The organism is Rothia sp. SD9660Na (assembly GCF_030064065.1).
GTDB lineage: Bacteria > Actinomycetota > Actinomycetes > Actinomycetales > Micrococcaceae > Rothia.
The window spans coordinates 225373-686745 of the sequence record NZ_CP125946.1 but is presented as its reverse complement, the minus strand read 5'-3'; the positions used below and the strand labels follow the sequence as shown (position 1 = coordinate 686745).

Here is a 461373-nt window from a genome sequence, read left to right as displayed (position 1 = left end):
CTGGATTTGGTGGAAGCTCATCCTTTATCAGCAGTTATTCGTTCGATGCCGGGGGTGGGTGTGCGCACCAGTGCCAGGATTCTAACTGAGGTGGTGGGTAAGGATTTTAAGGATGCTTCTCATCTGGCTTCTTATGCTGGGATTGTGCCAGTGGATAGAAAATCGGGTACCTCAATTAAGGGTTCCCACGCCTCACGGCGTGGGAACAAAGCACTCAAGCGAGTGCTTTTCTTATCTGCTTTTGCTTCGTTGAAGGCTGATCAGGCTTCGCGTGCTTATTACGATCGCAAGTGTGCGGAGGGTAAGCGGCATAATCAGGCGGTGATGGCGTTGGCTCGTAAGCGGTTGAATGTTTTGTTTGCGATGTTGCGGGATGGGTGTTTTTATGAGTCTCGTGTGTCGGTGGGGGCTTGACGAAAACTATAGAAGCCCCCCCGCCCGCCATACGTCCGCACACGCACCTAAGACGCCATCGAAAAAGTGCAAGTGCCCCGCACTTTTCGCGGGGCACTTGCACTTTTCCACAGGAAGATCCAGTTTGGAGGCTAAACGTTGAAGCGGAACTCCACCACGTCGCCATCCTGCATGATGTAATCCTTACCTTCCATACGGACCTTGCCGCGGGCCTTGGCCTCGGCCATGGAGCCGGCGTCGTCCAGGTCGGAGAAGGAGACAATCTCTGCCTTGATGAAGCCGCGCTCAAAGTCGGTGTGGATGACGCCGGCAGCCTGGGGGGCGGTGTCGCCCTTGGTGATGGTCCAGGCACGGGTTTCCTTGGGACCAGCGGTCAGGTAAGTCTGCAGGCCTAGAGTGGAGAAGCCGACGCGGGCCAGCTTGTCGAGGCCGGACTCGTCCTGGCCACTCATTTCCAGCATTTCGCGGGCCTCTTCTTCAGAGAGCTCGACCATGTCAGCCTCAAGTTTGGCGTCCAGGAAGACGGCCTCAGCGGGGGCGACCATGGCGCGCAGTTCAGCCTGCTTTTCCTCAGAGGCGAGGACGCCCTCGTCCGAGTTAAAGACGTAGATGAAGGGCTTGGAAGTGAGCAGGTTCAGCTCCTTGAGCAGGGCCATATCGATTTTGGCTTCTTCGTACTTGGAAATCAGGGTGTCGCCCTGTTCCAGCACAGCCTGGGCCTTCTTGTATTCCTCAAGCTGGGCGGGGTCACCCTTCTTGATTTTGACGGCCTTTTCCAGGCGGGGAATAGCGTTTTCCAGGGTCTGCAGGTCAGCCAGCACCAGCTCAGTGTTGATGGTTTCCATATCGCTGGCAGGATCAACCTTGCCGTCGACGTGGATGACGTCGGGGTCGTCGAAGGCGCGGACGACCTGGGCGATGGCGTGGGCCTCGCGGATGTTCGCGAGGAACTGGTTACCCAGGCCTTCGCCTTCAGAGGCGCCGCGAACGATACCGGCGATATCGACGAAGGAGACGGTTGCGGGCAGAATGCGCTCGGAACCGTAGATTTCGGCCAGGCGAGCCAGGCGCTCATCGGGCAGGTTAACGACGCCCACGTTGGGTTCGATGGTCGCGAAGGGGTAGTTCGCTGCCAGGATGTTGTTTTTGGTCAGTGCGTTAAAGAGGGTCGACTTGCCGACGTTGGGCAGACCCACAATTCCAATAGTTAAAGCCACGGTTTCTAGTTTACAGGGGTGAGTCAAGCGGGCGCGGGAGCGTCAGTTAAGCCCCACAACCTGTGCGGGCGCCCGCCACCGGCGAGTAGGTCAGGCAGCTTCCACACACCCACCTCTTGTTACTTAGGGCACAATATTTTATGCTGATCAGCATGACAGTAGCGCAGTTTTCACCCCAGGATATCGTCATTCGCCCGATCAACCTTGACTCCGATAACGACATGGAGCAGCTCAACGCCCTCGATTCTGTCTGCGATGAAAAGCTCTACGGCTTCCCATCAACCACAACGGTTGAAGAGCGGCGGGCTATTCTTGCGCCCTCCAGCTACTACGAAAACCACCGCTGGGTTGCCGAGGTTCGGGGGCAGATTCTCGGTATTGTGCTGGTCTCACTCCCCCTCAAAGAGAATCTGGACGGCCTGAACTTCCTTCTTGCCGTCCACCCCGAGGCTGAAGGGCGAGGTCTGGAAGAGGCGCTTACCCGCCATGCCCTAGCCGAGGCTATCGAGCCCAGCGGACGCACCCAGATCACCTACTACGGTTACCTCATGCAGGATGACAACAAGGACGACCCCGCCCTGCTCATCAACAGGGTTGCGGATCTTCTGGGCCTAGAACCTAAGAATTCTGCTATCACGAGAATCGCTCCCCTACCGCTTCCCGCAGACCTTGTGCAGGCGGCTGAGGGCAAGACAATAGCCGACCCCGCCTCCACCTTTGAGGTCTGGGAACATGAAATTCCCGAACAACACCTAGAGTCAGCCGCAGCTGCTTACCACCAGCTAGAGGTGGATGAACCCACTGGAGATGTCCGCTGGGAGGCTTCAGACTTCACCCCTGAGCGTCTGCGCGAGATAGAGAAGAAAACCCATACATCAGGAGAAGAACTGATGTATGCGGCTGCCCTACACCAAGGAAAGATTGCAGCGATAACAGCCCTGACCTATCCCACCGATACACGCAATGTCTCAGCCTGGCAGGAATCTACCGTGGTCATGCCAGAGCACCGCGGCCTTGGCCTCTCCCGCACCCTCAAGGTGCTCAGCCATACCCGACTGCCGGCGTCCGCGCCCCACATTCGGCAAATTATTACCATGAACTCGGCTGTCAACCCGGCCATGATCAAGGTCAATGAGGAGCTGGGCTACCGGCCCGTCTGGGAAGAAATCTGCTACCAGAACTAGTGGCTAGCCCCGCCTAGGTTGAGCACCAGCACCCCGGCGACAATCAGGGAAATACCCACTACCTTGACCAGGGTGATGGGCTCCCCCAGGAATACCGCCCCGATGGCGACGATGGCAGCGGTACCCAACCCCGACCAGAGAGCATAAGCCACCCCCACCGGAATGTCCCGCACCGCCAGAGCCAGCATGAAAAAGGCAAAGCCGTAGCTCACCAGGCACCCCAGGGTAAACCACAGTTTGGTGAACCCTTCAGTGTATTTCAGCAGGGTGGTGGCAATGATTTCGGAGCCAATGGCGAGCGCGAGGAAAAGGTAGGGCATAGGCTCATTCTACACGCCCCGTACAAAAAAGGCTAGAATAATAAGTACACGTATCTCACAACGATGTGAATCTAGGAGTTTTTGTATGTCTCACAAGGGCAACAAGGAGTACACCGATGTCTCCACCGCAGCTATCGAAATGGGCGACGCCGCAACCCGGGCTCCGGGGTGGAACCGCACAGACACAGCCTGGACCGTCAGCCTCTTCGGCACAGCCGTCGGCGCGGGTATTCTCTTCCTCCCCATCAACGCGGGCGCCGGCGGTGTCTGGCCGCTGCTGGCCGCAACCGTCCTGATCTGGCCTATGACCTTCCTGGCTCACCGGGGGCTCTCCCGCATGGTCTCCGCCAGCTCCAAACAAACAGCAGATATCACAGAGGTAGCCGAAGAATTCTTCGGCCGAGGCTTCGGCAAGATCTTTACCCTGCTCTACTTCCTCTCCATCTACCCCATCCTGCTCATTTACGGCGTCAGCATTACCAATACGGTTGATTCCTTTCTCACTAACCAGTTCGGGCTAGAGCCCCTGCCCCGCTGGCTTCTTGCCGCCATGCTCGTCGGCGCCATGAGTGCCGTCATGATGATCGGCCAAAAGCTCATGCTCACTGTCACCCAGTTCCTGGTCTACCCCCTCATTCTGGTTCTCGCCGCGCTCACCCTCTACCTCATCCCCCACTGGTCACTCGACGGCTTTAGCCAGGTGCCAGCCCCCGGCAACTTCTCCATGACCCTCTGGCTCATGCTGCCGGTGCTCGTTTTCTCCTTCTACCACGCAGCGGCTATCTCCCAGTTCTCAGTGGCTATGCGCAAGCAGTACCACGGCTTCGCTTCGGTCAAGGCGTCCCGCGTGCTACGCGTGACCTCAATCATTCTGACCGTCTTCACCATGGGCTTTGTCTGGTCCTGCGTGCTAGCTATCGGCCCGGACGGCCTAGCTGAAGCCCGCGCCTCCAACCTCCCCATCCTCTCCTACCTGGCCAACGAATTCGATGCCCCCTTCATCAACTGGCTCGGCCCCATCGTAGCTATTGCGGCCATCGTTTCCTCATACTTCGGCCACTGGCTCGGCGGGCACGAAGGAGCAGCCGGTATTATCCGCAAGAACTTCGACCCCGAGAAAAAGCGCATCAGTGACAAAGCCCTCAACATGGCTATCAACGTCTTTATCGTGGTCACCGTCTGGATCGCAGCCGTGCTGAACCCCAGCGTCCTCTCCCTCATCGAATCGCTAGTAGGCCCCGTCATGGCCCTAGTACTCTTCATCGTGCCCATGTGGGCCATCCACAAGGTACCGACCCTAGCCCCCTACCGCGGCAAGCTCTCCAACATCTTCGTGGTGATCTCAGGCATCGCAGCCTTCTCAGCCGTCGTCTACGGCCTAATCCCCAGCTAACCAGCCACACAAGAAAAGGCCCCCAAGCGGGGGCCTTTTCTTACACGGAAACTCTTCGCGCAAGGTACATGGAGTTCGCTTCGCAATTTTACCGGCTCGGCTGCACTCCTCACTTCCTAAATTTGCCCAATCGTGGGCAAATTTTTAACGGAAGAGGACTTCGTCGCGAAGCCGAGCCGGTCGCTTCGCAATTTTACCGGCTCGGCTTCGCTCCTCGTCCTCCCAGTCGCATCGCGGGCTCACCCGAATCATTCTTCAGGGCCGCGCGCAGCTCCTTAGGCAGCGAGAAGAGAATATCTTCCTTAGCGGTCTCAAATTTCTCAACGTCAACATAACCGTAGTCAGCCAGCAGACGCAGCACGTCCTGCACCAGCACCTCGGGTACAGATGCGCCGGAGGTTAGACCCACGGTGGTCACACCCTCGAACCAGGCCTCATCAACCTCATTGGCGTAATCCACCAGGTAGGCCTGCTTAGCCCCATATTCCAGGGCGACTTCCTTCAAGCGCACAGAGTTCGACGAGTTAGTCGAGCCCACCACAATCACCAGATCAGCCTTCGGAGCGATCTCCTTGATAGCGCCCTGGCGGTTAGAGGTGGCGTAGCAGATATCGTCTGAAGGCGGGTCCTGCAGGGTGGGGAAACGCTCACGCAGACGGGCAACGGTTTCCAGGGTTTCGTCCACCGACAGAGTGGTCTGAGAAATCCACACCACCTTTTCGGGGTCGCGAACGGTCACCTGGTCAACCTCATCGGGTGAGTTCACAATCTGAATGTGGTCGGGGGCTTCACCAGCGGTACCCTCAACCTCTTCGTGTCCGGTATGGCCGATCAGCAGAATGTCGTAGTCCTGCTTGGCAAAGCGCACAGCCTCGCGGTGCACCTTGGAAACCAGAGGGCAGGTAGCGTCGATAGTGTTAAGCTGGCGCTCTTCTGCTGAGGCCACAACAGCCGGTGACACGCCGTGGGCGGAGAAGACGGTGACGGCGCCCTCGGGGACTTCCTCCACCTCGTCCACGAAAATTGCTCCCTGAGCTTCGAGGGTTTCAACCACGTGGCGGTTGTGCACAATCTGCTTGCGCACGTAGACGGGCGCCCCGTAGTGGTCTAGGGCCTTTTCAACGGCGATGACGGCGCGGTCAACGCCGGCGCAGTAGCCACGGGGTGCTGCCAGGAGCACCTTCTTGTCGCCTGTGGGGGCGGCTGCCTCAACTTCTTTGCGGGTCCTGCGCACGCGGGGTACGGTGGGCAGACCCAGTTCAATGGTCTTCTCTTGGGTAGACATAGTCTCTATCCTACGTGGTTCTAGCGGGTGCGTGCAGTGGCTTCTCTCGCAGTCAGCCCCATAATCGCTGAGAGAAGAGCCAGAAGTACCAGGACCGCCCCCGCAATCAGCAGGTTGAGGGCCAGGCCGTTGTGGTAGCTGGCGAAAGAGGCGGTGATGGTTTCAGACAGCTTTTGCAGAAATAGGACGGCAGCGTTGCTAGCCGGTAGCTCAATTCCGGCGGTCAGTGAAGCGCCGCCACCCAATAAGCCGGCGAACCAGAGCAGGCCAGCAGCAGTTAAGGCGATAAAGGCCAGGTAAGCAAAGCGGTTGCGGGGCCACAGGAGGAACCCGAGCAGGGCAGATAGACCGCTGACCACCAGCAGGGGTTGCCAGAGAGAGGCCAGCCAGATCAGGGTGTTGATGGTGGAGTTGATAGGCCAGATGTTCTGCCCCGTATCCAGGGTGATGGTACGGCCGGGCAGGCTTGAGGTATCAACGCTAAAGCCGGTAGCCGACTGCACAGACGACCCAGCCTGGTCATAGAGGGCAGAAAGGTCAAGCACCGCCGGGCGGCTTTCACCCGAGAAGTTATAGGCGTGGGTATCTGAAATCACCTGGGCCCACAGCCGGGGGTAGGCCTCAGATGTTACGAGAGAGTTCGTGGCACCGTCTACCAGGTTGTGGGTCTGGTCGTACAGCCAGTTCTGCACTCCCCCAAACCAGGAGGTCGAATTGCCATCGCCCAGGTAGGTCTCAATAGCTGGCGAGGCCATAATATCTTCGGTGACAGCACTTGCCAGGCTGGTCTGGAAGTCTTGATCATAGGCGATGGACTCGGTCATCGCCGCAAAGTTTTCGGTATCTACCAGGGTGGTTTGCGCCCAGTAGGCTGTGGCTGCGGTCAGCCCGGTAGCCAGCGTAAGAAGGGCTAGCAGGATGCAGAGAAAGCGCCTGGCCAGGCTAAAAGCCGGACGGCGGCGCTGACGTCGGGGCGCCCGTGGGAGTGCGTAGGACGCCATCGGCGCGGACGCCACCCCCTGCGCCTGCATTTCAGGCGGGTAGGCCCCCTGGGCATAGTGATCCGAGGTCGACTCTGCATAGGGGTGGGTGTAGCCCTGGGGCTGCTGGGCATAGGCTGCCTGGGCTGCTTCTTTGGCGCGCTGATTTTCGGCCTGAACATAGGGGTTTGTCCAGTTGCCGTCGCCGTAGTCTTCTGTGCTCTTGCGGGTACCCGTCATGCTTGCATGGTAGCCGGTCTTACTGGGTATTTGCTTGAGTTCCTATTTTTTCTTGGCTCGATGCTTAAAGTGTCAGCCAGCGGTGGTAGAAGTAGGTGTATGAACAGTTTTGGTGATTCGGCTCCCGGCCATCTGACGCTGGCGCAGCTACAGGCCCAGCAAGAGCAGCAGGCCCAGGGCGCACCCCGGCAACTAGCGGAACGCGCTGGCCAGACCAGCGTCGATAATCCCTGGCCCCTGCATGTGCTGTCGAATAAGATGCACGAGTATATTGCCCGTTGCGTACCGACCTGGGTGGAGGGGCAGATTATTGAGCTCAACCACCGCGGCAGGGTTTCCTATGTGACGCTGCGCGATATGGAGCAGGAAGTCTCGGTATCGGTCACGGTCTGGGGCTCTGAGATGGCTAAGGTTCAGGGCCAGCTGGAGCGGGGCTCTCGGGTGGTTTTGCAGCTCAAGCCTGACTTCTGGGTGAAGACCGGCCGCCTGTCGATGCAGGGTTCTCATATCAAGCCGGTGGGTGTGGGCTCCATGCTGGAGCTCATTGAGCAGCTGCGGGCCAAGCTGCAGGCTGAGGGTCTCTTTAGTCCCGAGCGTAAGAGGCCCTTGCCCCTGCTCCCCCGCCGGGTGGGTCTGATTACCGGCCGTGATTCCGATGCCATGAAAGACGTTATCCGTAATGCTTCGTTGCGCTGGCCCGCCGTTGATTTTGAGGTGCGGGAGGTTGCGGTGCAGGGTGTGAACGCGGTTGCCCAGGTGACGGCTGCGCTGGCTGAGCTTGATAGCCGGGACGACGTCGACGTGATTGTGATTGCCCGCGGTGGCGGCTCCTTTGAAGACCTGCTGCCTTTCTCTGAGGAGGCAATGGTTCGGGCCGTTGCAGCGGCGCATACCCCGGTCGTATCGGCTATTGGCCACGAGGCTGATTCTCCTCTGATGGACCACGCAGCAGATTTGCGGGCCTCGACCCCTACCGATGCCGGTAAGCGTATTGTTCCGGATGTCCGTGAGGAGCGAGAGCTCTTCGCATCGGTCCGATACCAGCTGGTACGAGCTGTGGAGCAGCTGGTGTCCGCTGAGCGTTACGGTCTAGCCCAGGTGCGGTCCCGTCCGGTTCTTGCCAACCCGGGCTCAGCCCTGCTGGCTAGGTCAGAGGATATTGAGCGGCTACGGGCGAGGGCTGCGAGCGCGGCCGTCCATCGTCTTGCCAGGGACCGTGATCTTATTAGCCAGCTACGGGCGCGGGTTACGGCCCTGTCGCCCCAGCAGACCCTGGAGCGCGGCTATGCGGTGATGCAGGACGCCTCTGGCCAGCTGGTACGCGATGCCCGCACCCTGCACGAGGGTCAAAACATTAGTGTGCGCGCGGCAGTCGGTGCCGTGGACGCAGCCGTTACCGCCGTGCACGAGAAAAACCACTAGAACCTGGTCAGATGCCAGGTCGAGGAAAGGAAACCTATGAGCAACACCATCGAATTCAAGACAGAGCTCAACGCAACTCCGGTTGAGCAGCTGACCTACGAGCAGGCCCGTGAAGAGCTTTTGCAGGTTGTGGCCCGCATGGAGTCCGGTGCGAGCACGCTTGAAGAATCTATTGCCCTGTGGGAGCGAGGCGAGTCCCTTGCCCAGCGATGCGAGGCATGGCTTGACGGCGCACAGGCAACCCTGGACGCCGCCCGCCAGAACCAGACGTCCTAGTTCTGCTTGTAGTCAGCCAGGAAGTTGCCCAGGCGCTCCAGGGCATCGGCCAGGGTGCGGGTATCGGGCAGGAAGACCAGACGGAAGTGGTCGGGTTCTGACCAGTTGAAGGCCGTGCCGTGGCTCAGCAGAATCTTCTGTTCCCGCAGCAAATCGAGCATGAACTGCTCGTCGCTGGTGATATTGAACTTATCGATATCGAGCTTGGGGAAGAGATAGAGGGCGCCCTCAGCCTGCTGCACGGTCACGCCGTCCATTTCGCTGAGCATCTTGTAGGACAGGTCCCGCTGCTCCTTGAGACGCCCGCCGGGCAGAATCAGGTCGTTGATGGACTGGTAGCCACCCAGGGCGGTCTGTACGGCGTGCTGGGCGGGCACGTTAGCGCACAGGCGCATATTAGCCAGCAGGTTAATACCCTCGATGAAGGGGGCAGCCGCAAGCTTGGGCCCCGAAATAGCCACCCAGCCAGCGCGGTAGCCGCAGACTCGGTAGGCCTTGGAAAGACCCGAGAAGGTCAAGGTGAGCACGTCGTCGCCTGCCAGAGCTGCCACGTGGGTCATCTGGGCGCCGTCGTAGAGAATCTTCTCGTAGATTTCATCAGCAAAAATCACCAGCTCGTGTTCCCGCGCCAGGTCAACAATCTGCTGGAGCACCTGGGGAGTATAAACAGCACCGGTGGGGTTATTGGGGTTGATAACCACAATGCCGCGGGTGCTGGGGGTGATTTTTGACCTGATGTCCTCAATATCGGGCAGCCAGCCGTCCTCTTCATTGCAGAGGTAGTGCACCGGCTTGCCGCCTGCAAGCTGGGTAGCAGCCGTCCACAGGGGGTAGTCGGGACTGGGCACCAGAATCTCATCCCCGTTATCGAGCAGGGCCTGCAGGGTCATAGGAATCAGCTCCGAGACCCCGTTACCCAGGTAGACGTCGTCGGTAGTGATGTTCATGATGCCCTCATTCTGGTAGTACTGCACAATGGCGGTACGGGCAGAGTAAAGGCCGCGGGAATCAGAGTAGCCCTGGGTGTAGGGCAGGTGCTCGATGATATCCATCATGATGGTTTCAGGCGCTTCAAAACCGAAGGGTGCCGGGTTACCGATATTGAGCTTGAGAATACGGTGACCGCGCGCTTCCATACGCTGGGCTTCTTCCAGAATGGGCCCGCGAATATCGTAGAGAACGTTTTGAAGTTTTTTTGATTGCTTGAATGCCATGAGATTTAGATTACCCCTTTATGTTGGTCAGCCAGAAATGGGCGGCGCCGGTTTCTGAGACGGGATTATCACCGCTCGTGAGCGTATTGAGGCGCACCAGAGAATCGGTGTCGAGGTTAGCTGAAACACCGTTAATGATGTCCTTCACCTGCTGGGGTAACTCCCCGGCGCGGGTGATGGGCACGATGTTCTGGGCCAGCTGAGTGCGTTCGGGGTCCTCTAGTAGTTTGAGGTTGTTAGCCGGGATCTCTGCGCTGGCCGAGTACATGTAGCTCATGCTGGTTGCGCCGGTTATGAGCTCCTGGGCCTGATCTGACCGGCTATCAGCGGTCTTACTGGCTCCCGGGGTACAGCTGTAGTGGGTGCTCAGCGAGGTAGCACCGCTAGGGTTGGTGGCGTAGCTTTCGGGGGCAACTAGGCTCAGCTCAGAGCAGACCTGCCCTAGGTCGCTCATGGTCTCAAGACCGTAGCGCTGGGCAGTAGCCCGGGTGACCACGTAGCCATACCGGTTGGTGGCGCTCGATGGTGCAAGCACCTCAGCAGTATCGGGCAGGGCACGGTCAACGTAGCTGACGATGTCGTTGCTGCTGAGCCCGCGCACGTTAAGCAAGGTGGCGCTGGGGCTGGGCGTAGCAGTAAGACTTGGTGTAGCGGTAGGGCTGGAATCAGCGGACGCGCCCGCACTAGCTTCTACGCTCGCAGTGGGGTCTAGCGCGGGGCTGGTTTCCGCCGCGGCGCTAGCCCGCTCCTCTTCGATAATGGTGGGGCTAACCTCCCCGTTATCGGTGAGGTAGAGGAGCAGGTCGCCAGACAAATCAGGGGTGATGTGTACTAGCCCATCTGCCGGGCTCGTTGCAGTAGGGCTGCCTGTAGCAGTGGCTGCGGTATCTATACCCATGCTGGCGAAGTAGGCGGGGCGACTATCGTCGGTCTCAACCACCTCAACAGTGTAGCCCGCTTCTTGCAGAGCAGCCTGGTAGATATAGGCTGCGTGGCGGGTCTCAGCCGTTAGCCCGGTACCGATACGCAGGGTAGCGGTCGTGGCGGGGCTGGTCGAGGCAGTTGTGTTGTGGCCGGCCATTGAGCTGCCACAGCCGCTCAGCAGAAGGCCTGTGGCCGCAGCGAGGGCAACCAGCTGGGCACGGTAGCCCTGTACGCGCGGGTGTCCTTGTTCTTTAGTCGCTTCCCTAGTCATGCGCACCCTCCCGGTAGCTGGCTGCCAGCTCACGGGCATCCGCGTACCCTAAGAGGCGGGCGGCCTCGTCCACCAGGGAATAGTAGAAGTGCTGGTCAAGCTCGGCCAAAGGAACCCACTCTGCCAGGTCGGTCGATCCGCCAACCTCGGCAGTAAGTTCTCCGCCGGTGACGTGCGCAGTATAGAGGGTACGCAGGGTGCAGAAAGGGCGGGTCGCCCCGGCTTCAGGCTCAAAGTAGGCCGCGTGCACCCCCAGAAGGCCGTCAAGTTCCACCCGGTAACCGGTTTCTTCAAAGACTTCGCGCACAGCAGTCTCATGGGGCTGTTCGCCGGGGTCCATGCCGCCACCGGGTAGAGTCCAGCCGGGGCGGTAACCGGGAATATGCGGTACCCAGCGGGAGAGCAGAATCTTGCCGTCCTCAATCACCACGGCGTAAGCGGCCGGGCGGGTATCCATCACCAGGGGCATCTCTTCTTCCTTTGTTCGTCTCTGCAAAACCAGTCTATTGCACCCTTAGCTCAAGTGTGCCGTCCAAGCGTTCGCAAACAGCTGGCATACCGGTTTTCTTCAGACAAAGACGGTAGGCTCATAGGTATGACAGCAACCGGGATTTTAGCAGCAGAAACAACGCCCCTTGAAGAAAGTGCCGAGGCCGCCGGAACCGTAATGGCTAGGCTGGCCAGCCTAGATTTTTGGCTGGGAGCACCCCTTCGCATACTCATCATTATCATCATCGGGTTCGTCCTACACGGCCTGGTGCGTGTGGTCATTCGCCACGTCACCGACTCTATCGCCCGCGGCACCCGCAACCGGGTGGTTGCAGCAGAAGAGAAAAAGGGAAGTAAAACTAGCCGGTGGAAGGCCGACGCGTCCCTGGCGAGCGCCCGCCAGTCCCAGCGGGCGCAGACCGTTGGCTCGGTGCTCCGGTCAGTCTCATCGATTGTGATTTGGACGGTCATGGTCGTCATGATTATCGCTGAGCTGGGCTTCAATATTGCCCCCGTCATCGCCTCAGCTGGTGTGGTGGGTGTTGCCCTTTCGTTCGGGGCCCAGTCTCTCGTTAAAGACTTCCTCTCGGGTATCTTCATCGTGGCCGAAGACCAGCTGGGTATCGGTGACTGGGTCAATCTTGGTGAGGCTGAGGGCGAGGTAGAGGCAGTGGGTCTGCGCACCACCCAGGTACGTGATACGGCAGGAACCCTCTGGCACGTGCGCAACGGCGAGATTCTACGTGTGGGCAACTCTTCTCAGGGCTGGGCCCGTACCATTATCGACCTACCCATTCCCTATGATGCCGATATCGACGAGATGGCCGGCTTCCTCATGACCTCAATTCAAAAAGCCATTAAGATGCCCGGTATCAAAGAGAATATCTCGGGCAAGCCCCAGTACCTGGGCGTGCAGTCTGTGACCGGTGAATCGGTGGTACTGCGTCTGACGGTCAAAACTGCCCCCTCCGAGCAGTTCGCGGTGGGGCGTAAGCTCCGGGAAGAGCTCAAGAAGGCTATGGACCAGCGAGGCATTCGCATTCCGCTGGCTAACCAGTCGGTGATTCACAGCGAGACACACGAGGGACGCGCCATGGTTTCCTCTTCTACCCAGAAAGCAGAAGAAAAGACCAATCCAAAGGGCTAGCTCTCAGTAGACTCTCGGTGCAGGCTGTCACCTAACGCTTTTTGCCCCGGGAGCCTCGGCCCGAGCCCTTAGCACTCCCCTTGCCGCCCTTTTGAGCCTGGTACTGGCGCAGGTTGCCGTTCTTCTGGGCGTTGCGCTTTTTGCGGTCTTCAGCCTCACGGCGCTTATTGGCAGCCGCCCTCTTCCGTTTGGCTTCTTCCTTCTCACGCCGCTGCTTCTCAAGGGCTACCTCGCGGCTGTCGCTACCGCGCTGAGAGGCAGCGGTGCGGCCGCGGGTAATCCCCACGAAGTCCTGGATTACCTGCTCACGGGCGTCCTCACGCACCTCCCGCTTCCACACCAGCAGAACCGGGTACTCGCCCAGCCCCTCAACCGGGCGGTAAGTCAGGTCTTTGCGGTGATAAAAACGGGCTACAGACATCTGCACCACCAACAAGCCCAGACCGGCAGCCACCAGCTCAATCGCGTCAGCCCGGTGCCGCATCTGGGGCAGCGGACGCGGGTTCTCGGCCCGGTAGTCGGCGGAAAGATCGCGCCACTCGGGTACCTCATCGGGACTCTGGAGCAAAAATTCTTCGGCCAGCTCAGCAACCGGGACGGTCTCGAGCACCGTCAGCAGGTGGTCCTTAGGGAGTACCACCACCGGGGTTTCCCGGTAGAGCTCAATCGCGTGGTAGCGCTTCTTATCGCGGGCTTCGGGCTCCTCCTCAGCGTGCACCAGCGCCATATCTGCAAAAGCATCGAGCGAAGCAAGGCCCTGCCCCTCGGCCAGGGCGACGTCGGTCAGAGGCGCCAACGCCGAATAGCGCTCCCGCCACCGGGTAAACCATTTACCGGGCATAACCCCGGGCACGAACCCCACGCAGAGACCGGGCACCTGCCCTACCTGCTCATAGCGGGCGGTCTGGTTATCAACCAGCAGATCGGGGTGGGCAAGAATCAGCTCACTCAGGGTCATAACTTGGTGCCTTTCGGTAGTCGCGGCATGGAACGCTTTCTGTCCCGGAGTTTTGCGGTGATAATGACGGCTGCCAGCAGGGCCAGCACCAGGGCGGCTACCTGCGGGTTCTCAAGCCAGAGCCAGACAACCGACATGCCAACCGTTGCGTAGATAGTGCCCCACATGAGAGTGCCCACCAGCATGGCTGGAACCCAGCGAGACAGGGGCATACGGGTAAAGCCGGTAGTCAAAATAACCGCAGTTTGAAAGCCCACTGTCAAGAAACAGGCGGGAACAGCCAGCACACCCCAGCGATTCACAAAATACTGGGCCCGGCGGTAGAGGGGGTGGTCCATCAGGTGCTGTATCTTCTCAAAGCGGGAGCCCCCTGCCTGAGCTAACCAGCCCAGAGAAAAGACGAGGGAGGTACGCACAATACCCACCACCCACATAAAGCCGATGGCGGCGACCCAGTGCAAACTTTCAAGCCATTCCCTCACCCCACCAGTCTAGCCGGTTCTCAGAGTCTGGTGCGGTGGCGTCCGCCCATCTTCCGTAAGGAATGCACCCCTCTTCTCGTAGTGACCAGGCACAACAAGCCCTTTTTAGGTTTACCTATCTCAAAAAATAGGTTAACCAAAAAAATTTTCACCAAAGACTAGCCAGAGTACCCACAATTAGGTTATATTTTTATTACCAAATAGCCGCAAGGTCCTGTGGGAGGGCTGGCTAGGCGGTACAAAGAAGACTTTTCTTCCTGTGTGTGATGCAGCTAGAGGCACCTGACTGAGGTGCCTCTAGCTTTTTAAAGAGGGGCAGCTATGAAGCCGCAGAAATCACAGGCAGGTTTAGGTGAGCTTGATACCTTTTACCTTCTTGAGGTCCCGAGGCAGGGCATCAAAAGCAGTCATACGCAGGCCCATAGCCAGCAGCTCTGAGCGGCCCAGCAGATAGCCAATCGCAAAGGGGTCAAGCCCCAGTTCGTTAGCCTGCACACGCAGGCTCAACAGCCAGTCGCCCATGGTCAGTTCGTCTGTGAGCTCACCCAGCTCTGCCTGAACAGCCTTAGCCCGCGCCACCAGCTCAGCCTGGGGCTCAGTCAGAGGAAGCCCGGCATCAGCAGCGGCAAAGAGGCAGTAGCGCACAGCTTTGGCAGCCTTACGCACATCGTGCAGGCCCTCATCAAAAGCAGCGCTTACCGAGAAGTCAGCCTCCTGCTCTGGCCAGGTAGCCATAGCCCGCTCCCCCTGCTTGACCAGGTTCTTCCGCAAACGCTTAGCCACCTTGTTCACATAGTTCTCGCTATTGAGCGGAAGCTCCATAGCCAGAGTCACATCGGCTAGTAAGGATTCGAGAGCCAGCTGAAGTTCCAGTCTCCCAGCAGAGGCCATATAGCGGCGGGCCTGGGCGGCTGCGTCCGCCTGCTGGTGCTCCATGACCGCACCGAAGGCAGTGCCTGAGCTCTCCTCTAACACCGGGTGAGCCTGCAGAACCTGCTGGACCATAGGGTGTACAAGCTCACCGTTACGGTGCGTTTCTAGCTGGCGGGCATAGGTTTTCAGCCCCTGCATCATATCTTCAAGCGCAGGAGCAAACCCGCTGCGCGCATAGGGCAGAGCCATATACTTCAGCACGCTCCGCAGCTGACGGGCAACAATGCGCCCCTGGTGGGTGGCATCGGGTGCTCCCGCTGCCACCAGCAGATCAGCCTGGGCAAGCCGTTGGGTGTGAGAGGCAAGTACCCGGGTAAGTAGCTCAGCAGAGCTCGGCACCGGGGGAAGTTCAGCTGCCAGAGCCTTCTTTTTCTTTTTCGATGGTTTCTTACTCTGCCCCTTAGCTTTGTTGCCTGACCGCCGGACTTCAAAATCGGCATCCTGGCCCAGGGCCCGGGCAATCTTAGCCGGCGACTGCGAGGGCACAGCCCCAACAGCCTGCAGCTGACGGGCAACGTCCGCAAAGAGCGCCTCTGTGAGCTTACGATCCTGGGCGGTCTGCCCCAGCAGCTCTACCTCCCACTCGTGCCAGGCCCGTTCCTGGCCGGTGGCATAGTCAAGAGCCTGTACCCGGTCATCACAAATCTCAGCTAGCTGCTCCTCGCCCCTACCGAGGATCACGGTACGGGTCCGCTGGGTTTTCAGAGAAACCCGAGGCTCCAGCTCTTCGCCAAGGGCCGGAACCTGCACAAACTTCCTCACCGCAGCAGGCATAGCAGAGCGGTTAGACAGCAGGTCAAAGGTCACCTCATGGCGCTGGCCGGCAGCGTCGAACTTGATGTGCCAGCCCTGGTCGTAGCCACCCAGGCGACGGCGCAGAGCTACCTTATGCCGACCCAGGTTGCCCGAGGGGGTGTCGTAGTAGGTGGCATCAAGCTGCTCGGTCACAGGTTCACTGACACTCCACCGCTTAAAGCTCCACTCCACCGAGGGAACCTCACTGTTCACATCGGCAAGCTCAAATTTCTGCTCAATTTCCAGGTGGTGTGTAGCCATACGGTTAGCCTTCCTCAGAATATCGTGGGGCGGTGTGGTCCTGCCCCTCAAACAGAATACCCAGCTTCGCGGCCTCTTAGGGTGAGGCTACGGCTGGGTATCTATTCTTTGAAAAAACTTCATCTTCGCCTAGGCGCGGCGGCGCTTCAGCACGTCGTCAAGGTTAAGGCTTGCTGCCTCGGCCAGGGTCTGGGTCTGGGCCTTCGGGGCTGCTTCAGTCGCAAGCGGAGCAGGAGCTTCCCTGCGCACGGTCTCTGCCTCAAGGTAGGTAGGAAGGGGCACCTCGGTGACCTGCCAGCGGGTATCGGGCAGGGCCTCGTCCATGCGGAGGCGAACGGGCTTTTGCTGGGTAGCAGCCTCGCCGTCAGCGATAGGAGCGGGTGCAGCTACCACCGGGTGATGCTGGGTTTTTGCCCGGCGGAGAGCCTTAGCCGCGTGGCTGACAGGCATCTGCTGGCGGGTACGAGCAGGACGCTCGGGGGCAGGCTTCAGCTCGACAGTAGAGACGGTAGCTGCCGGGCGAGCCTGCTGGCTGCTGGGTGCGTGAGAGGTACTTGAGGGGGCAGAAGGATGCCGCTGGGTCTGGCGCTGTTCAACAGCCAGTACGGTGCGGGCCCGCCTACGGTCGCGGTCACGCAGGGCCAACACCCGCAAGGTAGCCAGGCAGGCCAGACTAGCTAGCAAGAAGAGGAGGGGAAAGATTAGGGCTGCTCCACCGGTGAGAGACAGAACCCCCGTAACCAGGCTAGCCAGCATGAAGGCAAGGGCTAGACCGAATACAGCCAGACGGGTGGGCTTCAGCCGAAAAGCCGGGGCGGTTTCGGTCGTGGTCTGAGTCGGAGGAGCGGACGGCGCACGACGGGCCTCAGCCTCGCTGGTGTGGCTCTCAACAATATCGGCGACGAACTTCTCAGCCCCGATACTGGTCACAGAATCTGATTTACGGCGGCGCACAACGAGCCCCAGGCCAACCAGCACGCATACCAGCAAAATAAGGCCTGAACCACTCAGCAAGTCCATCGCTGCCCCCGTTCTCTATCTCTGTGACACAAATATCTAGTTCATTCTACCCCAGCTCTCCCAAACAGAGCAGGCTATGAGACAAGAACTGGGTACCTTCCTTATAGAAGGCACCCAGTTCTTCTGCATCCACGCTACTCACCGCCGAACGGTTCAGGGCCTCCCTTAGCCCCCGCGTCCGCCCAGCAGTAGCAACAGGGCCTACAGCTCGGCTGCGAATTCCTTAATCCAGGTACGCAACTCAGAGCCCAGATCATCGCGCTCAGCAGCAAGAATGACGTTGGCCTTGAGGTAGGAGAGCTTGTCGCCGGTGTCGAAACGGCGGCCCTTGAAGACCACGCCGTAGACACCTTCGCCCTCACCGGTGCCCTGAGCCAGAGTCTGCAAAGCGTCGGTCAGCTGGATTTCATCGCCGCGGCCCGGTGCGGTATCTTCCAGCACCTCAAAGACCTTGGGGGAAAGAACATAGCGGCCGATGACGGCCAGGTTTGAGGGGGCATCCTCAACAGCGGGCTTTTCGACCAGGCCGGTGACCTTAACGAAGCCGTCCTCACCCTCAACAGCCTGTACTGCGGCACAGCCGTAAGCAGAAATCTGCTCTTCGGGAACCTCCATCAGGGCCACGACAGAGCCGCCGGTCTTCTGCTGGACAGCGACCATGGCAGAGAGCAGGTCTTCTTTTTCGTCAATCAGGTCATCGCCCAGCAGAACCGCGAAGGGCTCATTGCCAACGTGGACCTTGCCGCGCAGTACAGCGTGGCCCAGACCCTTGGGGTCGCCCTGGCGGACGTAGTGGATCTCACCCAGGTCGTTGGAGTCTTCAACGCTCTTGAGCAGGGCGTCCTTGCCCTGGTCAGCGAGCTGCTGTTCCAGACCGGGTACACGGTCAAAGTGATCCTCTAGGGCGCGCTTGTTGCGGCCGGTAATCATCAGAACGTCGTTCAGGCCAGCACGAATGGCTTCTTCGACAACGTACTGAATCGCAGGGCGGTCCACCACGGGCAGCATCTCCTTAGGAGTGGCCTTGGTGGCGGGAAGGAAGCGAGTGCCGAGACCGGCGGCAGGAATCACAGCCTTGGTCACGGAGAGTGATTTATTTTCAGTCATACCTTTCAGAATACCCAAATTTTAGAGTTTGTCTGCATTCGCTGCCCTGAAGAGGGGTAAATTATGACTAGATTCAGCTAACACTTCTTTAGGAAGGCACCCGTGAGCTCTACTAGGTCAGCAAGCACCGCCCAGGCTAAGGCTTTTGTCCGCAGCTACCTACGCAGACGCCGAACCCACAACCCACCGCATCCAGAAACGGCTCAGGGCTTTGAACGCGCCCTAGCTCCCCTCTGGCAAAGCCTCCCTGCAGGCAGCACTCTTGCCGCTTTTCTGCCCCTTCCCACTGAGCCTCCTCTGCTACCGGCCCTAACCCGGGCTGTAGCTGAGGGGTACCGGGTGCTGGTGCCAGTCGTCCGCCCCCGGCGTCAGCTGGCCTGGGTAGAGTGGCAGCCGCAGGTAGAACACACCGTCAATGCGCTGGGTATCGTGGAGCCGGTAGGTGAGCGCCACGGAGCTGAGGCATTTATCCAGGCAGACCTTCGTTTGGTACCTGCCCTTGCCTACGATCTGGCGGGGCGGAGGCTAGGGCAGGGCGGAGGCTACTATGACCGGCTTTTTGAGCAGCTTGGCCCTCTGGCGCAAGACCCCTCTACCGTGGGGGTGGTGTTTGAGCGGGAAATTCTTGATGGCCTGCCTGCAGATAGCTGGGATGCCACACTTCGGTTTGTGGCAACGGAGAAGACCCTGCACCGCCTGGGTAATTGAGGTCGAGCCGCCAGAACAGAGTAGAATAACCCCCAGATTTATCGCCTATTTGATGGAGTTATCCGTGCCTGTTTACGTTTACCAGTGCAAGAACTGCGGCCACGTGTTTGAGCAGCACCAGTCGTTCTCGGACGAGGCGCTCAAGACCTGCCCCGAGTGCGGCCAGGACACCCTGCGTAAGAAGTTCGGCCAGGTCGGTGTGGTTTTCAAAGGCTCTGGTTTCTACGCCAACGATAAGGGCAAATAAGCCTAGAGACGTTCAAGGGGCTGCCTGCCACGGTATGTGGCAGGCAGCCCCTTCTTTTTATTGCCCGTAGTGGGGTGGGCGTTGTTCTTTGAGCCAGGTTGCCCGGGCGTCCTCCCCCTCGGTAGCTGGGGCGGACGCACTTGGTTCGGTGAGCCCCGCAAGTTTGGGTTCAGCGCCGGTGAAGGCTGACCCGCCGGTGGCCCGGCGGTGGCCGCGCCGTTTCTTAGGTACGGGGCTGTACCCGGCTTTCGCCTCTTCTTCCTTTGCCCCTGCTGAGGCCGGGGAGGGATTCTTACTCATTGCGGCCCAGCCCCAGATAGCTGCCGATTCGACCCACCAGGGCCTCGGGGTCAGAGAAGACCTCAATAGTCCAACAGGTCATGTGGTTCCACCCGGTTCGAGCCAGTAGTTCAGGGATCAGGCGGGAGCGTTCGCGCACACTCATGGCGGCGTAGGCGTCTGACCCGTCAGAAACAACGGCAAGGGGTACTCGTACCGGGGTGGTGCGGTCAAGGTCCTGCACCATGGTGCGGGCACGGGGGCTGGCAACTGCACCGGCAAGAAGGGATTCTTCCTCGCTGGTAGCGATCAGTGAGATGAGGGGAACCGTTGACTCGTGCAGGGTCACCCTGTGCTGACCCAGACGGCGCACCAGGTCGTTGAGCAGCCAGTCACCCATGTCGATAGCTTCTAGATGGTCGTTGGTGAGGAACTCGTTGACAGGAAGTTTATCGGTGATGGGTTTGGTCAGTTCTTGGGCTGCGCGTGCTTCTTGCTCTCGGCGGTAAGCCAACAGGAGTCGGTATATATCGAAAGCCCCGTTTTCTAGACGCTGGGGGTTAAGGTCCTCGGGGGTTACGCAGGTGACTAGGCGGGTGAGGTGGCGGGCGCGGGTGGTGGCAAGCACGAAGCTTTCGCGGCCGCTGCGCTCGGAGAGATGACCAAAGTGGTGGGCTGCTCCCTGGGCAGTTTTGCCGGCACCTAACGCAAAGATGATGACGTCGCGTTCCATGTCAACAGCACGGGAGACGTCGACGACGCGGAAGGACTCGTTGCCCGCTGCAAAGTAGGGGGCGAACTGGGGGTAACGGGCCAGGAGCTGGCGGACGGCCTCAGCAATACGCTGGGCATGGCGGGCAGTGGTGGTCACAACAGCTAGTGTCTGCTGGGGGTTACGGTAGGCGTGCTCGATGACCATCTCTGCAACCCGCTGTACCTCAAGGCTGGGCGAATCGAGGGCAGCGTTATCGGAGACCCGCCCGGTGACGTCCACGTATTCTACGGTGAGAGCTGGAGCGCCATCGGTGATTTCTTCACCCCAGGGGTAGCTGGTGAGGGCTCCCCCATAGAAGTGTTCATTGAGGTAGCCAAAGAGGGCGGGGTCGATTGCCCGGTTGACGGTAGCCAAAGACCGGCCAGGCAGTACCTTGGCGAGGGCCTCGAAGGTGCTGACCAGTTTTTGGCTCTTCACCACCGGTGCGTTCTGGGCTACCGCTGAGACCATGAAAGGGGCTGGGAAGCCGCTGTGGGGGTCTCCCAGGGCGATGACCTGTTCAGCGCGAATGAGTGCAGGTAGGTTAGCTGCCAGCGGTGTAGATTCGGCGTCGAGCAGGATTGCTGCGTCAAAGCGCATGCCGGTGGGCACCTTACCGGAAAGGGCAAAGGGGCTGGTAATCCACAGGGGTAGTAGGGTGGTAGCCATGGTGGGAGCCTGGGTTAGCACCTGCTGCAGACTGAATTCATGGCTTTTGAGCTGGCTACGTAGGAAGGCTGCTTCGTGGTCGTACTCGTGGATGCGGGCGCGCCAGGTATCGGCGACAGCAGCATGCAGGCGGGCCGAGGCGAAGGCCAGGTGCGAATAGTCTGCCCGGCGGAAGCGGGTTTCAAGGTCGCGCAGGGTATCTGCGCTCAGAATCTCAAGTTCTTGAGAGGCCAGCATCATTTCAAGGGCGGTCTGCCACCAGGCAAGTTCTAGTTCGGCAGCTACAGCGCCGCTTTCGAGCTGACGCTCGTAGAAGTCGCCCAGGAGTTCGCCCAGGCCCTCTGTGGTGAGCTCCTGGGTAAGGCGGACGCGCTCGGGCAGGGTGTGTAGGAGCCATTCGTCGTCGATGAGGGCCGCTAGTCTCTCTTCAAGTTGCTTGAGGGGGGTTGATGAGAAACGGGTGCCAGCCGGGGAATCTTCCAGCACGATAGCTAGCCCAGTGAATTCTTCGAGTAGGGCAGCGTAGCGGGAGCGCAGGTCAGAGAGGTTCTCGGGAATCGTGGGGACGCGTTCGTCCTTAGCCCAGCTAATCCACTCTTCACGCTGGCCCTGCACAATGAAGAGATGCTCGTGCAGGTCTGAGATATTGACGCCCGGCACGATGTACTCTTTGGCGGCGCGGCGTAGGCGGGATCGCTGAATACTCGACATATCGATACCGTGTTCCCGTCTCCAGGTACCGCTGGCGGTGGCGGCGATGAGGTCGGTGACGGGGCGGTCAAAGATGTCGGGTCTGAAGCGGGTGAGGGTATCAGCGATACGTTCGAGCAGGTCTAGCTGGGTTCCCCAGTCGTCCATGCTGGTGGCTGGTTTGAGGCCGGTCTCATCGGCCATGAGAGCCATACCTGCTGAGACTTCGTTCAGGGAGCTGCGCAGGTTCTTGACCAGGGTGTGAGCGGCTTCAGTGTCTTCTGAGCTGGTGAGCTTAGCCAGGTGCCAGGCTGAGGCCCGGGTGGAGGGGCGGAAGCCCCCGAGGTCTGCTAGGCGCTGGAGCTTGTGGACGGTCTCGGCGCGGTGGCTGAGAGCATCCATGGTGGCGCGGGTGAGACGCACCTGGGTTGAGGGCGCTGGGTCCTGGGCCGTAAGCGCGGCCAGGGTCTGCAGGGCCTCATAGACCGAGCAACCCCAGCGGGATTCAGTGAACCGTAGGGATTCAGTATGCCCCCGGAGCTTGTCACGGGTTTTCACTAGTTCCCGGTGGATGTCGGTGACGTTGGGGGCGGGAGCCTTCTCATCGCGCACAATCGCTGAGATGAACTCTTGGCGGTAGTCCTCGGAGTCGCGTTCGGTCAGCAGATCAAAGGTGAGGTCGCTGAGGTGGGTGCGCTCCAAGAGGCTAGTGAAGTCAGTGAGGGTTGAGCGTTTTTCTCCCACCACAAGTACAGACTTACCCTGGTGAATCAGGGCCGCGGCGATGTTGGCTGCGGTACCGAGCTGGTCGGTACCGGGAGCGGTGGTCACGGCTAGGGAGTGCCCCAGGTGGGCCAGGTCGACGATATCCTGCCCACTGGCGTCCGCGTCCACCACCAGCATGTCGGTGTCCGGGTCGCGGCTATCAAGGGGGTCGCGGGTGTTGTGGACGGGGGCAATAAAGGGCTGCTCTAGCGGGTTGAGTTTAAGTTGAGCGATATCGCGGACGAGCGGGGTATGGGCGGTTGCCGGAAGCTCCCCGGTGCTTTCCTTAAGGTCTGCAAAGGTAGAAATGAAGTAGGTGGAGCGGATGGTCATACCGGGGACAGCCCCGGTGGTAGCTCGCATCCGCTCAATCACGGGCTCGGGATCTAGCTTGCGCATGGAGTTGGCCAGCTGGGCGACGTCCATGGTGCCCAGGTCGATGCCGTACTCTTTCTTAATCTGCCGCACCATGGCAGGGTTGAGTTTGGCAGGGCCGGTGAGCTGAACCTCAAAGTCGTCACTGGTGGGGTGGGGGGTAATAGCAAGAGGAGCCATGAGGATAGGAGCGATAAAACGCTTCTCACCCACCATGCCGTCCTCACGGACATCGCGTGAAAGCCAGGAGGCGGTGCCCGCAACGAAGTAGCCCGCATCTAGCCCGTGGCCGGTCGCCAGCTCAAAAATCTTGGTGCGCAGGGCTCGAGCCGCTACCATACCAGCCTCAAGCTTGGCCTTATCACGCAAGATGGTAGAGAGGCGGGTCTTTCGGCCCATAAACATCTGGGCTACTCCCGATGAGTTGGCGTCAGTGAGGTCGATATGCACATAGTCGACCTGGTTGAAGTCCAACATGGCATCGGGGCCGGTATAGGTTTCCATCTGCTCGGCCCAGGCTTCGAGGCCAGCTTGTACCTGGGCTGTTACCTGTTCATCAGCGGTAGAGTCCGGGGTTTCCAGCGGGGTTTGTGCATGGCCCTGGGACCAGGGTGCGGCGGCACCGGTAGGATGCTCGTTAGCGGTTTCAGGGTTTACCTGTTCGTTCACTGAATCTACTCTAGCTTTCTGCACGTGTTAACTCCCCTACCATCATAGAGCTTTCGGGCCCGCAGCACAGATTCTTAGACGCTACAGGAAGGCCCTGTTCCCAGGGAACAGGGCCGGGGTTGGTTTTTAGCCGGTGGCCAGGTTGAAGTAGGCCAGCAGGGTCAACAGAGACAGCAAACCGAGCAGGGCCATGCCCGCAAGGATAACCCAACGGAGGCGGGGGGCGAAGGGCTCACGCGAGGCGTCCCAGAGGGAGCGGGTATAGAAGTAGCTCAGCAGGAAGCCAGGAACGTTGCCAGTGAGCAGCTGCTGGGCTACAGCAAACATGCCAAAGGTGCGCTCGGTGTTTTCGTTTTCGGTTTCTGCTGCCCGGAGTAGGCCCACCATAATCAGTGACATGCAGCTGACAATAAAGGCAAGGGCGATAGCGGGTTCGTTCAGCATTTCACGGAAGTCAACGTTCTCTCCTCGCGATACCGCAAACTGGTAGAAGAAGAAAACCATGGGGCTGATAAGCCAGTACCAAAAGAGGAAGGTGCGGAGGCGCTGGGTGTCGCGCAGGGCATAGAGCAGGGCGTTCATGAATTCTTTTCTTGGGTATCGATGTACTGGATGTATTGGCGAACGGTGTAGTCCAGCAACACGCTCAGAGCCACAAAAGAGTGGTAGGGCTCTTTGGCTGTTCCAGTGACAGTGGGTGTGGACTCGTAGTGGAGGGAAAAATCTGCGGCGGCAGAAATCGTGTTGACGCCAAGTGCTGTAATGGCAATCATCGGGATTTTGCGAGCGGCCAGGGCGCGCACCGTCGGCAGAGCGCTTTCGGTCTCTCCCGAGAGGGAGGCTATGATGACGAGATCATCGGGCTTCATGACGCCGATGCTCCCCCTAAACTCACTGGAGGCCGGAATAACGTGGGTGAATTTGCCGCAGGCCAGCATGGACTTTGAAAATTCTTGAATAGCGGTGCGCTGGGCAAAACCGGTTCCGTAGCAGTAGATGGTGCGGGCCGAATCAATTTTCTTGAGGATGGGCTCGAAGTCGACGTTGGTGAGACCCTCGTAGGTTTTGAGGATGTCGATGCGGCCGCTCTCTAGAAAATCTGCGTTAGGCGATGCTGCATCTAGAAGTGAATTTTTCACGAAAAACTTCAGTTCGGCGAAGCCGGAGAACCCTAGCTTCTTTGTCAGGCGGATAATGCTGGACGTCGAGGTGAAGGTTTTGTGGGCCAGGGCGCTGATGGTTGAGTCGGCAACGAACTGCTCGTTGTTGAGCATGAAGGCGAGGATTTCGCGTTCGGTGTCACTGAGGCGGTTCTGATGCGCGTTGACAAGTTCCTGTAAGTCCACCAAGGGCTCCTGAGTATTTCACGGTCACTGCAGTTCTATACAGTATAGGTGGTTTTACTCAGGAGCCCTTGGGGTATCAGCGGGTACTAGCTAGCGATTACTTGCCAGCGTTGACCATTTCTTCGAACTTGTCGCGGACCTGGGGTACGTCCATACCGACGATGACCTGCAAGGCCTTGCCCTTGTTGACCAGGCCCAGTGCGCCCGATGACTTGAAGTCAGCTTCGGTAGCGACCAGTGAGGGGTCATCTACTGAGACGCGCAGGCGGGTGGCGCAGTTGTTCACATCGGTGATGTTGGCGGGGCCGCCGAGCAGGGCCAGGAAGTCGGTTGCTCGCTGGGTGTAGGGGTCCGATGCTACTGCGGTTGCGGCACCAGCAGTTGCGCCAGCGGCAGCTGAACCTTCAGCACCCAGGGTGCCGTTCTTCTTGGCTTCCTTGTAGTCAGCCTTGGTGTAGAGCTTGGTTTCGCCACCGTCTACTTCACGACCGGGGGTCTTGAAGTCGAACTTAAGGATCAGGAAGCGGAAAACCACGAAGTAGATCAGGGTGAAGCACAGGCCGATACCAATCTGAGTGAGAACCATACCGGAGTGGTTGGGCCACATGGGGATCCAGTTCTGGAAGAGGAAGTCAATCAGACCGCCGCCCATATTACCGACAACGCCGAAGCCGTACATGGTAGCTGCCATGGTTGCAGCCAGGACAGCGTGTACTGCGAACAGCGGGGGTGCCAGGAAGAGGAAGGTGAATTCGAGGGGCTCGGTGATACCGATCAGGATTGCGGTGAGGCAGACGGGGATCAGCAGAGCCAGGGTTTCCTTGCGCTTTTCGGGGCGAGCAGTGGTGTAGAAGGCAGCTGCGATACCGAGGGGGGCAAAGACCTTGGAGTTACCGTGCAGGGCGAAGCCGCCACCGGGGAAGAGTTCCTTGACGGGGGTGGTTGATGCTGCGAAGGTTTCGAGGTTAGCAACCCAGTACTTGGTGATGCCATCCGGAACAACGGCAGGACCGAATACGAAGGGGGTGTAGATGAAGTGGTGCAGACCGGTGGGGATCAGGATGCGCTCAAGGAAGGTGTAGAGCCAGACGCCAAAGACACCGGAAGAGATGAAGAAGCCCTGCAAGGAGCCGATGCCGGTCTGGATAGTGGGCCAGATAGCGACGAAGGCGAGCGCAACGGGCATCATGAGGAAGAAGCCCAGGCCGTAGACGAACTGGGTGCCCTGGAAGATACCGAGGAAGTCGGGCAGCTTGGTGTTGAAGTAGCGGTTGTGCAGCCAGACAACGATTGCTGAGATGATAATGGCACCGAAGATGCCGGTGTCGAGGGTCTTGATACCCGCGATCATCTTCAGACCGGTACCTGCTGCACCTTCGGAGAGGTCAACGCTGTAGTCAACGCCGAACGTGTCACCCCAGATGCTGAGGATAGAAGCAACGAAGTAGTTGAAGGTCAGGTAAATCATGCCGGCTTCGAGTACGGCGCGGGCCTGGGCGGTCTTAGCCAGAGCAATGGGAAGACCCAGAACAAAGAGGAGTTCCATCTGGTTGAAGACGGTCCATGCGCCTGATTCCCAAACGGACCAGAAGTTGTACCAGCCGGTACCTTCTGCGGCGATGCTGCCCAGAAGCTGCTCGTTCTTGCAGATAATGGCAATACCCACTGCAAGACCGGCGAATGCAAAGATGAGGACGGGGGCCAGCATGGCCGAGCCGAACCTCTGAATCTTCTCCATCATCGGATAAGAACCTTTCGTGTATAGGTGAGACTCGGCGTTCGCGTGAAGCGTGGTGTGTGCGGAGCGCCACCCGTGTGATTACTAGCCTTATCTAACCATTCTTTGGCCGAGCATAGGCGTGATTTGGGGTACTTTGGCATTAATGCCGTGAACCGGCACGTTTTTCGGGAGCGGGTAAAAGTACCGAGGCCTAGGGGCCGGGTTTGGTGGGGGCAGACAGGCCGGGCGCACCTAGGATGGGTAGCCGTAGGACTCTCCTCATTGACCCGTGAAAGTGACGCTTGTACTCGATGAAACTATTAACGCTGAACACCCACAGCTGGCTTGAGGTGCACCAGATTCCCAAGATTTTTGAGTTGGCTCAGTTTATTGTGCGGGAGCAGGTTGATGTAGTTGCTCTGCAGGAGGTCAACCAGTTTGTGGAGTCCGCCGTGGTGGATACCCCGCTCGGCTTTGTTGGGGGCGCTGACCGCTCCGTCCGTCAGGATAACTATGCCCTGCTGCTCAACCAGTTTTTGGAGCAGCTAGGGTACCCCTACTACTGGGCCTGGTCAGTTTCCCACCTAGGCTTTGACCGCTACGACGAGGGTGTAGCTATTTTGACCAGGCAACCTTTTAAGGGCTGCAAGCTGGTTGATCTTTCTCCTGCCTATACAGATCAGGACGTGGCCCGGCGAGTTGCCGTGGCGGTACAACTGGGAGAGGAGTTCGGGGGTGCCTGGGTTGCTAGCACCCATATGAGTTGGTGGAAACTCGGCGAGGTAGCCCTCTTTGCTGATGAGTTCACCCAGTTAGAGAGACAGATGAAACAGCTCGCTGACGGTGCCCCCGTTATTCTGGCAGGAGACTTTAATAATGCTGCCCAGGTGCAGGGTGAAGGCTATGACCTGATGATAGAGCGTGGCTGGATCGATACCTACCGGGTTGCTGAACAGGTTACCGGCGAATTTACGGTGCATAAATCTATTCATGGCTGGGATAACCTGACCCAGGCCCTGCGTATCGACCTAGTACTCACCGACCGTCCCACACGCGTCCGCACACACGAGGTTGTCTTCCCCGACACCGATGAAACCGCAATCTCAGATCATTCCGGTCTGTTACTGACCCTCGACATCTAACCAAGCCGCAAAGGAGCACATGATGGCACGCGAAACCCAGTGGTGGCAAGAACCCGTTGTCTACCAGATTTACCCCCGGTCTTTTAACGATTCCAACGGTGACGGTATCGGGGATTTGCCCGGTATCACCGAGAAAATCCCCTACCTGGCAAAGCTCGGGGTGGACGTCATCTGGCTCTCGCCCATCTACAAGTCTCCCAACGATGATAACGGCTACGACATCAGCGACTACCGCGACATCATGAACGAATTCGGTACCATGGCTGACTTCGATGAGCTGCTTGAAACCGCCCACGACGCCGGTATCAAGATCATGATGGATCTGGTGGTCAACCACACCTCCGACGAACACGACTGGTTTGTGCAGGCCAAGAGCAGCAAGGACAACCCCTACCGCGACTACTACATCTGGAAGGACCCGGCAGGCTACACCGAGGACGGCACCCCCATCCCGCCCAACAACTGGGTCGCTGCCTTCTCCCCCTCCGTCTGGGAATGGGAACCGACCACCGAGCAGTTCTACCTGCATCTCTTCTCCACCAAGCAGCCCGACCTCAACTGGGAAAACCCGGTGGTGCGCAACGAAGTCTACGACCTCATGCGCTTCTGGCTGGATAAGGGCGTCGATGGCTTCCGCATGGACGTCATCAACCTCATCTCCAAGGACCCAGCCTACCCTGACGACCCCCAGGTAGCAGCCGGGGGCGGCACCGACTCCATCACCATGGCAGCCAACGGCCCCCGAGTGCACGAATACCTAGCTGAGATGAACCGGGAAGTTCTCTCCCATTACCCCGTTATCACCGTGGGTGAAGCCCCCGGCGTCACCACCGCCGACGGCCTGCTCTACACCGGCTTTGACCGCGGCGAACTCCAAACCCTCTTCCAGTTTGAACACATGGGCGTGGATGCCAACCCCAACCCCGCCCTGGGCAAGTGGAACGACGAGCGCTTCGACCTGCACGACCTCAAGCGGATTCTCACCAAGTGGCAGGTAGACCTGGCTGGTAAGGGCTGGAACGCCAACTACTGGAACAACCACGACCAGCCCCGCGCTGTCTCCCGTTTCGGTAACGATTCTGCTGAGTACCGGGTGGTCTCAGCCAAGATGCTGGGCACCGTACTGCACGGTATGGCAGGTACCCCCTACATCTACCAGGGCGAAGAGCTAGGTATGACCAACGTTTTCTTCACCGACCTGGCCGACTACAACGACTTAGAAATCCACGACCACTACGCCAAGCTGGTCGGCTCAGGCGTGGTCGACCACGACACCATGCTGCGCTACATCTCAGCCTCCGGCCGCGATAACGCCCGCACCCCCATGCAATGGACGGCCGGTGAGCACGCAGGCTTCACCAGCGGCACCCCCTGGCTCAAGCTCAACCCCCGCTACACCGAGATCAACGCAGAGGCAGCTCTTGCCGATGAGAACTCGGTCTTCTACCACTACCGCGACCTCATCACCCTGCGGCACACTCACCCCATCATGGTCAACGGCGTCTACGAACTGATCGATTCAGCAGAGGTAACCGCCACCGAGGACGCTGAAGTCTACGCCTACCTGCGCCACGGCACCGGCCCCACCGAGGGCCAAACCCTGCTGGTCGTCGCTAACTTTACCGACGGCGTCCTTACCCGTACCTTCACCGAACCGGCAGGTAAGCGCACCCTCATCAGCAGCAACTACACCAACGACGCAGGCGCAACTCTGCGCCCCTACGAAGCAAAAATTTACCTCTACGAAAGGGACTAGCCCCATGGCAGATAATTCAGGAAAGACCTGGTGGAAGGAAGCGGTCGTCTACCAGATTTGGCCGCGCAGCTTCAACGACTCCAACGGCGACGGCATCGGTGATATCCCCGGTATCACCGAGCGCCTACCCTACCTGGCAGACCTCGGCATCAACGTCATCTGGCTCTCCCCCGTCTTCGCCTCCCCCAACGATGATATGGGCTACGACATCAGCGACTACCGGGCTATTATGCCCGAGTTCGGCACCATGGACGACTTCGATCAGATGCTCGAAACCGCCCACTCCCTCGGCATCAAGATTCTGATGGACCTGGTGGTCAACCACTCATCCGATGAGCACGAATGGTTTAAAAAGGCCCGGGCCTCACGCGATAACGACTACCGCGACTACTACATCTGGCGGGATTCATCGGGCGTCGATGAGGACGGCAAGCCCCTGCCCCCCAACAACTGGGGCAGCGAGTTCGGCGGCCCGGCCTGGGAATACGACGAAACTACCGACCAGTGGTACCTGCACATGTTCTCCCGCAAGCAGCCCGACCTCAACTGGGAGAACCCCAAGGTCCGCCAGGAAATCTTTGACCTGGTCACCTTCTGGCTCGATAAGGGCGTCGATGGCTTCCGCCTGGATGCTATCAACATCATCTCCAAGCCCGAGGGCCTGCCCGATGACCCCAGCGTCGACCCTGAAAAGCACTCCTCGTCTATCCCCTTCGTGATCACCAACGGCACCAAGGTGCACGAGTGGATGCACGAGCTCAACATGGAAACCTTCGACAAGTACGACTGCATGACCGTGGGCGAGATGAGCGCCACCGGCCCCGAAGAAGCCGTCCAGTTCTCCGGTTTCACCACCGATGAGCTGCACATGATCTTCCACTTCGAGCACATGGGTCTTGATTCAGATCCCGATACCGGTATGGGCAAGTGGTCCCGCAAGCCCGTGCAGCTGACGGAGATGAAGGAAATCTTGAACACCTGGCAGACCGAGCTGGACGGCAAGGCATGGGGCTCTCTCTACTGGAACAACCATGACCAGCCCCGCGTGGTCTCCCGCTTTGGCAACGACTCGCCCGAGTACCGGGAGCTCTCCGGCAAGATGCTGGCCACTGTGCTGCACGGTATGCAGGGCACCCCCTACATCTACCAGGGCGAAGAGTTCGGCATGACCAACGTGCAGTTCGACTCCATTGAGGACTATAAGGACCTGGATTCCATCAACTTCTACACCGATATGGTCACCGAGCACGACCGTATGAGCTCGGATGAGGCTATGGCTCTGATTTACGCCAAGGGCCGCGACAACGCTCGCACCCCGGTGCAGTGGAGCGCGGACGCCGGCGCCGGCTTTACGAGTGGCACCCCCTGGATTGGGCTCAACGAGAACTACACCGAGATCAACGCAGCTGAAGCGGTGGAACGTGAGGATTCCCTGTGGCACTACTACCGCCAGCTGGTAGCCCTGCGCCGGGGCGAGCTCAAGGATCTGCTGGTCTACGCTTCTTTCGCGCCCCTGGACCCCGAAGATTCTGAGATGTACGCCTACGAGCGCCACGGGGAGGGCGAGAAGCTGCTGGTCGTTGCCAACTTTACCGACGGCGTCCTGACCCGCTCTTACGAAGTGCTGGAGGGTGCGGACGCTCAGGTGGTGCTGTCCAACTACGCGGACGCCACCGAGCAGTCTGCTGAGGCTGAGCTGACCCTGCGCCCCTACGAGGCCCGAATCTACCGTATCGCCGCCTAACCCTGTTTCCCGCCCAAAGGGACCTGATTTCTTAAAAAGGACCGCATATTACGTGGTCCCTTTTAAGAAATCAGGTCCCCTTATCAGGGGTGAGGCGTGGTATTCTAAAACCGCTCCATCACTTTAGAGAAAAGCCACCCGTGGCTATCCCGTTCACCCCCCCTATTTCACCTTCGCCGGTAACGCCCGAGAAACCATCGAATTCTACGCTGAGGTTTTCGGCGGTGAGCTTCAGCTGGCAACCCTCAAGGAATTCCAGGCCCCCGTTGCTCCCGAGCACGAAAACCTGGTTATGCACGCCGAGCTCATCACCGAGCGCTGCTTCAACCTGCGCATCTCCGACGGCGCAACCAACATCCAACCCCTCACCGCAGCCCCTGGGGCGCCACCTTAGGCTCCCTCACCGACAAGTACGGCATCACCTGGATGTTCACCTTCGGCGGCTAAGACATAGCCCCACAACCAGAACAGCCCCCCGTCCGCTCCCTTTGTGGGAATAAGGACGGGGGCTGTTCGGCAATCTCTAAGACGTTTAGAAAAGATGGGATAGGCTGTAACCATGACTTCAACAGACACCGGTTCGCCCTCTCAATGTATCCTGCAGGTGGTCGCCAACGTCAGCGCACAACATGAGTAAGCCAGATTTTCCACCCCGCTACCGTCCGCTATTGACTGAGGGCGCAGAGCGGTCTGAGCTCACCAGAAAACCGCTTATTATCAAAAATACACCGGTAATAGCACTCATCATCATGTGCGACATCGACACCCCGCCAGCAGGGAACAGTAGACCGACGATCAGTGTTAGCATCAGCCAGTACCTCAAACTCCAAGACGGTTCACTCATCAAGCTCGACATGGACCGGGGGGCTAACCTCCTTCTGGCACGGCAACCCGAATACCCCAGGGAAATGGCAGCAAACGGCAGACAAAGCTATCCAAGAACTCCTCACTATTGTGAAAGCAGATGTTCCCAACCAGGTTGATTTCCCCTGGGAAGAGTACGTTAAAGCAGCCACTCAACGTGGTATTGATATCGATGAGGCAAAACTACGCGCCCTCCCCTACCAGGTGACCTTCTCAGATTCCCTGATGAAAGCCTATGGCTTTTAAAAACCGAAAAAGGCCGCCCTACTGGTTGATAGGGCGGCCTTTCTCTTAGCCGGTGCTATGGTCACACGAGTATCGCAGACATGCAACCTAAGTCGATATAACCGCTCGCAGGCTCGCGGAATAACGAAACGAGGAGCTCACTTCGTTCGCAAGCTCCTCGCCTCGCCGCTACGCTATGCTCGGCGAATAAACCGATTTTTTATTTCGCCTGGGGACGAAAAATCGGTTTATTCCCACTCAATCGTTCCCGGAGGCTTTGAGGTGACGTCCAGAACCACTCGGTTCACCTCAGCAACCTCATTCGTAATCCGGTTAGAAATCTTCGCCAACAGGTCATAGGGCAGGCGTGACCAGTCAGCAGTCATCGCGTCCTCAGACGACACCGGGCGCAGCACAATCGGGTGACCGTAGGTACGGCCATCACCCTGCACACCAACGGAACGGACGTCCGCCAACAGCACCACGGGGCACTGCCAGATCTCCTCATCCATACCGGCGGCAGTCAGTTCCTCGCGCACAATCAGGTCAGCAGCACGCAGAATATCCAGGTTATGCTTTGTGACCTCACCAATCACGCGAATACCCAGGCCAGGGCCGGGGAAAGGCTGACGGGCAACAATCTTCTCGGGAACACCCAGCTCACGGCCAATGGCGCGAACCTCGTCCTTGAAGAGGGTACGCAGGGGCTCAACCAGCTCAAACTGCAGGTCATCAGGCAGACCACCCACATTGTGATGGGACTTGATGTTCGCAGCTCCCTCGCCACCGCCAGATTCAACAACATCGGGGTAGAGGGTACCCTGCACCAGGAACTTGATGTCGGTACCTTCAGCACCGGCTTCTTCAATCAGCTTGCGCTGGGCAGCTTCGAAGGATCGGATGAACTCGCGGCCAATAGCCTTACGCTTAGCTTCGGGCTCGGTAATACCGGCCAGGGCGCCCAGGAAGCGCTCTGACTCGTCGATGGTCACTACCTTGATACCCATGGTTGAGGCGTAGTCCTGCTCAACCTGTTCACGTTCGCCCTCGCGCAGCAGACCGTGGTCGATGAAGAAGCAGGTGAGCTGGTCGCCCACAGCCTTATGAACCAGGGCTGCGGCAACTGATGAGTCAACGCCACCGGACAGGGCGCAGATGACCTGGTCATCGCCCACCTGCTCGCGAATCTTAGCGACCTGCTCTTCGATAATGTTGCCGGTTGACCAGGTCTTCTTCAGACCCGCTACGTTGAAGAGGAAGTTCTCCAGGGCAACCTGGCCGTAGTCGGAGTGCTTAACCTCGGGGTGCCACTGCACGCCACCGAACTTGCGCTTCTCATCGACGAAGGCTGCAACGGCTGCACCGGGGGTCTGGGCCAGCACCTCGAAGCCTGCGGGGGCTTCAGAGACGGAATCGCCGTGGCTCATCCAGACGTTCTGGGTTGTGGGGGTACCGGTCAGGAAGGAAGAGTTCTCTGCACAGACCACGGCGTCGGTTGCGCCGTATTCGCGCAGACCGGTCTTGGCGACGGTACCGCCGAGGGTCTGGGCCATGACCTGGAAGCCGTAGCAGATACCGAAGACGGGTACGCCCGCTTCAAACATGGCGATGTCGCCCTTGGGGGCGCCGTCCTCGTATACGGATGAGGGGCCGCCAGACAGAATAATTGCAGCCGGGTTCTTGGCGAGCATCTTCTCGGTGGGCATGGTGTGAGGAACCAGCTCAGAGTAGACGCCGGCCTCACGCACGCGGCGCGCGATGAGCTGCGCGTACTGGGCGCCGTAGTCAACGACCAGTACGGGGCGCTCTTCGAGCTCCTCGATGGGGTTGTGGGTAGTCACAGGTATATACCTTTTCGGTTGGGGTTGAAGGGTAATCCTTGGGTTCTATTCTAGTGCAGGGAAGCGCTAGACCTAGTAACGTTTGGTGGCCTGCGGGTTGGCTGCCAGCAGGGCCAGGGTTTCTGCGTAGATGCGGCGCTCCACAATGAAGGACAGGAAGGGCACCACACCGCCCAGGGCCATGACAATCATCTGGGGTAGGGCCCAGCGCATGAGCAGCCAGAGACGGAAGCAGGAGAAGAGGTAGACCACATAGAACCAGCCGTGAACAATCAGAATCCAGGTGGAGATGTTGACGCCACCGTGCAGGTTACCGGTCTCAAGATTGAGCCAGCCCAGGGCCACGGTTTCGCCGGTTTGGGCGTCGACGCCACCGGCGACCAGGTCGTAGCCGAAGATGTAGCGGCTAATCATTTCAGCAACGAGCAGCAACAGGAAGGTACCTGAAATCCAGGCGCACCACTTGTAAAAGGTGAGGGCCCCACGAATCTGGGATTCGGTTCCACCGAACTTCTTGCGCACGGTAAAGCCGCCAGCGGCATTCGTTTCGGTAGTTCCCGCGGCGAGGGTAACTTTCTTACCGTCGGTACGGTGGACGGGGCGCGGGGTGGGGTTCTCGCTCACAGCTGGTTTCTCCCTTAGCTGGTGTGGGTGGTCGGTTTCTGGTGGGCGGACGCCTGCGGTCAGCTAGCTCCTACCGGGCAGGTGGGGCGGGGGCGTCCGGAATATCATCAAAGTAGTAGTAGGCCTGATCTGCCGGGTCCCAGTAGTAGGGGCGGCCGGTTTCTTCATCGACCCAGTATTCGCCCTCGTACTCGAAGTAGAGGGTGGGGTCGGTGGTCTTTTCGACCGAGTCCTTGAGCAGGCGGTACCAGAGGTAGAGGGCAAAGCCTGCGAAGACCAGCCACTCAAGGGCGTAGAAGATGTTGAGCCAGTCAACGGTTTCGTCGGTGACCTGCTCAGCGTGGATAGGCTGAAGGGTGCCGCTGCTATCGAGCAGGGTTGCGGTATCGGCGATGGTGCCCTGGTCGGTGAGCGGGGTAGCCCCACTGCTTTCGGAGTCGAGGGTCAAGATGCCATTGAAGAGGGCGGCGTTCCAGACATTGGTCAAGTAGGAGGAGTTGGCGGAGGCAAGCACCCGGTCCTTCCCGCTGTTCTCTTCGCTGACGTCCTTGCTGGTGAGCGGGGCGTCGTTACCCACAACGCGCCCCGCGATGGTCACGGTGCCGGTCGGTTCAGTGGGAATCTCAGCGATAGGGGTCCAGGCGCGGGCTACGACGATACCGCGGGGCCCCTCCCCCAGGCTGGTGCTTACCTGCTGACTATCGTCAGGAACGAAGAGGCTGACCAGCCAGTAGCCTTGAGCCCCATCTTTGAGCTTGTTTTCTACCAGGTAGGTGGAGCCCTGCACGTAGCTGCCGGTAGCTTCCACAACTGTATCGGCCTCGGTCATGCTCAGCGGGTCGTGGGGCTGGAGCACCTGACTATAGGGGCGCACCACGTCCTTAGCCGGATCTGCGGTGACCTGCCCCAGGGTGGAGGCGTTAATTTGCCATTTGCTGAGCATCACAAAACCGCTAGCCAGCACCAGCACCAGGAGCAGGCCAAGGAGCCAGCGGGGGGTCAGGGCGGTTTTTAGCACGTTTGCTCTTTTCAGCGTGGGGTAGGCGGACGAAAGCAGGTCAGCCCCGCGTGCCTAGCAAGTTAGGTGCACGGGGCCGGGTCATCATCTACTTGACGTAGGGGGTGACGTTAACGTCGATACGCTGGAAGGACTTGAGGTCGGTGTAGCCGCAGGTCGCCAGAGCACGCTTGAGAGCGCCAACCAGGTTGGAGCTGCCGTCGGTGTAGGCAGACGGGCCGTACAGTACCTCTTCGAGCGAGCCGACAGTGCCCTGGTAGGTGCGGATACCGCGGGGGAAATCAGCCGAGTGGGCCTCGTTGCCCCAGTACCAGCCGGCACCGGGAGCTTCGGCAGCTCGGGCCAGGGGGGCACCAATCATGACGGCGTCCGCGCCCATAGCCAGAGCCTTGACCATATCGCCGGAGCGGCCCAGGGAGCCGTCTGCAATCACGTGCACATAGCGGCCGCCTGATTCATCCAGGTAGTCAGAACGAGCAGCAGCGACATCGGAAATTGCGGTGGCCATGGCAGCCTGGATTCCCAAGCCGCGGCGGGTGGTCAGGGCAGCCCCGCCACCAAAACCGACCAGCACACCGGCAGCGCCGGTGCGCATCAGGTGCATCGCCGGGGTGTAGCCGGTGACGCCACCGACCATGACGGGGACATCGAGTTCGTAGATGAACTTCTTGAGATCAAGGGGTTCACGGCGGGAGGAGACGTGCTGGGCAGATACTGCGGCACCGCGAATGACAAAGAGGTCAACGCCAGCCTTGACCACGGTCTGGTAGAACTCCTGAGTGTTCTGGGGAGTCAGGGAGCCTGCAACAATGACGCCAGATTCGCGGATCTCAGCTAGGCGGGCAGTAATCAGCTCAGCTTTGATGGGTTCAGCATAGATTTCCTGCATGCGGCGGGTAGCGGCAGGAGCGTCGTCTGCGGGGAGAGCATTGATTTCCTCAAGGAGGGGCTGGGGGTCCTCATAGCGGGTCCACAGGCCCTCAAGGTTGAGGACGCCAAGCCCACCGAGCTTGCCCAGGGCAATGGCGGTGGCCGGTGACATGACGGAGTCCATGGGGGCACCAATAATGGGGGTGTCAAACTTGAACGCGTCAATCTGCCAGCTCAGGTTCACATCGTGGGCGTCGCGGGTACGGCGGGTGGGTACCAGGGCGATTTCATCGAGTGAGTAGGTGCGGCGGGCGCGCTTAGACATACCAATCTGGATATCGGTCATGGATCTTTCCTTTCACCGGTATTAGGCCGGTTGGTGCAAACGAGCGTGGTAACGTTCGGAAGCCCCGGCCCCTCACCGCAGGGGTGAGAGAACCGGGGCTGACCGCTACAGTTTAGCGACGGTAGTTGGGGGCCTCGACGGTCATGGTGATGTCGTGGGGGTGTGATTCCTTCAGACCTGCTGAGGTGATGCGCACGAACTGGCCCTTGTTCTTGAGCTCTTCAACGGTGTGGGCACCGACGTAGAACATGGTCTGACGCAGGCCGCCCTCCAGCTGGTGTAGCACTGATGAGAGGGGACCGCGGTAGGGTACCTGGCCTTCGATGCCCTCGGGAATCAGCTTCTCTTCGGAGGACACATCGGCCTGGAAGTAGCGGTCCTTGGAGAAGGACTTCTTGCCGCCACGGGACTGCATAGCGCCCAGGGAGCCCATGCCGCGGTAGGCCTTGAACTGCTTACCGTTAACGAAAATCAGGTCGCCGGGAGACTCGGCGGTACCGGCGAGTAGGGAGCCCAGCATGACCGAATCGGCGCCTGCCACCAGGGCCTTGCCGATTTCGCCGGAGTGTTGCATGCCGCCGTCCGCGATCAGGGGTACGCCTGCGGGAATAGTAGCCTTGGCTGATTCGTTGATGGCGGTAATCTGGGGCACGCCAACACCGGCGATAATGCGAGTGGTGCAGATGGAGCCGGGGCCAACGCCCACCTTGACGGCGTCAGCACCTGCGTCGATGATGGCCTGGGCGCCAGCGCGGGTAGCAGCCTGACCACCCACAACGTCAACGTGGGCAGCGGCCGGGTCTTTCTTGAGGCGGGCGATCATGTCGAGTACACCCTGGGAGTGACCGTTAGCTGTATCGACGAAGAGGGCGTCGACGCCCGCGTCAATCAGGGTCATAGCACGCTCGTAGCCGTCACCAAAGAAGCCGATAGCGGCGCCAACGCGCAGGCGGCCGTCCTCGTCCTTGGTAGCGCGGGGGTACTGCTCGCTCTTGGTGAAGTCCTTGACAGTGATCAGGCCCGTCAGCTTGCCTGCGTCGTCGATGAGGGGCAGCTTCTCAATCTTGTTTTCTGCCAGCAGGGCGAAAGCTTCGTCTTTGCTCATTCCCTCGTGACCGGTAATCAGCGGCATCTTGGTCATGATGTCGCGCACGCGGGTGGTCTCGAAGGTCGATTCGGGCAGGTAGCGGGTGTCACGGTTGGTGATGATACCGACCAGCACGTTGTTCTCGTCCACAACGGGCAGGCCTGATACCTTGTAGTGACCGCAGAGGGCGTCGAGCTCAGCGATGGTGGCGTTGGGGCCAACAGTCACAGGGTTGGTAATCATGCCGGATTCGCTGCGCTTGACGCGATCCACGTGGTCAGCCTGGTCAGCGATAGAAAGGTTACGGTGAATCACGCCCATGCCGCCCAGGCGAGCCATGGCGATGGCCAAGGCTGACTCGGTGACGGTGTCCATCGCTGCCGAAATAATCGGTGAGGCAATAGAGATGCGCTTGGTCAGTCGGGTGGTGGTGTCTGCATCTGACGGGATGACATCGGTGTTGCCGGGGAGGAGCAGGACGTCATCGTAGGTGAGGCCGGTGAAGCCGAAAGGGTCTTCGCTCAGTGCAGTGGGAGTAGTCATGAAGGGTTCGCTACCTTTCGAGGGTGTTCAGGTGGGCGCTTAGCGACACTGGTTTTAATCTTAGTCGGGTTAGCCCCGATGTGCGAGTGTGGGCCCCTGGCACCGAGGTGCCGTTTGCTCACACCCTGGGGGCATTCCCTGTTCGTACTGATTGAAACCCTTCCCCGCCCATTTCTATTCCGTAGTTGTGTGGACAGCACCAGCAGGCAGTAGCTGGGTGCTTGCCTGCCCGCTCGCTTCAGCCTTGCCCAGGGCTTCGAGAAGTCGCGGGTCGAAGTAGGGGCCTAGGGTTTCGATGTAGGTTGCGGTGATGTGGTCGTAGTCGAAGTAGGTGTAGATATTACCGATGGAAGCCGGGCAGGAGTTCTCGGGGCAGATTAGGTCCGAGAGGTTGAGGGCGGCAAACCCAGGGTAGGTCTGTTCCAGCGGGGCCAGGGGGTTGACGGTGACGTCCTGGCCGGGGCTCATGAGGCAGTCGTCCGCTGTGCCGAAGGCATCCAGGCAGTCCTTGTGCATGGTTTCCATGCGCGGGGTATCGCGCAGGCCGATGACCTGGGTTCCGGCTGAGGTGAGCTGGGCAATGCGGGTCTCGGCGTCGAAGAGCGGAGCATCTGGCAGGTTGGGTTCTGATTTGGTGCCGTGGAGCAGGACGGTATCTGGGGCTAGGTCCTGAATAAAGGCAGCACTGTCGCTTGCCCAGGAATCACATTCAAAGCCGCTGGCGTAGGCTGCGTTGTCGGTTTCACCGAGGAAGCAGCCGGGGCGGGTGAGGGCAATGACCGACCAACCTTGGGCTTGAGCAAGCGGACGCACGGCCGTCATCCACATCTGCATGTGGGAGTTTCCCCAGGCCACAATGGTTCGGGTGGGTTGGGGTGAGTAGGCAACGTAGGTGCAGTCCCCGGCCGGGGAGTCGGGGATGGCCAGCTCGGGGGTCACGTCGGTGCAGGCAGCTCCAAGGTCGGCCCAGTCCGCATCGAGCACGGCGCGGATGGGGATGACAGGGGCGTCTTCTTCCCCTGTGTATTCGTAGTCGGGCTGTAGCACGGCCGCCCCCACGTTATTGAGGGTGCGGTTAGCCTCAGCCTGCTCGGCCTGCCGGTAGATGGCTGACTGCCAGGCGTAGGAGGGAGCAAGGGCAAGGCCCACGCACACCGCACCAGTGATCAGACCCGCAAACACAGACCGGTTGGGAAGTGCCCAGTCCCGCAGGGGCTTTTCGACCAGCTGGGTTAGAACCCAGGCCAGCACACTCGACAGAAGAAGCAGGCCAAGCCCAGCCCAGAAACCCGCCTTTTCCTGACGGGTCTGCGCCAGGTAAAAGACGAGAATCGGCCAGTGCACCAAATAGAGGGCATAGGAAAAACCGCCCAGAGCCAGCAGGGGCTTAGCGGTCAGCAGTTTCTCAGGCCCGAAGCTGGTGCCAGTGTCTCCCGCAATAATGACGAGTGAAGCTGCCAGGGTGGGCCACAGGGCTACGTAGCCGGGGAAGGTTCCGTTAACGTCCAGCACGAAACCGCAGGCAACGATAGCGGCAATACCTGCCCACCCCAGAACCGCGCGTATAAGCGGTGGGAATTTCAGGACGGGCAACCAGAGGGCTACTAAAGAGCCCAACGCGAATTCCCAGAGGCGAGCCTCGGTTTCAAAGTAGGCGGCCTGCTGGTTGGTTGCGGTGATCTCAATTGAGTGAATCAGTGACACCGCAAAAAGAGCGGCAAAGACACCGGTCAGAACCCAACGAGCAGAGCCCCTCATACGCATCCCCAGTACCAGGGCAAGAACCACCATCAGCAGGGGCCACAGCACATAGATTTGCCCCTGAACCGACAGGGACCAAAAATGCCGGAAGGGTGAGGCCAGCGAGGTGTCGGCAGCGTAGTAGTCCACGGCGTTTTCAATCGACCAGTTATTGTGCTGGTACAGAATCACGGCCTTGGCCTCATCAGCTATCGAGAGCCAGCGCTCAGCCGGGATAAAGAAGTAGGTACCTAACAAAGTAAGTGCCACGGTGAGTGATGCCAGAGGCAGCAGACGCTTAAAGACGTGTACCCAATAAGCCAGCAGGGTTTTTAGACCGAACCAGGTGCCCGGCCCTACCAGCTTGACCTGTTCAATCTTGCGGGCAAAGGACCCGGTTAAGAGGAAAGCCGAAATCAGCAGGAAGACATCAACACCGCCGGATACCCGACCAAACCAGAAATGGTAGGCGGCCACCAGCAGCAGGGCGAGCGCGCGCAGGCCCTGGATCTCGGGGCGCCAGGCCTGTTCCGCTGAACGAGTGACGGTTGCGATGGTACCGGTGGCTGGTGTGGGCTCGGCTGCGGGGCGGGGCACTGCGGTCTACCTCCTTTGCTGGCAATCATCTGGTGCCAGAAAGTCAGTTATCGAAAGGTAACTGGCAGGAAGACACCAAGTTAAAAATCTTACTCCCGGTGACTGAAAATTTGCTTTAAAAAGCAAACCCCTGCCCCTACGGTGTTAGTCACGGTAGGGGCAGGGGTTGTTCTGCCTCAAGTGGCCCGGTAAGGCCTTGAGTGCGGGGGCGGGGCCTTTACTTGGCCTCGTCCTCGCCCTTTTCCTCGGGCTTTTCGACAACCAGGGTCTCAGTGGTCAGCACCAGGGCAGCGATAGAGGCCGCATTTTCCAGGGCTGAGCGGGTGACCTTGACGGGGTCGATGACGCCGCGGGCCATCAGGTCCTCATACTCACCGGTGGCGGCGTTGAAGCCGGAACCTACGGGCATGTCGGCTACGCGGGAGGTGACCACGTAGCCGTCCTCACCTGCGTTCTCGGCAATCCAGCGCAGGGGCTGAACCAGGGCGCGGCGGACGATGTCTACGCCCACCTGGGCATCGCGGGATTCGAGCTCAACGCCGTCCAGGGCTGCCAGAGCGTGAACCAGGGCGGTACCGCCACCGGCGACAATGCCCTCTTCCAGAGCGGCACGGGTGGAGGACACGGCATCCTCGATGCGGTGCTTGCGTTCCTTGGCCTCAACCTCGGTTGCAGCACCCACCTTGATGACGCCTACGCCACCGGCCAGCTTGGCCAGGCGTTCCTTGAGCTTTTCGCGGTCCCACTCGGAGTCCACGCGCTCAATTTCGGCACGCAGCTGGTCAACGCGCTCGGCAACGGCCTCAGAGGTGCCGCCACCGTCGACGATGGTGGTGTTGTTCTTGGTGACGGTCACACGGCGGGCTGAACCGAGCTGGTCCAGGGTGACGGCGTCCAGGGAAATGCCCAGTTCACCGGTGATGACGGTGCCACCGGTCAGGATAGCCAGGTCCTGGAAGATTGCCTTACGGCGGTCGCCAAAACCGGGTGCCTTCAGCGCTACGACGTCAAGGTTGCCGCGGAGCTTATTAACCACCAGAGTGGAAAGAGCTTCGCCGTCCACGTCCTCAGCGATGATGGTCAGAGGCTTCTTAGCCTGAACAATCTTCTCAAGCACGGGCATAATCTCAGCCACGGTTGAAATCTTGCCCTGGTAGAGCAGAATCGCGGTGTTCTCAAGAACAGCCTCGGCACGTTCAGGGTCGGTGACGAAGGAGGGTGAAAGGTAGCCCTTGTCGAACTGCATACCCTCGGTCACTTCGAGCTCAACCTCGGTGGTGGAGCCGTCCTCGATGGTGATGACGCCGTCCTGGCCTACCTTGCTGAAGGCCTCAGAGAGCAGCTCACCAATCTGGGGTGACTGAGCTGAGATAGCTGCTACGTGGGCAACTTCTTCACCCTTGACCTCGCGGGCGTTAGCCAGCAGGCGCTCAGATACCAGCTTGGTTGCGGTCTCGATGCCGCGCTTGACCTCACCGGGGGCAGCGCCCGAGGTAACGTTGCGCAGGCCCTCAGACACCAGTGCCTGGGCGAGGACGGTTGCGGTGGTGGTACCGTCGCCAGCAACATCGTTGGTCTTGGTAGCTACTTCCTTGGCGAGCTGGGCACCCAGGTTTTCGTAGGGGTTTTCCAGTTCAATCTCGCGGGCGATCGACACACCGTCGTTGGTGATGATGGGGGCGCCCCACTGCTTATCAAGCACCACGTTACGGCCGCGGGGGCCCAGGGTTACCTTGACAGCGTTAGCAAGCTTATCGACGCCTGCCTGCAGGTGCTTACGCGCATCATCATTGAATTCAAGCTGTTTTGCCATGAATCCTTACTTCTTTCTCGTGTTTCGTGGTTTGTGCGGTAGAAACAGCGAAAACTTAGGAAACGACAGCCAGAACGTCGCGGGCTGAGAGAATCAGGTACTCAGCTCCACCGTACTTAACCTCGGTGCCACCGTACTTGGAGAAGATAACGACGTCACCTTCAGCTACGTCAACGGGGATGCGGTTTCCCTTGTCGTCGATGCGGCCGGGGCCAACAGCGATAACCTTAGCCTCCTGGGGCTTTTCCTTAGCGGTATCGGGGATAACCAGGCCGGATGCGGTGGTCTGCTCTGCTTCAACGATCTGAACGACAATGCGGTCTTCGAGGGGCTTGATAGCCATGGTGAGGTACTCCTTCAAGTGAGGTCTCAGCGTAAAACGTAAAAGGGGTGACCATGATGCACTAAGCGGGCTCAAGCCGGTATCGTCGCGGTGCTACCGACTGCCGATTTAGCACTGTCAACGGTCAAGTGCTAACTAAAACTTTATTCCCCTCACCCCCTACGGGCAAGATAAAGCGCCGGTTTCGCAGACAGCGCACCGCCTCAGCTTAGGTTGTTGTGCCCTACAATACAGGTTGAAGCGACTTTCCCCGGCAGATAGGCGACCATGCTCAAACTCATCTTCTGGCCGGTACTCGTCCCCTCTTTTCTTTTCGCAGCCGGCTTCGGGGCCGTCGTTCCCATCCAGATTCTGGCAGCCATCAGGCTGGGGGCTCCGTACTAGCAGAAACTGTCTCTACTCAAGACCGCGGCAAAGCCACGACCGCCCTCTGCCTTGGCCTCTTTGGAGCCGGCTTCCTTCTCATCCCTCTAGCGCCCAGTGGGCTAAGTTCCTCTCCATCTGGTCGATGTTCTCGCAGGTTGCCATCGTGCCGGGCCCCTGGCTATCTCAGGTATCATGCTGGTTTCTTCCCTCCCGGTAGCCTTTACCGCCATCGGCTCTAGCGCCCTGGGGGCTCGCCCGATTCACGCCAGCCCCAGCCAGTCGGCCTTCAGCGGGTCTCGCCCACCCTAACCTTTAAACTAGGTACATGACCTTTTTCCCCCGCGCCGGTGCCCAGCCTTTCTCCGCCGACCAGCTAGCAGTCCTAGACCAGCTAGTGCCCTATCAGCCGGCTAGTTCCCTCCAGGCCGTCAGTAAGCTGCGGGCTCAAGGTTTCAGCGCCGAGGATTCCTCTGCCCTGCTGACCCAGGCCCGTCTGCGGGCCCTGGGGGCCACCAAGTTCGGGGAAGAAGCCTCGCGTATGCTCTTCACCGAGGCTGGCTATGAGCAGGCGACCCGGGCAGCAGTTGCCGACCATCATGCTGCCCGTTTCGTGGAGGCCGGGCTAAAATCTGTTGCTGATTTGGGCTGTGGCCTGGGGGCAGACTCCCTCGCCTTTGCCCGCGCAGGGTTAGCGGTGACGTCCGTTGAGCTTGACCCCGCTACAGCAGCCCTGACCGCCCACAATCTCTCCCCTTACCCCACTGCCCAGGTGCTCGTGGGCGATGTAGAACAGGTTGAGCTCGAACAACTCACCACCGTGAGCGGTGAGCGCGTCGCCGCCCTCTGGCTAGACCCAGCCCGCCGGGAGGTTGAAGGCGGCTCTACCACCTCCCGCCTTTTTGACCCCGAAGCCTTCTCCCCGCCCTTTTCCTTCCTGCAGAAGCTGGCGGCAACCGGAATTCCTATGGGGGTCAAGCTAGGCCCGGGCCTGCCCCACGAGGCGATCCCGAGCGGGGTGGAGGCCGAGTGGGTCAGTCACGGCGGGTCTGTGGTGGAGGTGGTGCTCTGGTTCAACGCCCTGGCCCGGCCCGGGGTTGCCCGCTCGGCTACCGTATTGGGGGCGAACGCCGTTACCCGGCAGGTCCTGGGTGAGATGACGTCCCAGCTCACGGCGTCAGCCGATGAAGAGCCGCTTAAGGTAGCTGACTTAGGGGACTACCTGATTGAGCCCGACGGGGCGGTGGTTCGTTCCCACCTGGTCGCGGATTTTGCGCGGGCAGTCGGGGCCACCCTGCTGGATGAAAATATTGCCTACCTGACCTCGGACTCCCCAGTAGTTAGCCCCCTGGGCCGCTCCTACCGCGTCCTGGGCACCCTGCCTTTGAATGAGAAGAAGCTACGCCGCTGGGTCAAAGAAGAAGGAATTACCGCCCTAACCATCAAAAAGCGGGGGGTCGATGTGGTCCCCGAAAAACTGCGGGCAAGCCTGCTGACCGGAGTAAAAAAGAAGAAGGGGGCTCCTCACAAAGAAGCTACCCTGGTTCTAACCCGACTGGGGCAGGGAACAGATTCCCAGCGGCTAGCTATCTGGGCTGAGGAGGCCTGATTTATTACATATATCTCATTGGATTCGTCATAGAGTGAGCCGGATTCTTCTGCGCTAGCCCCTGCCCCTAAGATAGAACCAGCATCGCACCGAGACCCTGGAGCCAGCGCATGATTTTTCACCCCTCGAACCAGTCCACGATTGGTGTGGAATGGGAGGTCGCCCTCGTCGATCCAGAAACCCGCGAACTGGCTTCACGCGCAGACGAGGTTCTGGCTCTACTCCAAGACCAGCACCCCCGGGTACTCGAAGCAGCAGACGACCGGGCCCACATCACCGGCGAGTTTCTCAACAATACCGTTGAACTAGTCACCGGTATCTGCCGAACTCCCGGCGAGGCGGCCGACCAGCTCTCCCAAGCCACCGGCGTCCTCAAAGAAGTGACCGACCAACTGGGCCTAGCCTTCTTCTCAGCCGGTACCCACCCCTTCTCCCGGGCCCTGGATCAAAAAGTCGTTGATAAGGATCGCTACCTACGGGTGCTCGACCGCTCCCAGTTCTGGGGCCGCCGCCAGATTATCTACGGGGTCCATGTGCATACAGGGGTTACTTCTCGTGATAAGGCCCTGCCGGTGCTCAACGGGCTCACCAACTTTTACCCCCACCTACTAGCCCTTTCTGCGTCCTCCCCCTTCTGGGAGGGGGAGGATACCGGCTTTGCCTCCCAGCGGGCCCAGATTTTCCAGCAGCTGCCCACCTCGGGTCTCCCCTTCACCTTTGAAGACTGGGGGGACTACGAGGACTACCTCAATGACCTGGTGGTCACCGGAGTCATTGACGACCCCAGCGAAAACCGCTGGGACGTGCGCCCCGTACCCAAGTACGGCACGGTGGAAATGCGGGCCTATGACGGGCTGGCCTCCATCCGCGACATTACGGCCCTGACAGCCTTCACCCAGTGCCTGGTGGAGTGGTTCTCCCGCCAACTCGATGCGGGCAAACGAATTGAGCCCCTCAAACCCTGGCACGTGCAGGAGAACAAGTGGAGGGCTGCCCGCTACGGCACCGAGGCCATCGTCATTCTCGATAACCAGAACACCGAGCGCCTGGTCACCGACGATACCCTGGGGCTACTGAACAAGCTAGAGGGTATTGCCGCTGACCTAGGCTGCTCTGCTGAGTTGGCTGACGTGGAGCGAATCTGCCTGATGGGGGCAGGCTATCAACGCCAGCGCCGCGTCGCAGCCGAACACGGAGGTGACCTCACAGCAGTGGTGGATGACCTCACAGCCCAGGCCGTCGAGGGGCTGTAAGTCTCTTCTCCATCCCCTCCTGCACCTCTGGGTGCCTGCCCCTCTGCCTCTTTAGAGGGAAATTTTGGTGACGGGCAAGGAAGAATCCGCCGTAAAGTCGATGCCTGATGGATCCCGCCCCTCAGATACCAGGCGGGCTCCCAGTGCAGCCACCATAGCCCCGTTATCGGTGCAGAGGCTCAACTGGGGAATGACCAGCTTAATGCCGTGTTCGGCACAGCGCTGGGCAGTCAGCTCACGCAGGCGCGAGTTTGCGGCTACTCCCCCACCCAGCAGCAGGGTGGTAATGCCGCGCTCGGTACAGGCCAGCATGGCTTTCTTAGTAATCACATCGACCACAGCTTCTTGGAAAGAAGCCGCGATATCAGCGACCGGTACCTCTTCGCCCCGAGCCTCAAAACCCTCGACAACGCGGGCAACAGCGGTCTTCAGACCCGAGAAAGAAAAGTCATAACGGTGGGGGCCAGGTTCCTCGACGGTGCCCATGAACTTGCGGGTCGACAGGCCGCGGGGAAAGGCAAAAGCTGCTCCGTTGCCGTCCGCAGCCACCCGGTCAATCACCGGCCCACCCGGGTAAGGCAGGCCCAGCAGACGGGCTACCTTGTCGTAGGCTTCACCGGCTGCGTCGTCCAGGGTGGCCCCCAGCAGCTCAACATCGCCGGTAATATCACGCACGGCCAGAATTTCCGTGTGCCCGCCAGAGACCAGCAGGGCCCCGATTCCTTCGCTGGGCAGGCCGTCAAGGAAGTCAGCCGTATGCCCCTCAATACCGCAGTCATCGAGCAGGCCAACCCCCACATGGGCCACTAGGTGGTTGATCCCGTAGAGGGGCTTGCCGGTGGCAGTTGCCAGGGCCTTGGCGGCAGAGACGCCGACCATGAGGGCACCGGCCAGACCGGGTCCTGCGGTCACAGCGATAGCGTCTAGATCGTCAAGGCTCACCTGGGCTTCATCCAGGGCAGCCTGGAGGGCAGGGACCATAGCGTCCAGGTGGGCGCGGGAGGCAATTTCGGGAATCACGCCGCCGAAGCGCACATGCTCATTCATGGAGGACGAGACGGTATTGGTCAGCAGGGTGGAACCCCGCACAATACCGATGCCGGTTTCATCGCAGGAGGATTCAATACCCAGTACCAAGGGTTCGGTTTTAGCGGTCATGGCTGGTTTCTCCTTGCACAGGGGTCATCTCGGTCAGGTCACGGCGCATAATGAGGGCATCGACCCCGTCATTGTAGTAGCGGCGACGCACATGAATCTGCTGGTAGCCGTTTTTCAGGTAGAGGTTTTGAGCCCGGGGGTTATCGGCGCGTACTTCCAGCAGCATCTGTTCAGCGCCCCGGGCAGCCGCTTCGCGGGCCAGAAAATCCAGCAGGGCCCGTCCGTAGCCACGGCCCTCACAAGCAGGGGTAACGGCTATGGTTTGAACATCGGCGGTATCAGCTACACTCATGAGCCCGGCGTAGCCAATCACCTGCGTCCCGGTGTCTGTGGGTGTTTCCAGGACGATATAGCCCCTCGTCTCGTGGGTAATTTCAGCCAGGAACATATCTAGCGGCCAGGCATCAGCTGGAAAAAGCTGCATTTCAAGGGCATACACAGCAGGAATATCGTGCAAGGTCATTTCCCGGGCTCGAGCCCCGCCGGCCAGGCCCGTGGGCAGGTCGGTCAGCAGCATTAGGCGCTAGCCTTCTTGCGGGCGGCCGGGACCTTGGCATCAGATTCCCGCAGGTAGAGGGCGCTGGTGTCGGTGCTCAGCTGCTCCAGGCCTAGGCGGGCTGCAGCTGCCAGGAGGGCGGCGGCGTCCGGCTGGATGTGTTCAAAGCCGGGTTGAGTGCTCAGGGCCTCGGGGTAAAGGGAGGTTCCAAATCCATAGGCGGGCAGGTCGGGTGCCTCGCTGGCCGGGCCCACGGTGGGGCCGCTTTCTAGTTGATAGCCCTGCTCAGTTAGCTCATAGACAGCCGAGTATATTTCCTTGCGGCGGGCATCTGAGGCCACCAAAAAACGGGTATGACCGGACGCCCGCGCGGCAGCTTCTGCTGTCTCGGCCAGGGCGGTCAGGCTCATGATTCCGTACAGGGGCTTACTCCAGGCGAAGGCCAGGGAACGCGCGGTAACGATACCGGCGCGCAGGCCGGTGAAGGGACCGGGACCGGTGCCGGTGATGATGGCCTCGACCTCCTGTCCCGTTACTCCGGCCTCAGCCAGCACCTCGGTCACGAAAGGGGACATGACCTCAGCATGAGAGCGCGTGTCTTCGGTTGCCCGTGAGGCAAGCAGGGTCAGCTGGTGACCGTCGAGACGGCCCAGGGCCACAGAAGCTATAGCGGATGAATCAAGAGCAAGAATAAGCACCCCACCAGTCTAGCGTGTTTAGACTCTGAGGCTATGTCGGGGGTCGGCAGCGAGCGCGAGCCCGCGGTGCTGCCAAAAGCCCCTATGCGTCCCCTCCACGAGTCAGATGTTCCGCTAATTCGTCCCAAACATTTTCCCAGCGGGGCCCGCTCCCGATGAGTCGTAGGCGTCGGGGTTCGGGGGCGCCGTCGTCCTCGTCCTCTTCTTCACAGCTACCCGGTGCATAGAGGGCGTAGGGGTCGGTTTCGGCCAGGTCAGCACCGGTGACGCGGGTAAATTCCAGATCGAGAATAGAGTCTGACAGGTGCTCGGCTTTGTCGCGACCCCATTCAATGACGGTGACGGAACGATCCAGGGAGTATTCCAGGTCGAGATCGTCCAACTCTTCGGCGCTGGCCAGTCGGTAGGCATCTACATGCACCAGGTCGGGCCCGCCGGGGCGAAGGCCCTCGGGCAGGTTGGGGTGCACGCGGGAGAGCACAAAGGTGGGAGAAATGACGCCTTCGCGCACGCCAAGGCCCTCGCCCAGGGAGCGGGTGAAGGTAGTTTTTCCGGCTCCCAGTTCGCCGGTGAGAATCAAGACATCACCCGCGGTAAGAAGAGGCGCTAGGGCCAGGGCGATGGCACGGGTGTGGTCGGGGCCGGTAATTTCTACATCGAGAATATGGTCTGAGCTCACGGTCTTAGTTCTTGTCTTTCCAGGACCCGCCAACGCTGATGCGGGTAACGCGCGGGGAAATGCGGGTAACGATTTCGTAGTTGATGGTTCCAGCGGCTTCTGCCCAGTCGGTGACCGGTGGGTTATCGCCTGAGCCGAAGAGGACGGCGGGGGCACCCAGGAAGCCAGCTGCGGGGTCAGCCAAACCGGGCTCACCGAGGTCTACAACCAGCTGGTCCATGGCGATTCGACCCACCTCCCGGTAGGTTCGGGCCGGGCCAGATGCCGGGTAGATACGGACCGGCCCGCCGGTTGCGACTCGGGGAACGCCGTCCGCGTAGCCAACCGGCACTAGGGCCAGGGTCGTGGGCTTGTCGGTCACGTAGTTAAGGCCGTAGGAGACTCCCTGCCCAGCCGGCACCTCTTTGACGGCGTTGATGAAGGTTTGCAGGTGCATGACCGGCTTGAGTCCCAGGTCTGCTGGGGTCTGCCCGGGCAGGGGTGACAGCCCGTAGAGACCGAGACCCACACGGACGGCGTCCCACAGCAGGCCGTCCTCTACCCCGACGGATGCCGCGCTGAAGGTCGCGGGAGTGTTAGCAAGGTGGCGCAGGGTTGGTCGCAGGCCGGCAGAGTGCAGGATATCTAGTGCCCGGTCGAAGGTCTGAGACTGCTCGGCGGTTTCGGGGCGCTCCGGTTCGTCGGCTACTGCCAGGTGGGAGAAAACCCCGACCACCTGCAGGGTCCCGCTTTCTTCAAGCTGGCGGGCACTGGCGGCAAGGGCAGGTAGCTCACTCATGGTGACCCCGTTACGCCCCAAGCCCGTATCAACTTTCAGGTGAACCTTAACCGGCTCCTGCTGCCCGCTGGCACGGTGGGCAGCCGCGATGGCTTCTAGTTCCCAGGTGCTCGAGATACCCAGTTCAAGACGGTCTTCTAGAGCCTGGACAAAGTTGGTACGAGGAGTGTGAAGCCAGGCAATGATAGGGGCAGCGATACCACCGGAGCGCAGGGCATGCGCTTCCTTGACATGGACGACCCCCAGATAGTCGGCTCCCGCTGCTACCGCTGAACGCGCTACGTCAAGCGCCCCGTGCCCGTAGGCGTCCGCTTTGACCACGGCGATAAGGGCCCGCTGCCCGATAATGCTCTTAATACGCCTAACGTTGTGCTCGACGGCGCCTAGGTCAATGAGGGCAAGGCGTTCAGCGTCTGTGGGGGCATCAAGGGGCACGAAGCCGTGGGCGCGGTAGAGACTGTCAATAGACACGGTGTACTCCTGGAGCAGAGGGTCCTTTCTCTCTAGCTTAGTTGAGTTTGCCGGTAGCGCACCTGCGCTGACGCCTACAGGGTGCGGGTAGGTGTGGCAGGGGTAGAGTAGAGATGTGAGTTTTTCTTTTCCCTTGCACCTACACATCTTTTCGATGCACACTTCTCCCCTGGCTCAGCCGGGGTCAGGTGATGCAGGCGGGATGAATGTCTATATAGAACGGTCGTTGGCCACCCTGCTTGAGGCTAACCCGCAGCTGACGGTAGAGGTGTTCACCCTGGCTACCTCCCGTGAGCGGGCTGGCCGGGTGCAGTATCACGAGCGGGCTACTGTCACCGCGCTTTACCTACCTGAGGCTGAAGGAGCCCGTAAGGAAGATCTACCTGAGCTGGTTCCGGGCTTTGCTATGGCTGTTCGAGCCATAGCGTTGCGACCGCCCCAGATTATTCACAGCCACTACTGGCTCTCGGGCCTGGCAGCTCTTGCCGCATACCCGCAGGTCCCCCTAGTTCACACCATGCACACCACCGCAGCGGCCAAGAACGCCAGGTTGGGCGAGGGCGAGCGCCCGGAACCCGAGGTACGCTTGCGCGGTGAGCAGGCTCTGGCCCGTAGGGCCGCCGCTCTAGTGGTCAATACGGAGTATGAAGCTGCCCAGATGCGAGACTTCTACGGGGCAGAGGAGTCCCAGTTGGTGACAGTGCCCCCCGGCGTTGACCTTTCTGTTTTCTCCCCGAGCAACAGCGTCCGCCCTCTTCATCAAGGGCAGGACGCCGCAGCCCACCTGGTCTTTGCCGGCCGCCCCCAGCATCTCAAGGGTCCCCACCTGCTAGTGGAGGCTCTAGCCCTGATACCGCAGGGCTTAGAAGTTACCCTCGATATCATTGGCACCTCAGGTACCAGCTACGAACAGAATCTAGTGGCTCGGGCAGAGGAGCTGGGGCTGTCTGACCGCATCCGTCTGTTCCACCCGCTCCCGGCCCCGAATCTAGCCCAGGCCTTCCGCCAGGCAGATATCGTTGCCTGTCCTTCATCCTCAGAAACCTTTGGCCTGGTCGCCCTGGAGGCCTCTGCCTGCGGCGCTCCGGTGCTTGCTAGCAAGGTGGACGGGCTAAGAGAGGCAGTAGCTGACGGCGTCACCGGTCTGTTGGTAGCCCAGCGGACGCCCGCCGCCTGGGCGGACGCCATCGCGCGGCTCATCGCCAACCCCCAGCTACGCAGGAGCTGGGGAGAAGCCGGGGCCAAACGCGCTCGCAGCTTTACCTGGCAGGCAACAGCCCAAAACTTCCTCGACCTCTATCAGACTCTCACCCGCTCTTAGGAGAACCGCATGACCTTCTCAATGACTCGCCAGGAATTTGCTGACTATCTCAACGCATCACGCATTACCGGAAACGTAGCAACGGCCCGTGAAAACAACCTTGCTCATATGCAGGGATTTGTTGAAGGCAATGAACACCTGGAATTCGGTGTGAAGTGGATTAGGGACTGGACTGTTGACGATATCTTTGAACTCATGGCGCGACGGGTTGGGACCAGCGCCGACCCCAACCACAGGGAAGGCCAAGACACCATCAGCGCTGACCTCTGTATTGATGGGCTCACCGAGTACGCCCGTATCTTCGGTGACGCAGTACGGGCGGGCAAAAGCCTGCTTTTTGCCACCGGCCACCCCGCAGGCCTCTTCCCTATCTACGCCCGTCTTGCAGCAGCAGCCAAAACTCATGGGGCAACCGTCCTGACCATCGAGGAGGGCGACCGCTTTCTGGACGGCGATATCCGCCAAATATTTGACGTCATCATGTTCGAGCAGTACGGCAATCTACAGCACACCCATTTTCCCGGGCCCATGCAACTAGCGTTGGAACAGCTCCAAGAGCGAGGGATTACCCCGGGTCTCGTCATCGCCGACCACGGGCTCGCCGGGTACGCGGCCTCCGCGGGGATCCCTACCATCGGTATTGCAGACTGCAACGACCCCGGGCTCTTTATCTCTGCCGAACAGGGGCAGATTCTCGTTGCTGTGCCCATGGACGATAACGTCACCCCGCACCTCTACGAACCGGTGATAGATTTTATCCTGGCAGAAGCTGACCTCACCAGCTAAAGGCACCTTGACCAGCAAAGATAAGTTATTTTCAGCTGAAAGTGTGAAGCATATTTCAGGAAATCAGTCTGCTCTTAAGACAGCTGGCACTGTAGTATTAAAAACCTAATCGTACAGGTCTGCCCACACCACTCTCGCACTCGGCGCAGGCACCATCTTTAGGGGAATACACACTAGTGAACGAACAGTACATCGAGGAGCGGTGGGCAGAAACCCGTAACCGCCGCACCTGGCACCCCAAAATCAAGGGGGCCCTTTACCTTGCTGATACTTTAGCCATCGCGCTCTCCATCGCGCTAGCTCATATCGCTAGTTTCGGCTTTCAAAATTCAGAGGTCATGGGACGGGCAAGCCTACCCCTCGGTTATGTAGGTACCGGAATTCTGCTTGGCCTTATCTGGTTTTTTGCCCTCTCGATTGCTAACAGTCGCAATATCCGCTATTTAGGTCATGGCGTTGATGAGTACCGACTAATCACTAAAGCAACAACCTACTTCTTCGCGGTCATCGCAATCTTCTCCTACCTGACCAAAATTGATTTTGCCCGCACCTACGTTGTGCTAGCCTACCCCATCGGCATTGTTCTACTTCTCTGCGCCCGCTGGGGGGTGCGCCGCTGGCTCGTTCACTGGCGGTATAAGGGGCGCGCACTTTCCCGCGTCATGATTATCGGCGACTCAGCCTCGGGCGAGCACCTCTACAAGACCCTCCAGGGGGCCCGTGCCTCAGGCCTCTCACCGGTGGCAGCATACCTTCCCCGTTCGCGTCCCGGCACCCAGCTCGCCGAGGGGGCTATCCCGACCCTGGGCTACTCACCCGATGCAGCCGAGGTCCTCAAGGTAGTCCGTGAGAACAATATTCACGCGGTAGCTGTCTCCACCGGCCACGGCCTCAACCCCGCAGAGTTGCGCCGTCTGGGCTGGGCGCTGGCAGCTGCCCACGTCGCACTCATCATGGCACCTGCCATGACCGATATTGCGGGCCCCCGCATCCATACCCAGCCCCTCAACGGTGTGCCCCTGATTCACGTTCACACTCCCCGCATCGAAGGCATGCAGGCCCTAATTAAGCGAGCTATCGATGTTGTAGCCTCAGGCCTTGGCCTAATTTTCCTGGCCCCCTTGCTGGTTCCGGTTGCCCTGCTGGTCAAAAAGGACGGCGGCCCCATCTTCTTCCTTCAGGAACGCGTTGGCTACCGCGGCACCCCCTTCCACATGATTAAGTTCCGCTCCATGGTGACCAACGCCGAAGAGCTCAAGAAGGAACTCATGGACCAGAACGAGGGTAACGGTGTGCTCTTTAAGATGGCGGATGACCCCCGTATCACTAAGATCGGCAAGTTCATCCGCAAGTACTCTATCGATGAGCTTCCACAGCTGTGGAACGTCTTTGTGGGCGATATGTCGCTTGTGGGGCCCCGCCCACCGCTGCCTTCTGAGGTTGAGCAGTACGAAGAGGACGCCTATCGCCGCCTGTTGGTCAAACCCGGCATTACCGGCCTCTGGCAGGTCTCTGGCCGCTCGAATCTTTCGTGGGAAGAGTCTATTCGCCTAGACCTCTACTATGTTGAGAACTGGTCGGTTATGAGCGATATCGTCATTCTCGTCCGCACCGTCCGCGCAGTTTTTGCCAAGGACGGTGCCTACTAGGGCTCACACACAAGAAGGCCGGTTACCGTTAGGGTAACCGGCCTTTGGTATGGGCTCTACCGCTCAAGGAATATGGCAACGGCCTCTGGGATCTTCTGGGCCACCAGGGTAGGTGGCGTGGGGCCAGATCTCCCTGCTCCGTGCACCAGGCCTGCTGCTAACTGATGGACCCGGACGGCTGCCCCCGCTAGCCTTGCATAGTCAGTTGAGAGGGCCCCGGGCTTAGATTCTTCTGCCTGATAGCGGGCAAGAAGAGACCCAAGAATACCGGTGAGGGTGTCCCCGCTACCGGCGGTGGCCAGCCAGTGGTTCTCACCTGTGCTCTCAAAGAGCTCACCGGTAGGTGCGGCTAAGATGCTCGTGCCGCCTTTGAGCAGAACAGTTGCCCCCGTTGCCTGTGCCAGTAGGCGGGTAAAGCGGTACGGGTCAGCTTCGACCTGCTCCCGGCTGGGTGGCTCAGTCAGCTCGGGGTCCACGGCATAGAGCGTGGACGGCGCCAAGGCAAAAATCCAGGTCAGGGCATCGACCAGCTCGCCGGTATGAGGCGTCAGAATATGGTGTGCCGTCAGCTCTAGCCCATCAGCCACCAGCCGGGCCGCTAGAGAAATCGCCCCTGCGTCAATAACGGCCGGTTGCCCTCCTGCAAGGACGGCCAGGGCCTCAGCTTCTCGTGGTTCTCCGGCGATACCTGAGCCGAGAGCCCAGGCATCAACATGCAGCTTCTCGACTTCCCCAACACTACATACAGCCTCAGGTACGGTCAGCTGCACCTGGAAGTTGAGGGACGATGTTCCAGCAAACCGCACCATGCCAACCCCGGTATTGACGGCAGCCCGGGCCGACATGAGGGCAGCACCCGGGTAGGTATCGCTCCCGGTCAGCAGGCCTAACACCCCGCGGGTGTACTTATGGGAGGAAGAAGTGGGGGAAGTAATATATTGTTGGACGTCCCCGTGCGTCAATTCTTTAGTTCTAGCCACTCTAGTTCCCCTCTTCTACCGGGTGAGCTAACAGCAGCCCCCGAGCAGAGGGATCTAAACGCAGCAGGGTCAGCAAATCACTGTCGCTCAGGTGCTCTGCCACAACGGTTGCGGTAGCTATAGGTTCATCATGGCTCATCGTCAGATGCCATCGGTTAATCCCTAGTCCAGCAGCTCGCCGAGCTACCGTCCCCTTTGCTACCAGGTAGGGCGCTCCGTCCACCTCCTTCTCTACCCAGCAATCCTGCCAGTTCAAACCAGCAGGGGCCCGCAGGGCCTTAGCAGCGGCCTCCTTAGCCGCAAAACGGGCAGCGAGGGAGCGGACGGGCAGGCCCCGCTCCCCCGGAACAAAGAGCCGCTCGTGTAGGGTTGGGGTACCTTCTAAGAGTTCAGCGAACCGATCTATATTGACTACGTCAGTACCGGTACCAATAATCATGGCGTCTCCTTATCGCTCCTGCTAGCTCTGTCTTTCTTCTGCCTATTCTACGGCCCTGCCTATCAGTTTAAAGAGCGAACCCCGCACCCTACCGGGTACGGGGTTCCTATCTCTGTTATGCAGAGAGATTTACTCGACAGTTACTGACTTAGCCAGGTTACGAGGCTGGTCAACGTCGTAGCCCTTAGCGTGAGCCACTGAGCATGCAAAAATCTGCAGGGGCACGGTGGACAGCAGGGGCTGGAGCAGGCTGGGTGAGGCGGGGATGCGGATGATGTGATCTGCATGTTCCTCAACAGCGGTATCGCCCTCTTCTGCAATAACGATGGTCACTGCACCGCGAGCGCGGACTTCCTGAATATTAGAAACAACCTTGGAGTGCAGGGAGTCGCGACCGTTGGGTGAGGGGACGATGACGAAGATAGGCTGGCCTTCTTCGACAAGGGCGATGGGGCCGTGCTTGAGCTCGCCCGCTGCGAAGCCTTCGGCGTGTAGGTAGGCGATTTCCTTGAGCTTCAGGGCACCTTCCATGGCTACGGGGAAGCCAACGTGGCGGCCCAGGAAGAGCACGGACTTGGCGTCCTTCATGGAGGTACCGAGGTCCTTGACCTGCTGCTCATTGTTGATGACAGCTTGAATCTTTTCGGGCATCTTCTGCAGTTCTTCAAGGATGGTACGGATTTCATCCTTGTACATGTTGCCACGCAGCTGGGCCAGGTAGAGGCCAAGCAGGTAGGCAGCAGCAATCTGTGAGAGGAAGGCCTTGGTAGATGCAACTGCAATCTCGGGGCCCGCGTGGGTGTAGAGAGCTGCATCGGATTCACGGGGCAGGGTTGAGCCGTTGGTGTTACAAATAGAAATGACCTTGGCGCCCTGTTCCTGGGCGTGGCGCACTGCCATGAGGGTGTCCATGGTTTCGCCGGACTGGGAGAGGGCTACAACCAGGGTCTTCTCATCAACAATGGGGTCACGATAGCGGAATTCATGGGCCAGCTCCACCTCGGTGGGGATGCGGCACCAGTGCTCGATGGCGTAACGGGCTACCTGGCCGGCGTAGGCTGCGGTACCGCAGGCTACGACGATGATCTTGTTGACGGAGCGCAGGGTAGCATCGTCAATCTTAAGTTCGTCAAGGGTCAGGTTACCCTTTTCGTCCAGACGGCCCAGCAGGGTATCGCGCACGGCTGCGGGCTGCTCGTGGATTTCCTTCTCCATGAAGGAGTCGAAGCCACCCTTTTCAACAGCAGCAGCGTCCCACTCGATGGTGAATTCCTTGCCGTTGGCGGGGAAACCTTCGAAGTCGATGATGGAGTAGTCGCTACCGGTGATGGTAACGATCTGATCCTGGCCCATTTCGACTGCCTTCTTGGTGTAGTCAATGAAGCCAGAAACGTCTGAACCCAGAAAGTTTTCGTTTTCGCCCAGACCAATAACCAGGGGGGAGTTGCGACGGGCTGCTACAACACGATCGGGGTGGTCAACGTGAGTGACCAGGATGGTGAAGGCACCTTCAAGGCGGTTTGATGCCTTGCGGACGGCTTCAGTGAGGTCCTTGCTCTCCAGCTTGTTGTAGATGGAGGCAATCAGGTTAGCTGCGATTTCGGTGTCTGTCTGTGACTTGAACTCACAGCCCTCTTCGACGAGTTCTGCACGCAGCTCTGCGAAGTTTTCGATGATGCCGTTGTGCACAACTGCCAAGCGGCCGTTGTCGACAACGTGGGGGTGAGCATTGTTATCGGTGGGGCCACCGTGGGTAGCCCAGCGGGTGTGACCAATACCGATAGTGGTAGCAGGCAGCGGGTTGGCTTCTACTTCAGCTTCGAGGTTAACAAGCTTGCCTGACTTCTTACGGAATTCGATGCCGCTATCACCAATCAGGGCAACACCGGCTGAGTCATAGCCGCGGTATTCCTGGCGGCGCAGACCTTCGAGAACCACATCGTATGCGGTATGGTCAAATTTCTTACCGTCTGCGGCAGTGCCGAGACTTACGTATCCTACGATTCCACACATGCCTTCATCTTACATCTAAGAATTCGCTGACCCGTTGCTGTCTTCGCCACAGTGTCGCAACCTGTTGTCTCTCTATAGACCTCTGTCATATTAGGTGCTCTTTCTTCCGACCTCTAGACTGATGTAAATGAGCATGTCTGCGCTTTCTTCTAAATACTCTCCTTTTACCGAGCTAGACCGGGGCACCTGGTCGCGTCTCGCTAGCGAGATTTCGGTTCCGCTGACGGAGGACGAGCTACAGCAGCTTCGCGGTCTGGGCGAGACCATTGATCTAGATGAGGTGGCTCAGGTTTATCTTCCTATTTCTCGACTGCTCAACCTCTACGTCAATGCAGCCGCGAGCGCCAACCACATGACGAACGACTTTTTAGGCCTTCAAGGCCAGAAAGTCCCTTTTATTATCGGTGTGGCAGGGTCAGTAGCTGTCGGCAAGTCCACTACCGCCCGCGTCCTGCAGGAGCTTCTCCGGCGCTGGCCCTCAACCCCGAACGTCCAGCTGGTGACAACCGACGGCTTCCTCTACCCCAATGCCGAGTTAGAACGCCGGGGGCTTATGGGGCGCAAGGGTTTTCCAGAATCCTACGACCGCCGGGCCCTCCTGCGGTTTGTGTCCGAAGTCAAATCGGGGGCTCCTCTTGTCACCGCCCCTAAGTATTCCCACCTCTACTACGACATCGTAGAGGGTGAGCGCATTGAGGTTACCAGCCCCGACGTTCTCATTGTCGAGGGCTTAAATGTATTAGCCCCAGCCAAGCTTGATAGCGAGAAAAGCTCGGCGCTAAGCCTGGCTGACTTCTTTGATTTCTCTATCTACGTTGATGCTTCCACCAGGGACATCGAACACTGGTATGTGCAGCGGTTTTTGAAGCTGCAACGGTCAGCTTTTACCAACCCCAACTCCTACTTCAAACGGTATGCCGATTTATCCGAGGACGCAGCAGTTGAGCTAGCTTTGAGCATTTGGCGCTCTATCAACGAACCTAACCTGCGAGAGAATGTGCGCCCCACACGTGGGCGAGCCCGACTGATCTTGAAGAAGTCCCATGATCACAAGATTCGTAAGGTTCTGTTACGGAAGAACTAGGTATGCGCTCTTATCTTTCACACTTTTCATTGGCTTTAGCGGGTAGCCTCATGGCCCTGTCGCTGGCTGCCTGTGGTCAGGGCATCTCCGCTGAGCCGGACGCCGCCCCCTCATCTGCCAGCTCAGTGGCGGCTTCTGCCCCTCAGCAGGTAGCTTCTTCGAGCACCCCACCTTCTTCTAGCGCGAGCACTGAGTCACCTGTCCCTAGCCAGGCCACCACGCGCCGTCCTGCCGATATCGAGTCGGCATCATCGATGACGGTTCTCGTCAATAAGCACAACCCTCTGTCTCCTCTTACCTACGCACCCGAGGATTTACAGCCGTTTGGCTCCGTCCTACTTCGCACCGAGGCAGCAGAAGCAGCACATCGTATGTTTGCTGACGCCTCGGCAGCGGGTGCCCCCATGGTGGCTCTCAGCGGCTACCGGTCGTATGAGACCCAGCAGGGAACCTACGCCAGCTGGGCTGTCCAGTACGGTACAGATCAGGCAGATGTGGCTTCTGCCCGCCCCGGTTATTCAGAGCATCAAACGGGGCTTGCCCTCGATATCGGAACCGGTGGCGCCTGCGACCTCCAGCCCTGCTTCAAGGACACGGCAGCTGCCCTGTGGGCAGCCGAGAACGCCCACCGCTATGGCTTTGTGGTGCGCTACCCCTGGTGGCACCACGAAACCACCGGCTACTGGTATGAATCCTGGCATCTGCGCTATATCGGTGTTGATGAGGCCACCGCACTGAAGGAATCCGGGTTTGAAACGCTAGAAGGTTTCTGGGGGACCGGGTCTGCCCCTAGCTACCCAACGGCACCTAACACGTAGGCTGACAAGCAGAAATCTACAAATTTTGAGCATAATCTAACAGCTCAGACCGACCTGTGAGTAAACCCACTGGTTTACAGCGAAAATTTCAGCTCAGATTGGTGTTCACCGCTGGCAGAAACAGCTATTCTTGAACTCAGGCTTAGTGGTTTTAAAGATTTCATCACCCGCGGTAACATGGTCGACCTCGCAGTCGGTATGAGCATTGGTACCGCCTATACCGCAGTTGTTACTACCCTTGTTGACCCCATTCTGATGCCCGCCATCTCATGCTGGTCGGCTCCCCCACCTTGGACGAGTTCTTCGTCTTTGGGCAGGTTAAGGTTGGCGTCTTCCTGACCGCAGTTGTCAACTTCCTTCTGATTGCAGCAGCCCTGTACTTCTGCATCGTTATGCCCATCAACAAGTTCAACGAGCGTCGTGCTGCCAAGCTCAACCTTACAGAAGAGGCTGAGGAAGAGGATCCCAGCTTACTCTGCTCAAGGAAATCCGTGACGCTCTGACCGTCAAGTAATTTTCTATCCTTTAATATAGAGAAAGTCCCGGTAGCTAGCTACCGGGGCTTTCTCATGCCCTGTTGTTTTTGTACAGCCAGAGAAAACAATTTCTCACACCTGTTAAACAAGTTTAGGCTAGGGGCAACAAAAAGCCGGGCCCCACTCCCCCAGGGGGAGAGAACAGGGCCCGGCAGAGGCTAAGGGGAGACTAACTTAGATAGCCAGTTCACGAGCTACAACGTCGGCTAAAGCCTGGGCGGTTGCATCTGCAACTTCCTGGGTTTCAGCTTCAACCATGACGCGCACCAGGGGTTCGGTACCCGAGGGGCGAAGCAGAACTCGACCGGTATCGCCCAGCTGGGCCTCGGCGTCCTTAATCGCTTCTTGCAGGGGCACGCAAGCGGCTACGCCAGCGCGATCAACACCCTTGACGTTAATGAGCTTCTGGGGGGTTGCCTGCATGCGGCTAGCCAGCTCAGACAAAGGCAGACCGGTACGGGACATTTCAGCAGCCAGATGCAGGCCCGTCAACACGCCGTCACCGGTGGTGGCATGGTCCGACATAATCACGTGGCCCGACTGCTCACCGCCCAGGTTAAAGCCGTTCTTGTTCATGGATTCCAGCACGTAGCGGTCGCCCACAGCGGTGCGCTCTAGCTTGATGCCGTGTTCCTTGAGGAAGATTTCCAGGCCCAGTGAAGACATGACGGTGGCGACCAGGGTGTCGTCCTTAAGGGTGCCAGCTTCCTTCATTGACAGCGCCAGAATCGACATAATCTGATCGCCATCTACCAGGTTGCCCTGCTCATCGACAGCCATACAGCGGTCGGCGTCGCCGTCGTGGGCAATGCCCAGGTCAGCGCTGTGGCGCACGACCGCTTCCTGAAGCTTCTCAGGGTGGGTTGAGCCCACACCGTCGTTGATGTTAATGCCATCGGGTTCAGCACCGATCACAAACACCTTGGCGCCCAGGGTGCGGAAGGCGTCGGGAGAAACCCCGGAGGAGGCACCGTTGGCACAGTCCAGCACAACCTTGAGGCCGTTGAGACGGCGGTGCTCGGGCATAGTTGATACCAGATGGGTGACGTAGCGGTCTTCGCCATCAGTCAGCGGACGGACACGCCCCACCTCACTGTGGGTGGGGTAACGGAAGTCCTTGGAGCGATAGAGGGCCTCGATGGCGTCCTCAATCGCGTCGTCCAGCTTCTTACCGCCACGCGCCAGGAACTTGATGCCGTTATCCTCAGCAGCGTTGTGGGAGGCAGAAATCATGACGCCGAAGTCAGCTTCTGTGCTTGCCACCAGGTAGGCTGCGGCGGGGGTGGGCACCATGCCCGCGTCGAGCACATCAACGCCGGAGGCTGCAAAGCCTGCGGTCATTGCCGCGCCAATGAACTCACCGGAGATACGGGAATCATGGGCGATAACAGCCTTAGGGCGGACACCTTCTTTAACCGTATTGAACCCAAGGACGATGGACGCGGCCTGCGCAAGCTCCATAGCAAGAGCAGGAGTAATCACTTCGTTAGCGAGACCGCGTACACCGTCGGTTCCGAATAATCTAGACATTACTGATTATTCTACGCGCTCAGTTCTATTTTTCTTCGCGCAAGACGGGGAAACCCTCAGGGTTTTCGGGCACATCGTCCTCGAGAACGTCTGAGCCCTTACCCACGATGAGCGGGTCGGTGGAGCCGACCAGGGCGTGGTCCTTATCGGGGTAGTCGAACTGGTTAAGCACGTGCCGCATAGCTTCAAGGCGGGCCCGCTTCTTGTCGTTGGACTTCACAACGGTCCAGGGGGCATCGCCGGTATCGGTGTAGAAGAACATGGCTTCTTTAGCCGCGGTGTAGTCGTCCCACTTATCGAGGGAGGCCAGATCGGTGGGAGACAGCTTCCACTGGCGCACAGGGTCGGTACGGCGGGAATTGAAGCGGGCCAGCTGTTCTGCCCGAGTAACGGAGAACCAGAACTTAATGAGTTTGACCCCGGAGTTGACCAGCATGCGCTCCAGTTCGGGAACCTCACGCATGAATTCGTAGTACTGCTGCGATGTGCAGTAGCCCATAACGCGCTCGACTCCTGCTCGGTTGTACCAGGAGCGGTCCATGAGCACGATTTCACCGCCAGAGGGTAGGTGCTGGATGTATCGCTGGAAGTACCACTGAGTCTGCTCAACGTCAGTGGGCTTTTCCAGAGCGACGACGCGGGCACCGCGGGGGTTGAGGTGTTCCATAAAGCGCTTGATGGCGCCACCCTTACCCGCCGCGTCGCGGCCCTCAAAAATAATTAGAACCTTCTGGCCGGTTTCCTTGACCCAGAGCTGGAGTTTGAGGAGCTCAATCTGTAGGGCCCGCTTTTCCTTCTCGTATTCCTTGCGGGAAAGCTTCTTATCATAGGGGTAGCCGGCCTTCCAGGCGTCTGACTTCTCCCCGTCACCGCTGAGTTTCTTGGTCAGAGATGAAATTTCATCGAGCTCTGCACTGTAGTCCTCTACGACCGATACGCGGCGGGTCTCCTTGGCAAGGGCCGCTTTCACGGCCTCCTTCTTGGAGTCGGTAACCTGCTGGGAGGCGTCCTGTTCCACAGCTTCGGTGCTGGGAGTTTCTAGCTCGGTAGCGGCGTCCTTGCCTGCGGCCCTGGTGGAGCGTGAGGTGCGAGTGGTGTTGGAAGATGCCATGGGCACCCTTTCTCTCGTGCGTATGTTCCACATCTATTCTAGATGCAAGACGTGAGACACCCCACTGTTACACGTCTTTTGACTCTAAGCTAGGGCGATCGCAGACCCCACCTCTAAAACTGGGAGTGGGTATAGTCAAGGGTAAAACTTCTTATGGAGAGGGGCGGACGGCAAAGCCGTACTGCCCCATTCCACCTACACCCTTGATGGGGTCTAGCTCAAGTTGGTCTACCAAGGCCCCGTCACTCCTGGCATAGGTATGGATAGCATACTGATCACCATCGCCAGGCAGCTCCACTAGCTGGTAGATGAAGTCCTCATCTACCTCAACCTCATTTTGACTTACTTTTCTTCCCCCATCATAGCCTTCTAGGTTAAGAAGTCTGTGGGTTTCCCCGGTAAGAATATCTGTTCTATAGAAATAGTCTGGAGTGAACCAGTCTAAGTACCGGGAGTTATAGAGGTCAGGGCCCATCGTGTAGATGGTTGAAGTATATGTCTCATCTGAAATAAGAGGTTTAATCTCGGACTCCCCGCTGGATATATCTACAGAGACAAGAGAAATGTCAGAAATATTTTCATTATCTGGGGAATACATGAGTGCGTAAAAATTATTAGTGGTGCACACTAAGCCATATAGGGAAGTGCTGCGCCACTCTGAGGCGGTATGGTTCCACAGTGGCTTCACGGATAAATTTTGTCCATCAAAGACTTGGGAAATCAGAATCTGTGAAGATGTATTCTCCTCTAAGTCTAAGGTGGGGCCACGATTTTTACCACCCCCTATCATTTTTCCATCTGGGCATGTGGCTATAGTCTCTATTGACTCAGTAATAGTTTCGAGATGGTTCCCATGAGCATCTGTTAATGTAAATTGGTTCTTATATTCACCCCTTTTGCCACCTAGGTTAAAGGTTGAAAGGTATGTTCCGTTAGAGACGGCTATATCATTTTGCAGGTCGGTTTTAGGTGCTTCGAATTTCTCGATTTTCTGTTCGCCTACAATATAGTTGTGGGATTGGTCTGCGAAGGAGAGTTCATGGGCAGAGCCCCAGATGACCTCCCCTCCGTCCATGCCGTCAGTTTTGATGGCCTGGTGCCCTCCTTCTTCGTCTATGAGGAGGACGTAACCGTGGTTGGGTGTGAAGACTGAGAAATCGTTGAGGAATAGGCTGGGAGGGCTAAAGTAGAGAGCGTATTTCACTCCTTCAAGGGAGGGGCTTGTGGTTTGCGCACTTCCGCTACAGGAGCTGAGAGCTAGAACAAGCAGGGAGCAGAGACTAGCAATTTTTGCCTTCTTCCCCCACATTATTTTTTAATTTCTTCGTAGAGGGTCACGTGCTCAGAACTCTGAAAATCATAGGGATAAACGCCTGCACCACCGTCACTATCAAGATCGATTCCAGAGGTCTCAAAGTAGGCAGCCCAGACCAGTTCAGAACAGTTCAGAACAGTTCAGGTTTTGACGACCATTCTCTTTATTGTTGATGAATCCAATATCATAGGGCTTATCAATGAAATTTTCTTTAGCATGTTGAGCAGCTGCATCCCTATTTTCTTGGGAGGTATTTACCCTATATTTTTCAATACCCGAAGGTAGCATGTAATCATCAACCTTAATCTCATGACTTAACTGGTTAAGCCCTGGTGCTTCAACCAAAATATTTGTAGCAACATATAAGGCGTTATGGCCATGATTTACACCAGGAATCCGTATAACGTTGGAGGGAGCAATAAAAAATCACCAACATTTTCTGCTTCGCCAACATTTACGAGCCCCTCTTTAGCCGATCGGAAAACAGTATCACTCCTATATCCGCTTTCTTCTGCTTTCTCAACAGATGCCTTAGCTACTTCCAGATTTTCTTGGGCAACCTGCTCAGAACTCTTACCGGTTCTCTGCGCTATGTCTTCCACCGCCAAGCGCATATCCTCCGCTGTGGAGCCAGGATTATAGGTGGCTAGTTCCTCATAGATACTCTGACCGCTGGCAACTGTTGTACCAGAAGAAACTAAGAGAGTAAGCACAGCGAGGGTGGTAAGGGGCTTCTTCATAGCATATCTCCTTTGGTAAGCTAACTTTCCAGTAGTCTTAGCATCCCCCTGTTGGCTCGTCAACCTCCTGCATAGGAAAGCGCCCCTTCTCTTGAACAGAAGGGGCGCTCCAGCCCCGGCAAGTAAGCGGAGCAAAAAAATTGTAAGGCCTTTAGCGCTTTGAGAACTGTGAAGCCTTGCGTGCCTTCTTAAGACCAGCCTTCTTACGCTCGATAACGCGAGCGTCGCGGGTCAGGAAGCCTGCCTTCTTGAGGGCGGGGCGGTTGTTCTCAGCGTCAATCTCGTTCAGGGCACGAGCAACGCCAAGACGCAGAGCGCCAGCCTGACCGGAGGGGCCGCCACCTGAGATACGTGCGAAGACGTCGTAGGCGCCTTCGAGTTCAAGCAGCTTGAAGGGGTCGTTTACTTCCTGCTGGTGCAGCTTGTTGGGGAAGTAGTTGTCGAGCTCGCGACCGTTAACGGTCCACTTGCCGGTACCGGGTACCAGGCGGACGCGGGCAACGGCTTCCTTGCGACGGCCAACAGCCTGACCACCAACGGTCAGTGCGGGGCGGGCAGCCTTCTCAGCAACAGGTGCTGAGGACTCGGATGTGTAGCTGGTGAGCTCTTCTTCGGTGGTGTACTCTTCGTTCTGAGCCACGATGTCTCCTTTAATAGTTCTTTCGTAGGCCCGAATTACTGGGCAACCTGGGTGAATTCGTAGGTCTTGGGCTGCTGAGCTGCGTGGGGGTGCTCGGAACCTGCGTAGACCTTGAGGTTCTTGAGCTGCTGGGCAGCCAGCTTGTTCTTGGGGAGCATGCCCTTAACAGCCTTTTCTACGGCGCGAACGGGGTTGGTTTCCAGCAGTTCGGCATAGTTGACTGACTTCAGGCCACCGGGGTAACCGGAGTGGCGGTAGGCACGCTTCTGCTCAAGCTTGGCACCGGTCAGTGCAACCTTTTCAGCGTTGATGATGATGACGGAGTCACCCATGTCAACGTGGGGTGCGAAGGTGGGCTTGTGCTTGCCGCGCAGCAGGATTGCGGTCTGGCTTGCGAGACGGCCGAGAACAACATCAGAGGCATCGATGATGTGCCACTGGCGGTTGTTGTCGCCTGACTTCGGAGTGTAAGTGCGCAAAATTTCGCCTTTTCTCGTTTCTTGTAGCGCTAGTTGGGTATCGCGCTGGTTTACATAGGTGCGTTTTCGCAGGGTTTGGGTGAGGGCCAAACGCATCTGCGTTACCGATTTCCTCAGACCTCTTGTTCCCCGTTATTGTCCTGCAACTAGACCGAAGAACAGGGTACGAAATGAGGGCGGTATACGCACAACGTATGAAACTATACAGAGTTTAAGTCTCTTAATCCAGGGCTTAGCCCTTTAAAGACGGGGGTTTGACCGACCTCACGTTTAAATCACAGGCTTGTGATTTAGAGGGTTCGCAGGTTTCGGGCTTTCTCGCTTTGGGCTGCGTAGCCGGACGCTTCGGGGTAGGTAATGGAGGCTAGGGCCAGGCCGCGCGGGGCAGCTAGACGCACCTGGGAGTCTCGCACAGGGGCTTCGATACGGGAGATGAGCCAGGCTTCGTCTTTCTTTCTCTCCCCCACCATCACTAGCGAGGCGATGAGGGTGCGCACCATATTGTGGCAGAAAGCGTCTGCCCTGATGCTTGCTTCGATGAGGCCGTCCGTCCGCCGCTCAAACCGAAGTTCGCGCAACTCGCGAATCGTGGTGGAGCCTTCGCGGGGCTTGCAGAAGGAGAGAAAGTCATTGAGCCCCAAGAGGTTCTGGGCAGCACGGTTCATCAAATCTATATCGAGTACGGGATTGATTTGCCAGGCGATCTGCCGGTTCAGCGGATTACTGCCCTTCTCTTCTTGCCCGTCTTCAAGCAGGTATCTATAGGAGCGTTCCAGGGCCGAGAAGCGGGCATCGAAATCAGCAGGGACTTCCTGGCAGCTAGTAACCGTAATCGCCCGCTGCATATAGCCCTGCAGACGGGATGGTATTCCCAGCTCTGCCTCAGCATCTGCCAGAGCCCTGCTGAGTGCCCCGCGCAATTTACGGCGGAGGGAGGACGCCGGTGCGTCCTGGCTGCGCCCGGGTAGCCGCTCCCAGGCGTCCTGGGCAACATCGAAGTGCACAACCTGGTGCAGAGCATGGACGCCGGCGTCGGTCCGCCCGGCTACCGTCGTGTAGACGGGGCGGCGGAAGATAAGGGCCAGGGCTTCTTCGAGGACTCCCTGAACTGTGATAAGCCCCGGTTGCTTAGCCCAGCCTGCGAAGGGGCCTCCGTCGTAGGCAAAATCAAGGCGCACGCGTACACGGGGCTCGTATAGCGACTCGGGGGTTTCGGTCACGTCTCTCCTTAGAAGGCGGGGTACAGGCTCACTCCACTTTACCCGCTACAGACAAAGACGGCCCTCCCCCGTGTGAGGGGAAGAGCCGCCTTTATCCACCGGTGACTAAGAATTAGTCTTCGGAGATGGTCTGTGCTGCTGCACCACCGGCAGGTGCGTAACCTGCTGCTTCAGCTGATTCCTTGGTGTCGAACCAGATTTCAGCCTGGGTGTTTGCGTACCAGCGTGAGCCGGGTACGTGGTACTTCATGGAATCAGCGTTGCCCTTGATGTCGAAGCCCTCGGGAGCTTCGCCGTTCTCGGTTGCTGCGTGTGCGCCTGCGGGCAGGTCTGAGGACTCAGCTGCTGCGGGTGCTGCTGCTTTGGTCTCTTCTGCTGCGGGTGCTGCGGTCTCTGCTACCTTGGTAGCTTCTGAAACAGCTGCTGCGGTTGCAACAGGCTCCATGACCAGTTCGATAACTGCCATGGGGGCGTTGTCGCCCTTGCGGTTACCGATCTTGGTGATGCGGGTGTAGCCACCGGGGCGCTCGGCCATTGCGGGGGCAATGACGGTGAAGAGCTCGTGGACTACGGTCTTGTTACCGATGGAGCGCAGGACGCGGCGGCGTGCGTTGAGGTCGCCCTTCTTTGCGAAGGTGATCAGACGCTCGGCGACGGGGCGCAGACGCTTTGCCTTGGTAACGGTGGTGGTGATGCGCTTGTGCTCGAAGAGCTGCTGAGACAGGTTGTTCAGCATGATGCGCTCGTGGGTCGGTGATCCGCCGAGGCGGGGACCCTTAGTGGGAGTAGGCATAATTTATTCTCCTGGTAAGCCGTTCCTTACTGCCTCACGGCAGGGGAACCAAAGATGTTTGACTGGTGTAACGCGTGGAAGCGTTGACTGCCGGTGTCTTAGTAGTCGCTGCCGTAGCTGTCGTCGTCCTGCAGGCGGGCTGAGAGGTCCATTCCGGCGGGTGAGTCCTTGAGGGACAGGCCGAGCTCGGTGAGCTTTGCCTTGACTTCGTCGATGGACTTGGCACCGAAGTTGCGGATGTCCATGAGGTCTGCTTCGCTGCGGGTCACGAGTTCACCCACGGTGTGGATGCCTTCGCGCTTGAGGCAGTTGTAGGAGCGGACGGTCATGTCCAGGTCTTCGATGGGCAGAGCCAGGTCTGCGGCCATTGACTCGTCAGCGGGTGACGGGCCAACTTCGATACCTTCAGCGGCGGTGTTGAGTTCGCGGGCGAGGCCGAAGAGCTCAACGAGGGTGTTGCCTGCTGATGCGACTGCGTCGCGGGGAGCAATTGCTTCCTTGGTTTCGACGTCCAGGGTGAGGGAGTCGAAGTCGGTGCGCTGCTCAACACGGGTTGCGCTGACGCGGAAGGTGACCTTGAGGACGGGTGAGTAGATGGAGTCGACCGGGATACGGCCGATTTCTGCGTCACCTGACTTGTTCTGTGCTGCCGAGACGTAGCCGCGGCCGCGTTCGATGGTCAGTTCTGCGTTGAAGTTTGCGCGGTTGTTGAGGGTTGCGATGTGGAGGTCCGGGTTGTGGATCTCGACGCCTGCGGGCACCTCGATGTCGCCTGCGGTGAGTTCACCTTCGCCCTGCTTGCGCAGGTAGGCGATGACGGGCTCGTCGTTCTCTGATGAGATGGAGAGCTTCTTGATGTTCAAGATGATCTCGGTGACGTCCTCGGTCACGCCTTCTACAGTGCTGAATTCGTGCAGCACACCGTCGATGCGGATGCTGGTTACAGCGGCACCGGGGATGGATGAGAGAAGGGTGCGGCGGAGGGAGTTACCCAGGGTGTAGCCGAAGCCGGGTTCGAGGGGCTCGATGGTGAAGCGTGAACGGTTTTCCGATACGTGTTCTTCACGCAGGATGGGGCGCTGTGCAATGAGCACTATGTTTCCTTTCGGTGAGCATCCGCTATATGAGCTCACAGGTTGGGAAAAACGAGTGAGGAAGCAGACGAAGCAGTCTGTTCATTGACCTGCAGCCGGTGGGTTGCGGGTCGCCCGATGTTCGGGACGCGTCTAGCCGGTGGGGCTTAGACGTGGCGGCGCTTCGGAGGACGGCAGCCGTTGTGGGCAACGGGGGTGACGTCCTGGATGGAGCCAACTTCGAGGCCGGTGGCCTGGAGTGAGCGGATAGCGGTTTCGCGACCGGGGCCGGGGCCCTTGACGAAAACGTCTACCTTGCGGACACCGTGTTCCTGAGCGCGCTTTGCAGCGGTCTCAGCGGCCATCTGAGCTGCGTAGGGGGTTGACTTACGTGAACCCTTGAAGCCCATTTCGCCGGCGGATGACCAGGAAATAACAGCACCAGAGGGATCAGTGATTGAAACGATGGTGTTGTTGAAGGTTGACTTGATATGTGCCTGACCGGCAACAATGTTCTTGGAAACCTTGCGGCGGCCGGTACGCTTGGCCGCTGCGCGAGTCTTGGGAGGCATTTTTGATTCTCCTACAAAGTTTTGGTTGAAGTGTTGGTCTTACGCGATGTGCAAGACTGAGGCAACACTGTTTACTTCTTCTTACCTGCGACGGTACGCTTCGGGCCCTTGCGGGTACGTGCGTTGGTCTTGGTGCGCTGGCCGTGTACGGGAAGGCCACGGCGGTGACGCAGACCCTGGTAGCTACCGATTTCTACCTTGCGGCGGATGTCGGCAGCAACCTCGCGGCGAAGGTCACCTTCAACCTTGTAGTTGCCTTCGATGAAGTCACGAAGTGCTACGAGCTGGGTATCGTCAAGGTCCTTGACGCGGGTGTTGGGGTCAACACCGGTTGCAGCAAGCGCTTCTTTTGCACGGGTCTTGCCCACGCCGTAGATGTAAGTAAGAGCAATTTCCACGCGCTTTTCGCGGGGAATATCGACTCCAGCGAGACGTGCCATGGGGCGTTCTCCTTGTTTTCGCAGAGGTCTGTGACATCACTGCCCGGTTGTTCCGGTCCCCGGCCTCTGTGCCCGGAGGTATCCTGCTTTTGTAGGCAGGAGCGGTGCCATTTTCTGTTGTGCCACCTGGTGGGGTGGTCTTGTCAGCGTTGGCTAGTGATTAGCCCTGGCGCTGCTTGTGGCGCGGGTTTTCGCAGATCACCATGACCACACCGTGACGGCGGATCACTTTGCACTTGTCGCAGATCGGCTTAACGCTCGGCTTGACCTTCATCGCATTCCTTTGCGTTGATGTTTCAGCTAATGCTTTGGACGGGCGGGGTAAGAGGTTCTGTGTCCGGCTAGCCGGTGGGAGAACTGTTTACCCCTTTTACACGGCGTAAACGCCGCTGGTTAGCGACGTTTGGTGCTCGTGTTTACTTGTAGCGGTAGACGATACGACCGCGTGAGAGGTCGTAGGGGCTGAGCTCGACTACTACTCGGTCCTCAGGCAGGATTCGAATGTAGTGCTGACGCATCTTGCCTGAGATGTGTGCAAGTACTTTGTGTCCGTTGTCCAGCTCAACGCGGAATGATGCGTTGGGCAGTGCTTCGACCACGGTACCTTCAATCTCGATGACGCCGTCTTTCTTGGCCATATCCTCCGCTTTACTTTCGTGCACCCAAGGTGTCTTGGGGGCTCTTGGTAGTGTTTTTTCTGTGTTCGGTGCGTTCTCCCGGGTTCGGGTACCGCTCCGCTTGCGCGCTAAACGCATGGCACAGACAACCAACAAACTAATATACGGCAAAAGCCCCGGAATGTTAATGGTTTTCGCAAAACATAGCGAGCTTCACATTAAGACCCGGGGCTTAAGCGCATCTGCTGTGCGTCAGCATTTAGTCTTCCTTGGCAGCCAGCTGGCCGCAGGCACCGTCGATGTCACTTCCGCGGGTATCGCGTACGGTGGTGGGGATGCCGTGGGCGCGTAGGCGTTCGACAAAGTTTTGTTCGACGCCCTTGCGGGAGGCTGTCCATTTGGAGCCGGGGGTGGGGTTGAGCGGGATGGGGTTGACGTGGACCCAGCCGCGGCCGCGGGAGGCGAGTTTTTTGCCGAGGAGGTCGGCGCGCCAGCCCTGGTCGTTGATGTCGCGGATGAGGGCGTATTCGATGGAGATGCGGCGGCCGGTGGTGCGGTAGTAGTCGTAGGCGGCGTCGAGGGTTTCGTCGACTTTCCAGCGCTGGTTGATGGGGATGAGTTCGTCGCGGAGTTCGTCGTCGGGGGCGTGGAGGGAGAGAGCTAGGGTGATGGGGAGTTTTTCTAGTTCGAATTTGCGGATGCCGGGGACGAGGCCGACGGTGGACATGGTGATGCCGCGGGCTGAGATGCCGAGTCCTTCGGGGGCGGGGTCGATGAGGCGGTGTACGGCGCCCATGGTGGCTTTGTAGTTGGCGAGGGCTTCACCCATACCCATGAAGACGATGTTGGAGACACGCAGGGGGCGGGTGTCTTCGGAGCCACCGTCAGCCTGTTCGAGGCCTTTCATGTCTTTGAGGTAGCGGGCACCTGCGATGACCTGTTCGACGATTTCGGCGGTTGAGAGGTTGCGGGTGAGTCCCTGCTGGCCGGTGGCGCAGAAGGGGCAGTTCATGCCGCAGCCTGCCTGGGAGGAGATGCACATGGTGACGCGGTTGTCGTAGCGCATGATAACGGATTCGACGAGGGCTCCGTCGAAGAGGCGGTGGACGACTTTGAGGGTGTCGCCGCCGTCGGCTTCGAGGGTGCGGACGGTGGTGAGCAGCTGGGGCATGGCGTCAGCGACCATTTTTTCGCGTTCTGCTGCGGGCAGGTCGGTCATCTGGGCCGGGTCGTTGACGAGGCGTTCGAAGTAGTGTTTTGAAAGCTGGGCGGCTCGGAAGGGCTTGTAGCCAAGTTCTTCGAGGAAGGCGCGACGGCCGGCCATGTCGAAGTCTGCGATGTGGCGAGGGGGTTTGCCGCGGCGGGGGGCTTTGAGGATGATTTGGCCGGGTTCGGGGCGGGCGCTGGAGATTTCCAGGGGGACGCTGGTGGTTTCGGTCATGGCTGCTGCTTTCGGTGCGATGCGGGGCGGACGCGGTGGGATGGGTTGCGCGGTCTAGGCGGGGATGGGTTTGACGGTGACGCCGAGTTTGGAGAGTTCGGAGGCGCCGCCGTCCTCTGCGGTGAGAACCCAGATACCTTCGGAGTGCACACAGACGGAGTGTTCCCACTGGCAGGCGTCTCCCCCATCGACGGTTTTGATGGTCCAGTCGTCGTCGAGGGTGACGGTTTCAATTCCACCGGTCACGAGCATGGGTTCGATGGCGAAGGCCATGCCCTTTTTGACGCGGGGGCCGAGGTCGCGGGCGGCGTAGTTAAGGACGTCGGGGGCCATGTGCATGGAGGTACCGATGCCGTGGCCTACGAAGTCTTCGATGATTCCGTATTTGTCGCCGGTTTCTTCCCGAACGAAGTTTTCGATGGCGAAGCCTACTTCGCCAATTTTTTTGGCAGTGGCGAGGGCTGCGATGCCGTGCCAGAGGGCTGCTCGGGTGATCTCTGAGAGTTCACGGCGTGCGTCTGAGACCTCGCCGATGAGGGCGGTGCGGGCTGAGTCGCCGTGCCAGGTGGTGCCACGGGCGTCCTGCACAGTGGCGCCTCCGTCGATGGAGATCATGTCTCCGTCGTGCAGGATGCGGGGGCCGGGGATTCCGTGAACGACTTCGTCGTTGACTGAGGTGCAGATGGTTGCCGGGTAGTCGTAGTAGCCCAGGAAGTTGGACCCTGCGCCGTGTTCAGCGAGGATGCCGCGGAAGACCGTATCGAGTTCCGCAGTGGTGACGCCGGGGGCGGCAGCTGCTACCGCTGCGTCCAGGGCACGGGAGGTGATCACACCTGCTCTGGCCATTTCAGCAAGCTGGCGGTCTGTTTTGTATTCGATGCGGCGCATAGTGCTCTTTCCTGGCTAGGTTTGTGTGGTGTGGTGGAGTCAAACTACACCAGTCTGCTTTAAAAGCCTGTGCCCCCGCCATGACCGGGGGCACAGGTGCAGCGGACGTTTACTTGAGTGCGTCCATGATTCGGGCGGTGACTTCGTCAATCTCGCCAAGACCGTCGATTTCGGTCACAAGGCCGCGCTCGGTGTAGATAGCTACGAGAGGTGCGGTTTCTTCTTCGTAGACCTTGAGACGGTGACGGATGACCTCTTCGTTGTCATCTGAGCGGCCTTCCTTAGCGGCGCGTCCCAGCAGACGTTCGACCAGTTCGTCGTTGTCAGCGACGAGCAGCAGAACCTGGCCAATTTCCTGACCCATATCTGCGAGGATGGTGTCGAGTTCACCGACCTGGGCGGTGTTGCGGGGGTAGCCATCGAGCAGGAAGCCGTTGGCGGTGTCGTCTTCAGCCAGGCGGGCGCGGACCATACGGTTGGTCACGGAGTCGGGAACCAGGTTGCCCGAGTCGATGTAGCTCTTGGCTTCCTTGCCCAGCTCGGTTTCTTCCTTAATGTTCTTGCGGAAGATGTCGCCGGTGGAAATAGCGGGGATGTTCAACTTTTCAGCGATTTTGACGGCCTGGGTGCCTTTGCCGGCGCCGGGAGGGCCAATGATGAGCAGACGGTTCATCGGAGCAGTCCTTCGTAGTTGCGTTGTTGGAGCTGGGCGTCGATTTGCTTGACGGTATCAAGACCGACACCGATAACGATCAGCAGTGAGGCACCGCCGAGCGGGAAATTCTGGTTGGCGCCGAAGAGGACGAAGGCTACCAGCGGCAGGAGCGCTAGTACTGCTACGTAGATGGCACCGGGCAGGGTAATACGGTTGAGCACGTAGCTCAGGTACTCCTGGGTGGGGCGTCCTGCGCGGATACCGGGGATGAAACCGCCGTACTTCTTCATGTTGCCCGCAACTTCTTCGGTATTGAAGGTGATGGAAACGTAGAAGTAGGCGAAGCCCAGAATGAGCAGGAAGTAGAGGGTCATGTAGAGCGGGTGATCGCCCATGACCAGGTAGGTGTTGATCCAGTTGACCCACTCAGGCGGGGCTGAGCCGTCTGAGGGGGTGTTGAATTGGGCGAGGAGGCCGGGCACCATCAGCATGGAGGAAGCGAATATGATGGGGATAACGCCGGCCATGTTGACCTTGAGAGGAATGTAGGTGGTGGTACCGCCGATGGTGCGGCGGCCAATCATTCGCTTGGCGTACTGAACGGGGATGCGGCGCTGGGACTGTTCAACGAAGACAACGGCTACGATGACCAGCAGGCCGACCGCTACAACTGCGGAGAAGATGCCCCAGCCCTGGGTCTGCAGAATGGAACCAAAAGCGGAGGGGAAGGAGGCGGCAATCGAGGTGAAAATTAGCAGGGACATGCCGTTGCCCACGCCCTTCTCGGTGATCTGTTCACCCAGCCACATGACCACACCGGTCCCGGCTGTCAGGGCGGTGATGATCAGCAGGATGTTCCAGATGCCGTCATCGGGGATAATCGGCAGGGTGCAACCCTGCAGGAGCAGACCCGAGCGGGCAAGCGACACAATGGTGGTGGCATTCAGTAGTGCCAGCAGAATGGTGAGGTAGCGGGTGTACTGGGTCAGCTTGGTCTGCCCCTGGGCACCTTCCTCGTGCAGCTGCTGGAAGCGGGGAATGACAACGCGAAGCAGCTGAACAATAATGCTCGCGGTAATGTAAGGCATAACGCCCAGGGCAAAAATCGACAGCTGGAGCAGCGCGCCACCGCTAAAGAGGTTAATCATGTCGTAAACGCCACCGGTTGCGGTAACGGTCGACAGGCACTGCTGCACATTTCCATAGGAGACACCGGGAGCGGGGATGAAGACACCCACACGGTAGATCACGATAATACCCAGGGTGAACAGCAGCTTGTTACGCAGGTCGGGCGTCTTGAAAGCCCGTCCGAAAGCGGTCAGCACATGTCCTCCTGTGAGAGAAAAATTTGGGGTGCCCCGAACGTCCTAACTGAACGAGCGATCGGAGCGATTACACAATCTTCTCCAGTCTATCGCTTAAAACTCAATCGTGTGTAGCGCAGGTTCTCAGAGCGAAAAAACGGGATGCCCCACCCACCGAAGTGAGCGGGGCATCCCGCAATAGTTTGCCGCTTCCGGTTGTCCCGGTGCGTCATGGGACTACTTGACGGTTACAGAACCGCCAGCAGCCTCAATCTTGGCCTTAGCTGACTCAGAAACCTTGTCAACGGTTACGTTGTAGGCCGCTGAGATTTCGCCGGTACCCAGAACCTTGACCAGTTCGTTTTTGCGAACTGCGCCAGCTGCTACCAGAGCGTCAACGGTGATGTCGCCGCCCTCGGGGAACAGTTCCGCGATGCGGTCCAGGTTAACAACCTGGTACTCGGTGCGGAAGGGGTTCTTGAAGCCGCGCAGCTTGGGAAGGCGCATGTGCAGCGGAAGCTGACCACCTTCGAAGCCGGCGCGAACCTGGTAACGTGCCTTGGTACCCTTGGTACCGCGACCTGCGGTCTTACCCTTTGAGCCTTCACCGCGGCCTACGCGGGTCTTAGCCTTGTGGGCACCCGGAGCCGGGCGCAGATCGTGAATCTTGATAGCGTCGTTGTTTGCCATCTTTACTTGACCTCCTCAACCTGAACCAGGTGAGCTACGGTGTTGATCATGCCGCAGGTGACGGGGTCAGCAGTGCGAACAACCTTGTTGCCGGGGCGCTTGAGGCCCAGGGAACGGAGGGTGTCGCGCATGTTCTGCTTTTCACCGACGTAGGACTTGATCTGGGTGATTTCCAGCTTTGCGTCGCTGGGCTGAATACGCTTACCGGTCATTACGCACCTGCCTTTTCAGACTGAGCGACACGCAGGAAGCCGGGGATAACCTCGTCCTGGGGAAGACCACGGCGTGCAGCAACTGCTACGGGCTCTTCGAGCTGACGCAGTGCTTCGATGGTCGCGTGGACAATGTTAATCTGGTTCGATGAACCGAGTGACTTGGACAGAACATCGTGGATGCCTGCTGCCTCAAGTACGGCACGAACGGGACCACCAGCGATAACACCGGTACCAGCGGTAGCGGGGCGGAGCATAACTACGCCTGCTGCTGCTTCACCCTGAACGCGGTGAGGAATGGTGCGGCCTTCAACGCGGGGTACGCGGAAGAAGTTCTTCTTTGCTTCTTCAACACCCTTTGAGATAGCTGCGGGAACTTCCTTCGCCTTGCCGTAGCCAACGCCAACCATACCGTTACCGTCACCAACAACGACGAGTGCGGTGAAGCTGAAACGACGACCACCCTTGACGACCTTGGAGACGCGGTTGATGGTGACAACGCGCTCGATGAACTTGTCCTTCTCTTCTTCGCGGCCGCGGTTGTTGCGGCGCTCACCGCGGTTGCCGCGGCGTTCGCCGCGCTCGTTACGGCGGGCTTCGCGCTTTTCGGAGGTTTCAGCGGTAGCTTCTGCGGTTGCTTCAGTCACCTGAGTTTCCTTTTCGTTTACAGTCTGCTCGCTCATTAGAGTGCCAGACCTCCTTCGCGTGCGCCTTCTGCAACTGCTGCGACACGGCCGTGGTACTTGTTACCACCGCGGTCGAAGACAACTGCTTCGATGCCTGCTGCCTTGGCACGCTCGGCGACGAGTTCGCCAACGCGCTTTGCCTTAGCGGTCTTGTCAAGCTCTGCTGCGCGCAGGTCTGCTTCCATGGTGGAAGCTGATGCCAGGGTCAGACCCTTGGTGTCATCGATGACCTGAACGAACATGTGACGAGCTGAGCGGGTGACGGACAGGCGGGGGCGTGCTGCGGTGCCTGAAACGTACTTGCGGACGCGTGCGTGACGGCGTGCGCGCTGTGCTGACTTAGTCTTTACAGCCATTGTTACTTACCAGCCTTTCCGACCTTGCGACGGATCTGCTCGCCTTCGTAGCGAACACCCTTACCCTTGTAGGGATCGGGCTTGCGCAGACCGCGGATGTTAGCGGCTACCTGGCCTACCTGCTGCTTGCTGATACCGGAAACGGTCAGCTTGTTAGCGCCCTCAACAGCGAAGGTGATACCCTCGGGTGCTTCGATGGTGATGGGGTGTGAGTAGCCAAGTGCGAACTCGAGGTCGGAACCCTTAGCGGTTACGCGGTAACCGGTACCAACGATTTCGAGCTTCTTGGAGTAGCCCTCGGTAACACCGATGATCATGTTCTGAATCAGGGTGCGGGTCAGGCCGTGCAGTGAACGTGATGCACGCTCATCGTTCGGGCGGGAAACGGTGACAACACCGTCTTCGAGTGCAACGGTGATGGGAGCTGCGACCTCGTGGGTCAGCTCGCCCTTTGCACCCTTAACAGCAACTACGTTGCCGTCGATCTTTACCTCAACGCCGGCAGGAACCGAGATGGGGAGACGTCCAATACGTGACATTCTTCTTCCTTTCTCTTCTACCGACTACCAGATGTAAGCGACGACTTCGCCGCCAACACCCTTCTTCGCAGCCTGCTTGTCAGTGAGCAGACCTGAAGAGGTTGACAGGATTGCGATGCCGAGGCCACCGTGTACCTGGGGCAGGTTGGTGGACTTTGCGTATACACGCAGACCCGGCTTGGAAATTCGGCGAACGCCTACAATGGAGCGCTCACGTGAGGGGCCGAACTTCAGTTCGAGGGTGAGGGTCTTACCGACCTTTGCTTCCTCTTCCTTGAAGTCAGCGATGTAGCCTTCAGCCTTGAGGATCTCGGCGATGCGAGCCTTGAGCTTGGAGTAAGGCATTGACACGGTGTCGTGATGTGCTGAGTTTGCGTTGCGCAAACGGGTCAGCATATCTGCGACAGGATCTGTCATAGTCATGGTGGGCTGAGCCCTTCCTCGTTATGGTTTCCTCACCGTGATTCGGTGCGGACCTATAACGTAGTCGTTACTGGGTCTTGAACGGGAAGCCGAGTGCCTTCAGAAGCGCACGGCCTTCATCGTCGGTCTTTGCGGTGGTTACTACGGTGATGTCCATACCACGTACGCGATCGATTGAGTCCTGATCGATTTCGTGGAACATTGACTGTTCGGTCAAACCGAAGGTGTAGTTACCGTTACCGTCGAACTGGCGGTCCGAGAGGCCGCGGAAGTCGCGGATACGGGGAAGTGCCAGGGTGACGAGGCGGTCGAGGAATTCCCACATGCGATCGCCACGGAGGGTGACGTGTGCGCCGATGGGCTGACCTTCACGCAACTTGAACTGTGCGATGGACTTCTTCGCGCGGGTAACGAGCGGCTTCTGACCGGTGATAGCGGTGAGGTCGCGGATGGCACCATCCATGAGCTTCGCGTCCTTAGCAGCTTCACCAACACCCATGTTAACGACGACCTTAACGATCTTCGGTGCCTGCATGACGTTCTCGTACTTGAACTCTTCCTGCAGGGCGGGGGTGACTACTTCGTTGAACTTAGTCTTGAAACGAGGGGTAATCTTTGCTTCGGTCATTAGATGTCCTTACCCGAGCTCTTGGCAACGCGAACGCGAACGGTGCGTTCCTTGCCATTGCGCTCTACGGTCTCGAGGCGGTAACCAACGCGGGTCGGCTTCTTGGTCTCGGGATCAACGATTGCAACGTTTGAAACGTGAATCGGTGCCTCAACCTTTTCGATGCCGCCAGCTTCGCCGGTCATGGGGTTAGCCTTGTTGTGCTTGGTGACGATCTTAACGCCTTCAACCAGCACGCGCTCGGTCTTGGGGAATACCTTCAGAACCTTGCCCTGCTTACCCTTATCTGCACCTGAAATAACCTGTACCAGGTCGCCAGACTTGATCTTAGCCATGAGTTAGAGCACCTCCGGAGCAAGTGAAATGATCTTCATGAACTTCTTGTCGCGCAGTTCGCGGCCAACAGGTCCGAAGATACGTGTGCCACGGGGGTCACCATCGGTGTTCTTGAGAATTACTGCTGAGTTCTCGTCGAACTTGATGTAGGAGCCGTCGGGACGACGTACTTCCTTCTTGGTGCGGACGACTACTGCCTTAACAACGTCGCCCTTCTTTACGGTACCGCCGGGGATTGCGTCCTTGACGGTTGCGACGATGATGTCGCCAATGCCTGCGTAACGACGCTTTGAGCCACCGAGAACACGGATGGTCAGGATTTCCTTCGCACCGGTGTTGTCAGCAACCTTGAGTCGTGACTCCTGCTGAATCATATTTCTCCTGTCGTCTCGCCGGTTCCGACACACGGTATTTTGTGAGCCAGCCTTGCGGAACATTTCTACGGGATGTTGACGCGCCGGTCTCTACCACCGATGATTTCGAGGAGAGTTGGCGGACACGCCTGGGATTTGGTCATGCCCCGAACATCTAGACCCGCATGGAGCGGGCGAACCCCGCGGTATAGCGGCATTATGTTGTGGCACGAAAAAATCCGTGGTTGTGCGGGAAGATATCTCGCACAGACCTATAACTCTACCATAGGGATTTGATCAACAACAGAGTGCTTAGTCACTCTCTTCTGCGGAATAGCAGGTGTTTCGGGGCACAGACACCCCGGTGCCAGCAGGCAGAAAAGCGGGGTGAAAGCAACGCAAAGGTTGCTTTCACCCCGCTCCCCTATCCCGGCATCAGTTCCGGTGGTGGTGCGGCGGTAGAACCTGCCTATGCCTGGCGGCGGCGGGCTACCATCACGCCACCGATGGCAAGGGCAGCAGCGCCAACACCAAAGATGGCAGCTACGCTAACGCCGGTGTGGGCAAGGCTCTTCTTGCCGGAGGTTGCGTTGCTGGAGCCGGTGTTTCCACCGTTGTTAGCTACTGCAGCATCGCTAGATGAGGCAGAAGCGCTGGGGGCGGCGTCCTTAGAGCCCTTGTCATCTGCTGAGGCGCTGGGAGCAGCGCTCTCGCTGGCGTCAGCTGAGGGAGCTGAGCTAGGTGCAGCAGTGGGGGCGGCAGAGGAAGTCGGCTCAGCGGTGGGAGCGGGAACTACAGGCTCGGTGGGAGCAGGGGTGGGCTCCACAATATCCAGACCGGTTGCCGAGTCAACAAAGGTGCCGTAGCCCTGGAAAGCAACCAGAGTGGGGTCTACAGAGACGGAAGTGGGAGCTTCGCAGGAGCCTGCCGGTGCAGCCGCAACAGTCACCTCGATGGGCAGGGTGCGGGCGGTATCGCCGTCCTTGAGGGAACCGGAGAGCACGCGGACGCGGTGAGCTGAGCCCTCTACCCATGCCTGGTTTGCGTTCTCAGCGGTGGGTACGGGCAGGGTAACAGAGAAGTTACCGTCTGCGTCTGCCTCAATGGTGGCAGATACGCCACCCTCCTGGTCCTTGTAGGAGGTGCCGCGGTCGTCGAGCAGGACGCCCAGTACCGAACCGGTGCCGTCGGGGTGCTCGAAGCCGGTGCCGGTGAGCGTCATGGTGCCGCCCTCGGTGACATTGGTGATAACCAGCTTGGCGCCGTCCTTCGCCTCCCCCTCGAAGGAGTTGATGACCTCATCACCTACGGTCGGAGCCACGGCTACTGCCTCACCCGCCACAGCAGTGAACTTGGTGATGACGTTGGCGTTGATGGGGCTGGGATCCGCCTCGACCCAGTTGGCGGGCTGACCTTCAGCGGCGGTATTGGTTAGCCCCTTAATTTCGGTGAAGCTGGTCTTGTACTGGCCGGTCTTGTAGTCAAGGGTGAAGGGAACCTCTACGTTCTCGTATACGGAGGAACGTCCCAGACCGAAGACGCCGTGCGGGGTGACAATCACGTCATTACCGCCCATGCCGTCACCCTGGGTACGGTTGACGGTTGCTGCGATGTTGTGGGTGCGCCCATCGATGACATAGTAGGCGCCGGTCTTGTAGTCGGTGGCGTAGAGCAGATCCTGGTCTTCATCCGAGGTGATTGCTAGGCCCTGGGTGCCGAAGTCAATGAACTTCTTGAAGGCGCCGGTGGTCTTGTCGTAGATACCTACACCGGCGTTCTTGCCGTCGGTACCCTGGCTAGAAACGTAGAGCTCGTTGAGGGAGTTATCGAAGGTGACGTCTGAGGGTACCAGGCCCACGGTGTCATCATTACCCTGAAGAGTTACGGTGATATCGGTTTTGATCTGCAGTGTGTTGAGGTCAACCACGGTGAGCTGGTTGGTGCCAAAGGTGGGGAAGTAACCCAGGCCATTAGCCTCATCCAGCGCGAAGTTCATGACAGAGGTCTTACGGCCGTCTGCCTCAGAGAAGGCAACGGTGGTGATGTAGTCCTGGGTGGCAGCGTCAAAGACCACCAGGCCACCCTGCACACCAACGAACACCTTGCCGTTAGCAATGCGCACCTCGCGGGGGTGGGGGATTTCCACGCGCTCACCCTCGGGCTGATCCAGGGTGGAGAAGACCTTCTTCATGGTGGTCTGATCGAAGGCGGTAACAGAGTTGGTGCGGGTGTTGGTCACCCAGACCAGGTTGTTGGCGTCGTCCACGCCCACGCCGTAGGCACCTGCGACCTGCTTACCTGCGGGGGTTTCCTGATCCCAGCCGCGGGGTGAGTAGTCTGCGGTGTTCAGACCAACGGTGTTGAGCACCTGCATGGTGGCGGGGTCGATCTTGGCAAGGGTGGAGGTCATGATGGGCGGACGACCGCTGGAGCTGGTTGCCCACAGGACGTTGTTCTTGGCGGAGTAGCCACCCATGTACTGGCCGGGTAGGCCCTGGGTCTGGGTGGCGGTGACAGAGACGGGGCGGTACATGCAGGCGTCACCGGTGGAGTCTGCGGTTTCGGCGGCGAAAGCCGCGGGGACTGCGGTGAAGCCACTGGCGAGGATGGCGGCGGTGCCTGCCACAGCGGCGAAGCGCTTGGTCTTCGGGGAGGCGGGGATAGTCATGGAACTACTTCCTTAGAGAATTAGGTGTGTCACGGCTCCAGACCTCAGTGTGGGAGGCCTTTAACCTTTTTGTGTGCCATCACTGATTATCCAGTTAAGTAACCCTTAATATCAAGAAAACACCGCCTATTACGAAACTTTTTCTTATCTTATTTATTGACGATGTTTCGTATAAACTCCCCGAGCCTTTCAGCCCGCACCAGATCCGGGTGAGCCCCGGCTATCTCGACGCTTGTAAATCCTGCTGACGCAAGGGGCTCCCAGGCAGCGACGTCCAGCGTCGGTTGCTCCGGGTGGGGCACGCTCACAGAGAGCAGAGGACTTGAAACAGGGCTGATCTCGGCGTTCCTCATCATGGTGGCAGAAGCCCGCATGGAGGCAATGAGGGTGGCAAGGTGCCGCTCATCCAGGGCGGCGAGCGCCGAACCGCTACCGCGCAGGAGAGTAAGGGCACCGGGTAGACCCGGGTCTGTTTCGGGTTCTATCCCCGCCATGCGCACCAGGGCGCGGTAGGTCTCTGCCTCGCTGGGTTCCGGTAACCCTTGCCATTGGACGGGTGGGTAGGCGTCGAGCAGTACGGTTTGGAGGACGGTGAAGCCCCGGCTGGTGAGTTCTGCGGTGAGCAGGGGTGCAGCGGTACCACCCACGGACCAGCCCAGGAGAACAAGGGTGCGGGTGGGTAGGTGCTCACAATGATCGGCGTAGGTGCGTGCCAGTTCATTGAGGGTACCGGGCCAGGGGGTATCTGGGCTGTCGAACTGTTCTGCTTGGAGGGTATAGACACCGCTGGTCTCTGGCAGGTGGGCGAGGTAGGGGGCATAGCACCAGCCCAGGCCGCCGGCGGGTGGGAGGAAGAGGTAGGCGGGAGCGTCCGGTGCCCGGTGCTCGCGCAGGGTGAGCAGGGGCGCTGTCTCACTCTGGGTGTCGTCTGTGAGCTGATGGGCAAGCAGACTGGGGGCGGGGGCGGTAAAGACTTTAGCCAGGCTGCACTCTAGACCCAGCCTGGTATCGAGCAGGGCAACCAGGCGGAGGGCTGCAAGGGAGTTGCCACCGGCGTCAAAGAAGTTGAGGTCTGCCCCGTACTCTGCGAGGTTGAGGGCTTCGGCAAAAACCTGGCAGAGTTCCTGGACGCGTAGGCTGGTGGGGGCGTCTGGCTCACCTGGTTCAGCAGTAAAGGGGTGGCTGGCGAGTACTTTCCTATCTGCCTTGCCACTGGTGCCCAGGGGAAAGGCGGGGTAGACCGCCCAGAGGGTGGGCACCATGTAATCTGGCAGCGAGGAAGCGCAGGCTTCACGGGCAAGCTTCACGGCATCCTCTTCGGGCTGGGCTGTTTCGAGGAATCCAGCAAGACGTAGCTCTCCGCCGGGAGCCGGTAGGGCTAGAGTAACAGCCGAACTTACCCCAGGAAGGGCGGCGAGGACGGTATCGATATCACCCAGTTCTAGACGTTGGCCGCGGATCTTGACCTGGTGGTCGGTGCGCCCCCGGTAGGCGAGGGTGCCGTCCGGGTTCAGGCTGGCAATGTCGCCGGTGCAGTAGAGCCGCTGGCACCGAATGGTGTGGAAGGCACGGGTGTTAGCCTCGGGATTGTTCTCATAGCCCTGGGCAAGTTGTACCCCGCCTAAATAAAGTTCACCGGGTGTTCCGGCGGGTAGGGGGTGCCCGGCACGGTCTAGGATATGCAGGGTGGTGTTCCAGACTGGGTAGCCGATGGGGACCGGGCTACGGTCGGGCTGGTGGGCGGTGTCCCAGTAGGTGACGTCAATGGCTGCCTCGGTGGGGCCATAGAGGTTAAGCGGGTAGACGCCGGTGAGGCGGTGGCAGCCTGACACCTGCTCACTGTGTAGGGCTTCGCCACTACAGACCAGGTAGCGCAGTGCCAGGTTCTGCCCGCTGAGCTGACGGCCGGCGGCAGGGCTGGTGAGGAAGGCAGAGAGCATGGTGGGTACAAAATGCAGGCAGGTAATGGCTTGCTCGACAAGGACCCGGGCTAGGTAGGCGGGGTCTCGGTGCCCTCCGGGGGCGGCAACCACCACCGCCGCGCCCTCCTGCAGGGGCCAATAGAGTTCCCAGACATGCACATCAAAGGAGATAGCGGTCTTGTGGAGTACCCGGTCGCCCTCACCCACCGGTATCTGCGACTGCTGCCAGCGTAGACGGTTATCCAGGGCACGGTGACTGACGGCAACACCCTTGGGTCTACCGGTAGAGCCGGAGGTAAAGAGAACGTAGGCGGTATCATCCAGCGCAGTGCTGGCACCGGGGTAGGCACCCGCTTCTTGCAGGCTGGCGGGGCGGGTGCTTAGCTCCTCCCAGGCCAGCTGACGGGCACCGGTTTCTTCGGCAAGCGATTCAATGCCGGGGCCGTTGAGAATCAGGCTGATGTTTGCGTCCTGCACCATTGATCCGATTCGGGTATCGGGGAGCTCCGAGGAGAGTGGCACATAGACCGCCCCGGCATAGAGCAGGGCGTAGAGTAGCTCAAACTGGGCGCTACCCCGTTCAGCCCGCAGACCCACCCTGGCACCGGGTTCCAGCCCCTCTGTCAGTAGAGTGCCTGCCAGCTGGCGGGCGCGTTCATCGAGCTGGCGGTAGGTCAGGTGCACAGAGAAGTCCGGTGCCGCTTCCTGCTCCCTGTCTATAGCGCCGTTTGATTCAGCCGGCGCCAGCAGGGCAAGAGCGTCTGGGGTTTTTTCTACCTGCTCCCTAAAGCGACTCAGCAGGGTGGCGTACTCTACCGGGTGTTCGGTGCGGTTGAGCCTTTCCAGGGCTGCTAGCTCTGCGTCAGTAGCGGCACCCAGGGCGTCCAGGGTAGCGTCCTGCCCACAAGCTGCCTCCTGTGCCCATTTTTCGAGCCAGGTGAGCAGGCGCAGGCAGTGGTCAGCGACCTCCTGCCCGGTGTAGAGGGCGGGGTTGCCGTCCACTTCCAGGCTGATGGGGTTGCCGCGCCCTGGGATTCCGCGAGCGCAGAAGGTCATGTCTGCCACGGGCCCGGCGGAGATGTTGTAAATGGTAGCGGTGCTCTCTCCCAGGGGGAGCACCGCGTCGAAGGGCACCACATTGATGTGGGCGCCAAAGAGTCTGCCACCCGTCTGCTCGGCGTGGCGTTCTAGGGTTTCGTGGCGGGTGAGGGCGAGGTTCTGGTTGCGGGTGAACTGGCTAGAGACCGCGCTGAGTGCGTCGGCAATGGGACCGGTGCCCGGCACAGCTACCGGTAGGACGTTGACGGCGGTGCAAGCGGTGCGGGCGGCAACCGCGCCGTAGGGGCGCTGGCTACCGGGCAGGAGCCGGTTCATCTGGGGCAGACCACACTGGGCGTAGGGTTTGCCGCTCATTCGCGCGAGGTAGGAGCCGGTGGCGGCGGTAAAGAGGTGGGGCCAGTGCACGCCGTGGGCTTGGGCGGCGGCCAGTAGGCGGGTTTGAAGGTCGGGGCTAATCGGCAGGGAACGGCGGTGGGCGCGCGGGGAGGGCTGGGCTGTTCTGCCCGCCAGGGAGGTATCCGGTTGGGAAAGCACCAGCGGGGAGGTACTATCTGCTTCCTCAGCGGTGAGGGTTGCCAGCACCTGGGGCGGCAGGGTTTGCTCCTGCCAGCTGGCTTCCTGCCCCTGGGCTAGCTCGGTGTTCTGGGCGTCCGCCTCCACCAGCTCTGCCAGGGTGGCACGGGGCTGGGCGCTTACCTCCTGCCCCGCCGCCAGCTGGCGGTAGAGCGCAGCTACCCTGCCCAGGGCATTGAAGGCGGCAAAGCCGTCTGCCACCAGGTGGTGCACTCCGTGGTAGAACCAAAGCCGCCCGCCCCAGCGCACATAGGCTGAGCGTACGGTCTGCCCGGTAGACAGGTCCAGGGGCAGGGCGGTGAGTTCCTCAGCCCAGGCACGCACGATGGTAGGTAGTCCCTGCCCTGCAGGCTCCTGGTTTCCCTGCCCCGTCAGCACAGCCTCCGGGAAGGCAGGGTTCAGGTTCCTAAAATCCTCCGGGTCCAGTACCTCCCACACGGGCTGTGCACCATCTGCATAGCTACGCACCCGCAGCCCCTCGTTCTCAGCGTAGACCTGTTCCAGTGCCTTACGCATGAGCAGGGGGTCAACGTCCGCGCCGGCCTCTAGGACCTCTGCCGTGTTGTAGCAGGAGTTGGCGGGGTCAAGCTGCTGGGCGAAGAAGATACCACAGGCACTAGAAGTGAGGGGCAGGGGCACGGTGGAGCCTTTCCGTTAGCGGGCTGAGCCGGTGAGGAAGCTGACGGTGGGGTTGGCGATGAGGTCGGTGAACTCGACGCTGTAGCCTTCGGCGGCAAGATCATCGAGCAGGGCAAAGGCGCCCATGGAGTCCAGCCCCAGGGTAAAGAGGTCAGTCTCGGGGCTGGCAAATGCCTCCTGCAGGGAGTCTGCCTCGCTGATGTAGCGGGCAAGAATGGGGCGCAGGGTTGCTTCTGCAATCATGGGTTTCTCCTTGGATTAGGGCTGTTTTTTCAGGTGGGTGAGTAGCTGCTCGCGCAGTTCCCGGCGCGATATTTTGCCGATGTTGGTAACCGGCAGGCTCGAGTAGACCTCCACCCTTTCAGGTATCTTGTAGGCGGCAAGACCGGCGGCGGTGAAGAAGTCGTGCAGTTCCCGGCGGGGGTTGGTAAAGCTAGTGCCGGGGGCTGGAACAACCACCAGGGCGACGCGCTCCCCCACCGTCTTATCAGGAATACCCAGGGCAACAGCGTCGTGAATACCGGGGTGGGTTAGCGCCAGGTCTTCAATCTCATCCACAGCTATTTTTTCGCCATTGCGGTTAATTTGGTCCTTTGCTCTGCCGGTCACTTCGATGTGCCCGCCGGGGTGTACCTTCACAATATCTCCGGTGCGGTAGAAGCCGTCCTCGGTGAATCCGTCCCGGTTGGCTCGATCCTCCCGGTAGTAGCCTCGAATCGTGTAGGGGCCTCGTGTGAGCAGGTGCCCGCTCTGACCCTCAGATACATCGCGGTCGTAGTCGTCCACCACACGAATCTCGTCATCAGGGCTGATGGGGGTTCCCTGGGTAGTCAGCACTGTTTCTTGGGGATCACCGGCGCGGGTGTAATTCACCAGCCCCTCTGCCATACCGAAAACCTGTTGGAGGTGGGCACCCAGCACCGGCTGGATACGGGCGGCAACGGCGGGCAGGAGTTTAGCGCCGCCCACCTGCACGGTGGAAAGGCTGGCAAGATTGGGGGCTCGACGCTCGGCGGAGGCTATCCATGCCTGGGCAAGCGGGGGCACCAGGGCGGCAAAGGTGACCTGTTCTGCCTCAATCAGGCTAAAGGCGGTCTGCGGGCTAGGATCAGCGGCAAAGACCAGGGAGGCACCTGCATGGAAGGCACCCAAAATACCCGGCGAGCTCATGGTGAAGTTGTGGGCGGCGGGGAGCACCACCAGCATGCGGGTATCTTCGGTCAGCCCGCAGATACGGGCGGACTCCCGCACCGAGTAGAGGTAGGCGGCGTGGGTGCGGGGAATCAGCTTGGACACCCCGGTGGTACCACCGGAGAGCTGCAGGAAGGCAACCTGTTCGCTGGGTCGGTCAGACTCCCCGGTGCGTACGACGGCAACGGGAGCCTCCAGGGGCTGCTCTGCCGGTTCCAGGGGTTCGGCAACGTCCACCACCACCGGAGGTACCAGCCCCTCCCCCACCAGCTCACCGGCATAGGTTTCATAGAGGGCAGCAAAATCAGCGCCACCGGTAGCCGTCGAGAAAACGTGTGCTGCCGCGTCGGTCCGCCGTGCAAAATGCGCCAGTTCCTTCTGCCGGTGCTGCGGTAGGCAGAAGACCGGCAGGGCACCCGCCCAAAAAATACCCAGCAGGTAGACCAGGTACTCAGCAGTATTGGGGAGCTGGAGCAACACCCGGTCGCCAGGACCCACACCGGCCTCACTGAGCCTGCGAGCAGCGGCGGTAGCATAGCGGGCTAGTTCACCATAGGTCCAGCGCACCTGCCCGGGTTTACCGTCCTTGCCCGGCAGAGAGTGTGCAAGTGCTACTAGTCCCTGCCTGTCTGCATGACTACGGCAGGCAGAAAGTAAGAAGTCCGGGATAGTTTCCTCCACCCAGTAGCCGAGTTCACGGTAGCGAGCAGCAAAGGCTTCAGGAATGAGAGGGGTTGATTCAAGAGGTGTGCGTTGGGAACTGTAGGTGAGCACGGTTTCTCCTTTCTAGCGGGTACGAAGACGGGCTAGGGCGTCAATGATGGAGCCGCGCCAGCAGGCGTAATCATGGCCGCCGTTGTAGATGCTGTAGGTCAGTTTCAGGGGGAAATCTGCCAGTTGCGCTCGCAGTTCTTCGTGCGGGGGGAGAAGCACCCATTCCTGTTCGCCCACCTCAATCTGCCAGTGCAGGTGGGCAAGTCGTTGCTGGTCGCCTGTCTTAGCCAGCGCGGTGAGGGCATTGGCAAGGACCGGTTGCCAGAGCGAGGCGGAGGACGAAATGACGGAGGTAAAGACCTCCGGGCGGTGGACACTGGCAAGCAGGGCAGAGAGCCCGCCCAGCGACTGCCCCACCAGGGTAACCCCGGTGGTTTCTGCCAGCTCCCCCCGAGTGTGCAGTGCTGGGAGCAGGTCATCTGCCAGATAGTCGGCAACGGGAGCGCTTCCATCCAGCTCCGCCCAGCGGGTTAGACGCCCACCGGAGTGCAGGAAAACTGCCTGAAGGTCGGGAAGTATGCCGTCCCGGTGGGCCGCTGCCAGGGAGGCGGGTAGCCCCATAGCCTCCCAGACCTCGCCGTCAAAGAAAATGACGGTGGGCAGGGGGTTTTTGCTCTGCCCCAGGGCATGCACGGTGTAGGTGCGTTCACCGTGGGTAAGCCAGCGCGCTGGCTCCTGGCTTTGGCAGGTGGTAGCGTCCAGGCTGTAGGGCTGGGGTGGGGCGTCGGGTAACGCAACCAGCCCCATGACGGTGCCCGCCCGGTTGAGACAGGTGGCAGGGTTGGTGGGGTCACCAAAGCCTGCGTCCAGGGCGGCGCGCAGCTGCACCTGGTTATCAGCGTCCATCCAAGGGCGGGGTTGTCCGGGGTAGGCGGGTATAAAGCAGTAGGAGGCACGCCAGGTTGTTGCCATGCGGTAGCTAATGGCCCAGTAGTCGGTTCCGTCGATGTTCTCTAGCAGGGAGCTGGCGAGGTTCTTTTCGTCGGTGAGGCGGTTGACGAAGATAAGCACCTCTTCGGCACCAGCGTCGTGCCAGAGGAAGGTGACGGTGCGCTGGTTGGCAGGCAGGAGGTTTCCATCGCCGTCCACCGTTTCAAGAACGGGCGTTCCTTTTTCTGCCCAGGCTTCGATAGCCCCTTCTAGTTCCTGCCCCCGGTAGCGCGCCCGTAGCTGACTTAGCCCATAGGAGCAGGTGCGCGGGGCGGGCGTGGGGCGCGAGATCTTGGGTGGAGTGCGCAGTAGCTGGGCTTGCAGGTGTTCGGTAGCCATTAGAGCGCGTCCTCTTCAACGCGGGGAATCACCAGGGGTGTGCCGGAGCAGGGGTCGGCAATAATCTTGGAGTCCACGTCAAAGACCTGCCGGATAATCTCCTCGGTCACGATGTCCGCCGGGCGCCCCTGGGCAAGAATCTCACCATCTTTCATGAGCACCACATGGGTGGCGTAGCGGAAGGCGAGGTTGAGGTCGTGCAGCACCACGGCAACGGTGTGCCCGGCACGGTGGAGCTTTCGGGTGAGGTTGAGTACCTCTAGCTGGTGGGTAATATCCAGGTAGGTGGTGGGTTCATCCAGCAGAATCAACGGGGTCTGCTGGGCAAGGGTCATGGCGATCCAGACGCGCTGGCGCTGGCCACCGGAGAGGGCTTCGATGGGACGGTCGGCAAGTTCCAGGACGTTGGCGGCGGTCATTGCCTCGGTGCAGGCGGCATCGTCCTCGGGGCTCCAAGAACGCAGTAGGGACTGGTGGGGGTAGCGGCCGCGGGCGACAACGTCCGCAACCGTGACGCCGGAGGGTGCATCGGGGGTTTGTGGGAGCATGGCAAGGATTTTGGCGATGTCCTTGGACTTCATGCCGGGTAGAGGCCTGCCATCGAGCCTGATTTCTCCGGTGCGTACAGGATTGACGCGGGCAAGGGCCTTGAGCAGAGTGGATTTTCCACAGGCGTTAGGGCCGAGGATAACGGTAAGTTCGCCTTCGAGCAGGGAGAAGTCGATGGTGTCTAGCACCTTACGGTCACCATAGCCGACGGTAATACCGTGGGCGGTGAGTCTCGTCGTAGATTCCATGGCTAGTTTTTCCGTTCTGTGGCGATGAGGTAGATGAGGTAAATGCCGCCGAGGGCACCGGTGACGACACCGACTTGGAGGGTGGTGGGTAGGGCATACTGGCCGATGAGGTCTGAGCTGAGTACCAGGAGGGCACCTGTGAGGGCGGAAGAGCCAAGGGCTGTGCCGCTGGCTCGGGTGATGGTTTTGGCAATGTGGGGGGCGGCGAGCGCGACGAAGGCGAGAGGGCCTGTGGTGGCGGTGGCGAGGGAGACAAGGAGGACACCGATAAAGAGGGAACCGATACGCAGAGAACTGACTCGAACGCCCAGACCTGCGGAGACGGCGTCACCGAAGCGGAGAGAGGTGAGGGGGCGTGCCATGGCAAGTAGGAGGGGTAAGAGAATGAGGAGCGCAAGGGCGAGGCTGCCGGTTTTAGTCCAGTTCATGGTGTTGAGGGAGCCTGCCAGCCAGCTGGCAGCGGTTTGTGCCTGGGTGAGGGAGGCACGGACGACCAGTAGGGAGTTGATGGCGGAGAGAGTGGAGCCCACGCCAATGCCGATGAGGACGAGGCGGAAGCCTTGGAGACCGGTGTGGCGGGTGAGGAGATAGACCAGAAGGGAGGTGGCAAGTCCACCGGTAACCGCGCCGACAGCTATGCCGGTGGGGCCTGCGTTGAAGGCAATGATGTTGATGAGGGCTCCGGTGGCTGCCCCGTAGGTAAAGCCGATGATGTCTGGAGATCCGAGGGCATTTCCGGAGATGGTTTGGAAGATGGAGCCGGAAAGCCCAAGGGCTGCGCCGACGAGCAGGGCGGCTATGATGCGCGGGGCACGCACTTCGGTAACGAAGTAGATGCCGAGTTTGGTGCCTTCGCCAAAGATAGCCTGCACGACCTGGGTGGGTGTAAGGGGGTAGTCGCCCCGAGTCATGGCCCAGATTCCAAGCGTGAGGATGAGGGCGATGATGGTGAGATTGTAGGCGGTGAGTCGCAGGGGAACTTGGGCACGGATTCCTGCCCAAAGGGTGAGGCAGCGGCGACCAGCGAGGTCACGGGTAATGCTGAGGGGTGGGAGGCTACGGTAGGTTGTCATGAGAGAGCTACTACCTTCCTGCGGGCCATGAGGGCAACAAAGAGGGGCGCACCGACCAGGGTTGCGATGATACCAACGTGGGTTTCTTCGGGGGCGATGATGGTGCGGGCGAGGACGTCTGCTCCCAGGAGCCAGGCAGGCCCTAGGATGAGGGAGCCGGTGGTAACCCAGCGAACGTCATTGCCGAGTAGGGCCCGCACGATGAAGGGAACGGCGAGGCCGACGAAGGAGATGGGCCCTATAGCTGCGGTAGTAGTACCGGCGAGTAGGGTGACAGCGAGCAGGGTGAGCAACTGGGTACGTTTAAGGTTAATACCCAGGGCTATGGCGGCTTCTTCACCGGCGCCCAGGGCGTTGATAGCGGGGCAGACCCAGGCGGCGAGCGCCAGACCCAGAAGCATGATGGGGAAGACGGCGAGTACGGTGTCAAAGGTTCGAGCTTCGAGGGAGCCTGCTGCCCAGAAGCGGAACTCGTTGTAGGCATCAGCGTTAGCGAGAATCAGTGCCTGGTTGACCGATGAGAGAGCAGCGGAGATAGCAACACCTGCGAGCGCGAGTTTGACCATGGAACCGCTTTTTCCGCGTCCGAGTAGGTAGACGGCAATACAAGTGATCGCTGCACCGATGGAGGCCGCTGCCATGTAGCCCGCTATACCGATAACCCCAAAAAGGATGACCGAGAAAACCACGGCAACGGAGGCTCCGGCATTGATGCCGAGTAGCCCGGGTTCTGCCAGAGGGTTGCGGGTAAGAGACTGCATCAGGGAGCCGGCTACGGCAAGGGACGCACCGCAGAGGGCACCCAGGGTGGTGCGGGGTAGGCGCTGGTCCCAGATGATGGTGTTCACACCGGGGTCTGCCCCGCCGGCGAGTGCCGCCCAGACCTGGTGTCCGGGGATCGGGTTGGAGCCGAAGCGAATGGAGAGCACCAGGGCAGTAACTGCCAGGAGCGCGAAGAGGGCAAGCCAGAGTAGGCGGCGCCGGGTGCGGGCGCTGTCTCTGACGGGCGGGTTGGGCACGGTCTACTCCGGGGTCGCTGGTGGGTGTGTGTAGGGGATGTGGGCGTGGGTATCCGGTGGGTGCCTATAATAGGCTGCCCGCCGGATAGAGTGGTGGGGCTAGGCTGAGCGGCGGCGCCAGACGATAATTCCGGCAGCTACCAGGGCAGCGGCAAAGGCTACGATTCCGGCCCAGGGAACGTTGCTCTGCCTGTCGACGGAGGCTGCTTCGGTGGTAACGCCGTCTTCCTGGCTGGCGGACGCAGTAGCTGAAGCTTTTGCGCTGGCTGTGGCAGTAGCAGAGGCACTGCTCTTGGTCTGCTGGCTGGCGCTGGCTGAGGCGGTGCTTTCTGCCTCGTCCTCGGTACCGTTCTTGGCCCCGGTGGAAGTCTGGTTGGTGTGAGCGGCTGCTACTAGAGCATCGTATTCTTCTTTGCTGATCTCATTGCCTGAAGCATCCAGGTAGACTTCTCTCTCATTTTCGACAACAACGGTCGCTCCGGACTCATCGGCGGAATCACCGGCAGAGTTATTGGCCACGTCCTGCTCGATTTGGTTGATGATTGCTGAATCTACGTTGGTGTAGCTAGCCCCCTGGGAGTCGGCATTCACGCCGGTGATGGTGAAGACGGGGCTCTGGTTAGAGTAGCCTGATGTACCAATTTGGTTGCCGGAAGAGTCTTTTTTGATTTCTGTTGCCAGAAAGCGTAGGGTGTGCTCCCCCTCGGCAAGGTCGGTAGGTAGTACAAAGGATCCGTTGACGCTGCCGTTAGCATCAATTTTCTGCTGGTGGACAACGCAGGCACCCTGGGCAGCGTCAGAGGGGCAGGCGTTCCCGTCATCAATTTTGATGTAAACCTGCTCATTGGCGGGGAATCCTGTAAGGGTGAAGCTGAGGGTATCACCGGCTTTAAGACTCGTTAGCGAGACGCTGGAGTGTGTGCCCGGGGTGTTAGAGGTGGCGGCGCCTCCTGGTGGCAGTGCCAGGGCTGGTGCGAGAGTAAACAGAAGTAGGGTAAAGATACCTGTGAAGCTAAGTATCCAGGCGCGGAGGGTGAGGGTGTGCACTATATTCTCCTGGTTTTAGGCTGAGTGTTTTTGGGTTTGGCGGCAGATTTTTTGGAGGTGAGAGCAAGGGCTAGGACAATTCCTGCGGCTCCTACCAGAAGCAGGTTATTGGGGGTGAGGGTCTGCGATACCCAGCTGCTTGCACTTTCTTCCACTTCTCTAGCGGTAGTCAGGGGGTTAGAACTTGCTGTGTCCCCTGTTGGGGAGGGTTCATTTGAAGCGGCATTAGAGGTTGTGTTGGCTGAGGCAGTAGGCTCTTCTGCACTAGGGGTTGTCTTGTGACCTGAATCTATCTGAGCAGCTGTCGCCTGGGAAAGGGCGGTCGCAGGTGCTTGCCCGGCTACACGACGAACTGTGTTAGTGACAGTAGCGGGCGCGGTGTAGGGGACCTGCACAGTTTGGCTGGTAGAAGGATTTGTCTGTGCATCTTGCCTATAAGGAGCTGGCAAAGCGTTCTGTGTAACACCAGCAGCTATGTTCTGAAGCGAACTCACAGTTTCAACAGTGAGGGGCGCCCAGCCCAATAGGTCGCCCACAGCGCCCTGTTCGCCGTTCTGGACCGCGAGTTTGTAGCTACCGCCTGCCATGGTATCCGGCAGAGTGTAGCTGAGAGAGCGGTTACTATCTAGCTGTTTCCAGCCTGAACCGTAGGCGGAGCGTACAGAGCCACTCAGGTAGGGGGTGGCGATAACCCACTGGCCGGGCTGACCGCCCGGGACGCGTACAGTAACCTCCTGCCCTACACGAGTTACCTCTACCCCGTTACGGGCTGAGTCGGAAAGGTCAGAGTCGCTGACGGTATCAGGCAACGCATTGGGTGAATACTGACCAATGGTGAAGTCAAGAACACCTACACCGCCGTAGGTAACGGAGCGGTCCCCGGCGTTGAGAGAGCCGGAGAGTAGGCGCAATGAGTGGGCGCCCTCCCCCAGGGCAGGTGCACTGGTGCCGTCGGTACCATCTGGTAGGTCCAGGTAGTAGTCAATCTCGCCGGTAGCGGGGTCAGGTTTGATAATCGCCCAGATGGTGCGATTGGAGTGCACGGCGTTGGCTGCCAGATGCGAAATTTTGCCCTCATCAATTTTGACGGCGATGGTGGTAGCACGAGTGTTCTCGGTATTGCACCAGCCGCTGCCGATCAGGTGCAGTTTTTCGCCCCTTGCAACAGTGGGATTGGCGATGCGCATGGTGGGGGCACTGACATCGGTGGTGCAGACGGTACCATCGTCCTCTTTTTCGGGAAGGCTGCCTGCCACGCCGTTGATGGGTACGGGGGTTGAGCGGGCGCTGCGGGAGGTATCCCCATCCGCGTTGCGGCCGGACTGGGCAAAGACAGCCAGGTAGTCGCCGGTAGCAGCATTTTTAAGTCCCTCGGGGGCATCCACAGTGATGTCGAAGCTACCGTCCTCGCCAATGGTGTAGAGTCCCTGATTCTCCTGGACACGGTCTGCCTCGGGCATAAGGAGCACCCAGCTAGTGGAATCTGCTGCCCGGCCCTTGGAGGTCAAGTAGTCGCTAATAGCGGAGTCGGTGCGTTCGTACTGGCGTACGGTGTCGCCGTCCAAGTATTCGAGCTTGATGGAGACGGTGGAGCCACCCTGTGTGCTGTGGGTCCAGCCTTCACCGATGAGGCGAAGTTTGGCGCCCTCCCCCGTCTCAAAGGGCTGAATCCGCACGGTTGCGCCCTCAGCCTCCAGCAGGGGCCAGGTTTCTATATCATCGGCAGTGCCGTTGGGGACGGTGAAGCTCGCGGTCGAGTTACCCGCAGAGTCCCCCTCAGCTAGGGAACCGGCAAGGGCGGTGAGCGTGTGCTCACTACCGGCTGCCCAGTCTGCATCACTGGCATTGCTATTGGCCTCAGAGGGCAGCTCAGCTGTGATCTCAAAAGTGCCATCAGGGTTGGCAATGGTGTAGAAGTTAACGTTTCGAAAACGTTCATCGGTGCGGGGTTCACCGGTGAGCGGGTCAGAGGGTAGCTCCTTGTTGATGACCGCTCCCCCGTCCCATTTGAAGGCAACCACAGCGCCGCGTCCCTCGGCGGAGGACGTCCAACCGCTACCGGTGATGGTGACAGTCCCATCTTCGTTAAGGAAGGAGGTAACCTCCACGGTTTTCTTGGCAGAGGCTGTTTCTGCGCTTGCCTCAGCGGCGTGCAGGGCGGGCAGGTCGTAGGCGGGCAGGGCAGGTGCTGCCAGCAAGGCGGCGGCAAGAGCTACCACAGCTGCGTAGCGGGCAGGCGAGGTCTTGGAGGTAGAGGTTTGGGTGCCGGGGTGTGTCATAGTGGTGGCGTCCTTACTGGGCTGAGTCGAGAAGAGCTTTTTTCACGTCGGTGACGATGCCCAGCAGGAGCAGGGGACCACCTGTTGAGGTCCATTGGGAGCCGTCAACCAGGATGATGTGGTCGTCTTTATAGGCTTGCAGGTCAGTGAATCCGGAGGTCTGTTCGGCCCGTTTGAGGGCTTCGGCGGCACCGGCGAGGTCTGCTATGGAGTCCGAGTTGGGGTTCTCCTGACTGGCGCCTCCCAGGGTTCCGAGGAACATGTAATCGGCGTCGATAGTTGCCAGGTTTTCCAGGGAAACAGGTTCGGAGTGGCCGCGCCCTAACCGGTCCTGGCTGGCGGGTCGAGCGAGCCCCAGGTCTTCCAGCACCTGCCCGGCAGGTAGCTCCTTGAGAATCAGTGAGGGACCGCTACCCTGCCAGCGCACGATAGAGAAAGTTTTATCGGAGTAGTTCTCGGCGAGAGCTGTAGCGGTTTCTGTTATCAGCGCCTCATAGTCAGACTTAACCTTGGCGCCTTCCTCTGCCCGATTGAGCGCTTCGGCAACATTGTCAAAGTTCAGTTCCCAGGGACCTCCGGCGTAACCCGTAAAGACAACGGGTGCAATCTGATTGAGGATTTCCAGCACGTCAGGGCGGTTGTTGACACTGGTGCCGTCAACCAGAATCAGGTCGGGTTCTGTTGCACCAATCGCCTCATAGTCAAGCTGGGAGACTGTACCCAACAACGGCACATCGCCGGCCTTCTCAGCCAGGTAGTTAGGAACCGTGGACTGCCCGCGGCCTGCAACAGTGCCCACGGGAGTAACACCTAGGGCAAGGGCAGCATCCAGGGTGGGCTCAGACAGTGTAATCACCCGTTGAGGGCTAACGGGTACCGTCACCTCTTTGTCTTCCACATCGGTGACGACGCGGGTCTCACCGCTAGGAGTAGCGGATTCTGTGTCTCCTCCCCCACCGCAGGCTGTCAACGTCAGACCCACAGTGAAAGGCAGCAGGAGGGCGGCACGGCGCCCGAGCATCAGGGGCACGTGCTGAGTGAGGCGAGGTGTGGTGTGCATGCGGGCTGTCCTTTGTAAAAAGTAAACAATACCTAACCCTACGTTCTTAATGCCCTTACTTCAAACAAATGGGCCCCAAATACGTCATACTTCTTTAATCTATTGGAAGCCATCATTCAGGTGCCCCCCCCGCTCTCTCCCACCTTCGGCCTTAAAACAAAGAATCCCTCCCCGCCAATTGCGGGGAGGGATTCTTCTTAGCTCAGCAGAGCGAAACCATCAGAGCTAAGGTTTACTTAGCCTTTTCGACGATCTCGACGATACGCCAACGCTTGGAAGCGGAGAGCGGACGGGTCTCTGCCAGCAGAACCAAGTCGCCGACACCAGCAGTGTTCTGCTCGTCGTGTGCCTTGATCTTGGAGCTACGGCGCATAACCTTGCCGTACAGGGCGTGCTTTACGCGGTCCTCGACCTCGACGACTACGGTCTTGTCCATCTTGTCGGACACTACGTAGCCGCGGCGAGTCTTGCGGTAGCCGCGCTCTTCAGTCTTTACTTCACTCATGTGATTTAACCTTCGGTTGCGGGACGAATACCGAGCTCGCGTTCACGCAGCACGGTGTAAATACGTGCAATGTCGCGCTTGACCGAGCGGATACGACCGGGATTTTCAAGCTGACCGGTGGCTGCCTGGAAACGGAGGTTGAACAGCTCCTCCTTCGACTCACGCAGCTTCTCTACCAGATTCTCATTGGAGAGCTCTGCCAGCTTGTCGATGCTCAGATCCTTTGATCCAACTGCCATTTCTATTCACCACCTTCGCGACGCACAACGCGTGCCTTCATCGGGAGCTTGTGGATTGCGAGGCGCATAGCTTCACGAGCCACTTCTTCGGATACGCCGGAGAGTTCAAACATGACTCGACCGGGCTTGACGTTTGCGACCCACCATTCGGGTGAACCCTTACCGGAACCCATACGGGTTTCAGCAGGCTTCTTGGTCAGCGGACGGTCGGGATAAATGTTGATCCAAACCTTACCGCCACGCTTGATGTGACGGGTCATTGCAATACGTGCAGCTTCAATCTGGCGGTTGGTGACGTATGCGGGAGTCAGGGCCTGGATACCCCACTCGCCGAACGCTACCTCGGTGCCCCCCTTAGCCATACCTGAACGCTTGGGGTGATGCTGCTTGCGGTACTTTACTCGACGGGGAATTAGCATTTATGCCTCACCGTTTTCTGCAGTCTTAGCCTCAGCGGGTGCTGAAGCGTTGTCGGAACGACGTTCACGGCGGGGACCACGGCCACCTGCGCGACGACGGTCGCCACCGCGGCCGTTGCCACGACGGTTACCAGCAGCCTGCTGTGCAGCAAGCTCGTTGTCGGTGAGGTCACCCTTGTAGATCCAAACCTTGACGCCGATGCGGCCGAAGGTGGTCTTTGCTTCGAAGAAGCCGTAGTCGATGTTCGCGCGCAGGGTGTGCAGGGGCACACGGCCTTCGCGGTAGAACTCGGAACGTGACATTTCAGCGCCACCCAGACGGCCGGAGCACTGGATACGGATACCCTTTGCGCCTGCACGCTGTGCGGACTGGATTGCCTTCTTCATGGCGCGGCGGAAAGCAACGCGTGAAGCGAGCTGTTCTGCGATGCCCTGAGCAACCAGCTGAGCTGACAGATCGGGGTTAGCAACCTCGAGGATGTTCAGCTGGATCTGCTTGCCGGTCAGCTTCTCGAGCTCACCGCGGATGCGGTCAGCTTCGGTGCCGCGGCGGCCGATAACGATACCGGGACGTGCGGTGTGGATGTCCACACGGACGCGGTCACGGGTACGCTCGATTTCGACCTTGGCGATGCCTGCGCGCTCCATGCCCTTGGACAAGAGTTCACGGATCTTTACATCTTCACGAACGAAGTCTGCGTAGCGTTCGCCTTCCTTGTTGGAGTCAGCGAACCACTTTGAGACGTGGTTGGTGGTGATGCCAAGTCGGAAACCGTTGGGGTTAATTTTCTGACCCATTTAGCGGCCCTCCTCCTTCTCCGGGGTAGCGACTACCACGGTGATGTGGCTGGTGCGCTTGTTGATGCGGAACGCACGGCCCTGGGCACGAGGCTGGAATCGCTTCATGGTGGGACCTTCGTTCGCGTATGCTTCGCTGATGAACAGCTCTTCTTCCTTGAAGGGGACGCCCTGCTGGGCAGCCTTCTGGCGAGCGTTTGCAACAGCTGATGCAACGATCTTGTATACCGGTTCTGAAGCGCCCTGAGGAGCGAACTTCAGAATCGCCAGAGCCTCTTCCGCCTGCTTACCACGGATAAGGTTGATGACGCGGCGTGCCTTCATAGGCGTAACGCGTACGTAAGACGCAGTTGCCTTGGCTTCCATTGCCTATCTCTCTTTCGTCTATTGCCGAAAGGAAAACGTTTCTAAGGTACGGGGTGAACCGTAGCTTAGCGACGCTTACCCTTGCGGTCGTCCTTAACGTGGCCACGGAAAGTACGGGTGGGCGCAAACTCGCCGAGCTTGTGACCAACCATGGACTCAGTGATGAACACGGGTACGTGCTTGCGTCCGTCGTGCACTGCGATGGTGTGACCGAGCATGTCGGGGATAATCATCGAGCGGCGGGACCAAGTCTTGATAACGTTCTTGGTGCCCTTCTCGTTCTGAGCTGCAACCTTTACGAAAAGGTGCTGATCAACGAAAGGGCCCTTCTTCAAACTACGAGGCATGTTTCAGGCTCCTTAGCGCTTCTTGCCAGTACGACGGCGACGAACAATGAGCTTGTCGCTTTCCTTGTTGGGGCGACGGGTACGACCCTCGGGCTTACCGTTGGGGTTAACCGGGTGACGGCCACCTGAGGTCTTACCTTCACCACCACCGTGGGGGTGGTCAACGGGGTTCATGACAACACCGCGGACGGTCGGGCGGATGCCCTTCCAGCGGTTACGGCCGGCCTTACCCCAGTTGATGTTGGACTGCTCGGCGTTACCGACGGAACCGACGGTTGCGCGGCAGCGGACGTCCACGTTGCGGATTTCGCCGGAGGGCAGACGCAGCTGGGCGTACTTGCCTTCCTTAGCGACCAGCTGGATGGATGCGCCAGCGGAGCGGCCCATCTTAGCGCCGCCACCGGGGCGGAGCTCAACAGCGTGAATCACGGTACCAACGGGGATGTTGCGCAGGGGCAGGTTGTTGCCGGGCTTGATGTCGGCAGAGGGACCTGACTCTACGATGTCGCCCTGAGCAAGCTTGTTGGGGGCGATGATGTAACGCTTGGTGCCATCAACGTAGTGGAGCAGAGCGATGCGGGCGGTACGGTTGGGATCGTACTCGATGTGTGCAACGCGTGCGTTGACGCCGTCCTTGTCGTGACGACGGAAGTCAATCAGACGGTACTGGCGCTTGTGGCCACCACCCTTGTGACGGGTAGTGATGCGACCGGTGTTGTTACGGCCGCCCTTCTTGGGGAGCGGACGAACCAGGGACTTTTCCGGGGTTGAGCGAGTGATTTCTGCGAAATCTGAGACGCTCGAGCCGCGGCGACCCGGGGTCGTCGGCTTGTGCTTACGAATACCCATTTAGATATTTCTTTCCTTCGCTAAAGTGGTCTCCGGTGCTTATGCAGCCGGACCGCCGAAGAGGTCGATTGAACCTTCCTTGAGGGTTACAATCGCACGCTTGGTGTTCTTACGAGCACCCCAACCGAAACGGGTGCGCTTGCGCTTGCCCTGACGGTTAGCGGTGTTGATGGAAGCAACCTTGACATCGAAGATAGTCTCGATGGCCTGCTTGATTTCCAGCTTGTTGGAGCGAGGGTCTACGAGGAAGGTGTACTTACCTTCGTCGAGCTGACCGTAGCTCTTTTCCGACACGACGGGAGCGATGATCACGTCGCGGGGGTCCTTGAAAGTTGAGGTGGTAACAGACATTACTTAGCAGCCTCTTTCTTAGCCTTGGAAGCAACTGCGACGAATACGTCGTAGGCATCCTTGGTGAAGATGACGTCGTCTGAGATCAGAACATCGTAGGTGTTCAGCTGATCTGCGTAGATGACGTGAACGTTCTCAAGGTTGCGTGCTGACAGTGCTACCAGGTCGTCCTTGCGGTCGATGACAACCAGTGCGTTCTTGCGGCTGGTGATCTCTGCGATTGCTGCCTTAGCTGCCTTGGTGGAGGGCTTGGTGCCTTCTACCAGGGTTTCGACAACGTGAACGCGGTCGTGACGAGCGCGGTCTGAGAGAGCGCCGCGCAGTGCAGCTGCAATCATCTTCTTGGGGGTACGCTGTGCGTAGCTACGCGGGGTCGGGCCGTGTACGATGCCACCACCGGTCATGTGGGGTGCACGGATTGAGCCCTGACGTGCACGGCCGGTGCCCTTCTGCTTGAAAGGCTTGCGACCTGCGCCGGAAACTTCGCCGCGGTTCTTGGTCTTGTGGGTACCCTGGCGTGCTGCTGCGAGCTGGGCGACTACTACCTGGTGAAGCAGGGGAATAGAGGCCTGAGCGTCGAAGATGTCAGCGGGCAGGTCTACCTTTACGGTCTTGACAGCCATGGTTTATTAGGCTCCCTTCACAGCGGTGCGAACCAGAACAACGCCACCCTTAGGACCGGGGATAGCACCCTTGATCAGAAGAACGTTGTTTTCGGCGTCTACACCCTGAATAGTGAGGTTCATGGTGGTGTGGCGTGCAGCGCCCATACGGCCTGCCATACGCATACCCTTGAAAACGCGTGCGGGGTATGATGCGCCACCGATTGAGCCGGGCTTACGGTGGTTCTTGTGGGCACCGTGTGATGCACCTACACCTGCGAAGCCGTGACGCTTCATAACACCGGCAAAGCCCTTACCCTTGGTCTTGCCAACCACGTCGACCTTCTGGCCTGCTTCGAAGAGCTCAACGGTCAGTTCCTGACCGAGTGAGTATTCAGCGGCGTCTGAGGTACGCAGTTCAACGAGGTGACGGCGAGGAGTTACGCCTGCCTTCTCGAAGTGACCGGCGAGGGGCTTGGTTACCTTGCGAGCTTCGATTGCACCAAAACCAATCTGGATAGCTTCGTAGCCATCGGTCTCAGCGTTGCGCAGCTGGGTAATAACGTTGGAATCGGCCTTGACGACAGTAACGGGCACGAACTTGCCGTTTTCGTCCCAGACCTGGGTCATGCCAAGCTTGGTGCCCAGCAGGCCCTTAACCTGGCGCTCGAACTTGTTAGTCATTTAGATGCGATCCTCTACAGCTTGATTTCGATGTTTACGTCTGCCGGAAGGTCAAGACGCATGAGGGCATCAACAGCCTTGGGGGTCGGATCAACGACGTCGATCAGACGCTTGTGCGTGCGCATTTCGAAGTGCTCGCGGCTGTCCTTGTACTTGTGAGGCGAACGGATAACACAGTAAACGTTCTTTTCGGTGGGCAGCGGCACGGGGCCTACTACCGTCGCGCCTGCACGCGTAACTGTCTCAACGATTTTCCGAGCTGAAGAATCAATGACCTCGTGGTCGTATGACTTCAGACGGATGCGGATTTTCTGTCCCGCCATCTGTCGGACTCTCTTTCTTGTCTACTTCCCTGTAACGGAGCGGTTGCTCCTTTATCTGGCGCTTGAGGTAAAGAGATGATTCTTCGTCTCTTTCGCGCCACCTCTGCGTAGGCTGAATCCGACATCTGCCGGGTTCCTCACCCTACCGAGGCACCGACCCCCGAACTCGGGCGTGTCGCTTTTTTGCTAGGGCAAAAAGGAGCGCACTTTTCCCTCGAACTGATCGATTGGGTCATATTTGGGCTTACCTTCACCCGATTCGAGAAGGAATCAGGGCTACTTTCACGCGGTAAGCGCTTGAACAACGTTATCCATCTTGCCAGAGTCCAGGCTTCCCCGCAAGGTTTTCCTGTATGAAGTGCCCAGCCCCACATTCAGCCCGCATTTCCTTTCCTCTTCTACTCAATCACGGGCGTCCGCGCACTGCATAGAAGCGGAAAGAAGCCTGTCATATACCGAGCAATAGTGCGCGCCCTCACTAGGATAAAAGTATGAGCACACACCCAGATTTCCGGCCCCTACCTCACCGACGCTCTACTGAGAATATCCTGCTCAATATCGGTCTGTACCTGGGCAGTCTTCTGATTATCAGCGCCGCCGGGCTGCTGGCCACCTCTCTGGCCACAGCGCCGCAACAGGCCTTTTTGCTGTCTGCTCTTGCCGTCCTCTTCTATACAGCGGGGCTGGGCACCTTTCGTTGGGTTCCCAAGCTGCGGCTGGCGTCCTACGCCTTTACCGGCACGGCCCTAGCTCTTATCCCCCTGTGCGGATTCGCTTTCTACACCCTCATCTGGCCGGAATCAGGGCCCCTACTCTGGCTACTGGTTTCCTGCATCGGCACCCTTGCCGCCTGCGGCGCCCTAGCTCTGATGCAGGCCCGGGTGATGAGCTACCTGGCCCTAGCCTTTTTGGTCTCTGACGTCCTGGCCATGTCAAAGAACCTGCAAGTCGCGCTGATCTGGTATTTCGTTGCTCTCCTCGTCCTTGCAACCGCGCTTACTCTCTGGCTGCGGACCTTCCAGGACCGCATGCCTACTCAACTCGCCGCGGGTTTTCTCGATGCTTCTCGCATCTTCGTTCCGGTAACTGTAGGCGCTGCCCTTTTCTACACCAGCCTGGCACCCTGGGAAATCAGCATTATTGCGGCGTTGGCGACCCTTTATGCGGGTGCCCAGCTCAGGCAGCCGCCCACCTGGCTCTACTACCTCCAGGCCCGTATCTATTCCTTGCTAGCGGTAGCTGCCCTAGCCCTGTGGCTTCACGAGCGCAGCGTCACCTCCTTCCCTTTCTCTATCCCTGTTGCCCTTTTCCTGGTGGCAAGTGCACTCGTACTAGCTTGGGCCCGTCCTCCCCTACCCTGGCGGGTGGACGTCGATGCTTGGGTCACCTGGGGACTCGCCCAGCCTTTCCTTGCGTCTGCCCTCGCACGGCTCATAGACCAGATGCAGGCAGTTCCCACCTTTATTGATACCGCTCCCGCAACATCGCTGGTTTCTTTCACGCAGGAGAGTCTTTCAAGCACGATGCTCCTGGGCCTCATCAGCCTTGCCAACTGCGCTTCCCTCGGCGTTTTAGCCTACCGCACCCGGTTCAGTCAGCACCTTCCCCTAGGTGCCTTAGCTCTGGCGTGGGTAGGATTTTTCGTTCTACCACCGGATCCCCTAGCGGTTAACCTAATTCTGCTTGGGGTTTTCTGCCTGCCAGCAGCGAGAGGCAACGCTCAAGAATTCAACGGCAGCGAAGCTACCCGCTTGCGCTCCGTCCGCTGGGCTCAGTTCACCACGCTCATGGTCACTGCTGTCGCGGTTCTTGCTCTAGGGTTCGCAGCAGGTAGCCCCCGTTACCTTGGGTTAGTCCTTCTGGTGGCAGGAGCGTCCACTAGCTACCTCCTAGCCGAACTTCTCCTACGTTCCCGGGCAACAAAACCTGCTGCACTCCACAGGCGTCTTCCTGTCTCCCAGGTCTTCCCCTTTTTTGCTCTCCTCGCGGGCCTTCTCGGAACAACGGCAGCTATTACGATGCGCCCCTCAGTATCGTTGACCTTCATGGCTCATACCGAACCGATAGGGTACGGAATTCATAGCCTTGGGCTCGGGGTTTATACCGGGCTGACCCTTTGCACTGCCTTTCTCACCCTGAGCAGGGCTCTGGCTACCCGCACAATGCAGGGCAGGGCTGCGGCTGCCCTCATTTCACCTCACGGAGCGGACGCCCCAGCCCAGCTACGCTCGCCTGGCAGCCTTGAACCGGTAGGGCTTTTGACCACGTTCTATGTGGTTGTACCCCTGGCTCTCATCATGCTGTGCGCAGGACCCCTACCGGCTGAGTACACTCTCCTTGCCCTGGCAGTCGCGGCAACGGGCATCCTTGCTGCCCTCCCCCTGCTGAGTTCCCCAGCGCGCTCTCATGCCCTGGTTACCTTTAGGATTTACCTGGTGGGCGCCGCTGTCGTCGTGATGAGTTTTTCTTCCTTCACTGGCCGCACCCTGCTACTGGTCTTCCTGAGCATTACAGCTCTCCTGGCTGCCAGCTCCATACTCTTGCTATCTCGTAGAACTCCGTCTCAGAGCCCGGTGGAGTACATGGTGGCTCTCTGTTTAAGCTGGGTTTCTGCTGCCGTGAGCCTATTCCTTATAGATACAGACTGGAACCCCACCACGGCTCTTGGCGCTCTCATACTCCTGGCACTTGCTCTCACCTGGCTGCGAGCACCCCGCACCCAGGGCGTCCTTGCTGCCCAATCAGGCCTCATCTCGGTTGCCCTCACCGTGGGCCTGGCCACCCTGCTATGGGGGCTCACAAGCCTCATCAATGTCGCTGTTTTGACTTGGATTACGGCGAGCATTCTAGTAATTACTACCCTGGGAGCGGCTCTGCTGCCAGCAGCACAAGCTGCCCGTCCTCCTATTCCGGGTCGTGCATCTCTGCGTGTACGTCCCGCTGACCCGCTAGGACGGTGGGGCTACCAGCACAACCGGGGCATGTCACTCACAGGCCTGATTATCGCTCATTTCACCGGGGTCTATCCCTACTTCGCCGATGAAAGCTTGCCGCTCGCGCTGATTCTTGTTCTGCTTTTCACCCTGGCCTGGTTCCTGCTCGTCTCCCCTGCCGTCCGGCCCGCAATCCTGCTTCTAGGGCTCAATAACCTGCTCCTGAAGACCCTGCTCTATCACGATATGGATAACGGGGTGTTCTACTTCTTCCAGGCCCTCACCCTCAGCTGTGCACTTTTGGCTCTGGTAGGCCGCCCTGATGCGCTGCCGATATGGATGCGCGCCCAGCCTGCTGGCCTCCCACGTCAGAGCAACCGCCCTGCCCGTCTTTTCTGGTTAGCCTTTAGCGCCCAGGTCTTCTATAGCCTGCTCATTCTCCCCTTCAACTATCCCTATCTAGCCCCCTACGATACGATTTTGCTGCTTGCTGCCACCGGCACGCTTCTCGGGGCCTCCTCCACGGTAGGGAAAAAGCTGGCTCCTCCCCTCACGGCTCTACTACTGACCTACCAGGTGCTCTATGTCTTAGACGGCTTAAATGCCTGGTCGCTCCTCTTCCTGGGCTTTGTTCTCATGGGGCTCGTTATCTGGCGGCTCCTTGCTCGGGCAGAAGAACCTGCAGCGCAGCCTCAACCCCAGAGCCAGCCTCAGAACCAGCTCCACCCCCAGAGCCAGGGCAATCGCGAGACTCCGGTTATCCCCTGGGCTAAGCATCAATAGACACGCTGCTCATCAGGGGCTCATCAAAGAAACAAAAAAGGGGCTGGCCCCGCAGATTGCTCTGCGGGGCCAGCCTTCTATCGCCCTCCGCTAGCTGGACGCTAGTAGGAGTTCAGATCGAGAAGTAAGGGACTTACTTGAGGATCTTGGTAACGCGACCTGAACCAACGGTGCGGCCACCTTCGCGGATTGCGAAGCCGAGGCCCTCTTCCATTGCGATTTCCTGGATGAGCTCAACGGTCATCTCAGTGTTGTCGCCGGGCATAACCATTTCGGTGCCCTCGGGAAGGGTGATAACACCGGTAACGTCGGTGGTGCGGAAGTAGAACTGGGGGCGGTAGTTCGAGTAGAAGGGGTTGTGGCGGCCGCCTTCATCCTTAGAGAGGATGTAGACGTTAGCCTCGAACTGGGTGTGGGGGGTGATTGAGCCGGGCTCAACAACAACCTGACCACGCTCTACGTCGTCGCGCTTCAGACCGCGAAGCAGCAGACCACAGTTCTCGCCTGCCCATGCTTCGTCGAGCTGCTTGTGGAACATCTCGATACCGGTAACGGTAGTCTTCTGGATGGGGCGGATACCAACGATCTCAACTTCGGAGTTGATCTTCAGGGTACCGCGCTCGGCGCGACCGGTAACAACGGTACCGCGACCGGTGATGGTGAAGACGTCTTCGATAGGCATGAGGAAGGGCTTGTCCTTCTCACGAACGGGGTCGGGAATGTAGTTATCAACCTCGTCCATGAGCTCTTCAACCTTAGCAACCCACTCGGGATCGCCTTCGAGAGCCTTCAGAGCGGAAACGCGAACAACGGGAGCGTTGTCACCGTCAAACTCCTGTGAGGAGAGCAGTTCGCGAACTTCCATTTCAACGAGGTCGAGCAGTTCCTCGTCCTCAACCATGTCTGACTTGTTCAGAGCAACGAGCAGGGTGGGAACGCCAACCTGGCGAGCCAGCAGAACGTGCTCGCGGGTCTGAGCCATGGGGCCGTCGGTGGCAGCAACAACGAGGATTGCGCCGTCCATCTGAGCAGCACCGGTGATCATGTTCTTGACGTAGTCAGCGTGACCGGGGGCGTCAACGTGTGCGTAGTGACGCTTCTCGGTCTGGTACTCGATGTGAGCAATGTTGATGGTAATACCGCGCTGGCGCTCTTCAGGAGCGGAGTCGATCATACCGAAGTCGCGCTGCTCGTTCAGGTCAGGGTACTTGTCAGCCAGAACCTTGGAGATTGCAGCGGTCAGGGTGGTCTTACCGTGGTCAACGTGACCGATGGTACCGACGTTTACGTGAGGCTTGGAGCGCTCGAACTTAGCCTTAGCCAAGAGTATTCCTCCTATAGAGAAGATTTGAGAACCTGCACTCGGGTTTCACACCGGCGCACTCCGCCGTAAAAGGCGGTCTAGCTACCACAATAGCGGATAAGACCGGTGGGGCGAAACCCGAAGACGGGTTCAATTACAAGGTTTTTTTGAAAAGCGGTGCGGCTCACACGAGGTGAGCCGCACTTGGGTGAGAATTACTCGCCGCGGCTCTTCTGGATGATTTCATCAGCGACGTTCTTGGGAACCTCGGCGTAGCTGTCGAACTCCATGGAGAAGACTGCACGACCCTGGGTCTTTGAACGGAGGTCACCGATGTAACCGAACATTTCTGACAGCGGAACAAGAGCGTGAACGATCTTGACGCCTGCTGCATCTTCCATGGACTGAATCTGACCACGACGTGAGTTCAGGTCGCCGATAACGTCGCCCATGTAATCCTCGGGGGTACGTACTTCAACAGCCATCAGGGGCTCCAGCAGGACGGGAGCGGCGCGGCGGGCGCCTTCCTTGAAGACCATTGAGCCAGCGATCTTGAACGCCATTTCTGACGAGTCAACATCGTGGTAAGCACCGTCGATCAGGGTTGCCTTGACACCAACAACGGGGTAGCCAGCGAGGATACCGAGCTGCATTGCGTCCTGGATACCGGCGTCAACGGAGGGGATGTATTCGCGGGGAACACGACCACCGGTGACGACGTTGTCGAACTCGTAGAGCTCTTCAGCATCGAGGGCGATGGGTTCGAAGGAGACCTGAACCTTCGCGAACTGACCGGAACCACCGGTCTGCTTCTTGTGGGTGTAGTCGACCTTCTCGACCTTCTTGGTGATGGTTTCGCGGTAAGCAACCTGGGGCTTACCAACGTTAGCCTCAACCTTGAATTCGCGCTTCATACGGTCAACGATGATGTCGAGGTGGAGCTCGCCCATACCGCCGATTTCGGTCTGGCCGGTTTCTTCGTTGAGTGAAACGGTGAAGGTGGGGTCTTCAGCAGACAGCTTCTGGATAGCGGTCGACATCTTCTCCTGGTCACCCTTGGTCTTGGGCTCGATAGCCACGAAGATCACGGGGGCGGGGAAGGTCATGGATTCCAGAACTACGGGGTTAGCAACGTCGCAGAGGGTGTCACCGGTGGTGGTGTCCTTCAGGCCGATTGCTGCGTAGATGTGACCTGCCTGAATCTCTTCAACAGGGTTCTCCTTGTTGGAGTGCATCTGGAAGAGCTTGCCGATACGTTCCTTCTTACCCTTGGTGGCGTTCAGAACCTGCTGGCCCTGTTCTGCCTTACCGGAGTAAACGCGGATGTAGGTCAGCTGACCGTAGAAGGGGTGAGCTGCAACCTTGAAGGCCAGAGCTGCGAAGGGCTCGTCAGCTGAGGGCTTGCGGGTTACTTCGACCTCTTCGTCTGAGGGCAGGTGGCCAACCATTGCGGGGACGTCCAGCGGTGAGGGCAGGTAATCGAGAACTGCGTCGAGCATGGGCTGTACGCCGCGGTTCTTGAATGCTGAGCCACAGAAGACGGGGTAGGCTTCGTTAGCAACGGTCAGGGCACGGACGCCTGCCTTGATTTCCTCGATGGTCAGTTCGCCCTCTTCGAGGTACTTTTCCATGAGTTCTTCGGAAGCTTCAGCAACGTTTTCAACGAGCTCGGCACGGTACTGCTCTGCCTTTTCCTGCAGGTCAGCGGGGATTTCCTGGATTTCGTAGGAAGCACCCATGGTAACGTCACCCTTGGCATCGCCGGGCCAGACGTAGGCCTGCATGGTGAGCAGGTCAACGACGCCGATGAAGTCGTTTTCAGCGCCGATGGGCAGCTGCATAACGAGGGGCTTAGCGCCGAGACGCTTGACGATGGTGTCTACGGTGAAGTAGAAGTCTGCACCCAGCTTGTCCATCTTGTTGACGAAGCAGATACGGGGAACTTCGTACTTGTCAGCCTGGCGCCAAACGGTTTCAGACTGAGGCTCAACGCCTTCCTTGCCGTCGAACACTGCAACAGCGCCGTCGAGGACGCGCAGTGAACGCTCAACTTCAACGGTGAAGTCAACGTGGCCGGGGGTGTCGATGATGTTGATCTGGTTGTTCTTCCAGAAGCAGGTGGTTGCCGCGGAGGTAATGGTGATACCGCGTTCCTGTTCCTGAGCCATCCAGTCCATGGTTGAAGCACCGTCGTGGGTCTCACCGATCTTGTGGTTGATACCGGTGTAGAAGAGGATGCGTTCGGTGGTGGTGGTCTTACCGGCGTCGATGTGCGCCATAATACCGATGTTGCGGACCTTATTCAGGTCGGTAAGCACGTCTAGTGCCACTTTGTTCTCCCTTGTGAGAAACTCCGAAAGCCTGCCGCTATGTACTTGTGTAATAACGGCAGGCTACGAAGAAATTACCAGCGGTAGTGTGCGAAGGCCTTGTTGGACTCGGCCATCTTGTGAGTGTCTTCGCGACGCTTCACAGCGGCACCGAGACCGTTGGACGCATCCAGGATCTCGTTCATGAGACGCTCGGTCATGGTCTTCTCGCGACGGAGCTTTGAGAAGCCAACGAGCCAGCGCAGAGCCAGAGCGGTTGCACGGCCTGCACGAACCTCGACGGGGACCTGGTAGGTCGCGCCGCCGACGCGGCGTGAGCGAACCTCGAGTGAAGGCTTGACGTTGTCCATTGCCTTCTTGAGGGTTACTACGGGGTCTGCGCCGGTCTTCTGAGCAACGCCTTCGAGTGCACCGTAGACGATGCGCTCAGCGGTTGACTTCTTGCCGTCCAGCAGAACCTTGTTGATGAGCTGGGTAACCAGCGGTGAGCCGTAAACAGGATCGTTTACGAGGGGACGCTTAGGAGCGGGACCCTTACGAGGCATTACTTCTTCTCCTTCTTTGCGCCGTAGCGTGAACGAGCCTGACCGCGGCCCTTAACGCCCTGGGTATCCAGTGCGCCACGTACAATCTTGTAACGAACACCGGGGAGGTCCTTCACACGACCACCGCGGACGAGCACGATGGAGTGTTCCTGAAGGTTGTGACCCTCACCGGGGATGTATGCGGTAACCTCGACGCCGCCGTTGAGCTTAACACGTGCGACCTTACGCAGTGCTGAGTTCGGCTTCTTCGGGGTGGTGGTGTATACACGGGTGCATACGCCACGCTTCATGGGGTTGCCCTTAAGTGCGGGCGCCTTGGTCTTTACGACCTTGGGTGCACGGCCCTTACGGACCAACTGCTGAATTGTAGGCACTTGTTCTCCGTTTGGTATCGGCGGCCCCGTTAGGGGCTACCGGTTTACTTGCCTTCTGTCACTTGGGATAAGCGCAAAAGAAAATCTTTATGACTTAGCAGGAGCCCAGACACAACAAAAAATGGCATTTAGGCCTCAAGATCGCTGTTCGGGCTAGATGCCCGGGCGAACAAGGCCAAAGGACGGTGTCCATTCTGCCATTGGTTCTTATGTACTGCTCAGAACGTGTCTGTGCGGGCAGTAGATACTACTGCTAAGTACTCCAGGTACTACTCTAGCTGGTTAGAAAGGCTTAATCTACCCCCCTGTGTGCTCTGGGGGCAGCTTTAAGCTCTTTAATCGGGTGATGTCTGGCACTTAAGGCTTTTAAAAGAGCAAGGACGCCGGCGCTCCCCTCCCCTGCCCGGGGAAGGGGGCACCGGCGTCCGCGTCCTAAAAGAACCTGCCCGCCTAGCTGACGGTGAAGTTCTGGGTTGCCCCGGTGAAGGGGGTGATGGTGCCGACCCCGTTCTTGGAATCCCCGTGGTAGAGAATCCGGTAGGTACCGGGAACCGCATCGGCAGGAATCTGCCATTCGATGGTTACGCGGGACTGGGCTGCCAGGTGGCGCTTCCAGTGGAAGCGGGTGGCCGGGTCGTTATCGCCGGCGACGGTCACCCACTGGTTACCCTCTAGACGCTGAACTTCAAGGTAGCTGGAGTTCAGCTGCTGGTCATTATTGGGGTGGGCACCCACAAAGAGGGCGCTGACGGTTGCACCCCGGGCCGTATTAGCAGGCTGGGTGAGCACCTTGCCGTAGTAGTGGCCAGCGCCTGGCAGGTCGTACCAGACCTTGCCCACAGCGCTCTTCATGGGGGTGCGTACGGTGGGCTTATCGCCCAAGGGCAGCTCGGTGCCATCGCGCAGAGAGGTCGCAACGGTGTTAAGGGTCTGGCGGAAGCCCCCCATGGTATTGATACCGAAGACGGTGGCCCCGCCCTCGTACTGCTGCGAAACGTATTCCTGCGGGGTTGTCACATAGTGACTGTAGGCGTTGGTGTAGCCCTGCACGATAATCTGCGACTCGTCAACGCCCAGCAGGGCAGCCATATCCTGGCGGTACTGCACGCCGACCGCGCCGTTGTGCTCACCGGGCATACCCAGCAGGTAGTAGTTACCGAAGCGCATGACCTGCACCGGCAACTTCTGCTGCACCTTCTTATGGACGGCCAGCAGGTTAGCCTTGGGGTACTGGCAGGCACTCAGGCTGGCAGATGAACTGTAGGCCAGCCAGTTGAAGTCACTCCAGACCTTATTGGCATTAGCCCCCTCATTGAAGCCGGCTGCGCCGGGACCGTCCTCCACGCTACCGGCGGCAAAGGGGGCGCCCAGCGAGGCGTTACAGGTAGAGCCCGCGTAGCCGGTGCCCGTCCACCGGGCGTCCACCTGCACCTTGGAGAAGTCCACATAGGTGATGCGGGAGTCCAGGCCCTGCCCCACCGGGGTACCCGCGCTTGCCAGCTGGGTGCGGACGGCGTCTGCCTGCTTGGTTCCCTGAATCTCAAGGTTGGTGAACATGTCGTTGGTGGGGCCCATGCCCGGCTGCAGCATGGTGTTGGGCGAGACGTCACCGGTGTTGCTGTTGGCAAAGGCCGCGATGAAGGCGTCGTCCTCTGACCCCGCATTGAGGTTGACCCCGTGGTCTACGGTTTCGAGCAGGTACTGGGCGTAGCCCTTGTTATCTGAGGAGACCAGGGTGTTTTTGTTGGTGAGGGAGGTGGGGTGGATAGCAAACCAGTTGAGGACGGCGCGGGTCACCCCGTTGTGTTCAAACCGGAAGGTGGTGCTGGTGGGGTCAACCCCGTTAATCAGTTCGTCGGTGAGGTTAGCCGGGTCTTGCTCCAGGGCTACTGCCGAGCGGTTGACGCCTACACCGGTGAGCTGGCTGCTGGAGACCGTCACGTTGCCGGGGGCCAGGTCGGCCAGGGCCTCGCGGATAGCCTGCATAGACCCGTTGATCTGGTTGTTGAAGGTGGGTTCGTTGAAGCCTAGGGTTGCCAGGTTGTAGAGCACGTCCTTACTCACGCCGCCGGGGGTGGCATGGCTGTGGGAGGCTGTAATCATGATGTTCGCTTCGGTGAACTCGGGGCCGAGTTCAGCCTGGATACGGTTCACCAGTTCAGCGCGAATGCTGTTCCAGGCGCTTAGCGCATCGAGGACCACTATCAGGTTACGGGAACCGGTGGCAGGGTCAATCACCACAAAGGCGCGGGCGTACTGGCGGGTATGAATACCCGAGCCCTTCTGGGTATCGGTACCATAGCCCACGAAGGCTACCTCGGCGACCTCACCGGTGATATCGGCAACACCCGCCCCGACCAGGTAGGGGTTAGCAGCGGTGGGCCGAGTGGAGTTCACCAGCTGGGCCAGGCTCTGGGCATTGACACCCGCCGGTGTCAGTTCTGCGTCGGCTTGGGACGGGATCAGATAGGCCCCGGCAGCTAGCGATAGGGCAGCCCCAAAGACGCCGAGCTTGACCCCTATATGTCGTGATAGTTTCATTTGACCCTCAAGATGTGCGAAACGATAGGCGGGTTTAAACCTGCCCGTGTGTGCTCAGATAAGCCTATCGACCGGAGGCTCTTCTAGCTAGCTGGGCTTGCCCCGCGATTCGTGGTAGAACGGAAGAACTCTAGCCCCACGAAAAGGACAGTACGAGTGAGCACCCCCGATGAGTCTTACCTGGTCGGCCTGCTAGGTAGCGGTATCACAGCCTCTCTTACCCCGCCCCTACACGAGTTCGCAGCAGACCGGGCAGGTGTACGCTATCTCTACCGCCCTATCGACCTTGATGCGCTGGGCCCAGGGGCGCGGGCAGCTGGTGTCTTGCCTGTAGGGGACTTGCTGCGCTGGGGGGGGGTGACCTTGGGTACAACGCTTTCAACATCACCTTTCCCTACAAGCAGGCTGTTCTGGAGCACCTCGATGAGGTGTCAGACGCCGCAGCCAGGCTGGGGGCTGTCAATACGGTGGTGGCGCGGGAAGGTAGGCTCATCGGGTACAACACCGCTGTGAGTGGCTTTACTTCTGCCCTAATCCAGGGGATAGCACCGGCTCCCGAGGAGTTGGCAACCGTCACCCAGCTGGGTGTCGGTGGAGCGGGCTCCGCCACCGCAGATGCCCTGCTGAATTTAGGAACTAGAACGCTCAATCTATTTGATGTCGATTTTGAAAGGTCCTCTGCTAAAGCCCAGCAGCTAGCCACACATTACCCGGGCACGACCGTCCGCGCCGTCACCGAAGCCGAGCTTGCTCAAGCCCTTGCCACCTCAACCGGCCTAGTCAACGCCACCCCCAAAATACCCCGCTCATACAGAAGGCTCGTTCTATAGGTTGCCGGGTACTTCCCGGCGCCCACATACGAGGAAGGCCCTTCCCCGCAGATACGCGGGGAAGGGCCTTACCTATACCAGGGAAATGGCAGCCGGTTTACTTACCGAACTCGTAGTCATCCAGCGGAATAGCCTGGAACTCGGGGCTGATAGCACCCTCGTTGGTCTCGGCGTAGCTGAAATCGTTGTAGGGAGTTGCGGTCTGAGCAAACAGAGCCTCACGAGCCTCGTCGGTGGGCTCAACCTCGATGTCATTGTACATGGCAAGACCAGTACCAGCGGGGATGAGCTTACCGATGATAACGTTCTCCTTAAGGCCGACCAGCGGATCTTCCTTGCCTTCCATCGCAGCCTGAGTCAGGACGCGAGTGGTTTCCTGGAAGGACGCGGCAGACAGCCAGGACTCGGTAGCCAGTGACGCCTTGGTGATACCCATCATCTCAGGGCGGCCTGATGCAGGACGCTTACCCTCGGCCAGAGCCGCACGGTTAGCGTTCTGGAAGGCGATGTTCTCAACCAGCTCACCGGGGAGCAGGTTGGTCTCACCGGAGTCGATGACGGTGATACGGCGCAGCATCTGGCGGACGATAACCTCAACGTGCTTATCGTGGATGCCTACACCCTGGGAGCGGTAGACGCCCTGGACCTCGTCCACCAGGTGCTTCTGAGCCTCACGGGGACCGCGGATACGCAGGATCTCCTTGGGGTCAACAGCACCGGCGACCAGCTGGGTACCGACGGTGATGTGGTCACCTTCGGCAACTTCCAGGCGGGCACGACGCAGGACGGGGTAAGCAACCGGGTCATCGCCGTTATCGGGGGTGACAACAACCTTCAGGGACTTGTCGGTGTCCTCGATGGTGACGCGACCGGTGACCTCAGAAATCGGGGCAACACCCTTGGGGGTGCGGGCTTCGAAGAGTTCCTGAATACGGGGCAGACCCTGGGTAATATCGTCAGCCGATGCGACACCACCGGTGTGGAAGGTACGCATGGTCAGCTGGGTACCGGGCTCACCAATGGACTGAGCCGCGATAATACCGACGGCCTCACCAATGTCGACCAGGTTACCTGAAGCCATGGAACGGCCGTAGCAGAGGGCACAAACACCAACTGCTGACTCACAGGTCAGGACGGAGCGGACGCGAACCTCTTCGATACCGGCCTTGAACAGGTCGTCAATGACGATATCTGAGACGTCAGCGCCAGCAGCAGCCAGTACGGTGCCGTCTTCAGCCACAACGTCAACAGCCAGAGCGCGGCCGTGGATTGAAGACTCGACGTTCTCGTGCAGGGAGACGTTGCCAGCGGCGTCCTTCTCGATTAGGGGCAGGGTCAGGCCGCGGCGGGTGCCACAGTCGTGCTCGCGCACGATGACGTCCTGAGAAACGTCGACCAGACGACGGGTCAGGTAACCGGAGTTTGCGGTACGCAGCGCGGTATCTGCCAGACCCTTACGAGCACCGTGGGTTGCGATAAAGTACTCCAGAACCGACAGGCCTTCACGGTAAGAAGACTTAATCGGACGGGGCATAATCTCACCCTTGGTGTTAGACACCAGACCACGGATACCTGCAATCTGACGAACCTGCATCCAGTTACCACGTGCACCCGAGGTGACCATGCGGTTAATGGTGGTGTTCTTCTCAGCCAGGTTTTCCTTCATGGCCTCGGCGACCTCGTCGGTTGCCTTGGTCCAAATATCGATCAGTTCGGTACGGCGTTCGACGTCGTCGATCAGACCCATGGCGAACTGAGATTCGATGTTGGCTGCCTGCTCCTCGTAGCCTTCCATAATGGCGGGCTTGGTGGGGGGCGCTGCGATATCGGAGACCGCAACGGTCACACCTGAGCGCGAAGCGTAGTAGAAGCCGGTGTTCTTGAGCGCGTCAAGGGTCTTGGCTACCACGTGCATGGGGTACTTCTCAGCAAGGTCGTTGATGAGGGCACCCAGGGACTTCTTGTCGGCGATACCGGTGTACCAGGGGTAGTCGGCGGGCAGGGTCTCGTTGAAGATGACCTGACCGACGGTGGTTTCAACCAGGACGGGCTGACCGGGCTTGTAGCCTTCGGGGGCTTCCCAGCCCTCGTAGGGTACGAAGTCGTCCAGCACGATCTTGACCTTGGTGTAGAGCTCAATCTCGTGGCGGTCCATAGCCATGATGGCTTCTGCGTAGGACGAGAACAGGCGGCCTTCGTTCTTCTCACCGTCACGGGCGGTGGTCAGGTGGAAGAGACCGATGATCATGTCCTGGTCAGGTACCGCAACGGGGCGGCCGTCTGAGGGCTTCAGGATGTTGTTGGAGGACAGCATGAGGATGCGGGCCTCGGCCTGAGCCTCGGGTGACAGGGGCAGGTGGACTGCCATCTGGTCGCCGTCGAAGTCAGCGTTGAATGCTGAACAGACGAGCGGGTGCAGCTGGATAGCCTTACCTTCGACCAGCTGGGGTTCGAAGGCCTGAATACCCAGGCGGTGCAGGGTGGGGGCGCGGTTCAGCAGCACGGGGTGCTCGGTGATGATCTCTTCGAGGACGTCCCAGACCTGGGGTCGGAAACGCTCGACCATACGCTTAGCAGACTTGATGTTCTGGGCGTGGTTGAGGTCTACCAGGCGCTTCATCACGAAGGGCTTGAAGAGCTCCAGAGCCATCTGCTTGGGCAGACCACACTGGTGCATCTGCAGGGTGGGGCCACCGACGATAACGGAACGACCCGAGTAGTCAACGCGCTTACCGAGCAGGTTCTGGCGGAAACGCCCCTGCTTACCCTTGAGCATGTCAGAGAGTGACTTCAGGGGGCGGTTACCGGGGCCGGTAACGGGGCGACCGCGACGGCCGTTGTCGAAGAGGGAGTCAACAGCTTCCTGCAGCATGCGCTTTTCGTTGTTCACGATGATCTCGGGGGCACCGAGTTCCAGCAGACGCTTGAGGCGGTTGTTGCGGTTGATGACGCGACGGTAGAGGTCGTTCAGATCGGAGGTCGCGAAGCGGCCACCGTCGAGCTGCACCATGGGGCGCAGTTCCGGCGGGATGACGGGAACGTAGTCCAGTACCATACCGAGTGGTGAGTTATCGGTGGTCAGGAAGGCGTTGACAACCTTCAAACGCTTGAGGGCGCGGGTCTTCTTCTGGCCCTTGCCGGTCTGGATGATGTCCTTGAGGGCCTCTGCTTCAGCTTCCATGTCGAAGTTCTCAAGACGCTTCTTGATAGCTTCTGCACCCATGGAGCCTTCGAAGTACATGCCGTACTTGTCGACCATGCCACGGTAGAGGGCTTCGTCGCCTTCAAGGTCAGCGACCTTGAGGTTCTTGAAGCGGTCCCAGATGCGGTCGAGCTGCTCGATTTCGCGTTCTGCGTTCTTGCGGACGGACGCCATCTGGCGCTCGGCTGCGTCACGCAGCTTGCGCTTTTCGGCGGCCTTGCCACCGTCAGCCTCGATCTTGGCGAGTTCCTCTTCGGTTTCGCGGGCGATCAGGTTGATGTCGGCTGCGAGCTGGTCCTGCAAGACCTTCTTGTCGCGGTCGTGGGCGGCCTGCAGGTTGGGCAGGTCCTCGTGGCGGGCTTCTTCGTCCACATGGGTAATCATGTAGGCGGCGAAGTAAATGATCTTTTCCAGGTCCTTGGGGGCCAGGTCAAGCAGGTAGCCCAAGCGGGAGGGCACGCCCTTGAAGTACCAGATGTGGGTCACGGGAGCTGCCAGCTCGATGTGGCCCATGCGCTCGCGGCGCACCTTGGCACGGGTTACCTCTACGCCACAGCGCTCACAGATGATGCCTTTGAAGCGCACGCGCTTGTACTTACCGCAGTAGCATTCCCAGTCGCGGGTAGGGCCGAAGATGCGCTCGTCGAAGAGGCCTTCCTTCTCGGGCTTCAGGGTTCGGTAGTTGATGGTTTCGGGCTTCTTAACCTCGCCGTACGACCAGTCCAGGATGTTCTGGGAGGTCGCCAGGCCAATACGCATCAAACCAAGTGAAGATTCGTTGGACATTTGGTCCTTATCTCTTTCCTAGTGTTTTGAAGTCTTGTTCGAACAGATGGGAGGGTTTAGACCTCTTCGACAGAGCTGGGCTCTGCGTGGGACAGGTCAATGCCCAGGTCATCTGCTGCTCGGAAGCCTTCGTCTTCTACATCGCGCATTTCGATGGTCTTACCGTCGGTTGAGAGGACCTCAACGTTCAGGCAGAGGGACTGCATTTCCTTGATCAGGACCTTGAAGGACTCGGGCACACCGGGTTCGGGGATGTTCTCGCCCTTAACGATGGCTTCGTAGACCTTCACGCGGCCGTGAACGTCGTCAGACTTGACGGTCAGGATTTCCTGCAGGGTGTAGGCGGCACCGTATGCTTCCAGTGCCCACACTTCCATTTCACCGAAGCGCTGGCCACCGAACTGGGCCTTACCGCCCAGGGGCTGCTGGGTGATCATGGAGTAGGGGCCGGTGGAGCGTGCGTGGATCTTGTCGTCGACAAGGTGGTGCAGCTTCAGGATGTACTGGTAGCCAACGGATACCGGCTCGGGGAAGGGCTCGCCCGAGCGGCCATCGAGCAGGCGGGCCTTACCTGAGCGGTTGATCAGGCGGTCGCCGTCGCGGTTGGGGTTAGCGTGGTCCAGCAGCTCGAACAGTTCCTCTTCACCGGCACCGTCGAACACGGGAGTTGCGACGTTGGTGGGGCCGGTTTCCTTGGGGAAGTTGTGGAGCTTGTCGAGCCAGGCGGGGTTGCCCTCGATCTTCCAGCCCTGCTTGGCCAGCCAGCCGGTGTGAACTTCGAGTACCTGACCGATGTTCATACGACCGGGAACGCCCAGCGGGTTGAGGATGATGTCGACGGGGGTACCGTCTTCCATGAAGGGCATGTCCTCGATGGGGAGGATCTTGGTAATAACACCCTTGTTACCGTGGCGTCCTGCCAGCTTATCGCCGACGGTGATCTTGCGCTTCTGGGCAACGTAGACGCGGACCAGCTGGTTGACGCCGCTGGGCAGGTCTTCGTCGTCGGTTTCGCGGTCGAAGATACGGACGCCGATAACGGTACCGGACTCGCCGTGGGGAACCTTGAGTGAGGTGTCACGGACTTCGCGGGACTTCTCGCCGAAGATAGCGCGCAGCAGGCGCTCTTCGGGGGTCAGTTCGGTTTCGCCCTTGGGGGTGACCTTACCGACCAGGATGTCGCCGGCCTCAACCTCGGCACCGATGTGGATGATGCCGCGCTCGTCGAGGGCTGAGAGCACCTCTTCGGAGACGTTGGGGATGTCGCGGGTGATCTCTTCGGCACCCAGCTTGGTGTCGCGGGCGTCGATTTCGTGCTCTTCAATGTGGATTGAGGTGAGTACGTCGTCAGAGATCATGCGCTGGGACAGGATGATGCCGTCCTCGAAGTTGAAGCCTTCCCATGACATGTAGGCCACGAGTAGGTTCTTACCGAGTGCCAGTTCGCCCTTGTCGGTTGAGGGGCCGTCGGCAATCAGGCTGCGCTCTTCAACGCGGTCGCCCACCTTAACAACAACGCGGTGGTTGTAGCAGTTACCGGGGTTGGAACGCTGGAACTTGAGGATGGGGTAGGAGGTGGTGGTGCCATCGTCGTTGCGGACGACAACCAGGTCAGCGGAGACCTCGGAGACCACACCGGCCTTCTTAGCGACAACGGAGTCACCGGAGTCAAGAGCCGCGTAGCGTTCCATACCGGTACCAACGACAGGTGCCTCTGATTCGAGCAGGGGCACAGCCTGACGCTGCATGTTAGCACCCATCAGTGCTCGGTTAGCGTCGTCGTGTTCCAGGTAGGGAATCAGGGCGGTTGCCACGGACACCATCTGGCGGGGGGAGACGTCCATGAACTCAATTTCAGAGGCGTCTACCAGCACTGCTTCGCCGGAGCCGTCGCCTGCACGGCAGAGGACCTGCTCTTCAGCGAAGGTCATGTCTGCGTTCAGGGGCGCGTTGGCCTGAGCGATGGTGTTGCCCTTTTCGTCATCGGCGGTGAGGTACTTGACCTCATCGGTGACCTTACCGTTCTTGACGATACGGTAGGGGGTCTCGATGAAACCGAAGGGGTTGATGCGGGCGTAGGTTGCCAGCGAGCCGATCAGACCGATGTTAGGGCCTTCAGGGGTTTCGATGGGGCACATACGGCCGTAGTGGGAGGGGTGCACGTCTCGCACTTCCATGCCTGCACGGTCACGGGAGAGACCGCCGGGGCCCAGCGCGGAGAGACGACGTTTGTGGGTCAGACCTGCCAGCGGGTTGTTCTGGTCCATGAACTGGGAGAGCTGGGAGGTGCCGAAGAATTCCTTGATGGAGGCAACGACCGGGCGGATGTTGATCAGGGTCTGAGGGGTAATAGCCTCGACGTCCTGGGTGGTCATACGCTCACGGACAACACGCTCCATACGGGACAGACCGGTGCGAATCTGGTTTTCGATCAGTTCGCCCACGGCGCGGATGCGGCGGTTGCCGAAGTGGTCGATGTCGTCAACGTCGACGCGGATGTCGACTTCCTGGCCGTCGCGGACGCCCTTGATGCTGGTGCCACCTGCGTGCAGGGTGACCAGGTAACGGATCATCGCTGCGATGTCGTCCTGGGACAGCACAGACGCTGAGGGATCGTTGACAGGGGTGTCGATGCCCAGCTTGCGGTTCACCTTGTAGCGGCCGACCTTTGCCAGGTCGTAGCGGCGGGGGGTGAAGTACATGTTGTCCAGCAGGTTCTGGGCAGCATCAACCGTGGGGGGTTCGCCCGGGCGCAGCTTGCGGTAGATATCAAGCAGGGCCTCTTCGCGAGTCTGGACGGTGTCCTTCTCTAGGGTGGCGCGGATGGAGTCGAATTCACCGAATTCAGCCAGAATCTTGGCTTCGCTCCAGCCCAGGGCCTTGAGCAGGGTGGTGACGGACTGCTTGCGGCGGCGGTCCAGACGGACGCCGACCTGGTCGCGCTTGTCGATTTCGAGTTCGAACCAGGCACCGCGGGAAGGGATGATCTTCGCGGTATAGATGTCCTTATCGGAGGTGCGGTCGGCGGTCTTTTCGAAGTAGGCGCCGGGTGAACGAACCAGCTGGGAAACAACGACGCGCTCGGAGCCGTTGATGACGAAGGTGCCGGATTCGGTCATCAGGGGGAAGTCACCCATGAACACGGTCTGCTGCTTGATTTCGCCCGTGTTGTTGTTCATGAATTCGGCCTTGACGTACAGGGGAGCTGCGTAGGTCGCGTCGCGATCCTTGCACTCTTCCATGGTGTACTTGGGGTCGGCGAATTCGGGATCGGAGAAGGACAGGGACATGGTGCCCTGGAAGTCTTCGATCGGGGAGATTTCTTCGAAGATGTCGGCAAGACCTGAGGTCTGGCTGACGGAGGTATCGCCGGTTTCTGCTGCTACAGCTGCTTTAGCTGCCCAGCGTTCGTTACCGACGAGCTGATCAAAGCTGTCGAGCTGGAGCGCGAGCAGGTTGGGAACCTGCAGGGGCTCAGCAATTTTTGCGAATGAGATTCGGCGCTGCGAACCTACGCCGTTAGCGGCTTCAGTATGAGAGGTGCTCGAGGCGACCAAGATTGGATCCTTCCACAGACATGTCTGTTCGTACCCGCTCCCCCACCAGGGGCGGTACACTCAAGGACCCGTTGAAAAGGCAAACTAGCCTGTTATAGCACCTGTGCCGTGCTGGGATAGTGGCTAGATTGATGTTCGGGGTACTGGGGCGTACTTAAAACCTGTTACAACCTGCCCACCGCTATATGAAGGCACAGAAGATTAGGGAAGCGCAAATATTCATGCTACAGCAAAATATTCACGCTGTCTATACCCAATCTCTGCGACTTTTGCAAACTCCGGTTAGCACTCTACCACGTTGACGGCCAGACCGCCCATGGAGGTCTCCTTGTAGCGGTGCGACATGTCCTCACCGGTCTGGCGCATGGTTTCAATGACCTGGTCCAGAGAAACGCGGTGTTGGCCGTCGCCGCGCAGGGCCATCTTGGCGGCGGTAACGGCATTGGAGGCCGCCATAGCGTTACGCTCGATGCAGGGAATCTGCACCAGCCCACCGACGGGGTCGCAGGTTAGGCCGAGGTTGTGCTCCATAGCGATTTCGGCGGCATTTTCTACCTGCTCGTTGGTACCGCCCATGACCTGGGCAAGACCGGCTGCGGCCATGGACGAGGCGGTGCCTACCTCACCCTGGCAGCCCACCTCAGCACCAGAGATGGAGGCCCGTTTCTTGTAGAGGGCCCCGATGGAGGCGGCAGCTAGGAAGAAGTCAACGACGGCGTCATCAATGACCTTTTGGCCGCGGTGGCGCACCGAGGGCACGTAGTTCAGGGCGTAGTGCAGCACGGCCGGGATAATGCCGGACGCCCCGTTGGTGGGGGCAGTGACGATCCGCCCACCAAAGGCGTTTTCTTCGTTGACGGCCAGAGCAATCAGATTAACCCAGTCAATGGCGAACTCGGGGGATTTCGTGGGGTCTTCGGCCAGTAAGTCCCGGTGCCACTGTCCAGCACGGCAGCGCACCTTGAGGGGGCCAGGCAGGTAGCCCATGCGTTCCAGGGAGGAACCGATACATTCCTTCATAACCTGCCGAATATGCAGGATTCCAGCGCGCACGTCGCTCTCGCTCCGCTCGGTCTTCTCGTTTTCCATCTTGAGCTGGGCGATGGAAAGCCCCGCACTGTTGGCCATGTCCAGCAGCTCTTCGCCCGACCCAAAGGGGTAAGGGGCTTTGGAGAGCCCGGTGGAGCCTGAAGATTCTTCGTGTTCTTCGACGATAAAGCCGCCACCGACAGAGAAGTAGGTGCGCTCTAGCAGCTGGCTCTCCCCGGCGTAGGCGGTGACCTTGATTCCGTTGGTGTGGCGGGGAAGTACGGTGAGCGGACGCAGGGTGATATCGGCTTCCTTGTAGGAAAGGACGGGCCCGCTCACCTTGGTTGCCTCGGGGCCGGGGGCACCGGACTCAAAGGCTGCCGAGGGGTAACCTGCCAGGGGCAGGGTGCCATCTACCTGGTTGCGGTCCATGAGAGCCTCGGCGGCAGCAATATCGATGGTTTCGGGCACGAAACCAGCCAGCCCCTTAATGGCTGCACTCATGGTGCCGTGCCCGGCCCCGGTAGCAGCCAGAGAGCCGTAGAGGTCAATGTGAACCCGGGTGACGTCATTGAGCGTGCCAGCATCAATCAGTTCAGCGATGAACCGGTTGGTGGCTCGCATGGGACCCACGGTGTGGGAGCTAGAAGGGCCAATACCGATGGAGAACATCTCGAAGACGGAGATATCGTAGTCCAGGGCTTCGGCTTTGGTTTGTGCTTCTGAGTGGGGTGGTTCAGAAAGGTAATCGGGGGTGGCGGTTAGCTCCATAGGTGATGCTCCTTTGGGGTGTCAAGGGGTCCTAGGTCAGAAAGAACCCTGTGCTACCAACCGGCTTCCGACCGATCGTGGCGGGGTAACGGTAGCACAGGGTTCTGATCGAGATGCGCTCGTGGCCTACTTCTCGCGCTTGTAGAAGGGCAACTCTACGATATCGAAGGGAGCAACCTTACCACGGATATCAACACTGACGGTCTCACCTACAGTGGCGTGCTCGGTTGCCAGTAGGGCCATAGCCACAGGGTAGCCCAGAGTGGGTGAGGGAATACCCGAGGTAATCTCACCAATCTCGGTGCCGTTCTCGTCTACCAGCTTAGAGCCCGCCCGGCCGGGGCGCTTGCCCTGGGCCTTGAGACCCACCAGAGAACGAGCCGGGGTCTGCTCAGAGAGCTGAACCAGGGCGTCCTTACCCACGAAGTTGGCGGCCTTCTTGGTCAAAGCGATCTCAACGAGCTTGCCCATACCCGACTCGAAGGGGGTAATGTCGCGCCCCAGTTCGTGACCGTAGAGGGGCATACCGGCTTCAAGGCGAAGGGAGTCACGGGCAGCGAGGCCTGCGGGAATAGCCCCGTGCTTCTCGCCGCGCTCGGCTGCCAGAGCCCAGAGCTTGGCAGCGTCCTCATTCGCGACATAGATTTCGAAGCCGTCCTCACCGGTGTAGCCGGTGCGGGCTAGCAGGGCCTCAATATCGCCAAAGCGGATGGGGGCAGCTGCGTAGTAGCCCATGGAGGTGATGGTCTCGGCGTCGGAGGGATCCATATCGAGCAGGATAGCCTCTGAGGTAGGGCCCTGAACCGCAACCAGGGAGGTCTGGGCGGTCTCGTTGACCAGCTGCACATCAAAACCCTCGGTTCGGGCGCTCATGGCCTCGTAGTCGGCTACCACGTTAGCGGCGTTGGGAATGACCAGGAACTCTTCCTCACCCAGGCGGTAGGTAATCAGGTCGTCGATGACGCCGCCGTCCTCAGCCAGAAGCAGGGAGTACTTAGCCTTGCCCACCTTGAGAATGGACATGTTGGAGAGCAGGGCGTAATCCAGGAAGGCACCAGCATCGGGGCCGGTGACGCGGAATTCGCCCATGTGGGAGAGGTCGAAGAGACCGGCAGCAGAGCGCACAGCCTTGTGCTCTTCAACGTCGTTGGTGTATTTGAGGGGCATGTCCCAACCGCCAAAGTCAGTGAAGGCGGCACCCAGGTCTGCGTGGACCGGGTAGAGGGCAGTTTTCTGAGGTGACATAGGGGTTAGACCTTTCTTGCCTTAGGCGCTGTGGACTTCGAGGTCGAAGGCTTCCATGGGCGGGCATTCGCAGACAAAGTTGCGGTCACCGCCTGCTCCGTCGATACGCCCCACGGGGGTGAAGTACTTGTTCAGGCGCAGCTCGTGCACGGGGTAGGCTGCCTGGGAGCGGGGGTAGGGGCGGGTCCACTCGTCGGCGGTTACGACCTCGGCGGTGTGCGGGGCGTTGCGGAGCACGGATTCCTCGGCGCTAACCTTGCCGTCGATGACTTCCTGGATCTCAGCGTGGATGTTAGTCATGGCCTCGATGAAGCGGTCCAGCTCAGCCAGGGACTCTGACTCGGTGGGTTCGACCATGAGGGTGCCGGGCACGGGGAAGGCCAGGGTGGGGGCGTGGAAGCCGTAGTCCATGAGGCGCTTGCAGACGTCCTCGGCGGTGATTCCGGACGCCGCGGTCAGCTCACGCAGATCCAGGATGCACTCGTGGGCCACCAGGCCGGTTTCACCCGCGTAGAGCACGGGGTACAGGGAGCCCAGCTTCTTGGCGATGTAGTTAGCCGAGAGAATAGCGGTTTCAGAAGAGGCACGCAGACCCTCAGCACCGGTCATGGCGATGTACATCCAGGAGATGGGCAGCACACCGGCAGAACCGAACATGGCCTGGGAGATGGGCAGGGGGGCATCTGCCAGCTGGCCTTCGGCATCCGCTTCAAAGCCGTTACCGGGCAGGTACTTCTCCAGGTGGGCGCCAACAGCGACGGGGCCGACGCCGGGGCCGCCACCACCGTGGGGGATAGCGAAGGTCTTGTGCAGGTTCAGGTGGGAGACGTCGCCACCGAACTTGCCGGGCTGGGCCAGGCCCATCTGGGCGTTGAGGTTGGCGCCGTCCACGTAGACCTGGCCACCGGCGTCATGCACCAGCTGGCAGACCTCAACGACCTGCTCTTCGAAGACACCGTGGGTGGAGGGGTAAGTAATCATGATGCCGGCGATGGTATCGCCATACTTTTCGATCTTGGCCTTGAGGTCTTCGACGTCGATGGAGCCGTCGGGGGCGGTTGCAACACCGGCAACAGCTAGACCCGCCAGGGCGGCAGAGGCAGCGTTGGTGCCGTGGGCGCTCATGGGAATCAGGACGACGGTGCGCTGGGTGTCGCCGTTGGCCTCGTGGTAGGCGCGGATAGCGCGCAGGCCCGCGTACTCGCCGGACGCACCGGAGTTGGGCTGCAGGGAGATAGCGTCATAGCCGGTGATTTCAACCAGCCAGGCAGAGAGCTCGTCAATCAGAGCCTTCCAACCGGCAGCCTGATCGGCAGGCACGTTGGGGTGGATAGAGGCAAACTCGGGCCAGGAGATGGGTTCCATCTCGGCTGCTGCGTTCAGCTTCATGGTGCAAGAACCCAGGGGGATCATGGTGCGGTCCAGGGCCAGGTCCTTGTCTGAGAGGGAGCGCAGGTAGCGCATCATGGAGGTCTCAGAGCGGTAGAGGTGGAAAACCGGATGGGTCATGTAGTCGTCAGTACGCAGTAGGGCCTCGGGTAGCTCGTAGGCGTCGGTCTCCCCCAGCTCGCCGCCCAGAGCAGCAACCAGGGCTTCCAGGACCTCATCGGTGTGGGACTCGCCCACCGAGATAGAGATACGGTCAGCTGAGAGGCGGCGGATGTTGATGCCAGCTTCCAGGGCCTTGGCGACCAGCTCATCCGCGCGGCCCTTAGCTTCAAAGGCGACGGTGTCGAAGAAGGTCTCGTGGACCAGCTTCAGGCCGGCTGCGGCACCGGCAGCTGCAATGCGGGAGGCCTTGTCGTGCAGGCTGTTGGCAATGGCGCGCAGGCCCTCGGGGCCGTGGTAGACCGCATAAGCACCGGCAGCGATAGCCAGCAGGGCCTGGGCGGTACAGATGTTAGAGGTGGCCTTTTCGCGGCGGATGTGCTGCTCGCGGGTCTGTAGAGCCAGGCGGTAGGCGGGCTTGCCGAAGGCGTCCTTTGAGACACCGACTAGACGGCCGGGCAGGTTGCGTTCCATGCCCTTAGAAACGGCCATAAAGGCAGCGTGGGGGCCGCCGTACCAGAAGGGCAGGCCAAAGCGCTGGGAGGAGCCAACAGCGATGTCAGTGCCCTGGTGGCCGGGGGCGGTCAGCAGGGTCTGGGCCAGCAGGTCGGCGATGACGGTGACCAGGGCGCCGCGGTCCTTGGCGGCCTTGATGAGCGGCTCAATGTCGCGCACTTCGCCGTCGTGGCCGGGGTTGGAGATAATGACGCCGTAAAGGTCGCCCTCGGGCAGGCCATCGGCGAAGTCGGTAATCACAAAAGGAATACCCAGGGCTTCGGCGCGGCCGCGGACAACAGAGAGAGTCTGGGGCAGTGCGCGGGCGTCGAGAGCGAAAAAGCCGTTCTTGACCTTGCGGTTGGCGCGGTGCATCATGACGGCGGCCTCGGCAACGGCGGTTGCTTCATCGAGCAGGGAGGCATTGGCGATGGGCAGGCCGGTCAGCTCCATGACGGTGTTCTGGAAGTTCAGCAACGCTTCGAGGCGGCCCTGGGAGATTTCAGGCTGGTAGGGGGTGTAGGAGGTGTACCAGCCCGGGTTTTCGAGGATGTTGCGGCGGATTACGGCCGGGGTGATGGCATCGTAGTAGCCGGCACCGATCATCTGGTGCTTAACCTGGTTCTGGGCGGCGTAGGAAGCAATCTTGTTCTGGGCCTCAAGCTCAGACAGGGGGGCAGGCAGGTTGAGGTCGCCCTCTAGGCGAATATTGGAAGGGATGACCTCGTTGATGAGGGCGCCGAGGCTGTCGTAGCCCAGCACCGAGAGCATGGTTTCTTGGTCGTTTGAACGGGGGCCAAGGTGGCGATCGATGAATGACATGAAACTCTCCAGGGGTAGAGGGTAAACCTGCCCACAGGGTTGCCCTGTGGTGGTGCCCTCCCCGCTCTGTTAAAACCTGAGAGTTTTGGTTCGCAGCTACCCATCACGCTTGGTAGCGGGCGCGAATTTTGCCCCTTCGGTGGGGGTTTGACGCCCCTCTCCAGAGTTGCCTAACTGAGCGGTACATGTGCCTGAGAGTTTCCCGGGGAGGGTTTGCTCCTTCGGCGCCGGTGCCCGTGGTCCCTCAACCTCGAGCGTGTACGGTCTCTCCCGCACCAGTCGTAACGGCGTTTTAGTTGTAACAACCCTTATTGTGCCACACCTTACACCCAAAGCACCACACGAGGGACTTTCGGGGTAGATAAGTCGATTTATGGGGGCGGACGCCAGCGCGCCCTGCCCCTGCCCGTAGGCAGGAAAGCGGGGCGCAGGCGTCCTTGGAGCACATCAGCCCCATAACTGAGGGGATATGAGGTTAGGCGGGGCGGGCGGCCTTCTTATCTGAGGCCATCAAGAGGGAGACCAAGATAGAGATAACGCAGGTGGCGCCCAGGGCCAGAACGCCCCAGAAATAGTTACCGAAGGCGGTGTAGGCAGCGCCCATAATCAGGGGCGGGAAGTAGCCGCCCAGGCCACCGGCTGCTGAGACCAGGCCTGATACGGTGCCGGTGTCCTGCGGGCGAACGACCTTGCCCAGCCAGCCGTAGATCGTGCCGGTACCGAAGCCCACGAAGAGGGCCATAACCACGTGAATCAGCGTGTTCACGGCGGTGCTCTCAGGCTCAAAGGCGATGCAGATGGCCAGCACGGTCATGGCAACGAAGACGATGAGGGTAGTCAGTTTACCGCCGAACTTATCGGCTGCAACCCCACCGAAGGGGCGGGCCAGCACGGCGCAGGCTGCGAACATGGCAGCAAAGGTACCACCGGCAACGGCCTCGTAGCCGTAGATGTTCTGCATGTAGGTAGAGAGGAAGTTCGAGAAAGCTACGAAGGCGCCGAAGACCACAGCGTAGATGAAGCAGAGCTGCCAGGTAACCAGCTTCTTAGACACAGCCAGAATCTTGGGGAGAACCGGCTCGGGGGTGCGGGCCTTCATGACGGGTGAGTCACGAATAAAGAGCCAGACGATGACGGCGTAGGTCAGGGCCACGCAGCTCATGATGACGTGGGTGGGAAAGTAGCCGAAGGCAGCCAACATGCGGGGGTTGAAGAAGGCAGCGCAGGCCGTACCGACCATACCCATGCCGAAGATACCGGTGGCGAGGCCCTTGCGGTGGGGTTCAAACCAGGCTGCGGCGAAGGGGATGCCCACCGCGAAGATAGAACCGCCGATGCCCAGGAAGAAAGCTGCCAGCAGAAGCAGGGAGAAGTTACCCATCTGCCCCACCAGGCCGGTAATGAGCACCATGGAGCCGGTCAGGGTCAGCATGATGGTGAACATGATGCGGCCGCCGAAGCGGTCGGTCAGCGCGCCCACCGGAATACGGGCCAGGGATCCAACGATGACCGGGGTAGCGATCAGTAGGGAGCGCTGGCCCTCGGTCAGGCCGTAGGTTTCGGTGTAGTACTTGGCCAGGGGGCCAATCATGGTCCAGCCCCAGAAGCCAATCATGGAGGCAAGGGCCGCCATAATCACGTACTTGAACTGGCCAGCAAGCTGCGGATCTTTCGCAGCAACAGCCGTAGTAGACATGGTGTTTTCCTTAGTGGTGGTGGTGCTGGCGCTCGACCGTGCGGGCGTCCTTGTTCACGGAGTCTGCGGTGCCGACCGGCGACCAGCCGCGGGCGTGGTTGCGCTTGCCGCGGGAGCGGTAGACGATGTAGGGCCGGAAGATGTAGTGCAGGGGCGCGGTGAAGGCGTGCACTAGACGGGTGAAGGGCCAGAGGCAGAAGAGAATCATGGCCACGATGACGTGGATGTGGAAGGAGGTGGTGGCGCTTGCCATGGCCTCGACGTTGGGCTGGAAGTAGAAGAGGGAGCGGAACCAGACCGAGACGGTTTCGCGGTAGTTGTGGTGCCCCTCGATTTCCATGGCGTTGAAGAGGGTGGCAACTGAGCCAAGGACGATGGCGCTGGTCAGGGCTACATACATCATCTTGTCGTTCCAGGTGGTGGCGCGGAAGACGGTGGCCGAAGTGCGGCGGCGGTAGATCATGGCGAAGAGGCCGATGAGGGTAGCAACTGCTGCAATGGAGCCCAGCACCAGGGCGTTGATGTGGTAGAAGTGCTCGGAGATGCCAACCGCATCAGTCCAGGACTTGGGGATCACCAGACCCACGATGTGGCCCACGAGCACGACCAGGATGCCGTAGTGGAACATGGGGGAGGCAATCCGCAGCAGCTTGGACTCGTACATCTGGGAGGAGCGGGTGGTCCAGCCAAACTGGTCGGTCTTGTAGCGCCAGAGAGTACCGCCGACGACGATGGCGAGGGTGATGTAGGGGAAGATGCCCCAGAGGAAGAAGTCGAGGGCGTTAACTGTGCCGGTCACAGGGTGGCTCCGTTCTTATGGTCGGCACCGATGGTGGCGCCGGGTGTCTGTTCGTGGGGCAGCAGGAGGGGTAGTAGGCGGGGATCGCCGGGGGCCAGGGCTAGGCCGACAGCTTCTGCGGGTGGGCCTGCTGCGACGAGTTTCTGCACGTCTGCCTGGGTTTCGGGGGAAACTCCGGGCAGGGTCTGGCAGACCGCTTCGATGAGCTCGTAGTAGGGCAGGTTGTCGTCCCGTAGGGCCAGGCGTAGCAGCTCCAGGGAGGGGCGGTAGGCCTGCAGGGCAGCGCGGCCGGCGCGGGCGTCCACCAGGGCGGTGAACTCCAGCACCATGGGCAGGTAGTCGGGTAGTTCCCCGTGCAGGGTGGTGACCATGCCTGAGTCGCGGTACATCTGCTTGAAGCGGGCTAGGGCCTCGCCGCGGCGGCGGGTGTCACCTTCGGTCCAGTAGGACAGGTGGAAGGCGTGCCGGCGTGACAGGTCGTATTCCTGCACGTATTCAGCCTGCATGGCATCTAGCTCGCTTGCCTCGTACCAGTTCTTGATGCGGGCTACACCGCGCACCAGGTAGTCGTTGCCGGTTTCTTCGGCGAGCACGGTGAGCTCCGGTAGCAGGGCGCGGGTTTCTTCGGTGGGGTAGCGCATGAGGACGCTGGTGAGCTGGTAGACCACGGCGTCGGTGGGTTGGCCGCTCCCCCAGTCCATGTCGAAGGGGTCGCCCGAAGGCGGGGTGGCCGGTTCCACCTCCGCCGCGTTGCGTTTGAGGAGTTTGGAAAAGAATCCTGCCACGGCTAGACCTTCTTGCTTCCGGAAGTATCGGGGAAGAGGGAGTCGGGGCGGGTTTTGCCGTCCCACATGAAGATGTCGACCTTGCCGTCGGCACGGGCGGCGTTGGCGTAGGAACCTGCGGAGACAGGCACGGGGCGATCGCCGGGGTCGGTGAAGGCTCCGTCGTAGAGCATGCCGGGGCCGCCGTCGGTATCGAGGGAGCAACCGATTTCTTCGAGGTTGTGGGCGTCCTCCAGGTGGGCGGGAGGAATCACGTAGCGTTCTTCGTACTTGGAGATAGCCATGAGGCGGTACATCTCGTACATTTCTGCGCCGGTCATGCCGACTTCGTGGGCGATCTCTTCGTTGCCGACGCCGCCGAGGGTAATGTCTCGCATGTAGGCGCGCATGGCGGCTAGCTTTTTGAGCACATTGACCACGATGGTGGTGTCACCTGCGGTGAAGAGCTCGGCTAGGTATTCGACGGGGATACGCAGGGAGTCGATGGCACCAAAGAGGTTGGCCTGGGACTCTGCGTCGTGACCCTGTTCCTTGAGCAGGTCGATGATAGGTGAGAGCGGCGGTACGTACCAGACCATGGGCATGGTGCGGTATTCGGGGTGTAGGGGCAGGGCGATCTTCCACTCCTTGGCCAGCTTGTAGACCGGTGACTTCTGGGCTGCTGTAATCCAGGAGTCGGGGATGCCCTGCTTGGTTGCCTCACGAATGACCTCGGGGTCAAAGGGGTCAAGCATGATGTCGAGCTGAGCCTGGTAGAGCTGCTTTTCATCGGGTATAGAGGCGGCTTCGGTCACGCGGTCGGCGTCGTAGAGGAAGATACCGATGTAGCGCATGCGGCCCACGCAGGTTTCGGCGCAGACGGTGGGAATACCGTGCTCGATGCGGGGGTAGCAGAAGGTGCATTTTTCGGCCTTGCCGCTCTTGTGGTTGAAGTAAATCTTCTTGTAGGGGCAGCCGGTGATGCACTGGCGCCAGCCGCGGCACTGGTTCTGGTCGACCAGCACGATGCCGTCCTCTTCGCGCTTGTAGATAGCGCCGGAGGGGCAGGACGCCATGCAGGAGGGGTTGAGGCAGTGCTCGCAGATACGGGGCAGGTAGAACATGAAGGTGCGTTCGAACTCGAACTTGATCTTCTCTTCTGACTGCTGACGTACCTTTTCAACCAGGGGATCCAGGTGGCCGGACTCGTGGGCACCGCCCAGGTTGTCGTCCCAGTTAGGGCCCCATTCGATGGAGGTGTCCTCACCGGTAATCAGAGATTTAGGACGCGCGGTGGGAAAGTCATCGCCCAGGGGCGCGCTGGTGAGGTTCTCGTAGTCGTAGGTCCAGGGTTCGTAATAGTCCGAAAGTTCGGGCTGAACCGGGGAGGCAAAGAGGGTAAAGAGCTTCTTGAAGCGGTTACCGCTCTTGAGTTCCAGGCGTCCGCGCTTATTCAGCACCCAGCCGCCCTTCCACTTTTCCTGGTCTTCATAGCGGCGGGGGTAGCCCTGGCCGGGGCGGGTCTCGACGTTGTTGAACCAGACGTATTCGGTACCGGCTCGGTTGGTCCAGGCCTGCTTACAGGTGACGGAGCAGGTGTGGCAGCCCAGGCACTTGTCGAGGGCCATGATCATTGAAACTTGTGCCATGACGCGCATTAGTAGGTTACCTCCTGCTTGCGGCGGCGAATTCTTGAAACGATATCTCGCTGGTTACCGGTGGGTCCCAGGTAGTTGAAGGCGTAGGCCTGGTGGGCGTAGCCACCAATCAGGTGGGTGGGCTTGACCATGATGCGGGTGACGGAGTTGTGGATGCCGCCTCGCTTGCCCGATACCTCTGATTTGGGGATGTTGACCAGGCGTTCCTGGGCGTGGTGCACGTAGACCACACCTTCGGGCATACGGTGGGAGACCACCGCGCGGCCCACGAAGACGCCATTGGCGTTCTCACACTCGATCCAGTCATGGTCCTTGACCCCGATTTTGGCGGCGTCCTGAGGGCTCATCCAGGCGTGGGTGCCACCGCGGGAGAGGGTCTGCATGTAGAGGTTGTCGTGGTAGGAGGAGTGGATAGCCCACTTGTTGTGCACCGTCACGTAGCGTACAGCTACCGACAGGTCGCCGGTCTCACCAATTTCAGGTTCACCGAAGAGGTTGTGCATATCCAGCGGTGGGCGGTAGACCGGCAGCTGCTCGCCCATCTCGCTCATCCAGTCGTGGTCAAGGAAGAAGTGCATACGACCGGTGAGGGTGTGGAAAGGCTTGAGCTGTTCGATATTGAGGGTGAAGGGGGCATAGCGGCGTCCGCCGGTCTCTGAGCCTGACCATTCCGGTGAGGTAAAGACGGGGCAGGGCCTATCCTGGGTATCGCGGAACTTAATGCGCTTTTCTTCGTTGCCCTCAGCCAGATGGTGCATCTTTTTGCCCACCCGCTTTTCCAGGGCTTTGAAGCCCTTGAGGGCCACGGGGCCGTTGGAGGTACCCGAAAGAGCCAGGATGGTGTCGGCCAGCTTAATGTCGGTATCAAGGGCCGGCAGGCCAGTGCCCTTACCGCTACCCATGACGCCGTGTTCCTCAGCCAGCTGGGCCAGCTGCTCGTTGACGTCCACAGTCACAAACTTGGTGGTGGTGCCCAGCTTGGAGAGCAGGGGGCCGACCGAGGTGTACATGTCGTAGATAGCCGGGTAGTCGCGCTCCACCACGGTAAAGATGGGCATATTCTTGCCCGGGATACCGGCAATTCCCTGGTTCTTCCAGTCAGGTGCATGGCCACCGGGTTGGGCCAGCTGGCCGGGGGTGTCGTGCTGCAGGGGCACGGATACCAGGTCGTTGCGCTTGCCCAGGTGCTTGGCTGCCCACTTGGAGAACAGGTAGGCCAGTTCCTTGAAGACCTGGTGGTCGGTCTTGGTCTCCCAGGGCGGGTTAATGGCCGGGGAGAAGGCGTGGATGTAGGGGTGCATATCGGTGGAAGAGATATCGTGCTTCTCGTACCAGGTAGCGGCGGGGAAGACGATGTCCGACAGCAGGGTGGATGAGGTCATGCGGTAGTCGGTGGTCACCAGCAGGTCCAGCTTGCCTTCGGGCGCGCTCTGGGCCCACTTGACCTCGGCGGGCTTGAAATCCTCGGCGTCCTTACCCATGACCGAGTTGTGGGTGCCCAGCAGGTGCTTGAGGAAGTATTCCTCGCCCTTGGCGGACGAGCCCAGCAGGTTGTTGCGCCACAGTACCAGGGTGCGGGGCCAGTTGACCGGGTTGTCGACGTCCTCCACCGAGAAGTCCAAGTCGCCCGAGTTCAGGCGCTGGGCAACGTAGTCTGCCGGGGACTCTGCGGTGCCAGCGGCAACCGCTGCGGCACCAGCGTCCGCCAAATCCAGGGAGTTTTCGGGGAACTGGGGGTAGAAGGGCATCCAGCCCATGCGCACGGAGCGGGCTAGGACGTCCGCGGTGTGAACCCCGCGCAAATCCCCCTTGGCCAGGGGCGATTGCAGGGAGTCTGTGGTACGGCCATCGGAGCGGAACTGGTCGGTGTGCATGTACCAGAAGGAGGTGCCGGCCTGGGTACGCGGCGGGCGAATCCAGTCCAGGGCGTTGGCCATGTGGGACCAGCCCGTGATGGGGCGGGCCTTTTCCTGGCCGACGTAGTGGGCCCAGCCGCCGCCGTTGCGGCCTTCAGCGCCGCACATCATGAGCAGGGCTAGAATCGCGCGATAGGTGGTATCGCCGTGGTACCACTGGCAGATACCGGCACCCATGATAATCATGGTGCGGCCACCCGAATCGATGGAGTTCTGGGCGAACTCGCGGGCAGTACGGATGACAGCTTCGGCGGGTACGGAGGTAATGGCCTCCTGCCAGGCCGGGGTGTACTGGGTGTCGGCGTCCTCAAACCCGGTGGCCCACTGGCCGGGCAGGCCGGGGCGGCCAATACCATACTGGGCCAGCATGAGGTCAAAGACGGTGGTAACGGTCTTACCCTCAACGGTGATGGTGGGCACGCCGCGGGTAATAACCTTACCGCGGCCCGAGGGCTCGTCGAAGGCGGGTAGCTGAATCTCAAGGGTCTTCTCAGCACCGGTGGGCAGATCCAGGATAGACAGGGCGGGCTTAACCCCCTGTAAGTCCAGGTTCCATTTGCCTTCGTCTTCTGCGTTGTAGCGGTAACCCAGTGAACCGTTGGGTACCACAACCTCACCGGTTTCGCGGTTGAGCAGGGCAGTCTTGAAGGACGCATCGGGCACCTGCGCGTGGTCGGTCAGGTTTGCGGCGGTCAGGAACTTAGCCGGGACTGTTACCCCATCTTCGCGGGTCTCAAGAGTGATGAGGAAGGGGAAGTCGGTGTAGGTGCTCACGTAGTTCTCGAAGAACTCGACGCGGCGGTCGACAAAGTTTTCCTTGAGGATCACGTGCCCCATAGCCATAGCAAGAGCGGCGTCGGTGCCAGCCTGGGCGGGCAGCCACTCATCGGCGAACTTGGTGTTATCGGCGTAGTCGGGCGAGACGGAGACAACCTTGGTGCCGCGGTAGCGTACCTCGGCCATCCAGTGGGCGTCGGGGGTGCGGGTGACCGGGATGTTGGAGCCCCACATCATGAGGTAGGTGGCATCCCACCAGTCACCGGATTCGCGCACGTCGGTCTGGTCGCCGAAGACCTGGGGTGAGGCCACCGGCAGGTCGGCGTACCAGTCGTAGAAGGAGGTCATCACGCCGCCGATAAGCTCGATGTAGCGAGCACCCGAAGCGTGGGAGACCATGGACTTAGCCGGAATGGGCGAAAAACCGATGTTGCGGTCGGGCCCATAGGTTTTGATGGTGTGAATCTGGGCTGCGACCACCATTTCGAGGGCTTCTGCCCAGGAGCCGCGCACCAGGCCGCCCTTACCGCGGGCGCTCAGGTAGCGGGAACGCTTTTCGGGGTCAGAGACAATCGAGGCCCAGGCTTCTACGGGGTCGCCCAGGCGGGCGCGGGCTTCGCGGTACATCTCCAGCAGCACACCACGAATGTAGGGGTACTTCACACGGGTGGGTGAGTAGGTGTACCAGGAGAAGGCAGCGCCGCGGGGGCAGCCGCGGGGTTCGTACTCGGGGCGGTCGGGGCCGACGGTGGGATAGTCGGTGGCCTGGGCCTCCCAGGTGATCACACCGTCTTTGACGAAGACCTGCCAGGAGCAGGAGCCGGTGCAGTTGACGCCGTGGGTGGAGCGGACGACCTTGTCATGGCTCCAGCGGTTGCGGTAGAAAACGTCGCCTGCGCGACCGCCCTTGAGGAAGGCTGCGCGACCGTCGTCGGTTTCGTCCCATTTGGTGAAGAATTTGCCGAATTTGATGAGCTTGTCAGTGAGCGGCCCGTCGGGCCCAGGTGTGTGTGATGCCTGCTGTGTCATGGGCACCAGTCTACCCAATAATTTGCACAATAAATACCTAATAAAAATCTTCGCTAATTAAGCATCAGGCATGTACATATTCAGCGGTGGCAGGGCTTTAAACCATCCGCTCAGGAGCCCTACCCCTGGCTTGTCAGCCAGGAGTCAATGCCACCTTCCACGCTGTAGAGATCACTGAAACCAGCATCGGTGAGCAGCTTCAGCGCCTTGAGCGAGCGCACCCCCGCCGCGCAGTAGAGGGCATAGCGCCCCTGGTGGCTGGGCAGGATCGTGTCAATGGCCGACCCTAGATCCGGATCGGTGGATGCGGCCTCAATCAGCGACAGAGGTAGGTTGAAGCTACCCGGAACAGCCAGCGCTGCGTGCTCGTGAGGCTCTCGCACATCAATGAGGGGAACCCCCTCAAAGTAGGGTGAGCTGGCAATATCAGCCCAGGTAACTTCCATACCGTACTGGTCAGGTTCGGCAGTAGCGGGTTCCCAGTCGGCAGCAGGCGGACGCAGGGGCGCAGGGACCTGCCCCTGCCACGCTACCTGCCCACCGGCGTCCGCACCAGAAGCTGCCGTGCAGGCACTCTGGTCGGTACCCGAACCAGAAGCGGCGCGGGAGGTAGAGGCATGCAGGGGGATGTACTCCCAGCGGCCGGTCAGGCCGGTGTAGTAGCCCACCTCACCCATCAGCGGCTGCCCAATACCGGCCAGTAGCTTAATAACTTCCAGGGCCATTGCGGTTCCAACGACCCCAGCCAGGGCACCGATCACCCCGGCGGTAGCGCAGTTGGGTACAGAACCGGGGGCTGGTTCGAGCGGGTAAAGGTCCTCGTAGACCGGCCCGTGGCCCGCCCAGAAGACGCTCATCTGGGCGTCAAACCCGAGAATGGCACCCCACACATGGGGAATACCCAGGGCGGCAGTAGCGCGGGAGGCAGTGTAGCGGGTGGGGAAATTATCTGAGCCATCTACCAGCACGTCCACCTCGGCTAGTAGCTCTGCCGCATTAGCGTCGGTCAGACGATCCTTAACAGCTTCGATCCTAATCAGAGGGTTGAGTTCGCGCAGAGTTTGGGCGGCTGAGTCAGCCTTGGAGGCCCCCACCCGGGCATAGGAGTGAATGACCTGACGGTGCAGGTTAGAGGTTTCAACCGTATCGTCATCAATCACGATAATGCGCCCAACACCGGCTCCTGCCAGGTAGAGCAGGGCCGGGGAGCCCAGGCCGCCTGCCCCGATCACCGCAACCGTTGCCGCGCTCAGTTTTTCCTGCCCCTTCTGCCCCATCTCCGGCAGAATCATCTGCCGCCCGTAGAGCTGGTAGGCCAGAGACGTTAGTTCAGAGGTCATGGTAGGTCTTTCTCTAGAGTGAAGCGGGTTCTTCCCGCTGGGCTGGTCTCGCATTCTCGCCCGCAGACCCTCTTGGGGCTCGCGCCAGCCCCGAGCCAGCGGGCTCGGAACGCGAGACCTGCCCCAGCAGTATCTGCATCTTCTATGCTCCTAGCCGGTAGGCGTATCGATTCCCACCCACTGCACACTGCCGTCGGTAAGTTCTTGCTCTTTCCAGATGGGTACTTCTGCCTTGATGCGGTCAGCTGCCAGGGAGCAGGCTGTGAAGGCTGTGCCGCGGTGGGCTGCCGCTGCCAGTACGGTGAGGGCGGATTCGCCGATGGGGATGGGGCCGATACGGTGGGCTACCCACAGGCGCACGCCGGGGATTTCTTCTGTCACCGAGTGCAGGACGCGCTCCAGGTAGCCGGTTGCCTGGGGGTGTGCGCTGTAAGCCAGGGCTGCTACAGGCTCCCCGTGGTCGTGGTCGCGCACGATACCGTCGAAGACGACCAGGGCGCCCATGGCGCGGGTCATGGTCGCTTCTTTAGCTCCTGCTAGGAGCGGTTCGAGGGGGTCTTCGGTAATGGAGGCATGAACGACTGTGGAGTCCACCGGTTCGAGCGGACGCCCCGCATAGGGGTTGGCTCCTGTGGAGCCTGGGTGGTTAGTGGTCATGGTAGTCCTCTAGCTGGCGGCAGATGTGGGTAACGAGGGGTTGGAGCACGGCGCAGCCGTCTTTGACCCCCCCGGTGGAGCCGGGCAGGGTCATGATGAAGCTGGTGCCGATGACGCCGGCGATTCCGCGGGAGAGCACAGCGGCGGGGGTGTTTTTGAGACCCTGATTCCAGAAGGCGTGCATAATGCCGGGAACTTCTTTGGTCAGGTGGGGGCGCACAGCCTCGACGGTTGTATCGTCTGAGTTGAGGCCGGTTCCGCCGCTGGTCAGGATGAAGGTGGGTAGCTGCCCTGATGCTACTAGCCGGTCGATGTAGGCGGGGACGTCGGCGTCCGCCACCACGACAGCGTCGGGGGTTTCAAAGCCCTGGTCGCGCAGCCAGGTGACCGCTAGGGGGCCGGATTTATCTTCGTAGATACCGCGGGCGGCCCGGGTGGAGGCCACGATGACTAGGCCGGTACGGTTCTTGGGCAGGGTGTAGCTGCTGCTCACTGCTCTACCTTCCAGTCACCGGATTTACCGCCGGTTTTTTCCAGCACCCTGATACCGGTTATGACAGCTTGTTTGTCAACAGCCTTGATCATGTCATAGACCGTCAGCGCCGCACCGGAGACAGCGGTAAGGGCTTCCATTTCCACCCCGGTGACGCCGCGGGTTTTGACCAGGGCCTCGATGCGGATACGGTCGGGGTGCCGCTCAAAGTCGATGGTGATTTTGCCCAGGGGCAGGGGGTGGCAGAGGGGGATGATCTCGGGGGTTTTCTTGGCTGCCATAATACCGGCGACGCGGGCCACGGGCAGAGCATCGCCCTTGGGCAGGTCGGCGTCAAAGATTTTTTCAATGACGTCTGCCCGGGTAACGATATAGCCTTCAGCCACGGCGGTGCGGGTGGTTTCGTTTTTCTCGGTAACATCGACCATGTGGGCGCTGCCGTCAGCGCGCACGTGGGTGAGCTGGTCTGTGGGGGCGGGGGCGGTCATGATTCTTGGCTAGCCTCTCAACACAAAATTAATCAGTATTTACTATACGTGATTTGCAGGCGGGGTAACTTTTGGTGCATCTACAGGGGAATATACCGTACCAGCTCACCGCCGCGATAGGTACGCCCGGGTTCCAGTTCCACCAGGGCATCGGCGCGGGCTGCCTGTAGTAGCAGGTGGGAGCCCGTAGCCGCGCTTGGGGCCAGCAGGGTCAGGACGCTCCCGTCCGGCTGGACCTGCCGGGTCAGCTGAGCCCGCCGGTACTGGGTTTTACCTTCCGGGGCAGCAAGGGGAGCTTCGAGCACTAGCTGGCCACAGGCGGTCTCCCGTTCTTCGCCCACCAGATGAGCCAGGGCTGGCCGCAGCAGCAGGTGGTAGCTGATGAGGGTACTGACCGGATTACCCGGCAGGCAGACCACCGGCAGTACCCTGCCAGCAGGAAGACCCAGCAGGGCCAGGCCCTGGGGGCCGCCGGGCTGCTGGGTGGCGTGACCAAACCAGTGCGCAAGCACCCGAACCGTGCCTCCAGCGGCAGTGTTCGGGGCAGCAGGGTTAGTAGCCAGGGCCGCCAGACCCAGACGAACCACCTCGTACTTACCGTGGCTGATACCACCGCTGGTGACAATCACATCGGGCACCCGCTCTGCGAGCGCCCTACCTAGGGCCGCAGTAAATTTTTCAACAGAATCACCGATGGGTAGGTGGTCGGTGGTGCAACCGTCCTGCTCGGCAAGGGTGGTGAGCACCGGCCCGTTGGCATTGAATATCTGCCCCGGGGCAGGGGCTGCGCCAGCAGAAGCCACCTCGTCGCCCCCGGTAATGATGAGCAGGCGCAGAGGGCGGTAGACCTCCACTTCCCCAATCCCCTGGGCGGCTAGAGCACCAAGCAGGGCCGGAGTCAGACGGCTACCGGCATCGGCCAGGAGCTGACCGGCTGCAACGTCCTCCCCCACGCTGCGCACAAAGGTACCGGGAGAAACCTGCGGTAGCTCAACCTGCCCGCCCTCGCCCACGAAACCGGCGGCGTCCGGCTGCCCTACCAGCGGACGGCTGCGCTCAACCGGTACCACGGTGGTGTACCCAGCAGGCACAGGAGCCCCAGTCATGACGGGGTAGACCACATCATCAGCCACCGGCAGCCCGCTCACAGGCGCCCCGGCGGGAATATCGGGCCCCACCCGAAAGATACGAGCTTCCCCCTGCGCCGCACTACTGGTCAGAGCGTAGCCGTCCATCTGGGAGTTGACGAAGGAGGGCTGTGGAATCAAGGCGTAGAGGGGTTCTGCGAGCTGGCGGCCGGCAGCCTGCTGGAGGGGTAACCGCTGACTGGTGAGGGTGACGGTAGCAGCTACCAGTTCACGCACACGGGCAGCATAGGTGCCCGGCGCAATACTCTCCCCCGCGGGGAGCAGCCGGTTAAGGGTCTCTTGGGCTTGTGTCATGCTCGGCGGTTTCCTTTCAGTCGGCCCAGCCAGAGGGCAAAGGCTCCGGCGGCCAGCAGGCCCAGGTAGAGGGCGATCAGCATGAGCGCCGCCCCCAGGGCAGCGTCCATGCGGTTAGAGCTTAAAGCCAGGTCGATAGCCAGCGGAAGAGTGCGGGTCACACCCTCAACATTCCCGGCGAAGGTGACGGTGGCACCGTACTCCCCCAGGGCGCGGGCAAAGGTCAGGACGGCTGCCGTCAGCAGGCCGGGAGCAGCCAGGGGTAAGAGCACACGGGTAGTAACCTCGGTGGGGCTCGCCCCCTCAAGCCGGGCAATCTCGGCGTATTCAGGGGGCAGCGCTCGCAGGGTGGTGACCAGGGTGGCCACAAAGAAGGGCAGGGCCACAAAGGTTTGAGCCAGAACCACAGCCAGCGGGGTGTAGGCCACCGAGAGGCCTGCCGTTTCAAGCCAGGAACCGAGCAGCCCTCGCCTGCCCCAGAAAAAGAGCAGGGCCAGACCAGAGACCACCGGGGAGAAGATGATGGGGGTGTAGATCAGCCCGTAGAGTACCCAGCTCAGGCGGCGAGCGCGAGACTGCTCGAGAACCGTGGCCAGTACTAGGGCTGTAGGGGTGCCTAGCAGGGCTGATACAGCGGTAGCAGCTAGAGCGGTGAGCACCGAGAGCCGGACGGCAGCCAGGGCAGCTGGTTCTGCCAGTAGCTGGGGCAGACTCCCCCAGGGCGTACGAACCAGGAGGGACAGTAGGGGACCCGCGACGAGTGCCAGGGTGAGCAGGGTGGGGAGCACAGCGTGCACGGGGACGGAAGTAAAGGGGCTGACCCGCACTCTTGGCGGTGGGGGTGCGGAACCGGGGGTGCTCATGGTTCTAGTTTAGGCAGGTTCGAAGCCGTAGTCGGTAAGAATCTGGGCGGCGGCACCTGAGGTCGTCAGCCAGTTCGCAAAGTTTTGGGCACTTTCCTTACCTTGACCGCTGCTGGTGAGGGCTAGGGGGTAGGCGTTGCGTTCAACCTGGGGCAGGGTGATGACGGTGATATCGTCGGTGGCTGAGATAGCGGTGGCGTCGGTGGAGTAGATGAAGCCGGCATCCACCTGGCCGGTGGCTACCTTGGTGGCAACTGCCGAGACGTTAGCTTCTTCGGTGGAGGTGGCTGGCGCTACACCCTGGCGGGTAAGTTCCTGGTGGGCCAGGCGTCCGCAGGGCACTTGCTCGGCGCAGATAGCGGTCAGGACGCCGGGTGCGGCCAGGTCATCAAGGCTATCAATGGCGGCAGGGTTACCTGGGGCAGTTGCCAGTACTAGGGCATTGGTGGCAATAGTCTCAGGGGTTGCAGCGGCGAGCTCTTCAACCTTTTCGAGGGCCTGGTCCATGGTAGTGCTATCGGCTGTAATGAGCAGGTCGGGGGTAGTGCCTTCGACCATCTGCGTAACCAATTGGGATGACCCTGCGTAGGTGGCAGTGATAGAGACCTGCGGGTTTTCTTGACGGTAGGCTGCTATGAGCTCATCACCCACAGCCCCCAAGGAGGCCGCAGCAAAGAGCTGAACTTCAGCGTCCTGCCCCTGTGGGGAGCTTGCTGCTCCCCCGCAGGCGGTCAGGCCCAGCAAAAGAGGGACGAGAAGGGTGCTCAGGCGGCGCATGGGGTCTCCGATGACGGGGTAACAGTGGCAGTGGTGGGGTCTTTATCTATAGATTAGTGTAGAGCCAGGTGGTGTTCTTCACCCGGTTTAGCTAGGCTAAATATTACATCTGAAATGCCGATTAAGATTTGTGAAAGTGCGGGTATGCCCCAGTCTTCAGCCCCCAAACCCCCGGTGCCCCTGGGTTCTTCCATCCCAGTTGTGACCGGCGGTGCCAGTGCAGCTGCACACCCGGACCTGCCCACCACCGGGCCTCTTGCCGACCGCTGGGGACGAACCGCCACAGACCTCCGCATTTCCCTGATGGACAAGTGCAACCTGCGCTGTGTCTACTGCATGCCCGCTGAAGGCCTCAACTGGCTGCCCGGCACACAGCTTCTAACCCTCGATGAGGTCACCCGCCTGGTAAGGGTAGGTGTGCGAGACCTAGGAATCGAAGAGGTACGCTTTACCGGTGGCGAGCCCCTAGTACGAGCTGACCTCACCGATATTATTGCTGCCGTCCGCGCCGAACACCCCCATCTGCCCATCGCCCTGACGACCAACGGCATCGGACTCGATAAAAAGGTAGATGCCCTGGTTCAGGCCGGGCTCAACCGGGTCAATGTCTCCCTCGATACCATCTGCCCCGAAACATTCGCGCAGCTCACCCGCAGGGATAAGCTAGCCTCGGTACTCACAGGTATTGAAGCCGCAGCTGCCGCCGGGCTCACCCCCCTCAAAATCAACGCGGTCCTCATGGCCGGCGTCAACGATGATCAGGGCCATGAACTCCTCACCTGGGCTTTAGAGGGCGGCTACCAGCTCCGCTTCATCGAACAGATGCCCCTGGATGCCGACCATAACTGGACCCGCGAAGGCACCATCACCGCCGAGCAAATCCGCCAGCGCCTAGCCGACCACTACGACCTGCTGCCTCACGGGCGTCCGCGCGGGGCCTCCCCCGCAGCCCTCTGGGACGTCTACCCGCTGGGTCACACTGGCGCAGCAGAGCCCCTGGGTCAGGTAGGCATTATCGCCTCAGTCACCGAGCCCTTCTGCTCAGCCTGTACTCGCACCCGCATCACCGCCGACGGCAAGGTACGCTCCTGTCTCTTCTCCCTGACCGAAACCGACCTCATGGGCGCCCTGCGCGGCGGAGCCAGCGATACTGAACTGGCCCAGATCTGGCGCGGAGCCATGTGGGTCAAGCCCAAGGCCCACGGCAAGGATACCGTCGGTTTCGACACCCCCGACTTCACCCAACCTACTCGATCCATGAGCGCCATCGGCGGCTAGTCATGGCCAACTAGCCCCTACAAGCCCACCACCTGTACAACGATATAAAGGTAAAAGACATGCAGATTAACTTCTTCGCTGCGGCCCGGGCGGCAGCTGGCCTACCCGGTGTGATGGTTGAGCTAGAGCAGCTCCCCAACCCCACACTCGCCGGTCTCCAGGCCTACCTAGCGCGCGAATTTACCGGGGCTACTCCCTCAGGTCAGACCCTGGCAGATATTCTGCCACGCTGCACCTTCCTGGTAGACGGGGTTGCAGCGAGCGCAGATTCCCTCGATGATGCAAAACTCCTGCAAGGGGCCCAGCGCCTGGACGTCCTACCCCCCTTTGCTGGTGGATAGGCAGCACGTATGACCGATATGAAGTATTCGGCCTTGATTTTGGCAGGCGGACGCTCCTCCCGCCTCGGAGGGGTGCCCAAGGCCCTCTTGTCGAATGGCTCGTCCACCCTGCTTGAGCAGGCCCTAGCAGCCTGCGCCGGGGCTAGCGCCCGCATTGTGGTGGGTCCAGCAGACCTTACTCTGCCCAGCGGTGTGTTCCAAACCCGGGAAGAACCAGCCTTCGGCGGGCCAGCAGCTGGGATCTCCGCTGGGCTGAGCGCCCTCAAGAAAACCAACCCGGGCCTCTTGAGCTCCTCCCAGCACTGGGTGCTAGTTCTTTCCTGCGACCTGCCCCGCGTTGGGGCCGCAGTTCCCCTGCTCCTTGAGGCGGCGGCATCCGCGCCGGAACAGCTTAGCGGCTACTGGGCTGTGGCGGAGGGTATCACTCAGCCCCTGCTGGGAATCTACCGGGCTACCTCCCTGGTCCCGGCCTTTGAGGGAGAAACCGCAAACGCCTCCGTCCGCCGTTTTCTCAGCCCCCTTGCACCCGCCGAGCTAGAACTGCCCGCCGAACTCACCGCCGACGTCGACACCTGGGAAGCCGCCCGCACTGCTGGCTACACCCAGGTTCCCCCTACCCCCTAAGGACAGCACCGTGCACCACACCAGCTGGCAGCAGGCCAGGCAGCTCCTACACCAGGCAGGGGCGACCCTTGCCCGAACCGATGAAGAGGTACCCCTCGCCCAGGAGGCTATCGGCAGAACCCTGAGCAAGGACGCCCGCGCCCTGCTGCCGGTGCCCCACTATGATTCCTCAGCTATGGACGGCTACGCCACCGCCGGTGCCCCACCCTGGCAGCTGCTCACCCACCCGCCAGCAGCAGAGGGCGAGAATATCCACCAGCGAGTTCTGCCCCTTACCCCCGGCCAGGCTACCCCCGTTCTGACCGGCGGGCTCATACCCCCGGGCACCGACGGCGTGCTTCGCCAGGAACACGCCCTAGCAGACGGCAACACGCTCAGACCCGACCCCAAGATTTTTAACCGGGGCTGCCCAGCCCCCGGTGCCGACATCCGACGGGCGGGTGAAGAACTTTCAGCCAACAGCACGGCACTTCCCGCGGGAACACCCATTACCGCCCGTCATCTCGGAGCCCTTGCCACCCTCGGCCTTGACACCCTCACCGTCACCGCCCGCCCCACCGTCGCTATCGCCTACACCGGCAACGAAATAATTACCTCCGGCCTCCCTGGCCCAGGCCAGGTGCGCGACGCCTACTCTATGGCCTTCCCCCACATCATCGAAAACCTGGGAGCCAGCGTTAGCAGCATCTGCCGTCTGCCCGACAGCAAAACCCAGCTCACCAACTGGCTCACCACCACCGGCGCCGACCTGCTACTTATTACCGGCGGCTCCTCTACCTCCACCGCAGACTGGGTGCGCCGCGCCCTAGCCGACCTAGGTGCAAGCTACCTCTTCGAATCCGTCACCATCCGTCCCGGCCACCCGGCCCTGGCCGCCCGCCTGCCGGCCAAGAGCAACCCAACCTCCCCTCTCGTCCTCGGCCTACCCGGCAACCCCCTAGCTGCCTATACCGCCCTCTACTCCTACCTGCCACCCTGGCTCACCGGCGCCACTGGTGCTCCCCTAGCCGAGCTGGCCGAAGGCGTCCTCACCCACCCGGTACCCGGCTACCGCAAACACGACCTGCGCCTGCTACCAGCTACCCTTACTACCACCCCCGAGGGCAGAAAGCTTACCCCCCTGCCCAAGACCCAGTCCCATATGCTCACTTCCTTTGCCACCGCCGACGCCCTGGCGCTCATCCCACCAGACGGAGCTGCATCCGGTCAGGCTGTCTCCTACCTTACTCTTCCCAGCTAGCCCCTTACCGGGGCAACGCCGTCAGTCTCAGAGCACAGCTTAGCTTCCATCACACAGCTCAACGCTTCTCAGGGCCTGTTAGACAGGCCCTATAATTAAGAACAGCCCGAGCCCACCCCCAACAGACCGGAGCACCGCGTGCCCAAACCAAAGCTTGGCGATGTCGCTGCACTGGCAGGCGTCTCCCCCACCACCGTCTCCCGGGTACTCAATAACCGGGGCTACCTTTCCGAAGCCACCCGCGTCAAAGTTTTCGACGCCATGCAACAGCTGGGCTACCGGCCCAACGCTATCGCTCGCTCCCTCCAGGGGCAAAAAAGCCAGCTCATCGGCCTGGTCTTCCCCTCGGTTGCCAACCCCTTCTACGGTGAGATGGCCTACCGCATCGAATCCCATCTAGCTGACATCGGATACAAAACCATTCTCTGCAACTCCAACGACCACCCCGAGTCAGAGCAGCGCTACCTGGACATGCTCATTGCCAACCAGGTCGACGGAGTCATTACCGGCGCTCATTCCCAGGTCGTCGCCAACTTCCCCCACCTGGGCGCTCCCCTGATTACCATCGACCGGCAAGAGACCGGCCGAGGCCCCAACATCAGTTGCGATAACTTCAACGGCGCCTACCGAGCTACCCGCCTGCTCCTGGACGGAGGTGCCACCAACGTCCTGCACATCACCTCAACCATCTCCCCCGACAACGCCCGCCAGCGCGGCTACCAGCTAGCCATCACCGAAGCAGGCTACGCCCCCCAGATTCTCGAGTTGGGTTTTACCACCCCGCAGGCCACCAAACGCGATCGCATTCATACCTATCTCGCTGAGCACCCGCAGGTTGATGCGGTTTTTGCCTCCAACGACGTCTACGCAGCCATGGTGCTGGGCTATGCCCGGACGGCAGGGCGGCAGGTGCCCGATGACTTGCAGGTCATCGGCTTTGACGGGACTGAAACCAGCCGGGCCCTTCTGCCCGAGCTGACCACCGTGGTACAGCCCATCGACGCAATGGCCCAGCGAGCTATCGCCCAGCTCATGCACGCCATGAACGAGGAAGAAAAAGAGCTCACCGGAAGCGATGTGCTCCCGGTGAGCCTACATGAAGGGTCAAGCACCCGCTCCTTGCTCTGGGCAGAGAGCGCGATGGCGTAAGCTAACGCCCTTGCCCTACCTCTCAATGATCTCTATTCTTTGACACATAGCGCACTCATGAGCGCCCCCGAAGCAGAGAAAAAAGAATATTAATTGCTTCTATGGTGGTCGTGAAGCGACACCTGGCTCACCGGTGCCGGGTGCAGCATCCCCAGGGCGGGCTTGCCGCCCTTGAAGCGGAAGAGCTCAACAAACCCGTGACGGGCGTAGAGGGAGGCTGACCGGTAGGTGGAGGCCTCTAGGTAGGCGGGCATCTCGCCCAGACGTTCACGGCGGTAATCGAGCAGGTGGGAACCGATGCCGTGCCCGCGGGCGTCCTCGTGCACCCCGATGGTGTAGAGGTACCAGTGGTCGAATTTGGGGCGGGCCGCTAGCAGGCGCAGCTCGGTGATGGTGGCGCGGGCCAGCCCCCTGCCCAGTACCCGGTAGTAGTCTGGCAGCGCTCTAATATCGGCGAGCAGGTTACCCTTTTGGGCCTCGGGTGAGAGCCAGAGGGCAGCGCCCAGCACCTTACCGTCGGCGGTGGCGGCAATATCGATGGTGCCCTTCGGGGCGTAGGTGGTACGCAGCTGGAACTCAAAAAGGCCACGGACGGTCTCTGTGCGGCCGTCCCCGCCCATGGCCTTGTTCATGACCGGGTCGTGCTCAAAGGCGTTAGTCAGCGCCTCGATGACGCCGGGGTAGTCAGCTTCGGTCGCTTCACGCACGGTGAAGTCGTAGGTTTTTGTGTCCACGGGGGATCCTCTCGTACAGAAGGTGGCAGTTCCAAGAGTAGCTGACTTTACCCCGCGAAGCGGTTAAGAAAGGAGCCCCGGCGGCGCCTGTGGTGAGCAGGACGCCGCCGGGGCAGAGGGCGCGAGTAGAGGCTTTAGGCTGTTGCGGCCTTAGCCTCTACAGCGATGAGTTCATCGGCTGCGGTTACAGTGGCGCCGGGGGCCACGGCCAGGACAGCTGATTCGATGGACTTCTTGGCGTTGGTGATAACCAGCGGGGTGGTCAGCGGGTAGCCTGCGGCCTTAATGGCGGCCATGTCGAACTCGACGAGCAGGTCGCCGCGCTTGACCTCCTTGCCCTTTTCGACGTGGGAGGTGAAGTGCTTGCCTTCAAGTTCTACGGTGTCAAAACCGATGTGCATGAGCACTTCTACACCCTGATCGGTGCGCATACCGACGGCGTGGCCGGTGGGGAAGGCAACGGTGACCTTGCCATCGGCAGGGGCGTAGAGCTTGCCTTCGGTGGGTTCAACGGCTGCGCCGGGGCCCAGGGCACCGGAGGCAAACATCTGGTCTGAGACCTGGTTCAGCTCCAGGGCTGTACCGGTGAGGTGGCTGGTTAGCTCGTAACCAGCGGTGCCGGTGACAGCGGGTGCGCCGGCGGCAGTAGCTGCTGAACCAGCTGCCACGGAGGCAGCAGTTGAAGTAGAAGCCTTCGCTGAGGCGGTAGCTCCAACCGTTTCTTCGGCAACCTGACCGGCAAAGGCCTTCTTACCGTAGATGAAGGAGGCTACGGTTGAGAGAACTGCTGAGGTAATGATGGCGATGGCGAAGCCAGCCCAACCGCTACCTGCTTCGGTGCTGATAGAGGGGAAGCCCAGGAAGCCAGCTGCACCGGGGGCCATTGCCTTAACACCAAAGAGTGCGATAAGGGTTGAAGCGACTGCTGCAGCGCCCATGGCAATGTAGAAGGGCCAGCGCAGGCGCAGGTTCACACCGAAGATGGCGGGTTCGGTAATACCCAGGAAGGCCGAGGGAGCGGTGGCACCGGCCAGGCCCTTCATCTTCTTGTCCTTGGTGGTCAGGTAGACGCCAAGAGCAGCGCCACCCTGGGCCACGTTTGCCATAGAGGCGATAGCAAAGATAAAGGAGCCGCCCTGGGTGAAGAGCTGCAGTTCGATGGGCGGGAAGGACTGGTGCAGGCCGGTAATGACGATCGGTGAGTAGACCAGACCGAAGAGGAAACCACCCACAGGGCCAGCTGTGGTGTAGAGCCAGTTGATACCGTCACCAAACATGGTGCCGAGCTTGAACATGGGCGGGCCAACCAGCATGAAGGTGGCAAAACCGGTAATCAGCAGGGTCAGGGTGGGGGTGAACATAAAGTCGATCACGCCCTTGAGAATCTTGTGGAAGAACTTCTCAATGTTAGCCAGCACAAAGGCGACCAGGATGATAGGTAGCACGGTGCCCTGGTAGCCAGCCTGCTGTACCTGAATACCGAAGACATCCCAGTAGGTCATGGTGCCATCTTGCAAGGCCTTAGCTACGTCGTAGCCGTTGACCAGGGAGGGGAAGACCATGGCGGCACCCATGGTCAGACCCAGGTAGGGATTACCACCAAAAACCTTAGTGGCGGTGAAGCCGACCAGTACGGGCAGGAAGGCGAAGGCTGCTGCTGAGAGCAGGTTGACAATGGAGGCAAAGCCCTCCCACGCCGGGTACATTTCGATCAGGGAGCGTTCCGGATCGAAAATCTTGGGGGCGGTCAGCACGTTATTGAGTGCCATGAGCAGACCGGCACCGACCAGCACGGGGATGATCGGCAGGAAGATCTCTGAGACGACCTTGATGAAGCGGGTGAAAAGGTTGCCCTGGTTAGCAGCTACATTCTTAAGCTCGTCTTTAGAGACCTGCTTCATGCCTGCTGCGGCCATGTGCTTGTAGACCTCATCAACATCGCCGGGGCCCACGATGATCTGGAACTGGCCGGAGTTATTGAAGGTACCCTTGAGGTCCTCATCGTTATCCAGGGCTGCCTGGTTGATGACGTTCATGTCTTTGAGCACCAGTCGCAGGCGGGTGGCGCAGTGGGCGCCCGCTGCGATGTTGTCCGTGCCGCCAACGGCGGTGAGGACTCGCTCAGCCACGGATTTATGATCCATGTCTTCTCCTTGTGGTTAGGGCCAGGTACCCTCACGTAGTTCACGACGGGTGAGCATCGTGGTTCTGATGTGGTTCAGCGCCCGGCGCGAGTGTGTCAGCTGTCAAAAACCAACATGCTAATCGTTTGACATACTAGCACCAAAAAAGGGGCCAAAACAGCCCCTTACAGAAGGTCGGTGACCACCTGCGTTAGGTGACCACCGACCCTATCTCAAGCTTTGTTTTAGCCCTTGCGGACGGCGGTGATAAAGTCACCACCGGCAGCTACCTCAGAGCCCAGGTTGGCAACCTGCAGATCAGCCACCGCGCTCTTAGCGTTGGTAATGACCAGCGGGGTGGTCACGGGGTAACCCGCAGTCTTAACCTGCTCCAGGTCGAACTCCACCAGCACCTGACCGCGGGTAACAGTATCGCCCTTCTTCACCTTGGGTTCGAAGAACTTGCCGTCCAGTTCCACGGTATCGAAGCCTACGTGAATCAGGATTTCCAGGCCATCAGCGGTGCGGATGCCAAATGCGTGACCGGTAGGGAAGGCAACGGTTACTTCGCCGTCTGCAGGAGCTACCACTACGCCAGAAGTCGGCTCAATAGCCGCGCCGGGCCCCAGGGCACCGGAGGCGAACATCTGGTCACTCACGCCGGCAAGCTCAACAACGGTACCGTTCATGTGGGCGGTCAGAGCGGACGCGCCAGCGGCGGACGGTGCTGCAGCGGGGGTAGCTGCGGGAGCGGGAGTCTGCGCTGCGGTGTCGTCGCTACCGCCGAAGAGCTTTTTGAAGAAGCCTGCCATGGTTGTCACCTCATAGTGGTTGGGAGTGGTGGGGCCGCTGTGTGCGGCGTCTCCACCAGCCTACCACCGTCGGCAACCTGTGAGACAGGTCTTACTGTTTCCTGCCGGTGCCAGGTCACGGAAAATTTTTCACCCCACGCACTAAGGCACCGGCCCCATTTACCCTAGTCTTCTACAAGCCGGGCAGCTTCGAGGCTCAGCACGGCCGCCTCGTCTGCTACCAGGCGGACGGTGCGCTTAGCTCCGGTGAAGTAGGTTCGGGATGAGAAGACGGCAGCTCCCCCATCGACAAATAGCTCAGTACCGGAGGCATCAACCAGCAGGTCAAAGGTACGGGTGGTGGCCTTTTCAAGGGTGCGGTGGCGTTCTGCCCCGCCCACGGTGTAACGGCTACCGGTGCGATCTAAGTGGGCTCCGTCCTCACTCAGGGTCAGAGCCAGAGCCTGGCCTGCGGCGTCCTCCACAATAATCTGTACGGGCTCGGCTACCGCTACCTCACCGCGCAGGCGCCAGACGCGGGCGTCCGCCAGTTCCGCAATCTCCCCCTCGGCCCCAGGGGGTACCGGGGCAGGTGCCAGGGCGCTATCGAGTTGTTCCACGGGGTTCTGGTACACACGACCCGCGCGCAGGGTCAGGCGGCGGGGGTAGGTCTGCATGTGCACCCAGTGGTTCTCCCAGGAGGGCTGGTCATCCTGGTCGGCGTTACCGAACCAGCCCTGGAGCACAGCGTGGGAGCCGTCTTCGCCCACCCCGTGGAAGCACTGGGGGGCGTAGAACTCGGTGCCAGCGTCCAGCTCGGTGAAGGCGGTAGTCACCTCAAACTGGGTGCCGGTGAGGGTGCCGACCACGTAGCCGGTCTGGAAGATGTTGTTGTACTTCTCCCCGTCGGCCTCCATACCCTGGGGGCTGAAAATCAGCACGTCCCTATGCTCGCCGCTTTCTTCGTCGCGCAGCTGAATCAGGCCGGGGCACTCGTACATGTAGCCCAGGTTGGCCAGGGCGGGGTCTGAGAAGGTGAGCTCCCCGTCGAAGGTCCAGGTGCGGCGATCAGGTGAGGAGTAGAGCACCACAGCCCCGGTTTCGTCCTCGCGCTGGGCGCCGATGACGGCGTAGAAGGTGCCCCCGCGTTCAATTACGTGAGGGTCACGGTAGTGGGCGGTGTAACCCTCTTCGGGGCCGTTGATAAAGACCTCTTGCTTGGTGAAGGTCTTACCCTGGTCAGGGGAGGTAAAGAGTACCTGGTAGGCCTCCCGGTTACCCTCAGCGTCCTTGACGTTACCAGTGTAGAAGAACTCAAAGGTGCCGTCCTCACCCACGAAGCCGGAGCCCGAGTAGCAGCCGTTCTTGTCGAACCAGTCGGTGGGGGCAATGGCGGTGCCGCGGTCCTGCCAGTGGGTCAGGTCGTCGCTGGTGGCGTAGCGCCAGAAGACGGCGCGGGTGGGGTGGACCGGGGAGTACTGGTAGAAGGCGTGGTAGGTGCCCTCGTGGTAGATCAGCCCGTTGGGGTCGTTAAGGCGGCCAACGGGGGGTGCCAGGTGCAGGGCCGGGTAATCGGGGTCGGCGCGGACCTGCTCATGGTAGGTGGCATAGGCTTGCTCGGTAGCGGCGAGTAGTTCGGTGGCGTCCGGACGTCCGGGCTTAGTCACGCGGGGCTCCTTGGGTGGGTGCGGTAGCGGGGTCTGTCAATCGTTTGTCATATCCAGCTTACCCCCTGCCTTCCCCGGAGCCTTAGGTCTACGGGGTACAGAGCAGACCGGCAAATATTCCAGTTTGCGAGAGGGGCTAGCCCACGGAGGTTCTACCGGCAGAGGCTGGTGGTGGCGCTTACGGCCAGATGGTCAGAATCGCCCACCTGCTGGTAGGTTATATCCTCGCTGTTAGCCGGTGGCCCCTGCATCACCATGATGTAGTCGATCGGGGCCCGCATTCCTAGCACTCCGCCGACTGGCCAAGTGCCCTCAATCCGGTGGGTGGCCAGGGCAGCATCCGCATCCAGCTGTGAGCCAGCCCCCGCATAGCTGGCTAAGCTGCCGTGCAGTAGGGTCGCGTTAAAGTCACCGGCTATCAGGTCGAGGCTCCCCTCATCGCGGGCCAGCCGGTCAATCGTAGCGAGATCGTCGCGCCACTGCTGCATGTAGATAGGGATGGGCGGGGCGGTATGCACCGCCAGCAGCTGGGGCTGCCCGCTGGCCTGGCTTTCAGGGGTCAGCAGAAGGGCTCCGAAGGTCATGGGCACCTCCTGCGCGGTGTAGGAGCCCAGCCGGTCGCTGACCAGGGTCAGGGTGGGAGCAATGTGGGTCTTCTCGCTGGTGGAGGCAAAGACCTGGTAGCCCGGAACTCCACCGGCTAGAGCGGGCGTGTCAGGTGAGACTTCAGGGAGCACCAGAAAATCCGGTTGATTAGCCAGTAGCCGGGCCAGGCTCTGGTCGGTGAGGGTGTCGAGGGCGTTATAGGTGGTGACCCGGTAGATCTGCATATTGACGCACCCGATGGCGGGCACCCCGCGTGCCTGATATCGCATAGCCCCGTAGGGGTCAATCACCGCCAGCAGGCTAGAAGCGGCACAGGCTAGTGCCGTCAGCCCGGCGAGGCAGCGGGTGATTGTGCTGGTTCTAAAGCGCAGGGCGACCAGCAGGGCCGCTATCAGGACGCCCGCCCCAGCTACCGCAAGCAGGGCGGGGAAGGCAACGGCCTGGGCTATGATCAGGCGGGTGGTCAGCCAGGCGGTAACCGGGTGGCCCGGCCTTAGGAGGATAGCTAGCCAGGTCAGAAAACCTGCCAACAGCAGGCACCAGAGCACACGAATCAGAGTCTTACCCATGACCCCAGCCTAGCTAAAACCAGCAGGTATGGGAAGAAACGGGCGGCGTCCATCCTTAAACAAAAAGCCGCAAGGGCGGCAACCCGTGATGGTTGCCGCCCCTGCGCCAAAGATAAGAAAAGTAAGAAACTTACTTGAGGGTGACGGTTGCGCCAGCGCCTTCGAGAGCTTCCTTAGCCTTCTCTGCGTCTTCCTTGGAAACGCCTTCGAGAACGGGCTTGGGAGCGCCGTCAACGAGGTCCTTAGCTTCCTTCAGACCCAGTGAGGTGAGGGCACGAACTTCCTTAATAACGCCGATCTTCTTGTCGCCAGCTGATTCGAGGATAACGTCGAATTCTGACTGCTCTTCAGCAGCAGCAGCGTCGCCACCGGCAGCACCAGCAACAGCAACGGGAGCAGCTGCGGTTACGTCGAATTCTTCTTCGAATGCCTTAACGAATTCGGAAACCTCAACGAGTGACAGTTCCTTGAATGCTTCAATGAGTTCTTCGATTGAAAGCTTAGCCATGAGATTGGCTCCTTCTTTGATTCAGTTGCAAGCCTCAGTATTTCAGCCTGCGAGCTTGAAAATTGTGGGGTGGCCCGGGCAAGTGGGCCGAAGTCTGTGCGGTGGGCAGAGACGAGGCGATTACTCGGCCTCGGGTGCTGCGCCTTCCTGCTCTTCGAGCTTGATACGCAGAGCGTCAACGGTGCGAGCAACCTTTGCGATTGCGCCCTTTGCGCCGCCTGCGACCTTTGCAAGAAGTACCTCGCGTGATTCGAGGCTTGCAAACTTGTTGATGCCAGCTTCGTCGAGAGCTTCGCCCTCGAAGTAACCGCTCTTAACGATCAGCTGGGGGTTAGCCTTGGCAAAGTCACGCAGACCCTTCGCAGCATCAATGAAGTCGCCCTTGATGAATGCGATTGCGCTGGGGCCGTGGAGCTGACCATCGAATGCGTCGATGCCAACTTCCTTAGCCGCGATAGCGGTCAGAGTGTTCTTTACCACGGCGTACTCGGTCTCAGCACCCAGTGCACGACGAAGTTCCTTCATCTGTGCAACGGTGAGACCACGGTACTCGGTGAGAATTGCGCCGTTTGAGGATTCAAGGAGTTCCTTGATCTCAGAGACGGCAGCAATCTTATCCTGTGTTGCCATGGTGTTCCTTCCAGTTCTTATCCCGCCAGGCCAACAAAAAATGCCCCGACGCGCAGGCATCGAGGCATAATACAAGCCCAGCTATAACTGGTTTGTATTCTGTTATCGGCACCTACGCAGGTGGGCTGGTCAGCCCTTATCGTACCTCTAAAAGGCACAGACCGGCGGTCTTTGGTTACTTCATCTAACCACGGTTTGCGGGGCCCTGGCAAGTTAAAACTGGGTTTAAGGGTGCTTAATCACTTAAATACATGCAGAGTACCTGGTCGGAGTTTCAGGTAGAGACCCTGTTCCGTACCTACCGGAGTTTCTGGCAGCACCGCAGTCAGCGGACTACCTGCGGGAAGTCTCACGGCACCGTCCGGGTGCGGCAACTCTACCGTCTGGGTACTTTCAAGGCTAAAACAGCTCCCCGCCGTATGGGCGAGTACGCCCAGCACCCGCACCGGCAGGGCCCCCGGGCTAGCGGCGTCCGCCCTCTCAAAACCGTGGGCGGAGATACCGGCCGGAACTACTTGCCCACCCCGTTCCACCTCTAGCTCGTTGTAGAGCGGGTGCAGCAGGCGGGCGACATGGGCGGACGCCGGGGCGGCCAGCACCTGCCCCGGGGTGGCGACCTGGGCCAGGCGTCCGCTCTCTAGTACAGCAAGCTGCTGGCCCATGGCCAGGGCCTCGTCGGGGTTGTGGGTGACGTAGATACCTGTAAACCCTAGCTGGCGGTGCAGGGTCAGCAGGTCAGCACGGATAGCTTCGCTCAGGTGCTCATCGACGCTGGAGAGCGGCTCGTCGAAGAGAGCCAGCGTGGGTTTACGTACCAGGGCCCGGGCGATACCGGCCCGCTGGGCTTGGCCACCCGATAGTTGCGCCGGCCTCTTGCGCAGGTGCTCCCCCAGGCCCAGGGTGTCGACGAGGGAAAGGTAGTGGTCGCGGTCCAGCTGCTCCTGGGCGCGCAGGCGCTGGGAGAAGAGGATGTTCTCTTCCAGGCTCAGGTGGGGGTAGAGCACGGGCTTTTGAAAGACAAACCCCACCGGCACGGCCCCTGCCTGCCGAGTCTTGGCCGAGCCCTTGATGCGGGCGCCTCCCCCAACGCCTACCGGCAGGTGGCCGAAAAGCACGCGACCGGCGTCCGCTTGTTCCAGCCCGGCAATAATGCGTAGCAGGGTGGACTTGCCCGACCCCGACTCCCCCACCAGGGAGAGCAGGCTGCCACCGGGCACGGTCAGGTCAATACCGCCAAGCACAGCGGACGCACCAAACCGCTTGGTCAGGCCGGTGATGGTAAGGGCGAGGCTGGTCATGACCTCTATTATGCCCGACGGCTGCACGGCAAGCCCTAACCGTAGTCTTCCCACCACAGCGCACGCTCGTTAGGGCAGGTCAATCAATTCGGGAGTCGGGGTAGCGCAGTTGACCTGCCTCTATGAGAACACGACAGGAGGCCGGGAGTGTTGTGCCGGTAAGTCCCGGTGCTAAACCTACTTCGTCTGACCGGGTCCACAGAGTTGGCTCAAGGTTCTTTCCCCATTTCAGGACACCGTGTACCCCACCCTCAACGTGGGCGACGTAGCCGAGTAGGTGGGGCGTGCCGTCCTCCTCATAGCGGTCAACAACCTGGCGAGGCCTCATAACGTGCACCAGTGAGTAGGGAGGCTTCTCAGGCGGATACGTCTCGCCTGTAGCGGGGGCGTAGGCAAACCAACCGTATTCGTTGGTGTCTTGGAGTGTAAACCAGTGGGGTAGGTGGCGTTCAAAGTTATGTTCGTTGATGGTCAGCTCATCGCTCAGAAGCTGTGGCAGGTCCCAGGTGATAACCTGCCCTTCGTCGATGGTCTCAGGGGCTTTGGCCGGCGCCTGGGCTAGGTACTCAATCAGGGTTTTCACGTGCGGGTGTAGCCAGTGGCCGGGGTCTTGTTCGTCCCAGCGGATTTCGCCGGTGCGGGTCAGCAGCCCCTGTGAGATGAGTTTGCCAGCGCGGTCTTCGAAGCGGGAGTGCGCTTCAAACCGATACATGGGTTCGCCGTCGCCACGTTCTTCTGCAGAGTACAGGGCGAAGATGTTGATGCGCATTTCGCTCTCGAAGGGGCCACCAGCATAGTTATAGATGGTGTAGTCGGGGGGAAAGTCCCCCTCGTGCAGGGTTTCTAGGCGGTAGAGAAAGACGGTTTGGCTCACCGGTTCTTGCAGGGCAAGCAGCCCGGGGTAGAGCGACTTTTCGTCGCGGTAGGCGGGCAGGTCGGACGGACGCGGGTAGGGGTAGTAGGCGACGCGGTACACGAGAGTTGGGCCTCCAGACATCATTGAAATAGGTGTGCTCTTGACCACAAGAATAACTGGCTGTGCCTGTGAAAGCTAGACCCGGGCGTCCGCGCACCCCGCCCTTGCTTCGCCCTCGCCCCGCTTCCCCGCCACAACAAAAAGGCAGGCTCCCCGCAACACATGCGGGGAGCCTGCCTTGTTTAACCGTTAGGGTCTAAGAAACTTAGGCTACGGTTGAGGGGTCGACGGGAACGCCAGGACCGAAGGTGGTGGCGATGGTTGCCTTTGAGATGTAGCGGCCCTTAGCTGATGAGGGCTTGAGGCGGTTAACCTCTTCGAGAGCTGCTTCGAAGTTCTCGGTCAGCTGCTCAGCGGTGAAGGAAGCCTTACCGATGATGAAGTGCAGGTTTGAGTTGCGGTCAACGCGGAAGTCGATCTTACCGCCCTTGATGTCGGCAACTGCCTTAGCAACGTCCATGGTGACGGTGCCGGTCTTGGGGTTGGGCATGAGGTTACGGGGACCCAGAACCTTACCCAGACGGCCAACCTTGCCCATCATGTCGGGGGTTGCAACTGCTGCGTCGAAGTCGGTCCAGCCACCAGCGATCTTTGCGATCAGATCATCTGAGCCAACGAAGTCAGCGCCTGCTGCTTCTGCTGCTTCAGCCTTTTCACCGGCTGCGATAACTACAACGCGGGCGGTCTTGCCGGTGCCGTTGGGCAGGTTGACGGTACCGCGTACCATCTGGTCTGCCTTGCGGGGGTCAACGCCGAGTCGCAGTGCGACCTCAACGGTTGAGTTGGGCTTGTCTGCCGCGATGTCCTTTGCTACTGCAATAGCCTCGGCGGGTGCGTAGAGCTTGTCCGCTTCGATCTTGGCTACAGCTGCCTGGTACGCCTTGCTGCGCTTTGCCATCTGCTTTTCTCCTTTGCAGGTGTGGTCTTTGGTGAGCCGCGCTCGGCTCTGCCACATGCCTCCCGGGTGGGAGACTCTAACAATTGTCTTTGGGTGAGGTGTTAACCTCGCTTCCCCGCGGTGGGCGGGGTGGAAGGGTTTTAGCCTTCGACGGTGATGCCCATGGAGCGGGCGGTGCCGGCGATGATCTTCGCTGCGGCATCGATGTCGTTAGCGTTCAGGTCTTCCATCTTGGTCTGGGCGATTTCCTTGACCTGGTCCATGGTCAGTGAGCCGACCTTCTGGGTGTGGGGAACGCCGGAGCCCTTAGCAACGCCAGCTGCCTTCTTGATGAGCTGTGCTGCGGGAGGGGTCTTGGTGATGAAGGTGAAGGAGCGGTCCTCGTAGACGGTGATTTCTACGGGGATGATGTTGCCGCGCTGGGATTCAGTGGCTGCGTTGTAAGCCTTGCAGAATTCCATGATGTTGACGCCGTGCGCACCGAGTGCGGGGCCAACGGGGGGCGCGGGGTTAGCAGCGCCTGCCTGGATCTGCAGCTTAATGAGGCCTGCGACCTTCTTCTTGGGAGCCATTTGTGTTTGGTCCTTTTCTTAGCTGGTGGACCGGCACACAGGAGTATGTACCGGGCGGTGGTGCTGCCATGGCGGCGGCTGCACCGTGTAGAGGCACACCGGCGTGGGTGCGCACATACAGTCTTCTATCTTAGTACGGTCTGGGCTTTAAAGCTATTGCGGGGCGGACGCCTGTCCCTGGGGGCTTGCTCACAGGGGCAGGTAGGTGCGGGGTTAGGTCAACTGTGCAAACGCCCTCACGATAGACTCCCCCGCATTTATTCTGGTTTACCCGCAACTAGTTGCGGGTAAACCAGAATAAATGCGGAAAACTCTAGTAGCCCTCCCCCACTGTTGAACAAACAAAAGGGCCGCCCCACATCAAGCGGGGCGGCCCTTGACCAGACAAGCTGGTTTTACATCTTGGTGACCTGTGAGAAGTTCAGGGTCACGGGGGTCTCGCGTTCGAAGACGGAAATCAGCACAACCATGGATGAGGCTGCGGCGTTGATCTCTGAGATAGTTGCGGGCATGCCCTCGAAGGGGCCTTCCTTAACGGTGACGGCCTCGCCAATCTCAAAGCCGGTCTCAACAGCGGGAGCAGCCTTGGGGGCGGCGCCTGCTTCTGCCTGCTCAGCTTCAAAGACGGGAGCCAGCATGTCGACAACCTCATCGAGGCGCAGGGGAACCGGGTTGTAGGCGTCCTGCCCGACGAAGCCGGTCACACCGGGGGTGTGGCGTACAACGCCCCAGCTCTCGTCGGTCAGGTTCATACGCACCAGAGCGTAGCCGGGCACGCGCACGCGGCGAACCAGCTTCTTGGTGGTGTTCTTGACTTCCATGACCTCTTCCATGGGGACCTGAACCTCGAAGATGTCATCTTCAGCGTTCATAGTCTGGGCACGGGATTCTAGGTTAGCCTTGACCTTGTTCTCGTAGCCGGCGTAGGTGTGAATGACGAACCATTCACCTTCCTGGCGGCGCAGCTTAGCCTTGAACTCTTCGAGCGGGTCAACGGCGGGCTCGCCAGCTTCTTCAGCTTCGGTGACTTCTTCGACGACCTCAGCGGCTGCTACTTCAACAGCCTCGTGGCCCTCTTCGGTTGCCTGCTCTGCAGGTTCTATGACCTCTTCGGTTTCAGGTGCAACTTCCTGCTCGGACACGCTTTCCTGCTTTCGTCATTGGGGTTTACTTGAAGGCGCGCACGCCCTACATACACAAAAGATTCTACGGGTTAGGCCGCCGTCGGCCTAGCTTCGTGCTTCTAGTTGATGCCGTTACCAAAAATCCAGAAGGCTCCCTGACCGAAAACGTAATCTAGGCCCGAGATGAAGAGCATCATAAAAGCAACGAAGAAAAGAACAATAATCACATACTGCACCAGTTCTTTACCGGTGGGGGTGGTGACTTTTTTGAGTTCTGCGATAACTTCGCGTAAGAACTGGAAAATGCGGCCGAAGAAGCCCAGCTTCTTCTCTGCGCCTGGTTCTTCAGAATCGGCGGTCCTGGCGGCGATTGATTTAGCCATGGTAGGCCCGCCCCTTTCTAGACTCATCATGAACATGAACTGTTCGATTGACAAATAAACCTGTGAGGCTTGAAGCAGGGCGGACAGGACTCGAACCTGCAACCTGCGGTTTTGGAGACCGCTGCTCTACCAATTGAGCCACCGCCCTTTGAAGGTTACCCCTTCAAGGAGGTTCAAACCCTTGCGGGCACAAACCTAAAGCTGTTCGGTTGCGAACAACGTTATCTACTGTAGAACATATTTTTTGCTTTGGCAATTTGGTGCGCGCCAGCCCCTCTTCAGGCACCCTCCCACCCTATGATTTAAGGGGTAGATGCCAGCTGCCGCGCTGGCGTCCGCACCCTTTTTGCCATAACCCAACGGTCCTACCCGCAGGACGGAAGCGAGAACCTCACCATGACTGCCCGCGTATCACGCCGCATTGGCGCTATCGCCCCCTCGGCCACCCTGGTCGTTGACGCTAAAGCTAAGGCCCTGAAGGCGCAAGGACGCCCGGTGATTGGCTTCGGTGCGGGCGAGCCCGACTTCCCCACCCCCGACTACATCGTGGACGCTGCCCGCAAGGCTCTCGATGACCCCGCTAACTTCCGCTACACCCAGGCTGCTGGTCTACCCGCTCTCAAGCAGGCAATCGTTGAGAAGACCAAGCGCGATTCCGGTATCGATATCGATGCCTCCCAGGTCATCGTGACCAACGGCGGCAAGCAGGCCGTCTACCAAGCCTTTGCCACCGTCGTCGACGAGGGCGATGACGTACTGCTACCCGCCCCCTATTGGACCACCTACCCCGAGGCTATCCGCCTGGCCGGTGGCAACCCCGTTGAAGTCTTCGCCGGAGCCGACAAGGAATACAAGGTCACCCCCGACATGCTGGAGGCAGCATACACCCCCGCCACCAAGGCCCTGATTTTCGTGTCCCCCTCTAACCCCACCGGCGCGGTCTACACCCCCGAAGAGACCAAAGCTATTGGCGAGTGGGCACTGGAGAAGGGCGTCATCGTACTCACCGACGAAATCTACGAGCACCTCACCTACGACGGCGTACCCTTCACTTCCATCGTCAAGGCCGTGCCCGCCCTGGCTGAGAACACCGTTATTCTCAACGGTGTTGCTAAGACCTACGCCATGACCGGCTGGCGCGTGGGCTGGATGATTGCTCCGGCTGATATCACCAAGGCGGCAACCAACCTGCAGTCGCACATGACCTCTAATGTCAACAATGTTGCCCAGCTGGCGGCACTTGAAGCTGTCTCGGGCTCCCTCGACGCCGTCAACGAGATGCACAAGGCCTTCGACCGCCGCCGCAAGACCATCGTTGAGGGGCTTAACGCTATCGAGGGCGTCCACTGCCCCACCCCCAAGGGTGCCTTCTACGCCTACGCCGACGTCACTGGCCTGCTGGGCAAGACCATTGCGGGCAAGACTCCGCAGACCTCCGCTGAGCTTGCCGAAATCATCCTGGAAGAGGCTGAAGTAGCGGTTGTTCCCGGTGAGGCTTTTGGTCCATCCGGCTACCTGCGCCTGTCCTACGCCCTGGGCGATAAGGACCTGGCTGAGGGTCTGGCCCGTATGCAGAAGCTGCTGGCAACCGCGCAGTAATTTGCCTGACGCGGGTATACAGGCGCGTGCGCCTCAGTGGTACGCAGGACGCCCCTTTGCCGACCAACCTTCTTGCTGGTTCGCTCTGGCTCGCAAGCTCGCCAGATTCGCGCCGAGATTATTTTCCTCGCGCGCTCGGAATCTCGACGCTCATCGACTGCAATTCATGCCAGCCCCAGCCAGTCGGCTCCAGGGGCGTCCGGAGTGCCAGAAACTAGAATCCTTCCCACCCCTAAAGTCATATTTGACTCTTACTCAGCGACCCAAAACATACAGCGCAACCTACCCCACAGCTACCCAACGTAATCCCTCTTTACTACAATAGAAACCAACAAAGACCCACACTTTGGACTGCCTAAACGGGCAGAAACCCAACAGGGTCACCACCATCATTCCCCACCAGGAATAACACAAGGAGTTTCTCCATGAAGATCGGTCTGCTCACCTCCGGCGGCGACTGCCCCGGCCTGAACGCTGTTATCCGTGGCGCTGTGCTCAATGGCGTCAAGACCTACGGCGATGAGTTCGTTGGCTTCCGCGACGGCTGGCGTGGCGTTGTTGAAGGCGACTTCATGGATCTGCCCCGTACTAAGGTTCGCGGTCTGGCTCGTACCGGTGGCACCATTCTGGGCACCTCCCGCACTAACCCCTTTGATGGCCCTAATGGTGGCCCCGAGAACATCGAGATCATGATGGAGCGCAACGGTATCGACGCTATTGTCGCTATCGGCGGCGAAGGCACCCTGGCGGGCGCTAAGCGCCTGGCTGACGCGGGCCTGCCCGTCGTCGGTGTTCCTAAGACCATTGATAACGATCTGCAAGCAACCGACTACACCTTCGGTTTCGATACCGCAGTTTCTATCGCAACCGACGCCCTGGACCGTCTGCGCACCACCGGCGAGTCCCACCACCGTGCCATGGTCGCTGAGGTTATGGGCCGTCACGTTGGTTGGATTGCCCTGCACTCCGGTATGTCCGGTGGCGCTCACGCTATTCTGATTCCCGAGGTCAAGGTCTCGATGGAAGAGGTTTCTGGCTGGGTCAAGGAAGTTCACGACCGCGGCCGCTCCCCCCTGATTGTTGTTGCTGAGGGCTTCATCCCCGAGGGCTTTGACGATGTGATGGCTGGTAAGGGCCAGGAGAAGGACGGCCGCCCCCGCCTGGGCGGTATCGGCGACTGGGTTGCCCAGGAGATCGAGCGCATCACCGGCATCGAAACCCGTAACACCACCCTGGGTCATATCCAGCGCGGTGGCGCCCCCACCGGCTTTGACCGCGTGCTCTCCACCCGCCTGGGCATCCAGGTTGTTGACATGATTCACGACAAGGAGTGGGGCAAGATGGTTGCCATGCAGGGCACCGAGATTAAGCGCGTTGACTTCGCTGAGGCCCTCAACGGCCTCAAGACCGTTCCCCTGCACCGCTATGAGGAGGCTAAGGTTCTCTTCGGCCGCTAGGCCCTAGAGGCATAAGAAGTGGCCCTCCTCCCCTGGCGGGGAGGAGGGCCACTTCTTTAGTATCGGTTGGTTTTATGCGCCTTATACGCCCTGTAGGGCGATGACTGCTGGGAGGGTTAGGATTAGCAGGGAGAAGGCCACTGCCCAGCCCCAGGTGCGGGCCAAGAGACTTAGCCCAAGGCCAAGAAGACCCAGCAGGGGTGCAAGAGCCCAGCTATAGCTGGTGGTAAGCCCTCCATAGGTAAAGGCAAGAGCACCTGCCAGAAATATAAAGGCAGCAAGCAGATTGAATTTTTGCCAGCGGGGGGAAGAGAATGTTCCCCACTGATTACCAGTCACGTAAGATACCATCTTGACCACCTTTTCTAGAAACGTGACTCCCTAAATTGAAAATTTTTCATTACAAATTGTGAGCCTGTGAGCCGTATGACAAAATACTTACATGATGAACATCACTTGTCAAGAATCTGTGAAAAATATTTTGGCAACAGAACCAAACCAGTTCCACCTACCACCAACGCTTGGTTCTACCGTCTAAGACCCAAGCAAGAATCCCCCCTGCCTCCTTCAACAGACGACCAAGGCGCCTGCGCCCCAGAGAGCAACTCGTGATACTCAGCGGAGGTCACAGCAGAACAGCACTGCCTACCGTAAAAAGTCCCCCATGTTCCGGCGTCCGGCTACCTGGCCAGCCTCCGGCGCAACGATAATGGTCTGGGCGGCAGCGTACTCACTGGTTACGGGATTTCCCTCGGGGTCCCTATCGCCCTCATCCACCACGCGCAGGGCTACTGACAGATCGAGGGAGCGTTTCAGCAGGGCAAGGGCAATCGGCCCGGCCTCATGGTGCAGGGCCACCGAGGTCACGGTGCCCACCTTCTTCTCGCCGTTCATCACGGCAGAACCGGCAGCGGGCAGGGTGTGCTCGGAGCCGTCCAGGTCAAGGAAGGTGAGGCGACGAGGCGGGTGCCCCAGGTTGTGCACGCGGGCCACGGTCTCCTGGCCCTTATAGCAGCCCTTCTCCAGGTGTACGGCGGTGCGGAGCAGGTCGAGCTCGTGGGGGATGGTCTTCTCATCAGAGTCCACGCCCACGCGCGGCCGCCAGGCCTCAATACGCAGGGCCTCAGCAGCCCAAACTCCGGCCAGCTGGGCCCCCTCCACCGCATCGAGCAGACGGTGGGCGGGCACGATGGTCAGGTAGCGGCGGTAAGCGGACGCCGGGTGCTCGCCTTCCCCAGCAGACGCGTAGGTGTAGCCCCCGGGGGCAATACCAGCGCCCCAGGGGTCAGTCCAGACGATGCCGCCTGCCAGCACGGCGTCCGCACCCTCAACCTCGCGCGGGTCAAGGGTGGAACCCAGCACCGCGTGGGTTTCGGTGCGGTCGGTAATCTCAACGCGCAGCATGAACTTCATGCGGTTCAGATACTCGGTCAGGGGCGCAGCCTGGTCCCGTTCAGTGATCAGCCAGACCGCGCCGTCCTTCTCAACAGCAAAGGCTGAAAACTCGATACGGCCCTGCGGGGTCAGCAGAAGAAGCTCGGTAGAGTCCCCCTCCCCCAGCCCGGCTAGGACCTGGCTTGAGAGGGTGGTCAGCCAGCTCAAGCGGTCCTCACCCGCAACCGTCACCACGCCCAGGTTGGAGTGGTCAACCAGGGCAATCCGGGTACGGCGGGCCAGGGCTCGCTGCTCAGCAACCGGGTTGCCGTAGTGGGCAGCGACCCCGGCGTCCGCCCCGGACGCCGCAAAAGCACCCGGACGGGAGAGCAGGGGGCTACGGTAGGCAGTCACTGCTGGTCACCTGCAAGGTTTTCGCCGCCGAACATGGTGGTGCCCAGGTCTTCACCTGTCATGGACGAGGTCTTACGCAGCTCAGCCGAGGCGTGCTTCTCAAGCTTGCGGGTCTCGGGGTTAGCGGTTTCCCAGTCCCACATGAGGTTGCCGTTGACCAGGCCCCAGAGGCGCACAGATCCGGCGTAGTCCTTGGTGATGTCGTCCTTGAGCATGTTGCCGGTCTGCATACGCACCACCGGGCCCTTAATCATGCCCACATAGTTTTCTGTCAGGCCGCCGGGGTGGGCGATGGTGGCGAGCAGATTGAAGCCGCCGTCCTCGTTGCGCAGGGACTCAACGGACTCGGCGTTCTGGTGCACGGGAACCACATCGGCAGGCACCAGGCCGGGGCCCACGTCGCCGTCTACCTGGGGGCGGTCAATCTGCCAGAAGCCGGTCTCAACGGTGATGGTGCGTAGCTTCTGCCCCTGGTCATCAAGCAGGAAGCTCTCGGCGCGGTATTCAATGAAGGGCAGGCCGTCCTGGCTGAAGGTAATAATCTGCCCGAAGGGGGTTGATTCTGAGCCCTCGTACCAGAGGGAGCCGGTGCCCTCCCAGGTGCCCAGCAGCCAGGAGAAGGGCACGAGTTCGGGGGTAAGGTTGGTGGGAATTTCAATAGCCATACACACCAGTGTAGTGCGGGAGATGTGCGGGCGGCAGAGACGCCCCCGCCGCTCCCTTCACCTGAGGTGCCCGAAATATAAAGAAAACCGGCCCTCGCGCAACAGTGCGCTGGGCCGGTACTGATAAGCCTGTGGGTTGCTTACTTCTGGCCGCGGAAGAGGCCGGTGAGTACGAAACCGATGCAGGTGAAGATAGCCAGACCTGCCAGGCCCAGAAGGACGAGGAAGAAAATTTCAAGTGCAAGAATACTCATACCGCTACACTACCACGCGAGTGAGGAAAGTCGCACATACGTAGGCGATGACGCCGATAAATGCTACGGGTGTTACGCCCAGGGTGACGGCGCCGCGGCGGGGGGCTTCCTTGGGTCCTGCCGAGACAACCCGGATGCCGATAAGACCCAGCAGCAGGCCGACGGCCAGGCCGATAGTGAGGACGGGGTAGGCGGTTTCAACATCTCTGGCCAAAATGGCCAGCCCCACCCAGCCTGCAACCGAAACCGAGGCCAGCACGCCCGAGACACAGCTGATAACCGATTCAAGTCGCCCAACAGCCCCTTCACCGCGGGCTAGTTCTGCCATAAAACTAGCAACCACACCCACCGCGGCGATGGCAGGCAGAAAGCCCAGGGGCGAGTCGCCGGGGTTGAGCCAGGAATATAGCAGGGAGGCCACGCCGGAGAGCAGAACAATCACGGAGTGGGAGGTGATGCGGCGGCGCCCTCGCAGCTCGGCGATGCCGGTTGCGGCGGGCCAGCCGCCAGCAATCAGTAGGACGGTCCCCAGCCCGGCGAGCGCGGCAAAGTCAGGAGATACCGCTGCCGCAACGACCAGGGCAGCCAGCGTGATGAGGGCTGATATAGCGACTAGGGTGTAGCGGGAGCGGCGGGTTGCCCCAATGCGGCCGATGGGCCCCTCGTAGACGGTTTTTTGTCGGGCTCGCCGTAGTTTGGTGAGTTCAGGTACGAAGGTTCGAATGGCGCGGGTGTGGGTGGGCTCTTTAGTAGTCACGGGGGCGTTTCATCTTACTGTGTGGTGTACCGGGTGTGTGGGCGCCGGCGTCCTTCTTATCTTCCCGTATTACGAACCTGTTTATCAACGTCTGTACCCTGCGTTTTATACTGGTGCTTGAGTTGACCTGTTCAAGGGAGTGTATGAGCGTGCTGCATATTGTCGTATTGAGTGATTCTGCGACCGATGGCGCCGGCGTCACTCAGTCGCTGGGTTTGTTGGCGCACCAGCTGTCTGTTCTCCCCCTGGGTGCTGCACCGTCGATGATTCAGGCTGCCGGGCCGAGCGTGGTTTTGGTGGATGCCCGTGAGCAGTTGGTTGCGGCCCGTAACTGCGCCCAGTTATTAAAGGGGTCGGGTCTTTCTGTTCCGCTGTTGATGGTGCTCACCGAGGGCGGTATGGCTGCGGTGGCCCCCCATTGGATGGTGGACGATATTGTGCTGGAGTCGGTGGGCCCGGCTGAGCTTGAGGCTCGCCTGCGTCTTTTGACCTCCCATGCAGCTGAAGAGTCTGAGCCTGAGAGCACGATTATTCGGGTCGGTGGCATTACGGTTGATGAGGCCTCGTATTCGGCCCGTTTGCAGGGTTCTCCTCTGAACCTGACCTATAAAGAGTTTGAGTTACTGAAGTTTTTGGTGCAGCACCCGGGCCGGGTTTTTACGCGCGCCCAGCTTCTCTCTGAGGTGTGGGGCTATGACTACTACGGTGGTACGCGCACGGTTGATGTGCATATTCGCCGCCTGAGGTCCAAGTTGGGCCCTGACCATGAGCAGTTGATTACGACGGTTCGCAACGTGGGGTACAGCTTTAACTCGGCGCGGTCGGATTCTCGGTAGGCTTAGAGGAGTTGCGATGTGTGTAGGAGGCGCGTGTGGTCTATGAAATTGTTTCACCCAAGGTTTCGGGTGCTGTCGTTGCTAGTTTTGAGCAGCTAGCTGAGCGGGCCCGCCAGCAGGACGGTGCCTCCCCCTTTTCTGAGCAGACCTTTGTTGAGCTGCGCAAGGCAGCTGCGGGGGCGGACGCCGGTGTGCGGCTGTTTGAGGCCCGGCAGGGTGGTGCGCCCCTAGGCTTTGCGGCCCTGGTGAGGGAGGGTGAGCTCTGGGTGCTGGAGGCCGCAGTTTCCCCCGAGGCCCGTGGCCAGGGCCTTGGTTCGGCCCTGATAGGCGCGGCGGTTGAGGCTGCCGGTGATGAGCCGATTCGGGCCTGGGTCCACGGTGGTTCTGATACGTCTAGCCCTGCCCTGCAGGCGGCAACCCACCTGGCCGATAAGCTGGGCTGGCGCCCTACCCGCGAACTCTACAAGCTGGGTCTGGCCCTGACCGACGAGGGGCGGGCGAGCGTCCGCACCGCTGCTGCAGAGCGCCCCCTCCCCGCTGACCTTACCCTGACTACCTACGCCCCAGAGCAGGCTGAGGCGTGGGTACAGGTCAATGCGCAGGCCTTTGCCCACCACCCCGAGCAGGGGCGGCTCACCCTAGAAGATCTGGCAGCCCGCACCGACTCTGACTGGTTCCGCCCCGAAGGCTTCTTCCTCGCGCTAGAAAAGGACGGCCACCTAGCGGGCTTCCACTGGACCAAGATTCCCACCGGCCAGGGCGAGAGCCCCGAAGGTGAGGTCTACGCTGTGGGTATTGCTCCCGCCTGGCAGGGTAAGGGGCTGGGTAAGGCCCTGACCCTAGCCGGTATGGCCTACCTGGCTGAGGCTACCGACGAGTCCGGAACGCCCCTTGACCGCGTCGTCCTCTATGTCGATGCCGACAACACCACCGCAGTAGCCCTCTACCGCTCCCTCGGCTTTACCCCCCTCACCATCGACCGACAGTACGCACCCGCCCACCCCTAAGCTTTACCACCACCCCCTCGCACTGAAAGGCAAACCATGACCACCACCCCGGCAGAAACCCCGGCCCACCCCCACATCAACGGCGATATCAGCAAGCTCGAACGCGCCGAAACCCGCGTAGACCGCATCGACGTGGGCGAAAAAATTAAGCAACCCAACCTCGAAGGCGACTTCGGTAGCGACCGCTTCCTTGACCGCGAAATCAGCTGGCTCGAGTTCAACACCCGCGTGCTCGAACTAGCCGAAGACCCCAACCTCTACCTGCTAGAGCGCCTCAACTTCCTCTCCATCGTCACCAGCAACCTGGACGAGTTCTTCATGGTGCGCGTAGCCGGCCTCAAGCGCCGTATCGCTACCGGTATCGCCGTGCCCTCCGCCGCAGGTCTCTCACCCGAAGAGCAGATGGAAGAAATTTCCGAAGCCGCCCACGCCCTGCAGGAGCGCCAGGCGAAAGTCTTCCACGAGCAGGTCTACCCCGAGCTCGAAAAAGAGAACATCCGTATCGTGGGCTGGGCTGACCTCTCAGAAGCTGAGCAAGAGCGCCTCTCCCGCTTCTTCCGCGCCGAGCTCTTCCCCGTGCTCACCCCGCTAGCGGTGGACCCCGCCCACCCCTTCCCCTACATCTCGGGTCTGTCGCTGAACCTGGCCGTCATAGTCCGCAACCCCCAGACCGGCAAGGAGCTCTTTGCCCGCCTCAAGATGCCCGAGACCATCGAACGCATGGTTGCCGTGGACGGGGCCCGCTCGGTTAAATCGTCCTCCGGCGAGGTTCGCTTCATCCCCCTTGAGGTCATCATTGCCGAGCACCTCGATGTGCTCTTCCCCGGCATGGAGGTCGTAGAACACCACGCCTTCCGCGTCACCCGCAATGAAGACCTAGAAGTTGAAGAAGACGACGCCGAGAACCTGCTCAAGGCCCTCGAAACCGAGTTACTGCGCCGCCGCTTCGGCCCCCCAGTGCGCCTGGAAGTTGAAGATACCATCAACCCCACCATCCTTGACCTGCTGGTTTCAGAGCTGCGCATCGACGAGCACGAGGTCTACAAGCTCCCCGCACCCCTTGACCTGCGCGGCCTGTCCGATATCGCCAAGACCAACCGTCCGGCCCTGCACTACCCTAAACACATCGCCCACACCTCCCGCTGGCTCAACGCCAACGAGACCTCCAAGGCAGCCGACGTCTTCACCGCAACCCGCGACCACGACGTGCTGCTGCACCACCCCTACGACTCCTTTGCCACCAGCGTGCAGGCTTTCCTGGAGCAGGCAGCTGCCGACCCCGCCGTCCTGGCTATTAAGCAGACCCTCTACCGCACCTCGGGCGACTCCCCCATCGTGGATGCCCTCATCGAGGCAGCCGAAGCCGGTAAGCAGGTGCTGGCCCTGGTTGAGATTAAGGCCCGCTTCGACGAGGCCGCCAACATCAACTGGGCTCGTAAGCTCGAACGCGCGGGCGTGCACGTGGTCTATGGCATTGTGGGCCTCAAGACCCACTGCAAGCTCTCCCTGGTGGTGCGCAAAGAGGCGGATGGCCTACGCCGCTACTGCCACATCGGCACCGGTAACTACCACCCCTCCACCGCCCGCTTCTACGAGGACCTGGGCCTGATTACCTGCGACCCGCAAATCGGTGAGGACGTCTCCCGCCTCTTCAACCAGCTCTCCGGCTACGCCCCGAAGACCACCTACAAGCAGCTGCTGGTTGCCCCCCGCTCCCTGCGTTCTGGCCTGATTGATAACATCAACAAGGAAATCGAGCACAAGCGCGCTGGCCACACCGCCAAGATTCAGATTAAGTGCAACTCCATGGTCGATGAGGCCATCATCGACTCCCTCTACCGGGCCTCCCAGGCAGGGGTTGAGGTCAACGTGGTCGTTCGCGGTATCTGTGCCCTGCGCCCCGGTGTGCCCGGCCTATCAGAGAACATCAAGGTGCGCTCCATCCTGGGCCGTTTCCTCGAACACTCCCGCGTCTTCACCTTCGAAAACGCCGGCAGCCCCAAGGTATACATCGGCTCGGCAGACATGATGCACCGCAACCTCGACCGCCGTGTCGAAGCCCTGGTGCATGTGAAGGCAGAAGCCCATATCAAGTACCTGCTGGAGATGTTCGACAACTACCTCTCAGAAAAAACCAGCAACTGGCGCCTGGGGTCTGACGGCACCTGGGAGCGCCACCACCTGGCAGCCGACGGCTCACCCCTGCGCGATGTGCAGGCCTACTACCTGGCTAGCCGCGACCAGAAACGCAACAAGCGAGCCTAGGTCGGGCACAGGCATCCGCGCCTTGTCCACCGCTCACAGCTAAGGGGCTTAGAATGTCCTCGGGTTAACATTCGGTTAACTCAAGGACATTCTGAATGCCCGCCCCACCCCCACGGAGCTTCCCACATGCCGCATACCGAGACCTTCTACGCCGCCCACACCCACGACGGAGCGCTCTCGCTCAGCCGGGGCCCCCACAACCGGGCAACTATCAACGCAGCAGGCGCTATTATCTGGCGCTGGCACCATGACCAGATGCAGGTCCTGATTATTCATCGTCCCCGCTACGATGACTGGTCCTGGCCCAAGGGCAAGCAGGACCCCGGCGAAACCTTGCCGGAAACCGCCGTCCGGGAAATCCGTGAAGAGGTGGGGCTGCACGTGACCCTCGGCGCACCTCTCGCGGTAACCGCCTACGAGGTCAAGGGCAAGCCCAAGGAAGTCTACTACTGGGCAGCCGAAGCACCCACCGGGCAAAAAGCCGTTGCCGACGAGGGCGAAGTTGACGAGCTGCGCTGGGTCACCCCCAAACAGGCCCGCACCATGCTCACTAACTCCACCGATAAAGAACCCCTCGACGCCCTCCTGGCCCTGGAGCACACCCAGAACCTGCGCACCCGCCCCGTGATTATCGTCCGCCACGCCAAGGCCAAACCGCGCGCCAGCTGGGCTGGGGCCGAAGGCGAGCGATCACTTGCCGCTACCGGCAAGCGCCAGGCCCTGGCGGTAGGACGCCTGCTGGAGGCCTGGCAGCCCGAACGCATCATTTCCTCCCCCTGGGTGCGCTGCATGCAGACGGTCTACCCCTATTCGAAGGCCTCTGGTATTTCCATCAAGGAGAAGCGGGCCCTGACCGAAGCCCACCATGCCCGGGCGCCCAAGCACGCCCGTAAGGTGGTCGAGTCCCTCTTTGAGAAGCGGGATAAGTCGGTCATGCTCTGCACCCACCGCCCGGTGCTACCCACCGTCCTTGGGGTTCTGGGCGAGCACCTGAATAAGCAGCTACGCTCCCATCTGCCCGTGCATGACCCCTACCTCAAGCCCGGGGAAATGTGGGTCTTGCAGGTGTCTGTGGCCCACCCCAAGACCGTGGTGTCGCTGGAACAAATTAAGCCTTTTGACGATTAAAGAAGATATGACTGTTATTCCTACCCCCTACGAAGACCTGCTGCGCGAGATTATGGCGACCGGCGACGAGAAAGCCGACCGCACCGGCACCGGCACCAGAAGCGTCTTCGGCCGTCAGATGCGCTTTGACCTCTCTGAGAGCTTTCCGCTGATCACCACCAAGAAGGTGCACTTCAAATCTGTGGTTATTGAGCTGCTCTGGTTCCTGCGTGGGGAATCCAACGTGCGCTGGCTGCAAGAGCGCGGCGTAACGATCTGGGATGAGTGGGCGGACGAGGACGGCGAACTGGGCCCGGTCTACGGGGTGCAGTGGCGCTCCTGGCCGGCCGGTGACGGGCAGGCTATCGACCAGATTGCCAAGGTGCTTGACTCGCTCAAGAACAACCCCGATTCCCGCCGTCATATTGTCTCTGCTTGGAACCCGGCTGAGGTTGACGACATGGCGTTGCCTCCCTGCCATGCCCTCTTCCAGTTCTACGTAAAGACCCGGGAGGACGGCCAGAAGGAGCTGTCCTGCCAGCTCTACCAGCGGTCTGCCGACATGTTCCTGGGCGTGCCCTTCAACATTGCCTCCTATGCCCTGCTGACCCAGCTGATTGCTGAAGAGGTGGGTATGGTGCCCGGTGAGTTCGTCTGGACCGGCGGTGACTGCCACATCTACTCCAACCACTACGAGCAGGTCACCGAGCAGCTGTCGCGCGAGCCCTACCCCTACCCGCGCCTGCGCATTAAGAATAAGAAGCCCTCAATTTTTGACTACGAGTTTGAGGACTTTGAGCTGGTAGATTACCGCCACCACCCCCTCATCAAGGCCCCGATTGCGGTCTAGGGCCAAGGAGTTGAGCGTGAAGGGTGAGCAGGTAAGCGGCTCGGGCGCCCTGCCCGAGCTAGCAGCTATCTGGGCGCAGGCAGGCAACGGGGTGATTGGCAGTAACGGCGATATGCCCTGGTATGCGCCCGAGGATCTAGCCCATTTCAAGACCTTGACCCTGGGCGCCCCTGTCATTATGGGCCGGGTGACATGGGAGTCCTTCCCTCCCCGTTTCCGCCCCCTGCCGGGGCGACTCAACCTTGTGATTACGCGTTCTGTCTCGCAGGTTGAAGAAAAGGACGGCGCCGTCTGGGCTCCCTCTCTCGATACGGCTTTGGGGGCGGCGCAGAGTTTAGCTCCGGACGCCCCCACCTACTGGGTCATTGGCGGCGGCTCCCTCTACGCCGAGGCCCTGCACCGGACCGATTTGCCCGCTGTGGCTGGCGGGCAGGTAGCCCGGGTGGAACGTACCCTTTTTGAGGCTGAGGTTCCCGGTGATACTTACGCCCCTACGCTGGGTGCCGACTGGGCGCTAGTTGCTGAGGGCGCGCCCGTCCGCTCTGAAAAAGGCTTTGCGCTGACTGCCACCGGTGAGAATCTCCCTCTCACCATGCGGTTCCAGACCCTGCACAAGACAAGGGCAGTAGGTCAGCGCCAATAGTTTGAAACAAAACGAGCGGGGGAAAGCCGCCCCAGACCGTCCACAATTTTGGCGGCTGCATCTTCCAAACCGTGCTCTTTACCTGTTTCCTCAAAAGCCTCTGGCAGGCAGCTAAGAATCTCTTCTACGAGCTCTTGGGCCCGTTGCCTCGCCAAGCCTAAACGCTGTCCCTCAAACACTAAACCTTCGTCAGAAATCTGAGTAAATCTGTAGTTTTTCTTAATGCCCATCGGAAAGTAAGCCAAGCTTTCATTCCCGATATGTGCAGCAGCGGAAATCAAATCGTACAGTGGAGCAAGCTCACTCCCGCTCTCCCGATGCACCAAAGAATAGTTCTTGGCGTGAGCATCTGTACCAACTACGCCTACATTGAACACCAGGCCTTTAAAGAAGTCCTCTTGAAGACGTAAGCGATCCCCCGGCTTAGTTTTTTGGCGGAATAGTTGGCCTATCTCACCAACTCCAGGGCCACCATCACGATGCTGATACTTCTTCTCAGGCGGTATACCCAGTGCTTGTAATAGGTCTTCCTGGTGTACCCGGCGAACCGTATCGTCAAGGATATACCGGTCGTAGCGGGGAACAATGACCGCTGTTAGGCTACTTGTTCTACTCCGCCATAATTCAGGATCAACAGCATTAAGCCCGCATTTAACGGCTACCTTCATTGTTAAGAACTCAGCAATGTCGATATTCTCAACAAAATAGTTATCCTCCGTTTTAACAGGCTTAATGATGTGGGTAGTGGCGATACCTGACCCCGGCTGGACCCATTTACCCTCATGATTTCTGGTCAGCGATAGCTTTGGCTGGGCTCCTGCCACGCTAAATCGAAAAGCTTCAGAAGCAATCAGCGTTTTCCCGCGATAAAGCTCTCTACTTTCCTCTAGTAGTTCTTCGAAATCTGCTTCATTCAGCAAGGGTTGCTGAGAAAGGTTAGCTCTCTGCGCATCGCTGCTGCCCTTGCCCGGCAGTAAAAGCTGAAGAGCCCCTGCAACGTCTTGCCCATAGCGCTCAAGTAAACCAAAAATGGATCCTGCTGACACACCCGCTGCGCGCGCCATATTTTCTAAAGCTTGAGCATTATCGGGTAAAAGCCCTTTAAGGAACGGTAGCGCTACCTTATTTTTATGCGCCCGATTTCGTTCAGGCATAGACAGAGAAAGGGGTACCGCACTTTCATACCCCGGGGAATAGGCAAAAGTGATTTGCCCATTTTTCTCCATGAAGGTGCCACACAGTTCACCATCTAGGTAGGCATTGAGTTCACTCATGATGCGGCCTTTACTTGAAGCTCTAGGTTTAGAGCCCAAAAAGTATCTAGTACCTTATAGAGCTCAACCGTTGGCTTACCTTGTTCAAGATCAATGTACCATTTGCGGGATACACCAATTTTGGCGGCTACTTCTTTTTGAGTAAGACCGAGCTCTTCTCGGCGGAGACGGACGGCCTCCCCGACTTCTCCGGTGACGTGCAGGGTTCGCATAACGGTGGCATCTTGCTGTGTCATACCGCAAGTGTAACCGAATAACCACTTTTCCTAAAGTAATCGTACGGTTACTCTTATCAAAGTCACCGTACGATTACACATCCTCTCACCATGCGGTTCCAGACCCTGCGCCGGGAGCCCGTAAAAGCTAGACTAAAACCATGACTTTTACATCTGGTGATTCAGTAGGCTTTGTTGGTTACCGTGGCATGGTCGGCTCCGTGCTCATGAAGCGCATGCTCGAAGAAGGTGACTTCGAGGGTATCAACCCGGTCTTCTTCTCCACCTCCCAGGCCGGCTCTGCTGCCCCCACCTTCAGTGGCACCCTCGAAGAATCTACCCTCAAGGACGCCCACGATATCGACGAGCTCGCCAAGCTGCCCGTCATCGTCACCGCCCAGGGTGGCGACTACACCAAGGCAGTACACACCCAGCTGCGCGAACGCGGCTGGAGCGGCATCTGGATCGACGCCGCTTCTACCCTGCGTATGAACGACGATGCAGTCATCGTGCTTGACCCCATCAACCGCGACGTCATTGACCGCGGCCTGGAGTCGGGGGTTAAGGACTTCATCGGCGGCAACTGCACCGTCTCCTGCCTGCTCATGGGCCTGGGTGGCCTGTGGAAGCAGGGCCTGGTTGAGTGGGGCACCTCCATGACCTACCAGGCAGCCTCCGGCGGCGGCGCCCGCCACATGCGCGAGGTACTCAAGCAGTTCGGCGATATCAACGGTCACGTAGCAACCGAGCTGGACGATCCCGCGTCCGCCATCCTTGAGATCGACCGCAAGGTGCTGGAACTCCAGCGCTCCGGCGACCTCGACACCACCCAGTTCGGTGTGCCCCTGGCTGGTTCGCTGATCCCCTGGATTGACTCTGATCTGGGCAACGGCCAGTCCCGCGAAGAGTGGAAGGCCGAGGCTGAGTCCAACAAGATTCTAGGCCTTGAGGGCGATGACCGCGTAGTTCTAGACGGTCTGTGCGTGCGCATCGCAACCATGCGCTCCCACTCCCAGGCTCTGACCCTGAAGCTCAAGGAAGACCTGACCGTTGAGGAAATCGAGAAGATCATCGATGAGGACAACGAGTGGTCAAAGGTTATCCCTAACACCAAGGACGCCACCGTTGAGGGGCTGACTCCCGTTGCGGTGTCCGGCACCCTGGATATCCCGGTGGGCCGCATCCGCAAGCTCAACATGGGCCCCCAGTACATCTCTGCTTTTACCGTGGGTGACCAGCTGCTATGGGGTGCCGCAGAACCTGTGCGCCGCATGCTGAAGATTGCGACCGGCACCCTTTAGACTGGTGCTATGACCAAGAACGAGATGCCCCCGGTTCACGACTCCCACGAGGAGCTGTGCGGGGGCATCCGTGCTTTAAATTTTAGGGTTGATAAGGGGTTGGACGTCCCACCCTACTCCCAGCTACGGCGGGCTATCATTGCGGCACGAGCTTCCGGTGCCCTGGCTGCCGGGGATAGGCTGCCGCCCATGCGGGCTCTGGCTGCCGAAACAGGACTGGCAGTAAACACGGTGGCTAAGGCCTACAAGGAGCTTGAAGCAGCCGGTGCTATTGAGACCCACGGCCGGGCAGGGTCCTTTATTACGGCCCTCGACTCAACCGCGCACAAGGCGCAGACCCTAACCGAAAAGTACATTACAGCCATGCGCAAAATGGGCTTTGAAGACCAGCAGATCCACGAGACCCTAGACCATATGCTGGGGTTCGAGAGCTAAGAATGAAGCAGGCTCGCAGCGAAGCTGCTGGCTCGATGAAGTGAGCGAGTGCGAGTGCGAGCGCGCAAGCACATAAGAGCGAACGGAATCCGCCGTTAAGCGGGGCGTGAGGGTCAGGCTTGTGCCTATTCCGCCCGCAGATTTATTTCCTCGCGCGCTCGGAATCTGCTGGGCTCCATCCAGCGTGAGCCTGCGGAACATTCTATACAAGCCTCTACGTTCCCCTGTAGTGGCAGCCCGTTGGGCAGTAGTGGCTGCGGTTGCTGCGGCTGGCCCAGCGGGCGGCGGTGCGACGGCGGTGGGCCCGGCGCCGCTTAGCCTCTAGCTGCCGCCAGATATTCAGCACCTTAGCTTTCGCCCACACATTCAGGCGGTGGGCCCAGTGGAATTCGGTGCCCCACAGGCTCATGCCCATGAAGATAAAAAGCCAGCCGGGGCCGGGCGTCACCAGCATGATAATACCGGCGACGATGCACAAAAAACCTAGCCCGATAATGAGCAGGCGGTAGAGCAGGAGCAGGGCGGCGTGGCGCCCCATAAAGGCACGGAAGCGCTCCATACGCCGGTGTAGGCGTCCGCCCTGCCCGCTCTCGATTTCTTTCTCTAGGCTCATGATGCCCCTGCGTTAGAGAGCAAACCCAACGACAACAGGCTCAGGTACCAGGCGTACCCCAAAGCTTTCCTCAACCCCGGCTCGCACAGCGCGGGCGATGGCCGCGATATCGGCGGTCGAGGCGCCACCGCGGTTGGTGATAGCCAGGGTGTGCTTGGTAGAAAGCGACGCTCTGCCACCGGCAAGCTCTGCTGCCTCGCCCTCACGGCCGAAGCCCTTATCGAACCCGGCGTGCTGGATCAGCCAGGCGGCAGAGAGTTTGACCATGCCATCCAGGGGTTCACCGGCGGGGGTGGTTGCCGGGTAGCGGGGGGCGTCCTCGGGGAGCTGGGCAGCGACGTCCTGCCCCACGATGGGGTTGGTGAAGAAGGAGCCGGTGGAGTAGGTGTCACGGTCGGCGGCGTCCAGCACCATGCCCTTACCGGCGCGCAGGCGCAGCACGGTTTCGCGTACCAGGCGGGAGTCGGCGCGCTCCCCCACCTCAACGCCCAGCTGGCGGGCCAGCTCAGCGTAGCGGACGGGGGCGGACTGGGAGCCGTGCGGCAGCTGGAAGTCTACGGTCAGCACCACATAGCGGGGAGACCCGTTGACGGTGGACTGCTTGAGAATCGAGTCGCGATAGGCGAACTTCAAGTCGGCGTTAGCGAAGGTCTTGTAGCCGCCGGTTTCGCGGTCCCAGGTGCGAACTGAGGCGATGGTGTGGGCGACCTCAGAGCCGTAGGCCCCCACGTTCTGCACGGGGGTGGCGCCTACGGTGCCAGGAATACCTGAGAGGGCCTCGATACCGGAGAGCTCGTTCTCTACGGCGTAGGCCACCAGGTCGTCCCAGGTGTGGCCTGCCTGCACGCGCAGGGTGGTGCCTCCGCAGGCGTAGTCGCTCACGGTCTCAAGACCGGTTGAAGCGATGTGCACCACTGCCCCGTCAAAGCCCTCATCGGCTACCAGCAGGTTAGAACCCCCGCCCACCACCAGCAGGTCTTCTCCTGCACGGTCGGCGGCGGTTACGGCATCGATAATCTCCTGCTCGCTGGTGGCCTCAACGAAGGTGCGGGCGGGGCCACCCACAGCGGCAGTGGTCAGTTCACTTAAAAGCTTGTCAGTCACGGTGCCCATTCTACCGGCTTAGCCCGAATGCCACCTGCAAGCGTGCCCACCGGGCGCTGGGAGCTGGGCACGGGCGTCCTGGCGGCTAGTGCCCCTAGAGCTTTTCGGTGTGGACGGTACGGCTGAGCTTCTTGGGTTCCAGCTGGCTGGTGAGCAGTAGGGATACAACCACAAAAACCAGCACGGCTAGCAGGCCGTTGCGGATTCCAAAGTGTTCCCCCAGCAGACCCAGCAGGGGCGGGCCGCCCAGGAATGCTGCATAGCCGATGGTTGAGACGACAGAGACGCGGACGGCGGCCTTGAGCGGGTCGTCCGAGGCAGCTGACATGCCGGTTGGGAAGCCGAGGGAGGCTCCCAGGCCCCAGACCAGCAGGCCAACAAAGCCCAGGGGCACGGTAGGGGCAAAGATGAAGAGGGCCAGGCCGATAATGGCGAGCGAGCAGGTGGTGCGGAGCACCGGCACCCGGCCAAAGCGGTTGAGCAGGGCGGTGCCGCCAAAACGCCCCACCATCATGGCCACCACAAAGGTGAAGTAGCCCAGCGACCCGATGGTGTTGCTGGTGCCGTAGTCGTGGGTGAGGGCGAGCGCGACCCAGTCGTTGGCGGAGCCTTCGGCCAGTGCCATGCCCAGTACGAAGAGGCCGATGAGGATGGTGTGTTTGTCGCGCCAGGCGTCACGCACCCGGTAGGAGCCGACGGCGGCGATGGCCTGGGTGTCGTCCTGGCCGTAGTTTTCGCTGTGGCAGAACTTGAGGGAGATGAGGACGAGGGCAGCAACCGCTGACGCGAAATAGGCCATGTGGACGACGAAGGGAACGCCCAGGCGGGTATCGAGTGTGCCGATGGCGGCACCTGCTACGGTACCGATCGAGAAGAAGCCGTGCATGATGGGGGTGACGTAGCGCCCCAGGGCCCGCTCGTTGGCTACGCCCTGCACGTTGGAGGCCACGTTAGAGACAGCGCTACCCAGGCCCTGCAGCATGAGACCGAGCAGGGTAACAGCGACGCTGGCGAGGTGCACTCCCAGGCCGATCAGGAGCATGCCAATGACGGTGGTGATGTAGGCTGCCGCGATACAGCGGATAGCGCCGAAGCGGGCGACGAGGGTTCCCGAGAAGCTCACGGCGCAGAAGGAGCCGATGGTCATGCCCAGCAGCAGCAAGCCCATGGGCCCGGAGCTCAGCCCCAGCCCGTTAGCCACATCGGGCAGGCGGGTGAGCAGGGCAGAAACCACTAAACCGCTGGCAAAGAAAAGCCCCAGCACAGCCCTGTACCAGGTCTTGATCTGCCGGTCGGAAAGCTGGGTGCGGGGGTTCTGGGCCATGGTGGGTGAGGTCAATTCTCTCGTAGTAAAGCTAAGAGGGCGTATCAGTGTGTTTGTGTCCTGCTGTCTATTCTAGTGGTCGTGCACAACAAGGCGCCCGCTCAATCTCTGAACGGGCGCCTTTGGTACGCAAGGTGAGGGGGCGCTAAGCGAGCTTCACCAGAGCCTGGGCCTTCATCAGCACCTTCTGCTCCTTGCCCTCGCTGTCGGGGGCGGTGACGGTCAGGTCGATGCGGGCGGTGCGGGCGTCCGCATCCAGGGCCCCGACCTTACCGGCAACCGAGATGACGTTGCCGCCGGTGGCCGGGGAGGCCGCGTCCTTGGCATCGGGCACCGGAACCGGCTTGGAGAAGCGGGTCTGGTAGTCCACAATGGCACCGGCATCCCCCACCCAGTCAGTCACCAGCTGCACAGCAGCACCCATGGTGAACATGCCGTGGGCAATCACGCCAGGCAGCCCCACGGCGGTCGCAAAACGCTCGTTCCAGTGGATAGGGTTAAAGTCGCCGGACGCACCCGCGTAAGCCACCAGGTCAGCACGAGTGACGGGAATCTGGCGGGCACCAATCTCGGTACCCTTTTCAAGGGAGTCAAAAGAGATAGCCATGGGTTAGTCCTCCGCCCGAACCAGCAGTGATGAAATGCAGGTGGCGACCTTTTCGCCCTCTACAGTGGTGATTTCTTCGCGGGTGGTCAGCATAGCGCCAGCCCCCATGACGCGCACGCTATCGACGTGCACCTCGGTCAGCAGCTCGTCCCCGGCAACAATCGGGCGGTGGTGGGTGAAGCGCTGGTCAGCATGGACCACGCGGGAGAAGTCAATACCGGCCTCGGGGTCACCAATCAGGGCGGCGTCTGCCTTCTGGGCCAGAATAATGGCGAAGGTGGGCGGGGCAATCAGGTCGCTGTAGCCTGCGCCCTGGGCGGCCTGCACATCAAAATGCAGGGGGCTGGTGGCCTTCACGGCTGTAGCGAATTCACGGATTTTTTCTCGCCCGACCGCATAGGGCTCTGTGGCCGGGTAGGTGCGGCATACGATCTCTTGGTTAATAGCCATAGAGACCACTCTACAAACAAAAAACCTGCCAAGCTAATGCTTGACAGGTTATCTGAGCCCCGACCGGGAATCGATCCCGGGACCTCCATCTTACCAAGATGGCGCTCTACCACTGAGCTATCGGGGCGTAGCGGTGGACGGGCTCGATCCGTCGACCTCACGATTATGAGTCGTGCGCTCTAACCAGCTGAGCTACACCGCCACGTATGAACTTTTGGGCTCATACAGAGCCCCGACCGGGAATCGATCCCGGGACCTCCATCTTACCAAGATGGCGCTCTACCACTGAGCTATCGGGGCAACAGATACTAGCTTACGGTACAGCCTTTGGAAGACGCAAATCTAGAACCTGTTTTTTTAGGTGTTCTAGGGCACAAGTTGAAATGGTGCCCTATAGGTAAGGTGGCGCAGGCTCGCAGCGAAGCTGCTGGCTCCGGGGCTGGCGTGAATCGCTTGTGAGCGTCAGCGAACCAGCGAGAGGGTCGGCAGCGAGCGCGAGCCTGCAGAACCTTAGAACTTCTTGCGGCCCTTCTTCTTGCCGCCGAAGTCCTTCTTACCGAAACGGTCGTCGCGGTCGAACTTCTTCTTGCCGCCGAAGCCGCGGTCGTCACGGTCAAATTTCTTGCCGTCGAACTTCTTCTTACCGCCGAAGTCCTTCTTACCAAAGCCGCGGTCGTCGCGGTCGAACTTGCGTCCGCCTCCGCCGCCCTTGGGGCCACGGTCACGCTTGATGTTGATGAATTCACCGGCTACCTGGGTGTCGCGCAGGCGGTCGAAGAAATCACCGGGCAGTTCTGCTTCGGGCAGGGAGACGATGGTGAAGTGCTGGCGGATGTCGATTGCACCGACCTGCTTGCCCTTGAGGCCGCCTTCGTTGGTGAGGGCACCGACGATAGCTGCGGGTGAGACGTGGGACGAGCGGCCTACGTTGAGCTTGAAGTCGACCATGCCTTCTTCGGAGTGGCGGCGGCCGCCGCGGGGCTTATCGTCGCGGTCGAAGTCGCGGTCACGGTCGCGCTTTTTGCTCTTGGGTTCGGGCATTTCTTCGGCCAGGAAGGGGCGGCCCTGCTGGGCGATGACGGCCAGGGCCGCTGCGATTTCCTCGCCTTCAACGTCGTGTTCGTTGGCGTAGGCGTCGATGAGTTCCCGGAAGAAACTGAGGTCTTCGGTTTCGATGGTATCGGTGATCTGCTGGGCGAACTTCTGCTTGCGGTTGGCGTTGACGTCTTCAACGGTAGGCATGTGCATCTGTTCGACCTGCTGGCGGGTTGCCTTTTCGATCTGACGCAGCATGTACTTTTCACGCGGGGTCATGAAGAGGATGGCTTCGCCGGCACGGCCTGCGCGGCCGGTTCGGCCGATGCGGTGCACGTAGGATTCGGTGTCGTGGGGGATGTCGAAGTTGACGACCAGGGAGATGCGCTCGACGTCGAGGCCGCGGGCGGCGACGTCGGTGGCGACCAGGATGTCGATGCGGCCATCGCGCAGGGCTTCGACGGTGCGTTCGCGCTGGTTCTGGGGGATGTCGCCGTTGATGGCGGCAGCCTGGTAGCCGCGGGCCTTGAGCTTGTCGGCGACTTCTTCGGTTTCTTTCTTGGTGCGGACGAAGGCGATGATGCCGTCGTAGTCTTCGACCTCAAGCACGCGGGTCATGGCTTCGAGCTTGTGGGAGTGCATGACCTGCATGTAGCGCTGGCGGATGTTGGCGCTGGTGGTGGTCTTTGACTTGACGCGTACCTCTGCGGGGTCGTTGAGGTACTGCTCAGCGATCTTGCGGATGGTCTTGGGCATGGTTGCTGAGAAGAGGGCAACCTGCTTGGAGTCGGGGGTGTCTGCCAGAATCTGTTCTACGTCTTCGGCGAAGCCCATGCGGAGCATTTCGTCGGCTTCGTCGAGTACCAGGTACTGCAGATTGGAGAGGTCCAGGGAGCCCTTTTTCAGGTGGTCGATGACGCGGCCGGGGGTACCGACAACAACCTGGGCGCCGCGCTTGAGGCCTGCCAGCTGGGGGCCGTAGGGTGAGCCGCCGTAGACGGGTAGCACGGTGAAGTCGGGCATTTCGGTTGCGTAGGACGAGAAGGCTTCAGCAACCTGCAGGGCCAGTTCGCGGGTGGGGGCTAGGACGAGCACCTGGGTGTCTTTGGAGACGCCGTTGATGTCGGCCAGTTCTGCCAGGGTTGAGAGGGCAGGTAGGGCGAAGGCTGCGGTTTTGCCGGTGCCGGTCTGGGCTAGGCCGACGACGTCGCGGCCTTCAAGCAGCAGGGGAATGGTTTCGGCCTGGATGGGTGAGGGCTTTTCGTAGCCGACCTTTTCGAGGGCTGCCAGGACGCGGGCGTCCAGGCCCAGGTCGGTGAAGCGGGTGCCGCCGTCCTCGTCCTTTTCTACCTGCTGGGTGGGGGTGTCTACAACCGGTTCCTGGAAGATGGCGTCGGTTGCGGTGTCTGCGTTAACGGCAGTATTTTCAGTCAATGTTGTCCTCATCGAGTGGGGTTTCAGCACTCTCATCGTGGGAGGTGCTGTACGGGGTGTCCCCGTGGAATGCTCGCGAGGGGCCTCAAAGATCAGAGGTCTTCGGTTCGTGGGCGCTGGCTATCAGGGGGTGCGCGCTTGGGCGAGCTGATTACACATCAGGTTCTCTAGTCGAAGGTTCAACGGTCTGCTTAGCCTAAGTATGTTCGTTGAACGCGCGTGGCCCTGTGGTTGTGTGCCAGTAGCGGGCGTGGGCGCTGAAGAGAAATGGTCGGGGGTTCCCGATTCTTACATTTTCAAGTCTACCCTAGTTTGGGCGTTTTAGGCCCAGGTGGTGATAGAGGGTACAGCTAGCGGGTGCGGACGGCGATGTCGATGCTGCCGATGGTGCGGTAGTGAACGTAGGTGGCGGTACCGTAGCGGCCGGTTGCGTAGGCGACGGCGCTGGTGGGCGGGTTGCCGCCCCAGGCGCTGCCGAGTTTGTCGACGAGCACGTAGTCGGGGCCGGGTTCCCCGGAGTGGCCGATCCAGTAGGCGGTGTGGTTGGGCACCAGGTAGGTGAGGGCGGAGAGGTCGGCAGCTACGGTGGCGCCTTCTGGGATAGCGGCGACGGCCTCGGCCTTCACCTGGTCAGCAGTGGAAAGCTCCGTGGTGGCAAAGTCCGGGTCAGTCAGCTGGGCCAGGGGCTGGTTGGGCAGGAGTCCTAGGCTGATGATGAGGGCGAGCGCGGGCAGGGCTACCGGGGCGCGGTGTCGCAGGGTTGCAAAGATGGTGCGGACGGTGCGCCCGGCGGGTGCTGCCCCGAGCTGATAGGCGGGGAGGTGCGTACGGGCGACGGCTCGAGCAAGTACGTCGAGTAGGGCGGCAAAGACGATGGGCATGAGCACGAGGTTGTAGTGCCAGGTGGGTTCCCAGTAGCCCTCCTGGGGCGAGAGGAAGCGCCAGATGAGGGTGGGGGCTGCAATCAGGGCGAGGGGGCTGGTGGTCCAGGCCAGGACGCCGGTGAGCAGGAGCAGGCCGAGCGTGGCGGTTTTTTGCCAGGGATAGAAGAGCTGGGCGAAGGCGCCGAGGGGGTCACCGATAGCCGCTGCGATGTCGAGTTTGTCGGAGTAGTCGAAGACTCCGCCGGTGTTGAAAAAGGGCAGAATAACGCCGATGGCAAACAGGGGCCAGACTATGCCCCAGAGAGCAAGCAGGCTGGCTTCGGCCACAGCAGGGGTGTTGACCCAGGAACGCAGCAGGGTGCGGTAGCGTTCGCAGCGGGGGCGCACCGGAGCGGACGCCGATGGGAAGGCTATGCTGCTGGCGGTTGAGAGCCAGCCGGTGCGGGCCAGGGCGACGAGCCCGATCACGAGAACCGTGATGCCGACGTCCTCTTTGACGAAGACCAGGGGGGCCGCCCAGTAGATGGAGCGACGCAAAAGCGGGGCGGGGGCGTCCGTCAGGCGGGTCATGGCCAGGTAGCCCAGGCTCATGACCAGCAGGGGCAGGGCAAAGGCGACCTCGTGGAATTGAACGGCTACAGCCTGTTGGATGCCGAAGCTCAGGGCGTAGGCAGTTCCAAGAGCCAGGGCTGCCCAGAGTGCCAGGACGCGCTGGGCAAAGCGGACCAGTAGGTAGACCGACAGGGCAACCAGGCCGTTTTGCACGTAGAGCAGGGTGGCGGGCGTAGGCCAGAGCCAGTAGAAGGGGGTCAGCAACACGGTGACAGGGTGGAAGTGGTCCCCCAGCAGGTTGAACCCCTCCCCCTTAATCGGCACAATCGGGGCCTGCCCCGAGGTGTAGGCCTTAGCCAGCTGCGAGAAGATACCCAGATCCCAGGAGGGCACCACGTAGTGCAGCCACTGCAGCCAGGAGTAGATGCTGTAGAGGGCAAAAACAGCTAGGGCCAGGGCTGCAGCGCTCATGCGCGCCCTGAGGGAGTGGGCTTCTGCTGGCAGTAGGGAGGAGCTCATGCGCCTTCTTCGTCTGAGATCGGGGTGGGCGCCACGGGTGCGGCGCCTTGTACGAGTATAGACAGCAAAGTGGTTCTGTGGGTCGGGTAGAGCGGGTGTGAGACGATGGTGAGCATGTTGCGCGCGCATTTTGTTCTGGAACCAACCCACCGGGTCCACCTGGGCCAGACTTTTGCAACCCTACAGCGCGGAGCCTTTGACCCCCTCTTTCGTCAGGTGGCCGGGCCTGCTGGCCCTGTTTTTTGGGCGACGGCCCGCGAAGCTGGGGTGGGGCTGCTTGTTCGTTTTGCAAGGACGCAGCCCGCCGACCTGCGCGCCCCGATTGAGGTAACGCTATGGGCAGGTGACAACTCCCCTAGCGGTACATCGCCTGCGTCCGCCCTGGAAACTTTTGCAGCTCGCGTGCCAGGCTGGTTGGGTGAGCAGGACCGCTGGGCCAGCTTCTACGCCTCAGAGGCCTGGGGGCAGCTGCCAGCTAGGCTGGTGCGGGCCCGGGCCGAAGCACCGGGGCTGCGGCTACCATCAATTGGCCTGCTCTCGCAGAACCTGCTACTGGCCATCACAGAGCAGCGGGTCACCGGCATCGAGGCTATGGGAGGTATGCGAGCCCTGCTACGCCAGTACGGTGAACCAGCTCCTGCAACCGGGCTCCCCGACCAACCGCCGGGCCTAGCTATCTTCCCGCAGGCGTCCGTCTTTGCCCAAATTCCTGGCTGGGCCTACCACCGCGCAGGCTTTGACCGCTCTCGTTCATCTGCCATGGTGCACTATGGGAACCGGGCTGAGTCCTTCGAGCGGTTTGCCGCCCAGAATAGCGTGAGCGAGCTCGCCCGGGCGCTGAACTCGGTTCCCGGCATTGGCCCCTGGACTATCGCCGAAACCCTGCAACGCTACTGCGGCCACCCCGACGCAATCAGCGTGGGCGACTATCATCTCGCCCACCACGTCACCTACGCCTTCGACGGTACCCGCGGCGATGACGCCCGCATGGTAGAGCTACTTGCTCCCTATGCCGGGCACCGCCAGCGGGTCGTGGCCCTCATCAAGGCCGCCGGGATCAGCGAACCGCGCCGCGGCCCCCGATACGCCCCGCAGGATATGCGCTCCTTCTAAGACGAAGTCGCCCTCCCCCGGTTAGGGGAGGGCGACTTATATAAAGAAAGTTAGTGGCCTTAGGCCTGCTCAGCCTGGGCTGCTTCAGCCTCGGCAACATGCTTGTGCACTTCGGCCATATCCAGACCCTTGACCGCGTCGATAATCTGGTCGAACTGCTGGGCATTCAGGGCGCCGGGCTGAGAGAAGACGAGAACGCCCTCGCGGAAGCCCATGATGGTGGGGATAGAGGTGATACCTGCTGCGGCGGCCAGCTGCTGCTGGTCTTCGGTGTCGACCTTGCCGAAGGTGATATCGGCGTGCTTTTCAGAAGCAGCTTCGAAGATGGGGCCGAACTGCTTGCAGGGGCCGCACCAATCGGCCCAGAAGTCGAGGAAGAGAATGTCTGAGTTTTCGACGTTCTGGGTCAGGTTTTCCTGGGTAATTTCAATGGTTGCCATGAGAAACACGCTACCGGTTTTATCGGGGCTTGTCTAAAGACTGTGGCCGGTTTCTCTGATAATGAAGCTAGCCCACGATGGGAATAAAAAATCCCGCCTCGTGTGAGGCGGGATTTTCGCTGTGGCAGATGAGGGATTTGAACCCCCGTAGGCAATGCCAGCTGATTTACAGTCAGCCCCCTTTGGCCGCTCGGGTAATCTGCCGTATTCAATTTCTTGAATGTGTTCGTTTGAGCGAACAGTAGAATACTTTACACACTTTTAGGCAGCTTGCCAAACCGAAAGTAGCTTTTGTTGTAAAGACCACTTAAGCGGGCCAACCGGCGCGCTGTGAGAGCGGACGCCGGTCGGGGTGAGGCTAGTTGGATGCAGAGCTTGCCGTCAAGGCTTCTTGCTCTAGCAGGAGCGATATTTCAAGGTTTTCTAGGTAGGCATAAGCCTGGTCGGGGGTGCACATGCCGCCACGAATTTCGCGAGAGAGGTTCTCTTTCACGCCCTCGAATCTAGCGACTAAATCAGCATCGTGCAGAGTTTGACCTAGCCCGCGGGCAAAATCTGGGGTCTGTTCGGTCTTAGGTGAGACTCCGTTGGGCGCATGCGACTCATCGGAGGCCACAAAGCCTTCCATCGTCAAATCTGCAACGAGAGCTTCATACGCTCGCTGAATGGTCTCGCCAGTTACAGCTAGTACCTGGTGCGCTGCCGGAGTGGTTCCTGAGCCGGGCTGTACGCCGACTGCAGCGTGGGCAGCTGTTTTCTTTTCAGCCATAGCTTCATCCTTCCAAACCAAGATGAACTTTAGCTGAGAATAGTGTCACAGTTTCATAACGATTGCGATAACCTGCATAGCCCCCACAAAACAGGGTACCTTTGTAGGTAAGCGCCCCTCCCCCGCACCGGGGCGCCGGGGCATGGTCACCTAATCAAGATAAGCAAAAGAGGTAAATACCCGTGGCAAGCGATTCATCATTCGACGTTGTTTCTAAGGTCGATAAGCAGGAAGTTTCTAACGCCCTCAACCAGGCCCAGAAGGAAGTAGCCCAGCGCTATGACTTCCGCGGTGTCGGCGCTGAGATTGATTTCTCCGGCGAAAAGATCCTGATTAAGGCAAACTCCGAAGAGCGCGCCCTGGCCGTGCTCGATGTCTTCCAGTCCAAGCTGGTCAAGCGCGGAATCTCCCTCAAGTCCCTGGACTCAGGCGACCCCTACGCCTCCGGCAAGGAGTACCGTATTGAGTCCTCTATCAAGGAGGGCATCGCCCAGGACCAGGCCAAGAAAATCTCTAAGCTCATTCGCGAGGAGGGCCCCAAATCTGTCAAGGCCACCATTCAGGGCGATGAGCTGCGCGTAACCTCCAAGTCTCGCGATGACCTGCAGGACGTCATTGCCCTGCTCAAGGGTGCCGACCTTGAGGTTGACCTGCAGTTCGTTAACTACCGCTAGGCACCAGCCCCGCTAGCGGGGCGTCCGCTCCTATAAAAACCGCTCCCCACCTGCATCGCAGGTGGGGAGCAGTTCTTTAACCTGTTCAGAGCTGTACGGTTAATTGAGCCTGCTTGCGGCCTTGAAAATTAGAGCTGGCCGTTCTGGCGGGCCATGTTCTCCAGGCGAGCGATACGGTCTGCCATGGGTGGATGGGTAGCCATCAGGTTCTTAATCGAACCACCGCCTCGGAAGGGGTTAGCAATCATCATGGAGGCTGCACCTGCGGTTTGGCGGTTTTCGGGGTTCATGGGGTAGCGTGACACCCCGTTTTCCAGCTTGTGTAGGGCGGACGCCAGCGCCAGCGGGTCGCCGGTGAGGCGGGCGCCGTCCTCGTCGGCATCATATTCGCGGGTGCGGCTAATGGCCATCTGCATGACGGCCGAGGCCAGGGGCGCGAGGAAGGCGATGAGCAGGGTGAAGATGAGCCCACCGCCGCGGTTTTCTTCGCGGTTACCGCCAAACATGGCGCCGAAGGTAGCGAACTGGGCGATAGTGCCAATTACGGAAGCAATAGCCGCGGCGATAGATCCGGTCAGGATGTCGCGGTTGTAGACGTGCATGAGCTCGTGGCCGATAACACCCCGCATTTCGCGTTCATCGAGCAGCTGCAGAATACCTTCGGTACAGCAGACCGCCGCATTCTGGGGGTTACGGCCGGTAGCAAAGGCGTTGGGGGTCATGGTGGGCGCGACGTAAAGCTTGGGCATGGGCTGGTTAGCCTTGGCTGAGAGCTCTTCGACGATGGCGTACAGGCCGGGAATCTGCTCGCGAGTCACGGGGTAGGCGTTCATGGAGCGGATTGCGAGCTTATCGGAGTTCCAGTAGGTGTAGGCGACGGTGCCGACGCCAATTAGGCCAAATAGCAGGATGAAGATTGAGCTTCGGGTGAAGTAGGCCAGCCCCACGCCGATAAGGAGCAGGAAGCCCACCATCGACCCCAGTAAGAGGGCTGTTTTGAGGCCGTTGTTATGGCTGTGCATGAGAGTCCTTTCCATGGGGTCTTGATTCTTAGATTAGGCGCTGGGGCTGATATGTTCCCCGGTGTTTGCTAGCGGCTTGAGAAAAAGCGTCTGCCAGGCCCCACGTGGGGCCTGGCAGGCGCTGGTGACCTAGTAGCAGGTAATGTCTTGGATTCGGCTCATGCCAAAGTAACTCTCCAGAACGTAGGTGGCATAGGGCGAATCGATGATGATGGGAGGCAGATAGGTACCAACCCCTAAGGGGAATTCAGCACCTTCGGAATCGGTGACCAGGAAGGTGATGAAGCACATGCGGTTATCACCAACGGGGTACCCAATGGTATCCCAGGGTATATTGGCGATGAACTCGTAGTACTCCGGAGTACCTACCCAGTCCAGGGGTCCCAGAATCTCAGGGATTCCCGTATCGGGATCCACCGGGTCGACAGGCTCGACCGGGTCAACCGGGGACTTGGGTTCTAGGGGGTCGACAGGCTCAACAGGAATCTCAGGATCCACAGGTTCAACGGGAACTTCTGGCTCAACCGGCTCAACAGGAATCTCAGGATCAACCGGTTCAACGGGAACTTCTGGCTCAACCGGCTCGACAGGAACGTCGGGATCAACCGGTTCAACCGGAACTTCTGGCTCAACCGGTTGCTCAGGAACAACAGGAACCTCTGGCTCTGCTGGCAGGGCCGGCTCTACAGGCGCAACCGGCTCAGCTGGGGTCTCGGGTTCTACGGGGGCCGAGGGCACTTCTGGGGCAGTGGGCACTTCTGGGGCAGTGGGCTGCGATGGAGCTACAGGTGCCTTGGGAGTTGTGGGAGTAGCCGGGATTGCTGGAGCAGCAAGGGAAGCCTGTTGGGATACCGACTCAGTCAAAGAGGGCACAGTATTTTCCGATGCAGCAGGTGCGTTTACACCCGAGGAAGCAGTCTCATTAGGGTTACTCACGGGCGCAGCGCTGACGCCAGATGGTGCAGCAGCTACAGGCTGAGATACAGGTGATTCTGACGCCACGGCATTGGCCAGAGAGTCTACAGAAGCCCCACCACTAGCCCCATTACTACCCTGGGCCGAAGACGGACCATTAGCAGCTACAGACGAGCGCAGGGTATCAGCGGTCATACCAGTTGAAACACTTTGAGGTTCGTTCACCAGGCTATCGGTAACCCCCGGTGCCTGGTCGCTAGGCTGAGCTTGGGGGGTCTGCAGCTGGGAGTCTGCACTGATAACCGCTGACCCGGTCGAAGAATTATCGACCAGGGCCATACCACCGGCCACAGCGCCGATAGCGGTCACGACCGCAGCGGCACCTGCTAATGCCTGGCTGCCGGGCGTCCAGCGTCCGCCCCCAAAACCTGGGAAAAGGCCACCCTGGGCACCGGCCCCAGCGACGGCGCCACCAGCCGCACCACCGGCCAGGAAGGGCAGAAGCACCTTGGAACCGTCGGTAATAAAGGGCACCAGGCCCGCTAGCACAGGGAAGATCCAGACGCGCATAGACTTGTTGATACCGGCCAGGTTCAGATATTCCGAGGTGCAGTAGGAGCACACCGACAGGTGCAGGCGCAGGGCTTCGCTACGCTTCTTGGTCAGGGAGCCACGCACCATAGAGCTCAGGTGAGGTGAGTACTGGGCGCATTCATCGGTCTTCGGCGCGTTCTGGTGAGCCCGCAGGAAGCCTTCGCGCAGGCTCTCACGGGCACGGGTAGCCAGCGCCGAGACGGCGTTGGCAGAGAGGTTCATGGTCTGGGCGACTTCGCGGGGCTTCTTATCTTCAACCTCGGTCATCCAGAGCACAGTCTGCCAGCGTTCCGGCAGGCCAGTGAAGGCACTGATGAGTTCGTCTGATTCGTGTAATTTCAAGACGGTTTCGTCCAGCGATCCCATGGATTCCAGGTGCTCTTCTTCGCTGGGCACTTCTTTTTGGGCAATCAGGCCATTTTCTGCGGCCAGGTGGGCAATGGTAGTGGCCAGGTAGCCGCCCATAAAGGTGCGGGGGCCCTTGCCGTTTTTGAGGGCCTGGAGCACACGCACAAAGGCTTCGGAGACGATGTCTTCTGAGAGGTTGTTGTTAGAGGTGTGCTTGTAAGCGATGGCGCGAGCCATCGACACGTAACGTTCATACAGAACACCGAACGAATCAAGCTTGCCTTCGCGGACGTCCGAGAGCAGCAGCTCGTCGGTGGGGCCGCCAGTAGCTGGTTGCGCGGTGTTGTGTGATTGCATGAAAATTCCTGGGTTTATGCGAGTTACCCCTAGTTAGAGTGGTGGGGCATTCTATTAGTCTATCGGGATTATGCCCTGTATGCAGTAGTTTGTGGAAAGAACAACAACAGCCCGGCCCCTATGCGGTGATAGGGGGCCGGGCCGTGTTGTCCCTAGCGGTAAAGCGGTGCGAGCCTCTATACCCTCTGTTCGTGGCAGCAGCCCCCCCCTTCCCTGGAGGTGCCGCCTGCCGGTGGTGAGTGTGTAGCTTGTGCGCCACCACCCACGAACAGTGTTGGCACTTTGCATTTCAGTGCCTGCGAAAGCATCTGAAGTGTATTGGGTTGTATGTGTTTGCCCTGGCACAGAACCCGCGAACGGCCCTGTGCGATGGCTATTTTCTGTGTGAGGTGGGCAAAGCCGCTCGATAAGTTCCAGCAGCGGCGGCTCTGCACCTTAACACATCACAGTGTTGGCTCCTTGGGCGCCGGGGCGTTTTCCCCTAGTCCCGGCGAGGTGCCGTTGTGCTCGTCGAATCCCCACGATTGACGGGCACAATTTATTCCCTTGTTCCCCGCCCTGCTTCCCATGGCAGTTTGGGGGTGGTGTGCCACCGAGCCGATCATGAAAACCGGTAGGCACACCCGACAGTTTTGCGCTGTCATAGATAAAGAGCCGTTTGGGCCTGTTTCATGACGCGAAAACGGGAAGTTTTTTAAAAAACTTTTTTAGACCCCCTTAAATACACCTCTGACAAGTACTTTTGTTCCTCAAAGTTTTTTAAAAGTTTGAAGCCCTACACCCAGCAAAGCCGCCGCATCACTCGCATCAGGTAGGCGCGGACGTCCGCCCTCCTTGCCACGCAGGGCCAGCTGGGTGTGCCCACTGGGACGCCTTACCCAAGGTTCAACCCAGGCATTCTTGAGGGGCTACCCAGCCTCACCTTATTGTGAAAGATTCAAAATAAGGATATTATGGTGACATGATGTCAACAACAAGCACCCTCGGAGTAAACGGCTGCAGCCACATCCCTGGCAGCACCGAAACCCCCGCCAGCGCTCACCAAGAAGCCTGGTCAGCCCAGCTCCGAGCCAAGGGCCGCCGCGTCACCAAGCAGCGCCTCGCCGTGCTTGCCGCTGTACACGATAACCCCCACTCCACCGCAGACGCCGTGGTCACGGCCGTCCGCCAGGAACTACCGGGCATCACCGTACAGTCGGTCTACGTCGTCCTTGCCGACCTCACCGACATCAATATGCTCCGCAAGTTCGAACCACCGGGATCAGCCGGGCTCTACGAGACCCGCACCGGCGACAACCACCACCACGCCTACTGCATCCGCTGCGGCAAGGTCGAAGACGTGGACTGCGCCGTCGGGGCCGCCCCCTGCCTGACCCCCAGCGATTTTCACGGCATGGCTCTTCTCAGCGCCGATGTGCTCTACCGAGGCATCTGCGCCAACTGCCAAAACGCCGACGAAAAAGAAGTGGCCCTCGCCCAGCAGGCAGCCGCCGACCAGGCACTAGCCAGCTAGGGCAGAGCGTCACCACCCTCTGCCTGCTCGATAGAACCGCCCCTAGAGAGGCAGAAAACAACCCCACACAGGAAAGTAGGAAAAATGAACAACCCGATTAAGCCCGGTTCATTTACAACCACCACCCAGGGTGCCCCCGTTGCCTCAGACAACGACTCCCTGACCGTAGGCGCCGACGGCCCCATCGTCCTGCACGACGCCTACACCGTTGAAAAGCTCGCCCAGTTCAACCGCGAGCGCGTCCCCGAGCGCGTCGTCCATGCCAAGGGCACCGGCGCATTCGGTGTCTTTGAGACCACCGAGGATGTCTCCAAGTACACCCGTGCAGCCCTCTTCCAGCCCGGTGTTTCCACCGAGATGCTGATTCGTTTCTCCACCGTTGCCGGTGAACAGGGCTCACCCGACACCTGGCGCGACCCCCGCGGTTTTGCGGTCAAGTTCTACACCACCGAGGGTAACTACGACCTGGTAGGTAACAACACCCCCATCTTCTTCATCCGCGACGCCATCAAGTTCCCCGACTTCATCCACTCCCAGAAGCGTCTACCCGGCAACGGCCTGCGCAACAACGACATGCAGTGGGACTTCTGGAGCCTGCGCACCGAGTCAGCCCACCAGGTAACCTGGCTCATGGGTGACCGCGGCATCCCCGCTACCCTGCGCCACATGGACGGCTTCGGTTCACACACCTACCAGTGGATTAACGCCGAAGGTGAGCGTTTCTGGGTCAAGTACCACTTCAAGACCGACCAGGGCAACGACTTCCTGACCGGTGCTGACGCTGAACGTATCGCTGGCGAAAACGCTGACTACCACCGTCAGGACCTCTACGAGGCTATCGAGCGCGGCGAGTTCCCCTCATGGACTCTCTACGTTCAGGTCATGCCCTACGAGGACGCCAAGACCTACCGCTTCAACCCCTTCGACCTGACCAAGGTCTGGCCCCACGCTGACTACCCCCTGATTAAGGTGGGTAAGATGACCCTGAACAAGAACCCCGAGAACTTCTTCGCTCAGATTGAGCAGGCTACCTTCTCACCCTCCAACTTCGTTCCTGGTATCGCAGCCTCCCCCGACAAGATGCTGCTGGGCCGTATCTTCTCCTACCCCGATGCGCACCGCTACCGTGTAGGTACCAACTTCGCTGACCTGCCCGTCAACTACGCGAAGAACGCTGAAGTGAACAACTACAGCCAGGACGGCGCTATGCGCTACACCTTCAACAGCCCCGACACCCCCGTCTACGCCCCCAACACCTTCGGTGGCCCCCACGCTGACGCTGCCCGCGCCGGTGAGGGTTCTTGGGAAGCCGACGGCGCCCTGGTTCGCGCTGCTGCCACCCTGCACGCTGAGGACGACGACTTCGGCCAGGCCCGCACCCTCTACGCCGATGTCATGGACGATGCCGCTAAGGCTCGTCTGGTTGAGAACATCGCTGGTCACGTTGGTGCTGTTGTCTCTGACGAGATTCGTGAGCGTGCCTTCAAGTACTGGGATTCAGTCCACGAAGAGCTGGGCGCCCGCGTCCGTGAAGCTTACAAGCACAACAACGAGAAAAACGACGAGCCTACTCCCCAGACCGCCTAAGGTCTGCGCTCAAGCCTAGCTTGTCGTGAAGAAGCCGCCCCCGGCGTCCTTTGGGTAAGGACGTCGGGGGCGGCTTTGTAGTACTGGTGGAAGCTGGCGGGGTTAGGCCTTGCTCTGTACCTTATTCGGCGATGTGTTTGGGGGCATCTTCTTCGTCGCGTTCCTTCTCCTCAAAGGGCCACCACCAGGCGGCTTCACCCAGAAGGTACATGGTGGCCGGGATAAAGGTGGTGCGAATCAGGAAGGCGTCCATAGCAACGCCCAGGGCCAGGGCGAAGCCGATGGGGCGCACTGCGGTGAGGTGGGAGAAGATGAAGCCGGCAAAAACGGCGACCATGATGACGCCGCAGGCAGTCACAACGGCCCCACCCTGCTTGTAGCCCAGCACAACGGCGTCGCCTGCTGAGTGGCCCTTGCGGTGGGCGTCGCGCATGCCCGAGACGATGAAGATTTGGTAGTCCACCGAGAGGCCGAAGAGGATGCCAATCAGCAGGATGGGGAGGAAGGCCAGGATGGGGCCGGGCTGGGTGACGCCGAAGACGTCGGCGAGCCAGCCCCACTGGTAGACGGCGACAACGGCGCCGAAGGAGGCCAGGGTGGAGAGCAGGAAGCCGATGGTGGCCATGACCGGCACGATGATGGAGCGGAAGACGAAGGCCATGAGCACCAGGCAGAGGGCAATCACAACCCCAAGATAGAGCGGGATAGAGCTTGAGATACGCTCTGAAATCTCGATGTTGGCTACGGTAGAGCCGGTCAGGCCGATGGTGGTTGCGGTGGCTTTTTCGGTGGCTTCGAGCTTGTCGTTCATGGAATGAACGGTGGCGAGGGTGCTGTCTGCCGAGGGCCCTTCGGTGGGGAAGAAGGCCAGGATGGCGGTGGCATTGTCGTCACTGGTAGCGACGATGGCGACGCTTTCAATTTTGTTGTTTTTGAGGCGGTCGGCCACATCGAGGGCTACGCCGCGCAGGCGGGCTTCGTCGCCGGGGACGGTGAGGGTCAGGCCCGCGATGATGGGCCCGTTGACGCCTTCACCGAATTTTTCGGAGATGGTCTGGTAGGCCTGGTAGGAGGTTGAGTCGGTGGCCTGGTAGGAACCGTCGGGTAGGCCCAGGCGGAGGGAGGTAGTGGGGATAATGGCCAGCACCAGCACGGCTACCGCCACGAAGGTCATGGCAAAGGGGTGGCGGGTGACGAAGCCGCCCCACCCCTTGTAGGCCGCTTCGATTTCGGCGAAGGCTTCGCGGCGGTTGCGGGGGACCTGGATTTCCTGGGTACGGGCCAGGTTGAGCTGGGTGAGTTCTTCTCGCTGGGCGCGGGTGAGGACGCGGGTGCCCAGCAGGCTCAGGACGGCCGGTACCAGGGTCAGGGAGGAAGCCACGACCAGGGCTACGGCGAAGGCCCCGGCAAAGCCCATGATGGCCAGGAAGGGCAGGCCTGTGAGGCAGAGGGCTGAGAGGGCGATGATGTTGGTCATGCCAGCAAAGAGCACGGAGTGGCCCGCAGTCGAGTTGGCGGTGCCTACCGCATCGAGCGCATCGGCGCCGTCGCGCAGTTCTTCGCGGAAGCGGTAGAGAATCAGCAGGGCATAATCAATGCCGACGCCCAGGCCCAGCATGAGGGCAAGGACGGGGTCGGTTGCGGTCATGCCGATAAAGGCGGTGCTGGTGTAGACCAGGGCAACGGCGGTACCTGCCCCGATGAGGGCAAGTACCAGGGGTAGACCGGCGGCGACTACCGCCCCCAGGGTAATCAGCAGGACGATAAAGGCCACGACCAGGCCAATGATTTCTGAGATGCCAAAGACGTCGCTGACGTCCTGGTCGAGCTCATAGCTGTAGTTGACGGTCAGGCCGGTATCTTTGAGCGTATCAAAGGTGCTAAAGACTTCTTCCCGTACCGGGGTGGGTAGGGAGTTGGTGTCCTGGTTGAAGGCAATATTGACGATGGATGCGGTGCCGTCTTCGCTCACCATGTTGGCATCGGCTGCCGCGTCAAGCTCACGCTGGGCAGCATCGACCTTATCCTGGTTCGCGCGCAGGGTGGTGCGGGCTTCGGCCAGGGCGGCTTCCTGGGTTGCCAAGTCGGGGGCAAGAGCGGCGATTTCTTCGGCGCTCAGGCCCTCGGGAAGGGCCGCTTTGGCGGCGTCCAGCTGAGCCTGCCCCTCATCAATCTGTGCCTTGGCTTGGGCTAACTGGGCTTTAGCGTCCTCAAGCTGTACGGACGCCTGGGTCACGGCGTCCGCCGCTACAAAGGGGTCGAGGGAGCCAGCGACTTCGGGCAGCTGGTCAATCCTAGTGACGGCCTGGGCGATAGCCTGTTTCTGGGTGTCGTTGAAGCCGCTCTCAGCCTCTAGTACCACGTAGCCGCTGGAAATACCGTTGTCGGGAATCTTAGCCTGGAGGTCTTCGCGTACCGCTTCAAAGGAGGCCCCCGGCATGGTGTAGCTGGCAGTTGCGCCGCGGGCTAGGGTCAGTGCCCCCGCACCGGCAAGGGTCAGAAGCACCAGCCACAGCACAATGGTGGCGCGGGCATGACGAGCCGCAGTAAGGCCAAGCATGCGCAGGGCACCGGTCATGGGGAACTCCTGGGTAAGAGGCGGGGTTTACTGTGATTCTACTACTGAAATGAGCTGGCGCACCTGTTCCATGGGGAGAGTGGCGTGGGGGGCCAGGGCATTGATACGCACAGAACTGCTCGTGCCGGTGGCAAGAAGCTTCAGGACGTCCAGGGCCGGGGCGCTTCGCACGACCAGGGTGGGGTCGAGGGCGGCGACCTCGGCAGAGGTGGTAAAGACCAGGGCGACGTTCTCTTCGCTCTCGTCGTCCTTCTTGAGCATGACGGGGCGGCCTGCAGAATCATCGGCCCGCACCCCCAGCAGCAGCACCGAGGCAGGTGCGGTCAACGCCATGAGCAGATCGTGCATATTTTCTTCGAGCAGGGCCCGCTGGGCAGGCATATTGTGGGGGGAGCCCAGTACCCACTGAATCTGGGCCTTTTCGATGAAGCATTCGTGGTCGCTGCCGGGGTCAAGCACCAGAACATCGATACTGTCGTCGTGGGCCACCTGCAAGAAAACCTTCATGGCGTGTTCTACCACCAGGCGGGGGTTAGGTTCGTTCAGCACCTGGGTCGAGTAGGCCTGGGCCGGTTCTGTTGCCGTGTAGGCGGTCAGGGCCCGCATGCCGTTGGCCAGGCGGAGCACCTGGTAGTTAAGCTGGGGGGTGCCCTCGGGCGTGAGGGTGCTCTGGGAGATGTCCATAATAAGGTTGCCGCCCTGGGCGGTACGGACGACATTCGCCAAGGACTGCTCGCTTCTGGCGGCTGCGAAGCCCGCCAGGGCCTCGGTCAGGTAGCGGTTAACGGAGCCTACGGGCAGGCCTCCTTCCCCGCCGGGCTCAGCAAAACCTGCGCCCCGGCGTCCTGCCAGACGCACAGCAGCCCAGTCAGGCACGTGCTCGGGGTCGCGGGGGAAAAGTTCAAAGTGGGCGCGGATATCGCGGGCGCTCAGGCGGCCCTCGCCCTTCCAGTCCACCGGCTCGTGGGCACGGTCGTAGGAGGCCCCGATCTGGTACTGGGGCTCAGGCCAGTTGCTGGCGGTAATCACCACAGAAGCGGTGAACCAGGTGCCCTCCCCCTCAACAAAAGAGGCGTGCTGCAGCTGTTCGATAGCGGGCAGCACCGGGCTATCTGACTTCACCGGGCCCACGGTACCCACATAGTCCTGCTCATCACGTGATTCGGTAATACGCACAAAAACGGTCTCAGACAGGGGCTTGATATCGAGCACCAGCTCATTCCAGCCGGGTTCAACCTTGACCGTACCCAGCATCCAGCTACCGATAGCGTTCAGGGCATCTTGCACCATAGCGGGGCGTTCAATCTCGGTGTAACGGGGCAAAGAGGGCGACATACTGTTCCTGAAGATTTGGGCGAAGCAAAACCCTGCGCGGCGCTACACGGGTAGCAGAGCCACAGGGTGCGAGTTATCTCCCCTATTAAACCAAGAAACTACCCGCCCCGGGGCAGAGTACACCGCCCTTCTCGCTGGGTGATCCACCCCGAGTTACGGGGAGGTAGCTGAATATGTCAGAAATTCAAGCTCTTACCGCAACAAAAAGGTGCGGGAGCACCGCAAGAGTTGCTAGCCTTGACCGTATGACTACTACACTGCAGGATCTGATTGACGATTCAATCTTTATCTCCACCGAGTACCAGGCCCGTCTTGCTGAAATCAGCGGCGGCGCAGAATGGACGGTGGACTTCTCTGCACCGTCATTCACCCTCCAGTCTGATGCTTCCGTAAGCCTCACTCCCTACCTGCTGGGCACCGAATCTGAGAACCGCGGTTCATGGATCTGGTCCTGGCAGGAGCTCGGTCACTTCCCCGACCGCGTCGTTTCGGCAGCAATCCAGGCGCGTGAAGGCGGAGCGAAGCACAGCATCTCTGAGCTCACCACCGATGAGCTCCCCCTCGACTCGGGCCTAGCCCGCAAGCTGACCCTGGCATCCAAAGCCCTGACCGGCATCTACGCCCACTACCCCGTCACCGCCGGGGCGGGCGTCCGCGCCTGGATTCTGCTCGATGGCAGCCAGCTTGAACTTGAGGCCCCCACCGTCAACCGTATGGGTCAGGTCATGGCCCAGGCTCTGCAGACCGGCACCGCCGTGAACCACCTGCGCGCCGTAGACTCCTACGCCAAGCTGCGCGGTGCCCACATTGCCTGGGACACCGAGGCAACCGCCGTCATCACCGCATCGGACGGCGCCCTGCGCCTCTGGTTCGACAACGGCAAGATCTCGGGTATCGAGGCCGCTGAGCCCCAGGCTGGGGCCGACGAGCTGGCCCGCCTGGCGCAGGCTGCCCGTGACCTGCGTGAGCAGCTAGCTGCTGAGCGTCAGGGCATCGAAGCTGTGGCAGCCCAGGAGGCCGCTACCCAGGTCGCCGCCCGCGAAGAGGCCGCCCGCCTGGCCGCTGAAGAAGCTGCCCGTGAGGACGAAGCCCGCGCCGAAGCCGCCCGCGCAGCCGAGGCTGAAGCTCTGGCCGCTGAACAGGCCGCCATCGAAGCTCGCGAGGCTGAAATTGCTGCAGCTGAAGAGCGCGCTGCAGCTGAGGCCGCTGAGGCCGAGCGTCTCGAGAAGGAACGCGCCGAAGAGGCTGCCCGTGAGGAAGAGGTCGAAGGTACCATCACCACCGACCGAGTTTACCCCAACGCAGAGCAGCCCTACGACCGCGAACCTACCGGGGACGCCCGCCCCGGCCGCGTCACCACCAGCGCTATCGCCGACGAAGACATCGTGCGCGACGAGCCCGTTCAGGTAGAGGAGCCCGCAGCGGCTTCTATTGCCGCCAAGCAGGTTATCGAAGAAGCTGAGACCGAGCAGGCCCCTGCCGGTTACGAGCAGGTTGAGGAGCCTGCTCGCCCCGCCTCAGAGATTCGCCTGGCTGGCCAGGCCCCCGACCTTGAGGCTGAGCGCGCAGAAGCTGTGACCAAGCCCAAGCCTAAGGAAGAAAAGAAGGGCTTCTTCAGCCGCTTCTTCGGCCTCTAGGCTTCATCCCGAGCACCTGTCAGTGGCTACCCGGTATGCACCGGGTAGCCACTTTCTCGTAGCGCCACCGGTTCACACCTGCTGTGACCCCAGAGAAACTGCCACTTGATTGACCGCCCACACGATACCGAGAGAAACACGAAGAATATGCCGGTGAAAACAGCCAAAAACGAGCAGGTGGCAGGCGGCCTCTACGCCTTTTTCTGCTACCTGATCTGGGGGCTCTTCCCCCTCTACTTCATGCTGACAGCCCCAGCCACTCCCCTAGAGATCGTGGCGGGCCGGGTGCTCTTTTCGCTGGTCTTCTGTTTAGCCCTGCTACCGCTCACCCGGCAGGTCAAAAACCTGCTGACGGTGCTGGGCAGTCTGCGCCAGGTCGGCCTTCTGCTAGTTGCTAGCCTACTTATCTTCGGCAACTGGCTGCTCTACGTCATTGCCACCACCAGTAATAACGTTATGGAAGCCTCACTCGGCTACTACATCAACCCCATTGTCTCAGTCGCTCTAGGTGTGGTCTTCCTGGGCGAGCGCCTGCGCCCCCTCCAGTGGGCCGGCATCGGTGTTGCTGCACTCGCGGTGCTGGTGATGGTGGTCTTCTACGGTTCAGTCCCCTGGCTGGGGCTGGGCCTAGCCTTCACCTTTGGTTTCTACGGGCTGGTCAAGAAACGGATTGGGGCAGTGCCTGCCCTGGTGTCTCTGACCATGGAGACCCTGCTCCTGACCCCGCTGGCAGCTGCACTGATGTGGTATTTCGCGCGCACCGGCCAGCTCACCCTCCTAGCAGAAGGCCCGGCTCACTTCTGGATTCTGGCTGCTAGCGGCGTACTCACCGCCGTCCCCCTACTCCTCTTTGCGGGGTCCGCTGCCCGCATCCCGCTCTCTGTTCTGGGCATGGTGCAGTACGTTGGCCCCACCCTGCAATTCCTCCTTGCCCTGTTCGTGACCCAGGAACACCTCTCAGCAGGGCGCTGGGCAGGCTTTGTGCTGGTGTGGGTCGCCGCGGCCTTCTTCATCACAGACTCCCTGCTCACCCAGCGCAGGGCGCGGCCCCGCAAGCCATCCGCCAGGGTGCCCTCCCCCGACACCAACACCGGTATGCTGCCCCAGATCAGGAACGACTAGGTAAAATCAAAGCCGGCTGAAACAGCCCCACAGAAAAACAAGCACAAAAAGCAGCCCAGGCCCGCGTTCAAGGGTTCTGGGCTGCTTTTATGCTCTGACGGTGCTAAATCTACTGGGCTAATTCTACTGGGCGGTGGGGTTGAGCACGCGGGAGAGGAAGAGCTGGGTGCGCTCGTGCTGGGGATTGCCGATGACGGCGTCAGAGGGGCCCTCTTCGACGACCACGCCGCCGTCCATGAAGACCACGCGGTCAGCTACATCGCGGGCGAAAGCCATCTCGTGGGTTACCACGATCATGGTCATACCCTCGGCGGCGAGCTGGCGCATAATGGAGAGCACGTCGCCCACGGTCTCGGGGTCAAGAGCGCTGGTGGGCTCGTCAAAGAGCATGAGGGTGGGGTTCATGGAGAGGGCACGGGCAATGGCTACGCGCTGCTGCTGACCACCGGAGAGCTGGTCGGGGTGGCGGGCTGCCTTATCAGCCAGGCCTACCTTTTCGAGGTTGGCCAGGGCGATTTCTTTGGCTTCGGCTTTAGAGTGCTTGAGCACCTTGACCTGGGCAACGGTGCAGTTTTCGAGCACGGTCAGGTGGGGGAAGAGGTTGAACTGCTGAAAGACCATACCCACAGAGCGGCGCATGGCGTCGATATCAACATCGGGGTCGGTCACCGAGTGACCGGCCACCTCGATGCTGCCGGAGTTAGGGGTTTCGAGCAGGTTGACGCAGCGAAGCAGGGTGGACTTGCCCGAGCCGGAGGGCCCGATCAGGCAGACGACCTCGCCGGGGGCTACCGACATGTCGATACCTTTGAGCACTTCGACATCGCCGTAGGACTTATGCAGGTTGGTGATGGTGACGGATGCAGGTGCGGTCTGAAGAGTCATGGCTGGTTCTTCCTGGGATAGATAGGTGCTTTACTTGCGGGAGCGGGCCTTGGCGCGCTTTTCGAAGTGACGGGCGAGGAAGCCCAGCGGGACGGTAATAATCAGGTAGCAGGCACCGGCAAGAACCAGCGGGGTCAGACCTGCACCGGAACCGGAGATACCCTCGCGGCCAAACTTAGTCAGCTCGTACTGGGCCACAGACATACCCAGCAGGTAGACCAGGGAGGAGTCCTTAGTCAGCAAGATAATTTCGTTGGTCAGCGGGGGCAGGACGATGCGGAAGGCCTGGGGAATAATGACGGTCACCATGGCACGGGTGTGGCTCATACCCAGGGAGCGGGCTGCCTCGTACTGGCCCTTGGGTACAGCCTCTAGACCGGCACGCAGCACCTCACCGATGTAGGCGGCCGACACCATACCCAGGGCCAGCATGACGGTGACGTAGTTGTTCAGACGCAGGCCAAAGGCCAGAGGAATGCCGTAGCCAAAGGCAATAAAGACCAGCAGCGCGGGCAGACCGCGGAAGAGCTCAATGTAGAGGGAGGCTAGCCAGCGGTAGGGGGCAACCGAAGAAATCTTCATCAGGGCCAGCAGAACACCGCCAGCCAGGCCCACCACGAAGCCTAATGCTGTGTAAATCAGGGTGTTCTTGAGGGCAACGGTGATGATGTTGGGGAACTGCTGGGCGATAATCTCGGGGTTGAAGGCCTTATCGCGCAAGGTAGCCCAGTCGGCAACGAGAATAACGACGAGTGCGATGATGGCCAGCAGGGCGTACTGGGCGTAGCGGGCGTAGGTTTGTTTCTGCCGGGTCGACAGTGCCATGGGTGGTCTTTTTCCTTTTGTTTCCCCGGTTGCCCGGGCTCGTATCGGCGTAGAAGAGGGGTATACGGGTGAGGGGTAGGCTGCGCCTAAGCTAGCCTACCCCCGTTGGTGGGCTTGGGTTTATGCCACTACCCGTTGTCCGTGGTTACTGGGATACGCCCAGGTATTTTTCGCGCAGGTCTGCCAGGCGGCCGCCCTCTTCCATCTTCTTGAGGGTGGCGTTAGCGGAGTCAAGCAGAGCGGTGTTCTCGGTAGCAACGGCGCCAGCGATCTGCTCACCGGTCTCGATTTCCTGCACGACAGAAAGTGATGAGTCAGAGGTCAGCATTTCAGACAGCACGGTGATGTTACCGACGATGGCATCGACCTGGCCGGTCTGTACTGCCTGCAGGAGCAGGCCGTTGTCTTCGTACTGGACGGTGTTAGCGCCAGCTTTCTGGGCGTACTTCTCACCGCTGGTAGCCTGCTGCACGCCGATGTTGCGGCCAGAGAGGTCAGCGTCACTCTTGATGTCGGAACCAGCGGGAACCAGGATGGCCAGGTTGTCATCGACGTAGGAGTCGGTGAAGTTCATGACGGTCTTGCGCTCATCGGTGATGGTGATGCCTGACAGGGCGATGTCGCACTGCTTAGAGGAAAGAGCTACACCCGACTGGATGCCCTCGAAGCTGGTGGTGAACATTTCGGCTTCGACGCCCAGGTCTGATGCGATAGCTGCTGCGATATCGGCGTCCAGGCCAACGATCTTGCCGTTTTCTTCATATTCGAAAGGAGCGTAAGGAGGGTTGGTACAGACGGTCAGCTTGCCCTCTGAAATCAGGGAAACACCTGACTCGGTGGTGGCGCCGGTGCTGGATGAGCCACAGGCGGTGAGCATCAGAGCAGCTGCGGCGAGAGCGAAGGGAGCCTTCTTCATGGTGTACCTCGTATCTAAAACTGTGTAGGTGTGATGTGCTTTGAGCTTTATTCTGCACGTCTATGCGTAAAAATGCAAACCTATGCATGAATATTCATTATGAATTTTTTGCACCCGCCCAAGATGAGCTTTAGGCACAAACATGACAAAATAGGCAGGGTGAACCGAGCAGACCTTAACAAAAAGACCACCGACATCTCCTCCATGTTTGATCAGGTAGCCGAACGCTACGACCTGATGAACGGCATCATGTCGCTGGGCCAACACATCTACTGGCGTAAGCAGACCGTTGCTGCGGTCGACGCCCACCCCGGCCAGAAGGTGCTTGACGTCGCCGCCGGAACCGGCACCTCGTCCGAACCCTTCGCCGACGCCGGTGTTAAGGTCATCGCCGCTGACCTCTCCGAGGGCATGCTGGCCGTAGGCCGCCGACGCCGCCCCGATATCGAGTTCGTACAGGCGGACGTCACTGCCCTCCCCTTTGCCGACGAAGAGTTTGACGCCGTCACCATGAGCTACGGCCTGCGCAACGTCGCTGACTACCCCCAGGCCCTGCGCGAACTCTACCGCGTAACCAAGCCCGGCGGACGCATCGTCATCAACGAGTTCTCCACCCCCACCTTCGCGCCCTTCCGCGCTATCTACCGCAACTACATCATGAAGCTGATTCCGCCGGTTGCTCGCAAGGTTTCTTCAAACCCCGAAAGCTACGAGTACCTGGCTGAGTCCATTCTTGCCTGGCCCGCCCAGGACGAGCTAGCCCGCCACTTCACCGACGCCGGCTGGCAGAACGTTCAGTACAAGAACCTGACCGGCGGCATTGTAGCCCTGCACCGCGCTTATAAGCCCGCGCAGTAAACCCGGTAGACTTACACCAGCAGCTCGCCGCGGCTCTGGGCCGCAACCACCCACCGAAGAAATGTGAAAGACACCGTGACTGAACCCACCAGCTCCCCTATGAGCGTTGAAGCGCTCATGCCCGAAGCTGACTTCAACCTACCCAAGGGGTTTGAACTCATTGCGCAGGACGCTGAACTCGGCCCCAAGATTCTTGAGGCCCTTTCTGAGGTTGAGCAGCGCCTAGAACGCGCGGTTGCCCAGACCAACCACCTGGCAGATGTGGCATCCCGCCATCTGCTTTCTGCCGGTGGCAAGCGGGTGCGCCCCCTGCTCACCCTGCTGGCAGCAGAGGCTGGTGGCGGCATCAACGACCGGGTCATCGACGCAGCTGTTGTCGTTGAACTAACCCACCTGGCTACCCTCTACCACGACGACGTCATGGACGACGCCCCCAAACGTCGCGGTGTGGATACCGCCCAGAACATCTGGGGCAACTCGGTCGCTATTCTGACCGGCGACCTCATCTTCTCCCGCGCCTCTCTGATTGTTTCCGAACTGGGTGGCCGCGCTCTAGCCGTTCAGGCTCAGACCTTTGAACGCCTGGTTTTAGGCCAGCTCTTTGAAACCACCGGCCCCGAGAAAAACGAAGACATTCTCAGCCACTACATTAAGGTCATCGAGGGTAAGACCGGCTCCCTGATCGCAGCAGCTGGCTCCTACGGCACGATTTTGTCTAACTCCCCCGAAGCAACCGTGCAGATGCTGGCCCGCTACGGCGAGCTGGTAGGTGTGGCCTTCCAGCTGGCCGACGACGTCATCGATGTGACCAGTTCGGGGGCAGCGTCCGGCAAGACCCCCGGCACCGACCTGCGCGAAGGTGTGCCCACCCTGCCCACCATCCTGCTGGACCGGGCAGCCGCAACCGGCGACCTGGAAGCCCAGCACGTCCAGCAGCTGATTCAGGGCGACCTCACCAGCGACGAAGCTCTAGCCGAAGCCGTTGCAGCCCTCTCGGCCCACCCGGTCACCGCAGAAGCATGGGAGATTGCCTACCAGTGGGCGGACGACGCCATCGCGGCTATCGAGCCCCTGCCCGATTCGGTGGTCAAGGAAGCCCTCAAATCCTTCGCTCACGCCGTCGTCCACCGCGATGCCTAGAGCTACTCCCGGCGGGAAACCGCCGGGATTTTTTTACCCAATTTCTATCCACTATTTGAGATTTATTTATCACTTGCCAGTCTGAACCCACATACTACAAAAGATTCATTCACACTTAGCCCTGCGGAGGACTGCTCACATGAGTTCAAACCCCACCTCAGCGCCCAAGAAACGAGAAGGCTTCTCAAGCCGCAAGGTCTTCATCTTTGCAGCTATCGGTTCAGCCGTTGGTCTCGGTAACATCTGGCGCTTCCCTTACGTTGCCTACGATAACGGCGGCGGCGCCTTCATGATCCCCTACCTGGTTGCCCTGCTCACCGCGGGTCTGCCCTTCCTCTTCTTTGACTACGTCATCGGTCACCGCGCCCGTGCGTCCTCTCCCCTGGCCTTCCGCCGCCTGAACCGTAAGACCGAGTTCATCGGCTGGTGGCATATGGGCATCAACTTCATCATCGCTATCTACTACGCAGCGATTCTTGCCTGGGCCGCCCACTATTTCATCTACTCCTTCACCCACGCCTGGGGCGATGATCCGCAGACCTTCTTCTTCGCGGACGTCCTGCAGCTGGCTGATCCCGTAGCCCTCACCTTCGATTTCGTGCCCAGCATCCTCTACCCCCTGATTGGCATCTGGGTACTGCTGGCCCTCATCATGTCCCTGGGCGTACAGAAGGGTGTGGGCCTGGCTAACGTCTTCTTCATCCCCGTACTGGTCACCATGTTCCTGGTCATGGTCGGCTACTCCCTAACCCTGGACGGCGCAATGACCGGTCTCGACGCCCTCTTCACCCCCGACTGGGGCGCTCTGACCGAGCCCGGCGTTTGGGTTGCAGCCTACGGCCAGATCTTCTTCTCCCTGTCCATCGGCTTCGGCATCATGATTACCTACGCCTCCTACCTGAAGAACAAGACCAACTTGACCGGCTCCGGCGCGGTTGTGGGCTTCGCAAACTCCTCTTTCGAGCTGCTGGCCGGTATCGGCGTCTTCGCAGCCCTGGGCTTCATGGCAACCGCTGCTGGCACCCAGGTCTCCGAGGTAGCAACCTCAGGTATTGGTCTGGCCTTCATCGCCTTCCCCACCATCATCTCTCAGGCCCCCGGTGGCACCCTGATCGGTGTGCTCTTCTTTGGCTCCCTGCTCTTTGCAGGCTTCACCTCCATGATCTCCATCGTCGAGGTTATCGTTGCCGGTGTTGAAGACAAGTTCAACCTGGGCCGTGTATACTCCACCCTGCTGGTCATCGCCCCTATCGCGGTTACCTCCACCCTGCTCATGGCCACCACCTCCGGCCTCTATGTCCTGGACATTCTGGATAACTTTGTCAACCAGTTCGGCATCCTCGCCGCAGGCTTGGTCTCCATCTTCGTGGTTGCCTACCTGCTGCGCGCCCTGCCGATCTTCCGTGACCACCTCAACGAGCGTTCGTCCTGGAAGATGGGCAAGCTCTGGATGATCCTGCTGGCAGGCGCCACCCCCATCATCCTGGGCTACTCCCTGATCAACACCTTCATCAGCCTGATCAACGAACCCTACGAGGGCTACCCCGACCAGCTGCTCAACATCTTCGGTTGGGGCATGGTCATCGCCCTGCTGGTCGTAGCCATCATCATCTCTATGCTGCCCTGGTCTAAGACCTCCCGCGCAGCGCTGACTCCCCCGGCTCCCCCGATTGCCGGCGGCAAGGTCGTCCACGGCCACGTAGACGCCACCGCCCAGTCGGCACCCCAGTCAGCCACCGAAAAGGAAGGTGCCTAGCATGAGCTCCATCGCCATCGTTATGCTGATTGTCTCCATCGCCCTGATCTGGGGCAGCCTGGGCCTGGCCCTGGTTCACCTCTCTCGCCACCCCGACGAATCGGGTAGCGAGGTAGAGGCCGACGAGACCGCAGTTCCCTGGGGCACCGAAACCGCCCAGAAGTAACCGGCCTTCCGCAGACAAAAGCCCTTCCACACACAGGTGTGGAGGGGCTTTTTAGAACTCCCGATGCTGTTTATGAAGGAAAGGTAGGCTCGCGCTCGCTGCCGACCCTCTCGCTGGTTCGCTGACGCTCACAAGCGATTCACGCCAGCCGCCGAGCCAGCAGCTTCGCTGCGAGCCTACCTTTCCTTGTCTAAGACCCTACGGCTGCACCACCCTGACGCTGATTCCGTTCTCGCCCCAGGCTGCTGCGAGTTCTTCGAGCTGGGCAGTATGCGGGGTGGTGAAGAAGCGGCGGATGGCCGGGGCGAATTTCTCGTGTTGGGCTAGTTGGCCGTGTTCCAGGGTTGAGAAGATTCCGCCGCCCCGGTCGTCGTAGACCAGCACGTCGAGGTTGGGCTTGCGTTCGAGGGGGCCGATGTTGAGGGAGCCGGTGTCGTGTAGGAAGGTGAGGTCCCCGACGAGCACGCGAACCGGGCGGTTGAGGGCCAGGGAGATTCCGGACGCGGTGGCGATGGTGCCGTCGATGCCAGCTAGGCCGCGGTTGGCAAAGACCAGGGGTGAGGCTGCCAGGGAGGGGGCGATGAGGTCAAGGTCGCGGATGAGGTTGGATGAGCCCACCACCAGAACAGCGTCATCTTCTAGGCAGCTCCGCCAGGTGGTGTCGGCGAGAGAGTAGCCTGCGGTGCGGTCGGCTGAACTTGCGCCGGGTTGGTCGTTCAGGGTGTAGGTGCCCGCCCGGTAGTCGGCGACCTGCTGGCCCAGTTCCCGGGCTAGTTTCTGGCCGTCTTCGCTCCAGCTGGCCGTCCAGTCGTGACCATCCTCGGTGGTAGCTCCCCGGCCTGTGCCCGCAAAATCAGCCAGCTCAGTCAGGGTTGCGATTTCCCTCAAATCAAGGGCGCCTGGCTCATACCAGGGGGCAGGTGAGGGGGCGTAGAGGGCGCGTTCTACCGCGGAGTTGGCCAGCAGGGTGGCAACCGGCCGGGAGAGGGTAGGGTGGCCGAAGATAACGGCCCGCTCAATCTGCTGCCCCAGGTGCCCTGCCAGTACCTGCCGGTAGGCGGGCACGGCCAGGAGCGAGAAGCGGGCGTTCGATGAGGGTTCAGCCAGCAGGGGCAGGCCCTGCTGCTGGGCGAAGGCTTGGGCGATTGGTCCTGCCCCGTCACCGGCCACAACAACGGTACGGCGGGCGGTACTGGTGCTGTCCATCCGCCCAGCTCCCTCGGCGGTGCCTGCGCGTAGCCAGCTAGCTGCGCTGGGGTCGGCCGGGGGTAGTGGGGTGGCAGGTACCGGTGGGTTCTCAGCCAGTGAGCGAGCCCAGCGCTCTAGGATCTGTTGGTCAAGGGGGTTGGGGGTGAGCGGGGTATCAAGGGCCAGGTTGATCTGGACGGGGCCTCGCGGGGTGCGTGCGGGAGCGTCCCAGTTATCTGTTGAACGCCCGGTCAGGGCAGCGAGCGCCGCATTGAGCTGGGTGCTCTGGGGGTCGGCGGGGTCGGCCGTGTAGTTTTCGAGGGTGCAGGACGCCCGGGTGTGGGCGGGAGCGATTACTCGCTGGTCGGTGGTTTGGTTGGCGCCGGTGCCCTGGAGCCGGGCAGGGCGGTCGGCTGAGAGCAGGGTCAAGGGAACCCCTGAGTGGTAGGCCTCCATAAGGGCCGGCAGGCACTCGCCCACGGCCGTGCCGCTAGTGGTGACGATACCCACCGGTTGGCCGCTGGCCTTGGCCATTCCCAAAGCCGTGAAGGCGGCGCTACGCTCGTCGATGCGCACGTGAGCTTCGATGACCCCGGCCTGGTCTAGGGCAGCGAGGGCGTAGGCCAGGGGGGCTGAGCGCGAGCCCGGGGCGATGAGAACATGCCGCATTCCTGCCCGCACCAGGGTGTCGAGCACAGAAATTGCGGTCATAAAGGAGGTTGAGGGTGCATCAGTCACCCCACCAGTTTACTCGCTGCCCTCTTCAAGACTCGGCCGGGCTCTGCTGCTGCCCAGCTGCCCCTATTCAAGCAGGCGGTAGCAGGCTTCGATTCGGCGGTGCCACCAGGCGGTGCGGTCGGGGCTGGCAGCTACCTCTTCCAGCAGGTGAGGCTCGGGGGTGATATCCCGCAGGGGCAGCTCCCCGTCCCGGGCCACAAGCGGGGTTCCGGTGACATCCTGGGCCATGAGCGAGACCGTGCCCAGGCCGCACCCGTAGGGCAGCTCGGGAAGGGCTGCGGCCAGTGCTGCCCCGGTACGGATGCCCACCGAACTTTCAAGGGCAGATGAAACAACCGCGGGTAGACCCGCCTGCTCCACGATCTGCAGGGCCCGCCTCACCCCACCCAGGGGGGCAGCCTTAATAATGATGAGGTCCGCAGCGCCCAGGCGGGCAACCCGCAGCGGGTCATCAGCCTTGCGCACGGCCTCGTCGGCGGCAATGAGTAAGGGGTTACCGTGCGCCCGCAGCTGATCGCGGACCCGGGCGAGGCCCTCGATACCCGGCACGGGCTGTTCGGCGTAGAGCAGGTCGTAGTTGGTCAGCTCATTGAGGGCGCGGACGGCCTGGGCCTCGGTCCAGCCGCCGTTGGCGTCAATCTTCAGGCGGGCTCCCGGGCAGGCAGCACGCACTGCGGCTACCCGGGCTAGGTCTTGGGTTAGAGATTCTTCAAACGGTAGCCCGGCCTCAGCCACCTTGATTTTGACTTCCCACACCTGCCCCTTGTAGCGGGCCAGCACCGCCTCAACCTCATCAGCGGCCACCGCTGGAACCGTAGCGTTGAGGGGAATACTGGTGCGCAGCGGCTGCGGGTAGGGCAGCCAGCCCGCCTCGATGGCGCAGGCCAGCCAGGCGGCTGCCTCTGCAGGCTCGTACTCGGTAAAAGCAGCAAATTCCCCCCAGCCCACCGGCCCCTGAATCAGGGCGGTTTCGCGCAGGGTGACGCCGCGGAACTTCACCCGCATAGGCAGGGCTACGACGCGGGTAGCGGCCAGGATTTCTTCGAGCGGGGGCAGGGCAAAGCCCAGGGGCAGGGAGCTAGCTGTCATACCTTCTAATCTACTCTTTCGCCGCTTCTGCGGGGCTGTGTGCAGGTGCTCGCGCAACATTAGGGGTTCTCTCAGGAAAGTCCCATGTGAGTTTGTCACAATAGCAGTGCAGGCTGAGCCTGTCAGCTCCTAGCAGGGTCTAGGGCTGAAATAGCAGGCAGGGCTTGGTAGGCTCGTTGAGGTGTCTACACGCGGCAGAAAGGTCTTTGGCGATAACTGTGAGTTTTGAAAAGCGCGATTCTAACGCTGTTTCTGGCACACCCGACGATGCCACCGAGGTGCTAACACCCCAGGCCTACGACGACCGCACGGTTGCTCTGCCGGTGAGCCCCGGTGAAGACGCTACCGAGGTGCTTCCCGCTTCTCAGGCCCGTGCCGCTTTTACAGACGATGACGCCACCGTGGTGCTCCCTGCCTCTGTACGGTCGCAGTCTGCCGCCCAGCAGCATCCGGTGACTCAGCCACTGACTAGGCCCGCGTCCGTTCCCTCGGCTGACCCCGACCGCACCCAGCTCTTAGAAACCCAGCCTGCCGCGCCTGCTACGCCCCACGGTGAGACCATCAAAGCTAGGTTACAGGCTGGTACCGCCAGCGGGTTGGCAGCCGCTAAGACAGGTTTTACCGCCGCGCAGGCCGCTGCCCAGGAGGCAGCGCACCGGGTCAAGAAGGAACGTGCCGCCCGCGCAGCGAGCAAGGCCCGCGCCCAGGCTGCGGCCCCGCGTCCGGACGCCGTCAGCGCCAACCGGGCGCCACAGGCCGCCTACGGCGCTCCCGCCTCTGCTAGGCAAGGACGGCCTGCCCCGGGCTACCCCACCCAGAATTATCGTGCCCCGGGGCAGCAGGCTCCGGGCTACGCCAGAACCCCCTATGGTAGCCAGGCCCACTCGGGTGAGGATTCCCCCTCGGGCCGTCTACATATGCTCACTCCCTCGCATATTCGCCAGACCCGCCCCTCGCTCTGGACCCTGATTCAGCACTTCTTTGCGGCAGGCACCCTTTTCTGCCTTCTGGTGGCGGCCTTTATTTTCTTTATCACAACACCAACCGGCCAGGATCTCGACGAGATTTCCTTCCAGGAGTTCTCCTACCAGTTCATAACCTACACCGAGCAGACCTCTACCCTGCTCGACTTCATTCCCACCGCCGCCGGTATTACTGCGGCTATCGGTATTCTCTTTGTACTGCTGTGGAAACACCGCTTTGTGCCTGCCCTGGTCGGTGTGGCCATTGCCGCTGGTGCCAACCTGACCACCCAGCTGCTGAAGAACTACATCATCGTCAAGCCCAACCTTGGTGTTCAGGAGGCCCTCGGTAACTCGGCGCCGTCCGGCCACACGACTTTCGCAGCCGCTGCGGGCCTAGCCCTCTTCCTGGCCTCCCCCAAGCGTTTCCGGCCAACCGTAGCGCTCATCAGTATGGTCTTTACGGTAGCGGCTGGCTATTCCACCGTGGTCAACGGCTGGCACCGCCCAGCCGATGTGGTCACAGCTATTCTGGTCACCGGTCTCTGGGGCGTACTGGGCCTGATTATTCTGCGATTTATGCGCTCCGAAGAACTCGATATGAGCGATACCCAGCGGTCCGGCCTGATTCTGGTTCCCCTACTCTCAATTTCAGGTTTCTTTTCGGGCTTCTGCGCCCTCGCCCTCTACTGGGTCACCTACACCAACCCGATTCCCGGGTCTGCCTTTATGGCCGCCATCTGCATGATTGGGGCGGTAGCAGCCCTGACCACTAGCACCCAGATAGCCCTGCTGCGCCCCCAGAACAAGACCCGTAGCGCCTACCGCAGGGTCTGGGCCTACTAGGTCCTCTGGGCCTTTAGCCCTGCCCCAGGGTAATGGGGCCGGTGAGGCCGGACGCGGCGTCCCCCTCAAAGGTCACGGTGGAGAGTCCCTGTCCCTCAGCTTCGCGGGCCTCAAGCTTGGTGAGGCGATCCAGCAGAATGCGGGTGGAACCGCCCGAGTAGGGTAGCTGGTACATGGAGGCTGTCGTAGCCCCCTTGACCTTCCTCAGGGCGGAGTCGGCAATCTTCTGCACGGCGTCCTCCATGGTGTCGGCCATACGCTCGATAAAGGTGCTCTCCACCGGAGTGCCGTGGCCTGGTACGAAGATGCGGTAACGGTCAAGCCCTGCCAGGGTGCGCAGGGTGCTGACCCAGAGCTCGGGGTAGGAGTCGTCGAAGGCGGGGTCTGAGCCCTGCTCGATAAGGTCACCGGCAAACAGGACGTCGTCTACGCCTACCAGCACGTCCCCGTCGGTGTGGGCCAGGCCCAGGTACATGAGGGTCACGGCCCGCTGGCCTAGCTCCACGCGGGTAAAGGCCGGGCGGGTGCCGTCACCGGGCAGGAAGCGAGTAGGTACCACAAGCTCGGTATTGGGGCCCTGCTGGTGGGCCATCTCGGGTTCTAGCACCTCAACGTAAAGACGCTGGCGGTCGCCGTAGCTTTCGATAGCGCGGGCTGCGCGGGGGTGGGCCCAGATATCGGTCACTCCGTCGGCGGCGAACACGGCGTTGCCCATGAAGCGGTCAAAGTGCGCGTGGGTGTTGACCGCAACCAGGGGCAGGTCGGTGACCCGGCGGACCGCTCTTAGAATCTCAGCGCCTTGGCGGGGACCGGCGCCGGTATCAATCACCATAGCCTTCTCTGCTCCCACGATAAGGCCTGAGTTCAGACGGTAGTTATCCGTTGAGATCTGATAGATACCATCGGCAATTTCAAGAGTTCTAGCCATACTCTCTAAGGTACTGGACACAGGCAGGTGAGCAGCCTGTTTAAACCCCACTTGCGGGGTTATTTCTTGCCACACTGCACTTTTTGACGGTTCTCTGCCTACTCAGCGCAACCTTCTGTCATATTGCAGAAGCCTGTGAGCTACTAGACTAGAGGGGTGATGTCTTCTACCTCCTCCCCCGCTGCGCCTCCGTCCGCTTCCCTGCCCTGCGGCCGCTATGCGCCTTCCCCCTCGGGTGATCTGCACCTAGGTAACCTGCGCACCGCCCTGCTGGCCTGGATGATGGCCCGCGCCGCGGGGGGCCGGTTTGTGGTGCGGGTAGAAGATTTAGACCGGGTCAAGAAGGGCGCAGCCGAGCGCCAGCTGGCCGACCTCGCGGCTCTCGGCATCGACTGGGATGGGGAGGTGCTCTACCAGTCCACCCGCCTAGCTGCCTACGCGGACGCCCTTACCCGCCTGCGCGAGGCAGGACTAGTTTACGAGTGCTACTGCACCCGCAAAGAAATTCAGGAGGCCTCCAGCGCCCCGCACGGTGCCCCCGGCGCCTACCCCGGCACCTGCCGCAACCTCACCGAGGCAGAACGGGCCGAGCGCAGGCAACTGAGGCCGGCGTCCTTGCGCCTGAAAGCTCAGGTGAGCGAATGGACTGTCACCGACCGTTTTGCCGGGGAATACACCGACGCGGTCGACGATTTTGTGCTGGTGCGGGCCGATGGGGTCTATGCTTACAACCTGGTCTGTGTGGTTGATGACGGCTACCAGGGGGTCACCGAGGTGGTGCGCGGCGATGACCTGCTGCCCTCGGCTCCCCGCCAGGCCTATCTAGCTCACCTCTTGGGGTTGCAGGTTCCCACCTACGCCCATGTCCCTCTGGCCCTCAACACCGAGGGCAAACGCCTGGCTAAGAGGGACGGGGCCGTCACCCTTGCTGAGCTCACCGCCACTGGTGTGCCCACCGACCACATCATGCGCATGATTGCTGCCTCTATTCCGCTGCCCCCGATCCCCGGGGCGAGCGCGGGCGAGGCCGGCCCCCACCTGCCCGAAACGGCTGCTGAGATGCTCTCTGTCTTCAGCCCAGACCGTATCAAGCAGGCCCCCTGGACGGTGGTAGACCCACTGCTCGAAAGCACCTGCGGGCTCTAGGTGGCAGCTATGAAACTTACCGACCGCATACCGGACGAACACCGGGGCACCGCTGCCCTGCTTCTGATTTTCGCTGGCTCCCTAGGTATTCAGATTTCAGCTGCGATTGTCTCGGTGCTCTTTGCCAGCGTTGGCCCCACCCAGGTCGCTGCCCTGCGTGCCCTGATTGCCGCGGTGGTCCTATGGGCGCTGGTGCGCCCTAACCCCCTTGCCCTGCGGCGGCGGGACCTTCCCCAGGTACTGGTCTACGGGCTGGTGCTGACCCTGATGAGCGTCTGTTTTTACAACGCGGTGCACCATATTCCTTTGGGTGTGGCGGTGACCTTTGAATACCTGGGTGCTTTTGTGGTGGCCCTCTTGGGGGTGCGGCGGCTGCGCGACGGGCTTATGGCCTTCTTTGCCCTGGCCGGGGTTGTGATGATTGCCGGGCCCACGCTCGCCGGGGACACCCACCCCATCGGCTTTATCTGGGCCCTCGGGTCTGCCGCTTCCATGGCCGGCTACACCATCTACTCGGCCCGCATGGGGTCGGTCTCACCAGCCACCAGCGGCTTGCGCGGCACCACCATGTCACTGGCTTTTTCGGCTCTCATTCAGCTTCCCCTGTCGGTACCCGCCATGGCAAATCTGGATGCGGACGCCTGGTTCAAGCTGGCTCTCTCCGCCATCGTGGGCGTGGCCCTAGCCTATTCTGCCGATAACATCGCCGGGCAACTGACCAGCGCCGCCGCCATCGGGGTGCTCTTCTCCATCGACCCCGTCGTAGGAGCCATTGTGGGTACCTTCATGCTGGGTGAAGTGCTCTCTGCCTGGTCTTACCTGGGTATTGTACTCATCGCAGCCTCGGGTGCCTACATCGTCTGGCGCACCAACAGGTCAGCCATCGCGGTAACCCTGCACACCTCGGCCCTACCCGTGATAGATTCGCGCTCGCAGAAGCACTCTTAAGAAAAGCTCACCGGTTTTGTACGAAGATTCTAAATAGCTTCAGGCGGCGAGATAGTGTCAAGTAGACCCTCAAGGTGTAAGCTAACGCACAGACCAAAACGTGTGCCTCAGCAAATACCTCAAGTAATCTAAACAAGATACTTTAGAGAAACTGCACATAAGGGAAGGTGCGCCGACGCACCCACCCCAGCCCGCACGTCCTCGCCTACAACCCAAGGGGAGCTCATGAGCAACACCACCTACCAGCTGATAGCCCTGGCTATCTACTTCGCCGTCATGGTCGGCATCGGCATCTGGGCCAAGTCCAAGAACAACAATCTCGACGACTATGTGCTCGGCGGGCGCTCCCTCTCCCCCACCGCGGCGGCCCTCTCAGCGGGTGCCTCAGACATGTCGGGCTGGCTCCTCATGGGTCTACCCGGTGCCCTCTACATCACCGGCCTAGCTGAAGCCTGGATCGCCATCGGCCTAACTGCCGGCGCCTGGCTCAACTGGAAGTTCGTAGCACCCCGCCTACGCGCCTACACCGAGGTCTCCCGCAACTCGGTCACCGTCCCCTCCTTCTTCCACAACCGCCTGCGCGACCCCCGCGGCATCATCCGCATCTTCGCTGCCCTAGTAATCCTGATTTTCTTCACCTTCTATGTCTCTTCCGGCATGGTCGCCGGGGGTGTCTTCTTCCAGTCCTCATTCGGCGGTAACTACCACACCGGCATGCTGCTGGTCGCCGGCATCACCGTTGCCTACACCCTCTTCGGTGGTTTCCTGGGTGCAACCTACACCGATGTCGTCCAGGGCCTGCTCATGCTCACCGCCCTCATCGTCCTACCGATTATGGCCCTGGTTTACGTGGGTGGCTTCTCGGGCCTTGAGACCACCATCGAGTCCGTTAACCCCACTGCTCTCTCCCTCTTTGCGGGCACCACCGTGTTGGGCATTCTTTCCTCAGCTGCCTGGGGTCTGGGCTACTTCGGCCAGCCCCACATCATCGTGCGCTTCATGGGCCTGCGCTCAGCCCAGGACGCCACCGCCGGCCGCCGTATCGGCATCACCTGGATGATCGCTACCCTGGTCGGTGCCATGAGCGCTGGCCTGATCGGCATCGCCTACTTTGCCCGCCACCCCGAAGCGACCCTGACCGACACCACCAACGCCGAGTCAGTCTTCCTGGATATGTCCCAGATTCTGCTCCACCCCCTGCTAGCCGGTTTCGTACTGGCAGCGGTGCTAGCAGCTATTATGTCGACCCTTTCCTCCCAGCTGATTGTCTGTTCCTCAGCCCTGGCCGAAGACCTCTACAAGCTCACCAGCGGCGGCAAGGAAATCTCAGACACAAAGGGGCTCTGGCTAGGCCGCGCGGGCGTGCTGGTGGTCTCTGTTATCGCCGGTCTGCTGGCCTGGAACCCCGACTCCTCCGTGCTCTCCCTGGTCTCCTTCGCCTGGGCAGGCTTCGGCGCAGCCTTCGGCCCCATCGTGATTCTCTCCCTCTACTGGCGCAAGCTCACCGCCGCCGGTGCTGTAGCGGGCATGGTTGCGGGTACCATCACTGTCTTTGTCTGGGGCTACAACGAGGTTCTCTCGGGCTACATGTACGAGATTGTGCCCGGCTTCCTGGTCAACCTGCTCTTTGCCTACCTGGTGTCGGTTGCCACCTACAAGGGTGATTCTGCTACCGCCCGTGAAATCAACGAAGAGTTCGACCGCGCCGTGGAGCTCTCCCGCTAGTAGCTTCATCTGGGTCAGGACGCCGCACCCCACTCCCCTGCCTGCGGGCAAGGGCACTGGGGGCGGCGTCCGTCCTTTTCTGCGCGAATGTCGTCGAAAGTTTCATCTGCGCGTGCATTGAACGCGCAGATGAAGTTTTCGATTACCTTCAAGAAACCAGCTGCGGGGCACCCCTGGGTAGACTGGTGGCTATGACTAACGAACTTCCTGCCAAGGTTTCTGATATTTTCGACCCCCACCAGTGGCGCCTGGTCGAGGGCTTTGAGGACCTGACCGACATCACCTATCACCGCCAGGTGGAACGCAACGAGGCCGGTGAGATTCTGCGGGATCTACCGACCGTCCGTATCGCTTTTGACCGGCCCGAGGTGCGCAATGCCTTCCGTCCGCACACCGTCGATGAGCTCTACCGGGTACTAGATCACGCCCGCATGACCTCCAACGTGGGCACCGTACTGCTCACCGGCAACGGCCCCTCTGCCAAGGACGGCGGCTGGGCCTTCTGCTCCGGCGGCGACCAGCGCATTCGCGGCCGCGACGGCTACCGCTATGCCGAGGGTGAGACCCGCGATTCCATTGACCCGGCCCGCGCAGGCCGCCTGCACATTCTGGAGGTGCAGCGCCTGATTCGCACCATGCCCAAGGTGGTTATCGCCCTGGTGTCGGGCTGGGCTGCCGGTGGCGGCCACTCCCTGCACGTGGTGGCCGACCTGACCATTGCTTCTGAGGAGTACGGCAAGTTCAAGCAGACCGATGCGACCGTGGGATCCTTTGATGCCGGCTACGGCTCAGCCCTGCTGGCCCGCCAGGTGGGCCAGAAGTTTGCCCGCGAGATTTTCTTCCTGGCTAAGGAGTACGATGCGAAGCGCATGTACGAGATGGGCGCTGTGAATGACGTAGTGCCCCACGCTGAGCTGGAAACCAAGGGCCTGGAGTACGCGGCCCACATTGCCCGCCAGTCCCCGCAGGCTATTCGTATGCTCAAGTTTGCTTTCAACCTTCCGGACGACGGCATGGTCGGCCAGCAGGTCTTTGCCGGCGAGGCCACCCGCATGGCTTATATGACCGACGAGGCCGTCGAGGGCCGCGACGCTTTCCTTGAGAAGCGCGACCCCAACTGGGAGAACTACCCCTACTACTTCTAGCCGACCGACGGCGTCCGCGCACCCAGCTCAGAGCCGTACAGGCTCAGTGCCCACCAGACTCTCATACTGCCCATCTTCCCTGTGGGCAGCACGAGAGTCTGGTGGGCTTTCGCTCCCTGAGCAAAAATAAGACGATACTTCCCCTGCTGAGTGCGGTACTCCAAAAGAAAAATATGAGCTCTTGAAGATACCACCTCTCAAGCGTACAGTTTTCTGTACAGGAGGTTTTGATGAAAACTATGACCTACACCGAGTCCCGCGCCAATTACGCCCAAGTACTCGATATCGCTGTAGAAGACCTTGAAGAGGTTGTGATTACCCGTACAGGGCGCGAACCTGCCGTCATTCTTTCGCTTGCCGAATACGAATCACTCAAAGAGACCGCTCATCTCTTACGTTCGCCTGCCAATGCTCGAAGGCTGTTAGATTCAATTGACGAACTTGAAGCAAGCGGAGGATCCAGCCAGGCACTCCTCGAAGATTAGGCACCGGCGTGGAACTTATCTGGAGCAGTCAGGCCTGGGAAGACTACCTGTGGTGGCAAAAGCAAGATCGCAAGGTTCTCAAAAGAATCAATACCCTACTCAGAGATATCCAACGCAACGGTAACGAAGGCATTGGCAAGCCAGAGGCCCTGCGCAACAACCTCTCCGGCTACTGGTCCCGCAGAATTACTGAAGAACACCGGCTAGTCTACAAAATCGTGGGCAATTCTGTGCGCATTGCTGCGGTGAGGTACCACTACGAGTAGACGCCGCAGCCAGGAGAAGAACGCTTCACAACGAATTCCGTATGCCTCTTCCACATTCGCCCCGCTACGAGGGTTTAGAGTTGATAAGCAGTTATCACCACCACACATTTTCTTTAGAGAGACCCATGGCCGCTGCATCCCGCCCAACCAAAAATTTCAGAAGCGATATACAAGCCCTAAGAGCTATCGCCGTCCTTCTCGTTATTGGCAACCACTTCTGGCCGAACTTCATCACCGGCGGATATATCGGGGTAGATATATTCTTCGTTATCTCGGGCTACCTCATCACGCTTCATCTTCTCAAAGAGCTCAGACAACGCAATACCATCAGTTTTAAACACTTTTACGCGAACCGGGCTCGACGCCTGCTCCCGGCCGCGATCTTCGTCGGTGCAGTTTCTTTTATCGCAACACTAGCACTTGCACCTGTAAGTTATTGGGGTCGCACCGCTTGGGACTTCTTTGCGGCGAGCGCCTATTTTCACAACTGGAATTTGTATGCCTCTGCAACAGATTATTTCGCCCAAGACAGCAACCCTACGGTGTTTCAACACTACTGGTCCCTGTCAGTTGAAGAGCAGTTCTATCTCATCTGGCCTATAGCCCTTACACTGCTATTCCTAGGAGCTTTCAAGATAAAAACATTCCTTGGAGGCAACTCACGCTTGCAGAACCTGGTGTTAGGTTCAGGCGTTTTCACGCTACTTATTCTGTCTCTAGCATTCGCTCAAGGCCAGGTAGCATCTGGTCAGGCTGGGGCATATTTCAACACATTTACTCGTGTCTGGGAGTTTATGGTAGGCGCTCTGGTTGCCCTTCTCTCCCCGCTGTTTTTCTCGCTCAATAAGGCCTTAGATAATAGCTTCTACCCCGTACTTCTCCGCAACCTAGCTCAGCTTGCAGCCTACCTCGTACTTCTGAGCTCAGCCTTTCTCTACACAGAAGAAAGCGGAGTACCCGGTTTAACTACGTTGGCTGCGGTTCTTGCCGCTGCTGCCGTTATTGCAACAGGGCCGTTCACCTTTATGCCTTGGTTACGGTTTCTTGTTGAGGGGCGCCCTACGCAGTCCATCGGGGATATGTCGTATTCCCTGTATCTCTGGCACTGGCCTGTGGCCGTCCTTCTGCCCTTTGCCCTTGGCCACGCTGCCGAGTGGTGGACCTATATTGTGGTACTTCCGCTCGTTTTTCTGCTTGCTTTCACGACGCAGAAGTTCATTGAAAACACTTTTCGCTTCAAGTTTAAGCCCCTCTTTGCTCCAAAAACTGTTTTCGTCTCGGTTATCGCTACTGTAGCTCTTATTGGTACGAGTTCTGCAGCGACCTATTTCTATGCCCAGCAGTACTCTGCCCGTCAGCAGGCAGAGATCCAGGCAAGTATGAACCAGGTCGCGGGTTCTACGTCAGATACCAAAACATCGGGTGAAGAAAAAGAGACAGCAGAGATTAGCTGTGTTGGGGGTATGGCCCTTGTAAACGCTGAGCACTGCAAGGAGGCCTTCACAGCAGAGCCTGTAATCGCTGCTGGCTCAGAAAGCGAAGCACCGTGGGTACCGCTTGACCAAGAATGTGAAGTTCTTGAGTCAGCCGAGGTCCCCAACGGCGGGTCAAGAGTCAAGATTCACTGCAACTACGCTGCGGAATCGGCAGACCCCACGAAGGTCTGGTTTATCGGCGACTCGCATATTGATCACTGGCGCCCAGCGGTTTACCCCATTGCCCGTGAAAAGCAGTGGGATATGACGTTCTTTAGTCATTCAGGTTGCTCCCTCTGGGAGACTCCCCTGACTTACTGGCTTGCGCCTGGACGTCAGGTGCCCGTTGCCCAGACATTTTCAGATACCTGCCCCAAGTGGCCCAGCTTTGTCCTCAACGAGGTGACTCAGGAGAAGCCAGATTTAATTGTTATCGGTAACTACTCCAGTAGCCAGGGCCTTGAAAACGGTAGCGGTGCTCCCCAAGAAAAGCAGTATGCGAAAGCAATGAAACCCTGGATTGACCGTTGGCAGGCACAGGGCAGCAAGGTGGTTATTGTTCGTGACGTTCCTACCGCAGGTTCTTCAGTTGGCCCCAATTGCGTATCGTATTCAGGCACGCAGTGCGTAGCATCCGCCAGTGCTGTCTTATGGCCAGATCCCCAATTTGAGGCAGCTCGCTCTTTGAACGCCCCCACCATTGATATGACTGAGTACCTTTGCCCAGACGGAACCTGTCACGGTGTCATCGGGGGAATTCCGGTCTATTTCGACACCAACCATCTGTCGAAGAGTTACAGCATGTCTCTGTCGGCTCCTCTGAGCGAGAAGCTAGACGAAGCGCTTAAAGAATAAATAAGTAGGACGCCCCACCCCCACCTTCTTCACGGAAAGTGGGGCGGGGCGTCCTTGCGTTCGGCTCGGGGCTAAGCCTCAGGGCCTGCCATGCGCCGGGCAGCCTTGCGGTTGTCGATGGCGCGCTCTTCGAACTCCAGTTCGATGATGCGCAACTTGTTCTTGCGGTGCCAGGTCAGTAGCACATTGACCAGAAAGACCAAGAAAACCAGCATGAAGACCATGTAGGCCAGGCCAATCACAGAAAGAACGGCCTCCCCAGTAGTGGGCACCAGCGGATTAGTTGCAAGTACAGTCATGGTTTACGCTCCCTTATCCAGCTTGTCCGCAGCATTCTCACCCAGCCCCAGGCGCTTACGAATCACCCGGATCTCGGTCTTATTTTTCTTGTGGAACCCCAGCAGCACTACGAAAAAGAGCACCAGCAGGGCGAGATACAGCAAGAGAAGGGCGATTTCTGCACCGGTTACCTCAAGCATGGGAAGGCTCCTATCTCGACCTTGAGAATAAAAAACGTATTAGCCACAAGATTACCAAGTAGGCGTACTATTTGGCAATCATCACCAGGCGTAGACTAAAAAGAGCCATGACACTAGATTCCCTTACCCCTCTCCCCAGCCCGGTTACACACGAGCTTGGGGTGGCCGTCCGCGTCGGGGCAGACCAGCCCGCCCGACCTGCTACGCAGGAGCTTAATGAGGCCATGCGTACTTTTAGCACCCGCTTTGCAGAGCTAGAGAAGAGGCAGGACGCCCCCGCCCTGGTTGTCACGACCAGCGGCTCCACCGGCACCCCCAAGCAGACGGTGCTGGCAACCTCGGCCCTGGCAGCCTCAGCTCGCGGCACCGAAGCCGCCACAAACACCCACGCCGCCCAGTGGCTCCTTGCCCTGCCCCTACAGTACGTGGCCGGGGCACAGGTGGTGGCCCGGTCTGCGCTGGCGGGCACCACACCCGTTATCACCACTTCAGCCAGCGAGGGCACCCGCTTCACGGCCCAGGATTTCGTCAGCTCCGCCGAAAAGCTCTCAGCCCCGCACCGGCTGGTCTCCCTGGTGCCCACCCAGCTACACCGCCTGCTCGAAACCCCCAAAGGGCCCCTCCGCGAAGAAACCCTCGCGGCCCTGCGTTCTTTCTCCGCAATTCTGCTGGGCGGGGCACCGGCCAGCGCCGACCTCATTGCAACTGCCCGCGACCTAGCACTGCCCGTAGTGCGCACCTACGGGTCGGCCGAAACCGCCGGGGGCTGTGTCTACGAGGGCAAGCCGCTGCCGGGCATCCGCGTGCAGATAGAAGCCGATACCGCCGACCCGGAAGCCCCCGGGCGTATCTGGCTGGGCGGGCCGACCATTGCCAGCGGCTACGCCAACGATAGCGAGCGCACCTCCACCCACTTCTTTGTAGACGATCAGGGAACCCGCTGGTACCGCACCGACGATCTAGGCACCCAAGACCTGCGCACCGGAACCCTCACCGTAGCGGGCCGCGCCGACGACGTGCTCATTTCCGGCGGTATCAAAACCAGCGCGGCAGCGGTAGCCACCGCCCTCGAAAGCCACCCCGCGGTACGCGAAGCCCTGGTGGCTGGGGTTCCAGATGCCCGCTGGGGCACCGCCATCACCGCAGCTATCACCCCGGTAGCCGGCAGAAATATCCAGCCCGGCGAGCTTACGGACGCCCTCCCTCGGCTGGTAGCAGAAAAGCTGGGGGCAGCGTCCGCACCTAAGCACATTGAAGTGCTACCGGAGTTCCCCACCCTGCCCACGGGCAAGCCCGACCGGCGGGCGGTACAGGCCCTCCTAACAGCGGCCTGGCAGGCCCAGCAGGGCGGCCGGGGCACATCACGCGGCAGCTAGCGGGCACCGACCGCTAAAAAGTGAGAGAATGGTGTGTATTTGTGGCGGCACAACGCCAGGTAAACATTTGGGCTGATAAGGAGCAAGGCAGTGGCAACGGTTGCACAGTGGATTGAGGGGGCGCGCCTGCGCACGCTCCCCCTGGCGGCAGCTCCTATTATTGCTGGTTCTGCGGCTGCCTACGAGGTGCACCAGTTCAAGCCCGGCCGCGCCCTACTGGCCTTCCTTGTGGCCTTCTTCTTGCAGGTGGGCGTCAACTACGCCAACGACTACTCCGATGGAATTAAGGGCACGGACGAGGTCCGCGTGGGCCCCCTGCGCCTGGTCGGCTCGGGCGTCGCCAAACCCTCCCACGTGAAGATGGCGGCCTTTATCTGCTTCGGTCTGGCCGGTTTGAGCGGGTTGGCCCTGATTATGCTCTCGCAGCAGTGGTGGTTCCTGGCCATCGGTGCCTCGGCTGTGCTGGCTGCCTGGGGCTATACCGGCGGTAAGCACCCCTACGGCTACATGGGCCTGGGCGACATCTTCGTCTTTATCTACTTTGGCCTAGTCGCGACCCTGGGCACCATGTTTACACAGAGCAACCAGCTGACCCTGAGCTCATGGGTCTTCGCCATAGCCCTGGGGCTTTTCTCCTGTGCCCTGCTCATGGCTAATAACGTACGCGATATTCCCACCGATATTGAGGCGGGTAAGAAAACCCTGGCGGTGCGCCTAGGTGACCGGGCGTCGCGCATCACCTACGCCGCCGAGATGGGCCTGGGTCTGGCCCTGACCGCCCTGCTGGTTCCGCAGAACCCCTGGTACGCCCTGGCCTTTATTCTGATCGGGCCGGTCGTTCATTCAGCCCTGGTGGTGCTCTCGGGCGCCCTGGGCCGTGACCTCATTCCGGTGCTCAAGCAGGCGGGCATTATTGCGCTAATTTACTCGCTTCTGGTGGCTCTTGCCGTGGTTCTGCACCCGCTCGAAATCTTTGCGGAGCGGGCTACCGTCTTTACCGGCTATTAAAGACCCTGGCTACGTCGGGCAGTTTCGTCTAGCTTGTCTTCAAACGCCTGATTTTCGTCTTCGACGCTTGTTTTCTTGGGCTTGTTCTTGCGGCGAATCATGCGGTTAAAGTCGGCTGCTGCGGCGACGTGCAGGCGGGGAAAGGCCAGGTAGCAGATGGCGAAGCCAATGATGGCGCCGAAAATAATGGCCAGAATGAAGCCCACGCCAAAGTAGTAGGAGGCAAAAAAGGCGGCGGCTGAAAACAGCAGGCGGAGCAGGGAATACTTCAGAAAATTCACCCCCTCATTCTACCAACCTGGTGGTTCTGCCTACAGGAGGGGGCGCGTCCGCTCATCTAGCACGCTGTGAGCGCACAAAGCGGGGTAGGCGGGTTCTGTCGTGGAAAAATGGGGGTATGGGTAGAGCTATTTTGATTATTGGCGGCGCCGCCCTTCTGCTGGGCGTGTGGATTTATTCGATTCTGGATGCCGCCCAGACCGACCGTTTGCGGGTGCGCACCCTGCCCAAGGGGGCCTGGCTGGCTGTGCTGGTGCTCTTTCCGTTGCTGGGGTCGGTGCTGTGGTTTTGGCTGGGGCGGCCGCGTGGGTCGCGCCACGGGTCTTTTGGGGCGCCTGCTGCCAAGCCGCCGGTGGCTCCCGATGATGACCCTGAGTTTTTGAAGTTCTTAGAGGCCCGGGCCCGGCGCGAGCGTCAGGACGCCGAGTGGCAGCAGCGCAAGAACCGCAAGGATGCCGGTGGGCAGGGCCCTGCCCCTGGCAGGCAGGCCCCCAGCCAGGGCGACGATACTACCGGCTCTGCCGACGATAAGAATCACCCAGGGTCAGAATGAACTGGACTGCTCTTTCGCCTGGCGGTAGGCCCGGTAGTGCCTTCTAGTTTCAAGAACACCAGCGATAACAATGACAACTAGAAGGGGCAGGCGCCAGGTCAAGCTAACGTAGTCATCGGTCGTGTAAAGTCCGTAGCCCCATATGCCGAATATCGCGAGCATGAGTAGGGAGTGCAGGTAGAGACGGTAGGGCTTAACCTTCTTTTGTTCTGAGAGGGAACGGGCATAGGCTACGGGGTGGCCGAATTCTTCGAGGTAGCTACTGCCGCTATCTTGCGTATGTTCTTTGACCCGGGAGACTTCTTCCCGTACGCGGGCGTCTGAGATATCGCCGCGGCCCCTTAGCTCCTGCTTGAATCGTGCAAGCCAGGTTTCATCGTCCTGGTAATCTTCTTCCTCATCTAGACCTGTAATCTGCGGGGGTGAGGGCAGCAGAAAGCCCGCAGCTGTCCCCAAAACACTGAACCCCAGGGCTGCCACTAGGTGGGTCCAGCTGGGCAGGTGCTGGGTGAAAATCTCATAGGAGGCAAATAAACCAATCCCGATAGCTGCTGAGCCGGCCAGAATAATGAGCGCTGTCAGAAGTACGGCAGCGGTAAAGCCAAATTTTTTACGGCTACGTTGGAAGGTAACGAGCTGAGCAAGAAAAAGCATGCCCAAGGCCCCAGGAAGAAGATAGAAGCCCAGCGGCTGGGAGCTCGGCCTGTCGCTGGGTAATATGCTGACCACCCAGAAAAGGATGCTAAAGAATGCCCCGGTCAAGAAACCTGCCACGATTACTTCTTTGAGGGCCCATGGTTCGTCCTCAGAAAAAGCCTGGGTTCCCTTTTCGCGCCAGGTGTTAATTTTTTCGGCGGCCCATTCCTGAGGGCTACCGTAGAGGTCCGTGGCGGTTTCACCGGTCTCTGCAACCTGTCTAATGACGCGGTTGATGGCGCTTTCACTGGTGACTGCTTTAACGCCGTTCGTAGCCAGGGTCGCAAAGGCAGTTTGCACCCAGTCTTTGTCTGCCGGGTTGTCGCTGGCTTCTTCGATTGCGATGGTCAGGCGTTCGTAGGGGTTGTTTGCCATGTCTCCTCCTTGAGTCATATAGAAACGTCTGGTGGGTTTAGGCTCCGAGGGCGCTAGTGAGCCGGGCCAGGGAGGCCCGTTCCTCGGCGAGCTGGCGGGAACCTGCGTCCGTCAGCCGGTACTGGCGGCGGGCGGGGCCGCTCTCCCCTTCCGTCCAGGTGGTGGTGACGTACCCGGCTTCTTCGAGCTTGGAGAGGGCCGGGTAGAGGGAGCCGCCGCGCAGGCGTCCGTAGCCCAGCTCTTCCAGGCGGGTAGCCAGGCCGTAGCCGTGCAGGTCTTCTTGAGCCAGGCAAGCCAGGACGGCGGTGGGCAGGGTTGCCCGTACCAGGGCAGGCGGGTAGGTGATGGGATTCATGAGCACCTCCTTCTGTATCTAAGTACAACATCTACTTAGATAGGTTTCAAGACTTTTATCGATTATTACCGAACAAGATCTACGCAGAAAGCCCCCGCACACAAGGTGCGGGGGCTTTCTAAACCTGTGGAAAAGCGTCAGCGATAAACCGGTTTACAGACCCGAGTAGGAGTGCAGGCCCGAGAAGTACACGTTGACCACGGTGAAGTTGAAGATGATGCAGAGGTAACCTGCAATGGAGAGCCAGGCGCTGGGCGGGCCTGACCAGCCGCGGGTGGCGCGGGCGTGCAGGTAGGCTGCGTAGACGACCCAGATGATGAAGGTCCAGACTTCCTTGGTATCCCAGCCCCAGTAGCGGCCCCAGGCTTTCTCGGCCCAGATGGCGCCGGCACCCAGGGTGAAGGTCCACATGGCGAAGCCTACGGTGTTGAGGCGGAAGGAGAAGTTTTCGAGGGCGGTGGATGAGGGGATCAGACGCATGAAACCGAGGCGGGCCAGGGAGCTGTCGGCACCTTCGATGATGTGGCGTTCGCGGGAGGTTTGTACCAGTTGCAGGATTGCCATGGCGAAGGTGATGGTGAAGATGGCTGAAGCGAGTACGGCAATGGACACGTGGATAACCAGCCAGTAGGACTGTAGGGCGGGCACCAGCTGGCCTACGGGGGTAGGGTAGGCGATGGTGGCTGCGGTCATCATGGTCAGGGCAAGACCAGAGACCAGGGTGCCTACAAAGCGCAGGTCGCGGAAGATGAGGAAGCCCAGGTAGACCACAACCACGAGCAGGGCACCGGTGGTGCAGAACTCGTACATGTTGCCCCAGGGAACGCGATTGGCAGCAAAGGCGCGGGAGAGCACACCGGCTAGGTGGATGAGGCAGCCCAAGGCCAGGATGACAACGCCGGCGCGGGCGGCGGGGCGGCGTTCGCCGGTGCCGTAGCGCATCTCTGAGTCGGCGACGTGGCCGGCGATTTTGACGGCGGCTGACTTCTTGTAGCCCATGCCGCGTTCGCCGGTGCCCTGTTCGGTGCCGGCGATGCGGGCCGAGCGGGCGTTTTTGACGCGGGCACCGGCGCCCACAAGTTCCTTTTCAGGTTCGGGAGCGGTGGCAGCTTCGAGGCGCTTGGTGGTGCGGGAGTGGGCGGCAACGTCCCAGGCGAAGGCGACGAAGGCCACCATGTAGGTGATGGCTGCTAGGTACATAAAGAGTTCGCTCCAGCGGGCGAGCTCTATATTGACTTCTGACATGGTGTTCTCACTTCACAGGTTGAGGTAGGGCGCGGACGCCGGTGCCCGGCAGGGTTGCCCCGGGGCGGGCGGTGGGTAGGTTAGGCTTCATCAAATTCTAGTCCCCACCGCTCTGCGAAGAGGTCGGTGAGTTTATCGGCTTCGGTGGCGAGGCGGGGGTCTTCGCCGCGAGCCAGTAGGCCGTATTCGACGGTGAGTACGCGGTCTGCCCCGGTGCCGCTTTCGGTGGCTCGTACCCAGACGCGGCGGCGGGCGACGAAGACCGAGAGCAACAGGCCGCCAAAGAGTAGGGCTGCTGAAACCAGGGCGATCGGGCGGCCGGGGTCTGACCTGATCTCAATGCCAGCGTAGCGCTTAACACCCAGGAATTCGATAGTTCCGTGGCCATCGGGCAGGGTAGCGGTGTTGTTGCTGGCATCGAGCACAATACCGTTACCGGCGGCCATGGTGTTGAGCGGGGTCAGGCTATCAACGTCGAGCACATAGACGTTCTGGGGCACACCGTTATCAAGCCCAAGGTCGCCCGCGTAGCTTTGGAGCACCAGCATGGGGTTGAGCAGGTCTGAGTCGATGGAGGTGGGGGCGCTGCCTGCGGTGCGTTCGCCGGTGGGCAGGAACATGCCGACGAAGCCCAGCTGGTCGGGGTGGGCGTCCGGAACCTTCAGCACGATAGATGAGAGGTAGCTACGGCCCGAAGGCAGGCCCACCACGGGCCCCTCGTAGGCGACAGAGCCGTCGGTGTTGGTGATACGGACGACCGGCGAGTAACCGTTGCCCAGCAGGTAGATAGAGGTTCCCTCAAAGTAGATGGGTTCATTGACTCTGAGGGCCTGCTCGCGCTGTTCACCGTCTGCGCTGGTGAGGGTGAAGTCAGCCTCATAGTTGATGTCTGACCCGTAGGTGGGTGAACCTTCCTGGCGGTCGTATTCGACGGTCAGGTTGTTGAGGGTGGCCGAGTAGGGCACCAGCCAGTCGGGGTTGTAGTTGGTGCCAGGGCTGAAGGAGTCATAGGCGACCAGGGAGTTGACGAAGGTTTCGTCCTCGGTCACCACGCGCTGGCCGCTGTAGCCAAAGAGGGAGCCAATCGCTACCGCAATCAGCACACCAATCATGGCCAGGTGAAAGAGAATGTTGCCCAGTTCGCGCAGGTAGCCGCGTTCGGCGGCAACGTTCACGACTCCCGGGGCTTCTTCGCGCACCTCAATACGGTAGCGGCGCTTTTTCAGGACGGCGGCGGCGTCCTCAATAGCGCGGGAGGCCGTCAGTTCCCCGGCACCGGCGTCCACGGGGATGGTGAGGGTGCGGTGCTGGGGTAGGCGGGAGAAGTTCTTGGGGGTGCGGGCGGGCCCTGACCGCATGGCCCGATAGTGCTTGGCAGCGCGGGGAACCACGCAACCGATCAGGGAGATAAAGAGCAGAATGTAAATCGCGGCAAACCAGACCGACGAGAAGACGTCAAAGAGCTGGAGCTTATCAGCGATAGGGCCCCAGGTGGGGTGCACCTCGATGTAGTCGGCTACAGCTGCGGGGTCCTGAATACGCTGGGGAAAGACCGAACCGGGCACAGCGGCAACCGCCAGCATGAGCAGCAGGAAGAGGGCGGTGTTCATCTTGGTCAGCTGCGTCCATGCCCAGCGGAGCATTTCCAGCGGGCCTAGTGCCGGGGCGTCCTGAGTCTCTGCCATGTTTTCCTTGCTGTCTTCGGTTCGATGCGTGTGTGGGGTGTGTTTAGATGGGGAGTTCGTAGACCGGCATGCTGGCCTGGAACCAGGACATCATCTGCGTCCAGACGCCGGTCGCCAGAAGCAGGCCGATGATAATCAGTATGATGCCCCCCAGACGCTGGAGCAGCAGTCTGTTCTTGCGGGCCCAGCCCATTGTGTTCACCCCGCGGGCTACCCCCAGAGCAACCAGCAGGAAAGGGACGCCAAGACCTAGGCAGTAGGCTAAGGTCAGCAGAATTGCCTTGCTGTTATCGGAGCCGCCGGTATAGACCAGGGTCTGCACGGCCGCGAAGGTCGGGCCGATACAGGGGGCCCAGCCCAGGCCGAAAGTGATCCCCAGAATCGGAGCGCCCCAGAGGCCGGCCGGGGGTTTGGCCTCAATCTTGCGGTCGCGCTGGAAGAAATCAAAGCGGCCCATGAAGACCAGGCCCATGAGGATCACCAGCAGACCCAGCACCAGGTCAACCCAGCCCTGGCCTCTGAGCCAGGGGGCGGCACCCAGCTGGGCTAGCACTACCGACATGAGCACAAAGATAAAAGAAAATCCCAACACAAAGAGGCCGATGCCGGTGACCATGCGCAGGTTGCGGCGGCGGGGGCTCATTTCCCCACCCGACAGGCCCGTCACGTAGCCCAGGTAGCCGGGCACAAGCGGCAGCACACAGGGGGAGGCAAACGAGATCAGGCCCGCCAGTGCCGCAAGGGGCAGGGCGAGCCAGAGGGAGCCGTCGAGGACGATTTGGCCGAAGCTAGGCACTGACCTGGTCTTCGAGCAGGGTGTTCAGCACAGACTTGTCGATTTGGCCCAGAATACGAGCAGCTACGCGCCCCTCAGCATCGAGGACGACCGTGGTCGGCACCGCCTGGGCAGGCACGTACTTGCTCATGGCAAGAAGCACCTTACCGGTCACATCGCGAAAGGAGGGGTAGGGAACCTCAAAGTTCTTTTCGAAAGCCTCAGCGGTACCCTTTTCATCGCGCACGTTAGCCCCGTAAAAGGCAACCTTCTCACCAAAGCTAGCGTGCAGTTCGTTAAGCCAGGGAGCCTCAACACGGCATGGAGCACACCCCGCGTACCAGAAGTTCAGTAGCACGGGCTTACCGCGCAGGTCAGCGGCGGAGACGACGGTGCCGTCAAAGAGTTCGCTTTCAAATTCAACGGGCTCGCCGCGCTCACCGGCTGCGTATTCGGTGACGCTACCGTCACCGGCAATATAGCCCTTGGAGTCACCGGCATCTGCCTGGGCTGCCAGGGAGTCCTGGCTCGAAGAGCAGGCGGAGAGCAGACCGACAGTTCCCAGAGCGGCGATACTCAGGGCCTGCTTACGGCTCACACGGGTAGGGAAAGAGGTAGCCATGAATTAGAGGTCTTTCAGGTCAGTGTGGTGTGCGCTTGTAGTCGGTGCCATTATGACCCCGGTAACTGAATAACACCTGAGTAGAGCTCGGCAGCAGGCTCAACATAAGAGAGTTTTGGCTTGCCAGGGGCAAAAATATTGGGGAAGGTAAAACTTGTAATGGAAGCTAAATTGCACTGGCGGCTGCGTGGGTCGTGCGGCAGCACCCCGCCCTCTACAGAGGTGCGGGCCATCCAGATGGGTAGCTGGTGCGAGACAATAATCGCCTCAGCACCGTCCCCGCCCTTCTCGTAGGCGGTGCGGGCGGCGTCCTTAATAGCCTCAGCCATACGCACCACCTGGTCCCGGTAGGGTTCACCCCACGACGGACGCAAGGGGTTGAGCAGGTGCTTCCAGTGGCGGGGGTTGCCCAGCAGCTCGTCCTTATTGACGTGCAGGCCCTCAAAATAGTTCTCGGCCTCAATCACGCGCTCATCGGGCTGGGCAACCAGGCCCAGTAGTTCCTCAATGGGGGCAGCAGACTCGCGGGTGCGGGTAAGCGGGGAGCAGACCAGGTGTACGATGTTGGCACCGGCGTCCGCGCGGCGCTTGAACTCTTCGGCAGACAGGCGCACCATCTTCTGACCCGTCTCAGACAGGTGGTAGTTGGGCAGGCGCCCATAGACGATACGGTCGGGGTTATGCACCTCGCCGTGGCGCATCAGGTGAACGGTGACAGTTGCCGAAGAAGTGTTCATATCTCTAGTCTCTCAAACCTAGTCAGTAAGCGCTAACCAGCCACCCCGCCGGTTTACTCCGCCAGTTTCTTCTCAATAATCTTCGCCAGGCGTTTGGCGTTGACCTGCCAGAAGTCCTTGACCTCGCCATCTACCCGCAACACCGGGATCTCGGTGCGGTGACGCTCCAACAGGTCGGGGTGCTCTTCAACGTTGATTTCTGTGTAGGTCAGCCCGTAGCTGCCTGCCACTTGGCCGGTCGTCTCCCGGGCAGCTTCGCAGAGGTGACAGCCGGGCTTGGTCAGCAGTTCAATCAGTGGTGTAGCCATTGTTCCACTCTAACCCGCCTCTCCCCCGACCGGTGAGCGGGGGCGTCCGCACCGAAAAGCCCGGTGATACAGCGCGAGCCCCGCACCGAAACAGGTGCGGGGCTCGCGGTGAAGAATTTACTTCTTGTTGCGGCGCTGGTGGCGAGTCTTACGAAGAAGCTTGCGGTGCTTCTTCTTAGACATACGCTTGCGGCGCTTCTTGATAACTGAACCCATTGGATTCACCTCACTTATTAAATAGTGGTCGATACCCGGCCGACAGCAACCACCCGGGGGCGGCAGATCGGTAGCTATCCGGGCGCTATACCGGTATAAACGCTCCAAAGCACGCATAAAGGGCACAGCAATACCCTCGGCGTGAAAAAACGCTCTCCCCCAAGCCTACAGGCAAACAGGGTTTTTCGCCCCCTGTTCACCGGCAAGTGAGAGCATTTTCTCGTTTTATCTACCCTCTAGCGCTCGCTGGTGGCATACTCGTAGTCCTCGCGCAGGGCCGCTGCGGCGTCTTCCCCCGGGTCTTCTTCCACTGCCCTGGCAGGTTCTGCGGCGTGGGGGTCGCGAGCTCTTCCAGTCTCTTGCTGGGCAGGGGCGCTTTTGCGGAAGCCAAAGTAGCCAGCCACGTCAAAATGCTTTTTAGCGGGCTGGTTTCTGGCGCTCTGCGGGGCTGCTGCTCCGGGGTCAGGGCTGGCGGTAGCGCTTGCAGGGGCGGCGTCCATGGGCTGGATGCTGGTGAGGGCTTCAAAGAGCTCAGGCTCAATGGGCCCGTCCCAGGTATCGGGCACCAGTTCCTGGGTCTCAACCTCGATGGGTTCAAGGTTGGTTCTGCCCGCTTCCCTAGCCGGGGTGTCAAAATCAACCGGGTGCCCAGCCTCAGCAAAGCGCTCTTGCAGGTTGGCCTTGAGCAGGGTCTGGGCGAGGGCAGCGTCACCAGATCGGGCGGCATCGACGATAGCCCGATACTCCATGCGCAGGCGCGAGGCGGTAGTGCTCCACAGGGGAACCTGGCTGACCAGCTCGAAGCGGGCCTCAATCATGGCGTCACGCAGGGTCGCCAAGAGGGCAGAAATCAGGGCGTTGCCGGAGAGCCGCCCAATCTGGATATGGAAATCAGCTTCCAAATCGTGAAAGTCGCTCAGGCTGGTAGCGGCATCCTGCATGGCCTCCACGATGCGGTCCAGCTCTTCAAAGGCTGACTGGTCGTAGTCGGGCCCTGTGAGGGCGTGGTTTTCAAGCAGCAGACAGGTTGCCAGCAGATCCTGGCGGGGCGAGAGGGAGCTGGCCAGATAGAGGCTGACGGCTGTCCCCGCCGAGGCCGCCGGTTCCCGCACCAGCTGGGCGATAATCCTCTTTTTCCGCCCCTCGTAGAGCCTGAGCACTCCGATTTCTTCGCAGTGTTTGAGACTCTCCCGCATGTGGTTCTGACTGATACCCACCTCGCGGGCCAACACCCTGTCGTCGGGCAGGTTATCGCCCAGGTGCAGGGTCTGGTTAATCAGTTCGTTCTCGATCCAGTCGAGAAGCTGCTGATGGTGTGCCATACAGTCTTGTGATGTCCTTTGAAACTAGCGGTTGGTGGGCAAGGGCCTAGCGGGAGCTGCGGCGACCCCAGCGGGTGAGCTTGGCCAGCAGGCCGCGCTCGTCGCCCTCTTCGCCACCGACCTGCTTGTTGTGGTCCTGCTCATGGGCCTGTTCATCACTTGCCTTGGCCGCTGCCTCTTGGGCAATGACCTGCTCGGGGGTGGGCACCTTGAAGCTGATGAGCCCCTTATCTTTGGCACCCAGGCTCAGGCTCTGTGCGAGCTGGCGCACCTGGTCGCTGACGGCGTCCTGCTCCACCTCGGCCGGTGTCTGGCTCTCAACGACCTCTTCGTCTACCCGGTTATCGAGCACGGGGGTAAAGGGGGTCAGCGGGGTGAAGGTAATACCGGCGGTGTTGGGGTGGGGCACGTCCACGGCCGGAGCGGACGCCTCCTCTTGCTCCTCGGGGACAGAGGTGGTTTCAGGCGTAGCGGGATTTGCCTCAGGGGCAGGCTCGGAGCTCTCGTTAGCAACAGAGACAGCCTTGGCGGCAGGTACCGCTTCGAGGGCTGGGGTGGCCTCGGATACGGGGGCAGTAAGCAGGCCGTCAACCCAGTCGGCAACGCTTGTAAGCGGGGCAGGAGTAATGGAGTAGAACCGCTTTTGGCCTACGGCTTCGGTTTCAACCAGACCGGCCGTGCGGAGCACCTTGAGGTGCTTGGATACGGTGGGCTGGCTGACGCCCAGTTCCTCGACCAGTTCGCCAACGGCTAGTCGTTCGACGGCTAGTGCCTGGAGGATGCGTCGCCGTGTGGGGTCGGCGATAACAGCAAATACGTCGTCTTTCATACTGACATCTTTACACATATATACCCACAATTGCATGTTTGACCAGCAGAAATGGGGACGCTCTTCGTCTATGCACAGCTAGCACTCAGGCTGAAAGCCAATGTACAGAGCCATCTGCCCAGCCCTGTAACCCGCCCCTATACCGGCCTAGTCATACCAGGGGTCAAGCCCCCAGAGGGGGAATACTTCCTTGCGGGTGGCCATAATGCTGCGGTCTACGCTGCTGGCAGGGTCGTAGCCAACCTCCCAGGAGCACCACCAGAGATCCACGGGGTCCCCCATCATGGTAGGCACTTTGGTCCCGTACTTTTCAAGCATATAAGCCTGCCACGATTCCGGTGTGGGCATATTGATGTCGAGGGGCTGGCCAGCCGCCACCGCAATAAGGTGGCTCCAAGAGCGGGGCACGGCGTTGTAGATAGAGTAGCCCCCTCCCCCGGTAGCAATCCAGCGGCCCTCACAGAGCTCGTCCGCCAGCAAGGAGATATGGGCGGCAATTTCCCGCTGTCCATTAATGCTGATGTTCAGGTGCGACATGTCATCGGCCAGATGGGAGTCGCAGCCGTGCTGGCTAACAATCACTTCGGGCTGGAACTGCCGCAGCAGGCTAGGAACCACCGCGTCAAAGGCTCGTAGCCACCCCGAGTCGGTAGTGCTTTCGGGCATGGCGATGTTAACTGAGGTTCCGGCAGCCAGCCCTTCGGGCCCCACCTCGTTAGCGAAACCGGTACCGGGGAAGAGGGTCATGCCGCTCTCGTGCAGGGAAATGGTCATCACCCGGGGCTCGTCCCAGAAGATACTTTGCGTGCCGTCCCCGTGGTGGGCGTCCACGTCGATATAGACGACCCGCTGCGCTCCCGCTTCAAGCAGGCGGGCAATGCCGACAGCGCAGTCGTTATAGATACAAAAGCCGCTGGCGTGATCGCGTGAGGCATGGTGCATACCTCCGCCAAAATTGACGGCATGCTTGACCTTACCGCTCAAGATAGCTTCGGCTGCCTGGTAGGTGCCCCCGGCGAGTCGAGCGGACGCCTCGTGCACCCCCTCAAACCCGGGGGTATCTTCGGTACCCAGCCCACAGTTGGCGATGGTTAGTGTGGGGTCGGCACTGATTTTTTGCACCGCGTCGATATAGGGGTAGTCGTGGGCCAGCATGAGCTGGTGCACAGTAGCAATTTCGGGTTCCTCAAGCTGTACCTGTGGGAGGTCAAAGATTCCTAGGTCTCGTGCCAGGGAGGCTGTTGCATCCAACCGCGAGGGGTGCATGGGGTGATAGTCGCCAAAATAGTAGTTGGCCATGGCGGGAGCCCAGAGCACACGCACGTCGGTGGGCGTGAGGCTGTCGATAATAGCCACCAGCACTACCTCCTTTGGTAAGTTGAGTCACACTTACCATTAAACACATAAAAACCCTGCGGGCACCACACCCCGCTTGTATGACACGCAGACTACGCTAGAGACGGCAGAAGAAAGCGAGGTGAAGAACGTGGGCAAAATTGTGCGCAAGGTCCAGGAGCGCAAGCAGGTTCTAGACGCCATGGAACAGGGGCAGCTGAAATACCAGCAGCTCCTGCAGATTGTTAAATTTTCGGCAGCCTTTCAGGCCCGCATGGCCCACCTGCGCGACCTGGTAGACCGCATCTTTGGGTCCTCCTCATCCCGTATCGCTATTGCGGCCTTCATGCTGGTCATTATTTTCTTCTCGCTCATGCTCTACACCCCCTGGGCCTCACGCGATGGCCAGCAGGTGGAGTTTCATCACGCTGTTTTTACGGCCACAAGTGCTGTGACCGTCACCGGCCTCACCACGGTCTCTACCGCCGAGCAGTGGACCTTCTTTGGCCAGCTCATGATTCTTCTCGGCTCCCAGATTGGCGGCCTCGGCACGCTCACCCTCACCTCCATCTTGGCCCTGGCGGTGGGGCGCAAGCTGGGGTTGCGCTCCAAAATTATCGCCCAGGAGTCCCTCAATATCGGACGCCTGGGTGAAGTGGGTTCAGTGCTCCGCACCGTGGCCTTTACCTCCATAGCCATTGAGGCCCTGATCGCCTTCACGCTTACCCCCCGCTTCCTGGTGCTGGGAGAGCCCTTCTGGCAGGCAGTCTGGCACGGCGTCTTCTATGCGGTCTCATCCTTCAACAACGCGGGCTTCACTCCCCACTCAGATGGCATTGTGCCCTACGGCCACGACCTCTGGATTCTCTTCCTCATCGCCCTGGGCGTCATGGTGGGCTCGCTGGGTTTCCCCGTCATTCTGGTACTGCGCAACAACCTGCGCTTTAGCAAGTGGAATCTCAACGCCAAACTCACCATCATCGGCACGCTGGTGCTCTTCTTCCTGGGCTCCTTTGCCTGGGGCGCCCTGGAGTGGGGCAACGACCGCACCATCGGTTCCATGGGCGCAGGCGATAAAATCCTCAACGCCGCCTTTGCCTCGATTATGACCCGCTCTGGCGGCTTCAACCTGGTCGACATGGCAGATATCCACCCCGTCACTATGCTGCTCACCGACGTACTCATGTTCATCGGCGGCGGCTCCGCATCTACCGCAGGCGGCATCAAAATCACTACTATCACCGTGGTCTTTCTGGCGATTCTGGCAGAAGCCCGCGGCGATCAGTTCGTCGTTGCCTTTAACCGCACCATTCCCGATGCTGTACTCCGTATCGCTATCTCCGTGATTATGATGAGCTTCGTGTTTGTGCTGGCAGGTACCACCGCCATCATGCTCATTGGCAACGTCGGCCTCGACCGGGCCCTCTTTGAGGTCATCTCAGCCTACGCGACCTGTGGGCTGTCCACCGGGCTCTCAGCCGAGCTACCGCCGTCCGGAACCTACATTCTTTCTGTCCTCATGCTCATTGGCCGTATCGGCACCATCACCGTAGCCACCGGCTTGGCGATGCGATCCCGCCGCCGCCTCTACAAGTTCCCCGAAGAAAGGCCCATCATTGGCTAGAAAAGACTTCCACCCAGCCCACAGCGCCCCCGTGCTAGTGATTGGCCTAGGACGCTTTGGCTCGGCTACCGCTGCCCAGCTGGTCCGCCAGAATAAAGAGGTGCTTGCTGTTGAGAAAGACCCCGCCCTGGTGCAGAAATGGTCAGGCGACCTCACCCACGTGGTGGAGGCCGATGCCACCGACATGAACGCTCTGCGCCAGCTAGGGGCCCAGGACTTTACCGCCGCCGTAGTGGGTGTGGGCACCTCTGTGGAGGCCTCGGTGCTGATTACCGCCAACCTGGTGGACCTGGGCATTGAGCGCATTTGGGCTAAAGCTATCACCCCTTCTCATGGCAAGATTCTATCCCGCATTGGAGCACACCGGGTTGTTTACCCGGAGTCGGACGCGGGGGTACGAGCAGCCCACCTGGTCTCCGGCCGCCTACTGGACTTCATCGAGTTCGATGACGATTTTGCCATCGTCAAAATGTACCCACCCAAAGAGACCCACGGCTTTACCCTGGCCGAGTCTGATGTGCGGGCTAAATACGGGGTGACCATTGTGGGAGTGAAATCGCCGGGTGAAGAAATTACCTACGCTACACCAGATACCCGGGTGTCTTCACGTGATTTATTGATTGTCTCTGGTCAAGTAGACCTTATTGAAAGATTTGCCGCACGACCCTAACAGGTTTATACCTACAAGAAACGGTTGACTATACCCTATACCCAGCTGAGCATAGAAACCACCCAGATGTCTTCCGAAATAATTCGTCTTTTTTCAGATTTCAGGGTGCATAAACTTAAAAACTGGCATATAGTTATAACTACCTCTAAAGGTGCGAGTGATTACTGAACGGTCCGCGAACCCGTTCAAGTAGCTCAAGACCTGAAGATTCCCAGATGGTTCCCCCTAATCCCATCTACTTCAGGTTGCGAGCCTTCTCTTGAAGCCGGATCCCTACCGGCAAAAGAGAAAGCTGAAGGCCAGCCCGATTCCCTACGGGCTGGCCTTTAGTGTATCTAAATTCCTTGTTCAGGAAAGAAAAAGCAGGCTGCCCTACCCACAAGGAGTTTTGGTAGCACAGCCTGCTCTTATAGGGCCTTCTTTTTAGGCTAGGTCTGAACTATTTTTCGGAGCTAAACTCTTCGGTCATTTCCTCATTTCGAGCTAGGCAGGCCCGCATAGCGGTCTCGGTTAGTTCGAAAAGACCACCATCGATGTAAGCGGTAATAGCCTTATCGGTAGTGCCCTTGGGGCTGGTGACGGCCTTGCGGAGGTCCTGGGGGTTGGGGTCAACATCCAGCAGGTAGCCCGCACCGGCTACCGTAGCGGCTGCTAGCTCGGTAGCAGTTTTTTCGTCCAGCCCCAGCTTAACCCCGGCAGTAGCCATAGTTTCTGCCAGCAAGAAGGCATAAGCAGGGCCTGAACCAGATACAGCGGTTACCGCCCCCATCTGCTCTTCCTCAACCTCAATGACCCGGCCTGCTGCCCCCAGAACCGAAGCGGCGGCGTCCTTAAGCTCCTCGGTCACGGTCTGCCCCACCGAGATAGCCAGCACCCCCTTGCCCACCCGCGAAGGAGTATTGGGCATGCAGCGGATTGCGGGCTGCCCCTCTGGCAGGGCCCGCTGCAGGGCTTCTAAGGTGATACCGGCAGCAACCGACACCACTACGGTCTTTTCACCCAGAGCCGGTGAGATTTCGCGGGCAAGATCAAGGATGGCATAGGGCTTGACGCCCAGCAGCACCACGTCGGCCCCTTCAGCGGCTTTGAGGTTAGCCTGCGCATCGTCCTCACTGGCAAGGATGGTTACACCCTGGGCTCCCTCCCCCAGCTTGTCACGCAGGGTAGAGATACTGGCGTGCGATCCTACGGTCGCGCGCACAGAGGTGGGGTCAGTGCCCGCGGCAAGCAGACCCGAGGCGATCGCTCCGTTCATGGAGCCGGTTCCAATAAAAGCAACAGTAGTCATCACGATGTTCTCCTAGCTAGGTGGGTGCGGGCAAACTGCAGGGTCTCGTAGAGCATGTCGTCGCGGGCCCCTGCGCCCTTGGCCTTGCGGGTTGACACTTCAGCGCAGACAACACCCTCGAAATCGCTGGCTGCGATGTACTGTAGAGTTTCGGCGACAGGCTGGGTGCCGTGGCCGGGTACCAGGTGTTCGTCCATGACCTTATCGCCGGATCCGTCGGTCAGGTGCACGTGCCCAAGGCGGGAGCCGATGCGTTTGACGGCTTCGAGGGAGTCGTCCCCGGCTGCGGCTGCGTGGGAGAAGTCCCAGGTCATCCAGTCATAGTCGAAGCGGGAGGGGTCCCAGTGGGGGGCGTACATCTCTACCGCGTGGCCCTTGATGGACCAGGGGTACATGTTTTCCACGGCGATTTTGACGTTTTCGAGCTCTGATATTTCGCGCACGCCAGCAACGAAGTTCTTGGCGTAGAGTTTCTGCCAGCGGAAGGGTGGGTGGGCGACGATGACGTCCGTCCCCACCGCCTTGGTCATTTTGGCCGCCATCTGCATTTTGTTCCAGGCTCGGCCCCAGACCTGCTGAGTCAGGAGCAGGGTGGGGGCGTGAATGGCGGAGATGGGGATCTGGTATTTCTGGATCAGGTCGAGCAGGTCGTGGGGCTCCTGGGAGAGGGCCGAGTGGGTGATCATGACTTCCACGCTGTCGTAGCCCAGGTCTACGGCGGTTGAGAAGGTTTCGGGCACGCCGAGTGGGAAGAGGCAGGAGGTAGAAAGCGCTACCGGTACGGGTTTGCGGGCGGAGGGGTTCTTGGGTGCGTCGGTGCTCACGGCTAGTCCTGCACAAATTCTGCCAGAGAACGGGGGTCAATCATGGCTTCAGGCCCCTGCTGGGAGAGGTAGTTTAGGCGGCGTAGCACCAGGCCTTCGCGCAGAGCCCAGGGGGAAACGCGCATGCGGTCTATGCCGAAGACGGCCATGGCGGTTTCTGCAGCGATAGCTCCGGCTAGCATCTGCTCGGCGCGGACATCAGATACCCCGGGTAAGTCCTCACGTTCGCTGGGGGGCATGGCTTCCATACGGCGAGTCCACAAGCGCAGATCCTGTAGCAGCATTTCACGCTTGACGAAGGGGCCTGCCGAGTAGGGGGCTGCCCCGCAGATACGGGCAAGGGAGCGGAAGGTTTTGGAGGTACCCACAACCATGTTGGGCTGCCCGTAGGCCAGCAGGGTCTCAGCGACGGGTTCTAGGGTTTCACGCACGTACTTGCGGAGTTTTTTGATTTCCTTGGGGGACGGCACGGGGGCGCTGAACCAGTCGCCGGTCAGGCGGGTGGCACCCAAGGGCACGGAGATTGCGTCGTCGGGGTAGGCGTCCATACCGGTGGAGAACTCAAAGGAGCCACCGCCGATATCGAAGTTGAGAATGCGGCCAGCGCCCCAGCCCTGCCAGTGGCGCACGGCGTGGTAGGTAATAGCGGCTTCCTGGTCACCGGTAATTTCGGTGAGGTTGACGCCGGTCTGGTTCTGCACGTGTTGCAGCACCTCGGGGCCGTTTTTGGATTCGCGGATGGCGCTGGTGGCAAAGGCCAGCAGGTCTTCCGCTCCGTGCTCAATCGCGTAGAGTACTGCGGACTTCACGAAGGCGGTGAGGCGGTCGCGGCCCTCGTCGGTGATGTTGCCGTCCGCGTCAATATAGCGCACCAGCTGCAGGGGTTCCTTGTGGGCTGCTGTGTAGGCTTCGGGGCGGGAGCCCAGCTGGCCCTCAATCAGGAGCAGGTGGCCGGTATTTGAGCCGATGTCGAGTACGCCTAGTCGCATGGGTCCCCCAGGGTTTAATGGTGAAGTACTTTCCTGCCTTCTAGTCTAAAGGACGGCACCCGCCCAGCTTTCTCAGGGTGAGCTAGCGGGGCGGGTGCCTGGTCTTTTTCTAGGACTATGAGGCGGTTTTCTTGGTCGTTGCCTTCTTCTTGGTTGTGGTTTTTTTAGTTGCCAGCTTCTTGGTTGCCGTCTTGCGCTTGACCGGGCCCTTAGCTCGCTTCTCAGCTAGAAGCTCTACCGCCCTGGTGTGGGTCAGGGACTCGATGGTTTCGCTACGAGGCACCGTAATGTTGGTGACGCCGTCGGTGATGTAGGGGCCGAAACGGCCGTCCTTGACCACAATCTTCTTCTCAGAGACCGGGTCTACGCCCAGTTCAGCGAGCGGGGGCTTGGCGGCACCGCGTCCGCGCTGCTTGGGCTGGGAGTAAATCTCCAGGGCCTGCTCCAGGGTGATGGAGAAAATCTGGTCCTCAGTCTCCAGGGATCGGGAGTCTGTTCCCTTCTTCAGGTAGGGGCCAAAGCGACCGTTCTGGGCGGTTATTTCGGTGCCCTCGGCATCGGTACCGACCACGCGGGGCAGGGCCATGATCTTGAGGGCGTCGTCCAGGGTGACGGTTGCCAGATCCATGGACTTGAAGAGGGAGCCGGTGCGGGGCTTTTCAGCCTTGGGCTTCTTCTTGGGCTTGGGCTTGCCGTTCTTGTAGTACTCGGTGGGCTGGGCGTCCATCCAGGCGGCGATTTCTTCATCGGTCATCTCGGGGATAACCTCGGTGACGTAAGGGCCAAAACGGCCATCACGGGCCACGATGGTGCGGCCGGTCGCCGGGTCAACGCCGAGCTCGCGGCCGTCGTTCTTACCGACTTCCAGCAGTTCAGCGACCTTTTCTTCGGTCAGCTCATCGGGTGCCAGGTCTGCCGGTACGTTGGCGCGGATGGGGTCCTTAATTTCGCCGGTTTCGATGTCGATCTCGCCGCCGGTCTCAAGGTAGGGGCCGAACTTGCCCACGCGCAGGTTGACCCCGGGGGCAACCTCTACAGAGTTGATCGCGCGGGCGTCAATGTCGCCCAGGTTGTCAACGATGGGCTTGAGGCCGCGCTTGTCTCCCCCACCGAAGTAGAAGTTAGACAGCCACTCGGGGCGGGCTTCTTCACCGCGGGCAATGCGGTCGAGGTCTTCTTCCATTTCGGCGGTGAACTCGTAGTCCACGTACTTAGCGAAGTGCTCTTCGAGCAGGCGGACGACCGAGAAAGCTGTCCAGGAGGGCACCAGGGAGCCGGAACGGTTATTGACGTAGCCGCGGTCCATGATGGTCGAGATGACGGCTGCGTAGGTTGAGGGGCGGCCAATGCCGAGTTCGTCCATGGCCTTAACCAGGGAGGCCTCGGTGTAGCGGGGCGGGGGTGAGGTTTCGTGGCGGGCAGCTTCGATATCGCTACCGCGCAGGGAGTCGCCTTCTGCCAGGTTAGGTAGGCGCTTGTCGTCCTTACCGTCCTTGGTCTCGCCCTTGCCCTCTTCGCCGCGCAGGGCGTCCTTGCCTTCCTCGTAAGCGGCGAGGAAGCCGCGGAAGGTGATGACGGTACCGGACGCTGCGAACTCGGTATCCCGGCCGTCGGCGGCGGTTGCCCCCAGGCGGACGGAGGCGGTGGACCCCTTGGCGTCAGCCATCTGGGAGGCGACGGTGCGCTTCCAAATCAGCTCGTAGAGGCGGAACTCGTCGATGCTCAGGGCACTCTTAACCTCTGCGGGGGTACGGAAGGAATCCCCCGCAGGGCGGATTGCCTCGTGGGCTTCCTGGGCGTTCTTTGACTTGGAGGTATATACGCGCGGGGACGCGGGCACAAAGTCAGCGCCGTACAGTTCAGCCGCCTGCTTGCGGGCAGCCTGGGTCGCCTGGTCAGACAGGGCAACCGAGTCGGTTCGCATGTAGGTAATGTAGCCGTTCTCGTAGAGGCGCTGGGCCACCTGCATGGTGGAGCGGGATGAGAAGCGGAGCTTACGGGCGGCCTCCTGCTGCAGAGTGGAGGTGGTGAAGGGGGCAGCGGGACGGCGGGTGTAGGGCTTGGTTTCGACCGAGCGGACGGCGAAAGCGGCGGACGCCAGTGCGCTCGCCAGGGAGCTGGCGGCGGCTTCGTCCAGGTGGGCAACCTTGCCGGCTGCGGTGGGCTTGAGGCTGCCGTCATCGGCAAAGTCCTTGCCGGTAGCGACGCGGGCTCCGTCAACAGCTGAGAGCTTGGCGGTGAAGGACTCGGCGGTCTCGGTGGTGAAGGTGCCGGTCAGATCCCAGTAGGTGGCTGAGCGGAAGGCCATGCGTTCGCGTTCGCGTTCGACGACCAGGCGGGTGGCCACAGACTGCACGCGGCCAGCTGACAGGCCGCGGGAGACCTTGCGCCAGAGCACCGGTGAGAGCTCGTAGCCGTAGATTCGGTCTAGCACGCGTCGGGTTTCCTGGGCATCGACCAGGTTATTGTCGATCTCGCGCAGTTCGTTAAAGCCGCGCTGGATCGCTTCTTTGGTGATTTCGGGGAAGGTCAGGCGGTAGACGGGTACCTTGGGCTTGAGTACCTGTAGCAGGTGCCAGGCAATAGCTTCCCCCTCACGGTCACCATCGGTTGCCAGATACAGGGCATCGGACTCTTTGAGCAGGCGCTTGAGCTCCGTGACCTTCTTCTTTTTATCGGAGTTGACCACGTAGTAGGGTTCAAAGCCCTCGTCAACGTTGACAGCAAACTTGCCGACGGGGCTCTTTTTGAGCTCGTCGGGCAGCTCGGAAGGCTGGGGAAGGTCGCGGATATGCCCCATGGAGGATTCAACGATGAAGGCATCGCCCAGGTACCCGCTGATGGTTTTTACCTTCGAGGGGGATTCCACAATCAGCAGTGACTTGCCGTGCTCGATGGTTGCCTGAGTGGGCACAGAGGGCTCCTTGGGGTCGGTTTTACGCGTGTATGCACAACAATAGCCGACTTACCGCGCTTCGTGTCTACTTAGACCGGTGTGACCTTTGAGAGCTGAGCGCGGGGCGGGTCCTTGATGCCCACCCCGGCGCGAGGTTTAGAGCTCGTCGGTAGGCTCTGCCCCGATTTCAAACTTGCGGCCGCTGATGCTTACCGGTTGCACCTCGACCCAGTTGGTCTTATAGGTGGGGGAATAGGTGCGTAAGCCCAGGGCTTCAACTGCATCGAGGTCAGCTTCGCTGGTCAGCCAGTGGGCATTGCCGTGAACCACGACGGAGCGGGCGACGCCGTCCTTCACCTCATCAATTTCGAAGGCAGCCTTGCGGCTAATTACAACTTCTGAGAGCTTCTGGCCAGCGGCGGTACGGAAGTAGATTTTCTTCTCGTGCACCACAAAGTTAACGGGGTAGATATCTACCTCCCCGCCTACAGCCAGGGCCAGACGTCCAAACTCGTGGGAGGCAAGCAGCTCCCAGCAGCGATCTTCGGTCAGGGTTTTAATAGGGTTCTCTACCATGGCCTCAGTTTAGTCGCCCGAATCAAGGCGCAAGAAACCCTTTTCAAGAAGTTCGCGCATGTTACTGATTAATACTTGTCTGGGTTCTTCGGTCTCCCAGCCTAGGAGGGCAGCCAGGGCACCCACGATTTGCCCGGCGGTCAGGTCACCGTCGCAGGCCGAGACGAAGCCGGAAGTCTCAGTGGTTTCTAGGATGGTGCGGCGCAGGCCTGCCCCGGCCCGCAGCAGAATAACCGCGGGGTGCTCGGAGCCGGGGGTGGAGTGGCGTTCTTCGGTGACGTCGCCCGCTACCACCAGGTGCTGCTCGAGCAACTGTTCATCGTTCAGGGCCGTCACCCGGTCATAGTGCTCCACTGCCTCGGTGATGAAGGGGGCGATGGGTTGCTGAATGGGATAGGTAATTTCTTCAAAGCGGTGCAGACGCTCCCCTGCGGACGCCGGGTTCGGCTTACGCAGCCAGATCATGCCGAACCCGATGGAGCCAACGCCGCGTGAGGCGAAGTCGCGCAGGTAGGCGGTGTAGGCGGCTTCAAAGTGGGCGGGGTCACGGTTTTCGCTGGCGTCGCGCAGCCAGGTTTCGGCATACTGCTCTGGTTCAAGAACCTCGCGCTGGATGAACCAGGCTTCGGTGTCCTCCCCCAACCAGACGCGGGGGCGATCTGCCCAGTCGGCGGGGCCGTCCTGCCCGTCAACGGGGATTTCCCAGTTACCCAGCATCTGCGCGCGCCCGCCGGGGGCGAGCACGGTGGGTAGCTGCTGCACCAGGGTTGAGACGATACCGTCCCCTGCCATACCGCCGTCGCGGTAGGTGAACTGGTCTTCGGGGCTCTCGTAGTCGCTGCGCGGGGTGATAACAAAGGGCGGGTTAGAGACCACCAGGTCGAAGGTTTCACCGGCGACCGGTTCGAGCAGGGAACCCAAGCGTAGGCTCACACGCTCTTCGAGATTGGTCGCATCAAGGTTCAGGGCTGGCGCGTTGAGCAGCAGGTTGAAACGGGTAAAGGCCAGGGCGCGCTCGGAAATATCGGTAGCGGTCACGTGGCGGGTGTGTGCCAACAGGTGAAAGACCTGGATGCCGCAGCCGGTGCCCACATCAAGGGCACAGTCAACGGGGGTTCGCTCGGTGAGCTGGGCCAGGGTAAGGGAGGCTTGGCCAATACCCAGCACGTGGTCCTTACGCAGGACGCCGGGGCGCTGGTGGGCGCCCAAATCACTAGCTACAAAGAGTTCGGTTCCATCGTCGGCAGCGTGTGGCCGCAGATCTACGGCAGCCTGCACCAGGCCGTCCTCGGTGGGCTCCGCCAACCCCAAATCCAGCAGCAGGTCCAGGCTACCTGTCCCCAGGGCGTCCTCAAGGTCCCCACCGGGCAGGGCGGCGCCAAAGAGGAAGAAGCGCACCAGCTGGGCCAGGTTCCGCTGGGCGGTGGTGAAGGTTTCTGATGTAGCCTCCTGCCCCAGAATCTGGCTCACCCGGTAGAGGCCGGGCACCACCTGGTCACGGGTCATGGCCTCAAAAGCACGGGACCCCAGCAGCTCCTCGATACCGTCATAGGTGTAGTTGAGATCGGTCAGGGCGACGTGCAGGCGGGCCAGGGCAGCAGTATCGGCGCTGACGGGGGCACCGGGAACACGAGAAAAATCAGAAGTCATCACGCTCTCTATTTAACCGTATGAGCGGTACGGTAGAGACATGTTATTTGCTTTCTCAGTAGCTCCCACCGGCGGCGGAGACCCGTCTGGGTCCGTACACGACGCCGTTGCAGAAGCCGTCCAGATCGTCCGCGATTCGGGCCTGCCCCACCGCACCGACGCCATGTTTACCACCATCGAAGGTGACTGGGACGAGTGCATGGCCGTCATCAAAGCCGCCACTGAAGCCGTTGGAAAGCACGGCAACCGGGTCTCCCTCGTGCTCAAAGCCGATATTCGCCCAGGTCACAACTCCGGCGAACTCACCGGCAAACTCGACCGCCTCGAAGAAGCTATTGCCCGAAGAGCTGACCGCTAGTGCGCATTTGGTCTGTTCATCCCTCCCTGCTCGACGCTAAGGGGCTAGTAGCCTGCTGGCGTGAGACCCTGCTTGCCCAGAAAGTGCTCCAGGGTCTCACCAAGGGCTACACCAACCACCCCCAGCTCGACCGTTTCAAAGCCTCTAGCGACCCCCTAGCCTACATCTGCACCTATCTGCACGGACTGGCTGACGAAGCTGACAGGCGGGGCTATAGCTTCAATCGCGGTTTGCTGGTGCTCCCGGCCAGAAACGACCTAGCCCCGATCCCTGTTACCGACGATCAGCTGGACTACGAAATCTCATTTTTGGCAGAAAAAGTAAAAACCCGTTCACCTCAGTGGTATGACCAGCATTTTGCCACGTCACCAAGCAAAGTCACCCACCCCCTCTTCACCGTCGTCCCCGGCCCCATCGAAAGCTGGGAAAAGGTTAAATAGTAATCAAGGCAATTTTTTCTAGAGGTCTGGGTTATATTTACCTTATGGCAAATGCAGAAAAAATTGCCGAACTGGAAAAGTCCATCGCTGACTGGAAGGAAAAGGCCGCTAACGGTGGCCCCGCCTTCATCGCAGAGATTATCGAGAAGCTTGAGGCCGAACTGGCCGCAGAGCAGAACTCCTAAAGATTTTTCCCTTCGGTATTACCACACCAGTTCAACCGTTATCCAGGGGCGCGCAAGCGCACATACTTTAGAGAGAAATACCTCCCGCATATCGCACTGCGGGAGGTATTTTATTGTCTCTTTAAGCGGCCTGCGGGCTCGTTACAGCCTGCCAGAGATACATACGGTAATTCTCATCAGTAATTTCACCGGGCCCGTATACTTCTAGGCAGACGCCGGTAGGCTCCAGCCCCTTAGAAGGGATAAAGGTGCTGGCCAGGTGGTTGAAGCCCGCCTTGATATGGGCAGGGGGGACGCCCGGGGTAATGGCCCCCTGCACCAGGACGGTAGCGTACATAGCAGCCGGTACCATCACGCCGGTCAGCCCCAGGGTTGCGACGTCCTTAATACCGCCGGGCACAATGAAGCCCGCCGTGTAGGTAAAACCGGTATCGTCGGCGTCCGGCATGACGACGCCCACCTTCTGTAGCTTTTCTACCGCAGCCAGGCGCTGGGCGGCCAGGTCACCCCCGCCCGACTCTAGCTTGCCATAAAGGCGCTCCCACCAGGAGCCAAAATCGCTCTCTTCGGTCGCAGGGTCGGTGACGCCGGCAACCATGAAGGTACCGTACTCAATCAGAGCTGTCTCGTAAGCTGGGGTTTTCTGCTCACTCATGCTGACGTTGCCGCAGCCTCACGCTCGGCCTCTGCTTTCGCTTGGCAGTCGGGGCACAGAAGCACCAGGTCGCGTACTCCGTCCACATCGAGGTTGACGAAGATGTTGGCCTTAGCGCCGCAGTGTTCGCACTCGCCGATGGTGACGGTGTCGGGTGAGAAGTTCATGTGCTGGCGTTTGTCGAAGATATAGAGTGAGCCCTCCCAGAGGCCAGAGTCACCGTACTTTTCGCCGTAGCGCACGATGCCACCGTCGATCTGGTAAATCTCTTTGAAGCCGCGGTTCTTCATCAGGGCCGAAAGAATTTCGCAGCGGATACCGCCGGTGCAGTAGGTGATGACGGGCTTGTCTTTGAGGTCGTCGTACTTGCCCGATTCGATTTCTTTGATGAAGTCATGGGTGGTGCGTACATCGGGCACAATGGCGTTCTTGAACTTGCCGATTTTTGCTTCGAAGGCGTTGCGGCCGTCGAAGAAGATAACCTCGTCGCCACGTTCTTCAACCAGCTTGTTGACTTCTTCGGGCTTCAGGTGCACGCCTCCGCCCACCACACCGTTTTCATCGACGATGAGTTCATCGGGGGTGCCGAAGGCGACGATTTCATCGCGGGCTTTGACGGAAAGACGGGGGAAGTCACTGGCGCTACCGTCGGACCACTTGAGTTCGAGCTTTTCAAAGCCGGGGTACTGGCGAGTAGTCTTGCCGTACTGTTTCAGGGCGTTGATGTCGCCGCCCAGGGTACCGTTGATGCCGTGCTTAGAGATCAGGATGCGGCCGGTCAGGCCCAGCTTCTCGCAGAGGGCACGCTGCCACAGCATCACGGCCTTGGGGTCGGTCACAGGGGCAAAGCAGTAGTAGAGGATAATTTTTTCTTGAGACACACCCTTATTTTAGACCTTATGCCCCTCGGTGGGGCGGCGACTGGCGCTCCTAGCCCAGGCGAAAGCGGCGCCCGGTCATTTTCTGCGGGGTCAGCTCCACAAACTCCAGCTTCTCGGTATTGAGCCAGGGCTCAAGGTTGAGCTTGCCAACGTAGTCAATGTCGCGGGTTTCAGTCAGCAGACGGGCTGTAGCAAAGACATTGACCGAGTAGGCGTGGCTGCCCTCAGCCCGGTCGAACTGCACGGTTACTTTCTCATTGAGCAAAAGCTGGGTGAGCTTGCTACCGGAAGCGGTTCGGAAGAAAATGCGAACCCCGTCAGTCACAATGTTGAGCGGGGTGATGTGCACGTAGCCGTCCTCGCCTACCGTACCCAGACGGGCAAACCGGGTGCCCTCAATCAGCTCCCAAATCTGCTCTTCGGTGAGGACCGTAACCACAGGCTCCTGCTCGGTGGCCTTCTTACCCTGAATGTTCATTGGAATACTCATACAGCCCATTATCCCACCCCTTATAGTGCAGGTCACAGATAACGGGGTAGAAAGAGCAAATATTTACGCGCGCTCTCGCGGTGCCATAATAGACGGGTGCCTACCGATGCCTTTCCCTCGCGCTCACACCCAGCCGGAGCCCCGTCCACTCGCGCTCCCCAGCCCGGTGAACTGGCCGTGGTGCTCGACCAGCTGGGGCTGGCGTCCTTACCTGAGCAGGTCACCCATGTGCGCACCCTGCCTGCCCGGCGCGCAGAAACTGCCCCCTGGCCGTCCTGGGCCCACCCGCGGGTGGTTGAGGCCTACCAGAACCTAGGGGTCGCCGAGCCCTATCTACACCAGGTGCAGGCGGCAACAGCCGCGCACGACTCCCCCGGCAACAGGCACGTCATTCTGGCAACGGGAACTGCCTCGGGCAAGTCCCTGGCCTACCAGCTACCCGCCCTTGACGCTATCTACCGGGGCGAATTCGAAGCCCAAGCTAGCGGCTTTGATTCAGGCCGGGCAACGGCCCTCTACCTCTCCCCCACCAAGGCCCTAGCGGCAGACCAGCTAGCCTCCCTGCGCAATCTGGGGCTACCCGGGCTCGTGGCTGAGAGCTACGACGGCGATACTCCGCAGGCCGACCGCCGCTTTATTCGCGAACGCGCCAACTTCATTCTGGCTAACCCGGATATGTTGCACCACGCCATCTTGCCCAACCATGCCCGCTGGGCTGGTTTTTTGCGCAAGCTCAAGTATGTGATCGTGGATGAGGCCCACGGTTACCGGGGCGTCTTTGGGGCCCATGTTTCTCTGCTGATGAGGCGCTTGCGGCGAGTGTGCCGCTACTACGGTGCTACCCCGGTGTTTATTGGGGCATCTGCTACCAGCGCTGAGCCTGCTGAGTCTTTTGCCCGGCTGATTGGGTCGCGGCCCACTGCGGTTACCGCGGTAACTGAGAGTACCGCTCCGCGCGGCACTACCCATGTGCTCTTGTGGGAGCCGGAGTTTAACGATGCGGCTGCGGTCAATGACAAGCTTTCTGCCCACGCCAACGGGGTGGGCGTTCGACCCGGTGCCCAGGGCAGTGGTGCGGGTGAGAACGGGGCGCCGGTGCGTAAGTCGGTCATTACCCAGAGCGCTGAGATGCTCACCGACCTGGTGGTAAACCGTACCCGCACAATTTCCTTTATTAAGTCCCGTCGCGGGGCTGAAGCTATCGCGCAGACCGCTGGCCGCTATCTCGATGAGGTTGAGCCCGGCCTTTCTGCCCGTATCGCAGCCTATCGGGCGGGCTACTTGCCCGAGGAACGGCGGGCCCTTGAGGCCAGCCTGCGCCGGGGTGAGATTCTGGGCGTAGCCTCGACCAACGCCCTGGAGCTAGGTATTGATATTGCGGGGCTGGATGCCGTATTGGTGGGCGGCTGGCCGGGCACGCGGGCGTCCTTCTACCAGCAGATAGGACGAGCGGGCAGGGCAGGGCAGGACGCTTTTGCCGTCCTGATTGCCAGCGAAGATCCCCTCGATACCTACCTGATACACCACCCCGAAGATATTTTTGACCGGCCGGTTGAAAAAACCGTTTTCGACCCTGAGAACCCCTATGTGCTTAGTCCGCATCTGTGTGCTGCGGCAGCTGAGATTCCCCTGCGCCGGGAGGAGCTCATGGTCTTTGGGCGCACCACCGAGGCGCTGTTGGGCCGCCTGGTGGAGCAGGGCTACCTGAGGCAGCGGGCCACCGGCTGGTTCTGGACCCACCCCGAGTCTGCCAGTGACTTTGTGAACCTGCGTGGGGGTGGTTCTCCCCTGCAGATTATTGACGGCGAAACGGGTGCCGTGATTGGCAGTATGGACGACGGCCATGCCCACTCCCAGGGGCACCCCGGCGCTATTTACACTCACCAGGGCAAGACCTATGTGGTGGAAGATCTTGATGAGGACAACAAGGTTATCGCGGTCTCTGCGGTGAGCCCCAATTATTACACCCAGTCTCGTGATATCACCGAAGTTACCGTGCTGGGTGCTGAGGAAACGCGGCAGCAGGGGCAGGTGTCGTTGAACTATGGCAGGGTGCGGGTTCGTTCCCAGGTGGTGGGCTACCAGCGGAAGTCCCTGGTGGGTCAACAGGTTCTGGGTGATGAGCCGCTTGACCTTGCCCCGCAGGAGCTGCAGACCACGGCTATCTGGTGGGCTATGCCAGCTACTCTGCTCCATGCTGCTGGGATTCATGAGCGGGATATCCCCGGGGCCTTGCATGCTGCTGAGCACGCTGCTATTGGCTTGCTCCCCCTAGTCGCTACCTGCGACCGGTGGGATATCGGTGGTTTATCGACCGCCTTTCATATCGATACCGAACAGCCCACGATTTTCGTCTACGACGGCCACCCTGGCGGGGCTGGCTTTGCCGAGCGGGGCTTTGAGCAGGTGGGCCATTGGCTGCGGGCCACCCTCGATACGATTTTGGCCTGCGAGTGCGAGCTGGGCTGCCCATCGTGTGTGCAGTCCCCCAAGTGCGGTAACCGGAACGAGCCCCTGCACAAGGCGGGCGCCGCCCAACTTTTAGCTGCCCTGCTCTTTGAGGCTGATGAACTCACCGATGAAGGGCGCAGAAGACTGCTCAAGCCTTTAGGCCCGGCTGCTGAAAGCCCGGTAGCTGAGGCAACAGGAGCCGGGAGTTACGCGGTGGGGCACCGGGACGAGGGGAAGCCTACCCCGGTGGGTGTAGCTGAGTCTTTGACCGGTTTCGCCGCTACCGACGACCCCTTCTAGCCGTGGTATAGCGAGCGGGACTGGCCTCGGTTATGAGGAGTCAGGCGGCCCAGCCCGGGACAGGCCCTCAGCGGGGCCAAGGAAAGCGAAGGGGCCGGCGATATCAACGAGGGTGCGGACGTCCACCGTCCCGCCCAACCCGGCAGGCTGGCCGCAGCCACCCAGTTGGGCCCCGTTGGATTGGGTAACGCGCTCGGCTACCGCGCAGGGCTCTCCGGGAGCAAGACCACGGGCTGCGTCTGCTGCGGCAAGGGCGGCTAGATCTGCTGCTGCCGCTGCCCGGTGCTGCGCGGTGATGACCCCAATGAGTCCGGCACAGATAGCGCCGAGAATAAGAAGAGCGCAGACCAGGCCCACCGTGGCAACGGTGCTGCTTCCTCGTTCCCGCTCGACTTCGCGATTCATGAGTCAGCACCCCCGGTGTTAGCACTGTATTCGGTGAGGGCCTGTGCATCGGCGGTAAGCGTCCAGCCGCTGACCTTTCCCACAACTCCCGGAGCCTGCCTGCTCACCGTTACGACCGTCATGTCGTCATCCTGAGCCAGGGTGACCGTAGCTGCGGGGTCTATCTCCTGCACGATGCGGGTTACGGTCTCGGCTGTTTCCCCGCGGGCTGCTGCCCGGGCTCCTAGGCGAGCGCCCTCTTCCAGTTTGAGTTGCACAATACCGGTTGCGGCAGCTCCCAGCACCAGGGCCAGAACGAACACAAGAGCCGGGAGCATCACCGCAAATTCGGCAGTGCTTGACCCTCTCTCATCTTCTGTTGCGGCTAGGGTCTGCACGGTATCACCACCTTATCTTGGGCTGAGGGTTCCAGGGTTTTCAGGTATCGATGACGGATTGTCCTGTCTCTGCGCCCAAGCGGTTCAGCCCGGGCACAGAGACAGAAGGCGGTCTACGCTCCGGTTGAGAGAGCTGTTTGCACAAGCCCCAGCAGCATCTGACGGACTTCTTCAGATTTGAGGATGACCACGAGCAGACCCGCAAAGCCTACGGCCGCCAGCATAACGATTCCGTACTCGGCGGTCGTAGCGCCCGCTTCGGGATCGTCGAGACCGGCCTGAAAGACCTGGCCTTCTACAAGGTCAGGGGCACTTGCGCGCTGTTGCAGGTGCTGTTCAGGTGCAGGTAGGTGTTCCCAGTGGTGGGAGAACTTGCTACCAACGACAGATGATGTGGGGTGAGTGTTCGACACGGTTTCCTCCTTGATGTGGCGCTCCTCGGCAGCCTTGCCGAGGTGCTGTGTTTTTTCGGGTGGGCTCGGGTGAAGACGGGGTAAGGGGCGGGTTGAGGTAGTGAGAAAGACGCCGGGGCCTTCACCCGAGGTACCTGTAGCTTTCCAGTTGCCTGAGATGACGTAAAGAGAAGTGTTACTTGTGGATAAGGGCAGCAGTTCTGCTCTCCCGTCATTTCAGGTAGCAAAGCTCCCAGCGCCCTCTTTAGCGGTGCAGCCGTGACACGTTTATGACGCCCTAGCGCCCTCCACCGGGTGCCTGTGAACATCCTGTCCGCACCGCCTGCCTGCTACTAAAAAAGCGCCGGAAACAGGGCGATAAGCACAGGTACCACCCCCAGGCAGATAAAGGACGGCAGCGAGCAGGCTCCCAGCGGCACCACCAGTTTGACGCTCAGCCGGGCAGCTGCCTTCTCGTAGGCCCGTTGCCGGTGGCGGCGCTGCCGCTGGGCCAGTACCCGCACCAGCTGGGCGCTCGGTGCACCCGTGCTCAGCGTCAGCCCCAGAGCCTCATACAGACCTACGAGCCCCGGGGCAACCGGCTGCTCCCAGGCGTCCGCCCAGCTCTGCCCCTGGTAGAGGCGCTCCACCACAGCGGTCAGTTCTGCCTCGTACCGCCCCTCTTCAAGCTGCCCCAGCTGGTGTAGCACCGCAGGGATCGAAAGCCCCGCCGCGAGCATGGTGGCCGCCATATCCAGGTAGAGGGCAGCATCTAGTTCAGGAGCGGACGCCCGGGGCTGCTTCCCCGCTCTCGGTAAAGCCAGCATCACTGCCCCTCTTCCGCGCGGCGAATCAGGCGAGCCGTCCAGCGGTTGCCGCACCAGGCCAGCGCCAGCCCCAGACCCCCCACAAGAGCCCCGGGAACTGATCCTAAAAGCACCCCTAAGGGATCCGTACCCATCAAAATTCCCAGCCCCAGCCCCACAAAAGGCAGCCAAGAAAGGATTCGACCGGTAGCCCGCGGCCCGCTCAAAGCCGTCTCCCGCTGCTGGCGCAGGTCAATTTCCGTCTCCAGATAGCGGGCTAGGCGCTCAAACACCTGGGCTAGTGAGGCACCAGTCCGCTCCCCCACCTGCCAGCAGGCTGCCACCCTGGCGGCTCCCTGTCTTACGCTCTCGCGCAGCTCAGCCTGCCCGGCAGCCTTCAGATACACACTGGCTAGGGGCAGGCCCTTCTGGGCTTGGGCGCTCGCTGTCTCAAAGAGCTGGGCTATCTGGGTCCGGGCACCTTCGAGGCCCTGCTGCTGACGCGCGGACGGCCGTAGTTTTCTCACAATTGCGAGCAGGCCGGATTTCTGTTCGGTGTGCCCCTCGTCTTCTAGGCACACCAGATAGGCTGCCACGTGGGTGCAGGCCTGCGCCGGGGAGCACCCCGCGCGTAGTAGGGCGGCAAGACGCCAGATGGCATCGGGCCATAGCTCCAGCTCTTCTAAGCCCACAGAATCTCTGCGAACCCCAAGATTTTTCAGACTATCGACCGGCATCAGGCACCCACTCCTGCGCTCTGAGCAAGCCCGGCTGCCTGCTGGAGTTCTTCGCTACCGGGGTGCCAACGCAGGTAGGTGCCGCGACGACGCGGCTCCACGGTACAGACCGGCTCAATGGCAAGGTCGTGCCCGCCTACCAGCCGGTAAACCCCGCGCACCATACGGCATTTACCCTTGCGTTCAAGGTGCACAATATAATCCAGCGCCGTCGCAGCCTGCAGGGCCACAGCCTGACTACTCACCCCCGCGAGAGCCCCCATGGCATAGAGCCGGGCAGGTACAGACCCTGCGGAGTTAGCGTGCACCGTGGTGCCGCTTCCGGAGTGGCCGGTGTTCATAGCCGTCAGCATGTCCATGACCTCAGCCCCGCGGCACTCACCCACCACCAGCCGGCTCGGTCTCATGCGAAGGGCCTGACGAATCAGCTCGGCCAGCCCTACCTCACCCCGCCCCTCAGCGTTAGCAGCCCGGGCCTGCAGGCTCACGGTATGCGGGTGGTCTAGCTGCAGTTCAGAGGTGTCTTCTACCAGGAGTAGCCGCTCACCGGCGTCCGCCTCCTGCAACAGGGCGCCCAGCAGGGTGGTCTTGCCGGTCCCTGTTCCCCCGCTGACCAACAGATTAGCCCGTGAGCACACCAGTTGCCGCAGCACCTGCTCCACCTCGCGCCCCATCATGCCGCGCTCTTGTAGTTGCCGTAGGGACGGGCGCTGGGCAGCTTGCAGGCGCAGGGAGAGCAGGGTGCCGGAGCGGCTTAAGGGTGGAAGCAGGGCGTGGATGCGGATTCCCTGCTGAGTTTGGACGTCGGCAGCCGGGTAGGCATCGTCCAGGCGGCCACCAGCCGATAGGATCAGCCGAGTAGCCAGCGCTCTCACGGCTTCGTCATCGGGGAAGGTAATGGCAGCCCGGTGCAGGGTACCGGCGGCCTCGTACCAGACATCCTGGGGGCCGTTGACGAAAATATCGGTCAGCCCTTCCTGGCTCACCAGGGGTGTGAGCGGGCCCAGGTCGGTCTCGGCTGGTTCTACCGCTAAGAGCGACATATCATCGGGTAGATCTGTAGGGAGCGGCTCAAAGAAACGACGCCGCGACCGGCGCACACGCATCTCAGTATCGGGCATGGCTACCTTTCAGGGTAGGCCCCTGCCCCGGCATCTTTCTCCTGCCTCTCTTTATGCCACAGAAGAAGTGCCGTGTCTAGCCCTGTGAACAGCGCAAACGGCATAATAGAAAGATGTACATCGTGCTTGGCCCAGCGACCTCCCCCGGCGATACGCCCCTGTGGGAGGCCATTACGCTGAACGACACCGGCTCAGGCACCCACCGCAGCTTCCCCTTCTCCAAGCTGCCGGACTTTGTACGCGCGGTTGAAGCTCAAAACCCCCACCGGGTCATCCGCTGGGCCTGGGCGGACGCCCGCGAGCTCATGCCCGCCCTGCTGGCAGCTGGTGTGTCACCGGCGTCGTGTCATGACCTGCGCCTTACCCAGCGAATCCTGCTCACAGCCGCCACCCGCGCCCAAAACCGGCTGCCCTACACGCCCACCATCGACCTCACCCCCGCCCCCGTTCCCCTGCCAGGAGTGCTACCGGCCCGGCGGCAAATCGAGGGGCAAACCTCCCTCTTTGACGACCTGGGCACGGCCTCCCCCGAACAGCACGAGGCAGCCGGGCCGACCGCGTCCGCCTTGCTCACCGAACTTCGCTCCCAGCTAGAGGCCGTCGCCGCCTGCCCAGCCCCTGCCCGGCTCTCCCTGCTCCTAGCCGCAGAATCCCAGGGTGCCCTCATCGCAGCCGAAATGAAGCACTACGGCATGCCCTGGAACCGCACCATCCACGAAAAAATCCTCGAACACACCCTCGGCCCCCGCCCCGCAGGCTACGACCGCCCCTACAAGATGGAGCGCCTCACCGCCCGCATCCGCGAAGAACTCAGTGCCCCCAACCTCAACCCCGATTCTCCCCAAGAAGTCCTCAAAGCCCTACAGGCAGCAGGCCACTCGGTCACCTCCACCCGCAAATGGGAACTCACCGAATGGGCCAACGCCGTCCCCCACCTGCGCGAAGAACGCTGGCAGCTCGTCCGCCCCCTGCTTGACTACAAACGCCTCGCCCGCCTCTACACCGCCAACGGCTGGAACTGGCTCGACGCATGGGTACACAACAACCGCTTCCACCCCACCTACGAAGTCGGCTCCGCCGCCACCGGCCGGTGGGGCGGGCACGGCGGCGGCGCCATGCAAATCCCCAAGGACGTCCGCCCCGCCATCCGCGCCGAAGAGGGCATGATGCTCACCGTCGCAGATGCCGCCCAAATCGAACCCCGCATCCTCGCCGTCATGAGCGGCGACCGCGCCCTCGCCGTCGCAGGGCGCGGCACCGACCTCTACCTCGGCATCGCCCACATCGGCGAACGCACCGGCAGCGTGCTCAACGACCGCTCCCACGCCAAAATCGCCCTACTCGCCGCCATGTACGGGGCCACCACCGGCGAAGGCGGGCAGCTCATGCCCCACCTCAAAAAGCTCTTCCCTGCTGCTATTGGCCTCACCGAGCACGCCGCCGACGTAGGCCTGCGCGGCGGGCAGGTCACCACCTATCTGGGCCGCACCTCCCCCGCCCCCTCCCATGCCTGGTTCCAAGCCCAACGCAACCAGGTCACCGCAGCCGACGAACACGCCGCCCGCTCAGCCGCCCGCGCCCACAGCCGCTTCACCCGAAACTTCGTGATCCAGGGAACAGCCGCCGAATGGGCCGTCATCTGGATGGCCCAAATCCGCAAACGCCTGCGCACCGAACGTCGCTTCGGCCGGCGTATGCAAACCCGCCTGATCTACTTCCTCCACGACGAAATCATGCTCTACGGCCCTACCAGCGAATCAGCCCGCGCCGCCGAAATCGTACGCGAATCAGCACAAGCTGCTGCCGAACTCATCTTCGGTCCCACCGGCATCGAGTTCCCCGTCACCGTGGTCACCACCGACGATTACTCGCAGGCTAAATAGGTTAACTTCCAGCTTCCCGGGTGCGCTTCTTATCCCAGGGTTCCTCCCAGCCCAGCTCTTCAAACACGCGGGAGAGCAAGGTGCCGGTGAAACCCCAGATGGTAAAGGGAGCGAAGTCGCCGGTCACCTCAAAGGCCGGGGACTTGTGGCGGGTTCTGCCCCGTGTCACCGTCATGGTCAGACGGTGAGTCGGGTTCAGTAGGTCTGCCACCGGCACACGAACCACCAGGGTTGACTCATTCCTATCAACTGCCTCCACCGGGGTCGGCAGATCCCACCAGCCCAGCACGGGAGTCACCCGGTAGTTACTCACCGGCAAATCAACCGCCGGAAGCTGACCCAGCAGGCGAACCCCCTCAGCCTGCAGGCCGGTCTCTTCCACAGCCTCCCGCAGGGCAGCCACCTGCTGGACGGTTCGGCCGGTACGGGCTGCCTCATCGTAGTCCTCAGGGTCGATCCGCCCACCGGGCAGAGCAGGCTGACCGGCATGGTGACGCAGGGAATCCGACCGCACCAGCACCAAGAGGTCAAGGTCCGAAGCAACAGTGCCGCACCCGGTATTCTGCGCCGGAGCCTCATCAAGCACCCCCATCAGCACCAGCACAGCGGCCTCTTTAACGGTCTCCGGGGACATCTGCCCAATCGGCCACGAATCCTCGGGGCGCACGACACTCGGGGCCCGCTCCGCCAACTCCTGCAGGGCCACTAGGGCGGGGTGCTGCCCGGCGCTCTCTTCCCCTGTCATCTCTTTCCTAAGCACTGAGCGTCCACCCCTCTTCCCGCAGCTGGCGGCGGGAAGCACCCTGCACAAAGCGCAGGTGCAGGCGCTCGCGACCCGGAGCCATTTCGTATTTGAGCAGTTTCTCTGCCGCCACCGGGTCGGTTTCACCGGCGCCGTAGGCCGGGCAGAGGTCGGCAACGGGGCAGGCCCCGCAGGCCGGTTTTTGGGCGTGACAGATGCGACGGCCGTGGTAGACCAGCCGGTGGGAAAGCTGCGTCCAGTCCTTGGGTTCAAAAAGCTCGGTGACGTCGCGTTCGACCTTAACGGGGTCTTCTTCAGTGGTAAAGCCAAAGCGGCGGGCTAGGCGGCCGAAGTGGGTATCGACGGTAATTCCCGGCTTGCCAAAGGCATTACCCAGCACCACGAAAGAGGTTTTTCGCCCCACGCCAGGGAGCTTAACTAACTCCTCAAGCGTGCCCGGTACCTGCCCGCGGTGATCTTCCACCAGCTGGGCTGCCAGGTTCACAATTGCCTTGGCCTTGGAGCGGTAGAAGCCCAAGGGTCGCACAATGTCTTCCACGTCTTCAATCCGCGCAGATGCCAGTACCGCCGCATCGGGGTAGCGGGCGAAAAGTTCGGGGGTGGTGGCATTCACGCGCACGTCGGTGGTTTGGGCTGAGAGCACGGTAGCTACCAGCAGCTCAAAGGGGTTATCGAAGTCGAGTTCGGCAACCGCATAGGGGTAGGTTTCCCCCAAAATACGGTTAATTTTGCGGGCGCGACGGGTCAGCGCTAGGGGGCTTTCGGCCTCGCCGCGAGCTGCCGCGCGGGCGTGTTTACGGGCGGACGCTCGCGCCTTGGGCTCGGGTACAGAGCGGGTTTCGAGCTGGGCGAGCTCATCAGGGCCAAGAGGTACATCGGCATGTAGGGGCATATACCCAAGCCTACCGCCGCCCGTCCTTGCGGCACCCGGGTTAGCTGCCACCGGCGTCCTGATTTCGCGTAACACGAACGCACAAATTTGTGACTAGCGCTACAGGGTGCGCTAAGGTGAGAAAAAGTCCATTTGTGGCGCACATCAATGACGCGCCCCACAGAACAGGAAGGCACACCATGACCGACACCCAGGACGTCTTCGCCCCCAGCGCCGAGTTCTCAGCCCAGGCCAACGCCCAGCCCAGCATCTACGAAGAAGCCAAAGAAAAAGGCACCGAATTTTGGGCAGAACAGGCCCGCAACCTGCTCACCTGGTACAAGCCCTTCACCGAAACCCTCGACTGGTCCAACCCGCCCTTCGCTAAGTGGTTCGCGGACGGCGAGCTCAACGCCTGCTACAACGCCGTAGACTGCCATGTCGAAGCAGGTAACGGCGACCGCACCGCCATCCTGTTTGAGGGCGAGCCCGGCGACACCAAGTCTTACACCTACGCAGAACTCAAGGACGAGGTCTCCCGCGTAGCCAACGGCATCGAATCCCTAGGTGTTTCTAAGGGCGACCGCGTCGCTATCTACCTGCCTATGATTGCCGAAGCTGTTATCGCCATGCTGGCCTGCGCCCGCATCGGCGCTGTGCACTCCGTCGTCTTCGGCGGCTTCTCAGCCGACGCGCTGCTCTCCCGCATCGAGGACGGCGAAGCCAAGCTGGTCATCACCGCCGATGGCTCCTTCCGCCGCGGCAAGCCCTCCATGCTCAAGCCCGCCGTCGACACCGCCCTGGCCAAGGGGGGTTCCTCGGTCGAAAAGGTGGTGGTCGTCAAGCGCAACGGCGAAGACATCAACTGGGTTGAAGGCCGCGACGTCTGGTGGCACGAGCTAGTTGCCGAGCAGTCCACCGAGCACGAACCCTCCCACCAGAACGCCGAAGACCCCCTCTTCATCCTCTACACCTCCGGCACCACCGGTAAGCCCAAGGGTATTCTGCACACCACCGGCGGCTACCTGACCCAGGGTGCCTTCACCCACAAGAACATTTTCGACCTCAAGCCCGAGAGCGACATCTACTGGTGCACCGCCGACGTCGGCTGGGTCACCGGCCACTCCTACGTAGCCTACGGCCCCCTGGTCAACGGCTCCACCCAGGTCATCTACGAGGGCACCCCCGACGCCCCGCACCGCGGCCGCTTCTGGGAAATCGTGCAGAAGTACGGGGTGACCATCATGTACACCTCCCCCACCGCTATTCGCACCATGATGAAGTGGGGGGAGGACATCCCCGCCCAGTACGATCTCTCCACCCTGCGCGTGCTCGGCACCGTGGGTGAAGCCATCAACCCCGAAGCCTGGCGCTGGTTCCACCGCGTCATCGGTGGCGGAAAATGCCCCATCGTCGATACCTGGTGGCAGACCGAGACCGGCGCGATTATGGTCTCCCAGCTGCCCGGCATCACCGCAGCTAAGCCCGGTAGCGCCCAGCAGCCCATTCCCGGCATCACCATCGACGTGGTGGACGATTTGGGCGAGTCCCTGCCCAACGAGCAGTCCGGCTTCCTGACCATCCGTGAGCCCTGGCCCTCCATGCTCCGCACCATCTGGGGCGACGACGACCGCTTCGTCGACACCTACTGGTCCCGTTTCGAAAACATGTACTTCGCCGGTGACGGCGCCAAGCGCGACGCCGACGGCGACCTCTGGGTCCTGGGCCGTGTGGACGACGTCATGAACGTCTCCGGCCACCGCCTCTCCACCCCCGAAATCGAATCGGCTCTGGTCTCCCACCCCGCCGTCGCCGAGGCAGCGGTTGTTGGTGCAGCCGACGAAACCACCGGTCAGGCCGTCATGGCCTTCGTCATCCTCAACGACGAGGCCAAGGTAGCAGGGCACGACGAGACCGAGCTGGCAGAGCAAATTCGTGCTCACGTGGGCGTCGAAATCTCCCCGATTGCCAAGCCCAAGCGCGTGCTGATTGTGGATGATCTGCCCAAGACCCGCTCCGGCAAGATCATGCGCCGTCTGCTCAAGGACGTCGCCGAAGACCGCCCGGTCGGTGACACCACCACCCTGGCAGACCCCACCGTCATGGAAGCTATCGAGGCTAACTTCAAGAAGGGTTAGAACGCACGACATAACAGGATGAGGCTTATTCATTAAGGTAGATGGAGCAGGCTCACAGCGAAGCTGCTGGCTCGGCGGCTGGCGTGAATCGCCTTGTGAGCGAAGCGAACCAGCGAGAGGGTCGGCAGCGAGCGTGAGCCTGCGGAACCCCCTTATGAATAAACCTCTATGTGAGGCACGCATGCCCCACATCAGTCGAGGCTAGTGTTCTTTGGTTAAACGCCCGCCCTCTTGTGCTCCATCTATGGGAGCAAGCTGGAGGCGGGCGTTACCGTATGAAAAACTAGAAGCTATGGCAACACCACAGACTGCACCACGATATATCTCCGTAATTAACGGCCCCAACCTCAACCTGCTCGGCGTACGCAAACCCGAGATTTACGGGCGCACCACACTGGCTGACATCGAAGCCACCCTGCGCGCCCAAGCTGCCACGCTCGGCTACGAGATCAGCTTCATGCAGTCCAACCACGAGGGCGATCTGATCGACGCCATCCAGGCCGCCCGTACCGCGTCCGCCGGTATCATCATCAACCCGGCCGCCTACACCCACACCTCCGTAGCTCTGCACGACGCCCTCGAAGCAGCCGAGCTGCCGGTTGTCGAAGTTCACCTCTCTAACGTGCACAGGCGGGAGCCCTTCCGCCACCACTCCTACGTCTCCCCCCAGGCAACCGCCGTCATTGCCGGTGCCGGGGCCCAGGGCTACGAACTAGCCCTAGCCTTCCTAGCCCGTCATCTAGGCTAACCCGGTACGATGGCCACCCATCCTCAGGCAAAGCTCTCCCTGACCGACGCCGTCTATATCGGCGTCGGCTCCATGATTGGTGCCGGCCTCTTTGCCGCTTTCGCCCCGGCAACAGCGGCAGCGGGCAACTGGCTACTGCTCTCTCTTGCTCTGGCTGCTTTTCTCGCTTTCGCCAATGCCACTTCTTCGGCCCAGCTAGCCGCCCAGTACCCAGAATCAGGCGGCACCTACATCTACGGCAACCGTCAGCTCGGCCATATCTGGGGTTTTGCCGCTGGCTGGTGCTTCGTAATCGGTAAAACCGCCAGTTGCGCCGCCATGGCCTTGACCTTTGCCGCCTATCTGGCGCCGGGTTACGAAAAGCCCCTCGCTATCGCCGCAGTTGCTGCCCTCACCACCGTCAATTACCGAGGGATTACCCGTACCGCTGCCCTCACTAAAATCCTGGTCACTGTGGTGCTCCTAGCTCTGGCCGTCTTTTTCGGTGCGGTTCTACTCGGGGTAGCCCCCGAACCGTCGCTCGCCACCATGGGGGCAGAGGTGAGGGACCCTGCCCGCACCATTCCGCGGGCCATCATCATTGCCCTCACCCTGGTGGGCTCACTGTATGTGCTGGTTGCCTTGGCCCTCATTCACCAGCTGGGCTATGAGGGTCTGGCGGACGCGTCCGCCCCGCTGGCTGCCGCCGTGGGATCCTCGGCCCCGTTGGCGGCCCTTATGGGGCTAGCTGCCTCGATCGGCGCACTCGGAGCCCTGCTTGCCCTCATTACGGGTATCGGCCGCACCGGCCAGGCTATGGCATCCAATCGCGACCTACCTACCTACTTTGCCCACTTGCACCCGGTCTACGCGGTGCCCTACCGGCTAGAAATCACCGTAGCGGTGGCCGTGACCGCCCTGATTCTGCTCTTTGATGTGCGCGGGGCTATCGGCTTTTCGTCCTTCGGCGTGCTGCTCTACTACTGCGTGGCGAACCTGGCAGCCTTCACCCAAACCGCCCCCTACCGCCGCTACCCGCGCACCCTGCAGGTTGCCGGGGCGGTTGGTTGCTGCCTGGTGGTGGGGACACTCCCGCCCGCCTCCATCGCTGGCGGGCTGGTTCTGCTGGGGGTGGGGCTAGCGGTTTATCTGCTCTACGACCGCCCCACCCAGACCGAGAAGCCCTAGTTAGGTACGCACTGGCCGGTTGCAACCTCGGGTGAGGCAGCGCTGACCTGGGCTAAAGCCTCAAGAATCTGCGAGGCCGGAACAGCGTAGCCGGTCTGGCTCTGGGTCGACTTGGCAAAGACCATAGCCACGACCTGCCCGTCCTCGGTGAGCACAGGGCCGCCTGAGTTGCCCTGCTGGACCTGGGCAGCTAGCTGGTAGACCAGGCGGGAGGGGTTAGTTTCGCCGGTCTGCGAGTTGATGGTTTGGGTATACCCCAAGCCCTGAACGATTGCTGCCCGGCTGATGAAGGGGCCACCGCCCGGGTAGCCCATAAAGGCGACTTCGGTATCCGAAGCGACCTCGGCTCCGTTGACGGTCAGGGGGGCGAGGGCCAGGTCGGGGGCGCTGACAATGGCGATATCGCGTTCGGTGTCGTAGTAGACCACATCACCGGTGACGGCCTGGCCGTCGCGGCTCAGCAGGGTGGGAGTGCTGACGCCAGCCAGCACGTGGGCGTTGGTGATAACCAGGCCGCCGTCCACCACGAACCCTGACCCCTCTGATGTGTAATTACAAGCCTGAGCTGATCCCACCAGCTGCACAACCGACCACCCGGCCTCGTCTAGGGCCGCCGTTTGCAGGGTGCCTAGGGGGGCAGACTGCTCGGGGTAGAGCAGCTGGGAGATTTCAGGAAGACCGGTAGCCTGCACGATTTGGCCGCGGATTTCGGTAACCTTCTCCTGGGCGGACGCCGGGGTCACCTGCATCATCCAGGTCACCACCTTAGATTCCGCGGTGAGGGCGGTAACCGCTGGGATGCCCAGGGGGCGGACGACCAGCACCACGGTCACGATGACCAGCGACGCAAGCACCATGTTCAGGATGCCGCCAGCCAGGCGCTCTAGGCCGCGCAGGGGCGTGCGGTCACTAGCCCTGCGAATAGCGCTGCCCAGGGTCATGCCCAGGGTCTGCCCCAGCACCAGGCAGGCAAGCACCGTGCCTAACCCGGCAAGCAGATACCACCGTGAACTGACCTGGCTAATCACCCAGGGGGTGGCGTAGATAGCGGTAACAGCACCCAGCACAAAACCCACGAAGGTACCCAGGGTGACAAAGAGCCCCTGCCGCACACCGGCTAAAAAGTAGAGGGCGATGATAGCGATAATAACCCAGTCAAGAACGGTCATGACTCTCCATTCAACGAGGAAGGCAAAGCTGGCTGGGCTCTACCGTCTGCCGCAGTGATCAGACACACCGGGACAGATGCTAGGGGCCCTGCCGGGGCTCAGCTTTCACAGGAATACCACAGCCTACACTCCCAACCTGAAAAAATAGGCGGAAACTAGGGAAAAATTCTCGGTGAAGCGGCAGCGCCCTGCCGTCTTTGGGTATCGAAAGCACCAAATATCCTGTAGGCTCGTAATAGTTGAATAAGTCACAGATAAAAGTGCTGTGTGATGAACTAGGCAAAGACTATGCTTAGAAGTCTGCCCGCCCTGTACGTACAAGGCACCGCACTCGAATCGCCCTTTAGATCCATCATTTCAGGAGTAAAAGAGAACCATGGATATTGAAGTACTACGCCGTGCTCCGCTGTTCGCTTCACTCGACGACGAAGCCTTTGCAGCGCTGACCGAAGACATCACCGAAGTTGACCTTTCACGCGGCGCCACCCTCTTCTACGAAGGCGACCAGGGCGACCAGCTCTACTTCGTTATCTCAGGCAAGATGAAGCTGGGCCGCACTGCCTCCGACGGCCGTGAGAACCTGGTAGCTATCATGGGCCCCGGCGAAATCTTCGGCGAGATGGCCCTGTTCGACCCCTCACCCCGTTCAACCAGCGCAACCGCTGTTTCTGAGACCCGCCTGGCTGGGGTGAAGCACGAGTCCCTGCGCAAGGCCATGGAGAAGTCCCCCAACATCTCCGCACAGGTCCTGCAGGCTCTGGCCCGCCGTCTGCGCCGCACCAACGAGAACCTGGCCGACCTGGTCTTCTCAGACGTCCCCGGCCGCGTTGCCAAGGCCCTGCTTGACCTGGCTGACCGCTTCGGCCGTCCCGCCACCGACGGTGTGCTGGTTGCCCACGAACTGACTCAGGAAGAGCTGGCCCAGCTGGTCGGCGCTTCCCGTGAGACCGTGAACAAGGCCCTGGCTGAGTTCGTTTCCCGCGGCTGGATCCGTCTGGAAGCTCGCGCTGTGGTCATCCTCGACCTGCAGCGTCTGCGCCAGCGCTCCCGCTAAGGTAGGGCGGGCGTCCGCACCGCTTGATAAAAAGCCGGGTGACCAGTTTTCATAACTGGTCACCCGGCTTTTTTAGCCCCTAGCGCACCATGCCTGATAAGGGGTTATTGTTGCCCTGGTCAGCTCTAAACCTTTTTCTCCTGCACCGCCAGGTAGCAGGTGCCTGCGGCGTCCTGCTTGACCTCGGGCAGGTAGAGGGAAACCTGACGCCGTTTAGCCAGAAAGGCTACCGCCCCCGATGAGGTCGCCAGCTGTTCGAGCAGGTACATGACGCCGGGGGTCACCAGCTCTTGGAAGGGAACCCCGATGGTGTCCTCCTGCCCAATTTCATTACCGAGCTCCACGCTTGTGGGGTGAGCTACCAGGTCACGCACGTTCACCCAACGCCCCCAGATACCCTTGCCAGCTAGCAGGGAGGGGCTCTGCCCTACAGGCACAGCGCAGGTGAAGTAGTGAATGTCGTAGCGCTTATGGAAGAAGCCCGGTGACTGCCAACGCGCTAAGGGTTTAAGCAGGTCGGCGCGAATCTTCAGGCCCCGGCGTTCAAGGTAGTCAGCAAAGGTTTTATCCTGCTGGGCAACGGCCTGGCGGGAGGCCATGCATTCGTGCCCGCTAGTGAGTTCGATGGTTGAGAGCTCACCGCTGCCAGCTAAGAGCACGCCGGTCTCTTCAAAGAGCTCACGCACTGCGGTGACCACAACTGCGTGCGCTGCCCCCAGGTCGTCCTCGCTAAAAGCCTTAGCCCAGTAGTCGCCACCGGGCCCGACCCAGCCGGTAGGGGCGGCGTCCTCGGGCACGCCTAACCCGCCGGGGAAGGCAACCCGCCCCATGGGCGATTTCACGCGGTAGGTCATAAAGGTTTCGGGCCCTGAGGCGCCATCGCGCACAAAAACGACCGCGGCGGCGGGCTTGGCCGCGCGCGGGGTGCACTCCCCTTCATCGAGCCAGGTACGGGCTGAGTCCTGCTGGCTCGATGGGATGGGGTGGGTTTTGGGGGCGGGGGCCGCCACCGAAGCATAGGGGGCGGACGCCGGCGGCGGCACCCGTTTGAGTGCACCGGTGTACATGGGTTGGCTAGGCATATTCCACGATGATTTCAACTTCTACCGGGGAATCCAGCGGCAGTACCGGCACACCAACGGCTGAGCGGGCGTGCACGCCCGCCTCGCCAAAGACCTCACCCAGAAGCAGGGAGGCCCCGTTGATGACGGCGGGCTGGCCGGTGAAGGAGGGGTCTGATGAAACGAAACCGACCACCTTGACCACGCGGGTGACGCGGTCAAGATCGCCGATGACGGACTTGACAGCAGCCAGGGCGTTCAGAGCTGAGAGGCCAGCTAGTTTCTGGGCGGTTTCGGGGTCTACAAAGCCTTCAGCGCCGGAATCTGAGACCTTGCCGGTGGCGGGTAGCTCGCCCTTAACGAAAGGTAGCTGGCCCGAGGTGTAGACATAGTTGCCGCTGGTGACGGCAGGAACGTAGGCGGCTACCGGGGCTGCCAGCTCGGGTAGGTCGTAGCCTAGTTCTGTGAGTCGATCTTCGATCTTTGACACGGTGTACCTTCTTGAAAAGCAGTGTTTCTAGGGGCCAAAAACCGGGCTCGTGGCTATGGTCAGCCTGAACCCGGTTCTGGTGTGAGTATTTAGTTGCTAGCCTTCTTGCGCTTGAAGTAGGCGATTGGATTGCCCTGAGTGGGAGCAACCATATTACCGGCGGGGGTGGCACCGCTGGGGGCGGGGGCACCGGGGAGCACGGTAACGAGCTCCCAGCCGTCTTCACCCCAGTTATCGAGGATCTGCTTGGTTGCGTGAATCATCAGGGGCACTGTTGCGTATTCCCATTTTTCCATAGCACCAAGCCTAGACCACCGGGGCTAAAAAGACGACTCTTACACCTCTCACAGGTTTTTCTTGGGTGGCTGTGACATGCACGCCGGTGCGCTTTTCGCCCTGAGCCGATAAACTGATGCAATGGCTTCTTCAAAGAATGTGCGAAAGAGGCGCCGTAGCCCCGGCGACCTTGTTCAGTTTGTTGCGCTGAGCATCATTGCCGGTTTTATTGCGGCGCTGATTATGGTGCCGCCCACCACGGCCCTGAGTGCATCTATCAATGCATCAATGAACTGGTTTAAGAGTCTGCCCGCTTCCCTCAGCGACGGGCCGCTCTCTCAGCCGTCCGTTATCTACGCGAATGACGGCAAGACTGAGCTGGCGTCCTACTACGCTCAGAACCGCACCGAGGTGACGCTGGATGACATTTCCCAGCACATGAAGGATGCAATTCTTTCGTCTGAAGACCGTAACTTCTACGAGCACGGTGCGGTTTCCCCCATGGGTATCGCCCGTGCCCTGGTCAATAACGTTATTAACCCCGAAGCTCGTCAGGGCGCTTCTACTCTGACCCAGCAGTACGTCAACAACCTTCTGATTGATGCCGCTGAGCAAGCGGGTACCGAGGCAGGTACCCTGGGTGCCAATAAGGACTACCTTGATAAGATCAAGGAAATTAAGCTGGCTATCTCGATGGAGCAGAATCTCTCTAAAGACCAGATTCTGGAGGGCTACCTCAACATCATCAACCTGGGCGGTTCCAACTACGGCGTAGAAGCCGCAGCCTACTACTACTGGGGCATTTCAGCATCAGAGCTCAGCATCTCCCAGTCGGCGGTTCTGGCGGGTATGGTGGTTTCACCTAACATCTACCGCCCCGATGTTAACCCCGAGCTGTCCAAGGAACGCCGTAACGTAGTTCTGGGCACTATGCTCCGCGACGGCAAAATCACCGAGGACGAATACTCTGACGCCCTGAACGAAGAGATCACTCTCGATATTCACACCACCCCCATGGGCTGCTCCACCGCCGGCGACTTTGCGCATTTCTGTAGGTACGCAATATTTGATTTCCTGGGTGACGAGACCTACGGTGCCACCGAAGAGGACCGTGAAAATGCCCTCTACCGCGGCGGCTACAAGATCGTCACCACCATTGACCCTGACGCACAGAAGGACGCCAAGACCCAGGTTGAGGCCACCCAGCCTTCCACCAACAACCCCGACCGCGTCAGTGCCGCTCTCGTTTCCGTTGCTCCCGGTAGCGGAAAGATTATTGCCATGGCTCAGAATTCTGGCTACGGCCCTTCTGATACGAGCAACTTTGCTGATAACTACTTCAACTTCAATGCGGATGTGGATCATGGCGGTGTAGCGGGTTGGCAGCCCGGTTCAACTTTCAAGGCCGTGCTTCTAGCCCAGTGGATTAAGGACGGCAAGGGCGTCAACGCTACCATCGATGGCACCACTATCAGCTACCCGCAAAGTTTCCAGTGGCCTGCTAGCTGCCAGCCTGAGGGGTACGTGCTTTCAAGCTCTGGAACCGGCTACTCCTTCCAGAACGCAGATGGCTCAAGCCGAACCTGGGGCACAGTAGCCTACGGCCTGAAGAACTCCATTAACTCCTACGCCATTAAGATGGCGTCGGTGACCGATGCCTGCGCCATCAACGACCTTCGCGCCAAGCTCCGTATTACCGATGGTTCGGGCAATGACCCTTACAACATGAATAATCCTGCCTACCTGCTCGGTGGCTGGGAACGCGGTACCACTCCCCTCGCTATGGCAGCAGCCTATGCTACTTTCGCGAGCGGTGGTACCTACTGCGAGCCTATGGCGCTGGAAAAGGTCACCAAGGGCGATACCGAGGTCAAGATTTACAAGTCCACCTGTGAGCGCGTACTTGAAGAGGACGTTGCCAACGGCGTGAACTACGTGCTCAAGCAGGTTCTGGTGGACGGTTCGGGTTACCAGCGCGGCATTGGCCTGCCCGATGCGTCCGCCGCTAAGACCGGTACTACCGATAACTCCGCCCACACCTGGACCGTTGGGTACACCCGGGGTCTCTCCACCGCGTCATGGGTGGGTAGTGTTGAAAATACCTCTCGCCCCCTCAACGGCCTTTCCATCAACGGTAGGGTTCTGTACTACGTGGACGGTGCCACCTACGCAGGTGCCCAGTGGCAGAAGTTCATGCAGGCTCAGGCGAAGAACTACAACACCGATAAGTTCGATACTCCTTCGAACAAGGTTCTTGGTACTAACCAGTAAGGACTCCCGTGAATTCTCAGAATTCTCGTGGCGTGGCGGCTTCAGCTGGTGCTCTTGCCCAGACCCTTTCAGGGGTTCTGGTAGCAGGTGCTGTGGCTGGGGCCGCCACGGCCGCTTATGCCCACTTTATTGAGCTCAATAACTTCCAGGTGCGCAGGGAAGCCCTGCCCATTCTGCCGGCTGGCACCCCCGATTTTAAGATTCTGCATATCTCGGATATGCATATGATTCCGGGGCAGGCTCGGAAAATCGCTTTTATGCATTCTCTGGCCGAGCTGGAGCCTGACCTGGTCATCAATACCGGCGATAACCTCTCCCATATGGACGGCCTGCCCGCCCTTCTCGAAGCGCTTGACCCTCTAATGGACTTTCCGGGTGTCTATGTGCCGGGCTCTAACTGTTACTTTGCCCCGGTGCCCAAGAACCCGGCCCGCTATCTCTGGAAGAAGAACACCGGGGACGAGGCCAACGACCAGACCCGCGCGGTACTCCCCACCCAGGTGATGCACGATGCCTTCGATGCTCGCGGCTGGGTAGGGCTGATTAACCGCTATGAGGCGCTCACCGTAGCAGGGCTGCGCCTAGAGTTCTCCGGGGTGGATGACCCCCACCTGGAGTACGACCGCCACCCCGGTTTCTCCCCCACCGCTTTCGATGCGGAGCCGAGCCCGAGCGTCCGCCTGGGTGTCTGCCACGCCCCCTACCTGCGCACCCTGGGCCGCTTTGCGGACGACGGCGCCCAGGCTATCTTTGCGGGCCACACCCATGGTGGGCAGGTCTGCCTGCCGGGTGGGCGGGCCCTGGTTGCTAACTGCGATCTACCCCCGTCCCGGGCTAAGGGTCTTTCCTACCAGGGAGATGTTCCAGTACAGGTGACAGCTGGCCTGGGCACCTCACGCTATGCCCAGGTACGTCTCTTCTGCCCACCCGAGGCCGTACTGGTGACGCTGACAGCCCGGTAACTTATCTGGTTTTTACAGGAATGCAAATGTAAGATAGGTTACTATGGCTTCTCGACTGCTGCGCGTCTCTCCCCTGCCCACACCTGACCCCGTACCCTACGAGGCCCGCACCGAGCAGGATATCACCCTCTGGCAGTATTCCCGCCCTATTCGTGCGCGCTGGGCCTGCGGTCTTTTTGTAGCGCTCACCGCCGCCATTATCGCTATCTCTATCCCCCAGGTACTGGGCTGGATTGTCGATGCTATGCTGACCGACCAGCCCACGGTGGGGGCAGTCTGGGCTGGGGGCGCCCTGGTTTTTGCCCTGGGTCTGGCCCAGTCTGCCCTTTTCTTCCTGCGTAGGCAGCTCGTGATTGAACCCGCCAGTACGGTTGAGAACACCATGCGCATCGACCTCTTTGACCGTCTGCTGCGTTCCCCCGTGGCCTTCCACGACCGCTGGCCCTCGGGCCAACTCCTCACCCGAGCCATGAGCGATTTGGGTACTATCCGCCGCTGGACGGCCTTCGGCCTGATCCAAATCATTACCGTGGCTGTGCAGGTAACTGTCGGCAGTTTCTACATGTTTACCGGCTCCTGGCAGCTGGGTCTTGTTTTTCTTGCCAGCATGCCGCTGACCCTCTTCTGCGTCTGGCGGTTCGTGCTGACCTTCCGCACTCTGACCCGCAAGGCCCAAGAACACACCGGCGACCTGGCAACAACCGTCGAAGAATCGGTGCAGGGCTTGCGTGTGCTCAAGGCCCTGGGGCGGGGCCCGCACGCCCTGGCCGGCTTCCGCGCAGAGTCCCTAGAGTTGCTCGACCTTGAAGTTGCCCGAGGCCGGGCCATGGGGCGGGTCCGTATGCAGACCACCCTCATTAGCGGAGCCTCCCTCTGCCTGGCCCTGCTCTGGGGCCTGCACCTGGTCAGCACGGGCGTCATGACCGTTGGTGCCCTCACCAGCTATTTCGCAACCGCCACCATCCTGTTTACCCAGGTGGAGCGCTCGGGCATGCTGATTTCTATGTATCTGGCATCAAGTGTTTCTATGGACCGCCACCGCCAGGTCATGGTGGGCGAGGCAGGCGAAGATATCGACATTCTGCCGGCCCACCGCGAGCGCCCCGAGGCGGCAGCTGCCCGCCTCGATTTTGAGGACGTCACCTTCAGCTATGGGGAGCAAGAGCAGCAGGTGCTTAGCGGCTTCTCTCTACAAGTGCGCCCGGGAGAGATTATTGCCCTGGTCGGTTCGACCGGATCGGGTAAGTCGACCGTCTTGCAGCTGGTACAGAGGCTTTATGAGCCGACCGCGGGAAGCATCAGCCTGAACGGTCGCGATATCGCTGCCCTTCCCCTGCCTGAACTGCGTTCCCAGGTAGCGATTGCCTTTGAAGACCCCCTGCTATTTTCAGCCAGTGTGCGCGATAACGTCCTACTCGGGGTTGACCGTAGCGAGCTGACCCCTGACCAGGAAGAAGCCATTCTAACCCGTGCCCTGACGGTGGCTGCCGCTGACTATGTCTATCAGCTGCCCCAGGGGCTCGATACCGTCATCGGCGAAGAGGGCATGAGCCTCTCAGGCGGCCAGCGCCAGCGCCTCTCGCTAGCGCGCGCTATTGCTGCCGCCCCGGCCGTCCTGCTGCTCGATGATCCGCTTTCTGCCCTCGACGTGACAACCGAAGAGAAGGTGGTGGGCCTGCTCAAACAGGAGCTGACCGAGACCACCACCCTGCTCACGGCCCACCGGCCCTCTACGGTGGCCCTGGCCGACAGGGTTGTGCTCTTGCAGCAGGGGCAGGTAGCTGCTGTGGGCACCCATGCAGAGCTCCTGGACAACCCCGTCTACCGCGACCTCATGAGCACCGACACCACCTTGCCTGCCGCAGGGCAGGACACCGGTACCCCAGCCCACGAGAGCAAGGAGGGCTAGCAGCGTGGCTGCACAGAACATTACAGATTCCGAAGACAAGATCACCCTGAGTCGCGAAGAATCCAGGGCCGTGCGGCAGCGCTCGGTAACCCTGCTTGTCGATGCACTACGCCCGGTGCGGGGCCACCTCGTCTTTACCCTCTTCCTGGTCGTCCTGGCAACTGCACTGACCACCGCCATGCCCTGGCTGATTTCCACAGCTATCAACGACGCCCTAGAACCCCTGCTGGCAGGAGACAGCAGCTACGCCATCACCCTGGCAGCCCTCTATGTAGCGGCAGCGGTCGTCGCTGGCCTAGCGACCTACACCAACATTCTGCTCACCTACAAAATTTCCCAGAAGGTGCTCTTTGACCTGCGCCAGCGCATGTTTGAGCACGCCCAAAAACTCTCGGTAGGCTTTCACGACACCTACACCTCGGGCCGCGTCATCTCCCGCCTCACCAGCGACCTCGATACGATTCGGCAGTTCCTCGACTCGGGGCTTTCTGAGCTTGCAGCCATGCTGCTCTCTATCTCTTTTACCGTGCTTGCTCTTTGCCTGATGGACTGGCGGGCAGGCCTCGCCCTGCTGGTGATGATGCTGCCCATCGCCTGGCTGACCGCCTGGTTCCGCCGCGAATCTGAACTGGCCTACCGGGCCCAGCGGGTGGCGTCCGCCCGCATCATCTCCCGCTTTGCCGAAACCTTCACCGGCCTACGCGCCGTCAAGGCCTTCCGCGCCGAGGCGAGCTCGCGCGCAGCCTACGCGGACGCCGCCGAGGACTACCGAGTGCGCGTCATGCAGTCCATCAAGGTGCACGGCACCTACATGCCAGCCCTACAGGCCCTGGGTAACATCTTCGTGGCCATTGTGCTGGTCATTGGCGGTTACTCCATTCTGGGCGGCTCCATGCAGGCCGGCACCCTACTGGCCCTGGTCATCTACGCCAACCGGGTCTTTGAGCCTATCTTCATGCTCTCGGACTACTACAACATGTTCCAGTCAGCGGTCTCTGCCCTCGAAAAAGTCTCGGGCTTCCTCGCCGAAGAGCCCGAGGTAGCTGAGCCCGAGCGTCCAGCCCAGCGCGAGACCCCAGCAACGGGCCACTTGGTCTTCGATGAGGTTGAATTTGAATACGTCGAAGGACGCCCCGCCCTACATCGCCTGAATCTCGACATCCCCGCCGGGCAGCGCCTAGCCCTGGTGGGAGAAACCGGCGCCGGTAAATCAACCATCGCCAAACTCATTGCCCGCTTCTACGATGTCACCCATGGTCAACTCACTCTCGACGGGGTAGACCTGCGCGACCTATCCGATGAACAGCTGCGCCGCGAGGTCGTCATGGTGACCCAGGAGGCCTACCTCTTCAAGGGCACCGTGGCAGACAATATCCGCCTGGGCAACCCGGCTGCCAGCGATGAAGAGGTGTTCGAAGCTGCCCGCAGGGTCGGAGCCTACGACTTCGTCGCCAGCCTGCCCCAGGGCTTCGATACCAACCTCTCTAAACGCGGCGGGCGGATCTCTGCGGGCCAGCGGCAGCTCATTTCCTTTGCCCGGGCCTTCCTAGCCGACCCGGCCGTCCTAATTCTCGATGAAGCCACCGCCTCCCTCGATATTCCCACCGAGAAACTGGTGCAACGGGGCCTGGAGTCCCTGCTGGCCGGGCGCACCTCTGTGGTGATTGCCCACCGGCTTTCCACGGTGCTCACCGCCGACCGGGTGCTGGTGGTGGCGGACGGGCGCGTGGTTGAGGACGGCTCCCCCGCCGCCCTGGTCGAGGCCGGCGGACGCTTTGCCGCCATGTCCCGCGCCTGGGAAGAGAACAACAGCACCGAGGGCTAAGTCGGGGGTGATTTGGCAGGCTTAAGACCGCCGCGCTATACTTGAGAGGTTGTTATATGCAGCAATCGGGATGTGGCGCAGCTTGGTAGCGCGCGTCGTTCGGGACGACGAGGTCGCAGGTTCAAATCCTGTCATCCCGACCAAGCACAACCGCCCCTGACTCTAGTCGGGGGCGGTTTTTTCATATCTCTCTTGTCTCCTGCACGTGACACCACGTCACAAATACTTGCTTTGTAAAGTTTATTGGGTGTAGTCTAAAGAAAAATACAAATGTGAAAGGAAAACCAGTGTCACAGAAAGTTCTCGTTATCTCAGGTTCCGACCGTAACGGCTCCTTCAACACCCAACTGGCAGAGCAGCTCGTCGAAGCCCTTGAAAACGAAGGGCAGAGCGCCGAGGTCTACGACTTCTCAGCCGTCCCCCTACTCAGCCAGAACTCCGAATTCCCCGCACCCGCTTCCGTCGAGAAGCTGCGCACCGATATCGCGAACGCGGCCGGCCTGATTCTGGTCTCCCCCGAATACAACGGCTCCTACCCTGCCCGACTGAAGAACCTGATTGACTGGGCCTCACGCGCCGTCATCGCGGGCGATAACACCACCCCCACCGTCCTCAACGGCAAGAAGGTCGGCGTGGCTTCGGTTGCTAACTCAACCTACGGCAAGTTCGTACGCGAGAACCTGCGCAACCTGGTCCCCTACGTCCGTGCCAACCTGATGGAAGGCGAGGGCCTGGGCATCCGTATTCCCGGTGAAGCCTGGAGCACCGGCAAGCTGGAGCTAGAAGAAGAGCAGCAGAAGAACGTTGATCAGTTCGTGGCTGACTACCTCAAGTTCCTGGCCGCCTAAGCCAGCTTAACTCAAGAAACTGGGGCCTCCCTGTAGAACAGGGAGGCCCCTTTCTCTATGCCCCACGGGTGGCTCCACCCGGCGAGATAGGCTCTCCCGCTAAGGCCTTAGCGGGAGAGCTTAGAGGGCCACCAGATGTTCTTGCGCAGGTCTTCAACGAGTGCCGGTATGAGCAGGGCCCGTACCACAGTGGCATCGAGTAGTACGCCGAAAGCAACGATGAAGGCCAGCTGGGCGAGGAAAATCAGCGGGATAACGCCCAGGGCTGCGAAGGTTGCAGCCAGCACGATACCGGCCGAGGTAATTACACCGCCGGTTGCTACCAGGGCTGTGCGCAGGCCGCTCTTAGTACCCTGATGCAGAGCTTCTTCTCTCACACGGGTCATCAGGAAGATGGTGTAGTCAATCCCAAGGGCTACCAGGAAGACGAACCCGTAGAGGGGCACAGTGGGGTCAGCACCGGGGAAATTGAAAACATGGTTGAAGACCAGAGCTGAGACGCCAAGGGCGGTGAGATAAGACAGCACCGTGGAAGCCACCAGCATCAGCGGTGCCAGAATTGAGCGCAGCAGAACCATCAGAATCAGGGTGATAACAACCAGCACTACCGGGATAATCAGAGCCCGGTCGCGCTGGGCGCTGTCGATAGTGTCAATATCCGACGCGGTGGTACCGCCCACCAGGGATTCGGGAGCTGCGTTGGACAGGACCTCACGCATCTGGCGCACGGTTTCTTCTGCTTCCGGTGAGTCAGCGGGATTAGCCAGGGTTACCTGGAGCATGATACGCCCCTCAACCTCGGTGGGGCTGATACCGGCAAAAACGGGCGGGGCGGACTCAGCGGACGCCCCCACCGGCACGGTACCGGCAGGCGAGTCTTGGGCAACAGCGGCAATGGAGCTTACCCCGTCTAGGGCATCGAGGGCTGCCACAGCGCCGTCCTGCTCGCTTGCGGGAATAATGACGTTAGCCGGGGAACCAGACCCGCCGGGGAAGTGTTCCGCCAGCACGTTCTGGCCGTCTCTAGCCTGGGACTCCCCTAGCACCAGATCGGACTGGCGCACACCGTTAGCCTGGAAGGTGGCCGAGAAGCCCGCAAAGATGGCCAGCACTAGGGCCGTAACCAGCCAGACCGTGCGAGGCCTGCCCGAGACGAAAGCCGCAATTTTAGCCCAGAAGCCGGCGGAGGCGTCCTTGACCTCAGATGAGTAACGGGGGCGGGCGGGCCAGAAGGCGACCCTGCCCAGCAGGGCTAGGACAGCGGGCAGGAAGGTGAGCGAGGCCAGCATCGACAGCACGATACCTGTAGCGGCTACGGGGCCCAGTGCCTTGTTCGATGAGAGCTCAGAGAGCAATAGGCAGAGCAGACCGGCAATCACAGTGCCACCGGAAGCCAGGATAGGTTCGAGGGAGCCGCGCCAGGCAGCGCGGGTTGCTTCCCAGCGGGAAGTGTACTGGGTCAGCGCCTCGCGGTAGCGGGCTACATAGAGCAGGGAGTAGTCGGTGGCAGCGCCGACTACCAGGATCAGCAGAATTCCCTGTACCTGGCCGTTAATCATGACCCACCCAGCATTGGCCATGTGCCAGATGACGAAGATAGCACCCGAAAGAGCCACCATGGAGCTCATCAGCACAATGACTGGCAGTAGGGGCGAGCGGTAGACCACCAACAAAATCACAAAGACCACAATAAGAGCTACCGCGAGCAAGATTCCGTCAATGCCGCCAAAGGCTTCGACCAGGTCGGCCGAGAAACCGGCCGGGCCAGTCACATAGCCGGTGAGGCCATTGGGGGCCTGGGCTATCTCAGCGCGGATACCGTCAACAACCCCTCGGGTCTCCTGGTCGGTGGAGATGGGCAGAATGAGCTCCGCCGCCTGGCCGTCCTCTGAGTAGATTACGGGTGAGCTTTCACCGGTGAAGGTTCCGGACGCCGCCAGCTGGTCGGTCAGGCCTTCCAGGTAGGTGCGGTGGGAGTCGGTGAGGGAGCCGTCGGCTTCAAAGACGAGAATCGCGGGTACCGCGTCGGTGCCCAGGAAGTCACCCTGCTGCTCTACCACCTGAGTAGATTCAGCAGAGGCGGGCAGAAAATCTGTCTGGGAATTGGTTGAGACCTCGGAGATCTTACCGAAGTAAGGCCCGCCGATGCCTGCCACGGCAAGCCAGGCCAGGGCCAGCAGGGCAGCTAGAGCTACCCGCACCCAGGTGCGTGAAGAAGAGCCGGCCCTGGTGGAGCCGGCTTCCGAAGAAAAAGTATGCATGCTGAGAGTCTAGCCCCTGCCAGAGATCCACGCTAGCGGAGTCTCCAGGGGGCCGCGCCGCATAAAGGTCTGCCCCAGCAGTCGCTGCCAGACCCAGGCAAAGAGCAGGGCACCCAGAATGAGCCCGAACATCATAGCCCAGGAGTTATCCGAGGCAGGCAGGCCGTAGGCCGGCGCATAGTTGGAATACAGGGCTAGCACGGCTATCTGGAGCACATAGAGGGAAAGGGTCATGCGCCCAGCCGCTACCGGTACACCGGCCAGGTGCTCCCGCCCGGCCAGAGCACGCGCCAGCAGGCAGCACCAGCCCACGGTCGCCAGGCAGGATGCCAGGCTAAAGGCAATCTCAAGCCGACTGGAGGTGTAGGGAAGGAACTCTGCAACAGCAAAACGGGAGTACCAGAAGAGACCGCCGGTCACCAGACTCCCCAACAAGGTCAGGGCTACATCGACCCAGACACCCCAGCGTTCGATGAGGAAGGCAATCACCGCACCGATGCAGGCGTAGGTCAGCAGCGTAAAGACCTGGTAGTTCTGGCCGGTAAACATCCACTCGTAGAGGTAGGCAGTGTAGCTGCCGTCAAGAGAAGCCTGCATAGCCTGGGGCTGGAAGTAGGTCCGGGCGGACGCCGCAAACCACCAGCTACCCACAGCCAGGAGGGCCAGGGCCCAGGAGGGCAGGAAGACAAGGGGGGCCACAAGCAGACTCAGCAGCCCCAGGTACTCCAGTACGATATCGACCTGGGCGCCCCAGGTACCGATGTAGAGCCCCAGAGCAACCAGGGCTATAGCCCGCACCACCGAAGAGGCAAAGAGGGCGGGGAAGCTCATACGCTGAGATGAAAAGAAAGCGCCCGCCCCTAAGAGGAAGGCAAAGAGCGGGGCAGTCAGAAACTCACTCAGGTTCAACATCCCACCGGGGCCACCGCCGGGGGCTCCACGGGCGATAAACATGCTAATCAGAGCAGCACAGCGAGCCAGGTCAATACCGATAACACGGCCTGCGGTTTTTAGGTCGGTCACGCAATACTCCTCAATAAATACATGCTTTAGCCTAACACTGCCCCGCCACCCTGCGCGGACAGGGGCACACATGGCACACTAGATAGGTTGCCTCTCACCTCGATGAAAGCCACCATGAATACCTACCCTACTGACGCCGTCCTGTTGGCCGCTGGCTCATCAGCGACCAGCGAGTATATTTCTATCTTCTGGATAGCCGCCGCTGCCCTGCTGGCGCCGCTGGCGTCCGCCCTCGTTCAGAAGAAAATTCCAGATGTTGTCTTCCTGCTGATCTTCGGTGTGCTGATCGGGCCCGAGGTGCTAGGCTTCGCGAGTACCGACGGCGGGGTTGCTCTGGTGAAGGATCTGGGTCTGGGCCTGCTCTTTTTGCTGGCTGGTTACGAAATTAACGCCGGAGCCCTGCGCGGGCGCCAGGGGGCCTTCGCTGTGGGGTCCTGGCTGGTGAGCTTCACCCTCGGCCTGGTTCTGGCGATGAGCCTCTCCCAGTTTTCGGATTCTTTCTCTACCTACGCGGTCATCGGTATTGCCCTGAGTTCCACCGCCCTGGGCACGCTCCTACCCCTCCTCAAGAGCCACGGAAAATCGGGCACAAAGGTGGGCGACGGGGTGATGGTGCACGGGGCTATCGGTGAGCTCTTCCCCATCTTCGCCATGTCACTACTGCTCTCATCGCATGCCCCCTGGGTAGCGGTAATGATTCTGCTCGCTTTTATGGTGATCGCGGTGATTTCAGCGATTGTGCCCCACCGCCTCTTTGAGCACATTCCTGGCCTGCGCCGCACTATGGCAGCTGAAGCTAACACCACCAGCCAGACCATGCTCCGCCTGGCCATGTTTCTGCTGGCCACCCTCATGATGGTTGCCGCGGTCTTTGAGCTCGATGTGGTGCTGGGGGCCTTTGCCGCCGGTATCATCCTGCGCTCTCTCACCCCCGAGGGCGCATTTGAACCCTTCTCAAAGCGCCTTGAAACCCTGGGCTTCTCCTTCCTTATCCCCCTCTTCTTCGTCAGCTCAGGCATGGGCATTAAGGTGTCTGTCATCTGGGAGCAGCCGTTGCTCCTTGCCGGCATCGTGCTCGGTATTCTGGCGGTGCGCGGCCTGCCGGTCTTTGCCGCTGAAAAGTTTTTCGATACCGGTTCGGGGCTCACCACCGTGCAGGAAAAGCTCCAGCTGGGGCTCTACTCTGCGGCGGGTCTGCCCATCATTGTTGCTGTCACCGAGGTGGCGCTGGCCAACGATCTGCTCAGCGAACAAAACGCCTCCCTGCTGGTGGCAGGTGGGGCGCTGACCGTCCTTCTCTTCCCCCTGTGGGCCTCGGCCATCGGGGCAGTAGGGCGTAAAGACGCCGGTAGCAACTCAGAGGCCGATGGCGGCTCAGGTTCCCGGCAGCGTCGTAGCGCTAAGAAGCTAGAGCGGGCCGCCGCGGTGCGGGCGGCTACGGGCGCTCTTCCCGTCATCAAGCGTCCGAATCCCTAGCTTCCCCTTGAAGCACCCAATAAAAGGGCCCCCTTGCCTGAGCAAGGGGGCCCTTTCTATCACAGATCAGGTATGAGCCTACTTGAGGATGATGACGTCCAGGGTACGGGGGCCGTGCACACCTTCAACGCGAATCAGCTCGATGTCTGAGGTTGCGGAGGGGCCTGAGATCCAGGTGATGGGCTTGTCGAAGTTCAGGCGAGCCACGGTCTCGGGGATCAGCTCGACGATGGTATCGACGGGAACCACGCAGATGTGGTGGTCGGGTACCAGGGTGATGGCACGGCGGCCTTCGGTCTCGGTGCTGTTTAGGGCGATGGTGCCGGTTTCAGCGCAGGAGACGGTCGAAGAGGTGACAACCGCGTCGATGGCGTCGAGCTCGCGCACAGAGAGAGCCCCGGGCTTGTTGGCGTTACCGGAGTCAACCACGCGGGAGCGGGCTGCGGTGTCTTCGGGCAGCCACTCGGCCTTGAGGCCGGTGGGTACCACGTAGCGGGAGGACTTACCCAGCAGCTCACCCACACGGGCGGCGATGGTTTCTTCGGTCTCGTGGTAGACGTTAGCCTTGTAGTCGATTAGGCGGTCGACCAGCATCTCGATGATTTCCTCGCTGCCCTTGTCGCTTTCGCGGCGGTAGGCGCGGACGGGCTCAGCCGGCTGGGGATTGTCCCAGAGGGAGGCGCGGATGCGGCCCAGGATTTCTGCTTTTGCATCAGACATTAGTTGGCCTCCTTGGGGGCGATGGGGTTAGCGGTCTCAGCGTTGGCGTGGGCCTCGGCAAGCTTAGCCTGGTTAGCGGCAATAATGGCCTGAAGGTCAACGCGTTCGCCGCCTACACGCTTGGGAGCAGAACCGCGTTCCTTCTTCCACTCGTTGCGGAAGGAGGTCTTGGGGGGTGCCGGGATATCACGGTATTCGGTCCAGCCGCCGACGATACCGGGCAGCTTGGTAATCTTGCCTCTCTTGCCGGTGATCAGCTTAGAGGCGGGAAGGCCCTTGGTAGCCAGGGCCATGAGGGCGCCTGAGCTGAAGAGCTTCTTGGCACCAAACATCATGGCGTCCATCTGCACGTGGCGGTCCTTCTTGCCACCGGCGAATTCGCCCTGAGCCTTTTCGTGGTCAACGGCCTTGCCGCGCAGGTGAACCAGCACGTCGGGAATATTGATTTTAACGGGGCAGGCTTCGTAGCAGGCGCCGCAGAGGGAGGACGCGTAAGGCAGGGTGGAGTTGTACTGGTTCTCGATACCGCCCAGCTGGGGGGAGAGAATTGCGCCGATGGGGCCGGGGTAGGTGGAGCCGTAGGCGTGGCCACCTGCACGTTCGTAGACGGGGCAGACGTTCATACAGGCTGAACAGCGGATGCAGTGCAGGGCCTGGCGGCCAACCTGGTCGGCCAGGGCTGCGGTACGGCCGTTGTCCATCAGGATGACGTGCAGGTTCTGAGGGCCGTCGCCGGGGGTTACACCGGTCCACATGGAGGTGTAGGGGTTCATGCGCTCACCGGTGGACGAGCGGGGTAGCAGCTGGGTGAAGACCTCGAGATCCTGCAGGGTTGGCAGCAGCTTTTCGATGCCCATAAAGGTAATCAGGGTATCGGGCAGGGTCAGGCACATACGGCCGTTGCCTTCAGACTCAACGATGGTCATGGTACCGGTTTCGGCGATACCGAAGTTGACGCCTGAGATAGCGACCTTGTTGGTCAGGAACTTTTCGCGCAGGCGGAAGCGGGAGGCTTCTGCTAGTTCTGCGGGGTCGTTGGTGAGGTTGGGGTTGACGCCCTCAATCTTCTTGAGGAAGATATCGCGAATCTCGGTGCGGTTGCGGTGGATTGCGGGCACCAGGATGTGGGAGGGGCGGTCGTTGTCGCCCAGCTGCACGATTTCTTCTGCTAGGTCGGTTTCAATAGCGTGGATGCCGTGCTCTTCGAGGAACTCGTTGAGGCCGGTTTCGGCGGTGGCCATTGACTTAATCTTGTTGACCTCGGTGACGCCTTCGGCCTGGATCAGCTTGAGGGCGATTTCGTTGGCCTCATGAGCGTCGCGGGCCCAGTGCACGTGGCCGCCACGGGCGGTGAAGTTCTTTTCGAATTCTTCGAGGTAGGTGTCGAGGTTAGCCATGACCTTCTGCTTAATCATGGAACCTGCGGTGCGCAGATCCTGCCAGTCGGGCAGTTCTGAGATGACGGCGGCGCGCTTATTACGAATCTTGTGGGTAGCAAAGCCCAGGTTGGCGCGCAACTGCTCGTTCTGGAGTTCCTTCTCTGCATATTCGGGGAAGGGCTCGAATTCGAAGATGTTGCCGACGCCGTGGCGGACCTTGGGCATGCCGAGTGCGGTGGTTGACATGGCTTTACTTACCTCCTGCGGTAACAGCTACAGGGCCGGTGACCTTGAGCGGGTTTTCCTTGGTGGATGCAAGAATCTCGGCGAAGTGTACGGTCTGTACGGGTGAGTTCTTGCGGGAGAGGGCGCCGCCGATGTTCATCAGGCAGGAGGAGTCGCCACCGGTGCAGATTGATGCGCCGGTTGCTTCGATATTCTCTACCTTGTCGGCAACCATGGCGCCGGAGGTGTCTGCGTTCTTGAAGGAGAAGGTTCCACCGAAGCCGCAGCACTGGTCAAGACCATCAATCTGGGTGTATTCCAGGCCCTCAACGGTGCGGATCAGATCTTCCTGGCGGGTGCCCAGACCCAGCAGGCGCATGCCGTGGCAGGAGGAGTGGTAGGTGACCTTCTCGGGGAAGTAGGAGCCCAGCTGTTCTGCTGCATTGGTGATGCCGCAGACGTCGATGAGGAACTGGGAGAGCTCGAAGGAGCGGGCAGCCAGTGAGGCGGCAGCGCGTGCGGTGGCGTCGTCGCCTACCCGCTCTGCGATCATGGGCTGCTGGTGGCCGAGAGAGGCAACGCAGGAGCCTGAGGGCGCAACGATCGCGTCAAAGTCCCATTCTTCAAAGGCCTGTACGTGGGTTTTAACAATGGGGTAGGCGTCGTCGAAGTAGCCCGAGTTGACGTGCATCTGGGAGCAGCAGGTCTGGCCCTGTGGGAAGACGACCTCGTGGCCGAGACGCTCCAGGATGTCAACGGTAGCCTTAGCTACCTTGGGGTACATTGCGTCGACGATGCACGTTGAAAACAGTGCGACACGCATGTTGGTTCTCTCTTCTTCTGTGCGGCATGGGCAGCCCGCATCTTCCTCACCGGTTCAGGGGCGCGGACGCCGGTGGCCGGGTGGGAGAGGAAGGGCGGGCGGGGTGCCTGTTAGATTTTTTCCTACTCCCCCATTTAACACGATGGGGTCGGTGTTTCGATACTTTAAATAGAGCATATTTTCTTATGCAAATAATCTAACGGTCTGACCACATAAAGAAAGCTGAAAGAACTCTGCTCCCTCGCCACGAGCGCCTGCGCGCCCCAAGAGCCACACAAGTAGGCACATACCAACACAAGATCACACCCAAAAACCCCGAAAAACCCACAAAACCACAGGAGATAAAAAAATACCGCACATAGATGCGGCCACAGCTTGGCGAAAGTGAACCATCTCATGTAACGTAGACCTCGAAAAACAATGGTCTGACCACAGGAGGTTAGGCCTCATATTTTTTGGCTCAGTGCCCCACAGATGTGACGCCCAGCCATACCACACATCACTAAGGAGAATACGGTGGAAAATACCTACACCGCTGTAACCGACGCCGTAGGAGGAAGCCTCGCGCTCAGCGCCCTGGTCTCCACCCTGCCGCTGTTGGCATTCTTTATCATGCTGCTCGGCCTCAAGGCCCGCGCTCACGTCGCAGGCCTCGTCTCCCTGCTGGTCGCCCTGCTCGTTGCTATCTTCGGCTTCGGCATGCCCTGGGATCTCGCTGGCATGTCTGCCTTCCGCGGCGGCATCTACGGCCTCTTCCCCATCGTCTGGGTTATCCTCATGGCCATCTGGTTCTACCAGGTCACCGTACTCTCCGGCCGCTTTGAAGACCTGCGCCGCACCTTCGACCTCATCGGCGGCGGCGACCTACGTATCCAGGCCATCCTCATCGCCTTCTGCTTCGGCGGCCTGCTCGAAGCACTCGCAGGCTTCGGCGCCCCCGTTGCTATTACCGCAACCATGATCTTGGCCCTCGGCGTCAAGCCCCTCAAGGCAGCTACCACCGTCCTCATCGCCAACACCGCCCCCGTAGCCTTCGGCGCCGTCGCTATCCCCATCACCACCGCCGGTGAAGTCGGCGGCAAGGACGCAGCCGTCATCGCCGCCCTCGTCGGCCACCAGGCCCCCTTCATCGCCTTCTTCGTGCCCTTCATCCTGCTCTGGATCCTCGACGGCGTCAAGGGCCTCAAGGACGCTTGGATGCACGCAGCCGTCATCGGCGCCTCCTTCTCTATCGCCCAGTGGTGGGCAGCAACCTACTTCGTCTACCAGCTCACCGACGTCGTAGCCTGCATCGTCTCCATCGCAGCAGCCGTTGTCTTCCTGCGCTTTGTCAAGCCCCGCGGCGTTGAGGGCGTGCGCGAACGCTACGGCATCACCGCCCCCCTCGAAGTTGAGCACCTGCCCGGCCGCCGCATCTGGATGGCCCTCATGCCCTACCTGGTCGTTGTCATCATCTTCGGTGTTGCAAACCTCTACACCCCGCTGGTCAACTGGCTCAAGACCACCGTCGTCAAGTTCGATATGCCTCTACTCTCTGAACGTCTGCTCAAGGCGGACGGCACCGCAGTAGACACCGTCTACAAGTGGGCATGGCTCGGCAACCCCGGCACCTACCTGCTGATCTCCGGCATCCTGGTTGCCATCCTCTACGCCATCTTCAACGAAAACGGCAAGTACAAGCTCTCCATCGCTGACGCTTTCAAGGAAATCGGCGCCGTAGCCTACAAGATGCGCTGGTCAGCTGCCACCATCGCCCTGGTTCTAGCCCTGGCCTTCGTCATGAACTACTCCGGCCAGACCGTTGCCATCGGTGAATACGTCGCCTCCCTCGGCGTAGCCTACGCCTTCCTGGCACCCGTCCTCGGCTGGGTCGGCACCGCCGTCACCGGCTCCGACACCTCAGCCAACGCCCTCTTCTCCAAACTCCAGGTCACCGCCGCTGAGCACCTGCAAGAAGGCGGCATGACCGGTGCCCACCCCGAACTCATGCTGGCAGCTAACACCACCGGTGGTGTAGTCGGCAAGATGATTTCACCCCAGTCCCTCGCCATCGCGGCCACCTCGGTCAACATGGAAGGCAAGGAGTCCGAAATCTTCAAGGCAGTTCTCGGCTGGTCCTTCATCCTGCTGCTGGCCGTCTGTGCTCTGGTCTTCCTCCAGGCAACCGTTCTCTCCAGCCTACTGGTTGAGCCCTACCTCACCGGCCACTAATCACAGGTTCACATCTATAATCTAGGCACACAAAGGGCGGTGCAGTCCCACGTAACACACGTTGGAACTGCACCGCCCTTACCTATACCTTGTCTATGTACCTACCCCACCTGAAAGATAGCGCGTGAAAGAAAAAGAGCCCACCTATACCGCCCTGCTCGAGTCCATCGAACACCGGTTGCGCCACGGCCAGCTGCGCGTCGGCGACCGCCTGCCCGGTGAGCGCTCCCTGGCAGAGGAATACGGCATCTCCCGGGCCTCGGTACGCGAAGCCCTGCGCATTCTCTCCGCAGTGGGGCTCATTCGGTCAGGTGTGGGCTCAGGCCCCAAGGCCGGCGCTGTCGTGGTCTCGGAACCCTCGGACGCCCTCGGCTGGGCCCTGCGCATGCACATCGCCACCCGCACCCTGCCGGTCGCAGATATCGTGAGCACCCGCGTCCTGCTCGAAGGCGAAGCTGCCGCGCGTGCCGCCGATGTAGCCCACCAGCCCGAACACGCCGCGTCCCTCGCCACCGCCCGGCAGTACCTCGAAGAAATGGACCACTCAGATATTAGCGACGACCGCTTCCACTTCTGCGACACCCGCTTCCACTACGAAATATCGTCACTCGGTGGGAACATCGTGATGGATACCGTTATCGACTCCCTGCACCTAGCAACCGTGGGCTACGTGCAGGAGGCCGTGCCCTACCTCGACGACTGGGAAGCAACCAAACGGGAACTCCAAGAGCAGCACCGGGCCATCTACGCGGCGGTTATTGCCGGAGATGCAGAACGTGCCCAGCGAACAGTCGCTGAGCACATTCGTTGGTTCTACGCCCTCTCAGAAATCGGGGCCGCCCATTACGAGTACCACCAGAAGGTGCGCGATGGGCAGGTCTAGGCCTGGAAGGTCTGACCGGTTAGACGCTCGTAGGCCTCAACGTAGCGGGCACGGGTCTTCTCTACGACCTCGGCAGGGAGCTCAGGCACAGGGCCGGTGCCGTCCCAGCCCGACTCCTCGCTCTTGAGCCAGTCCCGCACATACTGCTTATCGAAGGATGCCTGGGCGCGGCCGGGCTCATAGTCATTAGCATCCCAGAAACGGGAGGAATCGGGGGTCAGGACCTCGTCGCCCAGGGTAATTTCACCGCGGTAGGAGTCGGTACCGAACTCAATCTTGGTATCAGCCAGAATAATACCGCGTTCACGGGCAATCTTCTCGGCGGTTTCGTAAACGTAGAGGGTCAGCTCCTGCAGGCGGTCGGCGATAGCCTCCCCCACCTCAGCGTCCAGCTCTTCACGGGTGATGGGCTCATCGTGCTCCCCCACCTCTGCCTTGCCGGTAGGAGCGAAGAGGGCGGGCTCCAGGCGGGAGCCGTCCACCAGACCGGCGGGCAGCTCAAACTCGTTGACCTTACCGGTCTTGCGGTAAGAGGCCAGGCCCGAGCCGGTCAGGTAGCCGCGCACGATGCACTCAACCGGGAACATGTTCAGAGACTTACAGATCATGGCGCGGCCTGCTACCACCTCGGGTACGTCGGTAGACAGCACGTGGTTGGGCACCCCCTTGAGCTGCTCAAACCACCAGAGGGACATCTGGGTCAGAATCTTGCCCTTATCGGGAATCTCGGTGGGAAGCACCTGGTCGAAGGCGCTGATGCGGTCGGTGGCAACCACCATCACGGAGCCGGCACGCAGTTCGGCGTCGTCCTTCACGTTCAGGCCGGTAACGTCCTGGGTATCCTCATCGGGAATATAGAGGTCACGGACCTTGCCGGAATATACGTGCTTCCAGCCGGGAATGTCTACGGGGGTATGGCTCATGATTTTCTCCTGGGGTGTGCAGGTGGGCTGTGAGGTGATAGAAAAGTGACTGCCCACACGGGGTACGGTGGGCAGTCACGGGGAGGTTAGTTCTGGGCGGGAATCTGAATACGATTCTCGGCGGCGGCGAGCGCAATGTCTGAACGGTACTGGGCGCCCTTCCAGGTAATGTCGCGCACGCCGGCGTAGGCAGCCTCGCGGGCTTCGGTGAGGTTCTCGCCCAGGGCGACGACAGCCAGCACACGGCCACCGGCGGTGACGATCTCTTCGCCGTCGAGGGCGGTACCTGCGTGGTCAACGTGCACGTTCTCGCGCTGGTTGGCGGCGTCCAGGCCGGTGATGGCATCGCCCTTGCGGGGAGTATCGGGGTAGTTCTCTGCTGCCATGACCACGTCAACGGCGGTGCGGGGGTCCCAGTCAAGAGCAAGGTCGGCGGGCAGTTCGCCCTTGGCCGCTGCCAGAAGGACGCCGCCCAGCGGGGTGCGCAGGCGGGCAAGCACTGCCTGGGTTTCGGGGTCGCCAAAGCGGGCGTTGAATTCGATCACTCGGATGCCGCGGGAGGTAGCTGCCAGACCGCAGTAGAGCACGCCAACAAAGGGGGTGCCGCGGCGGGCCATTTCATCAACGGTGGGCTGGGCGACACGCTCAATGATCTCTTCGACAAAACCTTCGGGTAGCCAGGGCAGGGGGGTGTAGGCACCCATGCCACCGGTGTTGGGACCTTCGTCGTTGTCGAAGATGCGCTTGAAGTCCTGGGCGGGTGAGAGGGGCAGGCAGGTGCTGCCGTCTGAGATGACGAAAAGGGAGACCTCGGGACCGTCGAGGTACTCTTCAATGACAACGCTACCGCCAGCTGCAAAGCAGGATTCAGCATGGGCCAGGGCAGCATCAAAATCTCCGGTGACAACGACGCCCTTACCTGCTGCTAGGCCGTCGTCTTTCACGACGTAGGGGGCACCAAAGGTAGCGAGAGCGGTTTCTGCTTCTTCGCGGTTGGTGGCGACCTTAGCCATAGCGGTGGGTACATTGGCACTGGCCATGACTTCCTTGGCGAAAGCCTTGGAGCCCTCGAGCAGGGCAGCGGGCTTGGAAGGGCCAAAGACGGGGAAGCCAGCATCGCGCAGGGTGTCTGAGACACCAGCAACCAGAGGAGCCTCAGGGCCGATGACGACCAGGTCAGCGGCCAGTTCGGTGGCTAGCGCAAGGGCTGCCTCGGGGTTGTTTGCATCGATAGCGTGCACGGGCACGTCTTGGGCGATGCCCGCGTTGCCGGGAGCTGAGTGCACCTCGGTAACGGCTGGATCTTTCAGGAGTGCTCGGATAATTGCGTGTTCACGACCGCCGGGGCCCAGTACCAAAACCTTCATTCTTTTAGGCTACCGGCAAGGTCACGATTTGATGAAGTTTTTACCGCGGTTTGAGCGCTTTTTGCCGATAGATTTTTGCGGACGCCCATCACCCACTTCCCCGCAAAGGGGCTGGTAGGCGCGTAGCGGCGTCCGCCCGTCTATCCTTCTACGCTGTGCCCGCCCTCCACACCACTCAACTCACGTCACTCATCGCCTTTCCGCATTTATTCTGATTTACCCGCAACTAGTTGCGGTGTTTTCAGAATAAATGCGGAGAGGTCTCGATAATCACCGTTCCATTTTCCTCACCCCACCATGTATGAGGCGCTGAATCATGACCTGCGGCCTGTTCATGAGGTCGTCCCAGGTGGCTCGAACGACCGTCCAGCCCATAAGTTCAAGCGAACGTTGGCGCAGGGCATCCCTACGTAGCTGCTCCTCTGTCGGGCGGTAGGCACCGTAGTACTTATGTAAGCCGTCGACCTCTAACAGGAGTTTCAGAGTTTCCCAGGCGAAATCTGAACGGTGCTCCCTGCCGTCGTACGCTCTTATTTCCAGCTGCTGACGAGGACGTTCGAGTTTGGACTGCACGATTCTGAGCATTGCCAGCGATTCGAGAGGGGACTCGGTCAAAGCGCTCATCGACTCAGCAATCAGGGAAAAACTGCTCGTTCCATAACCGCTAGCTCCCATGAGCCGGGCATGAACATCTCGATAACCTACATGAGCACGGTGCAGAAAATAGTCTGTAACTGCCAGGGCCTGAGCTACAGGTAAGGTTCGAGCACAGTCGAGAATCGTGGTCAGTGGGTCTGTGACTGAAAAACCAGCTACCGTACGAGCCAGCTCGCACACGTCTGACCGGGAGCTATGGTACCTGACCTGGCTATGGTGCCGGTGGTTAGAACGGGGAAGAGACAGCTCAACCTTGGCGGGCAGCCCGAAGAGCGGAGCACCCCACATCAGCGCAGCAGATGCGTGACTGAGTACCGCCTGCCGATGAGACATCGCGAGTGCTATCGTTACAGCGATACACCGCTCTTCGGGCGTGAACTGCCGGCCTTCTACAGCTGAAACATAGACACCCCGCGTCAGCCTAATAAGTTCACCCCGCCGGTGCATAGCGCCGATGAGGTTTTTGCTCAGCCCTTCGAAGTTGAGCTGTTGAGATGTTTTGACTTTTGAGGCGAACCGTTCAATTCTGTCGTGCATGGGACTACTGTCGCAGAGTGGCGGTGGGCACTCAAGCACTATTTTCAAACCTGTGGATAACCTTCGGTCTACCCTTGTCAGAGCATGTATTGAACCTGTGGAAAAAATTGCAACAGAAGGTCACAGTCGAAACCGCTCAACTCACATGCTCCACCGCCTCCCCGCATTTATTCTGAAAACCCCGCAACTAGTTGCGGGTAAATCAGAATAAGTACGGAAGACTTGCGCCAGCCGCGCCCAACACTCGCCAGTACCCAACCCCACACCCTAACTATTTGCAGCTTCTGCAATATTGCAGTTACTGTAAATACATGCTGAAACACGCCCCTCCCCTCGACCGGCGCAGGGCCCGCTCAACGGCGTCCAAACAAAAAATCGCCGCAGCCGCTGAACACATTGTGCTCACCAGCGGACGAGCAGGCCTAACAGCCTCGACTCTCGCAGAGCAAGCAGGGGTCTCAGAGCGCACCATCTTCAACCACTTCAAAAAGCTCGAAGACGCCCTGACCTACCAGCTCTCAACCCACCTCGAGCCCTGCATCTACGAACCGCCCTTCCCCAGAGATCTTGCTATCGAAGACCTCCCACAGGCCCTGGTGCAGCACTTCCACGAGGCAGTAGAAACCGAAAGGGTGCAGCAGAACCTCGTCCGCTTTGTCACCCTCGGTGCAGCCCTAAATGAAGAAGATTTTGACCTGGTAACCTGCGAAATCACCCTCACTCTGGGCGATATCTGCAACGCCCTCTGTAGTGAAATTGATCAGCTCTACCCCGACCTAGCACTCAACCAGTCACTAGCCCTTAGCCTCTTCGCCTACAACCTGCTGATGGGTTACGTTTTCGCCTTTGTGCGATTCGCTCAAGAACTCGACGAAAACATTTTTGAAGAACCCGCTAAGCGGCTGGTTATCGAACCCCAGATGTTCGTGCCCCATATCCACGCTTATATCAACCAGGTAGCAGCCGGAACCCCGGTATTTGCCGCTGACGGCAGCGTTACATCCCACCAGACCGTTTAGAGAAAACACAACCACACGAAAGGGAAACCGGCAGGCTATGTCTGAGTTCCTCTATAAAGTCGGCAGTTTTGCAGCTCGCCGTGTCTGGGCCGTTATCGGCATCTGGGCGCTGGTGATTGCTCTAGCTGGCGGCGCCTATGCCTCTTTTAAGGGTGTGCTAACCGATTCCATCACTATTCCTGGCACCGAGGCGCAGCTGGTTCAGGAAGAGCTGACCGACACTTTCAACCTGAATCTCAATGCCGGTACCGGCTCTGCCATTGTGCAGACCGAGGACGGCTCCACCTTCACCGATGATCAGAAGGCTGCTGTGGCAAGCGCCGTTGCTGAGACCGAGACCGTTGAGGGCGTTGATAGCGTCACCGACCCCTTTGCTGTAGCCCAGCAGCTTGCGGACGGCCAGGCCCAGCTTGAGGCGGGTCAGGCTGAGTTGAGCGGGGGCGAGCAGCAGCTTGCGGACGGCCAGGCGCAGCTTGATACCGCTAAGGCCCAGTTGGACTCGGGGCAGGTTGAGCTTGATGCTCGCCGTGCCGAGTTGAATTCAGGCCAGCAGCAGCTTGATGAGGGCTACGCCCAGCTTGAGGACGCCCAGAATCAGCTGAACGTGGCCCGCACCCGTCTTGAGGGCGAAGGAGCACCGCCGGAAGCTTTCGGTGAGCTCAACGGCCAGCAGGCCCAGCTGGATGCCCAGCGGGCTCAGCTGGATGCAACCGCTGAACAGCTCAATCAGAGCCGCACCCAGCTCGACGAAGCCCAGGCTCAGATTGATCAGGGGCACAGCGACTACGAGGCTGGCCTGGCGCAGCTCGAAGAATCCCGCTCCCAGATAGAGAGCGGTAAGAGCACCCTTGAGCAGAACACTGCCCTACTGCAGATGTCTGAGAGCGGTGTTGCGATTTCTGAGGATAACTCCACCGCCATTATCTCTGTTACTTTCGATGCTGAGACCGGTTCTATCCCTGGAGAAACTCTCGAAGAAACCCAGCAGAAGCTCAACGTGCTGTCCGATAACGGCCTGGCCGTCACCTACGACCAGTACATGCAGGGTATCGAAACAGAGATGAATGCGACCGCTGAGATTATCGGTATCGGCATTGCCTTTATCGTTCTGCTTCTCATGCTGGGCACTCTGGTTGCAGCTGGCCTGCCGATTATTATGGCGCTTATCGGCGTGGGCACCTCGGCCCTGGCCGTCCTGTCGCTCTCAAGCGTCATCGACATGACCTCAACTACCCCCACCCTGGGCACCATGCTGGGCCTGGCTGTGGGTATCGACTACACCCTCTTCATTCTGAACCGCCACCGCACCAACCTGGCTAAGGGAATGAACGTGAAGGAGTCCATCGCCCTGGCCACCGGTACCTCTGGCGGCGCGGTCTTCTTCGCAGGCACTACCGTTATCATCGCCCTGCTGGGCCTGAATGTCGTGGGCATCCCCTTCCTGGGCGTGATGGGTAACGCCGGTGCCTTTGCGGTTGCTGTTGCCGTGGCGGTAGCCACCACCCTCTCCCCCGCCGTGATGTCCCTGCTGGGCGAGCGCGTCCTGAGCAAAAAGCAGCGAGCAAAAATTGCGGCTGGCGCTCAGGCTGCCAGTGAGGACGACGCCCAGGCAGCTTCCATTCGAGCAGAAGCTAAGGGGGCGGCGGCTGACCATGAAGAAGCCCACCGTGGTTGGATCGGTCTGGTGCTCAAGAAGCCGATTGCTACCGTTGCCGCTGTAGTGCTTGCATTGGGTGCTGTCGCTCTGCCTGTGACCGATATGCGGTTGGGCCTGCCGACCGGTGCCTCTCAAACCACGGATTCAGCTGCCTACATCTCGTACACCACCGTTGCCAATAAGTTTGGTGAAGGTCAGAACGGCCCCATCGTGGTGGCAGCCCGCCTGCCCGAGGGCACCACCGAGGAACAGGCCAAGGCCCTGCAGGTTGAGGTGGGCCAGGACCTTCTGGAACAGAGTGACGTTTCAGCGGTTATTCCCGCCATGATCTCTGACGACAACTCCGCCCTGCTCTACCAGGTGATTCCCGCTGAGGGCCCCAATGCGGAGTCAACCACTAACCTAGTACAGGCCCTGCGGGATATGACTGTCTCAACCGATAACGGTGAGGTGACCCTCGGCGTCACCGGTCAGACCGCGATGGCCGTTGACATTGCCCAGAACCTGGCCGAGGTTCTGCCGGTGTATGTTGCGCTGGTCATGGGTCTATCGCTGCTGGTTCTGATTCTGGTTTTCCGCTCCATTCTGGTGCCGGTCACCGCTACCCTGGGCTTTCTCTTCTCCCTGCTGGCAGCTCTCGGTGCAACTACGGCTGTGTTCCAGTGGGGTTGGGCGTCTGAGCTCTTCAATGTTTCAACCCCCGGCCCGTTGCTGGCCTTCCTGCCGATTCTGGCGGTGGGTATTCTCTTCGGCCTGGCCATGGACTACCAGCTCTTCATGGTCTCGGGCATGCGAGAAGCCTACTCATACGGTCGCGGGGCTAAGACCTCGGTTGTGGTGGGCTACAACCACGGCGCCCGCGTGGTCACCGCAGCTGCCCTGATTATGGCCAGTGTCTTTATCGGCTTCGTCTTCTCCGGCGACCCCATGATTGCCTCTATCGGCTTCATTCTGGCAGTTGGCGTTCTGCTCGATGCCTTTGTGGTTCGCATGACCCTGATTCCGGCACTCATGCACCTGTTGGGTGAAAAGGCATGGTGGCTGCCTGCCTGGCTCGACTGCCTACTCCCCGACCTGGACGTTGAGGGCACCAAGCTCGAAGCCCGGGCGCACGAGGAAGAGGCAGCCCCGGCAGTAGCTGCGACGCAGACACCTACCCCAGCAGTACCCGCTGAGGAACCGGCATCCGCCGAGCAGCCGGCGTCCGCGCCGGAGCGTCCGGTCAGCCCCACCCAGGTTGTTGCGGTTGAGTCCACGCGTGCTTTAGCCCAGGCCGCTGTGGTTGCTGCCGACCAGGCTCTAGCAGCGGCAGACGAGGCCCAGGTTGAAGCACAGCGAGCTGACCGCGCGACCCGCGAGGCGCTCAGGGCTCTCTCTGAGCAGCAGAAAGAGCAGTAGCGCGGACGCCACACTCGGTTAACACTGCCCGGCCAGCCTGTAGATGCCCGCACTTATTCTGAAAAACCCGCAACTAGTTGCGGATAAATCAGAATAAGTGCGGGCCTCGCTTAGTTTAGCGGCCGGGGCTACCCAGTAGACTGGTGGGCATGCAGACTTTTACCGCGCAACAGGCAGCAGAGCTGGCCGTCGTGACCCGTGGCAATTTCATCGAGTCGAGGCATGTGGGTTCCCTGGTGGTACTCGCGCCCGACGGGTCTAACGCCTTGAGCATAGGAACACCTGAGGCTCTGGTCTATGCTCGTTCAGCGCTCAAACCTCTACAGGCTATTGCGTCGATGAACGCGGGGGCAGAGTTGCAGGGCGCCCAGATTGCCCTGGCAGCCGGTTCTCATACCGGTTCTTTTGAGCATATGAAAGTGGCCCAGTCGGTGCTGGCTGAGGCCGGTCTGACCGCTGAGGCCCTGCTCTGCCCACCGGCCTGGCCGTCTGATGAGCCCAGTTACCACGCCCTGATTAAGGCCGGGCACGGCAAGCAGCGTCTGGCTTTTAACTGCTCCGGCAAGCACGCGGCCTTTCTGTGGGGCTGTGTGAAGTCGGGCTGGCAGACCGAGAACTATACCGACCCGTCCCACCCGCTGCAGGAGCTGGTACTTGAGACCATTGAGGAGTTCACGGGAGAAACACCCCAGCACGTCACCGTCGATGGTTGTGGCGCTCCGGTGGCTGCGACCTCGCTGATGGGGTTGGCCCGAGCTTATTCCACCCTGGGTGCGGCGGTGGAGAATATCAAGGCTGATGCCCGTGCTGCCACCGTCGCTACCGCTATGGTGGACTATCCCGAGTACGTCCACGGCCCCGGCGGCTCCGATACGGTTCTGGCTGAAACTCTTGATGCCGTGGTCAAGCGCGGTGCCGAAGGGGTGCTGGCCATCGGTCTGCGCTCGGGCGCGTCGGTGGCTTTGAAGACGCTTGATGGTTCTAACCGTGCTGCTTCTCTGGTGGCGGTGCGGGCGCTCCAGGCGGCAGGTTATGTAGAGACTGAGGTGGCTGACCGGGCGGTTGCTGGAACCACCTTGCCCATCACCGGCGGCGGGCAGCCCGTCGGTTCTATCGAGCCGGGTGCTGCCTTTGAGGGGCTGCTCTAATGGCGATTCGCCGCAAGATTTCCGAGGCGGACGGCCTCGCTGCCGTTACTCAGGTACGGCAGGTTTTTGAGGGGGCAGAGAATGAGTACGCCCGCGCGGCGGCTTTTGCTGCTCTGCCGCGCGGGGTGCGGGCGGCGTCCGTCCGTTTTCTGCTCGAAGAGCTGGCGACCCTTGCCCCTGGCAATTCGGTGGAGGTGCGGGTGCCGCCTTTTGGGGTGACCCAGTGTATTGCCGGGCCGCGCCATACCCGAGGTACCCCTCCCAACGTGGTTGAAACCGATGCGCTCACCTGGTGCGCTATCACCCTGGGCTATACCAGCTGGCAAGAATCAGCAGCCGCTATTTCAGCTTCTGGGCTGCGCGCTGATTTGAGCGACTATCTACCGCTTCTCTAGCTCGGCATTCTGTAGTCCTGAGTCTTCCTCTTCTGACTCTTGGTAAGGTTAATAGTTATGAGCATCCTGTCGAGATTCCGCCGCCCCACTGAACCTGCTTCTCCTCTCACCGAGGATGAGAAGCAGGCAGCCCCCGGCCAACATTTTGCGCCGGCGTCCGCGCCTGACCGTGCCAACCTGACGGTACGCCGCGCCCCCTCCCTGCCGGCCTTTGCTATCACTGGCTTGCTCATCGGCCTCATTGTGGCTTTTGTTGTCACCGCTCTCGGCCCGGAAAACCCCAACTATACTTTCAGCGCAATCTACGGCGTGATGGCCGTTATCTTCGGGGCCCTCTGCACCGCCGCCGCCATCGTAGTAGCCCTGCTCCTCGATAAGCGCTCGGCCAAGCGCACCACCACCTACCGAGCTGTCAGCCAGCAAGACTAAATCAAGCCCACCCGTGAGCAGAAACGTTCACACGGTGGGCTTTACTTATCAGTAGCGTATCGGGCAGGTACACTTGATATGTTCGCTCGCTCACGTGCGCTACCCCACGCTACACGGCGAGATAACCACCCCACAACAAGAGACGGAAAACCTGCTTTGGCTCGTCCTGACGGAAAACTATCCTTCGACCTTGACCCCGTTGATCACGGCCCTAAAGACGAATGCGGCGTCTTTGGCGTATGGGCCCCCGGCGAAGATATCGCTAAGCTCACCTACTACGGCCTCTACGCCCTGCAACACCGTGGCCAGGAGTCAGCTGGTATCGCCACCAGCGACGGCAAACACCTGAGCGTCTACAAAGATATCGGCCTGGTATCCCAGGTGTTTGACGAGGCCACCCTCAACTCAATGACCGGCCACATGGCAGTAGGCCATTGCCGCTACTCCACCACCGGCGGCAACATCTGGCAGAACGCGCAGCCGACCCTGGGCGACACCCCCCACGGCACGCTCGCCCTGGCCCACAACGGCAACCTGGTTAACTCAGCTGACCTCTACGACCGCCTGCTGGCCAAGAACGGCGGCAAGCGCCCCGAGCGCGGTGAGCTCGCCCAGGGCAACACCACCGACACCGCCCTGGTTACAGCCCTGCTCAAGGACCACGACTTTGACAGCCTCGAAGAGGCCGCCCTCAACCTACTCCCCACCCTCTCAGGTGCCTTCTGCCTGGTCTTCATGGACGAGCACACCCTCTACGCTGCGCGCGACCCCCAGGGCGTGCGTCCGCTGGTCTTGGGTCGTCTTGACCGCGGCTGGGTTATTGCCTCAGAAACCGCTGCCCTCGACATCGTCGGTGCCTCCTTCGTGCGCGAGGTAGAGCCCGGTGAGTTCATCACCATCGACGAGGACGGCTTGCGCTCCCAACACTTCGCCGAAGCCAAACCCGCCGGTTGCGTCTTTGAGTACGTCTACCTGGCCCGCCCCGATACCACGATTTCGGGCCGCAGTGTCTACGAATCCCGTGTTGAGATGGGGCGTCAGCTGGCCCGTGAGCATAAGGTGGAGGCTGACCTGGTCATGCCCACTCCCGAATCGGGCACCCCGGCTGCTATTGGCTACGCTGAGGAATCCGGCATTCCCTTCGGCAACGGCCTGGTCAAGAACGCCTATGTGGGCCGCACCTTCATTCAGCCTTCACAGACCATCCGCCAGCTGGGCATTAGGCTCAAGCTCAACCCCCTGCGCTCGGTGGTAGAGGGTAAGCGTCTGGTCGTGATTGACGATTCTATCGTTCGCGGTAACACCCAGCGCGCCCTGGTGCGCATGCTGCGAGAGGCGGGCGCTAAAGAGGTGCATGTGCGTATCTCCTCCCCGCCGGTCAAGTGGCCCTGCTTCTACGGCATCGACTTTGCCTCGCGCTCCGAGCTAATTGCTAACGGCCTGACCATTGAAGAAATCGGTAAGTCGCTGGGTGCAGATTCCCTGGGCTTCATCTCAGAAGAGGGCATGATTGCCGCAACTGAGCAGCCCCGCGAGCGCCTGTGCACCGCCTGCTTTACCGGTAAGTACCCCATCGAGCTGCCCAGCGAAGACCGCCGCGGCAAGTCCATCTTTGATGATTCCAAGGGCGGCCCTCTGGCCGGTACCGCAGCTGAGGTGACGGTGGAGCGTCCTGTTGCCCATAAGCCTTCTAAGGCCAAGGCGGTGTCTATCGAAACCCGCCCCGGCACCGAGGCGCTGGAGCACAAGTTTGATAGTACCCCGGCGGCGTCATTGGGCACCGGCTCTTGTGAGCCTGGCCCCGATTCAGACCTTGAAGATTTAGTCCTTCCCCAAGATACGATTCCTGCCGATTCTACCGGCACTGACCGAGAGGCCCGCTAAATGAGCGAGAACCAGAACGCAGTTACCTACGCTTCGGCTGGTGTAGATGTTGAGGCGGGCGACCGCGCTGTTGAGCTGATGAAGGACGCCGTCAAGGCAACCCACGGCGCCGGTGTAGTGGGCGGTGTGGGCGGCTTTGCTGGCCTCTTTGACCTGTCTGTGCTCAAGGATTACCGCAAGCCCTACCTGGCAACCTCCACCGATGGCGTGGGCACCAAGGTATCGATTGCCCAAAAGCTCGATATTCACCACACCATTGGTCATGACCTGGTGGGTATGGTGGTTGATGACATCGTTGTGACCGGTGCCCGCCCCCTCTTTATGACCGACTACATTGCCACCGGCAAGGTGGTGCCCGAGCGCATTGCCGATATTGTGCGCGGTGTGGCTGAGGGTTGTTCCCTGGCTGGTACCGCCCTGGTGGGCGGCGAGACCGCTGAGCACCCCGGCCTGCTGGCTGAGGACGAGTACGACGTGGCAGGTGCCGCCACCGGCATCGTCGAGGCGGACGAGCTGCTGGGCCCTGACCGTGTGCGTGAGGGCGATGTGCTGATTGCTATGGCTTCAAGCGGTATTCACTCTAATGGCTACTCCCTGGTGCGCAAGGTGCTTTCGGTTGCTGGCTGGAAGTATGAGCGTGAGGTCGCCGAGCTAGGCCGTACCCTGGGTGAGGAGCTGTTGGAGCCCACCCGCATTTACACTGCTGACTGCCTGGATTTGATTGAGGCTTTCCCGGTCAACGGTGAGGACGGGCAAACCGGTTCGGGTGTGCGCGGCTTCTCGCATGTGACCGGTGGCGGTCTGGCCGCTAACCTGGCCCGTGTGCTGCCGGTGGGCACCGTGGGTGTGGTGGAGCGTTCGACATGGGAGATTCCGGCAATTTTCAAGCTGATTGGTGAGCTGGGTTCTGTGCCCCAGGCTGACCTGGAACGTACCCTCAACCTGGGTGTGGGCATGATTGCTGTGGTTGACCCGTCGGTTGCTGATGCAGCCGTTGAGCGTCTGAACAAGCGTGGTCTGCCCTCGTGGGTGCTGGGTACCGTGCAGAAGGATTCTGGCGAGCACAAGAGCAACCCCGACTACGTGCAGGGTGCTAAGGGCGTGGACGGCGGAGCGGCAGTGCTGCTGGGGGCCTACAAGTAGGTTTTAAAGAAAGGTGAGGGCAGCGTCCGCCCTCTTATGCTGTTCTGTCACGCTATTTTTCTGTTCTGCCTGCTGTTGATCTGCAAAAACCCAGCGGCGCTGCACCGCAAAACTCACCGGGATAAGTACCAGCTCAATGAGTGCCTTAGCCTCCAAAAGGGGTAGCCCCATCCAGGTGAGGGTTTCAAGTAGGGCGGTATTAGTAGTCAGAATCGCTACAGCCAGCAGAGCGTAACGTCCCAGGGAGCGGTGGGTCTGCGGGCGGGGCCCGCAGCAGCATATTGAACTCGTACTTATAGCGGTCACCGGGCAGCTCGAAAGCCCAGGGCAGAATCTGCGGGGTCAGGCTACGCAGACCGGTTTGGGTGTCAGCCAGTTTCTGACCGGTCGACAGACCAAAAAGGGCAGAGGTTAGAGCCTTGACCACCCACGAGCGCAGCGCCCTTACCCTGTGACTGCAACCGAGCGTACCTAACCGAGCACGGACGTCCGCGCCCCATACAAAAGCCCGCCACCGGCGGGCGGTAGCGGGCTAGAAAAATGGTTCGGGAAGAACCCGCGTGGTGCTACGCGGGTTACTTCTCCTGATAATCGTCGGCGTACTTGTCTGCGTATTCCGAGTAATCGTCCTCGTCATCATACTGATAACCAGACGACTTAGACTGAGAGCCAGCATTTTTGCTGAGCTCCCGCTCAAGTGCAGTGTAGTCGGTGTCGGGGCTGAAGTACTTCATCTCCCGAGCCTGCCGAGTTGCTTTAGCCTTCTGACGGCCGCGCCCCATGGCGAGACCCCCTCTTTATCGCTCGTATCTGGCCGCCCGCGTGCGCGCAGGGGTGTGCCAGAAAAACTTTCAGTCTTTTCTGTATCTAAGGGTACATGTTTTTGCGCGTCTTTGCTTGCCTGTTCGCCACCTGAGATGTAAGAAACTGCTCAAAACTACAAAAATATAGAGAACGGTCGTTTTGTTTTGCATCGGCACCTCTCCCGGTAAAGAGAAGCTCCGCGCCACCCGACCAGAAAGAGGTGACGCGGAGCGGTAGAGCAGCCGACGAAGAGATGGAACAGAAGTGCCAGCTCGCCGGCTGAGTTTATGGGGCCTTAGGGGCGGCCGCCGAAGCCACCCATGCCGCCTGCGGCAGCGCCGGAGGTTTCAGTGGCGGTGCCGGTCTCTGAGCCGTTGACGCTGATGCTGTAGGTACCGCCCGAGATCTCGGCATCGATGGTCATGAGGGAGGCGACCGGGTTGTGAGCTGAGGCCGGGAGCAGGACGGTGGTGCGGCGGTAGGCCGTGGTGAGGGTAGGCTCGAAGGCGGTTGCCGGGGTGTCGATGAGGCCCACGTTGATGATGATGCATGAGACGACGAGGTCGCGGCGGCGGTGGCGGGCCACGTACATGCCTCATAGAATCAGGATGGCGACGAGGTCGAGGGCAGCTGCTGTGATAATGGTGTTCACGGGAGTTCTCCGAGGGGTGTATCTAGTCTTGTTTTGCTTGATAACCAGTGTTCTCCCAGAGTCTGTGTTGTACTTAGCCTTCACTTATGAGTACCTACAGGCAGCCCCTTCAGTGCCTCTGACCCGGTAATACTCATAGAAGAAAAAGTTTTAGATGCCTTCATGCGGGGCTGTAACGGCGTAGAGGGCATCGGTGACGTCAGCGCGCCAGAGGTAGGTGGCACGTGCGTCCGCCCGGCCCGGGCCCTGGTTGATGACAGCGATGGGCTTGCCAGCCCGGGCGAAATCAAGGGCGATTTTGTAGGAGCTCATCACGGCCAGAGATGAGCCCAGCACCAGCAGGGAGTGAGCGCTCTCCCCCAGTTCTTTCACGGCCTGCTTGCGGGCAGACGGCACGGGCTCACCGAAGTAGACCACGGCAGGTTTGAGCTTGGTGGAGCCGCAGGCCAGGCAGCCGACCATCTGAAAATCCTGGATAAAACGGGCGTCGATCTCTGCGTCACCGTCGGGGTTGACCTGCAAGGTGGTGCTGGATAAGCGTTCGAGGTAGCCGGGGTTGGCGGCTTCGATGCGGGCATCCAGGGAGGTGCGGCCCTCGTCCGCTCCGCAGTCTAGGCACTCGATGCGGGAGAGGTCCCCGTGCAGGGTAATGACTGTGCTCGATCCAGCTGCGGTGTGAAGGCCATCGACGTTCTGGGTAATCAGCCCGGCCAGGTGTCCGCGGGCTTCCAGCTCTGCCAGCAGGTAGTGGGCGGTGTTGGGGTGCGCCCGGTTCATCTGCCGCCAGCCCACAAAGGATCGGGCCCAGTAGCGCTGCCGCGCCACCTCGTCAAAGCGGAATTCCTGGTAGGTCATGGGCCGGTGGTTGCGCAGGGACCCGGCGGGACCGCGGTAGTCAGGAATCCCTGAGCCTGTGGAAATTCCTGCCCCGGTGAGCACCAGAACCTGCCCTTGGTGAAGAAGCTGCCGGACGCCGTCCGCCGCTACCTGCGGGTCGGTGGGCTGGGCTGTTTCGGCCACCACCCGATCGATGGAGCGCAGAGCCGCCGCGTGGGTGGCGGCAATGTCGGCTCTCGCGGCGATGGACGCAGACGCCCCAGCAAAGCGGGTATCGATCGTGTTGGATGCGGGCCGGGGCTGGATTTGGTTCACTCTTCCAGTTTAAAAGACAAAGACCCTATCGTTTCTCTCTTGACCCCGAGATAATCTGTAGGGTCAAGAGAGAAGCAGTAGGGTCATTCCCGGCTTTTACTCGGCAGTAACGACCAGCCCATCCACGGCGACGTCGGGGTTGACGTCCACGCGCACGGTGTCGCCGTCCTTGATGGCGCCGGCCAGGATTCCCTTGGCTAGGCGGTCGCCAATTTCGCGTTGCACGAGGCGGCGGAGCGGACGGGCGCCGTAGGCGGGGTCGTAGCCGGCAAGTCCCAGCCACTCGGTGGCGGCGTCGGTGACATCCAGGGTCAGGCGGCGGTCTTCTAGGCGGCGGGCCATCGAGGCGATCTGCAGGCCTACGATGGAGGCTAGGTCATCGGCTGAGAGGGGCTTGAACATGATGACCTCGTCCAGGCGGTTGAGGAATTCCGGCTTGAAGCTGGCGTTGACGGTGGTCATAACCGCGCTCTTGCGGGCTTCGTCGTCGAGATTCTGGTCGATCAGGAACTGGGAGCCCAGATTGGAGGTCAAGATTAGGATGACGTTGCGGAAGTCCACGGTGCGCCCCTGTCCGTCGGTCAGACGCCCGTCGTCAAGTACCTGGAGCAGGATGTCGAAGACCTCGGGGTGGGCCTTTTCGACCTCGTCGAGGAGCACAACCGAGTAGGGGCGGCGGCGTACAGCTTCGGTGAGCTGGCCGCCCTCTTCGTAGCCGACGTACCCGGGAGGGGCACCGACCAGACGGGCGACGGCGTGCTTTTCGGCATATTCGCTCATATCGATACGCACCAAGGCGCGTTCGTCGTCGAACTGGAACTCGGCCAGGGCCTTGGCCAGCTCGGTTTTACCGACACCGGTAGGGCCGAGGAAGAGGAAGGAGCCGATAGGACGGTCGGGGTCGGCAATGCCTGCGCGGGAGCGGCGGACAGCATCAGCGACGGCGGTGACCGCCTGGCTCTGGCCGATTAGGCGCCTGCCCAGTTCGTCTTCCATGTGCAGGAGCTTTTCCGATTCGCCCTGGAGCATACGCCCGGCGGGAATGCCGGTCCAGGATGAAATCACTTCGGCGATGTCGTCGGCGGTCACTTCTTCAGAGACCATGGACTCTTCGGACGCGGTATTCTCAGCCTGCTGGGCTGCGGCCAGTTCGGCTTCGAGGGCGGGGATTTCGCCGTAGAGCACGCGGGAGGCTTCAGCGAGGTTGCCTTCACGCTGGGCGACTTCTGCCTTGGAGCGCAGCTCATCAATCTGGGTTTTGAGGTCGCCAACGCGGTTGAGACCGGCCTTTTCAGCTTCCCAGCGGGCGTTGAGGGCGTCCAGCTCTTCCTTCTTATCAGCCATATCTGCCCGCAGGGCTTCAAGGCGCTCGACGGAGGCGGGGTCGGTTTCGTTGGCCAGGGCCAGTTCTTCCATGGTCAGGCGGTCAACGGCGCGGCGCAGGGCGTCGATTTCTTCGGGGGCCGAGTCGATTTCCATGCGCAGGCGGGAGGCTGCCTCGTCAATCAGGTCGATGGCCTTATCGGGCAGCTGGCGCGAGGGGATGTAGCGGTTTGACAGGTTAGCGGCTGCCACCAGGGCAGAGTCTGCGATAGCTACCTTGTGATGAGCCTCGTAGCGTTCTTTGAGCCCGCGCAGAATACCGATGGTGTCATCGACGCTGGGCTCACCCACGTAGACCTGCTGGAAGCGGCGTTCCAGGGCGGCGTCCTTTTCAATGTTTTCGCGGTATTCGTCGAGGGTGGTAGCACCAATCAGGCGCAGCTCGCCGCGAGCCAGCATGGGCTTAAGCATGTTGCCGGCGTCCATAGAGCCCTCGGAGGCACCTGCCCCAACGACGGTGTGAATCTCATCGATAAAGGTGACGATTTGCCCCTCGGACTTCTTGATGTCTTCGAGCACGGCCTTGAGGCGCTCTTCAAATTCGCCGCGGTACTTGGCACCGGCGACCATTGCGCCCAGGTCGAGGGAGATCAGGGTTTTGCCGCGCAGGGATTCGGGCACGTCGCCGGAGACCATGCGCTGGGCCAGACCCTCAACGACGGCGGTTTTACCGACGCCGGGTTCGCCGATAAGCACGGGGTTATTCTTGGTGCGGCGGGAGAGCACCTGGATCACACGGCGAATTTCACTATCGCGCCCAATGACGGGGTCAAGCTTGCCTTCGCGGGCAACGGCAGTCAGGTCGGTGCCGTACTGTTCTAGGGCGCCGAAGGTACCTTCGGGGTCGGGGGTGGTCACGGTGCGGTCTCCTCTCACGGTAGGGATGGTCTCTTCAATGGTCTTTTCGGTAGCCCCGGCCTGCTGTAGGGCGCGAGCGGTTGCGTCGTCACCGGCGGCGAGCGCCAGCAGCAGGATTTCGGTGGAGATATAGGTGTCCCCGAACTGGGTTGCCTTGGCTTGGGCGGTTTGGATGGCGGTCAGGACGGCACGGCTCGGCTGGGCTTGGGCAGCTGAGGCGCCCTGCACCTTGGGCAGCTTTGAGATCTCGGTGGAGGCTGCCAGGGAGATGGCATCAACGTCGAGCCCTGCGGTTTTAAGGACGGCCACTGCCACCCCCTCGCGCTGATCCATGAGGGCCTTGAGCAGATGGGAGGTGTCAAGGGTGGGGTTGCCCGCGGTTTGGGCGTTCATATTGGCTGCCGAGAGCGCTTCTTGGCTCTTGGTCGTAAATTGTGCGTTCATTGTTCTCCTTTACCTTTTGCGTAGGTAGTTCGTTCATACTTGAGTGTACTCCACTCAGCTTTAACTTGAGTCTACTACACTCAACTTATTTGCACTAGATATTTACAAGAAATTTTTCACACCCGGCATTGACCACTCATTGACCTGCCTAATATTTCTGAACCAGATTTAAACAGGAAGTCCGCTTCACGTTGCTAGCCACCAACCTATGGAGGGCTCCCATGTTTTCTTCTCATCCGCCGTCCTACCTCTATGCCCCGCACCGGCTCTATTGGGGCGCCCTCATCTTCTACCTCATTGCCGTCGCCTATGCCCTCCCTGCCTTAGCTGAACAGTATCTCGGCTGGACATTTTCAGCCCCCTTCTACGGCATCACCGAACACTTCGTCGACCGTTATACCCTCTGGCTAGGGCTGTTCTCGCTTAGCCTGACGCTCACACCGCTCATCATGCTCACAGCCCTGGCCCACTCTCTGCCTCAGGTTCTCGGCTAAAATCCCTTACCCCGCTCTTTCTAGTCTTCTTTGCTCCGCTCTATTTCCTCCAGTGGGGCCTGAGCGGGGTCGCTATGAGCTGGGTTATCGCAGCTGCCCTGCTGGTTCTAGCCCGCTACCCGATGGGGCTATCACTGCTCCTAGCAGTGGGTGCATACTCTGCCACCCACATAGCCCTGCTGATAGCCTCCCCATCCAGCGAAGCCGCCCTTACCTTCGGGGTAGAGCTCCCCTTCATGCCCCTTCTCATAGCGGCCTTACTGGTTGCCCTTCTCTTGGCAGGCGGGCAGAGTCTTGCGTCCAGCGGTTATAAGGTAGGCCCCTCTCTCAGGTAAGCTATCTGTCAATCGCTTCACCTACAGAGGAGAACCATGACCTGCACCGCCTACGCTATTCGCCACGTTGCCTTTGAAGATCTGGGTATCTTTGAAGATTTATTGGCCGAACGCGGTTTTACCGTCGAATACCGTGACGCAGGCATTGACGCCCTCAACACCCCCGAGGTGCGTGAGGCGGATTTACTCATTACTCTTGGTGCTCCTATCAGCGTGAACGACACCCAGGACTACCCCTTCCTCTTTGAAGAAGTAGAACTCATCAAGGCCCGCATTGCCTCCCAGAAACCCGTGCTGGGTATCTGCCTGGGGGCCCAGCAAATTGCCCTAGCCGCAGGTGCCAAGGTTGACCCCACTGGCGCTATCGAGCTGGGCTACTCACCGGTAGAACTTACCGAAGCCGGGCACGAGTCTGTTCTCGCCCCGTTAGGTAACACCCCCGTCCTGCACTGGCACGGTGATGCCTTTACTCTGCCAGAGAGCTCCCCCAGCCTAGCCCGCACCCAGATGTGCGAAAACCAGGCATTTACTCTCAAGGATGCAGCAGGACGCCCCTACGCGCTGGCGCTCCAGTTCCATCTTGAGGTCAACCCCCGCCACATCGAGCAGTGGCTCATCGCCTATGCCGACTACATCAGGGCTTCGGAGCAGGATGCAGCGGTCATTCGCCGCGAGGCCTCCCTCTACGCAGAGAAGCTCACTACCGCCGCCACCGAGGTGCTCAACGGCTGGCTCGATCAGGTTAACCTGTAACGCCTTCCAGCGCATAGCAGTACCTGCCCGGGGCTAGTCGAGGAAGTCATACATCGATTCTTCACGCTCTAGCTGCTCCCGGGTAGCACCGTCGAGCCCGCGAGTGAGGGCTCGTGCCCGGCGGTAATCACCGATAGCTAGTAGTAGGGTGGCGATGGCGAAGGAGAAGGTGAGAATACCGCTGGTATTTCCAAAGGCAGCGGACAGCCCGATGACGTCGGGGCCCAGCAGAGCGGCAGCAGCTGAAATATTCTGCCCCTCAAGTCGGTCAGGAGCCACCATGCCAAAGAAACCGGCGAGCCCCCAGGTAGATGCCGCAACCGACGCGGTGATGGGCGGCGGTCCCGCCCGCCGACCGGCTTCTTGAAGTGCCATTTCTTTGAAGGAAAACAGGGCAGCTACCAGCAGAATGATCAGCAGGGCTGGCCCAAACGATATCGCATAGATGGGCACCAGCTCCCCTGCCGCACCGAAGAGGGCACGCCCGGCGGTAATCCAGGTTGCCGAGATAAAAGCCATAGGTACCAGCAAGTAGGCCAGGGCCTGCCGGGTGGGGCTCATTTGCCGCTGTAGACGCGGGTAAGCAGAAGCAGAGTCAGGGCTAGATGTAGAGTGCTCTTGGTTCACCCATCCATCTTAACCGGGCAGAGCCCCCTGCGGACGGGTAGGGTGGTATATATGAGCAGACTTGAAGCTATTTTCTTTGACCACGACGGAACCCTCGTAGATACCGAGCCTCTCTGGGCTGAGGCAAAAACTGCCCTGGCCGCCGAGTTCGGAGCCACCTGGACCGAACAAGATACGCTAATGGCCCTCGGTAAACCCGCCGCGGTGACCTTTGCCCGCATGCAGGAGCTGGGTGCAGATGTTTCTGCTGACGAGCTCTACGACCGGCTTAAGGCCAAGATGTCGGCTCTCTTGAAGGACGCCCGGGTCGAGTTACTACCCGGTATTGAAGCCCTCCTGGCGCAGGTAGCCGAAGCGGGCGTCCCCGCCGGTATCGTCACCAACGCTACCACCGAGGTAGCTGCCAACACCGCCATGCTAGCACCGGAGGGTCTTTTCAAAACTCTAGTGACCGACGAGCAGGTCACCCATGCCAAGCCCGACCCCGAACCCTACCTTATGGCAGCCCGCAATCTGGGGGTGAACCCCGCTCACTGCGTTGCGGTGGAAGACTCTGCCTCTGGCACCCAAAGCGCCATGGCCGCTGGCATGAAGGTGGTTGTGGTGCCCGGCCTCACCGAAGTTCCAGAGAACCTGGGGCACGCCCGCTACACCCACACGGAACTCACCCTTAATAAGATCCGGGCGCTAGTCGAGGGCTAAGAAGTACGTTGCCGCACAGAAAAAGGCGGGCCTATCGTGCGATAGACCCGCCTTTAGCGCGTAGTTCAAGCTATCAAGCTCTGAGGCTTACTGGAGGTTGCCACGGCCGTCTTCGAGGTGGCCACGCAGGAACCACTGGAAGAGCTCCAGCTCAGCGGTCTGGCCGATGAGCAGATCCTCGGTGATGGGGTCGATATCGCCCACCTTGGCGATAGCTGCACGGTGGTCTTCAACTACAACGTTGTAGACCTCGTTCAGGGCGCGGATATGGGTCATGGCATCTGCACGGTCAACGTCGTATTCAGCCCAGGTGCGTTTTTCAACCAGGTCACCGGAAAGACCGTTGGGGGCTACGCCCATGGTGGCCATGCGCTCTGCAATGGCATCAACGAAGCCGCGCACCAGGTCTACCTGGGGGTCGAGCATTTCGTGAACGGCGATGAAGTTAGGGCCAACGACGTTCCAGTGGGCGTGCTTGAGCACCAGGTGCAGGTCGTTCAGGGCGTGCAGGCGAAGCTGCAGTACATCAGCTACGTGGTGGCCTGATTCTTCGGTGAGGCCGGGAACGGTGAAAGATGAGTACTTGCTCATGGTCTGTCTTATTCCTTTCAGAGTGAGGTTGTTTATTCCTAGCCTGCCGGGGGTTGCGGTGCCCGACCAGCTAGCTGTTACCTTCTAGCCTACGCATCGGAGCGAATGCTTTCAAGCATTATTATGACTAGTTCACAATAAGGTCCTCCTAGCTCCGAGCTCGGAGAAGCCTTAGCACCAGGCGATGACAGCCTAACCTAATCACCCTCCCACCAGGTACTCTACACCCCAGCCCTTCCAAGTACCAGGTATAGCGGAAGGCTCACACCTTATCAACGATAAAATGTGAGCCTTCATACACTTTAGTGCGGAGATTATCCTCGAACAGTACTAAATCTTGTCAGCTGAACGACCGCTCCGGGCACCAAAGAGGCCAGCAAGAGAAGTAATGATCAGAGCAAACACCAGACCAGCAAAGGTGTACATAGAGTACTTGGCAGTGTTGTCCATGGCTTCATTAGCAGCCACAACAGCCTGATCGAAGGTCTCCTGGGCATTGTTTGCCAGGTTGTTCAGAGACTCTTCAGTCTTTTTCACACCCTCTTCGTAGGAGGTGACGATGTTGTTTGCAGCTGAGCGTGACTCAGCGGCGGTCAGGTTGGTGTTCGCCTCAATCTCACGGGCCAGAGCAGCCTCGTCGATCTGCTCAGTGATGGTCGCGATACGGTCCTCAACATTGGAACGGACGTCGGCCACAACAGCAGAGGCGTCTTCACCGTCAACGATGATGCGCTGGGCAGCTGACTGCAGGTCAGCTACAGTGTCGTCCACCTGGGCCTGCAAGTAGTCAGGGTGCAGCTGTTCGATGGAGCTGTTGGCCAGGGCTGAGCGGACATCAGCGGAAACACCAGCGGTGTCAATGTCAATCTGGTCAGTGTTGATGTCCGAAACAGCGCGTGCTGCCGCCGATGAGGCATTCGATACCGCACCACCGGCCGCGTCGAGCATGTTACCCAGGGCACCGAAAGCTGAAGATACGGTACTAACGGCTAGAACAACAATGGCAATAACACCCAGGGCCCAGGTGAGGAAGCCGTGAATTAGACCGGCCTTGTTCGCGGTAAGACCGGCGATGAAACCAGCGATACCTAAAGAGAGGGCCAGGGAGAAGATGGTCCAAATTAGCAGACCCGTACCCACACCTTCGGTGGGGCGGTCAGCAGTCAAATCGGTGCCACTCAGCCCCAGGGCGGTACCCACGAGAGCGAAGAGCACAGACAGCGCTACGAAGGTTACAAGACCCGCGAAAACGCTACGCCATGAGATATTGTTACCGGCTCCAAGGCGGGCTTCCTGAGCGATAACCTGGCGAAACGAACCGCGGGCCGCACCTTTGGGGGTAGCGGCGCCGCGCTCAGCAGATGCGATATTTTCAGTCATATTTTCCTTTTAGATAAAGATGAAGATGTGAGCTATTCATAATACTCACGTTTCTTATCGAGAATAGTACACCGAGAACCACAGCACTAGTGGTATTCACCATAATAGGCCGCTGGGGGCCCCACAGTCGTTGGATCGCAGGGCCTGCCGCACCTCTTCACCCTGACTAATCGGGACTAACGCTACTAGTTAGCGTGGCATTTTGCCTCCCTGAACGATAAGCACGCTGCGCGCAGCTGGAAGCTCAAAATGGGGCTCATTTCACAGGCAAGCTTATTCGCTGGGCATGTCGCACACGCCAGGGGTACTTTCATCCCTTCACTCTTGCCTACAGGCGGGTTGCCAGGAACTCCGGGGATTGAATCTCAAAGATTTCTTCAGCACCCCGCGAGAGTGTGAGTGACGCCAAAACCTGGACCTGGCCCAGGGCCCTTGCATCGACCCCACGGTTAAGACGAGGGAAAAGACGCACCGTTATTTCTTGCCCCGCTGCCAGGGGCTGTTTGAGCACCAGTTGGGAGGCCCCCATAGGGGCGACAACTACAGATAGCCAGGACCGGGCCCCTGCCTCAACATCGCTGATCACGAGCGGCTGCTGAAGGTCAGTTACCAGTCCGGCGGCGTCTAGCCCACGGGTAATAATACTCAAACGACGCCCGGCAGGAATCACTTGGTCTCCATTATTGGCCAGGGTCATCGAGAGGGGCCCGCTATTCCAGGAGGTCCCAACGGGGCGCGGGACGGGAACCCCTGGTGCCGATTCCTTACCGCTAAGAGTCAGCCGAGCAGAGGCACCGTTAAACTCAATGGGACAGGCAACAGCCTGGATACGAGAGAGAGTGGGTCGGCGGCGTTGGGCGCCTTGCGTGCGAGAGGGCCTGGCCTGGGCCGAGGTGGACGAGGCGGTTACAGCCGCGGCGGCCAAGGCAGTTCCGGCAGTGAAGGCTACTTGCCGTCGGTTAAGGTGAATCATCTTCTCTTTCTTCTCCCCAAAGATTTAGGCTGCTGCAATACGGTAGACGCCGCTGATGGTCCCCTGCCACCAGGTCCCAAAACGGTCCAGGGTACCTACCATCTGTAGGGTATCTCCCCCTCCCAGCAAAATACTTACGTGGTCAGGTAGCTGCTGGGCGTGCAAGGTGGCACCGCTATCCATATCGATGGCAACGGCATGGGCGTATGCCCCGTTGGCTAGACCGGCCGGGCCGCGGCGCCGCTCGCAGGTGTAGATGATGTTGTCGGCATTCGAGTAGCGAGGTACAGCTGAGGAATACACGTCAGGGCGCGACCAGACCTGACGCAGCCCCCGGTCGGTGATGTCCCACCGCTCCATGCCGGGGGCGAAAAGGGCGCTAGCTGGGCGAGAAGGGCCGGCCCCGTCGGGGTACTTGGGGTAGGGATAGCCGAAGGTGTTGGCTCCTACCACCGTGTTACCCACACCAATCATAGAATTCTCGGTGCCCGAGGCACCTGGGGTAAAGAGCCCGGCTCGCCCCACCTCCTCACCGGTGGCAGCTCGATAGATAATTACGTTTTCTTGGCTGTCAGCATTATCGGTGAGCATCACGTAATCCGCTCCTCCTGGCCCAAAGAAAGTGGGTGAAGCCCCCGAGCCCCAGGCTAATTTGCCTGGCTTACGAGCGCTGCCGCGGTCGTACGGACGACTCCATAGCACTCGGGGAGCTCCACCTTCATCGGCGGTGAGCATGTAGATGGCGTGTGAGGTAACCACAGCTACCCCTTCGGGGCTGGCTGAGATGGAGTTGTCGATGCGTTCTCGTATGTCTGTTGCTCCCGAGCGGAGCAGGGTGGCGCGGATTGCCCCGCGCTGAGCGTCCACCACACCAACTGCCCCGTTCTTTGAAGCTACCCATACCCGTCCTTGCCAGTCCGGTACGAGCCCTACAACCTGGTCGCCGGGTACCAGGGCTAACATACGGTTAAGGTCTATGCGAGAGTCAACCCATAAGGTGCGCCCGTCAGGTGAGTGGGCAATGCGAATCAGGTGGTTGGTACCGTCAACGAGAACCATGCGGTTATCCTGGTCAAGATAGGCGTATACCCCACCTAACAGAGCTCCCTTAGGAAGCTCCAGGTGTGCCAACTCCTGGCCCCAACGGTCAAGAATCGCGATTTTGGGGACCAGCATGGCAAGGTTTTGTGAAAATACTTGGGTGCAGAGTACCTGCACCAGGTTATCTGAACCGACAAGAACGGTGGGGCAAGCTCCCCCTAGAGGGGTTTTGCGCACTGACCAGGGGCGGGCACCGGGGCCTGGTAGGGGGGTACAGTCTGAGGCTTGTGCGTCACCGTGCATGGTGGTGATGCCGGGGGCGCCCAGGTGCGGGTTGGGGGCGGCGTTGTAGGGCAAAGCGGGCATAGGTGACTTTCTACTCTGCAAAAAGCGGGGTGGGCGGGTATGCTCTGTTACGTCGTCTTTTGGTGAGTTCCCCTGTGTCTGTTAACGTCGGAGCGCGAACCCCACCCTACCAGTTAAGTTACCGGCCGGTAAACAGCTTGTGTCCCACGTCCTAAGGTTAACCCTTCATGCCACCTTCTGCCCCTCACCAGCCCATCCAGCAACCTCACCGCGCCCAAATCCGCCGCTGGCGCCGCTATTTGGCTGAAGAGATTTCCGAAGCCCGCATCTATGCAGCTCTCGCTGAGCGCACCGAGGGAGAGGAAGCAGAGATTCTCCGCAAGGTTGCCCAGGCTGAGTTACGCCACCAGAACCATTGGCGATCTCTGCTGGGCCAGCATGCCTACCCCGAGCCCCGCCCATCAGTTTCAGCCCGCTTCTTGGAGCTTCTGGCTAAAAACTTCGGCTCAGTATTCGTACTAGCTCTCGCCCAGCGTGCCGAAGGTCGCTCCCCCTATGCTGAGGACCCCGATGCCACCGAAGCCATGGCCGCAGATGAGGCAATCCATGAGGAAATTATTCGGGCCCTCTCGACCCAGGGGCGGGAGAAGTTGTCAGGCAATTTCCGGGCAGCTGTATTTGGAGCCAACGACGGGCTGGTGTCCAATGCCGCCCTGATTATGGGCGTAGGAGCTACCGGAGCGAGCAGTTCCATGGTGCTATTCTCTGGTGTCGCTGGCTTGCTAGCCGGGGCCTTATCCATGGCAGCCGGTGAGTTTGTTTCAGTGCGTTCCCAGCGGGAACTGCTCGATGCCTCCCGGCCCACCCAAGTTACCCTTGACGTAGCTCAAGACCTTGATATCCACCAAAATGAGCTAGAGCTCATCTACAAGGCCCGAGGCATGAGCGAAGAGGCCGCCCGCCACCGGGCCATGGAGCGATTCGGGTACTTTACCTGCGACTGTGACCCCTCACTTTCCTTTCAGTTAGGCGCTGAGGATGAAGGGCCCAAACCCCACAACGCCCTGGGAAGCGATGTCGGGGCAGCCGCCTCCAGCTTTTCCTTCTTCGCATCTGGAGCTCTTATCCCCCTCCTGCCTTACCTCCTGGGCCTCTCGGGCCCCTTGGCTATCGTGGTTTCGATGGCACTCGTAGGCTTTGCCCTAATCATCACAGGTGGAGTGGTGGGGCTACTTTCAGGAGCCTCCCCCCTCAAACGGGGTGCCCGCCAGCTAGCCATCGGTTATGGTGCTGCCCTGCTAACTTTCCTTCTAGGAGTCCTCTTTAACACTACCGTCTCATAAAATCACCCCCCACCCACCCCAACAAATTAAAGAAACCTCTGAATTTCCACCCAGAATACCGAGTGATATACCCCTCCCCCCCCCCGAGTTTTTACAACTCATATGTGCTAGATTAAGAGAGAGGTCCACTCTAAGGTGGAAGATTCACTCAAGCCCTATACAAACACTAAATTTTAGAGGTACTATCATGAACCAACCTGTAACTAACAGACGAACCCTCATGAACGGAGCACTCTGGAGTGCTCCTGTCATGCTTGCATCCAGCACCATCCCCGCTTATGCGGCATCCCCATCCTCCACAACTCCCACCTTGGAGTACGGCCTGTTTGTCACAGTCACCCACAACGGGGGTAGAGTGGGATATCAAGGCGCTCAACAAAGCAACCCGAATGTACCCGCTACACCCCAAGGCTATTGGGAAGCAGTAAAAGCAGGCAACAACCCTGAATCCGACTTTCAGTGGAGTGATGCAAGCGAAACCAAGAGTGGGAAATGGTTTAGTAACGGGGAAGGATCATTCACCCCTGTAACGAACTCCTCTAGCGGTAACCCAGCTGGCTACGCCACAACCAGTGGATTCTGGTTCTCTGCCCCGGTGCCGGCAGACCAAGCCCAAACAGGAAATGGTTACCTGGTGGGGTCGACAGCTACCCTGGAGAAGGGCGCAGTCTTTATCACCGATGTAGAAATTTATGTCCCCTCAAATGCCAGTTTCTTATTCGAGGGCAACCGCCAGGCCAACACCGGCATTCAAATTGCTGGACGGAAGTGGAACACCTCTAGAAGTGGCACCCTTAAAGACCTACCTAACAACGGTGCCCAGTACCTGTCACAGGCAGCTGTAGCCTCAACCTGGACAGCTGAGGCACCATCTATCACCATTAATCCCGATGGCAGTGGCACTCTCACCGGGCGTATCATAACGACTACTACGAAAAATCTTGAACTTGCCTATGACGGCAGAAATAATCGCTGGTATGCGCAAACTACCATCATGCCAGCAACGCTCACCATTAGCAACGCCTACAGCACCCCTCAAAGCAACTTTAAACTTACTTCGTTTGTACAGTCAGGCAGCCTGTACTACACCGCCCCGGCCCCTTACAATACGCCAGCTACTCATACACTGCCTCTCAATAACGCACTGACTACAACCGCTTTTGTGAAGGGGTGGTAATCCGCAGGTAGACCTCTTATAACGTAGAAGGATGAAAAGCTCTCCCCTAGGTGAAACCCGCCTAGGGGAGAATTTTAGTGTAGGAGAGCTCCCCCCTACCCCGAAGAGATTAGCCTATTCGTCAGCCCCACAGGCACGAGCAGGAGACTAGCACTAGGGGCTAAGAAAATGTCAACGAATAAAGACGCAACCCTTCGTCAACGCTTAAGGTGAGCTCGCCACTGCTGCGCTGGTCCCTATCGATGAGGGTCACAGCATTAGGAACCCCATTGACGGTAAAGGTACGCTGACCGAACTCGCTTGACTTATCACCGCTCACGGTCAGGCTCCCCTGACCCTCAACTACTACCTGCATCTGCAAGGCAGCGTAATCCACGGTGAGGGTAGCCCCGGGGCCCGCTTCGATATATTCAGGAGTCAGCGTCCACTGACCACCGAGAGTATAGTGACCGGGGGACGGGTCCAGCGGCTCAAAGGTGGCAGTTCCCTGCTGATAAGGCCCTAAGCCCTGGTAGTGCTCCGAGCGTTTTGTGCCCAGGTAGGTCTCTGGTGACCGGTCGCGAGCCCGCGGAGCCTCGGCTACATCACTGGCTTCAGGCAGCTGCATCTGGGGGTTAGCTTCACGCAAGAGATCACGAATCTGCTGTTCAGTAATTTCATAGCCACCTTCACCGTATTTGATAGCGCGAAGGGTACCCTGGGCGTCAATGAGATAGTGGGCTGGCCAGTAGTGATTCTGGTAGGACCGCCAGGTGACATAGCTGTTGTCCTGGGCGACCGGGTAGGTAATCCCTAGGTCCTTCGCTCCGGTGGCTACGTTATCGAGGTCATGTTCAAAAGCGTACTCGGGAGTGTGTACCCCAATTACAGTCAGCCCGTAGTCACGGTACTTCTCGTACCAGGCTTGTAGGTGGGGCGTAGCCCGCTGACAGTTGATGCACGAATACGCCCAGAAGTCGATGAGCACCACCTTTCCCCGCTGGTCTGAAAGGAGGAGGGGCTCGGTGTTAAGCCAGCCGGTGATGCCGGTTAGGGCCGGGGCTGGCCCGCAGTCTTGGAGCTGGCTGATGCCGTCCTGGCACCCGGCTAGATTGCCGGGGGAGAGTTTGCCCTGAGCAGATTCACCAATCTGTCGCTCTAAAGAGGCCGTGTAGTTAGGCGCCAGGCGCTGGATCCGAGCGGGGGCATCCACCACCAGTCCTACTGCAAAGGCCATCAGCAGCACACCCGATACAGCGCGCACGCTACGCTGGTGGCGGCGGAAGGCTTTGACCCGTTCAGTGATCCCGCGGCCAGCGAGTGCAAAAAAGAGCAGAGGGATGCTGGTTCCCACCGCGAAGGCTAGGGTGAGCATCACGGTCTCAGCACCGATTGTGCCTGTGGCTCCGGCTACGGTGATTGCGGTCAGCACCGGCCCGGCACACGGCACATACACCAGCCCTAGGGTTAGCCCCATGAGGAACCCTCCGCGCTGCGGCTTCACTGAGGCAACCGGTAGTCGACTGAAGGGCTTCTCGAGCAGGTGCTCCACCCGGGGTATGAGCAGACCAAGCCCCACCAGCATGAGTAGTACGATGCCGCTGATACGCAAGAAATCTTGGGGGAGGTTCAGAGCCTTAATAAGCAGGTTGCCCAGTAGGGTAAAGAAGGAGAAGCTCAGCACCAGTCCAGCCACTACCTGGTAAGGACGCCAGGGAGATACTCGCCGGGGTGGCGAAGTGCCGACGCCGGGAAGGGCTGAGAAAGTACGGGCAGAGTCGGCGCCGGTCATGAGAATCACCGGCAGGATGGGCAAAATACAGGGGGAAATCCCGGTGATGAAACCGCCAAGGATTCCTAATATCAAGAGAGTAACCATACTGACCTCTTCACTTAGTTCTTACGCTACTATTTCGTTGCCATCAGCTTGCGCGGTTTAACCAAAAAAAATTTCACTGATTTTTAAACCCAGGCCCTGGCCGCTCCGAACTAATCATGTGACCGCATGAGCCCACTCTGTGCAGCGGGCTCTGGGGCACCTGTCATTGTCAGCTTTTCGCATCCGTGCGAATCCTCTTAGTACTGTTGGAGTTCAATCATGACCCTTCCCCTCCGTAAAACCGCGATTCTTGTTGCCTCCTCTGCCCTACTAACCGGGCTGGTAGCCTGCGGCTCCACCAATGACCGTATGGAAGAAACCGGTGCCTCGACATCCCCCACTGCCATGATGGAGGAAAGCCCCATGATGGAAGAAACTGCCATGATGGAGGAAAGCCCCATGATGGAAGAAACTGCCATGATGGAAGAAACCAAGAAATAAGCCCCAACCCGGCAGTCCAAGCTCGTGTACCTGAGGTGGGGTAGCTGGCAGCACCGCCCTGTCTGGGTACACGGGCACCTGGACAATATGAGAACATAGGGAGATGACACAGAGGTTCTCAACTGGGTCTCACGACCACTTAGGGGTAGCACAGCACACGGCAACCCCCGGTTTGGCGCAAGCACTCAGTATTACCGATTCAGCCGAGCGTCTCAAACAGCTCCTCGCTTGCTCAGCTGCAGGAGGGCAGGACTGCTTTGAAGCTCTCTACGACGAACTTGCCCCGCTCATCTACACCCTGGCCTTTCGTATGCTCACCAATCAGGCCCACGCCGAAGAAGTCACCCAAGAAATCTTCTTGGAAGTGTGGCAAAAAGCTCCCCTCTATAATCCGGACAAAGGGAGCGTCAAAGGCTGGGTGTGTACTATAACACACCGTCGGGCAATCGACCGGGTTCGTTCCACTCAGGCAGCCTACCAACGTGATCTGGTAGAGGGCGCCAAACATTTCTCAGAAAGCTATCAGCCCATTGACCAGGTTCTCGAAGCTAGCGGCAACCGACAGTGGGTAGGCGGCGCCATCGAGCAGCTCCCGGAAGGTCAAGCACAAGTGGTGTACCTGGCCTATTTTCGCGGCATGACTCAGCAGCAGATAGCTGACCATCTTAATATTCCTGTGGGCACAGTAAAATCTCGTATGAAGCAGGCCCTCAACAACCTGCGTTGTATTTTGGGAGGTACGGCGTGACTTATGAAGACCAGGTAACCGCCTACGCACTGGGCGAACTCACCGAGCACGAACGCCGCCAGTTTGAAGCCCAGGCAGGCCCCGATCTCCTCGCTCAGGCAGTAAGCTACCGGGAGGCTCTCACAGAGGTAGGCATATCCCTTCCCCTGATCAGCCCCCCCACACGCCTCAAAGCGGCAGTGATGCAGCAGGTGCGTAACACTCCTCAGCCCCGGCCTACGCCAGAACTAGCAGACCCCACGCCGCCCGCCACACTCGCGTCCACCCCCTCAACTAGCCGCCTAAAGCCCTCGCTCTTGGCACTAGCTGCAAGCCTGGCGGCCATCATGGCCGGAGTGTGGAGCTATAACCAGCATCTCCAGGTGCAAGACCTTCAGAGGGACCTTGCCGCAGTTACCGCCCAGCAGCAGTCCCTGATAGAAGAAATCAGCATGGCCGAGGATGTCTCCCTCGCCAAAGGTGATATGGGCTCCTCAACGGTTTCAGTGCTCTACTCCCCCTCCCACAACATGGCCGGAATCACCACCAGCGGGCTACCGGCCCTGCCCGAAGGTCAGGTCTACATGATCTGGCTCTATGACGCTCACGGCACCATCGTAGGCTCAGGCACCCTCGACGTACACCACTCCACAACTACCCTCAGTGAACTAGTGGACCAAGACCTATCGCAGGTCGTCGAGTTTGGCATCTCGATTGAAACGATCAATGCCCACCAACCCAGCGCTAAACCCTTCATGCTCGATACCATGGGAACCCGCAGCTAAGCCACCTCTAGCCACCCGGCACGGGCCTCCAGCCTCCTGCCTTCCCTTCATCTTCTTCGGGCCACAGCTTCAGACCCCGGTGGCAGGGCACCAACGGGGTCTGATATCGGGTATCAGCGGCCTCCCCTTGCGGGGAAGGAGCCGCCCGCAGAGGGTCTAGCTACCTGCGTTGCGGCGGCCCACTAGAATCACACCGGTAGCGGCCAAGAGCAGACCTGTGAAGAGAGCCAGCAGCACCCCAACTGCACCGGTGTGGGCCAGAACCCCGCCTTCCTGAGACGAAGCGGTAGCAGGCGAGGTGGATGAGCTAGATGAGGTAGCTGCTGCCGAAGGGCTCGCAGTCGCACTTACAGCCTGGTTTACGGTGCCCAGAGTTGAAGCAGCCACAGCGGCAGCTCCCGTTGACTGAGCCGTTGGGGAGGCTGCGGCCACCGGCGAGGCAGGAGCCGCTACAGAGTGAGGCATCGTAGAAGGTACCGGGGTGGCTGACACGCTAGGCAGGGTGTGAGAGGGTTCAGCGCCCACCACAAACGTGTATGTGCCGACCTGGGAGGCAAGCCGCTGGTCACCGGCCTGGGGCGTACCAGCAGCCCGTACCTTTACCGTGTACACACCCGGTTCGGTAAAGAGCCAATTGGTGTGAACATGGCTGGGAAAGTTCTGGGTGATGACTGACCCCGAGGACATCTCGAACCGCCCATCGCTGAAGGGGGAGGTCAGGCCAGTAAAGGGTGAGGACTGGAAGAGCAGAATACGGCCCGGCCCGGTTACCGAAATAAACTCCAGGTCAATTGAGGAATAGTCGGGGGCAACAGCTGAGGTATCCCAGCCCATAAAAGGCAGGGTCTGCTGTGAAGTACCGTTTTCGCTGATGAAGTAGCCACGCTCGGCCAACTGCTGGGCGAGGGAGGCTGGCAGCTCGGTAAAAGCCGAATCGTCAATCAGGATAGTAACGCTCTCGGGGGAGCGGTAGACATAGCCCTTGCCAGTGCCATCTTTAGCGGCTAGCTCCAACAGCCCGCCACGGGAAGCAACGTTGAAGAGGTCAATGTGCCCCGCGCTAATGGTCACAGGCTCGGTACTAAGCTTTTCAGGCTGGGAGGCGGAGGTGCTCGGTGCAGGAGCAGTCGGTTCAGGAGCAGTCGGTGCAGGAGAAGTGGGAGCCGGGGTCGAGTCAACAGGGGCGCCGATTGGCAGGGAAGGGAGAGACGGGCGGGCATCCTGCTCGCTCTTTTCAACCTTGAACATCTCAGTGAAGGTCTCGGAGCGGAGCTCAGTACCGTCGTGGGTTACACCTACGGCCTGGCCAGTGATGGTGTAGGTCCCGGCGTGTTCAAAGTACCAGTGGGCATGGGTATGCCCCAGGATAGGTAGGCTAGCACCAGGTTCTATGTAGTAACGCCCACCTTCTAAGAAAGGAGCAATGGCAAACTCATCTTCTCCGCCAAGCGGGTCGTTACCGAACAAAGCAATCGGCCCAGGACCCGTTGCCGCTATGAAGTCAATTCGCATGGAAGCAAAGCCGTTATCGCGGAAGCCAGGGGCACTCCAGCCGGGCTCAAAGTACCTATCTGCGTCAAAGCTGGCGGTATAGTAACCTTCTGGCCCGCTGTGCTCGAGGCCCCTAAAAGTATAGCCGGTTCCGTAGGTGGAATCATCGATGAGAAAAACCACCTCATTGGGATCGTAGAGAGTGTTACGGATTCCATTAGCGACTTTGACTACTGGGGTCTTGGAGTCGGTGAGCACATAGAATCCATCGGTGTGGCCTTTACTAATCTCAATGCGGGAGTCAGCGGCTTGGGCTAGAGGTAAGTAAAAGGCTGCTAGCATCAAGGCCAGCAGGGCCACCAGCCCCCTATGGAGAGTATGCATACGTAATCCTTCGATAAAATAATGGCAATTGCTTGGGTGTAACTGCCACCAATTATAGCTTAATGATAATAATTATCATTAACAGTTTATACGGCCCAAGTTCTCTCCGCAGACTTCCCAGACCTAACCACCCCAAAAAATAACCAGGGCACGACAACGCCGGTGCCACCAGCTGGGTAGCACCGGCGTCATCATGCACAGCCCCTGGAGGGCAGAGATTAGCGGGAGGCAAAAATCTCGCGCATGAGCTGGGCAGCCTCTGAGGGGGTCTTACCCACCTTCACGCCAGCGGCTTCCAAAGCCTCCTTCTTGGCCTGGGCAGTGCCAGATGAACCGGAGACAATCGCACCCGCGTGGCCCATGGTCTTACCCTCGGGGGCGGTGAAGCCTGCAACGTAGCCAACAACGGGCTTGGTGACGTTAGCCTTGATGAACTCAGCAGCACGCTCCTCAGCGTCACCACCGATCTCACCGATCATAACGATTGCCTCGGTCTCGGGGTCAGCCTCGAAAGCCTCGAGAGCATCGATGTGGGTGGTGCCGATGATGGGGTCACCGCCGATACCAATAGCGGTGGTGAAGCCAATGTCGCGCAGCTCGAACATCATCTGGTAGGTCAGGGTACCCGACTTAGAGACCAAGCCAATCTTGCCCTTACCGGTGATATTGGCGGGGGTAATACCGACCAGGGACTCACCGGGAGTGATGATGCCGGGGCAGTTAGGGCCGATGATGCGGGTAATCTGCCTGCCGTCAGCGCCAACCTTGCTCTTGGCGTAGGCCCAGAACTCAGCGGTGTCACCTACGGGCACACCCTCAGTAATAACGACGACCAGGGGCACCTCAGCGTCGATAGCTTCAATCACGGCGTCCTTGGTGAAGGCCGGGGGAACGAAGACGATAGAGACGTCTGCGCCGGTCTCCTTGACGGCTTCAGCGACGGAGCCGTAGACGTTCAGCTCAACGTCGTTACCGGAGGCGTCCTTGTGGAAGACAGTGGTGCCGGCCTTGCGGGCGTTGACGCCGCCGACAATCTGGGTGCCGGCTGCGAGCATACGGGCGGTGTGCTTGGTGCCTTCACCGCCGGTGATGCCCTGAACGATGACCTTGGAGTCCTTGTTCAAAAAGATAGACATTGTAAAAACCTTCTAGTAATAATCAGCGGTGATTTAGGCGGTGTGGGCCAGCTCGGCAGCCTTATCGGCACCGGAGTCCATGGTCTCTGCCTGGTAGACCAGGGGATGGTTGGCTTCGGTGAGAATGCGACGGCCCTCTTCGACGTTGTTACCATCCAGGCGGACAACCAGGGGCTTAGTTGCCTTATCACCGAGGATTTCCAGGGCCTTGACGATACCGTTAGCTACAGCGTCGCAGGAGGTGATACCACCGAAGACGTTAACGAAAACAGACTTGACCTGCTCGTCGTTGAGAATGATATCCAGGCCAGCTGCCATCACCTCAGCAGAAGCACCACCGCCGATGTCGAGGAAGTTAGCGGGCTTGACATTGCCGTGGTTTTCACCGGCGTAGGCAACCACGTCCAGGGTAGACATGACCAGACCCGCGCCGTTACCGATGATGCCAACCTCACCGTCCAGCTTGACGTAGTTGAGGTCGTTTTCCTTAGCCTTAGCTTCCAGGGGGTTCTCGGCTGACTTATCAACCAGGGCCTCGTGCTCGGACTGACGGAACTCAGCGTTATCGTCCAGGGAGACCTTGCCGTCCAGGGCCAGAATCTTACCGTCGCCGGTCTTGACCAGCGGGTTGACCTCAACCAGGGTGGCGTCTTCCTTCTTGTAGACCTCGCCCAGCTTGACCAGCACTGCAGCGACGTCCTCGCGCACGTCCTCAGCAAAGCCAGCGGCCTCAACAATCTCGGCAGCCTTCTCGGCGGTGATACCGTCCATGGGGTTGACCTCAACCTTGGCCAGAGCCTCGGGACGCTCAGCAGCCAGGGTCTCAATGTCCATGCCACCCTCAACGGAGCACATGGCCAGGTAGGAGCGGTTAGCGCGGTCAAGCAGCATGGAGAAGTAGTACTCTTCAGCGATGTCTGCGCCCTGGGCAATCATCACACGGTGGACGGTATGGCCCTTGATGTCCATACCCAGGATCTGCTGGGCATACTCGTAAGCCTCATCAGCGGTCTTAGCGACCTTCACGCCGCCAGCCTTACCGCGTCCGCCCACCTTAACCTGGGCCTTAACAACGGTGACGCCACCGATCTTCTCAGCTGCTGCCTTTGCTTCTTCAGGGGTGGTAGCTACGATACCCTGGAGCACGGGAACGCCGTGCTTCTCAAAGAGATCGCGTGCCTGGTATTCAAACAGGTCCACAGGTGTGTCCTTCTTCGTCGAAGTCATGCCAGAAAGCAGTGCTCCCGGCGTTTACATGTACGAAGTTCGGTGCCCGCCCCATTGCGAGAGCTGGAGCACACAAAGCTTCTCCACAAAGAAACTTTAGCGTACTTACCTATAGGGGTGCGAACTTATTTCCCTCTGAATGAAACAAACCTGTCAGTTACCGCCAACGCTCCCCCACCGGGACTATTTGACCTTCTCGCAGGCGTCCAAAATATTAACCAAGAAGGGGGCTGTATCGGAGGCACGAGGCACCATCAGATACTCCAGCTCATCGATACGCCAGAGCATAATGCGGGCCTCAGCTACGGTACAGGACAGGGCCTTGCCCGGGTCGAAGAAGTCCGGCGGGAAGTCAAAGTGGACGACCTCATCGATGACGTCCGCCGCCGCTACTCCGCTCAGATTCAGCACGGTCCGGTTGACCGACACATCAAGTACCAGCCCCTCGTCGCGCCCCAGGGCTGCGGTGAGCGCGCGCCCCAGCTTTACGGCGTCCACCCTGGTCACTACCAGGTAGACGCCCTCTTCAACGTAGAGGCAGGCCACGACCTGGCGGGTGCCGTAAAGCAGGTGCAGGGCGGTTGCATCGCCTGTTACCTGCCCGCGGGTGGTCGGCAGAGATGCACCCAGCACCTTTTCGATGCGGCGGGCAGCGGGAGTTGTAGAGTCAATTTCGATGCGAAAGAGAAAGAGGTCAGAAATCTCCTGAAGCTGCACGCGGGTATCGGTCACCTCATCCATTGCCTCCACAAATTCTTCGGCGATAGAGGGAAGGTTAGAGTCGTGATGATCCATGGTCGTCCTTGAGTGAATCGGGCAGAAAGTAGCCCGGCACCACGGGGCGGCGCCGGGCTACTTTTATTTTAGTCGGTCTTCTTTGTGAGCGGGGCGTAGCGCAGCAAGAGCCGTTTCTCTTCTTTCGCGAAGCGCACCTTGGCTACGGTTTTATCACCGCTACCCTCAAGAGCAGTCACCCGGCCCTCACCAAAACTGGTGTGCTCAACCCGGTCGCCAACCGCGAGCGCCGGGATTTCCTTGTTCTGCTGCACGCGGGAAACCTGGCGAGCTGCTGCTTTGAGCCCGTAGGTAGCTGAGCCGTTGACTTCGCTGGTAGTTGGTTCGGCAGGACGCCGCCGCTTGGCTGGTTCGTCAAAGCGGCTGGAGTAGGTGGAGGACTCGTACGAAGAACCGTACCCGCTCACAGAGCTTCCGCCGCGGTTGCCAGCCCAGCCGCCGCGTCCGCCCGCGTAAGCGCCCCCGTAACCGCTGCCGGAGTAGCCGCCGAAGGGTGAGCCGGTACGCTTCCAGTCAATGAGTTCCTCGGGAATCTCTTCGAGGAAGGGGGAGGGCGGGTTGAACTGGCTCTGGCCCCACATGGAGCGGTTCTCAGCGCGGGTGAGGTAGAGCCGTTCCATGGCGCGGGTCAGACCCACGTAGGCCAGGCGGCGTTCCTCACTCATTTCTAAGTCATCGGTGAGGGCTCGCTGGTGGGGAAAGAGGCCGTGTTCCATGCCGGTTAGAAAGACCACGGGGAATTCCAAGCCCTTGGCAGTGTGCAGGGTCATCAGGGTAATGACGCCCTGGGAGCGGGCTTCGGCAACCTCGGCTGCGATCTGGGCGGCGGACGGCCCACCCTCCTGCTCGGCCTTGGGTTTGTTGGGGATCTGGTCGGCGTCTGCGACCAGGGCGACGTGTTCGAGGAAGTCCTCCAGGGTGGCACCTGCGTTGTCGATTTCGAACTCGCGTACGGCGTCCACCAGTTCGGAGAGGTTCTCGACGCGGGATTCGTCCTGAATATCCTTGGATTCGCGCAGGGCCGCCAGGTAGCCGGTCTGCTCAAGCACCGCTTCGAGGCAGGTGGCTGCCGTCTCGGTGGCAGCGAGTTGAGCCAGGTCGTCAATCATCTGGGCAAAGGCAGCCATCTTCTTCACGGCGGCAGCGCCCAGACCGGGCACCTCGCTGCCCAGGCGCAGGGCAGCCATAAAGGAGATACCGGTGGCGCGGGCGTGGTCGGCGACCACGCTCTCAGACTTAGCGCCGATACCGCGCTTGGGTTCGTTGAGCACGCGGCGCACGTTGATGTCGTCATCGGGGTTCACCAGCACACGCAGGTAGGCCAGGGCATCCTTGATTTCCTTGCGCTCGTAGAAGCGGGTACCGCCGACCACGCGGTAGGGCAGGCCCACGCGCATGAGCATTTCTTCGAGGGTTCGGGACTGGGCGTTGGTGCGGTAGAAAATCGCCACGTCGCCTGGGGCGGTGCCGTGCTCGTCGCGCAGGCGGTCAATTTCCTGGGCGATGTAGCGGGCCTCAGCGTGCTCGGACTCTGCCACGTAGCCGGTGATTTTGGCACCGTCGCCACTGGCCGTCCAGAGCTTCTTGGGGCGGCGGCCCTTGTTACGCTCAATCACAGCGTTGGCTGCCGAGAGGATGTTCTGGGTGGAACGGTAGTTCTGTTCCAGCAGAATGGTGCGGGCAGCCGGATAGTCTTCCTCAAAGTCGGTGATATTGCGAATATCAGCCCCGCGGAAGGCATAGATCGACTGGTCAGAGTCACCCACCACGGTCAGCTCAGCAGGCGGGTAGGCGTCGGGGTAGGGGCCGTTATCGGCGGAGCCGGTCTCGGAGCGCAAGGACACCGCACCCCCCACCAGCTGCCGCACCAGCTGATACTGAGCGTGGTTGGTGTCCTGGTATTCGTCAACCAGGATATGGCGGAAGCGACGGCGGTAGTACTCAGCTACCTGGGGGTGGTTCTTCAGAAGGTTGACGGTTTCAAAGATGAGGTCGTCGAAGTCCAGGGAGTTCGCTGCCCGCAGGCGCTCGGTGTAAGCCGTGTAGACCTTCGAAATCACGCCTTCCCAGGGGTCGGTGGGGCTGGTTTCAGCTGCGAACTGTTGGGCGCTGACCAGCTCATTCTTGAGATTAGAGATACGGTTACCCACGACCTTGGCAGTGAACTTCTTCGTATCGAGATTCATCTGCTTGATAATCAGGGTCAGCAGGCGCTGGGAGTCAGCCGAATCGTAGATGGAGAAGGTTGATTTGAGGCCCAGGGCTTTAGCCTCACGGCGCAACACCCGCACGCAAAAGGAGTGGAAGGTTGAAATCCACATGCTCTGGGCCCGCGGCCCCACCAGGGCGGTGATACGCTCCCTCATCTCGGCTGCAGCTTTATTGGTGAAGGTAATCGCCAGAATCTGCCCCTGGTGGGCGCGCCCCGTTGCCAGCAGGTAGGCGATACGGTGAGTCAGCACGCGGGTCTTACCCGACCCGGCACCAGCCACAATCAGCAAGGGGCTACCAGCATGCTTTACTGCCTCAGCCTGATGCTCATTCAGCCCTGCCACCAGCGTCTCGGGATTGACGCTGGGAGCGGGGCGGGCGTCCTCAACATCAGGCATAAACCCGCTCACCTGGTAGGCAGGCGGCACAAAGTCATCGGCCGGAGGGGCCGCATCGTAAAAGGGGTCGAAAGGAGGCTCGTCGAAGAAAGGCTCCCCCTCAGGCGCAGAAGAGCGCGGCGGAGCGGGCACAGGCATAAAATCGTCGTCATCAAACATAGAAGAACTCTCCAAAGATCAACCGTCAACTCCCCATTTTAGGCGAGAGGGCCACAGCCCACACCCGATTGAGCTGACAGATAAGATAGACAGCATGGGTCTTTCAAAAGGTCAGAAGAAACGTCTCTACGGTGAGAACACGCAAGCGCACTCCCCCGCACCGTCCACAGCTAAGGCGGGGCGGACGTCCGCGCCCCCTCGCGGGCAGGGGGCAGGGCCGCGCGTCGTTACCGACTACAGCCGGGCAGAGCTCGCAGCCGAACCGGAAAAGGGCGGGGGCTCCTACATTTTCTTGGGCGTTGCCTTTGTCGTGACCGTCCTGTTCTTGCTCTACTACTACCTCATGCTGCTGCCCGGTGTATCGGCGGCTGCCGGTGCGACTGCCCCGGAACTCATGCTGCGTTTCGATGCCCAGCACCTACAGACTCTAGCGGCGGGCCTGGGTGTAGAGGGCTTGCAGGCCTACCAGGTGCTCCACCGCTCTACTGGTCTAATTCTGCCCCTGATTTTTGCTTTCACCTGGTGGAATATGGTGCGAGCCTCCAAGTTTGAACTGCTAATGGGCCGGCTAATGCTGACCCTGCCGGTGGCCTACGCTTTTGTTTTTATTGCCGGTGGTTTTGCTGTTGACTCCGCCCTAGCCGACCCGCTGGGTGGCACTACGGCTCTTGCCTCCCTTCTGATGACGGCCCGCTGGGCCCTGTTCGTGCTCTGCCTGGTGCAGCTGGGCTACCTGGCGCTGCGCCTGGTCAGAAGCAAGATGGACGCCTTCGCCCGCGGCGAGCTGCCCGGGCAGTGATGTTGGGTTAGCATCCCACCTGCCCCCCCGAAAAGTGCAAGTGCCTGTGCAAAAGTGACAGGCACTTGCACTTTTTAAGCGGCAGCTAGTCGCCGCACCCCGTGCCGTAGCAACAGACCCACCACGTGCTGCGGGCGGTGAGTGAGGTCTTCATAGGTGATTCGCAAGACCTTCCAGCCCTCGTTCTCTAACTCGCGCTGCCGGAAGAGATCTTGTTGCCGCTGTTCGTCAAAAGATCGATAAGCCCCGGTGTACTTGATACGGCCGTCCACCTCGAGAATAAGCCTGAGGTGCCGCCACATAAAATCAGGACGATAGCGGCGGCCACTGCTCGTAACCACCCACCGCTGCAAGGCGGGTAGCTCAAGATTTTCAAGCACCATCAGAAAATACGCCTGAGATTCTAGTGGTGATTCAAGCTCGGTCGTCAGGCTCCGCGCCAGGGTACGAGCTTGCTTCGCGCCGCGGTCTGAGACGGCCAGTAGCGCATCGTGCAGCAGGTACTGGTTGCACAGGTTCTGGTGGAGAAAATAGTGCGCAACCGTCACCGTGGTGAGCGCCCGCTGGTGACCGATACAGCTCAGGACGGTATCTATAGGTGAAAGAACAGTAAGGCCTTGGTGCTCCTGTGCCCTGTTTATTGCTTCAGCAGGAGTGACACACCGGCGAATGCCCTGCTGTTTGCCGCGATCGCGCCAGGAGCTCGCGAGGTAGATATGAGAGGGGAGTTCAAGGAGGGGTGCTCCCCAGGCAAGAGCAGCGGACGTGCGTGTAAGGACGGCGTGTGAGCGGGTTTTGCTCACCGCTATATGGTGTACCAGGGCACGCTCGGTAGGGGTTGCCTGCGCGAGAGTCTGGGTTTTGATGTAGGCGCCCTGTCTGAGACGGACGAGCTCTTTGGACCGCACTGCGTCACTAATTTTGCGGCTGGTCAGACCTTGCAGGCGTAGGTCACCGGTAAGAAGTACTGAGTTATATAGGTGCTGGCTCATGATGTATAGGGTGACTAACTCTTAGGTGTTGACGCTAGTCCTGTGGATGCAGGGGTCGGTTAGCGCGTCTTAATGCCGCAGGAAAAGTGCATATGCCGTCGACTTATCCACTGGCGTTTGCATTTTTCGGGTGGCGTATAGGTTTTCGTGTAAACTGGTGGGGTTGCGCCCTCGTAGCTCAGGGGATAGAGCACCGCTCTCCTAAAGCGGGTGTCGGACGTTCGAATCGTCTCGGGGGCACAAAAAGTGAGGGTATGCCATACTGCGCGGAGCGCTGGCATACCCTCACTTTTTGTGCCCGGCGTTAAAAATACGGCCCCCAGGCCGGATTTAGCCGGTTTTAGAGCTAGCTTTGCTGATGCCATACTGCGCGGAGCGCTGGCATACCCTCACTTTTTGTGCCCGGCTGGGGAGTCTAGGCTCGGGGGTTTTTCTTTTTGCGGTAGAGCACTCGTGAGGCGATAAGGCCCAGCACGATTCCGATTCCACCGGTGATGGAGACCCACATCGCGGCGTGCCCAGCGAAGAGGGCGATAAGAAGTCCGGCGATGATACCGGGTACAGCGCCGGATACCATGCCGATGGCCATGTAGGTGAATTCTTGGTCGGAGGACCCTGCGGGGCTTTCGAATTGGGGGCTGTTTAACTTCTGCGACATAGTTTCAATCCTAACTGCGCCTTCTGCCGGAGTTGAAAAGTGGGTATAAAAAATGCGCCCCAGCTGGTCGTCTGGTGCGCATGCGCAAGCGTAGTGTTTGCGGGGGATCCATACCGTGTGATGTGTGGTAGGAATTCTTGTGTTCGTTTTTCAGTAGGAAGGTGACCAGCTACTGAATAAACGTCACCGGCTGGGGCAGAGTGTTATCTACCCCGTACCGTGTGAGAAGTCTTAGATGCCAGCGGTGTAGTAACCGTCGACGGGCATGAAGCCGCCACCGTCAACAGCGGTCAGCTGGGTGCCCTGTGAGGGGTTGAGAGCTGAGATCATCTGGCCGTCGCCGACGTAGATGCCTACGTGTGCGTAACCGTTGGTGAAGACGATGTCACCGGGCTGGGGGTTTGAGGTGGGGGTCAGCTCGGTTGCCATGGTGTAGGTGTAGGCGGTCAGGTTGATGCCAGCCTGTGCGTAAACGTAGGAGACGAAGCCTGAGCAGTCCCAAGCCTTGTAGGTCTTGCCGCCCCAAACGTAGGAGCCGCCGATGCCGTCGTAGGCAGCTGCCAGGACGGTTTCGCGAGCGGTTGACAGGTCAACGTTGCTGGAAACCTCAGCGGTGGCGCTTGCCTGGGGGGCGACGGTTGAGGTGGTCTCAACTGCGGCGGTAGCTTCGTAGCCCCAGGTGTTGTAGTTGTAAGAGTGTGAAGCCAGTGCAGGTGCTGAGTGAGCGGGTGCTGAAACTTCAGCTACTGCGAAAGCGTTTGCGGGTGCAACGGTTGCGGCGAGCATAGCGCCTGATGCTGCAACGATACCTGCGGTACGTACGATGGTTGAATTAGCCATTTTGTTTTCCTCCATTGCCGAACGAGGTGAGCTGTCGGGTTCGAGCATGAAGTTCGCTCGGCCGCAGAGTGTGCGACTTAACCCCTAGGGTTCTCGGTGGAGAGCCCGAAAGGTGGGTCCCCCGCTTCTGCCGTGATGTATTTTGTTTTGTTGTCCTGTGAACAGTGGCAGAACTAGGCGGTGCTGTTCGTAGGGTGCTAATCCGACCAGTGATGAGCACGAAATAGAACATTACACAGCCTCAACCGATTTGTCACGCTTTGGTTACGATTTCGAGGAAGCAACCCCTAGGTACAAAGTAGGGTGATTGTTTTTTCGGCATTCAGGACGCGTCCAGCTGGGGCTTATGGGGCACATATAGTTCGCTTTGACAAGGCGAAATAAAAAGAAATCTCAGCACTTTATCAGCACCTTCACCCACCCCTTCTATCAGATTTTTGACAGCTTTAATTTAACTGAGAAGCCGACCACTTAAGGTTTTCAGGGGTGCCAGTACTGCAATTTTAGACCCCGCTAAGCACCTGACAGCCCTGTTCTAGCAAGACCAACGACTCGAAGGCACCCCAATACATAACGATTTGATAACAAAAAGGGAGCTTGCCACCCAGCAAACTCCCCTTTGTTACCAAACTGTTATCTTTTGACGATAATTGCTTCTGCAACCTCAGCACTGAGCGTCAGCGAATCTTCCTCACCGTCAGCGTGAACCAGAACCGAGCCGTCCTTATTACCCAGAATTGAGACGGTGGCCCCGTAGACAATTCCGGCATCGCCTAGATGCTTCAGCAGCTGCACGTCGGTCTGAATGAACTCGGGCAGGCGAGAAACAGTGAAGCGGTCGTCCTCAGATGAGTCACGGCCAGCAATCGACATGGTGACGGTGCGTCCGTCATTCTCTTCGCTCTCTGCACCCAGCTCTTCCAGGCCGGGAATCGCATTGCCGTAGGGCGAGAACTTAGGTTCGTTGAGCAACTCCAGTAGGCGACGCTCGACGCGCTCACTCATCACGTGCTCCCAGCGGCAGGCTTCCTCGTGGATGTATTCCAGATCAAGACCAATAACGTCTGCCAGCAGGCGCTCTGCCAGGCGGTGCTTACGCATCACCTCTACCGCTTTCTGACGCCCCTCGTCGGTCAGTTGCAAAGAACGATCACTAGCGACGGTTAGCAGGCCGTGACGCTCCATACGGGCGACGGTCTGAGAAACGGTGGGGCCGGAGTGTTCCAGGCGCTCTGCGATACGGGCACGCATGGGAGTAATGCCCTCTTCCTCAAGCTCCAGCACGGTACGCAGATACATTTCGGTCGTATCGATGAGGTCAGTCATGCCTTCTCAAATTCTCCTTGAGTCAGCTCGCACAACCTGCGAGCTGTAGGTGCAGTAGTTTTGCCCTTAATTGTATGCGTTCCCAGGCCTAGCCGGGGCAGACTCTCTTCATCAGCTGAAATTGTTGCTTACTGGTAAATCCGTACCCATCTGCCCTACCGGACGTCCGCCCTTCCCTAGGCTCCCGCAGCGTCCATCTCACTATATAAATTTCTGCCCCCTATTTTGAGCCGGGGCGGGCCTACCTGGAGGCTCAGGGTGGCCTTGGGTTGCAGAATGGAAACAGCAGGACGCCGGCGGCACCTTCCTCCCTCCCATCAACGCAAAGCCGCCCGGCTGACCTCCTGCCCGTGCCTAGGAGATATTCAGTGACCACTTTTCCCATGATTCCCACCGAGATGCTACCTGCTGATGGCCGTTTCGGTGCTGGCCCCTCGAAGGTCCGCCCCGAGCAGGTTGCCGCCGTATCAGCTGCCGCCACTACCCTGCTGGGCACCTCCCACCGCCAGACACCGGTGAAGAACCTGGTGGGCGAGATCCGCGAGGGCCTGCGTACCTTCTACTCCGCCCCCGAAGGCTACGAGGTGATCATGGGTAACGGTGGCGCCACTGCCTTCTGGGATGCCGCCACCTTCGGCCTGGTAGAGAACAAGGCCCAGCACCTCACCTTTGGTGAGTTCGGCTCTAAGTTCGCTTCTGCCACCAAGGCCGCTCCTTTCTTGGCTGATTCCACCGTTATTTCTTCTGACGCTGGAACTCGCCCCGAAGCCCGGGCCGAAGAGGGCGTCGACGTTTACGCCTGGCCCCATAACGAAACCTCAACCGGTGTTTTTGCTCCTGTCGTCCGCCCCGGGGGTATCGCCGATGATGCCCTGGTTTTGATCGATGCAACCAGCGCGGCCGGTGGTCTCGATGTGGATGTGGCGCAGTCCGATGTCTACTACTTCTCACCCCAGAAGAACTTTGCTTCTGACGGCGGTCTCTGGCTGGGCCTCTGGTCACCCGCTGCGATTGAGCGTGCCGAGCGCATCGCTGCCTCTGACCGCTGGATTCCGGATTCCTTGAACCTGGCGACCGCCATTAGCAATTCCCGCCTCAATCAGACCTACAACACCCCGGCTCTGGCCACCATGATTATGCTCAATGAGCAGCTTAAGTGGATGAACGAGCAGGGCGGTCTTGCCTTTGCCGCTGCCCGGACCGCTGATTCTGCCGGCCGCGTCTACGCCTGGGCTGAGGCTAGCGACTACGCTACCCCCTTTGTGGCTAACCCTGCTGAGCGCTCCAACGTCATTGCCACCGTCGACTTCGATGAGAGTATCGACGCTGCCGCTATTGCCAAGGCTCTGCGCGCCAACGGCATTGTGGACACCGAGCCCTATCGCAAGCTGGGCCGCAACCAACTGCGGGTTGCAACCTTCACCGCTATCGATCCTGACGATGTTTCGGCTCTGCTTGCCTGTATCGATTATGTGGTCGAAAAGCTCAAGTAGGCTCAGCTACCAAGAGATAAGGACGCCGCTCCCCCGCTTCCCTGCCCGGTGGCAGGAAGGCGGGAGGCAGCGTCCTTGTCGTAGGTGCCTTAGCGGGGCTCTTGCAGGTCGATGGCCGCTGTGACCGGAGGTGGTTCCTCTTCGGGGGTTTCAGCCTCTTCGGTACGGGGTCGGAGCACCAGGCGGGTGCGGGCTTGGCGGTCGTAGTGCAGGTGGAGGTGCTTGTATTTCATGATCCAGATAAGCCCAATCAGGGCGGCAATGAAGCCGGAGGCAGAGGCAACCCCCAACCCCCAGCGGGCGCCCCAGAGGTCATTAACTAGGCCTACTAGGGGCGAACCAATGGGGGTACCCCCGATAAAAACCGCCATATACACGCTCATAACCCGCCCCCGCATAGCGGGCTCGGTAGTGACCTGTACGTAGGCATTGGCCGAGGTGATAATGGTCAGTGCCATCAGCCCCAGGGGAATCAGGGCCAGGGCAAACAGCCAGAGATTGGGAGCCAGCGCTGCCAGCAGGGTTGCTACCCCGAACCCAAAGCAGGAGGCGAACATAAAGCGCATGCGTGGAGTATCTCTTCTGGCTGCCAGTAGGGTGCCTGTCACCGAGCCGATGGCAACAACAGAGTTCAGCAGCCCAAATTCACCCGCGCCCTGACCGAATTCGGTGGTGGCCATAGCCGCAATGTTGAGAGCGGTATTCAGGCCGAAGGTACCAATGAGGAAGGCTGCAACCATCACCACGATAATGTCGGGGCGGTGTTTGAGGTAGGCCATGCCGTCCCGGACCCGGTTGTGAGCGGCGGACGAACGCGGTAGCTGCCGCAGCTCGCTGTCACGGATAGCGAGGATTGCCAGAATCATGGCTATAAAGGTCACCGTGTTGAGCAGGAAAACCGGCCCTGTGCCTATGACTACCACCAGCAGGCCGGCGACCGCTGGGCCAATCATGCGCGCAACATTGAACGACATGGAATTCAGCGCAACGGCGTTGGGCAGGTCCTGATCGGGGACCAGTTCAGAGACGAAAGTGGACCGCACCGGGGCGTCCAGGGCAGATACGACGCCAAGGGCGAGGGCAAAGAGGTAAACATGCCAGAGGGCAACCTGCCCCGACAGAACCAGAAGCCCCAGCCCGAGGGCCAGCAAACCCATAGTGCTCTGGGTCCATAGGAGAATTTTTCGCCGATCGCCCCTATCGGCAAGCGCACCCGCGTAGGGGGCGAGGAAGAGGGGCGGGGCAAATTGCAGGGCAATCACGATGCCCATTTGGGTGGAGTCGTGGCTTGAGAGGTCATTGAAGACCAGCCAGTCCTGGGCAGTGCGCTGCATCCAGGTGCCGATGTTAGAGACCAGCGCCCCGATAAACCAGATACGGTAGTTAAAAATCCATAGGGAGCGGAAGGTTTTATTCCGCTTAGTTACTGGTTGGGGTTCTGGTCTCTGGGCAGCTGTCATTCAGCGCTGGCACCTACCTGGTCATCTTCGGTGAAGTTGGTGTCGTCCTCGCTCCCTGAGGCGCTGTCACCGTAGTCCGCATCGTCATGGTCGTAGTCTTGCTCCTCCTGGTCTTCGGGGAGCAGGCGGTCGGCCCAGGGTACCCAGGCCGGGGCAAGTAGGGCGTCATCGCCGGGGAGCAGGCCGATCTCACAGACAGTTGCTACCTTTGAGCGGGGGGCACGCGAGAGGGTGGCGAACCAGAACCAGCCTCGGTAGCCGGGAAGGGTACATTCAAAAAGGTGGGTGGTGAGGCGTTCTTCTTCACCGCGCAGGTGGTGGACGGGGCCGATAGCGTTTTCCGGGGCGATGTCGGCTAGGCCTGCGAGGGCTACGTCTTTAGCTGCGGCAAGGACGGCGTCGACCTTGCTGGTACGGCGACGGCGGGTGGGCTCGCCCAGGGTTGGTTCAGGGGCGGATGCCGGTGCCTGCTCAGCGGCTTCGGGGCCGGGCTGCTCGTAGCTTTCTGCGCTCGAAGTGCCGGGGGCTGTTAGCTCGTCTTTTACCTCTTCAGTCATACTCCTATTAAAGCAGGCCGGTAGAGGCTGTGGCCGCTGCTCTTCCTCCCGGCGTAATACCCGTGCTTCTTTAGGTAGCTATAGCGGGCCTTGATAGCTTAGAGATATGTCTTCTGAACACACTGAAATTCCTGAGCTACCCTACGGCGGTGCTATCCGGGCGCTGGGGCTTGCAGCTGGCGTCCTCATGCTGGTAGGAACCCTCTGCGGCCTTGCCATGCTACTCCTGAAATGGACCACGGGAGGCGCTCCCCATGTTGTGAGCCTTGCTCCCCTGGTGACCCTACCGCTGGCTTTTCTGGCGCTCTTGGGTGCCCTTTTCCTGACCCTGCTTCGGCGACGGGCCAGCTAGGTCCAAGTTCCTCGTCTTTTGCTCACGGCGTACTTACCGCATTTTCCCAGCAGGACTAAGGCAAATTCAGCAGAAAATACAGCTGCACACAGCTAGTGCACAGGTAATAAGCGCACAATTAAAAGCGTGAATACCAAAGAACCTGAAGCAAAACTGCTGGTCGTCGACGACGAACCCAACATTCTAGAGCTCCTCGCAACCTCCCTGCGTTTTGCGGGCTTTGAGGTTGTCACCGCAGCCAACGGCCGTGAGGCTCTTGAGAAGGCTGAAACCGAGTCGCCCGATTTGGCCGTACTCGATGTCATGCTACCCGATATGGACGGCTTCACCGTCACCCGTAAGCTGCGTAGCTCCGGCCGTCTCTTCCCCGTCCTCTTCCTCACCGCTAAGGACGACACCGAAGACAAGGTCACCGGCCTCACCGTAGGCGGCGACGACTACGTCACCAAACCCTTCAGTCTGGATGAGGTTGTGGCCCGCATCCGCGCCGTCCTGCGCCGCACCCAGCCCCACATCGAAGAAGATTCTCGCCTGCGCGTAGATGATCTGGTGCTAGACGACGATGCCCACGAGGTCTTCCGCGGCGACCGCGAAATCGACCTCTCCCCCACCGAGTTCAAGCTTCTGCGCTACCTGATGCTCAACCCCAACCGTGTGCTCTCTAAGGCCCAGATCCTTGATCACGTATGGGAATACGACTTTAACGGCGATGCCTCCATTGTGGAGTCCTATATCTCCTACCTGCGTCGCAAGATTGATAACGACCAGAACCTACCCCCGCTGATTCATACCAAGCGCGGCGTCGGCTACCTGCTTCGTACCGCCAACAAAAACTAAGGGGTTACGAGTTTGCGCTCTCGTCTCTCTGTGCACCGGCTGGGTTCGCTGTCCTTGCGAACCCAGCTCGTGCTTTTAACATCTATGCTGCTGGCTCTGGCTATCTCTGTGATGTCTCTGGTCGCTATTTCAGCGATTCGAGCCAAGATGATGGACCAGCTCGACGATGAGATTACTGCCAGCTACAGCTACCTGGTCACTGCGGTCTATGCTGACCAACAGCTGTCACAGACCCAGGGAACTTTCATTCCCTACGAAGCATATTTGCTAGATAGCGACGGGAACATCGTGCGACCGGTGGCAACGCTGGCCGATGAGTCATCCTCCCCCGTCATCTCTGGTCTGACCGCTGATAACGTCAAGCGCTACAACAAGGCAGCACTGACGGTGCGTTCAGCCAGCGGCCACACCGAATGGCGGCTGATCGCCTTCCCGATTGAGGACACCAACCAGACCCTAGTGATCGCCGCCCCCCTGACCCAGATCAACCAGACGGTAGCTATCGTAGGGAGCCTCACCATGCTCTTTGGTGTAGCTACCCTTCTTGCCTCCATCGCGCTGACCTGGGTAATCGTCACCCGTGCCTTTGAGCCCCTCGCCCGCGTGGAACAGACCGCAGCCCAGATTGCCGCGGGCGACCTCTCTCAGCGTATTGAGAACTACAGCCCCTACAACGAAATTGGCCATCTCACCACCTCTTTGAACACCATGCTCTCGCACATTGAAGAGGCCTTTGACGCCCAAAAACGCTCCGAGGTGAAGATGCGGCGTTTCGTGGGCGACGCTTCGCACGAACTTCGCACCCCGCTGGTGTCGATTCGGGGTTATTCTGAGCTCTACCGTATGGGCGGCCTGCCCAACGATGAGGCCGTTGCAATGGCTATGGACCGCATTGAGTCAGAATCTAAGCGCATGGGCCAGCTGGTAGAAGACCTCTTAACCCTGGCTCGTCTCGACGAACGCCGGGTTGCCGAAAACGCCCGGATAGACCTGCTGAAGCTAGCTACGGACGCCGCTAATGACGCCTTCGCCTCTGCCCCCGACCGCGCCATCGAGGTGGTGGGGCTAGAGGGGGCCGAAGCCCTCACATCCTTGGTCTGGGGCGATGAGCAAAGATTGCGCCAGGTTATCGCCAACCTGATGACCAACGCGCTGCGCTACACCCCGGCGGGCTCCCCGATTGAAATTGCGGTCGGGTCGGTACCGGGCGTTGATGGCACCTGGACGTCCGTGCTCCAGGTCCGTGACCACGGCCCGGGTATTCACGGTGAAGACGCAGAGCGCGTCTTTGAGCGTTTCTACCGGGCTGACACTTCACGCACCCGCGAGACGGGTGGAACCGGCCTGGGGCTAGCAATCGTCGCTGCGATTGTAGGCCAGCATGACGGCACGGTACGGGTTGAAGAAACAGAAGGTGGCGGTGCTACCTTCACTATCCGCATTCCCCAGTACAGTGACCACACCGACCCTATTCCGCTTGCAGCAGGTGAGCAAGCCTAGACCAGGCCTTGTCCTGGCGCTCTAGAAGTTTAGTCGGGGCCTTCCTGTCTTCAGCAGCCTGCCGCGTCCCTGGTGCAGGGACCCTGTGGATAGCCGCTAGAAGCCGTCATAGAGACGTCATTACTGCACCATATTTTTCTTCTAGAAGTGTGCAAAACCCCGCCCTGGCAGCTCGACTGCCGGGGCGGAGTTTTCCACAGGCACTCTTTTGCTTCCGGCCAGAACTAGATCCCCTGTAGGCTCAAAGGCATCAGGTAGCTCACCCTATCGGTACCTGATACCCCTTACATACCCCTGTTCAAAGGAGAGCCTCATGGCCCAGTTCAATGTCGATGCAGACCTCATTGCCAGCAAATCAGCCCAAGCCCGCGCCCAGGTAGAGACCATCGTTTCCGAGGTCAATGCCCTCACCGCCTCGCTCCAGGACCTTCAGGGGTCGTGGACGGGCTCGGCGTCCGCTAATTTCCAGGGCGTGCTCGCCCACTGGCGGGCTACCCAGCACCAGGTGGAAGAGTCGATTGCCCAGATTAACGAGGCGCTCTCACGGGCCGGCGTGAACTATTCAGAAACTGAAATGGCGAACGCTGCCATGTTCGTGGGTTAGTCTCTCATCGCGGTGTCCTGGCGGTAGCGGAGCTTCCAGCTACCGCCGGTGAGCACCCAGGTGCTTGAGCGTAGCAGGGTTCCTCGTGCCGTAGGTACCTTAGATACCAGTAGGGCAGCGCTCTGCCCCAGGGGTACCGACGAAAGGTACTCAGGTTCCCCTGTCGTTGCACAGGCCCGCTCGCGGTAAGCCAATACCGTTACCCTATCTGTTACCTGGCCAGTCGGCACGGTCCAGCTCAGCTCGGGGTGCAGGAGCGCTCCCAGGAGCTTCTCTGAGCCGTATATCGCCGGTTTGAGCATCTGCTCTTCGTGGGCACGGGCCTCGGCTACGGGGTCTAAATCGCTCTCGGAAGCCCGCGGTGCCAGTCTCTGTTCCAAGTCCCTACTATGCGGCTCAAAGCTTGCACTGTTCGCGGAGCTAAGACCATCCTTAGATCCTAAACCGGGCCCGGTCTCCACCGGAGTGCCGTCACGGTAGGCCTGGGCAGCCCGGTTGGCCCGCTCGTCCGCCGCCTCGTTCAGGGAGTGACCGGTGTGCCCCTTGACCCATTCAAAGGAATAGGTTCGCCCCTGAATAGCTCGATCAAGGGCCTGCATGAGGTCAACATTGAGAACCGGCTTGCCGTCACTTTTCTTCCAACCCTTTTTCTTCCACCCGGGCATCCACTTGGTGATGGAGTTGATGGTGTACTGGCTATCGCAAATCACGGTCAGGTGGGTATCGCCCAGGTGGGCTGTTGCTTCAAAGAGGTCAAGCACAGCTTTGAGTTCGCCCATGTTGTTGGTGCCGTGGTCCCAGCCCCCGGCAGCCCAGTTGGCATCGTCGATGTACCACGCCCAGCCTGCCGGGCCGGGGTTGCCCAGGGCGGAGCCGTCAGCGGCGGCGGTGATATTGAGCGTCATTTAGTGGCGTCCTTCTCTCTGCTCTAGCACGGTGCGGTGTTCATCCAGGGGCTTGGTGAAGGCGTGGTAGGTGCCAGTGTCTGCACCCAGATCTACCGTCTGGTAGCCGTACCCCTCATAGAGTTTGACGGCGGTGGGCTGAGCGGGGCCGGTGGTCAGGTAGATGTGCCGGTAGCCGGCGGCTGCCGCCCTCAGTTCTAGTTCCCGCAGCAGGTACTTGGAGAGCCCCCCTGCCCCGGTAGTTGGGGTGGGTCCAGATACGTTTGAACTCTACGGCTCCCTGCGGTGCCAGGCGGTCGCCGGTGCGCATCATGGCACCTCCCGCCACCGCTTCGCCCTTGCTCAGTAGCAGCACAAAATCACCCCCCCTGTTCGGGCGTAAAAACCTCAGCGAGGTAAGCATTGATTTCCTTATCTGCCTCAGCTGCCTCTGCCTGGGAAGGATAAAGGCGGTCATACTCTGCCTGCAAATCAGCCAGCAGGAAGGTAGCGCGAGGGTCAGCCGGGTGAACACGAACAAGCTCTAGGGCTGGGAGCTCCGGTGCCGGGGTCTCAACGAGGAAGGTTGCCATGCCACCAGCCTAGCCCCAGCACCCACCAACCCGCGAACTGCGGGGGCGCCCGGCTGTAGAATGAGGTTTATGTCAAACTCCACCGTCCAGCAGCAGAGCATTGACCTCTTCCTGCTCCCCTCCCGGGCGCTTCGCACCGGTCACGGGGTAAGCTGGCTTGCCTACGTAGGCATCCGCGAGCAGATGAGGGCGGCGGAGTTCAAGAACCCCGAGGACGCCCTGAACTTTGCCGCCCAGCACACCCTCATGCGCTGTATGCTGGCGTCCGCTCTAGGGGTACGACCGACGGCGGCTGCGGCAGAAATTCCGGTTGATCGCACATGCCGGGTGTGTGCCGCCGGTGCCCAGCACGGCAAGCCCAGGGTAGAGGGAGTTGAGTTCAGCATGTCCCGTTCCACCGGTATGGTGGCGGGCGCACTGACCCGATCCGGTGGGCAGCTGGGGGCGGATATTGAGCGGATTCGCGGGTCCTATTTTTCTGGCTTTGACCGCATAGCCCTGGGCGAGGCAGAGAAAACCGCCCTCGCTACCATGACGCAGACCCCGGCTCAGGTTGCCCGGCACCTGCTGTGGACCGCTAAGGAGGCGGTGCTTAAGGCGACGGGGCACGGGCTGGTAGCGGGTCCCCACCGTGTGTCTCTTCCCGTGGTTGATTTCCCCGCTACCGTTGACGCGGCAGACGGGTTTAGTACCCGCGCTACCCTTGCCTTAGAGGGCGAAGAGCCACAGGATTTTTGGGTCAGTTGGCGGGTTCGTGGAGAGTTTGTGCTGGCGGTAGCTACCAACGCGCCCCACAGCGTGCGGGTGCACGAGGTTGCAACCCCCTTGGCTGTCCGCCAGGTTCTTGACCCGCGCACCTAGTTCCTACCCCGCGTACCTAGCCCTTAGCGTCCCCTAGTTCAGGTTCAGCCCCAGCGCCCGGGCGAAGGTGCCCAGCTTGGCGGCGGTTTCTGCGTGTTCACCGGCGGGGGTGGAGTTTTTAACGATTCCTGCCCCGGCAAAGAGCACCGCCCTGCTCTCATTCACCTGTGCACAGCGCAGGGTCAGGTACCACTCGCCGTAGCCGTCGGCGTCCATGTAGCCCACTAACCCGCCAAAGTAGCCGCGTTCAAAGGGTTCTAGCTCGTCAATAACCCGCCGAGTGAGTTCTGTGGGGCTGCCGCAGATAGCCGGAGTGGGGTGGATGGCGCGGGCACCGTCTAAGGAGGTTAGCCCGTCCTGTAGCTGCCCGGTGATATCTGTTCCCAGGTGCCAGAGCTGGGGTGTAGCTTTGAGGCTGGGAGTTGCCGGGACGTTGAGCGCGGTGGTGATGGGTTCCAGGCGGGCCCGAATATCGTCTACCACGGTGGCGTGCTCTGTCCGGTCCTTGGGCGAGCACAGCAGGGCTTCACCGATTTGGGCGTCCTCGGTGCTACCTGCCGGTTCGGTGCGGGAGGCGGACCCGGCAAGGGGACCGGTGGCGAAGCCCTCCGGGGTGGTTTTGAAGACTAGTTCCGGGGAGGCTCCCATGAGGTAGTCCCCACCGGGCAGGGCGAGACTAAAGACGGTGGCGCGGGGTTGTTGGACGCGCAGGGTGGAGTAGAGTCCGGGCAGGTTGAGGGGGGTGCTATAGCTGGCGGTGAGCAGGCGGGCTAGCACCACTTTTTCGTAGTCGCCCCGGTTCATGGCGGCGATGGCGGTGCCTACTGCCTGTCGGAAACCGGGGTTATCCAGCCCGTCCAGGTGGGCAGGTGCCGGCTGGGTGTGGACGCTGGCGGGTGCTTCTTCGGTGCTGGCCAGGGCGTCGGGAACCGCCAGGTAGGCGGGCTGGGCGGGGTCAAAGGGGATAGCTCCGATGACGGCGCTGCCCTTGGCGCGGGCTACCGCCAGGGCTGTTTCTTCGGTGACCTGTTCCAGGGTGCCGGTTGCCGTCATCACCCGGTTGCCGTGGGCGAGCATAAAGGGTGAGGGCAGGGCGCTGGGGGTGGTCATGGGTGTCTTTCTGAGCATGGGTGTGGGCAAGGGGCTATTCCAGGCTACGCTACGGGAGCGGTGGACGCACGGTTAGAAGGTTGCGCCGCCGTCTACGGTGAGGTTTTGCAGGGTGATGTGGCGGGCGGCGGGGCTGGTGAGAAAGGCGATGGGTTCGGCGATGTCTTGGGGGTCTGCGATTCTGCCCAGGGGTATGCCGAGCCGGTAGCTGGCGGGGTTCCCGGCAATGGGTTGGGCAGAGAGGTCTTGCCCGTCCCAGGGGTCGGTGACCATGGGGGTTCGGGTGGTGCCGGGGCAGACGGTATTGACGCGGATGCCGTGGGCAGCCAGTTGGAGCCCGAAGCTGCGGCTGACCTGGAGGGCAGCCGCCTTGGAAGCACCATATGCACCGAATTCTGTGCGGGGTGTGGTGGCGGCGTTGGAGCTGACGGTGACGATTCCACGGGAGTTGGTGGGGTCGGTGTCTGCTTGTTCAAGCATGAGCCAGGCGACCTCACGGGTCACCAGAAAGACGCCGTCGGCGTTCACTGCATTCACCCGTTTCCAGTCGGCGTAGCTGGTTTCCAGGAGGGGCGCGGTGTGGACGATTCCTGCGCAGTTCACCAGCCCCTGAAGGGGCCTGCCCAGCTGGCGCAGGTACTCCTCCAGAGCCGCAACGGACTGCTCGCTGGTGACATCCACGGGCAGGTAGCTGAGTCTGCCCTCGGCATATGCAGTGGCAAGAGACGGAGCCTTAGCAAGGGCGGGTTCCGGGGCGAGGTCGGTGGCAAGCACGCTGTAGCCGTCTTCCAGCAGGCGGGCACAGACGGCGGCACCGATTCCTCCGCCTGCCCCGGTTACAACGATGAGGCTCATGCTGCGCGGCGGGCCTCATCCATGGCGAAGGCGCGGTCGATGTAGTCGGAATCTACGACGCGGGCGCAACGCTGGGCGGCGTAGTCGCATGCCATGGTGTGCTCGTCGGCGGTGAAATCTGCCAGTGAGTCTGCCACCAGGAAGGGCTGAATGTCGCGCATGAAAGCATCGGTTGCAGTGGTGAGGCAGCCGATGTGGGCGTAGACGCCGCAGATGACCAGCTGGTCGCGCCCGGCGTCCTTGAGCTCCTGCTCAAAGGTGCTCTTGGCGAAAGCTGAGTAGCGCCATTTGTCTAGGACGGTGTCGCCGTCCTCGGGGGCTACCTCGGCGATAATTTGGGCGGCGGAGTCTTCTGCCAGGCCGGGGCCCCAGAAGTCGGTGAGGAGCTGGCGGTCTGCAGGGTCCTGGCGCGGGGGCTGGGCGGTGAAGTAGACCGGCACGTTGTTCTCGCGGGCGTGGCGGAGCATACCGGCGATGTGACGAATGGCGACGTTGATTTGGGCGCTGTCGTCCTCACGGTCGAAGACGTCGACGAAGTGGTGTTGCATGTCGTGGACGAGCAGGGCGGCGCGGCTGGGGTCTAGGGACCAGTTGACCTTGTTGGGGTGGTCGGTGACGGTGTAGGTGTAGGGGCGGATCTTGGGTAGTGCCACGGCGGGGTGTCCTCTGCGGGGTTGGGTCTGTGGGCGGGGCACTGCGTCATCGCTGTGCACAGTTACACCTAACTCTAAATAATTAAGGCTCACCTAATCAAGCAGTGAGCCTTAACTGTTTTATTGACGAGTCGTCATTAACCGGGCGTTAGGAATTCTTTGCAAGCACCTCGTTGAGCGCCTCGGCGGATGAGGGGTGGGTGTAGATTCCGTCCCGCAATTCGGTTGCCGTGGTGGCGGTGCGGACGGTACGCCCCTCCTCCTGTGCCTGGCGGGCGGTAAGCCCTACGGATGCCAGGGGCGGGTTGGTGAAGATGGTGCTGGGGACGGCGGTGCGCAGGTGCGTGTACGGCGTCCTGGGTGTCCTCAATGCGCACGGGCTGGGTGTTATTGAGGGTGCGGATACCGGTGTCGGCGGCAGTCTCGAAGTCGGGTGAGGCATAGAGCCCGCTGTTGCTTTCCAGTCGCGTCGACGGCGCTGGCGGGGGTGACGCCCTCGTAGTTGCAGAAGGTTCCGTCGATGTCGAGGAAGATGACCTTACCCATGGTGTTTCCTTCCGGGCCGGTGGGTTTTAGCGGGGTGTTAGGCGCGCTGGAGTAGCACGATAGTTTCGTAGTGGGTGGAGTGCGGGAACATATCCACCACGCGGGCCGTCACGGGCTTGAGCGAGGACATAGAGGCAAGGTCCTTCACCAGCGACTTTGCATTACAGCTGGAGTATATAACCATGTCAATCCCGGATTTTTCAATCCAATGAGCCAGCTCCCCGCCGATACCCCGGCGTGGCGGGTTCACCACCAAAACCTCCGGCGGCTCAACCTGCCCCAGTGCAAAGGTGGTGGCGTCCCCGGCGGCAAAGGTAATCCCGTCCAGCCCGTACTCGACAACGGTACGCCGGGCAGACTCGATAGCCTCAGCGCTTACCTCAATACCGGTCACGGTGGAGCCCTCCCCCATCACCTGCGCGGCGTGCAGGGCAAAGCCACCCACCCCGCAGTACAGGTCCCAGAGGGTGCCCGGCTGCGCCTTAGCCACCCATTCCTGCCCCTGCCGGTAGAGGGCAGCGGCAATCTCGGTGTTGGTCTGGAAGAAGCTCTGCGGGCGCAGGTGCAGGGTTAGGTCATTCACCTGCATGGGCAAGGTAGTGCGCTCGGTCAAAATAATCTCTTCATTGCCCTCAACCAGAGCAACGTGTTCCCGGAGCAGGTTAACGCTCACGACCGCAAGCTGGGGTAACTGTTCATGGAGCCAGGACAATTCTCGTTTGAGCGCTACGATGAGTTTTTTGGAACGCAGAACAAAACGGACCATCAGTTCGCCGCTATCTGAAGCGGTCACCAGAATGTTTTTGAGTTCCCCTTTGCGCTTCTGAACGCTGTAGGGGGTAAGGTCAGCCCGGCGAATGAGGTCAGCGAGGACGGGTATGGCCCGGCTAATTGCGGGCAGGTAAAGCTGGCAGTCGGTGAGGTCAATGCCCTGCCCCTGCCTGTCTAGAATACCGAGGGTGGGCTGCTGGGAGGTTCCGCCTACAACCAGCTTGGCCTTGTTGCGGAAGGCTTGGTCTGCGCTTGTTACAGGTGGGAGCCAGCTGAGGCTCCCCCAGGGTTCGAGCAAGGTCTGGGCGTCATGCTGCTTGCCCGTTAACTGGTCGGCGTATGGGGTTTCAAGCAGGGAGCATGAGCGGCAGAGGCCGGCATCGAAGTAGTGGCAACGCATAGCTTCACTATTTTACAGCCCCTGCCACCTGGCGTATAGGCGGATTTGGAGCAAAGAGAAACCGGCGCCTCGTTGCAGAGACGCCGATTCCAGGAAAACACAATCACTATTAACTCTTAGCCACCTGCACCAAATGCAAGATCGCGATGGGGAGACTCAGCGCTCTTCTTCTCGAGCTTGGTCCAACCGTCGGATGCGTAGGCAACAAGTAGCATCGCCAGGAGTCCTACGATGATTGCGTAGAGAACAAGATCGACATTGGTAACCATATGCCTCACACCTTTCAGTTTCACCTTTGATACTGATGAGTAAAAGTAAGAGAAGACCTCTTTAGTGATTTAAAGCATACCTACAGATAGATGTGAGGTGCAATACTATTATCTAAATTTTTTAGTCATATTTTTGGCGGGGTGCAAAAACTCCGCCGCACCTTGCCCGAGGGCAAGAAACGGCGGAGTTTTGAGCGCATCGAAAGCCGGATTTCGCCGGTTTTCTCAGGCGGGCGTGATTACATCATGCCGCCCATGCCACCCATGTCGGGGGCGGCAGCTGCTGCTGCGGGTTCGGGCTTGTCGGCAACGACGGCCTCGGTGGTCAGGAAGAGACCGGCGATGGAGGCAGCGTTCTGCAGGGCAGAGCGGGTTACCTTCACGGGGTCGTTGATGCCTGCTGCCATGAGGTCTTCGTACTCACCGGTTGCGGCGTTCAGGCCGGTACCTGCGGGCAGGTTGCGGACCTTGTCGACAACGACGCCGGGCTCCAGGCCTGCGTTGAAGGCGATCTGCTTGAGGGGAGCATCGATAGCGACGCGGACGATGTTGGCACCGGTTGCTTCGTCGCCGGAAAGTTCCAGCTTCTCGAAGGCCTTAACGCCGGCCTGAATCAGGGCTACGCCGCCGCCGGGGACGATGCCCTCTTCAACGGCTGCCTTAGCGTTGCGGACGGCGTCCTCGATGCGGTGCTTGCGTTCCTTGAGTTCGACCTCGGTGGCGGCACCTGCCTTGAGAACTGCGACGCCGCCAGCCAGCTTGGCCAGGCGCTCCTGCAGCTTCTCGCGGTCGTAGTCGGAATCGGAGTTAGCGATTTCGCCACGGATCTGGGCTACGCGCCCCTCGATAGCGTCGGCATCGCCGGCGCCCTCGATGATGGTGGTCTCGTCCTTGGTGACAACAACCTTGCGGGCCTGGCCCAGCAGGTCGATGGTTGCGGTGTCGAGGGAGAGGCCGACCTCTTCGGTGATGACCTGGCCGCCGGTGAGAATAGCGATGTCGGCCAGCTGAGCCTTGCGGCGGTCGCCGAAGCCGGGAGCCTTAACAGCTACAGACTTGATGGAACCGCGCATCTTGTTAAGCACCAGCAGGGCCAGGGCTTCGCCCTCGACGTCCTCTGCGACAATCAGCAGGGGCTTGCCGGACTGCATGACCTTTTCGAGGACGGGGACGAGGTCCTTGACGTTAGAAATCTTGGAGCTAACAATCAGGATGTAGGGGTCTTCAAGAACAGCTTCCTGGCGGTCTGCGTCGGTGACGAAGTAGCCGGAGAGGAAGCCCTTGTCGAAGCGCATGCCCTCGGTCAGTTCCAGGGTCAGGCCGAAGGTGTTGGACTCTTCGACGGTGATGACGCCTTCCTTGCCGACCTTTTCCATGGCCTGGGCAATCAGCTTACCGATTTCGGGGTCGCCGGCTGAGATAGATGCGGTTGCAGCGATCTCTTCTTCGGTTTCAACTTCCTTAGCTGACTCCAGCAGTTCGGCAGTGACGGCTTCAACAGCCTTTTCGATGCCGCGCTTGAGGGAGAGGGGGTCGGCACCAGCAGCGACGTTGCGCAGGCCTTCGCGGACGAGAGCCTGAGCTAGGACGGTTGCGGTGGTGGTACCGTCACCGGCGATGTCGTCGGTCTTCTTGGCGACTTCCTTGACCAGCTCTGCGCCGATCTTTTCGTAGGGGTCTTCGAGTTCGATTTCCTTGGCGATGGAAACACCGTCGTTGGTGATGGTGGGTGCGCCCCAGGCCTTCTCCAGTACAACGTTGCGACCGCGGGGGCCGAGGGTTACCTTCACTGCGTCTGCCAGGGTGTTTAGACCCTTTTCAAGACCGCGGCGTGCCTCTTCATCAAAAGCAATCAGCTTTGCCATATGGCTTTCGCTCCTTCTGGAACATTCGGGGTGAGCGCGATTCTTCGGTGCCCGCGACGGACGGCGCAGCCCGGCTTGTGCTGCCATGGGGCAGGTGGGTGCGCCTCACCAGAGCATCGCTTCAGGTGTCTTACTCAAGAGCGGTTCGGCGGCTAAACCTAGCACATGATTTAGCAGTCGAAGCCTCTGAGTGCTAATACCAATCTTGGCACTTGAGCTCTAGGGGCGCAAACCTATTGCTCTCACAGCCGACCCTTAATCGCCCACAGCGCACAAGAGGTGCTAGGTAGGTCAGCGGTGGGCGGACGTCCGCTGGGCGTGAGCTAGCGGCCCTAACCTAGCTGGTAGGTGCCGGTTGCCCAGTCGTAGATGTAGCTACCGGCGGGGTCGAAGTAGAAGGTGCCAGTTGCCGGGTCATAACTGTAGCGGTCGACCCCCTCGGGCACAGTAGAGTTGGCAGGCGCTTCCCCTGCCCCAGTCGAGTTCTCTATCCCGGTGACAGCGTTGGCGGTTTCTTCGGCAGTAGCTGAGGGCGAGGACGCGACTCCCGGCAGGCTGGTGGGGTCGAAATCAGCTCCCAGGACCACGTAGACAAGGCCGGTCTCAGCCTGGTAGTCCTGGGCGATGGTAGGCAGACCTAGGGCATCAGCTATTTCGTTAGCTTCTGAGGAGGCGCCGGTGGCGAAGTAGACCATGGATTCAGCGGTGTAGGCCCCGGCCCAGTTAGCGGTAGAGGTAACGGTGTAGCCGGCCGCTTCGAGGGCTGCGGTGGCCTGGGCGGCAGCACCGGCCGGGGCGCTGGAGTTGTAGACCTCAACGGTCACGCTGGAGGGGTTAGTGGTGGGAGTAGCTTCAGTGCTCGGGCTTGCCGAAGCGGTAGCGGTGGCGCTACTGGTTCCGGATGCCTCGGGGGCAGCGGTACGCGGAGAAATCACGTACATGGTGCCACCTACAATAAGGGCCAGCACGCCGCTGATAATAATTGCCAGTAGCCCTGCGCGAGAGGTTGCATTGTCAACAGGGGCACCGCGATAGGCGCCTCGGCGGGAGGTGTTTTCGTCGATATCGTCGAACTCATCGCGGGGGTAGCTGTTCACGGGCGTCCTCATGATCGTGCGCGGTGGCGGGGTTTTAGTTACTAGGGTACACGCTAGGCTTCTTCAAGAGGCAGGTAAAGCAGGCTTGCAGCGAAGCTGCCGACCAAGAGAGTTAGGTCAGAGCATCGCGCTTGAGGCGTAGGCGGCGGGTGAGCGCAGGTTCGGCGGCAATTGCTCTGGGATTGTCGATGAGGGCGTTGAGCCGCTGGTAGTAGGCCACCGGGGTGAGCCCCAGGGTGCGGGTAATAGCCTGTTCTTTACTACCCTGGTACTTGAAGCGTTTTTTCTCAAGATTGAGAATTGCCGCTTCGTTCTCGGTGAGGCCCTCTTCGGGTTCGGTGGTCTCGCTGCTCATCTCTTCACTTTCGGTGGTCTAGTCTTAGTAGGGAGAATACCGCACCGACGCCTAAGGAGTACCGTGCCTGCCCGCCCCCTGCATGAGATTATGGACCCTGGCTGGGCTCAAGCCCTCGCCCCGGCAGAACCCCAGATTCGAGCTATGGGTAACTTTCTGCGGGCAGAGCACGAGGCTGGGCGGACAACACTGCCCCCGGGGGCCGATATTTTCCGCGCTTTCACCTACCCCATGAGCGAGGTCAAAGTGCTGGTGATTGGGCAGGATCCCTACCCCACTCCCGGCCACGCGATGGGGTTGAGCTTTTCGGTACGCCCCGAGGTGCGCCCGATTCCCCGGTCGCTACAGAACATTTATAAGGAGCTCCAGGCCGACACCGGGCTGGTGCCCCCACCCCACGGGGATCTTACGGCGTGGAGCGCCCAGGGGGTTATGCTCATGAACCGGGTGCTTTCCGTAGGGGCAGGCCAGGCAGGCTCGCACCGTAATCTGGGCTGGGAGCACATCACGACCGCCGCCATCGAGGCGCTGGCGCAGCGGGGCACGCCCCTGGTGGGGCTACTCTGGGGTGCGGACGCCCGCAAATGCAGGCCCCTGCTCGGCGGCTACCCCTGTGTTGAGTCTCCCCATCCGTCACCGCTTTCGGCCTCGCGGGGCTTCTTCGGCTCGCGGCCCTTTAGCCGGGTGAATGAGCTCCTGGTGCAGCAAGGAGCGCAGCCCGTGGACTGGGCGCTCCCCCACTAGAACATAGTCATAGGGGCATATAGCTATGTCACACCAGATTCCACGAGCTCCTCGACCGTAAACGCCCTGTCATGGCATCCCACAGGTAAGTGCCGAACACAATCCCCGTGGCCATCAGCAGAACCGTCACCCCGGCAGCGGTGAGGCCCTGGCCCCCGGCAAAGACGTCCTCCCCTCCCAAAACCAGGTAGGAGGAGCGGAAAATAGTGAGACCCGGCAGCATAAACATCATGCCCGGCACATAGTAAATAGAGGCCGGGCTATGCAAAAGATAACCCAAGAAGGCCGAGCTCAGTCCCACCAGGGTTGCCCCGGCGAGTACCTGCAGGCGTCCGCCCTCTAACCCCGTTATAGCACCCAGCCAGTAGTAGCCTGCCTGCCCCAGCAAAGACACCAGCAGAGTCAGGCAGATAGTCTGGGCAGAGCCCTGCCAGGCAGCTACCGACATGGCGCTTCCCACTGCCATACCGGCTATAGAAACCCACAGGGGTGGCGGGCTAAAAACTGACCGCTGTACGTCCAGGCTAGTGGCATCGAAATAGTTCATGACCGTCACGGCCACCGCGATTCCCGCAATAATCCCGGTGAAATTAGCCCCTGTAATGACAAACTTACCGGCTGCGGTGAGGGGGAAGCCGTGCAGGGCGTCCTGAACTGCTGATACCAGGCGGAAGGTGGGGAGCAGCATCATCAGCCCTGCCGCCACGATATGCGGGGCAGATACGTAGAAGCCCCTGGCATAAAACCAGCCCTCGGGGTCAGAGACCAAGAGGGCCAGCACCGTAATCGTTGCGGCACCCAGGGCCATCATGAAGTAGCTGGGCAGGCGAAAACGCCCCGCCCACACCAGCACAAAGTTCACCACGGTAAACACCGCAAGAGAAGTCACAGCGGCCCGCCAGGACCCTCCCACGCCCAGGGTAAAAGCCCCGGCCATCAACAGGTTCCAGGCCAGCAAAACAGCCGGTGAATAGGGCTTCTTCTGCGCATTGATCTGATCCAGACGGCGCTCGGCCCGGCCCCGGCTCACACTCCCCTGGGCAATATCGTGCACCAGACGGTAGAGCTGGTGCAGGGCTAGGTAATTCTCAGAGGTTGACCGTACCACCCGCACCAGGGTCAGCCCCAGCTTCTCAACACCCAACCCACCGGCTTCGGGCAACTGCCCGCGCTCCGCCGCCTCATCAAATTCAGAGACATAGTTAATCACGATGGACTGGTAGGTGATATCAACCTCCACATCGTGAATACCGTACATAGCGCATACGGTCATGACAGCTGCATCTACGTCCGCAGCATCAGCCCCGTAATGGAACATGGTCTCGGCCAGACGTAGGGCGAAAGCCAGAATCTCGTGGGTTTCTTCCTTCTGCCGAACCCGCTGCCGGTAGCGGGCCAAGGCCACCTGCGCCACCTGGCGCTGGGCCACACGGGCAAGACCGCGAATAGGGACAGTCAGGGCTTGCTGGGGCTGGGCAAAAGAACGAAAGCCCCCGTTAGCGGTCACGCTTTTCTTTCTGCTCGCCGCCCTCAAGAGCGGGGCTTAGATAGCGCTGGATGATGTACTGCATCAGGTAGCTCCCCAGCACCACTCCAGAGGCCATGGAAAGAATAATGGCGATAGCCGCTACCATGCCGGGCACACCGGCATCAGAGTTAGCTTCGACCGTAAACAGGTAGAGACCGCGGAAGACCGAGAGACCGGGCAGCAGGAAAGTCAGGGCAGGAACGTAGAAGATAGAGGCCGGAGCATGCAGGCGATAGGCCAGGAAGGTACTCATCAGGCCAATCACTAGAGCGGCAAAAGCCGTATTGGCTCGCCCAGCACCGGCGCCAAACATAAGGGTGTAGCCCTGGTAGACCCAGAAGCCGCAGGTTGAAATCAGCAAGATCCACAGCAGGGTTCGCCAGCGGGCGTGGGTAGTCACGGCAAAGGCTAAAGAGGCCAGCATGAAGAAGGTGTAGCTGATGCCCAGCCCCGCCCCCACAAATCGGGTTTCGGTGATATCGAGTTCACTCACGCCCAGTACCGACAGCACCGCTACCGCCGAGGCCAGCCCCACCACGATCCCCAGGAAAGACATGCCCGTTGACACGAACTTACCCGCCGCTGTGAGCGGGAAGCCGTTGAGGGCGTCCTGCACCGTCGAGACCAGTCGGGCGGTGGGCAGGAGCATGATGAGCCCGGCCGCCACAATGTGAGGCGCTGAGACGTGAAAGCCCACCTGAGAGAAGATAGATGCCTCATCCGATATATAAATAGCGGCGAAGGTAACCACACCGGCACCCGCTGCCATGTTAAAGAAGCCAGGCATCTTGAGCTTAGAAATCAGGCTGTTAACGAAGTGAATCGCTAGGAAGACGATACCGCCCACAGCTCCCGCCGCCAGAGACCCGCCCAGGGCCAGGACCAGGGAGAAAGCCGCCACAATATTGGCCAGCATAATGACCATGGGTGAGTAGGGCTTTTTAGCGGTGTTAATTTTGTGTAGGCGACGCTCAGCCCGGTGACGGGGTAGGCCACCGGCGGTGATGTCGTTAATGAGCTTGTAGATGTCGTCCAGGGCCGCGTAGTTCTCTGACCAGGAGCGCACTACGCGCATAACCGTGTGGCTAAAGCGTTCTTTGCCGGGTGCGGAGTCTTCGGGTTCACTCAGGTTAATAGCCCGGGTACGATCATCGACCTCGTCAATATCGGAGACATAGTTGATAATCACCGACTGGTTGGTGATATCAATTTCTACATCGTCCAGCCCATAGGCTGCACACACTGCCACAATCGCCGAGTCCACATCGACGGTATCTGCCCCGTAGTGAAACATGGTCTCAGCCAGACGCAGGGAGAAATTGAGGACCTCACGGGCCTCTTCCTTCTCCCGCACATATTCGGCGCGGTGGGCTGCGGCGATACTGAAGGGGCGCTGGGCCAGGCGGGCAATGCCTCGCATGGGTTTGGTGAGCGACTGGTCAGTACTCACAAAGGATTTCAGGGAGGAACGCACCCGCGAAGGGCGCTTACTCGCCCGGCGAGGAGCTGTGAGGAGCGCAACGGTACGAGGACCAGCCGCTGAGGGGTAGGAGGCCTGCTGCAGACCGGTTGCTTCATCGACGGTGGGGATCCCAGCCGTTACCGGGCCAGAGCCGCCCTCGGTATCAGCCCTACCCAGGCTCAGGTCGGTTGCAGGGCCGAAGGCTGAGGGCACGCTGTAGGTCACGGGGGACGCCAAATCAAAGGCGGACGCCGGTGGTTCAGCAAGACCGCTAGAGGCAGCAGCTGGGGGCTCAGTGGGGCTATCAAAAGCGCTCGGGTTCTCTGCCTGCCCCAGGTGGGCCAGTCGATTGCGCAGCTGCGGGTCTCGCACCTCGTCAAGGGACACCACCGGCAGGGGCCCCCAGGCCGCGGACGAGGGGGCGGGCGCGTCCTGACCACCGGCGTCCGTACCCGGTAGCGGTTGCCCGGCACTCCCCTGCCTGGCCGCCGGGCTATCGCCCGGTACCGCGCGCGGCAGCAGAGCCGTCTGCCCAAAGGCCCCGGCTGCGGTGCCTTCCTCGGTGGGGGCAATATCAAACGCAGAGACAGAAGGGTAAGCCTTTTGCTGCAAGGGAGTCTTGCTGGGGGTCAAAGGGGTTACTCCTTCTGCCTCTTACGGTGAAAGCTGTTCAGGCACAGCGCCCGCTGCGCCCAATATGAACCAGGGTCGGTTTAGTAGAAGGGCTGGCCGGTCTTGCGGACCCAGAGCTGGCGCATAACCTTCTCAACAGCCTGATTCCAGGCCTTGTACTTGACCGGTGAAAGCACCTGGTCCCAGACACCAACGTAGTCGATGACGTCCTTGGTGAAAGAGGTCTTGAAGAGGCCCAGGCCGTAGTGGTGGTGGTCCTTGTTCTTGAGCTCACTCTTGGGCGGGGTGCCGCAGAAGTCGTAGCTCTTGATGTCGAATTCCTTCATCAGGTCGGTCAGGGCGGTCCACTGTACCTGGTGGGAGTCGCCATACTGCTTGCGGCGGGGCTTGGAACCGCCGTCCTTGTAGGTGCCCTTCTCGCCGTAGCGAATCACATAGGCGCCTACGGAGGGCTCGCCGTCCTCGTAGGTGAAGTAGAGACGGCCCTGGCCTGCCTGATCAAAGGTGGTCCAGAAGTCGCGATAGTAGTCGTAGGAGCGAAGATGCACGTTGGCGTTGCCCTGTCCCACGGTATCCATGAGGGCGTACATCTTCTTCATGTTCTCTTCGGTCAAAGGCACGCGTTCGACCTCGCAGCCCTCACGCAGCGAACGGCGCACGGCGTTGCGTCCGCGGGAGGAGAGGGACTTGAGCACGTCTTCTTCGCTCTTGTCGGTATCGAGAATGGCGGTGGAGTCGTTGGGCTGGATGTTCCAGCTCTTGACCAGGCCGGTCTTGGCCATAAAGGCGTTGATGGAGTCGTCCGCGATGACATCGGGCTCAATCTTGACCGCGAAGACACCCAGCTTCTCGCGCTTGATGAAGTCCTCGTTGGCATCGAGAATCGCGGGAATCTCTTCAACGGAGTTCACACCGGGGCCCTTAATCATGTACCAGATTTTGCCGAGGGCAGGTACGGACTTTTCGAGGACCAGGTTGTAGCTGGCAAAGGGGGCTTCTTCGCCGTCAAGGACAGTGGTGCCTTCGTAGACCAGGTAGAGGGGCTTCCAACCGTGCTTGGCTTTGACGGAGGCGAAGGATGCTGACTGCAGCAGGTTGCCGCCACCGGGGCTGGCGATAACGTGGTCATCCCAGGAAGCGATTTCGGCCTCGGTAGCGAAGCGGGCTGTGAACTGTCGCAAGGTCCCTCTTTTTCTTTTCGGTGCGCGAGTGGGCGCGGGAAAGGTTTCAGCTTCCCAGTCTATCGAGACTGGGCGGGCTATGCACCCTGCCGGGGCCGTGAGTTTCGTCTGGTGTAGCTGGGTACCTGCTCTACCGGCCCTTACCCGGGGACAGCAAAGCCCCCGCTTGCGATAAGCGGGGGCTTCATATTCAAACCGTTAGGCTGAGATTGCTCGACTAAACCGTATTATTCGGCGTCGTGGTCGGTCTCGAGGATCTTGACCAGGGTGTCGAGTGCTTCTTCAGCACCTTCGCCCTCTGCGCGCAGAACGACTTTGTCGCCGTGCTTAGCGCCGAGTGACATCAGGGAGAGGATGGATGCTGCGTCCATTGCCTCGTCTGCGGGCTCGCCTTCAGCTGCGATGGTGACTTCTACGGGGAGGTCGCCTGCTGCTTCAGCGAAGATCGCTGCGGGGCGGGCGTGCAGGCCAACACGGCTTGCGATGGTGGCAATACGTTCTGCCATGGGGTTCTCCTTACAAAGGGTGCGGATTTGTTGTCCACTACTGAGTCTAAATCAGGGTGCGTATGTTTCGCGCGCGTTAACCGCTTATTTTAGTGTGATTTATTCAGGAGTGGGCTCTTAGCTTAGAGGCCGAGCTCGTCCAGGATCGGCAGGTGCTTGCGCGCTGCTTCCTTAGCTTCTGCTGAGGAGATCTGGTCCAGGGCGTCGTTGGCGATCTGCTGGGCCTTTTCGGGGGTGACCGACTTGAGCACGGCGGAGACGGCAGCCATAGCACCGGCGTTCATGGAAAGGGTGTCGACGCCCAGGCCAACGAGGACGACGGCCAGTGCGGGGTCGGCTGCTGCTTCACCACAGACAGAGACGTACTTCTTGACGCCAGCCTTGGCGGATGCTCGCTTGGCGCCCTCGACGGTCAGCCTGATCATCTTGAGGACGGCGGGCTGCCAGGGGTTGTTGAGGTGGGCCAAGTCGCCGAGCAGGCGGTCTGCTGCCATGGTGTACTGGGTGAGGTCGTTGGTGCCGATGGATACGAAGTCGACTTCACCGAGGATCGCTTCAGCGTTGACGGCTGCTGCGGGGGTTTCGACCATGACGCCGCGGGTCTTAAGACCAACCTCATCAACCATTTCCTTGAAGCGGCGGGCCTCTGAGGTGGTTGAGATCATGGGGGCCATGACCCAGATGTCGGCATCTGAGCCGTCGGCTGCTGCCTTGATGGCTTCGAGCTGGCGTTCGAGGACGCCGGGCACGGTCCAGTCGGTGCGGTAGCCGCGGACGCCGAGGGCGGGGTTCTCTTCTTCCTTGACGTTGAGGAAGGGCAGTGGCTTATCTGCGCCTGCGTCGAGGGTGCGGACGACGATGTGCTGGCCGGGGAAGGCGTCGAAGACTGCCTTGTAGCTGGCGGTCTGGGTTTCTACTGAGGGTTCAGCGTCGTGGCCCAAGAAGCCGAATTCGGTACGGAGCAGGCCCACGCCTTCGGCCTTAAGGCCGGCTGCCTTTTCTGCGCTCTTGCCGTCGCCAACGTTGGCGTAGAGGGGCACGAGAGTGCCGTCTGCCATGACGCCGGTGCCGTCGAAGTCGGGCAGTTCCTTGCGGTTGGCGTACTTTTCGGCCAGGTCGCGGTGCTCGTCAGTGACCTCGGTGTTGACGGTGCCTTCGTTGGAGTCAACGTAGACTTCTGTGCCGTTTTCGATGTCGGTGACGCCCTTGGCGGCAACGATGGCGGGAAGGCCGAGACCGCGAGCAAGAATCGCAGTGTGGGCCTGGGGGCCACCGTCAGAGGTGATAAGGGCGATGACCTGCTTGGGGTCAAGAGTGGCGGTGTCTGCCGGGGCCAGGTCGATAGCTGCCAGGATGAAGGGCTCGGCGGAGACGGGGATGCCGGGGGCCTGCTGGCCGGTCAGCTCGGCAACGATGCGGGCGCGGACGTCGTGAATATCGGTGACGCGCTCGGCCATGTAGCCGCCGAGGGCTGCCATCTGGTCGGCGAAGGCTGATGCGGCTTCCCAGACTGCCAGTTCGGGGGCCTTACCCTGCTTTTCAACAATCTTGATAGCGCTCTTGAGCAGGGCGCGGTCGGTTGCCATCTGGGAGGTGGACTTAAGCACAGCCTTGCCGTCGCGGCTGGCGTTCTCGGCGCGTTCGAGCAGACCGTTCTTGACGGCTTCGGCAGCTGCCTTGATACGCTCGGCGGCCTGCTCGGGGGTTTCGTCGGCGGAAAGCTTCAGGGATGATGAGGGAGCCTTGATGGGCTCGGGCATCTGAAGGACTTTGCCGATAACGCGGCCGGCGTAGACGCCGACACCCTTGTAGGTAGTCATAGTGTTTTCCTTCTAAGAGGTTGAGGTGATTTAGGCAGTTGCCTCGGCCTTACGGCCTGCAAGTGACTTGAGAACAATATACATGAGTGCACCCACTACGGTACCTGCGATAGCGGCCACAAGGAACATGAGGGGGTTCTCAACCAGGGCGATGATCCAGACACCACCGTGGGGAGCGGGTGAGGCGACGCCTGCACCCATGGAGATAGCACCGGCAACGGCTGCACCGACGACGGATGAGGGGATCACGCGCAGGGGGTCGGCAGTGGCGAAGGGGATGGCACCTTCGGAGATGAAGGAGGCACCCAGCAGCCAGGCTGCCTTGCCGTTTTCGCGTTCGGGGGCGCTAAAGAGCTTGGGGCGGACGGCGGTTGCCAGGGCCATAGCCAGCGGGGGAACCATACCTGAGATAATGACGGCTGCCATGACCTGCTGGGAGGCCAGGGTACCGGCGGAGAGGCCTGCGGTGGCGAAGAGGTAGGCTGCCTTGTTGACGGGGCCGCCGAGGTCGAAGCCCATCATGGCACCCAGAATGATGCCGAGCAGTACCGCTGAGGCGCCGGTCATGGAGTTGAGCCAGTTCTCAAGGGAGGTGGTGACCCAGGCCAGGGGGCCGCCGAGCAGGAAGAACATGAGGCCGCCGGCGAAGAGGGTGGCAACCAGCGGGGTGATGACCACGGGCATCATGGAGGCGAGCCAGCGGGGCAGCTTGAGCAGGGAGAGCCAGTAGGCGCACAGACCTGCGAGCAGACCGGCGACGATACCGCCGAGGAAGCCGCCGCCGACCATGACGGCGACAGAACCGGCGATGAAGCCGGGGGCGATACCGGGGCGCTGGGCCAGGCCGTAGGCGATGTAGGCTGCCAGAATCGGAACCATGGCTCCCAGGCCGAAGCCACCGATGGTGTGCAGGGCAGCACCCAGGTAGAGGGAGAGGGGGGTGTCGCCCAGGTTGGTCAGGGAGGCACCGGAGAGGATGGCTTCGGTGTCAACGTCCCCCAGGTTGGGCATGGTGATGGCTTCGAGCATGAAGCCGATAGCCAGGATGATGCCGCCTGCTGCCACGAAGGGAATCATGTAAGAGACGCCGGTCATCAGGGCCTTGTAGATGCGGGTGCCCCAGGAGCCGCCCTCTTCTGCGGTTTCAGCGGAGTCGGCTGCACCGGCAGCAACGCGCTTGCCGTTGGGCTTTTCGGCCTCGGCCAAGGCTTCTTCAATCATGGCCTTGGGCTCGTCGATACCGCGCTTGACGGGTGCTTCAACGTAGGGCTTACCGGCGAAGCGTTCACGGCCGCGCACAGGCAGGGCAACGGCGAAGACGACGGCGTCGGCTTCGTCAATTTCGCCCTGGGTGAGCTTGTCGCCGCCGGATGAGCCCTGGGGTTCAACCTTGAAGTCGTAGCCCAGCTCTTCGGCGGCGTATTTGAGGCCGTCGGCTGCCATGTAGGTGTGGGCGATGCCGGTGGGGCAGTTGGTCACAGCCACAATCTTTTTGCGGCGGGCAGGTGCTGCATCGGCAGTGCCAGCGGCTGCAACAGATCCGGATGCGGCGTCCGCAGCGGGTGCCTCAGCTGCCTTTTCGCGCAGGCCCAGGGCCTCTTCAACAAGAACGACGACCTCGTCGGCGGTCTTGGCGTCGCGCAGGGCAGCGGTGAAGGACTTCTTCATGAGGGAGCGAGCCATCTGAGAGAGGATCTTCAGGTGGGCTTCGTCGCCGTCTGCGGGAGCTGCGATGAAGAAGATGAGGTCGGCGGGGCCGTCCTTAGCGCCGAAGTCAACGGCGGGATTGGGGCGGGCCATAGCCAGGGTGGGCTCGGTGACGGCTTCACTGCGGCAGTGGGGAATAGCGATACCGCCGGGAATACCGGTATCGGTCTTTTCCTCGCGGGCGCGCGCAGCGGCGTAGAGGGTCTCAAAGTCGGTAGCGCGGCCAGCACCTACGACGGCACCAGCTAGATGCTCGATGACATCGAAGCGGGACTCGCCAAGGTTCTCATCGAGGCTGATGAGATCCGCAGTGATAAGAGCAGACATGTGCTCCTCCTCGGATTGTGTTGTTAGGGGTTTAAGAATGTGGTTCGGTTAGGGTTTAGAGGGCCAGCTCACGCAGGGTGACTGCTTCGGGCGTGGTTGATTCTAGGGTGGGCACCTGGGTGCCGGGCAGGGAGGCCGCCGCTGAACCGTGGGCTACCGCCTGCACCAGGCATTCGGGCAGGGTTTTGCCCTGCTCGTGGGCGATCAGGAAGCCGGCCAGGGAGCAGTCGCCTGCGCCCACGGTAGAGCGTACCTTGATGGGGGCGTGGACGGCGTGCCAGGCGCCTTCTGCGGTGACCAGCACGGCTCCTCCCCCGCCCAGGGTGGCAAGGACCATTTCGACACCGCGGTCAACCAGTTCCTTAGCGGTAGCTGCAGTGAGTTCGGGGCTGGCTTCAAGCTCGTCCGCCATCTCGATCTTGCCCACTAACTCAGCCAGCTCTTCGGAGTTGGGCTTGATGAGGTTGGGCATGCCATCCAGACCGACCAGGGCGTCGCGTAGGGCGGCACCGGAGGTATCGACGGCGATGCGGGGGGCCTTCTCGCCCAGGGACTCGCGGATTGAGCGGCCCACAACGGCGTAGTAGTCGGAGGGGACGCCAGCGGGCAGGGAACCTGCCAGCACCAGCCAGGAGGCCTCGATGGTTTCCTTGATCATGAGGCGGGTCAGCTGCTGCTGGGCCACATCGTTCAGGGGCTCGCCGGGGGCGTTGATTTTGGTGGTGGTGCCGTCGGGCTCAACAACGGTGATGTTCGAGCGGATCGGAGCGCCGATAGGCATGTTGACGAAGGGCACCTCGGCCTCTTTGAGGCTGGCCAGCACGGGGTCTTCGTTGTCGCCGGGCAGCACCGCTACGGTTTCGAAGCCGGAGATGTTGAGGGCACGGGCAATGTTGACGCCCTTGCCACCGGGATCTGAGGCCGCTGCGACGGCACGCTGAACGGCACCGCGCTTGATTTCGTGGTTGAGCTCCACGGTACGGTCCATGCTGGGGTTGGCAGTTAGGGTCACGATCATGCGATAAGTACCTCTACGTTGGATTCTTCAAGCGCTGCAGCGAGGTCACCCTCGGGCGCTTTATCGGTAATGAGAGTATCGATGTCTTCAAGCCCGGCAAAACGCACCAGGGACTCCTGGCCGAACTTGGCGGAGTCGCATAGGAGCACCACGCGGCGGGCTGACTTGACGATGGCGGTCTTAACGATAGCTTCGTTGAGACCGGGGGTGGAGAGCCCAAATTCGGCGTCCAGGCCGTTCACGCCGATAAAGGCGATGTCGGGGCGGATGGTTTCGAAGTGGGCGGCGGCCCGGGTGCCAACGGCGGCCCAGGTCATTTTGCGGAGCTGGCCGCCCACCATATCGAGCACTACGCCATCGGCTTCTGCCAGTTTCACGGCGATGTGAAGGGCGTGGGTGATGATGAGGCGGTCGGCACCTGACTTGAGGGAAAAATCAGCGGCGGCGATACGATCGGCGAGGATTTCGATGGTGGTACCGGCGTCAAGAACTACCGCACCGGCGTCCGAATCGCGCAGCAGCTCGTAGGCACGCAGAGCGATTTTCTGCTTTTCGGGGGTGTTCATGTTTTGACGCAGAGCAATGGACGACTCTACAGAGGTCGATTGCTCTACGGTTACGGCACCGCCATGCACACGGCGCAGCTTACCGTCAGCTTCGAGAGCTGCTAGGTCACGGCGGACGGTTTCCATCGTGACTTCGTAGCGTCTAGCCAGGTCTGCGCCGTTGACACGGCGTGCAGAAGCCACGAGCTTCGCTATTTCGGCACGTCGTTCTTCAGCGAACATGTGTTTATCACCTTATACAACTGGAAGGTGGGTCGGGTGACCCTATCTACAGTTGATTTTATGTGGGTTTCTGTGGGCACGTCAATGTAAAACCCACGGTTACGGGTGCATTTCGGTGTTTTGGTTGGGTTTTTCGGTCAACTTCACTAGGGCCAGTGCCAAAACCCAACCGATAGCACACCCGAGGGTGTTGGCGAGGACGTCCAGGGGCGAGCTGGTGCGCCCGGGCATGAAATGCTGGGTGGTTTCGATAGCCAGGGTACAGGCCAGACCGCCCAGGGGTACGAGCCAGGTGCGGGCCGGGCGTAGCAGCCAGGTGAAGAGAAAACCACCGGGCACAAACATGACCACGTTCGACAGCCATTCCACCTGCCCGTAGCCAAACCAGGTTGGCAACCAGCCGCGGGCGTGGCCGTCCGCAAGTATCCGGGCTAGGGTTTCACCTGACTCGCCGGAGTCAACGTGGGTGGGCCAGAGAACGATGAAGGCGACGGCAGCTACGTACAGGCAGGTGATAGTCCAGAGGAAAATACGCCCCACTAGGGCTTACCTACCAGCAGGGGTTCCTTAGCCTCTAGCCAGTGGGCAAGGCCCGGCAGATCAACCTCGAATGGTTCGGCGTTGGCAATGGTGCCGAATTCGCGGCCGTGGGTGGCAGAGAGGGCACGGCGGATCAGGGAGCCGTGGGAGACGGCGATGACGCGCTGGCCCGGGTAGTCGCGGGCAATCTGGCGCAGCACCTTGATGCCGCGCAGGTAGACGGAGCGTTCGCTTTCAACGCCGCTGTAGTAGGCATCTGGTTCCTTGCGAGCCTCGGCTGAAATGTCGAGCCCCTCGGCTTCGCCATAGCCGCGTTCGACCAGGTCGTCGTAGGTGCGGTCGACGGTCAAACCGAAGGCGGCACCGATAATTTCTGCGGTCTCGTAGGCACGGGAAAGCGGGGACGACACCACCACGTCGAACTCAAAACCCCTAGCCTTAAGAGAGGCTGCGGTCTCGTGGGCTTGGGCGCGACCGGTATCGTTGAGAGGAATATCGCTGGAGCCCTGCATGAGGTGGGCCTTGTTCCAGTCGGTCTGGCCGTGGCGAATCAGCATGATGGAGGACACCCGGCGGGCAGGTGCCAAGGGCACCACCTCACCGTTGTGGGGCACCAGCACTTTCTGGCCGGTACGGGCGGTTTGCAGGCGGGAAATCAGCATGCCGTGCACCACGATAATCAGGTTCTGACCGGGGTAGTCGGCTTCAACCTGGTCGAGGGCGTCTTCAACGCGGGCGAGGAAGTCGGCCAGGGGTTCGATGTCTGCGGTTTCGTTTTCTACCGTCTCCCAGAGGGCGGGGTTATTCTGTACGCCTTCGAGGTCTTTGAAGGAGCGTTCTGCTAGACCAGGGTAGGAGCCGAGGACGGGTAGGCCCAGCTCGTCGGCGATGATGGCACCGGTTTCTGCGGCGCGGGATAGGGGGGAGGTGACGACGCCATACCAGGTGAAGCCGGGGTGGGTGTCCGCTTGAGTCTTGGCGTATTCGAGCACGTTGTGGGCGGCGGTAAGCGCCTGGGCGCGGCCGGTGTCGTTGAGGGGTATGTCGCTGGAGCCCTGTAGGCGGTGTACGAGGTTCCAGTCGGTCTGTCCGTGTCGAATGAGTACGCTAGGCATGGGTTCTATTATCCCACTTTCTGTGGGCTTGCGTGGGTTTATGTGATAGATGCCCCGCCGTTGTCATGCTGCTCTAGGCCCACAATTCGAACTGCTCAAACCCGTCTGGAATGTCCATTTCATCGAGCATTGCCCCACTTGCATTGATGAGGAGCTGCCTTAGCCCTGGAATACATTTTTCCCCTGTTCCAAGTTGCCGCGCAATGTAAACAGCTATTGCAAGAACAAAGTTGATTTTAGAGGTATCTGCGCCATCGAGTGACTCACTAAGAAGCTCTGGAGGCTTTCGTAGGGTAACACCCTGCACCGCTGATGCAAGGTTCCACACCCTACTGTGGTGGGCAGCTGCGTTTCGAAAAATAGTGAATACCCTCAGAAAACTTTCAAAAGCGGGAGCCTGTAAGCCCACTTCAAGCGCGATCTTCTTGCGCACAGAGGCATCCTTAATATTTGAATACCATTTCGAAAGGAGACCGAAGCTCATAACCTCAGTTGCGATCCATAAAGGTGGGTACTCCGAGTCATACTTCGAATAGAAGGCCCTCACAAAGGGTAAGGTCTCATTCTTCTTCAAAAGCCGCTTCAGCTCGTGAAGGTCTTGCTCGTGCTTGTCTTCTGCAAAATACAGACCAGGCTGTGTCGCGTAGGCAAGGGGGTCGCCATTTGAGGGGAAATGCCTAATCATTGCGGCCCGTAGCCAGACTTCAATGATTTCAGAGAGCTTCATAATATAGCCTCGAAGTTCAGCATCGAACTCGTATAAATCAAGAATCTCTGCAGCATCGGTTCCAGGAATAAATCGGGCCTGTGCAGTATGGTTAGTTTTATCTTCGAAGAAGAACCATGCGTAGCCCTTGAAACGGTAGTAATCGACCTGGGTTAGAAAAGCGGGAAGGACCTGGTCTTGGTCGCTTAGCCCTTGACAGGCGAGCTTGGCTCTCAGGACTTGGCTGTTCTGAGCCTGTTTCGCAAAAGGAAGTCTAGACATAAATAAACCCGTCCATTTGAGGATTCCTACTAGGATTATCTTAGTAGAGAACTAGCCTTGACGGGTCTTCTTGCCACCCATACTACAGACTTTTTACGCCAGGTGCAACCTTTCTTGAAAAGGTTTCCCTTCATTTCTCAACACTGCAGGGGCCCTGTAGCTCTACCACCCTTCAATGAGTATAGGAACTGATATGTACTGGGTTTCGGTCATACCAGCCACTCGTCCCCCTCCCACGCTCCCCTACCAGCGCGTCCTATGAGAGCATAGAACCATGTTTGAACTTCACTCAGCCCCCACCCACTTTGCCCCCGCCTGCGCCGTCTTCGACTGCGACGGCGTCCTACTCGACTCAGAAACCCTTTGGGGCGAAATCCAGGCCGAAATGTTCAAACACTACCGGGTAGAGCTCACCCCCGAACTCGAAGCTTCCCTCGTCGGCATCTCAGCCGGCGATCTTGCCGACCGTCTCTCAGCCCTCACCCCGCTGGCGTCCGAATTCGACGGCTCCCCCGAAGCCTTCCGCGACAGCGTCTACACCACCATCACTACCACCGAGTTCGATATCATCGACCGCGGCGTCACCACCATCGACGGCGCCCTCGACGCCATCAAACTGCTTTCAGCAAAAATCCCCGTGGCGGTAGCGTCCAACTCCGGCGGCAAGCTACTGACCAAAAAACTCACCCACTTCGGCTACGCCCCCTACCTGGATACCTGGGTCTCCTTCCACGACGTCGAAGAAGGCAAGCCCGCCCCCGACATCTACCTCGAAGCAACCCGCCGCCTGGGCTTCGCCCCCGAGCAGGCCCTCACCGTTGAAGACTCCGTCACCGGCATGACCGCAGCCACCGCCGCTGGCACCAACTGCCTGATTTACCAGGTAGAGCCGGACGCCGCCACCCCCACTCCCCTACTGACGGCAGGTATCGGGCGGTTCAGCTCCTTCACCGACCCCGACTTCCTCGCCCAGCTTCACGCCTGGGTAGGGCACCTGCCCGACCGCGACCGCTAAACCCACCAACTTCTCAAGGACGAGCAGTGACAGACCCCGAGAAGAACCCGAGCCCCTCCCGCTACGGCCGCCGCCTCGAAGACCTCAGCGACGACGAACGCGCCTACTACCGCGAATTCCTCCCGCCCCAAGCCTTCACAGGGGAGCAGGGGGCGGGGCAGGCGTCCGCCCCGCTAGAGTCAGCGGACGCCGCCCACCCGGCGCGGACGGGCCCCGACAGCCAGCGGGGCAAACGGCCCCGCAGCCGCTGGTACTGGCTACCGCACTCCCTCACTATCGTGGCGGTGATTCTGGCGGTGGCCTCTTTTCTGATGGTGCCCGCCATCTACAGCGACGCAACCCCGGAGCTACGCCGTAACTACGTGATTATGTGGGCTGAGCTTGCCTTCTTCTTCCTGCTTTTTGCGGCCCTGCTGTACGGTATCTTTGCGCTCTCGCGGTTCACCGACCACGACGATGAGGATGACGAGCGGCTCATGCGCCCCACCGATTTTGCTGAGCGCCTCTACGAGCAGGAGCTTGAGCGCGGTACCGGCCGAAACGGCGGGAACGGGCCGGGGGTGGGTGGGCTCTACGACTCGTCCTGGATTAGCGGCAAGAAAAACGATTAGAGAGCAAAAGGGCCGGCTCCCGACGGGAACCGGCCCTTAGCTATCCCGTTTTAGGCGATGGGATAACAGAAAAGGACGCGCGGATGCGCTTTTGCCGGCTAACCTTCTTGCTGGTTCGCTGACGCTCACAAGCAATTCATGCCAGCCCCAGCCAGCCGGCTCCAAGCGCATCCGCGCGTCCTTCGGTCTGCCTTATCGGCGCATGACCTTGCGGGCCAGCATGTTGCCCACCAGCTGGATGAGCTGCACCAGAATAATAATGACGGCGACAACCGACCAGGTGATGACTTCGTTGAAGCGCTGGTAGCCGTCCACCAGGGCGACCTTACCCAGGCCGCCACCGCCGATGTAGCCGGCCATAGCTGACATGTCGACCACGCCGATGACCAGGAAGGTGTAGCCCAGGATCAGCGGGCCGAGGGCTTCGGGGATCATGACGGTGAAGAGGATGCGCATCTTGGAGGCGCCCATGGCGCGGGCGGCCTCAATAACACCGGGGTCGATGGAAACCATGTTCTGCTCGACGATGCGGGCGATAGCGAAGGTAGCGCCAAAGACCATGGCGAAGATGGCTGCGTTGACGCCCAGGCGGGTACCGACCACCATCTGGGTCAGGGGGCCCAGGGCAGCGAGCAGGATGATGAAGGGGATGGGGCGTACCACGTTGACCACGACGTTCAGCAGGATGTTGACGAAGCGGTTAGCCAGGATGTTGCCCTGGCGGGTGGTGTAGAGCAGCAGACCGAAGATCATGCCTAGGGCACCGGCGACCAGCATGGTCAGTGAGACCATGTAGAGGGTGTCGCCGAGGGCGGGGATGAGTTTGTCGGTGACGAAGGTTGAGTCCACGGTTAGCGTACCTCCTGCACGCGGGTGACGGTCTTGAGTTCAGCGACCACGGCGTCGAGGCTAGTGACGTCACCGAGCAGTTCGAGGGTGAGGTTGCCGTAGCTCTTGCCCTGCAGGGTTTCGAGGCCGCCCTGCACGATGTTGAAGGAGACGTTGCGGGAGCCCAGGTAGGAGAGTACCTTGCCGATGCCGTTGTTGCCTTCGGTGATTTCGATGTTGATGAGGTAGCCCTTGTGGCGGGCTTTGAGGTCGGCGGCTTCGTCGCCTACGGGTAGGGACTTGACGGTGGTTCCGACGAAGCGGCGGGCGACCTCTGTTTGGGGGTTGGAGAAGACGTCGTAGACGTTGCCTGATTCGACGACTCGGCCGTTTTCCATGACGGCTACGCGGTCGGCGATGGTCGAGACGACGTCCATTTCGTGAGTAATGACGATGACGGTGATGCCCAGCTCGGCGTTGACCTTTTTGAGCAGGTCGAGCACTTCAGCGGTGGTTTCGGGGTCCAGGGCGCTGGTGGATTCGTCGGCCAGCAGCAGGGAGGGTGAGGTGGCAAGGGCACGGGCGATACCGACGCGCTGCTTCTGACCGCCGGAGAGCTGGTCGGGGTAGTTTTTGGCCTTGTCGGCGAGCCCTACGAAGTCGAGCAGTTCGGCGACGCGTTCGGCTCGCTTGGCCTTGTCCCAGCCCGCGATGATGAGCGGGAATTCGACGTTACCGGCGACGGTGCGGGAGTTCATGAGGTTGAACTGCTGGAAGATCATGCCGATGTTGGTGCGCACCTGGCGCAGCTGCGATTCGCGCTTACCGGCGATTTCAAAGCCATCGACGGTGAGTGATCCTGTGGTGATGGCTTCTAGGCCGTTAATCAGGCGCACCAGAGTTGATTTACCGGCACCGGAGTAGCCGATGATGGCGAAGATTTCACCCTTGGTGATGGTGAGGTCTACACCGTTGACGGCGGTGACGGTTTTTTTGCCGACCTTGAACTCTTTGGTCACGTTGTTCAGCACGACCATGGGCTGGGGCCCGGTTGGCTGTAGTCGCTGTTCGGTCATGTCTTCTTCTTCGGTTGGGGTCTTGCGGTGACTGTGGGCGGACGCACCTGCTGGGGGTATGCGCACAGCGGCAGCCTTTGCGGGGCTAGAGCTGGGCACCGGACGGGGCCGAAGTGTCTAGCCTACCGCAGTTGGCTGCCGCTGTTGGGGTGCGTGAGCTAGCTCAAGGGTGAGCTCTGCCTAGTGTTTTAGCCGTTGCGCTTCTGCTCTTCGAGGGTGGCCAGGGTGGAGCGCAGTTCGGAGACGTCGGTGGTGACTTCAACTGCGGTGCCCTGGGTGTCTTCCTGTACCACGGCCTGTACTTCTTCGGTGTGGTAGAGCTCTACGATCTTCTTGTAGGTCTCGTTGTCGGCGTTATCGGCGGTGGAGACGAAGAGGTTGACGTAGGGGCGGGCTGACTCGTTAGCAGGGTCGTCCTGGGCCAGGGCGTCCTTGGGGTTCAGGCCGGCGTCCTTGAGGAAGTCGTTGTTGATGACGGAGCCGTCAACGGATTCGAGGGCGAGCACGGTCTGGGCTGCGTCGACGGGGGTGACGGTAACCTTGGAGGCTGCGGTGTCGAGGTCGTCAACGGTGGGGCTGGTGGTTTCTGAGGTGAAGGAGACCAGGCCGTTTGCTTCGAGCAGCAGCAGGGCACGGGCTTCGTTGACGGTGTCGTTGGGGATGGCGATTTCAGCACCCTGGGGCAGGGCTGAGATGGAGTCGTGCTTGTTGGAGAACAGCGCCATGGGGTAGATAACGGTGGGGCCTACAATCTGCAGGTCGTCGTTTGCTTCTACGTTGTAGTTGGAGAGGTAGGCGATGTGCTGGAACCAGTTGAGGTCGATTTCGCCGGAGCTCAGGGCGGGGTTGGGCTGGGTGTAGTCGGAGAATTCAACGATTTCGATGTTGATTCCCTCTGCCTTTGCAACCTCTACGAGCTTGTCGTTGGAGGGGTCGGTGCCTACTACGCCGATTTTGACGACGTCGTCGCTGGAGGATGAGCCGCAGGCTGCAAGACCGAATGCGAGGGGTACGAGAGCCAGAGTGGCAACAAATTTCTTCACGGCTATGAATCTTTCTGTTGAGAAATAGTGGTGTGTGCGGCCACGGTTCAGCGGCACCGTCTCTAGCGCTGTGTGCTGATGTGGTTTCGGGTGTCTAGGCTAGACGCCTCTTCTATTAGAACACTGTGGCGCCGCCACTCCCTCATGCGGCTTCTTTTTGGGTCATATGTCACGTGTGTGACCGCAACAAAAAGTTACGGCGTCATAAAACGTCACAAAAGGACGGTCGGCCTAACCCTTATTTTCTGCGAGCCAGTTGGCCTGCCAGGAGGTAAGACGCTCCCGAATGCCCACAAAGTGCTCCCGCATGAGCGTGGTGGCGGCGTCCGCGTCCTTATCGCTGATGGCCTCGTAAAGTTTGCGGTGGGCTTCAAGCAGGGTGCAAGTCTGCCCTTCGTCGAGGGGGGCGACAGTGTCGAGCACCCCGGCGATGGTGTCATAAACCTGCCAGAAGACATCCAGGAGCCGGGATAGCAATTCATTGCCCAGGGGCTCAAAGATTGCCGCATGGAAGCGCTGGTCGTGTTCTGCCAACCAGGTTCCCTGGTGCACGCTAGCTTCCATAGCATCGTAGGCTTCTTTGACGCGGGAGAGCTGTTCTTGGGTTATCACGGGAATGACCGAGCGTAACAAACCGACTTCTAGGGCTTCTCGCACTTCAACAAGTTCCAGGGCTTCTTGGCCGCCGTGGTAGAGGGCCAACTGCCCTCGGAAGCCAAGAGCTCGCACCATCGAGGTCAGGGCGTTCCCGCCCACGAAGGTGCCAAAGCCGTGGCGCACCTCAACGATGCCGAGAGCTTCAAGCACCTTGAGGGCCTCGCGGATCGAATTGCGACCCACCCCGAGCTCGTCGATGAGCTCTTGTTCGGTGGGCAGGGGGTCCCCCTGGCCCAGCTGCCGTTGGAAGATGAGGTCGATGATGTCATGTTGTAGTTGCAGCTGGCGTTTTTGGGCAGCGCTGAGGGGGGACGCCCGGTGCAAGAAAGCGGGCACGGGCCGTTCTAATCGGGGGCTGGTGAATGAGTCGTGGTGGTTCATACTACCGATTCTTACATCTTCTGCTTGACCAAATTAGACGTTCGTCACTACTATACAGTATATAGGTAGGACGTCCTACCTCCACTTTAGTTAGACAACCTCCCGCTCCGTCCCAGGAGCGCAGCCCCTAAAGGAGTGAGACATCGATGTCACAGCTCACCCGCGTCAAGGAATTTGACACCTCACGCCGCGGCTTCTTCAAGATCGCCGGCGGTATCAGCGCAGCCACCGCCTTCGCCGCCTCCATCGCAGCCTGCGGTAACTCATCAACTACCACCGACTCGTCCGCAAGCGGCAGCGCCGCAGGTGCCAACAACGACGGCACCATCACCGCCGCCATCGCCTACGACGTCTCAACCACTTTCGACCCCTCACAGGCATCAGGCGCCGCCCCCTTCGCCGCCAACATGCACATCTTCGAAGGTCTCTACGGCCTCGACCCAGCCACCCGCGAGCGCTACAACGCCCTGGCTACTGGCGACCCCGAAGTTGTGGACGAAACCACCTACCGCGTCTCCCTGCGTGAGGGCGCTAAGTTCCACGACGGTGCAGCTGTCACCGCAGCAGACGTCGTCAAAACCTTCGAGCTCTACACCTCAGAAGAATCGCTCTTCAGCCAGTTCCTCTACTTCATCGACACCGTCACCGCTGTTGACGATGCCACCGTAGAGTTCAAGCTCAACCAGCCCTTCCCCCTCTTCGCTGACCGTATCGCCCTGGTCAACATCATGCCCGCCTCAGCTAGCGACGACATCGAAGCTTTCGGTGCCCACCCCATCGGCTCAGGCCCCTACAAGTTCGTTTCTGCTACCAAGGGCGATCACATCGCCTTTGAGCACTTCGACGACTACAACGGCCCCCGCCCTGCCCTGGCCAAGAACATGAAGTGGCTGATTCTGGTAGAGTCCTCAGCCCGCGTTACCGCCATGAGCTCCCAGCGCGTCCAGGCTATCGAGTCCGTACCCTACGACAGCCTTCCCGTTCTGGAGAACACCAACGGTGTTACTGCTGAGTCGGTTCAGTCCTTCGGTCTGCTCTTCATGATGTTCAACTGTGCCAAGGCCCCCTTCGACAAGAAGGAAGTTCGCCAGGCCCTCTTCTACGCCATCGACATCGAGAAGGTTATCTCCACCGGCCTGCTGGGCAACGCTACCGCAGCCACCTCATTCCTGCACGAGGAGCACCCCAACTACACTGAGGCCTCCACCGTCTACAGCTACGACAAGGCCAAGGCCCAGCAGCTGCTCAAGGACGCCGGGGTCGAGAATCTCTCCATCACCCTGCGCACCACTGACCATGACTGGGTCAAGCAGTGCTCCCAGCTGGTTCAGGAATCCCTGAAGGACGCCGGTATCGAGGTCAACCTGCAGGACTCCCAGAGTTCCTCCCTCTACTCCGACTATGTCGACACCGGTGACTTCGACGTCGTCTTGGCCCCCGGCGACCCCTCCGTCTTCGGCAACGATCCCGACCTGCTGCTCTCCTGGTGGTACCGCGGTGCCACCTGGCCCGAGAAGCGCTTCCGCTGGTCAACCACCGCCGAATACACCCAGCTGCAGGAGGCCATGGCTGAAGCCGTCGCATCTGAAAGCCCCGATTGGAAGGGCGTCTTCGACATCGTGGCAGAGAATGTCCCCCTCTACCCCCTCTTCCACCGCAAGCTGCCTACCGCCTGGTCGGCTGATACCCTCACCGACTTCGCCCCCATTCCCACCACCGGCCTGTCCTTCCAGAATGTGGGTACAACCCAGGCCTAGGTGGTTCCACCGGCACCGGCCTCCCCCAGCTGGTTTACCCGGTACCCCGTGAAAAGGTAATCCCATTTCCACACATCACATCCCCTTTTCACACCCCACTCGGCACCTGCCCGCCCACGCTTGGGCAGGTGCCGAGCCCGCACAAGACCTCTTACCCCACCGGGGCAGCCCATCACACCCCCGAGCCGCCCCGTCTCCGTCCTAAAAACTTTAGGGAGCCAGACCCGTGTCAAACTTTCTCAGACTGCTCGGCAGGCGCCTTATCGCCCTGCCCATCATGATTCTGGGCGTCACCATCTTGGTCTTCGTCATCCTGCAATTCACCCCCGGCGACCCGGCAACCATCGCCCTGGGTGAAGGTGCCTCAGAAGAAGCCAAAGAAGCCTACCGAGAATCACGGGGCCTCAACGACCCGCTCATCGTCCAGTACTTCGCTTTCCTCTCCCGGCTTATCCGATTCGACCTGGGCATGACCACTCCTCCGGCTCAGCCCGTTATCGACCAGATCAAGGTAGCCTTCCCCACCACCTTGCAGCTGACCTTCCTGGGCGTGCTGATTGCGGCGGTGGCCTCCCTGATGCTGGGTGTCATTGCGGCCCTCTACCGCGACCGCTGGCCCGACCAGATTATCCGCGTGCTCTCCATGGCCTCCATCGCAACCCCCTCCTTCTGGCTGGGTATTCTGATGATTCAGTACTTCGCCCTGGGCCTGGGCTGGTTCCCCACCGGCGGCTCCGCCCCTCCCGGGAGCGGCTTTGGCACCTGGCTCTCGCACATGTTCCTGCCCGCGGTGGCCCTCGCTATCCCGGTCAGCGCCTCGCTGACCCGCACCGTCCGTACCTCCATGGTTGAAGAACTCGACAAGGACTACGTGCGCACCGCCATCGGCAACGGCGTACCCCGCCGCGAGGTCATCACCAAGAACGTGCTGCGCAACGCCCTCATCACCCCGGTCACCGTGCTCGGCCTGCGCATCGGCTACCTGCTCGGCGGTGCTGTGGTCATCGAAATGATCTTCTCCCTCAACGGCATGGGCAACCTCATTTTCATCGGCATCACCGGTAACGACATCAACCTGGTTCAGGGCGTCGTGCTCACCATCGCCGTCACCTTCGTTCTCGTCAACATCATCGTTGACCTACTCTACCTACTCATCAACCCCCGTATCAGGAGCGTCTAACCATGCGTAGCGGACTAGCAGAACGCCTCTCAGCGCCAGGCATCCGATTCAGGGCGCTCCCCACCGGCTCTAAAGTCGCCCTCAGCTTCATCGCAGTCATCGCCCTGGTTGCGATTTTTGCACCCTGGCTAGCACCCCACGACCCGCTGGCCTCCACCGGTGCCCCCATCGGGGCCCCCAACTCCGAGTACCTCTTCGGTACCGACCGTCAGGGCCGAGACATCCTCTCCCGTCTCATGTACGGTGCCCGCGCCTCCCTACAGGTCGGCCTGGGCGCTGTGGCTCTAGCCCTCATCATGGGCGGTATTCTCGGCGCCCTGGCAGCCACCAGCTCCAAATTCGTCTCCGAACTGATTATGCGCGTCATGGATGTGCTCATGGCCTTCCCCGGCATCGCCCTAGCAGCCGTCCTGCTGGCCTCCCTGGGCAACTCGATCGGAACCATCATCTTCACCATCGCCGTGGTCTACACCCCGCAGCTAGCCCGTGTGGTCCGTGCCCAGGTGCTAGCCACCTGGGACGAAGACTACGTCCGCGCTGAGCGCGTCATGGGAGCACCTCGCTTCTACATCCTGCTCAAGCACGTGGTCCGCAACACCATCGCCCCCGTGTTGGTATTCGCCACGGTTATGGTCGCCGACGCTATCATCCTCGAAGCCTCCCTCAGCTTCCTCTCCGCCGGTGTACGCCCACCTAACCCCTCCTGGGGTAACGTCATCGCCGACGGCCGCGCCCTGGTATTGGCAGGGGGCTGGTGGGCCACCACCTTCGCAGGTGCTATCATCCTGCTGACCGTCCTGGCCCTCAACGTACTCTCTGAGGGCATGACCGACGCTATGGTCAACCCCAAGCTGCGCCGTAAGGTTAAGATCGACGACTCCTCCGTGGTTGCTGGCACCACCGTTGGTGCCCTCACCGCAGCGCCCTCTACCGCAGATGACAAGTCCATCGCAGCTGCCTCCCCCGAGGCCCAGGAGCAGGACGCAGCCCCCTGGGGTGAGTCCGTCAAGCACGCCGGCTCCCGCCCGGCAACCGAGAGGGACGCCGTCGCCGCAGCCAACCTGGCAGGGGTGCTGGAGGAACTCAAGAGCGCAGAAAACCGCCGTACCGATCGCCTACAGGCGGACGCGTCCGCACGCGTCATTCTGGAAGTCAAGGACCTCTCCATCTACTTCCCCGAACGCTTCGGCGATACCCCCGTGGTCGACCGTGTCTCCTTCACCGTTACCGAGGGCCAGACTATGGGCCTGGTCGGTGAATCAGGTTCCGGTAAATCCATTACCTCCCTGGCCATCATCGGCCTGCTCGATAAAAAGGCCAAGATTACCGGCTCCGTGCTCTTTGAAGGCCAGGAACTGGTAGGGGCCTCAGAAGCCGAGTTCCAGAAGCTGCGTGGCTCCGTGATTTCCATGGTCTACCAGGATGCCCTCAGCTCCCTGAACCCCTCCATGCTCATCAAGGACCAGATGAAGCAGCTAACCCGCCGTGGCGGTCGCAAGAGCCCCGAAGAGCTCCTGCGCTTGGTCAAGCTCGACCCCGAGCGTACCCTGGCCTCCTACCCCCACGAGCTCTCCGGTGGTCAGCGTCAGCGCGTCCTGATTGCCATGGCCCTCTCCCGCTCCCCCAAGCTGGTTATTGCCGATGAGCCCACCACCGCCCTGGACGTCACCGTGCAGGCCGAAGTGATCAAGCTCCTCAACGAACTGCGGGAGCAGTTGGGCTTCGCCATGATCTTCGTATCGCACGACCTGGCCCTGGTAGCCCAGGTGGCCCACCGTATCTCGGTCATGTACGCCGGTCAGATTGTAGAGGCAGGCTCCACCAGCCAGCTCCTGACCAACCCCATGCACGAATACACCCGAGGTCTACTCGGCTCCGTGCTCTCCATCGAGTCCGGCTCCGAACGTCTCTACCAGATTCCCGGCACCGTACCCTCCCCCTCCGACTTCGCCACCGGCGACCGCTTCGCCCCCCGCTCCCAACGCCCCGGTGCTGACCCCGAACAGAAGCTGGTCTTCACCCCCGTCCCCGGCGATACCGACCACCACTGGGCCTCCCACCTGGCCCCCGCCACTACTTCACAGGAGACAGCATGAACACCCAGCCTGTGACCCCCGTAGCAGAAAACCTGCTCAACACCACCGGCCGCGCCGCCGTCCGCCGCGTCAGCGAACCCATCATCGAGCTCAAAGACGTGCAGGTACACTACCGGGCCCGCACCGGCGGTATCTTCAAACCCAATATTGTCAAAGCTGTGGACGGGGTAAACCTGGACATCCGCCGCGGCGAAACCATCGGCCTGGTTGGCGAATCAGGCTGTGGCAAGTCCACCCTGGCCTCCGTCATCGTGGGGCTGCAAAAGCCCACCGGGGGCGACGTGCTCTTCAAGGGCAAGAGCGCCCTCAAACGCAATGCCGCCCTGCGTAAGGAATTCGGTTCGGACGTCTCCATCGTCTTCCAGGACCCCTCCACCGCCCTCAATCCCCGTATGACCGTGCAAGACATCCTCAAGGACCCCCTGGATGTACACGGCATCGGTGATAAGGCCGGGCGCGACCGCCGCGTCCGTGAGCTCCTGCACCTGGTGGGCCTGCCCACCTCAGCAGCGGACGCCCTCCCCTCCCAGATCTCTGGCGGCCAGCGCCAGCGCGTCGCCATCGCCCGCGCCCTGGCCCTGGAACCCAAAGTGATTGTAGCCGACGAACCCACCAGCGCCCTCGATGTCTCCGTCCGTGCCCAGGTGCTCAACCTGCTCTCAGACCTCAAGGAAGAACTCTTCCTCGGCATGGTCTTCATCTCCCACGATATTCAAACCGTCCGCTACGTCTCCGACCGTATCTGCGTGATGAATAAGGGAAAGATTGTCGAAGAAGGCAGCGCCGAGCAGGTCTTCGACACCCCCAGCCAGGACTACACCCGCACCCTGCTCGGGGCAGCCCCCACCCTGCTCCACGTCTAAACTAGCCACCCGGGCGGCGCAGCTCACCGCCGAGTACCGCGCCGCCCCAACCCCTTCAAGGAGAACACCCTATGACCGTTCCCGTTTTCTCCGGCGTCATCCCGCCCCTACTCACTCCCCGCACCGCAGATGGTGCCCTCGACCTTCCCTCCCTGCGCCGCCTCATTGACTATCTCATCGACAGTGGAGTAGACGGTATCTTCGCCCTGGGCTCCTCATCTGAGGTGCTCTACCTGACCAACGAAGAACGCGAAACTGTGCTCACAACCTGCGTGGACGCCATCGCAGGCCGGGTCCCCCTCATCGTTGGTATCAACGATATGACCACCGCCCGTGTCATCGACGAAGCCAAGCGTCTGCTGACCATCGGCGGTGAGGCCATCGTAGTTACCAGCCAGTTCTACGCCATCGACAATGCCTTCGAAGAAGAACACCACTTCCGCGCCATCGCCGATGCCGTCGACGTCCCCGTCTTCGCCTACGACGTACCGGTTCGCACCAAGCAGAAGCTCCCCCTGCCCCTGCTCACCAAGCTAGCCCGCGAGGGCGTCATTGCGGGCGTTAAAGACTCATCCGGTGACGACGTCTCCTTCCGCCAGCTCGCCCTCGCTACCCGCGACATCGACGGCTTCGCCGCCTTCACCGGCCACGAAGTTGTCTGCGACGGCGCCATGCTCTCAGGCGCCGCAGGACTGGTCCCGGGCCTCGGCAACGTTGATCCCGCAGGCTACAAGCGCCTCTACGAAGCCGCCCGCGCAGGCGACTGGGAAACCGCCCGCACTGAACAGGACCGCCTGGCTAAACTCTTCAACATCGTCTTTGTCGAAACCCCCAGCGTCTCCGGCGGCGCAGCAGGCCTTGGCGCCTTCAAAACAGCCCTGCAGGTCATGGGAGTTCTTGACTCCAACACCATGTCCCAGCCCATGGAAACCCTCGGCGACACCGAAACCCAGCGTATCCGCTCTATCGTCGAATCAGTCGGGCTCATCTAGCCCCTCCACCTGAGAAAGGGACGCCCTCATGACCCACCAGCCCGTAGCACTCACCGCAGATCTTGGCGGCACCAAAACCGCCCTCGGCATCATCTCCCCCACCGGCGACGTCCTGCACCGGGATAAAATCCCCACCCAGGCCCAGGCCGGAGGAATCAAACTCGCCGAGCACACCGCGTCCGCCTTAGCCGACCTCGCCGAGCTGGCCCGCAGCCGCGGCTACCAGCCCGCCGGCATCGGTATCGGATCCGCAGGCGTCATCGGTGAAGAAGGGCAGGTCATCACCGCGGCCAACCTCATCCACGATTGGAGTGGCACCCCGCTGGCAGCCATCGTCACCGACCGTACCGGTCTCCCGGCCTACGCCGTCAATGACGTCCACGCCCACGCCCTGGGCGAAGCCTGGCAGGGTGCCACTTCCACCGCCGAAACCAGCCTCATGGTAGCCTTCGGTACCGGCGTTGGCGGATCCTACATCAGCGGTGGTACCCAGATGAGAGGGGCCCATTCCCTAGCCGGGCACGTGGGCCATTTCTCCTCACCCTGGGCCGTCGGCATCACCTGCACCTGCGGCGGAACAGGCCATGTAGAAGCCGTTGCCTCTGGCACCGGCATCGTCTCCAGCTACCACCGCCTCGGCGGCGAAAGCCCCGCCGCCAACCTCTTCGACCTCGAACACCTGGCCGATGCAGGTGACCCTATCGCCTGTGACGCCATCGCCCTTGGAGCCCGCGCCGCCGGTATCGCCCTCGGAGACCTAGCCAACATCCTCGACCCCCACCTCATCGTCGTCTCCGGGGGTGTAATTAACCTCGGCAAACGCTGGTGGAACGACATGGCTACCGCCTATCTCGGCGCCGCCCTGGGGCAGGCTACCGAGACCACCATTGCCCGCGCCACCCTCGGCTCCGACGCACCCCTACTCGGAGCCGCCACCCTCATCCCCGACTTCGTCACCCGCTAGGAAAACACCGTGTTCACTCCCGATCAGCTCACCGACCTCCTCGCAGGCCAGCTCATCGTCTCTGCCCAGGCCTACCCCGGCGAACCCATGCGCGACCCACGAACTACCGGCCAGGTCGCCGCCTCCGCTGTCCTCGGTGGGGCAGCCGCCGTACGCGTACAAGGTCTAGCAGATATCCAGTTCACCCGCACTGCCGTGGAGGTGCCCGTCATCGGGCTTTGGAAGGACGGCCACGACGGCATCTTCATCACCCCTACCCTGCACCACGCCCTCGCCATTGCCCAGGCAGGAGCCCACATCGTAGCCCTCGACGGTACCCTGCGCGACCGGCCTGATGGGCTGAGCCTGGCTGAGGTTGTGCGGGGGGTTCATGAGGGGTCAAACGCCCTGGTCATGGCAGACTGTGACTCCCTCGATTCGGCCCTCGCAGCCGCTGACGCCGGAGCCGACTTCATCGGTACCACCCTGGCAGGCTACACCGGCGCCCGCCCCAAAACTGACGGCCCCGACCTGGAACTCCTCGAAGCCATCGCTGCCCGTAACCTTGGTCGTCCCCTCATCGCAGAAGGACGCGTACACACCCCCGCCCAGGCCCGAGCTGCTCTCGATGCTGGCGCCCACGCCGTCGTCGTCGGCACCGCCATCACCCACCCCATTTCTATTACGGGTTGGTTTAAAGAGGCAATGACTCAATAACAGAAAGGCTTCGCAGGCTCACGCTCGCTGCGAGCCTGCTCCGCCTTACCTATCAAAAAACCTGAAAATAACTAACTCAAGATAAAAATGGGGCGGGGTCACATTTATCAACCCCGCCCTAATTTTATATATTTTTATGACCCAATATTTTCCGGCTTCTGGAAGAAGGGGATATTGCTTTGAGCAAAACGATAATATTCTGCATTTTTTAGCTGAGACGCAGCAGCTTCATCGATAACCACCGTGACATCGGGGTGCAGCTGCAGAATCGAACCTGGGCAGGAGGCCGTAATGGGCCCCTCTGCCATGCCGGCAATTGCCGCAGCCTTGTTCTCGCCGTCCGCTACCAGCACGATTTTGCGGGCCTCCATGATGGTACCGATACCCTGAGTGAGGCAGTGAACCGGCACCTTTGAGGTATCACCATTGAAGAAGCGGGCATTATCTGCCACGGTCTTGGGAGCCAGAGTCTTGATGCGGGTGCGAGATGCCAGGGAGGACCCAGGCTCATTGAAGCCTATATGCCCGTTGGCGCCTATACCGAGTATCTGCACGTCAACTCCACCTTCGTCCTTCATGGCGGCCTCGTAGGCGGCGCACTCAGCCGGAATATCTTCGGCCATACCATTGAGCACATGCACCCGCTCGGCACTCAGGCCCACCTTCTGTACCACCTGGTCATCAATGACACTGTGGTAGGACTCCGGGTGGGCAGGATCAAGACCCACATACTCATCGAGAGCAAAGGCGCTCACAGCGCTCACATCGAGACCAGCTTGGACCCGGGCAGCAAGATGCTCATAGGTGCTCTCGGGTGACGAACCGGTTGCCACCCCCCACACGGTTGAGGCCCCGCGCTGATTATTTCGCTCGGTCACCATAGCGATAAGGGAGGCAGCATAAGCTCCCGCTTGGTCCTTTGAATCACATATAATTATTTCCATAAGAATATAGTACGAAAATATATGTATAAATACCCACCAGCACAACAATATGACGTATTGATAAGGGGCCCCCTATGCCGCGCACTTTTCTTTTTCATTCCCTGACCCGACTCACCTCACCGGCCACCTCCACCGGCTGGGCCCTAGTAGAAGGCGAGCACCTGCTGGCTGCCGGTGAGGGTGAAACCTGGAAGCAGCAGCTAGGTGCCGACCAGCTGGCCCAGGCTGAGGTGCGCGATGCGGGAGGCTGGGTCCTAGCCCCGGGATTTACCGATATTCATTGCCATGGCGGGGGCGGCACAGCTTTTGAGGATGCCCCCAATGTAGCTGCCGCCCTGCGCGTGCACGGGCAGGCGGGGACGTCCGCCCTGGTAGCGTCCCTGGTCTCTAATCCCCTGGAGCAGATGCAGGCCACCATGAAGGCTCTGCTCCCCTTGATAGGTCGGCAGGTGCCGGGGCAGGCCGCCCTGCACGGGTTTCACGCTGAGGGGCCCTTTATCTCTCCCGCCCACAAGGGTGCCCACGCCCCCGAGACTCTCAAGGTGCCCACGCCCGACGCCCTTGAACAGCTCTGGGATGCCTCTGAAGGTAAGCTCCTACAGATCACTCTGGCTCCCGAGACCGACCCCGGCCTAGCTACTCTGCGGCGCTGTATGGAGCTGGGTATCCGGGTTGCTGTAGGGCATACGGACGCCACCTATGAACAGGCCAAGGCCGCTTTCGATGAGGGTGCCTCTCTGCTGACCCACACCTACAACGCCATGCGCCCTCTACACCATCGCCAGCCCGGCCCGGTTGCCGCCGCAGCTGATAGCCCGCACGTGACCCTGGAGCTTATTTGCGATGGGGTTCATGTGCACGGACCTATGGTGCGGGCGGCCTTCTCGCTTGCCCCCGGTCGGGTAGCCCTGGTGACGGACGCGATGGCTGCCGCCGGGTGCGCGGACGGCCCCTACCGGCTAGGTTCTTTAGCGGTAGAGGTGCAGGATTCCGTTGCCCGGATCAAGGGCACCGAGACGATTGCCGGCAGCACGCTCACCCTGGCGCGGGCAGTAGAGCAAGCTGTCGCTTTCGGGATTCCCCTGGCAGAAGCGGCCCGGGCTGCCACCGGCGTCCCCGCTGCTGCCCTTGGCCTAGCGCAGGACACACACAGCTACGCCCTGCTGGGGCCGGACGGCTCCCTGCAGGGCGTGCTACGAGGTTAGCTCTTGTATGTTGAGCTTTTACTCATAGGTTTAGCAGGCTCACAGCGAAGCTGCTGGCTCGGCGGCTGGCGTGAATCGCCTTGTGAGCGAAGCGAACCGGCGAGAGGGTCGGTAGCGAGTGTGAGCCTGCTAAACCTAATATTTTGGCTAAGCTTTGCTGTACTTAGCTTCGAGGCTTTCGCGCACCTTACGGCGCAGGGTCTTGCCCAGCATGGAGCGGGGCAGCTCCTCGACCTCGTAGTAGTTCTTGGGCACCTTGTAGCGGGTCAGGCGCTCGTAGCAGTGCTGTTTGAGCTCTTCGGGGTCGATGGCGTGGCCCTCGGCAGGGATGATTGCCGCGGTAACCTTTTCACCGCCTGAGCCATCGGGCAGGCCAACAACGGCGCAGTCCGCTACCGAGTCGTGCTGTTTGAGTACGTTTTCAACCTCGGTGGGTGAGACGTTGAAGCCGCCGGTGATAATGACTTCCTTGATGCGGTCGACGATTTCGATGAAGTATTCGTGGTCCAGGCGCACAATGTCGCCGGTGCGTAGCCAGCCTCCGGGGAGCAGAGTCTTGCTGGTGTCTTCGCCGCGCTTCCAGTAGCCGCGCATGACCTGGGGGCCGCGTACCAGCAGTTCACCTTCGGCGCCGTCAGGTACATCTTCGAGAGTGTCTGGGTTGACCACGCGGATATCTGTTGAGGGGAAGGGCACGCCAATGGAACCGGCTTGGCGGCTGGAGTTCAGTGGGTTGCAGGAGACGAGGGGGGAGCATTCTGAGAGGCCGTAGCCCTCTACGAGCAGGCCCCCGGTGGCTTCTTCCCATTCTGCGACGAGTTCGGTGGGCAGATGCATAGCACCAGAGACAGCATAACGGATACCCTGCAAAGAGACGTTGCGTTTCTTGGCCTCATCAAGCATGCGGCGGTAGACCGGGGGAACTGCGGGCAAAATGGTGGGGGTAGTGCGCTTCATGGCCCGGAAGATCAGGTCCATGTCTACGGTGGGGAAGAGCACCAGGCGTGCCTTACACACTGCCGCGATGGTCTGCCCCAGGGTCATGCCGTAGGCGTGGAAGAGGGGCAGGACGGCGTAGATGACCTCGTCGTTGCCGGGCTGGATCCACTCTTCACCCATGCGGCCGTTTGATTCGAGGTTGCGGTGGGTGAGCATGACGCCCTTGGGCAGGCCGGTGGTACCCGAGGTGTATTGCAGTAGTGCCAGGTCGTGGGCGGTAGGGCGGTGGTGGTTGGCGGCTAGGGGCTGGTTCTTCATGAACTGGCGCCAGGGGGTGGTGCCGCGGGCGGTGCCTTCAAGTTTTTCGCGGGATTCTTTGAGCTTGCCGATGGGCAGTTTGAGGGCGGTGCGCATGGTGAAGGGCATTTCTTCGATCATGTTGACCGCGTAGATGTTCTTGGGGCGGATGTCGGTGGGCAGGGAGGTGATATTATCTGCGATTTTGTCCCAGACGATGGCTGCTTTCGCGCCGTGGTCTTCGAACATGTGGCGTAGTTCGGCGGAGGTGTAGAGGGGGTTGTGTTCTACTACTACAGCGCCCAGGCGCAGGATCGCGTAGAAGGCCACGATGTGCTGGGGGCAGTTAGGGAGAACCAGGGCGACGCGGTCGCCGTGCTGGATGCCGGCTTTGCGCAGGCCTTCGGCAACGCGCAGGATTTGGTCGCCCAGTTCACCGTAGGTGGTGGTGGAGCCGAAGAATTCGAGGGCGATTTTCTGCGGTACGGTACGCACTGCTTCTGCCATGAGGTGGCTGAGTGAGGTTTCAGGTAGGGCAACGTCTCTGTTGCTTTCTGACCTGTAGTTCTTGACCCAGGGGCGGTGGGCCAAGGGGAAGTCGGTGTCGGTCTGGGGTGAATTTTCGGCTGACTGCATACACACGATTGTGCCATAGGGGCGGTGAAGCTGACATACTTAGGGGTATGGCTCGACGTAGAAATGACGATATTAGCCCCGAAGAATTCCGGAGGCTCATGCGAGAGATTAACAAGCGCATGATTATTGCCGGTCTCATTGCAATCGGGGTTGGTCTGGGCGATTATTGCTCTAATGACCCTGATGTATGGGAGCTAGCATGACGAACTGGGATGAACTGCGCGCCGGCAAGAGCGTCTTTGAACAGATGACGGCGGGCTTTGCCTACCGCCCCGACCAGGAGTGTGCCGATACCCATTACCGTGTGGTGGAGCTGGTTGAGGAGTACACCCGACTGTACCGGGCCCGCGATAGCCGCAAGCAGGAAGTGCTGGCCCAGATTGTGGGGTCGCTTGGTGAGGGGTCGATGGTTCGCCCTGCGGTCTCCTTTGATTATGGAGTGAACACCCATATCGGTGCGGGGTGTTTCTTTAACTTTGGCTGTGTTTTTCTGGACGTTGCCCCCATTACCTTTGGCGATGCCGTCCTGGTGGGCCCCAACGTACAGTTCTTAACCCCCACTCACCCGCTGAATCCGGTAGACCGTGAGGCCCTATGGGAGGGAGGTCTGCCCATTACGGTGGAGCGCAACGTCTGGATCGGTGGCGGAGCTATCCTCTGCCCCGGCATCACCGTGGGCGAGAACGCCGTGATTGGGGCCGGAGCCGTGGTGACCAAGGATGTTCCGGCCAACGCTGTGGCTGTCGGCAACCCTGCACGGGTTATCAAGTATGTGAATGCCGATGAGCGCCCCACCGACCCGGTCCACCAGTACAGCCCCCAGGCTCTGGGGCTGGCGTAAGTATTTTTTGTAGAAAGGGGCGCTGCCGGTGACCGACCAGCCTAAAAACCGCCGTGATTTTGATGAGTGGGACGCAGTCTTTGAGGACTCCGACCCCACCCGGGTGCTCGACCCGCGTACCTTCGGGCAGGACGCTGACAGCACCCCGGCGTCCACCCCTGCGGACGCCGGGGTCTCGGCTACCCGCTACCAGCGCGTCCCGCCCGCAGAGCAGAACCACCAGCAGACCGCACCGCCCCAGGTACAACCCCAGCCCACGCAGCAGGTTTATTCTGCTGAACCGACAACTCCTGCCCAGCCTCTGCGGGCGGTACCGGCGTCCGCCCGCCCGGCAGCGAATCTGGGTGCGACGGCGTCCGCGCTGAAGCGGGTTCAGTTCATTCCAGCTTTCTGTGGTGCGCTGGTTGCCTACGGTTTGACCACCGGGGGCCTGGCCCTAGCTCGAACTCTCATGGGACTGCTGGGAGTATCTACCTACAGCGGCCTGACCGAGACGGTTCTGGCGGTCACTGCACCCGCTAGCCGCGCCCAGGCCCTGCCCTGGCTCATCACGGTCGCGCTTGTTCTCTCCCTTGCCTTCGGGCTTGGCGGCTACGCTGCTACGCGCATGACAGCCCTTGCCCCCGGTAAGCAGGCTGTGGGCGTCCTGGCGGTCAGTGCCCTCGGCAGCCTGCTTGCCACGCTTCTCACCTGGGCCACAGACCAGCTAGCCCACCCGCTGACCCCCAGCTACGCCCTGCAACCGCTACTATCCCCAGATGTGGCAATCGGTGCCCTCACCGCCCTGGCGGCCGGCGTCCTGGCTCTTCTTGCAGCCCTCGCCGGGGGCGGGCTTGGCCTGCGCTACCACCGCACTCTGACCGGTGCGGACGCCCGCGCCAGCTAGCAGGCGTGAAGGCGCGTCACAGCACCCACAGTTCAGCCCACGAATCACACTTTGCCTGTAAAATATTTTCGTAAGAAAAAACACCCCAGTCTGCTCACCGCACTCCAGTTACAGGGCAACCGCCGAGCAGCCACCACCCGCAGGTGAAGGTTGCACCAGCACACGAGGTAAGTAGGGAATATGAGCGTAGTACGCGTAGGCATTGTCGATGACCACGAAGTTGTCCGTGAGGGCATGCGAGCTGTCGCAGCAGGCGCGAGCGAAATTGAGCTGGTTGCCGCTGCCCCCACCGCAGCCGACCTGCTGGTCGCCCTGGGCCGCAGCCTTTCCGATCCTTCCTCAGCAGACCTGGGCAAGCTCAAGCGCGACTGCGATGTCGTACTCCTTGACCTTTCTCTGCAAGATAAGTCCCGCCCCTCAGAAAACGTCGATATCTTGCAGCGCGCAGGTATCAAGGTACTCATCTTCAGCATCGGCGAGAATCCCGGCCTGATTCGTGAGGCCCTCAAGGCTGGTGCCCTGGGCCTGGTGCGTAAGTCAGAGCCCCTGGAACATGCTCTGGCAGAGGCCAAGAACATTGCCGAGGGTAGGGCCGTTGTCACCAAGGAACTAGCAGCAGCAATCGACGGTGATCACGAGTTCTCCCGTGCTAACCTCTCACCCCGCGAGCAGGAAACCCTGCGTCTCTACGCCTCGGGCTTCGCCCAGGTGCAGGTAGCCCGCCGCATGGGTATCAAGCAGTCCGCTGTTAAGACCAATATCGACCGCATCCGCGAGAAGTACGCCCGTGTAGGGCGCCCCGCCCCCACCAAGATTGACCTGCGTATTCGTGCCATCGAAGATGGTCTGGTGGACTCCATGGAAGATACCTCCACCGCAGACCGCAACCTCTAAGAAGCGAAGACCTAAGGACGAGCCCTGTCTACCACCGTCGGCGGCGCCTCCCGGGACCTAGCCCACGCGCTACAACCGTCGCGGGCGGACCGCATCCGTTCTTTCTCCTTCAAGTCGCTCTCGCTCACTACCGGGCAGCAGCGCCTGATGGGCCCGAGCTCCTTCGGCCTCTACTGCACCCTGGAAATCATCTACTCTCTGGTTGCGGTGGGCCTGCTCTGCCAGTCACTTGCCAATATCTCCGAGATTCGTGGCGGCGATTCCTACTGGTATCTGGCGATTATCCCCCTACTGGTGGCCCACGCAGCCCTGCTCATGTTCAACGGCATCCGCAAGGAAGTCTCCGCCAAGGTGGTCAGCTTTATGCTGGTCATCGCCTACGGTTCCTACATCCTGTGGCCCTTCACCGAGGGGGCTGAGAATTCAGCTATCCCCTGGTCCTGGCTCTTTGGCATCTACGCCATGCTGGTGCCGGTCTTCGAAGAGAGCCCGCGCGAGAGCATCATTCACAGCGTCGTTTTCCCGGTGCTGCTGGTGGCTAGCTCCGTGACAGCTCACCTGCTCACAGGAGCCCCGCTCGATGGCACAGAGCTCCTTATTCGAGTTGCCTATTTAGGCTTCTGTTGTGCTCTACTCGCTGGTCTGGCCCGCTTTGCCCTGAACGCCGTCCGCGAATCAGATAAGACCTACTACGAGACTCTCTCTGCCCAGCTTCTACTCAACCGCTCCCGCGACTACGCCAAGGAGCTGCAGGACTTCGACAAGCTGGTGCACGATAACGTCATGGCAGCCCTGCTCGACGCCAGCCGCCACCCCGGTGAACTACCCCAGCGCACCCGCCTGCTGGCCCGCCGCGCCATCGGCGTGCTCGAAGAAGAGGCCCTTAAATCCCAGCCCCAGCGCCCTATCACCTTCCAGGCCCTGACCGAGCAGATTGCCGAGGGCGTAGAACCATGGAACCAGCGCCTGCGCTTTGTCTCCGACTCCATCGAAAAACACCCGCTGGCCAGCCCCGACTCAACCCTGCCCTACACCGCAGCTAGGGCCTTCGCCCATGCTGTGACCGAGGCAGTGTCAAACTCGGCCCGCCACTCGGGCACCCGTACCACCCAGATCTCGATTCGCACCGAGATGCGCCGCCCCTACAACTCCACCCGCGCCGACGAGGTACGCCCCTACATTCTGTGTACCATTTCCGATAAGGGCCAGGGCTTTTCAATGAGCGACATCGACTTCCGCCGCCTGGGCGTGCGCGTATCGATGATTCGCTCCATGGAGGACGCCGGCGGTATGGTCACCATTACCTCCGCCCCCGAGAAGGGCACCCGCGTCGTCGTCCAGTGGCCCCACGAGGAACCCAATGCTGGCTAAGTACTACCGCTCCCGCATCCTCACCCTCATTCTGGGCACCGTCACCCTGCTGATTCTGGGGTCTTTCTTCTTCTGGTACGACCACTATACCGTCACCCGGGCCCCCCACTGGGCTATCCTGCTGAGTCTCTACGCGTTAGCGGCGCTGCCGGTCTTCCTGCCCACCAAGCGCCTGGCTCTGCCCGACGTCATGATGCCCATCATCATGGTGCTCACCCTCAACTCGGTCGATACCACCCTGAGTGCCATCAGCCACTCGATTACCTTCTCCAATCTCTCCTGGCCCCTCATGGCCTACACCCTGCTGGCTGCGGGGCTGGTTCTGCGCCGCCATACCTTCTTCGGCTGGCTCTTCTTTTGTGGCTTTGTGGTGCTGGTGCTGAGTTGGCACACCAACTATTTCGATACTCGCCTGACCCTCTCTACCGAGTTCGCCATCCCCTTCCTGCTCATGCTGGTGAGCATGATTGTGCCCAAGCAGATTGAGCAGGCGGTCTCTAAGACCAGGCAGGCCCGCGGTATGCGCATTATCGCGGATGCCGGGCGCGCCGAAGAGGCCGATATGGGCGCTATTGCCACCCAACGTGTGCAAGAGGTCCGGGCCCTGACCGAGGATATGCTGCACCGTATCGCCTATAACGAGTCACCGGTGACCCGCACCGAGATGGACGAATTCCGCTTCACAGAGGCCCAGCTGCGCGATACGATTCGTGGCCGCTACATCGTGAACAAGGAGATTCTGGACGCCGCCTGGCTGGCCCGCCAGCGCGGGGTCAAGGTCGATATTCTGGACGAGCGCGGCTCGGCCCTACCTTCCCGTGTCTCGCTGGCCCTTACCCAGTGCACGGTCGATCTTTTTGATAACGCGTCAGGCGGTACTATCACGGTGCGTGCCTTCCCTGCCGACGACCAGACCGCCGTGATGCTGGTGCATGACGGCAACTCAGAGGACGAAGAGCCTAGCGCCATTGAGATTTCGCAGACCGGTGTGATTGAGCGTTTCTAGGGCTTACATAGTCTGGAGATTCCACCTTTGGTGGGGCAGTCTTGTGGGCATTTTGAGGGAAGCAGCCAGGCTACTGCCCACAGCTTATGCCCTAGTGTCGCCCTATATGAGGACATACAGCGGCTGCTGGGCTCAGCTAAAATTTAAGTACCTTGAATGCTTCTTGCATTGAGTCGGGGGACTCGGTGTTCTGGCGACGTTGGGGGACTGACCCAGAGATTATAAGGGGAGGCACTTCAAGGGCATAAGGTAACCTACGAGACCTGAACCTATGTGGGCTCAGCGCCCATAGATTCGGATTTCTTGGGGGAGATAATTCGGATTATGCTCCAGGTTTCGTACCTTGGCGTTGTGAGGCTCCCGCCCTAACCGGCGGGAGCCTCACTATGTTCACACTTGTTCCATTGGTTTTTAGCCATCAGGTTGAACTTCCAGCGGGGCCAGCGAGGTTACCGTGTGCTGCAAGGCCCGGGCGCTCTTTGAGTGCCCGGGCCTTGTGCTTTTCCGGCTCTTTTACATATCCAGGAGCAGGGCCGGTTCTTCGAGAATCGAAGCGACATCTGCCAGGAACTTAGCGGAGAGATCGCCGTCGAGCACACGGTGGTCAAAGGATCCGCCCAGGGTTGTGACCCAGCGGGGAATCACTTCGCCTTCTACGACCCAGGGCTTCTGCTTGATGGTGCCGAAGGCAATGATGGCGGCCTCACCGGGGTTGATAATCGGGGTTCCGGTGTCAATGCCCAGAGAGCCGATGTTGGTGATAGTCATGGTGCCCTGCTGCATTTCGGCGGGCTGAGTTTTCCCCTCGCGGGCCCGGGTGGTCAGATTATTGAGGGCGAGCGCCAGCTCGCGCAGGTTCATAGTCTGGGCGTCCTTGATGTTGGGGACCATCAGGCCGCGCGGGGTAGCTGCGGCGATGCCGAGGTTTATGAAGTGCTTAATCTGAATCTCGGAGTCTGTCCAGGTGGCGTTGACCTGCGGGGTACGGGCGGTTGCCCAGATGACGGCCTTGGCCAGAATTAATAGCGGGGTGACTTTGACGCCCTCAAACTGGGGTGATTCTTTAAGTCGCTTGACAAACTCCATGGTGCGGGTGGCGTCTACATCCACGAAGATGGAGACGTGCGGGGCCTTGAAAGCAGATTCAACCATGGCCTTAGCCGTAGCCTTCCGCACGCCCTTGACCTTGATACGTTCTATACGGTCGCCGCCAGCGCCAGCCGGAATCCAGAAGCTGGTGGGGTCGGTGGTTTCGGTGACGTTAGCCTGCTCACTTAGGCTCAGGTGGGCTGCGTAGTTGAGTAGGTCTCGCTTGGTCACCTGCCCCTGGTCGCCGGTGGGGGTCACCTGAGCTAGGTCGATGCCCATGTCTTGGGCAGCCTTACGCACGGGGGGCTTAGCCAGGGGCTGGCGGCGCGGGACCTCGCTGGTTCCGGTCTCTGCCGGTAGCTCATGGTTACCTAAACGGCGGAGCACGCCCTTACCGCCTTCCCCCAGGAGCTTCCCGGCGCGGGCAGGTAAGCCCGTGATGAGCTGACGGCGGCTATCGTGGCTGGTAGCTATAGGTGCCGGGGCGGACGTGTCAGCGCTAGTAGGTGCGACAGGCGGCTGGGACGGGGCAAGAGCAGCCGGGGTGGTTTTCTTACGAGCCCGGCGCTTGACGGGGTCAGCTTTGGGGCCTGAGCCTACCAGGGCATTGCCACCACCCTGCTCCCCCGCTGCCGGGGTGGTCTGCCGGGGGGCGGCGTCCGGACGCTCTGCCGTAGGTCTAATCCCCCCGTCAGCTTCGATGCCTTCCCCGGCGATAGCGATGATGGGGGTGCCCACCTCTACCGTCTCCCCCTCTGCGACCAGGAGCTCCTGCACGGTACCCCCGTAGGGGGAGGGCAGCTCAACAACCGACTTGGCGGTCTCGATTTCAACAAGCACGTCGTTGATCTCGACCGTATCGCCGGGGGCTACCTTCCAGCTGAGAATTTCAGCCTCGGTCAGACCTTCGCCCACATCGGGCAGGTTAAACATCTGTGACATAGTATGCCTTTCGGGCTTTAGTAGGCCAGGGAACGGTCGACGGCTTCGAGCAGGCGGTCTATGCCGGGCACGTACTCTTCTTCGATGCGGGAGACGGGGTAGGGCATGTGGTAGCCGCCCACACGAATAACGGGGGCCTCTAAGTGGTAGAAGCAGCGCTCGGTGATGGCAGCTGCGATGTCTGAGCCGATACCGCCGAAGGTGGGGGCCTCGTGGGCCACGACCAAACGCCCGGTTTTTTGTATCGAAGCCTCGATAGTGGGGATATCAAGCGGTGAGAGGGAGCGCAGGTCGATGACCTCGATGGACTGGCCGTCCTCGACTGCGGCCTGGGCGGCGGCCAGGGCCACCGGAACCAGCGGGCCGTAGGTGGCGATGGTCAGGTCGTCGCCCTCTCGCACCACTTGCGCGGTAAAGGGGTCAAAATCGGTGTCTTCAAAGTTGACTTCCCCCTTCATCCAGTAGCGGCGCTTGGGCTCAAAGTAGATGACGGGGTCGGGGTGGGCAATAGCCTTGCGGAGCATCCAGTAGGCATCGTGGGGGGACGAGGGAGTCACCACGCGCAGGCCCGGGGTGTGGGTGAAGAGGGCCTCAGGTGACTCCGAGTGGTGCTCTACCGAGCCGATCATGCCACCGTAGGGAATACGGACGGTAACGGATACCTGATACTGGCCGTGGGTACGTCCGTGCATTTTTGCCAGCTGCGAGGTGATCTGGTTGAAGCCGGGGAAGACAAAGCCGTCGAACTGGATTTCGGGTACCGGGCGGTAGCCGCGCAGGGCCATGCCGATTGAGGTTCCGATAATGCCGGCTTCACCTAGAGGGGTGTCCATGATGCGGGTGGGGCCAAAGGTCTTTTGCAGACCCTCGGTCACGCGGTAGACGCCACCAAGTTTGCCAATGTCTTCGCCCAGGGCCAGTACCTTGCGGTTGGCGGCCATTTCATCGTGCAGGGCCCGGGTGATGGCCTTAGCGAGGGTGAGGGTTTCGGTGCCCTGCTGGGGGTTCTGTTCTGACATGGTTTAGTCCTCCTCGAAGCCGTCGTTGTAGGCGCGGTAGAAGGAACGGTCGTCCTCAACCTGCTGGTGGGGGGCCGCGTAGGCGCGGTCCAGGTAGGTTTCGAAGGTCTCGGGTTCGCTGGCAAGGACGTAGGAGCGGACGCTCTTCACCTGCTCTTTAGTGTAGGCGGCGATGTCGTCGAAGAAGGCATCATCGGCCTGGCCGGTTGAACGTAGGTAGGCTTCGAGGCGCAGCATGGGGTCGAGCGGCTCGTAGGTGGCGCCGTGGTCTTCGGGGCGGTACTTGGTGGGATCATCGGCCGTGGTGTGGGGGCCCAGGCGGTAGGTTTCAGCTTCGATCAGTACGGGCCCCTCCCCCGTCCTGATTTTGTCCATGGCGTAGCGAGTGGCGGCGTAGACAGCGAGCACATCGTTGCCGTCCACACGCAGGCCCTCGAAGCCGTAGCCTGCGGCTCGGGTTGAGATGGGCACGCGGGACTGCACACTAAAGGGCACAGAAATGGCCCAGTGGTTGTTTTGCACAAAGAAGAGGACGGGCGCGTTGTAGCTGGCGGCGAAGACCATGGATTCGTGTACGTCGCCTTCGGTGGTGGAGCCATCACCACAGTAGACGGCTACGGCGGGTTTATCGGGGTCCTGGGTAGGGTCGGTAGCCTGCCCCTGACCGGTTTGGGCTTCACCTGTTTCAGCTTCAATCTCGGCGTCGAGATTCAGCCCCATAGCGTAGCCGGTGGCATGGAGTACTTGGGCGGCCAGCACCAGGGTGTAGGAGTGTACGTTGTGTTTTTTGGCGTCCCAGCCCAGGGTGCCTGACCCCCTAAAGAGGGGGGTGATTTCTTCGGGGGTGATGCCGCGTTCGAGAAGCACCCCGTGGTCGCGGTAGGAGGGGAAGATGTAGTCGTTGGCGGCAAGGGCCCGTGCGGACGCCACCTGGGCAGCTTCCTGCCCACGGGAGGGCACCCAGAGGGCCAGCTGCCCCTGGCGTTGCAGGGAGGTCATTTCGTCGCAGAAGCGGCGGGTCAGAGCCATGGTACGGTACATGTCTTTGAGGTCTTCGCCGGTGAGTTCGTCGGCGTAGGCTGAGAAGCTGGTGTGGGGGGTAGTCTCACCCGCTTCGTTCATGAGCTGGATACGCTCTGGCGTTCCCCAGGGGTTGGTGGGGTTTTGCGTCTGTGACATGGGGTCTCCGGTTGTGCTCTGTTAGTACCTTTTCTTAACCCTACGCCTGCCGGTGGGCAGAGAGGGTCTATTTTTAGAATTTTGAGGGATTAATTGCAAATAAGTTGATAGGTGGGTGGGGGGGTAGTCCCCACCCACCTACCCGTGTGCCCGCTTAGAGAGGCTTGGTGGTGCGTTCTTCGAACTCTGCTGCGATTTTGAGCAGGCGGGCGTTGGCCTCGTCCTCACCGATACTCACACGCACGCCCTCGCCGGCAAAAGCGCGCACGGACAGGGCGTTGGCTTCAGCCAGGGCAGCGAAGGCTGCCGAGTGCTCGCCCAGAGGGAGCCAGACGAAGTTGGCCCGGGTTTCGGGCACCCAGTAGCCCAGCTCCTGGAGCTCGACAACAACCTTTTCGCGCTCAGCCACCAGGTGCTCCACGCGCTCCATAACCTCATCATTGTGGTCAAGGGAGGCCACGGCGGCTTTTTCAGCCAGGGCACTGACCGCAAAGGGGGTGGCACCCACGCGCAGGTGGGCGGTGACCTCGGGGTGGGTGATGGAGTAGCCCACGCGCAGGCCAGCCAGGCCCTGGGCCTTGGAGAAGGTGCGCAGAATAGCGACGTTGGGGTAGTCGGGGTAGACGTCCAGGCCGTTGACGGGAGGTTCTTGCCCTTCAGGAATCTCGGAGGCCGCGCAGAACTCGAAGTAGGCCTCGTCAATCACCACGAGTACGTCGCTGGGTACCTTGGCCAGGAAGTCACGTACCTGGGACTCGGTGACGGCCGGGCCGGTGGGGTTGTTGGGAGTGCAGATGAGGATGACGCGGGTCTGGTCGGTTACGGCGGCAGCCATGGCGTCCAGGTCATGGGCGCCGTTGGGCAGGTTGGGCACCTGCACGCTCTTAGCACCGGCCAGGCCAACGCAGATGGGGTAGGCCTCGAAGGAACGCCAGGCGTAGATAACTTCGTCCTGCACACCGTCGGCGTGGGTACCTGCAAAGGTGGTCAGAATCTGAGTCAGGGCGCCCAGGCTTCCTGCACCGGTGACGATATCCTCGGGGTCAACCTCCAGGTGCTCCCCTAGCGCGGTGCGCAGGGCAGTGGAGAGCGGGTCGGGGTAGCGGTGGACGGTATCAAACTCAGCCAGAATCTGAGCGACCGAGGCTACCGGCCCGAAGGGGTTCTCGTTGGATGAGAGCTTGTACTGGGTAAGCCCCTCAACCGGTGCCGGGGGTTTACCTGCGGCGTACTTAGGGAGCTGATTGAAAACCGGGCGGGGGTGCAGCCCGGAGCGCTGTGAATGTGTCATACCATCCATTCTAGTGTCGCAGACCACAAAATCTAGGGTTGGGGGTACCGCTCTTTTGGTCAGCGGTGCACGCAACCGGTGGTTGCAGCCCTCTCTTTCTGGTAAAGTTTTCTTTCGTTCGCCCCTGATAAAGGGGTGAGAGCAGGCCTCCATAGCTCAGGGGTAGAGCATTTCCCTCGTAAAGAAAAGGTCGTCGGTTCAAATCCGACTGGGGGCTCCACTAAAGAAAATCTCTCGGCCCGCACCTCAACCAGTGCGGGCCGCGAGATTTTTTGTTGTCTATAGACCGCCCGTGCGGACGCGTCCGCCCGCTTCCGGCGACACCCCAGCCTGCACGGGCGGGCTTAGCCTTCGTCCAGGTGGTTTTCGGCCCCGTACCCAATCAGGTAGGCCCAAATCCAGGCCGTCACGACCGCCAGGAAGGGGACCACCAGCAGGTGGGTGTCGTTGGCAAAAAGCCAGCGATAGAAGCCCCAGAGAGCCAGCGAGGGCATAAGGAGCAGGGCAAAGAGCAACAGGAAACCGCGGGAGAATCCACCGCGGGGCGTCCTGCGCGTTTGAAAACCAAGATAATTCTTCACGCAACCTATCCTATCGCTGCCACCTGGGGGTTCTTCTAGCTACGCCACAGGCCGTAGGTCTTGGCCAGGGAGGAGACCTTGCGGGCACGGGCCAGGCGGGGCAGGTAGGAGCCGTCCTTGGGCACAGAGTCCCCCTCACTCTTCTGCAGTAGCTCGCGGGCCCACTCGATTTCATCGGCGCTGGGAGCCAGACCAACGTTGATGGTTTCAGTCTGGCCGGGGTCGAGAGTGAGCTTGCCGGTCATACCGTGGCTGGTGGTCACCGCGCAGTCCTTGAGCAGATCTCCGCCGTGCTTGCCCACGGAGGGGCCGTCAATAGGACCAGCAAGACCGCCCACGCGTGAGGCCAGCACCAGCTGCGAGCGTGCGTAGGCCAGAGCGATGGGGTCGGCGGAGACACCGGTGTCGCGGCGGTAATCACCCACGCCGAAGGCTAGGCGGAAGGTGCCAGGGGCCTTAGCAATACGCACAACGTTCACCATGCCCAGTGCGGTTTCAATCAGGGCGATGACGGGGGTACCAGCAGGGAGCATCATGGCGGTGCGGGTGACGTGGTCAGGGTGCTCGGCCATGGCCAGCATGACGCCTTTGAGACCGCTCGCCCGGTTGAGGGCTTCAAGGTCTTTGGCCCAGTGGTCACTTTCAATGCCGTTGATGCGCACCCAGGCTGAGGCGCCCTGGTTGAGCATCTCGATGATGTGCTCGCGGGCCTCGTCCTTCTGCTCTTCGGGGCAGCCGTCCTCTAGGTCGATGATGACCGAGTCCGCCTCAGATTCGAGGGCTGCGGCAATGGTTTCTTCGCTTGCGGCGGCAGAGACCAGCAGCCAGGAGCGGGAGAGGCGGGCGGGCAGGGAGGCTGCGCGTTCGTTGCGGTGAAAGTTAATCACGAGTGTGTCCTTGTAAAGGTTATTTTGACCGCTTCAAGTTTACCCTGCCCGCTTGCCCCGGGGATGGCTGTCTCTCAGAGTAAAACCTAGGCTGCCGGTGAGTTCTCTAGGCGGCCGTCGACCATGTGCTCGACCCGGTCGGTGAGCTGTACCTGTTCAAGGTCATGGGTAATCATGAGGGTTGCGGTGTTGAACTCGGCGGTGACCTTGGACAGGAGCTCGACGATGGCGGCGGAGCGTTCGGCATCGAGGGCGCTGGTGGGCTCGTCGGCCAGGAGCAGGGAGGGCGAGCCCATGAGGGCGCGGGCGATGTTGACGCGCTGACGCTGGCCGCCAGAGAGCTGGTGCACACGGCGGTTGGCGGCGTCGCCCAGCCCTACCATGTCGAGCAAGTCGGCAGCGGTAGCGCGGGCGGCTTTGAGTTCTGCCCCGCGGGCGCCGCTGATGCGGGCGGTGAGTTCTAGCTGCTCGACGGCGGTGAGGGAGGCAATGAGGTTAGGCTGCTGGAAGATGATGCCGATGTCGGTACGGCGCAGGGCCGCGAGGTCGGCGTCCTTGTAGGCGGTGGTGTCGGTGCCGCTGATCAGGCGGGCCCCGGCGGTGGGGGTGATAAGCCCGGCGGCGACCGAGAGCAGGGAGGACTTACCCGAGCCGGATGCCCCGGTCAAGGCGATGAACTCGCCGCGGCTGGCGGTGAGGTTCACGTGGTCCAGGGCGCGCATGGTGCGCGGGTTTCCCTGCTCGTCTACGCCGTCGGGGTAGTCCAGCACGATGTCGCGCAGTTCAAGGACGCTGGGGGCAGCTAGGGTTTCTTCGGCCAGGGGGCGGGTGAGAAGGTCAGTCATGAGTGGTCTCTTTTCTGTTCTAGTTGCCGCCGAGGGCAATCATGGGGTCTACGGTGGCAACGCGGCGCAGGGCGATGAGGGCTCCGCCCATGCCCAGGGCCCAGATGCCAGCAGCGGGCCCGGCGATGGTGGGGGCTGAGAGTTGGAAGGGGACGGCTCCTGCGGCCAGGGTGCCGAGGCCCCAGCCCACCAGGGCACCGAGGGCGGCACCGACGGCGAGAATCACGGCTGCCTGGGCGAGGGCGTCCTTGGTCAGGAAGGCGCGGGAAGCGCCCAGGGCTCGCATGACGGCGATGTCGCGGGTGCGCTGGATGGTCCAGACGGTCAAGAAGGAGATAATTACCAGGGCGGAGATGCCGTAGAGGAAGCCCTGCATGGTTTTGAGGGAGCCATTCTCGGAGGAGTAAGCGGGCAGGGCTGCAAAGGACTCGCGGGTGGTCAGGGCCTGGGTTCCGGTGGCTTCTGCGGTGGCGGCATAGTCAGCACTGCCGGAGACAGCCAGGACGGTGCCGAGCACGGCGCTCTGCCCCTCAGTTTCACGCTGGTGGGTGATGCCCTGCCAGGTGGTGGTGGTTGCCCAGCCTGCGTTGGTGTGGGAGTAGAAGGTGTCCTCGGTGATGCCTGAGACGGTTACGTCGGTGCCCGAGAAGGTGACGGTATCGCCCACGGTCGCGCCAATCTCTTCAGCGACGCCGGTGGGTAGGGCGATCTGGCCGTCACCGGGCTCGGCACCCTGAATCAGGGGCGCGGTACGCTCAGCCAGATCAGAACCGACAGGGGTAGCAATCAGGCTCATCGAAGCGGCCCCGGTGCCCTCAACCTTGCCGGTGAGGAGACCAACCGGGGTGGCACTCACACCGGCTGCCTGCCAGGTCTCCTGCAGGCCTGCCGTAGTAGCCGAATCGGTAAAGGATGCCTTGCCATCGCTCTCAGACGGGGCGAATACGAAGCGGTCAGCCCCCATCTTTTCAAGGGCATCGGTGTTCTGGTTGCCCAGACCACCGGTGAGGCCGGTGAGCATGACCAGCAACAGGGTAATCAGGGCTACAGTCGCCCCAATCAGGGTGAAACGGCCCTTAGCAAAGAGGATGTCACGCCAACCGACGAACATGACTGCACTACCTTTCAAACACAGGAAAACTTGATACTTCTATTCAAGCTCCCACCGGGGGTTACCCACATCGGGGTAAGGGTTGAACCTGGAATCAACCATTTGGTTGATGCGCCCGCCCGCTGTGCAGACTTCTTGGGCTGGGTGCAGGGTTTTCTCTGCACACAGCCCAAAAAACCTACACAGTCTCAGCTAAAGGTAAAGTGAGTTTCTATGACAATCGTGCCCCCTGCCCCGCCCGCTACTTCCTCGCAGCAAACCCTGCTGGTGCTCAAGATTCTGCGGGTTAGTCTGCACGTCATGTTTGCTTTTCTGCTGTGTTTCGGTGCCATTCTGGCCCTGATTGGCAGTGTCTACCAGGTGCGGCATGCCGCGCTCGGGGTGCTCTCCCTGGTGCTCGGGGGCGTTTATCTTGCCGGGACGGTCTACGAGAACCGGCAGGGGCTGCCGACTACCCTCACCACCCGCTTTACCCCGGCTCTCTTGTGGCTACTAATCATCACCCTGCTGTGGCTGGGGCTTATGGCGCTCGATAGCTCCTTCACCTGGGTGGTCTTCCCCATCATGTTCCTCTATCTGCACCTGCTCACACCCCTAGCAGGAGTAGCTGCCACCCTCGTCCTCTGTGCTCTGGCCATTGCCCTGCCCCTGGTGGGGCCTGCCGGGTTTGGCCTCGACTACCTGCTGGCAGAAGGCCTAGCTCCCGGCTACCTTATCGGCCCTACTCTCGGTGCACTGCTCGCCATTGTCATTTCCTTCACCTACCGGGCTCTGCGCGCCGATGCTGCCCGCCAGTACCAGCTCGCCCAGCAGCTTCGTGCGGTGCATGCCGAGCTCGTCCAGCAGCAGTACAGCGCCGGTAAGCTCGAAGAACGCGAGCGCCTGGCCCGCGAAATCCACGACACCCTGGCGCAGGGACTCTCATCCATTGTGCTGGTTTCTCGGGCAGCGGCGTCCTCGCTTCAGGAAGGAAAGGCGGACGCCGCAGCCGCCCAGGTGCGTGTTATCCAGGACTCTGCCGCCGCCAACCTGGCTGAGGCCCGCCGCTTTATCCGGGATCTCTCATCCCCCGCCCTGGATGATTCCCTGGTGTCAGCGCTCAGGGCTCTCGCGGCCTCCACCGAGACCGCCCAAAAGGCTGCCGGAAAACCCCTCACCTGCGCCTTTATTCTCGAAGGGAAGGAAGAAACAGCCAACGCCCTACCCGAGGCGGTTTCAGCAACCCTCATGCGCGTGGCCCAGGGTGCCCTGGCCAACGTCGCCGCCCACGCCGAAGCCAGCCGTGCGGCCCTCACCCTGAGCATCTGGCCCGGCGAAGTCACCCTCGACATCTTCGATAACGGCCGCGGCTTCACCCCCACTCCCCTAGTAGCAGGAACCCTCAGCGAAACCGGAACCGGCTACGGGCTCACCTCCCTCGGCGAGCGCGTTGCCCGCCTCGACGGTAGCCTAGACATTGAAAGCACCCCCGGTGAAGGCACCGTCCTCACCGCCCGTATCCCCCTCAACCAGCACCGACCCGAACAGGAGGCCCAGTGACCGTCCGCGCCCTACTCGTTGATGACCACCCCGTTGTACGCGCCGGCCTGCGCGCGATGTTCGAAAGTTTTGAGGGCATCGACGTGGTTGCCGAAGCAGCCGACGGGTCAGCTGCGCTTGCCGTAGCCGCCGAACAGGCCCGGACTGGGGCGGTGCTGGATGTGGTGGTTATGGACATTCAGATGAAGCCCATGGATGGTATCGAGGCAACCCGCGCTTTCAAGGCTGCGGGCGGGCCGCCGGTGCTGATTTTGACGACCTTTGACACCCAGGGTGATATCGTTGCGGCGATTGAGGCAGGGGCCCTGGGCTACCTACTGAAGGACGCCCCGCCCGATCAGGTACAGGCGGCGGTGCTGGCGACGGCGCGGGGTGAGCGGACGCTGTCGCCCGAGATCACGGCGGCCCTGATGGAGCGTATGCAGCGGCCCGCTATTTCTCTGTCGGCCCGGGAGATGGAGCTGCTCAAGCTGTTGGCTACCGGGGCGACCAATAAGGAGCTGGCTGAGGCCCTCTTTATTTCTCAGGCCACGGTGAAGACCCACCTGGTGCATATCTACACCAAGCTGGGTGTCGATAACCGCACGGCAGCTATCGCTGCGGCCCGGAGCGAGGGGCTGCTCTAGCTCTTCTTTAGCTCTTGGTTCCCAGGGGGCCGGGGGTATCGGCCGCTGCCGCTTGTTTCTTCCAGCTCGCCCCGAAGTAGAGGTCTTTAAAGCGCATCACCGGCACTTCGATCGCCAGGTACATAGCTACACCGGCAGCCACACCCAGCAAGGCCAGCAGGGTAACCTGGGTCGGAGTCGGCAGCCCGTGCAGGTAGGGTTCTAGGGTCTTGAAGAGCACATCGTGCACCAGGTAAATGCTGTAGCTCGACAGGCCAATCAGCTGTAGGGGCCGCCAGGCCAAGAAACGGTGTACCGTAGCGCCCAGGGGCTGGCGCGAGGCAACCAGGCCCCAGAGCATCACAGCGGACGCCGCCCATGCCTGGAGCGAATAGCGCACCGTATCGCGGAAGGTCTCATCGCGAATCACCAGGGTCAGCAGGTAGACCCCCAGGGCGGCGAAAAGTACCCAGTTGCGCCCTAGAAGTGGGATGGTGCGTCCGTCCTGAATTAGGGCCCCTGACCGGTAGCGGCGGCCCACGACCTCGCGCCCCAGTACCATCTCGTCCGCGGCGTAGCGGTGGTACCACAGGGCGGTGAGCATGCCGATGGCAATAGCCTCCATGCGGGTGTCGGTGCCGAAGTAGATGCGATCAGTGCTAGCCCCCGCATCATGTAAAACCCAGCGAGACAGTGACGAGTAGAGCACCACGGTCACACCCAGTACGGTCAGGGCCCGACGGTAGGCAGTCCAGCGCACCAGCACCAGCCAGATTAGGGCAAAGACCAGGTAGAACTGCTCTTCAATCGACAGGGACCACATCACGTGCGTGCCCGGCAGCACGGTAATCTGCGAGTCCAGGTAGCGCAGGTTAAAGAAGAAGAAGACCTGCCCCAGAAAGTCCAGGGTATCGACGGCCCCACCCATCGACCGATAGACCAGCGTGGGTATCACAATCGCCAGAATCAGGGGCGGAGCGATTTTGAGCAGGCGGCGAATGTAGAAGCCTGCTAGGTCGAAGCTACCGGTCTTATCGCGCTCCCGCAGCAGCAGGTAGGTGATAATGAAACCCGAGATGGCAAAGAAAATTGTTACACCCGACCCGCCCGGCACAAAGGTCAGCCCGGCGTGGGAAAACACCACCAGAAGCACCGCAAAAGCGCGCATCGCATCAATGTGGGCGTAGCGGTTCACGGCGTAGAAATCCCCTCTGAATCAGGTGCGGTGTGTGGCGGTGCCCTGAGAAAGCGCGAACGGGCACCCACCTACCTTACCGGCTAGCAGCGCAGGTGGGCAGGTACTTTTTAGGGGATAGCTACGCGATATGGGTGACAGAACCGGTTAGGACGCCGGGGCCAGCGCTTCCTGCCGGGCAGCTTCCAGGCGGGCTTCGGCGTCCGCAACGTGCTGCTCTACCGTCTCAACCCGGCGGGCGATGGTGGCGGTGCGGGTACAGTCGGTGCCGCAATCACCGGCGCAACGGGTCATAGCCAGGGCTTCAGCACAAAGGGCCAGGGAGTTACCCGCCTTGGAAAGCGCCCGGTGCAGGTCGGAGTACACCCCGGTGGGAGAAGCGGGAATATCGTTTGATTCACTAGGAGCCAGTCGCTGGGCCTCGGTGGCAATAGTGCGTACGCGCGGCAGCAGGTCAGCCAACTCGTTAGCCAGGGGGACAAGCTCTTCAAGAGTGGGCCCGGCAGGCACCCGTTCAAGAATCTGGTGGAAGCGGTCGAGGCCACGGACGAAGCGGTCGTGGGCGCGGCGCCAGAGGCCTTTGCCAAGTTCGGCGTCGTCCCTGCGGCTCTGCAGGAAGTCTTTGATACCCACGGCTACTCCTTTCACGAGGTCTACATACTTAGGTTACCCTAATATTTGCTACTGGATGTTGGAAAAGCGAGGTACGGGGACACACTCCGCCGACTAACCTTCTCGCCGGTTCGCTAGCTGGCTCGCAAGCTCGCCAGATTCGCACCGAGATTTATTTTCCTCGCGCGCTCGGAATCTCGGTGCTCATCACCAGCGATTCATGCCAGCCTCAGCCAGTCGGCTTCCGTGTGTCCCCGTACCTCGCTATATCGAGACTTCATTGTGATGCGCTACGGCAAGTCTTCCCTTCGCGCGTAGCCTCTCACTGTTCCTAGCAACACCGAGCTCCCGGGTTCTTATCGAGGGAGTCAGTGTAGTCCTTCCAGAACTCCCGCTCGGTCATAGGATCATGGGTACAGCCGCTGGCGCGGTGGTGGGCCAGGTACTTCTGGTACTTATCGGCGCCCATAACTCCACTAGCGAACCAGCGGATGCGGGCGAGGAAAGAACGGATGCTCATACTCCCCTCCTAGTGGCCACTGTGCCCGGCAGAACCGCTGATCTGGTCGGGGTGCTTGCGGTAGAACTCCTGCCACTGGGCCTCTAGCTCCCGCTCAGCGGGCGTGGCAATCATGCCAGCCGGGGCGTAGAGCTTCGACTCGATGTAGGGGTTTTCCTTGCTTTCCTTCGCGTGGCCGTTCTTAGCCTTGACGACCTCAATCAGGGCGGTAACAACGACCACCAGGGTCAGCACCACGAAGAGGATAGAAAGCGAGCCCTGCACGAAGGTGTTGCGTACAACCGCCTCCATGGCAGCCACGTCCTTCGCCGCACCCAGCGAAGTTTCACCGGCTGCCAGAGCGTCCTTGTAGCGGAAGTGATTAGCCCAGTAGCCCACAGCAGGGTTGGACGAGAAAATCTTCTGGTAGGAGCCCACTACCGTAACGACCAGGTCGAAGACCAGGGGCAGGGCGATAATCCAGAGGTACTTGAAGCGGCCCTTATTCGCGGCAATCGCCAGGCAGACAGCCAGCGCAACAGCAGCCAGCAGCTGGTTAGCGATACCAAAGAGGGGGTAGAAGGTGTTGATGCCACCGAGCGGGTCGGTAACGCCCAGAATCAGAATCGAACCCCAGCCTGCCACCATGACGGCAGTGGTCAGCCAGGCGCCCAGTCGCCAGTTATGGTCACGGAACTTGGGGAAGAAGTTGCCCAGGGTATCCGAGAGCATGAAGCGGGCTACGCGGGTACCGGCGTCCACCGCAGTGAGAATGAAGAGGGCCTCAAACATGATGGCGAAGTGGTACCAGAAGCTGGTGAGTTCGAACCAGGGCAGCATCTGGTTGAGAATGAGCGCCATGCCCACGGCCAGGGTGGGGGCGCCACCGGTGCGGGAGACGATGGAGTGCTCGCCGACGGCGTCCGCGGTGCCCTGCAGCAGTTCGGGGGTGACGTGCACGCCGGTTAGGCCCAGGGAGTTAACAAAGACAGCCGCTGATTCGACAGTACCGCCGGTTGCCCCAGCTGCTGAGTTCATGGCGAAGTAGATGCCGCGGTCGATAGTGACAGCAGCGACCAGGGCCATGATGGCCACAAAAGACTCCATGAGCATGCCACCGTAGCCAATGAAACGGGTCTGGCGTTCCTTTTCAACCATCTTGGGAGTGGTACCCGAGGCGATCAGGGCGTGGAATCCAGACAGAGCACCGCAGGCGATGGTGACGAAGAGGAAGGGGAAGAGGGAACCCGACCAGACGGGGCCATCGGCGCGGCCGGCGAACTCGCTGATGGCAGGAACGGTGATTTCAGGGCGGACTACGATAATGCCGACAGCCAGCAGCATGATGGTGCCCACTTTCATGAAGGTTGAGAGGTAGTCGCGCGGGGCGAGCAGCAACCAGACGGGCAGGACGGCGGCAATAAAGCCGTAGATAATGACGCACCAGGCCAGGGTGACGCGGTCAAGCAGCAGGTACTCCATACCCCAGGCGGTGTTGGAGACCCAGCCGCCGCCCACAATAGCGGCCATGAGCAGGACAAAGCCAATCAGCGATACTTCGCCCACCTTACCGGGGCGCAGGTAGCGCAGGTAAACACCCATGAAGAGGGCGATGGGGATAGTCATGCCCACCGAGAAAACACCCCAGGGGGATTCACCCAGGGCGTTGACCACAACCAGGGCAAGGATAGCGGTAATGATGATCATGATGGCCAGGGTTGCCAGAATGGCGGCATAGCCACCTACAGTTCCTAGCTCTTCCTTGGCCATCTGGCCCAGGGAGCGGCCGCCCCGGCGCATGGAGAAGAAGAGCACCAGGTAGTCCTGCACGGCACCAGCAAAAATAACACCAACAATGATCCAGATAGTGCCGGGCAAAAAGCCCATCTGGGCTGCCAGGACGGGGCCTACCAGGGGACCAGCGCCCGCGATAGCGGCGAAGTGGTGGCCGTAGAGTACGCGGCGATCGGTGGCGGCGTAGTCCTTGCCGTCAGCGTCGTATTCGGCGGGGGTCGCGCGGCGGTCATCGGGCTGGGTAAGTTTGGCTTCGATGAAGCGGGCGTAGAAGCGGTAGGCAATCAGATAGCTACAGACGGCGGCGAAGACAAACCAGATGGCGTTGACGGTTTCTCCGCGGAAGATAGCGATCATGGACCAGGAAACCGCTCCGACCAGGGCGATGAGGGCCCAGATGGCGATGGTTTTGGGCTTCCAGGTGTGGTGTTCGGCATCGAGCACGTCGGGGTCAACGTAGGCTTGTGGCCGCTCCTGCTCTAGGGTTGAAGAGCTCTGTGGTGACATGGTGAGGCTCCAATGTGACTGTGATGTCCCACAACTGTGTGGGTGCGTGCAATCACACCTTACTCCCCCTATGGGGCCAGGTCACATGTTACGACCCTTATGACATCGTTTTTCACTCACTATGTCATCCAGCAAGCCCCAGGATGGTTTCAAGGACTCCCGCCCCTAGGGGGTCAGCAGGATTTTGCCGCGGTGCTCCCCAGCTTCTAAATGGGCGTGGGCTTCTGATGCCCGCTCAAGCGGGAAGACAGCGCTGGTATGGTTTGAGATCTCCCCACTTTCGATCAGGGGCCACACAAACTGCCCCACACCGTCCACAATGCGGGCCTTATCCGAAGCCGACCGCGAACGCAGGGAGGTGGCATGCACGCTCAAGCGGCGCGGGAGCATATACCCCAGATTAAGCTGCCCCTTGGGTCCGCCCTGCAGGCCAATGACGGCCATAGAGCCATCTACCGCTAGGGTCTTAATGTTCCCTTCCAGGTAGGCTCCGCCCACAACATCCAGGATGTAGTCGACCCCGCGTCCGTCCGTCAGCAGGCGAGCGGTTTCGCGAAAATCCTGAGTGCGGTAGTTGATAGCCTCAGCACCCAGTGCCCGGATAAAATCACACTTTTCATCACTACCGCCGGTAGCAAAAACCTGCAGCCCCAAGGCTCGGGCCAGTTCGATAGCGTGGGTACCAATGCCGCCGGTACCACCGTGAATGAGCAGAGTTTTGCCGTCGTTATCTTCAGGGGCGGTAGATACCCCCAGGGTGAGCACCAGGTTGGAGTAGACCGTTGCAGCTACCTCGATAAGCCCGGCAGCGTCCTCGAGGCTGGTGCCTTCGGGCACCGGCAGGGTATGGCTCAGATCCACCGCCACGTACTCGGCATACCCACCGCCAGCGAGCAGGGCAACCCGCTCCAGGTCCAGGTAGCCCCCATCGACACCCTCCCCTACGGCTTCCACCGTACCTGAGACCTCCAGGCCGTAGATAGAACTAGCCCCAGGGGGCGGAGGGTAAAAACCCTGCCGCTGGGAGACATCCGCCCGGTTAACCCCGCTGGCCGCCACCCGTAGCAGCACCTGGCCGGGGCCAGGTGTCGGCGTAGGTTGCTCGCTCACGACCAGCACCTCGGTGCCGCCGTGTTCTTCTTCGAGGATGGCGCGCATGGGGAACTCCTTCTCAGACAGGTTTTTCTGCCCCTTCTCGGGGCGGATGGGCGGACGGACGCTTGCTGCCCGCCCCTTACCCCAGCCTAACGAGAGCAAGGGCACAAAGACCACTATTTTGCTTTAGGGCGGCAACTGTGTACCATGGTAGAAGTGCTCAGCACAGTTTGGATGGTTGTCCGAGCGGCCGAAGGAGCTGGTCTTGAAAACCAGTAGGCGGCAACCCCGTCTCGTGGGTTCAAATCCCACACCATCCGCCAAGAAAGCCCGCTTCCGTAAGGGAGCGGGGCTTTTTTATGCCCGGATTCGGGCATAAAACGGGGGCAGGCATTTAACCTACCCCCGTTCTCTCAGCAAGAAACTCTGACGCTAGTAGGCAGAAGATGTACTAGTAGCGCTGACCAGAACAACGATAAAGACAATGTAGGCGATGATAAACAGCAGGGAGAGGATGCCCAGCACCAGCCCAATCCAGCCGGTGACCTTACCGACGGTTGCCTCAGCCCCGTAGGATTCAGCCTTGCGGACCTGGGAAAGAGCCAGGGGACCAAAAACTACGCCGAGGCCCGCAATCACGATGGACAGAATACCGAAAATCATGGCGTTCTGGGCGTGCTTCTGCCCCTCAGGGTTTACAGCAACCTGGCCGTAGGGCTGGTTGTAGTTCTGGGCGTAGGGCTGCTCGCTGGGCGCACTATAGGAGCCGTAGTTCTGACCTGAATTCTGGGGGTTCTGCTGGTTGTACGATTCTGACACGCCGATTTCCTTACCGTTGGGTACTGAGTGTTACCTGTGCCATTTTATCAAGTGGTCCACAGCAAGCTCCAGGGTTAGCGCCTGTATCTCACGGGGTTTTGACCGGCGCTACTTTTGTCGCTAGTATGGGTAGAGCTGTGTTGCTAGGCCACGTTGACGAGCCTCTACACAGACTATGGAGACGTGCCAGAGCGGCCGAATGGACTTCACTGCTAATGAAGGGTCGGGGTTAAACTCGACCGGGGGTTCAAATCCCCCCGTCTCCGCCACAAAACCCCGGTTGATATGCTCAACCGGGGTTTTTCTGTGCCCTCTTAGAAACTCACTAGGCCGGTGGGCCGCTCACCACCATATATGGCGATGCCACCACACATGGCAACAGCAGCGCAGGTGCGGACGCCCGCAGGCAACTCTCGCTAAAAGGTCGCGAAGTGGGTGAGGCGGGCTTCACCTTCAATGAGCTGGACCCAGTCGCCCGCTACCTCAAAGACCGTGAGGGAGGAGGGAGCGTACCCGTAGGAGGCGTCCATCAGTGCCTCGTAGTCTGAGTCAGGGCGGGCCAGCTGCAGGGCGGCATCCTGGACTCCGGGCAGGTGGGCAATCAGCATCAGGGACTGCACGCCCGCCGGAGTGCGGTTGATGGCGGTCAGCAAGGCTGAAGCTGGTGCATTGTAGAGGCGTTCGTCCAGACTAGCCGTGGGGGCCTTCTCCCCCAGTGCATCCGACACCCAGGTAGTGGTCTGCCGTGTGCGCAGGGCCGCTGAGCTAACCAGCATTTCGGGAAACAGCTCATTCTGCTTGAGCCAGGCCCCAGCCCGCCGGGCCTGCTCACTCCCGTGGCGGGTCAGCGGGCGATTGAAGTCGTCAAGCCCCCAGTCAGCTTCAGCATGACGCATGATAATGAGAGTGCGGGCGTCGTGACGGGGTAGGGCGAAGTCTGTCATACACCCATCCTAGCCGTCGAGGCCGATAAAGCGCTTGAGCAGGTAGACGGTCTCTTCGGGCTTCTCAGAGTGCACCCAGTGCCCGGCCCCCTTGATCACCACACGGCGTACTAGGGGGAAAAGCTTCTTCATGGGCTCAAGGTCAGCATCTGTGATATAGGGGGAGTCCCCGCCTGCAACCCACAGCACCGGCTTCTCAAAAACTCCGTCAGCCCCCGGCCAGCCCATAATCTCAGGCAGATGGCGACGGAGCATCTGCAGGTTGGGTTCCCAGGAGTTACCGGTCTTTGACATGGTCAGATTCTGCAGCAGGAAGGCGCGAGTGCCCGCCGCAGGCACATTGACGGCAAGGTCCGCATCGGCCTGGGAACGGGTGGTGTAGGTTTCGATGGGCAGGTTCAGCATGGAGCCCATCAGAATTTCAAAGCTCCCCTTGGACTCCCCCGGGGCAATATCAATAACCACCAGCTTGCTCACCAGGTGGGGGTGGCGCAGGGCCAGCAGCATAGCGATTTTGCCGCCCATAGAGTGCCCCATGAGCATGACGGGCTCACCGGCACTATAGTCTTCCACTGCCTCAGCTGCCAGGTCTGCCATCTGCCGATAGTCGAAGCTCTCTGTCCAGTAGCTCGCCCCGTGGTTAGGTAGGTCAACGAGCAGGGTTTGCACCCCCTCCCCCAGCCCCTTCGCAATACGGGTGAAGTTCTTACCCCGCCCCAGCAGACCGTGCAAAAAGACAGTTTTGATGGGGCCAGAGCCAACAAGAGAAGTTTTCAGAGAGGGAACAGTCATGACCTCTACTCTACTACCGCCCGCTCCCCCGGTAGCAGGTAGCCGAGGCGGGGCGTCCGCACATATAAAGAGCGCCGCACCCAGCCTGTATAGCTAAGTGCGGCGCTCTTCGCACGGTGGGTATAAGCCTAGATGGAGTATTCCGGTGCTGCCCAGACAACAACCTCGGGGTGCTCGTAGAAACGATAGCCCTGGCCGCGCACGGTACGCACGGTATTCGATAGGCGGCCCAGCTTGGAGCGCAGACGACGAATGTGCACGTCAATGGTGCGCTCATTGGGGACTTCTTCAGCGTCACGCCACAGGCTGGTGAGCAGCTCTTCGCGGGCAACGGTGCGCTGGCCATTTTCAACCAGGTAGTTGAGGAGCTCAAACTCCTTGTAGGTGAGGTTGAGCAGTTCGCCGTCCAGGTAAACCTCGCGGCGGGAAAGATCAATCAGCACGCCCACTGAGTGGGTGGGCTTGGCGTCCTCGCCACCGTGATGGGCGGACGCCGGCACTGCCCCAGGCTGGTAGTGCACGGCGGTGGGGTCTCCCAGAGCATTGCGGACGACCTCAAGGTCGCTACCCTGCGCATCGGCAGGGGCCAGCGCCACAGCGGCGTAGGACTCTGCACCAGGCACCTGATTCTGCACGTAGGCGCGGGTATCTTGGACGATTCGCACCAAAGAGGTTCCGTGGTTAGCAGCAGCTTCTTCGCTGAGGCCAACATAAATGACGAAGCCGCGAGCTTCGTTCTCCTGCGCAGCTGCGCGCGGAGGCTCAGGCTTGTAGGTCATAGGGCGAAGATTAGCGGGCTGCTGCTTTGCAGCACCACGACTATGGCCGGCTGCGCTCTGCTGGCGCTGAGCGGCAGAACGGTTGCGCTGCGAGATGTGAACATACCCCGGTGCACCTGACATTTTGCCTACCTTCTCCCTGTACGAGTTGAGTATTAGTGTGTGGTTCCGTTAGAAAGCAAACCCCGTGTGTGGGCGGGCCTGCTGTCTACTTTTAATCGTTGTCAGAATTTGTATTTAAAGCAAGTAATATTCGCGTATTTTTTCAACTTATCTGAGTCTAGCCCCCAAGTGAGGGTCAGCAAACATGAAAATCCTTACACTCCACGGCATACTTTTACACCCTAGGTTCTAAATAAAGCCTTGGTGCTCCCTGTTTTCTGTATATTTTTACCTGCCGAAAAAACCAGACAACTAGAACACCTGAAACTCAAATGTCAATACCTTTTTATGGGCAAATCTCACCATGCAATATATTTGCCATCACGCACCGGGTCGACAACGGGCGTCCGCCCCTACAAAAACAGGGGCAGCCCGCCGTCTGGCGAGCTGCCCCTAGGCTAAGGCAGTGAGCTAAAATCCCTACTCAGCGACCCCGTATAGGCGGTCACCTGCGTCGCCCAGACCGGGCACAATGTAGGCCTTCTCATTGAGGCGCTCGTCCTGGGCAGCCAGGAAGAGGTCGACGTTCTCAAGGCCGTCAACGCCCTTCTCAAGGGCCTCAATACCCTCAGGGGCACCCAGCACGCACACGCAGGTGATATGCTCAGCACCGCGAGCGCGCAGGAACTTGATGGACTCAATCAGGGTGCCACCGGTTGCCAGCATGGGGTCAAGCACGTAAACCTGACGTCCGGTGAGATCCTCAGGGAGACGCTCGGCGTAGGTGACGATATCCAGGGTTTCCTCATTGCGGGCCATACCCAGGAAGCCCACCTCAGCGGTAGGAATCAGGCGAGTCATGCCCTCCAGCATGCCCAGGCCGGCACGCAGAATCGGCACAATCAGGGGACGGGGATTGGCGATGTGGGAGCCAACAGTGGTAGCAACCGGGGTTTCGACCTCGCGCGGCTCAACGCGAATCTCGCGGGTAGCCTCGTAAGCCAGAAGGGTGACCAGCTCGTCAACAAGCTGGCGAAAAATCGGGGAGGGTGTGTCCTTATCGCGAAGAACGGTAATTTTGTGGTCAACCAGGGGGTGGTCCAGAACTTTAATACGCATAGTTAAAAGCTACCACTGGCCGTCAGCCCGGAAAGAGTTGGAGGGCAAATGAGTATCACAGGGGTATCACCGCTTGACATGTTTATGTCAGATTTATGTCAAATTTATGTGGCGGGGCCTTTTTGGGCACGAAAAAACCCGCCCCCTCTAGCTCTCACTAGGGGAAACGGGTTTTTACCTGTGGCGGTGACGGAGGGATTTGAACCCTCGGTACGGGGTTACCGTACACAACATTTCGAGTGTTGCACCTTCGGCCGCTCGGACACGTCACCAAACTCTGGAAATTTTACCCTAGATACCCTGGTCACTCAACTCAGTGGGGACAGTAGGCAGGGCTCTAGCCCTGAATGTAGCCGTCGATAGTGAGCATAGCCAGCTCGGCCCCCTCGTCGGGGGTACGCTCAGCTCCGTGGCGGGTTTCGTCCATAGAGAGCATGAAGACCGCACCAAAGATAATGAGGGAAACCCCCTCGATCGAGCGGTCTGTGCGCACAGTGTAGCGGGTAGCCAGGCGGCTAATGAGCTCACGGATAAAGCGCATAATATCGGCGCGAATCAAATCGGTGGTGGGCGACCAGTCGGCACCGGCGCGCCAGAGTTCTGAAACCCAGAGCCGCGCGAAGCCGGGGTGCTCGCTCAGGTAGATAATGGCGGCGTGTAGGGCACTGCGCAGGGCTTCTCGGGGGTCGTCGTGGTTGCTGGCAACCGTGGTCATCTCAGCCAGCAGCAGCTTGGCACCGTACTGCAGGAGCTGGTCAATCATGGTCTTCTTTGACCCGAAATTGTAGTAGACCGTGCCCTTTGAGACCCCGGCCCTCTCCGCGATGTCTTCCACGGTAGTGGCGGTGGGGCCACCCTCGCTCATGATGTCCATGGCTGCTTCAAAGAGCTTGAGCTGGGTCTTATTGGTGCGTCCGGGGCGGCGTGTGCTCGCCTCTACCACCGGTGTTTGGTGTGCGTAGACGACCGTTTCTGCCTGCTGCGCGGCCATACCCTCCCCCTTACGGTATTTGAAAAAATGATGTTTCTTTTTCAAAGATACATGATGACGGGGTGGGGCAGGCAGTTTTCTGCCGCGCGTTTGAGGGGCAATTTGGTCTAGGAGCGATGTTTTCTAAAGAAAGTAGTCAGGAGCTCGGCGCACTCGCTCGCAAGCACCCCAGGGTAGACCTCTACCCAGTGGTTGACTTTGCGGTCGCGCAGCACGTCATAGACGCTCCCAGCAGCCCCTGTTTTTTCTTCCCAGGCCCCCATCACAACGGTGGGCAGGCGGGCCAGCAGGGTAGCCCCGGCGCACATGAGGCAGGGTTCGAGGGTGACCACCAGGGTACAGCCCTCTAGCCGCCAGCTCCCCAGGTGTTCGGCGGCCTGCCGAATCGCGATAACCTCGGCATGGGCGGTGGGGTCGGCATCGGCCTCGCGCCGGTTGTAGCCGCGCCCGATGACCTGCCCGGCGGCGTCCACAACCACCGCACCAATGGGCACATCGTCGCTGGCTAGGGCCAGCTTTGCCTGGTCGATGGCCTGGCGCATGAGGGCTTCGTGCTGAGGGTTGCGCGGACGCGTGGGCAGGGCGGATCGGGGCATGGTTCCTTCGGCGCGTGCTTAGTGGGTGATGGCCAGGGCGTAGGGCAGGACGGCGGTCGCACCGGCTACTCGCAGGGTACGGGCGGTGACGGTGGTTGACCAACGAGAGTCAATCCTATCGGTGACAACGAGAACCGGGCCCGGGTTGGTCGCCAGGTAGTCTGCCGCCGCCGGGGGCAGACGGTAGGCGTTTAGCACCCCGGCACAGCGGAAGACGCTGTTACCGCCGAAGTGGGCGGGGGCGTCCGCCAATTCAAAATCACCAAGGTCGGCCAGGCGTCCGGCTGCGGCGATACCGCGAGCCAGTGAGGACGCCAACTGCGGACGCACCGGTGAGGGCAGCCCAATAACGGCGGCCGGGCGCTCCTCCCAGCCCCATTCAGCCAGCACCTGCAGGCTGGCTCGGCCCAAGTCGGCGGGGACGGGGCCGTCTACAGCCTGCCCATCAGAGCCGGGGGCGAAAATTTCGCGCAGGCGGTTGCCCCAGCCTAGGTCGGTCAGGCGGCCGAGGGCCCGGCCCTCACTGGCGCATTCAGCCTCAGCGATCTTGCCACGCAGGGGTTTGCCGGTGCCCTCGTGCACGGCGTGAGGTACCAATCGGTCGAGGCCCGTGGGCCACATGCCGCGCGGCTCAATGGGTAAACCCACACGGGCGAGGGCTGAGCCGGCCTGCTCGGTTAGGGCCGGGTTGAAGCCGGTGGGGTACCAGGGGCCGGCGCACACGTCGCAGATGCTACAGGGGCGGGCTGTGGTGTCGTCTAGTTCGCTGGCGAGGAAGACCATGCGGCAAGTGTCGGTGTGCTGGTAGGCCAGCATGGCGTCCTGTTCGCGCTGGCGGGCCTGGCGTACCCGGGCGTAGCGCGGGGCGTCATAGTACCAAGGGTTACCGGTGGCAACCCAGCCGCGGGAGCCGCGTTCCACGGCACCTTCTACAGCCAGGACTTTGAGAAGCAAATCCAGCGAAGATCGCTTCACATCTACCCGGGTTTCAAGCGCGGGTACGGTGAGTTCTTGCCCTGCGGCGGTTGCCTCAGCCAGGGCTGCCAGTACAGCTCCGGTGTTTTCCTCGGTGGGCATGGAGGCGGTGGCAAAGTAGTCCCAGATTTCCCTATCTTCACTGCCGGGCAGTAGGAGCACATCGGCCTTGATCGCACCGCGCCCGGCTCGGCCCACCTGCTGGTAGTAGGCGACAGCGCTGGAGGGAGCACCCAGGTGCACCACAAACCCCAGGTCAGGCTTGTCAAAGCCCATCCCCAGGGCGCTGGTAGCGACCAGGGCTTTGACCCGGTTTTCTTTGAGGGCGTTTTCTGCTTCGCGACGTTCATCGGGGTCAGTTTTACCGCTGTAGGCCAACACATCGTAGCCCGCTGCCCGCAGGGTGATAGCGGTATCTTCGGCCGCTGAAACGGTCAGGGTATAGATAATGCCAGAGCCCGGCAGGCTGCCAAGGTGGGTAGCTAGCCAGCCCAGGCGGTCACTGGCGGTAGGCAGGGTAAGGACGCCCAGGCGCAGCGAGTCGCGAGACAGCGGCCCGCGCAGGATAAAAACATCATCGGCACTTCCCTGCTCACGCGCGCCAAGCTGCTCGGCGACGTCCTGCACCACCCGCTCGTTGGCGGTGGCGGTGGTTGCCAGCACGGGGACGCCGGTGGGCAGGGCCGCAATCAGGTCGCGGATGCGGCGGTAGTCGGGGCGGAAGTCGTGGCCCCAGTCAGAGATGCAGTGGGCCTCGTCAATGACCAGCAGGCCGCAGGTACGTACCAGCTCAGGTAGCCACTCGGACCGGAAGGCCGGGTTGTTGAGGCGCTCAGGGCCCACCAGTAGAACGTCGAGTTCACCGGCAGCCAGTTGGGCGCGCACGGCGTCCCACTCGGTCACGTTCGACGAGTTGACCATAGCTGCCCGCACCCCGGCGCGGGCAGCGGCCTCTACCTGGTCGCGCATGAGGGCCAGCAGGGGCGAGACGATGAGGGCAGGGCCACTCCCCCGCCTGCGCAGGAGCAGGGCGGAGAGGAAGTAGACCGCCGACTTACCCCAGCCAGTTCGCTGGATTACCAGGGCCCGGCGGCGCTGCTGCACCAGGGCCTCAATAGCCTCGAACTGGCCGGGATGGAAGGCGGCGGCGGGGTTGCCAGTCAGGCGGGCGAGGAGCTCGGCAGCCTCAGCCCGCAGGCTCCCGGGCGAAAGGACGCCGCCCGCGGCCGGGTCTGACTGCTGTTGGGGCAGGAGCACTATCGCTGGCCCCGGTCAGCGCCCACGTAGGCCTGCTGCAGCTTCCACTGCTGGTAGGCCTTAATCTGACGCATGTAGGTTGAAACGGGACTCCTCCAGACGAAGACCAAAAAGACGATAGCTAGCACGCCAGCAAGCAGACCTACCAGCATGGTCCAGTGGAAGACCAGAAGCAGGGTCAGCGCACCCATGAGCAGGTTGAGAATCTGGATGCTCGCCACGACGGTCAGAACGATACGGGCCCAGTTGTGGCCCTTGTTCATCATGATGGTGAAGAAAACGAGCAGGGCAGACCAGATAAGACCAAAGACCAACCCCATAATGAGACCGGCGGTGACGAAACCGGTATCTGCGCTCGCAGATAGCTCAGCCTCCGCCGCAGCGAAGTCTTCTTCGGTCATCATCCCGCTGAAGAGGGAAAGGATGCTGTTGCTCGTTGCCTGCTGAATCTCCTGGTAGAAGATAGTGCCCAGAATAGACCCCAGAACGCCCAGGCCGATCATCACGTACATGATAAGGCTGGCGGTTTTGAGGGCCTGCGGGCGCTCAGGGGCATCCATGTGGGCGGGGAGGCCCTGGCCGTAGGCCTGGGCATAGCCAGCGTAGGCGCCCTGCTCAGTGTAGTAGCCGGGCTGGGTTGCCGAATAGGCCGGGGGCTGGGCCTGATTGGGGTAGGCAGGGGGCTGCTGGGGCTGGTAGTTACCGGTGGTGTTGTCGTTGCCGGGGTACTGGCTCACGGGGTCCTCCTGGTCAGTGGACGGTCGGTTTGTTTTAAGCCTACCGACCGTTCGCCCAACTCACCAGGGTTTACGCGATTTCGAAGATGCCGCGGGCCCGGTCCTTTTTCACGGAGAAGGCGGGGAAGATGCGGCCGCTCATTGAAATGTAGACGCCGGGTTCGAGCAGGTTGAGGGCGGCGACGGCTGCGCCCAGGTTGAAGCTGGCATCGGACTTCCGCATAGATGCCGGCTGCATAGCACCGGTGAGCACAACTACCTTGTTGCCGAGGGTGGCGTTGGCTTCGAGGTAGCGGGCGGTTTCGGGCATGGTGTCGGTGCCGTGGGTGATAATGATGCGGTCGTTCTGCACGGCATTGAGGGCCTCGGTCAGCACGGCGCGGTCGGCATCAACCATGTCGAGGCTGTCGAGCTTGAGCACGCTTTGCACCTCAAAAGCGGTGTCGGTGAGCACGTAACTGAGCAGCTCGGGTACTGAGGGTTCGCCGATTTCGAGTTCACCGGCGACGGAGTAGACCTTGTCGAAGGTTCCGCCGGTGGTCAGGATGGTCACGGTCTCTGCGTTGCTGATGGGCATGGCTTCCTTGAGGGTTTGCGGGGTTTTGTTTCTAAGTCTAGTGGAGGGGCAGGCGGACGCCCGTGGTCGGCTCAGTGGGCGGAATTGGGACTTCCTGCCCCCGATTTAATTCGCTCATGGCGAACATGGGCAAGAGAGCACTCCGTAAACGCAGGGTAAACAAGAGGGAAAGTAAGGTGGGACACAAAATTTTACCCCGAAAGCGTCAAGTCTATACAACCTTAAAGTCGTCACAACTTTAAGGGACAAACCAGCCCCTTTTTAAAGAAAAACCAGCAATATTTCAAACACTAAATAAACCCGCCCACCACCAAAGTCAAGACCCCGCACCCACCCCAAGCAAGGGCGTCCTAACCTGCGATATAAGCGCGCCAAAACCCGCCCCTAGAATGACCCATAAGCCCCCCAGGGGCCCACCCACACACCACCTGACCCTAGGAGCAAAACCATGAAGCTCGCACCTAAAGTAGCAGCAACCCTCTCAGCAGCTGCACTGGCCTTCTCCATGGCGTCCGCACCCGCCAGCGCCGCCGACACTACCGACGCAGGCTCCGGTACCATCATCAACACCTACCCCGATACCCCGGCCCTGAACGCCACCCTGCCCATTGTGGAGACCTACCACAAGAGCGACTCCCTCAAGGCCAACATCCTCAACGCCCGCCCCGTCTGCAACGCCTGGGAAGACTACCGCACCGTGGTCTACAAGGTTACAGACAACTTCACCCCCGTCGGTACCATCTCAACCACCAACAGCACCTCAGCACCCGTCAACCTCACCCAGAACCTCTCCAAGACCCAGACCGTCACCATGAGCGTCAACGGGTCAAAGACCGAAACCGCCTCCTTCAACCTGGGCGGCACCCAGAACCTCGATAAGGGCAGCATCAACGCCGGCATCGCCTACTCCATCGCCAAGACCGTAGGCGGCGACGCCTCCTACTCCCTCTCCTGGAGCGTCGGCCAGACCATCGGCCCCTACGAAGTACCCGCAGGCTACACAGGCGAAGCTACCTACGGCTTCCGCACCATCGCCATGACCGGCACCCAGCAGTACTGCATGCTCAACGGCACCTGGTCCAACCCCGTCGCCTGGCGCGCCAACGTCCCCATCAAGAACCAGGTCACCGTCAAGCTCTACAGCAACCCCGCTGACTCCTACTAAACCGCCCTGTCTTTGAGAGAAGGTACAACCATGCAGACCGCTATCACCCGCCGCACCGCCCTCACCTCCCTAGCTCTGGGCACCGCCTCCCTGGCCTTTGCCTCAACCGCAGCCCGAGCCACCACCCCCGCCTACGACCTTGAGCCCGTCCTCACCGTCTCATCCTGGAAGGCTGAAGGCTACGCCGGCCTGGTCGCCCTGCGCCTCAAAAACGTGGGCACTGAGCGCTACTACGGCGACTTCCCCGTGGTCTCCTTCCGCATCGACGTGAAGACCGCCTCGGGCCCCACCGGCGTTGACCGTCTAATCACCCCCGGCTGGTTCAACGGCGCCTACACCCGCGACCTGGGTTTTAACGCAGCAACCTCAACCCGCAGCTTCCTGGTCACCCTAGCCAACCCCATCAAGGCCGGTAAAACCCAGCTGGTTGCCAACCTCAACTTCGGTGACGGCCTCACCTCAGAGGGCCGCCTGCGCAACTACATCACCGTCACCCAGGTCGGCCGTATCGCCGGCGATACCTCAACCGGTAACGACCAGAACCGCGATTCCCGAGACATCACCCTGACCGATACCGGCCGCAAGGCAAGCGGCATCTTCTAAGCCGCCCGGCCCCCAGGCCTCGGCTACCCGGCTTACTGCGCCCCGGCGTCCTTCTGCTCCCCGCATGAGGACGCCGGGGCGCAGCCTTTCGCAGGTAGCGGCAGAGTCAGTAGCATGGGAGGGTAACAATCCCCCGTGAAAGGCTGATGATGCCCGAAACTTCCACCATTAACCTGCGCTTCCCCATCGTGGGAGCCCAGTGGCTGGCAGCCAATATTGCCGCCCCCAACCTGGTCATTCTGGACGCCTCCGTCGGCGAGTTCGCCGGTGCCAGCACCGGCATACCCGGTGCCCGCCGCTTTGATATCGACGGCGAATTCAGCGCCCCCGAGGGCGTACACACCATGCTGAGCACCGAGGACTTTGAAGCTAAGGTTCGTGCTCTCGGCATCAGCAAGGACGCCGCCATCGTGGTTTACGACCGCCAGGGCATGTTCTCTGCCGCCCGCGGCTGGTTCATGTTTGTGGCTATGGGGCACGATAACGTCGCCGTGCTCGACGGGGGCCTGCCTGCCTGGGAGGCAGCCGGTTTCAACCAGCTCCCCCTTAACGAGGGGCCTTTTACTCCCGGTTCATTCGTGGCAGAAGACCGCGGTCTCTTCGTTGACGCCCTGACCACCAAAGCCTTTGCTGAACGTGAGGACGCCGCCGTCATCGATGCCCGCAGCGCCGAACGTTTTGCCGGCACAGCGCCCGAACCCCGCCCGGGCCTGCGAGCTGGACATATTCCCGGCTCCGTTAACCTGCCCTTCACCTCCCTGCTCGATGAGCAGGGGCGTTTCCGGGCTCCCGAAGAGGTCAAGGCTGCCGTTGACGCCGTCGCCGGGGATGCTGAGACCCTTATCTTCTCGTGTGGCTCCGGCGTGACTGCCTGCATTGACGCCCTGGCAGCCTACGTTTCGGGCTATACCGAACTGGCCGTCTACGACGGCTCCTGGGCCGAATGGGGCGCAGAAGACCCTGCCGGTCTGCGCCCCGTTGAGAGATAGCGCTACTGGTCGAAGTTTTCGGTCCAGTAGTCGTTAGCACCGGTGATGTTGCCGTCCTCGTCATAAAGGTAGAAGCCCTTGCGGTCGGCAACGCCGCTGAAGCCGTCTTCTAGAGCTTCTTTGAGTTTGGCACCGAACTCGCGCACGGTGGCGTCCTCGCTGGCCGAGGCGATGTGGGAGGCTACGTTGAAGCCTACGGTGTCATAGGCAGCGAAGGGGCCTGCCTCGGTACCGGTAGCGATGGTCCAGGCCTTATCGATTTCTTCAGGGGTGCCTACGCCATTGACGTAGAGCTTAGCGCCGGCATCCAGCCAGGGAGTTCAGCAGGTAGCCGGGCTGTTCCTCGCGGACGTAGACGGAAACCATGCCGGTTTCTTCGGCGTAGCGGATGGCGTCTTTGATGTTCTCTTCATCGGTCTTGGCGGTGCCCATAATCTCTGCGGTGTTGCGGATCCAGACGCGGTTGGCGTAGTGGATAGCCAGGAAGCGGTCGGTGTGGCCGCTGGCGTCTGCAAAGTCAGAGGGCAGTAGGGACGAGGTGTTGGTAGCGAGTAGGGTGCGCTCGTCAGCCAGCTCCCCTACCTTAGCCCAGGTTTCGCGCTTGAGGTCGAGGTTTTCAGGCACAGCCTCGATAACGATATCAGCGTTGCTGACCGCTTCTTTGAGGTCACTGGTGGGGACGATGCGGGCGATGGCTTCGTCGAACTTCTCGGGGGTGTAGTCGGGAAGGTCTTGTTCGTAGCCCTGACGGATTCAGGCCCAGCGGTCGGAGAGCTTATCGAGGGCTTCGGGGAAGGGATCGTAGGCAAAGACCTTCTTGCCGTGCCAGGCCGCCTGCATGATGATTTGGGACCCCAGGACGCCGGTGCTTAGAACGGCTATGGTGTTGAATTCGCGTGACATGCTCACCTTCTCCTTTGAAGTGGTATTTCATTGATGTAACAGACACCACGCCCACCCCACCAAAAGAGAAACTTTACAAAGAAAATATTAAGGGGTATGCCAGGCGCCTCACTGCATGACCTGCAGTAAAAAGAACCCCGCCTGACCTGTTTTACCAAGCCAAGCGGGGTTTTCTTGTGCACCCTGTGGGGCTCGAACCCACGACCCACGGATTAAAAATTCTTGGCCAGCCTACCTAAAGAAACTCAGCGGGGTTCAAAGAATCTTAGACTGCCTTGAAAAACAGTAACCCCGGCGATCTGCAAGAGCAGGGATCGTTCCGGGGTTTTCATCCTCAACTATAATGCTAAGAACCATGGGAAACAAGAAGGTATCAGTCGAAGAGTTAGAGGTGTGGTTCTCCGAGCCTAGACTTCACAGATACAGGATGTATAGGAATCCGGAGCAGGTCTACCACTGGAATGCTCATATCACCAAGGAACTCTTAGTTGACATCGGCCACCTCGAAATCCTACTGCGAAATGCAGTAGACAGAGCCCTCCGCCAAGATGACAGATACGGCAAATACTGGTTTCAAAACCCTGCTCTACCGCTGAGTAATCAAGCCAAGAAAAGCGTAGACAAGGCAGTAGAACGCGCTACGAGACGTGGCACCAAGCCCCTAGAGGCTGGTCGGGTCATTGCAGAGCTACCCTTTGATTTCTGGAGATACCTGTTCTCCAAGTACTACCAAGCAACGGTCTGGCCAAAGTTTGGTGCTCGCCTTTCGAGAAAGGTTAGCAGAGTCGAGTTTGAGCGCCATCTCAACTTTGTGTATATCAACCGCAATCGTTTTTCCCACCATGAACCAGTCATCAAGGGAAGCCACGAGGATGATCTCGCATATGTTCAGAGTCTATTGGCTTCTATCTATTTTTTAGCATCTCTTATCTCAGACAATACTTCCTTGTGGATTCGACAGAATTCATCTGTAGATGAGAGGTTAGGGAATCATCCAGATGCCAACTCGTGAGGGCCACGCACAAACTATCGCTGCTTATTCTGAGCGTGCTCAAGAATATGCAACGGTGTTAGGGCATCTTAAAACGCCCCGGCCTGGTACTGGTCTAGATGCTCGCCCGCATGGCGCAATAGTTGCACAAAAGATAACCCCTGAGAGGGGAGATCTTTAGAAATCAACAGGCCATTAGACCCAAGGTAAATAAAGAGCCCCGCAGGCTATACCAGCGGGGCTTGTTGTGTGCGCCCTGTGGGGCTCGAACCCACGACCCACGGATTAAAAGTCCGATGCTCTACCAACTGAGCTAAAGGCGCATCCACTGAGTAAACTCAGCGCCTTCCACTATACACCCCGTGACGCAAAGCTCCAAAAACCCGGCCGCAACGGGCGTCCGCGCCGCTGCCGTGCTCTAATAGCTGTGTGACCGCCCTACTGAATAGCCCCCTCACCCACTACGCCGCCGCCCTCCTGCTCTTCGTTGGCCTCACCGCGGCCCTGCTCGCAGCCCAGCTACAGATTGCCGTCCTCGCAGGCCAAACCCTGGCCGGGACCATCGCAGCCCTCCTGCACGCAAGCGTCATCATGCGCACCCCAGTTTTACCTCTCAGCGCATAACCTTTCCCTCTTTCCTCAGCAGTTCTACACTGGTAGGCATGCCTTCTGACGCCCGCTTTCACCGCCCCGTCCGCCTCTCCACCGAAAAGTTTGAACGCTACCAGGGGGCAAGCAGCCCAGAAGACCTGGCTGCTGCCGCCCAGGCGTCCGCCCGCGCCCTGCTAGCCCGCGGACGCGCCAACGAAGACCCCTCCGTCACCAAGCGCCTGGTGCACTACACCGACGAGTTCGGTATCGAAGCCGTAGCTGAACTCTGGTCGCAGGCAGCCCCAGTGACCGTTGCCGGGGCCCTCTGGCGTATCTATGCCCTGCGCGGCGTCATTCGTGCTAATTCCCAGCTCATGAGCCACTACTACGAGCGCGGAATGCACTCCAGCTACCTGGCTCAGGCCCTGGCCGGGGTGCCCTCGCCGCCTACCGCCGACGAAATCTGTGCCACCGTCGACGCTATTCTGGCAGGCGCCTACACCGGCGACTTCGACGTCGCCCTCAACCGCTTTGCGGCTTTCTGCCGCGTGCTGGCTTTGGGGCAGGACGACGTTGCCCTCGAGCTGAGGCACGGCCAGCGGGTCTCGCCCCGCGGCGGGCACCCCGATGAAGTGGCCGAGCTGCACGCCCCCTCAGCCGAGGTGCGCGATGAGGCCGCTGTGCGGGCCGTCCGCCTACGAACCGCTGCCCGCAAACTCACCGGAACCGCCCGCGAGCTCGAAGAAGCTGCCCTCAATTGGCGGGCAGGAACCCTCAACTAAAGGCCGCGACAGCGCCTCCCCGACAGGCAAAATAGCCAGGAGCGCCACCCGGGGTTGACACCGCTGGCGAACAGGAGAATGATGGATACCAAGATGTCAGGCTGCTAATAGGTAGCCCCGGGCTCCAAATCTTTAGCCGCTTCGAGCGGCCTTCCGCCGAGAGGCGCTCCCAGCCTGACATCGCTAAACTTCATACCGCACTTGCCGGGCTCCGCTTCCCTTTCCACGAGGCAGGTAGCCCGGCTTTTGCGTCCGCCCGCAATTCAGGCGAGCGCCACCCCGTTAACCTTGGCGCGGTACCATAAACTCAGCACCTGCCCACACGCCCACACCCAGGAGAGCTGGCCCATGCTCCAACGCATGTTCCCCCAAGAAAACACCTCACTGACCGCCCTTGCCGCGCTCTCAGAACAGGTCACCGGAGCAGCTGCCCTGCTCTCAGAAATGGTGGGCTCCCCCGAAGACCGCTACCCGGAACTTTTGGAACGCACTCTCACCCACGAGGCCGCAACCCTCGATATGCTGCACACCACCATGACCGCGGTGCGCAGCTCTTTCTCAACCCCTATTCCCCGCGAAGATATCTATACCCTGGCTGTTTCACTCAACAACGTCGTTGAAAAGCTCACCTCAGCAGCCAACATTCTGCACCTCTACCACATCGTACGTTTCTCGCCCAAGGCAGCGACCCTGCTCGACCTTATCCAACGCCAGGCAGTGCTCACAACCGAAATCATCCCCAAACTCAGCACCCTGCGTGATCTGGACGACTACTGGATCACCATGCTCCGCATCGCCAAGCAGGCCGTTCGCATTGCCGAAGAATACGATGCAGATATCCAGGACCGCTACAAGCAGACCCGCTACCTGCAGACCACCCGCTTCGTACACAAGCTCATCGAAGCGTCCGAAGCCATGCGCACCGTCGCCACCGAAATCGGCCGCATCATCGTGCAGGAATCCTAGTGACCCTCGCTCTCTTTGCCCTCAGCTGCCTAGCCCTGATTGCCTTCACCTTCGTTACGGGCTTTCACGACGCCCCCAACGCCACCGCCATACCCGTCAAAACCAGGGCACTCACCCCTAAAATAGCCCTGCGCACCAGCGCCCTCTTCAACGCTATCGGCATGGCCATCACGGGTATTATGCTGGGCTCCGTCACCACCCACTGGCTAACCGTGCCCCACAACAACACCGGCCTGGGGCTCATTCTTACAGCCCTCATCTCAGCTATTATCTGGGGCATTATTACCTGGTGGTTCCGTATTCCTTCCTCCTCCACCCACGCCCTCATCGGGGGCCTTGCCGGTGCCGCCTGGGCCGCCCGCGCCACCGACCTAGGCACCTCCACCCCTTTCTCTGAGCCCCTCGCGACCTTCCTTTTTGTGCCCCTTATCCTGGCCCCCATCGTCCTTTTCGTGCTCGCCTGGGCAGCGGTTTTCCCCTTCTACGGCCTGCTCCAACGCTCCTACCCCTCCACCGTCAACCGCTTCTCCCGCAGCGTGCTGTCCCTCGCCAACTCCCTCATCTCCCTCATCCACGGCATTCAAACCGGGCAACGAGCCGTCGTTATTTACGCCGTGCTTTTGCTTTCTGCAGGACTCAAAGTTCACCCCACCACCTACATCATCTCCGCCCTCTTCCTTGCCATGGTGCTGGGCTTCGGCACAGCCCGGGGTAGCTCCCGCATCGGCTACACCTTCGCCCACCAAATGGTTAAAGTTGACCCCTTCCGCGGGGCAGTAGCCCAAAGCTCAACAGCCCTGGCTATGGTGCTCTTGCAGTTCTTCCTCAACACCCCAGTCTCGTCCTCCCATATGGCAGCCTCCGCGGTACTCGGCTCAGGAGTCAACCAGCGCTTCGCCGCAGTGCGCCACAAAATCGTGCTCCGCATCATTCTCACCTGGTTTATCACCATGCCAGCCTGTTTTCTGCTCGCCGCTGTTCTCTTCCTGGCACTCTCCCCCCTGCTGTAGCGCTCCCGCCGTAAACAATGCGAGACTAGACTGTATATAAGAAACCACTCGCACCACCTCAAAGCTGCCCACCAGGCATGGGCACTCAGGGCGCTCCCCCGTAGCGCGCCTAGGCTTTGTGAAAGGAAACCGCTAATCATGCCTCGCATTCTTGTGCTCGCAGACCTAGGGCAGTCTGTGTACCACGTTGGCGACGAAGCTATGGGCATCGCAACCGCCGCTGAGCTGACCCGCCGTGGCTACGAAGTCTATATCGCTACCCGCTCTGTTGAGCACTCCCAGGCCTACATTGGTTCCGCTACTGGCTACATTAAAACCCTCGAATTCCCCTGGCCCCCTGCAGAGCGCGAAATTTTTTTGGGCAACCTCAAGGCCTACCTCGCCGGTGACAATGCCCGCCCTGAAATAGCTGATTTCGTGCGCCAAGTGGCCGACATGGACGGCATCGTGATCGCCGGTGGCGGTAATATGAACTCAACCTACGGTTGGCTCCTGTACGAGCGGGCAGCCTATGCACTCATCGCCCGTCAGCATGAGATTCCCCTGGTGATTTCTGGCCAGTCGGTGGGGCCGGTACTTACAGAGGCCGATGCCGATACCATGCGCGATATGCTTTCTTCTGCCCAGCTTGTGGGTATGCGGGAAAAATCCTCCTATACCTGGGCTACCCAGCAGGGCATTCAAGCCCACCTGATTGTGGATGACGCCACCTTCTACCAGCATCAGAAGCGCTCCCTACCGGGCCGTCCGGTCGTTGATCTGCCCGAACACTACATTTGCGCTACTTTCTCAGGTCTCGCCCCGGGGCAGACCCGGGTCATCGGTCAGCTGCTTGACGATATGCACCGCGAATACGGCCTACGCACCGTTTTCCTACCCCATATGGGTGAGCCCCTCACCGATCAGGGAGACGTAGCGGTCCACGCTGAGATCGCCTCGCACATGTTCTCTCACCCCGTGCAGCTGCCCATGGTGCACGCGGACGACGCCGTGCAGGTTCACCGCGGTGCCTTCATCGCGGTATCTACCCGCTACCACCCCGGCGTCTTCTCACTCTCAGCAGGCGTTCCCTTTGTTGCCCTACTACCAGATGCCTTCACCGATATGCGAGTACGCGGCATGATGGAACAGTACGGGGCTGAAAACTACGCTATCCCTCTGGCTCTGCTTAACTCTGATGCACCTGCCGAGGCCCTACACGAAGTGATCCAACTCCGCAATGAGCTCTCTGAGACCTTGCTGGCGCGAGCCAAGCAGCTGCGCGGTTTCTCCGCCAGCTGGTGGGACGCCGCCTCCCACGTCCTCCTGCACGGGGCAGGGCAGGCTGCCCCGGCCGTCCGCGAGCTGGGTAACACCCCCACCATCTTTACCGGTGAGTGGAACATAACCAACCTGCTGGTACGCGACGATATTGCCGAGATTTCACTGGCTGCTGCCCGTGCCAGCGCAGAGACCGACCGGGCCCTCTCCTGGGACTACCAGCGTCTACTCCAGCGTGACCGGGCCCAGGCCCGAGCAGATGAGCTAGAGCGTCGCAACGCTGAGCTGGCCGACTCCCTGATTGAAGCAGAAGAGAACGCCACCCTGCGCGGCTGGATGCGCCGCAAGATGCGCGGCGAGTAGTCAAGCGCTGCCAGGCAAACCGTACCACGGGATAAGCCGGGGTTCCACACTAAAAAGCCGCCCGACCCCGTCCTTTCCAGCAGCGAAAGGAGTTAGGGGGCCGGGCGGCACACACATTCCCATGGTGTTCCCTCATCCGCACAGCTACGGGTGAGGGAAGTTTTGTTATGCCCGCCCCAAGGGCGGGCCGCTAGAGCGAGGGGCTAGGCTTAGCCGAAGCGACCAGAGACATAGTCTTCGGTGGCCTTCTGGCTAGGGTTGTTGAAGATTTCCTGGGTGGGGGCGTACTCGATGAGCTTGCCGGGTTTGCCGGTGCCCGCAATGTTGAAAAAGGCGGTCTTGTCTGAGACACGGGCTGCCTGCTGCATATTGTGGGTCACGATGACGACGGTGAAGTTTTCCTTGAGTTCGTTGATGAGGTCTTCAACGGCCAGGGTTGAGATGGGGTCGAGAGCGGAGCAGGGCTCGTCCATGAGAATCACGTCGGGCTTAACCGCGATGGAACGGGCGATACATAGACGCTGCTGCTGGCCACCGGAGAGGCCGGAGCCGGGCTTGTCGAGGCGGTCCTTGACCTCGTTCCAGAGGTTAGCACCGCGCAGGGAGGATTCGACCAGCTCATCTGCGTCGGTCTTGGAGATCTTGCGGTTGTTGAGCTTAACACCTGCCAGCACGTTCTCGCGAATGGACATGGTGGGGAAGGGGTTGGGGCGCTGGAAGACCATACCGATTTGGGAGCGGACAACCACGGGGTCAACGCCCTTATCGTAGAGGTTTTCGCCGTCGAGCAGCACTTTACCTTCAACACGAGCGCCGGGGATTACCTCGTGCATGCGGTTGAGAGTGCGCAGGAAGGTTGACTTGCCGCAACCTGAGGGGCCAATGAAGGCGGTGACTGTGCGGGGCTCGATTTCCATGGAGATATCTTCTACCGCGAGGAAGTCGCCGTAGTACACGTTCAGGTTTTCAACGTCGATACGCTTTGACATGGAGTTTTCCTTTTTCTAAAAGTCTTGGGTGCCGGGCGATGCTCGTAGGCGTATCGCGGTTTATCGGCCGGTCTTGGGGGCGAAGATCTTGGCGATAGTACGGGCAATGAGGTTCAGTACCATCACGATGATGATTAGGATGAGCGCGGCGGCCCAGGCGCGGGTCTCGGAGACGGAGGCGGCGGTGGGGCTGGTGGGCGTCATGATCTGGTAGTAGATGTAGGTGGGCAGGGTTGCCATCCAGCCGCTGAAGGCGTTCCAGTTGATAGAGGTGACGAAACCTGCGGTGACCAGAATCGGCGCGGTTTCACCGATGACGCGGGCAATCGCCAGGGTCACGCCCGATGCGATGCCCGAGATAGCGGTGGGGATAACGACCTTCATGATGGTACGCCATTTACGGACGCCCAGGGCGTAGGAGGCCTCGCGCAGTTCATTGGGCACGATACGCAGCATTTCTTCGGCGTTACGCACCACGGTGGGGATCATGAGGACGGACAGGGCGACCGCAGCAACCAGGCCCATGCGGTTCATGGGGTTGCCCGATACCAGGGCGAAGAAAGAGGCCGCGAAGAGACCCGCTACGATGGAGGGGATGCCGGTCATGACGTCCACGAAGAAGGTAATGGCCTTGGAGAGCCACTTACCCTGGCCGTATTCCACCAGGTAGATAGCGGTGAGCAGGCCGATGGGGACCGAGATGACGGTCGCCAGTAGGGTAATTTCGAGGGTACCGATGATGGCGTGGTAGATACCGCCAAGCACGGGGCCTTCGCCTGCGGCAGCAGCGTTGTCGTGTACGCCGGTGACGCCCTTCATGGAGGTGCTCAGGAAGTTACCTGATAGGCCGGGGATACCCTTGGCGAGTACGGTGTAGAGCACCGAGACCAGGGGGATGAGGGCGATGAGGAAGGTGCCGTAGACCAGGTAGCGGGCGAAGGCGTCCTGGCCCTTGCGCTTGCCTTCGAAGGAGGTGACGGCGAGGGGGCCGACAATCACGAAGATGATGCCTGCAAAGAGGGCGAAGGTTGCGATAGAGAAGCTGGTGAGGGCGCTGGCGGCGGCGCCCAGAATCAGGGAGCCTGCACCGACAGCCAGGGGCAGCCACTTGGGGGCCTGGCGGCTGGCGAAACGGGATGAGGTGGTAGCTACAGACATTAGTTGGCTCCTGAGAAATCCTTGTAGCGGGCCACGATCATGCGGGCCAGGATGTTGACGATGAGGGTGATGACGAAGAGCACCAGACCTGCGGCGATCAGCTCTGACATACGCAGGCCGTAGGCCTCGGGGAAGTTGAGGGCAATCTCTGAGGCGAAGGTCTGGTTACCGGACTTGATGATGGAGGCGGTCAGCGGGCCGGACGCCAGCACCAGGGTCACTGCCATGGTTTCACCGAGGGCGCGGCCTAGGGCCAGCATGACAGAGGAGACGATGCCGGTGCGGGCGAAGGGGAAGACGGTCATGCGAATCATCTCCCAGCGGGTGGCACCCAGACCTAGTGCTGCTTCTTCCTGCAGGGTGGGGGTCTGGATGAAGATTTCGCGGCACATGGAGGTGATAATGGGCAGGATCATGATGCCCAGGACGATTCCCGCGGTCAGAATGGTCTTACCGGTCTGGGAGGCGGGGCCCTCGAAAATCGGGATGAAGCCCAGGTAGGTGGCGAGCCAGTCGTAGAAGGGTACGATCTTGGGGGCTAGTACCGAAGCACCCCAGGCACCGAAGATAACGGAGGGGATAGCGGCCAGCAGGTCGATGATGTAGCCGATGCCCTTAGCCAGCTTGCGGGGGGCGTAGTGGGAGATGAACAGAGCTACGCCGATGCCGATAGGGGTTGCTAGGAGCAGGGCGATGGTCGAGGCGATGAGGGTACCGATAGTCAGCGGGATGATGTACTGAATGAAGCTGCCGCTGGTTAGGTCTGCGGGGTCTGCGGTGAAAACCGGCAGGGCCTGGGCGACCAGGAAGATAGCGACAGCTGCCAGAACAACGAGAATGAGGATGCCGGCGCCGAGGGAGATACCCGAGAAGATTTTATCTGCTGCCGGGTTTCCTACGTCGGGAAGATCCTTAGTTTTCGCGCGGGCGCTGCTGGTGCCCGGCTGCGGCGCTGTTGTGGTTGACATGGGAATGTGAAACCTTTGTCGTTTGACGCATTTCAAGGTGCGACCGGGTGGGAAACCTGGCCGCACCTTGATGTACGCGGTGTTACTGGGTAACGGTGATGGAGTCGATAGCCTTCTGGGCATCAGCGATGAGCGCGCTGGTCAGGGGAGCTGAGTGGGCTGCGTCAGCGGCGTCCTTCTGGCCCTGCTCGGAGACTACGTAGTTCTCGTAGGCCTTGACCAGGGTGACGTCGTCCTCAGATGAGTAGCCGGAGCAGACGATGTGGTAGGAGACCAGCACGACGGGGTAGGCGGTGGAGTCCTCGGGGGTGCGGTTGATGTTGATTGCCATGTCGTTCTCGTTCATGCCGCCGACGCGCTCTGAGAGTTCAACGGTCTTGGCAGCGGCATCTGCTGACAGTTCAACGTAGGAGTCGCCAACCTTGACGTTGACTTTGCCCAGGTCGCCGATGGCTGAGGCGTCAGCGTAGGTGATAGCGCCTTCGGTGGATGAGGTGGTGGAGACGACGCCGGAGGTGCCCTTGTTGGATTCACCGGCGTACTGTGAGGGCCAGTTACCGTCAGGTTCTACATCCCAAGCACCGTTGGAGGCTGCCGCCAGGTACTCGGTGAAGTTTTCGGTGGTACCTGAGTCATCGGAGCGGTGAACCACGGTGATGTTGGTGTCGGGCAGCTCTACGCCGGTGTTCTGTTCTGCGATGGCAGCGTCGTTCCAGGTGGTAATTTCGCCCTTGAAAATCTTGGCGATGGTTTCGCCGTCCAGGTTCAGGGAGTCAACGCCGGGCAGCTTGAAGGCGATAGCAACGGGTGAGATGTAGACGGGGATGTTGATGGCACCGCCGTCACCGCAGACCTCCTTGGACTGTTCCCATTCCTCGGTCTTGAGGGCACGGTCTGAGCCTGCGAACTTGGCACCGCCTGCGAGCAGGGCTTCGCGGCCTGCACCGGAGCCGTCCGGTGAGTACTGGACGGTGCCGCCCAGGTTGGCGAAACCGGTTTCCCAGGCGGTGATGGCGGCCTGCTGGGACGAGGCGCCGACGCCGGTCAGAGGGGTGGAGGGCAGGGAGGCTACGCTAGAGCCTGCGTCTGAAGAGGTCGCGGTACCGGTTGCGTTGTCTGAACCGCAAGCGGTGAATGCGAGTGCGCCTACAGCTGCAAGTGAGCCCCAACGAGCAAGTGACTTAGCCTTCACAGGTGACTTCCTTAGAGGTTGTGTGCCCTGTTCTGCCTCGGTTAGTGAACTGTGGTGAGGCGGTGAACAGGTGGGAACGGTGTCTAACGCATCTGACTTTAGGGGCGTTAGGTAGCAGGTGGGCTAGCAGTGGGTGAACGGTGAGTGAACGGTGAGCGCACAGTTAGGGTTAAGGACGCCGGTGGTCGGCTTCCGGGGCGGGGCTAGAATGGTGGGTATGGGTTTTGGTCAGCAGGTTGAGAGTTTAAAAAAACGAGCCCAGGATCATAGTCGCCTGGGTTGGAAGCGCATGAAGGATGGCTTTTTTCAGTCTCTTCAGATTGTGGTCTCGGGTATCGGGGCCTATCTTTTTGCAGAGAAGGTTCTGGGGCATACCGAACCGATTTTTGCGGCGACCGCTGCCATTGTTTCTCTGGGCTACATCACCGGCGCTACCCATGCCCGCCGTATCCTTGAGGTTTCGTTTGGCGTAACCCTGGGTATTTTGATGGGCGACATGATGATGTTGGCCCTGGGTCGGGGCATCTGGCAGGCAGGGCTTGTGATGTTTCTGTCGATTATGCTGGCCCGTTTTTTGGATAACGGTATTCTTTTTACGATTCAGATGGGTCTGCAGTCCTGCCTGGTAGTCTTGCTGCCACCGAATATTGACGGGCCCTTTGCCCGCAGTTTAGACGGCATTGTTGGTGGCCTATGTGCTTTTTTGCTCATGTTCCTCTTTCCCAAGGATCCCCGCCGTACCCCGCGTGAGAACGCTAAAACCATGATGGGCTCTTTTGCTGGGGTCTTCCGCGATGCAGGTGAAGCGATGGAGCACTACGACGGCAAGGAGGCCTGGCATGCTCTGGCCTCTGCTCGCCGTCTGCAGCCGCTCTATAACACCTGTGAGAAGGACATTATTACGTCAAAGGGCATGGCCCAGCTGGCCTGGACGGGGCGGTCACATATGAAGGAGCTTGACCGCTACTCACAGACCCTGGGCAAGATTGATTACGCTATCCGCAACACCCGGGTGCTCAACCGCAGGTTGGCCTCAACCATCAATAATGTGCAGATTTCGCAGGAGGCTATCACTTCCATCGCTGAGGCACTCAAGAGCATTGGTGATGCGGTGGAGGTTCTGGGTGAGGGAATGTCTGCCCCCGAGGCGAGCGTCCGCACTGAGCAGAAGATGAAGGCCCGCCGTGATCTCTCGCAGCTGGCTGGCCGCCTGGAGCCGCACATGATGGGTGTGCGCACCATGGAGGCTGAGGCCCTGGTGCTGATGCTCCGCCCCCTGGTGGTTGATCTTTTAGAGGCTTCGGGCCTGACCCACCAGCAGGCGGTAGACATGCTGGTGCCCCTGGGGGATTCCATGACGGAGCACGCCCCCACCACAACCATGCTGCCGGTGCAGGCAAATGCGGACGCCGGTGGGCAGCAGGGTTCCCGCCGGCAGCGGGTGGAGCAGAAGCACCGGGACGATACCCGCCAGCTCACCACGGTACTTCGCGCGAAAGACCGGGCTCCGATTCGGGAAATCCGCGAAGCCTCAGTACGTGACCCCCGCAGTATGCCTGCCGTTCCTGCAGCCGGAGATGCCGCCGCAACGGCGTCCGCCCAGATGCTCGACAGCGCGGCGAGGGTTGAAAAGCAGCAGGCCCTGAATACAGCCCAGCTAACCGTGATTGAGCAGAACCTCAAGAAGGAGAAGGGCAACTAGCCTTGGCCGGGGAAGAGCAGGGCCAGGGCCTCCCCCAGTGAGGCGACCTCGCGTACCGACACCCCGGCGGGTACATCGCCCACACCAGCCGGTGAGGCAGGCACAATCACGTGAGTAAAGCCCAGTCGCCCGACCTCGGCGATACGCTGGCGGATGCCGGGAACAGCTCGTACCTCACCAGCTAGCCCGACTTCGCCAAAGACCGCCAGCTTGCGGGGCAGGGGCTTATCTTGGGCGGCGGAGGCCAGGGCGATGACACAGGCCAGGTCGGCGGACGGCTCAGAAATCTTAGCCCCACCCACGGTTGAGATATAGCAGTCTAGCTTGCCCACGTTGAACCCGGCCCGTTTCTGGAGCACAGCCAACAGCATAGAGATACGGGAGCTATCGAGGCCACTGGTAGTACGGCGGGGCTGCGGGGTGGCACTGGTATCGAGCAGGGCCTGAACTTCGGCAAGGAGCGGACGGCGGCCCTCCATGGTAACGGTGACGCAGGTGCCCGAGACCGGGTGCGGAGTGCGGGAGACAAAGAGGCCCGAGGGATCGGTGACGGGGGCGATGCCGTCCTCGTGCATATCGAAACAGCCCACCTCGTCGGTGGGGCCAAAGCGGTTCTTGATAGCCCGCAGCATACGAATAGGGGTATGCTTATCGCCCTCGAACTGGCAGACCACATCGACCAGGTGCTCCAGCAGGCGGGGGCCAGCGATAGCGCCCTCTTTCGTCACGTGGCCCACCAGCAGGGTGCACATGTTGCGGCGTTTAGCGGCAGCAATCAATGAGGCGGCAACCTCTCGCACCTGGGTGACGCCGCCGGCGCTCCCCTCGACCTCAGATGAGGCCAAGGTTTGTACAGAGTCCACAATCAGCAAGTCGGGGTTGACCTGTTCGATATGGGCCAGAGCGGTGCCGAGATCGGTTTCGCTGGTCAGGTAGAGAGTATCGGCTAGTGCCCCGATGCGGTCGGCGCGGAGCTTGACCTGGGCAGCTGACTCTTCGCCGGTTACATAGAGAACATTGTGGGGCTTTCCCGTTGACTCCCCGCGGGCAAAGGTAGCGGCTACATCGAGCAGCAGGGTGGACTTACCGACGCCCGGTTCACCGGCCATAAGAATAACGGCTCCTGGCACCAGGCCACCGCCCAAGACACGGTCGAACTCCGGGTTACAGGTGCTCATGTACTGAGCAACGGTGGAATCAACCCGCCCAATGGGCTGGGCTGGCGTTTGCACGCTCGATGCCACGGTAGTTTTAGCGGCAACCGGCCCGACGGTTTCTTCTACAGTGCCCCAAGACTGGCATTCCCCGCAGCGCCCCACCCATTTAGCGGTGGTCCAGCCGCATTCGGTGCAGCGGTAGGCGTTAGCGGAACGTGAGCGGGTTGTTTTACGGGTAGCCATACCACCAGCATAAGGCCGGTGGCTGACACTTTAAGCACGGGCCTTAAAACCGTAGGTCAAAGACTACATAAATCTCTCAAGGAGCGAACTTTCGGCCATGCGAGAGAGAGATTCTCGAATCACGCGGGCGCGCTGTTCACCGATGCCCTCAACGGCCCGCAGGTCATCGAGGCTGGCAGCCATGAGCGACTGTAGGCCGTCAAAGCGGTCGACCAGGCGGTCAGCAACCGCTCCCGGCATGGACTTGATACCGGCCAGCAGGCGGTGGCCGTGGGGGTGCAGGGGGGCGTCCAGTTCCTCGCCCAGCCCCGCGGTGCGGGCGATGGTCAGGGGGTCAACGATTTCCTTATCGTCAAGCTGGGCCAGAGCGTCCACAGCAGCCTGGAGGTCTTCGGGGCTGGTGTCTGCGGGCAAGTAATCGCGCAGCACCACCCAGGTGGCGGGCAGGTCGTGGGTGGTCAGTTCTTCAAGCTGCAGAGCAACCAGGCGGCCCACGTTGCCCAGCTCCACCACGTAGTGGCCCGCCTCAACGGTAATTCTGCGGACCATTTCCATACGCTGTAGGGTGCTAGCTACATCGCGCAGGGTTACGTTGGCTTCGATTTCGAGGGAAGACAGCTGGTGGAGCACCTGCTCTAGGCGTTCGGTGTAGCTATCGAGAGTGCGGATAGCCTGGTTAGCGCGGCTCATGAGCGACTGGGTGTCTTCAACCGTGTAGCGGATCCCCTCGGTATAGACCGAAATCAGGGACATAGACGCGCTCACCGCGATGACGGGGAAGCCGGTTTGTTTTGCCACACGCTCTGCGGTGCGGTGGCGGGTACCCGACTCATTGGTGTCGATGGACGGGTCGGGCAACAGCTGCACACCGGCTGCCAGCAGGGTGGAAGCGTCCTTGTCGCAAACAATCGCGCCGTCCATCTTGGCGAGCTCCCGCACACGGGTGGCAGAGAATTCGGTGTTGATAGCAAATCCGCCCGAGGACATCTGTGCTACAGTCCTATCGCTGCCCAGCACGATGAGCGCACCGGTGCGGCCGCGCAAGATACGCTCCAGCCCCTCGCGCAGTTCTGTACCGGGGGCGATTTGGGCAATTGTTTTCAGCAGGGATTCACTATAAACCGTTAGCACTCCACCAATTTTAGTGCACAGAGGAGCTAGAAACGGCACCGCCCCGGCACGCGCAGGGCGAGCCGGGGCGGTAGCGGTCTGTGGGGCTAGGGGTCTTAGCCGGTGACGATGATACGGACGGGCTGTGAGGCCACACCGTTGACGGTTGCGGTTGCCCAGTAGTAGCCGGGCTGGATGGTTGCTGCGGTGTTGCAGCCCAGGACGTTGAGGGAGCGGTTCCAGGTCAGGGCGGTGGTGTTGGTGGCACCGGCGGCAACTTCGGCGTCGGCTACGGGGTTGGCGTAACACTGGGCGTAGTTGTAGACCTGGGCGGGGCCGGAGGTGATGTTAACGTCTACGTTGTTAACGCCGCCGGTCACGATGCAGGGGTTACCCGAGGTGTTGGTGTAGGTAACGGCCAGGGCAGGGTTCTGGCCCGCTGCGTAGCTGTTGCGGTCGGCGGTCAGGCTTACCTGCAGGTCGGCTGCGGTGCAGGCTGCCACCACGGCCTCGGTGGGTGAGGCGGACGCAGTGGGTTCAGCTGATTCGGTAGCTTCAGCAGACTCGGTAGGTTCGGCTGATTCGCTAGCCTCTGCGCTCTCGCTAGCGGTTGCTGATTCACTGGCTTCGGCTGAGGCCGATTCACTGGCTTCAGCGCTTTCTGAGGGGGTAGCTGATTCGGTGGCGCGCTGACTAAAGTCGCTGAAGGCTTCGGCGCTGGTTGAGGTGCTTGCGGTGGCGGTTGCGTTATCGGAGCTGTTACCGCGCCCTGCTAGCCAGCTAATCAGGCCGATAATGAGGAGCAGAACGAGAACCAGGATGAGGAGGGCAACAATGCGGCGGCGGCGGTAGACCTCGGGTGAGACTTCTTCCACCTGTGAATCAACGTTTTCAGACATACATCTAGAGTACCTTTTTCTATGCCACCTGCGGAACTTTTGGGCTGTGTTCGTCCTCTTGGTTATAGGTGTTTTAGAGTGTTAGAGTGTCTTTTACTTTGCCGCTGAGCCAGCTCACTCCCCAGGAACTTGAAAACCTGCACACCGAGATTAACGGGTGGTACATGGAGTACCGCCGCGATTTGCCCTGGCGTACCGGGAGTAATACGCCCTGGGAGGTGATGGTCAGCGAGTTTATGCTGCAACAGACTCCGGTCAAGCGGGTCTTACCGGTGTGGGAAACCTGGTTGGAGCGTTGGCCTACTCCCGCTGATTTGGCGGCTGAAGATTCGGGCGAGGCTGTGCGTGCCTGGGGACGCCTGGGCTACCCCCGCAGGGCACTTCGCCTACACGCTGCGGCGCAGGCTATCGTTCAGAAGCACGGTGGCCAAGTACCCGGCAGCTACGAGGAGCTGCTGGCTTTACCCGGTGTAGGTTCATATACCGCTGCGGCTATATCTGTGTTTGCCTTTGGGGCGCGGGCCACGGTGATTGATACCAATATCCGTCGGGTCCACGCCCGCCTTATCTCGGGCAAGGCGCTGCCGGCTAAGGCGCTTACGGCTGCCGAAACCCGCTTAGCCGACGAGCTCATGCCTGCTGACCTGGCGGCGTCCTGCCTGTGGAATGTATCGGTCATGGAGCTAGGGGCTCTCATCTGCACCGCTAAAGCCCCGAGCTGCGAGCGCTGCCCGGTGGTGGATTCCTGCGCCTGGGTCGCGGCAGGACGCCCCGAGGCCGACTATGTGCCTAAGGGCCAGGCGTGGGCCGGTACCGACCGTCAGTTGCGCGGTGCCATGATGGGCGTGCTACGCGCCGCCCAGGAACCCGTGCCGACCCAGTTACTGACCAGTGTGGGGCGGGCAGATATTGTTGTTCCCGAGGGCCTTGTTCCTGCTGTTGCGAAGCTGCGGGCGCTCACTCCTCCGCCGGAGCAGGTTGAGCGTTGCTTCTCGGGGCTCCTGGCGGACGGCCTCGCCCGACAGGTTGAGGGCGGTAGGGTCAGCCTTTAGCCGAAGCTCACGGTCGTTGCACTGCCCCAGAAAATCGCTGCGAAGGGGATAACCACTCCGGCAATGAAGGAGAAGAAGAAGTAGCCTCGTTTGAAGACCCCGTGCTGGCGGGGGTAGCGCACCCCGTTAGCGTATGTGCCTGCGATGAGCAGAATAAGGGACAAAAGTTGGGCAGAGGGAACAAGGAGCACAAAAACCAGCACCGGGTACCAGGGCTGGGCAAAGAAGCCTGGCCGGTAGTTGAGGTAGACCTGACGGCCGGTGGTGTCGTAGTGGGTGTCTGTTCTCTTTAGCATGTCAGTCTCGCTTCTGCGGTGCCCTCGCTGTCAATGGAGAAGTTCACGCAACGGGTGTAGCCATAGCTGTTGAGGCTGGTGCGGTTGAACTCCCGCACCACCGATACCCGGGCTGCAGGCCCCTTTTCTTCCCATATCTCAGGCTCCCTGTCGTAGACCGAGTTATCGCCAAGCAGGGAGAAGCTGGATGAGGTGTAGGTGAGGTTGCTCAGGTAGGTGATGGCGGAGCCGTCGGTGCACCATCCCAGGGAGAAAACCGTGGTGGTCAGCTCAGAACCCAGCAGGTTTTCTTCTGTCACCGGTGTGCTCACCTGCCAGCACTGATGGTCTGCATAGAGGGCCGCTTCTTTTTCAGTGATTTTATCGCGGGTTGACCCCGTCACCAGGTTGCTGACGCTCCAGGAGTTCACCGATACAAGTAGGGCACCGTCATTATTCTGCATGTGGTTCCAGTTCTTCATTTGCTGGCTAGAAACAAGCCAACCCAGCGCAAGGGGCAGAATAACCAGCACGGCGGTACATACCCGCCCTAACACGATGGTGTGATGCCTCGTTTTCACCGTTCTCCCCGCTTTCTCGCTGGGGCTAGGGGTGCCCGTCCGTCATGCTCACCCCGGTCGCTAAAGTGAGCACCAGGTGCACCACGGGCAGGAGGGCCACAAGCACCACCGAAAGATAGAAGTAGACCGGGTAAAAGACCTCATAGACCCTGGGGTAGCGCACCCCGTGGGCATAAACGCCAGCGGCTAGCACCAGCCACAGGGCTAGGGGCTGATTCACGAGCAAAAGCAGGAGCAGGGCCACAGGATAAACCCAGGTCGCGAAGAGACCGGGTACTGTCTGCAAAAAGACCGGGCGACCGTCCTCAGCCAGAACCGTACCGGGTACCTGATCAAGGTCTAGTTGGGGACGCACGAGAGCTCTCCTTCCGCTGTACCCTCAGCGTCGAGGGTAAAGGCCACGCACCGTTCGAAACCGTAGCTCGGCAGGCCACTACTATTATTCACCATGCGGCTAATAACCGTGCGGTATGACTCTAAAGAATCCAGCTCATAGGCCAGTGAATAATCGGGGTTAGCAGGCGGATCTGAGCGCATGTTAGGGCCCTCGTAGTCAACCGTGGTGGCGTCCTGCTGGTAGACGATGCCGCCGTCCTTCGCGCACCAGATAACGGAGAATTTATGGGCTAGAAGCTCCTTACCCAAAATATTTGTTTCGGCCACGCGGGTGAAGGCCTGCCAGCACTGGGCATCGGAATAGCCGGGCACCGCTGCCTTGCGGGTCACCGTAATATGTTCAATAGGCTCACTGCTCGGTGAGCGCCCTACAGTTGAAGTTCCCGCCAGGAAAAACGAGGCAGCAACGGCGAGCAAGAGGCTCAAGCCGAGTGCTGCGCCGGCAACGATGCCGGGTCGCTTTTTCTGACGGTATGTTCCCTGCAAATCCTGACGATTCATGGTTCGCACCTTTCAGAAGTTGTGAACTAGATTACCTTAAAGGTCAGGCAAAAACCACTGGCAACGCCCAGCCGCCGGGCCCGCTCCACCAGAGCGGCCACCAGGGCGTGCCCCACTCCCCGACCGCGCGCCGCAGGAGCTGCCGCCAGCGTCCTAATTTCAGCGATATTCTGCCACATCACGTGCAGGGCCCCGCAGCCGAGAACCTGCCCGGCAGCGTCGTCAACGGCGAGGAACTCCTGGATAGCCTCATAGTAGGCCACAGCCTCTTTATCAAGCAGGATTCCTTCAAGGGCCAGGGGCGCACCAGGCCCTGAATAGCGGGCACATCGTGCACGGTGGCGGGGCGGACGGTCACATCAATCATTCCTCAAGGCTACTGCCCGGCCTGCTGGGGCCAAAGCCGCGTAAGTCGCAGAGGCCCTTAAACAATAAATCAGCCCCCGACCGCTAAGCGGTGCGAGAGCTGATTTACATCATTACACACACATACACACAAGAGTCTTCTTGTCCTAAAGCGGCCCCGCACACCGGGGCTTTGAGTCTTCAGGGGCTCTGTCGAACCGTATGACTCAAGTATGGCAAGCAAGCCTTGAGCGCAAGCCTTAGAGAGCTGGGCACAACCTGAAAACTTGGTCAAGCTTTGGTTACATTTATCAAGAGCCATCACAGAAGCATCACGAACCTACCAGCGCAACACAAAGCCGCCTGCGGCGTCCCTAGTATCAGGACGCCGCAGACGGCTTGCGCTTGCAGAAGCGGCTTAGCGCTCGTCGGCCTCGCGGGCCTCTTCCGCCTCGAAACGCTGCTCGGCGGTCTCGTTAGCTACCTCAGCTTCGGGGATTGCGGGCAGCTCCTTCTCATCCTCACCAAAGGCCTTATCGAAGGCCTCGGCATCCAGCTCACCCAGGGGAGCCGACGAGAAGGTGAACTTGGCCAGGTCACCCTCGCCTTCAACGTCCACGGTGATCTTCTCACCGGACTTGATCTCACCGAAGAGGATCTTCTCAGACAGCGGGTCCTCCAGGTTGCGCTGCATCTCGCGGCGCAGCGGGCGGGCACCCATGGAGGGGTCGTAGCCCTTAGCTGCCATGAGAGCCTTAGCCTTATCGGTCAGCTCAATTGACATATCCTGCTCGGCCAGGCGCTTGGCCAGGCGGGCAACGAAGAGGTCAACGATCTGCAGAATCTCAGATTCGGAGAGCTGGGGGAAGACGATGATGTCGTCCACGCGGTTGAGGAACTCGGGGCGGAAGTGCTCCTTGAGGGATTCCATCACGCGGCCCTGCATACGCTCGTAGGAGCCCTGGTCATCGCCGACCTGCTGGAAGCCCACGGGCACACGGCGGGCCATTTCGCGGGAGCCAAGGTTGGTGGTCATGATGATCACGGTGTTCTTAAAGTCCACCACGCGGCCCTGGGAGTCGGTCAGGCGGCCGTCTTCCAGAATCTGTAGCAGGGAGTTGAAGAGGTCGGCGTGAGCCTTTTCGACCTCGTCAAAGAGTACAACGGAGAAGGGCTTGCGGCGGACCTTCTCGGTCAACTGGCCGCCCTCCTCGTAGCCAACGTAGCCGGGAGGGGCACCGAAGAGGCGAGACACAGTGTGCTTTTCCTGGTACTCCGACATGTCCAGGGTGATGAGGGCGTCCTCATCCCCAAAGAGGAACTCAGCCAGGGCTTTAGCCAGCTCGGTCTTACCGACGCCGGTGGGGCCGGCGAAGATGAAGGAGCCGCCGGGGCGCTTGGGGTCCTTGAGACCCGCGCGGGTACGGCGAATCGAACGGGAGAGAGCCTTGATAGCGTTCTCCTGGCCAATGACGCGCTTGTGCAGCTCCTCTTCCATCTTGAGCAGACGGCCAGACTCTTCCTCGGTGATCTTGTAGACCGGAACACCAGTGGAGAAGGCAAGGACGTCGGCGATAACCTCGGGGGTTACCTCACCGAAGGCGTCGCCGGCGTTGCGCCACTGCTGCTCGGCTTCTTCCTTCTCAGCGGCCAGCTTCTGCTCCTTATCGCGCAGGTCAGCTGCCTTCTCGAACTCGTTAGCCGCGATGGCTTCTTCCTTTTCGCCCTTGAGCTTGGCGATGCGCTCTTCGAGCACCTTGATTTCGGGCGGAGCGGTCATACGCTTGATGCGCAGACGGGCACCGGCCTCGTCAATCAGGTCAACAGCCTTATCGGGCAGGAAGCGGTCAGAGATGTAGCGGTGGGCCAGGTTAACGGCGGTTTCCAGGGCTTCATCTGAGATGGTCACGCGGTGGTGGGCCTCGTACTTATCGCGCAGGCCCTTGAGAATCTCAACAGCCAGCTCGGGGCTGGGTTCGTCCACCTGGATAGGCTGGAAACGACGCTCCAGGGCGGGGTCCTTCTCGATGTGCTTGCGGTACTCATCGAGGGTGGTTGCACCGATGGTCTGCAGCTCACCGCGAGCCAGCATGGGCTTCAGAATCGAGGCAGCGTCGATAGCGCCCTCAGCGGCACCTGCACCAACCAGAGTGTGAATTTCGTCGATGAAGAGGATGATGTCGCCGCGGTTTCGGATTTCCTTCAGCACCTTCTTCATGCGCTCTTCAAAGTCACCGCGGTAGCGAGAACCGGCCACCATGGAACCGAGGTCCAGGGTGTAAAGGTGCTTGTCCTTCAAAGTTTCAGGCACATCACCGTGGACGATAGCCTGGGCCAGGCCCTCAGCAACGGCGGTCTTACCCACACCGGGCTCACCGATCAGCACGGGGTTGTTCTTAGTACGGCGAGAGAGCACCTGCATGACGCGCTCCATCTCCTTATGGCGACCGATCACGGGGTCAAGCTTGCCCTCGCGCGCAGCAGCCGTGAGGTTGCGTCCGAACTGGTCAAGAATGGCAGACCCAGCCGGGGTACCCTCACGGGAGTTACCCGCACCCACACCGGCGGTTTCCTTACCGCCCTCACCGTTGTTGCTGCCGGGGTAGCCAGAAATCAGGTCCATCACGGTCTGACGAACCTTAGCGGGCTCAGCGCCCAGCTTGGTCAGAATCTGGTTACCCACACCCTCATTAGCGCGCACCATACCCAGCAGAATGTGCTCGGTACCAATGTAGCCGTGGTTCAGCTGGATAGCCTCGCGCATCGACAGCTCAAGAACCTTCTTCGCGCGCGGGGTAAAGGGGATATGGCCGCTGGACGCCTGGGGGCCAGAACCGATGATGTCCTGCACCTGGTCGCGCACGGCAGTGAGATTAATACCGAGCGACTCAAGAGCGCGAGCCGCAATACCCTCACCCTCGTGAATCAGACCGAGCAGAATGTGTTCGGTGCCGATGTAGTTGTGGTTCAGCATGCGTGCTTCTTCTTGGGCAAGCACGATGACACGGCGGGCGCGGTCGGTAAACCGTTCAAACATTGAACACTCCTTGGAAACTTACTATTACCCAAAAGATTACGCGCGTTTCTGCGCCCGCGGGGCGCTGTTCGCCACGGAATGAATGGTGTTCACAGGGAGGGAAAGCTCCCGCGTCTCATGCCGCTAAGAGGGCTGACATTGAGTCAGCTGCGTAGCTCTAAGGTTGCTCTACTTTTGTCTAGATACACCTCAATATTTACCGACTGAAGGTGCCTGGAATTTATCCACCTTTTTCTACGTTCCTGCACTTTATAGGCCGCTTATAAATAATTGAGGCGGAACCCGCTCATCGGGTTCCGCCTCATAGAGACAAGAAGAAGATTACTTACTTGCTTTCTTTGCCCATAGCCTTGTAGTAGGCGTCCTGAATGTTCTGGTGAATACGGCCGCGACTAGAAACCTCGTAGCCGTTTTCCTGGGCCCACTTACGAATTTCAGCGATTTCGGGGTTGCGCTTAGCGGTGGTGCGTGAGCCTGCGGGGCGGCCGGGAGTGCGCTGGGCACCCTGGACGCGACGGGCCTTAGCAGCGAAAGGACGGATGGCGTCACGCAGGCGGGCAGCGTTAGCGCTAGAAAGATCGATTTCGAACTGGCCGCCGTCGAGACCGAAGCGTACGGTTTCTTCTGCGGGGCCGCCGTCGAGATCGTCTTCAAGAATAATCTTGACCTTCTGAGCCATTATGTTCTCCTTGGATGAGGCTGTTTAGGGAATATGAACCCAACCGCGTTTTTTGGGCAGGGAAGGACATATAAGAGGATAATCCGCCTCTACCCTTTTCTGTGGGGCACGCAATCGAGTTAGTCACCCTTGATGACTAAAATAAATAGTACATATTCTTTTCTCAAAAAGGAAGTAAAGTCACGCTTTAGAGAACAAAAAGAGTTTTATTTAGTTTCTGATGTTCCAAAAGGGTCCCGGGTTCCGTCCGCGTTTTTTACAGAGCGGTACCAGGCTTCGGCGTCTTTTTCGATATCCTGCCGGGCTGCGCGCTCAGTGCGGTCAGCGCGGTTCATCCAGCGCAAAATAAAATAAAGCACCAGGCCAGCACCAATTGAGGGAACCAGACCAATCAGGAATTCCATCTCTTCCTTACCTTTCGTAGGTTTATGCTCCCTCCAATCTACCCCAGATAGCTGGCAAAAAAGCCCGCCCGGCAGGCTGCCAGGCGGGCTAGAGGGGCGTAAGGAGGCTTTACTCGGCTTCGGGCTTCATGAGCGGGAAGAGGATGGTCTCGCGGATACCTACGCCGGTGAAGAGCATAATCAGGCGGTCGATGCCCAGACCCAGGCCGCCCATGGGGGGAGCACCGTATTCGAGGGCGCGCAGGAAGTCGTCGTCGAGCTGCATTGCTTCGTCATCGCCACCGGCAGCCAGCTTGGACTGCTCGGTCAGGCGCTCACGCTGGATGACGGGGTCGATGAGCTCGGAGAAGGCGGTGCCTCGCTCCATACCGCCGATGATGAGGTCCCAGGCCTCGATGAGGTTGGCTTCGGAGCGGTGCTGGCGGGCCAGCGGCTGGGCTGAGGGCGGGTAGTCGTAGACGAAGGTGGGGTTAATGAGGGTGGGTTCAACAATTTCACCGAAGAGCTCAACAACCAGCTTCTCGGCGTCCCATTTGGGATCAACGGGAACCTCGTACTTCTCGGCGATAGCGCGCAGTTCTTCTGCGGTGGTGGCGGGGGTAATCTCAACGCCCACGGCCTCGGACAGACCGGGGTAGACGCCCAGCCACTTCCATTCGCCGGTCAGGTCGATGGTACCGGCTTCGGTTTCAATCTGGTGTACGCCCACGGCGTCGGCGCAGGCCATGATGATTTCCTGCATGCGCTTGGCCATAACGAACTGGTCGGCGTAGGCCTCGTAGCATTCCAGGGTGGTGAATTCGGGGCTGTGGGTGGAGTCTACGCCCTCGTTGCGGAAGACGCGGCCGATTTCGTAGACGCGTTCCAGACCGCCCACCTCAGCACGCTTGAGGAAGAGCTCGGTGGCGATACGAAGAGTCATGGGCTGGTCAAAGGCGTTCAGGTGGGTTTCGAAGGGGCGGGCTGCCGCACCACCGTGAATGAGCTGCAGGATGGGGGTTTCCAGCTCGATGTAACCGTGGTCATTGAGCACGTTACGCACGGTCTGGGTAATCTTGGCGCGCTTGATGACCAGGTCGCGAGCTTCGTTGCGCACCATCAGGTCGAGGTAGCGCTGGCGCACGCGGGTCTCTTCGTTAAGGTCAGAGTGCAGGTTGGGCATGGGGCGCAGGGCCTTGGATGCCATCTGCCATTCTTCGGCCATGATGGAGAGCTCGCCGCGGCGGGAAGAAATAACCTCGCCCTTGACGAAGACGTGGTCGCCCAGGTCAACTAGTGCCTTCCAGTCTGCCAGGGATTCTTCGCCTACACTGGCCAGGGAAATCATGGCCTGGATGCGGGTGCCGTTGCCCTGCTGGAGGGAGGCGAAGCAGAGCTTGCCGGTGTTGCGGACGAAAACCACGCGTCCGGCGACACCCACGATGTCACCGGTGGTCTGGTCCGCTTCGAGCGTACCGTCGTACTTTTCGCGAATTTCGGTGATGGTGTGGGTGACGGGGACGACCACGGGGTAGGCTTCGCGCCCCGATTCAAGCAGTTTGGCGCGCTTTTCGAGGCGGATCTGCATCTGCTCTGAGACGCCGTGATCGACGCCGGTGGTTTCTGCGGGGGTGTTGCCCTGTTCAGTCAATGATGTACCTGTTCTTAGGTTGGGTATAGAGGTCTTAGTTAATTTCCATGTTATCGATGAGGCGGGTGGAGCCAACGTAGGCTGCCACGAGCGCTAGCACACGTGCCTGTTCGCTCTGGGGGGCCTCAAAAGTGTCGGTATCGACGACTTCGAGGTAGTCCAGGCGCACTCCTTCGGTGCTATCGATGGTGGCGCGGGCCTGGGCGATATCCTCAGCAGTGAAGCTACCGGTGATGTACTTTTCACGCAGGGTGGCCAGGGTTCGGGACAGAACCAGGGCCGCTTCGCGTTCTTCAGCGCTCAGGTACTGGTTGCGTGATGAGAGGGCCAGCCCGTCGTCCGCGCGCACCACGGGCACCGGTTTGATGGTCATCTGGTGGTTGAAGTCCTTGACCATGCGCTGAATGAGGGCCAGCTGCTGGGCGTCCTTCTGCCCGAAGTAGGCGTTGAGATTAGCCTCCCCTACCAGGGGCTTCAGAATGTTGAAGAACTTATTGACCACGGTTAGCACACCGTCGAAGTGGCCGGGGCGGGTCTTGCCCTCAAAGAGGGTGCCCAGTTTGCCTGAGACCACAGTGATTTTGGGGTCTCCCCCGGGGTACATTTCCTCGACAGTGGGGGCAAAGATGACGTCGACGCCCGCTTCGGTCGCCAGGGCGGCGTCCGCTTCAAGAGTGCGGGGGTAGCGGTCGTAATCTTCGTTGGGCCCGAACTGGAGGGGGTTCACGAAGATAGAGAGCACCACAACATCGTTCTGTTCGCGGGCACGGCGAATTAGGGTGGCGTGCCCGTCGTGCAGGGCACCCATGGTGGCTACATAGCCTACGGTGAGGGGTTTCTCTGCGGCGGGGGTTTCACCAGTGTCTCGGCGGCGACTGGCGGTGGTGAGGGCCAGGAGCATTTCGTTGCCAAGATCGGTGATGGTGTGTGCGATGGGGGTTTGACTCGTCACGGTGGTGAGGGGTCCTTTCGTGTTTTGCGCCCTCCTAGTTTACCCGGCGAGCGCTTTAAGCACAGCCTGGTAGCTCTCATCGGTGAGGGCGCCGCGGCTGTGGGCTCGTTCGGCGGTGGCGCGGGCCAGGGCCAGGTAGGCGGCGGGGACGTCGGCGGCGTTTTCTTCGAGGGCGTAGCTGGCAAGGGTTTGGGCGTGGGCGGCTACGGTGTGGGCGTCCCCGCGGGCGACGGGGCCGGTGAGGGCGCTATCGCCGTTGGCGAGGGCGTTGTCGAGGGATGCTCTCAGCAGGGGTTCGGTGTAGCGAGCCGGGTTCTCGATGCCGATGGAGGCCAGGATTTGGAGGGTCTGGCCGGTGATGGTGACCAGGTGGTTGGAACCGTGGGCCAGGGCTGCGTGGTAGAGGGGGCGGTCGCCTTCGGCGATGAGGACTGGTTCTCCGCCCATTTCAACGACCAGAGCCTGGGCGATGGGGGTGAAGGGGGCTGGGCCGGTGACGCCGAAGCTGGTGTTGGCGAGGCGGGGCAGGTCGAGGGAGAGGCCGGTGAAGGTCATGGCCGGGTGAACAGCTAGGCCGATGGCGCCCTGGGCGGTAGCCGGGGCTAGGACGCCGACGCCGTGGCGTCCTGAGGTATGGATGAGGATTTGCCCGGGGCGCCAGCCATCGGTTTCGGCTATGCCTTTAACCAGGTCAGGCAGGGTATCATCGGGTACGGTAAGGAGCACCACTTCGCTGGTAGTAATGATCTCAGGAATGGTGGACACCGGGACGCCGGGGAGCAGGGCTTCGGCTCGGGTGCGGGAGGCTTCTGAGACAGCGTGGACGCCGGTGATCAGGTGCCCTGCGGCGCGGAGGGCCGCGCCGAGCACGGCCCCTACCTTCCCTGCTGATATCACGCCGATGCCCAGGCGGGCGGGCTTAAGATGGTTGCTGGTTTGCACGGGGCACCTTTCTGTCTGCGTCCTGCCTGCTTAGTTTACCGGGGGCCGTCTCTTACCGGGTACAGCCTTTACTGTAGTGCTGCGCAAGACGCCACAGGCAAAAGGCTAGGGGAATAAGTAGCCCTTGAATAGTGCCACTAAAAACGGCCAGCGCAACCACCCCAATCTGAAAAGCAACGGTACTCGCAGCTACCAGAGGCTGAACCGGAACCACTAATCCCGACGGCAGGGCAACGACAAGGCTGTAGTCGTATTCCTGTAGAGGGTCAGTCTCTCCTAGCGCCACGGCAATCCCGAAAAAGAGAGCAGCGCCCGTAATAATGCCCGGAAGCTGAAAGATGATGGTCATTGCCACGGCATAGATTACCGTAGCAACACCAGCGCCCACGATAAACCCCAACAAGGTTGAAAAATAAGGAGCTGTAAGCCACTGCCGAAGAGGCAGCTGGGCTGACCATTCCCGAGGTAGCCAACGGTAGAAGAAGGCAATCAACCAGACACCTACAATCGTTACGATACCGATGCCGGATGCTCAGAAACCGACCCCCACAAAGATCCCCAGGGGATACTCAGTAGGGTAATGAGAACGAGCGGGGCCAGGCTATCAGCTAAAGCAGCCAACGATAGAAGGTAAGGACGAGAGTTCACAAGTTTTCTGCGGAAGGTACCGCCCTGCCCACCATAGTAGCGGTAACCCTGTGCTCCGCTGAGATTACGGACGGCGTATAGAAGCAGCGTACTTCTCCCAAACCCCTGAGTAGCAGCAACCCGTTCCAGAGGACTATTCTGAGCTGAAACAACGAGCACAAGCGTTCCAAGTATTCCGAGGGACAGAACCAGCACTCCAAGACCATAAATTATAGCAACGTTTGCACTTACGACTGAGCCGGTAGTCATAGCGATGAGCAATAGAAAACCCGTAACCGCCGCCAGACCTGCCCAAGCCAAAAGAAACTTTAGCCGTGCCAGTAGCTGTGCCGCAGCCATACCGTGCAGCATAAGCACCCCAAACGCTACAGCGCCCAGCACCGTTCCCACCAACCAAGTCACCGAGAGCGGCGCAAAAATAATCGCTAGTATTACGGAGAGCAGGGCCCACGTGCCTAAAGCAACCCATATAGCCCGAAAATGCCAGGGGTTACGGCTGGGATATGAAAGTCCAGAGTAACGCCAAAAGAGTTCAGCCGGCGAGTAAGCCAGCGGCCCCAACTGATAAAAGAACCAGACTAGCCCAGCTCCTGCAATCAGCAGACCGCCCATAAAGAAACCGGGCACTTGGAAATCTTCTAATGTGAAATATAGGTAGGAGCCTCGAACCTGACGCAAGGCGGGCGCGTTGTTCCTGGCCAGAGCTCAGGGTGTGTGGTTCTCTGTCATAAGCCTGGGGTACTCCAAGTTCTTCTAGCGCCTGACACACGCTCATACGCTGAGAAGAAGCCATTCCCAGCTTTTGAGCGATTTTAGGGCCTTCGCCGGCCAGCATTTCAAGATGCTGCCCTACGGTTAGGCCGGGAAGCCACCCCAGCGCGTCGTGGAGCCCAAAAAACCTGTAAACGGAAGGTCTCAGACGCAGAGGTCACCGGTGCCCATCAATGAGTACCTGCCCTTCGGTTAAATCTTGATGTAGAAGAAGACAGCTCATGAGGGTCGACTTACCGGAACCGTTAGGGCCGGTCAAGGTGTAATACACTCCTGGCTCCAGCGTGACAGAAGCACCAGAGAAAATAACATTCCCGTCAAAGGCTTTGGCCCCTGATTTAGGTGAAGTGCAGGAAGCTTTGTAGGTAAACCCATCAGTTTCCTATCTCAGTATCGGGCAGAGGTAGTAGCTCATAGGGCGGGAGCTGCGAAGACGTACCGGGGCCTTTCCCCGTGTCCGCAGACGTCGGCGCTGATGCAGGCGCAACTCCCATCTGGGCCAGGCGGACGGTCAGGCTGCGGGCGACCTCGGCGTCCGCATTATGCACGGAGGTAGACAGGGTACCCCCGGCGACTCGCAAGGACAGGTGGGCCAGCCCGGCCTTCTTCTGCAGGGGCCCCTGGGCCAGCTCAAAACTCTGTACCTTACGGTGCGGCACAAAGGTTAGACGGCGCACCCAACGTCCGGACCTCACCAGTATCAGCAGGGGCGTTACCGCAAAGCCGTTGCGGCGGTAGGTGAACGGGTCAAACCAACGGGCGGATGCCGGGGAGACCGTAAAGTCCTGCTCCGCCCCGCTACCTGCCAAACCGGCCATGAGCTGGTCAGGTGACACGCCACCGTCCTGCTGGGCAGGGAGCACCAGGGGCAGCACCCGCATCACGTCATCAAGGGTGCCCACCGGCAACAGCTCCCCGGCGAATTCACCCTGGTCGCTGCCCTTGCCCAACAGGGTCACCTTGATTCGGTACCAGCCGGTCATGCGCCACAGCAGGGGCTGTTCCACCGAAATACGCTGAATACGCCCCTCGGGTAGGGTCTGGGTGGTGGTATCGGTAAAGCCAAAGCGGGTTTTCAGGCCGTCCGGGCTGGTAGAGAGTGAAAAGTTAAAACCTGTGTTAAAGCGCTTCCAGGTGCTCGAGATGATAGCCAGGATAACAGCCGCGTTCGAGGCAAATATAGCGCCCAGGGACATCTCTGCCCAGAGCATGAGGCCGCCCATGCCCAAGAGGAACAGCAGGCCCACGACCCAGCCCAGGCTCAGCACCATGGACCCTAATAACCGCGCTACCGGTACCTTGACAATCAGCTGCTCGCCGGCGTCCTTAACCCCCAGAAAATTCTCGGTGAGGTGGTCACCCAGGCGGTCTGCAATATCGCGGTGGGCAGGTTGCTCAACAGGGGCGGACGCCGCCGGGGAGGTTGCTGCCCCCTCCTTGAGGGTGCGCGCCTGAGCCAGCAGCTGCTCACGCAGGGAGCGGGCCTCGGAGTACTTGAGGAACTGGACGCGCAGGGCTGAGGAATCACCGTCTGCCACATCGAACTTAAGCTCAGCTAAGCCCAGTAGGCGGGCCATGAACGGGCGGTTCACGTCGATGGACTGCACACGGTCCAGCCGGGCTTTGCGCTCGGTTTTGAAGAGCATGCCGCTCTTGATATAGACATTGCGGTCATCCACGGCAAAACGGTAGAAGAACCAGGTGGAGAGGAAGGGCAGCAAAAGGAGCAGGAAGAAGACCCCCAACACGCCTAGGAACCAGAAGCTACCGAAGATACTGGTCCAGGAGAGGAAGACGGTGTCGGGTGGGCCAATCTCACCTAGCTCGCGCAGGTCAAGGGGTTCTTCCCCGGCAAAGAGGTCATCGACTAGATTGTTCGCAATAGTGTAGATAAAAACGACAATAATCAGCCAGGCCCGTACCAGGGGTGAGAGCGGGTGGGCTCGGCGCCAGGTGAGGGCGGCTTCTTCGCGGGCGGTGATGTCGGTGGAGACCGCAGGTGTCTCTGGAGTAGGTGCCTGTCCGCCCATCTTTAGAGCCCTGCCATCTTTGCATCCGATAGGTCGGTCAGTACCTCGCGCAGCCGATCGGCATCTGCCTTGGCTAGGCCGGGAATGGTGATACTGTTGGCCGCGGTTTTCACCTCAACGCTGGCCAGTGAGAGTGCGTTTTCAAGGGGGCCGGAGGAAACATCGACGTACTGGATACGCCCGTAGGGCACGGCGGTGACCGAGCGGAAGAGCAGGCCAGAGCGCTTGAGCAGGTGGTCAGTACGTTCGCTGTAGCCGATTGCCTGCACCCGGCGCTTGACCAGCACCAGAGCCCACAGCCGCCAGGTGAGCACCAGACCGAACAGACCCCAGTAGGCCCAAGGGGCCCAGTCCCAGCTCTCCACCACAAGCGTCATGATAAGCGGCAAGGACGCCAGCCCCAACAGAATGAGAGACCAGATTAAGGAGGTAACGAGCTTAACCCGAACGTACTTGGGCGAGACCCGCTTCCAGCTGACCTCGGGCAGATCTATAGTCTGCTTGCCCAGGCCATCCAGGTCGAGCGGGGGCAGGGTAGGTGTAAATTGCGGCTCATTCATGGTGCCCTCTCGTTATGTATCCATATCAGACTGTGGTCTACACCATTATGGCACGGAGGGAAAGCCTGCCTAAACCTTACCGGCTAGGAAGAAGAGTCCGGTTTGTTACGGGCCAAGGGGCCAGCTTGCGGGCTGACCTCGCCAACCCCACCACCGGCGTCCTCATCTCCCGGAGGAATCTTGCACCAGTTCTCGGCAACGATACCGGCAACCAGCATCACCAGCCCGCCGGCTAAAGCGACAGAGCTTTCCACCAGCGGTTGCGACGAAGCACGGGAGGTCAGCAGACCCAGCTGGTAGACCAGGATAGCCACCTGCCAGCCGGTCACCAGGGCACCGGTGAGGGCAAGAGCCTGAGCGAAGACCGCTACACGGGCGGCCATGAGGGGGTTCATGGAACCGGCGTTCTTACGAGTCTCAACCCGGCTGAATTTGAGCACCTGCCGGGCGAAATAGAGGGCCAGGGAGCCGAGAATCAGAGCCGCTACTACGGTCAGGGCAGGCAGGGAGAGCTCCAGGCCGCCAGAGCTCACGCTCAGGAAGTTCAGTACGGCGCCGCTTGCAACCCCGACAGCCGCTAGGAGGGCAAGGGCTCGGCTTCGCAGTTTCACGCGCAGACCACCGGGGCAGGGTGGAACTCGCGGATGCCACCGGCGTCCGCAGCATCATCTGCCAGCTGGCGCACCGATGAACCTAAAAGGAGGGCGGCGGGGTCCATACGAGCCCAGGGTTCCAGCACAAAGGCCCGTTCAGCAGCCCGCGGGTGGGGCAGGGTGAGGTCAGGATCGTCCATCTGCAGGGAGGCGATGTCAATAATGTCGATATCCAGGGTACGCGGGCCCCAGCGAACATCGCGGGTGCGGTGGTGCTTCTGCTCAATCTGCTGGGTATATTCCAGCAGCATGAAGGGCCGCAGGCTGGTCTCGATTTCAACCACCATGTTGGCGTAATCGGGTTGCCCTACAGGGCCCCCCACGGGAGCTGTGATAGCGATCGGGGAAATCTTAGTCACCGCGATTTTCTCGTGGGAGCAGATATCGCCAATTGCCTTAATCAGGGTGTCTTCGCTATTGCCCAGGTTAGAGCCCAGGGCAAGAATGGCTTTAACCGGCATGCTTCTCCCTAAAAATCGTCACCGACACATCGGCGAAGGTCACCTCGATGGGGGCCTTGGGCTTGTGTACGGTCAGCTCAACCGCCAGCAGGGGGAACTTCTCGAGCACGGCTGTGGCGATACGCTCAGCCAGGGTTTCAATGAGGTCCATGGATTCACCGGTGACGATTTCGCGGATAACCTCAGCCACTTCGGCGTAGTTGACGGTGTGCGCCACATCGTCAGTGGCAGCGGCCCGGGTAAAGTCGGTGAACATGGTGATATCAACGAAGAAGGGCTGACCGGTCTGCTTTTCCGAGTCGAGCACCCCGTGGTAGCCCACGCTACCCACACCTGTGAGCGTTATGCGGTCAGCGCGCGAGTAGTCCCGCGTATCTGCCGATGAGCTGTGATCGTGCATGGTCGCCTTTCACCGAGTCTGGTCACCGGTGGGAGTTCAGAGTTGAAGCGCCGGTGCTTTGTAGCCATTATCCACGCAGCGGGGGCAACCGTTAGTGACCCTTATATGTGCCCTTCGACATGCCGAAAGATAGTCTCACCCGGTTATTTGCTGGGAAGGGTAGTACTTAAGCGGGTCTAAAGCACCACCTCTAAAGCGCTTAAAGTCACAAAGACATTTTCATTTATGACGCTTCTGTTTCATGGCTACCTGCGCCACCTAGTTTGAGAGAGCGGACGCCCGCCGCCAGGCTGCGCGCACGGCCAGGGCATCGGCGGTCGCCTGCACGTGGTGGACGCGCACGGCCCAAGCTCCCGCCTCAGCCGCCATCACCGAAAGGGCCGCACTGGCAACATCCCGTCCAGTAGCCGGGCGCTCAGTAACCTGCTCTGCCGGTAGGCCGGAGGCTGCGGCGTCCTGCTCCTGCAAAAGCCGGGCAATAAAGCGCTTGCGGGAACCAGCCACCAGCACCCGGTGCCCCTTAGCTACCAGGGCCTGCAGACCCGCTAAAATCTGCCAGTTTTGTTCCCCCTGCTTAGCAAATCCGGGGCCGGGGTCAAGAATAATTTGTTCGGGTGCCACTCCCCCGGCAAGCAGTCGCTCGCGCAGGGTAAAGAGCTCGCTAAAGACCTCACCGGCAACGTCGGTGTAAACGGCCTGGGAGTCCATGGTGATAGAGGTGCCACGCGAGTGCATGAGAATGTAGGGCACACCGAGCTCAGCGACAGTCTCAATCATGTCTTCGCGCAGGCTCATACCGGCAACGTCGTTGATGATGTGGGCGCCAGCTGCCACAGCAGCGCGGGCAGTTTCGGGGTTGAGGGTATCGACCGACATAACGATGTTTTCAGCTGCTAAAGCTTCAATAACGGGCAGGACGCGGCGCTGCTCCTCAGCCAGGTCAACACGGGTGGCACCGGGGCGGGTTGATTCGCCGCCCACATCAATAATGTCTGCCCCCTGGGCAATCAGGGTCTTAGCGTGCGCAACTGCCGTGGCAGCGTCCGCGTGCAAGCCACCGTCGGAGAAGGAGTCGGGGGTGACGTTGAGAATACCCATAATCAGGGTACGGTCGGTGGGCAGGTTAGCGAAGGAGCCGTGGGCGTAAGGAAGGGTCATGCACCCAGGCTAGCACCCGCATCCCTGCCCGCCTTAGCCAAGGGGACCGCAAAACCTAAAAAGGACCGCATATTATGCGGTCCTTTTTTGAAAATCAGGTCCCCTTGGGAGAAATCAGGAGGCGTTGATTAGGCTCATCGCCTCGGCACGGGTAGCGGGATCGCGCAGGGCCCCGCGGACGGCGCTCGTCACCGTCTTGGTTCCCGGCTTCCGCACGCCGCGCATAGACATGCACATATGTTCAGCCTGAATCACCACAATCGCACCGGTAGGCTGCAAATGCTCTTCGAGAGCCTCAATCACCTGGGTAGTCAGACGCTCCTGCACCTGGGGGCGCTTAGCGTAGACATCCACCAGGCGGGCCAGCTTCGACAGGCCGGTCACCTTACCGTCACCACCAGGAATGTAGCCGATATGGGCGTGCCCGAAGAAGGGCACCAGGTGGTGCTCGCAGGTCGAGTAGAAGGGAATGTCCTTGACCAGAACCAGCTCGGAGTGGTCAATGTCGAAAGTGGTACCCAGAATATCGCCGGCGCTCTGGTGCAGACCGGCAAACATCTCATCGTAGGCACGGGCTACACGGGCCGGAGTATCGAGTAGGCCGTCACGGTCCGGGTCCTCGCCGATAGCCAGCAAAATCTCGCGGATAGCGGCCTCGATACGGGGCTGGTCAACTGCCATTATCGGGGCCCTCCCAGGGGGTCAACATCGGGGTTACCTGCGGGCCCAGCAGCACCGGGGTGAGGATTGCCAGGATCCATGGGGTCAACGGTAGGCTGCTGGACGATGGGCTCCTCGGCAACCGGGGTCTCGTCAGTCTCTGCCTTAGCCACCTTGACCGGGGGCAGGGCCGAGGGTTCACGGTTGGACTTGGAGTACCAGTGGTCGCGTTCGGGGCGCTTGCGCACGCCTGCGAAGATTTCTGCCAGGTCGTTCTCGAGCAGGGTTTCCTTCTCGAGCAGGGCCAGGGAGAGGACATCGAGTACATCGCGGTTATCACGCAGAATCTCGTAGGCCTCATCGTGGGCCTGCTCCAGCAGGGCAGCGACTTCCTGGTCCACCAGGTAGGCCATCTCGTCGGAGAAGTTGTTGCCGCCGCCAGCACCGCCGCCCAGGAAGGGGTCAGATTCCTTAGCAGCTAGACGTACTGAGCCGACCTTGGCGCTCATGCCGTATTCGGTGACCATCTTGCGGGCAGTGTCGGTTGCCTTCTGAATATCGTTGGACGCGCCGGTTGAGGGGTCGTGGAAAATCAGCTCTTCGGCTGCGCGGCCGCCCATGGCGTAGGCCATCTGGTCCAGCAGTTCGTGGCGGGTGGTGGAGTACTTGTCGTCCTGGGGCATGACCATGGTGTAGCCCAGGGCGCGGCCACGCGGCAGAATCGTAATCTTGGTGACGGGTGCTGAGTTGCGCAGGGCAGCTGCGACCAGGGCGTGGCCGCCTTCGTGGTAGGCGGTGACGGTGCGTTCGTGCTCGCTCATGATGCGGGAGGAACGTTGGGGGCCTGCCATGACGCGGTCGATTGCCTCGTCGATAGCGCGTTCATCAATCACGTTACCGCCGTCTCGGGCGGTCAGCAGAGCCGCTTCGTTCATGACGTTGGCCAGGTCAGCGCCGGTGAAGCCGGGGGTGCGCTTGGCAACGGAGGCTAGGTCAACGCGACGGTCGATGGGCTTGCCGGTGGCGTGCACCTCAAGGATGCGCTGGCGGCCCTTGAGGTCGGGGGCGTCTACACCGACCTGGCGGTCAAAGCGGCCAGGACGCAGCAGGGCGGGGTCGAGCACGTCGGGGCGGTTGGTTGCCGCGATGACGATGATGTTGGAGGTGCCGTCGAAGCCATCCATCTCAACCAGCAGCTGGTTGAGGGTCTGCTCTCGTTCGTCGTTACCGCCGCCCATGCCGACGCCACGCTGACGACCTACGGCATCAATTTCGTCGACGAAGATAATGGCGGCCTTGTTGGACTTGGCTTCCTTGAAGAGGTCGCGCACACGGGAGGCACCCACACCCACGAACATTTCAACGAAGTCAGAACCGGAGATGGAGTAGAAGGGGACGCCCGCTTCACCGGCTACAGCCTTAGCCAGCAGGGTCTTACCGGTACCGGGAGGGCCGTAGAGCAGGACGCCCTTAGGGATCTTGGCGCCCAGGCGGGTGAACTTTTCTGGTTCAGCCAGGAATTCGCGGACTTCTTCGAGTTCAGCTAAGGCCTCATCAACACCGGCGACATCGGCAAAACGTACGGTGGGGTTGTCTTTGTTGAACTTCTTGGCGCGGGACTTAGAGAAGTTCATGATCTGGTTGCTACCGCCGCCCATGCGTGACATGAGGAACCAGAAGAGGGCCACCAGGATCACGAAGGGCAGGATGAAGGACAGCATGGAGGTGAACCAGTTGGTCTGCACCGGCTGATCGGTGTAGGACTCAAGGTTGGCGTTATCCATGGCCGCAACAACGTCAGTGGCGCGGGGCTGAACGTAGTAGAAACTTACGTTCTTGCCCTGGTTTTCACCGGCAGGGTTCACGTAATCGTCTTTGAGTTCCAGGTCTACGCGCTGGTCACCGTCGAAGATTTTGGCGCTGACGACCTTCTTGTCATTCAGCAGACCGATACCCACGTTGGTATCAACGCGGGTTGAGGCTGCTAGAGAGTTTGCGAAAATCATGGGCACAGCAATGAGAACTGCCAGCAGTACCCAGAACCAGGGCCCTGAGATGAGCTTGCTGAAGAACCCCTTTTTCTTGGGGTCAGAGGTGTTATCCGTATTCTGCACAGCCGCGCCTTCCACAAAAATAACGGGGCGGGGCGCCGTGTGCGCCCCGCACAAAGGTAGCCCCAGCACCCGGCGGTGGGTGCAGGTGGGCCTAGACCTATTTAATGTACCTAAAGTTGCTGGGTACTTGCTTGATGCCTCAAGGTTTTCACCTCAGGGCTAAAGCACCGGCGGAGGGGAGTCTGCCAGGGCTCTCTGACGCGTACTCGCTGTTTAGGAGTAGACGTGCGGGGCCAGGGTGACGATGCAGTCCAGGTTGCGGTAGCGCTCGGCGAAGTCCAGGCCGTAGCCGACGACGAATTCGGGTTCGATGTCCCAGCCAACGTACTTGACGTCAACATCGGTCTTGACGCTCTTGGGCTTGCGCAGCAGGGTGCAGATTTCGACCGAGTTAGCGCCCCGGGAGACCAGGTTCTGCTGGAGCCACTTGAGGGTCAGACCCGAATCGATGATGTCTTCCACAATGAGCACGTCGCGACCGGTCAGGTCGGTATCGAGATCCTTGAGGATGCGGACGACGCCAGAGGACTTGGTGCCTGAACCGTAGGAGGAAACTGCCATCCAGTCCATGGTGTAGTGGGCCTTGAGGGCGCGGGAGAGATCGGCTACGACCATGATGGCGCCCTTGAGTACGCCGACCAGCAGTACGTCGCGGCCTTCGTAGTCCTTGTCGATTTGGGCGGCAAGTTCCTTAATCTTGGCGTCGATTTCTTCTTTGGTGAAGAGAACGTGCTTGATGTCGTTCTGTACGTCGAGTGCGTCCACGGTTGATCGCTTTCTGCTGGTTCAAAGGTTCTGCGCCCTACCCCCGGTGGTGGAGCAAAGCGCGTGTTCATCTTTAAGTATGGTTTATGGGGTGGTCTTGAGTAAAACGATGAGGCCGGTTTTCTTGAGGTTATAGTTCTGACCTGCCCGGGTGGTGGTTGCGCCGGGGCGGCGGCGGTAGGCCGAAATGTGCCCAGGCAGTTGCAGGGGACCTGCCACGGAGTGTTCAGCGGCAAAGGCATCTAGGGCGGCGAGGCGCTCAAAGCCCGGGGCGACACCCCCGGCTGCTTCAAGGGCAAGGGCGAGGACGCGGGTGCGCAGGGCTGGGTGCAGGTCGGCAAGCGCGGCGCGGTTGAGCAGGACCATGTCCCTGTCGGGCTCTACCCCGAGCAAACCTGCAATATCGGTGCCTGCGGGGGCGAGCTCGTCCGCCCACACCAGTACCTCCTGCAGGACCTGCTGGGCGGCGGAGGCCAGGTAGTCGGCGTCCGCACCGGCGATGGAAGCGGTGCGGGCTAGGGAGACAGCAACGCCACCGCCCAGGTGTTCTTCGAGGTAGGGCAGGACACTGTGGCGCACCCGGGCGCGCATAAGTGACTGGTCGGTGTTGGTGGGATCGTACCAGGGGGTCAAACCCGCGTCAGCGCAGATGTCTTCGATGTCGGACCGTCGCAGGGTGAGCAGGGGGCGGATGACCCGAACAGCACCGACGGGGTGGTCTTCGGTGCGGTCCACGGGCATACCCGCCAGGGAGCGGGTGCCGGAGCCACGCGCCAGGCCCAGCAACACGGTTTCGGCCTGGTCGTCAAGGGTGTGGCCCAGGGCAACAGCGTCTGCCCCGGTAGCGGCCAGTGCCCGGGCGAAAGCACCGTATCGGGCGGTTCGAGCGGCCTTTTCGGGCCCCTCTTTACCGCTTTCAACGGTCACGGTTTCTAGTAGCACCGGGCTGAGACCCAGCTCGCGCAAGGTCTGGACGGTGCGCTCGGCGACCTGAGCCGAGCCGTCCTGAAGCTGGTGGTCCACCACCACCGCACCCACGCGTACGTCCTGGCGCCGGTTAAAGTGGGCCAGCAGAACCGCCAGGGCCAGTGAGTCCGGGCCACCTGAAACGGCAGCTAACACCAGGGGAACCTGCTGGGTCTCCGGTTCTGGGCCCGGGCGTCCTGACGAACCGGTAGGCGCCACCGTACCTGCCCCAAATACCTGATCCAGCACGCGTGCCACCTCGCGGCGGGCAGCTCCCACCACCGGGTTCAGGCGAGTTTTACGGTCCTGCACTACTTGCTCTCTCCCTCTAGCTCTTCACCCAGGACCCGCTCAATCCAGCGAGCGGGGGCATGAATTTCTGCCACGGTGGGCAGGTTCTCGGGAGCCTGCCAAATACGGTTGAACCGCTCCATGCCTACCTCGTCGATGATGGTCTGCACGAACTTTTGGCCGTTCTTGTACTGGGCCATCTTGGCGTCCATGCCCAGGAGTTTGCTCATAAAGCGGGGGAAGAAACCCTGGGTTTGGCTACGGCGCTCAAAACGGCGGCGAATCGTTTTAACGGACGGGACAATAGAGGAATCGACGGCATCCATCACCACGTTAGCGTGACCCTCGAGCAGGCTCATCACACCGGTGATACGGTCGAGCAGGTCCTTGCCCTCCTCGTTCAAGAGCAGGGCAGCGCCCGCAGGGCGGGCTGCCTCAGCGCTCTCCCCCGGCGCTTCCTGCTTCTTCATACCGCGCACAGCGCCACTAGCAGCTGCGACGATACGCTCCGGTAGGTTATCGGTGGTCTCCCCCAGCTCCCGCCCCAGCCGGTGCATGAGGTCAAGCAGGTAATCACGCAACCAGGGGGCAGCGGCAAACTGTACCCGGTGGGTCTGCTCGTGCAGGGCAACCCACAGGCGGAAATCCGCCGGGTCAAGGTTCAGCTCTTCTTCCAGCTTCATCAAATTGGGAGCCACAATCATCAGGCGGCCACCGGGGGCCCCGTGACCGGCAAGCGCCGCATAGGGGTCATACTGGCCCAGGACGCGGGTAGACAGGAAAGCCAGCACTCCCCCAATTTCCGCCGCCCCGCCAATCTCGGTCACAGCGTGCTCAGCATCAGAGAGTTTAGCTAAGCGCTGGCCCAGCACCTCTTCGGCAATGGGGCCCAGCATGACCTCAAACGACTGAGTGTTAGCCTTCACCCAGGTAGCCCTATCAACAATCAGCAGTTCAGAGTCGTGCAGGTTCTCAGCTGCCGCCAGTTGCGTAATAGCGTGCACGTGATCAACAGCGGCAGTAGCCGCATAACGCATCTCTTCAACGGCCCGGCGCTTAGCCGCAGCCCCAGCGCGGGGGCCAGCCGGAGCCAGCACGCCGGCAATCTTATGGGCTAAAGAAAAATTCAGAGGCAAGGAAGATGGGCTCATGCCACCCCACTCTACCGGCTCATCAGCGCCCGAGCCTACCCGGCTTATCCACCGGCGTCCGCCCCCTTAAAGGGGCGAAGGCTGGACCCTGTGCAGGGCCCAGCCTCATATCCCGGTGGGGGCACTAGTTAGCTTTCGCTACCCCACCAAGTCTTTAGTTATCGTCTGCTTCAGCTTCAGCAGCGGACTCGTAGTGAGACTTCTCAAAACGCTCCTGGGCCTCAGCCACCAGCTTCTCGGCAAAGGCGCGGTCTTCCCAGCCCTCACCCTTAACCCACTTACCGGGTTCCAGATCCTTGTAACGCTCGAAGAAGTGCTTGATTTCTTCCTTGAGCTGGTCGGCAACATCGCCGATTTCCTGGATATGGTCGTAGCGCTTGTCTGCGGGAACACACAGAACCTTGTCGTCGCCGCCAGCCTCGTCGGTCATACGGAAAACGCCGATAGGGCGGGCTTCAACCAGCACGCCGGGAACAACATCAACGTCCAGGATTACCATGGCGTCGAGGGGGTCACCGTCTTCACCCAGGGTGTCCTCAAAGTAGCCGTAAGCGGTGGGGTACTGCATAGAAGTGAACAGTACGCGGTCCAGACGCAGGCGACCGGTTTCGTGGTCAATTTCGTACTTAACGCGTGAGCCGCGGTTAATTTCAATAGTGACGTCGAGTTCCAAGGGGAACCTCCTGGTTGAGTGGTGTGTTTGACCCGCGCTACGCGCGAGTGGTTCGGCATATTAGTCTAACCGAGAACCGGCAGGCTGGAGCCTTTTTACAGGGCAGGCGCGCCAGTGTCACCCGTATTACATGCCTCTGCTTCCACGGTTAGACATATACCCTTATAGAGAAGAACACCTTTGCCCAAGAGCTAACCTGTGGAGGTTTCATGGTTACTTCTCACCAACGCCCCCTGACCGCCTGGGTGACCACTGCCCTGCTCGCAGCCGGGTGTGCGGCAGCAGGTGCCTGGGCTGTGCCCGCCTGGCAGGAGGCCCAAGACCTTAAAGAAGCCTCGGTAGCACCTACTATTGCGGTCTCACCGGTAGCAGGGGGCAGTGCGGACGCCGGTACCCCGCTTGATTCTGCTGCCCTCAGTACCGAGTTGGACGGTGTACTCGACAGCCTGGATCAGGGGGTTGTCTCAGCCCAGGTTCTTGATGCAGAAACCGGCCAAAGCCTCTACGCCCGTGATGCGCAGGCTAGCCGCACCCCGGCGTCCAATATGAAACTGCTCGTGGACTACGCCCTGCTCACCACTGCCCCGCAAACCCGCTTCACCACGTCCGTCGACCTCAACGATGACGCGACCCTCACCCTGGTTGCAGGCGGTGACACCCTACTGGTGCCCGGGCACTCCGACCCCACCGCAGTCATGGGGCACGCCGGCGTTGAGACCCTGGCAGAACGCACCATCGCGGCACTCACCGAACAGGGTATGAGTAGCAAGACTCTCACTCTGAATCTCGATACCACTGTCTTTTCGGGTAACTCTCTCAACCCCGAGTGGGCACAGGAAGACATCGACTCCGGATTCATCAGCGCGGTCACCCCCCTCGCCTTCTTCTCCCACTACTCCCCCAACGAAGACGGAACCGCTGCAAGCGGCAGCCGTCCGGCCGACGCCCCGGCTGAGGTTCAGCAAACGCTGGTAGATGCGCTTAACCGCCTGGGGGCGGACGCCGGACTCACCTTCACCGCGGGTGAGCAGGTAAGTACTCCCAGCAGCGGACGCAAAATCGCAGCCGTACAGTCAGCCACCGCAGCCCAGCAATCTGCCCTCATGATGCAGGAATCAGATAATTCGCTGGCTGAGACCCTAGGACGTAATCTTTCCGTAGCCACCGGCGGCGACGGCTCCACCCAGGGCGCAATAAGCGCAGTCCACGATGCCCTAGCCTCTGCCGGCCTGCCCACCAACTACACCCAGGTGGACCTCAGCGGGCTCTCCATGAACAACCAGGTCAGTAACGAACTGCTCACAGCTATCACCCTGCGTGCGGTGACAGGTGACACCGCCGAACGCCTCACACTGCAAGGCCTGCCAGTAGCCGGCTACAGCGGCACCCTGAGGCTTGCAACCCGCTTTAACGACGCCGATGAAGTAGGCGGACGCGGGGTCGTCCGCGCTAAAACTGGAACCCTGAACTCTGTGCTGTCCCTCACCGGCTACACCGCTACAGAGTCGGGGCGACTGCTGGTTTTCTCGGTTATCCTGAACGATCTTGACGACACCGAGGCCGCTAAAAACACCGTGGACCGTTTCGCCGCCACCCTCAGCAAACAGTAGGGTGCTGAGTATAGAGAACGGCGGCCCTGCAGGTGCAGGGCCGCCGTTCTCTAAAGCATCTGAACAGGAAAGATTGTTAGCTTACCCAGACGCCGCGGGCTTCAGTCCAATTGATGGTGGTGCCGCTCGAGAAGGTCACGCGGGTGACACCGTCGATCCAGCGAACCTCATCGGTGGCGGGGAAACCGAGAGCAGCGGGGCCACCCAGAGCGTACCAGTGGGCAGAGATGGCTCCGGATTCATTGATGACGTGGGCGTTTGTAGACGGGGTCCAGTAAACGGAGTTAATGGTCCCGTTCTTCACGAAATCCTGTCGCATGCTACCCCAGAATTCGTATTCTGACCCCATGGGGTAACCCCAGTTATGTTCAAAGCCGCTGCTGGCATAGCGGCTACCAATAGCACCACCCCAGTAAACGTTATGAGCACCGGTGGAAGCGGTCCAGTAGATGGTACGACCCTTAGAGAAGTTCTGAATCACACCACCGTTCACAGAAGTAAAAGGATCACCAGTGGGCAGGCCAAAGGTATCAGTCCCACCCTTGGCATGGTAGTGATCGGCAAGCTTGTCACTCAGGGGGTAAGCGCTTACCTCAGACGAGCCGTTAGCCAGGGTGCTGATGCTGGTGATGGTGGAGACGTAGTCATTAGGGCCCTTACCGGCTTCGTAACGGTAGATACCGACGTTACCCAGTACTCGCCAAGGCAGAGAGGTGCCGTGGCCGTAGCAGAAGCCGATACCGATGACGTTTGCCTGGGGAGCCAGGATGGCTGCACGGTGGGGAGGGGAGCTCTTCCAGAAGTTGAGAAGCTGGTTGAGGTCGTCATTGTAGGAAAGAGCGATGACTTCGCGGACGAAGCTGTAGCCCTGCACCTTGGAGTTGTAGAGGAACTCGGTGCCGTGCGAGAAAGCTCCGGCCTTGAATTGGCGGATAGCCTCTAGCTCCATAACAGAGGCCACGGTGGCTGAGTGCTTGACTGCGCCCAGGCCGTTCTGGGCGCGGTAGGCGTTGATGAGGTTGAGCAGGGTCTGCTGGTCGGCAGCACGCTGGGCGGCAGTGACGGTGCGAATATCTGATGTGGCGGCAGTGGCTGCAGTGATTGCGGTGGTAGCTGCCAGGCCGGTGAGGGCCAGGACGGCAGCCTGACGGCGGGTCGGCTGAACAGCTCGTGCGGTTTCAAGAATGTTCTTCATGCAGATTCCTCTTTTTGGAGTGGTAATGATGCAAAGGGGATTTTACTGAACACAACTTTATAGAATCGTGACCTATTTTTGACCGCTTTGTGACATTTTTTTGGGACTTAATTCAGACCTGAACACAGGCTGAGAATTATAAAGATTACTTATTGCTAACGTTCTAGCACCTCAACCCCACCTTCCAAATCTCATCACAGCCAACTCACCCAAGCCAGCTTCCGCAAAAATTCACTCGCTCCAGGAGTGTTGCCACCCCTGCAGACATCCCAGAAAAACAGGGGATGATAAGCCAAAAATTTGCAGACAACCCGTGTGAACACCAGCAAAGATAGATCCCACTGAACACCACCACACTTCCACCGACACCCCGAAGCTCAAAAGTCCACACGATTCGTCCATTCAATAAATGAGAAATTTGAATGTATGTCATAGATTACATTTTTCAAAGTTTTTGTTCTAAACCTACACGCAACTTTTAGAATATGTGTTCTAAATTCTTTTATTGGTCCGAACCACTTATAGGCGAGAGTTAGCGAGCGCTCGGACCCTAAAATGTCAGCCCTCCTTGCTAGCCTTGAAGACAGTGAACCTCTAGGAGCCCCATGTTCTTCATCGACGCAGATTCTGCCCCCTCATTACCGGCGATGGCCCTCGATCCCCTGGGTAAATCCCTGGTCTATTCAGCCACCGACTTGGTAACCTCAGCCCAGTGCCAGTTTGCCGCACTCTATACCCTTGACCAGCTACTGGGCAGGGCGCCGCGCCTCGAACGCATCGAAGACCCCCAGCTCCGCAGGGCAGCTGCCCTGGGCGAAGCTCACGAACAGCGCGTCCTCGATGACTTTCTCCAAACCTACGGAAGCTGGGACCCAACCTCGGGCCAGGGGGTGTATCAGGTTGAGCCCCCGCGTACCTACACTCGGCAGGCTCTCGAAGAAAAACGGGAAGAAACTCTCGAAGCGCTGAGGGCAGGCGCAGATGTTGTTTTTCAGGCCAGCTTCTTTGACGGTTCCTTTCACGGGCGGGCTGACTTCCTGGTCAAGCAGCCCGACGGTAGCTACCGGGTAGTTGATACTAAGCTAGCCCGCACGGCTCGCGTGCCTGCCCTCTTGCAGGTTGCGGCCTACGCCGACCAGTTACAGCGGGAAGGTATCGCTTGTGACACCCGCGTATCGCTAATTTTGGGCAACGGTGTTGAGTCCCTCCACGAGCTTGCTACCCTCATACCGGTTTTTGAGCAGAAGCGCGAGCGCCTTCTCGACCTCCTTACCGCCCACCGGGCGCCGGGTACAGCCCCGGTGACCTGGTTTGTAGAAGCCGATAGTCCAGAGGTAACACGCTGTGGGCGCTGCGATACCTGCCAGGTGATGGTGCAGGAGCATCGCGACATGCTGCTGACCGCCGGAATGACGGCACGGTCACGGCAGGCTATCTATGAGCGGTGCGGGGTGCAAAGTATTGATGAGCTAGCTAGCTTGGCAGGTCAGTCCCAGCTCCCTGGGCTGGTGCGACGCTACGCAGAGCAAGCAGCCTTGCAGACCGGCATATCTAAGCCCGATGGTGCAGCCACGGTGCAGCGGGATGGCCAAGAACATACCGTCTCGTATAAGCTCTTCCCCCGTCATTCTCTTCGTATGCTCCCGTGGGCCAGTGCAGGCGATCTCTTCATCAGCCTGCTCTCTGACCCCCTATGGCACGATGGGCAGGCAGCTCACCCCGAGCTAGCCTGGGGTTTGACCTACGGCTTGGGCGCTGCGTCTCTACCCGAAGAGCCCGGTGCGGAGCCTCTCTTCAGTCAGTTCTGGGCAGCAAGTCGCAGTGCTGAGGGCCGCCTCCTTGCAGATTTTCTCGGTGTGCTACACCATCAGCGGCAGCTTCACCCGGGCCTGCGGGTCTATTATTTTGGGGCGGCTACTCTCACTACCCTGCAACAGCTGGCGGCGATGCACGGTGTGGGCGAGGCTTACCTGACCGATCTCCAGCGTGACGGTGTGCTTCTTGACCTCTCTGAGGTTCTACGACGTTCCATGCGCATCAGTACCGGCACTCGGGTCCTGGCAGATATTGAGCCCCTCTACGCCACAGGGTTAGAGCCTGAGCTGGATATACCGGTCACAGCTTTTGCTGACATGTCGGAGGTCGATCAGGCGGGCAAGCATGAGCAGGTGGAGGCTATGCGGGGCGCCCTTGCCCGTAGTCTCTACCGCACCGGCCTTTCACTATGTCAGTTGCGCTCCTGGCTGCTGGAGCTAGCTGGCCGGTCGGTTGACGAAGAGCTGGTGCAGCCTGCTCCCCTGGCTGACCTCAATGAACTCTTGGTACAGGCGGGTAGAGCAGAGGATGAGACCGAGGCGGAGCGAACCTTGCGCCGGTTTGTTGAGGCCCTGGACGCCAGTGGTGAGCTAGAGCCCCAGAAGCAGGCGGTTGCCATGGTAGCTACGGCCACAGGCTACCACCGCCGCGAGCGCCGCCAGTTCTGGTGGGATCACTTTAATCGTTTGACGGCTCCCCGTGAGGATTGGGAGGACGCCCGCGATGTGGTTTTGCTGGGGCGGTTGCAGGTGGTTGCCGATTGGCATCGCCCTGAGCGAGCTCGGTCTACGGTGCGTTTATTGAGCGGGGTTGCGCGGGTTGCCCCGGGGTCATCGGTGAAGGTGGGCGACAGCGGCCTGTTTGCCATGTATGCGAGGCCTTTTCCACCGTTTTTGGAGCGGGAAGCTCGGCAGCAGGCTCTGACCTATGCGGCGCTGCATGAGGGTGTCTTGCCGGTGGAAGCTGAGCGGGCCGGAGCCTTTAATACTGAGATTGTGGAGTTAGAAGAGATTCCCGAACATGAGGTAGGTCAGCCCAACCTGGTTCGTCTCACGATACGGGAGAGCTTGAAGGCCTCGGACGGTGAGCCTGCTGAGCCCTACTCGCATCTGCCAATGGCGCTGACGCCGGGTCAGCCTATTCCGACTCAGGCTCAGGAGCAGTCTCTGCTGGAGCTGGCTACACGGACAGCCCGCGTCCTGCCTGAGCTACCGGCGGCGGCCGGTACAGACCTGGTGCGCCGCCGTCCGCCTCGGCTGGTGGGAGGTAGCGCCCTGCCACGCCCTCGGGATTTTGTGGAGACCCACGGCTCGCTAGCGACCGTGCAGGCTATCTATCAGGCGGTGAGACAGCTTGATCGGTCGTATGTGGCGGTGCAGGGCCCTCCGGGGTCGGGCAAGACCTTTGTGGGCTCGCATGTGATTGGGCGCCTGGTAGCTGCCGGCTGGAAGGTGGGCATTGTGGCTCAGTCGCATGCGGTGGTTGAGAACATGCTGCTGGGTTGTATCAGTAATGGCGGGGTTGACCCCGACCAGATTGCTAAAGGGGCGGGCAAGAGTCAGACCCCGAATTTCCCCTGGCGTGAGGTGCGTAACCCCGAGGTCGCCCGGTTTATGGATGAGCCCGGTGGCCGTATTTTTGGCGGCACGGCCTGGGATTTTGCCTCTGACCGCAAGTTCCGGTTTGAGGGGCTTGATCTTCTGGTCATTGACGAGGCGGGCCAGTATTCCTTAGCCAATACGCTGGCGGTGGCCCGGTCTGCTAAGAACCTGCTGCTTCTGGGCGATCCGGCCCAGCTGCCCCAGGTCACGCAGGGCACCCACCCCTACCCGGTGGACGAGTCTGCCCTGGGCTGGCTTTCAGCCGGTCGCACGGTGCTGCCCGAAGAGTTTGGCTATTTTCTCGATGTCACCTGGCGTATGCACCCGGCCCTGTGCGCCCCGGTCTCGGCTCTATCGTACGAGGGGCGGCTGGCGTCCGCGCCCTCGGGCACCGAGAGGCACTTGGAGGGCTGGGAGCCCGGGGTCTACCTGCGGACGGTAGAGCACAGGGGCAATTCAACAGCCTCGGTGGAAGAAGCCGATGAGATTGTGGCTTTAGTGCGTCGTTTTCTGGGGCATCTATGGATGCCCCACCTGGCTGCGCCCGAGCAGGCAGCACCGCTGGCACCATCAGACATCATTGTGGTGGCCGCCTATAACGCCCAGGTTGATACCATCAGGGCGGCCCTGCTTGAGGCAGGGCTGGCAGACGCCGACGGTGGGGGTGTGCGCGTCGGTACGGTGGATAAGTTCCAGGGCCAGGAGGCTCCGGTGGTGCTGGTCTCGATGGCCGCTTCCAACGCCGGTGATAGTCCCCGCGGCACCGATTTTCTGCTCTCACCCAACCGGCTTAATGTGGCTCTTTCCCGCGGCATGTGGGCTGCTGTAGTGGTCTGTTCAACCCGCTTTACCGACTTTATGCCCACCAGCCCCGAAGCCCTAGCCCTGTTAGGTGCCTTTATCCGTCTTGAACAGGCGGCCCTGCCCTTCCCCGCTGAAGGGGAGGCGGACGTCCGCCCCGATTACCCCACTGCTAGGAGTTAGCATGCCCCTCTCCCCCACCCACCGTAAGCGCTCCCCCTACCTCTTTCACTTTGACGGGCAGACCGTGGCCCTGGGCGAGCCCCGCTACTTGCAGCGTATTGATGAGCGTCTGCGTGAGCAGGGGTACGCCACCCGCCCGACCTACTGGGACCAGGCCTACCTGGCTGACCTGGCAGCCTCGGCTCCCGAGGAGGGCGCGCAGGATCAGTTCGCTTCGCCCAGCGACCCCGCCCAGCTCAACAGTGTGGGGGTTTCGTGTAGCAGCAGCGAGTTCTGGTCGGCTATGTATGCCCGCAGCTTTGACGCTACACCCTGGGGTGGAGAGGGCGACACCCTCTATATGCCCCAGCTGCCCGACTGGCTAGAGCGCACCCGGGCCTGGACACTTGACCCTCTAGCGCCGCAGGACGGACCCGGCGGCCTAGACCCGGCAGGTGGCTGGGTGCGGGTACGGGACCAGGCGGGAGCCGGTGCTCCCCTGGGGCTATTTCAGCTCACCAGCCCCGATTATTTCTGGGTCTTTGGGTCAGCGCCCGACCTCAAACAGGTGGTGCACCTGTGCCGGGAGTTGGGGCGCGACTTATCCGGCTTCGACTCTGCCACCGCCTATCTGGGCTATGACCTGACCTGCAGTAGCGTCCGACTGCCAATTGAG

431 protein-coding genes, 12 tRNA genes, 2 pseudogenes and 3 riboswitches (1 of these 448 only partly in view) are annotated in these 461373 nt (G+C 60.4%); of the genes and pseudogenes, 140 read left to right on the top strand and 305 right to left on the bottom strand.

Going from position 1 to position 461373, the window contains the following annotated elements; all coding sequences use genetic code 11:
* A pseudogene (locus QM007_RS03405) lies at window positions 1–414 on the top strand (transposase); the annotation flags it as partial.
* Window positions 415–545: 131 nt separating this feature from the next.
* On the opposite strand, the gene ychF reads toward QM007_RS03405, so the two are convergent.
* Window positions 546–1631, bottom strand: a complete 1086-nt coding sequence (gene ychF, locus QM007_RS03400) for a redox-regulated ATPase YchF (RefSeq protein ID WP_283490553.1) — start codon at window positions 1629–1631, stop codon at window positions 546–548.
* 152 nt (window positions 1632–1783) lie between these two features.
* Here ychF and QM007_RS03395 point away from each other — a divergent pair, with 152 nt between their 5' ends.
* Window positions 1784–2815: a GNAT family N-acetyltransferase gene (locus tag QM007_RS03395; RefSeq protein WP_283490552.1), complete on the top strand. Its 1032-nt coding sequence runs from the start codon at window positions 1784–1786 to the stop codon at window positions 2813–2815.
* Here the strand turns inward: QM007_RS03395 and QM007_RS03390 are convergent.
* Window positions 2812–3135: a DMT family transporter gene (locus QM007_RS03390; protein WP_283490551.1), complete on the bottom strand. Its 324-nt coding sequence runs from the start codon at window positions 3133–3135 to the stop codon at window positions 2812–2814. The two genes, QM007_RS03395 and QM007_RS03390, sit on opposite strands and share 4 nt — an antisense overlap.
* An 85-nt stretch (window positions 3136–3220) precedes the next feature.
* On the opposite strand from QM007_RS03390, the gene QM007_RS03385 reads away from it, so the two are divergent.
* On the top strand, window positions 3221–4528 hold the full coding sequence (locus tag QM007_RS03385; RefSeq protein ID WP_283490550.1) for an amino acid permease: 1308 nt from the start codon (window positions 3221–3223) through the stop codon (window positions 4526–4528).
* Window positions 4529–4721: 193 nt separating this feature from the next.
* On the opposite strand, the gene QM007_RS03380 is transcribed toward QM007_RS03385, so the two are convergent.
* Both QM007_RS03380 and QM007_RS03375 read right to left on the bottom strand, forming a co-directional pair.
* Window positions 4722–5813 carry a 4-hydroxy-3-methylbut-2-enyl diphosphate reductase gene (locus QM007_RS03380; protein WP_283490549.1) on the bottom strand — a complete coding sequence of 364 codons (1092 nt, stop codon included), beginning with the start codon at window positions 5811–5813 and terminating at the stop codon, window positions 4722–4724.
* A 20-nt stretch (window positions 5814–5833) separates the two neighbouring features.
* Entirely contained in the window at window positions 5834–7033 is a 1200-nt protein-coding gene (locus QM007_RS03375; protein WP_283490548.1) for a hypothetical protein, read from the bottom strand.
* A gap of 99 nt (window positions 7034–7132) precedes the next feature.
* Here QM007_RS03375 and xseA point away from each other — a divergent pair, with 99 nt between their 5' ends.
* Together xseA and QM007_RS03365 are read left to right on the top strand one after the other, a co-directional pair.
* Entirely contained in the window at window positions 7133–8455 is a 1323-nt protein-coding gene (gene xseA / locus QM007_RS03370; protein WP_283490547.1) for an exodeoxyribonuclease VII large subunit, read from the top strand.
* 36 nt (window positions 8456–8491) lie between these two features.
* Window positions 8492–8731 (top strand): exodeoxyribonuclease VII small subunit, encoded by a 240-nt coding sequence (locus QM007_RS03365; RefSeq protein WP_283490546.1) that lies wholly within the window; start codon window positions 8492–8494, stop codon window positions 8729–8731.
* Here the strand turns inward: QM007_RS03365 and QM007_RS03360 are convergent.
* The 3 genes from QM007_RS03360 to QM007_RS03350 are packed head-to-tail and all read right to left on the bottom strand — an operon-like array spanning window position 8728 to window position 11636.
* Window positions 8728–9945 (bottom strand): pyridoxal phosphate-dependent aminotransferase, encoded by a 1218-nt coding sequence (locus QM007_RS03360; protein WP_283490545.1) that lies wholly within the window; start codon window positions 9943–9945, stop codon window positions 8728–8730. The two genes, QM007_RS03365 and QM007_RS03360, sit on opposite strands and share 4 nt — an antisense overlap.
* A 10-nt stretch (window positions 9946–9955) precedes the next feature.
* Complete coding sequence (locus QM007_RS03355; protein ID WP_283490544.1) at window positions 9956–11140, bottom strand: glycine betaine ABC transporter substrate-binding protein; 1185 nt, start codon at window positions 11138–11140, stop codon at window positions 9956–9958.
* Window positions 11133–11636, bottom strand: coding sequence for an NUDIX domain-containing protein (locus QM007_RS03350; protein ID WP_283490543.1), 504 nt, complete (start codon window positions 11634–11636; stop codon window positions 11133–11135). Before QM007_RS03350 ends, QM007_RS03355 begins: the two co-directional genes overlap by 8 nt.
* Window positions 11637–11735: 99 nt before the next feature.
* Here QM007_RS03350 and QM007_RS03345 point away from each other — a divergent pair, with 99 nt between their 5' ends.
* Window positions 11736–12776, top strand: a complete 1041-nt coding sequence (locus QM007_RS03345) for a mechanosensitive ion channel family protein (protein ID WP_283490542.1) — start codon at window positions 11736–11738, stop codon at window positions 12774–12776.
* 31 nt (window positions 12777–12807) lie between these two features.
* Here the strand turns inward: QM007_RS03345 and QM007_RS03340 are convergent, their stop codons facing one another.
* The 5 genes from QM007_RS03340 to galU form a co-directional block, all read right to left on the bottom strand.
* Complete coding sequence (locus QM007_RS03340) at window positions 12808–13734, bottom strand: LysR substrate-binding domain-containing protein (RefSeq protein WP_283490541.1); 927 nt, start codon at window positions 13732–13734, stop codon at window positions 12808–12810.
* Window positions 13731–14216, bottom strand: a complete 486-nt coding sequence (locus tag QM007_RS03335) for an SNARE-associated domain-containing protein (protein WP_283490540.1) — start codon at window positions 14214–14216, stop codon at window positions 13731–13733. Before QM007_RS03335 ends, QM007_RS03340 begins: the two co-directional genes overlap by 4 nt.
* A 348-nt stretch (window positions 14217–14564) precedes the next feature.
* Window positions 14565–16205 (bottom strand): CYTH and CHAD domain-containing protein, encoded by a 1641-nt coding sequence (locus tag QM007_RS03330; protein WP_283490539.1) that lies wholly within the window; start codon window positions 16203–16205, stop codon window positions 14565–14567.
* Between the two features lie 129 nt (window positions 16206–16334).
* Window positions 16335–17225, bottom strand: a complete 891-nt coding sequence (locus tag QM007_RS03325; protein WP_283490538.1) for a hypothetical protein — start codon at window positions 17223–17225, stop codon at window positions 16335–16337.
* Between the two features lie 201 nt (window positions 17226–17426).
* A complete protein-coding gene (gene galU, locus QM007_RS03320; RefSeq protein WP_283490537.1) occupies window positions 17427–18332 on the bottom strand; it encodes a UTP--glucose-1-phosphate uridylyltransferase GalU in 906 nt (301 codons plus the stop codon).
* Window positions 18333–18434: 102 nt separating this feature from the next.
* Here galU and QM007_RS03315 point away from each other — a divergent pair, with 102 nt between their 5' ends.
* Both QM007_RS03315 and QM007_RS03310 read left to right on the top strand, forming a co-directional pair.
* The gene (locus QM007_RS03315) at window positions 18435–19040 is read left to right on the top strand and encodes a 5-formyltetrahydrofolate cyclo-ligase (protein WP_283490536.1); all 606 of its coding nucleotides are present in this window, start codon (window positions 18435–18437) and stop codon (window positions 19038–19040) included.
* Between the two features lie 64 nt (window positions 19041–19104).
* On the top strand, window positions 19105–19287 hold the full coding sequence (locus QM007_RS03310; RefSeq protein ID WP_237237490.1) for an FmdB family zinc ribbon protein: 183 nt from the start codon (window positions 19105–19107) through the stop codon (window positions 19285–19287).
* A 57-nt stretch (window positions 19288–19344) separates the two neighbouring features.
* Here QM007_RS03310 and QM007_RS03305 read toward each other — a convergent pair whose 3' ends face one another.
* The 5 genes from QM007_RS03305 to QM007_RS03285 all read right to left on the bottom strand — a co-directional run bounded on the left by QM007_RS03305 (window position 19345) and on the right by QM007_RS03285 (window position 26575).
* Window positions 19345–19587, bottom strand: a complete 243-nt coding sequence (locus QM007_RS03305; protein WP_283490535.1) for a hypothetical protein — start codon at window positions 19585–19587, stop codon at window positions 19345–19347.
* Entirely contained in the window at window positions 19580–23488 is a 3909-nt protein-coding gene (locus QM007_RS03300; RefSeq protein ID WP_283490534.1) for a DEAD/DEAH box helicase, read from the bottom strand. Before QM007_RS03300 ends, QM007_RS03305 begins: the two co-directional genes overlap by 8 nt.
* Window positions 23489–23614: 126 nt before the next feature.
* Window positions 23615–24070: a cell shape determination protein CcmA gene (locus QM007_RS03295; RefSeq protein ID WP_283490533.1), complete on the bottom strand. Its 456-nt coding sequence runs from the start codon at window positions 24068–24070 to the stop codon at window positions 23615–23617.
* A complete protein-coding gene (locus QM007_RS03290; protein ID WP_283490532.1) occupies window positions 24067–24834 on the bottom strand; it encodes a MurR/RpiR family transcriptional regulator in 768 nt (255 codons plus the stop codon). Before QM007_RS03290 ends, QM007_RS03295 begins: the two co-directional genes overlap by 4 nt.
* 97 nt (window positions 24835–24931) lie before the next feature.
* A complete protein-coding gene (locus QM007_RS03285; protein WP_283490531.1) occupies window positions 24932–26575 on the bottom strand; it encodes an alpha-glucoside-specific PTS transporter subunit IIBC in 1644 nt (547 codons plus the stop codon).
* A gap of 290 nt (window positions 26576–26865) precedes the next feature.
* Between QM007_RS03285 and QM007_RS03280 the strand changes: the two genes are divergently transcribed.
* The 4 genes from QM007_RS03280 (at window position 26866) to QM007_RS03265 (ending at window position 32306) form a co-directional block, all read left to right on the top strand.
* Window positions 26866–27696: an endonuclease/exonuclease/phosphatase family protein gene (locus tag QM007_RS03280; RefSeq protein ID WP_283490530.1), complete on the top strand. Its 831-nt coding sequence runs from the start codon at window positions 26866–26868 to the stop codon at window positions 27694–27696.
* Window positions 27697–27718: 22 nt separating this feature from the next.
* Window positions 27719–29452, top strand: coding sequence for an alpha-glucosidase (locus QM007_RS03275; RefSeq protein WP_283490993.1), 1734 nt, complete (start codon window positions 27719–27721; stop codon window positions 29450–29452).
* A gap of 4 nt (window positions 29453–29456) precedes the next feature.
* The gene (locus QM007_RS03270; protein WP_283490529.1) at window positions 29457–31196 is read left to right on the top strand and encodes a glycoside hydrolase family 13 protein; all 1740 of its coding nucleotides are present in this window, start codon (window positions 29457–29459) and stop codon (window positions 31194–31196) included.
* A 954-nt stretch (window positions 31197–32150) separates the two neighbouring features.
* Entirely contained in the window at window positions 32151–32306 is a 156-nt protein-coding gene (locus QM007_RS03265) for a hypothetical protein (protein ID WP_283490528.1), read from the top strand.
* A gap of 227 nt (window positions 32307–32533) precedes the next feature.
* Here QM007_RS03265 and guaA read toward each other — a convergent pair whose 3' ends face one another.
* The 8 genes from guaA to groES all read right to left on the bottom strand — a co-directional run bounded on the left by guaA (window position 32534) and on the right by groES (window position 43107).
* Window positions 32534–34126, bottom strand: a complete 1593-nt coding sequence (gene guaA / locus QM007_RS03260; RefSeq protein ID WP_283490527.1) for a glutamine-hydrolyzing GMP synthase — start codon at window positions 34124–34126, stop codon at window positions 32534–32536.
* Between the two features lie 72 nt (window positions 34127–34198).
* Entirely contained in the window at window positions 34199–34750 is a 552-nt protein-coding gene (locus QM007_RS03255; protein ID WP_283490526.1) for a DUF3817 domain-containing protein, read from the bottom strand.
* A gap of 70 nt (window positions 34751–34820) precedes the next feature.
* Window positions 34821–35768 (bottom strand): SURF1 family cytochrome oxidase biogenesis protein, encoded by a 948-nt coding sequence (locus tag QM007_RS03250; RefSeq protein ID WP_283490525.1) that lies wholly within the window; start codon window positions 35766–35768, stop codon window positions 34821–34823.
* Between the two features lie 88 nt (window positions 35769–35856).
* Complete coding sequence (locus QM007_RS03245; RefSeq protein ID WP_283490524.1) at window positions 35857–36984, bottom strand: GuaB3 family IMP dehydrogenase-related protein; 1128 nt, start codon at window positions 36982–36984, stop codon at window positions 35857–35859.
* Window positions 36985–37096: 112 nt separating this feature from the next.
* A complete protein-coding gene (guaB, locus tag QM007_RS03240) occupies window positions 37097–38614 on the bottom strand; it encodes an IMP dehydrogenase (protein ID WP_283490523.1) in 1518 nt (505 codons plus the stop codon).
* A gap of 174 nt (window positions 38615–38788) precedes the next feature.
* Window positions 38789–40951, bottom strand: a complete 2163-nt coding sequence (locus QM007_RS03235) for an acyltransferase family protein (protein WP_283490522.1) — start codon at window positions 40949–40951, stop codon at window positions 38789–38791.
* A gap of 217 nt (window positions 40952–41168) precedes the next feature.
* Window positions 41169–42764 carry a chaperonin GroEL gene (groL, locus tag QM007_RS03230; protein ID WP_283490521.1) on the bottom strand — a complete coding sequence of 532 codons (1596 nt, stop codon included), beginning with the start codon at window positions 42762–42764 and terminating at the stop codon, window positions 41169–41171.
* A 55-nt stretch (window positions 42765–42819) separates the two neighbouring features.
* Window positions 42820–43107 (bottom strand): co-chaperone GroES, encoded by a 288-nt coding sequence (gene groES / locus QM007_RS03225; protein ID WP_135013045.1) that lies wholly within the window; start codon window positions 43105–43107, stop codon window positions 42820–42822.
* 691 nt (window positions 43108–43798) lie between these two features.
* On the opposite strand from groES, the gene QM007_RS03220 reads away from it, so the two are divergent.
* On the top strand, window positions 43799–45079 hold the full coding sequence (locus QM007_RS03220) for a class I SAM-dependent methyltransferase (protein ID WP_283490520.1): 1281 nt from the start codon (window positions 43799–43801) through the stop codon (window positions 45077–45079).
* 110 nt (window positions 45080–45189) lie between these two features.
* Complete coding sequence (locus QM007_RS03215; RefSeq protein ID WP_283490519.1) at window positions 45190–46332, top strand: glutamate--cysteine ligase; 1143 nt, start codon at window positions 45190–45192, stop codon at window positions 46330–46332.
* Window positions 46333–46383: 51 nt separating this feature from the next.
* Here QM007_RS03215 and tsaD read toward each other — a convergent pair whose 3' ends face one another.
* The 5 genes from tsaD to alr all read right to left on the bottom strand — a co-directional run bounded on the left by tsaD (window position 46384) and on the right by alr (window position 50612).
* Window positions 46384–47490 (bottom strand): tRNA (adenosine(37)-N6)-threonylcarbamoyltransferase complex transferase subunit TsaD, encoded by a 1107-nt coding sequence (gene tsaD, locus QM007_RS03210; protein ID WP_283490518.1) that lies wholly within the window; start codon window positions 47488–47490, stop codon window positions 46384–46386.
* Window positions 47480–48007 carry a ribosomal protein S18-alanine N-acetyltransferase gene (gene rimI, locus QM007_RS03205; RefSeq protein ID WP_283490517.1) on the bottom strand — a complete coding sequence of 176 codons (528 nt, stop codon included), beginning with the start codon at window positions 48005–48007 and terminating at the stop codon, window positions 47480–47482. The genes tsaD and rimI overlap by 11 nt, the downstream gene beginning before the upstream one ends.
* The gene (gene tsaB / locus QM007_RS03200) at window positions 48007–48684 is read right to left on the bottom strand and encodes a tRNA (adenosine(37)-N6)-threonylcarbamoyltransferase complex dimerization subunit type 1 TsaB (RefSeq protein WP_283490516.1); all 678 of its coding nucleotides are present in this window, start codon (window positions 48682–48684) and stop codon (window positions 48007–48009) included. The genes rimI and tsaB overlap by 1 nt, the downstream gene beginning before the upstream one ends.
* 82 nt (window positions 48685–48766) lie before the next feature.
* Entirely contained in the window at window positions 48767–49363 is a 597-nt protein-coding gene (gene tsaE, locus QM007_RS03195; RefSeq protein ID WP_283490515.1) for a tRNA (adenosine(37)-N6)-threonylcarbamoyltransferase complex ATPase subunit type 1 TsaE, read from the bottom strand.
* Window positions 49364–49367: 4 nt separating this feature from the next.
* A complete protein-coding gene (gene alr, locus QM007_RS03190) occupies window positions 49368–50612 on the bottom strand; it encodes an alanine racemase (RefSeq protein ID WP_502949072.1) in 1245 nt (414 codons plus the stop codon).
* Window positions 50613–50727: 115 nt separating this feature from the next.
* Here alr and QM007_RS03185 point away from each other — a divergent pair, with 115 nt between their 5' ends.
* The 3 genes from QM007_RS03185 to QM007_RS03175 all read left to right on the top strand — a co-directional run bounded on the left by QM007_RS03185 (window position 50728) and on the right by QM007_RS03175 (window position 54368).
* Window positions 50728–51933 (top strand): glycosyltransferase, encoded by a 1206-nt coding sequence (locus QM007_RS03185; RefSeq protein ID WP_283490514.1) that lies wholly within the window; start codon window positions 50728–50730, stop codon window positions 51931–51933.
* A 9-nt stretch (window positions 51934–51942) separates the two neighbouring features.
* Complete coding sequence (locus QM007_RS03180; RefSeq protein ID WP_283490513.1) at window positions 51943–52719, top strand: phosphatase; 777 nt, start codon at window positions 51943–51945, stop codon at window positions 52717–52719.
* 176 nt (window positions 52720–52895) lie between these two features.
* On the top strand, window positions 52896–54368 hold the full coding sequence (locus QM007_RS03175; protein ID WP_283490512.1) for a sugar transferase: 1473 nt from the start codon (window positions 52896–52898) through the stop codon (window positions 54366–54368).
* Between the two features lie 56 nt (window positions 54369–54424).
* Here QM007_RS03175 and QM007_RS03170 read toward each other — a convergent pair whose 3' ends face one another.
* The 3 genes from QM007_RS03170 to glmS form a co-directional block, all read right to left on the bottom strand.
* Entirely contained in the window at window positions 54425–55348 is a 924-nt protein-coding gene (locus tag QM007_RS03170) for an ADP-dependent NAD(P)H-hydrate dehydratase (protein WP_283490511.1), read from the bottom strand.
* Window position 55349: 1 nt separating this feature from the next.
* The gene (locus QM007_RS03165) at window positions 55350–55787 is read right to left on the bottom strand and encodes a holo-ACP synthase (RefSeq protein ID WP_283490510.1); all 438 of its coding nucleotides are present in this window, start codon (window positions 55785–55787) and stop codon (window positions 55350–55352) included.
* A gap of 129 nt (window positions 55788–55916) precedes the next feature.
* Window positions 55917–57800, bottom strand: a complete 1884-nt coding sequence (glmS, locus tag QM007_RS03160) for a glutamine--fructose-6-phosphate transaminase (isomerizing) (RefSeq protein ID WP_283490509.1) — start codon at window positions 57798–57800, stop codon at window positions 55917–55919.
* 127 nt (window positions 57801–57927) lie between these two features.
* Here glmS and coaA point away from each other — a divergent pair, with 127 nt between their 5' ends.
* From coaA to QM007_RS11035, 4 genes are all read left to right on the top strand, one after another.
* Window positions 57928–58884, top strand: coding sequence for a type I pantothenate kinase (gene coaA, locus QM007_RS03155; protein ID WP_283490508.1), 957 nt, complete (start codon window positions 57928–57930; stop codon window positions 58882–58884).
* 50 nt (window positions 58885–58934) lie between these two features.
* Window positions 58935–59702: a M15 family metallopeptidase gene (locus QM007_RS03150; RefSeq protein ID WP_283490507.1), complete on the top strand. Its 768-nt coding sequence runs from the start codon at window positions 58935–58937 to the stop codon at window positions 59700–59702.
* Between the two features lie 177 nt (window positions 59703–59879).
* Window positions 59880–60041 carry an MscL family protein gene (locus QM007_RS11040; protein WP_349361495.1) on the top strand — a complete coding sequence of 54 codons (162 nt, stop codon included), beginning with the start codon at window positions 59880–59882 and terminating at the stop codon, window positions 60039–60041.
* Window positions 59972–60205, top strand: a complete 234-nt coding sequence (locus QM007_RS11035; RefSeq protein WP_349361494.1) for an MscL family protein — start codon at window positions 59972–59974, stop codon at window positions 60203–60205. Before QM007_RS11040 ends, QM007_RS11035 begins: the two co-directional genes overlap by 70 nt.
* Before the next feature lie 207 nt (window positions 60206–60412).
* On the opposite strand, the gene glmM is transcribed toward QM007_RS11035, so the two are convergent.
* The 49 genes from glmM to rpsJ form a co-directional block, all read right to left on the bottom strand.
* Window positions 60413–61768: a phosphoglucosamine mutase gene (gene glmM / locus QM007_RS03140; protein WP_283490506.1), complete on the bottom strand. Its 1356-nt coding sequence runs from the start codon at window positions 61766–61768 to the stop codon at window positions 60413–60415.
* A gap of 25 nt (window positions 61769–61793) precedes the next feature.
* Complete coding sequence (ppk2, locus tag QM007_RS03135) at window positions 61794–62879, bottom strand: polyphosphate kinase 2 (protein ID WP_283490505.1); 1086 nt, start codon at window positions 62877–62879, stop codon at window positions 61794–61796.
* A gap of 151 nt (window positions 62880–63030) precedes the next feature.
* Complete coding sequence (locus QM007_RS03130) at window positions 63031–64188, bottom strand: YycP family beta-propeller protein (protein ID WP_283490504.1); 1158 nt, start codon at window positions 64186–64188, stop codon at window positions 63031–63033.
* Between the two features lie 126 nt (window positions 64189–64314).
* The gene (locus QM007_RS03125; RefSeq protein ID WP_283490503.1) at window positions 64315–64539 is read right to left on the bottom strand and encodes a hypothetical protein; all 225 of its coding nucleotides are present in this window, start codon (window positions 64537–64539) and stop codon (window positions 64315–64317) included.
* A gap of 38 nt (window positions 64540–64577) precedes the next feature.
* Window positions 64578–64934 (bottom strand): hypothetical protein, encoded by a 357-nt coding sequence (locus QM007_RS03120; RefSeq protein WP_283490502.1) that lies wholly within the window; start codon window positions 64932–64934, stop codon window positions 64578–64580.
* A gap of 151 nt (window positions 64935–65085) precedes the next feature.
* Window positions 65086–65574: a 30S ribosomal protein S9 gene (gene rpsI, locus QM007_RS03115; protein WP_135013062.1), complete on the bottom strand. Its 489-nt coding sequence runs from the start codon at window positions 65572–65574 to the stop codon at window positions 65086–65088.
* Window positions 65575–65609: 35 nt separating this feature from the next.
* On the bottom strand, window positions 65610–66053 hold the full coding sequence (gene rplM, locus QM007_RS03110; RefSeq protein ID WP_135013063.1) for a 50S ribosomal protein L13: 444 nt from the start codon (window positions 66051–66053) through the stop codon (window positions 65610–65612).
* Between the two features lie 290 nt (window positions 66054–66343).
* Entirely contained in the window at window positions 66344–67273 is a 930-nt protein-coding gene (gene truA / locus QM007_RS03105) for a tRNA pseudouridine(38-40) synthase TruA (RefSeq protein ID WP_283490501.1), read from the bottom strand.
* 112 nt (window positions 67274–67385) lie between these two features.
* On the bottom strand, window positions 67386–68066 hold the full coding sequence (rplQ, locus tag QM007_RS03100) for a 50S ribosomal protein L17, sunset domain variant (protein ID WP_283490500.1): 681 nt from the start codon (window positions 68064–68066) through the stop codon (window positions 67386–67388).
* A 98-nt stretch (window positions 68067–68164) separates the two neighbouring features.
* A complete protein-coding gene (locus QM007_RS03095) occupies window positions 68165–69160 on the bottom strand; it encodes a DNA-directed RNA polymerase subunit alpha (RefSeq protein ID WP_135013066.1) in 996 nt (331 codons plus the stop codon).
* A gap of 146 nt (window positions 69161–69306) precedes the next feature.
* Window positions 69307–69711 (bottom strand): 30S ribosomal protein S11, encoded by a 405-nt coding sequence (gene rpsK / locus QM007_RS03090; protein ID WP_083090739.1) that lies wholly within the window; start codon window positions 69709–69711, stop codon window positions 69307–69309.
* A gap of 71 nt (window positions 69712–69782) precedes the next feature.
* Complete coding sequence (gene rpsM, locus QM007_RS03085) at window positions 69783–70151, bottom strand: 30S ribosomal protein S13 (protein WP_083090738.1); 369 nt, start codon at window positions 70149–70151, stop codon at window positions 69783–69785.
* Window positions 70152–70311: 160 nt separating this feature from the next.
* Window positions 70312–70425 (bottom strand): 50S ribosomal protein L36, encoded by a 114-nt coding sequence (rpmJ, locus tag QM007_RS03080; protein WP_004005257.1) that lies wholly within the window; start codon window positions 70423–70425, stop codon window positions 70312–70314.
* A 142-nt stretch (window positions 70426–70567) separates the two neighbouring features.
* Window positions 70568–70789: a translation initiation factor IF-1 gene (gene infA, locus QM007_RS03075; RefSeq protein WP_083090737.1), complete on the bottom strand. Its 222-nt coding sequence runs from the start codon at window positions 70787–70789 to the stop codon at window positions 70568–70570.
* A gap of 238 nt (window positions 70790–71027) precedes the next feature.
* A complete protein-coding gene (gene rlmN / locus QM007_RS03070) occupies window positions 71028–72209 on the bottom strand; it encodes a 23S rRNA (adenine(2503)-C(2))-methyltransferase RlmN (RefSeq protein ID WP_283490499.1) in 1182 nt (393 codons plus the stop codon).
* A gap of 54 nt (window positions 72210–72263) precedes the next feature.
* Window positions 72264–73097 carry a type I methionyl aminopeptidase gene (gene map / locus QM007_RS03065; RefSeq protein ID WP_283490498.1) on the bottom strand — a complete coding sequence of 278 codons (834 nt, stop codon included), beginning with the start codon at window positions 73095–73097 and terminating at the stop codon, window positions 72264–72266.
* Window positions 73098–73206: 109 nt separating this feature from the next.
* The gene (locus tag QM007_RS03060; protein ID WP_237185995.1) at window positions 73207–73770 is read right to left on the bottom strand and encodes an adenylate kinase; all 564 of its coding nucleotides are present in this window, start codon (window positions 73768–73770) and stop codon (window positions 73207–73209) included.
* Window positions 73767–75077 carry a preprotein translocase subunit SecY gene (gene secY / locus QM007_RS03055; RefSeq protein ID WP_283490497.1) on the bottom strand — a complete coding sequence of 437 codons (1311 nt, stop codon included), beginning with the start codon at window positions 75075–75077 and terminating at the stop codon, window positions 73767–73769. The genes QM007_RS03060 and secY overlap by 4 nt, the downstream gene beginning before the upstream one ends.
* Before the next feature lie 216 nt (window positions 75078–75293).
* Window positions 75294–75746, bottom strand: a complete 453-nt coding sequence (rplO, locus tag QM007_RS03050; protein ID WP_135013750.1) for a 50S ribosomal protein L15 — start codon at window positions 75744–75746, stop codon at window positions 75294–75296.
* Between the two features lie 2 nt (window positions 75747–75748).
* On the bottom strand, window positions 75749–75958 hold the full coding sequence (gene rpmD, locus QM007_RS03045) for a 50S ribosomal protein L30 (protein WP_135013749.1): 210 nt from the start codon (window positions 75956–75958) through the stop codon (window positions 75749–75751).
* Entirely contained in the window at window positions 75958–76641 is a 684-nt protein-coding gene (rpsE, locus tag QM007_RS03040) for a 30S ribosomal protein S5 (protein WP_135013748.1), read from the bottom strand. The genes rpmD and rpsE overlap by 1 nt, the downstream gene beginning before the upstream one ends.
* Entirely contained in the window at window positions 76641–77000 is a 360-nt protein-coding gene (rplR, locus tag QM007_RS03035; RefSeq protein WP_135013747.1) for a 50S ribosomal protein L18, read from the bottom strand. Before rplR ends, rpsE begins: the two co-directional genes overlap by 1 nt.
* Before the next feature lie 2 nt (window positions 77001–77002).
* The gene (rplF, locus tag QM007_RS03030) at window positions 77003–77539 is read right to left on the bottom strand and encodes a 50S ribosomal protein L6 (protein WP_185174283.1); all 537 of its coding nucleotides are present in this window, start codon (window positions 77537–77539) and stop codon (window positions 77003–77005) included.
* A 24-nt stretch (window positions 77540–77563) separates the two neighbouring features.
* The gene (rpsH, locus tag QM007_RS03025; protein ID WP_135013745.1) at window positions 77564–77962 is read right to left on the bottom strand and encodes a 30S ribosomal protein S8; all 399 of its coding nucleotides are present in this window, start codon (window positions 77960–77962) and stop codon (window positions 77564–77566) included.
* Window positions 77963–78029: 67 nt separating this feature from the next.
* Complete coding sequence (rplE, locus tag QM007_RS03020) at window positions 78030–78590, bottom strand: 50S ribosomal protein L5 (RefSeq protein WP_135013744.1); 561 nt, start codon at window positions 78588–78590, stop codon at window positions 78030–78032.
* Window positions 78590–78925 carry a 50S ribosomal protein L24 gene (gene rplX / locus QM007_RS03015; RefSeq protein ID WP_185174282.1) on the bottom strand — a complete coding sequence of 112 codons (336 nt, stop codon included), beginning with the start codon at window positions 78923–78925 and terminating at the stop codon, window positions 78590–78592. The genes rplE and rplX overlap by 1 nt, the downstream gene beginning before the upstream one ends.
* 3 nt (window positions 78926–78928) lie before the next feature.
* The gene (gene rplN / locus QM007_RS03010; RefSeq protein WP_135013742.1) at window positions 78929–79300 is read right to left on the bottom strand and encodes a 50S ribosomal protein L14; all 372 of its coding nucleotides are present in this window, start codon (window positions 79298–79300) and stop codon (window positions 78929–78931) included.
* Between the two features lie 448 nt (window positions 79301–79748).
* Entirely contained in the window at window positions 79749–81947 is a 2199-nt protein-coding gene (locus QM007_RS03005) for a YncE family protein (RefSeq protein ID WP_283490496.1), read from the bottom strand.
* Window positions 81948–82096: 149 nt separating this feature from the next.
* Window positions 82097–86140, bottom strand: coding sequence for a non-ribosomal peptide synthetase (locus QM007_RS03000; RefSeq protein WP_283490495.1), 4044 nt, complete (start codon window positions 86138–86140; stop codon window positions 82097–82099).
* Between the two features lie 15 nt (window positions 86141–86155).
* Window positions 86156–86383: a phosphopantetheine-binding protein gene (locus QM007_RS02995; protein ID WP_283490494.1), complete on the bottom strand. Its 228-nt coding sequence runs from the start codon at window positions 86381–86383 to the stop codon at window positions 86156–86158.
* A gap of 15 nt (window positions 86384–86398) precedes the next feature.
* On the bottom strand, window positions 86399–88105 hold the full coding sequence (locus QM007_RS02990; RefSeq protein ID WP_283490493.1) for a (2,3-dihydroxybenzoyl)adenylate synthase: 1707 nt from the start codon (window positions 88103–88105) through the stop codon (window positions 86399–86401).
* 12 nt (window positions 88106–88117) lie between these two features.
* Window positions 88118–89374, bottom strand: coding sequence for an enterochelin esterase domain-containing protein (locus QM007_RS02985; RefSeq protein WP_283490492.1), 1257 nt, complete (start codon window positions 89372–89374; stop codon window positions 88118–88120).
* Window positions 89374–90171: an ABC transporter ATP-binding protein gene (locus QM007_RS02980; protein WP_283490491.1), complete on the bottom strand. Its 798-nt coding sequence runs from the start codon at window positions 90169–90171 to the stop codon at window positions 89374–89376. The genes QM007_RS02985 and QM007_RS02980 overlap by 1 nt, the downstream gene beginning before the upstream one ends.
* A 2-nt stretch (window positions 90172–90173) precedes the next feature.
* Window positions 90174–91244: a FecCD family ABC transporter permease gene (locus tag QM007_RS02975; RefSeq protein WP_283490490.1), complete on the bottom strand. Its 1071-nt coding sequence runs from the start codon at window positions 91242–91244 to the stop codon at window positions 90174–90176.
* A complete protein-coding gene (locus QM007_RS02970; RefSeq protein WP_283490489.1) occupies window positions 91241–92263 on the bottom strand; it encodes a FecCD family ABC transporter permease in 1023 nt (340 codons plus the stop codon). The genes QM007_RS02975 and QM007_RS02970 overlap by 4 nt, the downstream gene beginning before the upstream one ends.
* 99 nt (window positions 92264–92362) lie before the next feature.
* Window positions 92363–93310, bottom strand: a complete 948-nt coding sequence (locus QM007_RS02965) for a plasmid partitioning protein (protein WP_283490488.1) — start codon at window positions 93308–93310, stop codon at window positions 92363–92365.
* On the bottom strand, window positions 93310–95589 hold the full coding sequence (locus QM007_RS02960; protein ID WP_283490487.1) for a hypothetical protein: 2280 nt from the start codon (window positions 95587–95589) through the stop codon (window positions 93310–93312). Before QM007_RS02960 ends, QM007_RS02965 begins: the two co-directional genes overlap by 1 nt.
* 13 nt (window positions 95590–95602) lie before the next feature.
* On the bottom strand, window positions 95603–96649 hold the full coding sequence (locus tag QM007_RS02955; RefSeq protein ID WP_283490486.1) for an ABC transporter substrate-binding protein: 1047 nt from the start codon (window positions 96647–96649) through the stop codon (window positions 95603–95605).
* A gap of 232 nt (window positions 96650–96881) precedes the next feature.
* Window positions 96882–97154: a 30S ribosomal protein S17 gene (gene rpsQ / locus QM007_RS02950; protein WP_283490485.1), complete on the bottom strand. Its 273-nt coding sequence runs from the start codon at window positions 97152–97154 to the stop codon at window positions 96882–96884.
* Between the two features lie 5 nt (window positions 97155–97159).
* Window positions 97160–97393, bottom strand: coding sequence for a 50S ribosomal protein L29 (rpmC, locus tag QM007_RS02945; RefSeq protein ID WP_083090723.1), 234 nt, complete (start codon window positions 97391–97393; stop codon window positions 97160–97162).
* Between the two features lie 2 nt (window positions 97394–97395).
* Entirely contained in the window at window positions 97396–97812 is a 417-nt protein-coding gene (gene rplP / locus QM007_RS02940; protein ID WP_135012890.1) for a 50S ribosomal protein L16, read from the bottom strand.
* Complete coding sequence (gene rpsC / locus QM007_RS02935) at window positions 97813–98610, bottom strand: 30S ribosomal protein S3 (RefSeq protein WP_185174281.1); 798 nt, start codon at window positions 98608–98610, stop codon at window positions 97813–97815.
* The gene (gene rplV / locus QM007_RS02930) at window positions 98611–98976 is read right to left on the bottom strand and encodes a 50S ribosomal protein L22 (RefSeq protein WP_083090720.1); all 366 of its coding nucleotides are present in this window, start codon (window positions 98974–98976) and stop codon (window positions 98611–98613) included.
* Between the two features lie 65 nt (window positions 98977–99041).
* Complete coding sequence (gene rpsS / locus QM007_RS02925; RefSeq protein ID WP_083090719.1) at window positions 99042–99323, bottom strand: 30S ribosomal protein S19; 282 nt, start codon at window positions 99321–99323, stop codon at window positions 99042–99044.
* Between the two features lie 12 nt (window positions 99324–99335).
* A complete protein-coding gene (rplB, locus tag QM007_RS02920) occupies window positions 99336–100172 on the bottom strand; it encodes a 50S ribosomal protein L2 (RefSeq protein WP_283490484.1) in 837 nt (278 codons plus the stop codon).
* Window positions 100173–100211: 39 nt separating this feature from the next.
* Complete coding sequence (rplW, locus tag QM007_RS02915; protein ID WP_135012887.1) at window positions 100212–100523, bottom strand: 50S ribosomal protein L23; 312 nt, start codon at window positions 100521–100523, stop codon at window positions 100212–100214.
* Window positions 100523–101146 (bottom strand): 50S ribosomal protein L4, encoded by a 624-nt coding sequence (gene rplD, locus QM007_RS02910; RefSeq protein ID WP_237206211.1) that lies wholly within the window; start codon window positions 101144–101146, stop codon window positions 100523–100525. The genes rplW and rplD overlap by 1 nt, the downstream gene beginning before the upstream one ends.
* 6 nt (window positions 101147–101152) lie before the next feature.
* A complete protein-coding gene (gene rplC / locus QM007_RS02905; RefSeq protein WP_135012885.1) occupies window positions 101153–101809 on the bottom strand; it encodes a 50S ribosomal protein L3 in 657 nt (218 codons plus the stop codon).
* 14 nt (window positions 101810–101823) lie between these two features.
* On the bottom strand, window positions 101824–102132 hold the full coding sequence (gene rpsJ, locus QM007_RS02900; RefSeq protein WP_068169589.1) for a 30S ribosomal protein S10: 309 nt from the start codon (window positions 102130–102132) through the stop codon (window positions 101824–101826).
* A gap of 491 nt (window positions 102133–102623) precedes the next feature.
* On the opposite strand from rpsJ, the gene QM007_RS02895 reads away from it, so the two are divergent.
* Window positions 102624–105848 (top strand): hypothetical protein, encoded by a 3225-nt coding sequence (locus QM007_RS02895; protein ID WP_283490483.1) that lies wholly within the window; start codon window positions 102624–102626, stop codon window positions 105846–105848.
* Window positions 105849–105981: 133 nt separating this feature from the next.
* Here the strand turns inward: QM007_RS02895 and tuf are convergent, their stop codons facing one another.
* The 5 genes from tuf to QM007_RS02870 form a co-directional block, all read right to left on the bottom strand.
* Window positions 105982–107172 (bottom strand): elongation factor Tu, encoded by a 1191-nt coding sequence (gene tuf / locus QM007_RS02890; RefSeq protein WP_283490482.1) that lies wholly within the window; start codon window positions 107170–107172, stop codon window positions 105982–105984.
* A 194-nt stretch (window positions 107173–107366) separates the two neighbouring features.
* Entirely contained in the window at window positions 107367–109481 is a 2115-nt protein-coding gene (fusA, locus tag QM007_RS02885; protein WP_283490481.1) for an elongation factor G, read from the bottom strand.
* Between the two features lie 74 nt (window positions 109482–109555).
* Entirely contained in the window at window positions 109556–110026 is a 471-nt protein-coding gene (gene rpsG / locus QM007_RS02880) for a 30S ribosomal protein S7 (RefSeq protein ID WP_135012878.1), read from the bottom strand.
* Window positions 110026–110400: a 30S ribosomal protein S12 gene (gene rpsL / locus QM007_RS02875; protein WP_083090707.1), complete on the bottom strand. Its 375-nt coding sequence runs from the start codon at window positions 110398–110400 to the stop codon at window positions 110026–110028. The genes rpsG and rpsL overlap by 1 nt, the downstream gene beginning before the upstream one ends.
* 450 nt (window positions 110401–110850) lie before the next feature.
* A complete protein-coding gene (locus QM007_RS02870; RefSeq protein ID WP_283490480.1) occupies window positions 110851–112941 on the bottom strand; it encodes a neutral/alkaline non-lysosomal ceramidase N-terminal domain-containing protein in 2091 nt (696 codons plus the stop codon).
* Window positions 112942–113288: 347 nt separating this feature from the next.
* On the opposite strand from QM007_RS02870, the gene QM007_RS02865 reads away from it, so the two are divergent.
* Window positions 113289–113771, top strand: coding sequence for a hypothetical protein (locus QM007_RS02865; RefSeq protein ID WP_283490991.1), 483 nt, complete (start codon window positions 113289–113291; stop codon window positions 113769–113771).
* Window positions 113772–113868: 97 nt separating this feature from the next.
* On the opposite strand, the gene QM007_RS02860 is transcribed toward QM007_RS02865, so the two are convergent.
* The 17 genes from QM007_RS02860 to modA form a co-directional block, all read right to left on the bottom strand.
* Window positions 113869–117759, bottom strand: a complete 3891-nt coding sequence (locus QM007_RS02860) for a DNA-directed RNA polymerase subunit beta' (RefSeq protein ID WP_283490479.1) — start codon at window positions 117757–117759, stop codon at window positions 113869–113871.
* A 56-nt stretch (window positions 117760–117815) separates the two neighbouring features.
* On the bottom strand, window positions 117816–121316 hold the full coding sequence (rpoB, locus tag QM007_RS02855) for a DNA-directed RNA polymerase subunit beta (RefSeq protein ID WP_283490478.1): 3501 nt from the start codon (window positions 121314–121316) through the stop codon (window positions 117816–117818).
* 282 nt (window positions 121317–121598) lie between these two features.
* Window positions 121599–123116, bottom strand: coding sequence for an L-serine ammonia-lyase (locus QM007_RS02850; protein ID WP_283490477.1), 1518 nt, complete (start codon window positions 123114–123116; stop codon window positions 121599–121601).
* Window positions 123117–123242: 126 nt separating this feature from the next.
* Window positions 123243–124361, bottom strand: a complete 1119-nt coding sequence (gcvT, locus tag QM007_RS02845) for a glycine cleavage system aminomethyltransferase GcvT (RefSeq protein WP_283490476.1) — start codon at window positions 124359–124361, stop codon at window positions 123243–123245.
* A gap of 21 nt (window positions 124362–124382) precedes the next feature.
* The gene (gcvP, locus tag QM007_RS02840; RefSeq protein ID WP_283490475.1) at window positions 124383–127226 is read right to left on the bottom strand and encodes an aminomethyl-transferring glycine dehydrogenase; all 2844 of its coding nucleotides are present in this window, start codon (window positions 127224–127226) and stop codon (window positions 124383–124385) included.
* A 56-nt stretch (window positions 127227–127282) separates the two neighbouring features.
* Window positions 127283–127395, bottom strand: a riboswitch (glycine riboswitch).
* A riboswitch (glycine riboswitch) is annotated at window positions 127396–127509 on the bottom strand. It lies immediately after the preceding riboswitch.
* A gap of 192 nt (window positions 127510–127701) precedes the next feature.
* Window positions 127702–128922: an MFS transporter gene (locus tag QM007_RS02835; RefSeq protein WP_283490474.1), complete on the bottom strand. Its 1221-nt coding sequence runs from the start codon at window positions 128920–128922 to the stop codon at window positions 127702–127704.
* Between the two features lie 10 nt (window positions 128923–128932).
* On the bottom strand, window positions 128933–129721 hold the full coding sequence (gene narI, locus QM007_RS02830; protein ID WP_283490473.1) for a respiratory nitrate reductase subunit gamma: 789 nt from the start codon (window positions 129719–129721) through the stop codon (window positions 128933–128935).
* A complete protein-coding gene (gene narJ / locus QM007_RS02825) occupies window positions 129718–130506 on the bottom strand; it encodes a nitrate reductase molybdenum cofactor assembly chaperone (RefSeq protein WP_283490472.1) in 789 nt (262 codons plus the stop codon). The genes narI and narJ overlap by 4 nt, the downstream gene beginning before the upstream one ends.
* A gap of 2 nt (window positions 130507–130508) precedes the next feature.
* Window positions 130509–132143, bottom strand: coding sequence for a nitrate reductase subunit beta (gene narH / locus QM007_RS02820; RefSeq protein ID WP_283490471.1), 1635 nt, complete (start codon window positions 132141–132143; stop codon window positions 130509–130511).
* Window positions 132143–135865: a nitrate reductase subunit alpha gene (locus QM007_RS02815; RefSeq protein WP_283490470.1), complete on the bottom strand. Its 3723-nt coding sequence runs from the start codon at window positions 135863–135865 to the stop codon at window positions 132143–132145. Before QM007_RS02815 ends, narH begins: the two co-directional genes overlap by 1 nt.
* 119 nt (window positions 135866–135984) lie before the next feature.
* Window positions 135985–137205: a ThiF family adenylyltransferase gene (locus tag QM007_RS02810; RefSeq protein WP_283490469.1), complete on the bottom strand. Its 1221-nt coding sequence runs from the start codon at window positions 137203–137205 to the stop codon at window positions 135985–135987.
* Between the two features lie 150 nt (window positions 137206–137355).
* Window positions 137356–137862 (bottom strand): molybdenum cofactor biosynthesis protein MoaE, encoded by a 507-nt coding sequence (locus tag QM007_RS02805; protein WP_283490468.1) that lies wholly within the window; start codon window positions 137860–137862, stop codon window positions 137356–137358.
* A complete protein-coding gene (locus QM007_RS02800) occupies window positions 137852–138355 on the bottom strand; it encodes a MogA/MoaB family molybdenum cofactor biosynthesis protein (RefSeq protein ID WP_283490467.1) in 504 nt (167 codons plus the stop codon). The genes QM007_RS02805 and QM007_RS02800 overlap by 11 nt, the downstream gene beginning before the upstream one ends.
* Window positions 138352–138843, bottom strand: a complete 492-nt coding sequence (gene moaC, locus QM007_RS02795; protein WP_283490466.1) for a cyclic pyranopterin monophosphate synthase MoaC — start codon at window positions 138841–138843, stop codon at window positions 138352–138354. Before moaC ends, QM007_RS02800 begins: the two co-directional genes overlap by 4 nt.
* 80 nt (window positions 138844–138923) lie before the next feature.
* A complete protein-coding gene (locus QM007_RS02790) occupies window positions 138924–140285 on the bottom strand; it encodes a molybdopterin molybdotransferase MoeA (RefSeq protein ID WP_283490465.1) in 1362 nt (453 codons plus the stop codon).
* Window positions 140282–141148, bottom strand: a complete 867-nt coding sequence (locus QM007_RS02785; protein ID WP_283490464.1) for an ABC transporter permease — start codon at window positions 141146–141148, stop codon at window positions 140282–140284. The genes QM007_RS02790 and QM007_RS02785 overlap by 4 nt, the downstream gene beginning before the upstream one ends.
* 9 nt (window positions 141149–141157) lie before the next feature.
* On the bottom strand, window positions 141158–141925 hold the full coding sequence (gene modA, locus QM007_RS02780; protein ID WP_283490463.1) for a molybdate ABC transporter substrate-binding protein: 768 nt from the start codon (window positions 141923–141925) through the stop codon (window positions 141158–141160).
* A 144-nt stretch (window positions 141926–142069) separates the two neighbouring features.
* On the opposite strand from modA, the gene moaA reads away from it, so the two are divergent.
* From moaA to QM007_RS02755, 5 genes are all read left to right on the top strand, one after another.
* Window positions 142070–143203, top strand: coding sequence for a GTP 3',8-cyclase MoaA (gene moaA, locus QM007_RS02775; protein ID WP_283490462.1), 1134 nt, complete (start codon window positions 142070–142072; stop codon window positions 143201–143203).
* A gap of 59 nt (window positions 143204–143262) precedes the next feature.
* Complete coding sequence (locus tag QM007_RS02770) at window positions 143263–143544, top strand: ubiquitin family protein (RefSeq protein WP_283490461.1); 282 nt, start codon at window positions 143263–143265, stop codon at window positions 143542–143544.
* Between the two features lie 9 nt (window positions 143545–143553).
* Window positions 143554–144168: a molybdenum cofactor guanylyltransferase gene (mobA, locus tag QM007_RS02765; protein ID WP_283490460.1), complete on the top strand. Its 615-nt coding sequence runs from the start codon at window positions 143554–143556 to the stop codon at window positions 144166–144168.
* Between the two features lie 10 nt (window positions 144169–144178).
* Window positions 144179–145408 carry a molybdopterin molybdotransferase MoeA gene (locus tag QM007_RS02760; RefSeq protein WP_283490459.1) on the top strand — a complete coding sequence of 410 codons (1230 nt, stop codon included), beginning with the start codon at window positions 144179–144181 and terminating at the stop codon, window positions 145406–145408.
* Between the two features lie 138 nt (window positions 145409–145546).
* Window positions 145547–146557 (top strand): LacI family DNA-binding transcriptional regulator, encoded by a 1011-nt coding sequence (locus QM007_RS02755; RefSeq protein ID WP_283490458.1) that lies wholly within the window; start codon window positions 145547–145549, stop codon window positions 146555–146557.
* Between the two features lie 89 nt (window positions 146558–146646).
* On the opposite strand, the gene QM007_RS02750 is transcribed toward QM007_RS02755, so the two are convergent.
* The 14 genes from QM007_RS02750 to QM007_RS02685 all read right to left on the bottom strand — a co-directional run bounded on the left by QM007_RS02750 (window position 146647) and on the right by QM007_RS02685 (window position 159584).
* Window positions 146647–147291, bottom strand: coding sequence for a GNAT family N-acetyltransferase (locus tag QM007_RS02750; protein ID WP_283490457.1), 645 nt, complete (start codon window positions 147289–147291; stop codon window positions 146647–146649).
* 134 nt (window positions 147292–147425) lie between these two features.
* Complete coding sequence (locus tag QM007_RS02745; RefSeq protein ID WP_283490456.1) at window positions 147426–149435, bottom strand: sucrose-specific PTS transporter subunit IIBC; 2010 nt, start codon at window positions 149433–149435, stop codon at window positions 147426–147428.
* Between the two features lie 224 nt (window positions 149436–149659).
* On the bottom strand, window positions 149660–150226 hold the full coding sequence (locus QM007_RS02740; RefSeq protein ID WP_283490455.1) for a PTS sugar transporter subunit IIA: 567 nt from the start codon (window positions 150224–150226) through the stop codon (window positions 149660–149662).
* A 164-nt stretch (window positions 150227–150390) separates the two neighbouring features.
* Window positions 150391–151872, bottom strand: a complete 1482-nt coding sequence (locus QM007_RS02735) for a glycoside hydrolase family 32 protein (RefSeq protein WP_283490454.1) — start codon at window positions 151870–151872, stop codon at window positions 150391–150393.
* 152 nt (window positions 151873–152024) lie between these two features.
* Entirely contained in the window at window positions 152025–153047 is a 1023-nt protein-coding gene (locus tag QM007_RS02730; protein WP_283490453.1) for an endonuclease/exonuclease/phosphatase family protein, read from the bottom strand.
* Between the two features lie 130 nt (window positions 153048–153177).
* The gene (rplL, locus tag QM007_RS02725; protein WP_283490452.1) at window positions 153178–153555 is read right to left on the bottom strand and encodes a 50S ribosomal protein L7/L12; all 378 of its coding nucleotides are present in this window, start codon (window positions 153553–153555) and stop codon (window positions 153178–153180) included.
* A 120-nt stretch (window positions 153556–153675) separates the two neighbouring features.
* Window positions 153676–154185, bottom strand: coding sequence for a 50S ribosomal protein L10 (gene rplJ, locus QM007_RS02720; protein WP_283490451.1), 510 nt, complete (start codon window positions 154183–154185; stop codon window positions 153676–153678).
* Window positions 154186–154424: 239 nt separating this feature from the next.
* Complete coding sequence (locus QM007_RS02715; protein ID WP_283490450.1) at window positions 154425–155483, bottom strand: ABC transporter ATP-binding protein; 1059 nt, start codon at window positions 155481–155483, stop codon at window positions 154425–154427.
* Window positions 155484–155562: 79 nt separating this feature from the next.
* The gene (locus tag QM007_RS02710) at window positions 155563–156483 is read right to left on the bottom strand and encodes a hypothetical protein (RefSeq protein ID WP_283490449.1); all 921 of its coding nucleotides are present in this window, start codon (window positions 156481–156483) and stop codon (window positions 155563–155565) included.
* 181 nt (window positions 156484–156664) lie between these two features.
* On the bottom strand, window positions 156665–157357 hold the full coding sequence (gene rplA, locus QM007_RS02705) for a 50S ribosomal protein L1 (protein ID WP_185174246.1): 693 nt from the start codon (window positions 157355–157357) through the stop codon (window positions 156665–156667).
* Between the two features lie 140 nt (window positions 157358–157497).
* Window positions 157498–157929 carry a 50S ribosomal protein L11 gene (gene rplK / locus QM007_RS02700; protein WP_283490448.1) on the bottom strand — a complete coding sequence of 144 codons (432 nt, stop codon included), beginning with the start codon at window positions 157927–157929 and terminating at the stop codon, window positions 157498–157500.
* 395 nt (window positions 157930–158324) lie between these two features.
* Entirely contained in the window at window positions 158325–159071 is a 747-nt protein-coding gene (gene nusG, locus QM007_RS02695; protein ID WP_283490447.1) for a transcription termination/antitermination protein NusG, read from the bottom strand.
* A 101-nt stretch (window positions 159072–159172) separates the two neighbouring features.
* The gene (gene secE / locus QM007_RS02690; protein ID WP_237194772.1) at window positions 159173–159436 is read right to left on the bottom strand and encodes a preprotein translocase subunit SecE; all 264 of its coding nucleotides are present in this window, start codon (window positions 159434–159436) and stop codon (window positions 159173–159175) included.
* Between the two features lie 75 nt (window positions 159437–159511).
* Window positions 159512–159584 (bottom strand) — tRNA-Trp (locus QM007_RS02685).
* 248 nt (window positions 159585–159832) lie between these two features.
* Here QM007_RS02685 and QM007_RS02680 point away from each other — a divergent pair.
* Complete coding sequence (locus QM007_RS02680; protein WP_283490446.1) at window positions 159833–161035, top strand: pyridoxal phosphate-dependent aminotransferase; 1203 nt, start codon at window positions 159833–159835, stop codon at window positions 161033–161035.
* A 425-nt stretch (window positions 161036–161460) separates the two neighbouring features.
* Window positions 161461–162492, top strand: a complete 1032-nt coding sequence (locus tag QM007_RS02675) for a 6-phosphofructokinase (protein ID WP_283490445.1) — start codon at window positions 161461–161463, stop codon at window positions 162490–162492.
* Between the two features lie 81 nt (window positions 162493–162573).
* Here QM007_RS02675 and QM007_RS02670 read toward each other — a convergent pair whose 3' ends face one another.
* From QM007_RS02670 to QM007_RS02655, 4 genes are all read right to left on the bottom strand, one after another.
* Window positions 162574–162831 (bottom strand): hypothetical protein, encoded by a 258-nt coding sequence (locus tag QM007_RS02670; RefSeq protein ID WP_237194777.1) that lies wholly within the window; start codon window positions 162829–162831, stop codon window positions 162574–162576.
* Between the two features lie 306 nt (window positions 162832–163137).
* Entirely contained in the window at window positions 163138–164280 is a 1143-nt protein-coding gene (gene ygfZ, locus QM007_RS02665) for a CAF17-like 4Fe-4S cluster assembly/insertion protein YgfZ (RefSeq protein WP_283490444.1), read from the bottom strand.
* Window positions 164277–164945, bottom strand: a complete 669-nt coding sequence (locus QM007_RS02660) for a heme-binding beta-barrel domain-containing protein (protein ID WP_283490443.1) — start codon at window positions 164943–164945, stop codon at window positions 164277–164279. The genes ygfZ and QM007_RS02660 overlap by 4 nt, the downstream gene beginning before the upstream one ends.
* Before the next feature lie 258 nt (window positions 164946–165203).
* Window positions 165204–165956, bottom strand: coding sequence for a hypothetical protein (locus tag QM007_RS02655; protein WP_283490442.1), 753 nt, complete (start codon window positions 165954–165956; stop codon window positions 165204–165206).
* A gap of 149 nt (window positions 165957–166105) precedes the next feature.
* Between QM007_RS02655 and QM007_RS02650 the strand changes: the two genes are divergently transcribed.
* The 6 genes from QM007_RS02650 to QM007_RS02625 all read left to right on the top strand — a co-directional run bounded on the left by QM007_RS02650 (window position 166106) and on the right by QM007_RS02625 (window position 172664).
* Entirely contained in the window at window positions 166106–166792 is a 687-nt protein-coding gene (locus QM007_RS02650; protein WP_283490990.1) for a response regulator transcription factor, read from the top strand.
* 35 nt (window positions 166793–166827) lie between these two features.
* Window positions 166828–167799: a mycothiol synthase gene (gene mshD / locus QM007_RS02645; RefSeq protein WP_283490441.1), complete on the top strand. Its 972-nt coding sequence runs from the start codon at window positions 166828–166830 to the stop codon at window positions 167797–167799.
* A gap of 36 nt (window positions 167800–167835) precedes the next feature.
* Entirely contained in the window at window positions 167836–170064 is a 2229-nt protein-coding gene (locus QM007_RS02640) for an RNA degradosome polyphosphate kinase (RefSeq protein ID WP_283490440.1), read from the top strand.
* Between the two features lie 126 nt (window positions 170065–170190).
* Entirely contained in the window at window positions 170191–171192 is a 1002-nt protein-coding gene (locus QM007_RS02635) for an NUDIX hydrolase (protein ID WP_283490439.1), read from the top strand.
* Between the two features lie 7 nt (window positions 171193–171199).
* Complete coding sequence (locus QM007_RS02630; RefSeq protein WP_283490438.1) at window positions 171200–172021, top strand: thymidylate synthase; 822 nt, start codon at window positions 171200–171202, stop codon at window positions 172019–172021.
* A gap of 16 nt (window positions 172022–172037) precedes the next feature.
* Window positions 172038–172664: a dihydrofolate reductase gene (locus QM007_RS02625; RefSeq protein ID WP_283490437.1), complete on the top strand. Its 627-nt coding sequence runs from the start codon at window positions 172038–172040 to the stop codon at window positions 172662–172664.
* On the opposite strand, the gene QM007_RS02620 is transcribed toward QM007_RS02625, so the two are convergent.
* A complete protein-coding gene (locus QM007_RS02620) occupies window positions 172652–173938 on the bottom strand; it encodes a HipA domain-containing protein (RefSeq protein WP_283490436.1) in 1287 nt (428 codons plus the stop codon). The genes QM007_RS02625 and QM007_RS02620 overlap by 13 nt on opposite strands.
* Window positions 173935–174174, bottom strand: a complete 240-nt coding sequence (locus tag QM007_RS02615; RefSeq protein ID WP_283490435.1) for a helix-turn-helix domain-containing protein — start codon at window positions 174172–174174, stop codon at window positions 173935–173937. The genes QM007_RS02620 and QM007_RS02615 overlap by 4 nt, the downstream gene beginning before the upstream one ends.
* 140 nt (window positions 174175–174314) lie before the next feature.
* Between QM007_RS02615 and asd the strand changes: the two genes are divergently transcribed.
* The gene (asd, locus tag QM007_RS02610; RefSeq protein WP_283490434.1) at window positions 174315–175454 is read left to right on the top strand and encodes an aspartate-semialdehyde dehydrogenase; all 1140 of its coding nucleotides are present in this window, start codon (window positions 174315–174317) and stop codon (window positions 175452–175454) included.
* A 9-nt stretch (window positions 175455–175463) separates the two neighbouring features.
* Window positions 175464–175889 carry a GntR family transcriptional regulator gene (locus tag QM007_RS02605; protein WP_283490433.1) on the top strand — a complete coding sequence of 142 codons (426 nt, stop codon included), beginning with the start codon at window positions 175464–175466 and terminating at the stop codon, window positions 175887–175889.
* Window positions 175890–176103: 214 nt separating this feature from the next.
* On the opposite strand, the gene QM007_RS02600 is transcribed toward QM007_RS02605, so the two are convergent.
* The 10 genes from QM007_RS02600 to QM007_RS02555 all read right to left on the bottom strand — a co-directional run bounded on the left by QM007_RS02600 (window position 176104) and on the right by QM007_RS02555 (window position 184411).
* Window positions 176104–176502, bottom strand: a complete 399-nt coding sequence (locus QM007_RS02600; protein WP_283490432.1) for a PGPGW domain-containing protein — start codon at window positions 176500–176502, stop codon at window positions 176104–176106.
* A gap of 12 nt (window positions 176503–176514) precedes the next feature.
* Window positions 176515–177606 (bottom strand): UDP-N-acetylmuramate dehydrogenase, encoded by a 1092-nt coding sequence (locus QM007_RS02595; protein WP_283490431.1) that lies wholly within the window; start codon window positions 177604–177606, stop codon window positions 176515–176517.
* A gap of 94 nt (window positions 177607–177700) precedes the next feature.
* The gene (locus QM007_RS02590) at window positions 177701–178945 is read right to left on the bottom strand and encodes an MFS transporter (protein ID WP_283490430.1); all 1245 of its coding nucleotides are present in this window, start codon (window positions 178943–178945) and stop codon (window positions 177701–177703) included.
* Between the two features lie 130 nt (window positions 178946–179075).
* Window positions 179076–179537, bottom strand: coding sequence for a MaoC family dehydratase (locus QM007_RS02585; protein ID WP_283490429.1), 462 nt, complete (start codon window positions 179535–179537; stop codon window positions 179076–179078).
* 3 nt (window positions 179538–179540) lie between these two features.
* Window positions 179541–179987, bottom strand: coding sequence for a MaoC family dehydratase N-terminal domain-containing protein (locus QM007_RS02580; protein ID WP_283490428.1), 447 nt, complete (start codon window positions 179985–179987; stop codon window positions 179541–179543).
* Window positions 179988–180042: 55 nt separating this feature from the next.
* A tRNA-Thr gene (locus tag QM007_RS02575) sits at window positions 180043–180114 on the bottom strand.
* A 1-nt stretch (window position 180115) separates the two neighbouring features.
* Window positions 180116–180189, bottom strand: a tRNA-Met gene (locus QM007_RS02570).
* A 26-nt stretch (window positions 180190–180215) separates the two neighbouring features.
* Window positions 180216–180287, bottom strand: a tRNA-Thr gene (locus QM007_RS02565).
* Between the two features lie 210 nt (window positions 180288–180497).
* Window positions 180498–182492, bottom strand: a complete 1995-nt coding sequence (locus QM007_RS02560) for a DEAD/DEAH box helicase (protein ID WP_283490427.1) — start codon at window positions 182490–182492, stop codon at window positions 180498–180500.
* Between the two features lie 314 nt (window positions 182493–182806).
* A complete protein-coding gene (locus tag QM007_RS02555) occupies window positions 182807–184411 on the bottom strand; it encodes a DUF2079 domain-containing protein (protein WP_283490426.1) in 1605 nt (534 codons plus the stop codon).
* Window positions 184412–184525: 114 nt separating this feature from the next.
* On the opposite strand from QM007_RS02555, the gene QM007_RS02550 reads away from it, so the two are divergent.
* Window positions 184526–185524, top strand: a complete 999-nt coding sequence (locus QM007_RS02550) for a DNA-3-methyladenine glycosylase family protein (RefSeq protein WP_283490424.1) — start codon at window positions 184526–184528, stop codon at window positions 185522–185524.
* Window positions 185525–185583: 59 nt separating this feature from the next.
* Here QM007_RS02550 and QM007_RS02545 read toward each other — a convergent pair whose 3' ends face one another.
* From QM007_RS02545 to QM007_RS02535, 3 genes are all read right to left on the bottom strand, one after another.
* Window positions 185584–185964 (bottom strand): thioredoxin family protein, encoded by a 381-nt coding sequence (locus tag QM007_RS02545; RefSeq protein WP_283490422.1) that lies wholly within the window; start codon window positions 185962–185964, stop codon window positions 185584–185586.
* A gap of 122 nt (window positions 185965–186086) precedes the next feature.
* Window positions 186087–186168: transfer RNA gene (locus QM007_RS02540), tRNA-Tyr, on the bottom strand.
* A 154-nt stretch (window positions 186169–186322) separates the two neighbouring features.
* Window positions 186323–186733, bottom strand: a complete 411-nt coding sequence (locus tag QM007_RS02535; RefSeq protein WP_283490421.1) for a hypothetical protein — start codon at window positions 186731–186733, stop codon at window positions 186323–186325.
* 182 nt (window positions 186734–186915) lie between these two features.
* Here QM007_RS02535 and QM007_RS02530 point away from each other — a divergent pair, with 182 nt between their 5' ends.
* Window positions 186916–187407 carry a YajQ family cyclic di-GMP-binding protein gene (locus tag QM007_RS02530; protein ID WP_237184942.1) on the top strand — a complete coding sequence of 164 codons (492 nt, stop codon included), beginning with the start codon at window positions 186916–186918 and terminating at the stop codon, window positions 187405–187407.
* A 128-nt stretch (window positions 187408–187535) separates the two neighbouring features.
* On the opposite strand, the gene htpX is transcribed toward QM007_RS02530, so the two are convergent.
* Window positions 187536–188429 carry a zinc metalloprotease HtpX gene (gene htpX, locus QM007_RS02525; protein ID WP_283490420.1) on the bottom strand — a complete coding sequence of 298 codons (894 nt, stop codon included), beginning with the start codon at window positions 188427–188429 and terminating at the stop codon, window positions 187536–187538.
* A 129-nt stretch (window positions 188430–188558) separates the two neighbouring features.
* A complete protein-coding gene (locus QM007_RS02520) occupies window positions 188559–190643 on the bottom strand; it encodes an RNA polymerase sigma factor (protein WP_283490419.1) in 2085 nt (694 codons plus the stop codon).
* Between the two features lie 964 nt (window positions 190644–191607).
* On the opposite strand from QM007_RS02520, the gene QM007_RS02515 reads away from it, so the two are divergent.
* On the top strand, window positions 191608–192156 hold the full coding sequence (locus tag QM007_RS02515) for a Fur family transcriptional regulator (protein ID WP_502949090.1): 549 nt from the start codon (window positions 191608–191610) through the stop codon (window positions 192154–192156).
* Window positions 192157–192240: 84 nt separating this feature from the next.
* Window positions 192241–193743: a catalase gene (locus QM007_RS02510; RefSeq protein ID WP_283490417.1), complete on the top strand. Its 1503-nt coding sequence runs from the start codon at window positions 192241–192243 to the stop codon at window positions 193741–193743.
* A gap of 121 nt (window positions 193744–193864) precedes the next feature.
* Here the strand turns inward: QM007_RS02510 and QM007_RS02505 are convergent, their stop codons facing one another.
* Both QM007_RS02505 and QM007_RS02500 read right to left on the bottom strand, forming a co-directional pair.
* Window positions 193865–196321: an MMPL family transporter gene (locus tag QM007_RS02505; protein ID WP_283490416.1), complete on the bottom strand. Its 2457-nt coding sequence runs from the start codon at window positions 196319–196321 to the stop codon at window positions 193865–193867.
* Window positions 196322–196348: 27 nt separating this feature from the next.
* A complete protein-coding gene (locus QM007_RS02500) occupies window positions 196349–197656 on the bottom strand; it encodes an SseB family protein (protein WP_283490415.1) in 1308 nt (435 codons plus the stop codon).
* A 245-nt stretch (window positions 197657–197901) separates the two neighbouring features.
* Here QM007_RS02500 and QM007_RS02495 point away from each other — a divergent pair, with 245 nt between their 5' ends.
* Together QM007_RS02495 and rarD are read left to right on the top strand one after the other, a co-directional pair.
* Window positions 197902–199293, top strand: a complete 1392-nt coding sequence (locus tag QM007_RS02495; protein ID WP_283490414.1) for a DUF6882 domain-containing protein — start codon at window positions 197902–197904, stop codon at window positions 199291–199293.
* Window positions 199294–199440: 147 nt separating this feature from the next.
* The gene (rarD, locus tag QM007_RS02490; RefSeq protein ID WP_502949070.1) at window positions 199441–200415 is read left to right on the top strand and encodes an EamA family transporter RarD; all 975 of its coding nucleotides are present in this window, start codon (window positions 199441–199443) and stop codon (window positions 200413–200415) included.
* Window positions 200416–200538: 123 nt separating this feature from the next.
* Here rarD and QM007_RS02485 read toward each other — a convergent pair whose 3' ends face one another.
* The 3 genes from QM007_RS02485 to QM007_RS02475 all read right to left on the bottom strand — a co-directional run bounded on the left by QM007_RS02485 (window position 200539) and on the right by QM007_RS02475 (window position 203041).
* Window positions 200539–201300 carry an amino acid ABC transporter ATP-binding protein gene (locus tag QM007_RS02485; RefSeq protein WP_283490412.1) on the bottom strand — a complete coding sequence of 254 codons (762 nt, stop codon included), beginning with the start codon at window positions 201298–201300 and terminating at the stop codon, window positions 200539–200541.
* 30 nt (window positions 201301–201330) lie between these two features.
* Window positions 201331–202125 (bottom strand): amino acid ABC transporter permease, encoded by a 795-nt coding sequence (locus QM007_RS02480; protein WP_283490411.1) that lies wholly within the window; start codon window positions 202123–202125, stop codon window positions 201331–201333.
* 145 nt (window positions 202126–202270) lie between these two features.
* A complete protein-coding gene (locus tag QM007_RS02475; RefSeq protein WP_283490410.1) occupies window positions 202271–203041 on the bottom strand; it encodes an ABC transporter substrate-binding protein in 771 nt (256 codons plus the stop codon).
* A 123-nt stretch (window positions 203042–203164) separates the two neighbouring features.
* Between QM007_RS02475 and QM007_RS02470 the strand changes: the two genes are divergently transcribed.
* The 4 genes from QM007_RS02470 to QM007_RS02455 all read left to right on the top strand — a co-directional run bounded on the left by QM007_RS02470 (window position 203165) and on the right by QM007_RS02455 (window position 206961).
* Window positions 203165–203899, top strand: coding sequence for a demethylmenaquinone methyltransferase (locus tag QM007_RS02470; RefSeq protein ID WP_283490989.1), 735 nt, complete (start codon window positions 203165–203167; stop codon window positions 203897–203899).
* Between the two features lie 99 nt (window positions 203900–203998).
* Window positions 203999–205039: a polyprenyl synthetase family protein gene (locus QM007_RS02465; protein WP_283490988.1), complete on the top strand. Its 1041-nt coding sequence runs from the start codon at window positions 203999–204001 to the stop codon at window positions 205037–205039.
* Window positions 205040–205178: 139 nt separating this feature from the next.
* Window positions 205179–206795 (top strand): sodium-dependent transporter, encoded by a 1617-nt coding sequence (locus QM007_RS02460; protein WP_283490409.1) that lies wholly within the window; start codon window positions 205179–205181, stop codon window positions 206793–206795.
* Window position 206796: 1 nt separating this feature from the next.
* Entirely contained in the window at window positions 206797–206961 is a 165-nt protein-coding gene (locus QM007_RS02455; RefSeq protein WP_283490408.1) for a methionine/alanine import family NSS transporter small subunit, read from the top strand.
* 198 nt (window positions 206962–207159) lie between these two features.
* On the opposite strand, the gene menD is transcribed toward QM007_RS02455, so the two are convergent.
* Together menD and QM007_RS02445 are read right to left on the bottom strand one after the other, a co-directional pair.
* On the bottom strand, window positions 207160–208887 hold the full coding sequence (gene menD, locus QM007_RS02450) for a 2-succinyl-5-enolpyruvyl-6-hydroxy-3-cyclohexene-1-carboxylic-acid synthase (RefSeq protein WP_283490407.1): 1728 nt from the start codon (window positions 208885–208887) through the stop codon (window positions 207160–207162).
* A 63-nt stretch (window positions 208888–208950) separates the two neighbouring features.
* Window positions 208951–209976, bottom strand: a complete 1026-nt coding sequence (locus tag QM007_RS02445; protein ID WP_283490406.1) for an o-succinylbenzoate synthase — start codon at window positions 209974–209976, stop codon at window positions 208951–208953.
* A 218-nt stretch (window positions 209977–210194) separates the two neighbouring features.
* Here QM007_RS02445 and QM007_RS02440 point away from each other — a divergent pair, with 218 nt between their 5' ends.
* The gene (locus QM007_RS02440) at window positions 210195–211784 is read left to right on the top strand and encodes a phosphatase PAP2 family protein (RefSeq protein ID WP_283490405.1); all 1590 of its coding nucleotides are present in this window, start codon (window positions 210195–210197) and stop codon (window positions 211782–211784) included.
* A 13-nt stretch (window positions 211785–211797) separates the two neighbouring features.
* Here the strand turns inward: QM007_RS02440 and QM007_RS02435 are convergent, their stop codons facing one another.
* Window positions 211798–212712 carry an MBL fold metallo-hydrolase gene (locus tag QM007_RS02435; RefSeq protein WP_283490404.1) on the bottom strand — a complete coding sequence of 305 codons (915 nt, stop codon included), beginning with the start codon at window positions 212710–212712 and terminating at the stop codon, window positions 211798–211800.
* A 159-nt stretch (window positions 212713–212871) separates the two neighbouring features.
* On the opposite strand from QM007_RS02435, the gene gluQRS reads away from it, so the two are divergent.
* The 3 genes from gluQRS to putP all read left to right on the top strand — a co-directional run bounded on the left by gluQRS (window position 212872) and on the right by putP (window position 216531).
* A complete protein-coding gene (gluQRS, locus tag QM007_RS02430) occupies window positions 212872–213858 on the top strand; it encodes a tRNA glutamyl-Q(34) synthetase GluQRS (protein WP_283490403.1) in 987 nt (328 codons plus the stop codon).
* Between the two features lie 9 nt (window positions 213859–213867).
* The gene (locus QM007_RS02425; RefSeq protein WP_283490402.1) at window positions 213868–214806 is read left to right on the top strand and encodes an EamA family transporter; all 939 of its coding nucleotides are present in this window, start codon (window positions 213868–213870) and stop codon (window positions 214804–214806) included.
* Window positions 214807–215031: 225 nt separating this feature from the next.
* A complete protein-coding gene (putP, locus tag QM007_RS02420; RefSeq protein WP_283490401.1) occupies window positions 215032–216531 on the top strand; it encodes a sodium/proline symporter PutP in 1500 nt (499 codons plus the stop codon).
* Between the two features lie 14 nt (window positions 216532–216545).
* Here the strand turns inward: putP and QM007_RS02415 are convergent, their stop codons facing one another.
* Window positions 216546–216683 (bottom strand): hypothetical protein, encoded by a 138-nt coding sequence (locus QM007_RS02415; protein ID WP_283490400.1) that lies wholly within the window; start codon window positions 216681–216683, stop codon window positions 216546–216548.
* 39 nt (window positions 216684–216722) lie between these two features.
* On the opposite strand from QM007_RS02415, the gene QM007_RS02410 reads away from it, so the two are divergent.
* From QM007_RS02410 to QM007_RS02395, 4 genes are all read left to right on the top strand, one after another.
* Window positions 216723–217676, top strand: a complete 954-nt coding sequence (locus tag QM007_RS02410; protein WP_283490399.1) for a 1,4-dihydroxy-2-naphthoyl-CoA synthase — start codon at window positions 216723–216725, stop codon at window positions 217674–217676.
* A gap of 230 nt (window positions 217677–217906) precedes the next feature.
* Window positions 217907–218161: a type II toxin-antitoxin system Phd/YefM family antitoxin gene (locus QM007_RS02405; RefSeq protein ID WP_283490398.1), complete on the top strand. Its 255-nt coding sequence runs from the start codon at window positions 217907–217909 to the stop codon at window positions 218159–218161.
* A gap of 8 nt (window positions 218162–218169) precedes the next feature.
* Window positions 218170–218427, top strand: a complete 258-nt coding sequence (locus QM007_RS02400) for a Txe/YoeB family addiction module toxin (protein ID WP_283490397.1) — start codon at window positions 218170–218172, stop codon at window positions 218425–218427.
* Window positions 218428–218552: 125 nt separating this feature from the next.
* Window positions 218553–220757 (top strand): acyltransferase family protein, encoded by a 2205-nt coding sequence (locus tag QM007_RS02395; RefSeq protein WP_283490396.1) that lies wholly within the window; start codon window positions 218553–218555, stop codon window positions 220755–220757.
* 71 nt (window positions 220758–220828) lie between these two features.
* Here the strand turns inward: QM007_RS02395 and QM007_RS02390 are convergent, their stop codons facing one another.
* Both QM007_RS02390 and QM007_RS02385 read right to left on the bottom strand, forming a co-directional pair.
* Window positions 220829–221056, bottom strand: coding sequence for a hypothetical protein (locus tag QM007_RS02390; RefSeq protein WP_283490395.1), 228 nt, complete (start codon window positions 221054–221056; stop codon window positions 220829–220831).
* Window positions 221057–221059: 3 nt separating this feature from the next.
* On the bottom strand, window positions 221060–221236 hold the full coding sequence (locus QM007_RS02385; protein WP_283490393.1) for a hypothetical protein: 177 nt from the start codon (window positions 221234–221236) through the stop codon (window positions 221060–221062).
* 107 nt (window positions 221237–221343) lie between these two features.
* On the opposite strand from QM007_RS02385, the gene QM007_RS02380 reads away from it, so the two are divergent.
* Both QM007_RS02380 and QM007_RS02375 read left to right on the top strand, forming a co-directional pair.
* Window positions 221344–222612, top strand: a complete 1269-nt coding sequence (locus QM007_RS02380; protein WP_283490392.1) for an AMP-binding protein — start codon at window positions 221344–221346, stop codon at window positions 222610–222612.
* 90 nt (window positions 222613–222702) lie between these two features.
* On the top strand, window positions 222703–223620 hold the full coding sequence (locus tag QM007_RS02375; RefSeq protein WP_283490391.1) for a 1,4-dihydroxy-2-naphthoate polyprenyltransferase: 918 nt from the start codon (window positions 222703–222705) through the stop codon (window positions 223618–223620).
* On the opposite strand, the gene QM007_RS02370 is transcribed toward QM007_RS02375, so the two are convergent.
* Window positions 223617–223901 (bottom strand): hypothetical protein, encoded by a 285-nt coding sequence (locus QM007_RS02370; RefSeq protein WP_283490390.1) that lies wholly within the window; start codon window positions 223899–223901, stop codon window positions 223617–223619. The two genes, QM007_RS02375 and QM007_RS02370, sit on opposite strands and share 4 nt — an antisense overlap.
* Before the next feature lie 116 nt (window positions 223902–224017).
* Between QM007_RS02370 and QM007_RS02365 the strand changes: the two genes are divergently transcribed.
* A complete protein-coding gene (locus tag QM007_RS02365; RefSeq protein ID WP_283490389.1) occupies window positions 224018–224452 on the top strand; it encodes a PLD nuclease N-terminal domain-containing protein in 435 nt (144 codons plus the stop codon).
* Here the strand turns inward: QM007_RS02365 and QM007_RS02360 are convergent.
* The 12 genes from QM007_RS02360 to QM007_RS02305 form a co-directional block, all read right to left on the bottom strand.
* Window positions 224444–225523 (bottom strand): DUF1129 domain-containing protein, encoded by a 1080-nt coding sequence (locus QM007_RS02360; RefSeq protein WP_283490388.1) that lies wholly within the window; start codon window positions 225521–225523, stop codon window positions 224444–224446. The two genes, QM007_RS02365 and QM007_RS02360, sit on opposite strands and share 9 nt — an antisense overlap.
* Window positions 225524–225560: 37 nt before the next feature.
* Window positions 225561–225878 carry a PadR family transcriptional regulator gene (locus QM007_RS02355; RefSeq protein WP_283490387.1) on the bottom strand — a complete coding sequence of 106 codons (318 nt, stop codon included), beginning with the start codon at window positions 225876–225878 and terminating at the stop codon, window positions 225561–225563.
* A gap of 153 nt (window positions 225879–226031) precedes the next feature.
* The gene (ccsB, locus tag QM007_RS02350; RefSeq protein ID WP_283490386.1) at window positions 226032–227123 is read right to left on the bottom strand and encodes a c-type cytochrome biogenesis protein CcsB; all 1092 of its coding nucleotides are present in this window, start codon (window positions 227121–227123) and stop codon (window positions 226032–226034) included.
* A gap of 80 nt (window positions 227124–227203) precedes the next feature.
* A complete protein-coding gene (gene resB, locus QM007_RS02345; protein WP_283490385.1) occupies window positions 227204–228808 on the bottom strand; it encodes a cytochrome c biogenesis protein ResB in 1605 nt (534 codons plus the stop codon).
* Window positions 228809–228851: 43 nt separating this feature from the next.
* On the bottom strand, window positions 228852–229604 hold the full coding sequence (locus QM007_RS02340) for a cytochrome c biogenesis CcdA family protein (RefSeq protein ID WP_283490384.1): 753 nt from the start codon (window positions 229602–229604) through the stop codon (window positions 228852–228854).
* Entirely contained in the window at window positions 229597–230205 is a 609-nt protein-coding gene (locus tag QM007_RS02335; protein ID WP_283490383.1) for a TlpA family protein disulfide reductase, read from the bottom strand. Before QM007_RS02335 ends, QM007_RS02340 begins: the two co-directional genes overlap by 8 nt.
* A gap of 50 nt (window positions 230206–230255) precedes the next feature.
* Window positions 230256–230942: a histidine phosphatase family protein gene (locus QM007_RS02330; RefSeq protein ID WP_283490382.1), complete on the bottom strand. Its 687-nt coding sequence runs from the start codon at window positions 230940–230942 to the stop codon at window positions 230256–230258.
* 53 nt (window positions 230943–230995) lie between these two features.
* A complete protein-coding gene (locus tag QM007_RS02325) occupies window positions 230996–231250 on the bottom strand; it encodes a glutaredoxin family protein (protein WP_135012702.1) in 255 nt (84 codons plus the stop codon).
* A gap of 117 nt (window positions 231251–231367) precedes the next feature.
* A complete protein-coding gene (locus tag QM007_RS02320) occupies window positions 231368–231466 on the bottom strand; it encodes a 30S ribosomal protein bS22 (protein ID WP_005504750.1) in 99 nt (32 codons plus the stop codon).
* A gap of 236 nt (window positions 231467–231702) precedes the next feature.
* Window positions 231703–232788, bottom strand: a complete 1086-nt coding sequence (locus QM007_RS02315; protein WP_283490381.1) for a FadR/GntR family transcriptional regulator — start codon at window positions 232786–232788, stop codon at window positions 231703–231705.
* A gap of 46 nt (window positions 232789–232834) precedes the next feature.
* Window positions 232835–233617 carry an ArsR/SmtB family transcription factor gene (locus QM007_RS02310; RefSeq protein ID WP_283490380.1) on the bottom strand — a complete coding sequence of 261 codons (783 nt, stop codon included), beginning with the start codon at window positions 233615–233617 and terminating at the stop codon, window positions 232835–232837.
* Window positions 233618–233764: 147 nt separating this feature from the next.
* Window positions 233765–234916: an acetoin utilization protein AcuC gene (locus tag QM007_RS02305; protein ID WP_283490987.1), complete on the bottom strand. Its 1152-nt coding sequence runs from the start codon at window positions 234914–234916 to the stop codon at window positions 233765–233767.
* Between the two features lie 310 nt (window positions 234917–235226).
* Between QM007_RS02305 and QM007_RS02300 the strand changes: the two genes are divergently transcribed.
* Both QM007_RS02300 and QM007_RS02295 read left to right on the top strand, forming a co-directional pair.
* Window positions 235227–236576, top strand: a complete 1350-nt coding sequence (locus QM007_RS02300; RefSeq protein WP_283490986.1) for a TrkH family potassium uptake protein — start codon at window positions 235227–235229, stop codon at window positions 236574–236576.
* On the top strand, window positions 236569–237246 hold the full coding sequence (locus tag QM007_RS02295) for a potassium channel family protein (RefSeq protein ID WP_283490379.1): 678 nt from the start codon (window positions 236569–236571) through the stop codon (window positions 237244–237246). Before QM007_RS02300 ends, QM007_RS02295 begins: the two co-directional genes overlap by 8 nt.
* A gap of 439 nt (window positions 237247–237685) precedes the next feature.
* Here the strand turns inward: QM007_RS02295 and proC are convergent, their stop codons facing one another.
* From proC to QM007_RS02265, 6 genes are all read right to left on the bottom strand, one after another.
* Window positions 237686–238534: a pyrroline-5-carboxylate reductase gene (gene proC, locus QM007_RS02290; protein ID WP_283490985.1), complete on the bottom strand. Its 849-nt coding sequence runs from the start codon at window positions 238532–238534 to the stop codon at window positions 237686–237688.
* Window positions 238534–239358 carry a sugar phosphate isomerase/epimerase family protein gene (locus QM007_RS02285; RefSeq protein WP_283490378.1) on the bottom strand — a complete coding sequence of 275 codons (825 nt, stop codon included), beginning with the start codon at window positions 239356–239358 and terminating at the stop codon, window positions 238534–238536. The genes proC and QM007_RS02285 overlap by 1 nt, the downstream gene beginning before the upstream one ends.
* Before the next feature lie 2 nt (window positions 239359–239360).
* Entirely contained in the window at window positions 239361–240347 is a 987-nt protein-coding gene (locus QM007_RS02280; protein ID WP_283490377.1) for a Ppx/GppA phosphatase family protein, read from the bottom strand.
* A gap of 115 nt (window positions 240348–240462) precedes the next feature.
* Window positions 240463–243261: a type I DNA topoisomerase gene (topA, locus tag QM007_RS02275; protein WP_283490376.1), complete on the bottom strand. Its 2799-nt coding sequence runs from the start codon at window positions 243259–243261 to the stop codon at window positions 240463–240465.
* Between the two features lie 138 nt (window positions 243262–243399).
* Window positions 243400–243819 (bottom strand): pyridoxamine 5'-phosphate oxidase family protein, encoded by a 420-nt coding sequence (locus QM007_RS02270; protein ID WP_283490375.1) that lies wholly within the window; start codon window positions 243817–243819, stop codon window positions 243400–243402.
* Between the two features lie 9 nt (window positions 243820–243828).
* The gene (locus QM007_RS02265; protein WP_283490374.1) at window positions 243829–245469 is read right to left on the bottom strand and encodes a DUF7059 domain-containing protein; all 1641 of its coding nucleotides are present in this window, start codon (window positions 245467–245469) and stop codon (window positions 243829–243831) included.
* A 40-nt stretch (window positions 245470–245509) separates the two neighbouring features.
* On the opposite strand from QM007_RS02265, the gene QM007_RS02260 reads away from it, so the two are divergent.
* The 3 genes from QM007_RS02260 to QM007_RS02250 are packed head-to-tail and all read left to right on the top strand — an operon-like array spanning window position 245510 to window position 246452.
* On the top strand, window positions 245510–245827 hold the full coding sequence (locus tag QM007_RS02260; RefSeq protein ID WP_283490373.1) for a thiamine-binding protein: 318 nt from the start codon (window positions 245510–245512) through the stop codon (window positions 245825–245827).
* Entirely contained in the window at window positions 245827–246267 is a 441-nt protein-coding gene (locus QM007_RS02255; RefSeq protein ID WP_283490372.1) for a pyrimidine dimer DNA glycosylase/endonuclease V, read from the top strand. The genes QM007_RS02260 and QM007_RS02255 overlap by 1 nt, the downstream gene beginning before the upstream one ends.
* A gap of 44 nt (window positions 246268–246311) precedes the next feature.
* Entirely contained in the window at window positions 246312–246452 is a 141-nt protein-coding gene (locus QM007_RS02250; protein WP_283490371.1) for a hypothetical protein, read from the top strand.
* 121 nt (window positions 246453–246573) lie between these two features.
* On the opposite strand, the gene QM007_RS02245 is transcribed toward QM007_RS02250, so the two are convergent.
* Genes QM007_RS02245 through QM007_RS02235 form a run of 3 tightly spaced genes read right to left on the bottom strand, consistent with a single transcriptional unit; the run spans window position 246574 to window position 248478 of the window.
* Complete coding sequence (locus QM007_RS02245; protein WP_283490370.1) at window positions 246574–247107, bottom strand: GyrI-like domain-containing protein; 534 nt, start codon at window positions 247105–247107, stop codon at window positions 246574–246576.
* Window positions 247104–247988: an oxygen-dependent tRNA uridine(34) hydroxylase TrhO gene (gene trhO / locus QM007_RS02240; RefSeq protein WP_502949069.1), complete on the bottom strand. Its 885-nt coding sequence runs from the start codon at window positions 247986–247988 to the stop codon at window positions 247104–247106. Before trhO ends, QM007_RS02245 begins: the two co-directional genes overlap by 4 nt.
* A 49-nt stretch (window positions 247989–248037) precedes the next feature.
* Window positions 248038–248478: a pyridoxamine 5'-phosphate oxidase family protein gene (locus QM007_RS02235; RefSeq protein ID WP_283490369.1), complete on the bottom strand. Its 441-nt coding sequence runs from the start codon at window positions 248476–248478 to the stop codon at window positions 248038–248040.
* A 177-nt stretch (window positions 248479–248655) separates the two neighbouring features.
* Here QM007_RS02235 and QM007_RS02230 point away from each other — a divergent pair, with 177 nt between their 5' ends.
* Window positions 248656–251229, top strand: a complete 2574-nt coding sequence (locus QM007_RS02230) for a DEAD/DEAH box helicase (RefSeq protein WP_502949089.1) — start codon at window positions 248656–248658, stop codon at window positions 251227–251229.
* A 30-nt stretch (window positions 251230–251259) separates the two neighbouring features.
* Here QM007_RS02230 and QM007_RS02225 read toward each other — a convergent pair whose 3' ends face one another.
* The 6 genes from QM007_RS02225 to QM007_RS02200 all read right to left on the bottom strand — a co-directional run bounded on the left by QM007_RS02225 (window position 251260) and on the right by QM007_RS02200 (window position 255067).
* Entirely contained in the window at window positions 251260–251634 is a 375-nt protein-coding gene (locus tag QM007_RS02225; protein ID WP_283490368.1) for an Rv3654c family TadE-like protein, read from the bottom strand.
* Complete coding sequence (locus QM007_RS02220) at window positions 251631–252011, bottom strand: TadE family type IV pilus minor pilin (protein WP_283490367.1); 381 nt, start codon at window positions 252009–252011, stop codon at window positions 251631–251633. Before QM007_RS02220 ends, QM007_RS02225 begins: the two co-directional genes overlap by 4 nt.
* 113 nt (window positions 252012–252124) lie before the next feature.
* Window positions 252125–252424, bottom strand: coding sequence for a DUF4244 domain-containing protein (locus tag QM007_RS02215; RefSeq protein ID WP_283490366.1), 300 nt, complete (start codon window positions 252422–252424; stop codon window positions 252125–252127).
* Between the two features lie 332 nt (window positions 252425–252756).
* On the bottom strand, window positions 252757–253230 hold the full coding sequence (locus QM007_RS02210) for a type II secretion system F family protein (RefSeq protein ID WP_283490365.1): 474 nt from the start codon (window positions 253228–253230) through the stop codon (window positions 252757–252759).
* Window positions 253230–253901, bottom strand: coding sequence for a type II secretion system F family protein (locus tag QM007_RS02205; RefSeq protein ID WP_283490364.1), 672 nt, complete (start codon window positions 253899–253901; stop codon window positions 253230–253232). The genes QM007_RS02210 and QM007_RS02205 overlap by 1 nt, the downstream gene beginning before the upstream one ends.
* A gap of 44 nt (window positions 253902–253945) precedes the next feature.
* On the bottom strand, window positions 253946–255067 hold the full coding sequence (locus tag QM007_RS02200) for a TadA family conjugal transfer-associated ATPase (protein ID WP_283490363.1): 1122 nt from the start codon (window positions 255065–255067) through the stop codon (window positions 253946–253948).
* Window positions 255068–255180: 113 nt separating this feature from the next.
* On the opposite strand from QM007_RS02200, the gene QM007_RS02195 reads away from it, so the two are divergent.
* On the top strand, window positions 255181–256950 hold the full coding sequence (locus QM007_RS02195; RefSeq protein ID WP_283490362.1) for a bifunctional 3'-5' exonuclease/DNA polymerase: 1770 nt from the start codon (window positions 255181–255183) through the stop codon (window positions 256948–256950).
* A 1-nt stretch (window position 256951) separates the two neighbouring features.
* On the opposite strand, the gene QM007_RS02190 is transcribed toward QM007_RS02195, so the two are convergent.
* Window positions 256952–257695, bottom strand: coding sequence for an NUDIX hydrolase (locus tag QM007_RS02190; RefSeq protein ID WP_283490361.1), 744 nt, complete (start codon window positions 257693–257695; stop codon window positions 256952–256954).
* A 7-nt stretch (window positions 257696–257702) separates the two neighbouring features.
* Window positions 257703–258605, bottom strand: coding sequence for an endonuclease III (nth, locus tag QM007_RS02185; RefSeq protein WP_283490983.1), 903 nt, complete (start codon window positions 258603–258605; stop codon window positions 257703–257705).
* 179 nt (window positions 258606–258784) lie between these two features.
* Here nth and acs point away from each other — a divergent pair, with 179 nt between their 5' ends.
* The 3 genes from acs to QM007_RS02170 all read left to right on the top strand — a co-directional run bounded on the left by acs (window position 258785) and on the right by QM007_RS02170 (window position 262637).
* A complete protein-coding gene (acs, locus tag QM007_RS02180; protein ID WP_283490360.1) occupies window positions 258785–260722 on the top strand; it encodes an acetate--CoA ligase in 1938 nt (645 codons plus the stop codon).
* Between the two features lie 292 nt (window positions 260723–261014).
* Window positions 261015–261470 carry a type II 3-dehydroquinate dehydratase gene (gene aroQ, locus QM007_RS02175; protein ID WP_283490359.1) on the top strand — a complete coding sequence of 152 codons (456 nt, stop codon included), beginning with the start codon at window positions 261015–261017 and terminating at the stop codon, window positions 261468–261470.
* Window positions 261471–261479: 9 nt separating this feature from the next.
* Window positions 261480–262637 carry an APC family permease gene (locus tag QM007_RS02170; RefSeq protein WP_283490358.1) on the top strand — a complete coding sequence of 386 codons (1158 nt, stop codon included), beginning with the start codon at window positions 261480–261482 and terminating at the stop codon, window positions 262635–262637.
* On the opposite strand, the gene QM007_RS02165 is transcribed toward QM007_RS02170, so the two are convergent.
* Window positions 262634–263806 carry a MarP family serine protease gene (locus QM007_RS02165; RefSeq protein WP_283490357.1) on the bottom strand — a complete coding sequence of 391 codons (1173 nt, stop codon included), beginning with the start codon at window positions 263804–263806 and terminating at the stop codon, window positions 262634–262636. The two genes, QM007_RS02170 and QM007_RS02165, sit on opposite strands and share 4 nt — an antisense overlap.
* Window positions 263807–264182: 376 nt before the next feature.
* On the opposite strand from QM007_RS02165, the gene QM007_RS02160 reads away from it, so the two are divergent.
* Window positions 264183–264860, top strand: a complete 678-nt coding sequence (locus QM007_RS02160; protein ID WP_083091991.1) for a Crp/Fnr family transcriptional regulator — start codon at window positions 264183–264185, stop codon at window positions 264858–264860.
* A 125-nt stretch (window positions 264861–264985) separates the two neighbouring features.
* On the opposite strand, the gene QM007_RS02155 is transcribed toward QM007_RS02160, so the two are convergent.
* The 3 genes from QM007_RS02155 to QM007_RS02145 form a co-directional block, all read right to left on the bottom strand.
* Complete coding sequence (locus QM007_RS02155) at window positions 264986–265942, bottom strand: NUDIX hydrolase (protein WP_283490356.1); 957 nt, start codon at window positions 265940–265942, stop codon at window positions 264986–264988.
* Window positions 265935–266411, bottom strand: a complete 477-nt coding sequence (locus tag QM007_RS02150; protein WP_283490355.1) for a RidA family protein — start codon at window positions 266409–266411, stop codon at window positions 265935–265937. Before QM007_RS02150 ends, QM007_RS02155 begins: the two co-directional genes overlap by 8 nt.
* A gap of 89 nt (window positions 266412–266500) precedes the next feature.
* A complete protein-coding gene (locus QM007_RS02145) occupies window positions 266501–266707 on the bottom strand; it encodes a DUF4177 domain-containing protein (RefSeq protein ID WP_185174154.1) in 207 nt (68 codons plus the stop codon).
* Between the two features lie 121 nt (window positions 266708–266828).
* Between QM007_RS02145 and QM007_RS02140 the strand changes: the two genes are divergently transcribed.
* The 6 genes from QM007_RS02140 (at window position 266829) to QM007_RS02115 (ending at window position 274502) form a co-directional block, all read left to right on the top strand.
* Entirely contained in the window at window positions 266829–268958 is a 2130-nt protein-coding gene (locus QM007_RS02140) for a transglycosylase domain-containing protein (protein WP_283490354.1), read from the top strand.
* A gap of 8 nt (window positions 268959–268966) precedes the next feature.
* Complete coding sequence (locus tag QM007_RS02135; RefSeq protein WP_502949068.1) at window positions 268967–269920, top strand: metallophosphoesterase; 954 nt, start codon at window positions 268967–268969, stop codon at window positions 269918–269920.
* Window positions 269921–269963: 43 nt separating this feature from the next.
* Window positions 269964–271829, top strand: a complete 1866-nt coding sequence (locus tag QM007_RS02130) for an ABC transporter ATP-binding protein (protein ID WP_283490353.1) — start codon at window positions 269964–269966, stop codon at window positions 271827–271829.
* Window positions 271830–271833: 4 nt separating this feature from the next.
* On the top strand, window positions 271834–273654 hold the full coding sequence (locus QM007_RS02125) for an ABC transporter ATP-binding protein (RefSeq protein ID WP_283490352.1): 1821 nt from the start codon (window positions 271834–271836) through the stop codon (window positions 273652–273654).
* A gap of 66 nt (window positions 273655–273720) precedes the next feature.
* Window positions 273721–273797 (top strand) — tRNA-Pro (locus QM007_RS02120).
* A gap of 144 nt (window positions 273798–273941) precedes the next feature.
* A complete protein-coding gene (locus tag QM007_RS02115) occupies window positions 273942–274502 on the top strand; it encodes an NADPH-dependent FMN reductase (protein ID WP_283490351.1) in 561 nt (186 codons plus the stop codon).
* A gap of 107 nt (window positions 274503–274609) precedes the next feature.
* Here QM007_RS02115 and QM007_RS02110 read toward each other — a convergent pair whose 3' ends face one another.
* Both QM007_RS02110 and QM007_RS02105 read right to left on the bottom strand, forming a co-directional pair.
* On the bottom strand, window positions 274610–276763 hold the full coding sequence (locus QM007_RS02110; RefSeq protein WP_283490350.1) for an MMPL family transporter: 2154 nt from the start codon (window positions 276761–276763) through the stop codon (window positions 274610–274612).
* 9 nt (window positions 276764–276772) lie between these two features.
* On the bottom strand, window positions 276773–277786 hold the full coding sequence (locus tag QM007_RS02105; RefSeq protein WP_283490349.1) for a DUF418 domain-containing protein: 1014 nt from the start codon (window positions 277784–277786) through the stop codon (window positions 276773–276775).
* Between the two features lie 114 nt (window positions 277787–277900).
* On the opposite strand from QM007_RS02105, the gene QM007_RS02100 reads away from it, so the two are divergent.
* On the top strand, window positions 277901–279262 hold the full coding sequence (locus QM007_RS02100) for a cation:proton antiporter (protein WP_283490348.1): 1362 nt from the start codon (window positions 277901–277903) through the stop codon (window positions 279260–279262).
* Between the two features lie 78 nt (window positions 279263–279340).
* On the opposite strand, the gene QM007_RS02095 is transcribed toward QM007_RS02100, so the two are convergent.
* Genes QM007_RS02095 through QM007_RS02085 form a run of 3 tightly spaced genes read right to left on the bottom strand, consistent with a single transcriptional unit; the run spans window position 279341 to window position 282409 of the window.
* The gene (locus QM007_RS02095; protein ID WP_283490347.1) at window positions 279341–279982 is read right to left on the bottom strand and encodes a LutC/YkgG family protein; all 642 of its coding nucleotides are present in this window, start codon (window positions 279980–279982) and stop codon (window positions 279341–279343) included.
* Window positions 279982–281607 (bottom strand): LutB/LldF family L-lactate oxidation iron-sulfur protein, encoded by a 1626-nt coding sequence (locus tag QM007_RS02090; RefSeq protein WP_283490346.1) that lies wholly within the window; start codon window positions 281605–281607, stop codon window positions 279982–279984. Before QM007_RS02090 ends, QM007_RS02095 begins: the two co-directional genes overlap by 1 nt.
* Window positions 281608–281611: 4 nt before the next feature.
* Window positions 281612–282409, bottom strand: a complete 798-nt coding sequence (locus QM007_RS02085; RefSeq protein WP_283490345.1) for a (Fe-S)-binding protein — start codon at window positions 282407–282409, stop codon at window positions 281612–281614.
* Between the two features lie 516 nt (window positions 282410–282925).
* Between QM007_RS02085 and QM007_RS02080 the strand changes: the two genes are divergently transcribed.
* Both QM007_RS02080 and QM007_RS02075 read left to right on the top strand, forming a co-directional pair.
* Window positions 282926–284620 (top strand): L-lactate permease, encoded by a 1695-nt coding sequence (locus QM007_RS02080; RefSeq protein ID WP_283490344.1) that lies wholly within the window; start codon window positions 282926–282928, stop codon window positions 284618–284620.
* Between the two features lie 124 nt (window positions 284621–284744).
* The gene (locus tag QM007_RS02075; RefSeq protein WP_283490343.1) at window positions 284745–285503 is read left to right on the top strand and encodes a FadR/GntR family transcriptional regulator; all 759 of its coding nucleotides are present in this window, start codon (window positions 284745–284747) and stop codon (window positions 285501–285503) included.
* Here the strand turns inward: QM007_RS02075 and QM007_RS02070 are convergent.
* The 3 genes from QM007_RS02070 to QM007_RS02060 form a co-directional block, all read right to left on the bottom strand.
* Complete coding sequence (locus QM007_RS02070; RefSeq protein WP_283490342.1) at window positions 285500–286426, bottom strand: phosphoribosylaminoimidazolesuccinocarboxamide synthase; 927 nt, start codon at window positions 286424–286426, stop codon at window positions 285500–285502. The two genes, QM007_RS02075 and QM007_RS02070, sit on opposite strands and share 4 nt — an antisense overlap.
* Window positions 286427–286512: 86 nt before the next feature.
* Complete coding sequence (purD, locus tag QM007_RS02065; protein WP_283490341.1) at window positions 286513–287793, bottom strand: phosphoribosylamine--glycine ligase; 1281 nt, start codon at window positions 287791–287793, stop codon at window positions 286513–286515.
* A 270-nt stretch (window positions 287794–288063) separates the two neighbouring features.
* Complete coding sequence (locus QM007_RS02060) at window positions 288064–288783, bottom strand: endonuclease domain-containing protein (RefSeq protein ID WP_283490340.1); 720 nt, start codon at window positions 288781–288783, stop codon at window positions 288064–288066.
* A 515-nt stretch (window positions 288784–289298) separates the two neighbouring features.
* Here QM007_RS02060 and QM007_RS02055 point away from each other — a divergent pair.
* From QM007_RS02055 to purM, 7 genes are all read left to right on the top strand, one after another.
* Entirely contained in the window at window positions 289299–290006 is a 708-nt protein-coding gene (locus QM007_RS02055; protein WP_283490339.1) for a TetR/AcrR family transcriptional regulator, read from the top strand.
* A 37-nt stretch (window positions 290007–290043) separates the two neighbouring features.
* Complete coding sequence (locus tag QM007_RS02050; RefSeq protein ID WP_283490338.1) at window positions 290044–293061, top strand: MMPL family transporter; 3018 nt, start codon at window positions 290044–290046, stop codon at window positions 293059–293061.
* 149 nt (window positions 293062–293210) lie between these two features.
* Entirely contained in the window at window positions 293211–294209 is a 999-nt protein-coding gene (locus QM007_RS02045) for an asparaginase (RefSeq protein WP_283490337.1), read from the top strand.
* Window positions 294209–294604: a sterol carrier family protein gene (locus tag QM007_RS02040; protein WP_283490336.1), complete on the top strand. Its 396-nt coding sequence runs from the start codon at window positions 294209–294211 to the stop codon at window positions 294602–294604. The genes QM007_RS02045 and QM007_RS02040 overlap by 1 nt, the downstream gene beginning before the upstream one ends.
* A gap of 57 nt (window positions 294605–294661) precedes the next feature.
* Entirely contained in the window at window positions 294662–295033 is a 372-nt protein-coding gene (locus QM007_RS02035) for a hypothetical protein (protein ID WP_283490335.1), read from the top strand.
* Between the two features lie 156 nt (window positions 295034–295189).
* Complete coding sequence (gene purF / locus QM007_RS02030) at window positions 295190–296917, top strand: amidophosphoribosyltransferase (protein ID WP_283490334.1); 1728 nt, start codon at window positions 295190–295192, stop codon at window positions 296915–296917.
* On the top strand, window positions 296918–298060 hold the full coding sequence (purM, locus tag QM007_RS02025) for a phosphoribosylformylglycinamidine cyclo-ligase (RefSeq protein WP_283490333.1): 1143 nt from the start codon (window positions 296918–296920) through the stop codon (window positions 298058–298060).
* 3 nt (window positions 298061–298063) lie between these two features.
* Here the strand turns inward: purM and QM007_RS02020 are convergent, their stop codons facing one another.
* From QM007_RS02020 to clpB, 6 genes are all read right to left on the bottom strand, one after another.
* The gene (locus QM007_RS02020; RefSeq protein WP_283490332.1) at window positions 298064–298231 is read right to left on the bottom strand and encodes a hypothetical protein; all 168 of its coding nucleotides are present in this window, start codon (window positions 298229–298231) and stop codon (window positions 298064–298066) included.
* Window positions 298232–298259: 28 nt separating this feature from the next.
* Entirely contained in the window at window positions 298260–298487 is a 228-nt protein-coding gene (locus tag QM007_RS02015) for a hypothetical protein (RefSeq protein ID WP_283490331.1), read from the bottom strand.
* Window positions 298488–298635: 148 nt separating this feature from the next.
* Entirely contained in the window at window positions 298636–298842 is a 207-nt protein-coding gene (locus QM007_RS02010; RefSeq protein WP_237185107.1) for a DUF3073 domain-containing protein, read from the bottom strand.
* Between the two features lie 317 nt (window positions 298843–299159).
* Entirely contained in the window at window positions 299160–299450 is a 291-nt protein-coding gene (locus tag QM007_RS02005) for a hypothetical protein (RefSeq protein ID WP_283490330.1), read from the bottom strand.
* A gap of 216 nt (window positions 299451–299666) precedes the next feature.
* Complete coding sequence (locus tag QM007_RS02000) at window positions 299667–300599, bottom strand: Sir2 family NAD-dependent protein deacetylase (protein WP_283490981.1); 933 nt, start codon at window positions 300597–300599, stop codon at window positions 299667–299669.
* A gap of 165 nt (window positions 300600–300764) precedes the next feature.
* On the bottom strand, window positions 300765–303353 hold the full coding sequence (gene clpB, locus QM007_RS01995; protein ID WP_283490329.1) for an ATP-dependent chaperone ClpB: 2589 nt from the start codon (window positions 303351–303353) through the stop codon (window positions 300765–300767).
* A 221-nt stretch (window positions 303354–303574) separates the two neighbouring features.
* Here clpB and QM007_RS01990 point away from each other — a divergent pair, with 221 nt between their 5' ends.
* From QM007_RS01990 to QM007_RS01980, 3 genes are all read left to right on the top strand, one after another.
* The gene (locus tag QM007_RS01990) at window positions 303575–303847 is read left to right on the top strand and encodes a hypothetical protein (protein WP_283490328.1); all 273 of its coding nucleotides are present in this window, start codon (window positions 303575–303577) and stop codon (window positions 303845–303847) included.
* Window positions 303848–303921: 74 nt separating this feature from the next.
* Window positions 303922–304182 carry a hypothetical protein gene (locus QM007_RS01985; protein ID WP_283490327.1) on the top strand — a complete coding sequence of 87 codons (261 nt, stop codon included), beginning with the start codon at window positions 303922–303924 and terminating at the stop codon, window positions 304180–304182.
* 36 nt (window positions 304183–304218) lie between these two features.
* Window positions 304219–304935 (top strand): glutamine amidotransferase, encoded by a 717-nt coding sequence (locus tag QM007_RS01980; RefSeq protein ID WP_283490326.1) that lies wholly within the window; start codon window positions 304219–304221, stop codon window positions 304933–304935.
* 33 nt (window positions 304936–304968) lie between these two features.
* On the opposite strand, the gene QM007_RS01975 is transcribed toward QM007_RS01980, so the two are convergent.
* On the bottom strand, window positions 304969–305496 hold the full coding sequence (locus QM007_RS01975) for a hypothetical protein (RefSeq protein WP_283490325.1): 528 nt from the start codon (window positions 305494–305496) through the stop codon (window positions 304969–304971).
* Window positions 305497–305613: 117 nt separating this feature from the next.
* On the opposite strand from QM007_RS01975, the gene QM007_RS01970 reads away from it, so the two are divergent.
* A complete protein-coding gene (locus QM007_RS01970) occupies window positions 305614–306264 on the top strand; it encodes an HAD family hydrolase (RefSeq protein ID WP_283490324.1) in 651 nt (216 codons plus the stop codon).
* A gap of 87 nt (window positions 306265–306351) precedes the next feature.
* On the opposite strand, the gene QM007_RS01965 is transcribed toward QM007_RS01970, so the two are convergent.
* From QM007_RS01965 to QM007_RS01950, 4 genes are all read right to left on the bottom strand, one after another.
* Window positions 306352–306855, bottom strand: a complete 504-nt coding sequence (locus QM007_RS01965) for a Dps family protein (RefSeq protein ID WP_283490323.1) — start codon at window positions 306853–306855, stop codon at window positions 306352–306354.
* A 330-nt stretch (window positions 306856–307185) separates the two neighbouring features.
* Window positions 307186–308235, bottom strand: a complete 1050-nt coding sequence (locus tag QM007_RS01960; RefSeq protein WP_283490322.1) for a YrzE family protein — start codon at window positions 308233–308235, stop codon at window positions 307186–307188.
* Window positions 308236–308563: 328 nt separating this feature from the next.
* Window positions 308564–309208 (bottom strand): hypothetical protein, encoded by a 645-nt coding sequence (locus QM007_RS01955; protein ID WP_283490321.1) that lies wholly within the window; start codon window positions 309206–309208, stop codon window positions 308564–308566.
* A 24-nt stretch (window positions 309209–309232) separates the two neighbouring features.
* A complete protein-coding gene (locus QM007_RS01950) occupies window positions 309233–310615 on the bottom strand; it encodes a 6-pyruvoyl tetrahydrobiopterin synthase (RefSeq protein ID WP_283490320.1) in 1383 nt (460 codons plus the stop codon).
* Between the two features lie 167 nt (window positions 310616–310782).
* On the opposite strand from QM007_RS01950, the gene QM007_RS01945 reads away from it, so the two are divergent.
* Window positions 310783–311898 carry a VIT1/CCC1 transporter family protein gene (locus QM007_RS01945; RefSeq protein WP_283490319.1) on the top strand — a complete coding sequence of 372 codons (1116 nt, stop codon included), beginning with the start codon at window positions 310783–310785 and terminating at the stop codon, window positions 311896–311898.
* Window positions 311899–312118: 220 nt separating this feature from the next.
* Entirely contained in the window at window positions 312119–313075 is a 957-nt protein-coding gene (locus QM007_RS01940) for an amino acid oxidase (RefSeq protein ID WP_283490318.1), read from the top strand.
* Between the two features lie 160 nt (window positions 313076–313235).
* Here QM007_RS01940 and QM007_RS01935 read toward each other — a convergent pair whose 3' ends face one another.
* Window positions 313236–314933 (bottom strand): cytochrome c biogenesis protein DipZ, encoded by a 1698-nt coding sequence (locus tag QM007_RS01935; protein WP_283490317.1) that lies wholly within the window; start codon window positions 314931–314933, stop codon window positions 313236–313238.
* 219 nt (window positions 314934–315152) lie between these two features.
* Between QM007_RS01935 and QM007_RS01930 the strand changes: the two genes are divergently transcribed.
* The 3 genes from QM007_RS01930 (at window position 315153) to QM007_RS01920 (ending at window position 316886) form a co-directional block, all read left to right on the top strand.
* A complete protein-coding gene (locus QM007_RS01930) occupies window positions 315153–315374 on the top strand; it encodes a hypothetical protein (protein ID WP_283490316.1) in 222 nt (73 codons plus the stop codon).
* A gap of 172 nt (window positions 315375–315546) precedes the next feature.
* On the top strand, window positions 315547–316122 hold the full coding sequence (locus QM007_RS01925; protein ID WP_283490315.1) for a sigma-70 family RNA polymerase sigma factor: 576 nt from the start codon (window positions 315547–315549) through the stop codon (window positions 316120–316122).
* Window positions 316119–316886, top strand: a complete 768-nt coding sequence (locus QM007_RS01920; protein WP_283490314.1) for an anti-sigma factor — start codon at window positions 316119–316121, stop codon at window positions 316884–316886. Before QM007_RS01925 ends, QM007_RS01920 begins: the two co-directional genes overlap by 4 nt.
* 156 nt (window positions 316887–317042) lie before the next feature.
* On the opposite strand, the gene QM007_RS01915 is transcribed toward QM007_RS01920, so the two are convergent.
* From QM007_RS01915 to pcrA, 5 genes are all read right to left on the bottom strand, one after another.
* Window positions 317043–318761, bottom strand: coding sequence for a choice-of-anchor M domain-containing protein (locus QM007_RS01915; RefSeq protein WP_283490313.1), 1719 nt, complete (start codon window positions 318759–318761; stop codon window positions 317043–317045).
* A gap of 218 nt (window positions 318762–318979) precedes the next feature.
* Window positions 318980–319897, bottom strand: coding sequence for a succinate--CoA ligase subunit alpha (sucD, locus tag QM007_RS01910; RefSeq protein WP_283490312.1), 918 nt, complete (start codon window positions 319895–319897; stop codon window positions 318980–318982).
* A 33-nt stretch (window positions 319898–319930) separates the two neighbouring features.
* A complete protein-coding gene (gene sucC / locus QM007_RS01905) occupies window positions 319931–321097 on the bottom strand; it encodes an ADP-forming succinate--CoA ligase subunit beta (protein ID WP_283490311.1) in 1167 nt (388 codons plus the stop codon).
* Window positions 321098–321307: 210 nt separating this feature from the next.
* Window positions 321308–321919 (bottom strand): sarcosine oxidase subunit gamma family protein, encoded by a 612-nt coding sequence (locus tag QM007_RS01900; RefSeq protein ID WP_283490310.1) that lies wholly within the window; start codon window positions 321917–321919, stop codon window positions 321308–321310.
* Window positions 321920–321987: 68 nt separating this feature from the next.
* Entirely contained in the window at window positions 321988–324687 is a 2700-nt protein-coding gene (gene pcrA, locus QM007_RS01895; RefSeq protein ID WP_502949067.1) for a DNA helicase PcrA, read from the bottom strand.
* A gap of 94 nt (window positions 324688–324781) precedes the next feature.
* Between pcrA and QM007_RS01890 the strand changes: the two genes are divergently transcribed.
* A complete protein-coding gene (locus tag QM007_RS01890) occupies window positions 324782–325486 on the top strand; it encodes a hypothetical protein (protein ID WP_283490309.1) in 705 nt (234 codons plus the stop codon).
* A gap of 74 nt (window positions 325487–325560) precedes the next feature.
* Here QM007_RS01890 and QM007_RS01885 read toward each other — a convergent pair whose 3' ends face one another.
* Window positions 325561–326478: an endonuclease domain-containing protein gene (locus QM007_RS01885; RefSeq protein WP_283490308.1), complete on the bottom strand. Its 918-nt coding sequence runs from the start codon at window positions 326476–326478 to the stop codon at window positions 325561–325563.
* A 167-nt stretch (window positions 326479–326645) separates the two neighbouring features.
* Here QM007_RS01885 and QM007_RS01880 point away from each other — a divergent pair.
* Window positions 326646–326718 (top strand) — tRNA-Arg (locus QM007_RS01880).
* Between the two features lie 175 nt (window positions 326719–326893).
* Here QM007_RS01880 and QM007_RS01875 read toward each other — a convergent pair.
* From QM007_RS01875 to QM007_RS01865, 3 genes are all read right to left on the bottom strand, one after another.
* Window positions 326894–327136 carry a hypothetical protein gene (locus QM007_RS01875; protein ID WP_283490307.1) on the bottom strand — a complete coding sequence of 81 codons (243 nt, stop codon included), beginning with the start codon at window positions 327134–327136 and terminating at the stop codon, window positions 326894–326896.
* 231 nt (window positions 327137–327367) lie between these two features.
* Window positions 327368–327976, bottom strand: a complete 609-nt coding sequence (locus QM007_RS01870; RefSeq protein ID WP_283490306.1) for a C40 family peptidase — start codon at window positions 327974–327976, stop codon at window positions 327368–327370.
* A gap of 4 nt (window positions 327977–327980) precedes the next feature.
* A riboswitch (cyclic di-AMP (ydaO/yuaA leader) is annotated at window positions 327981–328133 on the bottom strand.
* Between the two features lie 476 nt (window positions 328134–328609).
* The gene (locus QM007_RS01865; protein ID WP_283490305.1) at window positions 328610–329302 is read right to left on the bottom strand and encodes an iron-dependent transcriptional repressor DtxR; all 693 of its coding nucleotides are present in this window, start codon (window positions 329300–329302) and stop codon (window positions 328610–328612) included.
* Between the two features lie 383 nt (window positions 329303–329685).
* Between QM007_RS01865 and serC the strand changes: the two genes are divergently transcribed.
* Window positions 329686–330795, top strand: coding sequence for a phosphoserine transaminase (gene serC, locus QM007_RS01860; protein ID WP_283490979.1), 1110 nt, complete (start codon window positions 329686–329688; stop codon window positions 330793–330795).
* Between the two features lie 89 nt (window positions 330796–330884).
* Here the strand turns inward: serC and QM007_RS01855 are convergent, their stop codons facing one another.
* On the bottom strand, window positions 330885–332255 hold the full coding sequence (locus QM007_RS01855) for an MFS transporter (RefSeq protein WP_283490304.1): 1371 nt from the start codon (window positions 332253–332255) through the stop codon (window positions 330885–330887).
* Window positions 332252–332812, bottom strand: a complete 561-nt coding sequence (locus tag QM007_RS01850) for a DUF3027 domain-containing protein (protein ID WP_283490303.1) — start codon at window positions 332810–332812, stop codon at window positions 332252–332254. Before QM007_RS01850 ends, QM007_RS01855 begins: the two co-directional genes overlap by 4 nt.
* 106 nt (window positions 332813–332918) lie before the next feature.
* On the opposite strand from QM007_RS01850, the gene QM007_RS01845 reads away from it, so the two are divergent.
* From QM007_RS01845 to QM007_RS01830, 4 genes are all read left to right on the top strand, one after another.
* Window positions 332919–333164 (top strand): hypothetical protein, encoded by a 246-nt coding sequence (locus tag QM007_RS01845; protein WP_283490302.1) that lies wholly within the window; start codon window positions 332919–332921, stop codon window positions 333162–333164.
* A 126-nt stretch (window positions 333165–333290) separates the two neighbouring features.
* A complete protein-coding gene (locus tag QM007_RS01840; RefSeq protein ID WP_185174100.1) occupies window positions 333291–334001 on the top strand; it encodes a response regulator transcription factor in 711 nt (236 codons plus the stop codon).
* A gap of 84 nt (window positions 334002–334085) precedes the next feature.
* The gene (locus QM007_RS01835; protein WP_283490978.1) at window positions 334086–335501 is read left to right on the top strand and encodes a sensor histidine kinase; all 1416 of its coding nucleotides are present in this window, start codon (window positions 334086–334088) and stop codon (window positions 335499–335501) included.
* A gap of 313 nt (window positions 335502–335814) precedes the next feature.
* Complete coding sequence (locus tag QM007_RS01830) at window positions 335815–336105, top strand: WXG100 family type VII secretion target (protein WP_237195082.1); 291 nt, start codon at window positions 335815–335817, stop codon at window positions 336103–336105.
* On the opposite strand, the gene QM007_RS01825 is transcribed toward QM007_RS01830, so the two are convergent.
* On the bottom strand, window positions 336102–337010 hold the full coding sequence (locus QM007_RS01825; RefSeq protein ID WP_283490301.1) for a ribonuclease HI family protein: 909 nt from the start codon (window positions 337008–337010) through the stop codon (window positions 336102–336104). The genes QM007_RS01830 and QM007_RS01825 overlap by 4 nt on opposite strands.
* A gap of 63 nt (window positions 337011–337073) precedes the next feature.
* Here QM007_RS01825 and QM007_RS01820 point away from each other — a divergent pair, with 63 nt between their 5' ends.
* Window positions 337074–337211, top strand: coding sequence for a hypothetical protein (locus tag QM007_RS01820; protein ID WP_283490300.1), 138 nt, complete (start codon window positions 337074–337076; stop codon window positions 337209–337211).
* 158 nt (window positions 337212–337369) lie between these two features.
* Here the strand turns inward: QM007_RS01820 and QM007_RS01815 are convergent, their stop codons facing one another.
* The gene (locus QM007_RS01815; RefSeq protein ID WP_283490299.1) at window positions 337370–337582 is read right to left on the bottom strand and encodes a hypothetical protein; all 213 of its coding nucleotides are present in this window, start codon (window positions 337580–337582) and stop codon (window positions 337370–337372) included.
* Between the two features lie 69 nt (window positions 337583–337651).
* On the opposite strand from QM007_RS01815, the gene QM007_RS01810 reads away from it, so the two are divergent.
* Complete coding sequence (locus QM007_RS01810) at window positions 337652–338443, top strand: 4'-phosphopantetheinyl transferase family protein (RefSeq protein WP_283490298.1); 792 nt, start codon at window positions 337652–337654, stop codon at window positions 338441–338443.
* A 33-nt stretch (window positions 338444–338476) separates the two neighbouring features.
* On the opposite strand, the gene QM007_RS01805 is transcribed toward QM007_RS01810, so the two are convergent.
* The 9 genes and pseudogenes from QM007_RS01805 to QM007_RS01765 all read right to left on the bottom strand — a co-directional run bounded on the left by QM007_RS01805 (window position 338477) and on the right by QM007_RS01765 (window position 346364).
* A complete protein-coding gene (locus QM007_RS01805; RefSeq protein WP_283490297.1) occupies window positions 338477–339553 on the bottom strand; it encodes an isochorismate synthase in 1077 nt (358 codons plus the stop codon).
* A gap of 72 nt (window positions 339554–339625) precedes the next feature.
* Window positions 339626–340408: an SDR family oxidoreductase gene (locus QM007_RS01800; RefSeq protein ID WP_283490296.1), complete on the bottom strand. Its 783-nt coding sequence runs from the start codon at window positions 340406–340408 to the stop codon at window positions 339626–339628.
* Window positions 340405–341061 (bottom strand): isochorismatase family protein, encoded by a 657-nt coding sequence (locus QM007_RS01795; protein WP_283490295.1) that lies wholly within the window; start codon window positions 341059–341061, stop codon window positions 340405–340407. Before QM007_RS01795 ends, QM007_RS01800 begins: the two co-directional genes overlap by 4 nt.
* Window positions 341062–341209: 148 nt before the next feature.
* Window positions 341210–341398: pseudogene (locus tag QM007_RS01790) on the bottom strand (oxidoreductase dimerization domain-containing protein); the annotation flags it as partial.
* Between the two features lie 246 nt (window positions 341399–341644).
* Window positions 341645–342778, bottom strand: a complete 1134-nt coding sequence (gene rlmC / locus QM007_RS01785; protein ID WP_283490294.1) for a 23S rRNA (uracil(747)-C(5))-methyltransferase RlmC — start codon at window positions 342776–342778, stop codon at window positions 341645–341647.
* Between the two features lie 116 nt (window positions 342779–342894).
* Window positions 342895–343047 carry a hypothetical protein gene (locus QM007_RS01780; protein WP_283490293.1) on the bottom strand — a complete coding sequence of 51 codons (153 nt, stop codon included), beginning with the start codon at window positions 343045–343047 and terminating at the stop codon, window positions 342895–342897.
* A gap of 239 nt (window positions 343048–343286) precedes the next feature.
* Complete coding sequence (gene groL, locus QM007_RS01775) at window positions 343287–344912, bottom strand: chaperonin GroEL (RefSeq protein ID WP_135013265.1); 1626 nt, start codon at window positions 344910–344912, stop codon at window positions 343287–343289.
* 332 nt (window positions 344913–345244) lie between these two features.
* Window positions 345245–346009: a LytR C-terminal domain-containing protein gene (locus QM007_RS01770; RefSeq protein ID WP_283490292.1), complete on the bottom strand. Its 765-nt coding sequence runs from the start codon at window positions 346007–346009 to the stop codon at window positions 345245–345247.
* Window positions 346010–346121: 112 nt separating this feature from the next.
* A complete protein-coding gene (locus QM007_RS01765) occupies window positions 346122–346364 on the bottom strand; it encodes a DUF3263 domain-containing protein (RefSeq protein ID WP_283490291.1) in 243 nt (80 codons plus the stop codon).
* A 63-nt stretch (window positions 346365–346427) separates the two neighbouring features.
* On the opposite strand from QM007_RS01765, the gene QM007_RS01760 reads away from it, so the two are divergent.
* Complete coding sequence (locus QM007_RS01760; protein ID WP_283490290.1) at window positions 346428–347108, top strand: uracil-DNA glycosylase; 681 nt, start codon at window positions 346428–346430, stop codon at window positions 347106–347108.
* Window positions 347109–347136: 28 nt separating this feature from the next.
* Here QM007_RS01760 and QM007_RS01755 read toward each other — a convergent pair whose 3' ends face one another.
* The 11 genes from QM007_RS01755 to QM007_RS01705 all read right to left on the bottom strand — a co-directional run bounded on the left by QM007_RS01755 (window position 347137) and on the right by QM007_RS01705 (window position 360721).
* Window positions 347137–348615, bottom strand: a complete 1479-nt coding sequence (locus QM007_RS01755) for a threonine/serine exporter family protein (RefSeq protein ID WP_283490289.1) — start codon at window positions 348613–348615, stop codon at window positions 347137–347139.
* Window positions 348605–350731: a threonine/serine exporter family protein gene (locus QM007_RS01750; RefSeq protein WP_283490288.1), complete on the bottom strand. Its 2127-nt coding sequence runs from the start codon at window positions 350729–350731 to the stop codon at window positions 348605–348607. Before QM007_RS01750 ends, QM007_RS01755 begins: the two co-directional genes overlap by 11 nt.
* Before the next feature lie 80 nt (window positions 350732–350811).
* Complete coding sequence (locus QM007_RS01745; RefSeq protein WP_283490287.1) at window positions 350812–351912, bottom strand: lipid II:glycine glycyltransferase FemX; 1101 nt, start codon at window positions 351910–351912, stop codon at window positions 350812–350814.
* Between the two features lie 227 nt (window positions 351913–352139).
* Complete coding sequence (locus QM007_RS01740) at window positions 352140–352418, bottom strand: HPr family phosphocarrier protein (RefSeq protein ID WP_135013272.1); 279 nt, start codon at window positions 352416–352418, stop codon at window positions 352140–352142.
* A gap of 122 nt (window positions 352419–352540) precedes the next feature.
* The gene (ptsP, locus tag QM007_RS01735; RefSeq protein WP_283490286.1) at window positions 352541–354238 is read right to left on the bottom strand and encodes a phosphoenolpyruvate--protein phosphotransferase; all 1698 of its coding nucleotides are present in this window, start codon (window positions 354236–354238) and stop codon (window positions 352541–352543) included.
* 30 nt (window positions 354239–354268) lie between these two features.
* A complete protein-coding gene (locus tag QM007_RS01730) occupies window positions 354269–356272 on the bottom strand; it encodes a PTS fructose transporter subunit IIABC (RefSeq protein ID WP_283490285.1) in 2004 nt (667 codons plus the stop codon).
* Window positions 356273–356327: 55 nt separating this feature from the next.
* Window positions 356328–357290, bottom strand: coding sequence for a 1-phosphofructokinase family hexose kinase (locus tag QM007_RS01725; RefSeq protein WP_283490284.1), 963 nt, complete (start codon window positions 357288–357290; stop codon window positions 356328–356330).
* Complete coding sequence (locus QM007_RS01720; RefSeq protein WP_237195130.1) at window positions 357287–358078, bottom strand: DeoR/GlpR family DNA-binding transcription regulator; 792 nt, start codon at window positions 358076–358078, stop codon at window positions 357287–357289. Before QM007_RS01720 ends, QM007_RS01725 begins: the two co-directional genes overlap by 4 nt.
* Window positions 358079–358177: 99 nt before the next feature.
* Complete coding sequence (locus QM007_RS01715; RefSeq protein WP_283490283.1) at window positions 358178–358618, bottom strand: VanZ family protein; 441 nt, start codon at window positions 358616–358618, stop codon at window positions 358178–358180.
* A complete protein-coding gene (locus QM007_RS01710) occupies window positions 358618–359733 on the bottom strand; it encodes a histidine phosphatase family protein (RefSeq protein WP_283490282.1) in 1116 nt (371 codons plus the stop codon). Before QM007_RS01710 ends, QM007_RS01715 begins: the two co-directional genes overlap by 1 nt.
* Window positions 359734–359806: 73 nt before the next feature.
* The gene (locus QM007_RS01705) at window positions 359807–360721 is read right to left on the bottom strand and encodes an Abi family protein (RefSeq protein WP_283490281.1); all 915 of its coding nucleotides are present in this window, start codon (window positions 360719–360721) and stop codon (window positions 359807–359809) included.
* Window positions 360722–360995: 274 nt separating this feature from the next.
* Here QM007_RS01705 and QM007_RS01700 point away from each other — a divergent pair, with 274 nt between their 5' ends.
* Window positions 360996–361736 carry an HAD family hydrolase gene (locus tag QM007_RS01700; RefSeq protein ID WP_283490280.1) on the top strand — a complete coding sequence of 247 codons (741 nt, stop codon included), beginning with the start codon at window positions 360996–360998 and terminating at the stop codon, window positions 361734–361736.
* A 26-nt stretch (window positions 361737–361762) separates the two neighbouring features.
* Window positions 361763–362347, top strand: a complete 585-nt coding sequence (locus QM007_RS01695) for a hypothetical protein (RefSeq protein WP_283490279.1) — start codon at window positions 361763–361765, stop codon at window positions 362345–362347.
* 192 nt (window positions 362348–362539) lie between these two features.
* Here the strand turns inward: QM007_RS01695 and QM007_RS01690 are convergent, their stop codons facing one another.
* The 4 genes from QM007_RS01690 to QM007_RS01675 all read right to left on the bottom strand — a co-directional run bounded on the left by QM007_RS01690 (window position 362540) and on the right by QM007_RS01675 (window position 366332).
* Window positions 362540–363139, bottom strand: a complete 600-nt coding sequence (locus QM007_RS01690; RefSeq protein WP_185174719.1) for a methionine ABC transporter permease — start codon at window positions 363137–363139, stop codon at window positions 362540–362542.
* A gap of 59 nt (window positions 363140–363198) precedes the next feature.
* Window positions 363199–364251 (bottom strand): methionine ABC transporter ATP-binding protein, encoded by a 1053-nt coding sequence (locus QM007_RS01685; RefSeq protein ID WP_502949088.1) that lies wholly within the window; start codon window positions 364249–364251, stop codon window positions 363199–363201.
* Between the two features lie 188 nt (window positions 364252–364439).
* Complete coding sequence (locus tag QM007_RS01680) at window positions 364440–365294, bottom strand: MetQ/NlpA family ABC transporter substrate-binding protein (protein ID WP_283490278.1); 855 nt, start codon at window positions 365292–365294, stop codon at window positions 364440–364442.
* A gap of 231 nt (window positions 365295–365525) precedes the next feature.
* Window positions 365526–366332, bottom strand: coding sequence for a FadR/GntR family transcriptional regulator (locus QM007_RS01675; RefSeq protein WP_283490277.1), 807 nt, complete (start codon window positions 366330–366332; stop codon window positions 365526–365528).
* A 146-nt stretch (window positions 366333–366478) separates the two neighbouring features.
* Here QM007_RS01675 and QM007_RS01670 point away from each other — a divergent pair, with 146 nt between their 5' ends.
* From QM007_RS01670 to QM007_RS01640, 7 genes are all read left to right on the top strand, one after another.
* Window positions 366479–368089, top strand: a complete 1611-nt coding sequence (locus QM007_RS01670; RefSeq protein ID WP_283490276.1) for an ABC transporter substrate-binding protein — start codon at window positions 366479–366481, stop codon at window positions 368087–368089.
* A 226-nt stretch (window positions 368090–368315) separates the two neighbouring features.
* On the top strand, window positions 368316–369269 hold the full coding sequence (locus QM007_RS01665; RefSeq protein ID WP_283490275.1) for an ABC transporter permease: 954 nt from the start codon (window positions 368316–368318) through the stop codon (window positions 369267–369269).
* Between the two features lie 2 nt (window positions 369270–369271).
* Window positions 369272–371365 (top strand): dipeptide/oligopeptide/nickel ABC transporter permease/ATP-binding protein, encoded by a 2094-nt coding sequence (locus QM007_RS01660; RefSeq protein WP_283490274.1) that lies wholly within the window; start codon window positions 369272–369274, stop codon window positions 371363–371365.
* Window positions 371362–372228, top strand: coding sequence for an ATP-binding cassette domain-containing protein (locus QM007_RS01655; protein WP_283490273.1), 867 nt, complete (start codon window positions 371362–371364; stop codon window positions 372226–372228). The genes QM007_RS01660 and QM007_RS01655 overlap by 4 nt, the downstream gene beginning before the upstream one ends.
* Before the next feature lie 71 nt (window positions 372229–372299).
* Window positions 372300–373220, top strand: a complete 921-nt coding sequence (locus QM007_RS01650; protein ID WP_283490272.1) for a dihydrodipicolinate synthase family protein — start codon at window positions 372300–372302, stop codon at window positions 373218–373220.
* A 28-nt stretch (window positions 373221–373248) separates the two neighbouring features.
* Window positions 373249–374184, top strand: a complete 936-nt coding sequence (locus QM007_RS01645; RefSeq protein WP_283490271.1) for an ROK family protein — start codon at window positions 373249–373251, stop codon at window positions 374182–374184.
* 9 nt (window positions 374185–374193) lie between these two features.
* Window positions 374194–374880: an N-acetylmannosamine-6-phosphate 2-epimerase gene (locus QM007_RS01640; protein ID WP_283490270.1), complete on the top strand. Its 687-nt coding sequence runs from the start codon at window positions 374194–374196 to the stop codon at window positions 374878–374880.
* Between the two features lie 134 nt (window positions 374881–375014).
* Here the strand turns inward: QM007_RS01640 and nagB are convergent, their stop codons facing one another.
* Window positions 375015–375824 (bottom strand): glucosamine-6-phosphate deaminase, encoded by an 810-nt coding sequence (gene nagB, locus QM007_RS01635; RefSeq protein WP_283490269.1) that lies wholly within the window; start codon window positions 375822–375824, stop codon window positions 375015–375017.
* Window positions 375825–375898: 74 nt separating this feature from the next.
* Between nagB and QM007_RS01630 the strand changes: the two genes are divergently transcribed.
* A complete protein-coding gene (locus QM007_RS01630; RefSeq protein ID WP_283490268.1) occupies window positions 375899–377029 on the top strand; it encodes an N-acetylglucosamine-6-phosphate deacetylase in 1131 nt (376 codons plus the stop codon).
* Window positions 377030–377176: 147 nt separating this feature from the next.
* Here the strand turns inward: QM007_RS01630 and QM007_RS01625 are convergent, their stop codons facing one another.
* Window positions 377177–378901: a long-chain-fatty-acid--CoA ligase gene (locus QM007_RS01625; protein ID WP_283490267.1), complete on the bottom strand. Its 1725-nt coding sequence runs from the start codon at window positions 378899–378901 to the stop codon at window positions 377177–377179.
* A gap of 47 nt (window positions 378902–378948) precedes the next feature.
* On the opposite strand from QM007_RS01625, the gene QM007_RS01620 reads away from it, so the two are divergent.
* From QM007_RS01620 to QM007_RS01595, 6 genes are all read left to right on the top strand, one after another.
* Entirely contained in the window at window positions 378949–379104 is a 156-nt protein-coding gene (locus QM007_RS01620) for a hypothetical protein (protein WP_283490266.1), read from the top strand.
* Window positions 379101–379742, top strand: a complete 642-nt coding sequence (locus tag QM007_RS01615; RefSeq protein ID WP_283490265.1) for a sugar O-acetyltransferase — start codon at window positions 379101–379103, stop codon at window positions 379740–379742. Before QM007_RS01620 ends, QM007_RS01615 begins: the two co-directional genes overlap by 4 nt.
* 28 nt (window positions 379743–379770) lie before the next feature.
* Window positions 379771–380628: a hypothetical protein gene (locus QM007_RS01610; protein ID WP_283490264.1), complete on the top strand. Its 858-nt coding sequence runs from the start codon at window positions 379771–379773 to the stop codon at window positions 380626–380628.
* 180 nt (window positions 380629–380808) lie between these two features.
* Entirely contained in the window at window positions 380809–381522 is a 714-nt protein-coding gene (locus tag QM007_RS01605; protein ID WP_237196459.1) for a response regulator transcription factor, read from the top strand.
* Window positions 381523–381669: 147 nt separating this feature from the next.
* The gene (locus tag QM007_RS01600) at window positions 381670–382893 is read left to right on the top strand and encodes an ATP-binding protein (protein WP_283490263.1); all 1224 of its coding nucleotides are present in this window, start codon (window positions 381670–381672) and stop codon (window positions 382891–382893) included.
* A complete protein-coding gene (locus QM007_RS01595; protein WP_283490262.1) occupies window positions 382883–383899 on the top strand; it encodes a hypothetical protein in 1017 nt (338 codons plus the stop codon). Before QM007_RS01600 ends, QM007_RS01595 begins: the two co-directional genes overlap by 11 nt.
* A gap of 513 nt (window positions 383900–384412) precedes the next feature.
* On the opposite strand, the gene QM007_RS01590 is transcribed toward QM007_RS01595, so the two are convergent.
* The 4 genes from QM007_RS01590 to QM007_RS01575 form a co-directional block, all read right to left on the bottom strand.
* On the bottom strand, window positions 384413–385930 hold the full coding sequence (locus QM007_RS01590) for a 2-oxo acid dehydrogenase subunit E2 (RefSeq protein ID WP_283490261.1): 1518 nt from the start codon (window positions 385928–385930) through the stop codon (window positions 384413–384415).
* 17 nt (window positions 385931–385947) lie between these two features.
* Complete coding sequence (locus QM007_RS01585; RefSeq protein ID WP_283490260.1) at window positions 385948–386949, bottom strand: alpha-ketoacid dehydrogenase subunit beta; 1002 nt, start codon at window positions 386947–386949, stop codon at window positions 385948–385950.
* 3 nt (window positions 386950–386952) lie between these two features.
* On the bottom strand, window positions 386953–388128 hold the full coding sequence (locus QM007_RS01580) for a thiamine pyrophosphate-dependent enzyme (RefSeq protein WP_283490259.1): 1176 nt from the start codon (window positions 388126–388128) through the stop codon (window positions 386953–386955).
* Window positions 388129–388282: 154 nt separating this feature from the next.
* A complete protein-coding gene (locus QM007_RS01575) occupies window positions 388283–389419 on the bottom strand; it encodes a histidinol-phosphate transaminase (protein ID WP_283490258.1) in 1137 nt (378 codons plus the stop codon).
* A 145-nt stretch (window positions 389420–389564) separates the two neighbouring features.
* Here QM007_RS01575 and QM007_RS01570 point away from each other — a divergent pair.
* Window positions 389565–389639 (top strand) — tRNA-Thr (locus QM007_RS01570).
* Window positions 389640–389763: 124 nt separating this feature from the next.
* Here the strand turns inward: QM007_RS01570 and QM007_RS01565 are convergent.
* From QM007_RS01565 to QM007_RS01550, 4 genes are all read right to left on the bottom strand, one after another.
* The gene (locus QM007_RS01565; RefSeq protein ID WP_283490257.1) at window positions 389764–390000 is read right to left on the bottom strand and encodes a hypothetical protein; all 237 of its coding nucleotides are present in this window, start codon (window positions 389998–390000) and stop codon (window positions 389764–389766) included.
* 35 nt (window positions 390001–390035) lie between these two features.
* A complete protein-coding gene (locus QM007_RS01560) occupies window positions 390036–390887 on the bottom strand; it encodes an HpcH/HpaI aldolase/citrate lyase family protein (RefSeq protein ID WP_502949066.1) in 852 nt (283 codons plus the stop codon).
* A gap of 86 nt (window positions 390888–390973) precedes the next feature.
* Complete coding sequence (locus QM007_RS01555) at window positions 390974–391732, bottom strand: ABC transporter ATP-binding protein (RefSeq protein ID WP_283490256.1); 759 nt, start codon at window positions 391730–391732, stop codon at window positions 390974–390976.
* A 19-nt stretch (window positions 391733–391751) separates the two neighbouring features.
* On the bottom strand, window positions 391752–392843 hold the full coding sequence (locus QM007_RS01550) for an ABC transporter permease (RefSeq protein ID WP_283490255.1): 1092 nt from the start codon (window positions 392841–392843) through the stop codon (window positions 391752–391754).
* Window positions 392844–393056: 213 nt separating this feature from the next.
* Here QM007_RS01550 and QM007_RS01545 point away from each other — a divergent pair, with 213 nt between their 5' ends.
* Complete coding sequence (locus tag QM007_RS01545) at window positions 393057–394382, top strand: sensor histidine kinase (RefSeq protein ID WP_283490254.1); 1326 nt, start codon at window positions 393057–393059, stop codon at window positions 394380–394382.
* Window positions 394379–395008, top strand: a complete 630-nt coding sequence (locus tag QM007_RS01540) for a response regulator (protein WP_283490253.1) — start codon at window positions 394379–394381, stop codon at window positions 395006–395008. Before QM007_RS01545 ends, QM007_RS01540 begins: the two co-directional genes overlap by 4 nt.
* A gap of 7 nt (window positions 395009–395015) precedes the next feature.
* Here QM007_RS01540 and QM007_RS01535 read toward each other — a convergent pair whose 3' ends face one another.
* From QM007_RS01535 to QM007_RS01515, 5 genes are all read right to left on the bottom strand, one after another.
* A complete protein-coding gene (locus QM007_RS01535) occupies window positions 395016–396182 on the bottom strand; it encodes an acyltransferase family protein (protein ID WP_283490252.1) in 1167 nt (388 codons plus the stop codon).
* Between the two features lie 147 nt (window positions 396183–396329).
* A complete protein-coding gene (locus QM007_RS01530) occupies window positions 396330–396815 on the bottom strand; it encodes a dehydrogenase (RefSeq protein ID WP_283490251.1) in 486 nt (161 codons plus the stop codon).
* 310 nt (window positions 396816–397125) lie between these two features.
* A complete protein-coding gene (locus tag QM007_RS01525) occupies window positions 397126–397314 on the bottom strand; it encodes a YbdD/YjiX family protein (protein WP_283490250.1) in 189 nt (62 codons plus the stop codon).
* Between the two features lie 9 nt (window positions 397315–397323).
* On the bottom strand, window positions 397324–399594 hold the full coding sequence (locus QM007_RS01520; RefSeq protein WP_283490249.1) for a carbon starvation CstA family protein: 2271 nt from the start codon (window positions 399592–399594) through the stop codon (window positions 397324–397326).
* 165 nt (window positions 399595–399759) lie between these two features.
* On the bottom strand, window positions 399760–400752 hold the full coding sequence (locus tag QM007_RS01515; protein ID WP_283490975.1) for an NAD(P)H-quinone oxidoreductase: 993 nt from the start codon (window positions 400750–400752) through the stop codon (window positions 399760–399762).
* A 169-nt stretch (window positions 400753–400921) separates the two neighbouring features.
* On the opposite strand from QM007_RS01515, the gene QM007_RS01510 reads away from it, so the two are divergent.
* Window positions 400922–401012: transfer RNA gene (locus tag QM007_RS01510), tRNA-Ser, on the top strand.
* A gap of 109 nt (window positions 401013–401121) precedes the next feature.
* On the opposite strand, the gene QM007_RS01505 is transcribed toward QM007_RS01510, so the two are convergent.
* Window positions 401122–401508 carry a DUF4190 domain-containing protein gene (locus QM007_RS01505; protein ID WP_283490248.1) on the bottom strand — a complete coding sequence of 129 codons (387 nt, stop codon included), beginning with the start codon at window positions 401506–401508 and terminating at the stop codon, window positions 401122–401124.
* Between the two features lie 177 nt (window positions 401509–401685).
* Between QM007_RS01505 and QM007_RS01500 the strand changes: the two genes are divergently transcribed.
* Window positions 401686–401777, top strand: a tRNA-Ser gene (locus tag QM007_RS01500).
* 147 nt (window positions 401778–401924) lie between these two features.
* On the opposite strand, the gene QM007_RS01495 is transcribed toward QM007_RS01500, so the two are convergent.
* The 10 genes from QM007_RS01495 to QM007_RS01450 form a co-directional block, all read right to left on the bottom strand.
* Entirely contained in the window at window positions 401925–402452 is a 528-nt protein-coding gene (locus QM007_RS01495) for a SixA phosphatase family protein (protein WP_283490247.1), read from the bottom strand.
* 9 nt (window positions 402453–402461) lie between these two features.
* Window positions 402462–403244: an alpha/beta fold hydrolase gene (locus QM007_RS01490; protein ID WP_283490246.1), complete on the bottom strand. Its 783-nt coding sequence runs from the start codon at window positions 403242–403244 to the stop codon at window positions 402462–402464.
* Between the two features lie 128 nt (window positions 403245–403372).
* A complete protein-coding gene (locus QM007_RS01485; protein ID WP_283490245.1) occupies window positions 403373–404146 on the bottom strand; it encodes a winged helix-turn-helix domain-containing protein in 774 nt (257 codons plus the stop codon).
* Window positions 404147–404605: 459 nt separating this feature from the next.
* Window positions 404606–405244, bottom strand: coding sequence for a uracil phosphoribosyltransferase (upp, locus tag QM007_RS01480; RefSeq protein ID WP_283490244.1), 639 nt, complete (start codon window positions 405242–405244; stop codon window positions 404606–404608).
* Between the two features lie 181 nt (window positions 405245–405425).
* Window positions 405426–405516, bottom strand: a tRNA-Ser gene (locus QM007_RS01475).
* A gap of 65 nt (window positions 405517–405581) precedes the next feature.
* The gene (locus tag QM007_RS01470) at window positions 405582–406235 is read right to left on the bottom strand and encodes a TetR/AcrR family transcriptional regulator (protein ID WP_283490243.1); all 654 of its coding nucleotides are present in this window, start codon (window positions 406233–406235) and stop codon (window positions 405582–405584) included.
* 107 nt (window positions 406236–406342) lie between these two features.
* Window positions 406343–406831: a tRNA adenosine(34) deaminase TadA gene (gene tadA / locus QM007_RS01465; RefSeq protein WP_283490242.1), complete on the bottom strand. Its 489-nt coding sequence runs from the start codon at window positions 406829–406831 to the stop codon at window positions 406343–406345.
* 18 nt (window positions 406832–406849) lie between these two features.
* Window positions 406850–409063: a RecQ family ATP-dependent DNA helicase gene (locus QM007_RS01460; protein ID WP_283490241.1), complete on the bottom strand. Its 2214-nt coding sequence runs from the start codon at window positions 409061–409063 to the stop codon at window positions 406850–406852.
* Window positions 409063–409800 carry a hypothetical protein gene (locus QM007_RS01455; protein ID WP_283490240.1) on the bottom strand — a complete coding sequence of 246 codons (738 nt, stop codon included), beginning with the start codon at window positions 409798–409800 and terminating at the stop codon, window positions 409063–409065. Before QM007_RS01455 ends, QM007_RS01460 begins: the two co-directional genes overlap by 1 nt.
* Window positions 409801–409870: 70 nt before the next feature.
* Window positions 409871–410377 carry an asparaginase domain-containing protein gene (locus tag QM007_RS01450; RefSeq protein ID WP_283490239.1) on the bottom strand — a complete coding sequence of 169 codons (507 nt, stop codon included), beginning with the start codon at window positions 410375–410377 and terminating at the stop codon, window positions 409871–409873.
* Window positions 410378–410825: 448 nt separating this feature from the next.
* Here QM007_RS01450 and QM007_RS01445 point away from each other — a divergent pair, with 448 nt between their 5' ends.
* The 3 genes from QM007_RS01445 to QM007_RS01435 all read left to right on the top strand — a co-directional run bounded on the left by QM007_RS01445 (window position 410826) and on the right by QM007_RS01435 (window position 413134).
* Window positions 410826–411542, top strand: coding sequence for a hypothetical protein (locus tag QM007_RS01445; protein WP_283490238.1), 717 nt, complete (start codon window positions 410826–410828; stop codon window positions 411540–411542).
* A gap of 30 nt (window positions 411543–411572) precedes the next feature.
* On the top strand, window positions 411573–412145 hold the full coding sequence (locus tag QM007_RS01440) for a hypothetical protein (RefSeq protein WP_283490237.1): 573 nt from the start codon (window positions 411573–411575) through the stop codon (window positions 412143–412145).
* Between the two features lie 146 nt (window positions 412146–412291).
* Window positions 412292–413134: a sulfurtransferase gene (locus QM007_RS01435; RefSeq protein WP_283490236.1), complete on the top strand. Its 843-nt coding sequence runs from the start codon at window positions 412292–412294 to the stop codon at window positions 413132–413134.
* A gap of 2 nt (window positions 413135–413136) precedes the next feature.
* On the opposite strand, the gene QM007_RS01430 is transcribed toward QM007_RS01435, so the two are convergent.
* The 3 genes from QM007_RS01430 to QM007_RS01420 all read right to left on the bottom strand — a co-directional run bounded on the left by QM007_RS01430 (window position 413137) and on the right by QM007_RS01420 (window position 414037).
* Window positions 413137–413394 (bottom strand): 3-hydroxyacyl-CoA dehydrogenase family protein, encoded by a 258-nt coding sequence (locus tag QM007_RS01430; protein ID WP_283490974.1) that lies wholly within the window; start codon window positions 413392–413394, stop codon window positions 413137–413139.
* 34 nt (window positions 413395–413428) lie between these two features.
* Window positions 413429–413818, bottom strand: coding sequence for a 3-hydroxyacyl-CoA dehydrogenase NAD-binding domain-containing protein (locus QM007_RS01425; protein ID WP_283490973.1), 390 nt, complete (start codon window positions 413816–413818; stop codon window positions 413429–413431).
* 69 nt (window positions 413819–413887) lie between these two features.
* A complete protein-coding gene (locus QM007_RS01420) occupies window positions 413888–414037 on the bottom strand; it encodes a hypothetical protein (protein WP_283490235.1) in 150 nt (49 codons plus the stop codon).
* A 355-nt stretch (window positions 414038–414392) separates the two neighbouring features.
* Here QM007_RS01420 and QM007_RS01415 point away from each other — a divergent pair, with 355 nt between their 5' ends.
* Complete coding sequence (locus tag QM007_RS01415) at window positions 414393–415049, top strand: hypothetical protein (protein WP_283490234.1); 657 nt, start codon at window positions 414393–414395, stop codon at window positions 415047–415049.
* A gap of 229 nt (window positions 415050–415278) precedes the next feature.
* Here the strand turns inward: QM007_RS01415 and QM007_RS01410 are convergent.
* Window positions 415279–415351 (bottom strand) — tRNA-Lys (locus QM007_RS01410).
* 106 nt (window positions 415352–415457) lie between these two features.
* Here QM007_RS01410 and QM007_RS01405 point away from each other — a divergent pair.
* The 5 genes from QM007_RS01405 to QM007_RS01385 all read left to right on the top strand — a co-directional run bounded on the left by QM007_RS01405 (window position 415458) and on the right by QM007_RS01385 (window position 420000).
* Window positions 415458–415652 carry a hypothetical protein gene (locus QM007_RS01405; RefSeq protein ID WP_283490233.1) on the top strand — a complete coding sequence of 65 codons (195 nt, stop codon included), beginning with the start codon at window positions 415458–415460 and terminating at the stop codon, window positions 415650–415652.
* A gap of 38 nt (window positions 415653–415690) precedes the next feature.
* Window positions 415691–416401, top strand: coding sequence for a histone acetyltransferase (locus QM007_RS01400; protein WP_283490232.1), 711 nt, complete (start codon window positions 415691–415693; stop codon window positions 416399–416401).
* A gap of 348 nt (window positions 416402–416749) precedes the next feature.
* Entirely contained in the window at window positions 416750–417367 is a 618-nt protein-coding gene (locus QM007_RS01395; RefSeq protein ID WP_283490231.1) for a DUF47 domain-containing protein, read from the top strand.
* Entirely contained in the window at window positions 417367–418377 is a 1011-nt protein-coding gene (locus QM007_RS01390; protein ID WP_283490230.1) for an inorganic phosphate transporter, read from the top strand. The genes QM007_RS01395 and QM007_RS01390 overlap by 1 nt, the downstream gene beginning before the upstream one ends.
* Before the next feature lie 138 nt (window positions 418378–418515).
* Window positions 418516–420000 (top strand): polysaccharide pyruvyl transferase family protein, encoded by a 1485-nt coding sequence (locus tag QM007_RS01385; RefSeq protein ID WP_283490229.1) that lies wholly within the window; start codon window positions 418516–418518, stop codon window positions 419998–420000.
* A gap of 209 nt (window positions 420001–420209) precedes the next feature.
* Here QM007_RS01385 and pstB read toward each other — a convergent pair whose 3' ends face one another.
* The 4 genes from pstB to QM007_RS01365 all read right to left on the bottom strand — a co-directional run bounded on the left by pstB (window position 420210) and on the right by QM007_RS01365 (window position 424307).
* Window positions 420210–420989 (bottom strand): phosphate ABC transporter ATP-binding protein PstB, encoded by a 780-nt coding sequence (gene pstB, locus QM007_RS01380; RefSeq protein ID WP_283490228.1) that lies wholly within the window; start codon window positions 420987–420989, stop codon window positions 420210–420212.
* Between the two features lie 60 nt (window positions 420990–421049).
* Window positions 421050–422147 (bottom strand): phosphate ABC transporter permease PstA, encoded by a 1098-nt coding sequence (gene pstA, locus QM007_RS01375; RefSeq protein WP_283490227.1) that lies wholly within the window; start codon window positions 422145–422147, stop codon window positions 421050–421052.
* On the bottom strand, window positions 422147–423115 hold the full coding sequence (gene pstC / locus QM007_RS01370) for a phosphate ABC transporter permease subunit PstC (RefSeq protein ID WP_283490226.1): 969 nt from the start codon (window positions 423113–423115) through the stop codon (window positions 422147–422149). The genes pstA and pstC overlap by 1 nt, the downstream gene beginning before the upstream one ends.
* 82 nt (window positions 423116–423197) lie before the next feature.
* Window positions 423198–424307: a phosphate ABC transporter substrate-binding protein PstS gene (locus QM007_RS01365; RefSeq protein ID WP_283490225.1), complete on the bottom strand. Its 1110-nt coding sequence runs from the start codon at window positions 424305–424307 to the stop codon at window positions 423198–423200.
* Between the two features lie 217 nt (window positions 424308–424524).
* Between QM007_RS01365 and QM007_RS01360 the strand changes: the two genes are divergently transcribed.
* Complete coding sequence (locus tag QM007_RS01360; protein ID WP_283490224.1) at window positions 424525–426009, top strand: FUSC family protein; 1485 nt, start codon at window positions 424525–424527, stop codon at window positions 426007–426009.
* On the opposite strand, the gene radA is transcribed toward QM007_RS01360, so the two are convergent.
* The 3 genes from radA to QM007_RS01345 all read right to left on the bottom strand — a co-directional run bounded on the left by radA (window position 426006) and on the right by QM007_RS01345 (window position 429418).
* On the bottom strand, window positions 426006–427409 hold the full coding sequence (gene radA / locus QM007_RS01355) for a DNA repair protein RadA (protein WP_283490223.1): 1404 nt from the start codon (window positions 427407–427409) through the stop codon (window positions 426006–426008). The two genes, QM007_RS01360 and radA, sit on opposite strands and share 4 nt — an antisense overlap.
* Before the next feature lie 63 nt (window positions 427410–427472).
* Window positions 427473–428540 carry a DNA integrity scanning diadenylate cyclase DisA gene (disA, locus tag QM007_RS01350; RefSeq protein WP_135011581.1) on the bottom strand — a complete coding sequence of 356 codons (1068 nt, stop codon included), beginning with the start codon at window positions 428538–428540 and terminating at the stop codon, window positions 427473–427475.
* A gap of 95 nt (window positions 428541–428635) precedes the next feature.
* Window positions 428636–429418: a hypothetical protein gene (locus QM007_RS01345; RefSeq protein WP_283490222.1), complete on the bottom strand. Its 783-nt coding sequence runs from the start codon at window positions 429416–429418 to the stop codon at window positions 428636–428638.
* 164 nt (window positions 429419–429582) lie between these two features.
* On the opposite strand from QM007_RS01345, the gene QM007_RS01340 reads away from it, so the two are divergent.
* Entirely contained in the window at window positions 429583–430470 is an 888-nt protein-coding gene (locus tag QM007_RS01340) for an HhH-GPD family protein (protein ID WP_283490972.1), read from the top strand.
* Here the strand turns inward: QM007_RS01340 and QM007_RS01335 are convergent.
* From QM007_RS01335 to QM007_RS01215, 26 genes are all read right to left on the bottom strand, one after another.
* A complete protein-coding gene (locus QM007_RS01335; RefSeq protein ID WP_283490221.1) occupies window positions 430467–430766 on the bottom strand; it encodes a hypothetical protein in 300 nt (99 codons plus the stop codon). The two genes, QM007_RS01340 and QM007_RS01335, sit on opposite strands and share 4 nt — an antisense overlap.
* Window positions 430760–431227, bottom strand: coding sequence for a hypothetical protein (locus QM007_RS01330; RefSeq protein ID WP_283490220.1), 468 nt, complete (start codon window positions 431225–431227; stop codon window positions 430760–430762). The genes QM007_RS01335 and QM007_RS01330 overlap by 7 nt, the downstream gene beginning before the upstream one ends.
* A gap of 124 nt (window positions 431228–431351) precedes the next feature.
* A complete protein-coding gene (locus QM007_RS01325) occupies window positions 431352–431681 on the bottom strand; it encodes a hypothetical protein (RefSeq protein WP_283490219.1) in 330 nt (109 codons plus the stop codon).
* Window positions 431666–432223: a hypothetical protein gene (locus QM007_RS01320; RefSeq protein WP_283490218.1), complete on the bottom strand. Its 558-nt coding sequence runs from the start codon at window positions 432221–432223 to the stop codon at window positions 431666–431668. Before QM007_RS01320 ends, QM007_RS01325 begins: the two co-directional genes overlap by 16 nt.
* Before the next feature lie 26 nt (window positions 432224–432249).
* Window positions 432250–432486: a GNAT family N-acetyltransferase gene (locus QM007_RS01315; protein WP_349361492.1), complete on the bottom strand. Its 237-nt coding sequence runs from the start codon at window positions 432484–432486 to the stop codon at window positions 432250–432252.
* Between the two features lie 500 nt (window positions 432487–432986).
* Complete coding sequence (locus tag QM007_RS01310) at window positions 432987–435605, bottom strand: ATP-dependent Clp protease ATP-binding subunit (protein ID WP_283490217.1); 2619 nt, start codon at window positions 435603–435605, stop codon at window positions 432987–432989.
* Between the two features lie 325 nt (window positions 435606–435930).
* The gene (locus QM007_RS01305) at window positions 435931–436284 is read right to left on the bottom strand and encodes a histone-like nucleoid-structuring protein Lsr2 (protein ID WP_185174003.1); all 354 of its coding nucleotides are present in this window, start codon (window positions 436282–436284) and stop codon (window positions 435931–435933) included.
* A gap of 206 nt (window positions 436285–436490) precedes the next feature.
* Complete coding sequence (locus tag QM007_RS01300; protein ID WP_283490216.1) at window positions 436491–436688, bottom strand: hypothetical protein; 198 nt, start codon at window positions 436686–436688, stop codon at window positions 436491–436493.
* Between the two features lie 109 nt (window positions 436689–436797).
* The gene (gene lysS, locus QM007_RS01295; RefSeq protein ID WP_283490971.1) at window positions 436798–438255 is read right to left on the bottom strand and encodes a lysine--tRNA ligase; all 1458 of its coding nucleotides are present in this window, start codon (window positions 438253–438255) and stop codon (window positions 436798–436800) included.
* A 97-nt stretch (window positions 438256–438352) separates the two neighbouring features.
* Window positions 438353–439219, bottom strand: a complete 867-nt coding sequence (panC, locus tag QM007_RS01290; protein ID WP_502949087.1) for a pantoate--beta-alanine ligase — start codon at window positions 439217–439219, stop codon at window positions 438353–438355.
* 90 nt (window positions 439220–439309) lie between these two features.
* A complete protein-coding gene (locus QM007_RS01285; RefSeq protein WP_283490214.1) occupies window positions 439310–440212 on the bottom strand; it encodes a Rossmann-like and DUF2520 domain-containing protein in 903 nt (300 codons plus the stop codon).
* A gap of 52 nt (window positions 440213–440264) precedes the next feature.
* Window positions 440265–440705 carry a hypothetical protein gene (locus QM007_RS01280; RefSeq protein WP_283490213.1) on the bottom strand — a complete coding sequence of 147 codons (441 nt, stop codon included), beginning with the start codon at window positions 440703–440705 and terminating at the stop codon, window positions 440265–440267.
* 17 nt (window positions 440706–440722) lie between these two features.
* On the bottom strand, window positions 440723–441538 hold the full coding sequence (locus QM007_RS01275) for a hypothetical protein (RefSeq protein WP_283490212.1): 816 nt from the start codon (window positions 441536–441538) through the stop codon (window positions 440723–440725).
* Between the two features lie 250 nt (window positions 441539–441788).
* Complete coding sequence (locus QM007_RS11070) at window positions 441789–441938, bottom strand: ATP-binding cassette domain-containing protein (RefSeq protein WP_502949086.1); 150 nt, start codon at window positions 441936–441938, stop codon at window positions 441789–441791.
* Between the two features lie 67 nt (window positions 441939–442005).
* On the bottom strand, window positions 442006–443661 hold the full coding sequence (locus QM007_RS01270; RefSeq protein WP_283490211.1) for a PH domain-containing protein: 1656 nt from the start codon (window positions 443659–443661) through the stop codon (window positions 442006–442008).
* Between the two features lie 2 nt (window positions 443662–443663).
* Window positions 443664–444221 (bottom strand): PH domain-containing protein, encoded by a 558-nt coding sequence (locus QM007_RS01265; RefSeq protein WP_283490210.1) that lies wholly within the window; start codon window positions 444219–444221, stop codon window positions 443664–443666.
* An 83-nt stretch (window positions 444222–444304) separates the two neighbouring features.
* Complete coding sequence (locus tag QM007_RS01260) at window positions 444305–444832, bottom strand: DUF3180 domain-containing protein (protein WP_283490209.1); 528 nt, start codon at window positions 444830–444832, stop codon at window positions 444305–444307.
* Entirely contained in the window at window positions 444829–445335 is a 507-nt protein-coding gene (gene folK / locus QM007_RS01255) for a 2-amino-4-hydroxy-6-hydroxymethyldihydropteridine diphosphokinase (protein WP_283490208.1), read from the bottom strand. The genes QM007_RS01260 and folK overlap by 4 nt, the downstream gene beginning before the upstream one ends.
* Complete coding sequence (gene folB, locus QM007_RS01250) at window positions 445325–445735, bottom strand: dihydroneopterin aldolase (RefSeq protein WP_283490207.1); 411 nt, start codon at window positions 445733–445735, stop codon at window positions 445325–445327. The genes folK and folB overlap by 11 nt, the downstream gene beginning before the upstream one ends.
* Window positions 445736–445993: 258 nt before the next feature.
* The gene (folP, locus tag QM007_RS01245; RefSeq protein WP_283490206.1) at window positions 445994–446893 is read right to left on the bottom strand and encodes a dihydropteroate synthase; all 900 of its coding nucleotides are present in this window, start codon (window positions 446891–446893) and stop codon (window positions 445994–445996) included.
* A 114-nt stretch (window positions 446894–447007) separates the two neighbouring features.
* A complete protein-coding gene (folE, locus tag QM007_RS01240; RefSeq protein ID WP_283490205.1) occupies window positions 447008–447574 on the bottom strand; it encodes a GTP cyclohydrolase I FolE in 567 nt (188 codons plus the stop codon).
* Entirely contained in the window at window positions 447574–449667 is a 2094-nt protein-coding gene (gene ftsH, locus QM007_RS01235; RefSeq protein ID WP_502949065.1) for an ATP-dependent zinc metalloprotease FtsH, read from the bottom strand. Before ftsH ends, folE begins: the two co-directional genes overlap by 1 nt.
* A gap of 213 nt (window positions 449668–449880) precedes the next feature.
* Window positions 449881–450432, bottom strand: coding sequence for a hypoxanthine phosphoribosyltransferase (gene hpt / locus QM007_RS01230; protein WP_237185243.1), 552 nt, complete (start codon window positions 450430–450432; stop codon window positions 449881–449883).
* An 84-nt stretch (window positions 450433–450516) separates the two neighbouring features.
* Window positions 450517–451710: a tRNA lysidine(34) synthetase TilS gene (gene tilS, locus QM007_RS01225; RefSeq protein ID WP_283490204.1), complete on the bottom strand. Its 1194-nt coding sequence runs from the start codon at window positions 451708–451710 to the stop codon at window positions 450517–450519.
* Window positions 451710–452840 (bottom strand): Rv3626c family coenzyme F420 biosynthesis-associated protein, encoded by a 1131-nt coding sequence (locus QM007_RS01220; protein WP_283490203.1) that lies wholly within the window; start codon window positions 452838–452840, stop codon window positions 451710–451712. The genes tilS and QM007_RS01220 overlap by 1 nt, the downstream gene beginning before the upstream one ends.
* Before the next feature lie 154 nt (window positions 452841–452994).
* Window positions 452995–453513: an inorganic diphosphatase gene (locus tag QM007_RS01215; RefSeq protein ID WP_135011601.1), complete on the bottom strand. Its 519-nt coding sequence runs from the start codon at window positions 453511–453513 to the stop codon at window positions 452995–452997.
* Between the two features lie 209 nt (window positions 453514–453722).
* On the opposite strand from QM007_RS01215, the gene dacB reads away from it, so the two are divergent.
* On the top strand, window positions 453723–455123 hold the full coding sequence (dacB, locus tag QM007_RS01210) for a D-alanyl-D-alanine carboxypeptidase/D-alanyl-D-alanine endopeptidase (RefSeq protein ID WP_283490202.1): 1401 nt from the start codon (window positions 453723–453725) through the stop codon (window positions 455121–455123).
* 76 nt (window positions 455124–455199) lie between these two features.
* Here dacB and QM007_RS01205 read toward each other — a convergent pair whose 3' ends face one another.
* The gene (locus QM007_RS01205) at window positions 455200–456318 is read right to left on the bottom strand and encodes a CAP domain-containing protein (RefSeq protein ID WP_283490201.1); all 1119 of its coding nucleotides are present in this window, start codon (window positions 456316–456318) and stop codon (window positions 455200–455202) included.
* Window positions 456319–456923: 605 nt separating this feature from the next.
* On the opposite strand from QM007_RS01205, the gene QM007_RS01200 reads away from it, so the two are divergent.
* Together QM007_RS01200 and QM007_RS01195 are read left to right on the top strand one after the other, a co-directional pair.
* Window positions 456924–460718 carry an AAA domain-containing protein gene (locus QM007_RS01200; RefSeq protein WP_283490200.1) on the top strand — a complete coding sequence of 1265 codons (3795 nt, stop codon included), beginning with the start codon at window positions 456924–456926 and terminating at the stop codon, window positions 460716–460718.
* A gap of 1 nt (window position 460719) precedes the next feature.
* Window positions 460720–461373, top strand: partial view of a hypothetical protein gene (locus tag QM007_RS01195; protein ID WP_283490199.1) — the 5' portion only. Its footprint extends 75 nt past the window's final position; only the first 654 of its 729 coding nucleotides appear in the window; it begins with the start codon at window positions 460720–460722; the stop codon falls past the right edge of the window.

Excerpts from the sequence above, each read along its gene's own strand:
- QM007_RS03395 (WP_283490552.1), top strand. The coding sequence starts at position 1,784 with ATGACAGTAGCGCAGTTTTCACCCCAGGATATCGTCATTCGCCCGATC.
- QM007_RS03390 (WP_283490551.1), bottom strand. The coding sequence starts at position 3,135 with ATGCCCTACCTTTTCCTCGCGCTCGCCATTGGCTCCGAAATCATTGCC.
- QM007_RS03385 (WP_283490550.1), top strand. The coding sequence starts at position 3,221 with ATGTCTCACAAGGGCAACAAGGAGTACACCGATGTCTCCACCGCAGCT.
- QM007_RS03380 (WP_283490549.1), bottom strand. The coding sequence starts at position 5,813 with ATGTCTACCCAAGAGAAGACCATTGAACTGGGTCTGCCCACCGTACCC.
- QM007_RS03375 (WP_283490548.1), bottom strand. The coding sequence starts at position 7,033 with ATGACGGGTACCCGCAAGAGCACAGAAGACTACGGCGACGGCAACTGG.
- xseA (WP_283490547.1), top strand. The coding sequence starts at position 7,133 with ATGAACAGTTTTGGTGATTCGGCTCCCGGCCATCTGACGCTGGCGCAG.
- QM007_RS03365 (WP_283490546.1), top strand. The coding sequence starts at position 8,492 with ATGAGCAACACCATCGAATTCAAGACAGAGCTCAACGCAACTCCGGTT.
- QM007_RS03360 (WP_283490545.1), bottom strand. The coding sequence starts at position 9,945 with ATGGCATTCAAGCAATCAAAAAAACTTCAAAACGTTCTCTACGATATT.
- QM007_RS03355 (WP_283490544.1), bottom strand. The coding sequence starts at position 11,140 with ATGACTAGGGAAGCGACTAAAGAACAAGGACACCCGCGCGTACAGGGC.
- QM007_RS03345 (WP_283490542.1), top strand. The coding sequence starts at position 11,736 with ATGACAGCAACCGGGATTTTAGCAGCAGAAACAACGCCCCTTGAAGAA.
- QM007_RS03340 (WP_283490541.1), bottom strand. The coding sequence starts at position 13,734 with ATGACCCTGAGTGAGCTGATTCTTGCCCACCCCGATCTGCTGGTTGAT.
- QM007_RS03330 (WP_283490539.1), bottom strand. The coding sequence starts at position 16,205 with ATGGCTACACACCACCTGGAAATTGAGCAGAAATTTGAGCTTGCCGAT.
- QM007_RS03325 (WP_283490538.1), bottom strand. The coding sequence starts at position 17,225 with ATGGACTTGCTGAGTGGTTCAGGCCTTATTTTGCTGGTATGCGTGCTG.
- galU (WP_283490537.1), bottom strand. The coding sequence starts at position 18,332 with ATGACTGAAAATAAATCACTCTCCGTGACCAAGGCTGTGATTCCTGCC.
- QM007_RS03305 (WP_283490535.1), bottom strand. The coding sequence starts at position 19,587 with ATGAGTAAGAATCCCTCCCCGGCCTCAGCAGGGGCAAAGGAAGAAGAG.
- QM007_RS03295 (WP_283490533.1), bottom strand. The coding sequence starts at position 24,070 with ATGAACGCCCTGCTCTATGCCCTGCGCGACACCCAGCGCCTCCGCACC.
- QM007_RS03285 (WP_283490531.1), bottom strand. The coding sequence starts at position 26,575 with ATGATGGAGAAGATTCAGAGGTTCGGCTCGGCCATGCTGGCCCCCGTC.
- QM007_RS03280 (WP_283490530.1), top strand. The coding sequence starts at position 26,866 with ATGAAACTATTAACGCTGAACACCCACAGCTGGCTTGAGGTGCACCAG.
- QM007_RS03275 (WP_283490993.1), top strand. The coding sequence starts at position 27,719 with ATGGCACGCGAAACCCAGTGGTGGCAAGAACCCGTTGTCTACCAGATT.
- QM007_RS03270 (WP_283490529.1), top strand. The coding sequence starts at position 29,457 with ATGGCAGATAATTCAGGAAAGACCTGGTGGAAGGAAGCGGTCGTCTAC.
- QM007_RS03245 (WP_283490524.1), bottom strand. The coding sequence starts at position 36,984 with ATGACCGATATCCAGATTGGTATGTCTAAGCGCGCCCGCCGCACCTAC.
- guaB (WP_283490523.1), bottom strand. The coding sequence starts at position 38,614 with ATGACTACTCCCACTGCACTGAGCGAAGACCCTTTCGGCTTCACCGGC.
- groL (WP_283490521.1), bottom strand. The coding sequence starts at position 42,764 with ATGGCAAAACAGCTTGAATTCAATGATGATGCGCGTAAGCACCTGCAG.
- groES (WP_135013045.1), bottom strand. The coding sequence starts at position 43,107 with ATGGCTATCAAGCCCCTCGAAGACCGCATTGTCGTTCAGATCGTTGAA.
- QM007_RS03220 (WP_283490520.1), top strand. The coding sequence starts at position 43,799 with ATGACCTTTTTCCCCCGCGCCGGTGCCCAGCCTTTCTCCGCCGACCAG.
- QM007_RS03215 (WP_283490519.1), top strand. The coding sequence starts at position 45,190 with ATGATTTTTCACCCCTCGAACCAGTCCACGATTGGTGTGGAATGGGAG.
- tsaD (WP_283490518.1), bottom strand. The coding sequence starts at position 47,490 with ATGACCGCTAAAACCGAACCCTTGGTACTGGGTATTGAATCCTCCTGC.
- rimI (WP_283490517.1), bottom strand. The coding sequence starts at position 48,007 with ATGCTGCTGACCGACCTGCCCACGGGCCTGGCCGGCGGGGCTCGAGCC.
- QM007_RS03180 (WP_283490513.1), top strand. The coding sequence starts at position 51,943 with ATGACCTTCTCAATGACTCGCCAGGAATTTGCTGACTATCTCAACGCA.
- QM007_RS03165 (WP_283490510.1), bottom strand. The coding sequence starts at position 55,787 with ATGATTATTGGTACCGGTACTGACGTAGTCAATATAGATCGGTTCGCT.
- glmS (WP_283490509.1), bottom strand. The coding sequence starts at position 57,800 with ATGTGTGGAATCGTAGGATACGTAAGTCTCGGCACTGCCGCAGACGGT.
- coaA (WP_283490508.1), top strand. The coding sequence starts at position 57,928 with ATGAGCATGTCTGCGCTTTCTTCTAAATACTCTCCTTTTACCGAGCTA.
- QM007_RS03150 (WP_283490507.1), top strand. The coding sequence starts at position 58,935 with ATGGCCCTGTCGCTGGCTGCCTGTGGTCAGGGCATCTCCGCTGAGCCG.
- QM007_RS11040 (WP_349361495.1), top strand. The coding sequence starts at position 59,880 with ATGGTCGACCTCGCAGTCGGTATGAGCATTGGTACCGCCTATACCGCA.
- QM007_RS11035 (WP_349361494.1), top strand. The coding sequence starts at position 59,972 with ATGCTGGTCGGCTCCCCCACCTTGGACGAGTTCTTCGTCTTTGGGCAG.
- glmM (WP_283490506.1), bottom strand. The coding sequence starts at position 61,768 with ATGTCTAGATTATTCGGAACCGACGGTGTACGCGGTCTCGCTAACGAA.
- ppk2 (WP_283490505.1), bottom strand. The coding sequence starts at position 62,879 with ATGGCATCTTCCAACACCACTCGCACCTCACGCTCCACCAGGGCCGCA.
- QM007_RS03130 (WP_283490504.1), bottom strand. The coding sequence starts at position 64,188 with ATGTGGGGGAAGAAGGCAAAAATTGCTAGTCTCTGCTCCCTGCTTGTT.
- QM007_RS03120 (WP_283490502.1), bottom strand. The coding sequence starts at position 64,934 with ATGAAGAAGCCCCTTACCACCCTCGCTGTGCTTACTCTCTTAGTTTCT.
- rplQ (WP_283490500.1), bottom strand. The coding sequence starts at position 68,066 with ATGCCTACTCCCACTAAGGGTCCCCGCCTCGGCGGATCACCGACCCAC.
- rpsK (WP_083090739.1), bottom strand. The coding sequence starts at position 69,711 with ATGCCTCCCAAGACTCGCGCAGCGGCCAAGCGTACCGGCCGCCGCAAG.
- rpsM (WP_083090738.1), bottom strand. The coding sequence starts at position 70,151 with ATGGCACGTCTCGCTGGAGTCGATATTCCCCGCGAAAAGCGCGTGGAA.
- rpmJ (WP_004005257.1), bottom strand. The coding sequence starts at position 70,425 with ATGAAGGTCAAGCCGAGCGTTAAGCCGATCTGCGACAAGTGCAAAGTG.
- infA (WP_083090737.1), bottom strand. The coding sequence starts at position 70,789 with ATGGCCAAGAAAGACGGCGTCATCGAGATTGAAGGTACCGTGGTCGAA.
- rlmN (WP_283490499.1), bottom strand. The coding sequence starts at position 72,209 with ATGACCGAAACCACCAGCGTCCCCCTGGAAATCTCCAGCGCCCGCCCC.
- map (WP_283490498.1), bottom strand. The coding sequence starts at position 73,097 with ATGCGCCGCATCGAATACAAAACAGACCGCCAGCTTGCTGAAATGGCC.
- QM007_RS03060 (WP_237185995.1), bottom strand. The coding sequence starts at position 73,770 with ATGAACCGTCTGCTCATCATTGGCCCTCCCGGCGCCGGCAAAGGCACC.
- rplO (WP_135013750.1), bottom strand. The coding sequence starts at position 75,746 with ATGGCAAACAACGACGCTATCAAGATTCACGATCTGCGCCCGGCTCCG.
- rpmD (WP_135013749.1), bottom strand. The coding sequence starts at position 75,958 with ATGACCGGTAAGCGTATTCAGCCCAGCGACGCAAAGCTGGAAATCACC.
- rpsE (WP_135013748.1), bottom strand. The coding sequence starts at position 76,641 with ATGAGCGAGCAGACTGTAAACGAAAAGGAAACTCAGGTGACTGAAGCA.
- rplR (WP_135013747.1), bottom strand. The coding sequence starts at position 77,000 with ATGGCTGTAAAGACTAAGTCAGCACAGCGCGCACGCCGTCACGCACGC.
- rplF (WP_185174283.1), bottom strand. The coding sequence starts at position 77,539 with ATGTCACGTATTGGACGTCTCCCCATCTCGGTTCCTGCCGGCGTTGAG.
- rpsH (WP_135013745.1), bottom strand. The coding sequence starts at position 77,962 with ATGACTATGACAGATCCTGTCGCAGATATGCTGACCCGTTTGCGCAAC.
- rplE (WP_135013744.1), bottom strand. The coding sequence starts at position 78,590 with ATGACCGAAGCAAAGATTACCCCTCGTTTCAAGACTAAGTTCAACGAA.
- rplX (WP_185174282.1), bottom strand. The coding sequence starts at position 78,925 with ATGGCTAAGATCAAGTCTGGCGACCTGGTACAGGTTATTTCAGGTGCA.
- rplN (WP_135013742.1), bottom strand. The coding sequence starts at position 79,300 with ATGATTCAGCAGGAGTCACGACTCAAGGTTGCTGACAACACCGGTGCG.
- QM007_RS03005 (WP_283490496.1), bottom strand. The coding sequence starts at position 81,947 with ATGACTATCCCCGCCTCCCCGAAGACCAAGCGCTTCGCCGCTGTGGCA.
- QM007_RS02995 (WP_283490494.1), bottom strand. The coding sequence starts at position 86,383 with ATGATTGCAGAAGCAACCCTGCGCCCCATTCTTGCCCGCTACATCAGC.
- QM007_RS02985 (WP_283490492.1), bottom strand. The coding sequence starts at position 89,374 with ATGGCTACCGAACACCTGCAAGCCCAGCTACTGCGCACTCCACCCAAG.
- QM007_RS02980 (WP_283490491.1), bottom strand. The coding sequence starts at position 90,171 with ATGGAATCTACGACGAGACTCACCGCCCACGGTATTACCGTCGGCTAT.
- QM007_RS02975 (WP_283490490.1), bottom strand. The coding sequence starts at position 91,244 with ATGACAACCTACCGTAGCCTCCCACCCCTCAGCATTACCCGTGACCTC.
- QM007_RS02960 (WP_283490487.1), bottom strand. The coding sequence starts at position 95,589 with ATGACACACCCCGGCACCCAAACCTCTACCTCCAAGACCTCGCCTGCC.
- QM007_RS02955 (WP_283490486.1), bottom strand. The coding sequence starts at position 96,649 with ATGCACACCACACCTCGCCTCACTCAGCACGTGCCCCTGATGCTCGGG.
- rpsQ (WP_283490485.1), bottom strand. The coding sequence starts at position 97,154 with ATGAGTGAAGTAAAGACTGAAGAGCGCGGCTACCGCAAGACTCGCCGC.
- rpmC (WP_083090723.1), bottom strand. The coding sequence starts at position 97,393 with ATGGCAGTTGGATCAAAGGATCTGAGCATCGACAAGCTGGCAGAGCTC.
- rplP (WP_135012890.1), bottom strand. The coding sequence starts at position 97,812 with ATGCTAATTCCCCGTCGAGTAAAGTACCGCAAGCAGCATCACCCCAAG.
- rpsC (WP_185174281.1), bottom strand. The coding sequence starts at position 98,610 with ATGGGTCAGAAAATTAACCCCAACGGTTTCCGACTTGGCATCACCACC.
- rplV (WP_083090720.1), bottom strand. The coding sequence starts at position 98,976 with ATGGAAGCCAAGGCAACTGCGTCTTACGTACGCGTTACGCCTATGAAG.
- rpsS (WP_083090719.1), bottom strand. The coding sequence starts at position 99,323 with ATGCCTCGTAGTTTGAAGAAGGGCCCTTTCGTTGATCAGCACCTTTTC.
- rplB (WP_283490484.1), bottom strand. The coding sequence starts at position 100,172 with ATGGGTATTCGTAAGCACAAGCCGACGACCCCGGGTCGCCGCGGCTCG.
- rplW (WP_135012887.1), bottom strand. The coding sequence starts at position 100,523 with ATGTCTGTTACCACCTCAACTTTCAAGGACCCCCGCGACGTGATCATC.
- rplD (WP_237206211.1), bottom strand. The coding sequence starts at position 101,146 with ATGGCTGTCAAGACCGTAAAGGTAGACCTGCCCGCTGACATCTTCGAC.
- rplC (WP_135012885.1), bottom strand. The coding sequence starts at position 101,809 with ATGACTAACAAGTTCGAGCGCCAGGTTAAGGGCCTGCTGGGCACCAAG.
- rpsJ (WP_068169589.1), bottom strand. The coding sequence starts at position 102,132 with ATGGCGGGACAGAAAATCCGCATCCGTCTGAAGTCATACGACCACGAG.
- QM007_RS02895 (WP_283490483.1), top strand. The coding sequence starts at position 102,624 with ATGAGCACACACCCAGATTTCCGGCCCCTACCTCACCGACGCTCTACT.
- rpsG (WP_135012878.1), bottom strand. The coding sequence starts at position 110,026 with ATGCCTCGTAAGGGTCCCGCTCCTAAGCGTCCCCTCGTAAACGATCCT.
- QM007_RS02870 (WP_283490480.1), bottom strand. The coding sequence starts at position 112,941 with ATGAAACTATCACGACATATAGGGGTCAAGCTCGGCGTCTTTGGGGCT.
- QM007_RS02860 (WP_283490479.1), bottom strand. The coding sequence starts at position 117,759 with ATGTCCAACGAATCTTCACTTGGTTTGATGCGTATTGGCCTGGCGACC.
- QM007_RS02850 (WP_283490477.1), bottom strand. The coding sequence starts at position 123,116 with ATGGAGCTAACCGCCACCCCCGATTACCTTTCTGAACCACCCCACTCA.
- gcvT (WP_283490476.1), bottom strand. The coding sequence starts at position 124,361 with ATGTCACCTCAGAAAACTGCCCTCTACCCGGTCCACGCAGACCTGGGT.
- gcvP (WP_283490475.1), bottom strand. The coding sequence starts at position 127,226 with ATGTCATTCATCGATCGCCACCTTGGCCCCCGTTCAAACGACCAAGAA.
- QM007_RS02835 (WP_283490474.1), bottom strand. The coding sequence starts at position 128,922 with ATGTCTACTACGGCTGTTGCTGCGAAAGATCCGCAGCTTGCTGGCCAG.
- narH (WP_283490471.1), bottom strand. The coding sequence starts at position 132,143 with ATGCGCGTCATGGCACAAGTTTCAATGATCATGGCCCTCGACAAGTGC.
- QM007_RS02815 (WP_283490470.1), bottom strand. The coding sequence starts at position 135,865 with ATGACACAGCAGGCATCACACACACCTGGGCCCGACGGGCCGCTCACT.
- QM007_RS02810 (WP_283490469.1), bottom strand. The coding sequence starts at position 137,205 with ATGACCTCTGAACTAACGTCTCTGGCCTACCAGCTCTACGGGCGGCAG.
- QM007_RS02805 (WP_283490468.1), bottom strand. The coding sequence starts at position 137,862 with ATGACCACTAACCACCCAGGCTCCACAGGAGCCAACCCCTATGCGGGG.
- moaC (WP_283490466.1), bottom strand. The coding sequence starts at position 138,843 with ATGACCGCCCCCGCCCCCACAGACCAGCTCACCCACGTGCGCGCTGAC.
- QM007_RS02790 (WP_283490465.1), bottom strand. The coding sequence starts at position 140,285 with ATGACACAAGCCCAAGAGACCCTTAACCGGCTGCTCCCCGCGGGGGAG.
- QM007_RS02785 (WP_283490464.1), bottom strand. The coding sequence starts at position 141,148 with ATGAGCACCCCCGGTTCCGCACCCCCACCGCCAAGAGTGCGGGTCAGC.
- modA (WP_283490463.1), bottom strand. The coding sequence starts at position 141,925 with ATGCGCCGCCTGAGCACCCTTCTCGTCCCTCTTTTGCTGGGCCTGACC.
- moaA (WP_283490462.1), top strand. The coding sequence starts at position 142,070 with ATGCCCCAGTCTTCAGCCCCCAAACCCCCGGTGCCCCTGGGTTCTTCC.
- QM007_RS02770 (WP_283490461.1), top strand. The coding sequence starts at position 143,263 with ATGCAGATTAACTTCTTCGCTGCGGCCCGGGCGGCAGCTGGCCTACCC.
- mobA (WP_283490460.1), top strand. The coding sequence starts at position 143,554 with ATGACCGATATGAAGTATTCGGCCTTGATTTTGGCAGGCGGACGCTCC.
- QM007_RS02745 (WP_283490456.1), bottom strand. The coding sequence starts at position 149,435 with ATGGATCATAAATCCGTGGCTGAGCGAGTCCTCACCGCCGTTGGCGGC.
- QM007_RS02740 (WP_283490455.1), bottom strand. The coding sequence starts at position 150,226 with ATGGCAGGCTTCTTCAAAAAGCTCTTCGGCGGTAGCGACGACACCGCA.
- QM007_RS02730 (WP_283490453.1), bottom strand. The coding sequence starts at position 153,047 with ATGGGTAAGACTCTGATTCGTGTGCTCTGGTGCCTGCTGTTGGCAGGT.
- rplL (WP_283490452.1), bottom strand. The coding sequence starts at position 153,555 with ATGGCTAAGCTTTCAATCGAAGAACTCATTGAAGCATTCAAGGAACTG.
- rplJ (WP_283490451.1), bottom strand. The coding sequence starts at position 154,185 with ATGGCAACACAGGATAAGATTGCTGCCGTCTCTGAGATCAAGGAACTC.
- QM007_RS02715 (WP_283490450.1), bottom strand. The coding sequence starts at position 155,483 with ATGACCAGCCTCGCCCTTACCATCACCGGCCTGACCAAGCGGTTTGGT.
- QM007_RS02710 (WP_283490449.1), bottom strand. The coding sequence starts at position 156,483 with ATGATGTCTGGAGGCCCAACTCTCGTGTACCGCGTCGCCTACTACCCC.
- rplA (WP_185174246.1), bottom strand. The coding sequence starts at position 157,357 with ATGGCAAAGCGCAGCAAGGCGTACCAGGCAGCTGTAGCCAAGATCGAA.
- rplK (WP_283490448.1), bottom strand. The coding sequence starts at position 157,929 with ATGGCTCCCAAGAAGAAGGTCGCAGGCCTCATTAAGCTGCAGATCCAG.
- secE (WP_237194772.1), bottom strand. The coding sequence starts at position 159,436 with ATGGCTAAATCAATCGCCGCCAGGACCGCCGATTCTGAAGAACCAGGC.
- QM007_RS02680 (WP_283490446.1), top strand. The coding sequence starts at position 159,833 with ATGACTGCCCGCGTATCACGCCGCATTGGCGCTATCGCCCCCTCGGCC.
- QM007_RS02675 (WP_283490445.1), top strand. The coding sequence starts at position 161,461 with ATGAAGATCGGTCTGCTCACCTCCGGCGGCGACTGCCCCGGCCTGAAC.
- QM007_RS02660 (WP_283490443.1), bottom strand. The coding sequence starts at position 164,945 with ATGGCTATTGAAATTCCCACCAACCTTACCCCCGAACTCGTGCCCTTC.
- QM007_RS02640 (WP_283490440.1), top strand. The coding sequence starts at position 167,836 with ATGACCACCACCCCGGCAGAAACCCCGGCCCACCCCCACATCAACGGC.
- QM007_RS02635 (WP_283490439.1), top strand. The coding sequence starts at position 170,191 with ATGCCGCATACCGAGACCTTCTACGCCGCCCACACCCACGACGGAGCG.
- QM007_RS02630 (WP_283490438.1), top strand. The coding sequence starts at position 171,200 with ATGACTGTTATTCCTACCCCCTACGAAGACCTGCTGCGCGAGATTATG.
- QM007_RS02620 (WP_283490436.1), bottom strand. The coding sequence starts at position 173,938 with ATGAGTGAACTCAATGCCTACCTAGATGGTGAACTGTGTGGCACCTTC.
- QM007_RS02615 (WP_283490435.1), bottom strand. The coding sequence starts at position 174,174 with ATGACACAGCAAGATGCCACCGTTATGCGAACCCTGCACGTCACCGGA.
- asd (WP_283490434.1), top strand. The coding sequence starts at position 174,315 with ATGACTTTTACATCTGGTGATTCAGTAGGCTTTGTTGGTTACCGTGGC.
- QM007_RS02605 (WP_283490433.1), top strand. The coding sequence starts at position 175,464 with ATGACCAAGAACGAGATGCCCCCGGTTCACGACTCCCACGAGGAGCTG.
- QM007_RS02600 (WP_283490432.1), bottom strand. The coding sequence starts at position 176,502 with ATGAGCCTAGAGAAAGAAATCGAGAGCGGGCAGGGCGGACGCCTACAC.
- QM007_RS02585 (WP_283490429.1), bottom strand. The coding sequence starts at position 179,537 with ATGGCTATCTCTTTTGACTCCCTTGAAAAGGGTACCGAGATTGGTGCC.
- QM007_RS02580 (WP_283490428.1), bottom strand. The coding sequence starts at position 179,987 with ATGGCTATTAACCAAGAGATCGTATGCCGCACCTACCCGGCCACAGAG.
- QM007_RS02560 (WP_283490427.1), bottom strand. The coding sequence starts at position 182,492 with ATGAGAGTGCTGAAACCCCACTCGATGAGGACAACATTGACTGAAAAT.
- QM007_RS02555 (WP_283490426.1), bottom strand. The coding sequence starts at position 184,411 with ATGAGCTCCTCCCTACTGCCAGCAGAAGCCCACTCCCTCAGGGCGCGC.
- QM007_RS02550 (WP_283490424.1), top strand. The coding sequence starts at position 184,526 with ATGTTGCGCGCGCATTTTGTTCTGGAACCAACCCACCGGGTCCACCTG.
- QM007_RS02545 (WP_283490422.1), bottom strand. The coding sequence starts at position 185,964 with ATGGCAACCATTGAAATTACCCAGGAAAACCTGACCCAGAACGTCGAA.
- QM007_RS02535 (WP_283490421.1), bottom strand. The coding sequence starts at position 186,733 with ATGGCTGAAAAGAAAACAGCTGCCCACGCTGCAGTCGGCGTACAGCCC.
- htpX (WP_283490420.1), bottom strand. The coding sequence starts at position 188,429 with ATGCACAGCCATAACAACGGCCTCAAAACAGCCCTCTTACTGGGGTCG.
- QM007_RS02520 (WP_283490419.1), bottom strand. The coding sequence starts at position 190,643 with ATGCAATCACACAACACCGCGCAACCAGCTACTGGCGGCCCCACCGAC.
- QM007_RS02515 (WP_502949090.1), top strand. The coding sequence starts at position 191,608 with ATGTCAACAACAAGCACCCTCGGAGTAAACGGCTGCAGCCACATCCCT.
- QM007_RS02510 (WP_283490417.1), top strand. The coding sequence starts at position 192,241 with ATGAACAACCCGATTAAGCCCGGTTCATTTACAACCACCACCCAGGGT.
- QM007_RS02505 (WP_283490416.1), bottom strand. The coding sequence starts at position 196,321 with ATGACCGGTGCCCTGCGCATGCTTGGCCTTACTGCGGCTCGTCATGCC.
- QM007_RS02500 (WP_283490415.1), bottom strand. The coding sequence starts at position 197,656 with ATGTCGCCCTCTTTGCCCCGTTACACCGAGATTGAACGCCCCGCTATG.
- QM007_RS02495 (WP_283490414.1), top strand. The coding sequence starts at position 197,902 with ATGACTACTACACTGCAGGATCTGATTGACGATTCAATCTTTATCTCC.
- rarD (WP_502949070.1), top strand. The coding sequence starts at position 199,441 with ATGCCGGTGAAAACAGCCAAAAACGAGCAGGTGGCAGGCGGCCTCTAC.
- QM007_RS02485 (WP_283490412.1), bottom strand. The coding sequence starts at position 201,300 with ATGACTCTTCAGACCGCACCTGCATCCGTCACCATCACCAACCTGCAT.
- QM007_RS02480 (WP_283490411.1), bottom strand. The coding sequence starts at position 202,125 with ATGGCACTGTCGACCCGGCAGAAACAAACCTACGCCCGCTACGCCCAG.
- QM007_RS02475 (WP_283490410.1), bottom strand. The coding sequence starts at position 203,041 with ATGAAGAAGGCTCCCTTCGCTCTCGCCGCAGCTGCTCTGATGCTCACC.
- QM007_RS02470 (WP_283490989.1), top strand. The coding sequence starts at position 203,165 with ATGAGCTTTAGGCACAAACATGACAAAATAGGCAGGGTGAACCGAGCA.
- QM007_RS02465 (WP_283490988.1), top strand. The coding sequence starts at position 203,999 with ATGAGCGTTGAAGCGCTCATGCCCGAAGCTGACTTCAACCTACCCAAG.
- QM007_RS02460 (WP_283490409.1), top strand. The coding sequence starts at position 205,179 with ATGAGTTCAAACCCCACCTCAGCGCCCAAGAAACGAGAAGGCTTCTCA.
- QM007_RS02455 (WP_283490408.1), top strand. The coding sequence starts at position 206,797 with ATGAGCTCCATCGCCATCGTTATGCTGATTGTCTCCATCGCCCTGATC.
- QM007_RS02445 (WP_283490406.1), bottom strand. The coding sequence starts at position 209,976 with ATGACAGCTAGCTCCCTGCCCCTGGGCTTTGCCCTGCCCCCGCTCGAA.
- QM007_RS02435 (WP_283490404.1), bottom strand. The coding sequence starts at position 212,712 with ATGGCTAGAACTCTTGAAATTGCCGATGGTATCTATCAGATCTCAACG.
- gluQRS (WP_283490403.1), top strand. The coding sequence starts at position 212,872 with ATGTCTTCTACCTCCTCCCCCGCTGCGCCTCCGTCCGCTTCCCTGCCC.
- QM007_RS02425 (WP_283490402.1), top strand. The coding sequence starts at position 213,868 with ATGAAACTTACCGACCGCATACCGGACGAACACCGGGGCACCGCTGCC.
- putP (WP_283490401.1), top strand. The coding sequence starts at position 215,032 with ATGAGCAACACCACCTACCAGCTGATAGCCCTGGCTATCTACTTCGCC.
- QM007_RS02410 (WP_283490399.1), top strand. The coding sequence starts at position 216,723 with ATGACTAACGAACTTCCTGCCAAGGTTTCTGATATTTTCGACCCCCAC.
- QM007_RS02405 (WP_283490398.1), top strand. The coding sequence starts at position 217,907 with ATGAAAACTATGACCTACACCGAGTCCCGCGCCAATTACGCCCAAGTA.
- QM007_RS02395 (WP_283490396.1), top strand. The coding sequence starts at position 218,553 with ATGGCCGCTGCATCCCGCCCAACCAAAAATTTCAGAAGCGATATACAA.
- QM007_RS02390 (WP_283490395.1), bottom strand. The coding sequence starts at position 221,056 with ATGACTGTACTTGCAACTAATCCGCTGGTGCCCACTACTGGGGAGGCC.
- QM007_RS02385 (WP_283490393.1), bottom strand. The coding sequence starts at position 221,236 with ATGCTTGAGGTAACCGGTGCAGAAATCGCCCTTCTCTTGCTGTATCTC.
- QM007_RS02380 (WP_283490392.1), top strand. The coding sequence starts at position 221,344 with ATGACACTAGATTCCCTTACCCCTCTCCCCAGCCCGGTTACACACGAG.
- QM007_RS02365 (WP_283490389.1), top strand. The coding sequence starts at position 224,018 with ATGGGTAGAGCTATTTTGATTATTGGCGGCGCCGCCCTTCTGCTGGGC.
- QM007_RS02360 (WP_283490388.1), bottom strand. The coding sequence starts at position 225,523 with ATGGCAAACAACCCCTACGAACGCCTGACCATCGCAATCGAAGAAGCC.
- QM007_RS02355 (WP_283490387.1), bottom strand. The coding sequence starts at position 225,878 with ATGAATCCCATCACCTACCCGCCTGCCCTGGTACGGGCAACCCTGCCC.
- ccsB (WP_283490386.1), bottom strand. The coding sequence starts at position 227,123 with ATGTCAGAAGTCAATATAGAGCTCGCCCGCTGGAGCGAACTCTTTATG.
- resB (WP_283490385.1), bottom strand. The coding sequence starts at position 228,808 with ATGGCAGAGACTCAGGACGCCCCGGCACTAGGCCCGCTGGAAATGCTC.
- QM007_RS02335 (WP_283490383.1), bottom strand. The coding sequence starts at position 230,205 with ATGGCTACCTCTTTCCCTACCCGTGTGAGCCGTAAGCAGGCCCTGAGT.
- QM007_RS02330 (WP_283490382.1), bottom strand. The coding sequence starts at position 230,942 with ATGAACACTTCTTCGGCAACTGTCACCGTTCACCTGATGCGCCACGGC.
- QM007_RS02325 (WP_135012702.1), bottom strand. The coding sequence starts at position 231,250 with ATGGCTACACCACTGATTGAACTGCTGACCAAGCCCGGCTGTCACCTC.
- QM007_RS02320 (WP_005504750.1), bottom strand. The coding sequence starts at position 231,466 with ATGGGTTCAGTTATCAAGAAGCGCCGCAAGCGTATGTCTAAGAAGAAG.
- QM007_RS02315 (WP_283490381.1), bottom strand. The coding sequence starts at position 232,788 with ATGGCACACCATCAGCAGCTTCTCGACTGGATCGAGAACGAACTGATT.
- QM007_RS02310 (WP_283490380.1), bottom strand. The coding sequence starts at position 233,617 with ATGAAAGACGACGTATTTGCTGTTATCGCCGACCCCACACGGCGACGC.
- QM007_RS02305 (WP_283490987.1), bottom strand. The coding sequence starts at position 234,916 with ATGGCCAACTACTATTTTGGCGACTATCACCCCATGCACCCCTCGCGG.
- QM007_RS02300 (WP_283490986.1), top strand. The coding sequence starts at position 235,227 with ATGGCCCACCTGCGCGACCTGGTAGACCGCATCTTTGGGTCCTCCTCA.
- proC (WP_283490985.1), bottom strand. The coding sequence starts at position 238,534 with ATGACTACTGTTGCTTTTATTGGAACCGGCTCCATGAACGGAGCGATC.
- QM007_RS02280 (WP_283490377.1), bottom strand. The coding sequence starts at position 240,347 with ATGCGACTAGGCGTACTCGACATCGGCTCAAATACCGGCCACCTGCTC.
- QM007_RS02270 (WP_283490375.1), bottom strand. The coding sequence starts at position 243,819 with ATGGTAGAGAACCCTATTAAAACCCTGACCGAAGATCGCTGCTGGGAG.
- QM007_RS02265 (WP_283490374.1), bottom strand. The coding sequence starts at position 245,469 with ATGACTTCTGATTTTTCTCGTGTTCCCGGTGCCCCCGTCAGCGCCGAT.
- QM007_RS02260 (WP_283490373.1), top strand. The coding sequence starts at position 245,510 with ATGTTATTTGCTTTCTCAGTAGCTCCCACCGGCGGCGGAGACCCGTCT.
- QM007_RS02250 (WP_283490371.1), top strand. The coding sequence starts at position 246,312 with ATGGCAAATGCAGAAAAAATTGCCGAACTGGAAAAGTCCATCGCTGAC.
- QM007_RS02245 (WP_283490370.1), bottom strand. The coding sequence starts at position 247,107 with ATGAGTGAGCAGAAAACCCCAGCTTACGAGACAGCTCTGATTGAGTAC.
- QM007_RS02235 (WP_283490369.1), bottom strand. The coding sequence starts at position 248,478 with ATGAGTATTCCAATGAACATTCAGGGTAAGAAGGCCACCGAGCAGGAG.
- QM007_RS02225 (WP_283490368.1), bottom strand. The coding sequence starts at position 251,634 with ATGAATCGCGAAGTCGAGCGGGAACGAGGAAGCAGCACCGTTGCCACG.
- QM007_RS02210 (WP_283490365.1), bottom strand. The coding sequence starts at position 253,230 with ATGCTGGCTTTACCGAGAGCGGGGAAGCAGCCCCGGGCGTCCGCTCCT.
- QM007_RS02200 (WP_283490363.1), bottom strand. The coding sequence starts at position 255,067 with ATGCCCGATACTGAGATGCGTGTGCGCCGGTCGCGGCGTCGTTTCTTT.
- QM007_RS02195 (WP_283490362.1), top strand. The coding sequence starts at position 255,181 with ATGTACATCGTGCTTGGCCCAGCGACCTCCCCCGGCGATACGCCCCTG.
- QM007_RS02190 (WP_283490361.1), bottom strand. The coding sequence starts at position 257,695 with ATGACAGGGGAAGAGAGCGCCGGGCAGCACCCCGCCCTAGTGGCCCTG.
- nth (WP_283490983.1), bottom strand. The coding sequence starts at position 258,605 with ATGCCCCTACATGCCGATGTACCTCTTGGCCCTGATGAGCTCGCCCAG.
- acs (WP_283490360.1), top strand. The coding sequence starts at position 258,785 with ATGACCGACACCCAGGACGTCTTCGCCCCCAGCGCCGAGTTCTCAGCC.
- aroQ (WP_283490359.1), top strand. The coding sequence starts at position 261,015 with ATGGCAACACCACAGACTGCACCACGATATATCTCCGTAATTAACGGC.
- QM007_RS02170 (WP_283490358.1), top strand. The coding sequence starts at position 261,480 with ATGGCCACCCATCCTCAGGCAAAGCTCTCCCTGACCGACGCCGTCTAT.
- QM007_RS02165 (WP_283490357.1), bottom strand. The coding sequence starts at position 263,806 with ATGACCGTTCTTGACTGGGTTATTATCGCTATCATCGCCCTCTACTTT.
- QM007_RS02160 (WP_083091991.1), top strand. The coding sequence starts at position 264,183 with ATGGATATTGAAGTACTACGCCGTGCTCCGCTGTTCGCTTCACTCGAC.
- QM007_RS02155 (WP_283490356.1), bottom strand. The coding sequence starts at position 265,942 with ATGCCTAGCCAACCCATGTACACCGGTGCACTCAAACGGGTGCCGCCG.
- QM007_RS02145 (WP_185174154.1), bottom strand. The coding sequence starts at position 266,707 with ATGGAAAAATGGGAATACGCAACAGTGCCCCTGATGATTCACGCAACC.
- QM007_RS02140 (WP_283490354.1), top strand. The coding sequence starts at position 266,829 with ATGGCTTCTTCAAAGAATGTGCGAAAGAGGCGCCGTAGCCCCGGCGAC.
- QM007_RS02130 (WP_283490353.1), top strand. The coding sequence starts at position 269,964 with ATGGCTTCTCGACTGCTGCGCGTCTCTCCCCTGCCCACACCTGACCCC.
- QM007_RS02110 (WP_283490350.1), bottom strand. The coding sequence starts at position 276,763 with ATGCATACTTTTTCTTCGGAAGCCGGCTCCACCAGGGCCGGCTCTTCT.
- QM007_RS02100 (WP_283490348.1), top strand. The coding sequence starts at position 277,901 with ATGAATACCTACCCTACTGACGCCGTCCTGTTGGCCGCTGGCTCATCA.
- QM007_RS02095 (WP_283490347.1), bottom strand. The coding sequence starts at position 279,982 with ATGTCTGATGCAAAAGCAGAAATCCTGGGCCGCATCCGCGCCTCCCTC.
- QM007_RS02090 (WP_283490346.1), bottom strand. The coding sequence starts at position 281,607 with ATGTCAACCACCGCACTCGGCATGCCCAAGGTCCGCCACGGCGTCGGC.
- QM007_RS02085 (WP_283490345.1), bottom strand. The coding sequence starts at position 282,409 with ATGCGTGTCGCACTGTTTTCAACGTGCATCGTCGACGCAATGTACCCC.
- QM007_RS02070 (WP_283490342.1), bottom strand. The coding sequence starts at position 286,426 with ATGAGCCATACCCCCGTAGACATTCCCGGCTGGAAGCACGTATATTCC.
- purD (WP_283490341.1), bottom strand. The coding sequence starts at position 287,793 with ATGAAGGTTTTGGTACTGGGCCCCGGCGGTCGTGAACACGCAATTATC.
- QM007_RS02060 (WP_283490340.1), bottom strand. The coding sequence starts at position 288,783 with ATGTCTCATCGGCAGGCGGTACTCAGTCACGCATCTGCTGCGCTGATG.
- QM007_RS02055 (WP_283490339.1), top strand. The coding sequence starts at position 289,299 with ATGCTGAAACACGCCCCTCCCCTCGACCGGCGCAGGGCCCGCTCAACG.
- QM007_RS02050 (WP_283490338.1), top strand. The coding sequence starts at position 290,044 with ATGTCTGAGTTCCTCTATAAAGTCGGCAGTTTTGCAGCTCGCCGTGTC.
- QM007_RS02045 (WP_283490337.1), top strand. The coding sequence starts at position 293,211 with ATGCAGACTTTTACCGCGCAACAGGCAGCAGAGCTGGCCGTCGTGACC.
- QM007_RS02040 (WP_283490336.1), top strand. The coding sequence starts at position 294,209 with ATGGCGATTCGCCGCAAGATTTCCGAGGCGGACGGCCTCGCTGCCGTT.
- QM007_RS02035 (WP_283490335.1), top strand. The coding sequence starts at position 294,662 with ATGAGCATCCTGTCGAGATTCCGCCGCCCCACTGAACCTGCTTCTCCT.
- purM (WP_283490333.1), top strand. The coding sequence starts at position 296,918 with ATGAGCGAGAACCAGAACGCAGTTACCTACGCTTCGGCTGGTGTAGAT.
- QM007_RS02020 (WP_283490332.1), bottom strand. The coding sequence starts at position 298,231 with ATGGGGCTACCCCTTTTGGAGGCTAAGGCACTCATTGAGCTGGTACTT.
- QM007_RS02010 (WP_237185107.1), bottom strand. The coding sequence starts at position 298,842 with ATGGGGCGCGGCCGTCAGAAGGCTAAAGCAACTCGGCAGGCTCGGGAG.
- clpB (WP_283490329.1), bottom strand. The coding sequence starts at position 303,353 with ATGAACGCACAATTTACGACCAAGAGCCAAGAAGCGCTCTCGGCAGCC.
- QM007_RS01990 (WP_283490328.1), top strand. The coding sequence starts at position 303,575 with ATGTTTTCTTCTCATCCGCCGTCCTACCTCTATGCCCCGCACCGGCTC.
- QM007_RS01985 (WP_283490327.1), top strand. The coding sequence starts at position 303,922 with ATGAGCTGGGTTATCGCAGCTGCCCTGCTGGTTCTAGCCCGCTACCCG.
- QM007_RS01980 (WP_283490326.1), top strand. The coding sequence starts at position 304,219 with ATGACCTGCACCGCCTACGCTATTCGCCACGTTGCCTTTGAAGATCTG.
- QM007_RS01975 (WP_283490325.1), bottom strand. The coding sequence starts at position 305,496 with ATGAGCCCCACCCGGCAGGCCCTGGCCTACTTGCTGGTACCTATGGCT.
- QM007_RS01970 (WP_283490324.1), top strand. The coding sequence starts at position 305,614 with ATGAGCAGACTTGAAGCTATTTTCTTTGACCACGACGGAACCCTCGTA.
- QM007_RS01965 (WP_283490323.1), bottom strand. The coding sequence starts at position 306,855 with ATGAGCAAGTACTCATCTTTCACCGTTCCCGGCCTCACCGAAGAATCA.
- QM007_RS01960 (WP_283490322.1), bottom strand. The coding sequence starts at position 308,235 with ATGACTGAAAATATCGCATCTGCTGAGCGCGGCGCCGCTACCCCCAAA.
- QM007_RS01955 (WP_283490321.1), bottom strand. The coding sequence starts at position 309,208 with ATGATTCACCTTAACCGACGGCAAGTAGCCTTCACTGCCGGAACTGCC.
- QM007_RS01950 (WP_283490320.1), bottom strand. The coding sequence starts at position 310,615 with ATGCCCGCTTTGCCCTACAACGCCGCCCCCAACCCGCACCTGGGCGCC.
- QM007_RS01945 (WP_283490319.1), top strand. The coding sequence starts at position 310,783 with ATGCCACCTTCTGCCCCTCACCAGCCCATCCAGCAACCTCACCGCGCC.
- QM007_RS01940 (WP_283490318.1), top strand. The coding sequence starts at position 312,119 with ATGAACGGAGCACTCTGGAGTGCTCCTGTCATGCTTGCATCCAGCACC.
- QM007_RS01935 (WP_283490317.1), bottom strand. The coding sequence starts at position 314,933 with ATGGTTACTCTCTTGATATTAGGAATCCTTGGCGGTTTCATCACCGGG.
- QM007_RS01930 (WP_283490316.1), top strand. The coding sequence starts at position 315,153 with ATGACCCTTCCCCTCCGTAAAACCGCGATTCTTGTTGCCTCCTCTGCC.
- QM007_RS01915 (WP_283490313.1), bottom strand. The coding sequence starts at position 318,761 with ATGCATACTCTCCATAGGGGGCTGGTGGCCCTGCTGGCCTTGATGCTA.
- sucD (WP_283490312.1), bottom strand. The coding sequence starts at position 319,897 with ATGTCTATCTTTTTGAACAAGGACTCCAAGGTCATCGTTCAGGGCATC.
- QM007_RS01900 (WP_283490310.1), bottom strand. The coding sequence starts at position 321,919 with ATGGATCATCACGACTCTAACCTTCCCTCTATCGCCGAAGAATTTGTG.
- pcrA (WP_502949067.1), bottom strand. The coding sequence starts at position 324,687 with ATGTTTGATGACGACGATTTTATGCCTGTGCCCGCTCCGCCGCGCTCT.
- QM007_RS01890 (WP_283490309.1), top strand. The coding sequence starts at position 324,782 with ATGGGTCTTTCAAAAGGTCAGAAGAAACGTCTCTACGGTGAGAACACG.
- QM007_RS01885 (WP_283490308.1), bottom strand. The coding sequence starts at position 326,478 with ATGAGCCAGCACCTATATAACTCAGTACTTCTTACCGGTGACCTACGC.
- QM007_RS01875 (WP_283490307.1), bottom strand. The coding sequence starts at position 327,136 with ATGTCGCAGAAGTTAAACAGCCCCCAATTCGAAAGCCCCGCAGGGTCC.
- QM007_RS01870 (WP_283490306.1), bottom strand. The coding sequence starts at position 327,976 with ATGGCTAATTCAACCATCGTACGTACCGCAGGTATCGTTGCAGCATCA.
- QM007_RS01865 (WP_283490305.1), bottom strand. The coding sequence starts at position 329,302 with ATGACTGACCTCATCGATACGACCGAAATGTATCTGCGTACCGTGCTG.
- serC (WP_283490979.1), top strand. The coding sequence starts at position 329,686 with ATGATTCCCACCGAGATGCTACCTGCTGATGGCCGTTTCGGTGCTGGC.
- QM007_RS01855 (WP_283490304.1), bottom strand. The coding sequence starts at position 332,255 with ATGACAGCTGCCCAGAGACCAGAACCCCAACCAGTAACTAAGCGGAAT.
- QM007_RS01850 (WP_283490303.1), bottom strand. The coding sequence starts at position 332,812 with ATGACTGAAGAGGTAAAAGACGAGCTAACAGCCCCCGGCACTTCGAGC.
- QM007_RS01845 (WP_283490302.1), top strand. The coding sequence starts at position 332,919 with ATGTCTTCTGAACACACTGAAATTCCTGAGCTACCCTACGGCGGTGCT.
- QM007_RS01835 (WP_283490978.1), top strand. The coding sequence starts at position 334,086 with ATGCTGCTGGCTCTGGCTATCTCTGTGATGTCTCTGGTCGCTATTTCA.
- QM007_RS01830 (WP_237195082.1), top strand. The coding sequence starts at position 335,815 with ATGGCCCAGTTCAATGTCGATGCAGACCTCATTGCCAGCAAATCAGCC.
- QM007_RS01825 (WP_283490301.1), bottom strand. The coding sequence starts at position 337,010 with ATGACGCTCAATATCACCGCCGCCGCTGACGGCTCCGCCCTGGGCAAC.
- QM007_RS01815 (WP_283490299.1), bottom strand. The coding sequence starts at position 337,582 with ATGGCAACCTTCCTCGTTGAGACCCCGGCACCGGAGCTCCCAGCCCTA.
- QM007_RS01810 (WP_283490298.1), top strand. The coding sequence starts at position 337,652 with ATGTCAAACTCCACCGTCCAGCAGCAGAGCATTGACCTCTTCCTGCTC.
- QM007_RS01805 (WP_283490297.1), bottom strand. The coding sequence starts at position 339,553 with ATGACCACCCCCAGCGCCCTGCCCTCACCCTTTATGCTCGCCCACGGC.
- QM007_RS01800 (WP_283490296.1), bottom strand. The coding sequence starts at position 340,408 with ATGAGCCTCATCGTTGTAACCGGGGCAGGCGGAGGAATCGGTGCCGCC.
- rlmC (WP_283490294.1), bottom strand. The coding sequence starts at position 342,778 with ATGCGTTGCCACTACTTCGATGCCGGCCTCTGCCGCTCATGCTCCCTG.
- QM007_RS01780 (WP_283490293.1), bottom strand. The coding sequence starts at position 343,047 with ATGGTTACCAATGTCGATCTTGTTCTCTACGCAATCATCGTAGGACTC.
- groL (WP_135013265.1), bottom strand. The coding sequence starts at position 344,912 with ATGGCAAAGCTGATTGCTTTTGATGAAGAGGCACGCCGCGGTCTTGAA.
- QM007_RS01765 (WP_283490291.1), bottom strand. The coding sequence starts at position 346,364 with ATGAGCAGCGAGACCACCGAACCCGAAGAGGGCCTCACCGAGAACGAA.
- QM007_RS01740 (WP_135013272.1), bottom strand. The coding sequence starts at position 352,418 with ATGGCAGAACGTATTGCCACCATCGCAAGCCGTGTTGGCCTGCACGCC.
- ptsP (WP_283490286.1), bottom strand. The coding sequence starts at position 354,238 with ATGACTACCTACAAGGGTGTCGGCGTCTACGCCGGCCGCGTTATCGGC.
- QM007_RS01730 (WP_283490285.1), bottom strand. The coding sequence starts at position 356,272 with ATGTCTGCTCTTATCACTGCGGATCTCATCAGCCTCGATGAGAACCTT.
- QM007_RS01725 (WP_283490284.1), bottom strand. The coding sequence starts at position 357,290 with ATGATCGTGACCCTAACTGCCAACCCCAGCATGGACCGTACCGTGGAG.
- QM007_RS01720 (WP_237195130.1), bottom strand. The coding sequence starts at position 358,078 with ATGTTCGCTGAAGAACGACGTGCCGAAATAGCGAAGCTCGTGGCTTCT.
- QM007_RS01710 (WP_283490282.1), bottom strand. The coding sequence starts at position 359,733 with ATGCCTAGCGTACTCATTCGACACGGACAGACCGACTGGAACCTCGTA.
- QM007_RS01705 (WP_283490281.1), bottom strand. The coding sequence starts at position 360,721 with ATGTCTAGACTTCCTTTTGCGAAACAGGCTCAGAACAGCCAAGTCCTG.
- QM007_RS01700 (WP_283490280.1), top strand. The coding sequence starts at position 360,996 with ATGTTTGAACTTCACTCAGCCCCCACCCACTTTGCCCCCGCCTGCGCC.
- QM007_RS01690 (WP_185174719.1), bottom strand. The coding sequence starts at position 363,139 with ATGGTCTCACTGACCATGCTGGTCGCCGGTGCCCTAGGCATGATCTTC.
- QM007_RS01685 (WP_502949088.1), bottom strand. The coding sequence starts at position 364,251 with ATGACCGAACAGCGACTACAGCCAACCGGGCCCCAGCCCATGGTCGTG.
- QM007_RS01675 (WP_283490277.1), bottom strand. The coding sequence starts at position 366,332 with ATGAACCACCACGACTCATTCACCAGCCCCCGATTAGAACGGCCCGTG.
- QM007_RS01670 (WP_283490276.1), top strand. The coding sequence starts at position 366,479 with ATGTCACAGCTCACCCGCGTCAAGGAATTTGACACCTCACGCCGCGGC.
- QM007_RS01660 (WP_283490274.1), top strand. The coding sequence starts at position 369,272 with ATGCGTAGCGGACTAGCAGAACGCCTCTCAGCGCCAGGCATCCGATTC.
- QM007_RS01655 (WP_283490273.1), top strand. The coding sequence starts at position 371,362 with ATGAACACCCAGCCTGTGACCCCCGTAGCAGAAAACCTGCTCAACACC.
- QM007_RS01650 (WP_283490272.1), top strand. The coding sequence starts at position 372,300 with ATGACCGTTCCCGTTTTCTCCGGCGTCATCCCGCCCCTACTCACTCCC.
- QM007_RS01645 (WP_283490271.1), top strand. The coding sequence starts at position 373,249 with ATGACCCACCAGCCCGTAGCACTCACCGCAGATCTTGGCGGCACCAAA.
- nagB (WP_283490269.1), bottom strand. The coding sequence starts at position 375,824 with ATGGAAATAATTATATGTGATTCAAAGGACCAAGCGGGAGCTTATGCT.
- QM007_RS01630 (WP_283490268.1), top strand. The coding sequence starts at position 375,899 with ATGCCGCGCACTTTTCTTTTTCATTCCCTGACCCGACTCACCTCACCG.
- QM007_RS01625 (WP_283490267.1), bottom strand. The coding sequence starts at position 378,901 with ATGCAGTCAGCCGAAAATTCACCCCAGACCGACACCGACTTCCCCTTG.
- QM007_RS01620 (WP_283490266.1), top strand. The coding sequence starts at position 378,949 with ATGGCTCGACGTAGAAATGACGATATTAGCCCCGAAGAATTCCGGAGG.
- QM007_RS01615 (WP_283490265.1), top strand. The coding sequence starts at position 379,101 with ATGACGAACTGGGATGAACTGCGCGCCGGCAAGAGCGTCTTTGAACAG.
- QM007_RS01605 (WP_237196459.1), top strand. The coding sequence starts at position 380,809 with ATGAGCGTAGTACGCGTAGGCATTGTCGATGACCACGAAGTTGTCCGT.
- QM007_RS01600 (WP_283490263.1), top strand. The coding sequence starts at position 381,670 with ATGGGCCCGAGCTCCTTCGGCCTCTACTGCACCCTGGAAATCATCTAC.
- QM007_RS01595 (WP_283490262.1), top strand. The coding sequence starts at position 382,883 with ATGCTGGCTAAGTACTACCGCTCCCGCATCCTCACCCTCATTCTGGGC.
- QM007_RS01590 (WP_283490261.1), bottom strand. The coding sequence starts at position 385,930 with ATGTCACAGATGTTTAACCTGCCCGATGTGGGCGAAGGTCTGACCGAG.
- QM007_RS01585 (WP_283490260.1), bottom strand. The coding sequence starts at position 386,949 with ATGTCAGAACAGAACCCCCAGCAGGGCACCGAAACCCTCACCCTCGCT.
- QM007_RS01580 (WP_283490259.1), bottom strand. The coding sequence starts at position 388,128 with ATGTCACAGACGCAAAACCCCACCAACCCCTGGGGAACGCCAGAGCGT.
- QM007_RS01575 (WP_283490258.1), bottom strand. The coding sequence starts at position 389,419 with ATGACACATTCACAGCGCTCCGGGCTGCACCCCCGCCCGGTTTTCAAT.
- QM007_RS01555 (WP_283490256.1), bottom strand. The coding sequence starts at position 391,732 with ATGACTGACCTTCTCACCCGCCCCCTGGCCGAAGAAACCCTAGCTGCC.
- QM007_RS01550 (WP_283490255.1), bottom strand. The coding sequence starts at position 392,843 with ATGTTCGTCGGTTGGCGTGACATCCTCTTTGCTAAGGGCCGTTTCACC.
- QM007_RS01545 (WP_283490254.1), top strand. The coding sequence starts at position 393,057 with ATGACAATCGTGCCCCCTGCCCCGCCCGCTACTTCCTCGCAGCAAACC.
- QM007_RS01525 (WP_283490250.1), bottom strand. The coding sequence starts at position 397,314 with ATGAGCATCCGTTCTTTCCTCGCCCGCATCCGCTGGTTCGCTAGTGGA.
- QM007_RS01520 (WP_283490249.1), bottom strand. The coding sequence starts at position 399,594 with ATGTCACCACAGAGCTCTTCAACCCTAGAGCAGGAGCGGCCACAAGCC.
- QM007_RS01515 (WP_283490975.1), bottom strand. The coding sequence starts at position 400,752 with ATGCGCGCCATCCTCGAAGAAGAACACGGCGGCACCGAGGTGCTGGTC.
- QM007_RS01495 (WP_283490247.1), bottom strand. The coding sequence starts at position 402,452 with ATGACAGACTTCGCCCTACCCCGTCACGACGCCCGCACTCTCATTATC.
- QM007_RS01490 (WP_283490246.1), bottom strand. The coding sequence starts at position 403,244 with ATGACTGTTCCCTCTCTGAAAACTTCTCTTGTTGGCTCTGGCCCCATC.
- QM007_RS01485 (WP_283490245.1), bottom strand. The coding sequence starts at position 404,146 with ATGTCAGGTGCACCGGGGTATGTTCACATCTCGCAGCGCAACCGTTCT.
- upp (WP_283490244.1), bottom strand. The coding sequence starts at position 405,244 with ATGCGTATTAAAGTTCTGGACCACCCCCTGGTTGACCACAAAATTACC.
- QM007_RS01470 (WP_283490243.1), bottom strand. The coding sequence starts at position 406,235 with ATGGCCGCGCAGCAGGCAGAAACGGTCGTCTACGCACACCAAACACCG.
- tadA (WP_283490242.1), bottom strand. The coding sequence starts at position 406,831 with ATGCCCCGATCCGCCCTGCCCACGCGTCCGCGCAACCCTCAGCACGAA.
- QM007_RS01450 (WP_283490239.1), bottom strand. The coding sequence starts at position 410,377 with ATGCCCATCAGCAACGCAGAGACCGTGACCATCCTGACCACCGGCGGA.
- QM007_RS01445 (WP_283490238.1), top strand. The coding sequence starts at position 410,826 with ATGAAGCTCGCACCTAAAGTAGCAGCAACCCTCTCAGCAGCTGCACTG.
- QM007_RS01440 (WP_283490237.1), top strand. The coding sequence starts at position 411,573 with ATGCAGACCGCTATCACCCGCCGCACCGCCCTCACCTCCCTAGCTCTG.
- QM007_RS01435 (WP_283490236.1), top strand. The coding sequence starts at position 412,292 with ATGATGCCCGAAACTTCCACCATTAACCTGCGCTTCCCCATCGTGGGA.
- QM007_RS01420 (WP_283490235.1), bottom strand. The coding sequence starts at position 414,037 with ATGTCACGCGAATTCAACACCATAGCCGTTCTAAGCACCGGCGTCCTG.
- QM007_RS01415 (WP_283490234.1), top strand. The coding sequence starts at position 414,393 with ATGGGAAACAAGAAGGTATCAGTCGAAGAGTTAGAGGTGTGGTTCTCC.
- QM007_RS01400 (WP_283490232.1), top strand. The coding sequence starts at position 415,691 with ATGCCTTCTGACGCCCGCTTTCACCGCCCCGTCCGCCTCTCCACCGAA.
- QM007_RS01395 (WP_283490231.1), top strand. The coding sequence starts at position 416,750 with ATGCTCCAACGCATGTTCCCCCAAGAAAACACCTCACTGACCGCCCTT.
- QM007_RS01385 (WP_283490229.1), top strand. The coding sequence starts at position 418,516 with ATGCCTCGCATTCTTGTGCTCGCAGACCTAGGGCAGTCTGTGTACCAC.
- pstB (WP_283490228.1), bottom strand. The coding sequence starts at position 420,989 with ATGTCAAAGCGTATCGACGTTGAAAACCTGAACGTGTACTACGGCGAC.
- pstA (WP_283490227.1), bottom strand. The coding sequence starts at position 422,147 with ATGTCTGTAGCTACCACCTCATCCCGTTTCGCCAGCCGCCAGGCCCCC.
- pstC (WP_283490226.1), bottom strand. The coding sequence starts at position 423,115 with ATGTCAACCACAACAGCGCCGCAGCCGGGCACCAGCAGCGCCCGCGCG.
- QM007_RS01360 (WP_283490224.1), top strand. The coding sequence starts at position 424,525 with ATGGGTTTTGGTCAGCAGGTTGAGAGTTTAAAAAAACGAGCCCAGGAT.
- radA (WP_283490223.1), bottom strand. The coding sequence starts at position 427,409 with ATGGCTACCCGTAAAACAACCCGCTCACGTTCCGCTAACGCCTACCGC.
- QM007_RS01345 (WP_283490222.1), bottom strand. The coding sequence starts at position 429,418 with ATGTCTGAAAACGTTGATTCACAGGTGGAAGAAGTCTCACCCGAGGTC.
- QM007_RS01340 (WP_283490972.1), top strand. The coding sequence starts at position 429,583 with ATGGAGTACCGCCGCGATTTGCCCTGGCGTACCGGGAGTAATACGCCC.
- QM007_RS01335 (WP_283490221.1), bottom strand. The coding sequence starts at position 430,766 with ATGCTAAAGAGAACAGACACCCACTACGACACCACCGGCCGTCAGGTC.
- QM007_RS01330 (WP_283490220.1), bottom strand. The coding sequence starts at position 431,227 with ATGAAGAACTGGAACCACATGCAGAATAATGACGGTGCCCTACTTGTA.
- QM007_RS01320 (WP_283490218.1), bottom strand. The coding sequence starts at position 432,223 with ATGAATCGTCAGGATTTGCAGGGAACATACCGTCAGAAAAAGCGACCC.
- QM007_RS01310 (WP_283490217.1), bottom strand. The coding sequence starts at position 435,605 with ATGTTTGAACGGTTTACCGACCGCGCCCGCCGTGTCATCGTGCTTGCC.
- QM007_RS01305 (WP_185174003.1), bottom strand. The coding sequence starts at position 436,284 with ATGGCTCAGAAGGTCAAGATTATTCTTGAAGACGATCTCGACGGCGGC.
- QM007_RS01300 (WP_283490216.1), bottom strand. The coding sequence starts at position 436,688 with ATGGAATTCCTGATTGGTCTGGTTCCCTCAATTGGTGCTGGCCTGGTG.
- lysS (WP_283490971.1), bottom strand. The coding sequence starts at position 438,255 with ATGCAGATCCGCCTCGAAAAGCGCGCCAAACTGCTTGAATCGGGGCGC.
- panC (WP_502949087.1), bottom strand. The coding sequence starts at position 439,219 with ATGCTCCTGGCCCTCACCACCGCCAGTCGCCGCCGAGACACTGGTGAA.
- QM007_RS01270 (WP_283490211.1), bottom strand. The coding sequence starts at position 443,661 with ATGGGCGGACAGGCACCTACTCCAGAGACACCTGCGGTCTCCACCGAC.
- QM007_RS01265 (WP_283490210.1), bottom strand. The coding sequence starts at position 444,221 with ATGAATGAGCCGCAATTTACACCTACCCTGCCCCCGCTCGACCTGGAT.
- folK (WP_283490208.1), bottom strand. The coding sequence starts at position 445,335 with ATGCCGGTTAAAGCCATTCTTGCCCTGGGCTCTAACCTGGGCAATAGC.
- folB (WP_283490207.1), bottom strand. The coding sequence starts at position 445,735 with ATGCACGATCACAGCTCATCGGCAGATACGCGGGACTACTCGCGCGCT.
- folP (WP_283490206.1), bottom strand. The coding sequence starts at position 446,893 with ATGACCCTTCCTTACGCCCACGGCTCCTTCGCTAACCTGCCCACCGAC.
- folE (WP_283490205.1), bottom strand. The coding sequence starts at position 447,574 with ATGGCAGTTGACCAGCCCCGTATCGAGGCCGCTATCCGCGAGATTTTG.
- QM007_RS01220 (WP_283490203.1), bottom strand. The coding sequence starts at position 452,840 with ATGAGCCCATCTTCCTTGCCTCTGAATTTTTCTTTAGCCCATAAGATT.
- dacB (WP_283490202.1), top strand. The coding sequence starts at position 453,723 with ATGGTTACTTCTCACCAACGCCCCCTGACCGCCTGGGTGACCACTGCC.
- QM007_RS01205 (WP_283490201.1), bottom strand. The coding sequence starts at position 456,318 with ATGAAGAACATTCTTGAAACCGCACGAGCTGTTCAGCCGACCCGCCGT.
- QM007_RS01200 (WP_283490200.1), top strand. The coding sequence starts at position 456,924 with ATGTTCTTCATCGACGCAGATTCTGCCCCCTCATTACCGGCGATGGCC.